A 461373-nucleotide genomic window follows, 5' to 3' on the forward strand; every position below is an offset into this window, starting at 1 on the left:
GATTTTTCTAAAGCAGTACGCGCAACTGTAGAAAGTTTTGTAATTAAAATTTTTAAATTACTCATCATTACTCTCAATATTTTTAAATAATTTAATGCTTAAAATCATAATGTCTGTATATTAACAAAATTCAGCTTTATCAGACAAACTACTCATCATTTCAAGCGTTAATAGGTTCTAGTAGATATTTATATCTATATAAAAATATCTCTACCCTTATCCTTGATTAACTAAACTCTGTTTTGGTAATAATTTACAACCGCATGATAACGAATCATTTACGCGCGCTCCAGATTTTCCCATAACAAGCATATTCGGATCACCCGATACAATCGTAGAAACCGTTTTGTGTAACGGACAAGTTGCCTTGTCTCCTACACACGCAATTGCAATTCCATCAATTAAAAACGTACTATTACCAGAAATGACTTGCCCTCCACCTGTGGTTGGGCATCCAATCGTAATGTAAGGGCTAGCCATGTTCTTCTCCTTATATTTATAGAACGGTAAACTCAATTCGACGGTTTTTCTTTCTTCCTTCTGGAGAAGTATTATCTGCGACTGGTTTAGAGGAACCTAAACCTTCCGCAGATAAATGGTCTGCCGGAATACTCTTACTAATTAAATAGTTTTTTACTGCCAATGCTCGATCTTGGCTAAGTTTTAAGTTTTTAGTCGCATCACCTGAACTATCTGTATGTCCTACGATTTTGACTTTTTTACCGCCTACTTTATTTAAAGCAACAGCCATCTCATCTAGAATTTTTTGACCGGCATCAGTTAACACTGCACTGCCAGATTCAAACTCAATAATTCGATTCTTCAGTGCATCATCAATAATTTTCTGTTCAGCTTGATTGACTGATAACTGTGAATACAGTTGATACGGAGGCTGAACTAACCCTTGAAAAGACTGAATGGTCGGCTGAATATCTGCTGGATTCAGCATTTTTCCACTCAACTCAAATCGAGTACCGTTTACGCTTAACTTACCTTGCGAGACTTTTCTAAGATCAGGTGTAATGACTCGTGTAACAGAATCACTCCATCCATTTGGAGCAGCTACCGGTCTAACTTGTATTTTATCTACAACCTGATCTGCACCATAAACAGACTGCATTTTTAATAAGATAGCCTGTTTACTAGCCTCGTTAGGAACTACACCTTCTACAACAATGGGCTGAGCCAAAGCATAATTAGCAACAGCATAGATAAAACAGCCTTTTATGAGCTGTGAAAGTTTAGTTTGATATCGTTGATTCATTATTATTCACCCAAAAAAGTCTGTCTAAATAGTTTTAAGCCTTGATTTAAACTTAATTGGCGTTGGCACAATGATTGTTCTAGCGTAGCTAAACCAGCATTCTGCTCCAAATAAGTATCAATCCACTGAGCTTCTATTAAGGAAACCCAGTGTTTACTATCCATATTCTGAGTAAAAATATCGCTAAGGGCTAAAATATCAGCACCTTGAAAACCGAAGAATAATACGGGTTGCTCTCGATGTAACAAGCCTATGAGTACCTCAGTATTATGTTCCTTTAAAAAACGGCAAATAATACTGACCCAAAAAGCTGCTATTTCATAACTGTAAGCAGGATTATTAATAGGCAAAATTAAAACTTTATTTAAGCGGCTGGTTCCATTTTGTAAAATTGGCTGTAGCAATAATCCCAGCCCAATCATACTTTGCGCTAATTCATAAATACTTAACTTCATTAACTGAGCAAATGAGTGCATCGTATGATTTTCATAAAAGCCTACACATTCTCGTTCAGTTAAAACCTGAATTTGATTTTGTAAGTGACCTAATTTTCCAAGTAACAAATCTGAATCTTTAATGCCTTTTAAAGCGCGATTGTTTTGAAATAAATCAACAAGCACATGTTTATAGCTATATGGTGCATATAACAAATTATCATACGGCAAATCAATTTCTAATAAATGGCTCAGCACCATTGGAAAAGATCGACCTGAACTATCTTCACTTGCGAGTAGGTTCGCAACCAAAAACATATTTTCTTTCGGATTTGCAATAAAGAAATCCAATGAAGGCAAGGTGCTATAAGCTTCTTTAAAGCTGCCCGATTGCATCGCATATTCCAATGCTTCAGTAATCCACTGATCAAGCAACTGTATTAAAACATTCTGACCTTTTGTTTTTAAAAAGTCGCCTCGTGCAGGACTTTTGCCGTAATACAAAGGAGTGGTTTTTAATGTTTGCATTAGTGCTTCTCCTTTCGCATAGAGGTTATTTTCCATGTCATGGTTTAACTCCCGCAGAAGGCTGAGCGAATGCTGCAACAGGATTTTCTGTTTTTGCTGGAGCCGCTTGAGCTGGTGCCTGCTGAGCAGATACCACTCGAGCTGCTTTATCGGCAGTGACTTTATCAACCAGTTGCATACCAGAATAACCACGGCTTGAACCAATACTGCCTGAATTACTGCTGATTAAACGGAAATTCATTTTCACAACTAATGATGGGTCCGTCTTACTACGCCAAAGCATTTCAAATCCGCCATTTTGTTCTTTACGTTGAGCACTATCAATTAAACGGTTAATACCATATTCACCTGGCTCATCAAAAATCGTGTGCGTTTGACCTTGTAAATCCACAGCAGTAATACGAGCACCCGGAATGCTGCCTTGGTTTGGCCAAATGAAGTTAACCCACTGCTGCACACCATTTTCATAAGTCATACGCTGACCATCAATATCAACGGTATATGAAAGCAATTGTGGATTTGGAATTGGGTAGAACTGGAAGTTAGATTGGTTGGTTGCTGGTGCTGCTGGAGCTTGAGCATTCAACTCACCTGTTGCCATACCGTTCGCTGGGGTAACATATCTTTGGAAATTCATGACGAATTGAGGATTTAAACTAATTCCTAAATCTTTCCATGTCTTAGACGTTAACGTATAACCACGACGGATCACAAATGGATCAAGACTTTCTTTTACAAAGCGTGAAATACTACCGTTCTCACCTAAAATTTGACCAATTTCACTGCTTGTAGCTTGCAAAGAAGCTGATGAGTTAAATGGATATTTCTTAGCAAGATTTGCTGTAAATGGTTGATAAGCTTGCATTACCCACAATTTATTAATTTCATCTTGTGTCGGTGTAATTAAACTCTCGAAAGCCTGCGTAAGTGGACTAACCACCAATTTTTGTAGTAATCGCTGATCAATTTCATTGAAACCAACCGCCATTTTTTCATCTACAATTTTTTGCGTCTGGTTAAATACAGAAGTTTGCTCATTCAGGGTTTGCTTGACTAATGTCATCGCATTAGGCCCAACTTCACCTGCATTCTTAAGCTCGTTAAACTTGCTACGAACTAGAGCTAAATTTGTCATATATTCATCAAGTAATGATTTACCTTGTTGATCATCGCGTTTGCGAACCAACTGATAGAACATTTGATATTCTTGAGAAATAGCACCCTGAGCATTAGTCGCCACTTGATTAGCAGCCTTATCATCATGATTTAAAACTTTACGTTTAAACCACGCAACAAATCCTTTTTGTGGAGCTGCGAGCTCTGCTTGCACAACTGGATTATCCCAGTTTGTTTCGATTGCCACTCTTTCAATTAAGGTACGAATCGGAGAGTTCTGCGGCTCACCTAAAACATCAATATTTTTTACTTGCTGAGCAAATTGGCCAGCTTTAGCATAATGAATACCACTTAGGAATTTTCTCCATTCCGCAATATATTCTTGCTTATAGAGTGCCGTCAGTTGCTTTCTAATTTGTTCAGGGCTGCCTGAGAAAGTTAAATCATCAGATTGACGGCTATTTAACACCCAGTCTTTACTATCTGTTGGCTTATCTGCGGCTTCTTCAATCGCCTTTTCTACATAGTCATTCCATGCTTTTTGAGTAAATACGCCTGGCAATGCATAACTGCCCAATACAACATTTTTATTTGCCTCACCCACAATTTGACTTACAGTCAGCGCAGGGAAACGTACCGCAGCACGCATTTTTATTTCGTTATAAACACGATCACGCGCAGGCATTCCTCTGACAACAGAGAGCAATACTTGACGTGTTTGATCAACAATTTGCGAATCTGCATCTAAAATTGGAAATTGTTTGTCATTTGCTAAAGTCATTGCATATGACAAGATCTGTTCAGCTTCCTGAATCATATCTGCACGTGGCATTTGGCCTTTATTGGCATCAAGCCAAGAACGCCAGAAACGCGTAACCTGATCGCTTAAATGACTTGCATCCATATACTGTGGATTACTCATCATTAAATATGCTTTTAATGCATTGTAAGCATCTTGAGGATTTGTGTCTGAAGGTTCTAAATATTGTTGAGACTGAGCAGTTTGTTTAATCTCAACATTCGTATGATTGGCTTTTAATGTTGCTTCATTATTTTTTACGCGTTGCAAATATTGAGCAATATTTTGCTGTGTCGGTGTTAAGACAATTTGCTTAACGCCTTTTAAATATTCCGCTTTTAGTTTTTCACGAAGTTCGTTGCCCTGATATAAACCAAAACTAAACTTAAGTGGTCTATTTTCATCAAACTCATCTAACTGCTGTAGACGTCTTTGAAGAATAAGTAAAGCTTCTAACTGGGTTGATAATTGCTGGCCTGAAGATTTTTCTAATTGAACAACCTTATTTAAATCTGCTTGAACTTCACCAATCAATTGCTGGTTATTGCGATATGACCAAACCCAGACACCAAGAATAATTGAAACACCTGCTAAAGCGCCAATAAATGCAATGTAACGCTGACGTTTTCTGCCAGCATTTACATGCTGCTTAACAAGATCTTTATCTTTTAAAATAACATCTGAAAATAGACCATTTAAGAAATAACCGTGGTTAGGGGTAATTTTTGAATGATCTTTTAAATCACTTTGAGCAATTTGAGTTAACTGGAATTCCTGTGCAATTTGCTCGGTCATTGGACTTTCAATTACACCTTCCTGCAAAGCACTAGTGAAGTAGAACCCACGGAAAACCGGTTGAAATTGATATGGATTATCTTCAAAAAGTGTCGCAATAAAGCTCTTTAAAGCTGGTTTTAATGTTTTAAATTCTAATGGGAAAGTCATTACACTTGGAGAGATATTCTGCGAATGGCGGCGACTTAAATGAGTCGAACTTACCCCTTTTAAACCATCGTAAAGAATATTGTAATGTTTTTCGAATAAATCTACGGCATTGTGGGAGGAACTCTGTTCATAAGGAAGAGTCGCGCCCCAAGCTTGGTTATATTCCTGAGCTTCATAAAATTCAAAAAACTCAGTAAAACCTGCAATCAAATCCATCTTCGAAAAGACTAAATAGACAGGCACAACCACTTCTAAACGCTCAGTTAAATCTTGAATACGAGCACGTAAATTTTTAGCAAGCTTTAGCGAATTTTCAGGACTTTGACTAATCAGCTCAGCAATACTGACAATTAAAATCAAACCATTGACCGGAGCTTTAGAACGGTTCTTTTTTAGAATATTTAAGAAACCTAACCACTCAGAATGATCTTCGCTATAAACAGAATAACGACCAGCTGTATCGAGTAAAATACCTTCTGTAGAGAAAAACCAGTCACAATTTCGAGTACCGCTTAACCCAGCAGATACCATTTTCTGATGCGTTTCTTCAAAAGGAAACTTTAAACCAGAGTTATAAATAGCTGAACTTTTACCTGCAGCGGGGTTACCAATAACCATATACCAAGGAAGCTCATAGAGTGCAGCATTCCCTTTTTTATCACCCAACTTAGATTTACGAATCAGTTGAATTGATTCTTTCATTTGTTGATTAACAAGCTGAAGCTCTTCTTTATCTTTATTTTTTCCGTACTCAGCTTGATTATCTTTTTCAATCGCTTCAGCTAACTCTTCACCTTGAGCAGCATGTTTTCTTCGTTGAATAAGCCAATAGATACCATAAACAATAAGACCCAAAGCATAGGCAGTCGCTAAAGCCCAGAATATATGACGGGGAATTGAAGTATATGAAGACATCAATGCCACGAACAATGACAAGGCGATAATTGCTTTAGGATTCGTGATGTACTGCCACAAGTAGCCTAAAATTGTATGCATTCTATTCTCGTTCTAAGTCCAAAGTTTAAATTAGTTATTCAACACCATCACATCATCTTCTGAATTTTCGGTGACATGCTGCACAAACGTATGTGCTGACACCGTATTTTCACCAAAGACAAAAGGAATGATATGTTCAGGGAAATGCATACTCAGCATAAAGCCATAAATATCAGCTAAATGTTGGGTATGCCCTAATGAAGATTTCACATAAATATAGTGATGCGGTTCTACAGGTGTTTTAAGAAAGTGTTGCTGCAATTTCTTCGAAACTCTTATATCGGTCTGATCTGACAATATCAGCACATAAGGTTCCTCACCCTCATGCTGAGGTAAATCATTAAATTCAAAGTTAGTAAAAAGCTTCGCTGTATCTTGTTGGCCCACAACCACTTTCAGTGCTTTAGTAGGCTTTAATTCTTGAATTTTTACTAAAGGATCTGCAAGTAAACAGCTTGCTGCAAATTCAGCAGGAATATAATCTTTAATCATCCAAGATTTTTCATCGACTAGATCTTGATCAATTTCTGAATCGGCGACGACTAAAAAGAACATCTCATGCTCTCTTTTATGAATGCCTTTTAATAGGTGTATCAACTCTTGATAAGCTAATTGCTCTCCAAAAAAATGATATTCAATATGAACCTTTTGCGGAGCAATACCAATCTCAGCAAAGAACTCTAAAATTAATTCATTACTTTGATCATCATTCCAGATATGTAGTAAATCCTCCGAAAGAAGGATGTGTATATTTAAACGATTTAAACGGTAAACTTCGACTACAGGCATTTGAGCATCGTCATATTCAGACTCGGGATCAACCCATGCCGGATGCATAAGATATTCACGAGATTGTTGCGACTCATAAAATAAAGTCGAACGTTTTAAATGCTCTGCAAGAAGATATAAGTTTTCTACATTTTGTTCTAATTGCTGTTGTATTAATGACATCATACGAACTTGTCGTGGAGATGCATACTCACTCTCCTCATGATTATCTTCATCCAAGTCTTTAATACGATAAGATAATAGAGGCAATCCATAAGAATTTAACAGTTGATCATCTAACTCCGGGCTTTTGAAGTTTTGTAGCTGCTCAATAATTGTTTCATTCTCACCTAATGCATGTACGGCAAAAGCAGAGTAAATATTAAAATCTAACTGTTCGAGTGGTGCTTCACTTACAGTGATTTGTTTTTGATTAGCATCATCTTTATCTTGATTGATAGCTTGTTCTTTCTTGTCTTTATAAGCTCTATAGGTACTATAAATTAACCATGGCGATAAGATCACCAAGGTAATAATTGCTGGTAATAGCAGGAAATAAAGGAAAAAATCACCCTTATCAGGGTTATATTGAACATCACGCCAGTAGAAAATAATAAATCCACTAACCACTGTAAAAATAGCAATAAATGAGAGTAATATTTTTTTAATCACATTCTCTCTCCAATAAGGCTATAGCAAGTTTCATGACTATGTACGTTTGGTTGTCGTGATATGAGAAAAGAACCCTGCCCTAAACCATTCTGGTTATTCTTAGTTAGACAAATAGGTTGTATTTCTGACTCATCCAATACGAGTCGAAGATCTATAGATAAAGTTGGACTACACCAAGTTTCTACAATTTTTTTTAATTTTAAACTCAACTCTTGATTTGGGAGGAAATTTAAATATTGCTGACGCTTTAGTGGTCCAATCTGAATTTCAATTTTTCCATCAATTTGCTGAATGGTTTCCCCACAAAACGTATTAATGCCAAGTAAGCTCGGCTGACTTCCACCTAAAGTCGTTAATTGATCACTCGCTAACTTAAAAGATTCTTGTATAAACTCTTTAATCGTAATTTCATGCTTAAAAATACAGGACAGCATCGTTTTTAATGCATGAACTGTATTATTCTGGCCCTGCATTAATCCAGAAAACTCTGCAAAATAGTCATCAAGCTCTGTTTGCTGATGTTGGGAGCGCACATAGCCATTCAACGCATGCAGAATATCTAAATAATCGTTTTTATACTCAGTCTCATATCGAATCGGTAAATTATATGTAATGCTGGACTCTACATATTGAGCAGTAAGCTTATGGTTAAATAAACTCAGAAACTCTTTAGTTTCAGCTCTTTGCTGCCGTGGGGCCTGTTTAATCTTATTGGTATATGTATAAGGTAAAGCACCTTGGATACCTGTAAGACCAACAATTAAATTCGTGATATAAATCCGCTCATCCGTTAATTCTAAATTTTCAATTTCAGTAGCAGGGAAATTTAAATTAAAGGATGTCTCAAACTTGAAATGATCACTCCAAGATGAACCAACCGCACGACTTGAATCGTGCCTTAATAGACGTGTTGCTTGAATAAATTCAAAAGACTTTGGCTTGTTAAACAGCTCAGCTGTTATAGAAGAGTCTTGCCACCAACGTTCTGACTGCATTGGTATAACTCCTGCTGAGATGAATAATCCTTAACAACCAAATCAACGAAACTATTAATTTGAACCTTTAAATTAAAAACACGACTTAACAATTGGCTAAAAATGTATAGGCTATGCCCTCTGAATACAGATGAATCAATTTGCAACTCAGCCTTCACGCCCCTTACAAACATTGGGAATGGTTTACCATCTACTAGTTTGTGAGTAAGTGAAAATTCAAGATGTTTAATTGATTCAATAATTAGATAATTTTCTTTTGATAACGGTAAATTATATAAAGCAAGTAACTCTTTAATATGAGATACGGCATCACCTTTCATTAAAGCCAAACTATTTAATGAAAGGTGTGAAATGACACGCCACTGCTCAGTCTGGCTTTGCCCAAATTGATAAGGTTTAGTCGGTCTTTTTAAAACAATGGCACGTCTGGCCAGACTACTATCATTTAAGTTCAATATATTATTAGACTGCCCTAATGCTTCATGTGGCAAGTCACGATTTGAACATAATAATTTTGTACTAATAAAATCTGAACGTGTTGAAGAAGGATTTAAATTTTTAGAAATAATCGAATATCCCATTTCAACGAAATTGGGTTGTAGTTTTTGATAGTTTACTGAATAGAAAAAGCGAGCCTTGTCTGCATGGTAGTGGCTCATCGCAAAAAAAGGCAGCACCGGAACATAGCTTTCTTCGTGACTAGTTTTTTCACGCACCATATTCATTTCAGTAATTGAATAGACTTGATAAAACTCAGGATGATGTGCATCTGTAATTAATGGATATTCTAATTGCTTGTGTACGATTTTTTGAGGTTCAGCATATTTTTCAAATAAATTAATGACTGGTGTGGTAAATAATTTAAAATTAGCAACATTCAACTCAGAATAATTTCGAACTACGGCTTGATCATTTAAATTTAATTTAAAATGGATAAGCAGTTCAAAATCATTCTCTTCTAGAGATAGATTCTTTAAAAAGTCTAAATCTAGCTTAAGATAATTGAATTTTTCAGGAAAACAGAAATACTCCATGAGCAAACGATACGCATGATGAGTATGTTGATCGAGTGGTAATAGACTTTCTTGCTCTGAAAAACCAGTTAACTCAAATGGATTTTTATCCAACGCTACAACTTTCTGCCCTGTTTTTATGGCAAAAGTTGTTTCCTTCTTAAAAATACTGTCTAGTAATTGAAGCGGAAAATTAGAAATTGCATCTAAATAAATAGGAAGCTTTTCATTTATTAAACATAAATGAGCATGGTTAAAAATTTCAAACTTAAAAGTTAAAGTCGCATTTTGACTTAAATGCATATGTGCACTAGGTGTACTTTTGAACTCTAGCGCTTGCAAACTTATCGGGAGTAATTTGATTTCTTGCGTGGTATTAAACTCACACTGAACACCTTTAAAACTGCGAGACTTCAAGACTGTCTGTGCAGGAACAATATGTGCTTCTGTGAGCTGTTTGATTTTATTTATATCTTCGAAACTTACCACCGAACAAGCAGGAAAGTGACGTAAGTATTGAGGAAACATCACCTCAAATAAAGAACGTGTAAATACGTCATAACTATCAGCAAGTTTTTTATCAATGCGAGCAGCAATTAATGAAAACGCCTGTATTAGACGCTCAATATGCGGATCATCAATCTGCTCTTGATTTAACGATAAACGCTGAGCAATTTTCGGATATTTTTGGGCAAATTCTCGAGATTGCTGACCAAATTCCTGTAGTTGTTTTTCGTAAAAAGGTAAAAGCTCTTCTATCACAACACACCCACTACGCTTAGGTTCTCGCCGAAATTACATATTGTTGCGTTGTCGGTTTTAGCAATGCATCAAAAACGACAGGTTCATACAGTGGATGAATATTGAGATAAGCCTGAATGCTTAAACACAATGCCCCCATATTATGACCATCCAACAACATCTCTACCCGTATTTGTCTTAATCTGGGCTCATGAGCTGCAATTGATTGTTCAATTGATTGGCAAATCTTGTCTCGATCTAGCGGGTTTGCCGTAGAAAGCCCCACAAAATCAATAATCCCAAACTGAAGTATAGATTTTTTAACTAGCTGATAATCATCGACCACGTGGTCCAATTTAGCGACCCGACTATTCAGCAAGTCTTCTAAATCTTTCGCTACCGATTCTCTTAATTGCTGAATAGAAAGACCTTTTGCATAATCTTCACTTTCAGGAATTAAGCGATCAAACAAAGTTGAACGAAATCCGTATGGATAAAGCCGATCTAAATTCATTCGAGTTCACAACAAGCATGCTTAAAGACAGCAGAGGCTAACTTTATGTCAGCCTCCACAAAATATTCACTTAAATAATTATGCTGCGTAAGAAGCAGTATTATTAGAAAGTGACCATTTCTTAGTAACAGCACCTTTAGCAGTACCGTTAATATCTTGTTGGTTATATGTCCACTCAACAGCTGCGTATTTCAAACCAAACGCTTCAGTTGGAACACCTTCTTCGTTAACTGTTGGAGTTACACTAGAAACAAGAACATGCTTCAATTTAATTTGTAAGTACTTGATGCGTTTGTCACCATTCGCACGATAAAAATCAATTTGTACTTCATCAAATGTATAACCAGCTGAACATGCTTCCCATAATTTCGGGCTAGTTGCATCTAGGTCTTTAATAAAAAGCATATCTGAATGTTCAACACGTTCAGCAGTATGACCACCAACACTACTTGAAGTAGCAGATTTAGGTTGACGAATATTGTGAGACCAAGAGTTAACTTCTAACCAGCCTTTGTGCTCAGAATCACGAGATTCGCCATCAACTTTATACTTACCGCGAAACTCAACGTATATATCTTTCATTTAGAACTTTCCTATTTTTAATTTAAAGTTATTCTTTCGCTGACCTTTATTAATTTGAGGACTGAGGTAACTCAGTAACAAGTCGTAAAGAAACTGACAACTCATCCAGCTGGAAATGTGGTCGTAAGAAAACCACAGATTTGTAGTGACCTGGTTGAGCAGGATCTTCTACAACTTTTACAGACGCTTCACGTAGAGGGTATTGAGCTTTCGCTTCTTGGGAAGCACCGTCGTCAAGCAATACATACTGTGACAACCACTCATTTAAAAATGCTTCAACATTTCCAGCAGAAGCAAAGCTACCCACTTTATCTCGCATCATTGCTTTTAAATAATGAGCAATACGTGAAACGGCCATGATGTACTGAATTTGACTTGATAAAGCAGAGTTTGCATTTGCTGTATCATTGTCATATTTTTTAGGTTTTTGAGTTGATTGCGCGCCAAAGAAAGCAGCGTAATCTGTATTTTTACAATGTACTAAAGGAATAAAGCCTAAATCGCTTAGTTCTTTTTCGCGGCGGTCAGTAATCGCAATTTCTGTTGGGCACTTGAATACCACTTCGCCATCTTGTGTTTTAAACGTATGAACTGGCAAGCCTTCTACTAGACCACCACCTTCAACACCACGAATTGCAGCACACCAACCATGCATATCAAATGCATTTGTTAAACGCGTACCGAAAGCATAAGCAGCATTCATCCACAAATATTCGTTGTGGTTTGCACCTGAAACATCTTCAGCAAAGTTAAACCCTTCTGTAGCTGTTCCTTCTTTTGGATGATAAGGAAGACGACCAAGCACATGCGGCAATGTTAATGCGACATAACGAGAGTCTTCACTGTCACGGAATGAACGCCATTGAACATATTCAGCCGTTTCGAAGATTTTTGAAACATCCCTAGGACGATCAATGTCTGTAAATGACTCAAGACCCAAAATGCTTGGGCTAGCAGCTGAAACAAATGGTGCGTGAGCTGCTGCTGCTACATGAGAGATTTGCTCAAGCAAATACATATCAGAAGGCGTACGGTCAAACTCAAAATCACCAATGAGTGCTGAATATGGCGCACCACCAAAAGACCCATACTCTTCTTCATAGATTTTTTTGAATAAAGTGCTTTGATCAAAGTCTGTAGCACCTTGAAAATCTTTTACCAACTCTTTTTTAGTCGTATTTAACATACGAATTTTAATGAGCGGATTAGATGGTGTTTCTTGACAGAAGTAGTAAAGACCACGCCAAGTTGACTCAATCTTTTGGAATTGCTCATTGTGCATGATCTGACTTAATTGATTTGAAATCAGTGCATCAATTTCGGCAATACGCTTATCAATTGATAAAGTCATATTTTCAGAAACTGTAATTGTTCCTGCCATTACTTCTTTGGCAAGTTCGCCGATTAAGCTTTTCGCACGCGAATGTTCTTCTTCATTTCGGGCAATACGGCTTTCTTCAACAATCGAGTCTAAAAGATTAACTTGTTCATTTTCAACAAGTGACATTGCTGCGGATTGAGTATTATTCATGATCAGCCTCCGCACTTAATTTACGGATCTGATCAGTACTCTTAAGCACTTCATCAAGCAAGTCTTCTAGACGCTCACTGTTCGAAATCTTATTTCTCAAATCAGTTAAACGCTCACGTGCTTCAACCAGTTTCTTTAATGGGTCAACCTGTTGAACAACATTTTCTGGGCGAAAATCTTCCATTGACTTAAATGTTAAATCAACTGCAATTCGCCCACCCTCTTCAGTCAGCGTATTATCTACCTGAAAAGCTGCTCTTGGAGACAATGACTCCATAACTTCATCAATATTATCTAAGTCGACATTGATGAATTTTTTATCTTTTAATTTTGTACGTTCAAGCTCAGATGCTGCTGAAAAATCGCCCATTACACCAACAACAAATGGTAGTTCCTTCGCTTCTTTTGCATCACCAATTTCAACATCATATGTAAGCTGAACACGTGGAGGTCGAATTCGCTGAAGCTTCTTTTGTACGCTTTCTCTCTTAGCCATAAGATTCTATTCCTGATTATTTAATTAAAGGGTCAAAAGGCGAACTTTTTGATTTATTAACATTGGCTACAGGGGCAGTTTTTTGTTTAACCGCAGTTGCTTTTGCTGGAGTTGCTACTCGTTTAGTTGCTGTTCTGGAAGTAGTAACTCTGTTACGTGTTACAGTTTGTTTTTTATAACTTCTTCGTTCGTTATCAACTGAGCTACCTTCTGAAGCAGCCTTAACATTTGAAGTATCAGGCGCAGGCATTGAAGTATGAATATTTTCAATTAACTGTTTAGCGGGTGGGTACGTTACATCGTTGCTTAAATAACGCATTTCCTGACTTCGCATTTGCTGCAATGAGTTATTTGCAATGCTTACACCAGATAAAAATAAAACATCTGTTATTAATGAACCGCGTATATTTTGACTTTGCAATTGACTAGCCAAATTCAAAGCCTTAACTGGTTGATTGGTTTGATAAAACCGCATGGCTGCTTTAGCTAATAAATCATTTTTTTGAGTCGTATTATCACTATCACAAACTTGCTTAAAAATATTCAATAGCTCAGGATCATTTTGGCCTTCTGCTAACGGATTCTTTTTAATACAACTTTTTTTAAGTTTTACAGGCTCTAGTTCTGCTGCTTGAGCACCTGATAGACCGATAATGTTTCCAGTCAGAAAAAGTATCAAAATACTTCGTTTCAACACAACTTTCATTCCTCTGTTTTCTTATTTATTCAAGGCTTTACTGAAAAGTTAATATTGAGAAAACATTAAAAAATCAGACTATAAACCTTATATTCAAAAAATTTATGCGCAGTTTATCATATAAACAAACATATTTTATATAAAAATCATATCAACTTAAACTAAAAGTAAATAGTTAAGATGGTTATAAAATATAGCTTAATAAAGTTATTCTTATAAAAATATAATATTGTTATTTTTTGTAATTAAAAATAAGTTGTTGATTTTAATCAAATAAATAAAAATAAAAACTGAATGAAAAATTTATTTAAATATCATTTATTTAGTTTTTTTGAAACATTTGCTTAACAATATTTAAGTTTATATTAACTACAAGGTGCTTCTATTTGGTTACGAAGAAACCATCAAAACTTATAGTAAAAAAGTGCGCTACAAAAAACCATGAAACTTGTCAAGACTAATCTGTCTATCTATTATACTTTTTAAATAAATTTAGTTTCCATGATAAAGGTTAAAAAGTACCCCCCCTAAGCATGCTTTTTCAATATATTTTCATCAAAAATCTAGAAGCAAAAAATTAAGTTTGTTTTTGTAAACATAAGGTAAATAATTATAAAATATCTTAGTTCATTTTAGTTTTTCATAAATCAAAATGTTTATTTACTTAGCTGAATAACAAAACCGCTATTTATATCTTCCACGTCTCTTACTAAAATAGTTTCATCAATATTCAACCTAATGATTTACAACAAAATGATGAAACGGAATATAGCTGTTGTTTTATTTTCAAGTCTTGCTTTAAGTGCTTGTGCTAAATCTACTGAGACAAATCATAAACCATCAAAGCCTTCACCAGAACTTCAGCAAAAAATTCAACAATTGGTTGAGAAAACCAAAAAGAATATGATCTTTGTTGAAGGCGGTATCTATCTGATGGGTGATTTTGGACTAGTAACACCAGAATTAAAAAAAATGGTTCCAAATAGCATGGCGGTGAAAAATCCCAAGGGTAATACTGAAAAACCTGATAACCAGCCTTTCTCTCCAGGGGATAATAATAAGACCCTGCATAAAGTCACGCTTAGCAGCTTTAATATGAATGCTTATAAAACAACGTTAGAAGACTTTAATATTTTTACAGCCGCCACTGGACAAAATGAGAGTGCAGATAATAACCGATATGATCAACGAATTGCACATGAAGTAGCGACTGGTATGGCGTGGCAGCAAGCTAAAGACTACTGTCAATGGTTGGGACAGCAAGTCGGAACTCCGATGGATTTACCTACTGAAGCTCAATGGGAATATGTTGCCCGAAATAAAGGGCAATATACTCTATTTGCAACTAATACAGGCCATATTGAAGAAGGAAAAAACTTATGGAGTATGGAACAATATGATCAATATATTGAGAAAAATAGCCCCTCTACTGCCGTAAGTATTCCCGTCCTAGGGCAGACACCACCAAATCCTCTTGGTTTTTACGACCTTGTCACCAATAATTATGAATGGATGAATGATTGGTACGATAAAGATTATTATAAAGATTCACCTATTGATAACCCAACAGGACCTAAAACTGGAACTGAAAAGGTATTACGCAGTACCTCACCAATGGGGGCCGATAACTTGATGATGGCTGATGGATTAAATATAGCTAGAACTAAAGCTTTACCAACTCCAAATGAGGAAAATAAAACCAAGTATCGTTTATATTCTGCCCGTTGCGTCGCTAATGTTCAACAACCTATAAAATAGTTTTAGGCCATATATGAATCATCTGAGTTCTGCTCATAATTCGCTGCAATAAACAGTTCCGCATCAGTACCATCTACCTCAACAGATGGTACTATTTCAGTATTTAATGCAATTAAAGTATCTGCATTGATAATACTTGGTTGTTCAGCCATTTTTTCTCTTAATTTTTCTAATTCTCTAGGATTATTCATTGGCGCTTTTTCATGCAAAGGAATAGTTTTTACGATTTTAGAGCGTAATTTTTCATATTGCTCCACATATTCACTACCACGCCCAACAGTATCTGAATTAAGAGCATATTTTTTAACAAAATCGCTAGCTCTTGACCAGAATCCATCATGAAAATATACCAATAATTGTTTTTCCAAGCTTTGAATACTCTGCTGCGATTTCACCCCTCTCAAAGACATCCTCTGGAGTACATTAAACCACTCATCTTCCGTTACAATAGTTTCAAAGATTGCAAGCACAGCCTCTTTATGTGTGGGTAAAAAAGGGCTAATTCCTGTTTTAGGCATATCCGCAGCATGAGTATATTCACTATGCCTTGTCATCTGATAAATTAACATTCCTTTAGCATTTGGTGTGGCCATTTTTAGCCAATCAGGTTGCCGTTTAATTTTATTTGCTAAATCGACAGATGTTTTTGCAATAGAGTATTTGGCATTAAATGTTTCAAACTCTCCTGCTATATCACTTAAAATTTTTGCTGTTAATGAATCATTACCTAATGCAATTACAGCCAACTGGCTTAAATTAGCAAAAGCGTCTTTTGCAATAAAACCCAACACGGTAAATTGAGCTCGTAAAAGTTGATAATGCACCCATCGTAATACTTCGAGAACCTGGCTAAAATCAATAACGAAATCTAACGCCCCTTTTGCACCTAACCCGACACATAAAGCTGCTTTTGCTCTAAAACGGAATTGGTTGCGTTCTAACCAGTAAAATAATTTAAAATTAACACCCGCCCCTAAGCCAGCACTTACAGCAAAATCGACAGCTAAGCTGGCTAGAGGTTTAAAATCTTTAGCTTCAGGTGAAAGCCACTGAAACTCTCCAGATGGTTTAATTCCCGCTTCTGCACCAGCAAAAGCCTCAATTTGCCCCTCGGAACTTGCACCACTACCAGGAATGATGGTTTCATCTCGATCCATTGGCACAAATCTTGGACGGTTTTCTCCCATATTATTGGCTAGTGAAGGATTTCGATTTCTTCTACCATTAGCAGCCAATTGTTGCTGTCCATTTTTACTATAGCTTATCTCTAGGCCAATTCCAGCAGCCACTTTTGCACCTGCAAAACCATAGAGTTCCATGCCAATGATAAATCGAAATGCACCTAGATCAATGTCATCAAAGTTCAGCATCCAACCTTTATCACATGGAATTACATAGGTGGTTTTTGCCTTCCCTTCAAACAACACTAGCTTTCCTTGAGCATTAACATTCGCCTTAGCATTCACCTCACCACTTTCAGGCTTCCAGCTCGCACTTGTCGATAAGCCAGCGCCACCAACACATCTTAACCATTGTGATTGAATATCAACCGTTAAGTTGTCTGAGAGCTTAATTTGTTCAACAAAACCCGCACTAAAAGCAGAGAAATCCCAAACTTTAGTTCCCGTTTGTTTGGAATATTTCGCAAGATCTAAACTGACTTTTTTAAATTCATTATGAATAGTCTCTTGGTTGATTTTCTTAAAGTCTTGTTTTATATCCTTAAGTTTCTTTAACTCCGTCCCTAAAACCGTTACCTTAAAACTTTCTTTGTTCTTTTTCTTTTGTTGCAACTGCATATATCTGTCAGTACGCAGATAGCGACGTCTGAAATCAAACTCCTGCGTGTTACCATTTGGATTTTTCTTTTGACGCGCTTCAAAAGTAATGACTTCTGTTAGATCAGCCGCTTTTTTAAAGTTTTTATTGAGTTCTTCTTCGATCTTTTTCTCTGCTTCTTTTATTTCTTCTTCTGCTTTTTTAACATTAGAAACACTGCCAGATTTTATTGCTTCTGCTAATTTATTTTTAGCATCAAAAGAGTTTCCAAATAATTTATCTAGTTTTGAACTTTCCTTTTCAAATTCAGCATAATCCTCAGCTGAAAGAACTATCATCTCCTCTCGATGCATATTTAAAATAACAGGTGGTTTTCCATTGCCCTGCAAAGTTACTGTCGTATTCTTATCTTGTTTTGTTATTTTCGCAACAGACTTCAACTGTACAGTGACATAATTCTTTTTACTCATAGTTGCAAAATGCTGTATGTCTTTTTTCTCTGGTTGAGCAGACATATTTACGAATTTAAATTTTACAAATATAACCTCACCTTTTGGCGAATATAAAGGTGGAGTAAAACCATTTTTATCTACAACAGTCATTTTGACATTAGGTAAACTAATTTTCTTTTCCTTACCCTCTTTGTCAAAAGTAAAAGTGTCAAATGGAATATTATCAGCTAGTTTATTCCCCCTAAACCCTTCTATTTTATAGCGATAATATTGTTTGATTTGATATTCTATAGTAGTGATTCCTTGCTTTTCTTCTTTTATATGGAGACCTGAACTACCATTAATATTAATGGCTTTCTCCCACTCCGAATCCTTTCTTTTAATCCAAAGATCATACTCACCAACTGGCAGATGCATTTCTTTAGTAAAACCTTTCATGTCAGTTTTAGCTTCTCGGTTCTGACTCAAGCTTGGACCTTCGTGTACATCTTTATACTTCGCCATATTTTGGGCAATCGTCTGCGCTGGAATAGGTTTATTTTTATAAATGGAGTCTAAATCCAACGGCTGCACAAGAGGCTTAGGATTCTTAGCATTTCCTGTAGCTATTGCTAGTTTATTTATCTGTCCTGGCCGTTTTCCCTTTTCAGTTACAGAATAATCCATTCCATGGCAAGCAATCGTATCATTATCAGGTAATACATTAATAAATAGCTTTAATTTAATCTTATTCATCATTTATTCTTCTTCAAAAGTTACAAAACCATCGTGAACGTGATCTTCTAAACTAATTTGGATTTGCTGAGGGCCCTTGGTTGTGATCTTCTGTGTTTTACCTTGACCATCTGTCACACCACTGGCCATTTCCCCATTCGGTAAAATCATTAAATATTTTTTATTTTTCAATGGATTTCCATCCATATCTTTAGCTATATAAGTTAAATGGTAATCTGGCAACATTGCCAATTCTGGATTTTTCGTTGCCACCTTGGCTCCGCCCATAAACAAATGCTGCCCTGCTTTCACCTCAAGCTTACCGCCCGTAACAGGGAAAATACCTGAACCATTCAGCTTAACTTGAGACCCACTTGCAGTCAGATTAATTTCAGTTGGGCTAGTAATATAAACCGTATCTTCAGTTGAAGTAATTTGCACACCTTTTCGAGCAATCACATCTAAAGCATCACCTTGTGCCTGAATTTCTACTTTACCTTGACCAGCAAAAAGGCGAGCGCCTTCTTGGGCTGCAAATAGACTAATTTTTTGGCTCGCATGACTCACTATATTCTTTTGCGTACTGATATTAATGCTATCTCCAGCACTTTGAGTAAGCTGACCATCTGCACTAACATAGATGTCCTCATTACTACTTACAGCAATACTTTTTGGAGATGCCAATAGCATCACCGCTGATAGGAACTCAACAGCCTTTTTAGGATCTTCTTGTTGGAGAACTTCAATAAATGACTGAATATTTTCAAGCACATCTAGTGGATCAGTTTGCTGATTTTTGGCAACGTCGCTGAGTGCCTTGGCATTATTAAGGCCACCGTCGATTTGTTGTTTGGCCTCATTTGCATCAAGATGTACACCTTGAGCTTGATCCTGCTTGTGGGTACTAATGAGTAAGCCACTGCCTGCTCTTACCGCGCCCCATTGGTCTGTTCTGAGTTCGAAGCCATCACCACGACCTTCGCTTGTCGCGCTGTCTTTTGGATGGCTTAAGTTACCCAAGTTTAGCTGACTGACAGCATGGCTACTTTGTAGCTGGGCACTGATTTGCCCTGTGGTGTCATCAAACCGTAGCTGGTTAAAACCTTTACCATCAACTTCTTCTGAGCGGATACCACTGAGCTTTTTAGTGTCGGGTAGCTGACCTTTCTGATCGAACTGAGTTGGGTGACGTTCAGCCTCATGAATACGTCCCACCACAAATGGACGGTCAATATTGCCGTCAAAGAAGTCGATGACCACGATCTCACCAACGCGAGGCAAGAATCGCGCTCCATAACCTACGCCTGCCCACGGGGTCAGCACATCGACCCAAGCGGAATCGGTGTAATTGTCGTTACTTCCTGCTCCACCATCATGGCTATGGTCATCAGTTCGGGTAAACAAGAAGCGAACTTTAATGCGTCCCCACTGGTCTACATGGATGCTTTCGCCCTCTAATCCCACCACTCTAGCACGCTGTGGATAAGCCGCTGGTCGGTGCTCGAGCGGGTTATACTCAGGAACAGTTTTAATATTTCTACGCGACAAGATGAGCTCATTACCCTGACGCTCAGTCTGGTCATTTGGCCCTAATTGATAGTTTTGCCATTGGCTTTGACTAATAAGCTGGTTGACTTGTTGCTGCAAATCTTTTGGTAAGTTATTTTGCAAATAAAAGCTTTTGCCAACAATCAGAAACTCTTTGTCTGACCCGCTATGCGTATCTATTTCTGGATGTTCATTAAGTTCAAACCAATAACCGACTTGCGCATCACGTACTGTGGTTTGTGCACGGAAGTATTTCGATTGAGACGCATAATAATCAGATAGATTTTGGTTGAGTTTTTCCAGCTGTTGGTGACTCGATGCGGTGGCTTGACCTTCTCCATTTAAGTCTTGCATCCAAGCAGGACTGACATGCCAAGCATGTTCTAGACTTAAACTCGCATTATCCTGATTAGCACTATGACTATGCTTTGACTGAACACTCCCCATACCTTCTTCTTGACTTAAGGCATCAGCCTGCCAGCGTTGCACATGCACGGCTGTAGATTGCAAGTTTCGAGTTGGCACAAGGCTCGTCATACTGTCTTGTTGTTCAACTGCGCTACTACGGTGATAACGGATATTTCTTCGATTTAGAGCTAAATATGATTCATTATTATCAATTAAACGTAATTTTTGCAGTTGAATCTCATCTGACCTATTGGTAACAAACAACTGAGCTTCATCAATTAACCAGTTAATGCCTTCACTACGCCAAAGTCGGGTTAAAAAATCATAATCCGTTTCATTACTTTGCATAACAAAAGGTCGAACATCGTAGTTTTCAGTTAAACTTTTTAAATCTAAAGTTAAGCTAGACGCAAACAATGGGCTTTTGTTCTGCCATTCTGTAAATAGAATTTCAGTGATATCCCGTACACTTTTACTGATAAACACGCGGCTATTTCGGCGTTTATGCCATAGCACGGTCGGATCTTGTAGTTTCAATTTATACAGCGTTAATGAACCATCACTCTGCCCCTGACTGGCTTCGGTAATAATTCCTGTAGTTCTAAATAGCTGCCCCTGATCAGTTACCTGATCGACTGCAACCTGACAACCAATAAATTGTTTTAATGAAATATGCGCATTAGTAGAGAGACAAAATAGATCGACAGCCAGCCCTTCATTTAACTGATGCTGCCCTTCAATACTTTGTAAAAAGACTTGAGTATTCAACGATGGATTAGAAAACTGAATATGAAGCACGCGTTTTTGCGAACTAATACCCAAATCTTCTAGAATTCTATGCATATGAGATAACATCTTTTTATGAAAATTTTGTCAGGATTGGCATTATTTTATAAAATACAGACACATCTGTCTATTTTGTAAAGAAAAACTTAACCATATGAATACACTAGTGGATGAAAATGATATTCGTGATAAATATATAAAAATGAATTAACAACTTACGCTATGAATTCACTTTTAAAAGTTCTTAATTTTTTAGTATTCCAAGAAATACATTTTGAATTTGAGCCTGATAGCCTTTGTCATGCGCATCCAACATTAATTGCTGAGTTAAACGTCCGACTTCATCATAACGTTGTTGCTGGCTAAGACCATTTGCATAGGGCCGTAAAGTCTCTCTATGTAAATCATCGCACTCAAAGCTAACAACATCTTCACCATTTAATGCCATGCCATAGACATGCCCACAACCATATGTCAGTCAATCTATTTACTGGTCGTATGGTTGTAGTTCGATTATTAATTCATCATAAAAATGTTGCCAGACATGAAAAAACCTATCAAATGGATAGGCCTCTTATACTAATAGAATGAATTAAAGAGATAAAAATATTATTAATTTTCTAGATCTAAATACCAAATGGTTTCACCCCAAGTGTTATCTTTAATTTCTGGCATAATTTCGCTCTGATTAAAATGACGCTTTTGCATGCCATTGGCTGGACTATACCATTCGCTGGTTTGTAGACAAAGCTGACCAGCTTCACAACGTAAACGATTAGCTTCTCCTTCTATATTTCCATGTTCATCTAAAACCGTATACTGGCTTCGAGCATAATTTGAAGAATTTATATATAGAAAAAGGAGCCTAGCTCCCTTTTCTAATTACTCTCATAGCATATAGTTTGTTAGGCAAGATTAATCTTTCGGTTTGATACCCAAACGATCAACCTCTTTGGCAATATCCAACATCACTTGAAACTTATCTAGCTGAGCTACAAAAGGAATATATTGGAATAAATCTACTTTTTTCATATTCTCAACAACTTGTGGTCCACCCAATACCGCTGGAGGTTCAAAGGCATAGATTTCATTATCGTTGACTTCACCTAAATTTGTTAAGCAACGATCAAAAAGAAACTTGCCATTTTTATCATAAATATCTATATCTTCATTCTTCGCCTTCATGACAATGGTAGATAAAAATGAAATTAAATGGTCTATATCTTCTACGTTTGGAATATCTTTAATTGATGGGTAAATTCTTAAATTAATAATATCTATTGTCAACTTTGAACTCGTACTTTTACCTATTACATGTAAATCACCAAAAGCACTTCTACCAATGACATAAAATTCATCATATTGGGGGAAATCAGTATCTTTTAAACAAAGCTCTAAAATATCTTCATAATCCAAGGGATTAACAAGCCAAAATCCGCCATTTTCAAAGGATGCGAAACCTAATTTTTCCCAAATATAAAATAAATATTCAGGATAAGTATGTTGATGCTGAGCAATAAATTCAGGCGTTGGCTTTTTACCTATTTTAATATGTGAAAATCGAACATTAAAAAAATCCAGATGATCATTAATTTTCTTTAACACAACTTCTGATAACATTATTTACATCTCTCTAATTTGACATTGAGTTTAGTTGCATCTTTCACACTTGGATCAATCCCTTTAACAGCATTATCAATAGATCCTGCACGACTCACGGTTTCTCCAGTCGCTTTATTGCCCCAGCCGCTACCAATAGATGAATTTACATTCTTTAAGCCGATATCCATAGGCGCATCACTCATAATTCCTGCTGCTATCTGATCTGGATTATGTAAGGCAGCCATGGTCGACATTACATCTTTAGCATCTTTCTCAGATTTAGTCATAGCATCTATTGCTGAAATATTAGGGTCTTTAGAATATTGTTCATAGTATTTATCTTTAAGCTCTTTTTCGTATTTTGTTCTAGCTTGAACCTGATCCAGACCATTCCCTCGCCCATTTTGCTTAAAGAGCTCCCGACCTTTCTCGTAATCTTTTGCCGTCATACTATTTAAAGCATTCTGTTGCATTTCTAACTGGCGATCGGTTTCCCACTTTAAATATTGATCTTCTGACCAATTTTCACGCTTGGCTTGTGGCGGATGTCCTAAATCAATATTTTTACGGGCATTAGCTCGAGCTTTAGGAGTATTTACTGGATCAAAACATCCGACCTTGTGCTCTTTCATCTTGGCAAAAGCAATTTTATTAGATGGCTGTGTATGGCTAGCTCGAGTCGGTTGACTGGGACTCCCACCAATATGGATATCCATCCCATTACCATGTCCACCAGCCACACTCAGTTTTGGTTGTCCCATAATCTCATGACAGGCATTCTCAACCTGACGACATAGATCATCAATATACCGCCCAATCTGAGCCATGATACTTTTAAGTGCAGCCGCATATTTATCTGCCAGAGCATCAAACCCAGTCATTTTAGCAGTATTACGACTACCATACATTTGTAAAAGTGACTGTAGCTTTGCAAGGTATTGATTAAGGACTAGTTTTGCATTTGTACCTATTTCCGTCCAAGGTTTGGTTTTCAGCCACCGCTCAGGGTTATCTCCCCAAAATGGTTTATAACCAAGCTTTCGACAATAGGATTCCAAATGCTCAATTGCCTTAAATAACTCATCTTTTGTTTTAATAATTTTACTAGTAATCAACTTAGCAATAGTTTTAAAAACTGAACCAAAGAATGGAATTACGCCAATTCCAACTAAGGCTAAACTCATCCAATTTTCAGATGTTCTTTCTTTTTCATCTGATAAAATAATAACACTGGCTAATAAATCCCGGATATCACATATCTGATCAGCAACAGGGATCATACTGATGAGGCCACCCACAATGACTTGGGCAACAGTAGGATCTTTATTAAAATCACCGCTGATAAATCCAAAAACATATTGAATATCTTCTATATTTTCGTCAATTATCTGATTAATATTATTTGCAAGATTAATATCTGTTTGTACTTTTACTGCAAATGCAAGTTGTATCGCATGTTGAAACTTATCTAAAAACCCTGCGGATTCAGGTAATGCTTCAATTGAAAAATGACTAGATACATAAGCATATTGGGTTTGATCTTTTTTTTCTAAAGGTGCATGTCTCGCTACACCATATTCAGACTCGCCTAATGCAAGGCTTAGAAACTCAGAAGATTGGATAAATTCTTGTTGAATATATCCTGATTTACCACTTAAACCTTGCCAAAACTGTTCATTTCCTGTTTCAGGTGTTTTATTTTGCTCAACCATTACTTAACACCTTTGGTTTGAATAAAATTAGAAAACCAACTGTCATCAACTGCACCTGATTTCTCATTTTCACTAAATACAGTTTCGTAAAGAACTTGTGCCTTTCCAACAGGAACATCTCGAATAAAAGCTTGCCCTTTTTCATCTAAAAATCCAGTTCTTTTAGAACCATCGGAGAGTGTTACCGTATATTTAGAAGCTTTTGCGGGCGTACCATCAGCATGAAAATATTCTAAAAATAAATCCTGTGGCTTTGATTCAAAAACAGGTAATGATGGTAAGCTCGGCTGAACACTACCTCCCCCCATAAATAAATGCTGCCCAGCCTTCACCTCAAACTTACCGCCAGTGACTGGGAAAATTCCTGAACCATTAATCTTGATTTGAGATCCACCCGCCGTGATAACAATTTCTTTAGAAGCACTAATTTCAATTTTGTCTTCTGTAGAAATAATCTGAACAGCTTTACGGGCAATTAAATCTGCTCCGTCACCTTGGGCTTGTATCTCGACCTTGCCTTTGCCTGCATAGAGTCTCGCGCCTTCTTGAGCTGCAAAAAGGCTGATTTTATTTTGAGCATGCGCAATCAGGTTCTTTTGAGTGGTCAGATTAATGCTGTCTCCAGCAGTTTGACTTAACTGAGCATCTGCGCTTAAGTGAATATCTTCATTACTGGCTAGAGCAATACTGTTAGGTGCAGTTAATATCATCAAGGCTTGCTTAAAAGCAGCAGCTTTGTCTTGATCTTTTTCTTCAATTTGCTCTATGAAGGTTTTTAAGTTCTCAAGCACTTCCAATGGATCAGTTTGTTGATTTTTAGCAACTTCACTGAGTGCCTTGGCATTGTTAAGGCCGCCTTCTATTTGTTGTTTGGCTTCATTTGCATCGAGGTGTACGCCTTGGGCTTGGTCCTGTTTGTGGGTACTAACGAGTAAGCCATTTCCAGCTCGAACTGCCCCCCACTGGTCCGTTCTTAGCTCAAAACCTTCTCCTCGGCCATCACTTTCCGCCTTGTCTTTTGGATGGCTTAAGTTACCTAAATTTAACTGGCTTGCCGCATGGCTACTTTGTAGTTGGGCACTGATTTGCCCTGTCGTGTCATCAAAACGTAGCTGGTTAAAGCCCTTACCATCGACTTCTTCGGAGCGGATGCCGCTCAGTTTTTTTGTGTCGGGGAGCTGGCCTTTCTGGTCAAACTGAGTTGGGTGACGTTCAGCTTCGTGAATACGCCCCACCACAAATGGACGGTCAATGTTGCCGTCAAAGAAGTCGATAACAACAATCTCACCAACACGTGGCAAGAAGCGTGCGCCATAACCTGCACCTGCCCATGGGGTCAGCACATCGACCCAAGCAGAGTCGGTGTCATTGTCGTTACTTCCTGCTCCACCATCATGGCTATGGTCGTCAGCTCGGGTAAACAGGAAGCGGACCTTAATACGTCCCCACTGGTCGACATGAATACTTTCGCCCTCCAACCCCACCACTCTAGCGCGCTGCGGGTAAGCTGCTGGTCGATGTTGTAGCGGGCTATATTCAGGCACAGCTTTAATGTTGCGTCGAACGACATTGAGTTCAGCAAAATGGCGCTGCTCAGGGTTTTGCGTGTCGAGTTGGGCTGCCTTGAGCTTGTCTTTTGGTAATAGGCGCTCGAGTTGCTGTTGTAATTCTTTCGGTAAATTATTCTGGTTATAGTAGTGCTTGCTTAAGATTAAAAATTCTTTATCCGCACTGTCGTGGCGCTCAAGTTCCGGGTGATCATTCAGTTCAAACCAGTAACCCACCTGTGCATCACGAACATTACCCGAAACAGTAAACTGTTTAGAACTCAGGTGGTAGTAAGCATTAATGTGCTGGTTTAACTGTTCAATCTGACTATTGCCTGAAGCGGTGGCTTGGTCTTCACCGTTTAAGTCCTGCATCCAAGCAGGGCTAACGTGCCACGCATCTTCAAGGTTTAGGCTGGCATTGTCATAGTGTTCACTGTGCTTTTGTGTGCCTTGTACGCTACCGCTGCCTTCTTCTTGTTGGAGGGCATCGGCTTGCCAGCGTTGCACATGAACCGATGTCGGCTGTAAACGGCGTTCTGCCTTAACTTGCGTAATGGTATCGAACTGTTCTGTGGCACTGCTGCGCTGGTATCGCAAACTACGTCGTTCAAGCGACTGATAATTTTGATTGTCGTCAATTAAACGCAATACTTGTGGCTGAATAGAAGCACTCGGGTCAGCGACCAAAAGCTGTGACTCATCGACTAGCCAGTTAATGCCTTCACTGCGCCACAAACGGGTTAAAAAGTCATAGTCGCTTTCGTTCGACTGCATCACAAATGGACGCACATCGTAGTCTTTAGTTAAGCCTGCTGTGTCGAGTGTTAAGCTTGAGGCAAATAACGGGCTTTTGCCTTGCCATTCTTTAAACAGAATTTCGCTAATATCGCGCACGCTTTTGTTCATAAACACGCGACTATTACGGCGTTTATGCCAGAGTGCAGTTGAGTCTTTTAAGGTTAAGTTATAAATGGTGAGTGAGCCGTCGCTTTGCCCTTGGCTCGCTTCAGTAATAATGCCTGTCGTTCTAAAAAACTGGCCCATGTCAGTGACCTGATCGACGGCAACCTGACAGCCAATAAACTGTTTTAATGCAATATGAGCGTTCGTCGAAAGACACAGTAACTCAGCAACGCTACCTTGATTGAGCGTATGTTCGCCTTCAATACGTTGCAAGAAGACTTGATTGTTTAATGATGGGTTGGAAAATTGCACATGAAGTACACGATTCTGTGCAACCAAACCTAAACTATCTAAAATTTGAAATATTTTATTGGACATCATTATTATAAAACTGAGTCATAATCAGCGCTATTTTATAAAAAACAGACAGAATTGTCTATTTATATAAAATAGCTTATCGTCCATAACTTACATATTTGTAGTTTATCTAAAAGAAAGACGGGCTACCAAAAAGTCTATAAATGCCCGAGTTTTGGCTGGTAAATTAGAAGTACTAGGATAAAGTAATTGAATATTTTGTAACGGTAACGAGAGATCAGGAAATAACCTAATTAAGCGGTTTTGTTGAATATCTTCATCAACTAACCATGCTGGGCAAATCGCAATACCTAAGGATGAAAGAGCCATTTGATGAATTGCTGTTACCGAATTTGATTCATACTGACTTCGAATAAAAGGTAATGAATATTGCTCGCCTAAACTATTTTGCAAAATATATTGTGAATCTTGCCAATTTAATAAGGTGTGTCCAATCCAAGGAACATCTGCCAAATCGGATATATTTTCTACAGGATGGTTTTGTATAAATTGCGGTGTAGCCACAAGATAAATTGGATATTCCCCAATTTTTCGAGTTTTTAGAGATGAGCTTTTTAAATTTCCTAGCCTTATAACAAGATCTAATTTTTCAGTAACTAAATCATCGAGAGATGAATTAAATGAATACTGTATGCGTAAATGTGGATAAAGCCGACAAAACTCAGGAAGTAAAGGCAGAATAAAACGTTGACCAAATTCATTGGTTGATGAAAAACGTAAAGTGCCTGTAATGCTTGTGCCTAAATGTTGGCTTCGCTCAAAAGCCTCATCAATCTGAAGCTGGATTTGTTTAAAATCTTGATAAAAATGCTGACCTATTTCAGTTAATGCAATATTACGGGTATTTCGAATTAAGAGACTTGTATTTAACTGCTTTTCTAATTGTTTTATATCAATACTGACCATTGATCGGCTCAGTCCCAAAATTTCGGCAGCCTTAGTAAAAGATCCGGAATCGACAACTTGTAAAAAACTAGTAATTTGCTTGAGATTTTTTTGCACAATTCAGCCGATTGTTTGAAATTATTAAACAATGATTTTACTTCGCTTGCATCGACAATAAAAGAGCCGAATCTTACCCTGCCTGCACGGAGGTAGGTATGTCTTATCGATATAAAATAGCAACGGTGTTTTTACTTGGGTTCTTTATTGATTGCATTAACATTTTTATGTCAGCAATTGCATTACCTAATATTGCATCATCATTTTCAGTTAGCCAATCCATAGTCGCATGGGTAACAAATGCCTATATTCTCGGCCTGATTTTAATCATGCCCATGAGTTTATGGTTAGCCACCAAACTTGGGAACCAAAAGTTATTGTGTTATTCGATGCTGTTATTTTCTATAAGCATTTGCTTTATTGGATTTAGTGAATCAATTTATAGCTTAATTTTTTGGCGTTTTATTCAAGGTATCGCTGGAGGTTTATTAATTCCAGTGGGCCAAGCTCTCGTATATGCCTTATTTCCCAATCAAGAACGCCAACGCATTTCTACAATGATTATGGCAATTGCCTTAATAGCTCCAGCTTTTTCACCCGCCCTTGGTGGTGTGATTATTGATTCATTGAGTTGGCGATGGGTATTTTTTTCTAATCTTCCTTTTTCTTTACTTGCTTCATTTTTAGCATGGCTATGGGTTAAAAAAACAGAGAATGTGTCGAGTGAAAAACCAGACATAAAAGGCTTGGTTATTTTTAATATAAGCTTGTTATGTTTGTTACTCTCATTTTCATTCTATGGGGATTATCACAATCTCACGTTGGCTGTAAGCAGTTTTCTAATTTCGGTGGGAATGCTTATTTTTTACATTCAACATTCGAAAAAAATCTCTCATCCCATTCTTAATCTCCAGTTATTAAAAAATAAAAATTTACGTAATGCATTTATTATTTATTACGCTGTTCCTGGTATTTTTACAGGTGTTAATTTACTCAATATTTTTAATTTACAGGTTAACCTTGGCTTTAATGCAAAACAAACTGGCTCATTTATGTTGCTCTATGCAGCAGGTGCACTGGTGGCAATGATCAGCGGTGGCCTGCTCTATCAAAAAATAGGAAAGAAATATTTACTTATTATTGGCATTACCCTTCATAGCCTTGGAATCTTTTTCTTATTTTTTATTTCAAACACTAGTCCCATCAGCTTTTTAGTATTCGCCTATTTAGTGATGGGTATGGGAGGTGGCTTAAGCGCCAATACTGCCCAAATTAGTTCGTTAATTGATTTTACGGGTCAAGATTTACTACAAGGCAGTGTGCTCTGGAACATCAATCGACAAGTTTCATTTAGTGTCGGTACTGTTGTTCTCATTTCAATCTATAACTCGATGTCTGGCTCAAGCGATTTGCTTCGCTATCAACATACTTTTTTAATTGCAGCTTTGCTCTGCTTACTTTCACTCATTCCCATTTTAAAGGAGAAAGCACATGTCTAACCAAATGGATCAGGCCATTCAAAGCGTGATTGACCTACACGTTTTGATCGAAAATGTATTTACAGGCCAAAATGCAGAACAGAGTCTTAACCCGCTTTTAGATAGCTTTGATCAAAACTTTAAGATGGTCACGGTTCAAGGCCATAGCATTGGTTTAGCCGAAGTGAATAGTTTATTTAGCCAAAATGTTGGGAAAAAGCCTTCTTTAAAAATTACCATTCTTAAGAGCACAGCTTTATACGAATTTGAAAATTATTGTTGGGTGCAATATCAGGAACATCAACAAACGAGTGAAACCGAGACAATACGTACTTCCACAGCCTGCATTAAAGTAGAAGGCAAAAAATGTTATTGGGTTTATTTACATGAAACTTTAGTTCCCTCATCTTATTAACTCATCTAGAGCACCTTAAAGATGGCACTTATTTTGCTTAATAATATTACGTTTTATGAAAATCGTAATACTGATCAAAATGGGGAGCTCTCGATATGGGTTATGTTGCAAAGGAATTTACGCGAAAGAACAAGCTGATTCTCAGTATTTGTTCTTTCGTTATTCCAATATGTCTTTGGTGCGCAATCAGTTACTTACCTTTTGTTTGGCATCCTCAAGTACAAATCACGAGTTCGGGAAGTGTTTCTTACTTACAAGTAGGAAGTCGTGTTGATAAAAATGTGTTCTATCTCGAGGCACAAAATGCAGTCAATCGAAATTCTGCACCACCACAAGGTATTTTGGTCAATCCGATTTATTTACCCGCTCCTCATGAAGTCGCTCAAGCTTTGGTGACTGCATTTACTACGCCACCCGAACAACCTGATTCGCCGTGGTTTCATCAAAGTTTATGGCACAGTATTAAACTGGTTTTTTCAGCTTTTTTTATCTCTTCGCTTATTGGGATTCCACTCGGTATTTTGTGTGGTTTTTCTAAGCGCATATCACTGTTAACAGAGCCTTTTGTCGAGTTTTTCCGTTACTTACCCGCTCCTGCCTTTGGCGCACTTGCAGTAGCAATTTTAGGTATTAATGATGCACCTAAAATTGCAATTATTGTGATTGGTACCCTCTTTCAGCAAATTCTCATTATTGCCAATACCACCCGAATGGTAGATCGAAGCTTAATTGAAGCTGGCTATACCCTTGGCACCAATAAGCTCAAAAGTTTATTTCACGTGGTGATTCCTGCTGCCTTACCTGATATTTATCGAGACTTACGTGTGCTATTGGGCTGGGCTTGGACCTATTTAATTGTTTCAGAGTTGATTGGTACAACCTCTGGTATTACTTGGTTTATTACCCAACAGGCACGCTATCAAAACTTTGACAATGTCTATGCGGCTATTTTGATTATTGGGGTGATTGGACTGGTCTGTGATTGGGTATTAATGAAATTAGGTGAGCGGATGTTCACTTGGAAAGTAGGAGCAAAGTAATGAATGATTCAACATTTAACGCGCATGAATACTTTCAAAAAATTTATGAACGTCCTGTTATTTTAGAAGCTAAACAACTGAGCCAAGTCTTTAAGCATGGACAAAGCGAACGCACTGTTTTAAATAAGCTCGATTTAAAAATTCATAAAAGAGAATTTGTTTGTGTGATTGGTCCTTCTGGCTGTGGTAAATCGACCCTGAGCCGTGTCATTGCAGGTTTAGACCCATATCATAGCGGAGAAGTTTTAGTAGACGGCGAATGCATTACGGGACCATGTCCTGAACGCGGCATGGTGTTTCAGGGCTATACTCTTTTCCCTTGGAAAACTGTAAAAGAAAACGTGATGTTTGGCCCGCAAATGCGCGGTGCTAGTCAAATGACAGCCGAAGCTCAAGCCCGTGAATGGATCAATATTATTGGTTTAGAAAAATATGAAAATCAGTATCCACATCAACTTTCTGGTGGCATGAAACAGCGCGTTGCAATTGCGAGAGCCTTGGTCAATCAACCTAAAATTTTACTCATGGATGAACCTTTTGGTGCGCTCGACCCACACACTCGTCAAAAAATGCAAAAACACTTAATGGATTTATGGCAGAACATTGATATCACCATTATTTTTGTGACCCATGACATGGATGAAGCTATTTTACTGGCAGACCGAATTGTGGCACTCAAAGCCAATCCGGGTGAAATTAAGGAAATCATTGAAGTTAATTTACCTCGCCCACGCTCACTCGATTTAATGAGTACACCTGAGTTTAAACAGCTCCGTTCACGGGTTGATTATTTGGTACATGCTGAAGAAGATGAACTTGACCCAGCTTTACAAGACTTACCAAAAATTCCTCGTATGACTCAAGTCAGTACAGAAAAATAAGAAAGACATTAAAAAGCCCAAGTTTAACTTGGGCTTTTTAATTTATTGGGCTTATTTGAGTTGTTCTATCAATGTTGGATAAATCAGCCCATCTACATTTTGTTCAGTTTTATAAATACCGTTTTCAACGTTAAATTTATTTACGTGATAAGTAGAGCCATAAATCGAGTCAAAACCTTCCGATTTAGCAAATACTTTTTTATTGGCATTGATATCTAATAGATGCGTACCGCTGACCATCGACTCATATTGTTTTGGGTCGACCCCTGAACGGTTTGCCATAATTTTAACTGCATCGGCATGAGTTGCAGGGTCATTAATATATTTAACTGTTTTGTCCCACACCTGAATAACTTTTTTCCATTCTTCTTGATGGGCAGTTAAGTGGCTCATATTGACAGTTAAGGTGTCATAAATTAAACCCGGCTTGTCTTTAGAGGTATAGATAATTTTAGAGCCTGCCACTGCTTTTAATGCCTGACCTGCAACGGGTTGCCAAACAGAGATTGCAGAAATATCTGGGCTATTAAACACTTGAGGTAGCTGGTTGGTTGCTGAATTTACTAGCTTCACCTCATTTGCTTTAATGTTATGGTCAGTCAAAGCAGTTGCTAGTAAAAGATGATCAACCAAGCCTTTTTCAACACCAATCGATTTTCCTTTTAAATCTTGAATGGTGTTAATACCCTCTTTGGCAATAATGACATCATTACCCGCAGAATAATCTGTTGCCAAAATCATCATGCCTTGAGTACCGCCCGAAGCGGTTACCAAGTTATCGCCATTGGTGACCAAAACGGCATCAAGCTGATTTGCTGAAAAGGCCGAAAGAGAAGCGGAATAATCAAACCATTTAAATTCTACATTCAACCCTGCTTCTTTTAACCAACCTTTTTCAATAGCCACCTGCCAAGCCACCCAGCCCGGCCAATCACTATAGCCAATGGTAATTGGTTTTGTATTTGTGGCTGCCTGAGCATCTTGTTTAGCCTCGGGCACTTTAGCTGTATTGTCACACCCACCCAATACAACTGCCGATAAAATAGATACGGATAAAAACGCTTTTTTCATCATATAGAAACTTCCCCAACATTTTTACTAACAACACTTTGAGCGGTTTGATTGAGTGACTGTATATAGGCTCTCCAGCCTCCAAAATGGCTAATATCGGTTGCATCTTGAATGGCATAAGCTTCACAAATAAAGCCTTTGACCCATGTTCCATCTTTTAATTTAAGGTTCCCAATACCAAGTGGTGCAGGCACTTCAGCTACAATGGCTCCAAAATTTGCTAAAGGAACATCCCACACTTCAACTTCAATAGAAGTACCTACTGCATCGCATTGCAGCCCCGGTTTTGGTGGTGTGGTATTTTTTAAAGCAAAGAGCTTATAAGTATCTGCTGTCTGGGTTTTCTTAAGCAAAGTGGCATTGCGACTAGTGAGCTGAAAATTCAGTGGCATGCCTGTTAAGTGAGCTCCGACGACAGCAAGCTGTACTGAATGATTCGAGTGGATGCTTGTATTTTTTTGATAATGTTGAGTTGATTTACCCAAACTCAGCAGTGTTTCTGCTTGCCAGAGCTGCGCAAAATTTGCCAGTGCCTGATCGTGCCAAGCTGGTGCAATAAAGGTTACTCCACTTGGTAAACCGTCTTCACGAAGTACATTTGGTAAAGCCAAAGCCGAAAGATCTGCAAAATTTACAAAGTTGGTATAGGCCCCCATGTGCGCGTTTTTAGTTAAAGGATCGGCTTCAACTTCGGCAATGGTATAAATGGTTGGTGCTGTTGGTACCATCAATGTATCAAAAGGCTGTAACGCCAAATTAATTTTTCGAGCCAGAACGGCGCGGTTATATTCCGCTTCAAGTGCATCTGTTGCTTTGAATTTATCTGCCTGCGCAATAATTTGAGCAATAACCGGATGGGCTTTGTCACGTGTTGTCATGCGTTCAACGGCGACTGTTCTTTCCGCTACCCAAGCATCGTTATACAGTGCAGCAGCAAGCTCATTAAACGCGCTGAAATCTATACTCTCAACTTCATAGCCCAGTTTTTTAACGCGCTTAATTGCAACTAAAAAGGCTTTTTCAGATTCAAGATCACCATAAAACTCAAGCTGGGCAGGAATGGCAATTTTTCGTTTAGAAAACTGAGTTGGTACATTGGCTGGATGTGCTCGTGAATATTCGTCCGTTTCATCATAGCCTTGCATTAAGTTGGCAACGGTCCACGCATCATCAATATGCAGCGCAAAAATAGAAATGACATCAATAGTCCGACATGCAGGAATTAAACCTGTGGTAGAAAACCAGCCCTTTGTCGGTTTTAGGCCCACAATATTGTTATGGCCCGCAGGTACACGGCCTGACCCTGCCGTGTCGGTACCCAAACTAAAAGCCACAATGCCGTTGGCAACCACTACTGAAGAACCAGAGCTTGAACCTCCACTAATATATTCGGGGTTAAAACTATTTTTTACTGCACCGTAGGGAGAACGAACCCCAACCAGTCCAGTCGCAAACTGATCGAGGTTGGTTTTGCCCACCACAATCGCCCCTGCTTTTTTCAACTTAGCAACTACAGTGGCATCTTGCTTAGCTAAATATTGAACCTCTTTACAGGCAGCAGTCGTGTGAAAGCCAGCGACATCAATGTTGTCTTTGACTGCAAATGGCACGCCGTATAGAGGTAGATCAGCAATATTCTGATCTTTTAAAACATTAATTTGCGATTGAATCTGCTCAACGGAGGCAATTTCAATCCATGCATGGTCATCATTTTTAATTTCTGCAACATAAGCAATCAGACTTTCAATATGGATTTGTCCAGTTTGATATGCTGTTTTCCAGTCTTGAATTGTCCATAAATTTTTCAACACGCTACTCCTCATTTAGTCATTTTGCTGTATAGGCGGCATCACGGCATCCATCAGTTCTAAATGCCCTTTGATTACCCCTTTAAGCACAATAAATTGCTGGCTAATTTGTCTGAGTTCAGAACTCGCACCCTGCATTAACATGACTTGCAATATCTTTTGTTGGTCGAGCTGGATATGAAGTGAACTAATCACTTGTGCTAAAAACTGTTGTTGTAAATCAACCAATTGATTGCGTAGGGTCATTTGGCTAGCGTCATAAAGCAGCGTCAACGTACCTACCATTACTTCATTGGCCTGCGCTTGCTCTGCAATCAGATGTTTATTAATCATGTCGACAATGGCTTGCGAGCGACTTTCATAGCTCTGCTCGACAATTTTCTGATCGAGTGCGTTGAGTGTCGTTTCAGGCACGGTAATACTGATTCGAGCTAACTTTTGTTTTGCCACAGTCTTATCCTTTTGTTTTAGTCGGATAATTGTTTTGTTTGATATATACGCCTGCACGTACGCTGAGCAATTCGACTAAAAAGGCTTTCAAAGTTTGCTTTGGTTGAGCCACGGGTTTTACATCGTTCATATCGCACCTCTAGCTTGGTATTACCAAATTAAATTTTTGTATTACTGATAAGAGATGCAGAAAATGTGCCAGTTTTTAAGCGCGGTTTTGATAGATTTGGCGGGTATTTATGAGTGATTTTTGGGCAAAAAAAAGCCCCATGCACAGGGATGGGGCTAATATTTAAGTTTTAAAAAACTAATTTTTTAATGTTATTTCGGACTAATCATCGTATGTGCCCATACCGATAAAGACTCTAAAACAGGCTTGAAAGTCTGGCCCAATTCGGTCATTTCATAGACAACTTTAATCGGTGCTTTTTCACCATAAACAGTTCTGGATATTAAGCCGCTTTGCTCTAGCTGTTTAAGTTGGAGGCTTAAAGTCATTTCTGTGATGGTTGGCATTAATTGATTGATTTCATTAAAGCGTTTTGGCCCATCTTTTAGATAATACAAAATAACGCCTTTCCATTTTCCCCCCACCAAATCCATAGCCATACTGATATGACATGGATAAGTTTTTCCATTCATGGTGATTTCACATTTATTTTCAGTATTTGCCATTTTTAACGCCACCTATCAACTTTGATAGTTATTGTACACCCATACTATAAAAATTATAGTGACTATGATTTTTATAGCTACAAGGCATTATTATGGCTTTACTTATTTTGGCCCATCCCTACTACGCTCAATCAATTGCAAATAAAACGATTGTGAATGAACTTATAAAAACCTATCCGGACCTTGAAGTGCGAGATATTTTCCAGCTCTATCCAGACTATCAAATTGATGTAAGTGCTGAACAAGAAGCCTTGTTACGCCACGACACCATCATTCTGCAATATCCAATGTTCTGGTTTAATATGCCGGCGATTTTGAAATTATGGTTTGATGAAGTTTTTACTTATCAGTTTGCTTACGGCTCTCAGGGCGATAAATTAAAAGATAAAAAAGTCATTATTAGTATGACGGTCGGGCAAAAAGAAGCCGACATGGTGAACGACCGAGAAAACTTAGCCGATAGCTTTTTAAAAGCGGTTCAACATTCAATTCAGTATACGCAAATGCAGTTAAGTGCCACTTACTTGCTTTATGACGTTTCGCCTTTATCAGGTAACCCAGAGTCGAAAATTAAATTAGAAGCGGTTGAACATGGTCATAAAGTATTAAAGCATTTGACCGAAGCATAAGGTTTAAAGAGAGCATCAATATCGATGCTCTCTTTAGGGTTTAAGCGACAGGTGCCAAGGTAAATAGCACTTGTCCCGTTTTTACGGTTTGCCCTTTTTCAATGGTAATGGTTTCAACTTTCATGCGTTCAGGCGCAATAATTGGAATTTCAATTTTCATTGCCTCAATCACAGCAAGGGTTGCACCTTCTTCAACAATATCTCCCGATGCACATTCGATTTTCCAGATTGAGCCTGGCATGTGTGATTCGACTGCACAGCCCCCTTCAGGAATAACTACGGTTTCACCTTCATCAACAGCATCTAGGCTTTCAGAGATATATTCTTGCAAACCTGCTTCATGCCAACGGCGGCGTTCAGCCTCAAAATTGGCTTGCTGAGTGTCTTTAAAGGCTTGAATGCTATCTTGATGTGTTTTTAAAAACTCGTTGTATTCTTTTAAGTTGAGTACGCCATCTTCAATGCGAAGTTGTAGACGGCCTGCCTTAAAGTCTTCGCGCATTTGCAGAAGTTCTGTTTCAGAGACTTCATAAAACTTAACTTGGTCAAAAAAACGCAGTAGCCACGGTTTGCCATCTTCGAAGTCGGCATTTTTACGGTAACGGCTCCACATTTGGGTAGTACGGCCAACAAACTGGTAGCCACCAGGCCCTTCCATACCATACACACACATATAGGCACCACCGATACCCACGGCATTTTCAGGTGTCCAAGTTCGCGCAGGGTTATATTTTGTAGTGACTAACCGTTGGCGTGGGTCGAGTGGTGTCGCAACTGGCGCGCCCAAATACACATCGCCTAAACCCATCACTAAATAATTCGCACTGTAGACCACATCTTTAACCGCTTGCTTTGAAGCTAAACCATTAATACGGCGTATAAACTCGACGTTATCAGGGCACCACGGCGCATCTGGACGAACAATTTGCGTATAGCGCTCGGTGGCAAGCTGAGTTTGTGAATCTTCCCAAGCTAAAGGCAAATAGACAGTCCGTGAAGGAACCTGCATATTTTGAATGTCGGGTAATTCGGCTTCTGCTTGTTGAAGTTTCTGTAAAAGCTCAAGTTGATCGAGCTGGATTGAATCAAAATGAATTTGTAGTGAACGAATGCCTGGTGTTAAGTCGATAATGCCCTGAATGTTTTGATCTTTGACCCATTGCATGAGCGCATGAATACGAAAACGTAAATTTAGATCGAGTACTAACTCACCATATTCCACCAACAAATAGCTATTTCCTGCTGGTCGATAGGTCACGCTTGGTAAATCAGCTTCACCTTCTAAAGTTGCCAAAACAGCATCTTTTAAAGTGTCGGGTTCTGCTTGAATGGCTGGATTAAAATCAATGTAAGTTATATCAGTCGCGGTTAAGCTTTGATGATATTTTTGATCGAGTGCTTTTGCTTGTGCATAACTCACAGGTACAAATTTGACTTTGTCGCCTGCTTTTAATTGCCCAATTTTCCAAAGCTCGGAATGAATGACTACCGCGGGACATACAAAACCACCTAAGCTCGGACCATCTGGACCCAAAATAATTGGCATATCGCCCGTAAAATCAATCGCACCAATCGCATAAGCATTGTCATGAATATTGGAAGGATGCAAACCTGCCTCACCGCCGTCTTCACGTGCCCACTCAGGTTTTGGACCAATTAAACGAATGCCTGTACGGCTTGAGTTATAGTGAATTTCGAACTCATTGGCAAAGAACGTATCAATGTCTTGTTTGGTGAAAAAATCTGGCGCGCCATGTGGGCCATACATCACTGCAATTTCCCAGTTTTGGGTAAAGCTAGGAATTTGCGCTTGAGCTAAGGCGGTGGTCGATTGAGCGGAATATTCAGTAATCGGTAGCATATCACCAATTAATAAATTTCGGCCTGCATGTCCACCAAATTGTCCCAAAGTAAAAGTTGCTTGTGACCCTAAGTAGTCAGGAACATCGAAGCCACCTTTAACGCCAATATAGCTGCGGCAACCTGAACGAATGAGGCCACATTTTAGAATCTGGCCTTTTTTCACATTGATGGTTTGCCACATTGGGACAAGTTCGCCATCAAGTTTTGAAGGCATATCACCGCCCGTAATCACTATTTGGCTGTCACAGTGAAACTTTAAAGTTGGTCCTTGCAAGGTGCATTCAAGCCCTGCCGTATTTGGTTCATTGGCTAAAAGTTGGTTTGCCACAGTTAAACTGAGTGGATCGATGGCACCTGATGGAGGCACACCGACATCCCAATAACCTAATCGGCCTCTGACATCTTGAATAGCGGTTTGAATGCCAGACTGCAACACCTCAATTTTTTGAGTTTTCCATTCAAAAGTATTTAAAAATCGGGTAGTTTGAGTACCCAAAGCAAACACATCGCAAGCAATAATGTTTTGCAAATACTCCAAATTGGTTTCAATGCCCGCCACTTGTGTATTTGCAAGACTAGCACTCATTGCCTTTATGGCTTGGTCTCGGGTTGCAGCAGTTACAATGACTTTGGCAATCATCGGGTCATAAAAAGACGATACGGTTGAACCTGTTTCTACCCATGTTTCGACTCGTGCTTGTGGGTCAAATTTAACATGCGTGAGTAAGCCAGCACTTGGTTGGAACTGTTTAATTGGGTCTTCGGCATAAAGACGAACCTGAATAGAATGTCCTGTTGGTTCTAACGGTTCAGTCGGTGCTGACCAGTCACTACTTGCCAATGTAACCATCCATTCGACTAAATCGACACCAAACACTTGCTCGGTCACGCCGTGCTCGACTTGCAAACGAGTGTTGACCTCTAAGAAATAAAATTCTTGGGTTTCGGTGTCCATGACAAATTCAACTGTGCCTGCCGAGCGGTAGTTCACCGACTGCATTAGTTGAATGGCAACTTTTTGAAGGTAGTCACGTTGCTGTTGATTTAAGTGAGGCGCTGGTGTTTCTTCAATGACTTTCTGATTACGGCGTTGCACCGAACAATCACGCTCCCCCAAAGCTAACACTTGCCCTTGTCCATCACCAAAAATTTGAACTTCAATATGGCGCGCATGTTGTACAAATTTCTCTAAGTACAAACCCGCATCTTTAAAATTGACCTGAGCTAAATAAGACACAGTTTGATAGGCATCTTTTAACTCGGTTTCGTTCCAGACCAGACGCATGCCAATACCACCGCCACCCGCGGTACTTTTCAGCATGACCGGATAGCCGATACGGGCTGCCTCAAACAAAGCCTCAGCTTCATCTGCAAGGAGCGAACTACCCGGAAGTAAAGGTACATTGCTTTTAATAGCGAGTTCACGTGCCGTATGCTTTAAACCAAAATCGAGCATTTGGCTTGAAGTTGGCCCAATAAACGCAATGCCTTGGCTCTCACACAAATCACAAAATTCGGCATTTTCAGACAAAAAACCATAGCCAGGGTGAATGGCTTCTGCCCCCGACTGTTTTGCAACCTCAAGGATTTTTTCAATATTTAAATAGCTTTGATGAGCAGGCGCAGGTCCTATCAGGAAAGCTTCATCGGCCAAAGTCACGTGTAAAGAATCACGATCGGCTTCGGAGTAAACTGCAACCGAAGCAATACCGAGTTTTTTTAGGGTGCGAATTACACGACAGGCAATTGCACCACGGTTGGCAATTAGAACTTTTTTAAACATGCTTACACCCCTTCCGCTTCACGGACAACCAGTTGAATTTTGGTTGGGTTATAGGCATTACATGGGTTGTTCAGCTGCGGACAATTGGAAATTAAAACAATTAAATCCATTTCTGCCCGAACTTCTACGTATTTACCCGGACCTGAAATTCCATCATCAAATTTAAGCTGACCGTCTGGAGTAACAGGCACATTCATAAAAAAGTTAATGTTTGGGCCGATGTGACGCACATTTAAACCATGCTTTTTTGCAATCGGATGTTTTGCCAAGGCATACATAAAGTTGTTACGGCAACTATGCATTGGGTAAGTTTCATGTGCATAGCGAACCGTATTACTTTCACATGAACAGGCACCGCCAATGGTGTCATGGCGACCACAGTTATCATCATGAATAACCGCAATTGGACGGCCAAAGTTACTGTAGAGCTTCGTGCCCTTTTCTAAATAAATGTGTTGATTGATGGCCAAGGTATCCATTGCGCTATAACGCTCAGTTGGATTTTCGGCACTCATAAACAAAGTATCGACCGCTTGGTTTCCCTCAAGATCAATAATTCGAAAATACTGGCCCTTTTTAACCTCGCACATCCACGCTTCACCCGCAGGACAAACCTCATTTAAAACTGCTTTTTCAAATGATTGTAAAACTGTCATGATGCTTCTCCTGATTTAAATATTGCTAAGTGCGTAGTAGCGGGCTGTGTTTTGAAACGCACGCTGATTTTGCGAACACGCATCACGACAAATATCGCTGTCTGTTAGTGAATTGGCTTTAAATAAACTGAGTTGAATATCGGCAGGTTGATAGCTTGAGCTGGTGTCTAAACCATGCGGTGCAGCAGATAAAAATAGTAGGCAGTCCATTTCAAAACGCAATTCAATGGTTTGATCGGTGTTATCAGAACTGACATATGACAAAGCACCATTTTCATCTGCCGCAACTTTAGAAAATAAATTAACGGCGGCACTGAGGTCTTGGCTTGCAAGTCCGTATTTGCACATTTCAATGAGTAAACTGTCTAAGCCGTTTTGGTACATATCATTGCGGGCATCTTGAAATGTACGCGTTCCAAATTGCTTTTCAATTTGTTCTGGTCGGCTTGGGCCACAGAGTGCATCGTTCCAACCATGATCATCTCGAACAATTGAAGCCATGACACGACCAAGGTCTGAATAGAGCACATTTGAAGCTTTTAAATAGGCAGTATGCTGCCCTTTTAAACTGTCGGGCATGTTAAAACGTTCAAGCACATCTGCTGCATTTACACAAAACAAAGAAACGTTTGCTTGCGCGCCAAGCGATGTAAATCTAAGAATCGTTCCCTTTTGAATACGGCCCGACCAGTGATGTCCTCCGGGTAAAAGTTCGGTCCAAATCGCCTGATTGTTATGATAATTTGTAGTGTTCATAGCTACTCCTGTCGGATAGTTTTAGACTTCCTCCCGGGCTTTTATCCCTCCGTGTAGTTCGCTAGGAACCGTGAACTCTCGGTCCAGTCATACATGAAGTATCGGAACCCTAGATCACTTTTGATTGTTTATGACTATGCAAAGGACATGCCAGCTTAGTATTACGTTTTTGATTAAAAGTAATACTAAATTTGAGCAATTTGGGTGCGGTTTAAAATAAAAAGTAAAAAATCTGCACTAAAAATTGTGCATTTCATAGCATCAGTACCGCATCGACACCGCAGTAATTATCTCAATAGAGATTTGAGTAACATTTAATGAATGCACAGCAATTTTAATTAGGAATATTTTTCTTATTGATCTAACAAAAAGCCAATCATCTCTACAGTAAAATGATTGGCTCTATTATGAAGACTGGGATTAATCTAATTTGAGCTGCTGTCTGAGCTTTAAGATATCCACCAATCCTTTGTCTCTGGTTTGGTATAAATCGATATCTTTATACTGGGTTAACAACTGATTGGTTTCTGCTTCCAATAACTCGGTTGTCTCGTCTGAATGTTGAAATGCGTGCATATCATTCCACCATTCTGTCATTGGTGGGCCTAAATGATGAATCGCCTCTTTAAAGCCCTTTTGGTTTGCAAGCTGCATATTAATGTAGGGACCAAATAGCGCCCATCTTAAACCCGGCCCACTGGTAATCGCGATGTCAACATCTTCGGCAGAGCACACCCCTTGTTCAACCAGTGAAAAGGCTTCTCGCCACAATGCAGCCTGCAAGCGGTTTGCTACATGCCCTTTGACTTCTTTATTTAAAACGATTGGATTCTTGCCCAACTGTTTATAGAACTCGGAAGCTTGTTTCAAAACTTGTGGAGACGTCAAAGTACCACCAACAATCTCAACCAAAGGTAAAAGATGAGGCGGATTAAAAGGATGCCCTAGTAAAATACGTTCAGGATGTTTGGCTTCTTTTTGAAAATCCGACACTTTTAAGCCTGAAGAGCTTGAAGCAATAATGGTATGTTCAGGGCAATATGAGGTGATTTCTTGATACAGCTTTTGTTTCACATCGAGACGTTCAGGGGCATTTTCCTGAATAAAATCAGCATCTGAAACTGCATCTTTTAAGTGATTAAAAATTTCCAAATTAAGTAATACATCTTGTAGAGAATGGCTATGCTCAGAGTTTCCATCCAAAGCCAATAAATCGTTTAAATTTGCGTATATTCTTTTTTTAAAAATCGCTTCATCTATAGGATAAGGGTCATAAACCTTAACTTTAAATCCTTTATATAAAAATAAGGCTGTCCAACTTGCTCCAATTACACCTGCACCTACCACACCAACCGTTTTAATAACTTCCATATTTTCCTCGTAACAATGTTGTTTTATTCGAAATTTCTTTACCCAATTGAATGCTTAAATAAACATAGCAGATTCAACCAATCAATAAATTTAATTGTTTATATTTTATATAATTTGTCCTATATTCCCTATCTTGAAAATTTATTCCTTTCGCCAGCACAGCTTAATCTTTTACCATTTTCTAACCGTTATTTACTGAATTTTATGTCAAAAAATCTAGCAACATTGATTGGTTTAAGCGCCATTCTCATGTGGGCATCTATGGTCGGTCTGATGAAACAAGTCAGCGCCGCCATTGGACCTGAGCTAGGTGTTACGCTTATTTATTCTTTAAGTGCGCTACTGTTGCTTGCCATTTTCAAAGTTCCAGACTTTAAACAAATTTCCAAAAAATACTTAATATTGGGTACAGTCCTGTTCGTTGCTTACGAGCTGTGTTTTTCATTTGCGATTGCTTACTCTCAAAGCCCTCAACAAGCAATTGAAGTCAGCATTGTTAACTATCTGTGGCCGAGTTTAACGGTTTTGGCTTTTGTTATTTTTAAGGAATTAAAGTTTAATTTTCTTATTATTCTCGGCTTACTTATTTCAATTTCCGGCATTATTTTTATTCAAACTGGAAGCGGTGATTTTAGTCTAAGTAGCATTGTCGATAATTTTCATAGCAACCCTCTGAGCTATATTTTGGCATTTGTAGGTGCCATTATTTGGGCTTTTTACTGTGTACTCACCAAAAAAATGAGTAATGGGCAAAACCCGATCTCTATTTTCTTTGTTTGTGTCGCACTAACGCTATGGCTCAAGCTGCTTCTCTCTGGGCAATTCGCCATTCCCTCAATGGATATTCCAACTGTAATCACCCTTTTAATTGCATCCGCTGCAATTGGCTTTGGTTATGCGGCATGGAACATTGGCATCATTCATGGAAACATTACCATGCTTGTGGTTGCCTCGTATTTCACCCCTATTATTTCGTCTATTTTGGCAATGTTTGTTTTACAAACTCAATTGTCCTTAAGCTTTTGGCAAGGAACAGCCATGGTTACGGCTGGTTCATTTATTTGCTGGATTTCAACCAACTGGTCTGTGATTCAACCTTTCTTTAAAAAATTAAGAAATAAAAAACCGTAACGAGCAGAATTAAAACGGGTCACAATTACTCGTTATTTCATCGTAGCGCTGTAAAAGCTATCAATAGCATCAACCATTTGAGATAAACCCGGTTGCTCTAATGGGTAATGCCCTGCATTTTCCAGTATTACGGTTTTTACAGGTACCTTCTGAATACGGCTAAGAAATGGTGTACTTAAGTCAAGTGGAGTCCAACGGTCTTTTTCCGGTTGAGTTAACAAGACTGGGCACACATCAAACTCTTCAGGCGTCACTTCAGGTTTGTAATGTATATATGAGTCTAAAAATGTGAGTGAAACCGAGTTACCAGCCGAAGTTTTATCTTTCATGAAGGCCTTTAAAGCCTCTTTATTATTCACCAAAGTACTCATTTTACTTGCCCAGCTCATTGGAATCCGCATTGAGGCCAGAGGTGTTTTTGCAGTCAAATGCGCAATTGGTGTCCCTACTCGACTCATAAATAAGTTACTTGCTACAGTGTCTGTGACCTTCTGGCTACTTGTGTCAAGAAAGGTCATTCCTACAATTGCTTTCACTTTTTTATTCTTTGCCGCAACGTGATATGTCAGCATTCCACCCGCGCTTAAGCCATAAAGCACAACCGGACGACTATCTTTTGCTAATTCAATATCAATTAAATCACTACCAGCCTGCACCCAATCGTTATAGCTAATAACCTTGCCTTTGCTAACTTGAGTTACACCATAGCCCGGCATATCGACTGCTATTGTTTCATATCCCCGATCAGCCAATGGTTTACCTAAAATCATCGACATTTGTCGGCCATTCGTACCTACACCATGAAATAAAATCACTTTAATTTTTGCATTTGGATTTCGATAAGTATCCAAATGGATGTTATTACCATTCCAAGCCCACCATTCTTCTTTTGGTAACTGGTCTTTAGGAATATGAAATTCGTGAGGAAGAAATTGTTCAATTTGTTGCCAAGCAGCTTGATTTTGATAACCCATTGCCGAATCTCCTGATTTTATTTCTTTAGCGGCAGATGCACTTGTAACACAGACTACGAGGCCTATTACACTCAGTTTACTTATTAAATACCGCATAACGCCTGCGGGCTTTGTTGGTTGAACAGCATTCATTTTTGTTGTACTCGTTCTTATCCCAAGAATAGATATTAGGCGTTTAAATTTTAATTAACCATGTTAGGTTAAAGTAGATGTTTTAGTATTTAGGTCAATTGATAAATTCAGGGTCTGAGTGCCGAAAACTTAAAACTCCGACGGATTAGAATTCCCCCATTGCCCAAAGCATGCTAATATCCAAATTCTGACAATCACCAATGTCAAAATTATTTTCAGAGGGAACAAGATGTTAAAAACTCAAAAAATCAACATCGTACAAGAATTTGATGCACCCGTAGACAAGGTCTTTGCAGTCTTGAGTGAACATGAAAACCTAAGCAAACTTTTCGCTCCTGCTAAAGTGACTCGCATTAGTAACGGAAAAGACGCTCGTAATGGTGTGGGTTCTGCTCGTAAAATGTCTATGCCATTTACACCTTCTTTTGTAGAAACAAATTTAGTCTACAAAGAAAATGAACTGATCGAATATGCAATCACAAGCGGTATTAGCCCAATTAAAGGTCACCGTGGTGTAATGAAGTTTATTGATTTGGGAAATAACCGTACTCGTTTGGATTACACCATTAGCTTTAAAGGACGAGTGCCTTTTCTTGGCCCGATCATTAAAGCTGCTCTACAAAATGGCGTAAGTCGTGGACTTAAAAAACTTAAGTTTTAATCACTAACTTAAAAGGTAAAAGGCCCGATCTAGGGCTTTTTATTTGTCCACAAAAACAAAAGCCGACTCGTTAAAGTCAGCTTAATACCACAGTGTGAGAAAATTGCTTAAATCGTTATTGTTCGTGGCAATCTTCTATCTATTTTCTTTTTCTAACATTAATTTACACCTTGGTTATGACGGTTTGATTAAAAATAAATCAGAAATACCAAATAAAATGCAAATTAATTCACTCTTAATTAAATAAATGTAAATCAATTAACATTTATTAAAAGTGATGTATATCAACCACATCTTTAGAAATTTTCTAAAGTTTAGTATGCTGAAAATAACTTACTAATTAATAGAAAATAAGCAATACAATGGAACATCAGAGTTTGTTAAAGGAATTAAATTCGCTTATTGAATATTATTCCAAAAGAACAGATTGTCCACCTACCAGAATTCGTATAGGTTACAGAGCCTATGCCAAACTCATGCAGAATCCAAAATTTGCTGATGAAGTGACAAACTCTGCTTTAGATCCAAACAAGCGTAAATATAAAAAGATGAAAATCAAAGTCACGAAAGATGACGATCAACTAGAGCTCGAATAAATAAAAAGCCCAATTACGGGCTTTTACTTTTAGAAAGTGTGTGGATTTCTCTCTAAGACAGCACTATTAAAAAATAATTTAGTAACTTGTCTCGCTCATCTACATTGTTTTTACTTAAAAGCTGAACGATTGCCCCATCAATCACAAACAAGAACATGTGGGCGTCTTTCATTGAAGCCGTAGTTTTGACGGTTAAAAGCAGTTTATAAATTTCGTTGATTAGCCAAGTTCTATATTCAATCACCACGCTATAGGCTTTTGGGTAGAGCTTTTCAATTTCAAAAATTGCTTTAAAGGGCAAATGATAAAAACCATTTAAGTCGGCATGTAAAAGGTAAATCTGCTTGAGTTTATCAAGCACCATTTGCTCTTTGTATGAATTAAGAATGGAAAATACTTTTACTTTGAGCGCATCTTTTTGAAAAGTCAGACACATCTCGATCAGTCGTTCTTTTGAATGAAAGTCGTTATAGAAAGTAGCTTTGGGAATTTTGGCTTCCGCAATAATTCGGTCAACACCGACCTTATGAAAGCCATCTTGATTAAATAAATCTTTTGCTGCGTGAAGCACGCGCAGTGCTCTAAATGAAGATTCTAAATTTTTCATGTATACCGCTTAAAATAATTTTTTGTTGTATCTAAAAGAGATAGAAATGCCGTCACTCTTAAATTGAGTGCTAAACACAGGCATGCAAAAGCAGCACAAAACTGTGCCCTAAGCTATCTCAGGTTTTATTGTTGCTATGATTTTTTAGTCGTAACGATCTAAGGTCGTAGAAAACCTAGAGTCGATTAAACCGTTTAATAGACTGTTTAATTGGTATGGGCGGAGATATTTTGGCAAAGGCCAATAAATGAGAAGAATTAGTACGCATAGCGGACTCCTTTGGCTATAAAGAAGTTTCACCGCATTACTGCTAAATAATGGTGGCGAAACGAAAGAGGGTTAGCAGACTGGAGCCAAAGAATCCAGCACACCCGAAGGTGTCCCCCTCCCGTTCCGCCGCAGAGGGGGCACGCAAGGATTTCCACAAAAAAGTTACTACTTTTTCGTGTACTTTGGCTGATGGTCTGCTAAAACCAACTGGCAATGTGGCCAGCACGCAAAGGATAGTATTCGCTCTTGTTGGCGTCAAGCGTATGAAATGACAATCGTATTAAAGTAGAGCGGTTGGGGAATTTAAATTGATATGGAAATATAAAAAGCCATTACACTGTGGTTAATGTAATGGCTTCTAAGATCTATGGATATTAAAAAGGGAGTTTCCAATAGTTTTTAAATACATTCAGAGATTTTAATGAGTTAACTTTCTAGTTTGTATTAAAAGCTAAAAACAAACCTAATCCTATAAAAATTGACCCACCCATTAGAGACATGACTTTTTGAGTTTTTTCAGATTTTTTAAATCTTTTTAAAATATAGTTTGCTAGAAAAACACATACTATATCCGCAGAAACAAAAGCTAAATTCACAAAAAAACCTAATATTATGAATTGCAGCCATACGGAAAATCCAGAAGTAACATTTATAAATTGAGGTAAAAAAGAAATATAAAATATTGCAGTTTTAGGGTTAAAAACCTCAACTAAAATACTTTGCTTGAAGGATACTTCAGCAGTATGTAGATCAATTTCCAAATTCCCTTGCAGCTTTGATCTTATTAACTTAATTCCAAGCCAAATTAGGTATGCAGCACCTAATAATTTAATTACATCATAGAGCATAGGCGTTGTTTTAAAAATGGCAGTCAATCCAATTGAGGCTGCAACTATATGAAAACATCCACCAATAAAGATTCCTAATGAAGCCATTAGTCCAGCTCTTTTCCCTTTTGAAAGAGTCTGAGCTGCGGTATAAAGCATAGCCGGTCCAGGCATATAGGCGAAAATTAATGTAGTTATAACAAAAGTTATAAGTAATTCAATTGAAACCATTATTCATCCTTAATGAAGTTCATTTAAGAGTAATCTCTAACTCCGAATAGAGAGCTGCCTATACGAATATAATTAGCCCCTATCGGTATAGCCTTTTTATAGTCATTACTCATTCCCATACTTAAATTTTCTATTTCATATAAAGATTTTAATTCCTTCATTTTTATGAAATAAGGTTCTACTTCCTCTGTATTAGGAGGAATACACATAAAACCTTCTAGTTTAATATTTTTACTACTAATGGCTTTTTTAAATAAATCATCCAGATCACTTAAATTAATACCACTTTTCTGTAATTCATTTCCTATATTAATTTGAATAAAAATCCTCACTATTTTTTGCATTTCTACTGCATAGTTTATAATTTTATTAAGAGTATTAACACTATCTACAGATTCTATCACATCGAAAAAATTAACTATTTTCTTAATTTTTTTTGACTGAATACTACCTATGAAATGTAACTCTATATCAGTGTATTTATCTTTCAGCAAAGACCATTTTTCATAAGCCTCCTCCACTCTACTTTCACCGAAAATGCGGTGTCCATGTTCCAATAGAGGTAAAATTTTTTCTAAAGGTTGAAATTTAGAAACTGCAACCAATTGTGTAGAAGAGTTTAACTGCTGAATATCATTAATAATTTCATTAAAATTATCTAATATTATTGAGTTCATTTTACAACTTTCACCTCTTCAGGAAATACTTCAATTTTCATAATTGAGGTAACATCTAACCCAGTAATTTCTTTTACTTTTTCTTTACCTTTATTTTGAACTTTTTCAATTGCACATATGACTTTTTCAATAGTGCTTCCTGCAGTTTTTAATGCCTCAGCAAGAGCAATCACAGCCCCACCAGTACTTAAAGTATCATCAATAATAACTACCCTATCCCCCTTATCTATACCATTTAAATACATTTTTCCTTCAAAATATTCAGATTTAATATCCACTACATTATTATTAAGTTCTGTTAGGCTATAAGGGTACCATCGTGCCATTGCAAGAGGTTTTCCAGTTAATAAAGAGATAGTTGTTGCTAAGGGAGCTCCCTTATCTTCTTCTGTAACAATTTTATCAAAATCGCAATCTAAATGTTCTAAAATTGCATAAGCAACTTCGATTAAAACTTTTGGTCTTAACGCTGGTAGTTGATCAGTAAATTCATTAACCGTTGTAAGTGTTTTTCCTGAGTTTACTACACGTGCATTTCTATAAATTTCTTCTAATAACATTTTTATCTCCTTAATTATTTTTTATCTTGATATTCAGGATATACACCATCCCACCGACTTTTATACTTCCACGCATTATCAAAGAATAATGTAACTATCGTTTTATTATTTATATTATCCATCAAAGATTCACAAACTAATAAATTTGCGCCACAAGTCGGACCTATACCAACTTGATCACTTTCTATAAAGCTTTTCATTCTATTCCAAGCTTCATGACCATTAACTGTCGTAATTGTATCAATAACATCGAGACTAGTATTTGCTGATAATACACCAGCCCCTAACCCCATTAAGTTATGCGGAGAATGCTTAAAATTTAACCCATTTTTCATTGCATATATTGGAGCAGACTTATCAACTTCTATACCGATAGTTTTTATATTAGGAAAGTTCTCTTTTAATCTTTCTGCAATACCAGAAAAAGTTCCTCCTGTTCCAATTGAACAAACGAAATAATCTGGAGTAATTTTTAACTCCTTTAATTGATGAGTTATTTCATCACCACATTTATGCCATGCATTTTTATTTAATAAACTTGAAGCTTGATCAAGAAAATATGCATTTCTATTTAATTCCACGTATTTTCGTGCAGCTTCAACACTCCCATTTAAAAATTTTTCTTTGTCTGTAAATATAATGTGTGCGCCGAAATTATTGATTTGATCAATCCGTTCTTGTGTCATTCCCTCAGGCATACATATAACAACTTTATAGCCCTTTTCTCGTCCAATCCATGCTAATGCAGCCCCGCCATTGCCCGTAGAACAATCGACTAAAGTCATCCCTGGTTTTATGAGTTCTTCCTTTTCCAATGTCTCAATAATATGAAGAAATGTTCTATCTTTATGGCTACCCGTAGGATTACTCAATTCAAATTTCGAAAAGATTTGATTCCCATTCTTAGATAACGAAGTCAACTGTTTAAGCTCAGTGTTTCCAATTTTGTTTAAATTCATTTTTAGCTCTTTTTAACATTTGTTAAATTCTACTGATTGTTTTTTAAGGTTTTATAAACAATTTCCTATAAAAATAGCCAATTGTTTCAAAACTGATCAAATACTAGATAAAAAATACAGACCTGTCTATATATTTTTATAAAATATAAAGATACAAGGCATAAAAATAACTTTATATTTAAAAATATTTATTAAAACAAACACTTAAATCATATAAAGTTTTATTTAGCTAGACTTAAAAGTGTCTAAAACTTTTTCACTAATCCATCAACTTTTTACGGCGATACAACCCACAATTTCCAGAAAATAGTGCTGCCAATAAACAAGTAATGATGGCATAAGTCGCAACATTCATTCCAAATAGCTCAACAGCTAAAATAATGGAGGTCAACGACGCTTTACTCGCTCCTGAAAAAAGACTCACCAAACCTAAGCCTGCAAGCAATGAAATTGGCAAGTTTAAAACAGCCCCTAAAGCATTACCTAATGTCGCACCCACATAAAACAATGGCGTAATTTCACCACCTTTAAAGCCTGAACCTAAAGTGATAGCAGTAAAAATAGTCTTGTTAAAAAAGTCGTAAAACTCAATCGGTACATAAAAAGATGCAATGATTTTATCTGTACCCAAACCATTGTATTGCTGATGCGCAGTGAACAAAGTAAGTAGCATAATCACAATACCGCCCACCATCGTTCTTAATGGCAAATAGCGAATGTATTTGTAAAAGATGTCACTGGCAAAATGAATTGCGGCAATAAAGAAACGTGCAATCAAACCAAAGATTAGCCCTGCCACAATTAGGTTCATGAGCGTGCCGAAATGAATAGGCGGAAACTCACTAATCACATAAAAAATGTGTGGGTGAACGATATCGAATAGTTCAGGAATGGTCGATGCAACAAGAGCAGACACAAAACATGGAAAAATGGCTGAATATCTTAAATTACCTAAAGCAGTAATTTCCAAGCCATAAATTGCACCAGCCAGAGGCAAGCCAAATACCCCTGCAAAGCCAGCTCCAATACTGGCGATTAAACAAATTTTTCGGTTATCTTCCGAGACTTTTAATATATGGCTCAGGTGATCAATTAATGCACCTGAAAGCTGAACGGCTGGTGCTTCACGCCCTGCCGAACCACCAAACAACTGCGTTAAAATTGAGGTGATAAAAATGATGGGGCTCATTCGTTTTGGAATGAACGATTTAGGCTGGTGAATTTCATCAATCAGTAAATGAGTTCCCCGTTCAATGGGTGATCCATATTTTTTAATGAGATAACCAATACCAAACCCAACAAAAGGCAAGAAATAGATCAACCAGTGATGCAGACTTCTGACTTTATTTGAAATATCAAAAGCCACAAAAATTAAAGTCGAAGCCAGCCCCGCGACGACTCCAATCACAATTGATATGGCGAGCCAATAGACACTGTATTTTAGAATTTGATCATATTCAGATGAAGGTAGAATTTTCATTCGCGTTCTTCAATTAGCCTTTAAAATGGATGATAAATTCTCAATTTTTTTATGCAGCCAGCTCATTAAGTGAGAAATGCTTGAACTGGTCTAAAAATTAAAGCTCGCATAAGGCGAGCTTTCAATACAGTGATTAATTTTGATATCACCAAACTGGGCGAAATATCTCATAACCCTTTCTGGCTTTCAAGTTGAAAATGGTTAACGAGTACTGTGAAAATAGCTAACTGAGTTAATAAATAAGCATTCGATTTGACCCGATCAAACAAGAAACACAATCAGGCCAAATCACATGTTCAAATCTTAATTAATACTACCAATAATGGTTTCTGCATGGCAGGTCGCGCCCTTCTCTGCCTCTATCTGAATAACGCCACTGCGATGTGCAAGTACCTGAACTTCCATTTTCATGGCTTCCATAATGGCAACCACTTGCCCTTCTGTCACTTGCTCTCCATTTTCGACTTTCCAAGCGCTAATCACCCCATTAATTGGGGCAAGTAAATGCTCAGCACTTACTTCTGGCTCATTAGTTTGTGCTTGAACTGCCGTTGCTGGACCTTGTGCAAACATGCCCGCTGGTAAACCTAAACGGTGTAACTTGCCATCAATTTCAATGTAGCTAAGTAACATTGGTTGTTGATGGTTTGGAATGCCACGTTTGGTTGGCTTCAACTCTTGTTTAAAATCATTCTCGATCCAACGGGTGTGTACATTAAACTCATCTGTAAAATCAGGTTCATTGAGCACCGCACGGTGAAAGTCTAAAACCGATGCTACACCTTCAATTTTAAATTGTTTTAAAGCACGTTTAGCGCGAGCAATTGCAACTTCACGGGTTGGGCCAGTCACAATTAGTTTTGCCATGAGTGAGTCAAAGTGACTCGAAACTAATGAGCCAGTTCGAACGCCTGTGTCGACTCGCACACCGTTACCAAATGGCGCTTCAAATAAACTCAACACACCAAACGCCGGAATAAACCCGCGAGCTGGGTCTTCGGCATTAATACGAAACTCAATCGCATGGCCTTGGGCTTTAGGTGTTTCTTTAATAGAAAGCACTTGGCCCTGCGCAACACGAATTTGCTCAACTACCAAATCGACTTTTGAGGTTTCTTCGGTAACTGGGTGCTCAACTTGCAAACGGGTGTTTACTTCTAAGAATGAAAGCTTGCCGTCACGACTCAGTAAATATTCAACTGTTCCTGCACCCACATAATTCGCAGCCTGACAAATGTCTTTTGCCGAGGTTAAAATTTGTTGGTAAATCTCGTCGCTAATAAATGGTGCTGGTGCTTCTTCGACTAACTTTTGGTTACGACGTTGCAACGAGCAATCACGTGTGCCAAGTACTACAATGTTGCCGTGTTGGTCGGCAATCACTTGCGCTTCTACATGGCGCGGTTTATCTAGATATTGCTCGACAAAACATTCACCGCGACCAAAGGCAGCTTTTGCCTCTCGTACTGCCGACTCATAAAGCTCTTTAACTTCTTCGAGTTTCCATGCGACTTTTAAGCCACGGCCACCGCCACCAAATGCAGCTTTAATGGCAATCGGTAAACCAAATTGTTTGGCAAACTCTAAAGCTTCATCTGCATTGTTTAGTGGGTCTTGCGTGCCTTGAACTAACGGCGCACCGACCGAAGCGGCAATTTTACGCGCTTCGATTTTATCGCCTAGTTTTTCAATGGCACTTGGTGAAGGCCCTACCCATTTTAAACCTGCATCAATCACGGCTTGAGCAAATTCGGCACGTTCAGATAAAAAGCCATAACCCGGATGAACCATGGTCGCTTTTGACTTTTTTGCAACTTCGATAATGGCAGGAATATTTAAATAGGTTTCGCTTGCAGTCGCACCAGCCAAGCCCCATGCTTCATCTGCAAGTTCGACATGCATGCTGCCAATATCATCATCTGCATATAACGCGACCGATGCAATTCCCATGTCACGGCAAGCATGAATAATACGAACGGCAATTTCACCACGGTTAGCAATCAATAATTTTTCTGTATTCATCATTCATTCTCAAAATCTGTAAATTCGGCAATTTTTTTAAATTTGATATGGCAACCTGCTGGTATCTGCGCCACCAAATCCCAATGGTGTTTAGCAACAGCGCCAATGACTGGATATCCGCCAGTTAAAGGGTGATCATTCATAAACAAAACCGGCTGACCACTCGGTGGAATCTGCAAAGCACCAATGCATGTGCCTTCACTTTCCAACTCGTAGGTAATTTTGCGAGTTAAAGGCTGCTCACCTGAAAGTCTTAACCCAACGCGGTTGCTTTCATTGGTCACAAGCCATTCTTGCTGACACAGCAGTTCAATACTGTCTTGTTCAAACCAGTCTGTACGCGGTCCCATCACAATATCTAGCTCAACCACATCACCAGCTTTTGGCAAATCGAACTTGCCCACTTCATTTACGCTAATGTTGGCTGCCTTCACCTGCCCTTGATAAATCGTATCTCCGAGCTTTAAAGGCTCTGGCCCTAATACTGCCAAGCTGTCAAACGAAGCACTATTGAGTACAGGTTCAACGTCTATGCCACCACGAATAGCCAAATAATTTCGAAGCCCTGCTGTCGGTGGCTGAATTTGAAATTCATCGCCTTCATCCAGATCAATCGGTTGATAGCTTTCAAAGTCTACGGTTTGACCATCAGCAAATTTCACACGAATGTTTGAAATAGCACCTGCAACCGCAATAACGCCAGCATGCTGCATTTTGGCTTTTAAGCCACCATTTAAAACTTCAATGACGGGTGTATCGGTTGGGTTACCCACAATACGGTTAGCACTATGCATGGCAGATAAGTCTATTGCACCAGCCACACCAACACCAATATTGGTCTGGTTTAAGCGCCCTTCGTCTTGAATGAGCATCTGTAAACTTGGCGCAGTAATGGTAAACAGTGGCAGAGATTGTTTCGGCTCAACCTTACGTGTGATTTGCTGCGGTACAACCACAGTAGTTGGACGATGCGTGACATCTTCAAAATGAACAGTCATGCCCGGTAAAAGTAGTGCTGGATTTTTGCGCTCTAAATCCCACATTTTTTCCGATGTTGTACCAATAAGCTGCCAGCCACCCGGACTGTCTTTTGGGTAAATACCAGAATATTTTCCAGCCAAGCCCAAAGAACCTGACGGTATTTTTTTGCGCGGAACCGTTAAACGTGGAATATCGGTAAAAGGCCGATCGGGACTGCTCATATAAGCAAAGCCCGGCGCAAAACCAATAAAAGCCACATTCCACACGCTTTCGTGATGTTTTCTAATCACATCAGCCACAGACAGCCCTTGTAACTCGGCAACCTGAGCAAGGTCTTCGCCATCGTAACGAATCGGCACAATCACCTCTTGGCTGCTACGCTCAAATCCAGAATCAACTTTAAGGCTCTGAATTGAAGCAACCAGCGTTTTAAAGTTGGTTTCAATCTCGTTGAAAAAAACCAAAATTGTTTTTGCAGCAGGGACTAAGTCTTTAATTCCATTCAATTGCGTATTTTGCAATTTATTGTACAACGCCAAAGTTTCTTCTAAGCTCGCAAGCTCAATCAGGAAACAATCGGCGTTTACCGATAAAAAACGCATTTGCTTATCCTTTTAATTCTTCTTTAGTCCAATCAGCCAATCCAAGCACGGTCAGGAATGTCAGTAATAAACATGTAGCCCGGTGCATGACTAATGGCAAAAGGAATTTTCGAGTTCATGACTGCCGCTTGCGGTGTTACGCCACAAGCCCAAAACACTGGAATTTCACCCGCTTCTATGCGAGAGGCATCACCAAAGTCAGGTTTGTTTACGTCCAAAATTCCTAAGCTTTCAGGGTGCCCAATATGTACAGGTGCACCATGTACACTTGGCATACGCGCGGTAATTTTTACAGCTTCACTAATTTGATGAGATGGGATTGGTCGCATGGAAACCACCATGTTTCCTGAAATACGCCCTGCTGGCTGGCACTGAATATTGCTTAAATACATTGGTACATTGGTATCGTCATGAATATGGCGAACTTCAATACCCGCTTCTTGCAAAGCCGTTTCAAATGAAAAACTACAACCAATTAAGAAAGTCACCAAATCAGGATGGGCATTATAAATCTCGCTCGCATCAGTCACTTCATCAACCATTTCACCATCTTTCCAAACGCGATAACGCGGAAAGTCGGTGCGGATGTCTGAATCTGCCGCAAGCTGAGTTGCATAGATGCCTTCTTCGAGCACATCAAGTACTGGACAGCTTTGTGGGTTGCGATGTGCGTAAAGAAGGAAATCGTAAGCCCACTCTTTTGGCACCGAAATCATGTTGACCTGCGTCATGCCCGCAGCCATGCCTGCTGTCGGTTTATCAAAACCAGCACGAATTTTTAAACGCGCATCTAATGCGGCTTCAAGCTGAGCTGGGTCGACTTTAATATCCTTATACATTGTGCTCATCCTTATGCTTTATTTACAAATGGGCGGATTTCAATATTGTTTTTTACAAGCTCGGCTTTAATGGCTGCCGACATCTCCAGTGCACCATCGGTGTCGCCATGTAGGCAAATGGTGTCGGCTTGAATTGGGGTAAATACACCGTCAATTGACTCAACTCCACCATTTTCAAGCATTGAAACCACACGGCTGGCAACAAATGCCGAGTCGTGTAAAACCGCTCCTTCTAGGCGGCGAGAAACCAGTGAACCATTGCTGTTATAGGCACGATCAGCAAATGCTTCAGACACGACTTTTAAACCAGCCGCGCGTGCTTGCTCCACTAAGTTTGATCCAGCCAAAGCCACCAAAACCAATTCAGGGTTATACATTTTAATTGCATCAATCACTGCGGCTGCCTGCGCTTGGTCATGTGCAATGGTGTTGTAGAGCGCGCCATGCGGTTTAACATATTGCACTTTTGAGCCTGCCACTTTTGCCAAACCATCGAGTGCAGAAATTTGGTAAAGCACATCGGCAATCAATTCGTCACGTGACAAATCCATATTACGGCGGCCAAAGCCAACAAGGTCTGGGTAAGACACGTGAGCGCCAACAGTCACACCAAGCTCCACTGCTTTACGAACCGTTTTTAAAATGCCGAGCGGGTCGCCAGCATGAAAGCCACAAGCAATATTGGCACTGGTCACGACAGGTAAAATCTGGTCATCATTGCCCATTTTCCATGAGCCAAAGCTTTCACCCAAATCACTATTTAAATCTACAAACATGGCATTATTCCTTTATTATTGAACAAAGTCTGGCTTAAAGCTTGGTCAAATAATTAAACACTGTCGTAAACGACATATAGCCCATCCACCACGTCAACAGACATGTTAATCCACCCAAAATAAGTAACCATTTTGGATAGTTATAATTACCCATTAAATCTTTACGGCACGCAGCAACATACACAAAAATTGTAAGGCCAATTGGCAACACTAAACCGTTAAAACCACCGACAAAAATGAGTAGACCTGCTGGAGTTGCGCCCAATAACACATAGAGCAATAAAGCCAATGCGATAAAAGTAATGGTCGTATAGTTGTTTTGTTTTGGTGTTAAGTTCTTTTTAAACACGTTAAAGAACGACACTGAAGTATATGCTGCACCAATAGTGCTACTAATGCCGGCAGCCCAGAAAATTAAACCAAATAATTTAAAACCAAATGTGCCCGCTGCATATTGGAATGCTTGAGCTGCCGGATTGGCGTCATGGCTGGCTAAATCAATATTTGCACCACTCACCACTACACCTAAAAATGCTAAAAACAGCACATAGCGCATGATGCCGACAACAATAATACCCTTGGTTGCAGCTTTAGCGACTTCATCAATATTTTCAGGGCCAACAGCGCCTTTATCGAGTAAACGGTGTGCGCCTGCATAGCAGATATAACCACCAACCGTACCGCCGACAATGGTGGTAATAATGGCGAAGTCAATCTGATCTGGAGCAAAGGTCTGATGTACAGCTTGTCCCACAGGAGGCATCACAATCACGGCAACAATAATGATCAGGAGAATTTTAAGCAATCCCAACACGATCATGCTTTTATCCATGGCAAGCGTTGCTTTTCTTGAGGCAAAAATCAAAATGGCTAACGCACCACTTAAAATACCGCCCCACTTTGTATCTAGGCCAAAAAGCGCATTTAGACCTAAAGCCGCACCTGCAATGTTACCAATACTAAAGAAAAAACCACCTAGAATGACCAGAAAAGCCAGTAAGTAACCACTGCCGGGAATTGCTTTATTGGCAATATCCGATGCACGCATTTGAGTGAGTGTGACCACTCGCCAAATATTTTGTTGAACTACATAATCAATCAGAATAGAAACTAAAATGGCAAAGCCAAATGCCGCACCTAACTTCACTGTAAATACAGCAGTTTGGGTTAAAAATCCGGGTCCCATTGCAGAGGTCGCCATCATAAAGATTGAGGCAACAATGGCCCATTGGCGATCTGATAAAAAAGAAGATTTCAGTAAAGACATATTAATGCGTTCCTCATCCATTTGAGCTTAACAACGCTATTTGCAAGTTGAACCAAGAACACCATTTCTTTCCCAAACGATATTCTTTAATCCTTTTAAATGACAAAGATTCCCTGTTCCCCAATCAACACAATCGGTGATCAAATCTTGTATCTAAAATAAAAACATAGCTAATCCCTACGGACAATAAGACTTTTTACATAAAATAAAAAAATCAAATATTTGATTTTAAATGATTTAATGTTTATTAAAAAATCAGGATAAGTTTTACTTATCAAACTTCATAAGCTGCTTTTATGACTTTTCATGCAAGCAGCCTATTTAAAATAAGAAAAAATATTTTATAAAAATAATAACAGCGCTTATTTTTGGATTTTCTCATTGAGGCTTTTCATGGCACTTTCCGAGACTTTAACCGCAACCTCTGTCAATTTTTCTTTCAAGGCAACGTCATTTCCTTGAATGTAGATCGAGGTGAAATGAAAGGTCTTTAACTGAATCGGTGTATTTAATATTTCCAGTCGACCATCTGTAATTTCTTTTAAAGCGGTTAAGGTCGGCACGACAGCAATGCCTAAGCCTTGCTCAGCTAAACGCAACAGAGTTGCTAATGAATAACTGGTAATTGAAAGTGGTTCATCAACGCCCAGTTCTTTCATTCTTGCTTTCAATTCTTTATAGGGATAGGTAATTTTTGGGTAAGTTAAAATGGTATGAGACATGAGAGCTTTAAAAGACATTTGAGCCACACAGCCCTTAAATGACGGTGAAGCCAAAAAGCTTAGCTCAAAGTCACACAAGGCCTGTTCAATACATTCAAAAGCCAAAGTTGGCCCAAGCAAAAAGGCCATGTCCAAATCGCCTGTACGCACACCTTCTTGTAGGTTAGGTGTTAGGTCCACCACAATTTCTACTGAAATTTTTGGAAACTCTTGTTGAACCTTTTCGATATATTCGACTAGCCATGTATAGACAATCGTTTCAGAAACGCCTAAACGAATTGTACCCGTCAGATGCTGATTTTCAGTGAGTTCAGCCACCAGATCTGTTTCTAGTCGCATAAATTTTTCGGCGTACTTAAACAAAGTTAAGCCTTTGTGCGTTGGTTTAAACTGCCGATAGTTTCGATCTAAGACTTTAAAGCCTAATTCATTTTCAAGAGATGTGATTTTTTGAGATACCGCAGGCTGGGTGGTTTGCAATTTAGTTGCAGCCTTATTGAAGCTATTTAAAGTCACAACCCAATAAAAAGCTTCCAGATTCTTTAAATTCACGTTTCATCCTGTCTTAAAAAACTCCTCTACTTTTATAGTATGGAATTTCTTAGCGTGATTAGGCTAGCCATTTATTCATTTTTATTTGAGTTTGGCTTATTTCACTCTCACAAAAATAATATCAAGGTCTTTTTTGGGTACAAACTTGGTTTTGGTCATCTGAAATTGAGTTGGGCTAATCTTTTTGACTTGCCCATCCCAGCAAAAAGAAACCAGTTCATTTTTATCGCGCTCAATGGTTAACTTAAAGTTTTCAATCGGCTTTGCCCAATTTGCACCCGTCGTCAAAATATAACCCAAAGCACTAAACGGCGAATTTTCTGCACTAGCTTTTTTTAAGCCCTGCTTAAATTGATTATCCATACAAAATTGTCGGCTATCTTCCTCGGGATATAAGGCAACAGAACCACCCACCAAAGGTTTATATTCATGGTGAATTTTAGTCAAACTATTGGCTTTAAAGGTTTGCTTCCAACTATAGATCACTTGAGATGACCATGGGATTACATCATCTTTTTTAAAATTGGCTAAAATTTTCTGTATTTGTGGTTTATTACATTGCTTTAGCTTATCTACATAATATTCATAATCATAGTTATTACGCAGCCACGGGTTGAGCATATCTTTTTCACTAAAACCGCATTGCTTAAACTCATCTGTTGCATCAATCAGCGGTGATTTTTCATCTTTTTGAATAAACGTTCTGACATGCATTTCCGGTTTTATATTTTTCCCATCTACCACGATCTTAAAACTTTTTAGAAGTTCTTTTGTATGGGCAAAATCAGACTCAAAAAAATTATCAATGCGCGGTAGTGGAAATAAAATGGTTTCAGTGACCTCTTTATTGCTTAGGTTTTTATAGAGGTAATCGACCTTAATCAATTTTTTACTAATAAATAGATCTTCGCTTTGCATGGCAATCTGCGAATTTTTGAGATATTGAATCCCACCCGTACCGACATAGCCCGTAGAATCATTGGCTACACTATAGGTCGATAGTTGAATCAATACAGCAAAAGTCATTACAAGCTTTTTCATTTTAAAGCGCTCTATGTCATTTTCTAATTATGGAGTGTCAATCTGTGGTAAATCATATTATATATTTCACCCACAAAAAACCGTCTAAAGACGGTTCATTCATACATTTAAAATCTAATTCATTTTAATGATAATTTAGTTTCTGCCTTATCATCCTTTTTTGCACACTAATTTTTCCAATAAAATTGGTTAGCCATAAAATACATTCATCACGATGTTCAAAATGAGGAATCAAACTTAAATCAATTTTTATATCTCTATCTGCCAAAGGCAAACTCAGGCAATATTCAAAATCGATAGAGTTATACTTTAATTTTAAATCTTTTTCTTCGGCCTGCTTTTTGATTTCAGCCATAATTCGATTGAGGTTAACAATCAAGTTGTTTGAAACTTGGTTATTTTCATAAATACGTTCATATACATTTTCAGCAACGTCTATGTATTTAATTAACTCGGCATTTTCATTCATATTATTTATATTCCCCTTTTTTTAAAGATTATGAACAGCTAAATGTTTAATTGCGTTACTTGACACATTGCTTATGTGAAAAACGTATATTTTTCTTTATCAACAAATACACCTAAGATATTGTTATTTATTATGATTCAATAGATTTATGCACATTTGTATACATTTAATATTTTCTAAAATCTAAATTTAGACAATGTTAAAAGTTAGTTAGGATGGGATTAAGACAAAAAAAACCGCCCCAGAAGGCGGTCGCTGAATTTAAAACCAGCAGTATATAGAAGTGTGGTGGACGGTCACTTCTATATTCTTTTTATGAAGGAGTTTTATTGGTTTTACTAAAATCTTCAGATTTAAAATAATTGATAATCATGTCTGCATGCTCTTCTTTTTGAGGAGCTACAGATACAGGAAATGCATCTTTCGACATCTTAAAACCTGGTGGAAGAAATTGCGAAATTGGTGGTAATTTAGGTTTTCCACCTTCCGTAATTCGTTCAATAAAACCAGCTAGCCAAAGAAGATACTCTCCTTCATTTGCAAATTTTGGCATGACACTTAGGTCAATTTGAACTTTGCATTCACTTAAAGGTTTGGTTAAGTTCTCTTCAAAGTCTATATAGTTGAACTTGAGCTTAAACTCAGTTCCCTTGATCGCTTTTCGAATCTGACTAATTAAACAGTTAAGATTCTGAGTAATGTCATCAGTGAATAAGCTATCTTTTTTAATATTTTTATAAACCTTTTCGGCTACAGCTAAATACTTTGGCATTAACCTCTCTCCGTACTATTGTTATAAAGTGCTGATCTAAAAATCTTTTATGACTTTGATTATGCTCAAAGAAATGTAAGTAAAGGTAATCTTATAGGTGCGGTTTGTAAGTAATTAGCATCTTATGTAAAGATAGCCTAAAAAACACCTAAAAAAATTATGGTTTTGATAACTCATCCACAAAATGAATGGTTGAATAGAGATAATTAGAAACATTTACTTTCATATTATTTTATACCAATTGGTAAAATTAATATGTTTTCATCTGTTTATCACGTCGTATCAAACCCAAAACAGATCTACGCACTCTTATTTCTTCTTCAGAAAAAGGCAAGTGTTCTGTGAGTTCGTGAATTGGGAGAGAATTATTTTCTATCAAGAAACAGTCTTGCTCTGTTGTCCAGTTAGAAGTAGTTGATTCAATTTGCTTTAGATAACGTTTCATATTTCCTAGCAGACTTGTTTGCAATCTCAAGATGCCTGTCTTTAAGACGAGCTTATCCCTTAGATTTTATGGTGATCTTAAGGCTGAACGCGATTATAGCAGTCTGTAGATGGGATGTTCAGCTCATAGCCTCTAATAAAAAAGCCCACACACTGTGGGCTTCCTACTCATTATTTTGCGGCATTCACCCCAACAATAAACTGACTACAATTAGAACCTTCAGATGCGTTACCTAATTGCTTTTCAGAGAATTTGAATTTGGATGCAACAGATTCATAATCTTTTTTAAGGCTTTGACCTGTGAGCTCACCTAGCTCTTTTACTTGTTCAGGTTTCAAGATCCCATGCTCAACCGCTTGGTTTACCATTACACATGCTGTGGTCATCGCGTCATAACGTGCAGCAGTTTTAGAGTAACCTAGAGCGCCTATTACTCCACCAACAATTAAGCCAATAATTACCGCTAAAGTTACGTGCATTTTATTCATTTTTTAAATACCTAAAAATCTAACCATAAAGAGGAGCACTTCAAAAGGTTGTGCTCAAGTTCAGTTAGGATAAATGTATTTATCTGATATCAAAAGTTAGAATCTGTCAGATTTTTTGATAGATAAAGATATTTCTAAATCATCAAGGTAAAAAAGCATTTGTTAGGAATACAAATCCGACAGAGAAAAATGCATTATCGTGATAAGAAATTTGATTGCCATAACTTGCATCTAATTGAACAAAGTCCTTATAGACCATGTATCTAAAACCTGTCTGGTAAAAAACATCATTTCGGTCATTCCCATATACTTCGGCAGTGAGCGTTAATGGATGAGTAAGTTGTGTTTCGGTTCCAATTCCCCACGTGGTCTGGTCTTTATGCGTGGTATTTTCATGTAACCAACCGAGGTTGGCATGGATTAAAAATTTATCATCGAAAGTAGAAACACTTAATGGAACGTTAACAGTCCAATCTTTCCTTGAAGAATCTTTAGTATTCATTTGAGTGCCAAAAGAAAAACCAACTCCCCAATTGTTGGTTTCTAAAGGCTTTAATAAGGTTTTACCTTGTAAGGTTGCATAGCTGGCGTGCTCAGTATCATCGTTTACTCTTCCCAGCCCTACAGCAAATTCAAAATTACCGCCAAAATTACAGGCAGGCATTGCCCAATATTCTTTGTTGTCAGGATTATGCTGCATCCATGTTTCGAGTTGACAGGTCTTTGAAGAAACAAGAGCTGCATCGTCAACAACCATAGGTCGTCCACTATGGCTAGCGTTAGATAAAGTCAATAAACAGAAACCTGAAATAAGTGAGCGTTTCTTTAAAGTAAATACCACTGGCATCACTCCCATAAGTTATGGAGCATATGCGAGTACTGCAACGCATCATGATTAAATCATGGGCTAATAATAGAAATGAAAAGATGAAAATAAAAAACCTCTTCTTGCATCCACAAAAAGAGGTCTGTTAGGACTTCAGTGGATACTTAGACTATTACCGATCGACTATCGTCACTCGAACAAGTACTCACATTGAAGCTCCTAAAAATTAGTTGGGCGGATTCTAAAATTACCTTTGTTAAATATCAAGTTAAAATTTCGTGACAGTCTAAACCATAGACTAATCGTTGAATCAAAGCAGAAAGTTATTGTAATTTTTTACTTCTAATGAGCGATTAACTCAATGCTATTGATAAATGGAGTTAGCCTAATTAATTTATAGCCAATAAATCTTTTTTGCTTTTAATATGTAAAGTCCTAAATCCTAGCTCTCCAGATGGAAGAATATCTTTTTTAATACTATCTCCTATCATGTAACACTCTTCAGGGTTTTCCCTCGTAATATTTAAGATTTTTCTATACAAACATTTTGAAGGTTTACCTACGCCAAAATCACCAGAAACAAAAACCATTTTAAAAAAAGGCAGCAGACCTGAATAAAAAATCTTCTGATATTGAATATATGAATCACCATTTGTAATTATGTAAAAATTACTATTTAGGTTTTTAAAATAAACATCTAAAAACTCAGAATTTACAATTAATTTTTTTATTGCAATCGGTCTAAAATAGATCGACATGGGAAACGGCTTTTCACAAAAACATAATCCTTTAATATATTTATAACAATCTCTTTGAAAGATATCCACCCATTTATAAAATTCTTCTAATTCATCTCCATAAAAATATTTATCAATCCAAAACAATTCATTAACACCAATCCCTACAGAAAACATATAATCGAAAAAAGGGCTACTTTTAAAAATATAATCACAATAATCTATGAAATCACTATATAAAATATTACTATTAATAAAATCAAATACTTCAGCGATACTATTTGCATCAACATTAGAGTCAATTAAAGTACCATCCAAGTCAAAATAGTAATTATAGGTCATAAACAATTAGCCATCTTAGTCATTAGCTCATGCTTTTTAACCTTACCCGTTGCTGTTTTGGGAAGTTCTGCTAGGATGAACTTGTGAGGAGTCTTTAGTTTACCTAAATTCTGTGAACAATATAGAAGGAGATCATCACTGATTTGTTCTAGATTCATCGTACTTTCAATAAATGCTATAATTTTTGTTTCTTGTGCTAAATTACTATTAATACCTATTACAGCAACATCATCAATATATTTATATTTCAATAGTATATATTCAATTTCCAAACTAGAAACATTTAACCAATCATTATCATTTTCAATAAATATTAAGTCTTTCTTCCTATCCTTCAATTGTAGTGAACCATCTGAATGGATTACAGCTAAGTCACCTGTTCTAAACCAATTATTCTCTATAGATTCATCTGTCATGGCTTTATTTTTATAATATCTACTAAAAAGGGTATTTCCTCTGATTAATATTTCCCCAATATCTTTTCCATCATGTTTAATCAATTTACCTTCATTATTAATTAATTTAAATTTTGAACCAAAATGTGGAGAAACTATTCCTTGTTTACTATGAAAATCAACATAATCATCCAGTGATTTAAAATCAGTAAACTTAGATGATGTAGATGTAATAGAACCTAACGATTCATTTAAACCATATTGATTGACCAAATTAATTTTTAAATCATAAAATCTATTTAATAATTCAGGAGAAGGAGAAGCTCCTCCTATCATTAGATTTAAATAATTTAAACTATCGGAATTATCATGAAATGCTAATGATTTTAATAATCTTGGTGAGCCTGCTAAATGAGTAACATTAAAAAATCTGATCTTTTCCAAAACATCTTCTATGTCATTAAGCAAATTATTATCATATATAATTTGTGTAGCTGAACTAGCAAACAATGCCCAAATATGTGCCCAACCATTACCATGGAACATAGGCAACGACCAAAAATATACAGTTTTAATATCTAAATTAAAAATTATAATTTGACCTAAAGCCTGTAAATAAGCAGTTCTATGAGTATAAACAACTGCTTTTGGTAAGCCTGTAGTTCCTGAGGTAAAATTAATAGCAAGATCATCATACTCATTAATTACTGGAAATACTTCATCAGTGTATGTGTCGTTTTTTTTCAAACAGCTTTCATAAATAAAAAATTTATTTTCTTTTAATTTATCAAATTTATTTTCAAATGAATGTGGAACAATGAAAAATAATTCATTTTCCACATTAATAATACTTGAAAATTTATCTTCGGATAGATTAAGAAATAAGAATTTAGTCTCTGAAAATTCTAGTTGTTGAATTATTTCACTAATTGAAAGATTAGGATTGATAGTAACAACAACCCCACCCGCCTTAGCAATTGCAAAATGTAACTCAATAACCTCCATGCAATTCATTGATAATATAGCTACTTTTTCTCCTTTCATTAGGCCATTTTTAATGAAAAAATATGATATATTTTTTATTCTGGTATAAGTTTCACTAAAAGTGTAGCTATGCCCCTTATCATAAAAACTTATATTATCCCCATGAAAATTATAACTTTTCTCTAAGAACTCCAAAGGGGTTAATTGATTTATTGAATGTAAATATTGTGACATGAAATTATTCTCCATTAATAAAAATCAATGAGTCCTCTACAATTTCTTGTCTAGCTTTTTCGTCAATATAGTATGACCAATGCTTTTTACTTGGGCCAAAAAATCTGTAAATAATTTGGATTCCTAAATGCTGCATAAAAGAATCTACAACAGTATCTTTTTCTAACTTATTAAATTCTTTAAAATACTCTTCTAAGAATATACTCATATATCTCTTAGCATCTTTTTTATGATATATAGAGCTCATATATATTTCTGAAAAAATATAGGCCAAATCATATTGTGGCGATCCAAGATGAGACTGTTCAAAATCGATAAAAACAATTTTGTTACTATCAATAAGAATATTTCTTGAGTTAAGATCACTATGCAGAATGCAATATGATTCTGATATATATTTATTTTTAATTTTAATAATATTTTCGAATGTTTTTTTGTCTACAAATTTTTCTAAACCATCATATTGTAAAAGCAACTTAAAATCTCTAAATTTAGTATTATATAGCTTTTTAGCTTCATTAAACTTCAGAAAGGATTCTTGATGCAATTTACCTAGAAAATATGCAATTTCACGTATATGGTTTTCAGTAAAAGTTCCTTTTTCAAGGAAATTTATAAAAGTTTGACCATTTAGAAACTCCATAATAAAACTAGTAGAACTCTCATTTTCACGAATAATTAATGGAATTTTTATATTACTATGATTGTGAAATAATTCTGAAACAATTTTTTGAACATCAAGTGCAAGTGTATATCTTTCCTCTTTAGGTATATTGGGAATGTTATAAATTTCACTTTTAGCTTGATCCATATATTGTTTGAAAATATATTTTTTTTCATTGCTTTTAAAGAAAACTAAATTATTAAATAACCCTCCATCTTGCAATCTAATTTCAGTTATATTGCCATTACCAAAAGTTTCTTTAACACTTTGAATATCCAACATATTACAACTCCAAATTCAGTTCATCAAATACAGAATATATTCTTTCATAACTTCTAGATAAGTTTATTTTACTGATATATTTATTTTCATTCTTTATATCATTAATTATAGTTTGTGACGATTTCACACCTACCACATCCAGAATTTGACTCCAAACTATCCAATCATCTTCAACAAATACATCCATAGCAATATTTATAAATTTCCTTAAAATTGCTTTATGTTCATTTTTTAAGTTTTCTAAATTATTTAAAATAATAATTTCAAAAACACCTGCATGAGCGTTTTCATCTTTTTCATGCAAACTCACTAAATGTCTATTAAAGGGTTGTACTGTTTCATCTTTTGAAACTAAATTTAAAAATTCATAAATACTCAATTCACCTACAAAACACCATGCTACAAGTGCTAAATCCTTCTCAATTTCACTCAAATTTTTACTGCAAATTTCTTTATAACGTCTATAAATTAATGCTTTTTTATTTAATTCATCTACTATATTTTCCTGTAAATTTCTCCATTTAATTGTGTTTTCTATAGCTATTTCATGCATATACGAATGAAATGTTTCATCAACAAGGGTCTGACGTATTATTGATCTATCCGTCCCTTTAATATTAAAGATATGATCAAGTTCAATCAGTTTTTGTATGGCGGGTGCAACAATAAGTTCTTCTGTTTCTACAACTCTTTTATTCCAATAAATCCACGCTAAACTATCTATATAGTTTTTTTTCTCTATATCTAACTCTAAATATAATGGATGTTGGTGAAATGGTATCAGTGTTTCTGGAAATTCACGAAAAGACTGATCAAATAGATTTGCTCTATACTCTTCAAATCGTTTATCGCGCACTGCCGCCCTTTTTGACCAGCTCTCAGCCATTACTTGGCTTCTACTATTTGTATTTATTTTAATATTCATAATATTTTTCTTCAAAAATTGATAATATTGAATCTAATTTATTCGAAACAAATTCTAACTCTTCATCATCAATAATTAATGGCGGACAGAAGTAAATTTTATTTTGTAGAACTAAAGTAGAGATACCCTCATTTAGTAATTCTGCCTTTAGAAATTTTATTTCTTCTGAATCATTCAAAAATGGTTCTCTAGAAGCTTTCGTTTTTACTAATTCTATGACCCAAAATAAGCCTAGACCTCTTACATCTCCAACTAATTTATTTTCTTTCCACCTTTTTGCTTGATTGTTTGAAATTTCTATACCAAGAAATTTGGCTCGGCTAATCAAGTTATCTTTTTCCATTATTTCTATTGCAGCCACAGCGCTAGCACAAGCAAGCGGATGCCCATAATATGTTCCGCCACCAGGAAAATATTCAGTTTCAAAAGTCTTAGCTATTTTTTCAGAAATAGCTACTCCTCCTAAAGGGATGTAACCTGAATTTACACCTTTGGCAAAAGTAATTAGATCTGGTACAACTGACCAATTGTTTACAGAGAACCATTCTCCACACCTACCGAATCCCATCATTACTTCATCACAAACTAATAGAATATTGTGTTGATCACATAACTGTCTTAGTTGTTCTAAATAGCCCTGTGGAGGAACAATTCCTCCATTTGAGCCAACTATAGGCTCTATAAAAATTGCAGCAATATTTTCAGGTCCTTCCCCTTCAATAATATTTGATAGGTGGGCAATAGCCCTATATGTCTCTTCTGCTTCAGATGTAGAAAAAAACTTACTTTGATAACTATTTGGTCCTTGAAAATGAATTACCCCCGGTATACCTGGCTCATTTTTCAATCTTCTTTTATCACCTGTAAGACTCATGGCTCCAGCCGTGGACCCATGATAACTATTGTACATTGATAATATTTTGTGCTTTTTAGTATGGATTCTTGAAATTTTTATAGCATTTTCTATTGCTTCTGTACCGCTATTAGTAAATAGAATTTTATTCAGATCGCCAGGTGTATGCTTTGCAATCAGATTAGCAGCTTTTATTCTAGCTTCGGATACAAACACTTGAGAAACAGAACACAATGTTTCAGTTTGTTTTTTTATTGCATCAACCATAGCTGGATGCTGATGCCCCAAATTTAAATTTACTCTTTGACTACTTAAATCAAAATATTTTTTCCCTTTTTCATCAAAAAACCATACCCCTTGCCCACCTACAATTATTGGAGACTCTTCTCCAGTTTGCACAGACCATGATCTAAATAGATTTCGCTGTTGATGATTTTTATCCATTGGTAATTATCCTTTAATTAAATAATTCGTACCAACGACCAAATGATGTCTATGATTACTAATATCATCTACATTTACGGTCTTCATCATCCATCGCGTCCAAGCTGCTTCTGGATCATTTAACTCAATAATCTCTTTACCATGTACAGAATAATTATTAGCAACAGCTATAAAATCACCTGGTAACATTTGAACTCTTTTTTTCATGCTGTGCATAACTGCGATAACTTTATCTATAAGTCCTTGATGAACTGGGCTAACTGCAACCGTTCTATTCTCAAAAAAACGGATATCATAATCACCACTAAAAATAGGATGTTTGTTTGCTTCACCAACATCATATTTTCCATCTAAGACAGTCAAATCATCAAAAGGAGTATAAAAATTTGGGCTTCTAAGTAATGTAATTTCTTCTTCTGAAAATTGATTATATACATCCAAATTTCTCACAAAGGTAGTACACACTGAATTTTCGATTGGCGATCTTATCGAAAGCATATGAACATAATCTGGTCTTACGAAATGATTTGCCAAGTCTTTATGAAAATTGATTGATTGATATGCTTTTTGAGATTGCGTGTTTTGAAGTTTTTTTGATGGATAAATATCCTGAAAAACATCTCCGTTGTTAACATTTACATAGCCAATTGCTGTACTAGATGACAAATGTGAAATTAGAGCTAAACAAGCTTCTGAAATAAACGTTTTCTTTAATTCATATTTCGACAATACTGGTTTTTCATTATCAAAAACTGGGACATTCTCATCGTATGGCATATTTTTAATAAAAAGGAATGGTTTTTCTATAAATGAGCCATTGCTAAATTTTTTAAATACACTAACAAACTCTTCAAAATTATTTAGCTCAAGTATTTTATTTTTTATTCCATTTACCTGAATAGAAAATGCTTCATATTGTTTATAAGGATCTGCTGTTATTTCAGAAAATAAATTTTCTAAAATAAATTTCTGTTCATTGGTTAGAATATAATCTTCTTCCATTTCACATATTGTATTATTTTTCATATTAAGCCTACTTTAGTGTTGTTAGCTCAAAAAAGAATATATAAATTTTCTTAACATTTTGTTGTGAAAAGCTTGTTTGTTTTGCCAAAAAGTTAGTCATTAAAAAAATATTTTACTTTTCACATAATTAAAAATAGTTCATATTATCTTAACAATTATGTTTTATAAGCCTTATCAATTTTTTTCGGAGCATACTGAATCAGGTATAGACAGAAAAATAAAAAATGGTTATGCAAACTTCATTTAATTAAATATTTTTTTATTTATCTGTAAAGATAGTAGATTTATTGAATAAATTATGTTTAATAGACAAGGTCAGTTAACTAAAATTTTAATTTTATTATGCAAACTCTATAGTTAACGAGTAGTTATTATTTAACCATCTTTTACCTTTTTATATCTTATGGAACATTCAATAAAACTTTCTGTTAGAACTTACACACAAATGATTCATGGACATGATCATCCTTATCACCAAATTCTTATACCAATTTTTGGGAAAATTGATCTTCAAATCGATGGTTGCTGGATAAATATTTCATATGGCAAGGCAGCTGTAATACGTAAAAATTTATTTCACCATTTTAAAGCTGATGAAAAATTTCGTTTTATTGTACTTGATCTAAATTGCCTACCAGAAAATATTTGTGACAAAAAAGTTTTTACTTTAGATGAAAGTCTATTGAAGTACATTTCATTTGTTGATGAAAAACTTATGAATGATCACAACATAAATCTAGAAAAATCTATGTCTAACCTATTATATGAGCTTTTAGAAAACTTGAAGTTTAAAGGTGAACTAGATACTAGAATTTACAAGGTAATCAATATCATTTCTGAAAATATTAACCATCAATATAGTTTAGATGAGCTTTGTTCAATTGCTCACTTAAGTAAAAGCCAGCTCAAAGTTCTTTTTAAAAAAAATATAGGATTATCCATAAGAGAGTACTGTAGTAATGAAAGAATGAAAAAAGCTGTGAGCCTTTTAGTTAATACTGACATGCCTCTAACTATCATTGCAGCGCATTGTGGATATCAAAACTTGTCAGCTTTCTCAAAGAGGTTTTCTGAATACCACGGAATCCCTCCTACAAAATATAGAAGCAAATAACTAGCTATTTGACAAAATAAACAAGCTTTCCAGTAAAAACATACATGAAAAACTATTTAGTATTTCTAAAGTTCTTATGGGAATACAATATTATGAAAGTTATTGAGCATAAAACTGATTTATTAGATTCTATAAAAAAATTAAAATCTATCTACCAAGAAAATAAGGTGATATTTATAGATGGAAAAAGAGTAAGTGAACTTTTAAAAATGTTGGGCGCGAGCGAAAATGATATTGAGAAGCTGCGATTTGTTAGTGATAATTTAAAAAAAGATCCTACTTTAAATTTTAGAGAATCCAGAAGTGGCCGTTTTGTATTTGATTTTAAAAGAAACACTATCTATAGAACTGAATTTCAACCTTTTATTTTATCTAAAAAAGAAGATTTCGTGCGGCATGACTCTGGGAAAATACGACATTTTTATGGTATAAGCGAAAGCCTTTCTGATAATTCAGCCTTTCAGGCCCTATTAAAATTAAAACACCTCCTTATACAAAATATTTCATTTTCTCCTAGACCTCACCTTGATTATAAGTCTAAAGATTGGGTGACTACAGTTTTCCATCTTAGAACGATTACTGATAGTCAAACTGTAGGTGAACCAGCTTTAGAAGGTGTTCACTCAGATGGTGTAGATCATACTATGACTGTTTTATTTGGTCATAATAATATGGGGATAAATAGTGCAATCTCATATATTCATTCAATGGAGCAAAAGACGAGTATAAGCACAAAAGAAGCAGATCCATCACATATTTTAGGGCAGTTTCAACATTGGGATTTTTTAGATACTTTACTTATAGTTGACCATGAACGTAAGCACAGTTTAACTGCTGTTGAACGTTTAGATGAAAGACATAATGCAACAAGAGATATGCTTATATTGTTTACCCGAAAACCTACTTTAATGACACATATTTCATATCAATTTGACTCTAAAGAAGCTCATCCAGATTATCCAGTAGAATTTCTAGCCTATCATCAAGGAAAACTCCTTGAATCAATCTAATTTAACTAACAAGTTATTTCCTGTAATCTTTTTAATTATTTGGAGCTTGGGTGCAATTTTCACTAAACTTGGATTGCACTATTCTTCGATTTGGAGTTTTCTATTTTTAAGATCTTCAATTGCCTTAATATTACTATTTTTAATTATAATTTTTCATAGGCAAAAGAAAGACCTTTTTCCAAAAAAAGAACAAATATTTAAAATCATATTTACTGGTCTTTTACTTCAGTTTTTATATTTAGTATTTTATTTTTACTCAATTGAAACAGGCATTTCACTAGGCCTAGTAATTTTAGTTCTTGGTACTCAACCGCTATTAACTGTTTTCTTCAATATTAAATCACTAACTTTATCAAAATTTTTATTAGTAATAATTAGCTTTACAGGATTATTTATCACAGTTACAAGTTATAAATCTTCCAATAATTTCAACTTATTGGGATTTATTTTTTCTTTTATCGCACTTTTATCAATTACAATAGGTACATACTTACAATCGAAAATTCACTCTAACATTTTATCAGCTTTAGCAATACAAACATTTATTACATGGCTGTTCTTTTTTATAATAATTTTATACAGTGGATTGCACGTAACATGGAATATTTCTTTTATAGCATCATTACTTTGGATGGGTGGTGTTGTCTCTGTTATCGCATTTCTTTTACTAAATTACATGCTTTCAAAAAATACAGCAGAAAATGTCAGTATGTTATTTTTACTTCTCCCGATATCAACATTTATATTGGACGCTATTATATTTAAAACCCCCTTCCCACTAACTTCAATGATTGGAGTATTGATAGTAATGGTCTCAGTTTTTATATTTCAAAAAAAGTTCCGTAACAACTAGAATAGACTATTTTAAAATCTCCTATAGTCTATTCTAGTTCTTTATTTAAATATTCTATAATGTTTCAGTCAATTCTATTCTTACTAACTTTATACCCATCCCAACAAAAAATACTCAAGCAACCGCTCTCTTTCATCTGGTTTGTTGGGATCTAAAAGCTGAACCATCGCACCATCAATCACAAACAAAAACATGTGTGCATCTTGTTTTGAAGCATTTTCATTAGTTTTTAAAAGCAGTTTATAGATTTCATTAATGAACCAGTTTCGATATTCAACTACCACCTGATAGGCCTTTGGATGTGTTTTCGCAATTTCAAAAATGGCTTTAAACGGCAAATGGTAAAGCCCTTCTAAGTCGGCATGTAAAAAGTAAATCTTGCGCAGTTTTTCAACTAGGGTTAATTCTTTTCGAACATGGATAATTGAAATCACCTCTTGTTTAAGGCCATCTTTTTGAAAGGTTAGGCTCATTTCAATGAGACGTTCTTTTGAATGAAAGTAGTTATAAAAAGTCGCTTTGGGCACTTTTGCCGACTCGATAATTCGGTCTACTCCGACGTTATGAAAGCCGTATTTATTAAAGAGAAATCTTGAAGTGTGAAGCACGCTTAAAGCACGAAATGGAAGATCTGAATGTGGCATAGTTTTACCGTTATAAAAAATTATTGTTGTATATAAATGAGATATAAAAACCGCTGCCGTTTTTGGGAGAAAAAAGGCATAGCAAAGCCCATAAAGACTGTGCGTGGCACATCTCAAGTTTTATTGTTGATTAAGTTTTTAGACGAAATAATTTAAAGCCTGAAAACCTTACGGCGATCAAACTGCTTTAAAAGTTTAAGTTGTGTCGTTATAGCTTTTGGCAAAGGCTGCCAAGAAATAATGGATGTGCAAAGCCAACTCCTTTTTATTTGGAGTTCTGCCAGACATTAAAATTATGGTGGCAGAACGGAAGTGGGTTCGCAGACTGGTCACACAACCAGCACACCCGAGGGTGTCCCACTCCCGTCCTACCGCAACGGGAGGGAACGAGATGGCCGCACAAAATTATTCCTCAGAGAAATAATCCTGATACGGGTGTGAATCGGTCTGCGACAACCGACTGGCAATGTAGGCCAGCAGGCAAAGAATAGTATTCAACCCTCTTTCAGTCAAGCACACGAAATGACAATCGTATTAAAATAGATCATTAAAAAGTAAGGATAAATAATTAAAATTTATTGTTAAATTGGGGTTTATAAAAAGCTTATCAATCAAAGTTCTATCGGTATTTTAAAAGATCCAACTTGCAAAAAATCATCTACAATAATATTTTAGAGTAATTACTCTAAAATGAGATTTACTAATGAAAACTATAAAAATTGGTTCATATCACTGGATGCAAACTACAAATGGTCAGCTCAATTTCAAAGAGAAAATTAAGTTAATTCAAAAAATTATGCTGCCAAGTATTATGGCCTCTATAAAAATAAATTACTTTCGGTTTAAAACTTCCCATGATTTTGATATCGATCAGATCGTAATACCAGATACTCAAATGGTTAAAGTCGCGCTTGATGAACTAGAGGCTAAAGCAAGTATATCTATCTACAATCATTCATGGCGGACCTATTTCTGGGGAGCTGCCTTAGGCAATATACAAAATCAGCAATATGACCATGAATCACTTTTAATAGCCTCACTTTTTCATGATATTGGCTTAACTGAACCGCATATTCATAGTAAAGGTTGTAATTGTTTTACCTATGAGAGTGCTAAACAATTTGAGCTAAAGGCTAAAGAACATAGCTTTGATGAAAAGAAAAGTGAAGTTATTAGAGATGCTATTTGCTTACATATGAACGGCTATATAGATTATTCTGACCCAGCAGAAATTATTCTATTACAGCAAGGCGCATCCTGTGATGTGATTAGTGATGGTCTATATAGACTTCCCCTATCTTTTAGAAATGAAATTTTAGAAAAATACCCTAGAAAACAATTTAATAAAGAATTTATTGAGCTTATTGCTTTAGAGAGAAAAAGTGTTCCAAATTCACGGACAGGTTTATTATCTGAACTTGGTTTACCGCTCATGATTAAGTCAAATACATTTAAAGAGTAATAATCTTTTTACTTTTGCGTTTCCGATATTGTGAAGGAGTTTCACCAGTCCAATATTTGAATGCTCTAGAAAAAGCTGAAGGCTCAGAAAAACCTAGCAAGTAAACCACTTCATCACTTTTTAACTGTGTGTTTTCTAACAAATCTCGTGCAAGCTTTTGACGGTATTCATTTAATACTTTTTCATAGCTCGTACCAATTTCTTTTAAGTCAGTTCTTAAGGCTTTTGAAGTGATATTGAGTGTTTTAGCAATATCATCTATTTTAAAATTTCCTGATTTTAGTTGATCTTGAAGAGTATTTTCGATTTTAAAAACCAGTTCATGCTTTTCTATCTGAGTTAAAGATTCTTCAATAATAGTCTCATGGATTTTATTTAATGTTTTATTAGCCGCCACAGAAGAGTCATTTAAAATATCGGCATTAAACTTGATACACCCTTCAGGCATATTGAAATATACAGGACATCCCCAGATCTCTCGATATTGCTCTGCATCCGCACCTTCACGATAAGTCAGCCACACTTCTAAAGGCTTAAATTTTTCATTAGAAACATGTTTTAAATATGCTAATAAAATTGAGATCGCGCATTCTAAATAGTGCCGAATAGAATGCTCTAAACCAATCAAGTAAGCATCCTCTCCTTTTACCTCAAGCTTTAAAACATCAAATGCACTGGTAAATAGATGATAATATTTTATTGCTGTATTTAAACCTTGGCCGAAAGTAGAACTACTTAAAAATACATATTCAAATAAATCGCCACGTAGTACAGGCATTCGCCCGCCTACGACTAACCCAATATCTTTATTACCACTGACCTTTTCAGCAACAGCCCAAAATTTCTCTTGAATACGATTGTCATATCTTACGTTTTTATCTGGGATATTCAGTGCATGCTCTAAAAAATTAACACTTGAGAAGATAGCATCTGTATCTAATCCCATGTCTTTCATTGTTAAATAAGTTAGCCAAGGAAAGATGCCCGCATCACTACGAATTTTTGATTCTTTTATAGACATGCTCACAATTACAAACTCAATCGAAAACAAAGCAATAGCTGAGTAAAATACCACCTAACTAAGTTAACAATAAAGTTTTTATTCAGTATGAACCGTAAGTTTACAGCTCTTACACATGTAAATGTAATTTTGAAAAACGCCCTGACCCGATGTAAAAAGCAGAGCGTATTGAAGACAAGTGCTTGATTAAATTTTAAGATTATTTCGGGTCTATGTATTCAATATAGGCTCTACCTTGTATTGGTTTCCCTTTAAATAGCCCATTATATTGGTAACTTCCCGCATAGCCTCCCGCCATACCATACTTAAAGTCACGGTTAGTAATACCATCAATTTTAATGAGAAGATTTCCATGATCATCATCCACTTGCCAACTAAATTTATGTGGTAAGCGCATGCTAGTTCCATCTGGAGTCGTAACTCTTTCAGGTTCATATTCGTGAACAGTAGATTTAAAACCACGAGAGTAAATACCCCCATGGTCATCTAGCGAGCGCACATAGACTCTACTTTGCAACGTTAAACCTAATGGACCGAACGTATCCACAAATAAAACTTGGGTCTTTTCATCAATATTCAAAATTTGATATGTAAAAAAGTTAATTGGAAGATTAATACTAATGCCACGGGCATATTCATAAGTACATAAACCCTTAATTTCTGTTTTTACACCCGCTTGCTCTACATATCCTTGGTACTCACATAACAAAGCCCAATGATCATATGCTCCCCCTACAAGATTAGCGAAGTGCGCAATTTTATCTGTTGCTCGAAGCTTTAAATCAAAATTAAAGTTGTGACCTTCACGGTGAGCATGAAATTCGGGGTATGTTCCTTCAATAGTTACATCATTGCCAAACTTTAAGTAGCTACCATTGGTCACTAATGTGCAATCTTTTTCTACACTATAGCCATTAAAGTGATCAGGAGTTCCAGTAGCTGTACCAATTAAAACGTTAGCCGTATCTATATCACTTGTCTTGATTAAATGTTGATTTCGAAATAGCTTAATTTGAGGTTGACCCACGACCAAAATAATATTTAGGAAATTAAAAGGTTCAGGTAAATTTGGAATCATAATTCCATAGTGAACACAGGTATATTTTCCTTGCGGTGTACTAACTGAAGTATCTGGATTAAAAGATTTACTATTTATTAAACCTGAACGATCAATATTATTTGTAATTCTAGCTGGCAATGAAAAGCGCATATATTCCTTCCTCAATAACAATGATCAGCCATTTTTGATTTCAAAAGGGCTGTACCTGTAAAGCAACTCCTAGAGGAATAGTAATTTCATTTTTTCTTTTTTTTTTGACATTGCTGTACTCAACCACAATCACACTATGTCAATTTTTTAATACACTAAAATTCTAACTTTCTTCAAATCCATAACTGTTTGAACGAAAGTTTGGTATGAAAAATATGAATAAAATTATGTTCATAAAAAACCTCTTAAGACTTCGTTTGAAATTTCAGTTAACAACTGTTTTATAGTCCTTAGCCTGAGTATGCCTTACCATAGCTAAAAGATATAAGCTTGAAGGCATCCGTTGCAATGAATGACTCAGTTAAGTGGTTAGAAACTTTAAATAAAATTACTGGTATTGCTCAAACAGGTTTACATTATTCAAAAGATGTTTATGACAAAGAACGTTATGAACAACTCTTAGGACATATTGAATATTTATTAGAATTAAAAGAAATCAAAACAGAAAATTTTATTAATAATGTTCTTCAAGATGTGGGTTATGCCACTCCAAAACTAGATGTCAGAGCAGTTGTTTTTAAAGAAAATAAATTATTATTAGCAAAAGAAATTGGAGATGGACGATGGTCCGTTCCGGGTGGATGGGCTGACGTAGGTTACTCAGCGTCGGAAAATGCTGAAAAAGAAGTTCTGGAAGAAACAGGTTTACGCGTTAAAGCCATTAAATTATTAGCTTTAACAGATAGAACCAAACACTCCCATCCTCCGATGTTTTTACATGTGTATAAGGCTTTCTTCTGGTGCGAAATTATTGATGGTGAGCTGACACCAAGTATTGAAACACCCGAAGTTGGATTCTTTGGTAGAGATGAGTTGCCGCCTATTTCTACAGCACGGGTAACAGAAGAACAAATACAGCAATTTTTTGATTATTTAGAGTCAGTACCAGAAGTTACTAAGTTTGATTAATTAAAAACTCAACATAAGGCAGATCCCTTATATTTGGAGTTCTGCCAATACAATATAAGTTAAATAAATCTCAATGTATTAACCGCTTACAACATATTGCTCGAGATTTTTTAATGCAAAATTAATGACCTGAGAAAGCTCTTCTTGCGAATATCCATCTCTTGCCTGAACAGATAGCCCATGCAGAACAAGCGCGTAATATTGCCCTAAGGTTTTAGGGTCTGCATCTGCAACCAATTGACCGTCTGATTTTGCTTGAACAAATCGATCGACTAGACTCTGGCCTCGTGCAATACGCTGTGCTTTCATCCAGTCTAAAACAGCTTGGTTTTCTTCGCCTAACACACTCGCTGCGGACACAACCATGCACCCATACGAGTGATTGGCTTGCGTGTAAAGCGCTAGCGCATCTTGAAATAATTGGCTGATGGCATCTTTAATATTTTTTTGCTTTAAAGCATTTAACGCAAAATTACCTTCATTTTTTTCATAGTGATTTACGGCTTCTCTAAACAAAGCCTCTTTCGAGCCAAATGCTTTATAAATTCGAGCTGAGGCAATCCCCAAAACTTCAACTAAATCTGAAATTGATGTGCCTTCATAGCCGTGAAGCCAGAAGAAATCTCTCGCTTTTACGAGGGCTTCTTCTCGATCAAACTCTCTTGGTCTGCCAGCCATAATGACCCTTCATCAAATTCAGTACGTCTTTTCATTATTATTCGAAAAAAATATTTTCACAAATAAATCAATGAGATTTATTCAAAATAGTCCAGTTTTGTTTTGATTTTAAAATAAAAAGTTGTTTTTATCCAAAATTCAGCCTATTGTTTGTCGATCGACAACTAATTAGGTTTTATTATGAAAACCATCAAAGGCCCTAGTATTCATCTTGCTCAATTTAGCGATGATGTTTTCCCTTTTAACCGTCTAGAAGATATTGCTGCTTGGGTAGCAAACCAAGGCTTTGAAGCAGTACAACTTCCTGCTTGGGATAAGCGTTTATTTGATGTCAATTTGGCAGCAGAAAGCCAAGATTATTGCGATGAGATATTAGGTACTTTAAACAATCATGGCTTAAAAATTAGTGAGTTAACAACACACATCTTTGGGCAGTTAATGGCTGTACACCCTGCTTATGACTCAATGTGCGATAACTTTGCACCATCTCATTTGCATGGCAATTCAACGGCTAGAACCGAGTGGGCAAAACAACAAATGCTCGCTTCAATTCAAGCATCTGCCCGTTTAGGTCTTAAAGACATGGGAACATTTTCAGGTTCTTTGGCGTGGCCTTATGTATTTCCATTTCCTCAAAGACCATCAGGACTCATCGAAACGGCGTTTGATGAATTAGCACGTCGTTGGCTTCCTATTTTGAATGCTTGTGATGAACAAGACGTCAACCTTTGCTATGAAATTCACCCCGGTGAAGATTTGCATGACGGCATTACATTTGAAATGTTTTTAGAGCGAACTCATAACCACCCACGTTGCCATATTCTTTTTGATCCAAGCCATTTTGTTTTGCAGCAACTGAACTATGTGGAATATATCGATATCTATAAAGATTTCATTCGCATGTTTCATGTTAAAGATGCCGAATTTAATCCAACAGGCCGCCAAGGGATGTACAGCGGCTATCAAAGCTGGGGAAATCGAGCGGGTCGATTCCGTTCTACGGGTGATGGTCAAGTTGACTTTAAAGCGATTTTTTCCAAGTTAGCGCATTACGACTACGAAGGCTGGGCCACATTAGAGTGGGAATGCTGCCTCAAAAATAAAGACGATGGCGCACGCGAAGGTGCCGAGTTCATTCAGCAAAATATTATTCATGTCACCGATAAAGTGTTTGATGACTTTGCCGCAGCCCCTGTGAATCAGACTCAAATTAATCAGTTATTAGGGATTTAAGGAAGCGTCAGAGAACTCAATATGAAAACTCAATTATTCAATGAAAACTCACATAACGAATTCCAACATCATTACATTCACATCGAAAGTAAAAAATTACACTACGTCACCTTAGGGGAAGGTCCAGTTGTATTACTGATTCCGGGCTGGCCGCAGACATGGTACGCGTGGCACAAAGTCATGGTTGAACTGGCAAAACAGGGTTATCGAGCAATCGCTGTTGATTTACCCGGAACCGGAAATTCAGCTCCACTGGATGGAAGTTACGATACGGGGCTTATTGCTAAAATTTTATCGATGCTCATGACTAAACTTGAATATCCAACTTATTCGGTTGTTGGTCACGACATTGGCATGTGGGTTGCCTATGCGCTTGCATCTGACTTTCCTGAGTCAGTGACTCGTCTTGCGGTAACAGAAGCTGTGATTCCCGGTTTGGCCCCCGCACCTCCTATTTTTGTTGAGCCAAGTGAAAATATCTTTCTTTGGCATTTCATGTTTAACCAAACCCTAGATTTACCCGAAGCCTTAATCACAGGCCGTGAAGATACTTATTTAAATTATATGTTTGATAAATGGTCGTGGCACAAAGATAAAGTGGCGATTGAAACTTATATTGAAGCCTATAAAATTCCGGGGCGTTTAACGGCAGGTTTTAATTACTACCGCTCTATTCCAGAGACCATACGTCAAAATAAAATTAGAGAACGTAAAAGCTTAGAAATGCCAGTTTTAGCCATAGGCGCTGAACATGCCACAGATAATGCGCCTTATGAAACCATGAAAAAGGTTTCACCTCATTTAACCAGTGCGATTGTAAAAGACTGCGGTCATTTCATTATGGAAGAACAGTCAGAAACATTTAGTTCTCTCATTTTAGATTTTTTACAGCAGGAAAAAAGCCATGCCTCTACTTGCTGAAATTGAAAACTGGCTTAAATCTAGACCAGTCACACAAGGTGCAAAGTCGTTACAAGCGTTAAGGGAACAAGTCAATAAAGATATTATTGATCAGCAAGGCATTCATCATGATGCAAGCTATCAGCAAAGTTTTCATGTTGCTGTTTCTGATGATATGGAAATTGAGGTTCGAGTTTATGTTCCCCATTCCCTAGAAAACGCTGAGCAACGGCCCGCTTTAGTTTTTGCGCATGGTGGAGGCTGGTGCCTTGGAAGTTTAGATGCATGGGACCGCTCTTGTCGGTTATTAGCAGAATCTACTCAACTGGTTGTGTTTTCTGTGGACTATCGATTGGCTCCAGAGTTTAAGTTCCCAACACCTTTAAATGATTTTTTTACAGCCTTTCGTTATATCAGCGAAAATGCTTCACTGTTTGGAATTGACCGAAACCGTGTGGCTGTAGGTGGAGATAGTGCCGGCGCAAACATAGCTGCGGCCACATGTCTCATGGCAAAACAACATCCAGAAATTAAGGTGAACCATCAACTTCTTTTCTACCCAGCCTTAGATGCAACAATGAGTAGCAAGTCTTATAGCCAATACGCTGAAGGTTATGGTTTGGACTCATCCACAATGGTTTATTGCTGGGATCAATATGTGCCACATGAAAGTGAAAAACAGAATGAACTTGTAAGCCCGTTACTCGCTCAGTCTTTAGAAGGACTGCCAGATGCGACCATTTTTATTTGTGAATATGATCCCGTTCGCGATGACGGTGAAAGATATGCTCAAAAACTGTGGGATGCAGGTATTCAGGTGAACTTTCATTTGTTAGACGGAATGATTCACGGCGCGATTCACATGCTGGCAATTAGTCCTGAAAAGGTAAAATCGATCTATCGTAAAGTTCAGATATAGAGAGATTCGTTTATATTATTCAAACATATTGCTTAATTGAGCCACTCTTTAAAATTGTTTAATTAAACATTTGGAGTGGCCCAATTAAATTTAAACTATGGATATTGGTTATCCGAGTTATGCTTATGACACCGTGAACTTAACGCTATTATTTTGATAGATTGGCGTAATATCCTTGCCATTCAGTGTCACTTTTTTGTAGATGCCTTGGACTTTCTTAGCTGATAACACCGTATAAGTGCCTGCTGCTAAATTGTCTTTTGTGACGAGCTGCAATGTTCCATTTAAAGTCAGGGTATTTGCCACTTGAACTGCTGGAAGTGCATTCGATTTTAAAGTGATGTTGAATGTCGTTCCTGCAAGCTGAGTTAAGTTACCCGCAATGTTAACTGTTTTAGCTGAGTTGGTTTTTAATAGGCTATTTTCATGCATATAAATATCACCTTGACCAGCACCGTGCTCAGACAATATTTCTAAACCACCCTGTTTTAAATCAATACCACCCGTAAATGCGTTATTTCCTGTCAGTGCTAAAGTTCCCGTGCCTAATTTGGTGAGTTTACCTGCACCCGTAATATCATTACTCCATTGGTCATATTGGCTAAAGCCACCTAAACTGGCATCCATGGTCAGATTTACATCACCATCAAAGCTGCCATAACCTGCGCCCGCTCTAAACAGGTTTAAGCGACCGTATCCTTCTACGTCGTCCATGACAGGATAACCCGAAGCAAGAGCAGTCGATTTTAGAACTACACGGCGCTGATCAGCCGTTAAATAAGGAAGTCGAGTTTCCAGTAAAACCTCTGCGCCTTTAGGTACTGTGGCTATTTTTGTTTTATCGCCAATTTGATTAAATCCATAGGTCATCCAGTGATTCACCTGCTGTTTTAATTTTTCAATATGGGCAAAACGGTCATTCGCGTCATAAGGTGTTTTAGACAAACTATTAAACGACTCAAACGTTGAGCTATTGGTTTCTTTCATAAGCTGTGTTTGAGCTTGTAAATAAGCTTCTTTTCGTTGCTCGACAGTCATGGCATTTAAGTTTGCAACATCTGCGGCAATCGATTGAAGACGTCCACCAATCACGTCCATGGCTGAATGCATGCCCGCAATAATACGTGAATCACCAAGGTCCATACCACGCGCAATCAGTTCCTGATAACGTTGAGGCACTAAATAAGCCATTGCAATTGCATTTCGGCCAGCTTCAGCGGTGTGTCCGCTTGGGAATCCACCGTCAGTTGCAGGTGTACTACTTTTTGCAGACTCTAAACTCGGTACAACAATGACTTCTGAACTCCAACGCCACGGGCGAGCATATTTATAAAAGCGTTTTGCAGACTCCGTCGAAGAGTTATTTCCCATCGCTTGAACAAACTCAACGACTTTTCCAAAGTTGGCGTTTCCATCAGCCGTCGTCAGCCCACTATTATTTCCTTTGTCATCATATTTTACTTGTGCGGCATCGGCTGGCACTGAATTGATTGTGGTGGTCTGCCCAGTGAGTTTTCGCCACGGATCAGTCAATGCTCCCATCCCTGTCGTTACGCTATAACTTTTCCCACGTCTATCATCTAAATAGGCACGAATAGCTTCTTCTTCTGTACGCTTATGCGTGGTCTGAATTGAATAATTAATATTATAGTTCAATACATCCGCATTCTTTTTTGTACCGTCCGTACTGTCACCCGGTAGACCTGTCCAGTTTGATGCGACTACCGCAGGAAAGCCGTCTTTTGCCTCAGCAGATTGGCCTGCATCTACAAATAAACTTGAGGGCGTCCATACATCTAAAAAGCCACTCAGCACACGTACCCCAGCATTTGTTTCAACCGTTGCGTAACGTGCATCGCCACGTTGATTGGTCATCCATGAATCTACAATGGTGGTGATATTTGATGGGATGGGAGCAGTATCCTCAAAACCTACACCCTTTGGCACTGCGGGTATTTCTTGATTTGCTGTCGAATTATCATCAGAAGAATTGCTGTCATTACAACCTGAAAAAAAGACCGAACAAGAGATAAGAGAAAGTAAAAGTGTATTTATTTTAAAGCTTGACATGATGTGACCCGTTTAATAAATATCCGTATCTTTCATCATTAATGTTTAGTTGTTATTACATATCACTAGTTAATTTAAATTTATTCTAAATAATATCTTTGCAGTTTTATAGGTCGTAACTGCTCATAAGCAAACGAATAAGGAAATTCTTTAAAGACAAGGATATCTAGGTTCAGAGGGTGCAATTGTGAAACATTCTTGGTGATACTATACTCATACTCAGGAACACCATGTTTGGTATGGGCTGATTCGGCTATCGATATAGAATTATAAGAGTACAACCACTCTAATTAGAACTATCAAAAACGATTAAAGGTGCTCTCTAACACTATCAACAATATACATATAAGGTGTATTTCACATGAATAACTTACAATATTTTGAGCTAAAAAGTGCCAGATCAATTTTATTATTACTTGCACGCATACTGCTAGTTGCTCTTTTTCTCATCTCAGGCATACCCAAATTGATGGGGTTTGAGGGCACTGTGGGTTACATGCAATCATTACATACTCCTCTTCCTGTTGTTGCAGCCGCTATTGCTGTAGCAATGGAAGTAGGAGGATCTCTTCTTATTGTACTTGGCTTTTTTACCCGTCCAGTTGCTTTAATTTTTGCTTTGTACACACTAGGAACTGCACTCATCGGCCATGCATATTGGAATATGACAGGTGATGCCGTTCATCCTAATATGATTAATTTTTACAAGAATATAAGCATTATTGGGGGATTCATTTTATTAGCGTTCACTGGTCCTGGAACTATCTCTTTGGATAAAAAGTAATATCCTTGAGTTTCAAGTTAATTTAAAAAGCATTGGGCTAAACGCAATAAACAAACATAACGAAGTTAAGAAAAAAGAGAGCTCAAGCTCTCTTTTTTTATTTAAAAAACTCATAAAAAACAAGAAGAACATCAAATGAAATCCAAAACTAATCCGAACTATTCAAATGTGGTACTTGTTTAAGAAAATCATTTAAAGGCATCGGGCATCCCCATAAATAGCCTTGAAACTCAGTACATCCATTGTTTTTAAAAGCGCTAAACTGTTCAGCAGTTTCAATTCCTTCTACTAACACACGAAGGTTCAAATCTAGTCCAATTTTAATAATACCTGTGACTAATTTATTACTACGTTTATCATCCAAAGCTGCTTGTACAAAGCTACGATCAATCTTGATTTGTCTAATGGGCATCTTCTGTAAATAGCTTAAAGATGAATATCCTGTACCAAAATCATCAAGAGAAAGCTGAATTCCATTTTTAGACAAGAAATGCATTTTTTCAATCATGCTGACACAATTCGTTAAAGCAATATTTTCAGTGATTTCTAATATGAGTCGAGATGGATTTATCTCATACTGCTGAATCAGCCCGATCACACTCTGCTCAAAGTTTGGTTGCATGAAGTGATCAGCACTAATATTGATTGAAAGTGTAAGATCTTTGGTCTCGTCTTTTTTACTCCAATCTTTTAAAACTTTACAGGCCTGAGCCAATACCCACTCTCCAATCTCTGGCATTAATCCAAAAGTTTCAGCCGCGGGAATAAAATCTTTTGTGGGAACATAACCTAAAACAGGATGTTGCCATCGTAATAAAGCTTCTGCGCCAATTAGTGTTTCAGAAGCATTGATTTGCGGTTGATAAAAAAGCTCAAATTGTTCTTTAGCTAGTGCTAAGCGCAAGTCTTGCACCATGGTATTTTCTGTTTGTATCTCTAATTGCATGGCATAAATCGAAATACAAATCATGAGGGTAGCAACACATGTCGCTATCCATCCGCCATGATCGCGAATATTTTCCGATAAAGGTATTGCACTATCGAGTGTAAAAGAACTTCCACTAAAAAATATAAAGGAGGCAATCGATAAGATAATTAAAACGATTTGTAAAAAGCTTGGATTTCTACGGTAATTTAAATACCCCAATATCGCCCCAGCAGGTAAAAACAATTGAGCCACCCGAGGACGATCCAATGTGGCTACATCAAAAATTAGGCAAAAAACGACAGGAAAAGCTAAAAGAACAACTTGTGATAGAAGAATACCAGCTGAAATTCGGCGTATATAAATTAAATAAAGACTAAATATGGATACTAATGTAAACAACACATCCATATAAACAATCAGCCACATTTGTGCAAATGCGAAATATATGGTCCAAAACAAGCAAAAAATAATGCAAATAAAAATATTTGCTTTAGCAGCAATTGTAAGTTGTTGGTCCTGTAGGGCACGGTAATTTTTCTTGTGTTTTTTTAAGTAAGACGAAGCAATCATAAATAAATCAACCGTAAAATATTTCTTCATAAACCCCCATCTTGATCATTGATTTTCCTTTTCAATATTCACCAATAAAACTTCATGTTTTATTCCCTTGTTCTTTATATGATTCTTTTTGAGATCGGTGTTGTTTTAATTGTGGTGGTACAGTCCGGTTGTTTAATTGAATGATGTTGCTTTTTCAATCACCCTATAATTTTAAAGTATTATTCCCTAACGATACATGCCTCAGCGACGAAGGTACAGGCTTTAAATAGTGAAAAATTAGAACATTACCATTTTTAGAATATATCGCTTCAATGATTGATATTAATAATAATTATCATTATTATTTAAGAATATCTTAAATGTTTGTTTAATTGTGCTACTCATTACCAATTTGTGGGCTCCTCTGCTATGAACCTGAATGTAGATAAACAAGTATGGTTTAGCCAAATTTACCGTTCTCAGCAAACCACGCTCTTGTCATGGTTTAAACATAAACTTCAGCATCATCATCAATCTGAAGACCTGAGTCAGGAAGTGTTTTATCGTGCTTTAAAAAGTGAATATAGTTTTAAACAAATTAAAGAGCCACAAGCATGGCTAATGGGAATCGCCAAGCATGTCATTATTGACCATTGGCGCCGTCAACATATTGAAAATCTCTATCTCGATGCCCTACAACATCTTCCAGAAGAATACTACCCCTCTGCCGAACATGAAGTTTATATTCAAGAAACCTTGTATCAGGTTCATTTAATATTAGAAAAACTCCCCACCCGAACGGCTCAAGTGTTTTTGATGTCGCAACTAGACGGCATGACTTATCGAGAAATTAGTGAAAAAATCAATATTTCCGAGGCCACGGTAAAAAGAGATATGAAACAAGCTTTTTTAGCATGTATAGACCTCTATAATTAAACCCGTTAAACGCGCTTAAATTTCTACCCTATGTCAGATATTACGAAAATCCCTCACCATGTTTTAGATGCAGCCGCAGATTGGTTGGTACTTTTGCATTCAGGGGAAATGACAGCGTTACAGCAGCAACAGTTTGAGCAATGGAAAGCTGAAAAAAAAGAACATCAAATAGCACTCCAGCAAATGGAAAAGTTTAGCCATGGTTTAACAAACCTTGCAGGTAACTTCCCTTCCGAAGCGTTAGTCCAGTCCAATCAAAAATTTAACCTCGCTGCTAAACGCAATATGCTGTTAAGTCTTTCGGGCTTAGCCATTGTTGGTTTGTCGGTATATTTCATCCCTTGGGAAAAATGGCAGTCCGACTATCACACCAAAGTCGGTGAAATTAAAAAAGTATCGTTAAAAGATGGTTCACAACTCATTATGGCAAGTAATTGCTATATCGATATAAATTTCACGCAAAAGACACGTCAAATAAAATTAATAGATGGCGAAATCTATATTGAAACAGCAAAGGATGCTCAACATCGACCATTTATTGTCGAAACAAAGAATGGTTCGGTAGAAGCCTTAGGTACTCAATTTTCAGTGCGACAAGAAAATAGCGAACAAACAAAAGTTAAGGTTTATAAGCATGCAGTAGCCATTGAGCCAGAGAACTCATCTAAACGGCAGATATTAAAACAAGGCCAGCGTGCTTTTTTTGATGAAAAATATATTTCAAAATCACTTCCACTCGATAATGATCAGCCTTACTGGACCCAACAACTTTTAGTCGTAGATCAATGGCCACTACAAAAAGTGTTGGATGAATTATTTCGCTATAAAAAGGGAACCTATAGCATCGATCCGGAATTGAAAGATATTAAGATTTCTGGCGTATTTTCTCTAAAGAACCCTGAGCAAAGCTTAGAAACTTTGGCCTATAGCCATCAACTTGAACTGACCTATTACAGTCCTTATCTGTTAAATATTAAAAAAAGATAAAAAAACATGACCCTTTTTTTGATCTGGTTCGACTTATAGAGAAATACACTCTCTGTCGAGAAGACCACATGAAGGATTATCAAGCAAAAAGTAAACTGGCCTTGGCTATACGTGCAGTGCTGTGGAGTACGCCATTGGTGGTCACGGCGCTTACCACAACTTCTGCTTACGCTGCGCAAACTTATCGTATTTCAATTAATCAAAGCACACTTGATCAGGCCATTAAGCAACTAGCGATTCAAACGGGTACGACCATTAGCTACGATAATGCCAGCCTTTCAAAAACAAAAAGCAAAGCGCTTAAAGGGAATTATGCTGTTGATGATGCCTTAAACCTTTTATTGCAAAGCCATCCATTTGAAGCTGTTAAAGTCAACAATAGCGGCTATAGCATTCGAGTGAAGTCTTCTCCCGCTCCGATTGAACCCAAAGTCTTTCAGTTGGAAACGATTAAAACCAAAGCAAATAGCAGTAAAGAATTTGATACGGCGGGTGGTGAAGCAGGTACAGCCCATTTAGCTACGATTCATATTAATGCCGATCATGGTGAAAATCTAACAACCGAAGGTTCTGGTTTATATACGGCGAAAGCGACCACCGCCTCTACTGGCTTAGCCTTAAGTCTGAAAGAAACGCCTCAACTGGTCAGTGTAATCACCAATCAACAAATGAAAGATCAGAACCTGACACAATTAACTGATGTTGTGAGTCAGGCGGCAGGCCTCTCAATTAAACAAGGCGGAAATATTGGTAGTGATAATTCCCCTATTTACGCTCGCGGTAAAGAAGTGGATAGTTATTTACTCGATGGCGTGAAGCTCATGAGTTCATATTCAAGTATTTTCCAAAGTCAGGACATGGCTTTATTTGACCGTGTAGAGGTTGTGCGAGGTGCAAATGGCTTAATGACGGGGGCTGGCAGTGCAAGCGCAAGTATTAATCTGGTCCGAAAAAAACCATTACAGGACTTTAAAGCTTCGGTAAGTGCTGACATCGGTTCTTGGGATTCTTACCGTACCGATATTGATGTTTCCACACCTCTTAATGAATCAGGAAGTATTCGTGGTCGTACCCTGTTTGCCTACCAAAAATCAGACTCCTATATCGACCGCTACAACGAAGAACGTAAAGTTGCTTATGCAGTCGTAGAAGCCGATTTAACCGACAAAACCAAAGGCAGTTTAGGTGCTAGCTATCAACAAATTGACATGACTGGCGTTGCTAGAGGTGGTTTACCTAGCTTTTATACCGACGGGACATTAATCGACTGGTCACGTTCAGATTCAGCGGCAGCGAGTTGGACGGGTTCTGACCGTTCTACTACATCTTACTTTGCAGATATTGAACACCAGTTTAATGACCGCTGGAAATTAAAAGGTGTGGTGTCTAGAACAATTACCGATTCAGACGAAATTGTGGGCTATACCTACTCAAGTAAAGGAATTGATAAAGCCACAGGTAGCGGGGCGATGTTGTATGCAACCCGTTGGGATTATCGTCCTACTCAAGATTTATTTAATTTAACTTTAAATGGTTCATTTGATTTGTTTAATCAAACTCATGATGTAGTACTCGGCACAACCTACACAAAAAGTAAAAATAAACGCCCCACCTATTCTGGCTGGAATAACGGAATGACATGGGACGGCACTCTAAAAAACATTTTTGCTTGGGATGGCAGTACACCTAACCGCCCCGAAACAAAAATAGATGGTTGGTACAGTGGAGATGACCGTAGCCAATCTATTTTTGGTGCTGTTCGTCTTAAAGCAACCGACAATCTTGCAGTTATTTTAGGCACTCGAATTGAAGACTGGGAGCGCGTAACGGGCAACCATTCAGATGCTAACAATAAGACCACCTACACAACACAGGAAGAAAGTGGCAAGGTAATTCCATATGTCGGTGTTACCTATGATTTCACTGACAACTGGACTGCGTATGCAAGTTACACCAATATTTTTTCACCACAAGATAAGAAAGCTGTTACAGGCGAATACATAGACCCATTAATAGGTAATAGTACCGAGCTGGGTATTAAGGGTGAGTTTTTTGATAATCAATTAAATGTTGGCGCTGCTATTTATCAAACAAAAGAGGACAATACAGCGATTGCATTATCCGATGTATTTGCCCCAGATGGTTCTCAAGCCTATCGAACAGAATCTGGTACTGAAAGCCGCGGCTTTGAAATTGAAGCGACAGGTAAATTGACTGATTTATGGCAAGTTTCCACAAGCTTTAGCCGTAACTTATCAAAAGATAGCCAAGACAACCGATTAAATACCGGCGTGCCAAATAATACAGCCAAATTGTTTACCACCTACACCCTACCTTATCTTGATGAAGCCCTTACTATTGGGGGCGGTGTGCGTTGGCAAAGCGAAATTTATGAAAAAAATGCAGTCTCTGCAACGGGTCGATTCACTCAAGAGAGTTACGCTTTGGTCGACTTAATGGCACGTTATAAGGTGAACAATAATCTTATGCTCAACTTCAACCTTAATAACTTATTTAATGAGAAATACCATTTAGCCACTACAAATAGCTATTACGGGGCTCCAACTAATTTTCGAGTGGGTGTGAAATATGAGTGGTAAATAAATTACTCTACTTTTAAAGATCTTACTTCAGAAGCAAATAATGTTCTTCTGAAGTAAGGTTAAATCTACTTAATAAGCTGGACTAGAATATTTTCGGCTAAGCTCAGGCTATAATATTAGACATGCTCTATTATTTTATTTCTCATATGAAGAATACGTTTTCTGACAGCAATCAAATTAGACAAGTGTCTAGCTTCCCTGAACTTATAAATACAAAGTTTCAAGGAGAGGCAAATGCGATGTGTTGGCACAGAAATTTGGTTGGTGACTTTAAAGAAATTGTGAATAAACTTCATTTAAAAGAAAATATTACAGAAGTTACTGTTGAAGACCTTTTAGCACTACCGCTTTCAGAACAAGGCAATCTGGCAAGGGAAACTATTTTAGAAGATATTAATCAATTAACTGAATTTGGTGCATCACCTGTACTTAATTTGCTTAAACATTATGAACGCGATGAAGAGCTAGATTTCATTTCAACAGACGTATATTCATTTCATGTTGATCGCTCCCCCATTGAAACAGACACCTTTCTATGTACCTATCACGGCGCTGCTAGCGATATTGTTTCCAATGATCAGGTTGAACAAAAAGTTTTAATCCCAGAAATTAGAGAAAAGCTCAAAGAATTACATGACGGCCCAGATGCTGAATTTGAAGCCTTTTTGGCAGAGTATTTTTTTGATTTGCATTACCAGCCTAAACCTGATGCTCAACCTGTAAATTTAGGCACAGGACATTTGTGGCGTTTAGCAGTAGATCATCCTACACAACAGGTTTTACCGTGTGTTCATCGAGCACCTGTTGAAAAGGATGGTGAGTATCGGTTGCTGTTGATTTGTTAAATGTTTCGGTGGTTAATTCGTTTTTTATGGATTAAATGTGCTGCCACTCCATGACTGGAATGGCTTGAAGTCACTTTATATCAACAATACTGGTTTAAAGATTCATCACCTGTCACCAAAAAGAGCAATACCTAGACCTATCAGCATAACCACTGTTCCAGCCAATTTAATCATGGAAACTGGCCGCTCAGTCGTTCCCATCAACCCAAAATGATCAATCAACAATGACGAGATAATCTGCCCAGCAATTGCCAGCCCCAGCAAAGCAGATAACCCGATTCTAGGAGCAAGGACGACATAACTCAGCAGTGCGCACGAACCTAGTACTCCGCCCATTAGACTCCACCATGGCTGGGCAGGAATAGCGATCAGCGAAGGAGCGATTCCACCTCGCACCAGAGAGTAAATCCCAAGGCATACCGCACCAGCAGTAAACGAGAATAACGCCGCAGCAACAGAATCCCCGCCTATGCCTTTAGCCAGTTGGCCATTCAATGTAGTTTGTAGAGTAATCCCTAGCCCCGCGGCAAAAGCCATTAAGTAATAGATAACATTCATCGTGTTTGCCCCCTTTTATCCAATTTACTCAAGAGGCTGAAATGTCTCAGCAAAAATATCTGGAGCATAACCAGCCGCAGCAAAAAGATGCTGGCGAGATTCATCAATCGCTGCACGAAGTCGCTCACTGTCCACACCCAACACTTTACCGTCACGTTTAACGATTCGTCCGCCAATCATCACTGTATCAATATTGCTACGCTCAGCTGCATGAACTACCGTGCCAAAAGCATTACCAGACGGATAAAGGTTAATGTCATCTGTTCGAATCAATATCAAGTCAGCCTGTTTACCAACTGTCAGGCTACCGATTTTTTCTTGCAGACCTGCGCAAGCGGCACCATCAGCCGTTGCAGCTTTTAGAAGGTTTTGAGCTTGAAGGGTCACTGGCGAATGTGCTGAACCACAACATTTGTTCTGATGCATTCCCATTACACGCTGTAAGTAAAATGCTACGCGCATTTCCATAAACATATCGCCACTGTAAGACGTTTCATTATCAACACTCAAACCGGGTCTAATGCCGTGACGTAAAGCCGATTGCATGGCAAACATACCATCTTCGATGCCATAATGGGCATCTGATCGTGGGCATACGTTTACTCGTACTCCAGCCTCGCGCAAAATTTCCCATCCAGCGTCTGGCAGTGAGGTACAGTGGTTAAAGATATTATCTGGTCCTAGCAGACCTTGCTGATGTAGACCCTCTAGTGCAGCAGCCATTTCACCACCAAAAAATTCAGTAATAATTGGCAGCCCCAATCTGCGTGACTCAGCCCATAGTTCAGGTTCTAGCTGAGCCATGGCAGCCAGTGATACCAAAGTGTTTTCGCTGTTTTTTTCGCTGTTTTTAAAATATTTTTCTTGTAGGCGTTCGAGATTGCTAGGCCAGTTCGTTCTGTCCCAGTCTCCTGAGACTGGTGCACCAGAAGCGTGTACAGCTCGAATACCAGCATCTAGTAAAGCTTCAACAGCCGCATCAGAGTGAGCGGCACTACGACTATTATGCGAGTTATCAATCACTGTTGTGATACCCGCATCTATACATCCTAGCGCTGTAAGCAAATTACCGATGTACATATCTGCTGGGCGATAGTACTTCGCAAAAGAATAATGCGTCGCGTTGCAATAGTCTTCTAAGGTTTCGGCATTCGGATTAATCCGTCGCAGTTGGCCTTCCCATGAATGTCGATGAGTATCGACCATACCCGGCATCGCGATCATATTGGATGCATCAATAATAGCTGCACCTTCAGCTTCTAAATTTTCACCCACGGCGGTAATCTTGCCGCTCTCAATCAGAATATCTCCGCGAACCATGTTCCCAATCACGCTATCCATGCTTAGGATCGTCGCCCCGCGAATCAGTGTTCTATTTGGCGAAGACTCAGTCAGCTGCACTATGTTTCTGTTGTAATCAGTCATCATTATTCCAACTTCTCAAATGTATGCTGAAAATCTATCTGAAGTGATAATGCTGAAAAAGCTGGTTAAACTGTTTTTATTATTCAGTGAAAGCGAATAATCTAAGGGTGTAAGTATAGTATTGGGACAAAGGTATGAGATTGGATCGTATTCAGGCAATGCAGATTTTTGTTCGGGTGGCAGAAGCTGAAAGCTTTATCCATGCAGCAGAGGCACTTTCCCTACCTGCCTCAACAGTCACTAGTACAATTAAAAATCTTGAAAAGTATTTACAAGTGCGTCTGTTAAACAGAACAACAAGACGGGTTAGCCTGACGCCAGAGGGAGCAGAATATCTGACCCAGTGCCGAGAAATACTCGACCTGATTGAACATACCGAATCCAACCTGACCAATGCAATCAAAAAGCCACAGGGTCGATTACGTGTTGATATGCCTGCGGGCATCGCTCATTCGGTGATTATGCCGAACCTGCAAGAGTTTCAACGGCGTTATCCAGATATCTACCTCATGATAGGCGTCAGCGATCGACAAGTAGACCTTATTAAGGAAGGTGTGGACTGCGTAATTCGCATGGGAAATTTGGAGAACTCCACGCTGGTTGCCCGCCCACTTGGTGAATTTCGCTGGGTAACATGCGCTTCGGCAGCATATTTAAAAGAGAAAGGAACTCCACAAACTCCCGATGATTTAGCACATCATCGAGCTATTCATTATTTTTCAGGGAACAATAGACATGCAGGTGAAATGCGCTTTGTACGAAATGGAGAGAAAAAAACTGTACAAATGAATGGTACTGTCGCCGTTAATGAAACTGAGCTTTATATAAAAATGTGCCTTGAAGGATACGGACTTGCTCAACTTGCTGAAAGACTTGTGACGGAACACTTAAAAGAAAAAAGACTTATCGCCGTATTACAAGACTGGTGCCCATCGCCTGTTACCGTCACTTTACTTTATCCGCATCAGCGTTTTCTTTCACCAGCGGTACGCGTATTTTCAGACTGGATGGCCGAGCTAATAAGTGATCGACAATCTGATTCAAGTTAAAGTTATAAATGTCTTAACTTTTGATTTCCAGTGAAGAAAAATATTTTGTTGGTGATTGGCCAAGTGATTTTTTGAACATTGTGATAAAAGCATTTACCGAGTCATAGCCAAGATTCCCTGCAACATTCTGAACAGAATTCCCTTCAGCTAATTGAGCTAAAGCGATCATTAAATGAAGCTGTTGTCTCCATTTTCCAAAACTCAGTCCTGTAGATTTTTCTATTAGTCTTGCTAATGATCTTTCACTTATTGCGAGCTGATTTGACCATTGTTTCAAAGTCATTCGATTACTTGGGTCAGATATAAGTATATCTGCCATATATTTTATTTTCGGATGGTCTGAAATTGGTAAATGTAACTCTTGAATTGACGCTTTTGAGAGTTGCTCTAATAGTACCGTAACAATACGTGCGGTTGGTCCATCAGATTGATATGACGGATCTTGCTCGGCCAAATAAAGAATTAACTCGCGAACCAACGGCGTAATCGCAACAGTACAACATTCATTAGGCATTAAGTTGGCATCTGGTTCAATAAATAAAAAATATGTTTGAGCATTTTCGGTAGCACGACAGCTATGCGGTATACCACTGGGTATCCAGACAGCATGTTGTGGAGGAACTAGCCACAATGCATGAGCCACTTCGCATGTAACAGCCCCACGTAAAGACAAAATTAATTGACCTTTTCGATGATTGTGTTGTTTTGGCTCAATGGGTTTTAATCGTGGGGCTAATTGCAAAGCAATCGCTGTTTGCTCAAAGACATCTGAATCGAAATCTTCACTAGAACTTACCAGTATCTTATTTTTTGGCATATTTTAGATATAACCTGTCCAAACATTGATATTTTGCCAAAACTTTATCTCATAAAATGCCTTTCTTTGCATTTCCTTTTAATTTTATGAGTAGTCTTCTGAAGCAACAACTTAACCTTAAAGCCATATTCCTGATTATAGGTATCCTTCTTATTGCATTAAACCTACGATTGCCGTTTACAGGTATTGCTCCTGTATTACCTTGGATTCAAAAAGAATTTAATTTAAGTACAACAGCAATAGGATTTCTCACTTCTTTACCACTCATTGCCTTTGCCATATTTTCACCATTAAGTGCATCTATAGCTAAAAAATTTGGTATTGAACGCACACTATTTTGTGCACTCGCAACGATAGCATTAGGAATTCTTATCCGCTCAGGACAAAGTGCATGGATGACTTTCTTTGGAACATTACTGATCGGTATTGGAATCGCACTAGGTAACGTTTTATTACCGGGCTTAATCAAACGAAATTTCCATTCACGAGCTGCATCATTAACAGGTGCCTACTCTATTACGATGGGGGCAGGTGGAGCAATTGCATCAGCTACAGTTATTCCCCTTACCACCGCTTGGGGATGGCATATTGCTTTATCCATATTTGTACTGGCACCTGTTCTGGCACTTTTAGTTTGGATTCCTCAATTAAAAAATCATGAAACGATTAATGTATATAAAAATAATCCTCACTCTAGTAGCGCCGTATGGAAATCTTCACTGGCTTGGCAGGTCACTCTCTTTATGGGTTTAAATGCCATGCCTTTTTATATTGCTGTGGGTTGGTTACCAACAATACTAATGAACAAAGGATTATCGGCTGCTGAAGCAGGTTCAATGCACGGTTCTCTTCAATTAGCCACAGCAATTCCCGGATTGATTTTAGCAGCGACATTACGTCGTATGAATGATCAACGCTTAGCTGCGGTTGTAGTCAGTTTATTATCAGCTATAGCATTTGCTGGTTTTGCATTTGCTCCAAAATTTGCATTGCTATGGTCTCTCATACTCGGTTTTGGCTGTGGTGCCAGTATGATGTTAGGTCTAACCTTTATCGTATTGCGTACCAACACAACCGAAGATGCAGCAGTACTTTCCGGTATGTCTCAATGTATTGGATATTTAATGGCAGCATCAGGACCATTACTATTTGGCAAGCTTTTTGATTTCTTTAGCGACTGGACAGTACCTTTACTGATGACTTCAATAATCGCTGTATTAGGTGCTTTTAGTGGAATTCTGGCTGGAAGAAATAAACACATTGAGCATAAGGGAAGTTTAAATTAAAGACTTAATCGAGTTATTTAATTTATTGAATAAAAATAATCTGATCATTTCTATAATAAAAAAGCAAAAATGATCAATTTTTGTCGACTTAAATAACCGCTCCAATTGTGCAGCTCAACAAGGTTCAATCCATCGCACCTTGTGATGGCTGCACAGAAGTTTGATATCAAATCATAGTAACAAACATACTGGTCTTTGTTTATTGCTAGAGTGGGATTGTCATATTCATCATTATTTTTTCTATTATTAATATATAACATTCACACGAACCCAATCTTCATACTTGGTTGCCTGAACATTGGTACTCGATGTAATTGCCCCATGAATAGGAATAGTTTCTTTCATTCCTGTAGCGATTCCTGAACGTATTTTACTTCCTGACCCTCCCCAAATTTGGGTATGGCCAGCATCTTGATAGAGTACATATGCAACAGATGCTGTGCTTGCAGCAGATTTAAGTTCAAAGTTATTGTCTGAAGTTACAGCTAATTGATACGGTGTATTTTGACTACATTGGACAGATACATCCGTTCTTGCACCAGCAACTGGCTGAGAGCGAACAACTGAACCAAAATCTAAATTTCCTTGAGTGGAAACTTCACACGTTTCTACAATGGTTAAACTGACTTTCAATGCTGTAGATGTATTTCCAGCATCTGCACTATTTATTATCAGCATTCCCATAAGAGAAAATAAGGCGTATTTAATGACTTTCATGTCTTCTCCTTATATTTTCGTTCTAATATCTATTCGTCTTTATATTGTTATTTCTCTGTTCTGGTTAAAGAAACAGTTTTCAGGATCTTTTAGTTATAAAACTTAATATTGCGGACTGTCAATCAATACTAAACAAATGATTTCCATATTATTTTTCAGAATTTGTGATGAATTACACGCAATTCAACCAATTTAAAAAGTAGTTGATGTTTTTATTTCTCATAAATACATATTTTGTCATCATTTATCACAATTTATATCTGCCTAATCAGCGCATGCTTCAAAAAGTTGTTAATAATTTATGATCTGATAATCAACTTTTGAGGATGTATTTGTTAATTCTGTCTATTATCGCAATTGCATAAAAAAAACGATCAAAATAATATTACGCGAAATAGATTATAACTTTACATATTATTTATCTTATTGATTCAATATAAAGAAGATTGTGAAGTTGAATTTAAAATGAATCATTCTGGCGATTAAAGCCACCCATTTTTAATTAGAGAAACTATTGATATGAAAAAATATTTATTATTACTTTTACTCAGCTTTTATTCGATTCATTCATTTGCTTCAGACAAACTACATGGCAGTGTTTGGAAAACAATTGATGATGCAACCAATGAACCCAGAGCACTGGTAAAATTTAGCGAAGATAAAAATGGTAACCTCTCTGCTAACATCGAAAAAATACTCGTTCCGAGTGAAGCCAATAAATGTACGATGTGTGAAGGTACTTACAAAAACAAATCTTTAATTGGTTTAACCATTGTCAAAAATTTAAAAAGCGTCGGTCAAAATAAATATGACAAAGGATCTATCCTCGACCCTCAGTCAGATAAGACATATCGTTTTAGTGCAACAATGTCACCAGATGGGAGCAAACTTATCGCTCGTGGATACATTGGTATCTCTGCAATTGGTCGGAACCAAACATGGTATCGAATTAAATAAGCTTCTAGGTCTTTAAAAGACTTTATTTATAAATTGCATGGTTTTTTGACTTAATCCTTTATCTCAAGAGCCATGCAATTTTTTCAAAATTGTCTGAATATTCTTAAGACTTTTTAAAATATTCTCGAGGTGTTACACCAAAAGCCTTTTTGAATGCAGGGCTAAAATGTGAAAAATCAGTAAAACCATAATCTAAAGCTACTTCAGAAATGCTATTTATAACTTTTTATCTATTTCTGGAACTTCTAACGTAACTTTTACTCGATCTAGTACAACAGTTGTCTTGAACCACTCTACATTAGAATTATTGTGAAATAGCTCATCACAAATCTTTTGAAACCGACTCATACTCGGTACTAATAGCACCAACATAAAGTCTGCCTCACCAGTGACATAATAACATTGCTGAATTTCTGGCCCAGAGAAGCTTTTTTTAAGATCATCTAGATCAGTCGCATGAGTTTTATTTACTCGAATCTCGACCAGAATTGTAATCACTTGATTTAATTTATCAGGGTCTAAAACAGCAATATTTCCAATAATATAGCCATTTTCACGTAGCTTTTGGATTCGACGCTGCACTGAAGCGGTAGATAAATGAATATCATCTGCTAATTCACGTAATGGGATATGGCAATCTTTTTGAAGAAGTTCAAGTAAAGCTAAATCAAATTTATCTAATGTCATCACAAACCATACGGTGAGAAATTTTCTCATTTATATTAAGAAATAAGAGCCTAATTATCAATCAACCTGAAATAAAATATCAATTAAAAGACTCTGCTATTAAATATCTATGCATACTCAATCGAATACGGCTCTTGGTATAACTCTCAATGTAATTGGCTCTATCCTATTTGCTTTAATGTTTGCCTATACATCTTTACTACACTCATTACAGGGGAACGAAATGTATGGTTGGCGTATATTGCTGACTTTTCCCTGTTTAACTCTTTTTATTATTTTGAAAGGAAATTGGCAACAAGTGCGTGATATATACACTCGTATATTTCTAGACCGCTTTTTCTTTTTAACTCGTATATTTTCTGCTTTTCTTATTGGATTACAACTTTGGTTATTCATGTGGGCCCCTACCAATGGTTACGGCCTCGATGTATCTCTTGGATATTTTTTAATGCCCATCATTATGGTAATTGTAGGGCGAATCGCATTTAAAGAAAGAATGTCGAGATTGCAAAAAATATCCTGTATTTTTGCCATCCTTGGAATTATTAACATGTTGGTAATATCAAAAACACTGACATGGCCAACTTTACTTATTTGTTTAGGTTATCCGATTTATTTTTGGTTAAGACAAAAAACTAATACTAATCATATTGGAGGGCTTTGGTTCGATATGATCCTGAGTTTACCTATTAGCCTATTCTTTATTTTTAACGGGAATATTGGCTCAATTGAATTGATGAGCAACCCTGAAACAATGTGGTTAATTTCAGGCTTAGGTTTGATCAGTGCACTTGCTTTAGGCTTTCAATCTCTTTCAGCACCGCATCTAAATTTGACGCTTTTTGGGCTTCTTGTATATGTTGAACCAATACTATTATTAGGCGTATCTATATTACTTGGTGAAACCATTAAAACTGATGAATGGCCCACTTACATTGCAATATGGTTAGCGGTTTGTACTCTTATCATTGAAGGGGTAAATAGCATAAAGAAAAATACTTATGCTTAACTTTCGAAATTTATAGCTGTCTTTTAAAAAGATTTACGACCCAGTATCCAATATGCACGATGAATGGCCTAAAGTGGTTACAATTAATCGTGCAGGATATCGCTGAACTACTCAGACATTAGAGGTAGGTATTTACATCCATAGTTGATTAAAAAACAATCCAACACCCTTTCCCTCTGGTCCGCCCCATCTGAACTTAAAAGCTGAATAATTACCCCTTCAATCATATATAAAAATAGCTTTGCATCCTGAAAAGTCGCATCGGTTTTGAGTGCTCTAAACTGGCTATAGATTTCATTGGTGAGCCACGTTCTATATTTAATCGCAACTTGATAGGCGTTTGGATAGATCTGTTTCGTTTCAAAAATTGCTTTAAATAATAGATCATTAAAAAGTAAGGATAATTAATAAGTTATTGTCAAATTAGGTTTTATAAAAGGGGTTTCTCTCTCTATTATTTTCTAACTCTTTAAAACTAATCATCTAGCCGAAGCACTTACAGCGGGTGATGCTCTCAATAAAATTCCAAAAACTCGAGCTTGCTAAAAACTCCTCATACGCCTTATAGAAATGATAGATGACTATTGTATTAATTTTAAACCTTGAAAAATATATCCATGTAATAAATCACATTAAATACAAGAAATATATAAGAATATTATACCTAACACTTTTTTTTGACAACACGAATTGTCAAAAATTAATTGACAAATAGAGTGCTAATATTTTACAAAAGAACCAAATCGTTCTTTTGTAAAATATTCATTATGTTCGATCTACGACATTCATGGTTATTCATGTACATCACCCCTCTATATTGGAGTAATATTCATCATGTCAACCACAATTAACGCTGTACAAAAAGTTAAATCATCCTTTCCTGTTCGAAATATTAAGTTTAATTTTGATCCTTCTACACGTTATTGGTTTGATCAAGATCCCCTTTATAGTCATTTTTTGAATACGTTATCGGCAATAACAGCACAAGGTGAATTATTTTTAATAAGAATGTTGCGTACACTTAGAGAACGTATTACTGACCCAGTATTACAGGCTGATATCAGTGCATTTATAGGTCAAGAAGCCATGCATGCCAAAGAACATACTGCATATCATCGTTATGCTGATCTAAATGGCATTGATATTGAAACTTTTGAGCATCAATTAATTCAGATATATACCCTGCTAGATCGTACTTTACCGTTAATGGATCGTATGGCAATCGGCTGTGCAATTGAACACTGTAATGGAACTTTTGGAGCAGAGTTATTACGTAATAATGCGTGGAATCAAAGGATGGTTGGTCCTCTACGTAATTTATGGCTTTGGCATGCCGTTGAAGAAAACGAACATAAAGCAGTGTTTTTTGATGCCTATCATGCTGCAGGTGGTGGATATATTAGACGCATTGCATGGATGGTACTTGGGTGTAGTGCTTTTGCAGGATTAATGACCTATGGCACAGCCCGTCTTTTACTAGCAGATAAGAAGTTACTATCAAAAAAGCACCTGCAATCTATAAGTCAAATTACGCACCCGAAAACAGGGCTATTTAATATTACCGTTATTAAAGAGTTCCTCGACTATATTCGTCCATCATTTCATCCATTTGACTATGATACAAAACAACTCGAACAACGCTGGCAGAAAGAATTAAAACTTAAAATTTAACAAAAGCAGATACTTGAAGAGTATTCTATGAATGCTCTCCCTGTAAGACAATCTTTTCAAATACTAGATTTCCAAAAGCCTTATTTGGCAAGCTTTGAGTACAAGAGCAATTTCAATTAAAAAAACTAATTAAACAAATAAAGAGGCCTAAGCCTCTTTATTTTTATCGCACTAAAAAACAGTCATCAATCATGGCAAACTCTTGCCCAGGAGTAGCTTTAAACAAATAATGACCACTGTATAGCAAGTAATAAAGTATAAATCCGAGATAAATCAGCACGTCTAATAAGCAAACTTTTGGATTAATCATTAAACCTGCAACTACAGTGACGGTGGCAAGAATCAAAGAGATACAGGGAACTAACACTTTTTAAAATATTCTCGAGGTGTTACACCAAAAGCTTTTTTGAATGCATGGCTAAAATGTGAAAAATCAGTAAAACCATAATCTAAAGCTACTTCAGAAATGCTAGCCACCCGACCACTTTTTAGTGCGTCACGACTTGCTATTAAACGTTCAGACCAAATGACTGACATGACTGTCTTTTGATGTCTTGCAAATGCCCTACTTAATGTGCGTGTTGATACACAATGTGTCTGTGCAATCTTTTCTAAGTTAAGTTCAGGATTTTGTAAATTTCTTAAAATAAAACTCATCGCTTTACTATATAAATCCCGCTCAATATTTACCTTAGCAATATCCTGTACTTCTAAACTTAATACCAATAACTCTAAAGCTGATTTAGCAAAGCGTTCAGCAAAATCTATGTTGGAAAAATCAAATGCTTGATCTACTGATTGACGTAGCATCTCACGCAAAGGAATAATTCCAGGCCGAGTTTCATCCAAAACTTGAGCAGTTAAATGTTCAATATTAGGAACACGATTGATTAATAAATAGCGAGGAATTCGGATTAAGTGATTTTTGTTTCCGGCTAAATTGAACTGAAAGGTTTGTGCAGCATCGTATAGCATGAGGCTATTATTTCGGTATTGTGTTGTTCTGCCACCTTGGGCTAATTGTCCACAACCATTTTCCATAAATCCAAGCCACAAATCATCATTTGGCCCAAACCGTAGATGCTTTTCGGTGCGTTCCCAAAAGTGCATAGTTGATGAAACAGTGCATATATCTATCAAACCAAGATGACGTACACTTAATTCACCATTAAAAGATTTTTCATCTTCAGGCTTGCTTTGAGCTGGAATACAGTGCCGTAACACAACATCATTCCAATATTCGAAACGTTCAGATGCATTTATATCTTGAGTTGAATAATGAATCGGATTTAATGACTGATAATGATTCATGGCAATTTAATCCCTTATACGACTACGCAAGATGTCAAAAAATATGGTCTTGCTTTTATCAAGCAACTTTCATACCACTACTTTTCTAATATCTCTTTGCACAGTTAAAGTCTTTTCCATAAGACTCGTTTGTTTTATTCATCTACTTATACTTTTTTACATGCTGAGCGAGCAATCCTGCAACATCAACAGCTCACTATAAATTAAACGATATTTTTTTTTTGATCAAATTAAAACCTGTCTTTTTTAAACAAGCGATTGTCCATTCTGACCAAGTTTCGTTTTATGCCTTGCGTAATATCAATATAACAACGGTGCTCCCCCAACATAAACAACCGTTAAAACAACGCCTAATTGTTTTGATTAAGGCAATACGAATTTTGCGATTGAAACACTGCAATAAGAAATGTAGGAGAAAGGAAATGGAATCAGCAATCGACAAACATCTAAAATGTCCTCGCACACTTAGCCGCCGAATTCATGATGAATATGAACCCCCATTTGCCATGTGGGTAGCTCGGGCTGATGCAGATCTTCAGCAAGTTGTGATGGCTTATTTAGGTATACAGTTTAAACCTGACCAAAAAGCTACGGCTGTAAAAGCGATGCAGCACATCGTAAAAAGTTTTGGTTTAGAAAACGGACCATTAAATCACGATATAACACATCATACTGATAATCAGAACTATGAAAATTATATTGTGGTTGGTTACTGGCGTGATCCCGCTGCCTACTGTCAATGGGCACGTTTAGCAGAGGTCAATGACTGGTGGAATTCAGATGACCGTTTAAATGATGGTATCGGTTATTTTCGTGAAATTGTTTCACCACGGGCTGAACAATTTGAAACCTTATATGCATTTAAAGAAGATTTGCCTGGTGTGGGTGCGGTCATGGATCGTATCAGCGATGATATTCAAGAACATGGATATTGGGGATCAGCACGAGAACGCTTTCCGGTTTCACAGACAGATCGCATGTTAGCCAACGGCGAATTACAGATACTTTCAGGTGATCCTAAAAAAGGTGGACGTGTAGTCGTACAGGGCCATGACAATATTACGTTAATTCGTTCTGGTCAGGACTGGGTCAATGCAGATGAACAGGAAAGAGCATTATATTTTAATGAAATGCTGCCTTCATTGCAGGATGGCATGGATTTCCTTCGCGATGAAGGCCAATCTGTAGGATGCTATAGCAACCGTTTTGTTCGGAATGTTGATCTTGAGGGTAACTTACTTGATATCGCTTACGATATAGGTTACTGGCGCTCACTAGATAAACTAGAACGCTGGGCAGAATCACATCCTACCCATCTCAGAATTTTTACCACTTTCTTCAAAGTTGTTACTGGCTTACAAAACTTGCGTCTTTATCATGAAGTTTCAGTCAGCGATGCCAAACATCAAATATTTGAATACATCAATTGCCACTCCCAAACAGGCATGATGCGGGACGCACAAACCACCTAAATAACCCTAAAAATTATTTTATTTCACAAGAATACAGGCACAGTCTGACTGTGCTCATGGCTGGTTATTGCCTAAAGGAAATGCAAATGAATTCAAAATATTATAAATATTACATGATGTTAATAGCCCTACTGGCTGCATATGCTGAAACACATGGGGCTGAAGTGATGCCAGGTGACTATGAGCAAGCTCCCGGTGGCCTAACTCTCGGTGCAATATATTATCAACATGCCACGACCGATGCTCTTTATAGCAATGGTTCAACTGCCGCAAAAGATATGAAAGTCGAATCAAACATAGGAATCGCAAGGATGATCCATGTATTCGAACTCAGCGATCGCGTCACCATTGAGCCACAGTTCTTATTACCCTTTGGTCGCGTTGAAGGTAAAGACAATGCCAGCGGACTTGGGAGCACCTCTGGTATAGGAGATCTTGTTTTAACCGCTCCTGTCCGCTATCGCTTAAATGATGCTAAAGATGTTCTTGCAGGAACGCTTTATCTTAATGCTCCGACCGGAGATTACGACAATGATAAACCGTTAAATTTGGGGAGTAATCGCTGGAAATTTGATTTACAGGGTGCATATGTTAAACATTTCACACCAAACTGGGCATTAGATCTGGTGGGTGATGTGGTGTTTTACACAAACAACGACAACTACGGGGCAAATTCTGACACCCTTAAACAGGATATCTCATTTGAAACACAAGTCATGGGACGCTATATGCCAAATGCCACAACCTCTTTGGGATTAGGCATCGGGCATAACTGGGGTGGTGAAACCAAAATCAATAATGTTTCACAGGACAACTCAACCGAAACCACCAACATTCGCTTTGCTATTAGCAAATTTATGACGCCTAAAGACCAGTTCGTAGTGCAACTGGGCCGTGATCTTTCAGTAGATGATGGCCTTAAAGAAGATTTTCGTCTCAACTTACGTTATTTACGCATTTTTTAAAAGTTAGCCCCTATCAGGATAACTGCTCATGTTGTCCTTTTCGAACAATTGTCTGGCGCTTTAAATCAAGTTTTCAAGAAAAGAACAGACTAATTTAAAGAATATCTTCAGTCAGAATAACAAGTGACGGGTAAAAAATTATGGCAATTCAAAGACCAACTATCGACGATTTAAAACAGATTGCAAACAACCTGCACATGCAGTTGACTGACGCAGAAGCCGTGGAATATCTAAGTGTTATGCAGGCTAATTTTGATGCATACGATTTGATTGATGATCTGGCAGATGAAATTCCAGAAGTTCACTACCCACGTACTGAACCTTATCGTCCTGACGTAACCGAAAATCATCTCAATGCATGGTATTACAAAACTGAAGTCAAAGGTGCACCCACTGGAAAACTTGCAGGAAAAACAGTTGCTCTGAAAGATAATGTCTCACTTGCTCAAGTTCCAATGATGAATGGTTCATCTACATTGGAAGGTTTCATACCCGATTATGATGCCACTGTAGTGACTCGTATGCTTGATGAGGGTGCTACGATTTTAGGTAAAGCGACTTGTGAACATTTCTGTTTATCGGGTGGCAGCCACACCTCAGACCCAGCCCCAGTACACAATCCATATCGTCACGGCTATTGTGCAGGTGGTTCATCATCTGGCAGTGCTGCACTTGTTTCAAACGGCGATGTCGATTTAGCAATTGCTTGCGATCAAGGCGGCTCAATCCGTATTCCCGCTGCTTTTTGTGGTGTTTATGGGATGAAACCAACCCATGGATTGGTTCCATATAGCGGGATTATGCCTATTGAAAATACTATTGATCATGCAGGGCCAATAAGCCGTTCGGTTCAAGATAATGCACTACTGCTTGAAGTCATCGCAGGCATCGATGGGCTGGATCCACGTCAATATGCTGTTCACGTTGAAAACTACACAAGTTATTTAGATCGCGGTGTGAAGGATTTAAAAATCGGTGTTGTTAACGAAGGCTTTGCTCTACCCAACATGGATCAAAGAGTGGCAGAAAAAGTCCGCCAAGCCGCAGCGGAGTTTGAAAAACTCGGTGCTATTGTTGAAGAAATTTCTTTGCCTGAACATCAACTCGCAGGTGCATTATGGACACCGATAGGCTGCGAAGGCCTGACTGCACAAATGATGCATGGGAATGGCATGGGCTTCAATTGGGAAGGCTTATACGATGTCAAACTACTCGATAAACATAAAGACTGGCGTCAAAAAGCCGATCAACTTTCTCCAACATTAAAAGTCTGTATGTTTGTGGGTGAATACGGCATTCGAAACTATTCAGGTCGTTACTACGCTAAAGCACAAAATATTGTACGACGTGCCCGTGCAGGTTATGACCAAAAATTGGCTGAATACGATCTTCTATTAATGCCAACTCTACCTATTGTTGCCCAACCTCTGCCTGACTCAGATTGTTCATTAACTGAATATATTACCCGTGCCTTTGAAATGATTGGAAATACAGCACCACAAGATATTACAGGCCATCCAGCGATGAGTGTGCCATGTGGGCTCGTAGATGATCTACCTGTTGGCATGATGCTCATCGGACGTCACTTTAACGAAGGCACCATTTATCAAGCAGCAGCAGCTTTTGAAGCAGCGGTTGACTGGAAAACTTTTTAAGCAAAATCAAAACGTTCATTCAATCAAACCATTTCTTCATGAATATGGTTCGTTGAAACTCATCTCTACCAAGGAGTATTACACGTGAGTACATCTGTTTCTAAAACATCAAACTCCACCCCAGGCGAGAGAGCATGGGCATTACACAAAGTGCTGAGCAATAAAGGATTAATACCAGAAGGATTTATCGAAGGTTTAACCGATCTGCTTGCCAATAAATTTGATCCGGCTAACGGCGCTCATGTGGTTGCTAAAGCGTGGACTGACCCAGCCTATCGTGAGCTGTTATTAAGTAATGGCACAGCTGCATGTGAAATGTTTGGTTATACCGGCCCACAGGGTGAATATATTGTTGCCCTTGAAGATACACCAACAATCAAAAATGTAATTGTTTGCAGCCTTTGTTCTTGTACTAACTGGCCCGTGTTGGGCTTACCACCAGAATGGTACAAGAGTTTTGAATTTCGGGCGCGATTAGTGCGTGAAGGCCGCACGGTACTAAAAGAACTGGGCACAGAATTACCCGAAGATATCAAAATCAAAGTATGGGATACCTCTGCCGAAACACGTTATCTGGTATTACCAATGCGCCCCGAAGGAACTGAGCATATGACTGAAGAAGAACTTCGAAAGCTCATCACCAAGGACGTACTTATTGGTGTTGCATTGCCCAAATTGCCTTAGTTTTTAGTAACGCTTTATCAACTATATAGTGGAGTAATGATAATGGATGGTTTTCATGATTTAGGTGGTATGCAAGGTTTTGGCTCAATTGATCACCAAATAAATAGCAAGAGTTACAAACCTGTATTTAAAAAAGACTGGGAGCACCTCGCCTACACATTAATGTTTTTAGGTGCAGGACATCTCAATAAATTTAATATTGATCAGATTCGTCATGCTGTAGAACGTATTGGTTTACGGCAACATGTTGGGACTGAATATTACGAGCGTTATGTGATTGCAACAGCCACTTTGCTTACAGAGACTGGTGTGATTACGCAAGAAGAACTAGATGACGCTCTAGGTTCGCATTTTCAACTCGCTACCCCAAATCATTCAAATGGTCGCGCTGCAATTTCAGGACGTCCACCATTTGAAGTTGGAGACCGAGTTACTGTTCGTGATGAATATATTTCTGGTCATATTCGTGTACCTGCCTATGTAAGAGGAAAAACAGGTGTTGTCCTTCACCGCACCACAGAAAAGTGGCCATTCCCAGATGCTGCGGGCCATGGTCATTCTGATGCATTACCCCAACCCACTTATCATGTTGAATTTTCAACACAGGAATTATGGGGAGATGCAGGTCTTGAAGGTTCGGTAGTTGTTGATTTATTTGAAAGCTATTTAGATAAAGCTCAGACCTCTTAACCTGATTTTCTATATTAACTATCACGAACTATGGGGTCATGCATGACAGCAATATCATTAAAATCAGAATTTGAACTTAATTCCTCTCGTATTCCTGTGACAGTTTTATCTGGATTTTTAGGTTCAGGCAAAACGACCCTACTGAACTATATTCTGAATCATCAGCAGAATATGAAAGTAGCAGTAATCGTCAATGATATGAGTGAAATTAATATTGATGTTGAAGATGTGCGTCGTCATGTAGATCTCAGTCGTGGTACTGATCAATTAATTGAAATGAGCAACGGATGTATCTGTTGCACCTTAAGAGCCGATTTACTCGAACAAATTAGTACAATCGCGCGCAAGTCACAGTTTGACTATATTTTAATAGAATCAACGGGTATTTCAGAGCCCATGCCTGTTGCCGAAACATTTGCTTTTCTTGATCAAAATGGTTTTAGCTTAAGTGAGCTGGCCCGTTTAGATACGCTGGTCACTGTAGTAAATGGTGAGAACTTTGCTCAAATGATTCAATCCAATGACAAAGTAGAAACAGCTCATCAAGAAGAAGAGTTGTCGACAACACGCCCATTATCGGATCTTTTGATCGAACAAGTGGAATACGCTAATGTTATTTTAGTCAGTCGTGTTGATGTGATTGGACAAGAACAATTCTATCAATTGCGATCACTACTCACTGAACTGAACCCAGCAGCAGAAATTTTTCCCATGTCCTTTGGTGAAATTGATCTCGAAAAAATTCTAAATACTCATAAATTCAATTTGCCTGATTTGGTGAAGTCCCCAGGATGGATGAAACAGATGGATCCGAATGAGAATATTCATTCTGAATCTGAAAATTATGGTATTTCTTCATGGGTATATCATGAGCGTCTTCCCTTTCATCCCCAACGTTTTCAGAGCTTTTTACAGCAAGCATGGAATAATGGTGCTTTATTACGTTGTAAAGGCTACATCTGGTTTGCCAACAGTTATCAGGATATTGCGATGCTCGTGCAAACAGGAAATCAATTTGCATGGGAATATGTAGGCAAATGGTGGAATTTTATTAATCAGGCTGACTGGCCTCAGGATGCTTATCGTCGTAATAGTATTTTTGAAAAATGGGATGAACGTACAGGTGACTGTCGACAGGAAATTGTTTTTATCGGTCAAAATATTGACTGGGAACAACTTCAACAGCAACTCAACGATTGTTTATTAACAATGGACGAAATTAAGGATGGGCCTGATGTTTGGTCAGATTATTGATGTTTAATCTAAATTTTTGGACGTAAACTGGTTATTCCTATCCCGAAAAAACCTCTGATGAGTCCCTTGCTCACATTTAGCCAATCAAAGTAATCACGCCACAAAATTATTTTTCCATTTTCAACTTTAAATGTACCACATACCCAAAAGCCAACATGAAATGGTCCAATATTCAAAATATCTGTACGCTCAGTGAGTACCACATTTCCTTTCGCAACAACTTGATGATTTTTAATTTTTAATTGTCTTGTGCGGCTGAGCGCAAGCTTTATCAAACCAGCCACCCTTTTTCCACCTTTAAATGTCGGTAAAGAAACATTGGTATAAAGGATCTCAGGATGGAGTAATTCACTGATCGTGACATGATCTTGTTCCACCAGTGCATTTAGAAATCGCTCAACGATTTCTTTAGATTGCGCTTCAATATTATTTACATCACTATTTAATGTTGTTTTCATTTCTGGTACTGCTCTAAAAATTTAAATTTTGAGGTCTAAACGCTTTTGCCAAAGGTTTTCCAATCTTTTGGTATCGTGGTCAAAAGGATGAAAATCTGGTCGGTAGTAATCTAAAAAATCTTTAACAGTGTGTAGCGTCAGTAATCCTTGATTACCTACTCCTTTTTTAAAAAATTTAGCGATGCCATTTAAAGAAAGTACTTGATCTGCTTTGAGTAATCTTCGTGTGTTATTTGCAATTAAGAAAAGTAAAATGCTTCCTGCAAATGTCATATAAAAAATACGTGATAAGTATCCTCCACCTGATGCTACATAAGCATCAAAAAATACTGCTTTATGTTCGTTTTCTTCAACTGCATGCCATAGCCATAGCTCAGCAACTGGACCTACTAAGCGATGATTCCACTGATCATTACGCAAGAGTTCGGCACCTAAGGTTGCAGTGATATGTTCAATCGCACAACCAATCGACATGATATGCATAGTTGGTAATATTTTTTGCATTAGGGCATATAAGGCTTTAACTTCATTCTGTAGCTCATTGATATTGATTTGCTGTTCATCTGCATAACGATTAAATGCCAAATGCTCTTTAGCATGCATCGCTTCTTGTCCAATAAAAGCACTTATCTCTGCTTGAAGCGCAGGGTCATCAATTTTGTCCCGAATATTTCTCAAAGCCTCAATCAGCATCAATTCTCCTTGGGGAAAAATAGCTGACATTGCATTCATCAAATGTGTGAAATAAGCGTCATTATCAAACCAATAGCGCGTTGAACTGGTGAAATCAAAACTTAATCGTCTGACTGGAAAAGATGCTTTCAAACGATGTGCTATGGAAGATGGTTTAGATTTAATGGCTTCAAGCGTAGACATAATTATTCCAATTCACAAAAGTACCAATTAGTTCTTTTGTAGATTGCTTTATATTTCTAGTCAATAGTTATTTTTCATCCAATTGAAATTCATATATTTATTTCTATAATTTAATGTTTAAAAAAAACATTCTTGAGCCGAAAAGCGGTTAATGATAGTTTTAGCAAGATTTCAAATTTTAGAAGATTTAGTGTGGAAAAACTCTCTGGCGCTTACGATACTCAAGCAGCAGGCTTACCCAGAGGTCGTACTAGCCTGTTAACCGAAGAAACACGTGAAAAGCAGCGCCGACGTTTGGTTAAAGCAGCCATCAGTGCATTTGCAGAAAAAGGGTTTGCTGCTACAACGATTACAGACATTGTTAAAAGAGCACGAGTATCTAAGCAGGCATTTTATGAAATTTTTGAGAATAAAGAAGATTGTTTTCTAGCAGCAGATGATTTAGGTAGAAAAGCTTTATTTGAGCAAGTTCTCTCTGAAATTAAACTTGAAAATATTAGTGCAGATCAATGGATTAGATCTTCCGTTCACGCCTATTTACAACTATGTAATAGCGAACAGGACTTCACAAAGGCTTGGGCAATCGAGTTCCCAAATGCAGGAAGCCGTTGTCTAGAACAACGTAATTTATTTTTTGCAGAATTAGGAAAAAGACTAAAATCTATACATAACGTTATTAAAATGAATTACCCAGATCAATGGGTAAGTGTCCCTGATTTATTTTATGATGCAGCTATTGGCGGCGCTTATGAAATTATTTACCGCTACATTTGCCAAAACAAATTTACTGAATTATTAGATCTCGAAGATGATCTTGTTAAATTCATTCAATTTTCTATTGGATATAAGCAAGTCGAAACTGGTATTAGTAAATGAGTGACATAAAAGTTATTTAATTTCTACTCTAAGTACTCTTAATGGTCACACAAGACTACTTCGATATAGGCAGTCTTTTTATCCTTTTAAATGCTATGCCTTTTCATAATCTCTATCTATATAATCTGAGTGAGTGATTACAATCTAATTTGTATCACTTCACTTTCGAGCTTTTCCATATTACACATTCAACCCCACCAAAAAACAATCCAACACCCTTTCCCGATCCATTGCCCCATCTGAACTTAAAAGCTGAATAATTACGGCATCAATTAAGCAATAAGCCATCTAGATAAGATGAGCTTATATTTATAATGAAATAGAAGCTAAAAAAATTATTATTTTCTTAACTTCTTAATTTGTTTGTCTATTTAAATTAAATAACTTTATGAATTAAAGAAAGAAACAGCTTCATCTATTAAATCTGCAACTTCAACTGGCTTGGAAGCTAATGAAGCATGGCTAGCATCTAAAGAAATAACTTTTTTTGCATTTAATCTAGAAGACATAAACTCTTGATTTTCTGGACTAATCATTCGATCCTGAGTAGAAATTTGATACCAAGAAGGTTTAGTTTTCCAAGCTGGTGATGAAATAGTATCGCCAAAGGTGCTTGCTAACGGAGCTTTTTGTGTTACTCCCATAACTAGACCTTCCTCTTCTGTTAAATCTTGGCAGAAACTTTCATGAAATTTGTCTGCTTTAAGCCAAAGGTAACCATCACTATCTGGTGATAAATTAGGGGCAGCTACTGGCAGATGCTTTTGCGTAATCTCCCCTGGACTCTCATTTGTATCAGGAGCAAATGCTGCGATATAGACTAGACCAACTACATTTGGAAGGTTACCAGCTTCAGTAATAACAGCACCTCCATAAGAGTGCCCAACTAAAATTACGTCACCATCAATCTGAGCTATCATTTTCTTTGTTCGTTCGACATCATCGGCTAGTGAAGTTAAAGGCAATTCAACTGCTTGTAATGAGGTAAAACCTCTATGGGAAAGCTCAATAATAACTTTACTCCAGTGAGCAGCGCCTCCCCAAAAGCCATGTACTAATATAATTGTTGGTTTATTGCTCATGATTTACTCCTAGCTTTTGCTATGACATTGAAATCAATAAATTAAGTAGAAATATTGATACATGAAGTTTAGATAATCTGATCAAATATCAAACTATAAAATCTTCGTAAAATGATTATTTGTTATAAAACTACTTTTAACAATTACTAAAACAGCATATTTTTTTGCAGAAACATTTTTTTGATGAGATGTAGAGAGATGGAAAATGAACAAGATTTAAGTAAATTAACTGATATATTTTTTGATATTTATAAAAATGCAAGAATATCAGGACAAATTTATCAAGTTGAAAATTATAAAAATAAAAATATTGTTTTTATGGATAATAATTTTTCGTATATTCATATATTTCAAGGAGGTAGCTTTAAAATTAAAAGTAATGAACAAAAAATAAATGAGATTGTACACGACGGGGATGTTATCGTTATTCCTTCGAGATTTAAGCATTCTATCGAAATTATAGAAGATAAAGCTGTAGAACCATCTGTTATTACATGTATTTTTCAATTAAACGGCGTATATGGACAAACAATCGCTGAAGGATTACCCAAATATATATTAGTTCCCTCGGACCAAAATGGTAAAGTTGCTGAGTGGGTACCAATGACAGTAGCTGCAATAAAATTAGAACTTGATCAACCTTCTTTAGGTAGTCAGGTTATGCTTTCAAGTGTTATCGATTTGCTATTGGTATGGTCAATAAGATTCTGGCTAAATAAAGAAACACTAAACCATAAAAGTTGGATTTCAGCTTTGCAGAATCCTGCTATTAGCAAGGCGTTATTCTTAATGCATTCTAACCCTGCTAAAGAATGGACCGTAGAAATTCTTGCCAAAGAAACTAATCAATCTAAATCAAAGTTTTCAAAAAATTTCATAGAATTGGTAGGTACTACTCCAATTAATTACCTCAAACATTGGCGAATGAAGTTAGCCAATCAATATTTAATTGAAACGAATAAAAGTATTTCACAAATTGCTGATTTAGTTGGTTATTCTTCACCAGCTGCTTTTACCAGATCTTTTATTCAAACATTTGGTTATAGCCCAAGAAAATTTAGAGAAATGTCGGAAACTAAAGCTAAATAATAGAAAGGAACTATAGATTTTAGATACAGGCTTATTCATTAAAATAATTAAACGGTTGAATAAGCCTGTAGGATAATTTTAATTTTATGCATCAAAGCCTAACTAATTTATAAAAACAATCGCTATGGATCCTTTTCAATATTAGTTCGCTGTGTTTGGCGCATCCTCTACACCACTGTTTATTGAATGTGAACAGACTAATTTCCCTTGATTACTAGCGGCTCTCCATTCCGTATAAGGTCCATCAATTTCAGCTTTGGTATGATTTTGTAAAGCTAAAACTGAATCACCAATTGCTAATAACTGCTTACGCATCAAACTAAAATCAATCGCATCTCGACCAAACGATGGTGCCCAAAGGGACCATGGACCAGAAATAGTCGCCATAGTTGGAATTAAGTTCTGATGTGATGCGTTTCCAATACCACCAAAATCACATTGTTTTGGGGAACGTTGAATATTTGGCATATCTTGCCCAGTCGAAATCAGTACCGCAGGTAGCTTATGTCTTTGAGCAGCTTCAATTGCGACTTTTTGCATCAAAAGATGATCTTCAGCTACAAACCAAGCCTGAGGCTCTGCTCTACCTGAAAACTCTAATGTTCTCCCCCAACCCAAATCTTTTCTTGGTTTTGCTACTATTTCACGTGTTCCCAAGTGCTCTACTGCAAAAACAAAACTCACTTTACCGTCTTTATATTCTTCATTGAGTTCTTCCATATATCTAAAAGTTCCTTCTTTAGACATATGCAAATGACCAGTATTAAATGCAAATTCATATGTTTTTTGTCGGCATTTTAACGGTAACTTTGCAAAATATTGGGCTAACGCAAGTAACCCACTCACACCATTTTCTTGTACCCACGTATTACCATCCGTGTTCGCGACAAATACAATTTTTTCATGACTTAACCCTGGTAATGTTGCAATCAAATTTCGAGTAGTTGTTGTGTCTCTTTCTGCCTGAACTACAATTTTTGCTTGTGAATTACTTGTGGCTAAAGCTTTTACCTCGGCAAATTCATCTGCACCTAAAAACACTGCAGGAAGTCGATAATGTAACCCATTATGCGGATCGAAATAATCTTTGATTTGATCTCTAGGAACATCAAAACCAAGAATCACACCCGCAGCACCCACCTTTCCAGCTGCGATTAAGTCCTTATTCATTAATTCGCCTGCTAAAAAAGGCTTATCGTATCTCTGTGTTTTAAGATCATTAAGAGATGGGCTTAGATATTTTGCAAACTGAAATAAAAATGCATAAGGGGGTGCAACCTGATTTACATACACAGGATCTTGCACAGTTGGAATTTCACGTACAATAATTTTACCTCGATGTTCTTCCGTGATGGCTTGATTACTTGCAAGAAAGACCAATTGTCCATTATTTCCAGTCAATGTTGTACCTAATGAATAAGGAACAGCACCAGCAATTGCTATATCTTTACCATTAACAGATAACTGACCTGAACGAGATAAACTACGTCCTTTGCCATTTTCAGCCACAATCATCGGTTGCCAACGCTGAATTTCATAACTATCCGATCGTACTTGCATATTTGGTATTTTTTTTGCTTCAAGTTCAATCCAGTCCACCAATTGCTTATGTGCAAGACTACCTGTTGAACGTAATTGAGCTAAATCAGGACCAACTTGAACAAATTTTTCTAAAGTATCCACGTCAGCAAAGAGCTTCTCATCCATAATGGTTGGACATGAATCACCTACTTCCGGTAGATTGCTTGAACCAGTGTCCTTGTCATTTCCACAACCTGAGACTAAAAATCCAAGTAAAACTATACCTATAGTCTGTTTATATATTTGCTTTACTTCCATATTGATTCCCTTCATTACTCAAATTAAGCATATTTTTACGATAAGAAATTAATTTTCGAACACTCTGTTTTTAAAATATCCTTATAAATCAAAAATATATTTTGCTTAATTTCATAGCTACACTAAAAATTAGAACAAAGTAAATTGCTCATTAAACCTTAAATAGAATTTCGATCATTCATATAAAGTTGATATAAATCTTATTATTAACTACTAAGTAAAAAATAACGCTTCTGGGTCATTTAACCTCTAATATAGGACATAAGATTAAAAATTCCCCTCAATTTCTTATTAATCTTCGATAGCCTTTCTTTTCAAACTCTTACGATATTGATTCGGAGTCAAATTTGTTTGTAATTTAAACCAAGAAATAAAGGAATGACTTGTATAAAAACCTAAAGCTTTTGAAATAAATAAAATTGAATGCTGATAGTTTTCTAAAAAATTTTCAGCTAATTCAATTCGAACTTCATCAAGTAACTTGCTGTAAGAGCTCTCTTCAAGCTGAAGCTTCCGACTCAATGTTCTGACATTTATGCCTAACAGCTCTGCAACATTTTCACGAGACAAACGATCATAGTGAAGCAATAAATAGATTTTTGCTTTAGTCTGTTGAATAAAGGTTTGTTCGCCCCGTTGTTGTTCTAATAATTTTGAAGCGAATAATCGCACGCTATCATATAATCCCGCATTTTCAGTCTTCAATGCCATATTTAAAGATTTTGGTGACAATACCAAAGCAGTTTCTTTTTGATTGAAATAGACTGGGCACCCAAAAAACTCATCATAATAATTCTGTAATTCAGGTTTCGCCAGACTATGTGCGAAATGTACTGCTTTAAGAATGCAGTATTCTTCATTTCGAACTAAACGAATTAGACTCAACCACCATGACAAATTATATTCATTAGCACATCTACTAAATACTGGATCAGTTGATCTACATTTCCATTTCCAGTAGATAGCTTCTGACTCAATTTGGAGAGAAATATCTCCAATACATCCGATTAATGGTTGAAACTCTTTTAATGTCTCAATCGCTTTATACAAACTAGAAGATAAAGGGACTAGATGTCCTAAAACTCCATAAGCTGTAGAATCCATCTTTTTAAAAAAACTTAAAGCAATCGTTGGGTCATTACAAATACTATATGTATAAGCAATAATCCTCTCAAAGTAGTAAAGTGGAATACATTGATTTGAATCACTTAGTTGCTCTTCTGTGAGAGTACTCTGTAATAATAGCTCTCGGCGCTCGATTCCAAAAAAATTTGCATGATCTAAAAAATGGTTGACTAAACCAACAAGCACTTTTACTTCACAAGTTCCTTCAAGTTTTTTATGTAATGCAATGGTCATCCTTGCCATCCAAGAGAACTCCTACCTGAGTGCTAAAAAGTTTAAATCAACTTAATAATATAATTCAAATGAATGAGGTTTTAAGTTTGTGTTTTTATTCAATACTGATGTGCCTCTTATTACAATCTTCAATTTAGCTTTTCATTGGTCCTTCATTTCGATGCTTCACCACTCTTTTCAATAGTTCAACTTTGTTAGCCTGTACTCGATAGTTGTGCAATAGCCTATTTACCCCACTCTTTGGTGAAACCTGCTTTAGAAGAGAAAAAGTTAGTAAGTTTATTGGAACAACACGCGGTTACCTTGCCTCCTTTTTATTTGTTTTATACCAGCCGTAGATTGATGTCACCTGCTTTTAGAATTGTTAAAGATACCTTGAGTGAAATATAAAAAAAGTCCTCATTAGAGGACTTTGATTTATAAATTATCGATTTTTTAGACGGGAAAATTAATTAACGAACATAGAGTGGATCTTCTTCAACAAAAAATACTTCACCCGATGAAGGTAGAATCCATTGATAGGTTCCGTCTATTTTCTTCATTTTTTCTTTAAAAATATTATATATCGCTACAAGATCATGTTTTTCATCATATTCCCCCATATAGCCAAGCGCCTTTTCATCATGAAACTCTTTAAACATTTTATGCATTTTGACGGCTCTAAGTTCCATATCTTTTCTCCTTTTTATTATCACTACAATGATTATGATCTCTTTTTATTTTCAATACTAAAAAAAATGTACCAAAATATATCTTATATAATATCAATCAAATATTTATTGGATTTTAATATTTATCAAACCTAAACTTTTCCATATCGTATGGTATGTCTAGCTTCACACTCCACTGGCTTAATTCTTCACTAATTATAACCGCATCAACTTCAAAAGCATCTCGCTCACTAAAACCTTTTGTTTTTAAAAAATTAACAAAACTAGAGGAGTTTATTTTATTAAGATATCCGACTCTTAAAGTATCTATATATACTGCGATTTTATTTGTTTCTTTTTCGAGGCAGATTACAGCATTTTTAAAGACCTTCACGCTACCGACATTTTGGTTACCGACTAAAGTTATCAATTCTTCTTGGTATAAAATCACAATTATTTCATGTTCAAAAAAGTTTTTGTGATCTGTAAATATTTTCCCAGCTATTTTTAGGGTGCTTTCGGGGAGCTCTAGATTAACCGTAGAAAAAACCTTAAATAAAATATAAGCAAAAATAAATAAGATAAAAAGAATTATTATAAAATACATATTAAAATATTCCTCTTAATTTTATAAATTGGCAAAAAGAATAATTATTCTTTCTACCAACCAATATTTTTAAGAAAAAATATAAATTACTATATTATGATTTTTTCTCATTTTTATCATTTTGATTGACTTTTTCTACGTCATTTTGCTCAGGAGTTTTAGGTTCAAACTCTTTACCATCTTGTTGTTGCTGTTGTTGCTCTTTTGATTTGTCTTGATCGCTTTTAACTTGGTCCTGAGACATTAGAGTCTCTCCTATTTAATGGTGTGCAGATGATTATCTAGCACTTAGTTAACATAGTCCCTTTACCTTTATATAGATACAACGCAAGTGTATCTGAATGTGATACTGTTGTTTATTATGACAATAATATATATATTTTAATCACCACACAGAATAAATTCTTTAAACCCCTATATTTTTTATTATTTTAAGCCTTATTAACTTTACGCTCACACCCCCAAGTAAAAATTTAACCCACAAAAACAATATCATAAAGTTTTTATATTTTTGGATACAGATGCGAATATTATATTTTTACAGACTATATAAATAAAATAGATTTTAAATATCGATTAATTCGCATCCTTGACTTAAATTTTACTATTTAAATCAATATATAAGATATTTTTAAAAAATTATATCGATATTAAAGTATATAGAGGAACATATCTCTACATACCACTCCCATAACTACCGCAATGTAACTCAGTGAAAGGTATACTATCAAGCTTCACTACTCTTATTAAGAAGTTTAAAATGTCTGATTTTAAAGACTTTTCAAAAAAAGCAACTCAAAACCAAAATGACTCCGATCCAAAACCAAATGAGGATAAAGTTGAAAAACCTACCCAGCCATCTGAATCAGAAGATTCTTCACCAATTAAAAATAATGAAGAAAAAAATAAATAAAAAGATAAAATTTTAATTAATATGAAAGAAGTCCATTTTTTGGACTTCTTTCATATTAATTTTTTATAAACAAACCTTTCAAGCAGATCCCTTAAAAACTCAACACCTAATTAATTTTTAAATTTACTTAAATCTTTTGAATTAAAATCTTGATCGACATGTTTTTGTATTAATGAAATAAGTTCTTCATTTACTTGTCGAATTAGCTGTGCTTGTAATCGGTTATCTTCAAGCTCATCAATTAACCGAATAATAATATTCCTTAACCATTCACACTCTATTTCTTTCTCTGCATTTTTCTGGGCAAGATAATTTAAAAGTTTATCTTTTTCAATCAATTTATCTCCCATATAGACACCTACAATCCAAACTAAATTATTTTCTTTAGATTACAGGATAAAAGAATAGATTCATGAATAATTATGTATGGATAAATTTCAAAAATTAAATCTATAAAATATTTAAATTTTATTTTAATGAAGAGGATAGCTTCAAAAATCCACCCTCTTTTATAATAAATTATTTATTTTAATTTAGGTAACTAAAAGTTTCGTATTCAGGATTAATTCAACTCTTTTTTGTGCTTCATAGAAGTCAAGTTCTTCACTTATCCAAAATGAATGAAGTTGCCCATCTAAATGAAAATACTCTTTATTATATTGAGAACCATGATCAGAATAATGGTTGTCTACTTTGAAATGAGTTTGATCATTCTTTCTTTTTTGACCATCAAGTATGCCGCCAATACAGATATCCATTTTAATGCCAATTATTAATCGAAATTGACTATAACACACATAGATCGGTTGCTCTAAAAAGAGTTGTTACCCGTAATTTTTCTACCATTTATCAATGTATTATAGTTCTACTGTGTCTGCTTAAATTTACAGGTAATAAAAAATAATTTGTATGTCTAGGATATTTAAATATGCAATATTAGTGTTTAATTTTCCAGATTTCATATTAGTGAAAATAACCCTTCTTTGATTAGATAAATCTCTATATGCTGCAATGAACCACTTACAGAAAATTATTCGAATGGCCGAACAGATCCTACTACAAGAGCTTAACTCGCGAATCGAATATTATTCTTCAAGAACGGACTATCCGCTACGCAGAATTTTAATAGGCTACCGCGCATACGCAAAATTAATGTTATGCTCCTCTTTCTCAGATGAGGTCATAAATTCTGCAATTGATCCAAACAAACGCAAATATAAAAAGTTAAAAATTAAAATTACTAAAGATGATAATCAACTTGATCTTGAATAAATTAATTCGTTCATTAGTTTTTATAGATAACTGATTTAATTATATAAAAAATTAAAATCCTTTTTGAAATATAACCGTTTTTAACTCTCAAAATGATTAGAAAATAGCAAATGGGCATTTTCTTTTGCTCATTTACAATTTCAATGATCGCAGGATGATAATGATCAATACTTGCAATATTGTCGTAAACATCCAGATAGTGATGCCCTGCTGCTACCGATTTGAACCAAGAAAATAATTTGCTCTTAAACTTATTTTTTCACAGGCAGTAGTAAAACAGGGTCTTCAATGTCATAACCAGTTTCTTCTGGAACCCCCAAATATCTAACTACAACCAACCTATTATTGTGTTTAGGCACGCTATAATTTTGGGAAATTTTTATTGCTTTGGTGTAATGAACCGCCACATGGGCCTTACTTTGTAAAGATGGCGATTTTACAACATATTCGGTTTTATATTGTGTGATCTTTCCTGAAGGATCAAACCAAGCTGATATTTGATTTTGATGAGTTTTTAATGTCTGAATTTTTACAGTCTTACTATTACTTACGATCAAAGGAGTTAAATTTCTTTTAATTTTTTTAAGCGCTTTATCAAACGCTGTACTATCTTGATCATAATCAATCTTATGTGTTTTTGGATTGATATAGAGAGATTTAACTTCGATAAGTTTGTCAGGCGATTTACTATTTAATAGATAATAATATAGTTGTGGTAAACGTCCTCGACCATCTTCGTAGTGTCTTAATACATAAAGTTTCTTCTCTTTTTGCTGATAACCCAATACTTCAATTTTTTGTCCACCACCCACTGTCGCATAACTATGTGCGGATAAAGTTAGAATCGTGCTAAAAGTTAAAAATTTTAGAAATTTCATCAGTTCATATCCTTGTGATCTGGTAACTATATTGTATAAATATCAATCAGATTAAAATGATACTTGAGTAAGTGTTACTTGCTGTTTTTATATTCTTTTGTACAGAAGCAGCTTTTTTAAGGAGGGAGTTCTCTAATTATTATTTTTCCCCCTTCACACGACTCATCTAGCTTTTAGACCTAAGTCACCATAAATGAATGGGCTTATGCAGTATTACGTTTATAGGAGAAATAAGAACATCCTGCACACGATGCCATAATAATTGCTATACCAAAGATCTGAAAATGATTTAATCGTTCATCTAAAATCAGCCATCCAGCCAAAGCACTCACCGCTGGTGATGCGCTCACTAATATTCCAAAAACTCGCGGATGCAGTTTTTTCATCGCAATCATATCTAATATAAATGGAATAGCACTCGCCAGCATCGCCATGAGTAAACATGTCAAAAGAATCTTATAACTATCAAAAATATGGATAATGTGAGAAGCCCCTAAAGGTGTTGCAAACAAAGCCGCTAGGAACATTCCAGTTGCAACAGAGCTTCCGCCACCTTGTGCAACTTTAGAGCCATAAATAACATACAGTCCCCAACCCACGGCAGCCACAAGCGCATACGTCATACCAATAAAACTAAAGTTATTGTTTGAATTGCCCATAGGTAAAAAAAGCAAACCAATAAGAGATAATGCTCCCCAAAAATAATCTAATTTATTTTTGGACATTAAAATAGCAACCGTAAGTGGTCCCAACACTTCGATGGAAATCGCGATCCCCACAGACATATAAGAAAATGCTTTATAAATTAAAGTATTCATTAAAGTGAGGATGGCCCCATAAATAATGAGATTTTTCCAATTGGTCTGCTTATTCCAATCTCTCCAAGGTTTATAAACAATCCATAAGAAACATGCTGCTAAAGCAAGTCGAGTTAAGGTCACTCCTTCTGCACTCAGAATTGGAAAAAGGGCTTTTCCTATTGATGCTCCTATTTGCACAGAAACTAAAGATAGAAATGCGGCTGCAAATGCCATGCCTTGCTTGGAGTTTGTCTCAATCATCATATTTACCACTCTGGGAATGATTGAAATTTTAATTCTATATAATCAATATATTTCTTCTATTTCCCTCAATAAAACGATTAAATAACTCTATATTTAAAGCTTAATGAGAGATTTACTCATGTCAGATATTTCTTTAGATAATTTTGATTATGCAATCTTAAGAATACTTCAAAAAGACAATAAAACTTCGCATCGAGAAATTTCTGAAAAAATTGGCCTATCCTCCGCTTCAGTTCAAAGACGTATATCTCGTATGGAAGAGAAGGAAATCATTTTAAAGAATTGCGCTATTTTAAATCCGCTTAAATTTGGAGAAAAAATTACTTCTATTATTGAAGTCCGACTTAGCGAAGACCGCTCCGTAGTTATGGACAGAGCGAAGCTATACTTTGCTTCTGTTGAAGAAATTCAACAGTGCTACTTTGTGAATGGAGGTGTCTCTTTTATCATTATCATGCTGAGCAACAACTTATCTCATTTTGAAAGTTTAGTTAGAAAACATTTTGCTGATAATGAAGATGTAAAAACATATCGAACCTTAATTGTTTTAGATCGTGTAAAAGTAAACTTTGAGTTAAATATTTAAACTCGTCTACTTTTTGGCTTCTTCCCCCAAACATAGGCTGAAACATCTAAAGAAAGCTATTAGAAATCATATTCCAATACCCTTCTCTGTCGTCTACCCCATCTGAGCTTAAGTGCTGAATAATTGCGCCTTCCATCATATATAAAAAGAGTTTTGCATCCTGAAAAGTCGCATCATTTTTTAGTTTTATGAGCTGGCTATAGATTTCATTGATGAGCCACGTTCGATATTTAATTGCGACTTGATAGGCTTTTGAATAGGTCAGTTTCGTTTCAAAAATGGCTTTAAATAGTAAGTAGTAAAGCCCCTCTAAATCGGTGTGTAAGAAATAAAGCTCCTTGAGTTTATCCCTAGCGCTTGTGTGGCTGGTGTACTCAGCAATTGAAACCACTTTTTCTTTTAAACGTTCTTTTTGCACGATCAAACAGATTTCGATAAACCGCTCTTTCGAGTGAAAGTAATTATAAAAAGTCGCTTTTGGAATTCCGCACTCTTTCACAATTTTGTCGACCCCAACAGCATGAAAGCCGTGATGGTGAAATAAATTAATCGACGTATTAATAACTTGTATGGCACGTGTAGGGAGAACTAACTTTGGCATCGTTTTACCGTTATAAATTCTTGTTGTTTCTAATGAGATACTTTTTTGAGAGAAAAAAAGGCACAGCAAAGCCCATAAAGACTGTGCATGGCACATCTCAAGTTTTGTTATTGCTAAGTTTTAAATAAAAAAGACTTAAAGCCTGAAAACCTTAGGGCAATCAAGCTGCTTTAAATTTTAAGCTGTGTCGTTATAGCTTTTGGCATCGAGAGCCAAGAAATAATGGATGTGCAAAGCCAACTCCTTTTTATTGGGAGTTCTGCCAGACATTAAAATTATGGTGGCAGAACGGAAGAGGGTTCGCGGACTGGTTTCGACTCCAGCACACCCGAGGGTGTCCCTCTCCCGTCCTACCGCTACGGGAGGAGACGAGGAGATGCTCACACAAAACTATTCCTCAGAAGAAATAATCCTGATGTGGTCGAAAAAATCGGTCCGCGACGACCGACTGGCAATGTGGCCAGCAGGCAAAGAATAGTGCCCAACCCTTTTACAGTCAAGCACGCAAAATGCCATTTGTTTTAAATTAAATCATTAGAAAGTAAGGCTAAATAATGAGGGAGTTATTGTTAAGTGGTGGTTATAAACTAGAAATAAGATCATCAAGAAATATTGATGGAGAACCATGCCCAATCATATCATTCCACTCATATTGTCCTATCGTAAGTTCTAATATTCGAGAGAAACGTTTCTCTATTAAATAATTTTCCTCTTTAGTAATTTTTAATTGCTCACATTTTAATTTCAAAAAGAAACAGTCACTATTACTACAATAGAAACCTTCTTCAATGAATTCTTCAAGCCCTAAGAAGAAGACTAACCATAAGAAAAGTTTAATTTCTGTATTTTGCCAATCCACATTTCTACGAGAAAAAACAGATTGATGAGTGTGATCTTTATTGCTTATCTTAGCAATATTTATAGCTTTTATAACATACTTATTTTTTACAACATTAGACTCTTGATCAGAATCAAAATACTTTAATAAATAACGTTTTAAACATGATTCAACTTGAGTTTTACTAAAACTAAGTTCTTCAAAAGTACACTGTTTTTCAAACAAATATTGTAAAGTTACGATAGGTAATTCAATAGTGTTTTCTTCAATAGAAGTTTGTTCATATTCCCATAAAAATAATTTCCCTTGAAAAATAGGACATAAAAATTCTATCAGTGAGTTATAGGAATGATCTGGTTTAAAATCTTCTGCCGATATTTTTTTAGTTTTGCTAAACAACTTTCCCTTTACATCTTGTGATTTAAGCAAATCCATATGCCCATAATGTTTTACTACTAATAGAAAATGCTTCCAAAATTCTGGATGATGTTCCAAAAGAACATGAGCCACTTGTAAAAGCTTTGAAAATTTATACCCTATTGGTTTGCCATGTTTTGCGCTTAAAATTGCTTTTATTAAGATAATATATCCATCACCAAATGAACCTGTTTTGATTTCATAAAGTTCAAATTTTTCATCAAAAGAACTATGCCATTTCCAAAACCAACCATAATCGGTATCTCCATTTACCCAACCATATTCAAATAAATCTCTTAATTCATTAAAATCATCTGGAATTTCAGAATAATTAATATGTGAAAGCTGTTCCATTATCTTCATTAACTCCAGAGTAAAGAGAAATTTATTTAAAGAATTATATATAAATTTGATATGTTTCACATTATTTCTTACAATTGCCAATTATTCAAAATAATCTTCTATAAAAAGTTAGAGATAAATCTATGGCTGAAATGATTCCTGAAAGTATTTTAAAAATTCATAAAGCAACATCTGGTGAGAAGAAAATATTCAAAATTTTACGAGAAGCTCTTCATCCTGATGATGAACATTATGTTTGGTATGATACTCCTGTACTAGGTCGATATAGCGACTTTGTAATTTTCAGTCAAGATTTCGGCATAATAGTCTTAGAAGTAAAAGATTGGTCTAAAAATAGATTTAAAAGTTTTAATCCGCGTAAATTTCGCGGTAACTTCTATAATGAAAATGAAGAAGTAGAAGTTATAAACCCATTACAACAAGCAAGAAATTATGTCAATAAAATTCGAGACCTTGTAGGAAAGAATACTTCTCTAATTCAAACTGAAGGTGAATATTCAGGAAACATCCGCTTTCCTATTGGTAAATGTATTGCTTTTACAAATATGAACCGTAAAGAAGCAAATGAGTTAGGATTAATTAATGATTCAATAATACCAAATGATCAAGTATTGTTTTCTGATGACCTTAATTTTGATCTAGATGATAGAGATGAATGTAAAAATTTTATCAAAAAAATAAAAGCTTCTTTAAAATTTGATCGCATTAATTTTCCTTTTGAACCACTAGGTTTTAAAGAGTTACAGCATCTAAGATATACTTTATTTCCTGAAATCCGTATTGGTGATCAAACAGAAATATTAAATATAAATAATATTAAAGCTTTAAGTATTGAACAAGAAAAGGTCGCAAAAAATATCGGTGAAGGACATCGTATTCTAAAAGGTGTAGCAGGAAGTGGGAAAAGCGTTGTGCTCTCGTGTCGTGCTAAGTACCTCCAGCAGACAAATCCTGAGTGGAAAATTCTTGTTATATGTTTTAATCTTAATTTATTAAATCAACTTAAACTTAATATTTTAAATGAAAATTCACCATCAAATATCACTATTACTCATTTTCATGGACTAGTTAAGAAAATTACTCAAGCAAATTTAAAAAAATATCCAGATGAAGATCAAAGTCAATATAATGAGCGAATAGGTCATTTATTATTCGACCATATAAATCAAAATTCTACTGAAAAATATCAAGCGATTTTAATTGATGAAGGTCAAGATCTTTCAGATGATTGGGTGCGTGGAATAACCAATCTAATTGATCCTGAGACAAATAGTATCCTATTTTGCTATGACCCAGCACAGAATGTGTTTGGTAGAAAGCGTCCTAATTGGAAATCTGTGGGACTAACGGTACAAGGTAAAAAGCCAACTGAACTCAAAGAATGCTATAGAAATACAAAAGAAATTCTTAAATTAGCAAGTTTATTTTCTGATGGTTCAAATGAAATATTAACAGATGAAGATGATTTATCTTCTCGTCTAATACCCAATATAGAATATTGCCATTCTGGCTCTGACCCAGTTCTTAAGCAGTTAAACAATAGTGAAGAATTAACTTTATTTTTGACTAAAGCAATTCAAAAGGCAGTTTCATCAGATAAATACACATTTAAAGATATTGGCATCATCATTGCGCCTAGCAGTAACGATTTGCTTCCACTGATCAGAAAAAACTTATTAGAGACTTTCGGCTCTGATGCAGTCACTTTTTTACTAAGACGTGAAGAAAAGCTGAACTTTAATCCTTTATTAAATAGCATTAAAGTTATGTATATTGAAGGCTGTAAAGGTCTAGAATTTCCGATAGCATTTTTTGTTGGTTTAGATAGCATGCCTAGAGAAGATAGAGATCCAGAGGCTGAAAAATGTCTTGCATATGTAGGAATAACTAGAGCACAGCAACATTTAATTATCCCCTTTATAAATGATCGAGGCTATATCTCTCACATTTACAATCATTTTAATTAGTTGTAAATAAAATTAAAGGGAGATCATATTTTTTGATCACCCTTTATATATAAAATCAAAGATAAATTTATTTTGGATAGCTGAATTGACTTATAAAAACCATTTCTACAATATATCTATCTCTTTTAAATTAATCTAAATTTTAAGAGTATTTCTTAAAATCATATAAACATAATAGCTTCCTATATTCTGAATTTCTATCATCTTCTAAACTATCAATATAATTTTTCAAATCATCAAGACTAAGAGTATCATTCAAAATAAAGTGAAATATTGCATCCAACTTATAAGTCTTTCTAATTTGGTCAGTATCTAAAATACTCTGAATTGATGTAGCTGGAAAATTTTCAAATCTATCCTTTTTAGAGTTTTGATGATAAGCATAAATTTTATCACTTTGAGACCTTTTCAGTGTTGCAGAACACTTCAATTCCGGACAGATTTTACTAAATCCATAAGCTGGAAACCATTGATTAATCGGGACAACCATATCATCTAATAGTTCAACTATTTCACAGTTATTTGTATTGATGATTTCAAAATATTCACTTATAAACTGGGCAGGATTATTGATTTTATATAAATACTTAATATTTTCTTTTGAATCAATTGCTAAAACTTTATCAGAATTTTTCAGAGTCTCGATATCATCTGCAACACTAACTTTAATCGTTCCACCCGCAACAATTTCCCTGACAACATCCAGAACTTTTCTAACTTCAAGTGCTGAAACTGGCAATGATAAATCTTCAATAGCTTTATATATACTCATATAATCATCAGTTTTAACCTTATTAATTCTAATCATAGAACCATTAATTAAAATATCATGATCTTGAATATCTAAAGAATCTGATCCTGCCTCATACTCTACAAGTAAAAAGTTTTTTCTAATTTCTTCAGCTTCTGGAGAATTAATTTCCACATACTTATAAATCGTACTAAGGATCTCTTTAATATTTGTATCGCCAACACTATAACCTAAAAAAATAATAGGATTATGTACAAACAAAGAAATTAGCTGTGCTCTAATTAACTCATATCTTTTAAAAAATATATCATAATCTTTACTTGTTAAAATTATTTTTTCTGGATGATTAACACATCCATGAATTTTATAAATAGACCCATAAGGATTACTTAAAAGAATTTCATTCCCGATTAGTGGCTGAAATTGAATTAAGTCTTCAATCATACGGTCATAATTTGTAGTTACAACAGATGAAATATTCTTCGATACTCTTTTGAATGTCTCTATCTCTTCCCTTCTTTCAGACCTGTAATTTAACGGAGTTAATAAATTTTTTACATAGATTTTAAAACGACTTAAGGTTTTACCTTGACGAGCAGCTTGATAGAATAATTGATTAATATCAGAGAATTTACCATCTTTATCATTCTGAGCAATCTCATTAAATTCTTTTTCTAAGGTTTCAGCTAGTTTCATTAAATCATGAGAGCCGTCATGCTGATTGTAAACTGTACTCTTTAAATCATAAAATTTTTCATCACTTCCATACAGTTCAATAGCAATATATTTCAGTAACCCTTCCCATGTAAATGAATTATCTAAATATCTTAAGCTTAGTCCAGTCCCTACAAATAATACTGGATGGTTTTTGTAACCACTAACAAATTCAAAAATATCCATGCTACCGCTTCTAATGTGTTTTTCTAAAGACATTCTCATCTTATATTCTTGAAACTGTTCAAGCAATTTAGAAATTGACTTTATTTTTTATACTTCTCATTAGGTTACTTTGAGTGCCAGTTCCCTAAACAACGATGACCTGAAAATTTCAGAGCTTTGCTTTTATTTATGAACCCAAGGAATGGCTAGTGAGCTAACCTAAGCTGATTTAGCCGAAGTATTCTCCCCTTTCATGACTAATGATAAAGAACCTAACACAGGTGAATTTTTTTACCTTAGCTATAAGTTAATAAACAAAAACGACTAAAAAATCTATGTGGAACAAAAAAAATTGAGTTTTTAATAGCGATTTATAATGAAGATTCATATCTAATTTAGGTTTAAAAAACATGTCTGAAGTCGACGCAATGCTACAAGAAATTAATACTTTTTTAGTTCAAAATGGCTATCCACCTTGCTCTCATATAAATCAATTCACATCTGAGCAATGGTTTGATTTTTCACAAATTGCCTCAAACCAGTATCGCCACTTAGCGCTAGGGGATCTTTTCAAGAAGTTTGGTATAGACACAGCTACCAAAACTCCTATTAGATGGTAACAACACAATCACCAAAAAGGAGCTTCTAGCTCCTTTTTGACTTTAAGAATTTGATAACTGCTAATTACTATTGAATCACACATTACGGCGCAAGTCTGTAACACGTAGATGTAAATAAAGCGACTCTATTATTCAAACCGTCTGTTATCAACACTTCATAATGCGCAAATTTCTTACTACTTCCGACCTTGGTTGCTGTCGCAAATAACGCCCTATCTTTAGGACCGCTCATATAGCGAATATCAGCCTGTAGTCCCGTATATGGCGCATCCCCTGCATTACAAGCCATCGCAAAAGCAATATCGGCTAAAGAAAATATGACGCCGCCATGCACGCCGCCCAATGCATTCATGTGCTCATCTTTCACATTAAGCTGGCAACGTGCTTCATCAAAACTGCGATGCAGCACTTGTACACCCAATAGCTCTGCGAATTGATCAACCGCAGTGGTTTCCATTTTTTGCACAAACGTCTCCCTACTCATGCGAGTATTCCCTAAATGTTATGAATCCATTATTGAAATCGACTGATTAAAAGCTGTTAAACACTATCTTGTTTAATCTGATAGTTTGAAGAACTAAAGTCCTTATAGGTCAGGCGTTCATCCAATTCTGAGCTTAAAGGCTGAACTTCTTGCATTGAGTTTAAGCAGCGCTGTGCAAGTTCAATGTATTCTTGCGTGCCTCTGGTTTTCCACTTTTTTTCTTGTTCTGATAAATCACGTGCAACCTTGGCAGGACTGCCCATTGCCAATACATTTGCCGGAATAACGTCTTTGGTTTTGACCAGACTATTTGCGCCAATAATGGTGTTTTCACCAATTTCGGCATAGTCCAAAATTACGCTGTTCATGCCGACTAAAACATTTTTTCCAATGCGGCAGCCATGTAAAGTTGTGCCATGCCCTATGTGGCCCATTTCCTCAACTAAGGTCACGCTTTGTGGAAAACCATGGATGGTGCAGTTATCTTGTATATTGGCATTTTGCTTAATATGGATACGGCCAAAATCGGCACGCAATGAGGCAAATGGCCCGATATATACACCCGCTTCAATAATCACATCACCAATTAAAACAGCAGTTGGGTGTACAAAAGCCTCTGGGCTTACCACCGGAATAACACCGTCAATACTATAACAAGGCATGATTTAACCTCTCATTTGTCGCCACCAAACCTCCGAAACGGCGCCAATAATGTGCTGTGGCATTTGGCATTGGTCCTTCTGCTGTTGCGGCAACAGACAAGAAGTATTCATCCGCAGGTTCAAATACTTTTTTATAAATATTCATTGATAAAGTTCGTGCACTAATCGCAGGCCAGTCAGTTGGCAACAACTCAAGCGGCAATGCAGGGTCTTTCAACAAAATCCGTCGATAATAATGAATCAGCAAAGTTCGAATTTGAAAGGCCTGAACAGGTTCGAGTTGTTCGTTTTCCTGCATCAGCAACACGCCAATTTCTCTAAAAATATCGAGAAACTGTAAATATCTTTGACGTAATTCATCAATTGGCCAGTTGGTTCTGAGCATACGACCAATGGTATCGACCGAATTATTAAAGAGCTGCAATGTTTCGGCTTTAAACACCACCACTTGCTCACTCATATTCAAGTCAACCAACAAGCGTTGCAGTTCAATACGGTTACAGCCCGGATAAGCCATTAAGTTTGTGGAAATATTGGCAAATCCTAACCATTCCAGTTCTTTTTTTAACAACGCTTTATTTTCAGTATCGAGGCTAGACATCAGAATAAGATCCCAATAATGGTCCCACTCTTTCATCTGGTCGTTATAAATACGTTGCTCGGCTTGCAAATAAGTCGAACGGCTCGAATCGGTAATTCGATAAAAACTGGTTCTGCCAATTTTGTCTGAACATAACCAATCATTTTTAACTAAACGAAAAACAGAGGTTCTTACAGCACGGTCATTAAAACCAAATAGCTCTAATAACTGAATCAGGCTTGCAAGACTAATGTTTCCACCCCTATGAAGTACTGAATCTCCAAAAATTGTCGAAATAAGCGAAGTTCCACTTAAGGTCTCATTCTTTACAACAGAATCAATTATTTGCTGTATTTTTGCACTCATACTCATGTCTTGGCGTTTAGTTTCAGGGTATAGATTCTATACCCTGAATGATCTTGATGTTAAGCAATCTGACGCATATCGATTACCCGCTTTGCCTTACCTTCCGAACGAGGTAAGGTCGCTTCTGTAACAACCTCTACAGTAACGCTAATCCCAATCATGGTTTTAATGCGTTTCATCAACTCCTGAGCAAGTTGATTGGCCTGTATAGTACAGTTATGACACATCTCTGTACGAATATGCAAAGTATCCATATGGCCTTTTTTAGTCACCAAAATTTCATAATTTGGAACTAAATGCGGAACTTGCAAAATTTGCTCTTCAATTTGGGTCGGGAAAACATTCACGCCGCGAATAATGAGCATGTCGTCACTACGGCCCACAATTTTATCCATCTTACGCATTGCCAGATTTTCGCCAGCGAGTAAACGGGTCAAATCACGGGTACGGTAACGAATAATCGGTAAGCCTTCTTTGGTAATGGTCGTAAAGACTAACTCACCAAGTTCGCCATCTTTACAGACTTCACCCGTTTCAGGGTTAATAATTTCTGGGTAGAAATGATCTTCCCAAATCGTTAATCCCTCGCCCTCACCTAAGCACTGCATCGCAACACCCGGACCCATCACCTCAGACAAACCATAAATATCGAGTGCTTTAATATTGAGGCGTTCTTCAATTTCACGGCGAAGTTCGTTGGTCCACGGCTCGGCACCAAAAATACCGACTTTTAAAGATGTATTACGTGCAGTACCAAATTGTTGTTCCAGCTTTTCAATAATACTGACGCAATACGATGGCGTAACCATAATTGCAGTAGGTTTAAAGTCTTGAATGAGCTGAACTTGCTTTTCAGTTTGTCCACCAGACATTGGAATCACGGTTGCACCTAAGCGTTCAGCGCCATAATGTGCACCTAGACCACCAGTAAATAGTCCATAACCATAAGCAACCTGAATCATATCTTTGGCACTTAAACCCGCCATGCGTAAGCAACGCGCAACAATGTCCGACCAAGTATTAATATCTTTTTGAGTATAACCCACCACGGTCGGTTTACCCGTTGTGCCCGATGACGCATGTAAACGCACAATTTGCTCTTGCGGTACGGCAAACATTCCAAACGGATAGTTGTCTCTTAAATCCTGTTTGGTGGTAAATGGAAATTTCGCCAGATCGTCCAAAGTTACGAAGTCATCAGGATGTACACCCGCTTCATCGAACTTTTTCTTATAGACCGGACTATTTTCATATACAAAAGTCAGGGTTTGTTTTAACCGTTTAGTTTGCAGCTCTCTAAGCTCTGCAAGTGTTAATTGTTCAACATTATCCGTTGTAAGGCTGTCCATCGCCTCTCTCCTCATTATGTAATTTTTAAAACCGTCTGAATTAATTTAAATTTTCCAAAATCAGTGCGACGCCTTGTCCAACACCCACACACATAGTGCAAAGTGCATAGCGTCCACCTCGTTTTTTTAGCTCACGTGTTGCAGTAATGACTAAACGTGTACCACTCATACCTAACGGATGTCCTAACGCGATCGCACCACCGTTTGGATTAACGCGTTCATCGTTATCTTTTAGACCAAGTTCACGCATACAAGCCAAAGATTGGACTGCGAATGCTTCATTCAGCTCAATCACATCCATCTGATCTAGCGTCAAACCAGTTTGCTTTAAAAGTTTCTGCACAGCCGGAACAGGACCTATACCCATATATTTGGGTTCAACCCCTGCACTTGCAAGGCCAATCACTCGTGCTAAAGGTTTTAAACCATGTGTATCTGCAAATGTACGGTTGGTAATTAACACACACGCGGCGCCATCATTTACACCAGAGGCATTTCCGGCAGTCACCGAGCCACCTTCTTTTTTAAACGGGGCTTTTAGCTTAGCAAGTGCTTCAAGGGTCGTTTCACGCGGATGTTCATCACGGCTAACAACGGTCACGTTTTTCTTACGATCTACAATCTCGACAGGCAAGATCTCATCGTTAAAGAAACCGTTTTGTTGTGCCGCAGCCGTTTTTTGTTGGCTACGCAATGCAAACGCATCTTGGTCTTCACGACTAATCTGATATTTTCCAGCTACATTTTCGGCAGTTTCCGGCATGCTGTCGGTACCGTATTGTGCTTTGAATTGCTTATTTACAAAGCGCCAGCCAATAGTCGTGTCGTAAATTTCAGGTGTACGGCTAAACGCTTCTGTTGGTTTAGCTTGTACAAATGGCGCACGGCTCATTGACTCTACACCACCTGCCAACACGAACTGTGCTTCACCTGCTTTAATTGAACGTGCCGCAAGTCCTACCGCATCTAAGCCCGATGCACACAAACGGTTGACCGTCATAGCCGGTACTGTATCTGGTAAGCCAGCCAAGAGTGTTGCCATACGTGCAACATTACGGTTGTCTTCACCTGCTTGGTTAGCGCATCCTAAAAATACTTCGTCTACAGTATTCCACGGCAGGTTCGGGTGTTTATCTTTTAAATATTTGATGGGCAATGCAGCTAAATCATCTGCACGTACAGCACTTAGGGCACCTGCATATCGTCCAATTGGGGTACGAATAAAATCGCAAATTAAAACGTCTTCCATGTTGACTCCTGATTATGCAAATTCGGTCATATCACGTGAATATTGAGTAGCAATGTTTTGAGTTTTTGCTACATATTGCTTGAGGTAGATACTCGCGCGATATTTTTCCTCTCCATACAGTGCATATAAGTTATTTAAGGTTTGGAGCACATAAGCACCGCCCATTTGTGTCAACCACTGGTAAGGACCCTTAGGATAATTCACTCCATATTTCATGGCATTATCAATATCTTCCAGACTCGCAACACCATGTAAACTTGCTTCGCAGGCTTCATTAATGAGTAAAGCGATGGTGCGTAAGGTTAACAGTGCCGGATGGTCTTTAATCCACATCACGCTCATGCCAAATTGCGCAAAATAAGCTTCAACTTTAGCCAGATCACTTGCTTCACAAAGCTCGTTATGACTGAGTACTAAAGCCTCTGCCTGCGCAAAATCATGATGCCAATCCATTAAAACCACTTTACGGCTTAAGTAGTGAATATTGGCTGACTCACCTTGGCTTAAACGTAAATCGATATCATCAATTTGAAGCATATTGTCATCGTTCACAGATCCGCTTTTTAAACCTAAACGCGTTAGAAAAGCAGGTAGCTGAGACCAAGCACCTTTTAACTGAATATGTGCATCAATTGGCTTGGTAGCCACAGCTTTAGGCTGAAATGTCTCGTACTGATTTTTTTCGTTATAAGTATAAAAGCCCTGTTTTGACTTACGGCCCCAAGCTCCTGCATCGACCAATTCTTTTTGAATCAAGCTTGGACGGTAGCGTGGCTCGTAAAAAAACTCCTGATAAACGCTTTGCGTCACCGAAAAGTTAACGTCTTGACCAATGAGGTCTGTGAGTTCACACGGCCCCATCGCGAAACCGCCACATTGCTTTAAGGCATAGTCTAGTTGGTCGTAGCTGGTGACTTGTTCTTGCAGAGCTCTAAAACCTTCTGCATAAAACGGACGTGCAATTCTGTTGACAATAAAACCAGGAGTCGACTTGGTAAGTACCGGAATTTTTTTCCAGCCCAACATCAAGTTTTTTAAAGCCAAACATAAGCTGTTTGGTGTTTTTAAGCCTTGCACAATTTCAACCAGTTTCATGACTGGCGCAGGGTTAAAAAAGTGTAAACCCACCACGCGCTCAGGGTGAGCAATGCCAGCCGAAATTGCAGTCACTGAAATTGAAGATGTATTGCTTGCAAAAATGGTTTGCGCACTACAAATCTCAGCGAGTTGTTTAAATAAAGACTGTTTAACTTCTTTTTTTTCAACGACCGCTTCAATAACCAAGTCAGCATCACGCAGTGCTTCAACCTGATTGACTACAGTTAAACGCGCTAAGGCTTCTTCAGCTTGCTGTTGAGTAAGCTTGTTCTTTTCGACCAGCTTTTTAAAAGTTTGCCCCAAGCCCTCAACGGCTTGTTGCGCTTTTTGAGCATCTAGGTCATATAAAATGGTCGAGTGCCCATTGACGATGGCTAACTGGGCAATACCGATGCCCATGGTGCCAGAACCAATGACGGCAATTCGGGCACGAGATAAGTCTAAATCTGTCATGCTTAGCGCCCTTTAAAATTTGGTTCACGTTTATTCATAAAGGCTTGCACACCTTCACGATAATCTTCTGAACGACCAGCAATCCGTTGTAAATCACGCTCTAACAGCACTTGCTCATCAAAGGTGTTGTTGCTTGATTGATGAATGGCTTTTTTAATAAGAGATAGACCAAAAGTAGGCTGTTTCGCTAAACGTTCCGCGAGTTCAGTCACCTTTGCTTTAAGCTCGGCATCTTCAACCACATCCCAAATCATGCCCCATTCTTTTGCGGTTTCTGCTGGGAGCTTGTCACCTAACAAAGTTAAGCCCATCGCACGCGCATGGCCTACGGCACGTGGTAAAAACCATGTACCCGCAGAGTCAGGAACTAAACCTAAGCGACAAAATGCTTGTACAAAGTTTGCCGATTTAGCTGCAATCACCAAATCACACGCCAACGCAATATTTGCCCCTGCGCCTGCTGCCACACCATTTACGGCGCAAATGACAGGCTTTGGCATGTTTACAATCGTTTTAATGAGCGGGTTATAGTAAGTTTCAATGGAATATCCTAAATCTGGAGCTTCAGCGTTTGGGTCTACTACACGATCACCTAAATCTTGCCCTGCACAAAAGCCACGGCCTTCGCCGCTAATCACCACACAGCGAACATCCGGATTTTTAGTCCACTGGTTTAAAACCTCGGCCACTTCACGGTGCATATCAACGTTAAAGCTATTCAGTGCTTTTGGGCGGTTAAATGTCAGGTAGCCAACACCATTTTTTTCTTCAGCAATAATATTTTGATAGTCCATCACTCACCTCTAAACACTGGCTTTCTTTTCTCAAAGAAAGCATTAATCCCTTCGTTTCGATCTTTTGTAGCTGCCAGCCAGACAAAGTTTTGACGTTCAAACTTGAGTCCCTGACTTAAAGTCGTTTCATGAATATTTTTAATTGATTGTTTAATCACGCGAATCGCTAAAGGCGCTTGCTTCGCAATTTTGGCTGCAAGTTGAATAGCATATTCAACGGTTAATTCAGTCGGTACAACCTGACTGCAAATACCATGTTGCTCTGCCTGTTTTGCCGAAATCATCTCACCTGTCATGGCCCAGCGCATTGTGAGTTGTTGCCCAACCAAGCGCGCTAAACGCTGTGTTCCACCTGCACCCGGCAACATACCAAGGCCAATTTCAGGTAAAGCAAAACGGGCATTTTCACCGCAAATCACCATATCCGAATGCAAAACCAACTCAAACCCAGCGCCTAAGGCATAGCCATTCACTGCACTAATGAGCGGCTTACTAAAAGCATCAATTTTTTGCCAAAGCTTCGGACGAATATCGAGTTGCAAAGACACAGCGTCCATAGCAGCCAACTCGCTAAGATCTGCCCCAGCCGCAAAACATTGAGCGTTACCCGTTAAAACCACAGCTTTAACTTGAGCGTTATGTTCAGCTTCTTCGAGTAATTCGCATAAACACTGCAATGTTGCATTGTTTAAAGCATTTCTTTTTTCTGGACGGTTTAGGGCTAATAACAAAACACCGTCAGTTGTTGTGCTGGCTTTGATCAACTCTTGCATGAAAGGCCTCTATTCATCAAAACTCAAGCGAACATTTGGACCTTTTGGTAAGGTCTGGCAGCTGAGCACATAGCCCCTTTCGACTTCATCTTTTTCAAGACTATAGTTAAGGAACATATCCACTTCACCTGAAACAACTTTACAACGACAGGTCGCACACACCCCACCTTTACAGGCATACGGTAAGTCAGCTCCTGCACGTAAAGCCGCATCAAGAATACTTTCATCGTCTTGAGCCACAGAAACGATCAGCTCACGACCATCTAAAATGATGTTTACTTTTTCTTCTTTACGGTTTGCATCAGCTTCAGCACTACGTTTACGGGCTTGCCCTGTATGGAAACGTTCAGTGTGAATTTTCTCTGCTGCAATCCCATAATTTGGTAACGTGCTTTCTACAGTATTCATCATTTCGTCTGGACCACAGGCAAAAACATGGTCAAAACTCGTTTCAAGCACATCAAAATCAAAAAGCTGTTTTAGCTTTTCTGCATCAATACGACCATTCATTAGTTCACTGTCGTTGAACTCACGAGAAAAAATATTGATGAGTTGAAAACGCTCTTTGAACTGATCTTTCAAATCCATAATTTGCTCGGCAAACATGGTTTGTTTCCACGAACGATTGCCATAGAGCAACGTAAATTTAGCTTCAGGCTGTTCAAACAGAACCTGCTTAACAATCGATAAAATTGGGGTAATACCACTGCCCGCAGCAACGCCTAAATAGTTTTGCCCACCAGCCTTTGCTGCTTTTTGAAAAAACACGCCTTGTGGTGGCATCACTTCAAGCACATCGCCCACTTGTAAATGGTCATTTGCCCAATGTGAAAATTGCCCCTGATCAATTTTTTTAACAGCAATACTGATGTCTTCTTTTGCAGCATAGCTACAAATTGAATAACAACGGCGGATTTCACCAGCTTCAGTTAAATGGCGAATGGTTAAGTGTTGACCCGGTTGAAATTGAAATTGTTCTTGTTGTTCTAGTACAACATCAAATGAAATACAAATTGCCTGATCGGTTTGAGGCGTAATACTTTTTACTTTTAAGGGTACAAATTGGCTCATGGCTGATTTCCTTATCTAAAGACTTAAATACATTTGAAGTAATCAAAAGGCTCAAGACAGTCCTGACATTTATAAAGTGCTTTACAGGCGGTAGAACTAAACTCTGTTAACAGTCGGGTATGTCGGCTTTTACAACGTGGGCACTCGACACCATCAATCAAATGAACATGCGTACCACACTGATGTGCCAACCCTTCAGGTGGCGCAATGCCATAAACTTGCAATTTCTTTTTACCCGCCTCAGACATCCAGTCCGTGGTCCATGCTTCTGATAAATCGACCATCACTTTGACTGGGGTCAACGCTTCTGCGGTAAATGCCTCAACAATTTGTGCTTTCAACATATCTGTTGCTGGGCAACCGCTATATGTTGGCGTTAGACGAACTACAATTTCTTGTTGATCGTTAATGTCTACGCCACGAATCATGCCTAAATCCACAACAGATAAAACCGGAATTTCTGGGTCACTTACCGTTTGTAGAACATCCCAACATTGGTCGATGCAATGACGAATCATGTGCATGGCTCACCTCCTTGTCTTACCAGGTCATTCCTGGATAAGTTCTTTGAATACTTTGCATTTCAGCCAACAAATAACCTAAATGCTCGGTATGCAATCCTTGTTTCGCACCGCGGCGATAAGCACCGTTAACAACAACATTTAATTCAAAGCGCTTAAGCTCATCTGCAATGGTTTTGTCCCATTGTTCTTTTTCATTTGAAAAATCTAGAATCACACCTTGTGTGACTAATGATTGCTCGTCTGCATTAAGTTCAAATAACTCAGCGGTAAAACGCCATAAATTATTTAATCCATCTTGCACACGTTGATGCGCTTCATCTGTGCTTAAACTTAAACGTTCCATCCAGCTTGTTGAAAAACGGATGTGATACTTCACTTCTTTTAACGATTTCACAGCAAGCGCACTTAATTCAGGAAGCGAGCTTTGGGTTAAAGCAGTAAATAAATGAAGATGGTAATGATCCATCAACCACTGGCGTACAATCGTTTGTGCAAAATCACCGTTTGGTTGTTCGCATAACAATAAGTTTAGAAACTCACGTTCTGTACGGAAATACGCAAGCTGATCTTCATCACGCTGGTTTTCATCATATTGGCCTGCCAAAGTCAGAAAGTTTCTTGCCTGACCTAACAAGTCCAAACCGATATTTGCTAAAGCGATATCAACTTCAAGCTCAGGTGCATGTCCACACCATTCAGCCAAACGCTGAGATAAAACCAGTTGACTGTCGCCAATATGTAATAAGAATTTAGATAAAACTGAATGATTCATTTTCCAACCCCTTACATATGCTCAATGCCATCTGGAATATGGTAAAAAGTCGGATGACGGTAAACCTTATCTAGAGCAGGATCGAAAAATTCAGCTTTTTCATCTGGCTGTGAAGACTTAATGAGTTCAGAACGAATCACCCAAATGCTAATGCCTTCATTACGGCGTGTATAAACATCACGAGCATGTTGAAGTGCGATTTCATCATCTGGTGCTCTTAAGCTGCCTACATGACGGTGGCTTAAGCCTTGTTTACTACGGACAAATACTTCGTAGAGTGACCAGTTGTTTTTATCTTCCATTTTGATTTCCTCAAATTTTTCCATAAATCTTGTTAAGCCACTTTGTTCGCTTCAAGCTGTTGTTTTTTAGCGTAGACCACGGCTGCATCACGAACCCATTTGCCGTTTTCCCATGCTTTACGGCGCGCTTCGATACGCTCGTGATTACATGGTCCACGTCCAGCAATCACTTCATTAAATTCGTGCCAGTCGATCTCGCCAAACTCATAGTGGCCTGTTTCTTCATTAAACTTTAAATCTGGATCTGGTACTTCCAAGCCAAGCTGCAACACTTGCGGTACGGTGTTATCGACAAACTTTTGACGTAATTCATCATTACCAAAGCGTTTGACTTTCCACGCCAGACTTTGTGCGCTATTTGGAGAATGCTCATCACTTGGGCCAAACATCATGAGTGCAGGCCACCAATAGCGATTTACTGCATCTTGTGCCATCTGTTTTTGTTCTGGTGTACCGTTTGCCAAAGCCATCATCGCTTCAAAACCTTGACGTTGGTGGAAACTTTCTTCTTTACAAATACGTACCATTGCACGTGCATATGGCCCATATGAAGTACGGCAAAGCGCAACTTGATTCACAATGGCTGCCCCATCGACAAGCCAGCCAATTGCAGCGACATCTGCCCAAGTCAAAGTTGGATAGTTAAAGATTGATGAGTATTTCATTTTCCCATCAATTAATTTTTCCATCATGTCATCACGGTCAGCGCCTAAAGTTTCTGCTGCGCTGTACAAATACAAACCATGACCCGCTTCATCTTGCACCTTCGCCAACAAAACCGCTTTACGTTTTAAAGTTGGCGCACGAGTAATCCAGTTCCCTTCAGGCAACATACCTACAATTTCAGAATGGCCATGTTGCCCGATTTGACGAATCAATGTTTTGCGATAGGCATCGGGCATTTCATCCTTAGCCTCGATCGTAATGTCATTGGCAATATTTTGTTCAAATTTCTGGTAATTATTTTCCATTCTTTCATTCCCTGTAGGCATCACCCTTAAATCTATTTTTCGATACACTAAAAACAAAGTCAACCTATTTTTTAGTATCAAATTAAATTCACCCACCAAAACCAAATTAAACAATTGAAATAAATAAATATTAATCAAATGTAAAAAACTTTTTTACTTTTAAAAATCAAAATAAAGTTGACTTTTAGACAAATTAATCTGAAATTATGAATCATATTTTTGCAATTTTTATAATTGATGTATCACATAAAAAGGAGTTTGGTCATGCTTGAACAAGCACACCTAGAAGGAACCACAACTGACACAGATTTTCAGCAGTCTGAGCATCAACTACCTCACCTTGCTTCTTATGTCTATGGAACATGGCATTCGACCAGTGAAGAACTGCGTCCTGTTTTCCATGCCATTACAGGTGAAGCTATTTATGCCGTAAGTAGTCATGGCATTGATATGAAACGTGTTGTTCAATATGCCAAACAAAACGGTTCAGAACTGGCAAACTGGACGTTTCACCAACGTGCAAATGCTTTAAAACAAATTGCTCAATATTTACTTGAGCGCAAGGAAGAGTTCTACAAACTTGCGTATGCAACAGGTGCAACTCGTAAAGATGCATGGATTGATATTGAAGGCGGTATCCAGACCTTATTTGCATATTCAAGTTTGGTTCGTCGTGAACTTAATGATGAAAAAATTATTACTGAAGACAGCTGGATTCAATTATCTAAAAATGGAACTTTTGGTGCCAAACACATTTTAAGTCCTAAAACGGGTGTTGCAGTTCATATCAATGCTTTTAACTTCCCAATCTGGGGAATGCTTGAAAAGATTGCACCAACTCTACTTGCTGGCGTGCCATGTGTTGTTAAACCTGCAACCGATGGTTCTCAATTAACTCAAGCTGTTGTAAAAGCCATTGAAGAAGCACATGTACTACCAAAAGGCTCGTTACAACTAATTTGCGGTCAAACTTATGACCTGTTAGAGCATTTAGGTCCACAAGACTGTGTCACATTTACAGGTTCTGCCTACACTGGCCAAAAACTACGTAACCACCCTCACCTCAATAAATATTCAATTCCATTTAGCATGGAAGCCGACTCGGTAAACAGTGCAATTTTAAGCCCTGAAGCAAATGAAGAAACTGTCGATTTATTTGTGCGTGAAGTTTTCCGTGAGATGACCACAAAAGCAGGCCAAAAATGTACTGCAATTCGTCGTGCTTTCGTTCCTGAGAATTTGTTAACTATAGTGCAAGAAAAGCTAACCGCCAAACTTGCTAAGGTTGTGGTGGGCGACCCTCAAAAAGAAGAAACTACAATGGGCGCTTTAGCGAGCATTAAACAAAAACATGACGTTACAGAAAAAGTTGCTGAACTCAGCAAAGATGCAAAAATTGTTTTTGGTGACAGCACTAGCTTTACATTTAATGCAGATCATCCTGAAAAAGGTGCTTTTTTCGCTCCAACTTTATTGTTATGCGAACAACCTTTGCAAGCGGCACATATTCATACGACAGAAGCTTTCGGTCCAGTATGTACACTCATGCCATATCAAAACATTGAGGAACTTGCCGATCTCGTTTCACGTGGTGAAGGTAGCTTAGTGGCTTCAGTCGTTAAAAATAACGATGAGAATATCGAACAGATTATTCAAAAAATTGCGCCTTGGCATGGACGTGTGCATGTACTCGATGCAGATTCAGCTAAAGAAAGTACAGGACATGGTTCTCCACTTCCGCATTTAGTACACGGCGGACCTGGTCGTGCAGGTGGCGGTGAAGAATTAGGTGGTATTCGTGCCGTTAAACACTATATGCAGCGCACTGCAATTCAGGGTTCTCCAAATAGCTTGACACAAATTACCCACTCGTGGACTGCTGGCTCTAAGGTCAACGAAGACCGTGTACATCCATTTAAAAAGTCGTTTGATGAGTTAGTCATTGGTGAACGTTTATTAACAGCGCGTCGCACCGTAAGTGAAGCAGATATTGTCAATTTTGCTGGTTTAAGCGGTGACTATTTCTATGCGCATACCGACAAAATTGCAGCTGCCGAGTCTTTCTTTGGTGAACGCGTTGCACACGGCTACTTTATTGTTTCTGCCGCAGCAGGTTTGTTTGTAGATGCAGCGCAAGGTCCAGTTATTGCCAATTACGGTATGGACAACTTACGCTTTGTTGAACCAGTTAAAATTGGTGACTCGATTCAGGTTGAATTGACCTGTAAGCAGAAAACACCTAAGCCACAAAGAGATCCATCTCAGCCTGCTCATGGGGTTGTGGTGTGGGATATTAAAGTCAAAAACCAGCGTGGTGAACTTGTCGCAACTTACGACATTTTAACTTTAGTTGCTCGTGATTTATAAATAGAACTCAAACTGATGGATAGCCAATATCCATCAGTTTTTTTATTTTACATAGGCATTAAACTTACACTACAAGAAATGTCGTCACCCTTTTAATGTACCGAAAATAGCGACTTTAGAGTTATGTTGGATGAAAACGTTTAGCCAGTTTCTTTTGCAGAATAATAACGAGAATTGGGAATCCTGCTGCGGAAATTGCACATATCATCAGTAACTTTTTTACATTTGGTGGTGCCATACCATGATCAGGTAATAGAAAAGCAGACAGAAAGAATGCGATGGTTGTAACCAGATACATGATTGATGTCTGTAATGAAGAGAATCCAGCTCGTTGCCTATCATCAGGAAACTGAATCGAAACCACCGAAGATGACACCAAACGACTGTAAGATGCGCCTAGAAATAAAGTAATAAATAACGTTGCATACTGATAGCCTAGAATTGGTATCAGCAAACTCAATATAAAGACGATGGTAGAACCTGTAGCCAGTATCAGAGCAGAAAAACGGGAGGTTAACGCCCCTGTGATTTTTGTAGACAGATAACCTATAACGCCCCCGCTGAAGAAGAGCCAAGGCAGTAGATCTTGCGAAGCGCCCAACTGTTGTATCATTAATGGCGCCAGAATAGGAATAACCAGCATAGGACTAAACTGTACAAGCGCATTACTGGAAGCGAACAGTAAAGTGTCCATATCAAGAGGCAGCTTAGAGGACGTATCTAAAGAAACTGGGTCTTGGGGGATGATGAATACAATCAATGGCAGTGCCAACACGCACAAGGCACTTATTAGCCACAAAGCCACATACCAGCCATAATGGGTGCACAAAAATAATATCGTGGGCATTCCTACAATGCTTACTATCGAAAATGACGCAATCACCGTCGCCAACATTTTTCCGCGCAAGTAAGGCGGTATGTTGTTTATCAATATACTTATACCCACACCCATTGTCGTACCGCCAACTAACCCTGCGCAGAATCGTAGCGCGAGCAGAAGATTAAAACTGGATGTGAATGTAGTTAAAAGTGTCAGTAGACCTAATAGCGCCATATTAGCGATTAAAAATTTTTTCTTATTGAAATGACCAATCCAGTAAAAGGCAATAACTCCCGAAAGAACGGCACCAAGTGTGTACATACCCGACACATAACCTGAGAACGATACAGGCACTGCGAAATCTGTTGCCATAAAAACAAAAACAGGATTGAACACCATATATTCCAGTGCATTCGAGAACTGAACGAAAGCAATTACAATGGCTATCCGTATGAGGGCTTTATGATTAAACGTCTGTGTGGCTAGGGACATCGCAGTAACCTATAGATAAAAGATGTCCGAGTTTAACTGCTATCAATGGTGTTTATTATATGGTAGAAATGGCACTTATTATTATCAAATATGGGATAATCGATGCGTCCGACTCTGGATTTTAATACCCTGAAAGTGTTCATTGCGGTGGTTGAAAGAGAAAGTTTTGTTGGGGCATCGAAAATCCTTGAAATGCCGACATCAAATGTTAGTCGCTGTATTTCTCAGTTAGAAGAAAAACTGGATCTTCAGCTCATTGAGCGTAGCACCCGACATATGAAACTCACTCAGGCGGGGCAGCTACTCTATACTAGAGCAAAGCCATTACTGGAGGCGCTTGAGCAAACTGAGACAGAGTTAACGTTGCGGCAAATGCAACTCAAGGGTCCATTACGTATCTGTATTCCCAATGAAATAGGTCCTGCATTGCTGGGTTCTGTTATTGCCAATTTCGCCTTTCAGTACCCAGACCTAGAGATCAGCTGTATCACAAATTTGTCAGGTTTTGAATCTCTGCGAGATGATCTGGATTTAGCTATCATTATTACCCGCGGTCAGATGGATAACAGTGACTACATCGCCCGTCATTTGGTGACTATCCCTTGCACCATTGTTGCAGCCCCCTCCGTCATTCAGCGTTATGGCACCCCTACTCATATCCAGCAATTTGAAGAATTGCCCTGTATTACAACGGTAAGTGCACTCAAAGGTGCTCCCTGGCAATTTGTGAATAAAAAGGGGGAATTCGAGACCATCAAGGTTAAAGGGCATTATCGAGTAAACAGCGGAGAAATGGCAGGACAAGCTGCGATATCAGGTGTCGGTTTTGCAATTCTATCCAAACAAGCCTGCCAGCCATACATTAGCGATGGACGGTTAATCGAGGTTGAGTTTGAACAATCGGCAGCTCCATTGCAATTGTTCGCACTTTATTCAAATCGCCGTTACTTACCCGCTAAAACAAGAGCGCTTATTGATTTCATACAGCAGAAATTGAGTGATAGTTTGAGCTGATAAGGCCACTTTCTTTTTGCTATTTATTTCCTCGCTCATTTTAGGAATCTTTTTTGTCAATTAGTCTCAATTTGTTAAGATAGCAACCGTGAAAAATTAAGTTAAGTTCTCACACACTGTTAACTCAATATTGACACTAAAAAAGGTACACTACAAAGGTATACTTTTTTCTTAGATTAAGTCAGATTTACACAGAAGTTGTTAGAATTGGTTCGATAACCAGACTTTCAAAGTTAACTTATTTATTATTGATTTTTTAAGGGTTTAATACGCATGAATAGCGCTGAAATCATGGCTGACTTATCTTCTCATACACCTATGATGCAGCAATATCTCAAAGTCAAAACGGACTATCAACATGCGTTGCTGTTTTACCGTATGGGTGACTTTTATGAGCTCTTCTTTGAAGATGCTCATTTAGCAGCCAAACTTTTAGGCATCACCTTAACCCATCGTGGCAAAGCCAGTGGGCGACCTATTCCAATGGCGGGTGTTCCCTATCACGCGGCAGAAGGTTATCTTGCACGTCTTGTCAAAGCTGGGCGCACTGTAGCCATTTGCGAACAAGTTGGAGAAGTGACAGGTAAAGGTCCGGTTGATCGTAAAGTTGTTCGTATTCTTACTCCGGGTACGTTAACTGATGATGCATTACTCAGCAGTTATCAATCATCCAATCTAGTTTCATTATGCATCCATCAAAACCAGATTGGTTTTGCTTTACTCGACTTAAGTGCAGGCATTTTTAAAGTTCAACAACAAGATTACAAGCCAGAACAATTGCCTATCGAACTTGCGCGTTTAATGCCAAGTGAAATCTTGATTGATGAAGACTTGGTCGACACGAATATTATCGAACAAATTAAAAAGCACTTAGATTGTCCCGTTACCAAACGTCCGAATGTAGACTTCAATCAAAATAATGCACAAAAAACCTTATGTGACCAGTTTACGGTATCAACGCTTTCAGGTTTTGGTTTAGACCCATTGCCTTTAGCCAAAGCTGCTGCCGCTGCACTCATTCACTATGCAAAAGAAACACAAAAAACTGCATTACCACATATTCGTTCAATTCAACTTGAACAAAGCACAGACTTTATTGCGCTTGACCCAATCACACGTCGTAACTTAGAAATTATTGAACCATTATTTGAACACGGCACGTCATTATTCCAACTGGTAAATGACTGCCAAACTGCAATGGGTGGCCGTTTATTAAGCCGTACACTCATGCAACCTGTTCGTGATACGGCCTTACTCGATGGTCGTTTAGATGCCATTGAGCAATTAATTCAGGGATATCATGAAAGCCCAGTTCGTTTAGTGCTTAAAGAAATTGGTGATATTGAGCGTGTGCTTAGCCGCGTTGCACTAGGCAGTGCGCGACCACGTGATTTAGTACAACTTCGTCATGCATGTGCACAAATTCCAGCTTTAAGAACGGCATTAACTCCTGTCATTCAAGCGAAAAAATCCAAACTATTAGTTCAACTTGATCAAGAACTTGGTGATTTTAAAGCGCTTCATCAACATTTGATGGCAGCCATTGTTGAAAACCCACCTATATTACTTCGTGATGGCAATGTAATTGCAGAAGGCTACGATGCTGACCTCGATGAATTACGCCAAATTCGCGATCACGCAGGTCAATTCCTCATTGATTTAGAAATTAAAGAGCGTGAACGTACTGGCATTAATACTCTTAAAATCGGTTATAACCGTGTAAGTGGTTACTACATCGAACTCACTCGTGCGCAAGCAGAGCAAGCTCCAGCTGATTATATCCGTCGCCAGACTTTAAAAAATGCTGAACGCTACATTACCCCTGAGTTAAAAAGTTTTGAAGATAAAGTCCTGTCGAGCGAGTCGCGTGCATTAGCACGTGAAAAAGCATTATTTGAAGCTTTACTTGAAAACCTTCGCGAAAATATTGCTCACCTCCAAATGATGAGTTCAGCAATTGCTCAAATTGATGTGGTTGCTAACTTTGCTCATCAAGCACGCTTAAACAATTGGGCGCGTCCTGAATTTACCCCAGAAACGGGCATTAAAATTCAGGCAGGCCGTCACCCTGTAGTTGAAGCATTAAATAAAGCACCATTTACACCAAATGATACTTTTCTTGATAGCCAACATCGCATGGCAATTATTACTGGCCCAAACATGGGCGGTAAATCAACATTCATGCGTCAAACGGCATTAATTAGTTTATTGGCTTATTGTGGTAGTTATATTCCAGCCAAAGCAGCCAAACTCGGTCCAATCGATCGTATTTTCACTCGTATTGGTTCAGCCGACGATTTATCTACAGGCAAATCGACCTTTATGGTTGAAATGACAGAAACCTCTCAAATTCTGCATCATGCGACTAATCAATCTCTTGTTTTGATGGATGAAGTTGGCCGCGGAACCAGTACCTATGATGGCTTGTCTTTAGCATGGGCATGTGTGGTTGATTTAACCAAACGCGTCAAATGTTTATGTCTATTTGCCACGCATTATTTCGAGTTGACTGAACTTGGTGGTGAAGCAGGAATTGATAACTACCATGTCACGGCGCAAGAGCTGAATGGCAACCTGATTTTATTACATAAAGTTCAGCAAGGTCCTGCAAGTCAAAGTCATGGTTTACAGGTCGCAAAATTAGCAGGTATTCCTGCCAATGTGATTAAAGAAGCTCAAAAACGTTTACGTATTTTAGAGAAACAGCAGCAGCAACATCTACAAACGAGCTTTCAAAATGATTTGTTTGCGCCACCAGATGCGAACGCTGGTTCACAAATCATAGAGAAAGTTGTTGAGATAGAGGTTTCATCCCCTGCTCTAGATTTACTTAAGCAAATTGAAGTCGATAACTTATCGCCTCGTCAGGCGCTTGAGCAGCTCTACGAGTTAAAAGCTGCGCTAAAATCCTAATAAATCACGTCTGAATAAGCAGGCTTAGGTCTGCTTATTCATATCGGAGCATAATATTTATATGATTTTAAGATCTTTGCAAATTTCAGAAATTGATCTTATTTGGCAGCAGATTAGCCGCCGTGAATTAATCACTCAAATGTATATTCAACATCAACAACACTTAGAGTTAGTTGATTGTTTTTTTGATGTCCAACATTGGGACTCATATCATTTAGAAAATGACCCACCCAAATTAAAACAACTCTATGAGCAAGGTGCTCTATTTATAGGTGCATTTGATGCAGCAGAAAAACTTGTTGGTGTGAGTGTGGTATCAAATCAAATTATAGCTGACTACCCTCACGTTAAATTACTACACTATTTCTATGTCGATGCAGACCAACAAGGTAGAGGCATTGGTGCCAAACTTATGCAAGCCGCAAAAGAGTCCGCCAACCAACTCAGTGCAAAACAACTGTATATTTCGGCGACCCCAAGTCGGCGCACTGTAGATTTCTATATCAAGCATGGCGCACAACCGTTAAATGTCCCAGATCAACAACTTTGGCAATTAGAACCTGAAGATATTCATTTGCTCTGTACCCTTTAGTTCTACAGATTTAAGTGATTTTCAACAAAAAAAGCAGAAAATCAAAATTTGTAAAAGAAAAATGAGAAATTAAGGCATTTAATAAAATAGATGCCTTGACTTAAATGACATCTGGATATTTAAAGGAAATATTTTTTAAGTAATTGTTTTATAAAATATATTATTATTTTAATTTTATAAACTAACACATCTTAAGGATGGAAGATCCGTTTGATTATCAACGTATTAACTTATCTTCATATGCATGAATAAAGAATATCAATAAAAGCAATTGTTTGTTTACCCCTTTTTTGCCTAAAATAAGCTATTCGAAATGAAACCATATTTTTTAGGTAGCTGTCGCCATGACCTTTGTTGTCACTGAAAATTGTATTAAATGTAAATACCAAGATTGCGTAGAAGTTTGTCCTGTAGACTGTTTTTACGAAGGTCCGAATTTCCTAGTGATCAATCCGGATGAATGTATTGACTGTGCATTATGTGAACCAGAGTGCCCGGCAAATGCAATTTTCTCTGAAGATGAGTTACCAGAAGGTCAAGAAGTATTTATTGAGCTCAATGCTGACCTTTCTCAAAAATGGCCTAACATTACTCAAATTGGTGATCAACCGGCTGACCGTGAAGAATGGAACGGCAAACCTGATAAATTACAATATCTTGAAAAGTAATTTTAAAAAAGATCAGCAACCGCTGATCTTTTTTTATACCCTATTCAAACATTTCATTGCAAATTCCTCGTAATTTGTGCACTGTTTTGCATTAAAATAGCCGCAATATTTATAAGTGCTTAATTTTTCTTATGCGGAAGTTTTTGCAGAGTATGGTGCCCTTATGCATAATCCCAGCGGTTATGGTAGGTTGTGTCAGCTCTCCCCAACACACAACAACAGGCAAAACCTCTCCAAGTGGTAAACGAATCTTTATTCCACAAGAGCGCGTTATTATCGAGCGCCCAATTCCTCCTAAAGTTGAGCCTACATCTTATCGAGGTTGGTTAAGTTCTGGTGAAAATTACGAACGTGTTCGTGAATACGAAAAATTCTTAACCCGAAATAATGTCGCGGGTATTGTGCCAAGTTTTGAGTTATTACGTTCAGCGCGCGATTGGCAAAAATGTGGGCGTTCAGAATATGCTGTGCCTAATCGCGAACTTTGGGGAAATTCTTTATCAACCCTACGCGTATTTAAATATTTAGTTGCATCAAAAGTTTTAACCGACTTTGAGGTAACCTCAGTTTACCGAGATTTACCTTTAAATGAATGTGCTGGTGGCGCAAGCTCTTCTAAGCATTTATTTAACTCTGCAATTGATTTCCGTATTGGTCCTGAGTTTCCACAAGCTCAAGATTACGCATTTATTGAAAATACCAAATTTAAACTCTGCCAATTCTGGGCTCAGCATGGCCAAAGCTTAAATATGGGTATTGGTTTATATAGCTCCGGACAAATTCATATCGATACTCAAGGCTATCGTACTTGGGGACCTGATTTAACTCGAAGCAGTTCGATGTGTAATTTTTAAATTAAAAAACTCCTTTCAATCGAAAGGAGTTTTCACTTAAACCCATTACAAACGTTTGGCTAAAGAGATGAGTTTTGAGCGGTTTTTAAAGCCATGCTTTTTATAAAAATCTTCGGAAATAGATGCTCTTAACGTGTGCAGAACAATGGTTTCTATATTATTTTCTCTACACTTTCCTTCTATATACTTTAAAAGCTTAGAGCCAACTCCTTTTCCCTGATATTGGGGGTGAATAAAAAAATCATCTAGATAATAACGAAGTCCTTGTATAGTGGGATGAATATGCCCCATTCCCACACCAATTAATTGGTTTCCCCATTTTGCACAAAAGCCAAAAGAAGATGAATATTGAAAATATCTCTCAAAATATTTTCTAATTGGTTCTAAATCATCAAACTGCTCATTCCATGGCTCATTACTAAAAGCTGAACAATAAACCTCAATACCCTCTTCAAAATCTACACGTGTAAAAGCACACAACGTAATTCTCATTTATACATCCCTAACTACACATTGATAAAAATAAGCAAGAAATGAACCTTTTTATACTCCTTGTTTAATTTGGGTCGGTAACTCAGAAAAATTAATTTGCTCATTCAATAATCAACCAAAATTTCTTCAAACGAAGATTTTTGCACTCTAGGCATAAACGTTTAAAATACCCCTATCAACATATAGGTAAATTTGATTATGCAGCAGATGTGGACAGACATTGACGAATATATCGATTCACATTTAATTCCCGAAGACCCGCGACTCGAATATGCATTAAAAAATACCGATGAACACGGCTTCTCAAATCATCTTGCAGTGGCTCCTAACCAAGGAATGTTCTTGCAGATGCTTATTCAAATGAATAAATGCAAACGAGTTTTAGAAATTGGAACCTTTGCTGCATACAGTACAATTTGGTTAGGCCGTGCCTTACCTGAAGATGGTTATTTACTCACAATAGAAGGCCGTGACACTCACGCAGAAATGGCACAAAAAAATATCGACCATGCAAATCTTCCTGTAAAAGTTGAACTTAAAACTGGCCGTGCAGCAGATATTCTTTCTGAGATTGATCCTCAATCTATCGAGCCTTTTGATTTTATTTTCATTGATGCAGATAAACAGGGATATCCGGAATATTTAGAATTGAGCCTAAAATTTTCTAAATCAGGTACGATTATTGTGCTTGATAATGTGATTCGCGCAGGTGATATTTTAAATCCAGATAATAAAAAACCAAGTATTGAAGGCATTCGTGAAATGTTTAAAGCCCTCGAAAACCATCCACAAATCTTGTCTTGTACAGCATTACAAACAGTTGGCTCAAAAGGCCATGATGGCTTCGCAATTGCAATTGTGAAATAATGGTTAAAAAATCGTCTTTTTTATTTTATTATTTATAATCAATAAATTACTTTTATTACACTTGCTTTTCCATATAGTTATCCACAAGATTTGCGGATAACTATATGCAAATCTTATTATTTAGCTACTAGCAATGGTACAGTCGCATTTCGGAATACTGTTGTTGCAATACTTCCCAAGAAGAACTGATGAATTTTGCTATGACTAAATGCGCCTAGCACAATAATTTGAATACCATGTTCTTGTTGGTACTCTAAAATATTTTGTGCAACATCGCCATAGCGATATACGGTCACTACATCTATACCCGCTTGTTTAAGATAATGCTCAGGTTCATTGAGTACTTCTGGGTGATCACCGACATAAACCAAATGACATTGCAGTGTTCGCAATAAATCACTTTGAGCAATGCGGCGCATCATTTTTTGACAAGTTGGTGAATATTCATAGGCGAAAATAAATCGTGTCGGTATTTTAAAGTTTTCACCAATGGTCAAAACAGTACAGTTGGCTCCACGAATAAAGTTTTCAACATTACTACCAATTGGTTTCTGTTTTTCGGCAGCTCTTTCCCCGACTCGACCTAAAATTACGATGTCATTTTCATGCAAAAGATTAAAACTTTGCTCTAAAAAATCACCTTTTTCTTGAATTTTTGAACATGTAATATCGTATTTTTCTTTAATAAGATCAGAAATATGACGGAGTAAATTATTGCTATAGTCTAAAGCGAGTTCACTTTGTTTTTGTTCCAGCTCAGCTAACTCTTTTAGCAGCATTGCATTGCTTTCAAAGCCAATTACGCCACTAATTTCACCAAGATGATAACTTGCAGGGTAATAGTCTAGAATTTGTAATAATACAAGTTCTCGTCCGGTTGCTTTAGCAACCCATGCTGCTGCATCGGCAATAGCATTAATACACGGTGATGAGTCAATACACGCAATAACACGGTTCATGTCAGCCTCTCTTCTTCAGGTCTTTTGCCTTGGAGATTATTCTTAAAACTTAGCTTTAACTTAACATAGATAAAAATTCGTATGTTAAGGTTTATGTATAAAAATCAACTTTTTTGTTTAAAGATCAAACATCTTATTACATTCTTAAGACTGAATTATTCCCTTAAACGAAGAAATTTTGCGGGGTTGCCACCTACAATATGGTACGGTTCCACATCTTTGGTCACCATACTATTCATGCCGACCACAGCATGCTTACCTATTTTAATACCATCTTTAATACCCACATGAGCACCTAACCAAACGTCCTGCTCAATTTCAATTCCTTTGGAGGTGACAGGTTGCTGGTAAAGTGGACGGTCTAACTGCATACCATGATCAAATGCATATAAGTGGCAATATGCAGCAATACGTACCTGATCATGCAACTTTATGCCAGCTCGCCCCCCATCTAAAATACAATGATGATTTATCGCGACCTCATTACCAATTTCAATGGGTCCATGCAAACTGCAATCTGCTGCAATAAAACAATTATCACCAATAATAATTTTTCGTCCTGGTTCAGCAAAAATGTGAGCTAAGGGCGAGATAAAACAGTTTTTACCAATCTCAACTGTTTCCATCTCCATCAAATAAGCCTGATATTCTTGTTGCCACTCTTCGGCCCAAACACGATTTTTAGGTTTTAAAGTCCAATATAGCCATGGCATATAATTTAAACGGTGCTTATGTTGTTCCCGATATTTGAGTAAGGAATCAGTCATCAGTTAATTCCTCTTCAATTTTTAACTCTTCACGACCACGCGTTACATCTCTGAGTTTTAAGGCAAGTGGTTCAATTTGATGTATTTGTAGTCTTGCTTCGATATCCACGCCCGTTGCAGTATAGGTTTCCTGATATTCAATTTGTTGTTGAGTAAGCTCATATTGAAATATGGCCCACTCATTAAAGTGGCAGGAAAAATAAATCGTTTTCTTTGCAATAAGTTCAATACGCTCAGCCAATAGCAAACATTGCCCAGCACAACCACCATATGCTCTGACAAGACCGCCTGTACCTAGCTTTATTCCACCATACCAGCGGTTAACCATTACAATAATATTCGTCAGGTCATTCCCTTCAATGGTTGCCAAGATTGGACGCCCTGCTGTTCCTGAAGGTTCACCATCATCATTAAAGCGAACATTATGGCCAATTTTCCATGCCCAGCATTGATGAGTTGTCGAGATATCTTTGTTTTGTTCTAAAAATTCTTTAACTTGCTGTTCATTTTCTACTGGTGCAGCGATAGCTTGGAATCTACTTTTTTTAATTTCTTCTTCAAACGTAACGGGTGATGCAATCGTAAAAGCCATAAATTAAATAAAGCATAATAAAAATCAAATTATAACGTGAATTTAATAGAATCAAACCCATAAAAAAGCCCCGAATCTCGGGGCTTTTTTTATTATCTTTCTCGTAACGCTTCTTTGGCTTTATTGAATGGTTTAAGTAAGTAATCCAGTACCGTCTTTTCACCCGTACGAATATCTACAGTTGCCACCATACCCGGTGTAATTCCGAAAGCTTTACCTTCTTTATTATAAAGCTTGTCTGAATCGGTTCGAATATAAACACGATAATAGAATTGGTCTTGTTTAACTTCATCACGAATCGTATCTGGTGAAATAACTGTAACCTTTCCTTTTAAACCACCATAAATTGAGTAGTCATAGGCAGTAATCTTAACGAGTGCTTCTTGTCCCGGTCGAATAAATGCAATGTCACGCGGTAAAATACGCGCTTCAATGAGCAACTGTTCATCAATCGGTACAATGGTCATCAATTTACCGTTTTGCGGAATAACACCGCCATGGGTGGTAACTGCAATTTCTTTCACAACACCCCGTACCGGCGCTTTAAACACTGCACGATCCAAACTGTCACTACGACCCAGTACGACTTGTTGCTGCGTTTCAATATCAGTATTGGCTTTCGATAACTCTTCACGAGCCTTAACATAATACTGGTTCTGCGCATCATTCATTTTGTTTCTAAGGTCATTAGCTTCGCGACGTAAACGTAAAACTTCAACCTCACTGGCCGCACCTTTAGCAACTAACGGTTCGGTCATTGCCAGTTCTTGTTGTACCAATTGTAAAGCTTGCTTTAAACCCGAGAGTGTTTGCTCAAGATCAGCCCGACGTGAGCGATATAATGCAGTTTCTTCATGTACAAGTTTTGGTTGTTTTAGCACCATTTCTGGAAAAGCCAATGGTGTGCCGTTTACCTCTGCACGTAAGCGTGCTGAAGTTGCTTGAGCAGAGATCAGTAAAGATCTTGATTCACCGACATTCGATGCAAAACGGGTTGGATCTAATTGCGCAAGAATTTCGCCCTTTTGAACAATATCGCCTTCTTGTACATTTAGCTTGGTTAAAATACCACCTTCTAAGGACTGGATGACCTGCTCTTTAGACGATGGAACCACTTTACCCGTGCCGGTAGACACTTCTTCAAGTTTAAATACCCATGCCCAGATAAAGAAAATAACTAAACCAATCCCCACAATCCAGATCACTAAGCTGGCACGTGGTAATGGTGGCTCAGTATAAGAGACATTCATTGAACGGGTGAGTTCTTGTTCTTGTTGTGGCTCGCTCATGAATTACCCCCTTGCACTTGTTTTTGTTGGGCTGTTGATTGATTAAGGACCTGATCTCTTGGACCATCCATCACGATTTTGCCGTCGTTAACGACAATGATACGGTCCACCAGTTCTAAAACAGCGCGGCGGTGAGTCGCAACCACCAAGGTTCGATGCGCCAGCCATCCTTTTAAATGATCAATCAGTTGCTTCTCTGCCACATCATCAATCGCTGCTGTTGGTTCATCGAGTAATAAGATGTTAGGTTGACGAATCAATAGACGAGCCAATAACAACGCTTGTTTCTGACCACCAGAGAAACCAACGCCACCTTCTAAAATCAGGTGATCGAGTCCTTCTTTTTTCTCTTGGACAAAAGGTAATGCACCTGTCACCACTAAAGCTCGAAGAATCTCTTCATCGGTTGCAAGCGGTGCACCCAAAGTGAGGTTTTCACGAATCGTACCGTAGAAAAGATACGCATTCTGGTTGAGTAAACCCATATCACGTCGTACATCAGATGGGTCAATTAAAGAAAGATCTAAGCCATCTAAATGCACTGAACCTTGAGTTGGAACTTGCATCCCTGATAAAAGCTGAAGCAATGTCGATTTACCTGCCCCATTACGCCCCAGAATTGCAATTTTTTCACCAGCGCGAATTTTTAAATGACGGATTGCCAAACTCGGTCTCGGGTCGTCTTCTCCATATTGGAACAAGGCATTTTTTAATTCGTAGTCGCCATTTAAAGCAGCTTTATGTACCAGATGTGAACGGTCAGCCTGATCAATCGGACGTTGCATAAGCTCATCTAAGCTTTGTTTTGCAACCTTCGCCTGCTGTAAACGTCCTAAAACACCCGTAATTTGTGCAATCGGACCTAGCATTCGTGAAGATAAAATTGAACAGGCCACTAATGCACCCGTGGTCATTTCACCATCCATTACCGCAAAACATCCCACTAAAACAACAATCGCATAGGTCAGACCCTGAAGCATTTGAGTCCATGCCATTAAGGTCCCGACAATTTTACGCTGTCTCATACCGATATCGGCTGAAACTTCATTCATGTGGTTCCACTGGTTCTGGAAACGCGATTCAGCACGTAATAGCTTGATATCTTCAATGCCCTGCACCGCTTCAACCAGAATGGCATTACGAATTGAAGATTCTCTCATGCCTTCCTGTGCGAGTTGCGCTAGCTTTTTCTGTGCCAGAATACCCGGCAAAAGCATAAGTGGCACAACCAGCAACATCACCCAAAACAGTTTCCCGCCAATAATGGCAAAGATGGTCAAGAACAGGAAAAAGAATGGAAAATCGGCAATCGCACTAATGGTGGTAGAGGTTACCAGTTCACGAACACCTTCGAGCTCACGAATCTGCGAAATAAAACTACCGGTAGACTTTGAACGATCTTTATTCTTGATTCTTAAGGCATGACCAAATACGCGGTCAGAAACCCGTAAGTCGGCACGTTTACCGATAATATCGGATAAATACACCCGTGATATACGTAAGGTAAATTCGAAAAGTGCTGCGATGAGTACACCACCAGCCAGCACCCATAAGGTTGGAACAGACTGTGAAGGCACAACACGGTCATAGACCTGCATTGAGAAAATAATAGTTGCCAGTGCCAAAATATTGGCAATGAGTGAGGCAAACATAATATCAACGTAGCGCTTCCAGTCTCTTAGAACAATTGACCAGAACCAACTTGCTTCATAGGGTTTGATATATTCATCAATACGCGCATCGGGAATGGAGCTTTCAGGACGCAGGATATAGACATTCTTAATGGTATTTTTTAAGACATCTAGGCTTAAATTTTGAGAAAGTCCATGGTCTCCACTAAACTGGATACTGACATTTCCTTGGGTATCGGCTTTATCAATAATACCAACCTGTCCGTCATAAAACTCGACCATAACAGGTAGCCGCCACGGATTCAGCAGCTCTAAAGAAAACGGTACTTTACGTAAATTTAGTCCAACCTGACGTGTAATGAGCTGTAAAACATCATCAAGGTTTTGATTCTGGTTCCAGTCAAGTTGTAAACGGATTCTTTCTTCTGAAGGCTCAATTCGATAATGTTTAGCAATCGTTAAGACCGCCTGTAACCAGGGCTGGTAGTTTATTTTTGTCATCATGGTTGTACTTCGAACCCCTGAATTGAAATATTATTTAAGTCATAAGCTTGGCGGGAACGTCCTGTTGCCGAGATGTATTGCACAATACTGTTATAGATGTCATAACGTGCGGTTTCGAGTTCTGAATTGGCACTATGAATGGCCTGCTCTGCATTTAATAAATCGACCAATGAACGTGTACCAAGTTTGTACTGCTCTTGATAAAGTTCACGTGTACGAACAGTCGTTGCCTGACGATTGGTCAGTACCTGCATTTGGCGTTGTTTATTTTCAATTTGTTCACGGCTGGTTCTGATCTGATCCAGAACATCCATATAAACTGAATTGACTTTAGACTTTGCAGCTTCTTCTGCATAACTTGCCATTTTGACCTGAGAAGAAACGGCTCCACCTTGATAAAACTGACTGCTAGCTTCAAGCATGACCGAGCTATATAAGCCGTCATCTTTATCATTGTTGGGGTTTCTGCCATTAATGGCCTGACTTAAGGAACCTTTGACGGACAAGGTTGGATAACGTGTTAAACGAGTCTGTTCCTTTTGTGCTTTAGCAACTTCAACACTGGCTTGCGCCGCAATCATTTTTGGAATGGTATTGAATTCAGGTTCGCCATATAAATCGGACACTTTCACCAGATCATCTGAAATAATCCAACCTGTTCGCGAGACATCTGCACCCAGTAATGTTCTTAAATGTTGTTGGTACTGGCGTAATAAAGATTGCTGTGCAATCAAACCAGACTGAGCAGCTTGTAAATAAGACTGAGCTTGAATCGGGTCAGCCTGACTGCTAATACCCGCATTTGCACGTAAATTGGCAATTTCCTGAATTCGCTGGATGCCTGCAATTTGCTGCTCGGCAATTTTATTTAATTGAAGGTAACGCTGAATATTGATAATCGACTGCGCCACGTCAAGTGCAATATCATCAATGCTGACCAACACATTGGCCTGTTCAACCTGAACCTTGGCCTGCTCAACATCTACACCTGATTTTACTTTACCAAAATCATAGAGCATTTGAGTCGCATTTAGGGACAATAACTGTCGACCACGCTCACCACTACTCAAATCACCTGTGGTAATACCACCTGAAAGCTGGGGATAATAACCTGCCTTGGCATAATCAATACCCGCATTTTGGCCAGCTAAAGTGGAGATGGCTTGAGAAATATCTGGGTTCCGCTGGATTGCGACTTTCACCGCTTCCTGCAAAGTCATTTTCCTTGATGGCAAATTTGAATAAGATGCAGCTGATCTATCATTGAGTTGAACAGTCGGAAACTCCTGCACTCTAGAATGATCTAACTTAAAATTACTCAACTCTTGCATCTTGGCAACTTTAAATTCATCACTACTTTTAGGGGCAAAAAGTTGTGATAAGTTGTCTTTTAGGGTGTGATATTGCTCACTGGGTTTAGCAGCATATATCACTACAGGTACATGCAACGAAGTTAAAAGCATCAACCCTTTCAGGAAAGCCGGCTTTTTACATGTCCTTTCTACTTTTCTTTGGTTATATCCAATCATGCTTGTCTTGTTGATCTTGTTTGTTATCGTTTAAAAGCTTTTACATTCTACATAGTTTTTTGCACAAAGAAGCATAATTACTTGAATAATTTACACATTACTTTTTCATCAAATGAATATATTAAGTCATTGTTTTTAATAAATAAATATAAAAAAAGTAAAAAGAGGCATTGACCTCTTTTTAGACAAATAGATTAACTGTTTTATTTAAACTGTAAAATCGTCACCTAAGTAGACTTTACGGACTTGCTCGTTATCCAGAATTTCTTGTGGTGTACCTTCTGCAATCACAGCCCCTTCACTGACAATATATGCACGTTCACAAATTGCCAGAGTTTCACGTACGTTATGGTCAGTAATGAGTACACCGATACCACGATCTTTCAAAGTCTGGATGATATCTTTAATATCTCCAACCGAGATTGGGTCAACGCCGGCAAATGGCTCATCAAGTAACATAAATTTAGGATCAGCAGCCAATGCACGTGCAATTTCAGCACGGCGGCGTTCACCACCAGATACACTCATTCCCAATGAATCTTTAATATGACTGATTTTAAAGTCATTTAATAATTCAGTAAGACGTTGCTGGCGCTGTTGCTTATTTAAATCTTTGCGTGTTTCTAAAATGGACATAATATTTTCAGCAATGGTCAGCTTTCTAAAAATAGAAGCCTCTTGCGGAAGATATCCAATTCCCTTACGTGCCCGTTCATGCATTGCCAAATCGGACATATCAAGATCATCAAGGTGAATTTCACCTTTATCCATACGTACTAGCCCTACAACCATATAGAAGCTTGTTGTTTTTCCTGCACCGTTAGGGCCAAGCAAACCAACAATCTGTCCACTTTGCATACTAAAAGATACGTCTTTGACGACCCAACGCTTACTATAGTTTTTTCCTAAGTGCTTAATACACAAAGTTTGGGGTTGTTGAAGAGCTTGTTGCATTAGTCACGCGCTCCTGGAAAGCTTTTTGAACTTGATGGTGGAATAATAATTTGAACACGATTTGATGATGAGCCTTGAGCTTCAACATCACCTTTGTTCATGCTATATTTCAATGAGTTACCACGAATACTAGAACCATCTTGATATAAATATGCGCCACCAGCCAATGTAATAATGCCCGTATCTGCATTATAAACAATGGTCTGTCCTTCACCACGTGCCACGCCCTTATCAGCACTTATTTGTTGCTGAAATTTAGACGGTCTACCCTTGGCAGTAATCGTTTGGATTTCACGTTTAGAGTTTAGCGTAGCAACAATCGAATCGGCTTGAAGCTTCATCGTGCCTTGCTCAATTACGACATTGCCGGTATAAGTCGTCAAACCAGTTTTTTCGTTATAAGTTGCACGGTCTGCCACGAGTGAAATTTGTTGACCACGGTCAGACGGCAACGCAAAAGTCGAAGCTGATGATAAAGCAACTAATGTAATTACCGCAGCTTGTTTTAGGAAAGCTGAAGAACGTTTTAAATTAAGACTTTGGTGCATACTTTCCTCGAACATTAAAAAATTCGTACTGACCATTATTCAAATTAGCTTTTAATCCTTTGCTGACAAAGTCGGCCTGTGGAGAATGAACAATCACTTGATGATCAGTTTCAATTTCTCTGGTCTTTGGATATCCAGTTAATTCATCGGTCTGGAATTCAATTTTTCCCTGTGGAGCCAGTTTAGTTGCGACCACATCACCCGATAATATAACTTTACGGTTATCATCATAGCCATTTGCCTGTTTCGCAAAGAACGTTGCATCAACTTTGCCATCTTTATACATAGACGCATTAAGCTGATCCAACTTAGATGTTTTTTGTTGCATATCCTGTTCAAGCTGACGAACTTCAGCACGAATATACAAATTGCCTTGATCATCAGTTTGAGTCAAATGGACGCCCTGCGCCGAATATGTCATATTCTTCGCAGAACCAATGTCTAGTTTTTTTGCTTTGCCACTATAGTAGTAATAACCACCACTTATAGCAGCAATCACTACAGCAACAATAGATAAAACTCTGGTATCCATGAGCAGGAATAGCCTACCTTTTTAAGTAATCTTATTATTAATGCGGTACTGCAAGATATTTTTCAAGAAGTTCTTGGTAAATGCCTTTTGCGATCAGCAACATATCACAGACTTCTCGTACAGCACCACGTCCACCCATCGACTGTGTCACTAAATGCGCACGGCGACGCACTTCTTCATGACCATTTGGCACAGTGACGCTCATTCCTGCGATTGCAAAAGCAGATAAATCAGGCCAGTCATCGCCCATATATAAGCAATCAGAAGGCAAAATATTAAACTGTGCACAAGCTTCACGTAGCGCAGAACCTTTGTCCTCACGCCCTTGAAAAACGAGATCTACGCCTAAATCAGACATACGTTTTTCAACGATATTACTTTTTCGGCCTGTAATAATGATAATTTTCATGCCCGCTTGCTGCGCAAGTTTCATACCTAAACCATCACGAATATCAAACGATTTAATCTCATCGCCACTATTCGTTAAAGTTACAAAACCATCACTCAAAATACCATCAACATCCAGAACCAATGCCTGTAAATAACGTGCTTGTTCTAACAATGCATAAGATGCCATTGATTAATTTACCCCTGCCTGAATAAGGTCATGCATACTAATTACACCAATCACTTTATTTTGGTCATCCACCACAACAAATTGACTAATTTTTTTCAAGTTAAGCTGTTGTAGAGCTTCTACCGCACGTGCTTCTTGAGAAATAGTTGACGGTTTTTTTGTCATTACTTCAGAAACAGGTAAATTCACATCAAAACCTTGCTGTTTATCAATTAAACGACGTAAGTCACCGTCGGTGAAAATACCAAGCAAATGTTCCTCATCATCAACAATCGTGGTCAAGCCTAAACGCTTATTAGAAATTTCGTAAAGCACTTGATTCATTGGTGTGTCTGGTGAAACTTTTGGCAATTCATCGCCAGTGTGCATCAGGTGTTTTACATGTAAAAGTAAACGCTTACCCAATGCTCCAGCAGGATGCGAACGCGCAAAATCATCTGCGGTAAAACCACGAGCTTCAAGTAAAGCAACAGCCAGTGCATCACCCAATACTAAAGTCGCTGTCGTGCTCGATGTCGGAGCTAACCCTAATGGGCACGCTTCGTCAGACTCACCTAAAGTTAAAGCGATGTCGGCATTTTGAGGCATTGGCCCTTTATCAGTACGGCTAATGGTAATAAGAGGTACACCAAGATGTTTGATGAGTGGCATCAACATCATGATTTCATCACTTTTTCCAGAATTGGAAATTGCAATTAAAACGTCACCACGAACCAGCATACCCAAATCACCATGCCCAGCTTCGCCTGGATGCATAAAGAAAGATGGTGTACCGGTTGAGGCAAAAGTCGCAGCCATTTTACGGCCAATATGCCCTGACTTACCCATGCCAGTAATCACAACACGGCCTTTACACTGTAACAATATTTCACAAGCCTGATTAAAACTGTCATTAATTTGTGTTGCTAACACGTCTAAGGCTTGCTGCTCAATACGCAATGTTGCTAATGCGCTGCTTTGAAAATCTGTAGGATTGGGCATACGAGTTTGACTCAAAATAATTGATCTGATCTCTTGTGAAGATCGGTGATTTTAATCAAAAGATTTGGGGGCATTCTAACATAACTCAATCATTTACACGTTTTTAAATGTATAAGATTTCACAAGCTTATAAAATTCTTGTATAAAACTTTGTGAAAAATGATGCATCAGTTATGATGTAACACTGTTTTTGTTGAGTGTTTGAAAACCCTTATGCAACCGTTTGTTTTATATAACTCTGAGCAACGAAAAAAAGTTGAATTTGTACCTCGCAAAGAAGGTCACATCGATATGTACGTCTGCGGTATGACCGTTTACGATTACTGTCATATCGGGCATGCTCGAGTTATGGTTGCATTTGACTACATTATACGTTTCTTACGTAGTCAAGGCTGGAATGTTCGCTATATTCGCAACATTACCGACATTGACGACAAAATTATTAAACGTGCGAATGAAAATGGTGAAAGCATTCAGCAGCTCACTACTCGTTTCATTGATGCAATGAATGAAGACGCAGCTAACTTAGGCTGTGCTGCACCTGATGAAGCACCTAAAGCGACTGAATATATTGATCAGATGCAAAATATGATTGGCAATCTGGTGAATAAAGGCTCTGCTTACCCTGCTTCAAACGGCGATGTTTATTTTGAAGTCACCAAATTTGAAAAATATGGTCGCCTCTCTGGCCGTAAGCTTGATGATATGCAAGCTGGCGCGAGTGAGCGCGTTGACGTAGAAGTTGAAAAGAAACATCCGTTTGACTTTGTACTTTGGAAACATGCCAAAGAAAATGAACCATCTTGGGCATCTCCTTGGGGCAATGGCCGTCCGGGCTGGCACATTGAATGTTCTGCGATGTCGACTTGCTGCTTAGGTAATCACTTTGATATTCATGGTGGTGGTTCAGATTTAATGTTCCCTCATCATGAAAATGAAATTGCGCAAAGTGAAGCATCAACTGGTGAACAATATGTGAACTACTGGATGCATGTTGGCTTCATTAATGTTGATGGTGAAAAGATGTCTAAGTCTTTAGGCAACTTCTTTACTATTCGCGATGTGATGGAGAAATTCCACCCTGAAGTGATTCGCTACTTTATTGTGTCTTCACATTACCGTAGTCCTGTGAACTTCTCTGATGTGGCATTGAAAGAAGCAAAAACTTCTTTAACTCGCTTCTATCATTCATTTAAAGCTTATCAACAAGTGTACGGTCAAACGACAACTGAAACGCTTGATCAAAACTTTATTGAACGCTTTAACAATGCAATGTGTGATGACTTCAATACTGCTGAAGCAATGGCGGTATTGTTTGAACTAAACAAAGAGTTAAACCGTGCTGTAAAAGAAGAGCAAGCTGACCAAGCGACTGTGCTTTATTCAACGTTACGTCACCTCACCAACATTTTAGGTTTGGTACAACACGATGTAGATGCTTTCTTAAAATCAGATATTGGACAGGAAGCGCTTGCTTTGTCTGATGCTGAAATTGAAGATTTCATTCAACAACGTGTTGATGCGAAAAAAGCAAAAGATTTTGCTAAAGCAGACGGTATTCGTCAGTCTTTACTCGACCAAGGTGTTGTATTAGAAGACACTCGCCAAGGGACAGTTTGGCGTCGTGCTGATTAAATGTTCAATTAAATCACAAGAGTGTTGACACTTTAGTGAAACACTCTATAATGTGCTCACATTGCGGGAATAGCTCAGTTGGTAGAGCATAACCTTGCCAAGGTTGGGGTCGCGAGTTCGAGTCTCGTTTCCCGCTCCAAAATTTAAAAACCACTTAATTCGAAAGAATTAGGTGGTTTTTTTATTGTCTATTAGTTCGCTAAAAAAGTTAGATTGCTCCCACCCCTTCTTATAATTATCTTTAATCAAATTTGACGGGCTGCATTCTTTCAACAAAGGAAAAGACGGAAAGCATCTTTACGATCCAAATGAAGTTATTCCTATCCTTGAAAACTTGAATATTCAAAGGCAGTCGAGAAGAAAAAATTAATATGGGCTTCTGCCCCTTTATTACTTCTTATAAAAATATATTCCAACAAAAACCCAAGTACAATTAAATAAAATCACATTTTTAAAAACAATGTTTTCAACAAAGTTATTCAATGTAAAAACCGCCTATAAATTAATTTATTTACAATTTTATAATGAATTTATTTTTATATTTATATTAAATATTTAGCAATCTAATTCTAAATATTTACCACTTGGTAAAATATTTAGTTACACGCTTTAATATTTTATAAAAAAACTATATGTTAGTTTTTAGACTCATAATTAATTCCATTGTGAGATAAAAATGTCATCTAAATACAAGAAATTTAAACTAAAAACCCTTTCAACCACTTTATTTATTGCATTTGCTTCGACTAGTGTATTTGCAGCAGATAGCAATACAAATCAACAAAAACCTGTAATGAATGTCGCTGAGACATTAGCATTTGATGCAAAACACTATGCAGCATCTTATGGAGTCACATTAGACGAAGCTATGCGCAGATTACTCATTATGCATGGCACTGATAATCAAGTAGCAGGTTTAAGCGATAAATATAAAAATGTTATTTCTGGCCTATATTTTGATAATGGACCTGACTTTGGATTAAAAGTTAAAGTTGTTGGAAATAATAATTCTCAACAAGCTTTTAAATTAGAAAGAAAACCAGATACATCAGTTAAACTTTTAAAAAACAAAAATGCTCAAGAACGTATTCAAGTTAGAAAGCTGGCAAATTTAACTGAAACTGAAGTGGAATCTGCATATAGAGCTATTGAGCGCGGTGTAAGTGCCCCTATTACCCTTATACAAGGAGCTTCAAATACTAAGCAACAACGAGTAAATCATCTTAATAAATCATTTGCTGCTGTTAAAAAGGCGTACCCTACAGTTGAAATGATTTTAGATAATGAGCAGACAGGAAATGCATTAGTCTATGTGAAATCTCTAAAACAAGTTGATAAACAAGCTCTCGAAAGACTACTCAACGTCAAAGTAGACTTATCTGAAATTCCTACCGGTATTCTACCGACAAAATCACGTGGTGGATCTTGGTTAGTAACGAATTCAGGTGGAAACTACTGTATGACTGGTTTTACTGCAAAGAGGATCTCAACTGGTGAACTCGGTGTTATAACTGCAGGCCACTGTATAGATCCAAATGTTCCTTTAAATTATAAAGATAAAGATGGAACTCAATATGCTATTTCACCAGTAGCAGGTATGTATCGTGACGATACAACTATGGACCTAGCATTTATGAAGGCAGGTACAACTAACGCTCAACAAGCTGTACCAGAGTTTTATGCTGATGCCACATCACCAGCTCGAGCTTTAACAGGTAAGCGAAATCGAACAAGTACTGCAGTAAAAAGTGGAACAGTTAAAGGATCTTATGTTTGTCACCTTGGACAAACTTCACCAACAAATCCAGCATTGATGCAAAGCTGTGGTGAAGTAATATCAATTACTGGTGCGAATCATCATCCAGGTGGGAATACTTTTGTAGTCGTTTCAAATACTCAAAGTGGAGCTGGAACTAATCATACAACTGGCTTAGGCACTTTACGTTGTGTTGGTGGTGATAGTGGCGGACCTTGGTTCGCTTTAAATGTTGCTTTTGGTATTCAGTCTGCCTGTTCTTGGAAAGATACAGGTAAAACAATAACAAATACAGTCATTTATACTAGTGTAGATTATTTGGCTGATTTAGGAGCTCAACTTGTATATCAATAAGATATTGTTATTGATTGCTTGTGCTGGACTACTTGCTGCATGTCAGCAGCAAGTATCCGATAAGCAAGAAAAAAACGATCAGCTAGCCTCAGTAAAGCTTCCTATTTATCAATCTAATGGCGTTTTCGCCTCTGCACGATTAAGGGGGCCGTTACAGCTAAAACAAGAATGTCTATATGTAAATGATATTCTAATAATTTTCCCTGAAGGATATGCAGAATGGGACCCTAAGAATCAAATTTTAACTTTTAATGATAAAAAAGTTGCCTTAGGTGAAGAATTAGATTTAGTTGGTGGTTTTGGCCAGTTTGAAAGAGATAGTAAGCGAGTTAAAAACTTAAGCGCTTCATGTGATCATAAAAGTATTTGGCTTGCTGGATAATTTAGCATCTTATTAAAAGTGCATTTCAAAAATTGGAATGCACTTTTTCTTTTATGTTGTAATTGTTAAACAAGTTACTCATCAAATCGCTTAATAACTCAGCTTTAATTGTAAAAACTTATTCGACACCACTTCGGCACCATTAAAATATAACCAATTGTTATTTAATATTTATTATAACCTTGCCAAAGTTGAAGTTACAATTTCAAGCCCGTTTCTCGCTCCAAAATTTAAAAACTACCTAGCTTTAAAAATTAGGTGGCCTTTTTATTGTCTGCCAGTTAGCTATTGATCACTAACACCCTCATATATTTTTAGCTAAATCTTTTGCTAAACATTGTTCATGCCAAGTGGTTTGGAAATTTTCGACAGCTTTTGACTTGATGAGAGGGTCTTCAAATAATTTTGAGGAATATGCAGATTTGATAAGCTCTTGATAAATTTGTTTGGCTTGTTCCTCTTCAAGATGATTCGCTATGTCATGTAGCTCTTTAGCTGGCACCTCATGTTGTCTAGCATCCATCACACCACTTGCTGCTTTTTTTACAGTTTCGCAGTAATGAAGCTGCATTGCTTCTGACGCTGCATAACATGGAATAGAAATTGCGCTGATAAAGAGGAATATAAATCTCATAGTCTCACCTTAATTTGACGCGCAAGGTTAACAACTAATTTCCCAAAATTTAAGTTAAGAAAGGTTAATTTTTCTTTTCTCCGCTTTTACAGTTGCAAAAGAATGAGACGGCGCGATTAATTTCATTTCACTTTTTGCACTTGAGTATCAGAAGCATTAAGCACTTTTCCATCTACTGTGACTGGCGCCATGAATGGAATTTGCTGACCTGTATTTTTATCAATTAATAGAGAATGAGGCTCACCACTTTCAAATAGGTTCTGCTCTCCCCATTGTCGCAAAGCCACAACCACTGGAAACAAACTCTCCCCTTTAGCGGTCAACACATATTCTTGATAAGCCGTACCATCCGAAGCGTCTTGCATTTCAAGAACGTCTGCATCAACTAACTTTTTTAGTCGATCAGAAAGAATATTTCGCGCAACTCCCAGACTCCGCTGGAAGTCTCCAAAACGGCGCATTCCATCAAAAGCATCACGCACAATAAGAAGTGACCACCGATCTCCTATGAGATTGACACCGCGCGCAACAGGACAAGGTTCATCTTTCAAAGATGTAGTGTTCGCCATTGAGTTTCCTTAAAAATAATCAGGAATAAAATATCTAGTTGCATTTTAAAACTAGCCAATCTAACATTCAACTAGTTTCATTTTAAAACTAGATTGAATGGATTTAGGGTTATGAAAGCTTCTCTTGCATCTTCAACTTCACCCACAGAAAACAATAGACCACTTTCGAGCATGCCTCGTGGCGTCATATTGCTGTTTGCTATTGCAAGTGGTGCAAGCGTTGCAAATGTCTATTATGCACAGCCTTTGCTCGACATATTGGCTAGGGACTTTAGCATTAGTCATGCCGCCATCGGTGGTGTAGTTACAGCCACGCAAATTGGTTGTGCGCTGGCCCTCGTGCTTCTGGTGCCGTTGGGCGATCTTGTAAATCGGCGTCGATTAATGGCTATACAGTTACTGGCTCTGGTATCTGCATTGCTAGTTGTTGCATTTGCTCATTCTGCTGTTGTTCTTTTGGCAGGAATGTTTGCAGTGGGTTTACTCGGTACAGCCATGACACAAGGGCTTATTGCTTATGCTGCGAGTGCTGCTCTCCCACATGAGCAAGGACATGTGGTCGGCACTGCACAAAGTGGTGTGTTTATTGGTTTACTGCTTGCCCGAGTGTTTTCAGGAGGAATCAGTGATGTAGCGGGTTGGCGTGGCGTTTACTTTTGCGCAGCCATCATCATGCTCATGATTGCCTTACCACTCTGGAGACGACTTCCTCATTTAAAAGTTCAGCCCGTTTCAATGCGCTACCTGCAGCTTCTGGCTTCTATGTTAAAACTGCTACACCAAGAAAAAATACTTCAAGTGCGCGGTGTCTTAGCTTTACTCATGTTCGCGGCATTCAATATTTTTTGGAGCGCACTAGTATTACCGTTGAGTGAGCCACCTTATCGTTTTTCACATACGATTATTGGGTCTTTTGGTCTTGTCGGAGTCGTTGGTGCCCTCGCCGCTGCACGTGCTGGACAGTGGGCCGACCGCGGATATGCTCAGCGTACAAGCTTGGCAGCACTCGTTATATTACTAATCGCATGGGGACCACTTTCACTCATGGCATACTCGCTCTGGGCACTGGTGATTGGCATAGTATTGCTAGACTTGGGCGGACAAGCTTTACATGTAACCAACCAGAGTATGATTTTTCGTACTCGCCCAGAAGCTCATAGCCGGCTTGTTGGGCTTTACATGCTATTTTATGCAATTGGTAGTGGACTGGGTGCGATCAGTACAACCGCTACTTACGCATATGCTGGATGGCTTGGTGTGTGTGCACTCGGTGCAGGTGTTAGCCTTCTGGCATTATTATTTTGGTGGATGACACGTCATATATTGCCTCCAAACACAGACGAAAAAGATAACAATATATAAATTAGTAAAATATAATAAGATGAAATCTTCTCTAACAACCTAAATGTTGATATGCAACGTTAGTCCATTACTATCAAAAATACATGGAAGTCCCTAAAGGAATAAAATTGGGTATTAATAATAAATTGATTTGCACAGTTGTGTTGGTACTCCTTACAGGATGTCAGCGACAAGAAGCGAACGAAAATACAAGCGCTGTAAAACTCCCTGTTTATCAGTTTAATGGCGTTTCTGCATCAGCACGCTTAAAAGGAATATTGCAACTAAAACAAGAGTGTCTTTATGTGAACGATATACTCATTATCTTTCCAGAACACACAGCTCAGTGGGATTCTGAAAAAGAATCTTTGAGTTATAAAGGCAAGCACATCTCCCTAGGCAGTGAATTAGATATTGTTGGAGGGGGTGGTGATTTTGAGCAAGACAACTTACGCATTAAACATTTGAGTCCTATGTGTGATCATCAGAATATTTGGTTTGCTGGATAATCTACAGTGAAGGGTTCGAATTCAATATAGAAAATTAAAAAGCCCCCATATGGGAGCTTTTCCAAAGTAGTTTAAGACCTGTTATTTACAGATTAAATCTTAACTTGGGTGAATTTCTGCCGTTAATCTTTGCAAATCATGCCCCGAAGGCGCTTGGTAAACACGTAAACCAAATTCGGGAAGAATCGCAATTAAATGATCAAAAATGTCTGACTGAATTGCTTCATAGGAAACCCATGCAGTTGTATTGCTAAATGCATAAATTTCTAACGGCAACCCTTGGCTAGTCGGCTGTAATTGACGAACCATAATCGTTTGATTTTGAGCAATCCCCTTATGTTGGCGCAAGTAAAATTCAACATAGGCTCTAAATGTACCGATATTAGTTAAACGGCGTTTGTTATAACGAGATTGATTGCTTAAATGTTTATTGAATTCTTCGATTTCAGAATTCTTTGCATCAAGATATTGATCTAATAATAAAAATTCTTTGAGCTTTTGTTGCTCTTCATCAGTCATAAAATGAACACTACTTTGATCGAGAAAGAGTGAACGTTTCATACGACGACAACCTGAATTACTCATACCGCGCCAGTTTTTAAACGTATCGGTAACGAGCTTATTGGTTGGAATGGTGGTGTAGGTTTTATCAAAATTTTGAACAGTCACTGTATGTAGTGAAATATCGATCACATCACCATCTGCATTCAGTGAAGGCATCTCAATCCAGTCTCCAATTCGCACCATGTCATAAGATGCAATTTGTACACTGGCAACCAAAGACAAAATCGTGTTTTGGAAAACGAGCATTAATACTGCTGCCATCGCACCAAAGCCCGCAAGTAAAGTAAACACATCCTTTTTAAGGAATGTGCCCAAAATCATGAGGCCACAAACGACAAATAAAATGAGTTTAACAAGTTGTAGGTAACCTTTAATTGGTTTGTTTCTAGATTTTGGATTACGCTGATAAATGAGGTTAAAGATATTTAACACTTCGCTAACTGTAAGCGCGAGCGTAAGAAAAATAAATGCTTGCGCCCCCATTTCGACAAAAGAAATAAACTTCGGCGTTAGATGAGGAACTGTTGCAATACCGTTCATAATTACAACAGCGGGAACAATATTTGCAAATTTCTTTATAACACTATGCTGAGCAAAAATAGATTGATTGGGTGATTTGAACTTTGTGACTAAGTGACGAACGCCCCGAACAATAATGCGTTTAGCAATAAAATTTGCTATTGCTGCAAATAAAATCAAAATCGTGAGTGAAACAAACATCTCAAGCCAAGGATAGTGGCTTAATTCGACTCGGATATCACGAAAAAAATTTAAAAAATCCAAACTCATACCCCTTAAAACTTTATTTTCTAGAATTTTAAGGGTTAAAGCATTTGATAATAAGACTTGTTTACATATGTAGTCATAAATACAACAACTAAGTTATATACCCTGTCCAAATTTAATTACGAATCTCATGATTTTTGAGCCTTAATGATAAGATCTTGCCTACTTAAGTTTTAGATCGTTTATATAACGTAGATCGAACGAACCGGTTCATTTAGAATAATGCGTTAAACGAATAATTTTGGTTCTAGTGAGTGAAATTTTCTGACTTTTTGACTTTTATTGGAGTGGTCTGGTTCACCTTATTCTTTATCTATATTGCTTGGACCTTTTTTCTTAAAAGTCTGGTTCATAAATTTTTAATTTATAAACGAGGAATCATTACCTCTGTCGAAGTTGTGTATTTTCAAGACTCTCTCGTCAAGGTTCAATATCGCCCGTTATGTTATATAAAATTAAAATTTCAAACTGAGCAAGGTCAAATCATGACTGAAAATCTGAAGGTGCTTATTGCTAAACAAAATCACGATCAATATAAAGTCGGTAGCATAATAAAAATTAAATATGATCCACAAAATTTAAAGAATATTTCAATATTAGGAGAAGTCATGGTTTAAGTTATTAGAGGTTATTTAAAAAGTAAGATAAGCCCTGAGGTGCTCGCCCATTTAGCCGACTACTCGTTGTCACTCTAACCAGATTACTCCAAGTAATATTGCAACAATGCTTTATAAATTTCTTAATTAAATACACATCTTCATGACATGAAATAGGCTCAAAGCCTCCTACCAAAAGATAAACCTCTGCGCTAAAACTTAAATTTGCCCCATGAATATGCGCGTGATCCATCTGATCTTTATAATGTGCCAAGTATTTCTGCCGTTTGGCTATCGATAGATGGCTCAAGTCATCTAAGGTCACCGTACCGCAAATTGCATCTGTGGGTTGATGCTGTATTTGATAGCGCAGCCAATCAGGACTGACCACCGTGTCTGCATCCGTACACGCAATCCATGTTACGCCACGCCCAATTAAATGACGAATACCTAAATCTCGTGCTTTTCCTACACATGCATAACCACACTCAATCCAATTGATTTGATGGCTTTGTACAATGAGTCGCGACTGATCTGCACAGTTATCAAGTACAACAATGACCTCTACGTCATAACCGCTAATATTATCTATGGCAACCTGAATCGATTGCAGGCAGGCCGATAGATATTGCTCTTCGTTATGTGCTGGAATGACGATACCTATTTTCATCTTAGTTTTTCCTGCTGTGCTAAAGAGGAAGTGTTCGCCGTCCAAACATCTATCATAAAATCTGGGTCGTTCAAGCTTAGATAATGATGAAATGGAAAATGTTGCTGAAAAGCTTGATGGACTTGTTCGGCGTTTAATTCAAAATCTTGAATTTCATGACGCCAATGGCAACATAGAATTTCACCGTCGTCATTTAAGCTATGCTTTAACTTTTCAATAAACTGATGCAATTCGTTTGCCGACAAGTAATAGGCCATCTCACTAATTAAAATCAGATCAAATTTTTGAATTGAGTAGTCTTCAGGTATTTTTCTATTTTCAACAACAACATGCTCAAATTCTTGTAGGCGCTCAGACGCTAATTGAACAGCGCTCTCAGAGACATCTATACACCACAATTGCTCGGCTCTTTGGGCTAAATGAATACTTAAATGCCCATTTGAACAACCCACTTCCAACACTTTTGGGTAGCGAGGTCTTGTGAGCAGCGCGAGACAAATTTGCCTTTTACGGGCTTCATACCAGTGTGAGTCATAGCCCCATGGATCACTGTTATAACGATATAAATCTTCAAAGTACATGCGAGAATGAATCACTCAAATACACCTCATAAGGCATTAAAAGACGTTTAATTGCACTTGAAGAGAGAACCGCAGCATTACCCGTGGTTTCATCTGCTTCAAGTTGGGTTTTAAACTGCAAAATTGCTTGATGTTTTTTAGTTAATTGTTCTTCGGTTAGGTGGAACGCTTTTGCGCGCTGCCAATCAATTCGTGGGTCTAAAGGCTCTGCCCAATGCCAAGCCCATATTAATACGTGTAAACATAGTAATTGCTTAGCATTTGCATAAGCTTGCACTGTTTTACCTACTGCTTCATGGTCTGGGTGACCATCAAGTGCATAACTACAAATGAGAATGTCATCGGCTTGAATGAGCTTGTCTAAATTCTGCCAAAGTTGATTGGTTTGGAAATGGATCTGACCATCTAACAAATTAAGCTCTGCCCGTTCGGTTGACTTTACTGCCCCTAAACAATCTAAAGCAGCTAAACTTTCTTGTGGACGAAGAATATTGAGCTGATCTGGAGGATACTTTGTCGAGTTAGGATGACTTTGTGTGCCGTTAGTCACAGCTAAAATTAAAACCTTACAATTCAGTGCATTAAGTTGCTGCATTAGACCGCCACAACCGAGCACTTCATCATCAGGATGTGGAGCGACAATCACCACCCTTTTAGAGCGAAATAACTCAAGATCTAAAGACGCTAAAGGATGTTCTTTAAATGCCTTTAACCATTGCTCTTTGGACGTACCTTCACCAAAAATAACGCGGTCTTCTACTAAAGGATGTTTTAAAGTTCCCATAAGCTTTGCTCCGATAAACAGAGTTCTGCAATTTGTTCATAGTCAAAAGCGGCATGACTTTGTCTGATAAACACAGGCAAGTCAGCCATGAGCTGAGCGAAAGTCGCATCTTCACAAAAAGGCCGAGCACCTAAGGCTTTCCCTACTCGTTCAATCACACTCAGACAGCATTGTTCTGTTTGGGCACGTAATATCCGTATTTCCCGCTCATGACTTAGCAATGGTTGATGGTCAATCAGTTCAGCAACGTATTGAAAATATTGCTTGGTGATCGCTAATTGCTGAGCTAACTCTCCTAAGTACAATTTCTTAAAAGGGTTAGGATTTGCCTGACAACTTTCCTGCAAAAAGCTGGCTAAACGCACAGCGGCACCGTACCAACAAGCAGCGACTCCAGCCGCACCATGCCAAAACCCTGGACGTTCTAAATAACTGTTTGGCTGACCTATCGGCTTAACAGGCGTATTTTCAAAAGTGACTCTGGCTGTCTGCGTGGCGTGCATCCCGACTGCATGCCAGTGACTTAAATCGGTAGTAATTGAAGGATGTTCTAAGTTAACAATACAAAGCAGTGCTTGCCCTTGGTGGTCTTTATAACTCATTAAGGCTTTTTGGATAAACTCCGCACCAGAGCACCAAGGTTTTATGCCATTACAAAGATTATCTTTTATTTGCAATGGAGCTGGTCCACCGTCTGCTGCCCAAACCGCCCAAATCTGGTCATCTATTTCTTCTTGATAGCCCAATTCATTTAAAATACTTAAGGCATCACAATGAGACTCAAATAGTTTAGCCAAACTTAAATCTGACCCAGCAATCTGAGCAAAAAGTTGCCAACGTTGATAGGTTTGGCCCGAAGCTGGATAAGGCAAATTTTTGGCTAAATTTACCAATTGAGAGAGTAAATCTATACGAAGCTTACTTTTATCTTCAGCTAAGGCAGATTCAAATTCACTCAAGATGCTCAATATCGTCATATTTATAGATATTTTAATATTCATTGCAAATAATTATTTATAAGACTTGATTTAACCATATCTAAATACTTCTGTTTAAATAAACACATTAATTGTAATAAAAAGATAATTATTATTAGATTTATATCTAATTATTTCATTGTTACTCAAATATATTCATTAAGTGAGTTTATAAACTGATCCTGTAAGGTTTATTAAAAATTCAACATTTAGCTTATTATTTAAAGTAATTTAGTTTCTACCGTTTTTCTATTTTCAAAGAAGAGGTCTAAAATGAATACTTTAAATATTACTGACATTCAAAAACACGCAGATGTTATTGCTTCTTGCGGTACTAAAGTAGGAACTGTCGACCATCTCGATGGTGAAAATCAATTAAAGCTGACTCGAGACGAAAGTGGTCAACATCATCTCATTCCTACTGCGTGGATTGGGGAAGTGAAAGAAAACCAAGTCATACTCAATAAAAATTCAGAAGAAGTTAAAGATCAATGGCAAGCGATCTAGGCTTTTAAGCACGGCGAGTTACTTACCGTAAGCTTTATAATAAAAAGTTTTAGCTTATAAAAAATGAATAGGCTTAAAGAATTTAAAGCCTAGATTATAAAAATGAAGGCTCCTTTTAATAAAGGAGCCTTTTTTATTGACCGAACCTCTCACTTAGACCTTTTTTATCTCTATAAGCCTTTTGTAAGATGTTTTTGTCCCTTAAGCACATGGTGATCGATTTTACTTAATGCTAAAAATTGTGCATTCGCATTAAATGAATAATTATGAATAGGGTGACGTATATGATCACAGGGAATCATCAGCTTAAAGCTCGAAAAGTATATTTTGATTTCGCGGAGTCATCTGTCTGCTGGATGCCGAATGATCCGTTATGCTCACATGTAGCAAATGGTATCAATATGCTTTTGCCAGCTGGCGAGTTTTGGTTCTGCCGAGTGTTTAATAAAACCCTTCCCTACATTACCGATGAAACATTAAAACAAGAAGTAGTAGGCTTTGTCCGCCAAGAAGCAGCGCATGCACGTGCCCATGAAAAAGCTCAAGACTTTTTACGAGAAAATGGCTACGACATTCAAGACCCACTCAACCGTGCGCATTTTGTTTTTAATATTTTATTGGGCGATAAACCCTTTGGTCTGCCGCTTGTAAAAGGCAAAAAACTTGAAGAATATTGGTTACTTTTCCGAGTAGGTGTTATTGCTGCAATTGAGCACTTTACGGGAACTATTGGTCAGTGGACACTTGGTAGCAAGTCTTGGGATAGCGCTGACCCTGCAATGGCAGATTTATTCCGTTGGCACCTTGCCGAAGAAGTTGAACACCGCTGTGTAGCTTACGATTTATTTCAGCACCTTTTAACAAACAAGTTGGGTTTTTATGTGTCGCGCCAAGTCATTATGGCCGCTATTTTCCCACTGTTTATTTACTTCCTTGCCGATTTTGCACGTAGTCTAGGTAAGCAAGATTTAGAGCACGAAGACATTCAAAAATTGATGCGTCGTGGCTTCTTTAATTTCATTCGTGAATTTGAAAAAACGGCTACTCGCTCAGACAACCTACCGACCATTAAATATTTATGGAAAGCGACTTTAAGATGGGTTTCTCCAAAATTTAACCCAATTCATGAAGGTGACACTGAACAGGCTTTGGCTTATATGGCTCGTTCACCTGCGGTTCAATATTTTGAACAAATGGCTCATTCTGCAAAACCTGCGACATTAAGCTAAGAACCTATTTTCTTTCAAAGAAAAAGCCTCCTTGTTCGGAGGCTTTTTGCTATTTAAGTTCTAGCAATTAGACAAAGTTTAAAAAGAAATAATCCAACAGCCGTACGCTTTCATCTACCCCATTTTCACCTAAAAGCTGAACCATTGCCCCATCAATCATAAATAAAAACATGTAAGCATCTTGGATTGAAGACGTCGTTTTTAAGGTTAAAAGCAACTTATGGATTTCACCAACAAACCAGTTTCTATAATCAACCACGACTTTATAGGCAACCGGATAGAGCTTTTCAATTTCAAAAATTGCCTTAAATGGCAAATGGTAAAAGCCATTTAAGTCGGCATGTAGAAAATAAATTTCCTTGAGTTTATCGAGCACCATTTGTTCACGGTAAGAATTAGAAATTGAAAATACCTTGTCTTTTAGCGCGTCTTTTTGAAAAGTGAGACACATCTCGATGAGTCGTGCTTTTGAATGAAAGTCGTTGTAAAAAGTAGCTTTGGCAACTTTGGCTTCCGCAATAATTTGGTCGACACCGACCTTATGAAACCCATATTGATTAAATAAGTCTTTTGCGGTGTGAAGCACTCTGAGTGCTCTAAATGAAGATTCTAAATTTGGCATAGAAATACCGTTTAAATAATTTTTTGTTGTATCTAAAAGAGATAGAAATGCCGTCACTCTTAAAATGAGTGCTAAAAACAGGCATGCAAAAGCAGCACAAAAATGTGCCTAAGCTATCTTTGGTTTTATTGTTGCTATGATTTTTTAGTCGTAACGAGCTAAGGTTGTAGAAAACCTAAAGTCGGGTAAACCGTTTTAAAGACCATTTAGGCGGTATTGCTAGAGAGATTTTGGCAAAAGCCAATAAAGAAGAAATAATACGCATGAGCGGACTCCTTGTGTGTAAAGGAGTTCTACCAGATCACTGTCAAATGATTATGGTGGTAGAACGAGAGAAGGTTGACAGACTGACACACAAGAATCAGCACGCACAAGGCGTCCCTCCCTCGCCCTACCGCTACGAAGGGGGACGAACGAGTTCGCCACCAAAAAGAGAACTTTTTGATGTCTTGTGTGTTATATCGATCTGTCAAAATCGACTGGCAATGTGGCCAGCACGCAAAGCATAATCGGAGGGGTTTTAGGTGTCAATGTGATATTGGATAGAAATAAAGCTAAAAAAACTTTAAAAATAATTTTAGTAAAATAGTTTATTAATCTAATACAGAAGCTTTTTTTCTGGAAATTAACTTATTATGAATAAAATAAATATCTATAATAATTTTAGTTTTTAAAATTAATTGCATTACTTTGGATATAAAAAAGAGATAAAGATGACTACAGCCGAAAAATCAAAACGTGAAATTTTTTTAGAGTGTAATTGGTCTTATGACCTTGAAAAATTTGAAAATTACTATAATTCTTCAATTAGCTTAAGTCTTGATCAGGCTTCATATGATTTTCAAAAAGCTGGTAAAAATGAACATTCAAAAGTTTTGAAACTCTTATCAAACATAAGCTCAATGTATTTAAATCCAGAAAGTATTCAGGATCCATTTAAACCAAGCATTGTTGACTATGAAAATAATAGATCTTCATTCCACGTTAATATGCTTTCTATAGCGGATCTAGACTTTATGGAGTCAATTTTAGATGATATTAATGAGCCAGTTTTAAAAGCAAGAATTGCGGATTTGTTATGGATTTTTCATCCATCTAGAAATCATGATCATGCTAGAAAAGCTATAGATTCCTATATAAAAATCGGAATAAATAAACACTGGTTCAGTGGGATTAATAATGCTTGGGAAAGAGCTATCATCTTATCTCGACAAATAGGTGATAACAAAAGACTAAACTTAATAAAAAGCGAATTATTCAAAGGCTTTGAACAAGAAAAATCAAATTTAGAGTATCCATATCTAAGTATATGTATCGCAAAATTATTAGATGAAACAAATCTTGATAAAGATTATAGAGAAAAAATAGCTGTTCAACTTTTTACACAAGCATTAGAACAAAAAAGCAAAGAAGATTATGATTTTGCAAGACAGTGCTATGATTTTTCTTCCAAAAAATACAAACAGTGTAATGATCCCAAATGGGTTGATGCTTTACATCAGAAAGCAATTTGTTTTGAATTAGAAGCTGAAATTCAAACTGTGAAATTAAGAGCAAAATGGCTATATGAGGAAGCAATAATTACTTATAGAGCTATACCCAGAAAAAATCGAGCCGAATTGTCTCTTGAAGATAAGCCAGCAGAGCTTCAAAAAAAGATGTTACAGGCTGGAAAAGAAGCTTTAGATGAATTGACAAATATTGAGCCTGATCGAGATGAAGAAGATATTCCTGAAGAAGAAATAATCAAATTTGTAGGTGGGAAAGAGAGACTTGAAATAGCTTTAGTTCATTTTATTAAAATATATAAAGGTCCTAATTTTAAAGAAATTGAAAAATTAGCAAAATCTTTGTTAGATCAAAGTTTCTTTTTAGGATTAAGTTCAACTTATTTAGCTGAAGATGGTCGAACTATTGAAAAAGTACCAGTTTTGGATAGAACGGCAAAACTTGATGATCTAAAAAATTATGAAGCGATCCGAGCTAAAATGATACCTATCTTTGCTGATGAAGTATCAATAATAGTACGAAATAGAATTATGCCAGCTTTATTTCAAATCACTAAAGACTTTCGTATAAATAAAGCCTTATTAAGAGAGCTTTGTGAGGCTTCTCCTATTGTACCTGAAGGTCGCGCAAGATTAATTGCTGATGGCTTATGGTATGGATTTGATTATGATTTTAGTACCGCGATTCATTTATTAAGTCCACAAATTGAAAATATGGTGAGAGTTGAACTACAAAAGGTAGGAGAAGTAACCTGCACATTGGATAAAGGTATTCAAAATGAAATTGGTTTAAGTTCACTTATGAACCGTCGTGAAAATATACTTGAAATTTTTGGTGAAAATTTAGCTTTTGAAATTGAGTGTATTTTTACTGAATCAATAGGATTTAATTTAAGAAATAAAATTGCACATGGATTACTTAGTGATTTGGAAGCATCACACTTAGATGCTTGTATATATGCGTGGTGGCTATCATTAAGAATAATACTGAATAGTTTGTTCTATAGACAAATCAAGTCAGACTAAAAACACTAAAAAGCCCTCTTTTGAGGGCTTTTTTATTTAGATTTTTTAGAACTCAAGTTTTCTATTGGTTATTCTAATTTACTTAGCTCAAATGCAGCTACTAAAAAATATCTATATATACTTTCTCTTTCGTCGAGTTTATCTGTACTTAGAAGTTGTATTAAGGTCTCATCCATTATATATAACAACAAGAGTGCATCTGTATGGTGACACTTTCCGTGATCGTGCTGATCAGTTCAAGAATCTTATTAATTAATCATTTTCTATAAATAATGATAAATTTATAAGCTTCAGGATATTCTGATTTTATTTCACAGACCACTTTAGAGATTAAACAATAATCAATCTTTAAGCTTGTATGTATAGGAAGAGACTAGTTAAAGTAGTCATTTTCTGGTTCAACTGGTAAAGTTTATGCCTTGATACACCGATAAAATGAATAATTAAATCCATCTTATCGGCTTGCTAGAAGAGGTTTTTAAAACCTTATTTTATTTTTTAATATAGTTTGGAAACTCTTTTAAAACCGTACTACATAAGTGGCCTTTCATATCTCCTCTCTTGCGTGCTTCAAATTGGTCCATACCTAATCTCATAACTTCTTTACCGTATTTATCACCTAGCTCATGTTTAGTACATTTTTCAGATTCATGAACTAATTCTTGTGAAGTATAGTGATAATTACAATCAAGTTGAGCACGGCTTAAAAAACCATGTAGTTGTACTGTTCTCTCGCAAGTTGTTCGCTGTATATAAGTTTTGGGCTCTTGTTCAGCATAAACTGATGTTCCTACCAATAAAGTAAAAACTGTTACTAAAATATTACGCATTATTTCCCCGACAAAGTTATTAAAAGTATTAGTGATAATGTTGCGGGCGTATTAAATAATAATTACTTATAAGTGTCTATTAATAATAAGAAAATTAGATAAATCCTCTTATCTTTTGAATACTTAATCACCTTAAAAAAATTGTGTGATTAAGTTTTATCAAATAAATGATATTAAATTTTTTTCTAATCTTATTTAATATAATCCAATCGATTCGAGAAAAGAGTTTTAGTGATATTTCATTCCTTTCTTATCGACTAAAACCCTTACTCATTACACCACTTTAAAACCCTAATTTCTTAAAGACAAAATAACCCACATGGCTTTCAAAGCTACCGTCATTTTGAATTTTGAAATACTTCTTAACAAGGTCAGATGAACCTTCCTGCAAATAGCGTAAAGTTTTAATTTGATCTTCAGGGGTTTTCATACGCTTTACCCAACTATCAAAGTCCAATGAAAGCGTTTGTTTATCTAAGCCCACTAAATCAAAGCCCGCATCTTCGATAAAATAGACCCATTCTTTCACACTATAGTTTCGTACATGACTTGGGTCTCGAATAGTTTCGATCGTCTGTAAAAACGTATCTAATATCGGCGAGCTAGAACTAATAATGTCTACAAAAATAACAATGCCATCGGGCTTAAGAACGCGGTTGACCTCTTTCATTGCGCTAGGAACATGCTGCCAGTGATGAGCTGAATATCGGCTAATCACGACATCAAACTGTTGATCACTAAAAGGCATGTCTTCAGCAATGCCCTGCTGCACAAAGATGTTTTTTAATTTGCGTTGGCTGGCAGCCTTAGACACAGTGTCTAACATCTCATGAGATAAATCGTAAGCAAAAACAAGGTCTGCATGCGGAGCAACATTATAAGAGACATGGCCACCACCACAGCCTAAATCAAGAACTACAGCCTTTTCAATTTTCTGAATTTCATTAATAAATTTATTAAATTCAATTCCTTCAGAATGAGCTTGGCTATTCAAATAGTCGAGAGACTTATTTTGATATTGTTTTTGATTTATATCATGCTGGGTGATCATAACCTTGCTTCCTTCTATGCAATGAAATCACCATAAAGGAAAAGTTAGATAAAAAATAATGATTAGTTTTTCTTCAATTGATAAATAAAAGTTATTATTTAATTTGTTTTAATACACAGTAATCATAAAATTTTAAAATCCTTAAATCCAACAGACAGCTATACTATGTTTATCTAAAAATTTTATAAAAGCAGAAAATGCCAAAAGCTATTTTATTTGATTTAGATCAAACTCTACTTGACAGAAATACCTCATTAATAAAATTTGTCGAATGGCAAGTAAACTTTTTTCAACTAGTGCCACAACAGAATAAGCAAGATTTTATCGCCAGATTTATTGAATTAGATAACAATGGAAATGTTTGGAAAGACTTGGTTTATTTCCAATTACTTGAAGATTTTAATATCAAATCTTTTAACGTCGAGACATTACTTGAATCCTACGTTAATGACTTTAATAAGTTTTCCTCTTCATTTGAAAGAGTTCCTGAAACAATTCAAAATCTTTACAACAAAGGATATAAATTAGGCTTAGTTTCTAATGGCAAATCCCCGTTTCAAGAAAATAATTTTTATGCACTGGGTATCAAAGAGTTTTTTTCTACAATTATAGTTTCAGAGGCCATAGGCATACGGAAACCAGATATACGAATATTTGAGTATGCGTGTAAAGAGCTTGGCTACATTCCTAATGAATGCATTTTTGTAGGAGATAACCCTAAAGCCGATATTGAAGGTGCTCACAAAGCTGGAATGAAAACTATCTTTTTCCACCCAGATCCTTCTATCTACTCTCCTTTAGCAGATAAAAAAATTAATCATTATGATCAGCTAGAAACAGCAATTAATAAATTAGAGAGTTTCATTCTTTAGAGAAGGATATTTGTTCTCTTATGAAATCCGCAAAGAGCACTGTTTAGTCACCCTTACTGAAACAGTGCTCTTTGCTCCATCACAACCTCTATCCAGAAAGGTTCAATGCATAGAAATAGTGTATGTACCTTTAGCTCAAAATGTTTCCTGTATTTTTTGCTTTTTTTAAATGATGGCAGCATAAAAATGAAGTATATTTAGTTTTATCAGAAGATTCTTCTTTGGTTTATATTTTGAACAGAACAGAATACACACTAGATCGCATAGATCGGAAAATTTTATCTGCTTTACGTGGGAATGGTCGTTTAACCGTTGCTCAATTAGCTGAAGAAGTCGGTCTTTCATCTTCTCCATGCTGGACACGACTAAAACGTCTGGAAACTTTAAAAATTATTGAAGGCTATACGGTAAACGTGAACCCAAAAGCGATCGGCATTCATGAGGTATTTTTTATAGAAATTACTTTAGAGCGCCATGATGATGAAATGTTAGAGAATTTCAGCGAAGCATTAGCCGATATACCTGAAGTTGTAGAAGCCCATCTGGTTACAGGTGACTATGATTATTTGGTCAAAGTAGCAGTAAAAGATGCGGATCATTACGAACGTTTTTTACGGAAAAAACTCTATTCAATTAAAGGTATTCGACACACACGCTCAACGTTTGCCCTACGCCCTCTTAAATCTGCCAATACAGCTGATTTAATGTTAATTGAATAAAAGATGTCGCGCCTATAGCACATCGACTTAAAATATTGATTCTAAGCTTTTTATTAAGTTAAGCGATTTAGACCATAACAGATTTAGACTCTGTTATATTTTTTTTAAAAAATTCTGTATCTATGATTACAGCCTCCTCATCTCCATAATAAAATTAATCTGAATTGGAGGCATCGCCATGAACATTTTGAAGAAAAAAAATAAGGCCAGTTTTGTATTCTTTATTATTACTCTCTACTCTTTTATTGGGTTTGGCTTAGGTTTCATTATTTGGGAATACTTTTTAAAGGCCTAGTTTGCTAAAGAAGAGTTAACCAATCTCAGAAATAATTTCTGAAGTAATTTCTTTGCTACGATGATATGCGGCTTTCATAGCTAAACGTATATCATCAGATACATTTCCTAAATCGAACATGCGTAAAGCAGATTCGGTAATTCCGTTCGCCAAAGTAACTTTTCCACATAAATCCGCAGGTGGAACATTGGTTTTACGGATCATTTCAACTGCACCAGCAGCGGCTTGAAGTGCTAAATCTAAGGCAAACTGTTTGTCGAGTCCTAATGAAACGCCCGTCTTAATCATGCTATCTAAAATATAAAAAAAGTAAGCCGGCCCAGAACCAGATAATGCAATAATTGCATCAGTTTGTGTTTCCGAAGCTGCCCAGAAAGTCTGCCCTGTTGCAGAGTACAGCATTTCGATGACATCTTTATCGAGCTGGTCCATTTGCTCAGAAGCAATGAGTACGTGAGTACCCGTGTGTGTAAGCACAGGTGGATTTGAAATTACACGAACAATTTTTTTTGAGCCAGTAATCGTTGATAATTTTGCAATATCAACCCCTGCCATCATAGAAATAATAACTTTACGTGCTAAATACTTTTTAAATGGTTCAAGCGTTTCTTTTAAGTTTTTAGGTTCCAATAATAAAATAACAATATCCGCTTTTTTTAAACCATTTTCCTTTTCCTTTTGCTTTAACATATTTTCATCATTATTTTTTTTCTCTTCAATAAGATGGATCTTTTCTTTTTTGAACCCTTTTAAAACTAAGCCTCCTATTAATGCTAACGCCAAATTACTACTACCAACAAAACAAATATGAGGTTGTACTTCATTTAACATTTAAAATATTTTCCTTTCTTAGGGGTATTATAGTAATTAATATTATCTATAATTTAATTATAAGTATTGAGTTAATGAAAGGCTATCTTAATAAAGAACCCACTCAAATAAACTATATTAAAGTGGGTTTCGTTTTATTTGCGCAATAAATAAAACAACTTTAGCTTAAGCCTAATGTATAACTATTTATAGCAAATTCTACACAGAAATTGTTAAAGTCTGTAATTATCATTATAAAATTGTACACTATTTTAATAGCTTATAAGGAGTATGAAATTGTTAGGTTTTTTAAACAAAAAAATGATGAATGAAAAACTCTACTCTTCCATGAAACAATTGCTAATGCTTTTATCAATCAAGAATATTCACAACTCATATTTATTAATTAAAAAAGCAGCTAATTAGTTTCTTTTTTCTTCTTTAAAATTCTCTCAGCTTTGCTCATGGCTTGGGTTAAATCAACATCTTCACAAACCCAGAAAGTAAAAATTTGTCCAAACAAGTGGAAGTGCTGTTTAATATATTTAGAACTATTGTCTGAATAATGCTCTTCAACCTTAAAGAAATCATTATTGTTTTCTATTTTTTGACCGTCAAAAATACCGCCGATACAAATATCCATTTTAATACCATACACCTAATTAGTTATGTTATAACATAAAATTTTAAAAACCTTTTATAAGAGTATTTTTATACTTCTTTTTTTAAATATAAGTTGAATCAAAACTTATAAAAAACCCACAAAATATAAAGTGGGCTTTTTTAACTCTAATAAAACGCTTTAGACTCAAATATATTTTATTTAGATAATATATTTAAATCAATTAAATGCTCTATTTATTTATGAGTTTTGAAGAATCACAATATTTGAAGCTTGTGGGCCTTTTTTACCCTGCACTACAGTAAACTCAACACGTTGACCTTCCAGGAGAACTTTAAAACCAGGTGTTTGAATATCGGTAAAATGAGCAAAAATATCTTTACCTTCATCAGTCACAATAAAACCAAAGCCTTTAGTTTCATTGAACCATTTTACTGTACCAGTAGTAGTAGACATATGTTATATCCTAAATCTTAAAATATTATAACTTATTATTGGGGAAACCAATTTAACTAAAAAATAGACGTCGAAACTTAAATATCTGAAAAAACCGAAGGATTATAAATAAAACTGCGCAAATAGAAATTTATGATGACAAGAATATTTTGTTAGTTATGCTCGATAATACACGCTTCAGAAGCATTTGCAATCGATATTCAAAATAATTAAAGCAAGAAAAATTCTATACCTCTTCCCACTCATCTTTCATATTGATTTAATTAAGATTTCTTTCAATTAAAAGTCAAATTTTGTTTCATTTTAATCGTAAGAAGTAGCTTTGTTATTTCCCCATAAGACCATCAATAAAATTTCTTTTCACCCGCAGGGCGCGTCTTAAAACGTCGATGGAACCACATGTATTGTGTAGGTGCGATGCGAATTTGATTCTCAATAATTTTATTTACTCTTTCAGCATCACTGACTTCACATCCACTTGGAAAATTCTCTAATTTGGGTTCAACGAGAACATGATATTGAGGATTTCTAATATTGCCACTTCTGTAAAAGTATAAAGGCACTGCTGCTGCTTTTGAGATATCCATAAGCCTGCGGTGGGCTGTGACAGTAGCTGCCTGCACCCCGAAAAATGATGCCATTACACCTTGCTTTAAGCCAAAATCCTGATCTGGGCTATACCATATGGCATGACCATGTTTAAGGTTTTGGATAAGTCCACGCATGTTGTCTCGAGCAATCTGGTTTTTATACACTCTTGCACGGCTACGATGAATCAGAAAATCTAAAAAGGGATTGTTTTGAGGTCGGTAAACCACGTCCATATTAAAAAATAAGGTACACGCGGCTCCGCCTGCATCTAAAAGGGTGCTATGAGTGCCTAGTAAAAGTACGCCATTTTCCTGATTGTTGGTTAAATTCTCTAGCCCATCTATATGAACACGATTTTTAAACCAGTTTGGACTATACCAAGCATTTAAAGCCTCAAATACACCCGTTAAAGTATCAACAAAAACCTGTTTGGCTTTCACTTCAATTTGCATAGGTGTTTTTTCAGGAAAGCATGCTTCTAAATTACGTAGTGTTGTTTTTCTTCTTGAACCTAAAGATTTCCATGCTATTTTTGAAAGAAAATCGGCGAGACGCCATTGTATAGCCCAAGGTAACATTGCGAATAACATTAAAATAAAAGCTAAAACCCATAGACCCCAATATTTAAACGATAAAAAGGAAAATCGAAATTCGCCAGATTTAAACTGCCGTTCTTTTTTCGTCATACTGTATATTTCTTGAGGTATAGACTTAGCATACTAACACGCCTACTTGTCGGGGTTGTATGTTTATGTTGCAATAACGGCTATGCTTTTAAATACATTATCTATTTATATAAATGCATATTTTATTTCGAAACTTTCAAATTTTAATATTTAATTTATTTATTTTAAATATACATAACCTTCTGTATACATAAATTATTTTCTCATTTAAAGTAATCGCATAATTTTGTCTCAATTGATAAATAGGATATATCAGCGTGAGCGGTCTTTTAGTTTTTATAACAATTGCATTTCTTACCCTATTAAGCCCCGGCCCCGGTGTTTTATTTACTGTCACAAATTCAATCAATTATGGTGTTAAAACCGCTTTATTCGGTATTAGCGGCTTAATTATTGGTATGTTTGTAATTGCTGTAATTTCCGCCAGTGGTGTAGGTCTTATTATTACGAGTAACCCTACTATTTTTACGGTTTTAAAATTTATTGGTGCATTTTATTTAATGTATCTCGGATATAAAAACTTTAGCAAAAAAATTCCATCGCAAGATTTAATCACAGATCAGCAAAGCGATAAAAATGTCAGTAAATCTAAACTATTTTATCAGGGCCTACTCGCATCTTTGCTTAACCCTAAAACAATCGTATTTTTTATTGCTCTTTTCCCTCAATTTATCGATATAAAGAAAGAAATTTTAAATCAGTTTTTAATTTTATCTTTAACCTTTTGTTTGATTGGTTTTTTAATTCATCTAGTCTATGCAAATTTCTCTTCAATTTTTAAAGAAAAGATGTTGGCTGGAAATAATTTTTCTATACTCAATAAAATCAGTGGGGCTATTTTCTTTCTTCTTGCCATCTTACTCATCGCACAATAAATCATTGCTTTAAGAATTATGCTTTAAAAGCCTTAACTCATGTTTAGACTTTTAAAGCATTTCGATGATTGAGCATATTTTTATCTAATTACAATTGTTACAACGATACCCTGTTTAAGATCCAACCATAAAAGAAGTCTTCATAATTTGGGTTCTGCTCTGTAATTTGGATATAGTGCAGCCCTTGCATAATATTTAAAACACGTACTAATACCGTTTCTCCTTCTTTATGACGCCTGTTCAAATAACTCCTAAGAGCTTGGAAAGTGAGAGGCCCATACTGGCCATCTAAAGCAAGATTTGGCCAGCCTTCTTTTCCCTGCTTATTCAGCAAATTTAAAGCACGCTGCAACAAGGGTTTTGCAAAATTGACACCACAATTTACGCCTGTATCAAATAACTCTTCTGCAATAGCTGGGCTAATCTCATTGATCTGGTCAAATTGGGGTTCAAACCAATATTGTTTCTTATAAATAGATTTGGCCACAGCTAATGTTAAATCCTGCATATTACCTTGATAGCCTTGTGACCGAGCGACTGCTTCTGTAATGCCAAATTTAGTGGCATGTCCATGATCTGATGGATGGTTAACATACCCACCTTCTCTGTTTATGATTGCTTCTAAGTACTGGTCGATATTCATTTTATTTTTACCCATATGATTACAACTGTTTTTAGCTATTTTGCAGATCATCTTTTGCTTTTTTTAAGTCTTTCATGACTTCCACAATCGTTTTACCTTCTTGTTTATTGATGAAGTTAAATATCCATCTCACAATAGCCCAACCAGGCAAACCGCAAATGAAGAAGAATCCACAAAGTGTGATCATTCCCCAAATATCCAAGACCCATTCTTGTAAATTCCATTTCATGATAATAAATGAGCCACCTGTTAAGCTTGAAACCACTGTACAGATCAACCCAACAATCCATTCTTGCGGTGAGCGAGGGAAACGCATCATTAACACGACTGCGACAACTAAGCTGACTGCTAAAGCCACCATAATTGCAATGCTATAAAAATTTAAAAATGTGGCTAATCCATTCGTTGGAACTGTTTTCATCATCTTGTCCTGCTTTAAAGGGTAGAACTTGAAAATCCATCACCATGACCAGCTTGTTGTTTTTCAGGTTTTATCAATACCCTTAGTTTTCTTTATTACAGTCAATAAAAAACACTAACGCTTTAAAGCGGCGCTAAATTGCAAGACGAACTTACCTTGACCCGCTTAATTTCAGGGCCCAAGAAAGAATGTTTGTGTGCTAAAGCTGGTTAGTGTGCACTGTTTAAGGCTTGTTCAATCAACTCAATCACGGTGATTGCACCTATCGCTTTTTGCATCGAGACTTGATCGTCGAATTCGAATGCTTCATCTTCAAGCTCACTTGCAATTTGCTTCGCCTCTTCAAGTGCCCTTTTTATTTTTTGTACCTTAAATTTGTTTACGTCTTTTGCAATTGTTGGGACATACCCTCCACGTTTTGCATTTTTAAGTTGTTTAGCTCTGTTCTGCATTGCTGTAGTCATTCACTATCTCCAACTCAACTTACTCGTTAATAAGGCATCTTTATCGTTTGTTATTCTTGAAGTTTTGACGCATTCTTTGAGCAATATAGCTAAGCTATGGCTACAAATGTATGTTCGAAACGTTTCAACTGGTACAACAAACATATAGAACCAAACAATATGCGTTTAAAGCATTAATTTAAAAATAAATATTTCCCTTTCTGAAATTGTAAAAAAGTATTAAAGCTCTTAAGTTTAAGCCTTTTTCGGACTTTAATTTTTTGACCAAAAAGTTCAAATAAGGCTTTGCCGTATATCGGAAACTTTTGTTACGACTCACAATCTTTGTTAAATTCTTCATGTTCTTGATACCCTTTATCGACGAACATTAAGCCTGATCCACGGAATCGGGCTTTTTTTTATTCCAATTTTTGTTTTGATAGCCTATCTGCACATCATAATTGAGCTATCTCTCTTTTATTTTGCCTCCTATAAAAACAAAACAAATTTAGCTTTCATCTCAACACGTTGATAAACCTATAAATAGTGGTTCAAATACGATTTAAACTTTATCTATTCATCTTAAGATATAACTGATATTATAACTATAGTTATTAATAGTCAATAACTATAGTTGTTTTACTTGATATAACTTAAGTTATATATTTGTTATAAGTTTGCTGGTGTGACCGTTATGGCTCTTAAAGACCGTTTAAAAGATTCTAGGCTTAAAGCGAAAAAAACTCAGGCTGAAGTAGCAGAAGCAGTCAAGATGTCTCAGCCTGCCTATCAAGCTTTAGAGTCAGGGAAAAATTTGAAATCAGCGTTTCTTCCATTAATTGCCCAATTTTTAGGTGTAGATGGTTATTGGCTAACCACTGGAAATACTGAAGATTCTTTTAGAGAAAGTGATGTATTTAGCCCTACTGTTGTGAGTGCTGAATCCACCGATCAATATGTCTGGATTGAAGTTGTAGAAGCTAGCTTTTCTTGTGGTACGGGTGAATCTATAGAGTTTCACTTCGATGCAATTAATGGAAAAATTCCTTTTCCAGCATCATTTTTTAAAGAAAAGCGGGTTGCTCAAGAGTGCATGCGTATTATTAAAGCTAAAGGCGATAGCATGACCGATTACATTAAAGATGGAGATTTAGTCGGCATTGATATCTCTCAAACTGAAGTCATTGATGGCGAGATTTATGCGGTTTACTTTGCTGGGGAAGGAATGATTAAGCAAATTTTTAAAGAAGCAGATGGCTCTTTAATTTTGCACAGTTTAAATGAAAAGTTTAGAGACCGACGTGTAACTGAAGAAAATGGAAAGAACTTTAAAGTCATGGGCCGTCAATTCTGGCGAGCAGGTTAATTGAGTTATAAATATAATTAGAAGAATAATTCTATCGATTTTATATATTTCTCTTTTTTATAACTTTAGTTATTTATAAATCGTATAGATATAAAAAAACCTATCTCCATTAAAGGGATAGGTTTTTTAGCTTTAGCACTAAACATTTTATTAGCAATACGTACTTAAACGATAAAGCTGGTTAAATGCAGCATAAAAGCTTTTACCATCTTGGTTCAACTCGATTTCTTCACCAGTTTGAAGTTGAATTTTCTTACCAACTTCGACCCAACGATAACCATCTTGAGAGTTTTGCTTACGCACGTGAGGAACCACTCTCACATTAATTTCATTGCCATTTACGGCTGTGGCAATTTGCCACTCATTTACTATATTCACAATCATTCACTCATCACTGAGCTCATGTGATTTAACGGTATTTAATTAGAACGCTAGATTTAAGGTATGGACAGTCAGTCTAGAATTTAATATTTAGCTTGATATAGGGTTATTTATAAGCTAATGCTTTTCATAATTTCTGCATTATGAAAAGTGGTACATCACAGAGCATAATATTTTGGTTGCGGGGGTCGGATTTGAACCAACGACCTTCGGGTTATGAGCCCGACGAGCTACCAGACTGCTCCACCCCGCAATTGGAAGTAAGCTTTATACGCTTATATATTTTATAAAGCAAACTTTATTTTTTAATCTGTTGTAATTCATCAGTTTTATCTTTTTTATTTAATTTTATATTTTGAATTAACTAGTGATGAACAAACTAAATTTAAATTTAATCTTTTGAATTGTTGTATTTATTTTAAACAGAACCCTAAATTCACAGACAGCAATTGCCTTGGTTGGATGGCTTTTATACTATCTAAGTTGGTCCTTTAATGTTTAGTTCGTATGTCTGAACCTCAGTTTTCCCTTAGTGAATATCTCGGCACAGTTCAGGAAGTCATACGTTTGGCTTTTGATGAGCCAGTTTGGGTAAAAGCAGAAATTCGAAATTTAAATATTAAAGGCGGTCATTACTATTTAGAGCTTGCAGAAAAAGATGCAGAGACTGATAAAGTCATTGCAAGTTGTAAGGCCACAATCTGGAAATTTTCAGCAAGTAAAATTGTTTTAAAGTTTGAGCGTGAAACTGGTATTGAGATTTCAAGTGACTTAAATGTTCTCATAAAAATTCGCGCACGTTTCGATCCTCAATATGGATTTTCAGTCAATATTGAAGAGATTGACTCAAGTTTTACCTTAGGTGAAATTGCTAAACGTTATCAGCAAATTATTGAACGGCTCACTCAAGAAGGTTTAATTCATAAAAACAAACTACTCCCCACTCCTTTTGATATTCAAAATGTTTTAGTGATTGCGCCTCAAAATGCTGCGGGCTTAGGTGACTTTAAAAAAGATGCCGATGCGCTAGAGAGAAATAGTGTTTGCCATTTTGTGTATCACACCGCTACTTTTCAAGGGAACACTGCTGCAACTAGCTTGATTGAGTCTTTAGGTTCAGGTTTAAGACAATGGGCTAGCACATTTACATTTCCGCCAGACTTGATTGTGATTATTCGTGGCGGTGGATCGGTGAATGATTTAGCCTATTTGAATGATTATGAACTTGCCGCTCTGCTCTGCAAACGCACTGTACCCATTTGGGTCGGCATTGGTCATGAAAAAGACCGTACCATTCTTGATGAAATTGCCCATCGTTCATTTGACACACCAAGTAAAGTGATTGCTGGTATTCGTAACCATATTGTTGAACGCGTACAAGAAGCAGTAGATAGTCTACAAACCATTAAGCTGCTTTCTCAGCATCAAATCACCACCTATCAAAGCAAGAATGACCAACTGCTTCACCACATTAAATCTTCAGCACAAAGTCAACTTAACTCGGGACATCACCTGCTAGACCAGATGAAAGAACGCATTCAATTTAGTTCACAGCAACAAGTTAAATTTTCATTAGCCCAAATCGAATCGTTAATGAAAGAAGTCCTTTTGCAAAACCCGAAACAGGTTCAAGCCAAAGGCTATGCGATTGTTAGATCAGAAGGAAAAGCAATTCGCTCTATACATCAAATTTCAAACCCTGCCATTGCCATTGAAATGCAAGATGGTGTGATTGAAGCCAACATTACACAGGTAATTCCAAATGAAGAATAAAGAGTTAACGTTTAAGGATGGCCATGACATTTTGAAGAAAAATGCCGAATTACTTGAATCTCAAGAAAGCCCAGATATTGATAATTTAATGAAAATTGTTGAAGAATCGATTACTGCCTATAAAGCTTGTAAATCACGCATAGAAGCAGTTCAACAAGCTTTAGATGAAACATTTAAAGAATAAAAAAAGCCCATTTCTACTTCTCATTGAAGAAATGGGCTTAGTGAAAACCACTTAGTCCTGAAATGCAAAAGTGTGGATTAGGTCACACTTTTACAAAAAGCATGGTCCCACAACAATTCCTGATATTCAATATTTTAATTGTATTCAATGGTTAATTTTGCTCGTATTTTCATCAGATTCTAGCTAAAAACTTTCTTACTAAAATCGTGATGAAATACAAATGTGTTCTAGGTGTTATTTTCCAAAGTGAATGTAAAAATTATTCCTCGTTGAATGGCCCAATCAATTGATAAATTTTCCCGTCTTTAGGATTTTCATAGAGTAAATCCATATTGGGTAAAATAATGTCATCATCAATTTCAATATGTTCAACGCTTTTATGAAGTTCAAGGGCGTGGTCGTTCATGGGTCTAACTTTCGCCAAAGCAATCGTTTCTTGGTTAAACTGGTCCTTAATAATTACTTTTACTCTTTTCATAAGAATCTCCTGAAAATTAAATTTTTTAATATAAATAATGGGTTAAGTTTAAAATGAGCTAATCGCTGAATAGCCGATTGGCATAGCAAAAAAAGTTAAAATAAATGCAGCCGTACGTTGTAAATTACGTTGGTTTAACCAAGTTACTTTGTTTGAAATTAATACGGTTCCAAAAGCAATCCATAAAAATGCAATGGGTGTAATTAATGATAAAAAAATAGCAATATGCACAAAATAAACGTGAAGCACTTCCCATGCTGCATGTGGAAAAATAGCAGAAGCAAAGAGTAAAGCTTTAGGATTTAAAAGTGTTGCGACAAATAAAGCCTTAGGCGTAATGAGTGGGTTGTCTAATTTGATGTCATTTGTTGATGTTACCCAAAGTTTAAATGCAAGGTAGAGAATGAAAGTTGCACTTATTAACTTTAATAAGGCAGGAAGCCAAGGGATTAAATGTGAAACTGACTCAAGCAAAACACCCCATGAAGTAATTGCAATGAGATAACCCATCACTTCAGCAGGAATAAGTTTAAGAGACTGCTTCACCCCTGCCTGTATTCCAGCCGAGGCTAACAACGTATTTGTGGGTCCTGGAGTCAACAAAATGGTGACCACAAGTCCAATAAACAGAAATGACACCATAGGCAACGAACTCTTTAATTATGCTAGGCGAAATATGTCAAAAATGAGCATCTATTGTCGACAAAATGGTTGTAACAAGAAATATTAAAATTAAATTAATTAATGTTAAAACAAATAATTAACTCAAACCGACTGTAAATTCACTTACGATTTAAATAATTTTAAATGTGCAAAATCTATCACATAAATAGAGAATAATGAGCTATTATTACAAGCCTCTACCACATTAACTTGAGAATTTTTTACTCAAAAAATCTGCTGTTTTTTAATATTTTGAACTTTATATAACTGAGTAAATAGCAGCTTTTTGCCTCACTTGAAATTTTAAAATTGAACAATATATAAACAATTAGAAATCGTGATTTTACTGAATATGATGTCTCACTCCCCATCAATTCATTGATTGTCGCTTTCATCAAATAAATCAAATGATGGAGGATGCATGATGAATGCTTATGTTCGCCCTCATCCAGATGGTTTTAAATCTTACTTAGGTAAAAATCCAAAAACTGGCCTCTATGCTGTGCGGCTGGGTTGGACGGTTTATGAAACGAATGGCAATGGTTCTGTGCTGTACATTGTCAAGAATGAAGATAAGATTCCATTGGATGTAGACAAGTTTAAAACTGATCGTCCCAAAATCTATGCTGCGCTTTTAAGTGAGGTGCAGTTTCAACGTAAAAAACAGTTAGCTATTGATCTGCAACAATCCAATATTCCGTCTTATGACCGCCAAGCCTACAAAAAGCGTCGTGGGTTTGTAGGGTCTTCATAAACTCTTTCATTCAACCCGTTGTTAGATTCAAATATAGAAAAAGCACCCTCGGGTGCTTTTTCTTTTAACGACCAGTTGTAATTAATACGAACATACTCAGTATTAATGTGCTTAATGATCGTTTGCAATGGATGTGGACTTCATGCTCAGCTCCGTGAGCGTATTGATTAACGTTTTCCATTTCGTGTCCTTCAAAGTTCACATTCCTAATTTGCCTAATATTCACACAATAAGAAATTAGCCAAAAGTATTATATGCAATTAAATTTAACACAATCCTTAAATTTTATTGATACTTCTTATCATCAAGAAATAAGCGCTTTTAAGCTAAAAACTGGATGTAACATTCTACTACGAGGTTAATTATGTAGTGGGTATTTGTACCCCTTTCATCTCAAATGCCCATTGTTTGAAAAATGATCTATAAAATAGAAAAACATAACAATATTCCATTTTTTAATAAAAACTTTTGGAATAGGAGAATTCGTATGCAAATCAATCAAGAAGCAAATAATTCATTATTTTGCCAAGCCTCTAGCTCAATTCAAGCCTGCGTAGAATGTATGATTGCTTGTAAAACCTGTGCAGCTGCCTGTTTACAAGAAGAACATATGATGCGTGAATGTATTAAACACTGTCTGACTTGTGTAGAAATCTGTCAGTTATGTACTTCTTTAGAGTTAAGGCATTCTGAGTTAGCTGAACAAGCGATGCCATTATGTGCCCATGCATGTCAACTTTGTGCAGCAGAATGCAGCAAACACGAGCATGAACACTGCCAAATTTGTGCTAAAGCATGCCTAGCTTGTGCTCAAGCGTGTCAAGCCTATCGTGCATAGTCGCGTAACGCATAAGGAAGTTTGTATAGCTGATTTATAGTCAGGCTATATATGGTAAGAAAATTTCAAAAAAACTTAATGACTTAAGATATTAAAAACTAATAATTTATCTTTTTTATTTAAGAGAGGTTAATAATAACTTTCCTTTAGGCATAAAAAAAAACCCGCATCTTGGGGAAGAATGCAGGCTCTTAGATCTCCCACAACGACCATGAGTCCATTATTAAACTTGAACTTTAAACCGTTAAGTAAATGTACCTATAAATAAATTAAATTGCAATACAGAATAGTCTGTATGTTTAAAAAATTTTATTATTTCTACATCTTTTTATTTGCTTAAGACCATATGGTAAAAAATGGCGTCATAAAAAAATTTATTTATTGGATGACCAGACTATAAATGGCTTTTTTATAGGCATTAAAAAAGCCCGTTTCACGGGCTTTTCTGCAACGGTGAGCAATCTAAGATTTGTGTCTATCCATCTCTTACATGCTCTTTGCTAGCTATATGTAAGGTCTTATCGTATCTTTTGCCCTGTCCCAAGTTTCCCTGTGGATCGAGGAGATATTACGATTACCTTAAGTACAGTTATAGCACATTATTTATTCATGGCTAGTCTTGTTCACGTTTTTTTACAAATGAATAAAATACAATCCAACCTTAATATTTAAGGGTTTTCTACCCCATTTGGATATTGGCGAGCACTATCGCAAATTGGATACCACTTCACTTTTGAAGACACAAAAGCATGAGAAATGACAGATGTCGATATTTCTTCATTAATGAGCCCCACCCTTAAACGCACCACTTCGGGTTTATCTAAACGTTCACTCCAGATAGGAGAGCCACAAGTTTTACAGAACACTCTCTTTTTATTGGAAGACGCAAAATAGGCCTGTAGCAGGTTTTCTCCCTGCACAATATTCAAATCACTTTTCTGTACTTGCGTAATGGCAGCAAAAGCAGCGCCTTGTGCCTTTTGGCATTGCGTACAATGACAAACCATGATGGGTGCTAATTCGGAATTAATGCGCAGTTGAATCCCATTACAAAGACAAGAAGCTGTATAAGCCATGATTTTCCCTTTTTTATTTTAATGAAACTTAGCTTACACCCACACCTTTTTCAATATGATCTAAGATCGCACAAGAAGCTTGCTGGTTGCCGCAGCAATCATCGGCTGAAGCCTGCAAAATATTGACCATTTCTTGGAGATGGGCAATTTTCTGTTTTAATTCGGCAATGTGTTTTACGGTTAAGGCTTTCACCTCTGCACTCTGCCGATCGGTATTTTTCCAAAGCGAAATCAGCTCTTTCATTTGTTCGGATGAAAAACCTAACTCTCTGGCATGTTTTAAAAAGTTTAAAGTTTTAAGGTCTGTTTCTGAATAAATGCGATAGCCAGAAGCAGAACGCTGAGCGGCTTCAAGTAAACCGATTTCTTCATAGTAGCGAATCATTTTCGCCGAAATGCCCGAATGTTTGGATGCCTGACCGATATTCATCTCACACCTCAAATATTAAATTTGGTTTAAGACCTGCTGTTATGATCTTAAACCAAAAGATGAGTTTCAGCACGCTCACTGTACTGGCGCATGAAAACGTTTTAAGCGTAATGCATTTCCTAAAACAAAAACTGAAGAAAGTGCCATCGCTCCTGCTGCAAACATAGGTGAAAGTAGCACGCCAAATGCTGGATATAATGCGCCTGCCGCAATTGGAATAAGTGCAACGTTATATACAAATGCCCAGAACAAGTTTTGGCGTATGTTTCGCATGGTCGCTTTACTTAACGCAATTGCGTTCGGCACACCTTTTAAACTACCTGACATAAGCACAACATCAGCAGCTTCAATAGCAACATCTGTTCCTGTACCAATGGCTAAGCCGACATCTGCTTGCGCCAAGGCTGGTGCATCGTTAATGCCATCACCTACAAAAGCCAAACGACCATACTGCTTTTGCAGCTGGCGAACGGTGTCCACTTTACCTTCAGGTAAGACCTCCGCCACAACTTCATCAATATTAAGTTTTTTCGCAATCGCTTGCGCTGTATGACGGTTGTCCCCTGTAATCATGGCAACCTTGAGACCTAATTGATGTAAGGCCTCAATGGCAGCATAGGTTGTTTCTTTAATTGGGTCTGCAACGGCAATAATCGCAGCAAGTTGTTGATCAATGGCAACATAAAGCGGCGTTTTACCCTCTTCACCCAACTGTGCAGCAATTGCTTGGAATGCGCCAGTGTCTAAACCAAGTTGGTGCATATAACGGTCTGCGCCAATTTGTACTTTTTGGCCTGAAACTTCAGCTTCAATACCTGAACCTGTAATCGAGTTGAATGCTGTTACTGGTAATAAAGTTATTCCCTCATTCTCTGCTGCTTGAACAATCGCAAGAGCAATTGGATGTTCAGACTTGGCTTCGACTGAGGCAACTAAAGTCAGCACTTGTTTACGTTCAAAGCCAGATTGCACATTAAAGTCAGTCAGTGTCGGTTTACCTTCGGTGAGTGTTCCCGTTTTATCGACTGCAACAACTTGCGCTTCTTGCAAAAGCTGCAAAGCTTCGCCTTTACGGAACAGAATCCCTAACTCAGCACCACGTCCAGTACCGACCATAATAGAAGTTGGTGTTGCAAGCCCCATCGCACAAGGACAAGCAATAATCAGTACTGCAACGGCATTAACCAAACCAAAAGTCAGCGCAGGCTCTGGCCCAAAAATAAACCAGACCAAGAAAGTAATTGCAGCAATGAGCATCACCGCTGGCACAAACCACATCGTGACTTTATCGACCAAACCCTGAATCGGAAGTTTAGAGCCTTGGGCTTGCTCAACCATGCGAATAATTTGTGAAAGCACAGACGAGCTACCCACTGCGGTTGCCCGAATGTTTAGAGTACCGTTCTGGTTGACCGTACCACCGACCACTTGATGCCCTACTATTTTTTCAACAGGAACGGGTTCACCCGTAATCATAGATTCATCAATGTAGCTGTGCCCTTCAACTACTTCACCATCGACAGGCACACGCTCACCCGGACGAATTTCTACAATAGTTCCACTGACCACTTCGGCAACGGCAACTTCAACCATTTGACCGTCACGCTGAATACGGGCTGTTTTAGGCTGCATTCCCACTAAATGCTGAATAGCTTGTGAAGTACGTCCTTTAGCTTTTGCTTCGAAATATCGTCCGAGCAAAATTAAGCTGACAATCACGGCAGCCGCTTCAAAGTAAACATTGACCGTGCCTTGGGGTAATACATGCGGCATAAAGGTTGCTACAACAGAAAAACTATAGGCGGCCAAGGTTCCAACAGCCACCAGCGAGTTCATATCTGGTGCTAAACGCCATAGGGCTGGAATACCTTTTTGGTAAAAACGGCGACCGGGAAAAACCAAGACCAGTGTTGTCAAAACAAACTGTAAAAGCCAGCTATTGTATTGACCAATCGTGTGCATGACCCACATGTGAAAAGCTGGAATTAGATGTGAACCCATTTCCAAAATAAACACAGGTAAGGCCAAAACAATCGAGATGATCAAATCTTTTTTAAGCTGATCTAACTCTGAAGCTTTTTTATCGAGCTGCTCATCTTGATTTTTTTCAGAGGCTTTTGCGTCGTAACCTGCTTTTTTAACAGCGCGAATCAGATCTTCAACATTGACTGAATTATCTGCCTGAACCCAAGCCTGCTCTGTGGCTAAGTTAACTGTCGCTTCTTGAACGCCGTTTACTTTTTTAAGGGCTTTTTCAACTCGTGCAACACAAGATGCACAGGTCATACCCTCAATAGACAGCTCCACTGGTGCAGCTTTGGGAACATCATAACCCGCTCGTTCAACTGCTTTAACCAGTGCTTCACGCTGAATCGGTTGATTTGAATAAACAACAGCTTTTTCTGTTGCCAAATTAACGTTAGCAATTTCTACATTTTCAACTTTCTTAAGTGCTTTTTCGACACGACCTACACACGAGGCACAAGTCATACCTTCGATTGGTAGTGTTTCACTATATGCTGGCAATTTTGTGTTTTTTGAGTCCATCAAACACCTCTGCAAATCTGCAAAATTTAATATTCTTTATTGAGCATACAGATTCCCATCATGGGAAGGTCAAGCATATTTTTTTAAAAAATTGGTCTTGACCTTACAATCATGACAAGGTTTAGACTCAGTGTTATCCAAACAAACATCTCATTCTTGATGGAGTATGAACATGAAACTACTTATTGAAAATATGACTTGTGGCGGTTGCGCGCGTGGTGTAACAGCAACGATTCAAGATGTCGACCCAAATGCAAAAGTAGACGTAGATTTAGCGACAAAAATCGTAACTGTAGAAACCAGTGAAAGCGTCGATAAAATTACCGAAGCGCTGGACGAAGATGGTTTTCCAGCTCAAGTGCAGTAAGAATTTACATCAACGCATAGCTTCAGCTTTTGAGGCTATGCCTGCTTTATTTAAAAGTCGATACCGTTTGAATCATCGATCGGGTTTTGATCGAGTGTAAAAACAGTGCGTTGATAAGGTATCCCTTCTAAATCGTAGACCTGATAAATACAATCAAATAAGAGTTGTAAGTCCTCACTTCTGTCCATTGCGCGTGCAGTAATAAAAATCGGACTGACTGCCCCATTGTCGAGAATTGGAATGTAATTTAAGTGCGGAAAACGAATGGTATCGGCACTGGCAGGAATAATACATAAGCCTTCTCCCGCTGCAACCAAGCCCAAAGCCAACTGAATTTCCCTTATCTCATGCATATTTTTTGGCACCAAACTATGCTCGGCAAAAATATTTAAAAGCTGAGTCGAAAAATTAGGTTTCGGCGAAGTGGGATACATAAACATCTTTTCATCAATGAGATCGGCCAGATATACCCCTTCCGTACGTTGAGCGATGGGATGACTCGTATGAGCAGCAACCACCAAGCGTTCTTTACGCAGCAGAATTCGTCTCACCGCAGGATCACTAATTCTTAGACGTCCAAATCCAACATCAATACGGCCTTCTTTTAATGCCTGTAGTTGCTCAGTTGTGCTTAACTCCATCAGTTGAATATTCAAATGAGGTTGCTGTTGCCGAAATAAATAGATAATTCGAGGCAGTAAACCATAGAGTAAAGACCCAACAAAACCAATCGTCACGCTTCTTTCGATCAGACCAATCCGCTTGGTCATACTTTTTATTTCTTCAGCATTCGACAAAAGTTTAAGAGCATGTTGATAAAAGAAATGTCCGGCTGGCGTTGTTTGTAAAGGCCGGCTCCCTCGCTCAAACAGTTGAATTCCAAGCTCACTTTCCAGATTTTGGATCTGCCGGCTCAAAGGTGGTTGAGCAATAAATAGTTTTTCCGCTGCTTTTGTAAAGCTCTGCTCTTCAACAACAGCCACAAAATACCGTAAATGTCTTAGTTCCATAAGGCTTCCATACCTTTAAGATATAAAAAAATGCAAATTCAGTCTTAGACACAGTTTAACCATTCTTTTAAGGTATATACAAGCAACAAACCGATGAAGTGATGAATTGCTTTGTGAAAAGCCTTCTTGCCAATATTTAAGTGATTCATCTTCATCAATTCACGGTTAAACACCCAGCGCGCTCATGCGCTTCATTGACAATATTAGGATATCAAGACCTTTTAGATCTTAGCTAAGGCCTTGGTGACTTCCACACTTTTGGAAAGTCGGAGAACGGACATGCCACGTATTCCTGTAATCAATACTAGCCATCTTGACCGTATTGATGAATTACTTGTCGATAATATCGATACAGGTGAATTTAAACTTCATCGCTCAGTGTTTACTGACGAAGCCCTATTTGACCTTGAAATGAAATACATCTTCGAAGGTAATTGGGTTTACTTAGCACACGAAAGCCAAATTCCAAATAATAATGACTACTACACCACTCACATTGGTCGTCAGCCCGTCATTATTGCACGTAACCGTAACGGCGAATTGAATGCCATGATCAATGCGTGTTCACACCGCGGAGCACAACTTTGCCGTCACAAGCGTGGTAACAAAGCAACATATACCTGCCCTTTCCATGGTTGGACGTTTAACAACTCAGGCAAACTTCTAAAAGTTAAAGATCCAAGTGAAGCTGGTTACTCGGACTGCTTTAACCAAGACGGCTCACACGACCTTAAAAAAGTAGCTCGCTTCGAGAACTATAAAGGCTTCTTGTTTGGCAGCTTAAATCCAGATGTTCCTTCACTTGAAGAATTCTTGGGTGAAACCACCAAAATCATCGACATGATTGTTGATCAGTCTGAACATGGTTTAGAAGTTTTACGTGGTTCATCTACCTATACCTATGAAGGCAACTGGAAACTCACCGCTGAAAATGGTGCGGATGGTTACCATGTTTCTGCTGTTCACTGGAACTACGCAGCAACGACTCAACACCGTAAAGAAACACAAGCTGCCGATAACATCCGTGCGATGAGTGCAGGTTCTTGGGGTAAACAAGGCGGTGGCTCGTATGGCTTTGAAAATGGCCACATGTTGCTTTGGACACAATGGGCAAACCCAGAAGACCGTCCAAACTTCCCGAAAGCAGACGAATACACCGAAAAATACGGTGAAGCAATGTCGAAATGGATGATTGAGCGCTCACGTAATTTGTGCCTCTATCCAAATGTGTATTTGATGGATCAATTCGGTTCGCAAATTCGTGTACTTCGCCCACTTTCTGTCAATAGAACCGAAGTTACCATTTACTGTATCGCGCCTAAAGGCGAAGCACCTGAAGCTCGTGCACGTCGTATCCGTCAATATGAAGATTTCTTTAATGCATCAGGCATGGCAACACCAGACGATTTAGAAGAATTCCGTGCTTGTCAGGCAGGCTACGCAGGTATTGCACTTGAGTGGAATGACATGTGCCGCGGTTCAAAACACTGGATTTATGGACCAGACGATGCAGCGAACGAAATCGGTTTAAAACCAATGTTAAGTGGGATTAAAACTGAAGATGAAGGTCTTTATCTTGCCCAACATCAATATTGGTTACACACCATGAAACACGCGATTGCATCAGAGAAAGAAATTGCTGATCAGGGAGAAACAGCATGAGCACTCAAGACAAAGCAACTTTAGAAAATATTGCTCAATTTCTCTATCGTGAAGCTCGCTTTTTAGATGATGAACAATGGGAAGATTGGATTGAATGCTATGCACCCGAAGCTTCTTTCTGGATGCCAGCTTGGGACGACGACGATAGATTAACTGAAGATCCGCAATCTGAAATTTCACTTATTTATTATCCAGACCGTCAAGGTTTAGAAGATCGTGTGTTCCGTATTAAAACCGAGCGCTCATCTGCAACCATGCCAGACACACGCACAAGCCACAATATTGCCAACGTTGAAGTCGTAGAGCGCGACGGCGACAAAGTTACTGTTCGCTTTAACTGGAATACATTGAGTTTCCGTTACAAGACAAATTACAGCTATTTCGGTATGTCACGTTATGTGATCGATTTTTCAGGTGATCAACCAAAAATCTTGAGCAAATATGTCGTTTTGAAAAATGACTACATTAATCAAGTGATTGATATTTACCACCTTTAAGACATACCCCCTCAGTTAAACGGACTGTTGGCTGAGGGTAAAAGTTTCAAATATTTTGTAGGATACATGCCATGTCAAACCACAATGTTGCACTTCAATTTGAAGATGGTGTTACACGTTTCATTAACGTAGCTCAAGGCGAAACCTTATCTGACGCAGCCTATCGCCAAAAAATTAATATTCCTTTGGATTGCCGTGATGGTGCATGTGGAACTTGCCGCGCATTTTGCGAGTCAGGTCATTATGACATGCCAGAAGAAACCTATATTGAAGATGCATTAACACCAGAAGAAGCCGAGCAAGGCTATATTCTTGCTTGCCAATGCCGCCCAACTTCAGACGCAGTATTCCAGATTCAAGCATCCTCAGATGTCTGTAAAACAGAAATTCATAGCTTCCAAGGCACATTAGCCCGCGTTGAAAACTTATCAGACTCAACCATCACGTTTGATATTCAACTTGATGAAGGTCAACCGGATATTCATTTCCTTGCAGGTCAGTATGTGAATGTTGCAATTCCAGAAACTGGCGAAACACGTTCATATTCATTTAGCTCAAAACCAGGTAACCGTTTAACTGGTTTTGTGGTCCGTAACGTACCGAATGGCAAAATGAGTGAATTCTTGAGCAAAAATGCCCAAGCTGGCGACAAAATGACATTTACCGGTCCATTCGGTAGCTTCTATTTACGTAATGTAGCGCGTCCAGTGCTGATGCTCGCAGGCGGTACTGGGATTGCCCCATTTATGTCGATGTTACAAGTGCTTGAAGAAAAAGGTTCAGAACAGCCTGTTCGTTTAGTCTTTGGTGTCACCAATGATTTTGATTTGGTGGCTCTAGAAAAACTCAATGAATTGCAGGCGAAATTCCCATGGTTTGAATATCGAACTGTAGTTGCAAGCCCTGAGAGTAACCATGAACGCAAAGGCTATGTCACTGGTCATATTGAAAGTGAATGGTTGAACGCTGGCGATGTCGATGTTTATCTATGTGGACCAGTGCCAATGGTAGAAGCTGTTCGTGGCTGGTTAGAAGCTGAAAATATCAAACCTGCTAATTTCTTGTTTGAAAAATTCTCTGCAAACTAACTTAAGGTGGAGAAGTTATCTATGTCAAACCGTCAAAGATTTACTGATAAAGTTGTGATTGTTACGGGTAGTGCCCAAGGCATTGGTCGTGGCGTGGCCCTGCAAGTCGCAACTGAAGGCGGACAAGTCGTCATGGCTGACCGCTCTGAATATGTTGAAGAAGTTCTCAAAGAAATTCAGAATGCAGGTGGCGATGCTGTCACAATTAATGCCGACCTTGAAACCTATGCAGGCGCGCAAGCGGTTGTTGCAAAAGCCATTGAACACTATGGTCGGGTAGATATCCTGATTAATAATGTAGGTGGCGCGATCTGGATGAAACCTTTTGAAGAGTTTTCCGAAGAAGAGATCATTAAGGAAGTGAATCGCTCATTGTTTCCAACGTTATGGTGCTGCCGAGCTGCGTTGCCCGCCATGATTAAGCAACAATCGGGTGTTATTGTAAATGTATCCTCAATTGCAACCCGTGGCATTAATCGTATTCCCTACTCGGCATCTAAAGGTGGTGTAAATGCTTTAACAACATCTCTTGCTTTTGAACATGCTAAAGACGGGATCCGAGTCAATGCCGTTGCGACGGGTGGAACAGAAGCACCGCCTCGCAAAGTACCGCGTAACGCCAACCCATTAGGTCAAAATGAAAAAGACTGGATACAGCAAGTGGTTGATCAAACAATAGATCGAACATTTATGGGCCGTTATGGCACAATTCAAGAACAAGTGAATGCAATTTTATTTCTTGCATCAGACGAAGCATCGTATATGACTGGATCGGTTATTTCGGTCGGAGGCGGAGATCAGGGTTAACCCTGATCTTTTTATATGATTGGGTAAATAACATGATTTGCATGGAGGCAATCACACATGGCAACCCTGTTAAAGACATTAAAAAATGACTGGTCCATATCAGCAACAGTTGCTGGCTTTCTTGCGGTTTTAATTTCTTACTCAGGCCCACTGATTATTTTCTTTCAAGCTGCTCAGCGTGCCCATGTGTCCACCGATATGATGGTTTCATGGATTTGGGGAATTTCAATTGGTGCTGCTGTTTCAGGTATTTATCTTTCGATTAAATATAAAACTCCTGTCATTACCGCATGGTCTGCACCAGGTACTGCCCTGTTAGTGACGCTATTTCCACATATCTCATTGAATGAAGCAGTAGCCGCCTATATTACTTCTGCCGTTGTTATTTTTTTAATTGGCGTTACAGGTTACTTCGACAAATTACTCAAGTGGATTCCGCAAGACGTCGCTGCGGGCATGATGGCAGGTATTCTTTTTCAATTTGGTATTGGCCTATTTACCGCATCTGATAGCATGCCTTTTATTGTCTTTAGCATGCTCATTGTCTTTTTAATTGCCAAGCGTTTAATGCCGCGCTATACCATGATTTGGGTATTAGCTGCCGGAGTTTTATTAAGCCTCATTTTAGGCAAAATGAATCCTGTTGATGTGAGTTTTAGTTTAGCTATCCCTCAGTGGATTAGCCCAGAGTGGACATGGAACTCAACTCTTAACCTTGCCGTTCCTCTCATTTTAGTCAGTCTAACCGGCCAATTTTTACCGGGTATGGCGATTATGAAACTCAGCGGTTACGACACGCCAGCCAAACCGATTATTAGCGTTACCAGTATTGCCTCTTTAGTTGTTGCTTGCGTAGGTGGTATTACCATTGTGCTTGCCTCAATTACCGCGGCCTTATGTATGGGCAAAGACGCTCATGAACTTAAAGAAAAACGCTATATCGCGGGTATCGCTAATGGAATTTTTTATATTTTAGGAGGCTTATTTGCTGGCAGTATTGTCATGCTATTTAGCTTACTTCCTAAAGAGTTGGTTGCAGCACTGGCAGGTTTAGCCTTGCTTGGAGCAATTGCCACCAATATTTCTGTCGCCATGAGAAATGATAGTCAACGTGATGCTGCACTTATTACCTTTTTAGCAACAGCATCAGGCATGCATTTTCTTGGATTAAGTTCAGTTTTTTGGGGTATTTGTATTGGTGTAATCGCCCATTTCATTCTCACACCACGATCAACTCCAGCCACAAATTAAGTTTTTTATCTAAACACTCCAACCAAAATAAAGCCTTAATCGCCAAGTCAGGATGCAAATAATTTGCTAACCCTGATTTGGCGATTTTTATTTAATATAAATTAAATTTCATTTTTAATGATGAATCTCTAAAATAATTAAATAATAGACTTTAATCTCCCATCTTAATATTTTCACTCCAATTAATAATATAAATTTAGCTCTATTTTTATCAGTGATTCTTAGCAAGAAAATCAAGAATAAAACACCAATAAAAACATTGAAATTCTCACCATATAATATTTACCACTATTTTAAAGACATAACACAGTCAGCTCGACAAATAAAAATAAACACATATTTTTCAAATAATTAAACCAATAAAAACACAATACCTTAAAGACATAAAGATATATCAATTAGGTTTTTGACTCTAACTCAATAACAAAATAGTTTATTAAAAAATAACGCGATACTTCACAAATTGGAGGTGAAGAAAATGGATACGAGCAAGGTTAATATTAATGAGCTAATTGATAAGGCCAGTTTTACTTCTTTTCATTGGAAAGTTTTAATCTGGTGCTTACTTATTATTATTTTTGATGGATATGATTTAGTCATTTATGGAGTAGCACTCCCTTTATTAATGCAACAATGGTCATTAACTGCGGTAGAAGCAGGTTTGCTGGCAAGTGCGGCTCTATTTGGCATGATGTTTGGTGCCATGATTTTCGGCACACTTTCGGACAAGCTCGGGCGTAAAAAAACCATCCTGATTTGTGTGACTTTATTTAGCGGATTTACCTTCATCGGTGCTTTTGCCAAAGGACCAACTGAGTTTGCAATTTTGCGCTTTATTGCTGGCCTTGGTATTGGTGGCGTTATGCCAAACGTGGTCGCACTCATGACCGAATATGCGCCTAAAAAAATTCGTAGTACATTGGTCGCAATCATGTTTAGTGGTTACGCAATTGGTGGCATGACATCTGCCCTACTCGGTGCATGGCTGGTTAAGGATATGGGCTGGCAAATCATGTTTTTACTTGCAGGTATTCCACTGCTATTACTCCCACTGATCTGGAAATTTCTGCCTGAGTCTCTCACCTTTTTAGTGAAATCTAATCAGAGTGAACAGGCTAAAAGTATTGTCAGCAAAATTGCACCTCAAACTCAGGTAAACGCCAATACAGAACTGGTATTAAACGAAAGCACAACAACTGAAGCACCTGTCCGTGCGCTTTTCCAACAAGGCCGTACCTTCAGCACATTTATGTTCTGGATTGCTTTCTTTATGTGCTTACTCATGGTGTATGCCTTAGGAAGCTGGTTACCTAAACTTATGCTGCAAGCGGGCTATTCGCTAGGTGCAAGCATGTTGTTCCTGTTTGCACTCAATATTGGCGGCATGGTCGGTGCAATTGGTGGCGGTGCTTTGGCAGATAGATTCCATTTAAAACCTGTTATTACCATTATGTTTATTGTGGGATCAGCAGCTTTAATTCTGCTTGGGATTAATAGTCCACAATTTATTTTATATAGCCTGATTGCTATTGCTGGTGCTGCCACAATTGGTTCGCAAATCTTACTCTACACCTTCGTTGCACAGTTCTATCCGACAGCACTTCGCTCAACTGGCATGGGCTGGGCATCTGGAATTGGCCGTATCGGAGCGATTATCGGCCCAGTTTTAACTGGAGCCCTACTCACACTTGAGCTTCCTCACCAAATGAATTTCTTAGCGATTGCAATTCCGGGTGTGATTGCTGCACTTGCAATATTTATGGTCAATCTTAAAGCCTCTGTTGCTGCACAAACGCCATCAACATTTAACACTCAAAACACGCTTACCCAGCAGTAAACATACATGCGCCTAGGACTGGCGCATTTATCACGGAAATGGATTATGGAATTATTACATCGCTTTAAGCCACATGCTTTAACCTTTTCAACCTTAGTATTGATGTGTGGCAATTCATTCGCTGCAAATCCAAATCAGCAAGCTGAAGATGAATGGAAATTCACTTTAAAGAATGCCTACATCAACCGTAATTTTGATAATGATGCGCTCAAAGATACCGGCAGTTGGTCTCAGGCAGCATCGTTATTTTATAAATCGAAAATGCATGACACTCCGCTGCAAATTGCAGACAAACCTATTACGATTGGTGCAGATGCTTCCGTTCAATACGCCGTGCGCCTAAGTTCGGACAAACATGTCGCAGACACAGTTTTACCTTTTAACAAGGAAACTCAGTCACAAGCATCAGACTTTTTAAAATACGGGGCGACATTAAAATTAGGTTATGACAAAACGCTTTTGAGTATGGGTGAGCTTTGGCTAGACCTGCCTGTAACCGCTGTCGATGCCAGCCGACAATTGCTCGCTTCTTATTGGGGAACCAATTTAAAGTCGCAACTTTCGGATCAGCTGTATGCCGAAATTGGTCGAGTTGAAAAAGTATCGCCACGAAATGAAGAGGACTTTAAAAAGTTTTCTTTTACGGCAAATGGAGTTACTAAAGAATCTGATGGTTTAAATTACATAGATCTACGCTACCAATTTACGCCGTCACTCAAGGGTGAGTACTACTTTGGTAATTTAGAAGACCTCTATAACAAACACTATGTTGGGCTTGAGCATAATTGGAAACAATCTAATTTCGCTCTTACTTCTAAGTTTAAATACTTCAATGCAAAAGATGATGGCAACACTTTTGATATCGATGCACAAAACATTGGAGTACTAGAAACGCTCAAAGTAAAAAACCATACCTTTGGTTTGGGATACCAACAAATTACGGGTGAGTCAGCTTACCCCCTACCAGATGGTTTCTTACCAGAAACGTATTTCATTAACTGGAATGCCACCGGTTTCTTTAAAGAAGACGAGAAGTCTTACCATGTCATGTATGGCTACGACTTTAAAGATTATATGCCGGGTTTAAATGCGATGGTGAAATATGTGTATGGCCATGATTTTAAAGCAGCCAATGGTGAGAAAAACCATGAAACCGAGTCGAACGTGATTTTAAACTATGCGTTTCAACAGCCGTACTTAAAGGGCGTTGCCCTGCAATACATTCGCATTGATTACAACGTAAAACATGGCAATGATTTTGGTGAAGACCGCCTGTTTGTCAATTACACTAAAAAGTTTTAATAACTTTTGATTTAATTTAAGCGGGCTAATTTTAGTCCGCTTTATTATTTTTGAGCCATAAAAAAACGCCCTTACGAGCGTTTTTAATTAATCTTGTAACTTAAGCAACGTGCTTTTGTACAACAATCGAACCTACTGAATAGCCTGCACCGAATGATGAAATCACGCCATACTCGCCATCATTCACTTCATGCCCTGTACGGTGCAAAGCAATAATCACACCTGCTGAAGAGGTATTGGCAAATTCATCTAAAATAATTGGTGCGCGGCTTAAATCTGCCTCTTTACCAGCAACATATTTCAAGATTAGTTCATTCATGTTGGCATTAGCTTGGTGTAACCAGAAACGTTTAATATCGTTTGCAGTTAACTGCATTTTTTCTAACTGTGCATTAATGATTTTTGCTACCAATGGACAAACATCTTTAAATACTTTGCGGCCATCTTGACGGAATAATTTGTCGTCAACCACTGCATCTTCGCTACGGTTTAAGAAACCGAAGTTATTACGAATGTTGTTTGAAAATTGAGTAAATAGATGAATATCTAAGATTTCAAAACCAGTTTTAGTCGTAGTCTCTTCAATAATAGAAGCAGTTGCAACATCCCCAAAAATGAAGTGACAATCACGGTTACGGTAGTCAAGGTGACCAGAGGTAATCTCAACATTCACCAATAAAACACGGCGAGCACCTGAACGAATTGCATCTGCCGCTTGTTTCAAACCAAAAGTAGCAGCAGAACACGCAACATTCATGTCATACGCATAACCTTGAATACCAAGTGCAGATTGAATTTCAATCGCAACTGCCGGATAAGCACGCTGCATGTTTGAACATGCCAAAATTACGACATCAATATCTTCAGCAGTCACGCCTGCATTTTCCATTGCCTGTTTCGCAGCGATAACGCCCCACTCAGCTTGAAGTGATAACTCATCATTTGAACGTTCAGACAAACGAGGACGCAAACGTGATGGATCAAGAATTCCTGATTTCTCAATAACGTAACGACTTTTAACACCAGAAGCTTTTTCAATAAATTCAGCACTTGAACCACGTAATTCTTCAAGCTCGCCAGATGCAATTTGCTCTGCATTGTCTTGATTATATTGTTCCACATAAGCATTTAAACTGACGGCCAGTTCTTCATTAGAAATGGTTTCTGTTGGATGAAATAGCCCAGTACCTGTAATACGAATGCCCATGTAAAACTCCTAAAAAAATGAAAAGGGTCTGTTAATCTTTCATTTATAAATTGCGTTGTTCGCTAAAAACAACATAAACAGACCCATATCTATTTTAACTGATTCCCAAACGATCCCATAACTTTTGCAGTCGAGTTGGTGAAATAGGCATCTTGGTTTTCATCGGTTGAGAAAATAAAGAAATGCGAAACTCTTCCAACATCAAATACAATTCTTTGATTTTAGGATCATTTTTTAATTTAAACACCTTGTCCATCCATGGATCGACATCGTCAATTGCTGCATGATCTCGCTGTAGATTATTGGGCAATCGGTCTAAACGCAATAGCAGCGCTTTCAAATAACGCGGGTATTCCTGCCAAAGATCGACAGGCTGGCAATAAACAAAATTGCCAAGTGACATTAAATCTAACTGATCTTCAATATCATCAATACTTCGCCCAAATATCTCTGGATCAAGCACCAAAAGCTGACGGCGAATTTGCTGCCATTGAATATAAATCTCGCTCAATTGCTCAAGAGCCTGCTGACCATAACTCAAAAATTGCTTTTTGACCTGTTCGAGCAGTTTATTAAATTCATCTGCATTAATTGGCAGAGTCGTAATTGCCATTTGCAAGGTTGCATAAACCAACATCTGCTCAAGTTTAGCTTTATCACCCAAAGGTGAGTAAGCTAAAGCAAGCGGTTTTGAAATCTGCTTTTTCAACTGACGAACCAAGTCACCAAGTTGCATGTGTACCAGACGGATAATACCTTCACGATGCTGTTTAATGGCTTCAGCCTGATCATTAAAAGTCTGGATGACAATACCAGAATCATCTTTAGCATCAGTTTCAGCAAAAGCTTTGGTCGGCACTAAAGCCTGATATTGTTTCACAACAACACCTGTGACCTTGTGTGAAGCCTCAAAAGTAAAGTTGTCAGGGAAGTTTTTAAACTCACCTTTTTGCTGTTTTACTGGACGATGAGTTTCCACACGACAACGTGCTTTTAGCTCTGGCAGATCACGACCTTTCGCAATCAATTTACCTTTTTCATCAATAACTTTAATGAACGGCACCAAATATGGATCAATTCGCTCAAACGAGAAATCTTTGTCTGTAATTTGCTCGCCACGTAAGGCAAAAGCTAAATAACTAAAAATATGTTCACGTAGATGCACTGCATCAATACCCTGCATGAGCTTACGAGCTGTATCAGGAATAGGCACCACATTACGACGCTTGTCCTTAGGTAACGCTTTGAGTAAAGCCTCAATTAAGTCTTGGCGCCAACCCGGAATTCCCCATGACCAAATATTTTCATCAACCTGAGGTAGTGCCTGAACAGGAATCTGAACAGTTGCACCATCTTCGTCATGGCTTGGGTCAAAATGATATGTCGTCGCTAAACGTAGCTGCCCATTATGCAGATGATCTGGAAATTGCTGCGTAGTTGGTCGATCATTGAGCCAAAGCGCATCATCCTCAACAAATAAATAACGTGGATTATTTGCTTCTACCGTCGCTCGCCAGTCTTCAAAACTACGACGGCTTGCAATTTCTTCGGGAATTTTAGAGGCATAAAACTGATAAATTGTTTCTTCATCAACCACTAAATCACGACGACGCAATTTATCTTCAACTCGCTCTACTTCTTCAAGCTTAAGTAAGTTGTGTTTTAAAAATGGTGGAACCGTACCCAAATTACCTGTAGTTAATCCATCGCGTAAGAAAATTTCATGTGCAGCAGGTTGATCTACTTTCTCAAAATTAATCAAACGTTTTGGTTCAATAATTAAACCAAACAAGGAAATTTGCGCGTAGGCATTTACGATCCCCGTTTTCTTAGACCAATGCGGTTCAAAATAGTGATATTTCAACAAGTCACGTGCAGCGAGCAAAATCCACTCAGGATCAATTTTGGCTAAAGTACGTAAATATACCTGCGACGTTTCGACCATCTCAAAAGCCATCACCCAAGAGGTATTGGTTTTGTGCAAAGTACTTGCTGGAAAAACTTTTGCCTTTTGCTGACGCACCGCCATAAAGGTGTTGCGTTCATCTGTTTTATTGGCAATGAAAGAAAGTAACCCAGTCAGCAACGCACGATGCAAATTTTCATAATTTGCATTTTTTTCATTAAAGCTGAGTTTTAAACCTTCTGCTAATTCAACTAATTGCTGATACGTTTGTTTCCACTCACGTAAACGCAACCAACTTAAAAAATTCTCATTAGCAAACTGACGTCGTTTATTTTCAGACATACTTGCTTCACCTTTAGGATTTAAAGTATCCCAAAGTTTCAAATAAAACAGAAAATCTGAATCTGCTTCTTTGAACAATGCATGCTTTTGGTCAGCCTGCATTTGTTTGTCTGCTGGGCGTTCACGAGGATCTTGAACCGCTAAAGCACTCACCACAATCAAGATTTCTTTGAGTACACCAAAATGTGCACCACCAATAATCATACGCGCTAAACGTGGGTCAATCGGCATACGTGCCATCATTTGCCCGACTTTGGTCAGCTCATTTTTCTTCTCATTCATTGCCCCTAACTCAATCAAGAGCTTTCGACCATCATTCACAAGTCGGAAATCTGGCGGTTCAATAAAATCGAAGTTTTCTAACTCACCTAAGCCCAAACTTTGCATTTGCAAAATAACGGAAGCTAAGTTAGTTCGTTTAATTTCCGGCTCAGTAAATTCTGGACGGCTTAAAAAATCTTCTTCGCTGTATAAACGAATACAAACACCAGCAGCAATACGACCGCAACGCCCTTTACGCTGATTGGCAGCGGCTTGGGAAATAGCTTCAATCGGTAAGCGTTGAACCCGTGATCGATAGTTATAACGAGAAATACGGGCAAAACCGCTATCAATCACATAACGAATATTTGGAACAGTAAGCGCTGTTTCGGCTACGTTGGTCGCAATAATAATACGACGACCTTTACCGCCTGGACTGAAAATCTTTTGTTGTTCAGAAACAGCTAAACGCGCATATAGAGGTAAAATTTCGGTATGTCTTGGCCCGTACTTTTGCAAGGTTTCCTGTAATTCACGAATTTCTTGCTCTGTGCTTGAGAAAATCAGAATATCGGCATGTTCAGGATGACCTTTTGCTTCGGCATCGGCAAAACATTCTTCAACCGCTTGTACCACTGCACGTGGTAGATTTTCTTCAAAATCATCAAACTCATCGTCGTCACTTCCGCCAATATTCATCTCTGAAATTGGACGATAAAGCACTTCGACAGGATAACTACGCCCTTCAACTTCAAAAATTGGTGCGTCATTAAAGTAATTACTAAAACGATTTACATCTAAAGTTGCAGAAGTCACGATAACTTTAAGGTCTGGGCGTTTTGGCAGTAACTGCTTTAAATAGCCCATAATAAAGTCGATATTGAGTGAGCGTTCATGCGCCTCATCAATAATGATCGTGTCATATTTAGACAAGAAACGATCATTGCCTAACTCGGCAAGTAAAATACCGTCGGTCATTAACCGAACAATCGAATCTTGCGAACCTTGTTCATTAAATCGGATTTTAAAACCAATCGACTCGCCAAGCTTTTCGCCGACTTCTTCTGCAATACGCTGCGACACACTACGGGCAGCTAAACGGCGTGGCTGTGTATGACCAATCATACCTGTTAAGCCACGACCTGCTAACATTGCAATTTGGGGAAGCTGAGTGGTTTTACCGGAACCTGTTTCACCTGCCACAATAATGACCTGATGCTTTTGAATTGCATCAATTAGGCGGTCAGCATATTGAGAAACCGGTAGTTCCTGATTTAGTTTAATTTCAGGTAAACGTGCAAAGCGCTGTCTTACTTTGGCATTAGATTGTTCAAATAATTTTTCAATCTCTGCTGTATTGGCTTTTTTATCTTTACGTAAACGATTTAAACGGTGACGATCTCTTGCCATCACCCACTGATCTATATTTAAACCATTCTGCACAAACAAACTTTCCTGAAAATACAACAATCCGCTATTTTACGCTTTAATGTGCATAAGGTAAAACAATTGGTTTTTGATATATTTTTAATTTTTTTACATTTTACCCTTGAATTCTCACTAACGAGACTTCATGTTGTTAGGCAAGTTTCTTTTACTATAACTGTCATTTGATTTACATGTTTTTGCAGTCAAATCGAGTACAGTGTTTGGGGACTTAAAAATCGCAAATTTATCACTTATTCAATTTTCCGATTTTAGTCATGTAAAAATACTATTTCCCCAATAAAGAATTTTTATTTATTCTACATCTCGTAAACAAGTTTAAATATAAACCTCAATCATGGAGACAATGATGAGCTTGATTAATACTGAAGTTAAACCATTCCAAGCAACTGCTTACCACAACGGCCAATTTGTTGAAGTTAACGAAACTAACCTTAAAGGTAAGTGGTCTGTTGTATTCTTCTATCCAGCTGACTTCACTTTCGTTTGTCCAACTGAACTTGGTGACTTAGCAGACAACTACGCTGAATTCCAAAAACTTGGTGTTGAAATTTATGCTGTATCTACTGATACACACTTCACGCACAAAGCTTGGCACGACACTTCTGAAGAAATCAAAAAAATTCAATATCCATTAGTTGGTGACCCAACTTGGACTCTTTCTAAAAACTTCGACGTTCTTATCGAATCTGAAGGCTTAGCTGACCGCGGTACTTTCGTTATCGATCCAGAAGGTAAAATCCAAATCGTTGAACTTAACGCTGGCGGTATTGGCCGTGATGCGTCTGAACTTCTTCGTAAAGTAAAAGCTGCTCAATACGTACACTCTCACCCAGGTGAAGTTTGCCCAGCTAAATGGAAAGAAGGCGAAGCAACTCTTGCTCCATCTATCGACCTAGTTGGTAAAATCTAATTTTTTAGATTAGACCAATACGTCTGAGACCACCCTTTTTAGGGTGGTTTTTTATTGGTTATTTTTATAAATCTAAGCCCTACTCCACACCAAAATTTTATAGCTAATTTTTTACAATTCTTATACTTATAAATTTATAGCAACATTCATTTATGAATTGTCAGTCTGCTTAACTTAGAGTACTGTCAAATGATGAAACAAAAGAGTTTTTATATATGTACTAAAAGATCAAACAAAAGTAGGAGTAGTTATATGGAAAAATCTGTTGTTGTAACCTCTTGGAAATATGATGTTTCTTCACGCTATTTAAAAATTTTCTATAGCAATGGCTCAGGTGAGCTCTACCATCCAGTTCCAGAGTTTATCTACAATAATTTGTTACGTACCAATGATAAAACTGCATTTGTTCACAAATATCTTGAGTTTGATCTGCATTTTAACAGACTCCGTATTTCTGCTTAATCATAAAAAATCAGCCCGCTGGGGCTGATCTGTTTTATATCTTTCGACTATTTAAGCCGCGTGATTTTTCTCTATATATTTCTTTAGCATTTTTTCCTTCACATCAACATGCATATTGATTTTACTGAGGTCGCCCTTATAGTGCTCGACAACGCGATCATCCATAATTTTTGACCACCAAGATGGAATAAATGCAGGCAGAATCATTGCACCATAACCTGCTGGTAATTGCGGCGCATCTTCAAAGTGACGTAAGGTCTGAAAGCTGCGAGTTGGATTGGCATGATGATCTGAATGGCGTTGTAATTGATACAAGAACAAATTGGTCACCACATTATTATTGTTCCAGCTGTGCTCTGGCAAAGTACGTTCATATTGGCCATTTTCTTTCTTTGCACGCTTTAAACCATAATGTTCAATATAATTCACCGATTCAAACAAAGTTACTGCATAAGCGGCTTGAGTAACTTGAAATGGGATAGAACGCGCACCAAATTTCGCAAACATGGCTGCATGGTACACAGCAGACATCGCCCAACCATGAATCAGCTCATTTTCCTTACAGAAGAAAGGCAATTTCTTACGTTCTAAACGATTCTTTTCAATTTCGATTGCCGATTTAAAGCTACCAATTACGGTACGCGGCAAAAACTTCCAGAAGGTTTCACCAAATTGTGAAGATGCTGGGTCTTCAGGTGTCGCAACGCGACGGTGGTGTCCATAAGGATGTTCAATTCGGAAATGGTTATAACCCGATGGCGCTAGAGCTAAATGCGATAAATAATGTTCAAGCTGTCCATTCTTGTGGCTAAGTTCATGGGCAGTATTAATGGCAATCCCATTGACCATTCCCACCAAAGTTCCCAGTAAAACCTGATCAGCAAGAGATGTATTTTTACGACTGGCTAAATATGCCCCATAGATATTAGTCGCATATTGCAAAGGAATAAAAAGTTTAACAATGCGAGCATAATACGGATCCGCTTCTAAATCCGCGATTGCGTCTAATGGCGGATTTTCTGTGTCTTCACCAATCAATTTATCCAATGCTGGAATAACACCATGAAGAAATAATGGCCCAAATGAAGCAAAGAACTTTTTAGTTTTTTTAGGACCAAATTGATAGCCCGCTAGGCCTCCCATGGCAATGGTCGGTACAGCCAAACCCAATAGCCATAAATGACGTTTTTTGTCCTTAAATGTTGTTGTCGCTTGCTCGACATCCAGTTGAGTATGCATATTCATTAGAAACTCCAATCAAACACAAAATGCTTTGCTTGAATTGATTGTGTTCCTTCATAGCTTCTCTATATTATCATTTTAAGACTTGCTATTATCATTTTAAGACTTTACTGAGCTTTTCTTGTGCAGAAGCAACAGATCCCTGTTATTCCATCACGTTATTATTTACGGCTGATTGAAATTTTAATCGGCACGCATCAATACGATAATGAGTTGTTGGTGGCATTGCAGCAAGAACTGGCAAAAACAGAATTATTATCGATTCAACAAATTGAACAATTCATTGAGATTGGTTTGAGTCTGCCCAATACCCAAGACCTAGCCTTTGAACTCGGTAAAAATATAAAACTCAGCTCACATAGTCTAGTGGGCTATGCGCTAATGACCAGTCCTAATTTGGAACATGCACTGAGGCTGATTGCCCAATATTTTAGACTGATTATGCCGAGTTTTAAGCTCAGTATTCAGTTTCCGACCAATCAGCAAAAGGTTGAACTATTATTCGAACCAATTTTGCAGATGAATAAGCAGTGTTTGGCCTTTCATATTGAAGCGATTGCCGTGGCGTTTTACTACAGCCTGTTAGAGTTGGCAGGTCAACAATTACAACGCTACCAAGTGTATTTGAGTGTTCCAGAGCCGAGCTATCAAGAACGTTACGTATCCTTAGTGAAAGCCAATTTCCACTTTAACTATACGTGGCTTTCAGGTATACGCGTGGTAATTGATCAGCAACAATTGGCTCTGCCCTTGCCTTTAGCTGATGCGCATAGTTTAAAAATAGTTGAGCAACGCTGTCAGGAACAAATCCAAAAGATCTATCATCAAGGTGAAATTGTGGAATGGGTCAGCATGATGTTACGGCAAGCCAATCAAGTACCAACCCTAATGGAATGTGCCAAAGTCTTAAACATTTCTACCAAAACCCTACAACGCTATTTGCAGCAACAAGGTGTTGAGTTTCAAGCTTTAAAGCAACAGATCAGCACTGAGCGTGCCATTGATTTATTAGAGAATTCTGCCTTTACCATTACCCATATTGCCTATGAGCTGGGGTATTCCAATCCTGCCAATTTCACCCGCGCATTTAATAAAGTACAGGGCTGTAGTCCGCAAGCTTATCGGCAAGAATATCTAAAGAAAGTGAACCTACTTCAGAACCACCATACATAAACCAGCGCCTACCGGCAAAATACTGCTCATAAAGTTTTGATCATGTTTAATCAGTTCCAGAAATGATTTTACTTCAGCCGCATGTGAAATGACGTTATCAATAATGAGTACGCCACCTTTTGGCTTGATCAGACGTTTTAAATCTGGCCAATAATTCTCGTAAGCATTGCGCTCAGCATCTAACAAAATAAAATCAAACGTTTCCTGCGTTTCTTTTAAATAATCAGCTGCATCGCCTACCCAAAATTGAACGATTTCACTAAGCTCTAATTCAGCAACATGGCGTTTCGCCTCAGCACTTCGCTTTGCATCAATTTCAACTGTAGTCACCTGCCCACCAGTTGCCTGAGCGGCTTCAGCTAGCCATAAAGTTGAGTAACCCGTTGACGTACCGATTTCTAAAATAGCCTTGGCTTGCTGCATACGAATAAATTGCGACAATAGTTTTGCAGACTCAGCCTCAATATTGCGATAACGCAGCAAGCGATCTGCCTGCTGGGCATCATGCCGTTTAAAGGTGTCATATAAATCTGCAACTCTTTGTAAGAAAAAAGTATTTGGCATCTATTCACCCTTTAAACTCGTTATTTTATATGACAGCCATTTAAGTTAAGTGCTTTGAATTAACTTAAACCGCGGTACGATACTTCCATCAGCCACTGGAACCGTTTCAGTAAACATATCTAGTGGACGTACCCAAGTTGAATAGTCACCATAAAGACACTGATAAACGACTAGTTCCTCTTCAGTCTCACTGTGTTTTGCCACAGAAAAAACTTGATAGAGATTACCTTTATAATGCTGATAAATGCCGCGTTGCAATGACATGAAAGTACCTTTTAATGTTATGACATAAAATCTTTACAGCCATATAACATATATAAATTTTTAAATACTTTCACTTTAAAAGATAAAAAAGAGTAATAAAGGACACTTAAAGACAAATTACCGCTTTAAATTATTGATATTGTTTATGAGTACCACACAACATTCAAAAAACCGATCAAATATATAAAAACATACTGTTTTACCTATTTTATGTTTTGACGTACTATGCATCTATTGAAAGAATTTGGATGCATTGGAGTAAAAACAGATGTTAGATCAAAACATTAAAACTCAATTAAAAGCTTACTTAGAACGTTTAGAAAGTCCAATCGAATTAGTTGCTGCTTTGGATGAATCAGATAAAGCTGCTCAAATTAAAGAGCTGGTTACCGAAATTGCTGAACTTTCTGACAAGGTCACTGCCCGTTTTGATGGCAACAATACACGTCGTCCAAGCTTTGGTGTGGCTAAAGCAGGTGAACAACCTCGTGTGTTCTTTGCTGGCTTACCGATGGGCCATGAGTTTACATCTTTGATCTTGGCACTGTTACAAGTGTCTGGCTATGCTCCTAAAGTGTCTGATGAAGTGCTCAACCAGATTAAAGGTTTAAACCTTAAAGCTGATTTTGATGTGTTTGTATCACTAAGCTGTCATAACTGTCCGGACGTGGTACAGGCGCTTAACCTGATTGCAATTTATAACCCGAACACAACTGCAACCATGATTGATGGTTCATTCTTCCAAGATGAAGTAGAACAACGCAAAATCATGGCGGTTCCAATGGTGTTCCAAGACAATGAACACATTGGTCAAGGTCGTATGACCCTTGAAGAGATCGTGGCGAAACTCGACACCAACTCTGCTGAAAAAGATGCAGCAGCGCTTAATGCCAAAGATGCGTTTGATGTGTTAGTGATTGGTGGTGGACCTGCGGGTGCAACTGCTGCAATCTATGCGGCACGTAAAGGCATTAACACAGGTATTGTGGCTGAACGCTTCGGTGGTCAGGTCATGGATACCATGGACATTGAAAACTTCACGTCTGTACAAAAAACTCAAGGTCCTAAGTTTGCTGCCGAAATGGAAGCACATGTTCGTGAATATGATGTTGATATCATGAATTTGCAACGTGTGAGCAAAATCGTTGGTGCAGATCAAACTGCAAATGGTCTGGTTGAAGTTGAACTCGAAAATGGTGCAAAGCTTGAATCGAAAACAGTGATCCTTTCAACAGGTGCACGTTGGAGAGAAATGAATGTACCGGGTGAGCAAGAATACCGTACTCGTGGTGTCGCGTACTGCCCACACTGTGATGGCCCTTTGTTCAAAGGCAAACGTGTTGCCGTGATTGGTGGTGGTAACTCAGGCGTTGAAGCTGCAATTGACCTTGCAGGGATTGTTGAGCATGTGACTTTGGTTGAGTTCGATACAAAACTACGTGCTGACCAAGTCTTGCAAAACAAATTGCATAGCTTGCCAAACACCACTGTAATTATGAATGCCTTAAGCACAGAAGTGTTAGGCGATGGATCACAAGTGACAGGTCTTAAATATAAAGACCGTGCCACTGATGAAGAGCATGTGATTGAGCTTGCAGGGATCTTTGTACAGATTGGTTTATTGCCAAACACTGACTTCTTGAAAGACAGTGAGCTTGAGTTAACCAACCGTGGCGAGATCATTGTAAATGATCGCAACGAAACCAATGTGAAAGGTGTGTTTGCTGCGGGTGACTGTACTACGGTTCCGTACAAACAAATCATTATTGCAACAGGTGAAGGCGCTAAAGCATCACTCTCTGCATTTGATTACATCATCCGTTCTGGACAGTAAAACCCAGTCAAACCAGTACGATTTAACCCAAGCCTAGCATTACAAAATGCTAGGCTTTTTTAATATTGGAGTTACAACTCTTTAACAATTTTCGATCTTTATTAATCAGTTAGTTTATGTTTATATTTTAGACATCCATAATTTTGGATGCCATAAATTAAAAGGAAAAACACAATGAATAAATTACTTGTTGCTTTAGGTCTTGCTGCGACCGTTGCTCTTGTTGGATGTAATAAAGATAAAGCTCCAGAAACAGGCGCGACAACGGGTGAACACTTAGAAAATGCTGCTCAACAAGCAACTGCTGATATCAAATCTGCTGGTGACAAAGCTGCAAGCGATATTGCTACTGCAACTGATAATGCAACTGCAAAAATCGACGCTGCAACTGATCATGCTGCTGATGCTACCGCTGAAGCTGCTGCAAAAACTGAAGCGACTGCTCGTAAAGCAACTGCTGATACAGCTCAAGCTGTTGAAAATACCGCTGCTGAAGTAAAAAAAGATGCTCAACACTAATCTCTAGAATTAAAAAAGCCCCTGTTAATACAGGGGCTTTTTTAATGTCTGAAAACCAATTATGAAATTAGACCTTCATCACGCATCGCAATTTGTACAGATTGACGCTCTGCTACTTTATTACGTAGTGCAATAATATGTTTATATGGTGTTAAGTCATGCTCAATTGAGTTTGACCAATTTGTTAAAACAAATAGATAAGCATCTGCTGGGCCGAAATTATCATTTACTAAATAATCATAATCAGACTCAGCCAAATAGTTATCGATATATTTTAAAAGGCGATCAATTTCTGCATAAGCTTTAGTTTTTTCATCAGTCGTTAACGGTGCTCCAAAGAAAACTGCATAAGCATCATGTAATTCAGAGTTCAAATACCCCAACCACTCTAATACTTTCGCACGGCCCATCCCAGATGGTGGAATTAAATCCTGCTTAGGATCATGCTGAGCAAGAAACGGTAAAATCGCCACGTTTTCAGTTAACATTAAACCCGGGTTAATTTCTAAAGCTGGTACATATCCTTTTGGATTAATCTCGTAATAATCTGCGCCTTTTTCTGTTTTATGAGTTTTTAAATTTACCCGTTCTAAGTCAAAATCAACATTAATTTCATTTAAAATAATATGTGCAGCTAAAGAACATGCGCCTGGCGAATAATATAATTTCATATCTGATCCTTGTTATCTCATATTAACGTTTTAAATTGCTTCTAGAAAACCTGCAAGGTTTGCACAATTCTTTAATTGTAAAAAAGCGTAAACTTATAAAATACTTACACCATCTAATATTCTTGAAAAAGTCATTCCTTGCAAGTTGTCTTGCGTGACGATTGTTTAAAATATGATAAAACACATTTGCGTCACGCAATTTTTCCGTTAATTACGCTTAAAAAGCTGGCTAAGCCAGTTCATTAATTCAGATAAGAAATCAAAGATCCCATTTTTCTTATCATCATCCGGATGGCTTGAGTCTTTTCCATTTAAATCTAGATCTACAATTACAGGGTCATGGTCCGAAGAGCGATAAGCATCTTCACCATAGAACAATGCCTTTTGCTCATCCGTTTTATATTCTTCGTTGTAATCTAGAACCGTTGGCTCATCTGCATTGATATGCCATGCAAAGGTTCTAACCACTTTTGGATATAAAGCTGCATCAGCAATTGCATGGTCTAAGTTACCTGCTCCACCATTACCATTGGCATCACTCGCAACACCATACACATAGCTATATGCCTGAGTACCCTGACCGACCTTAGCGTCATTAAGTAAAACTTTATAATTCGCTTTTTCAAATGACAAAATAGGTTCTTCTTTTGCGTAACTGTTCATATCCCCGACAAGTAAAGCATTTTGCTTAGGCACTTGAGTTGGATTTTTCGCTAACCACTGCACAATTTGATCAACTGCTTTCACCCGAGTTGGATTCCAGCAACCTTGACCATCTTTCTGATCGGCGTCAGTAGAGCTAGCATCCACCCCACTACAGCTTTTTGATTTAAGATGATTTGGAATAACGGTAAACGTTTTATTACCACGAACCGCTTGGAAACTTTGCGCCAGTGTTGTTCGGTTCTTATCACCCAAATCAAGCACAACAGGCTTATTTAAAGGCTTAACACGCTTACTGTTATAAATAATAGCCACAGCAATCGCATCACCACCTAAACGGTCTAGATTTTCAGGAACGACATATTTCCAATCGCTACCTAAAGCTTTGGTCAAATGGGCAATAGCACTGTCTGGGCCATAACCATTGTTAGCAATTTCCATCAAACCGTATACATCGGCGTCAATCGCTTTGAGTGCGCTCACAATTTTACGATGCTGTTTATCAAACTCAGCTTGCGTTGTCGCACCACGCTCTGTTGGAAAACCTGTTGCGCCATTGTCATAGTTCAAAACATTAAATGAAGCTACACGAATGTGATTGGCATTTTTGGTAAGGACACTTTGACGCAGGTTTGGTTGAGTAAGAACCTCAGGCTGATTACGCCCAAGCACAGGTTGCACACGCCAACCATTAAAACGATATTCTAAAATACCTTCAGCATTTTTAAGTTGATAACCCGAACGTAGCGTATTGGCAGCACTAAAATTGCTTGGTAACCATGGCGTACGGTTTTGATTGTTATAACCATCATCAAAAATAATTTTCGATAATAAGTTTTTCTGAGCTAGAGCCTTAGCTTCTGGAGATAATGCTGGATATAAATTGGTTGGAATATATAAGCGGCCTAAACTTAGCGAGAGTTCACCATAGCGACCATAATTGTAATTCTCGCTCACAGTTAAAGTCTGAGGTAATTTGACCAACATACCTTGATAACGCTGCGGTGAATTAATTGAGCCACCCGTTAAACTAGCAAATGGAAGTTCGAGGCTAATCGGCTGAACCTGATTTGCCATATTGCTATTACAGGTTTGAATATCTTGTTGTAATTGATCGATCTGTAGCTGATTTTGATAAGACGTTAATCGGCCACGCAAAATAACTTCATCGCCAACTTGCCCACCTTTTACTGCACTACTATTTGGAATATAAACAAAAATAGCATTACTGACATTTGCACGTGCTTTCGTATCTGGTGTCTGAACATAAAAACCAGAGAATCCATTGGCATAACGATAGTCAGCTGTAATCACACCACGCACAGTATAAGTCTGGTCTTGAGTTGCTGCCGCCAAGTCAGCAATGGCTGTATCTGAGCTTGAACAACTTACTGTTTCAACAGGAGGCTGAGTTGTAGAGCCCGATAAATTTGAAAAGTCATTTCGGTTTGTCCAAGCCGACCATGAATGGTCCAAGTCAAATGCTGCGGTTGCATCAACACTTAAAGCTGGGTTTTCTGTTTCAATACGCTTAAAACTATTTCCTAAGCTTGAAACTGCCGTTCCCCATCCCGCTGCTGGGCGTTCACCAATACGGCCAAAACGGTCTACAGGTGTACCTTTGTAAACAAGTACGACTGCATCATCACCATTAAAAGATAGTGCAGCGACCTGATTAACTTTACTTCCAAGCTCAGTTTGCAACTCTGAACGGCCCACTAAAAACTTCTGCTTACTCGCGAGTGTACCTTGTAAACGAAAAGCCACTGTCTTTGCTGTTCCACCATTATTAAATTGTTGAATCTCATAATCAGCTAAATTAACTGTAGCGCCATCTGGATTATAAATTTCCAAGCCTTTTTTATTGCTACTGCCGTCAACATATTGACTAAACATGAGCTGCGCTTGAGCAACTGAGCTATATGAAAATGCACCTAATGCACTTAAAAAGACCGAAAGTGTTCTTAATTGAAAAGTTTTCATGAGTAAAAGTGTTCATATGAGTTTTAATTAGTCTCTTAGAGTAAATATTGATCATGACATCTACATGAAGAAAAACACCGAAACATTTGACTTGATCCCATGAAGACTTAAAATACCGCATTTGAATTTCAATATTGCCAAGGTTATGTCGATCGATCAGTTAGAAACGCAAATTGCAGACTTAGACAATTTGCCTGAACACCGTGAAATTGTGACGTTTATGCGTCGTTCAGCACCACTTAATACGTCTCAACGCACGGCATTAGAACAACATCGCGATTTAATTTTGGAATATCCTGTTGGCGACTTACGTCAACACTTCGAACACCCAGAGCGTCCATTAACTGTTGAAATCGGTTTTGGTATGGGTCGTTCGTTAGTACTTATGGCAAAAGCAAATCCTGAACGTAACTATGTGGGTATTGAAGTGCATGTACCTGGTATTGCTCAATGCTTGTATGAAGCAGGTATAGCAGAAGTTAAAAACTTACGTGTACTTGATGCAGATGCAATTCAGGTTTTACGTGAAATGCCAGACAACAGCATTAATTGCGTACAACTTTACTTCCCAGACCCTTGGCAAAAGAAACGTCATTTCAAACGTCGTTTTGTTGCCCATGAGCGTATGCCATTGGTTGAACAAAAGCTTGAGCTTGGTGGTACGTTCCACGCTGCAACAGATTGGGAACCGTATGCTGAATGGATGTTAGATGTATTAGACAACCGTCCAGACCTTGAGAACTTGGCAGGTAAAGGCAACAACTACCCACGTCCAGACTGGCGCCCAATCACTAAGTTCGAACGTCGTGGTATTGAGTCAGGTCATAAGATTAATGACTTTATCTTTAAAAAGATTAAGTAAAATTTGACTACCAGATAGCGGAAAAATGAGGGCATTAAATATTATTATTTAATGCCCTTTTAAATTAGCGTAAATCATATATCTCAATATATTTTTAAATTACATATATATTAATAATTTAAATTAATTATTAACATATTCATTTTCTAGTATTTTTTGACTTAACTTCTAAAGGAGCCACGTTCCAGACATCTAATAAACGCCAAATTGCATTATCAATCTCTTGCCATTCTTCCCAATTATTTAAATTTGTTTCCCATTTAACCCATACCCCCCCATATTTATTAGGTTCATAACTATTTCCACGAATTTGAACAAACCGATTATCAACAGTGTTTTCCAAAGTAAAAACTTCTAAAAGTACCCCAGTAACATTCTTATTTTCTGAATATCCATAACAAAGAAAAGCGTTATCAGATATATTTCTTTTATAACAATCCAAACCATTTTTTTTAAATTTTGATTTAAGATTTACATATTTAGAATTAAAATTATTTAGCATTATTTTATGAGTATCAAATTTTTGCTCTCGCATATCTATAGTTAGGCCTTCAATCTTAACTCGCACTTGATCTTTATGATCCGGTACATACCCATCTGTAGCCTGAAAACTTGAGTTTCTCAAAACTAGATTAAATTGCAATTGCCGATTTGAATCAGGCATTGGTAAACTATCTATCTCTTTTTGAGTGATTGAAGAAAATTTTTCAGGTATATAACTTATTGGAAACTGACCTAAATAATGCTCTCTTTCTGGGCGATAAAACTCTGAATCAAATTGATCAGGAATATGTATTCTACGCTCTCCTAATTTTGCTTTAACAATTAAATGATTATTTTGTTTCCATATAACAATATCCCCCTCTTGAGGTATATTAGCTTTTTCTTTATTCATACATCCCCCTAAAAATAAAAAGCTCGCAATTAATGCGACTCTCTTCAAACATGACATTTACCAACCTCTAGACTTATTAACAACCATAAATCATATTAAAAAACATGATACAATCAAGACAATATTACTTAAAAATTAAAATAATTTTATTCGCTCCAATTAAAACAAAAAAAATAATTTCAACTTTTTAAATAAATACATGCCTTTCATTTCAACAAAGTTAATTGCAATTAAATCCCCGTAAATATAAAAATTTTAACCACCACCAAACCCAATCAACAAAACACACATCGAAATTAAAAAAATATCTTTATTTTATTGTTTTAAAATCCAATAAAAAAATAAAATTTCAAAAAAATTCTAAACCTATCTTGCACATAATATTTTTTTTGGCCTTATTTTCTCTACTTCATCAAACAAACTAAATGTCTGATTCATATAATTTACAACACCTGATATTTGCTCAATATAATGCATAAGCTCAGGTGTTTTTTCTGCTTGAATTAACTTAACAGTTCGTGATGGGTCAAAACCGTCAAACTGGCAGTAAAATAAAGGGTCACCACGTTTTAATATTAAATCCTTTGATGTGTCGTGCCATTCAAAAGCCCACATTAATGGTCTAGGCCAAATATGAATTGGGAAACGCCCACCAAAAATAGTTCCAGGTAAGGGATTTTTACGGTAATGTCCAAACGCATCGAGTTGAGTTAAATACACAACCTCATCAGCTATAAAACAATAGGGTAATTTAAGTTGGAGAATTGGCACTTGGGGTCTACGCCATTCATTTTCATTTACCAACGTTAGCAACTCACGTAATTTATTGGCTCGAACAGGTGACTGGTCGCCTAATACATTAACTAATGTCGGTTTTCCATTTGCATCTCGCGCAAACCTTAAATGAAAATCAAAAGGACAATTCACTACGAAGTAGCGACTTTCAAGTTGTAATACCGCAGGACAACGACTCGCTGACTTGGCATGCTTGGTTTCAGATTTTGAACGCATTCGATAAGGTGGTTCATAAAGTAATGCAGATTTATCATCTACCAGAAACCAACCTACTTGAATTACGCCATCCCCAATGATCTTCTCTTGATCAATAACCGTAAAATTAAGATACATTCAGAATTTATATTTTAATTTTCAATACATTATTTTAATACCAACTATACAAAACTGTCTGTACATTTTCCATCTTAACAGAATAGATAATATGAAAAAATTAAGCATCTATAGCCATTATATTTCTCTGATCTTTTTTATTATTAAATCTTAAATAACTAAAGAATTTGTATTACATTCAATTTACTTAATCTCACGAAAAGTCAGAAAACAACATGTTAAAAATTTTAGGGCGCGATAACTCAATCAATGTTCGTAAAGTCTTATGGCTCTGTGAAGAATTAAATCTTGAATATGAAAGAGAAGATTGGGGAAGAGGCGTTCGTTCTGCCCAATCTCCTGAATTTTTAGAATTAAACCCAAATGGGCAAATTCCTGTTGTTTTAGATGGCGATTTAGTACTTTGGCAGTCCAACAGTATTATCCGTTATCTAGCAAATGCCTACGATAAAGAGCACCTGCTTTACCCTACTCAAGCGAAAGAAAGATTTTTTGTAGACCAGTGGCTTGATTGGCAAGCGATCGAATTGAATAACAGTTGGACTTATACCATTATGTCTCTGCTGAGAAATTCACCAGATCATCAAGACCCAAACTTATTACAACAAGGTATTGATAACTGGAATCGTCATATGCAGATTCTCGATCAACAACTTGCAAAAACTCAAGGCTATGTTGCAGGTTCACAATTTAGCTTAGCTGATATTCCAATTGGTCTGTCTGTACAACGCTGGAAGGCCACTCCTTTTGACCATCCAACGCTTAAGCACGTCGACCAATATTTTGAACTTCTAAATCAACGTGCGGGCTTTTTAAAATGGGGAAATAACGGCGAACCTTAATTTTTAAATAAGCTTTAAGCCGAGTGATGGCGTTTTAAGATGCCATCACTTAAAAGTTGATACACCTGTTTTAAATCATCTCGATTTGCTTGAGCTAATAAGTCTTGATGCATGGCCAAGATATTTTGGTCTCCTCGCATTGCAGGTCCTGTCTGCATTTGTTTTGGTTCATTTTCAGTGGCTTTTTTTGCTGTTTCCACAATTAATGGATAAAGCAAGCTAAAGTCCACCTGCTCTTTATCTACAACCTGCTTTGCCATATCAAAACAGTAATTACTAAAATTACAAGCGAATACAGCCGCTAAGTGTAAAGTTAAACGTTGTTTTGAGGTATATTGATATACTCGATTACTTAGGCTATTTGCTAAATCAGAAAGTAGTTTCTGGTCGACATCTGCTAACGCTTCAACAAACAACGGCGTTGCAGTCCAGTTAACATCTCTTTCAAGGCTAAATGTTTGTAATGGGTAAAACACCCCTGCTTTCTCATGCACATGACTGATGACTTCAATATTAGTGCTACCCGAGGTGTGAACCATAAGAGTTTCAGGAAATAATTCATGAACCTGTTTTACAAGCTCTGCAATTGCACTATCTGAAACCGCTAGAATGATGAGCTCGGTCGATTGAAATTGCTGTAAAGACTGACATGCTTTTGCTTGAATTTTCTCTGCAAATTTTTGGGTTTTATCAAAATCACGTGCATAGACTTGTACGATGTTATGACCTTGAGCCAATAAAGCCTGTGCCAAATGAAAGGCAACTCGTCCACTTCCTATCAAACTGATTTTCATATTAACCCAACAATATTTATCTCTATAAAAAAGCTTCTCAAAATGAGAAGCTTTTTTCAAATCAAAATGAATAAAATCAATAATTTTTCATAAATTATTTCATTATTGAGCTACTGAAAACTCGATGCGACGGTTTTTGAAACGTCCTTCATCAGTTGTATTTTCAGCAACTGGTTGATCAGAACCATGACCTTGTGCAACTAATTTAGAAGCATCTACACCTTTAGATGTTAAATAATCTACTACGGCTTGAGCACGGCGTTGAGACAAAGCTTTATTTGAAGCTGCATTACCAGTTGAGTCTGTATGGCCGCCAACATTTAATTTCACTCCAGACACTTTATTTAAAAGTGTTACAGCTTGATCAAGAATAGCTTTGTTATCCGCAGGGATTTCACTTGAACCACTCGCAAAATTAATAATTTGCAAGTTAAGGGCTTTCACCAAAGCATTTACATCGACATTGTTCGGGTCAATTGCTGTTAGAGCAGTTTGTGAAGCACTCAAGCTATTGCTCACAGATTGTTCAGCTGTTACTGGTGCTGCGGCTACAACCTCAGTATGTGGCACCAATGCTTTTACTTTTGCAGTTAAAGCTTCTAATGCTGCCGCATCCCCCGCTTTCAAAGTAATTTTATCACCCACCCACTCTAAAGATGCATTTGGCACGCCTTTTAATGCACCAAGCACACCAGCAAGTGCATCTTTGTCTGTAAATGAAGCCGCATAAGTTTGGCTTGTATCCACATTACAATCTTGAGTTGTCGAAAAAACCTTTTTAACGTTTGTTTGTAGAGTTGCTAAGAAGCCTTGGTCGCCAATCCCAGCCTGACACTGACTCACTGCTCCTTTATCATCTGTGCTTAAAGTTAAACTAGCTGGTGCAGCAGCGGCTTCAACACCACTTGCAGCCGACGGTTCTGGTGCTGGTACAGCTTCTTTATGTTGGCAAGAACGCCATAACCACGCAATGATAAGACCCAGAATAATTAGAGCAATAATGGGCAAGAACCCACGAGACTTACCCGTTTTTTCGCTGGCTGCAGCTAATGGTGGAGCTGTTGAAGTTGAGTGTGGAACCGAAGATAAGCCTGCACCAACACCTAAAGGCGCTAATAGACCCACTGCCCATGCAGGTAAATATGAACGAATAGTATCTGCATGCTGGCGCAAGTAATTCACAATACTTTGCTGGTCATTTCCAGCAACATCTGAAATTGCAGTAAGACTCGGTTTAATTGCACTGTTGAGTGTGCTTTCAATTTCATTATTTGGTGCTGTACCGCTTAAATGAGTAAGCACGGTATTCTTGATTTGATCATTATGAGAAAAAAGATCGGATAATGATGGAGCCAGACTATTTTTCAATTGTCCGATAAGATCAGGTTTAGCAGCTAATAATGAAAGTAAAATTGGATAAAACTTAGATAAAGCATTCGATTTTTCGCCTAGGTATCCATCCTGTTCATCTAATAATATTGAAGATACTTTTTCTTTAAGCAATTCTATAGGGTTTATCGACATTGGTTATTCTCCCGAATTTATACGTCGTAACCAGCAACTTTTGATTATTCAAATAGTTCTTCTTTGCTGATAGTTTTTTATTCTAATCTGCCTAGAATCTTTTATTGTTTTTTATATAATTTATATACAATTTTCCATCTAGTATTTACAAAACAGGTAGATCTTATTGATCTACCTGTTTATATTTTAAATTTACTTTAACTAAGTACTTTATCAGTTAGCAAAAGTTTGCAGCACTTTACCCGTTAGGTTTTGACCCAGTAATGGGGTATTTTTCCCTTGCGATAAAATTGTGTCTTTACTTACTGTCCAGTTAAAAGCAGGATCTACCAATACCCATCCTGCTTCATTTTCCCAACGCGCGGTCATATTCGCAACCTGCGCTGGCACGCTGGTTACTTTAGCAACCCATTCCAGAGGTTCAAATAAACCTTCATTAATGAGTTGAATCCCTAAAGAGACATAGGTATCAAAAGCTGTAATGCCCGGCTGAGTTTCAGCAAATGGCGCCATTTTTGCCGAACTGCTTAAAGGCTCATGGTGCGTACAAATTGCATCAATTACGCTTTCTTTTAATCCTTGACGTAAAAGTTCTTTATCTTGTTCAGAACGCAAAGGTGGGCGAACGTGTGCAAGTGAATTGAAACCGTCTGTTAAGTGTTCAGTTAAATGTAACTGGTGCATTGCAACATCGGCAGTCACAGGCAAGCCTTTTGCTTTTGCAGCACGAATTAGCTCAACCGATGCACCACAAGACAACAAACCAAAGTGAGCTTTTACGCCAGTTGCTTCAATCATAAGCAAATATTTTGCAATCGCTACAGTTTCAGCAAGTGCCGGAATCATCGGCAGACCTTGGCGAGAAGCAATAAAGCCTTCGTGTGTACATCCATCTTTAGCAATCTGTGGTTCTTCAGCATAGAACACAACCGTTAAGCCAAGACCCGCTGCATATTCCAAAGTACGAATAACCACATCATCATTTTCAAAAGCGGCGTTGGCATTTGAAACAGCAGTACAACCACCCTTTTTAAGACCGGCCATATTTGCAGGTTGTTTACCATTTAGACCTTGGGTTTGAGCACCGATAATATGCATGTGAATGCCGCCATCAAGCCATGCCTTTTCAATCAAGCCATGAATAAGCGCGCCGTTGTCTTGTACAATCGGTTTTGAATCTGGCGGAGTAATCACATGCAAAATACCATTAGCACGTGCCGCCTTCCCTTCAGATTTAAGTGTCCCATGTTGCTGTTGACCAGGCTCACGTAAACGCGCGCACAAATCAACCATGGTTGGCATTAACCATTTGCCTTGACCATCAATGGTTTGTTCAACTTGCTCTACTGGAGCAACCAGCTTGCCATTTTGAATATATACAGTTTGTACGTTGTCTGTTTTCTGGATTGGGTCTAACACACGTACATTTTCAATTTTTACAATACTCATGTGATCCATTCCTTACAACGTAATCGCTTCAATTAAGCCTTGTTCTTGGAGTTGGCCTTGCATTGACAACGCCAACACAGCCATACGAACTGCAATACCGTTGGTTACTTGTTTCAGAATAACCGACTGGTCTCCATCCGCCACACTTGAATCAATTTCTACACCACGATTCATTGGCCCCGGATGCATAACGATACAATCAGGTTTCGCTAAACCAAGACGTTCTTTGTTTAGGCCATACATTCTGTAAAATTCAGACTGTGAAGATAATGCTGGAGAGTCAATACGCTCATTTTGAATACGTAGAGCAATAATCACATCACAATCTGCGATCCCTGCATCCATGTTGTTAAACAAACGGACATGTTCGCCATATTCGGAAAAGCCCACTGGTAATAATGTATTCGGTGCAATCACACGAATATCCTTACATCCTAGTGTTTGTAATGCTGCAACATCTGACCGTGCTACACGAGAATGTTTAATGTCACCAATAATGGCAACGCTCAACTCTTCAAACGGTTTCTTTGTTTCACGGCGAATGGTAAGCATATCGAGCATCGCTTGCGTTGGATGGGCATGACGTCCATCTCCAGCATTAATAATTGCGACCTTTGGACACACATCTTTAGCAATGAAATGTGCAGCACCCGAAGATGAATGGCGGACAACAAAAATATCGGCAGCCATTGCTTCAAGGTTCCAAAGCGTATCTCGTAGCGTTTCACCTTTTGATGTACTTGAACGTGCAATATCAATATTCAATACATTTGCAGACAAGCGTTTTGCTGCTGCTTCAAAAGTAGTGCGAGTACGGGTGGAATTTTCAAAGAAAAGATTCATAACCGTCAATCCCTCTAAGAGCGGACGGTTAATTAAATTATTATTATCATCTAAAAAGCTTTGTGCGGTATCTAAAATCTTAGTGAGGTTTTCTTTTGAAAGTCCCTCAATCGTTAAAAAATGTTTTAAATTTCCGTCTTGATTGAGCTGAACCTGGCTCGGTTGATGCAACGCTGCAATATGCATAATGGATTCCTATGGGTCGAATCGCGAAAACGTGCATAGTGTAGCTGAATTCCGCTCTTTTCGCAGAAGAACTTTACAGAATAAGGCCCTAAATTGACCAGAAAATTTAGGACCGTGATCTGGACTATCTCAATGCACCTATATAATGGTGTGGAACTTGTGCCCGATAAATGTCTTCGGCGGTGATTTCTGAATCTTCATCGACTTTAACATCAGCAAGTTTTTCTTTTTGAGAAGACTCCGGTATTGCGTCAACCAACGATCTTAATCGCTCAACGCATCGTTTCAATTCGTCATCCTCTGTTTCTAACGCTACCGTAATTACATATTTTGCATAATCTTTATTTTGAATCACGTACATTGCATCTATTACCCGCCCAGTCACCCTACGCATACGTACATATATTTGTGTAGCCACAGAGAAAGCATCTGCATTAGTGATAAAACCATTCCCGATCATGTCTTTCATTTATAACGTCCCCATCCATTAAAATTATAAAAATGGTTAAAAACCGACTATGTCTGTTAAATAAATAACCATCGATAGTATTGGTCTAGCAAAATACATACCAATTTCAAGGTATTACTCATTAAAAATCAGTTTATTGGTTGCTAAATGATAGGTTGCAATAATTTAAAAACCTTTAGACATCAAAATACGTTAAACTTTGCATCGTTAATATTTATATGTTTTGGTCAATCGAGTTTATGAATACCTCTTTACGTTTAAACCACTATTGGATTACTTGTGCTGATGGTTTAGAACCCCTCTTACAAGAAGAAATAGAACAACTTGGCACCAAAGTGACAGAACGTAAAGCAGGACGTTTAATCATTGAAGGGACGCTTGAACAAGCTTACCGCATCTGTATGTGGTCTCGTCTCGCTTCTCGTGTTTTACTTCCTATTCATACTTATGAACTTGAATTTACGCATGATGCACGTGATGTAGCAGAAGAGCTCTATGAAGGCGCGATGAGCTTTGATTGGTCACTTATTTTTGCACCACAAAGTACTTTCGCAATCCGCTTACATGCAGAACGTGAAATCATGGTCAATTCGCAATTTGCTACACTGCGTGTAAAAGATGGCGTTGTTGATTCCTTTATGGAAGCTGTAGGTCGTCGCCCTAGCATTGACACAAAACAACCAGAAATTACGATCTATGCTTTGGCAGGTAAAACTGAACATACCTACTGTCTAGATTTATCAGGTGACTCGCTCCATAAACGTGGTTACCGCCGTTTTATGACGGATGCACCAATTAAAGAAAACCTTGCTGCGGCAATTTTACAAAAAGCTCAGCTCAAACAGCGTAATCCAGAGATTGTGCTTGACCCAATGTGTGGTTCAGGCACATTTATCATTGAAGCATTGATGATTTTAACTGACCGTGCACCAGGACTTGTTCGCCGTTTTGGATTTAATGGCTGGCATGGTCATGACCGCGAACTTTGGCTTTCACTTAAAGCAGAAGCAGCAGAGCGTCACGAAAAGGCACTTGAATTACCTCTACCTAAATTTTATGCCTACGATGCAGACTGGGAAGCAATTAAAGCAACCCGTGAAAATATTATTGCGGCAGGCTTTGAAAATTTATTAGGTCAGATTCAGATTGAAGAGCGTACTTTAGCTGACTGGCCAGATTTTGCTGCTGAAGGTAAAACTGCATTTATTGTGACTAACCCACCTTATGGTGAACGTTTAGGTGAAAAAGCTTCTAACCGTTCTCTATATCTAGGTTTATCAGCGCTTTTACAAAAACATTTCCCAAATCAATATGCGGCAATTATTGCAGCTCAAATTGAACAATCCGATGTTTTAGCATTTGAAGCACCTGAAACTTTACGTTTAATGAATGGTAAGTTGCCAATTTATATTCGTTTCGGTGTAATCAAACCAGAAAAAGTAAGTCAACCATTTTTAGCAAATTGGCAAGCCCAACCTATTGAAATGGAAGAAGCACAAGACTTCGCTAACCGTTTGCAAAAAAATATGACAGCCTTGAAAAAATGGGCAACTAAAGAAAATATTTATTGCTTACGTTTATATGATGCCGACTTACCTGACTTTAATGTCGCTGTTGACTTATATGGTGACCGTTTACACGTTCAGGAATACGCTCCACCAAAAACAATCGATCCAGAAAAAGCTAAAAAACGTTTCAATTTAGCGCTTGCTGCAATTCGTGCTGTTACTGGTTTAAACCGCGATGCCATCTTTATTAAGACACGTGCACGCCAAACTGGTACAACTCAATATACGAAACAAAGTACAGCTTCAAAACGTTTTATCGTGCAAGAAGGTAAAGCTAAAATTTTGGTTAACCTGACTGATTACCTAGATACAGGTTTATTCCTTGACCACCGTCAAATGCGTTTACGTATTGCTCAAGAAGCACGTGGTAAACACTTCTTGAACTTATATAGTTATACGTCTACTGCAAGCTTACATGCTGCACTTGGCGGTGCTGCAAGTACGACAAGTGTAGATTTATCTAACACTTACTTAAACTGGTCAAAAGAAAACTTCGTTTTAAATGGTTTAACTGTAGATCATGCAGATGAACAACACATGTTCTTTGCCAGTGACTGTTTTGAGTGGTTAAAAGAAGGTCATGAACAATACGACCTTATTTTTATTGATCCACCAACATTCTCAAACTCTAAAAAGTTCTATGGGACATTCGATGTACAACGTGACCATATCTCACTAATTAAACGTGCAATGAACCGTTTGCACAGTGAAGGTACGCTCTACTTCTCGAATAACTATCGTGGTTTTGAGATGGACGAAGAAATTGAAGCTATTTTTCAGGTTGAAGAAATCACTTCTGAAACAATTGGCCTTGATTTTAAACGTAATCAAAAAATCCACCGTGCGTGGAAAATTCAGCACCCTGCTCTAGATCAATATTAATGAAATTAGAGGTTATTATTACTTCACGGTAATAATAACCTCGCCATGAACATTTTTTGACTCAAAATCATATTTAGTAAATCGGTCTGCTCTTTCCGGTAGCGCAATCATTTCTAACCTCTTCTTTTCTTTACTATCAACAACATGATTTTGTTTTTGTTCTTGATAAGGCGAAAGTACACTAGTTCTAAGCGCATCCCATCGAACTTGCTGTAAATAGTTATCTCCTAATGCCTGACGTACTTGTTGTTGTTCTATCGCAGGTTTTTTGGCATCGTCCTGAGCTTTCGCAATAATGACGGGTAAAGACGTGGTTATCGCTCCTGTTTGGGTTGCAAGTGCACTTTCTGACATTGGTTGAGCTGCCCATGTATTTGATAATAATACAGATATACCGCTCAAAATTCCCAGCATATACCCTTGTTTATTGTTCATTTCATTCATCCTAAAATTGTTATTGTTCGTTATATCGAACAAAATTAACAATTTTTTACGCATGTCGCAATGTTATAAACAAACTTCCCGACAATTAACATTGATCATTTTAAAACCTGAATTTTTTCACGAGCATTTTGTGAATATTCCAGTAGTTTTATAGATTGTTATCTCAGACTTGAACCACATCCTTAAATCACTTACTGTGATTTTATAATTTATCTGTAAATTGATTTTATTTATAAATAAACACCATTCGAGGTGAAATAATGCTTCAGCACTGCTGCCAAATATTAGAAACTCGTCAACTCAAAATTGCCTTTATTGAAAGTGCCAGTTCGGGTTATTTAACTAGCCAATTTTCCATTCATAAAAATAGCGGTGCAGACATTTTACTTGGTGGTTTAGTGAGTTATGACCCTAGCATTAAAGTTAGTATTTTAAATATCGACCCAAAGTTAATAGAAACCTACACAGCAGAGTCACCACAAGTTACTGAGGAAATGTGCAAACTGGGTCAACAGTTATTTCAACAAGCGGACCTTATTGTAAGTTGTACTGGTCTATTAAAATCTGGAGGAAGTGAAACCGCACAAAAACCTGTAGGTACTTTTTTCATTTGCATTTCTTATCAAGAGCGTATTTATGATTACCACTATTTTTTATCTGGCCACCCTGAACAAAAATTAAAAACATTAACTCAGAAAGTTTCAGATGCCTTAGTTGCTTTACTCACATCAACAACATAAACAGCTTCACCATAAAAAAAGAGAATATGTTTCCATATTCTCTTTTCGGTTTTAGCAGAAAAAGCTTAGCTGAGTTTCATTTTATCGAAGACTAAGTGCCCATTTTCACCTTTAACTAAAATGGTATCACCTGCGACAAAATCACCCGACAAGATTTTTTGAGCTAATGTGTTTTCAATCTGTTGTTGAATCGCACGTTTTAATGGGCGCGCGCCATATACAGGGTCGAAACCAGCATCAATCAATAAATCAAAAGCAGTGTCATCTACAGTTAAACTCATATCACGATCAACCAGACGTGAACGTAATCGATCCAACTGAATATCGGCAATGCCTCGAATCTGTGCTTTTTTGAGTGAATGGAAAATCACAAGCTCATCAATCCGGTTAATAAATTCCGGACGGAAATGCTGACTTACCGCATTCATTACAATGGTACGCACTTCATCGTCTGTTGCACCCTCACCTAGCTCACGTACATCTTGTGAACCCAAGTTCGATGTCATCACAATAACCGTGTTTTTAAAGTCGACTACTCGGCCTTGTGAGTCTGTTAAGCGTCCGTCATCCAACACTTGTAGCAAGATATTGAATACATCCGGATGCGCTTTTTCAACCTCATCAAACAACACCACACTATATGGTTTACGGCGAACAGCTTCAGTTAAAACACCGCCTTCTTCATAACCCACATAACCCGGAGGTGCTCCTACCAAACGGCTAACCGAATGTTTCTCCATGAATTCACTCATGTCGATACGAATCATGGCGTCATCACTGTCAAACAAGAAGTTCGCCAGTGCTTTTGTTAACTCGGTTTTACCAACACCTGTTGGACCCAAGAATAAGAATGAACCACTTGGACGATTCGGGTCAGACAAGCCTGCACGTGAACGACGAACTGCATTCGAAACGGCTACAACGGCTTCATCTTGCCCTACAACGCGGTCATGTAAAAAGCCTTCCATATTGAGTAGCTTTTCACGCTCGCCTTGCAGCATTTTAGCAACTGGAATTCCTGTTGCAGCACTAACAACCTCAGCAATTTCATTTTCAGTTACTTTAGTACGAATAAGTTTTGGCTCTTCGTTCTCTTCTGCAACTTCATCTTGCTCAAGTTGTTTTTGAAGCTCTGGAATTACACCATACTGTAAACGTGCTGCTTCAGCCAAATCACCCTCACGCTGAGCCTTTTCAAAAGCAATACGCGCTTTATCAAGTTCAACTTGAGCTTGTTTAGTTCCTTCTACAAGAGTCTTCTCAGATTTCCAGATTTCTTCAAGATCGTTGTATTCTTTCTCGACTTCAGCAATCTGTTTTTCAAGATGAGCGACTTCGGCTTTACTACCTACATCTTCATCTTTTTTTACAGCTTCCAATTGCATTTTCAACTGGATTAAACGGCGGTCGAGCTTATCAAGCGCTTCTGGTTTAGAGTCAATTTCCATCTTAATACGAGAAGCTGCTTCATCAATCAAGTCAATTGCTTTGTCTGGTAATTGACGATCTGTAATATAGCGATGAGACATTTTTGCCGCTGCAATAATCGCCGAGTCTAAAATTTGCACACCATGGTGAGTGGCATATTTCTCTTTTAGACCACGTAAAATCGCAATGGTATCTTCAACACTTGGCTCATCAACCAATACTTTTTGGAAGCGACGTTCTAAAGCTGCATCTTTTTCAATATATTGGCGATACTCATCTAAGGTTGTTGCACCCACACAGCGCAACTCACCGCGCGCCAATGCAGGTTTTAACATGTTCCCTGCATCCATTGCGCCATCACCCTTACCTGCGCCTACAAGCGTATGTAGCTCGTCAATAAACAGGATGATTTCACCTTCGTGTTTTGCCAGATCTTTTAAAACAGCTTTTAAACGTTCTTCAAACTCGCCACGATATTTAGCACCAGCCAGTAATGAACCTAAATCTAATGATAAAACTCGTTTGCTTTTTAAGCCTTCTGGTACTTCACCATTTACAATACGCTGCGCCAAACCTTCAACAATAGCGGTTTTACCAACACCCGGCTCACCAATGAGTACAGGGTTATTTTTTGTACGACGTGATAAGACCTGAATAGTACGGCGGATTTCATCATCACGCCCAATAACCGGATCAAGTTTTCCCGCTAAAGCACGTTCAGTTAAATCAATCGTATATTTATTAAGTGAGTCACGTTGATCTTCGTGATTATTACTCATGACTTTGTCACTACCTCGAATATGTTCAATAACTTTACGTAAGCTGTCGGGAGTTACACCTACGGCACTTAAAATATTTTTAGTTTCGCCTGTCTCTGCCAACCCTAATAGAACCCAGTCAGTTGACAAAAATTCATCGCCTGCTTTTTGCGCATATCTATCTGCCAGATTAAGCGCTTTAACGGCTTCAGGGTTTAAATTGACATCTCCAGTCGGATTCGCAATGGTCGGAGCATCTTTTATAGCTTGCTCAAGCTTTTGTTTAAGTTCAGGTAACCGTGCACCTGCTTGTTGCAACAAACTAATATTTGATGGCTCTTCTAATAGGGTAGACAAAATATGAATACCTGCGATCGCGGTATGGTCTTTACCCATCGCTAAAGATTGAGCATCTGAAAGGGCTTGCTGCAAGCGGTTTGTAAATTTTTCAAAACGCATTCTTGTTATTCCTCACAACAAATTTGTACTTGTGTAATAAATGGGAACACTTTTTCGGATTTCAAATAAATTTTTATATATTTTTCATAATGTTATTAAAATAACAATGAGTAAAACTCCATTATAATATGGGTTTGTGAGCGATCTATTTCAAGTACATTTTGTATAATTTTTAAGAGAAAGCAAAAATGTCATGTTTTATCTGAATTCTTATAACAAATGGCAATTTGAAAGCTGTGATATTTTTAATAGTTATAACTGTTAAATATTAAAATAATTGAAGGCAGCCTTTATTTAAAAAGACTGCCTTTTAAAACAACTAATCAATTAGTCCATTGATGAAATGGACATTTTGCTTGTTCTGTTTTTTCTTTAGGTAGGTCTGGCGTCGACACAGGACGACGCTGGTGTTGCTCCTGAATAGTAGGGAACACAGATGTAAAGAAGTTTGACCAACCACCGGTACGTACTCTTAACAAATTATATTGCTCAGGTGATGTCACAGCTTGAGCAAATGTTTCTGGGTCAGCTACTGTTATTGTTAAAATATTAGATGAACTTCCTTGACTGAATTGCTTCAGGATAGCTACAAGTTCTTTAACGCCAAAGTCTTCACCAATATTAAAATCTGTAGGTGCTCCATCAGCCATTAAGTCTGTGCCAATACCATTAAAACCTTGTAAAGCACGGCTAAACTCAACTTTTTGATGATCAATTGCCAAATCTGCTGGACTTGGTGATGGACTTAGATCAGAAGCTACTGTCGTACCTAAACGGCGACCATCAGCACTCGCACCATTCCATGCCCCCATCTCCACATGATTTTCAAAAGTTCCCACACCCGGTTGAATCTGTATACCAAACGGATGCTCTTTTGAACCATAGCGTTCAGCCAAATTTTTAAGGCTTTGTGCGAATTGTGGCCATGGATGAGTAAATGTCTTGACTGATATCTCAGCAATCATTTTAACAATCTCATCGCCTAGTTCATCAACTTCAGAGTTTCCTCGTCCATAACGTGGTTGTGCCAAAGCAATTTCACGTAAGCGCTTATAACGATCAGCTTGCGCGGCAATACGGGCATGACCAGCTAAATTGCTAATAAATGGCTCAGTCATTTTATATCCCCAGTCACAGCAGAGACACTCTAATAGTTCAGGCAATGTAGTAACTGCGGTTAATGGGTCAAAAACCATCGCCTTAATGGCATACAACGAGTTAATTGTATTACTGAGCGAGATATAACACGGTCCATAAATATTATATTTAGCACCGCCACTATAAAAATCTTGCCCTTTAGCCAAGCAGTCGTCCATCAAGACATTTAGAATTGGAGATGGACAAATATCTGTATTGGCACCGTAGCCTAGAATTTGCCCATTGAATGCCTTGCGATTGAGCAATTCAAAATGTTGCTTGTATAACTCTAATAATTCTTCAAAACTATCAATCTGATCGGCAGGTTTCGTATTTAATGAAACAGTTTGCCCAAACAGATAACTTTGTCCCGCACTTGAAATTGTTTTACCCTGATTTAGTGCACACTCCAAAGGCTGTAATGTCGAGAATCCACCTAAAGAAAACCAGTTTTCGCCAGGGAACTGAGGTTCATAACAACCATCGCAAGCATAATTTTGAGCTGAACGAATATCGACTTTAGAATTCCAATTTGGCAAATTAGTGAGTGCATCCCCCCCTACACCATTTCCACTTTGATGAAGACTAGGAATGAGTTTTTCATCATTTAATAAAATTGGATGAGCACCGCCAGATAAAATTGCATGTGCAGCCACTTCTAAAATTTCTTCAGGAATATCCTTGCGAGTGCGTAGAGACAAACACGGTGCATTTAACGGTAACCGGCCTGATGCACGAATAAATAATTTTGTGACCTCATTGTAAGCTGGTTTGGTTTTAGAAAAGTCTTCTTCACCATCAGCGACTGTACCACCAACTGTAATCTGTTGAATCCATTGTCCCAAAGATGCACCTTGAGGATAAGGTCCCGAACTACCACCCATTGCGAGATTACCAAAAGGTTGATGGTCTTCCATAAACATACGGTTTTGTTGTACTTTTTCATCTAGCTTAATATAGAAGGCATCAATAATTTCTTGCGCCTGTTCAGGCCTAGCCGAATGGTTGTCCAAGAAAGGTTGTAACAGCTGATCCATACGTCCAAATGCTGTTGGCTCACCATTTAAATGCAAACAACTATGCAATGTGAAAATAAATTGAACTGCTTCAATAAATGTGTCCGGTTTATCTTTCGACAACTTTTCCATTCGTCGACCAATTGCAATTAAATTATCTCTTTCGAACTCTTGTCCTTTTTGCATCTGGCCTGCGACTTTAAATGCGAGCTTTGAGTAATTTAAGAAATATTCAGAAATACCAGTTAGTGCTAATCTTGAAGCTTCATAGAAGTCTTTCTTCTCCGGAGTCTGCGCATTGCTTGCATGTTTAGCAATTTCTTGTTGTAGACCAGCTAAACCTAAATCTAGTGCCTTTTTATAATTTGGAATAACATGCCCAACACCCGATGCTTCACTTAAATTACGCAAAAAGCCCTGAAGACGTTCTTCTTCAGATAAATACTTCATGACATAACGACCTTCACCCAAGGTCAGATTTGGCATAGCTCCTACAATAATTTCATCAGGCATAATGCGATAAGTATCCGATCCATAAATGACCTTACCTTCACATTCGCGCCCAGTTGAATACGGAATCATTTCACCATTTTTTAATAAAATTTTCCGTCCGCGGAAACCATAATTTTCTGATGAGAATAACTGTAAGCTTAATCGAATAGCCCAACCTTTGCGCAACATAATAGATAAACCCATGATATTTTCAGGCTTATCACTGATGTCAAACTCATCAATATAATAATCCACCCCTTGCTCAATTTCTTCTTGTTTCCGGTTGAAATACCAGTTGTCTTGCCATAAAGAAAATGTATTCTCAAGTAAACTTAAAATACGATTAGAAGGTGGTTTAAAAAATTCACTATGGGGATTTAGCCCAGTTGCCATGTTAAAAAGATAATTACTATGATTGTAGTACATCAAACCATTATCGGAACTATTCATATAATGGCGATCAAATCGATTCCAATCCATACCTGGGAAAAAATTCCAGTTATCTTTATCTAATCGACTAAAATCATTTAAATATTCTGGTGCATCATCTAATGCTAAATCTTTTAAACTTGGAATATAAAATATTCCTCCCAAGTCTGAATGAAGGCTATTGAATAGACGGTCATTCATAAAGCCTTCTATTGCCCCAATCTGACTTGCCATAACCTCTTCTAAAATTGCAGCAGTTTTTGCAAAACCAGCAAAATAAATCCCTGCTTCATCTGCTTTAGTTACCGATTTTGGCACTCTAAAACTTGAATTTGACTCAGCACGGCCAAACGGTAAGCCTAAACGCAGAACTGGTGTAGTATTTCCATTTTCATCTTGTACACGAGAAGCTTTAATGTGCGAACGGCTATCACGGTCTGGAATAATCGTGTCGTCAGTTTTACGTCCAATCAAATCTTCAATTTGATCTTCTGACATCATATTGATTTGATCCCAATTAATTAAAAACCTTTGAGATAAAACGTATGAGCCACCAAAATGATCAATGTCTTCTGCACCAATTAAAGTATGTTTTGCCAGTGAAATTGGATCAGATGGATTATTTAAATTTTCAGAAAAACGACACCCTAAAACCTTACCATTGCGACCAGTTTTAGATTGTGAAGCAGTAACCTGACTAAATATTTCTTTAATGTCTGAAGCTAAAAAATGCTCAATATATTTCTGTAATACTGTACACGCATCAGCATCATCACTTTTTACATGCAACCAAATGTCGCCATCCGAATTTTTAAAACTCCCATTAGAATCAGAGAAAACTTCTGAGACATTTGGATTTTTTTCTTCTGGATAATGTAATTGCATTCCCTTTGGTCGTGACAACTTATCTTTTTTACAAATTGCATCCCAATTATCAAAAGATATACCAATTGCCAAAGTTGTATTTTTACTAGAAAGTGCTGGATTCTTATTGACCTCTTGACGCACAGCGATCATTAACTGACGAATTTTTTCACGTGTAATTTCGGTATTAAGCCAAACCGTAGTAAAAATTGCATGGGGGGCTGGATAAACCAATCCTCGTTGCATGTATTTCCATATTTCAGTAAAACGATCTTCATAAGATATATTTAACATTATATTAAAGTCCTTTAAAATATTTATATAATAATTAAAATTTTGATTATAAATTTAACCAAAAAATCATTATTGACAATAAAAACCAGAATAACAAGAGATTTAAAATCAAAGAAAAACACTAAGAATTAATAAACAATCAAAATAAAAAGTTAAGTTTAGAAAATTTAAAATATAAGACAAATAAAATCACAAAAACAAAGATAAGCAAACAATCAATTATTAAAATAAAGTAATAAATAAAATTAGAATTCAATTGTTAAAAAAATTAAAATAACTCTTAATTAAAACTTACTGATATAATCTCGAATATTCTCTTATAAAATTATTGTTGCTATGTTAATAAAAAAACTCATTTCTACTTTGCTTTTTACATCAATACCTTTTTACTGCTTTGCCGAGCTTCCCCAAGACTCTCGAAGAGCTGGCGGAATCGCAGTTATTCCCTTAACTAGTGATATTACTCAGGTCAACTTCCAGCAAAAACCAGTTTTAATCAGTCAAGAAGGTCATCAGCGTTATGCTGTGTTCGGGATCCCTTTATCTACACCTCTTGGTACTATACAGCTTGAAACCAATAAAGCCCCAATTCAAATAGAAATTAAATCCTATCCTTACGCTGAGCAACGGATTAAAGTTACTAACCAAGACTATGTAAATCCAAATCAAAGTCAGTTAGACCGTTACGCTCAAGAAGCTAAAGAACAAAATGATGTGTATAGCTCATTTACACAGAGCACATGGCAAGCCTTGCCAAAATTTATACGCCCCACTTCGGGGAAATTCAGTAACTCTTTTGGACGAAAACGCTTCTTTAATGGCGAAGAGCGCGCCCCCCACTCAGGTTTAGATATCCCTGCACCAGTGGGACAAAAAGTAGTTGCACCAGCAGATGGCGTTGTAATTCAAACTGGATCTTATTTTTTTAATGGTCAAACCGTATTGATTGATCACGGGCAAGGCTTAATCAGTATGTTTTGCCATTTAAGTGCAATTAAAGTAGAGAAAGGCCAACATATTCGCCAAGGAGAAACTTTAGGTTTAGTGGGTAAAACTGGACGTGTTACAGGTCCGCACTTGCATTGGGGCATGAGTCTCAATAATGCACGAGTAGATCCGCAATTGTTCTTAGGTACTGCCCGCTAATTTAAAGCTTTTCGAAAATATTTTGGCGCATCGACATACCCTTCTCGTAAGTAAAATTGATGCGCCAATGTCCGTTGTTCGCCTGAATGCAGTTCCATTCGATCACAACCACGTTGTCTTGCCAATTGCTCAGCCTGCTGCAAAAGTAAATGTCCAACACCTTTACTTCGTATATTTTCATCAACACATAGATAGCATACTTTGGCAAATTCACCTTTTAAGGCGATTTGTGGAATAAAATAAAGGGATAAAAAGCCACATACTTTATCTTCCTCTTCAGCAATCAAAATTTGTGATTTAGGATCGCTATGTAGTATTTCAAATTTTTCTTGGATAAGAGCGAGTGGTTGTGGGTACCCCATCTGTTTAAGTAAATTACAAATTGCCTGAGTATCTTCCCATTTAGCAGCACGAATATTCACTTTCATTTCTCCTCTTATTTTTTAGTTATTTTTGACAATAAAAAAGCCAACTCTAGTGTCAGCTTCTTTTTTCTACCTATCAAAAAAACACCTTATTCAGCTTCAATAATTTCGAAGTCATGGGTGATTTCAACACCACCATCAGAAAGCATTTTACTCGCTGAACAATATTTTTCGGCAGATAATTCAACCGCTTTTGCAACCTGTTTTTCTTTCACAGCTTTACCTGTTACCACGAAGTGTAAGTGGATTTTAGTAAAAACAGCCGGAATTGCGTCAGCGCGCTCAGCTTTTAAATTACATACAACATTCGTCACATCTTGACGAGATTTCTTTAAAATGGTCACAATATCAAACGAAGCACACCCACCAAGTCCCATTAATAGCAACTCCATAGGACGTGGACCACGGTTTTCACCACCATACTCAGGTGAGCCGTCCATGATGACACTATGCCCACTATCTGATTTCGCTTCAAAAGCAACATTCTCTAGCCAATGTACACTTGTTTGCATTGCAACTACCTAAAAAAAATTATAAATTTAAGCAGGGTCTGTTGACATTTCATCTATGGATTGCTTTAGAGCTAAAAATTAATCCAAATAAGACGCAAAGCCCAGACAATGGCTAACCTTTGTCCAGTTTTGTTATATAGTTTGTGAAATTTCAGCCATAATCTGAGCTGCAATTTAAGCAGTGCAGGCATAGCGCAAGACCATGTTATTTTGTACGTTCCGTTGTTAAGATCTATTTATTTAGAATGGCTAAATTTCATAGCTCTTGGTTGGTAACGTCTAAAAGAATTGTCTTATGTCGCAACCATCTGTGAAATGTCAACAGACCCTTGTTTTGTACACTAACATAAAATGAGTTGATAAGGAATTTCATCTCTTCTGTGTAATAGCTCATCTCGGGCTTGTGTGAATTGTTTACCCTATTCGGAACATATTAAGCATGACTTCAAATTTTTCACAACTCAGCACAGATGCTTTATCCCCGGGGCAACTACCTGAATCCGTTAAAGCATTGTTAAAACGTGCTCACATCAACAGATATCCAAAACGAACCACAATTGTTGATGCCGGAACAGAGTCGAAATCTTTATATTTAATTTTAAAAGGCTCAGTTTCAATTATTTTACGTGAAGATGATGAACGTGAAATTGTTGTTGCATATTTGAATCCGGGCGACTTCTTTGGGGAAATGGGGCTTTTCGAACCGAACCCTCAACGTACAGCTGAAGTTCGTACTCGTGATGTCTGTGAAATTGCAGAAATTTCTTATGACAACTTCCACGAACTTAGCAAACAATATCCAGACTTAAGTTATGCTGTTTTTGCACAGCTCGTTCGCCGTCTAAAAAATACGACCCGTAAAATGACAGATCTTGCATTTATCGATGTGTCTGGCCGTATCGCACGTTGTTTAATCGACCTATCTTCACAGCCAGAAGCAATGATTTTGCCGAATGGTCGTCAAATTCGTATTACTCGTCAAGAAATTGGCCGTATTGTAGGTTGTTCACGTGAGATGGTTGGCCGTGTACTCAAAACCTTAGAAGATCAAGGCATGATCCAAACAGATGGTAAAGCTATTCTTATTTTTGATGTTTCATTAGAAGATGCACCTGTTTCTGATGACGACTATGATGATGACGAATAATATTTATTAAATTTTTAATCAAAAGCAAACTTCGGTTTGCTTTTTTTATATGCAACAATGAGTTAATACACAAAACTTACAAACTATTCTAATTTTATGATTTAAGTTGAATACATATTCTCCGTTAGGCTAACTCAAAATTTCCAAGGATTACGCTGTATGCAATTTAACCCACTTAGTCGCACAGGCCTCAAGCTTCCAGAAATTTGTTTAGGCACCATGACATTTGGTGAGCAAAACTCCCAGCAAGAAGCATTTCAACAACTCAATTATGCTTTGGCACACGGTTTATATTTTTGGGATACGGCAGAGATGTATTCGGTTCCACCAAAACCTGAAACTTACGGTGCAACAGAAACGATCATTGGCAATTGGTTTGCCCAAAATGGTCAACGTGACAAAGTCTTTCTCGCTTCTAAAATTGCCGGACCTGGCTTTGGTGGAACACACATCCGAGAAGGCCATACGCGCTTCAACAGCGATCATATTGCGAAAGCCCTAGATGGTTCACTCAAACGTCTCCAAACCGACTATATCGACCTCTATCAACTCCATTGGCCCGAACGTCATACCAACTTTTTTGGTACGCTAGCTTATGGCAACCAACAAGCTCAAAATGATTACGACACGACACCTCTAGAAGAAACATTACTCGCCCTACAAGAAGAGATTAACCGCGGGCGCATTCGCTATATTGGTTTATCGAATGAAACGCCGTGGGGCACTATTAAATTTTTACATTTGGCTGAAAAGCTAGGTGTTAGCAAATTTGTAAGCGTTCAAAACCCATATAGTCTACTCAACCGTACTTATGAACTAGGTATGTCTGAAATTGCTAAATATGAAGATGTTGGCTTACTTGCATACTCTCCTCTTGCGTTTGGCTATCTTTCTGGCAAGTTTAGAAATGGCGCACGTCCAGCTAATGCCCGTGTCACATTATTTCCTCGTTTTAGCCGCTACAGTAACCCTCAAAGCGAATGGGCAACTGAACAATATGCACAGCTAGCAGAGAAACATGGACTCAGCTTAACCCAAATGGCATTAGCATTTATCAAACAACAATTCTTTGTGACCAGCACAATTATTGGTGCCACTAATCTAGACCAACTTAAAGAAAATATTCAGGCATTTGAAATTGAATTATCTGCTGAAGTTTTACAAGGTATTGAAGCCATTCACACTCAACAGCCCAACCCTGCGCCTTAAATAAAAAACGGATGCTTAAGCATCCGTTTTCTTTATCTATAAAAAATTTATATCTTATTTACGGGTATTATAAACTGCCATTGCTGCAGGCAAGTTTTTACGCATTTCGCCAATACGCTGAGAGTTAGATGGGTGAGTAGACAAGAAAGATGAACCACCACCACCTTCAAGCTTGTTCATTTTTTCCCAAAGTGTAATCGCAGCATTTGGATTATAACCTGCACGCGCCATTAGCATTAAACCGCCTTGGTCAGCACGACTTTCCAAGCTACGAGAATATGGTAAGCCTACACCCACTTGCGAACCCAGTTGAGCCGCAGCAGTACCAAGTTGGCCGACATTATTACCAGCATAGCTTAGACCAATACCAAGAGCTAAATCAGTTAGAGCCTGAGCGCCAATTTTACTTTTTGCATGCTCCTCTAAGGCGTGAGTCATTTCATGCCCCATAACTGCTGCAATTTCAGCATCAGTCAGGTTCAATTTATTGACAATACCGGTATAGAACACAACTTTACCGCCTGGTGCTACATAGGCATTAATCGTGTCAGACTTTAACACTGCCAACTGCCAGCTAAATGGCTGACCTGTCTGGTTCATCTGGTTCGCATACGGTTTCAAACGGTTGAATACAGAATTAATGCGGTTATATGTACTAGAACTAGTATCTAGCGCACCCTTACCACGTGCTTCCTGCACCATTTTATTAAAACCTTGAGCAGATTGAGCATTTAAAGTCGCTGTATCTGCGCCTGCCATGTCAGCTACTGTTGTACAACCAGAAATTGTTACAACACTCGCAGCACATAAACTTAAAAAAAGTCTTTTATTCATCAATTGGATCACCTAAATCGTTAGAAAAGCTGTTTATTCTTTTGCACTTATTATAAGAAATCCCGCGTATGCTTTGAATGTCTCATTTCTTCATGATCATAGTATTTATGTAACGATCAAGTAGATAAAGTCATCAAATAAATCCAGAAAATCAAACATATTACATTTAAGCCAAGATAGATATGACTTAAGGTCTTAACTTTCTCTTCAAGATTAGGACTTTCTCTTTTCCAGAGTAAATAACTATTTTGTATGAATACCACAGGAATTAACACGCATGCGAACAATACTGACAAGCTCATAAAAGCAGTCATGAAGAAATCTTCATGATATGTTTGTCCATAAATGACCAACATCGCTAATGTTGGAGAGCCACCAATAGCAAATAAAAAAGAATAAAAAATTGTTTTTGAAATAGTTGGTTGCAGCTTCATCCTGAGCCCATCATTCCTTATCGATATATAACGTTTTAATCTGAATCGAATCAAACAAAAACTGCACTTTAGTCGGGTATAAAAAAGCCCCCTTTCAGGAGGCTTTTTTAATCTTTGCTAATTAAGCAGAGAATGGATGACGTAAAACAATTGTTTCTGCGCGGTCTGGACCAGTTGAAACGATATCAATCGGACATTCGATTAACTGTTCAATGCGCTTCACATAAGCCAAAGCATTTGCTGGTAATTGGTCGATACTAGTTAAACCCACAGTCGACTCGCTCCAACCTGGCATAGTTTCGTAGATTGGTTTCAAGCATTCAAAAGAAACCGCATCAGAAGAACCTACACAGCCTGAATCTGTATTTTCATAGCCCACACAGATTTTCACTTCTTCTAAACCATCTAAAACGTCAAGTTTAGTTAAGCAAATACCAGAAAGTGAGTTTACATCTACAGAACGGCGAAGGATTTCAGCATCAAACCATCCGCAACGACGTTGACGACCAGTAGAAGCACCAAACTCATGACCTACTGTACCCAAGTGTTTACCCACTGGATCACCAGCATCAGCTGCTGCATCGTAAACCAATTCAGTTGGGAATGGGCCAGCACCTACACGAGTTGTATAAGCTTTAGTAATACCTAATACATAATCAAGATGTAAAGGTCCCATACCTGAACCAGAGCTTACGCCACCAGCAGTTGTATTTGAACTTGTAACATATGGATAAGTACCGTGGTCAATATCTAGAAGAGAGCCTTGAGCTCCTTCAAACATTACAGCCTTACCTTCTTTGCGATAGTCATGCAACACTTTAGTCACATCAACCACTAATGGAGCAAGAACTTCACGCCATTGGTTGCAAAGAGCCAATACATCTTCAAATTTAACAGCTTCTACACCGTAGAACTGAGTTAACTGGAAGTTATGTAACTCAAGCATTTCAGACAGTTTTTCTTCTAATGCTGCACCACCACGAACAAGGTCAGCAACACGCACTGCACGGCGAGCCACTTTATCTTCGTATGCAGGACCAATACCACGACCTGTAGTACCGATTTTAGCATTACCACGTTTCTTTTCACGTGCCTGATCAAGTGCAATGTGGTTAGGCAAAATGAGTGGACAGTTTGGAGAAATACGTAGGCGTTCTTTAACAGGAACTCCTTCTGCTTCCAAAATTCCCATTTCTTCAATTAATGCGGCTGGTGAAAGTACCACACCATTACCAATTAAGCACAATACGTTTTCACGTAAAATACCTGATGGAATGAGGTGCAATACAGTTTTTTTACCACCTACGACAAGAGTATGACCTGCGTTATGTCCGCCTTGATAACGTACTACCGCAGCCGCCTGATCTGTGAGCAGGTCGACGATTTTACCTTTACCTTCGTCGCCCCATTGGGTACCAAGTACCACAACATTTTTGCCCATAATAGCCTCATTACATCATGCTGTTAAAATTGGAAACCACCAGTAAAAACTTACCGTTGGCGATTAAATCTTTTCAATATTCCATTGACCATTTTGCGACACGAGTTGATGGGTCGCGTATGGAATAGAACTTAAATCATCATTACCTAACAATTGAACGACACGTAAACCTTGAGCACGTGCATTAGAAATTGCTTTGAGTAAATCCTGTTCTGTACCTTTTGGAGCAACAACAGTTTCTATTTCGGCGAACTGATTTGCACCTAAGGCATATAAATCACAACTAAAGCCAGTAGCAGGACGTGCACGACCAAAGTGTTCACCAATACCATCGTAACGGCCACCCTGCGCTAACGGCGCAGCACGGTTCGGCGCATATACTGCGTACATTAAACCAGTGTGATAGTGATAACTACGTAGCTCTACAACATCGATACCGATATTGAGATTTGGCCAGCGCCCTTTAATTTGCTCAAGCGTCGTCTTAAGCGCATCTAAAGCTGACTTAAACTCTGCATCTTGCAAGATATTGGCACTTAAATTCGACTGCAATGCTTCTAGATCACTAGAATAACGGCCAAGCGCATAGAAATCAGAACCCATATTCAGGCTTTGAGTAAATTCTGCTAACTCTGGCAATGCTTTTCTTTGATAAAGATCAGACAGTTCATGTTCTTCATTTTTTGACAGTCCAGCATACTTGACTAGACTACGGAACAACCCTACATGGCCCAAATCTAAATGTGCGCCTTGCAAAGTATAGATATTCTCAATCAGCCCCAGCATAACATCGACCATTTCGACATCAGCTTCGATACTGTCATGGCCATATAACTCTGCACCTAATTGTAAAGGTGCACGAGTGGCATTGAAATTTTGTGGTTTAGTATGTAATACAGTCCCTGAATAACAGTAACGTGCAACGCCTTCAACTGGTCTTACATGTGCATCAATACGTGCAACTTGTGGCGTCATATCAGCACGAACACCGAGTAAACGGCCTGAGAGCTGATCAATAACCTTAAAAGTTACTAAATCTAAGTCTTGATTTGATTCTGATAATGAAGACAACGATTCGATGTATTCGATAAATGGTGTATATACCAATTGATAACCTCGCACCGCGAGGAAATCTAAAGCTTCACGGCGAAGTTTTTCAATGACTTGTGCCTGTTCCGGCAATACATCGGCTACCCCGTCAGGCAGCAACCATGTCTCTGAAATGGTCATATTTCAAGCCTAAAATCTGATCAACGTGGAACGACCCCACATAAAAAAATCGGGAACACACCCGATTTCTCTTAGTGTAGCATGATACTTTCTGCCATGCACCTGACAATTTGCATAAATCTTTCTGAATAAACTCTAAAGTCAAAAAGAAGTTTTTATGAATTAGCAAGTGGATTCAATATCTTACTATCACTCACTTAAATTATAATCAAAAGTTTTTCGACCAAAGAAAGGGCCAATAACTGAACTATCACCTTGTTTCCAATTCACCAAATTTAACTTTTGAATAGCTTGAGCTGCTTGAGTATTAAAAGCAAAGCAACCTTTTTCAAGATTTGCAATTTTTAATTTCTGCTTCAAAGCATTTGAGGAGTGCACATTATTAAGCGGGTTATCTTCTATAGAATAAGGATGAGACTTTTCATAAGCCAAACTTTTGTCAGCATCCCATAAGTTGCTTGACTTAAACTCTATAAAAGCAGATTGATCATTATTATTACCTAGTACACTTTGAGTATCACCAGTTTCTAAGTTTTCTAAAACAGTTAAGTTATAGCCGTACCACTGCGAATTTAGAAGCCTAAAATACTTTTTATCTTGACCTAAGTTATTATACCTTTCGATGATTGACTGCTTTTTCTCACTAAACGAGGGATTTGCATTAAGACTAGATATATATGAAATATAAGATTGGTTCCATTTAGTCTCTTTTAAACGATAACAATAACTATTTTTTGGAAACCTAACATTCTTATAGTTTTGATAAAATTCAATTAAATTTTTATCAAGCTGATTATGAAGGCCCGTTTCTAGATTTTTATTTTCTTTATAGCCCGGTAATACACGGTCAAAGATATTTTCACCATCTAACTTCACAATTTCAAAATTTAAGTTTTGTTTCACATCAGAGGTTAGTTCATAAGTCCAACTGCTAGGCGTCAACCTTTTTACAATATTTGTTTGTAATGTACCTTTATTTAAAATTTTTTGTTCAGTAAGAAGTTCATTCTCTAGCGGTAGGTTATGTGACTTTGGAAAAAATATTTCATTATTTTTAATTGGATATTGAGTGATTTCAAAAAAATCACTATAAACCTCTGAAGAAAAATTAGAAGGTTGATAATAAACTTGGTAAATTGCATCGTCTTTTTCTAAATTACTTTCAGCTTGATCATTAGTATTTTGATCTGAGCCTCCACCACCACAAGCGGTTAAAATAATAGTAGATGTAATAATTAAAAAACCACTTATTTTTTTTGAGTTAAATTTCATATGAACTCTATAATTAAAATTTTAATGTTTGCGAATCATACAAATAGAGATAGTTTTTCACAATATAAATATTTAGAATTTTAAAATAAATTTTCTTTTAAATTATTTCCACAACTATTCAGATCATAAATTAGTAATTATAAAAAAGGATGTTAATTTAACATCCTTAAATGATTTAAATTCACTTTTAAAAAGAATCACACAAATCCAATAATCGATTTGCATAACCCCATTCATTATCATACCAAGCAAATACTTTAGCCTGATGCCCCACCACCATGGTCTGGGTTAAATCAACAATCAGCGAATAAGGAGAATGGTTGAAATCACTTGAAACTAATGGTTCATCAGTAACAGCCATAATTTCTGCATAATCTGTTTGAGAAGCTTTAATCAACACTTCATTAATATGATGCATAGTAATTGGCGATTGAGCGATAAAAGTTAAGTCAATTGCAGCCACATTAATAGTCGGCACCCGAATTGAATAACCATCTATACGGTCTTCCATTTTTGGCATAACGCGCTTTAATGCACCTAATGCACTAGACGTAGTTGGTATAATATTTTGTCCAGAAGCTCTGGCACGACGCAAATCACGATGCGCGTGATCAAGTACAGACTGGTCTGCTGTAACAGCATGAATTTCTGTCATTAGCGCTGTTTCAATACCAAAAGCATCGTCAATGATTTTAACTAAGGGTACTAATGCCTGCGTAGTACATGACACACTTGATATGATCTGATCAGTCGCTTTCACATCTGCATGGTTAACACCATAGACAATTGCTGCATCTACATGGTCAAAAGGTGCTGCACCAATAATTACCCTTTTTGCTCCAGCTTGTAGGTGGCGTGTTGCATCAGCATGGGAACGGAACAGTCCAGTACACTCAAGTACGACATCAATATCTAAACTAGACCATGGCAAAAGCTCAGGTTGTTCCTGTTTTAAAACTTCAACTTTTAGCGTTCTTTGATTTGATTGAATGTTCAAAAAAACTTTTTCATTTTCAATAAATATTTCTACATTTCCATTAAAACGGCCATGTGTGGAATCATATTTAAATAAGTGCACTAATGTTTGTACATCTGCTATATCGTTAATCGCCACGATTTCAAATTGAAATTGTTTTGAGCTCTCGAACCAAGCACGTAAAACATTACGTCCAATCCGCCCAAACCCATTAATGGCGATACGTTGCATGACCTATCCTTATCTACAAAACTAAAGGCTAAAGAAGGCATATAGTAAAGCACGTCACGCCCAATTGAATATAGATTTTTAGCCAAATCACAGTTTTGTAAGATATTCCTTTTAAAATCGTTGGTTCGGTGGGGTTTTTCCGCTACAATTTAGCGTTTTTAAAAAATAAGCCCCGTATCAAATGCTCAGGTTTGACATAAAACAAACAGGCATTGATACATTTAGCCAAATTCGAAAATATGGAGTGACTTGGTTGTGAGTACTCGTTTAATGACATCTGCTGAAATTCGTGAAGCATTTTTGCGCTACTTTGAGACGCAAGGGCATACACGTGTCGCGTCGAGTTCTCTTGTTCCTGCCAACGACCCAACTTTATTATTTACAAATGCTGGGATGAACCAGTTTAAAGACTGCTTCTTAGGTCTTGAAAAACGTGACTATGTACGTGCAACCACATCACAAAAATGTGTTCGTGCTGGCGGTAAACATAATGACTTAGATAACGTTGGTTATACTGCACGTCACCATACATTTTTTGAAATGTTAGGCAATTTCTCATTTGGTGATTATTTCAAACGTGATGCTCTTAAATTTGCTTGGGAATTTTTGACTAGCGATAAATGGTTAGCTCTCCCTAAAGACCGTTTATATGCGACCGTTTATCACACCGATGATGAAGCTTATGACATCTGGAATAAAGAAATTGGTTTAGCGCCTGAACGCATTATCCGTATTGGTGATAATAAAGGCGAAAAATACGCATCTGATAACTTCTGGGCAATGGGTGACACAGGTCCATGTGGTCCTTGTTCTGAAATTTTCTTTGACCATGGCGATCATATTTGGGGTGGCTTACCAGGCTCTCCAGAAGAAGATGGCGACCGTTTCATCGAAATCTGGAACAACGTTTTCATGCAGTTTAACCGCACGAATGACGGTGTACTTCACCCTCTCCCAGCCCCATCTGTTGATACAGGTATGGGCTTGGAACGTATCTCAGCTGTATTGCAACATGTTAATTCAAACTACGACATTGACTTGTTCCAACACTTATTAAAAGCTGCTGCAAACATTATTGGTATCGAAGACGAAGGTCAGCCTTCTTTACGTGTAGTTGCAGACCATGCGCGTTCATGCTGTTTCTTAATTGCTGATGGTGTAAACCCAAGCAACGAAGGTCGCGGTTATGTATTACGTCGTATTATCCGTCGCGCTGTGCGTCACGGTAATAAGCTTGGTGCAACTGGTACATTCTTCTACAAAATGTTGCAACCTTTAATCGAAGTTATGGGTGATGCTTATCCAGAACTTGTAGCGCGCAAAGATGTGATTGAAGCAACTTTAATTCGTGAAGAAGAACAGTTTGCTAAAACACTTGAGCAAGGCTTAAAACTACTTGAAGGCGAGCTTGCTCAATTAAAAGATAAGACGATTCCTGGTGCGACTGTATTTAAACTTTACGACACTTACGGCTTCCCAACAGACTTAACAGCTGATATTGCACGTGAACGTGACTTTATTATTGACGAAGCTGGCTTTGAAGTAGAAATGGCTGCACAGCGTCAACGTGCTCGTGATGCTGGTAAATTCGCAGTTGATTACAACAGCATTGTACAAGTTGAAGGCGAAACCCAATTTGACGGTTACATCAACACAACTGGTCAAGGCCAAATTGTAGCGATCTACAAAGATGGCGTACAAGTTGATGAAGTTTCTGAAGGTGATGAAGCACTTATCGTTTTAAACCAAACTCCTTTCTATGCAGAAAGTGGTGGTCAGATTGGCGATACAGGTATCTTCAAAAATGAAACTGGTATTTTTGAAGTTCAAGATACGAAAAAATCAGGCGGTGCCTTTGTTCATCAAGGTATTGTGACCGTTGGTAATCTTAAAGCCGATCAAAACGTTGAGGCGATTGTTAAAGCAGACATTCGTGAGGCAACAGCTCGTAACCACTCGGCAACTCACCTATTACATGCTGCCCTTCGTCAAATCTTAGGTTCACACGTACAACAAAAAGGTTCTTTAGTTGCAAGTGATATCTTACGTTTTGACTTTGCTAATGACCAACCAGTAACGTTTGAACAGTTACAACAGGTTGAGCGTTTGGTAAATGCAGAAATTATTGCAAATACCGCAGTAACCACTGAACTACTTGACATCGAAGCGGCAAAAGCCAAAGGCGCAATGATGTTGTTCGGTGAAAAATATGGTAGCGAAGTTCGTGTTCTTGCTATGGGTTCAGTAATTGATGAGAAAAACTTCTCAATCGAACTTTGTGGTGGTATTCACGTTAAGCGTACAGGCGATATTGGTTTATTTAAGATCACTTCTGAAGGTGGTGTGGCTGCTGGTGTACGCCGTATTGAAGCAGTTACAGGTACTAAAGCGTTAGATGTGGTACAAAAAACCGATTCAGATATCCAGCACATTAATAGCTTATTAAAAGCACAGAAAGACCAAACTGTTGAGCGTGTACAAGCCAATGTTGAATTGGTTTCTGCATTACAAAAGCAGATTGAACAGCTCAATCAGAAATTGGCAAACTTCCAAGCGTCAGAATTGATTGATCAGGTACAAACGATTGCTGGTCGTCAAACGCTTATTACCACTGTTCAAGGTGTAGATGCGAAATCACTTCGCAACTTGCACGACAGTGTTAAATCAAAATTAGAGAACGCAGTCATTGTGTTAGCTGGCGTAGAGGGTGACAAAGTTAGCCTGCTTGCTTCAGTTGCATCACAATACACTGCAAATCTAAAAGCAGGTGACATCATCAAGCATCTAGCAACCGAGTTAGGTGGTAAAGGTGGTGGTAAACCTGACTTAGCACAAGGTGGCGCGCCACTTAACGAGAAGTTTGGACAAGTTATTGCTGCATTACCTGCATGGCTTGAACAAAAATAAGACTTCACTTTTTGTGTAACTGACCCTGAAAAGCCTCTCAGGGTCATGGCTTATATGGAAAAACTATGGCATTAATCGTTCAAAAATATGGCGGTACTTCTATGGGTACCCCCGAGCGCATTTTAAATGTTGCTCGTCGTGTTAAGCGTTGGCATGATCACGGTCACAAGGTTGTTGTGGTCGTATCTGCAATGAGTGGTGAAACAAACCGCTTACTTGCTCTCGCTAAAGCCATTACCGAAACACCTGACCCACGCGAGTTAGACCAAATGGTTTCAACCGGTGAACAGGTGACGATTTCCATGTTAGCTATGGCACTTAATTCGATTGGTGTGGAAGCTAAATCCTATACCGGACGTCAAGTCGGTATTAAAACTGACAGTGCATTTACCAAGGCGCGTATTGAGTCTATTGATACAGATGTCATGACCAATGACCTAGATGCAGGCCGTGTTATTGTTGTTGCGGGTTTCCAAGGCTTTGATGCTAATGGAAATATCACAACTCTAGGCCGCGGTGGTTCAGATACTTCAGGTGTTGCTCTTGCTGCTGCTCTAAAAGCAGATGAATGCCAAATTTACACTGATGTAGATGGCGTTTACACCACTGACCCTCGTGTTGCTCCTAAAGCCAAAAAAATCGACCGTATTTCTTTTGAAGAAATGCTAGAAATGGCTTCATTAGGTTCAAAAGTTTTACAAATTCGCTCAGTAGAATTTGCCGGAAAATATCAAGTTCCTTTGCGTGTATTATCAAGTTTTGATAATGATAACGACGGCGTGTTTGACGATGAATTTAAAGAAAATGTAGGTACACTCATTACGACTGAGGCGGAAGATAATATGGAACAGCCAATTATTGCAGGTATTGCTTTTAACCGTGACGAAGCAAAATTAACGATTTTAGGTGTACCTGATGAACCAGGTATTGCTTCTAAAATTTTATCACCAGTAAGTGATGCCAATATCGAAGTCGATATGATAGTGCAAAATGTTGAAGAAGATGGCACAACAGATTTCACTTTCACTGTAAACCGTGTTGATTTAGCTAAAGCTGAAAAAATCTTAAACGAAACTGCCAAAAATATTGGCGCACGTGAAGTTTCAACACGCGATGACATCGTTAAAGTGTCTATCGTAGGTGTAGGTATGCGTTCACATGCAGGCGTAGCGAGCAAGATGTTCACTGCCCTTGCTGATGAAGGCATTAATATCCTTATGATTTCAACATCTGAAATTAAAGTTTCTGTCATTATTGATGAGAAATACTTAGAACTTGCTGTTCGTTGTCTACACACCGCTTTTGGTTTAGATCGTGAACATGGTGAAAGCAGCGCCCGCGCTTAATTTTACCAAACGGTCAATTATTCATTAAAAAATGTTTACTTGTCCGACAATAATTAAAGAAAACACAGAGCCGCTATAGTTTTTTTTATAGCGGCTCTGTTATATTAAACGGAAAGTTTTTTGGCAGTGATTATCAAAATATGACTTTGTTCTCATATTTCTGTTAGAATCTGACTGAAAACTGAGGTTGAGCTTTTATTTGGGTACCAATATTGCAGTTTTAAGCGTTTAGCAAGGAGATAAACATGCTGATTCTGACCCGCCGTGTCGGGGAAACATTAATGATTGGGGATCAAGTCAGTGTTACTGTGCTTGGCGTCAAAGGAAATCAGGTTCGTATTGGTGTGAATGCACCAAAAGAGGTTTCTGTTCATCGCGAAGAAATTTATCAACGTATTCAACATGAACGTGCAATGCATGAACACCTTCAACATCTTGATCAAGATTATCAAGTTTCTTTTGAAGATGATAATTTTGCACAGAAAAACTTCAATCGTTAACATGAAGTTATTCTCTCCCTAATTAAAGCGACTTTATAGTCGCTTTAAATTTTTTAGGAAGTTGTATTTATAGGCCTAGAGCACGTTTAACAGGTGCGTAACTACGGCGGTGCTGATCAATTACACCATGTGCTGCAATCGCTTCAAAATGCGCTTTAGTTGGATATCCTTTATGTTTGGCAAAACCAAATAATGGATATTGTTGATCTAATTCCTGCATTTGTCGATCGCGCGTAACTTTTGCCAGAATACTCGCTGCACTGATCTCCGCATGACTCGCATCTCCCCCAACAATCGCTTCACAAGGAATAATGATTCCTTTGGGAATTTGATTACCATCTACAATCACTTTTTGTGGCTGAGTTTTCAAACCATCAACTGCACGCTGCATGGCCAAAAAAGTCGCTTGTAAAATATTTAATTCATCAATTTCACCGTGCGTTGCTTCTGCAATTGACCAAGCTAAGGCTTTTTCTTGTATTTCAATAAACAACTTTTCACGTTTCTTTTCAGTTAATTTTTTAGAATCATTTAATCCCACAATTGGATTATTCGGATCTAAAATAACAGCCGCTGCCACCACAGAACCCACCAAAGGTCCTCGTCCCGCCTCATCTACACCAGCAATAAACATCAACTCTCTACCTTTAAACAAAAGAGGCTGATCAATAGTAATCAGCCTTCTTTAATACAAAAATCATTAATTACTTTTGTAAAGCTTCTGCCACACACTCATTTACAGTTTTTGAAACCACTTGGTTTACAATTGTAGCACGTGCATTTACATCAAATGCAGCCGAAGCCAATTCTACTGCGGTCACACTATTTGGTGCTTTTTCGCTCACACAACCACAAACATTAGTTTGAATGCTGTCACGTTGCTCAGCAGTCATAAACTTTGTTGCTGTTTTCCAAGCCGAAACATTATTAATCTCTGTAATACATTTTGCATTTACAGCAACTTTTAATGCAGCAACACCCAACTGTTGAGTTGTAGTTTGTGCAGAAGTAGCGCCTGTACCCGTACCTGTAGTCGTTGCACACGCTGTTAAAGCTAAAACAACTGGCGCTAGAGCGAGCATCAATTTTTTCATCATTTTTTCCTTTGATTGAACGTTGGCAGCGCGTATTGTGCCTAAACTCAACTTTATAAGAAACAAATAATTTGATGCATTTATGCAATCTATTTCCCCAGCAAAACTCAGCTCATCAAATGCATTTTTTCTTAAACGTTCTGTTTTTAGCACGCTCTGTTACATTTAAAACATTTCTCAAAATCAGCGCTTTCCCATAAAATTAAAAATCAAAACGACAAAAAAATAGGGTCTTTTATGCCTGCTGTTTCATCTCAGTATTACACCCGTACCGCACAAGTCCTGCATTGGGTGATGGCAATCATTTTCATCGCAGCATGGGCTATCGGCTTCTATAGTGGAAATTTTTTAAGTTACGATACTAGTAGTATTAAAGGCGATGTGATTACACTGCACAAAAACATTGCGACAACCATTATCTTTTTGGTGATTATCCGGATTTTATGGCGCTATACACATCCAGCACCAAAATTACCAGATACGATGTCGCCGACCATGAAAACACTGGCACATGTTGGTCATCTATTTCTTTATGTGATTTTGGTGGCTTTACCTATAACAGGCTGTTTATTTAGTTGGAGTGCAGATCACCCTGCCCCTGTTTTATATTTATTTGATATTCCACGTTTAGTTCAAAAAAATGATGAACTTCTAGCCATCGTTAAACCATTACATATTTATATTTCTTGGTTTGCAGGCTTTCTTATTGTTGGACATGTACTTGCTGCTTTAAAACATCACTTTGTTGATAAAGACAATATTTTAAATAGTATGACCAAACAACCAAAGTAATTGTATGTATAAAAAAACCGCCTGAGATAGGCGGTTTTTTTATTTAGATTTTTTTGATTTCTGCAATCCACTTTTGTTTCTCTTCATCTGAAATGAAAGAGGCTTCAAAAGAGTTAATTGCGAGTTTTTTCAACTCATCATTTGTTAGGTCTAAAGCTTGCTGAATTGCAAAGAAGTTATCATTCATATATCCACCGAAATATGATGGATCATCTGAGTTAACCGTCACGTGTACGTCTTTTTGTAGCAAACGACGGATATTATGATCTTTCATATCCTTTACAACGCACAGCTTCAAATTACTTAAAGGACAAACGGTTAGAGGCATTTTTTCGTTAATTAAACGCGCCATCAATTGTTCGTCTTCTTCAGAGCGCACACCATGGTCAATACGGTTCACTTTGAGCAAGTCTAAAGCTTCCCATACATATTCAGGTGGGCCTTCTTCACCAGCGTGAGCAACGATTAAGAAGCCCTCTTCACGTGCCTTAGCAAAAACACGTTCAAATTTAGCTGGTGGGTGTCCCACTTCACTTGAATCAAGCCCTACAGCAATAATGTCTTGCTTAAATGGTAAAGCCTGCTCTAAGGTCTCAAAAGCTGCTTCTTCGCTTAAATGGCGTAAGAAACACATAATCAGTTGAGAGCTGATACCAAACTTAGCTTTGGCGTCAGCACAAGCACGTTTTAAACCGTTAATCACTGTTGAGAAAGCAACGCCACGATCAGTGTGAGTTTGCGGGTCGAAGAACATTTCTGTATGAACCACACGATCTTCTGCACATTTCTCAAAATAAGCCCATGCTAAATCATAAAAGTCTTGTTCATGTACAAGAACATTCGCACCAGCATAGTAAATATCTAAAAATGATTGAAGATTATGAAAGTTATAAGCTTGCTTTACTTCTTCAACAGATTTGTAAGGAATCTGAATCTGATTGCGCTGGGCAATTGCAAACATTAATTCAGGTTCAAATGTCCCTTCAATATGTACATGCAATTCGGCTTTTGGTAAGGCGCGAATCAGCTCGACTTGATTCATATTAACTCCACGTCTAAAGAAAAAAGGGTGTGGTAAAAATCACACCCTTCTATAATTTTCTTCTTATTAAAAACTATGACTAAGACAGCTCAAGAAGAAAATTATAAAAAATCATATTAACCGCCAAACGCGATAAATTTAAATACCCAAAGTGCAGCAATAATCCATACCATGTACGGTACAGTTTTTGCCTTACCTGTGAATAATTTAACTAATGCATAGCTGATAAAGCCCATTGCAATACCATCAGCAATTGAATAGGTAAATGGCATAAATACAATAGTTAAAAATGCTGGAACAGCTTCTGTAATATCATCCCAGTCAATGTGAGTGATCCCTTGAATCATCAACACACCAATGAACAATAAAGCTGGCGCTGTTGCAAAACCTGGTACAGATTGAGCAAGAGGTGCTAAAAATAAACAGCAAATAAATAAGACCGCAACCACAACAGCAGTTAAACCAGTACGTCCACCTGCTGCCACACCTGAAGCTGACTCAATATATGGCGTAGTTGAAGATGTACCTAATGCGGCACCAGCAACAATTGCAGTAGAGTCAGCAAATAATGCTTTTTTCAAACGAGGTAATTTACCATCTTGCAAAAGACCAGCACGGTGTGAAACGCCAACCAAAGTACCCGTACTATCAAACAAGTCGACAATAAAGAATACGAAGATTACGCCAACCATACTTGCAGTAAATAGACCTTTAAAGTCCATTTGCATAAATGTTGGTGCAATTGAAGGAATTTGACCAACTACACCCTTAAATTCATTTAGACCTAAGGCAGTCGCAATTGCTGTAACAACCAAAATACTAATAATGATTGCGCCACGGATTTTTAATTGGTGTAGAACCACAATCATTAAAAATCCAAATAACGCTAATAATACTGTAGGTTGTTTGATATCACCCAAGCCAACTAATGTCGCTTGATTATCAACAATGATGCCAGCATTTTTTAAAGCAATAAGTGCGAGGAATAAGCCAATACCACCACCAATCGCAAACTTCAGCGACATTGGAATGGCATTTACAATCGCTTCACGAATTTTAAAGAAGCTAATTGCAAGGAAGACAAGACCTGAAACAAAAACAGCTGCTAAAGCTGTTTGCCATGGCACGCCCATACCCATACAAACTGAATAGGTAAAATAAGCATTTAGACCCATACCAGGGGCCAGTGCGATTGGATAATTAGCAATGATCCCCATCACTAAACAGCCGATTGCTGCTGCCAAACAGGTCGCAACAAATACGGCGCCATGATCCATGCCGGTTTCAGATAAAATGAGTGGATTGACAATAATGATGTAACACATCGTTAGAAATGTAGTTACACCAGCAAGAACTTCAGTCCGGAAAGTGGTTTTATTGTCGCTTAACTTAAATAAACGCTCTAACCAGCCTGCCGAAGAATTGGGCGCCGCCATAAGTAGCCTCTATGCAAAATCTGAACTGTGGAATATTTACTTCTATGTAGGTCGCTGAACAATATTGTTTTTCTGTTCAGGCCTATCAACAAGAATCTCAAATTTAAGAAGCAACAAATATGCCACTCATTTGGTTTCTAGTTCATACATAGGAAATAACCACAGCCCCTCTTGAAACACAAAAAAGCTGCATAACCCCTATGCAGCTTTTTTACTATACGTTCAATAAGTTTAACAGATTCAACCGAAACATGATCAAAATTTATGAAAAGATATGACCAATGACGATGCAAAAAATCAGAAATTTAAAGCGCAATATTATTAGAAAATAATTTTTTTCTCGCTTATATAGCCTTGCAAATTATAAGAAGCCAAATTGCTGTGATGAGCATGATTAGGATTGCGTTCGATGCTTTGTAAATTTTGTTCTGCTTCTTGAATGATTCGCATCAATTCCTGATGTCTTTTATTTTGGGTATCTAAATAAGCCCAATACCCTAATACAAAGACGATACTCACACACAACACGATTAATACTTTATTGATCATTATTATTATCTCTATGTTTTTAATGTTAATGATCTTAACAAAAAAAAATAGCTTTGTGAATGTTTTCACATTTATTTACAATAACACACATTCATCCAAATAATTGATAAAAAAGGTGATTTTAAATTTATCACTACAATGATCAATAAATACAGAACATTTCCATTGAAAAGTAACTTTATTTTAAAACAGTTTGTGTTTAATTATTTTTAATATTAGCTTTTTATTCATTTCCATTATTAAGTTCATTTAAATATGCAGTGTAGACAAATGTGTATATCGCATGAAAAATCTCTAAATTTTCTATGCACTGAATAAGATAAAAAGATCGATTTTTCTTTCAATTGTTATATTTAAAATTATTTAGGTAGCTAGCCATTTCCCTTTTTCATCTTTAGCTTTAAAAGTAAAATTCCAATTTTAACTAAAAGAACCCTTTTTCTTATTTAAGAAATAGCTTTCCATTTTATCGTTCTATAAATCGTACCAAGCTTTCCATTTTTAGAGCTTTATTACAATAATCGCTACGATAAACTGCACTCAGAGAAAAAATTAAATTAGGAGAGTAGATCATGTTTGATATGCGTTTATCTCATGAACGTGGCGCAGCACATCACGGCTGGTTACAATCAAAACATAGCTTTTCATTTGCTAATTATTGGGACCCGAAACAAGTCGGTTTTTCAGATCTACTTGTAATTAATGATGATAATGTTGCTCCGTCTAAAGGCTTTGGTACTCACCCTCACAATAATATGGAAATTATTTCCTATGTACTTGAAGGTGCATTAGAGCATAAAGACTCGATGGGTACAGGTTCTGTAATTGTGCCTGGTGACATTCAATTAATGAGTGCAGGTCGTGGAGTGGCTCATAGTGAATTTAACCACTCCGCTCAAGAAGGCGTACATTTTTTACAAATTTGGGTCGTTCCAAGTGAAGTAAATACAGATCCAGGTTATCAACAAATTCATATTAATGAAGAAGACAAACGCGGTAAATTGCATTTGATTATTTCACCAAAAGGCGGTGAAAAAACTTTATCCATCAAACAAGACATTAATATTTACTCAGGTCTTTTTGATGGTGAAGAAACTGCCGAATTTGCGATTCCTGACGGTCGATATGTGTACCTACATGTTGCCAAAGGTCGCGTTGATGTAAATGGTAAAACCTTTAACACTGGCGATGCTGCACGTATCCGTGATGGTGGAAACTTATCGTTTACCAATGGTGATCATGCTGAAATTCTGATTTTTGATATGCGTCCGGAAGAAGTTCCAACCATGCCATAATGAAGCTAAGCCCATACATAAAACTTTATGTGAGGGCTTTTTTAGCGTTTATACAAATTGAAAAAGTCTAACTGTGATCAATGCTCTTCTGAGCGCGACATCTCTGCATTGATATAACTCATGATCATAGTGGTTAACCCCTGCACCATTTCATCAAAACTAATGTAAGGATTTGGCAAAATAAGATGCCGCGCCACATTAAAAATCCCACTATTAATGCAGATGTACGTAATCACAGCTACGTTGTTAATTTTTAAATATTTAGGATTATGCATCATATATTTCATGATGACTTCCACTAAAGCCTGCTCAATTTTTGGAATGTATTTATCGTACTGTAACTCGCCTGCATAACGTAAAACAGTTAAATAACGGTCATTATTTTTCTTTAATAAATCACTAAAAGTATAAAAAATCATTTCAATGACTGGTTCTAACTCCAACTGTAAAATAGTTGGCGTAAGTTCCGTAATCATGTCCAAAATTTCTCGAACAAAATAGTGATTCATCGCATCATAAATTTCTTCTTTATTTTTAAAATATTCATATAAAGATCCGACACTCACCCCTGCAATTTCTGCAATATGGCGTGTGGTGGTGCCACTTGGTCCATGAAGCGCCACTGCAATAAAACCCGCTTCAATAATAGTATCGACAGTAACTTTGGCTCGAGTTTGACGAGGTTTACGCGTGGTCATACGATCTAATCAATAATCCGAACATAAAGTCAGATTAGCATGTAATCAGACTCGGTAGAAATAAAAAAACAAAATCCGAATAGTTGTCAAACTTGATCAAAAAAAGCCTTCAAAATAGATGCGATTAAAGATATCGAAACATTCTTATATTTACTCTAACGACATTAATAAGAATAAATTATTTATTATTTTTCAACAATATGAATAAATTTTTATTAAAGTTTTTCTTATGCAAGAAATTGATAAATTACTTTTATATATTTAAAAATTTACCCGAATTGAATCCGAACATAAAGTCAGATTAATATGAAAAAATTAAAGAAGAGTCACTTAGAAATTCTGTGTGTCTCAACTCTTCTTTCCGTTATTCAGCCAAATAATCAAACAAATAACGGAGCAACAACACCGTAGTCAATCCAGAGAACACTCTGCTTTGAAAATGGAATTTACAGTGCCTTGTTGAACATTAAGTTTATTGATTTTCATCAAAATGCACTACTACTGATTTGTCTCAAGGTGTCGCTATGATCTCGACCACAGTAAAAAAATCATTTAACAAACTTAAATTTCAACGTGAAATTGAGTTGCCGGATTTTGCTAGTAAAAGCACTATTCCAATCCGTCATTTAAATATTGGTTTTGATGGTAAGGAAATTGATGTCAGATTCTATATGGACAATCAATTTGCCACCTTGTTTTTTGCCACACTTTCAGTTTTTTTAACTTATGGTGAAGATCTTGTGATCGAAACCGCTCGCCATCACCGTGAGTTTATTAAAGACCCTATCTTAAAACAGCGAGTGACTTCGCTCATTGGCCAAGAAGCAATTCACTCAAAATTGCACAATGAATATAACGATGCACTTCAAGATGCTGAATATCCTGTTGCACTCTATCGTTTCCTTGGCTCGAACTTCTTTAAATATGTGTTTTTAAAGTTTCCGCAGCCACTCAAATTATCAATGATGGCGGGTATTGAGCATTTTACTGCTGTACTTGCTGAATACATGATGAAGCATGAAAAAAACTTCTATTATTCAGATGATGCGAAAAGTCGTGCTTTGTGGATGTGGCATATGCTTGAAGAGTCTGAGCATAAAGATATTGCCTATGATGTCTACCAAATCTTAAATGGCAGCTACCCATTACGAGCTTCTGGTTTCGTCCTTGCTCTAATTACCATCTTAGGGCTTATTCCTGCGACGACCTTATTTGTTCCTGTTTTAAGAAAACCACAAGAGATGTTCACCTTAAAATTCTGGAAAGATGCCCGTCGTGGTGTAGGTTTAATCTTTGGCCCGAAAGATGGCGTTTTCGGAAGTACAATTGGTCAAATTCTTGACTATTTACGTCCAGATTTTCACCCAAATGACCATGATACGACTGAATATCTTGAGTACTACAAAAAGAAATTGCTGAACGAAGGCGGTGCAATTGCTCCTTACTTTGTTAAAGAATTTACCCCACCAGTACGCATGTCTTAATCGTCCTACATTTCCAGCTATCAAACAGATAGCTGGCATCTCTTCAAGTTATTTATGGATGAATCATGATTTTATTTGGCAAAAAGAAAGTTAAACCAAGCCAAAAAGCTTATGCCGTGGTGACAGGTGCAGGCAGTGGGATTGGTCGAAGTTTTGCAATTGAACTGGCAAAACGTGGTGGCAGTGTGGTTTGTGCAGACATTAATCTCGAAGCTGCTGAAGAAACCGTAAAAATTCTTGAACAACAAAGCGCGAAAGCTTTTGCTATGCGTTGCGATGTCGGTAACTCTGAACAGGTTGCAGATCTAGCAGAAACTGCTGAGATCTTACTTGGGCACCCTGTCACCCTTGTCATTAATAATGCAGGTGTAGGTTTAGGCGGAAAATTCGATGAAATGACGCTCGAAGACTGGAATTGGGTCATGAATATCAACCTTTGGGGTGTTATTCACGGTTGTCATGCTTTCGTCCCAAAATTTAAAAAGTTAGGTTATGGTGCGATTATTAACGTTGCTTCCGCTGCATCGTATACGGCTGCACCAGAAATGACCGCCTATAACGTGACTAAAGCTGGTGTACGTGCACTGTCAGAAACTCTTTCTGCCGAGCTGCATAAGTTCAATATTAAAGTCAATGTACTCTGCCCCACTTTGGTTCCAACCAATATCATCAAAAATGGTCGGATTCCAGGGCGATATTCAAAGCTTGCAGACCATGCACTCATGAATTATGCCCTCACCACAAGTGATAGTGTAGCCAAATTAACACTGAACCGCCTTGATCAGAATGAGCTTTACACCATTCCTCAAATCGATGCGAAGTTATTCTGGCTCATGAAACGTGCATCACCAAGCTTGTATAACAAGTTCCTTGGCACGTCTTACAAATTATTTAAATAAGAAATTTATAGGTAGTACGCATATGACTGCTCAAATGAAAACAAATGCATCGGCAAAAAAAGCTGTCAATTCACCCAACCACATTTTCGACACCTTTATTGTAGGTGCCGGCATTTCAGGTATAGCTACTGCCATTCGCCTAGATCAAGTTGGCTATACCAATTATAAAATTATTGAAAAAGCTGGCCGTGTTGGTGGAACATGGCGTGAAAACACCTATCCAGGCTGTGGCTGTGATGTGCCATCTGCACTTTATTCTTACTCGTTTGCACCAAGTGCAAAGTGGAGCCATTTATTTGCTCGACAACCAGAAATTTTAAGTTATCTGGAAGATGTGAGTAATGAGTTTAATGTCTCATCTAAAATCGAATTTAACAACGAATTGCTGAACGCCGCATGGGATGAGTCACGCCATGTGTGGGTACTTGATACCACTACTGGTCAGTATTTATCTAAAACTGTTATTTTCGCTACAGGTCCAATTACTGAAGCACAAATTCCACGTCTTGAAGGTTTAGATACGTTTAAAGGTGAGATGTTCCATTCAGCTAAATGGAACCATGATTATGATTTGACAGGTAAACGCATTGCCGTGATTGGTACTGGCGCATCAGCAATCCAGTTTGTGCCCCAAATTCAACCAAAAGCGAAAGAACTTTTTGTGTTCCAACGTACAGCACCTTGGGTACTACCAAAACCAGACACAGACTTGGGCGAATTTAGTAAATCAGTGATTGCTAAATATCCATCCATTCAGGCAAGCTGGCGTAAAAGTGTAGCACTAACCCTCAATGCAATTAACTTTGGTTTACGTAACCCGCTTGCACTTAAACCGGTAAATGTACTGGGTAAGCAATTACTTAAATTGCAGATTAATGACCCTGTGCTACGTAAAAATGTAACGCCAAACTTTGATATTGGTTGTAAGCGTATTTTGTTTGCTAACAATTACTACCCTGCGCTACAAGCACCAAATACCAGCCTTATTCCTCATGGTTTAGTGAAAGTTGAAGGCAATACTGTTGTTGCTGCCAATGGTGAACGCCATGAAGTTGACGTAATTATTTGGGGCACTGGTTTTGAGGTATCTCATCCGCCAATTGGTAAACGTGTTCATAATGAAAAAGGTCAATGTTTACAAGATTTATGGAAAGATAGTTCACCTGAGGCTTATTTAGGTACCAACATTGAAAATGTGCCGAATGCATTTTTAATTTTAGGACCGAATGTCTTGGTTTATGACTCTTTTATTGGCTTAGCTGAGGCTCAGCTAGACTATATTGTAGATGGCTTATTGAAAATTAAGAACAAGGGTATTAGCAAGTTCAACGTTAAGCCCGAAGTTATTAAAAAGCATAATGATCTGGTGCAAAAACACTTAAAAACAACTGTATTTAATAGTGGTGGTTGTAAGAGTTACTACCTTGATGCCAACGGCCGTAACTTCGCTGCATGGCCATGGTCATTGAAAAAGCTGAAACAACGTTTGAAAAACGTCGATTTGAAAGATTATGAAGTGACATATCAAACGACAAAGACTCATTAATTTGTAATTTTGATCAAATCCGTTGTAAGAAATAGGCAGTGTATTTTAGGTTTTCATGAAATACACTGCCTTCTTCGTTGAATATCTTCAAGAAATAAAAAAACAGGATAAAGATGAAAGAAGGTCAATCAAGTCGTACCGCCGAAGCCGCCGCTGCATTACGTGCAAATCATTTTCAAAATACTATACACCCTGTATTTTCAGACCCTTATGCTTTTGAACTGACCAGTAAAGGCTGGAAAAAACTTCTATCTAGCCAACTTCTTGTTAAATTAATGAATTCTGCGGTTTTAAACCGTACTTTAGGTTTACTTACCGGGCAAGTGGTCGGACGTTCCCGTTATGCCGAAGATTTACTTGATCAGGCAGTTCAACAAAATACTCAACAATATGTATTAGTGGGTGCCGGCCTAGACTCTTTTGTACTACGTGAGTCTCACCATTACCCTACTTTGAAAATTTTTGAAGTGGACCATCCTGATACTCAAGCGGCCAAACAAGCCAAGCTAAAAAAGCTAGGAAATATTCCTGCTACAGTTGAGTTTGTCGCAATTAATTTTGAAAAAGAGTCTATTTCGGAAGCTCTGACCAGAAGTGTCTATGATTCATCTGCTCCTGCATTTTTTTCGTGGTTAGGCACAACTCACTACTTAAACCCGCAAACAACCTTGCAAACTTTAAAAAGTATTGCTGAATTTGCTGCAAACAGTAGTGAAGTGGTACTCGACTATTCGACCGATTTTCAGGAATTAACTGGTATCGAACGCATTGGTAGCATGGGTGTTGCCCAGTTTACCCATTTGCTCAAAGAACCATTATTAGGTCAATTCAAACCTACTGATTTACATCATGCCGTGGAGCAGATGGGGTTTGAGGTCGTTGAAGATTTGTCAGGTGAAGCCATTACTGAACGTTATTTTAATGGGCGTATCGATGAAATTCGCCATACCTCGGCGACACGCTTATTGCATTTGCGCTTGAATAAATAAACTCAGCTTGATGATTTACCACTTAACCTTACTGCATGCGGTGTCTTACCATGCCATCTTTTATAAGCATGAATAAAACTGGCAGGTTCGGCATATCCCAACCATTCGGCAATTTGCTCAATAGAGGCTTTCGGTAAAGTCAGATATTGTTCTGCTAAAACCTGTCTGACTTCTTCACGTATTTGAATAAAGGTCATACCTTCTTGAGCCAAATGACGGCGTAAGGTACGTGCATTTAAGTGCAAACGATCGGCAACCATGTCCATAGATGGCATTTCCCCTCGAACCCTCATTAACTGCTGCTGCACTAAATTAATAAATTTCTTTTGTGTTTGGCGCCTATCTAGAATTTGCCTACATTGTTCTTCAGCCGTATGCAAAATCAGGTCATTGGCCATTTGTAGTTTTTGATCTACTTTGTGTGGATCGAGTAAAACAAAGTTCTTAGCCGCCCCAAACTCCGGCAGAATTCCAAACAAATCGATATAGGGTTGTACCTCAGCTTTAGGCTGGAAAGTGAAAGCCATATATTGACAAAAATTATCTTGTACCAAGTCCCGTTGCACCGTAATGAGCGCCGCGGCGTCCCGTTCAAGAATAAACTGGCGAACTGAAGGTGGTACGCCCTCATCTTCAATCTCAATCCGAATACCTTCATCTGTATCTGAAACTAGAAATCGGGTAAAAGCAAAAGTAAGTGAAAAATAGGTTAAAGCTAAATCAAGTGCTTCACGAATGCTGGCACTGCTCATGAGGGCCATGCCTAAAGGCCCAAATGTTGTAAAGTGATAGCGTGTACCTACATCTAAGCCTAATGTCGGCCTGTCTCCAAGCTGCTCAACCAAGTTATGAATAACCTGCAATTCTTGCTGACCTGTCACCACCATATTAGGGTCAAGCAATTGCTGTTGACTGATTCCAGTCTCTTCTAAAATGGTCTGATAAGAAATGGCTGATTCCACCGCAAAATCAGCCATTAATCGAACACTATGTACACTGCGTTCAAAAGCCCATGCATACTTCACTGTATTGCTCAGAATGTCCTCGAATCACAATATTTTGTCCTCATCCATCCTCTAAATCAAGCAAATAAACGACTATTCTGCATACAGGAAATTGCGATTCTTTCGCCCACTGTTTTTAAGGATTTTAGAGCAGCCTATGTTTAATTCGTCAGCTAATTCAAATAAAAATGTACGCATCGCCATTATAGGAACTGGTTTTGGTGGTTTGGGTCTTGCGATTCGTCTCAAACAAGCCGGTTTTGAACAATTTACACTATATGAAAAAGCTGCCGATGTTGGCGGTGTCTGGCGCGACAATACTTATCCGGGTGCTGCTTGCGATGTACCTTCACATCTTTATTCTTTTTCTTTTGAGCAAGAACTGGGTTGGAAAAATCGCTACGGGACATCTCAAGAGATTTATCAATATTTACGCCATTGCGCCGATAAATATGACATTCGCCCACATGTTCAATTTAATACCGAAATTGCCAGTGCCGAATTTGATGCCCTACAAGGTGTATGGCACATTCAAAGTACAACCGGTGAGCATTTTGAAGCTGAATTTTTAGTAGGTGCTGTGGGCCAGCTCAATCGCCCAGCCTTTCCGAAACTCAGAGGCATTGAAAACTTTAAAGGTAAGGCTTTTCACTCCGCGCGTTGGGATCATGACTACGATTTAAATGGAAAACGTGTTGCTGTAATTGGTACAGGTGCAAGTGCCATTCAGTTTGTTCCCGAAATTGCTAAAGAGGTTGCTCATCTTGATGTCTATCAACGTTCGGCACCTTACGTCATTCCAAAGCCAGATCGGGTTTATCAACCTTTAGAGAAAAAAGCATTCCGCAAATTACCGATTTTGCAAAGTCTAGATCGTGCTTTGCAATATGGAAATCACGAAATCCGTCTGCTGGCTTTTACAACTTCGCTGAATGAAATGCCTCTAGTGGAATATTTATTCCAGCGCCATATTCGTAAGGTAGTTAAAGATTCCAAATTACGTCACCGTTTAATGCCGGACTACCCAATTGGCTGTAAGCGTATTTTGATTTCTAACCACTGGTATGAAACGCTCACTCAACCCCATGTAGATGTTATTCATACGGGCATTCAAGAAATCACTGAAAATGGCATTTTAGATACGGACGGAAATCTGCGCGAAGTTGATACCATTATTTATGGTACTGGTTTTGCTGCAACTGAATTTATGGCGCCAATGCAAATTACCGGATTGGACGGACGTACCTTAAAAGACACATGGAAAGATGGTGCAGAAGCATACCTTGGCTTAACTGTTAGCGGTTTCCCTAATTTCTTTATGCTTTATGGTCCAAATACCAATCTTGGGCACAACTCAATTGTGTACATGATTGAAAGTCAGGTGAATTACATTTTAGATGCCATTCAAACACTGATAAAAAATAAGTTGTTATTCACTAATGTTCGTGCAGAAGTTCAACACGAGTTCAACCAAAATATTCAAGAAAAAATGAAGAAAACCGTATGGGCACAAGGTTGTACCAGTTGGTATCAAACTGCTGATGGTAAGAATACCAATAACTGGCCAGGTTTTACCCTTGAATATCGACAACGCACTCGTCGCTTTGATGTGGAAAACTACACTCAGGTTTCGGCTATTTCTTAAACAAGCTTCACCATAGGAAATGAGAAAAATAAACGGAGAATGTTATGAAGTCTTTTAAAAATAAAGTCGCAGCTGTGACAGGTGCTGGCTCTGGTATTGGACAAGCAATTGCAATTGCACTCGCGAAACAAGGCTGCCATCTAGCACTTTCCGATATCAGTGAAGCGGGCTTAGCCAAAACAGTCGAGCTGTTATCAGCCTACCCAGTTAAAGTGACCACTCAAAAGGTTGATGTGGCTAAGCGTACTGAAATTGCAGATTGGGCAAAAGCTGTTGTAAATGAGCATGGCCAAGTTAATTTGATCTTTAATAATGCTGGTGTCGCAATAGGTAGCACGGCTGAAGGTGTGAGCTATGAAGATCTTGAATGGCTCATTGGTATTAATTTTTGGGGTGTGGTTTATGGCACTAAAGAATTCTTACCATTTTTAAAGCAAAGTGGTGATGGGCATATTATTAATATTTCCAGCATGTTTGGCTTAACAGCTCAACCGACCCAAAGTGCCTATAACGCCAGTAAATTTGCTGTTCGTGGCTTTACTGAATCGCTACGCCAAGAACTTGATATGCAAAATGCTGGGGTTAGCGCGACGTGTGTTCATCCGGGTGGTATTCGTACCAATATTGCCAAAGCTGCCCGTATGAATAATAGCGTCCAGTCTTTAGGAATGGACCCTGTTAAAAGCCAAGATGCTTTCGATAAATTACTTCGCACCCCTGCTGACGAAGCTGCTCAACAAATTTTAGAGGCTGTTCGTAAAAACCGTCGCCGTTTACTGATTGGAGCCGATGCAAAAGTCGTTGATGTAATTCAGCGTATTCTTCCACAGGGCTACCAAAAGATTTTTGCAACTGCAACCGCGTTGCAAACTCGCCTACTCAACAAATCAGCAAAATAAAAATAGTGGTCAGCCTACTCTTAATTTTAAGAGATGCTGGTCGATAAATAACAAGCTCTAGTATGAGTTCTTATTATGAAGCAGCTTCTTGCATGGACCATTCGTACCACGTTACGTCCAGCTTTATCCCCAAAAACACCACTTAAGCTACAACGTTTTTGTAGTGATGCAGCCAGTGCTATTGTGCTTGGGCCACGTGGTTATAAAACAAAAAAGCAAACAATTGCTCAAGTGCCAACAGTTCATATTCAGCCCAAAACGACTAAGTCAGGGCTGGGTATCTTGTATTTACATGGCGGTGGCTATGTGGTTGGTAGTTCAAAAAGTCATACCAAGCTTGCCGCTCAAATCGGACATGCAGCTCAAGCTCAAGTCTGGTTACCTGAATATCGCCTCGCTCCAGAGCACTCAAACCCTGCTGCTCTTGAAGATGTAGTTGCAGTCTATCAAGCTTTACTTGCCCAAGGACAAGACCCGAAAAAACTCGTGTTTGTCGGAGATTCTGCGGGTGGCGGACTCAGTTTAAGCACCACAATTGCTATTCGAGATGCAAAGTTACCGCTACCAGCAGCATTGGTTTTACTTTCGCCGTGGGTTGATTTAAGCCTCTCTGGAAGCACTATGAAAACCCACGCAGCTCAAGATGCGATGCTGTCTGAAGACTGGTTAGCGTGGTGTGCAAAAAACTATTGCGTGCAAAAATCAGTAACCGATCCAATCTGTTCCCCACTCTATGCAGACTTAACTGGACTACCGCCTATTTTGATTCATGTTGGTACAAAAGAAGTTCTATTAGATGATGCAAAACGTCTTGCTGAACAAGCTGGAAAATACGGCATTCCGACGAACTTTAGGATTTATGACCAAGTCGGACATGTTTTTCAGTTCCACACGGGTATACTAAAAGAATCTAATGACTCGATTGAGCGCATTGGGCAATTCATTGATAAGCATACACAGTCAATATAAAAAATAATCGCCAGAGAGGAGCCTCGGCATGACAACAAACAATTATGACTATGATTATCTCATTATTGGTTCAGGCTTTGGTGGTAGTGTTTCTGCTTGCCGTCTAACCGAAAAAGGTTACTCAGTTGCTGTAATGGAAATGGGGCGTCGCTGGAAAGCCGAAGATTTTGCGAAAAATAACTGGAATTCCCGCCGTTGGATTTGGCGTCCGGGCATGAAGCTTTTCGGCTATTTCAATATGCGTTTTTTTCGCCATGTCACCATTATTTGCGGGAATGCAGTAGGTGGAGGTTCAATTACCTATGCCAATACCCTACTCGTTCCACCTGAACATATTTGGGACGAAGGCACATGGGCAGATGCTGCGGACTGGAAAAATGAAATGCCACAGCACTATGCTGAAGCAGAACGTATGCTCGGGGTGACGGATAATAAAATTTTTGGTCCTGCCGACCACATGCTTAAACAAATGGGTGAAGCAATCGGTGTAGGTCACACATTTAAACCGACACGTGTTGCGACTTTCTTCCCACCCGAAGGTGAACAAGGCGGCAAAACCTACCCTGACCCATATTTTAACGGTGAAGGTCCAGACCGTGCGACGTGTACAGCATGTGGCGGGTGCATGACAGGTTGTAAACACAACGCAAAAAATACTTTAGATAAAAACTATTTGTACTTTGCCGAAAAAAATGGCGCCAAGGTTTATGAAGAAACCAAAGTTGTTGATGTTAAACCACTCAATGGCAAAGCAGATGGCAGTGATGGCTATGAAGTAACCACTGAATGTTCAACCTCATGGTTTAATAAACAGCGTCGTACATGGCGAGTACGCAACGTAATTTTCTCGGCATCATCTTTGGGCACCCAAGAGATGTTGTTCCGCTTAAAGCAGTCCGGTTCTCTGCCAAATATTTCCGATGACTTGGGTAATCGAGTTCGTACCAATGCCGAATCTATTTTAGGGGTTCGTTTCTTTGGTAAAGATGTCGACATGAGCAAAGGTGTTGCCATTGGTTCAAGTATTTACATCGACCATGACACTCATATTGAGGCAACTCGCTACCAAAATGGTTCCGATGCAATGGGTCTCATGTGTACTTACATGGCAAAAGGAAAACCGGGTTGGACACGTATCTTCTTTTGGTTATGGGCGTTAATCTGCCATCCATTTATTTTTCTACGCATGAGTAATCCGGTTGGTTTTGCACGTCAAACCTTGATTTTCTTGGTGATGCAAACTGCCGATGCCTCAATTAACATGCGCTTGAAGCGTAACTGGTTTTGGCCTTTTGGCAAGGTTTTATCTAGCGAAGGTCAAAAGCTACCGGTTTATATTCCACAGGCCAATACATTTACCGAAAAAGTCGCCAAAATGTTTAATGGCCACCCAATGACGACCATTACCGAAATTTTATTTAACGTGCCTTTTACCGCACACTGTATGGGCGGCTGTGCAATTTCCTCAAGCCCAGAACGTGGCGTGGTGGATGGACAGAATCACGTTTTTAACTATAAAAACTTATATGTTGTAGATGGTTCAATGTTAGGTGCCAATTTAGGTGTTAACCCAAGTCTCACCATTACAGCTTTAGCAGAACGTGCAATGTCTTATATTCCGGCTAAACATACTTTAGATGAGCAACAAGATCATAGAGCAGATGCAGAAACCGTAGAGATCATCAAAGCTTCTGCTTAACATAGAAATTTGTTTTATAAAAAAAGCCTATTTTTTAAATAGGCTTTTTTTATTTCGCTTTTTAAATTACGAAGCTACTGCTTTAGCGCGAGCTGCATGTAATTTTTTATAGCTATCGATAAGACGTAAATGTCGATCAAGTCCTTCTAGTTTCATGCTAGTCGGCGTTAAACCGTAGAAACGAACGCTACCCTCTACAGAACCTAATACTGCCTCCATTCGTGTGTCACCAAACATACGGCGGAAATTAGTAAGGTAATCTTCAAGCTCTAGTTCATCATCCAACATCACTTCAAGCACCACGTTCATGCACTGATAGAACAAACCACGCTCAACAGTGTTGGTGTTATATTGCAAGTAAGTTTCGACTAACTCTTTTGCCTCTTCAAATTGCTGCAAAGCAACGTAAATCAACAATTTCAACTCTAAAATCGTAAGCTGTCCCCAAACTGTATTGTCATCAAATTCAATGCCAATGAGTGTGGTGATTTCGGTGTAATCGTCTAACTCACATTCTTCTAAGCGTTCAACCAACGCCTCAAGTTGTTCATTATCCAAACTATGCAGATTTAAAATATCTTCACGGAATGAAAGTGCTTTATTGGTATTGTCCCAAATCAAATCTTCAACGAGATAAATTTCTGAATAATCCGGTACTAAAATACGGCAAGCGGTCGCACCTAGGTGCTCATATACTGCCATATAAACTTCTTTGCCCATCTCTTCAAGAATACCGAACAATGTTGCAGCTTCGTCTGCATTCGACTCTTCGCCTTCTCCAGAAAAATCCCATTCAACAAAGTCATAGTCAGATTTAGAACTAAAGAAACGCCAAGAGACCAAACCGCTTGAGTCAATAAAGTGCTCAACAAAGTTATTCGGTTCAGTCACCGCATTACTTTGGAAAGTCGGTTGTGGTAAATCATTTAAGCCTTCAAAACTACGACCTTGAAGCAGCTCAGTCAAACTACGCTCTAAAGCAACTTCAAAACTTGGATGTGCGCCAAACGATGCAAAAACACCACCCGTACGCGGGTTCATTAAAGTCACACACATTACAGGGAACTGACCACCTAACGATGCATCTTTAACTAATACAGGAAAGCCTTGCTCTTCTAAACCTTTAATACCAGCAACGATACCTGGATATTTTGCTAATACTTCTTCAGGTACATCTGGAAGTGCAATTTCACCTTCCAAAATTTCACGTTTTACAGCACGTTCAAAAATTTCTGACAAGCATTGAACTTGGGCTTCCGCCAAAGTATTACCTGCACTCATACCATTACTTAGGTACAAGTTTTCAATTAAATTTGATGGGAAATATACAACTTCATCGTCAGACTGACGTACAAAAGGCAGCGAACAAATGCCACGCTCTACGTTACCTGAATTGGTGTCATATAAATGCGTACCAAGTAATTCATCATCTGGGTTATAAATCTCAAGACAGTATTCATCTAAGATTTCTTTAGGCAATTCACCATTTGGACCCGGTTTAAACCATTTTTCATCTGGATAATGCACAAATTCAGCATTGGCAATCTCTTCACCCCAGAACTGGTCGTTATAGAAGAAGTTACAGTTAAGGCGCTCAATAAACTCGCCTAATGCAGATGCCAAAGCACTTTCTTTAGTTGCACCTTTACCATTGGTAAAACACATCGGAGACTGTGCATCGCGGATATGTAAAGACCACACATTCGGAACAATATTACGCCAAGATGCGATTTCAATCTTCATACCCAAATTTGCCAAAATAGCTGACATATTGGCAATGGTTTCTTCTAATGGCAGGTCTTTACCCTGAATATAGGTATGACTTTCTGAAGTTAAGCTTGGCAATAACAGTGCTTGCGCATCTGCATCAATGCTTTCAACTTCTTCAATAATAAACTCAGGACCAGTTTGAATGACTTTTTTAACAGTACAACGGTCGATTGAACGTAAAATCCCTTGGCGATCTTTCTCTGAAATATCGGCTGGTAATTCAATCTGAATTTTAAACGTTTGCTTGTAGCGGTTTTCAGGATCAACAATATTATTTTGTGATAAACGAATATTATCGGTTGGGATATCTCGAGCTGCACAATACACTTTTACAAAGTACGCTGCACACAATGCGGAAGATGCTAAAAAATAGTCAAATGGGCCCGGTGCCGAACCGTCACCCTTGTAGCGAATTGGTTGATCGGCAATTACCGTAAAGTCATCGAACTTAGCTTCCTGTCGAAGATTGTCGAGATAATTAACCTTGATTTCCATGCTGGCACCTAAATATTTTTATGTGTCAGCACAGACACATAAAATTCTAAATATTGAAATATAAGCCGAATCACAGCGAAGAAATTGACTTAAAAAAATGAGAGATTAAAGCCATGTGTTTAATGAACGACTCAATTGGCTTTAATAAGATTGGCGGTATTATAGAGTGATTTCGCGAAGTTGATAACTAAAGTTAAAACATTGATGCTCACAATGCTTTAACTTGTCTTTAATTTACTTAAATATTGAGCATTAAAATTTAAAGGTGTAATCAACATTCAACCGTGTTTCATTTGCCGAGTGAAATGTCATATTGCTTGGCATATCGTTACGATAGTGAGAAAAACGAGCTCGCATGCCTAGGCCTTTTAACTTTCCTTCAGTAATTTTATAGCCTAAATCAAACTCCATCGACTCTTCTTTAAAACGCTGATCACCATATTGCAGCAAATCAATATCTTCCCCTTTTGCATAGCGGGTCATAAAGCGCAGTCCATTTAATGAAACATCCCCTAATCGTGCATTTTTAAAGTCATATTCATAACGAATCGAATAGACTTTTTCATCTTTATTTGAGTAGTCAGAACTCATAAAATCAAGCACGACTGGACTTTCTGTTCCCGACAAAAATGGCAGACCTGTCGAGCCAAACGACTGCATATAGCCCAAAGAAACCGTATGGTTTTGATAGTTCAAACCAAATAAACCACTTATATGGCGGTTATCGACCTCTCCTATTTTTTTGCTTCCAGTTTCTTCACTATTAAAAAAACGCACGTCACTTAAAAAATTAAGCTGGTCATTTAAAGGCTGTTTTCCGTTAAAACCCAAAAATTGTTGCTGATAAATGTCTTTGAGTTCAGCATGGTAAGCGCGTAAACGGTAGTCCTTTAACTGATAACTTCCTCCCAGCGTGTAAAAAGAATCAGTGGTTGCCGCCTTATCAAAACGACGGTTGATATTGTCCGTTCCAACGTCTGTAAAGCGAATTGAGTCGCGTTGACGCACTTCGTCGACATAAAATCCTTCTAATTGAAGATTTGGAATTTCATTTGAAACAAAGCGAATACCACGATAAGTCTGTGGAAATAAACGCGCTGGCGATGAAAATATGGTCGGTAATTGTGGAACTAAATCCCCCACAAAAAGCTCATTTTTCCTAAATTTAGCCTTCCCTGTAATTCCAACTTTTCCATAATAATCGTCACGCGAGTTATCAGTATTGACGGGTAATAAGCCACTACGTGCATAGTCATCAGCGCGACTTCCCATCAGGTTAAAACCCGCCATTGCCAGTACATCAACACCGAATCCAACTGTTCCTTCGGTATAACCAGACTGCCCTTTAAAAATTAGACCCTGCGCCCAATCTCTGGCTGCGGTATAGGGATATGGGTCTTTTTTATAGTCTCGGTCAAAGTAAAAATTACGCAGTGTCAGCTCAGCTTTACTGTCTGCAATAAACTCGGCATGCACAACTTGAGTAAATAATGGGCACAAGCATACCCCCACCCACAATGGTGTCTTTTTCATTTTTTATCTCAACTATTTAATTTTTAATGGTTTAAGGCGCTATTTTAAGCGAGTAATTTTGCTCTTTTTTACTTCGGTAAAAAGCGCTGCCCAGACTTAAAATCAGGAAAATAGCCAAAATAAAGACCACACCGTAATAGGCATAAAGCGTTGCGGGCGCAATACCTTTATCCAGAAAAATACCTGCAATCGTTGGCGATAAAATTGCCCCAATACGACCAAAACCAATGGCATAACCCACACCGCGACTACGGATTTCGGCGTCATAAATTGTTGGAGAAATAGAATATAGACCTGCCACACAGCCATTAATAAGTGTGCCGAGTAATAACCCCACCATGAGTGCGACACTCACTTGAGACGAGACTGCGACAAATAGAAAAACACAAGCAGATGTTAGCCCTAAAAATAGGCTTAAGGCATAGAAAATTTTTATGCGTGATGCGAGTAAACCAATAATGGCTGCACCGAAAATACCACCAATACTAATTAAAATACCTGTACTTACCCCTTGCTCTGGTGACATTCCCATTGAAATAAGAATTTTTGGTGTCCAGCTCATGACAAAGTAAAAGCCAAACATCACTAAAAAGAATGCAAACCACAGACAAAGTGTTTGAAATCCCAGTTGCCCCGCAAATAATTTGCTAAGTTCACTGCCATTTTGCGTACTCATTTTTTCATAACGCGGCATAACTGGTAATTCGTTTAGCCCCATACGATTTACAGTTGCATTAATTCGTTCTAATGCCTGTTTTGGTCGTTTCGCGAGTAAGTAATCTAAAGATTCAGGCAATAACCATACGCTGATCAGCAACATTGCAATGGTGGTGATTCCACCTGCTAAAAAGATTGAGCGCCAACCTAAATGCTCAATCAATGCGAGTGATAGTACCCCGCCCAGTGTCGCGCCAATTCCATAACCGGTAGACATTAAACTCACTGCAAGACTGCGCCAGCGAGCATTGGCATATTCACTTGCTAACACATTACTACTCGCAAGAATCCCACCCACCCCAATTCCGGTAATAAACCGCAGTGCTGCTAACATGCCATGACTTTGTACAAAAGCACAGCCCAACATGCTGAGACCAGCAATGACAAGACAGACTAAGATGAGTAAACGGCGACCAATTTTATCGGCTAACGGTGCGAGAAAAATGGAACCAGCAGCCATTCCAAAAAGGCCCGAACTGAGCAACAAGCCAATTTGTGCACCTGAAAGTGACCATTCTGCCGAAACAGATGGAGCGGTAAATGCCATCACCATCACGTCAAAGCCATCAATAATATTGAGACAAATACAGATCAAAATGACGAACCATTGGTAGCGGCTCATATTGTTTTGATTGATCTCATTCAGCACATCTCTTTCCATTTGTGTATCTCCCTTGGATAAGACATACACACGACATTGCTGATATGAGCGATTGGGTGGTTATGCACATCCGTATCCATAATGACCTAGAGGAATATTTGTTTTTGAGCATCCTGCTCTTTTTCTATACTGAATATTTGGATCCAAAAAATCAACAATATTTTAAAAATTTAATTTAACAACCAACAATGCATTGAAAAATATATCTATAATTTATTAATAAATATTTAAAATAAAGATATGGATCCATAAATTATTTACCCATTTTCAAATCGGTTATTCGAAAAACGATCCAACTTCAGCTTAGGATTGGAATATTTTGGATCCAAATTAAAACCACAAAATATTTCGCTTCTAAAATTCAAAAGAAATACAAAACCCTTTAATAGCAATTAAAAATATACAAAACAACCAAATCAAAAGATCAATATTTTTTAAAAAATATACTGCTTATCAATTGACCAATATTTTTATTTATTATAAATTGGATCCAATAAGTGATAAGGAGTCGTCACAATGTTTATTAAAAATGCATGGTATGTAGCCTGCCGCCCAGAAGAAATCCAAGACAAACCGCTAGGTCGCACTATCTGTGGTGAAAAAATTGTTTTTTACCGCGGTAAAGAAAATCAAGTTACAGCCGTTGAAGATTTCTGCCCCCATCGTGGCGCCCCACTTTCACTAGGTTATGTCGAAAATGGCAACCTCGTATGTGGTTATCATGGTTTAGTGATGGGCTGTGACGGAAAAACTGTTTCAATGCCAGCTCAACGTGTAAATGGTTTCCCTTGCAATAAAGCATATGCAGTTGTTGAAAAATTCGGTTTTATTTGGATATGGCCGGGTGAGAAAGCTTTAGCAGATGAAGCAAAACTGCCAACTTTAGAATGGGCAGATCACCCCGAATGGAGCTATGGCGGAGGTCTGTTTCACATTCAGTGTGACTATCGCCTCATGGTCGATAACCTCATGGATTTAACCCATGAGACCTATGTTCACTCAAGCAGTATTGGTCAAAAAGAGATCGATGAATCATTGCCAGTGACAAAAGTAGATGGCGACCATGTCATTACCGAACGTTATATGGAAAATGTGATCGCACCTCCATTTTGGCAAATGGCCCTTCGTGGTAACCACTTAGCAGATGATGTACCAGTTGACCGTTGGCAACGTTGCCACTTCTTTGCGCCAAGTAATGTGCATATTGAAGTGGGTGTAGCGCATGCCGGACATGGTGGTTATCACGCACCAAGTGACAAAAAAGTTTCCTCAATTGTGGTTGATTTTATTACACCAGAAACTGAAACCTCACATTGGTATTTCTGGGGAATGGCACGTAACTTCCAGCCAGATAATGCTGAACTCACCGATCAAATTCGTGAAGGCCAAGGCAAAATCTTTACTGAAGATTTAGAAATGCTGGAGCAACAACAGCAAAATATTTTAAACAATCCACATCGCAAATTACTGATGCTCAACATCGACGCAGGCGGTGTACAGTCTCGTAAGGTGATTGACCGACTACTTGCTGAAGAAAATAAAATGCCTCCTGAAACATCCGCACAAAAGTTTCCAAACATTCGGATTATTTAAAGGAGCATGAACATGGACGTTATTATTCAAAAAATTCACCAGCTCACCCCGACCATTCGTGCCTTTGAACTGATTGCAGCAAATGGTACAGAGCTACCGAATTTTGAAGCAGGTGCCCATATTGATGTGCATCTTAAAAATGGTCTAACCCGTCAATATTCACTTTCAAATTGTTGCAGTGAAAAGCATCGTTATGTAATTGGTGTTTTACATGATGCTAACTCACGCGGTGGTTCACGTTGTATCCACACCGAATATCGTGAAGGCGATCATTTAAAAATTGGTGAACCACGTAATTTATTTGAAATTCATTCTCAAACAAAGCAGGCGGTTTTATTTGCTGGTGGTATTGGCATTACCCCCATTTTATCGATGGCATATCGACTTAAGTCAGTCAATATTCCTTTCGAATTGCACTACTTTATCCGTAGTCATGAAATGATTGCCTTCTATGGCAATTTAACCGAGCACTTTGGTGACCAAGTCCATTTTCACATTCAAGATCAGCCAGACACCGAATGTAATATGGCAGAGGTTTTAGGTGAGAGTTCACCAGATAGACACTTATATGTATGTGGGCCTACAGGGTTTATGCAGTTTGTAATGAGCTCAGCCGAACAAGCTGGCTGGCACAGCGAACAGTTACATCAAGAGCATTTTGTCGCTCAAAAAGTAGATACATCTAATGATGAAGCTTTTACTATTGAAGTTAAAGGTACGGGCCGTCGAATTGAAGTATTACCAGAGCAAACCGCAACTGAAGCATTAATTGCAAATGGTTTTGATATTCCTGTTTCGTGTGAACAAGGTATTTGCGGTACCTGTATTACCCGCGTTGTAGAAGGCACACCAGATCATCGGGATCTATTTATGACCGATGAGGAACATGCACTAAATGACCAGTTTACGCCCTGCTGTTCTCGTGCAAAAACCAAAAATCTTGTGATTGAGCTTTAATAGTTAAGTTCCTTTATTCAAAAATAGAGGAACTTATTTCACCTTAAGCACTAAGAACATTTCTTAGCGTTTCACCTAAAATCACCACACTGCTGTGCTCACGCATTAAAGTTTCAGCGCGCCCTGCCTGTCGATGTACCAATGCATCGAAAATTGAACAATGCTGTAAATGTGCATAGTGCAAACGGCGATATTCCGACAAAGCTTGCTTCTCATCATAGGTAATGGCTTGGGCAGAAGCCATCGGCAATTGATTGTTTTTTGCTAAAGCTTGTATGAGCGCTACATTTTGCGCGCCCTCAATAATCGTGTCATGAAAAATGACATTAAAATGATGGTAACGTTCCAGTTCGGTATCGCCAAACTCGTCTTTTTCATTAAAGAGTTTTTCAGTTTCTTGAATGCAATGTTGGAGGGTCTTTTTCTGCTCTTCGCTTAAACCTTGTTCTGCCAAAGTTTTCGCAGCCAATCCTTCAAGCACACCCCGCACTTCAAGCGCATCATGAACCAGTTGTTCTGAAATTTCACGGACGGTGTAGCCACGGGTTGGGTTCTTAATGAGAAGACCTTCTTGTTCGAGCAGCCGAAATGCAATACGAACAGGCTGTCTCGAAACACCAAGTAACTCGGCAGTGGGAATCTCAGCAATTCTGGCACCACCTTCAAGTTCCCCTGAAATAATCATTTTTCTTAATTTAAGTAAAACTTGTTGCCCTGAAGACATTTGCTGCCACACATTGTCAAAAACGTCACTTCGATGCTAACAAGTTCATTTGCAAAATGAAATAAATTTTCTGTGTGAATCAGTGCGTAGGAATTTAGCTCAACCTAAACTAAACAAGCTCATTTATTTAAAGGCTTTTAAGATTATTCACCATGATATCGAGATTATTACGAATTAAATAAGCCAGATTGATATCAATGCCTTCAAGCATCTTTTCTTCAACTTTTAATACAACCTCATTGCATTTATTGAGTTTTTCAACACCACTTTCGGTGAGTGTAATTAAAATACGGCGGCCATGCGTAGGGTCAGGTTTCTTTTCAATCCAGCCATTGACCAGCAAATCTTGCAGAATTTTATTGGCAGATTGCGGCTTTATGAAAGAACGTTCAGCAAGCTTGGCATTAGATACGTTACTTTTTGAAGCTAAAACAGAAAGTGCTGTAAATTGTGGCAAGGTAATTTCAAGCTCTTTTAAATGCTCTGTTAAATGTTTACTAATAATTCTGTCAACACGAGCAATCATGTAACTTAACTTAGGCTCATCTTCTACTTTTTTTTGAACTAAATTTGAACGTACCATAACCTTTCAATCATCATAAGAAAATCTGTAGTGAAAGTATGAGGCGCTAACCCCATACTTTCGTTAAAACTTAGCGAGCACCTGAGCTTTGTACTAAATGTACAGGCTGTTTAGGTTTTTTGACAAGAAGTAATGCAGAGATCGCTGCAATTAAAATCACTGGAATGCTTGAACCAATCACAATGGTCGAGCTTTGTCCAAGTGAAAGTAAAAAACCTGCCATTAAAGGTCCGGCAAAAGAACCAATACGGCCAATTGCAACCGCCGCACCAACTCCAGTTCCACGCATTTCGGTTGGATAATACATTGCGGCTAAACCGTACAATGCAGATTGTCCCCCTACAATAAATAAACCACAGCCGACTGCTGCAAGCGCCAGTAATGCAACGGTTGGAGAAATTGCCAAGCAACAAAGTGAGAATAAAATACCTAGATAAATCAGCTTAATCACAAAACTCATGCGTACTTTATCAAGCAATACACCCATTAAGATTGAACCTAAAATTCCGCCAACGTTGTAGCCCATCTGTACATAGTTTGCTTGTAGCTTCGATAAGCCTTGCGCACCCATCAGTAACGGCAACCAGTTTAATAAGAAGTACAGCACCACTAAGGTACAGAAGAAACTCACCCAAAGCTGAATGGTCGACATGCGGCGTTCTTTAGCAAATAAAACTTCAAAGAATGGGGTCGTTTTTTGCGCTTGAACTTTACGTTGCAGGTAATCATTTGACTCAGGTAAAAAGCGCATGATGAGTGGAATTAACAAAATAGGCGCAATACCACCAATATAGAAAATATGACGCCACTCTGCATCACCCGCCAACGACATGGCAACCACAGAAGTCAGTAATCCACCAAAAGGAATGCCGCTATACATGATACTTACCGCTTTGCCCTTGTGCTGGTCAGGCACAGCTTCAGAGGCAAGTGTAATCATCATCGGGAGTGCCCCGCCCATTCCCAAACCGGTACAAAAACGGATGAGTAACAGCAAACTGAAGTTGGCAGCATATGCGGTCAGCAAAGACATAATTCCAAAAAGCAGAATACTAAAAATCAGAATTTTCTTGCGCCCTACAATATCTGCAAATCTACCGCCTAATATTGCACCCGGTAGTGTTCCTAAAATTGCAGCACTAAATGCCCATGCCATCTGGCCATTATCCAACATAAACTCAGCCCGCATTCGTGGAGCGGCTACCCCCATTGATTGAAGATCAAAACCTTCAAAAATTGCGATTGCAAAACAAAGTAGTAACGTAATCTTTGCTCTTGCAGACTGTCCTAATATCTTTTCCATTGTGTTGTCCTTTATTGACTAGTCGTTCCATTTAGCCCTTTGTGTATTGTTGTTTAAACACACCAAAAATATCAGTTAAACTTACTAAAAAATCAACATATTTTTATATAAAATTATTTATTAAATTAATTTTTATTTAAAATACATGCAATTATAAAATAATTATTAAATTTTATAAAAAAGACTTGAATGTAAGTTTAACTGATATTAAATTAAATCTCAGAACATCACAAAATCATTCAAGGAGTATGAAGATGACTTATGAAAATCGCTGGGAAACCGTAGATGTTAAAGTTGAAGATGGAATTGCTTGGGTCACACTAAATCGCCCAGAAAAGAAAAATGCCATGAGTCCTACACTCAATCGTGAAATGATTGATGTGCTTGAAGCCATAGAACTTGATCAAAATGCACGTGTGCTTGTATTAACTGGTGCAGGTGATTCTTGGACAGCCGGCATGGACTTGAAAGAATATTTCCGCGAAGTCGACACTCAGCCTGAAATTTATCAAGAACGTATTCGTCGTGACTCATGTCGTTGGCAGTGGCAACTTCTTCGTATGTATTCAAAACCAACCATTGCAATGGTTAACGGCTGGTGTTTCGGAGGCGGTTTCTCACCATTAGTAGCTTGTGATCTTGCGATTGCAGCAGATGAAGCAACTTTCGGTTTATCTGAAATTAACTGGGGTATCCCACCGGGTAACCTTGTAAGTAAAGCAATGGCCGATACTGTGGGTCACCGCGCAGCTTTGTACTACATCATGACGGGTAAAACCTTTAGTGGTAAAGAAGCTGAAACCATGGGCCTTGTGAATAAAAGCGTACCGCTTGAACAGCTAAAAGCAGAAGTGACTGAGCTTGCAAATTGCCTACTTGAGAAAAATCCTGTGGTTCTTCGTACAGCTAAAAATGGCTTTAAACGTTGCCGTGAACTGACATGGGACCAAAACGAAGACTACTTATATGCCAAACTTGATCAATGTATCCACCGTGATACTGAAAATGGTCGCCAAGAAGGTTTGAAACAATTTTTAGATGAAAAATCAATTAAACCGGGTTTACAGAGCTATAAACGTACTGGTTAACTTTTGATTCTTTAATGGCAATGTAAGGACACAACCCATGCAAAATGTACAGTTACTTATTCACGGTCAATCTGTTGATGCATCAAATCAGGCAACTTTTGAGCGTATTAGTCCCATTGATGGATCAGTGGCAACTAAAGCCGCTGCTGCAACTTTGGACGACGTTGATCGTGCAATAGACTCGGCACAACAAGCTTTTAAAATATGGTCGAAACTCTCGCCTACCGAACGTCGCTTACGTTTATTAAAAGCAGCCGATTTAATGGACCAAAAGACCGAGCAATTCATTGAAACTGGAATGCAAGAAACAGGTTCAACTGCGACATGGTATGGGTTTAACGTTCACCTTGCTGCCAATATGTTACGTGAGGCAGCAGCAATGACCACACAAATTGACGGAAGCCTCATTCCGTCAGATGTGCCGGGCAACCTTGCGATGGGTGTACGCGTTCCTTGCGGTGTGATTGTAGGAATTGCACCTTGGAATGCCCCTGTCATTTTGGCAACACGTGCGCTTGCCATGCCATTGGCTTGTGGTAACACGGTAGTGTTAAAAGCCTCGGAAGCTTGTCCAGCAACGCATCGTCTGATTGGTGAAGTGTTACATGAAGCAGGTCTAGGTGAAGGTGTGGTGAATGTGATTACGCATGCCGCCGAAGATGCACCACAAATCGTGGAGCGCTTAGTGTCTCATCCGGCCGTGAAACGTATTAATTTTACGGGTTCAACCAAAGTCGGAAAAATTATTGCCGAGACTGCTGCAAAATATTTAAAACCAGTTTTGCTTGAATTAGGTGGTAAAGCACCAGTTGTGGTTTTAAATGAAGCTGACATTAATGAGGCCGTAAATGCAGTCGCTTTTGGAGCATTCTTTAATCAGGGGCAAATTTGTATGTCGACCGAACGTGTTTTGGTTCAAGACAAAATTGCCGACCAGTTTATTGAAAAGCTCATTGAGAAAACACGCTCTATTCAGGCGGGCAACCCAACCTCGAAAGAAAATGCACTCGGCGTTTTAGAAAGTCGCCGTTCCGCAAACCGTATTCAGCATTTGTTGGAAGATGCTCAAAACAAAGGTGCTGACTTACCTTTAGGTATTCATATTGAAGACACCACCATGCAACCGACGTTGGTGCTCAACATTAAACCTGACATGCTGCTTTACCGCGAAGAATCGTTTGGGCCTGTCTGCACAGTTCAACGTTTTGCAACCGTTGAAGAAGGTGTAGCACTGGCAAATGACAGCGAGTTCGGTCTTTCTTCGGCAGTGTTTAGCCAGAATATTTCGCAGGCATTGGAAGTGGCTAAACAGATTGATTCGGGTATTTGTCATATTAACGGCGCAACCGTGCATGACGAAGCTCAAATGCCATTTGGTGGTACAAAATCGAGTGGTTACGGACGATTTGGTAGTAAAGCCTCTATTGGTGAATTTACCGATTTACGCTGGATCACCATTCAGACCCAATCACGCCATTACCCGATTTAGTCGGGTTAATGCGAACAACGACATATTAAATAAAAATTGCATGATGCAAAAAATAAAGCGCAGTGATGCGCTTTCCATGGAGTGAAAGAAATGCAAATGAATGCCACTCAATCACAAGACCGCGAACGGTTCGTAAAATTAGGGCAACATGATATTCATTATCACCATAAAGATGACACGCTCTATATCAGCCCAAAAGAGCAATTAAAACCGTATCCACAAAAACTGACAGATCGGTTAATTCATTTTGCACAAACCAAACCAGACCATATTTTTGCAGCAAAACGCAATGCTCAAGGTGAATGGGTCAAACTGAGTTATGCAGAAGTTTTACAACGCGCATGGCATATTGCTCAGGCATTACACGAACGTAATTTAAGCCAAGAAAGACCTTTAGTCATTTTAAGTGGTAATGATCTTGAACATTTAACACTCTCTATGGGTGCTATGCTGGCGGGTGTGCCTTTTTCAGCAATTTCCCCAGCCTACTCTCTTATTTCTCAAGACTTTGGCAAACTCAAACATGTGTTTGAAGTACTCACACCTGGCTTGGTCTATGCCAGCGACGGTCAAGCATTTGCCAAAGCCATTCAGACATGTATTACATCCAACATTGAAGTGGTGACCAACAAAGGCCTCATGGGCAATCAGCTCTGCACGTCTTTTCAGTCGCTATTAGATACGCCTGTTTCAAATGTCCAAGAGTTTTACCAAACTCTTGATGAAAACCAGATTGCTAAATTTCTATTTACATCAGGTTCAACCAAACTACCTAAAGCTGTGCCGACCACACACTTAATGTTGTGTGTTAATCAGCAAATGCTATTGCAGACTTTCCCTGAGTTTGAAGAGACTCCTCCTGTCCTTCTTGACTGGCTGTCTTGGCACCACACATTTGGAGGCAGTCACAATGTCGGCATCGCGCTCTATAACGGCGGTACGATTTACATTGATGATGGCAAACCAGTTGCAGGAAAATTTGACGAAACCATTCGTAACCTCAAAGAAATTTCTCCAACAGTTTATTTAAATGTGCCAAAAGGTTGGGAAGAACTGACCGAAGCTTTAGAAAAAGATGAAGAATTAAGAGACCGCTTTTTTGCCAAAGTTAAAATTTTATTCTTTGCAGGTGCAGCACTTTCAGAAGCTGGTTGGAACAGGCTCGATAAAATTGCTCAGCAACATTGTGGAGAAAAAATTCGCATTATGAGCGGATTGGGCATGACTGAAACTGCTCCCTCTTGTGCTTTTACAACTGGCCCACACGTGATGGCTGGCTTTATTGGTTACCCTGCTCCGGGATGTGAAATCAAGTTGGTTCCATGTGGTGACAAACTTGAGTTTTGTGTTCGTGGCAAACATGTCATGAAAGGCTATTGGCGCTTAAAGGCGGACCAGCAAAGCACAGTTTTTGATGATGAAGGCTTTTTCCACACTGGCGATGCTGTTCGTTTGGTCGATGTAAATGATCCAACCAAAGGCCTCATGTACGACGGACGCATTGCCGAAGACTTTAAACTCAATACAGGCACATTTGTCAATGTCGGCACGATTCGCAACAAAGTGCTCATTCAAGGTAATTTACTGGTTCAAGATGTTTGTATTACAGGTTCAAACCTCAATGCCGTGGGTTTTCTGATTTTTCCAAAATTAGAAGCTTGTGCTCAATACGCAGGCCTTAAGCTTGGCGAACATTCTCCAGCAGAGATATTACAGCACCCTAAAGTCCAGCAATGGTTCCGCCAATTTTTAACGACTTTTAATAAAGATGCGACTGGCAGTTCAAATACAGTTTCAATGCTTTATTTAATGACCGAACCACCTCAACTCGATGCAGGCGAAGTGACCGATAAAGGCAATCTCAATCAAGGCAATATTACGAAACGTCGTGCCGCTTTAATTGATGAACTTTATCAAAAGCAGGCCGAAAACCCACTCATTATTCGAGTGCCCACCTTAAAGCAATAAGCTATTGAAGTAAAAAAGAAAGCTCAAACTTCGGTTTGGGCAATAGCCACACTTTTGCCTAAAAAAAGGTTCAACATGCCACACGATACAGAATTTGAACTATTTCGAGACAGTTACCGCAGGTTCTTAAAAGAACAGGTTGCCCCATATTACGAACAGTGGGAACACGATGGCCTGATCCCACGTGATCTATGGCTTCGTCTTGGGGAAAATGGCTTTTTGTGCGTCGATGTGCCCGAAGAATATGGCGGCTATGGCGCTCCTGTTCATTACTCTCTCATGCTGGTTCAAGAAGCCGCTCAAGCTGGCTTTGCATCTTTAGCTGTTGCAATTGGTGGGCAAAATGAGTTGGTCTCTCCTTACTTGCAAAATATTGGAACTGAAGATCAAAAACGCTATTGGCTACCCAAAATGGTGACAGGTGAAGTGGTCACCGCAATTGCCATGACAGAGGCGAATGCTGGTTCAGACTTACAGGCCATACGCACTCAAGCCGTTTTAGAAAATGATCACTATCGTGTAAATGGTTCAAAAACGTTTATCTCAAATGGTTTGCACGCCGACCTGATCGTTCTTGTAGCTAAAACCAATCCTCAAGCCAAAGCAAAAGGCATTTCAATTTTTTTAGTTGATGCTGCTTTAGACGGCGTTAAAAAAGGCCGCTCTTTACAAAAAATCGGACTACACGCTCAAGATACAGCCGAACTTTTTTTTGATGATGTGTATGTTCCTGCAACCCAGCGTTTGGGTGAAGAAGGACAAGGCTTTGCCTATTTAATGCAAGAGTTACCTCGCGAACGTTTAAGTATTTCCATGATGGCTTTGGGGTCAATTTTAGGAGCTATCGAAATCACCAAAGATTATGTGCTGGAACGTAAAGCTTTCGGACAACCCTTAAGCCAAATGCAAAACACGCGCTTTGTGCTGGCAAATGCACAAATCAAAGCGAAAGCCGCCCAAGCTTTTGTAGACCAATGTGCCGCGCTGTATCAACAACACCAATTAAGCGTCACTCAAGTTGCAGCACTGAAATGCTTTATCACCGATGTCCAATGCGAAGTGATTGATCAGTTACTTCAACTTTTTGGCGGCTACGGCTACATGCAGGAATACCCGATTTCACGCTTTTTTGTGGATGCGCGGGTACAAAAAATTTATGGGGGAACCAATGAAATTATGAAAGAAATCGTTGCCCGAGAACTGCTCGGAAAATAATTCGATTTAAAAACCAAATAAGGCAGACACAACAACCATGCCTTGTTGAAAACAAGAAATGATATTTCAGGAAGAAATGCTATGTCGAAATTATGGATGTACTCTACCCTTATGCTCTCAGGATCAGTCTGGGCGGGCAGTTTTATTGATAACAGTTCAGTAGAACTCACCACGCGAAATTTCTATTTTGACCGCGACTACCAAGAGCAATCTGCTTACCCTGCCGCCAAGGACTGGACACAAGGGTTTATTCTCAAAGCCAATTCAGGCTATACCGAAGGGACTGTCGGTTTTGGGTTGGATGTACTTGCAACGGCAGGCTTTAAACTAGATGCCGATGCCGAGCACGGAGGTACAGGAAACTTACCTAGAGACACGCGTACCAATGAGCCTGCCGACTCTTACGGAGAAATTGGTGTCACAGCTAAAGCTAAAATGAGCCAGACTGAGCTACGCATTGGTACGTTAATGCCAATGAACCCTGTTTTAGTAGCTTCGCCTGCTCGCTTGTTACCTCAAACTTATCGAGGAATTTCACTGACCAGCAAAGATATTAAAGACTTTGACTTACAGGCAGCCTATCTCGATAAAGTGAATCATCGTGATTCAACCAACTATGAAAAAATTAAAATTTCAGGGGTGAATGGACGGTTTAAAAGTGCCGAAACTGACGGACTCTATTATTTAGGTGGGAACTATCAGCTTGATCCAGCAATCAAGCTCACTGCGTTCTATATGGATGTTGATGATCTTTATAACCAGACCATGGTCGGTGCCTTACATCAACATAAAATTAATGACAGCACAAATCTTAGCTCGCAATTACGCTATTACCGTAGCCGTGATGACGGACAAGCGAAGGCTGGTTTAGTCGATAATGACCTTTATCATGCGCATTTCGAACTTAAACATCAAAACCATAAGTTTATTTTTGGAACCTTCCAACATCACGGCGACACTGCATTTCCGTATTTGACTGGAGGTGAAACAGGCCTACTCATTGATACATGGCCAGGCGAGTTTTTAAACCCAAAAGAAAAAGCCTATAGCTTCCGCTATGAATATGACTTTAAAGATTATGTGCCGGGTTTACGTTTTATGACCCGTTACACCACAGGTCACAATATTTATGCACCCAACTTAGGCGGAACTAATCTAAAAGAGCGAGAAACAGACTTTGATTTAGGTTACACCGTTCAAAGTGGGTGGTTAAAAAATTTAGGGCTACGTGCGCGCTATGCAATGTATGACAACAACATGCTCTCCACTGCCAACATCAAGCCTGTAAACGAAACCCGCATCAACATTGATTACACATGGAAATTTAAATAATTCAAAACAAGAGGTTCAGTTACACATAGAACCTCTTTTTATTTCGGGAAATTCATCATGAAGAAAGTTGTAACGCTACTCTGTGGAATGAGTCTGATTGCCCTGACTCATGCCGAAACTCAATATAGCCCACCGCCCATTCAGCTAGAGCCTTTAGCAAAATTTAGTGTGGATTTAAATGCGCCTGTTTGGGAATTAGGCACTACTAGTGACGCAGGTAAACGCCGAATTATTCCTATTACAGGTGGAACATTTGAAGGGAAATCGCTTAAAGGCCGCATTTTAAATAATGGCGCAGATTGGCAGATTGTCGACAGCAAAGGACTAGCCATTATTGATACGCGATATTTGTTAGAAACCGATGACGGTGCACTCATTTATCTTCAAACCAAAGGTTACCGACATGGTTCGGCAGAAACACTAAAACAGCTTGCGCAAGGCAAAGATGTCGACCCGAAAAATTACTATTTCAAAATTACCATGCAGTTTGAAACCAGCTCACCTAAATATGCATGGCTTAACCAGACCGTTGCAGTAGGTAGTGCAATGCGCTTGGGCAAAGCGGTTATTTATGATGCCTATACCCTGAAATAATAATTTTTATAACACTTACAAAAGGATGGACCATTCATTATGGATCAAAAAACTTTAGAACACTTACCGCCCATTCATCACCATTTGGGTGGACACAATATCCATTGGAATGATCAAAACACTGAACTCACCATCCACTACACAGCGCTAGAAAGCTTTACCAATCCACGCGGCACGGTTGAAGGCGGCATGATCTGCGCCATGCTTGACGACGTGATGGGACTTTTTGCATATCTCGCCAATGACCGTAAACCAGCCACCACCATCAACTTAACGATGGATTTTTTAAGACCCTGTGCTGTGGGCGAAGTCATTACAAATTGCCGATTCATTAAACAAGGCAAAACCGTACTTAATCTCGAAAGTGAAGCTTGGCAAAACAACAAAATGATTGCACGAAGTACAGCTAATTTTCTGGTTTTAGATTAATTGCGACCATTCATTCAATAAGGATATGAATAAATGAATTACACCAACAATAAACGAATTTTGACCCACTCCGCTTTAGTACTTGCCATGCTCGGTTCTTTGGCAGGCTGTGGAAGTGACAGTGACAGTGATGACACAACAACTCCCTCAGCAACGAAACCGCCTCAGTTGTCTCCTGCTGTGGGCGTAAAAATGACAGGAAGCTGTTCAAATTTACTGGGATTTCAATACAATAATACAGTCATTAGCTCAGCCACTCTTCAAGAGGCAGGTACATTGACGGTAGCCAATAAACCAATTGGTGCTCATTGTTTGATCAAAGGTTATATGGACCAACGTGTAAGCCCTGTCGATGGACAAACCTATCAAATTGGTTTTGAAATGCGCTTACCTGTTGATTGGAACGGCCGTTTTCTCTATCAAGGCAATGGTGGAACCGATGGTAATTTAATTCCTGCAACGGGTCAGGTCGGCAGCGGTGGTCCACTTACCAATGCCCTACATGATGGTTTCGCTGTTATTTCTTCCGATGCAGGACATAATGCCTCACAAAATCCAATGTTTGGTTTAGACCCACAAGCCAGAATCAACTACGGTTATGGTGCGATTACCAAACTCACGCCTATGGCAAAAAATCTAATTAAAACAGCATATGGTAAATTGCCAGACCGCTCCTATGCAGGCGGCACTTCAAATGGCGGACGCCACGCCATGATTGCGGCAACCCGTTTAGGCGACCAATATGATGGAGTTTTAGCAAGTACACCCGGTTTTCATTTGCCTCGTGCAGCCGCAGCACAACTCTATACAGCACAGCAGCTTCGTCGTGTCGCAACAGATGAAAATGACTTAAGTACTGCTCTTACCCTTTCAGAGCGCAAAGTATTAGCAAAAGCGATTTTAGATCGATGCGATGCTTTAGACGGTGTTGCAGATGGACTGGTTCAAGATGTTGAGGCTTGCCGTACTGCATTTGATATTCACAAAGATGTACCTGTTTGCTCAAGCACAAGAGATGGTACTTGTTTAAGTACCGAACAAATTGATGTATTAGCCAACATTTACCGTGGCCCTGTAAATTCGGCTGGACAAGCCCTCTATGCAACCCAGCCTTTCGACCCCGGTTTAGTCGGCAGTAACTGGGCAAGCTGGAAATTCGAATCTTCGGTTGGAACAGCACGTGACCCTGTTGCAGTCGGTATTCTTTTTCAGGTTCCGCCAGATCCATCTGTAGTTCAAAACTCTAGACTGTTTGCCTTTAACTATAATTTTGATACTGATTATCCAAAACTCTCGGCAACCAATAATGTATACACCGAAAGTTCGATGTCTTTCATGATGCCACCCGATGAACTTAATCTGGAGAAACTCCGTAATCACGGTGGAAAAATGATTGTGGTACAAGGTACAGCAGACGGTGTTTTCTCTGTGGATGACACCCAAAACTGGTACGATCAACTACTACAACACTATAAAAATGATGCAAAAGGTACAGCACCTGAATTTGCACGTTTCTTTAGAGTTCCGGGCATGAACCATACCCGTGATGGCATTGCGACCGACCAATTTGACGCATTGACTGCTTTAGTCAACTGGGTGGAATATGGGCAAGCGCCTGACAAAATCATTGCGACTGCACGCGGCGCAGGTAATCCAAGTGGTCAAGTGAATACTGAACTTCCGCAAGACTGGGCACCAGACCGTACCCGTCCACTTTGCCCTTACCCACTGATTGCTCGTTACAATGGTCAGGGTGATAGCGAAAAAGCTGAAAACTTTAGCTGTAAATAACTGTTACTTAAAATTAAAAAGAGAGCTCAGGTAGGCTCTCTTTTTTTATTTTGCTAAGTATCACTATTGAATCATTATCAAATGATATTTCATCCAATGCCTGCATCGCTGCTAAGATAACACCGAAAACCAAAAACTCATTTCGATATGCAAAATCAGACTGCTTCAACCAAACCCTCAACTCAACTTGGAAAAGCATTGCTTTGTCTTATGACATCGGCATTATTATTTTCCATTATGGGGGTATGCATTCGTTTTGCTTCAGAAACGGTAGACAATGCGACCGTCGTGTTTTTTAGAAATGCAGTGGGTTTATTTATTTTTATTCCTATGCTTTTAAAGCAAGGGCTGGACTTTGTTAAAACCGATAAACTCTGGATGCATACATGGCGAAGTGTCGTGGGACTTGCTGCAATGTATGGTTTTTTCTATGCCATTGCTAACTTAAAACTATCGAATGCGATGGTTTTTAGCTACTCATCCCCAATCTTTATTCCACTCATTGCATGGCTTTTCTTAAAAGAAAAAATCACAAAATCGATGATTTTTGCTGCTGTGATTGGACTCGTTGGAGTTTTATTTGTTGCTAAACCCGATCAAGGCCTACTCAATGCATTGTCCTTTATTGGTTTAGGCGCATGTTTTTTATCAGCGATGGCTTTTGTAACTGTAAGAGCTTTAACCAGTACAGAACCGCCTGAGCGTATTGTTTTTTACTTCTGTATTTTTGGTAGCTTAATTTCATCAATTCCAATGTTCTGGCATTGGCGTATTTTCACTTGGCATGAACTCGCATTGCTAATTGCCGCAGGACTTTTAGCAAACATTAGTCAGCTTTTTATGTCTTATGCCTATAGCTTAGCCCCAGCAGGACAAATTGGCCCAATGAATTACATTGCCATTATTTTTGCAGGAATTTGGGGATTTGTTTTTTGGCATGAATTACCGGATCTGTTTAGTATGATCGGCATATTTATTATTTTATTTGCCATATTGCTCTGTAATCCATTTTTGCAGGAAAAATTACTCTCTCGATTTAAATAACAAACAAATCTTATTCTAATTTTGATACTGTAATCGATACTCATTCGGTGAAATGCCTGTCCAGTGACGATAGGCTTTTCTAAAATTAGAAGTATCTGAAAAGCCAATTCTCTCAGCAATTTCATCTATAGATAAGGTCGTTTCTCGCAAATATTCATCCGCAAGACGGCGCCGAGTTTCATCTAATAATTCTTGATAAGTTAAATTAAAACCTGCCAAGCGCCGATGTAAGGTACGCTTTGACATATGCAATCGTTCAGCCATTTCTTGAGCCGATGGGAAAAGTCCTGTTCCATCTAACAAAATCAAACGAATCGTTTTCACCAACTCAGGCTCTTCAAGTTCAGCTGTACCTAACATCCGCTCACAAAAAGACTTACACATATCCGCGGTAATCGGGTTGGCATTTGGACAAGGTACATCAAGCCACTTTAAATCAAAGTGCCATTGCATGACGCCAGCATCAAACTGAACAGGACAATGAAAAACTTTTTCATATTCTTCTGCATAGTCAGGTGCTGGATAAGGCAATAAAAGCTTCTTTGCTTGAAATGGTCCTTCCAGCACACGTTCAATTAAGGTTTGCATGGAGCTAAACCAAAATTCGCACACCAAAGGCAAAAGCTTACCTAGTGCAATAATATCTTGCCCTTCAAAAACAGCAGCATCATCTCGAATATAAAAAGACTTCTTTAAAATAGGCCCTGCAAGCTTAATGTGTCGAATGCCGAGCTCTACCGCTTGCCTAAAATTACGCGAAGAATAGAGTGCATAACCATATACCCCAAAATCTGACAAGCGCTGCTTTTGCCCAGCACGTAATCCAATTAACGGATCATGAGATAAACGTTGAATATTTTGAAATAACTGGATTTTTTGAAGTTGAGAAATATATAAAGAGGGTTGATTCATCGCATCTGGTGAAATATTTGTACCAGATAGAACATCTGACATTGAATGGCCTTGCAAGCCCATTTCATCAAATAAACTGGTCAACCCCAGCAAATATGTATTCGAACCAAAAGCTGTATTATCATAATTTCCTTCGATAACAAGATTTGTATTTTTATAAATATTATTAGGCATTTAACTCACACCATCCCTAGAGTGACGTGCATAATGGCACTAAACTACCTCTTGTTGTCTCAATTTAACATCGACCATACGACGCTTCAAGCATAAAGTATGATAAGCAAAATATGGGAAGGAATAAAAATGGAAAGCTCCACTTTAAAAGAATATAGCGGCTCTGCCACCGAACATATGGAACTTATTTTTTCCAAACAACGTGCTAATTTTGAGGCAGATCCATATCCAAGTCTTGAGGTACGTCGAACAAAACTGCATCAACTCAAAAAACAAATTATTCGTTATCAAGATGCTTTAGCTACTGCGATTAATGCTGACTTTAGTTCAAGATCACTGGATGAATCTAAACTATTAGATTTACTTGGCTCTGTGTTAGAGGCTGATCATGCAATTCATCACTTACGCCGCTGGATGCGCCCAAGTAAACGCCGTACGGAACTTTTATTTTTATCAAATCGTTTAAGTGTGCAATACCAACCTAAAGGCGTGGTTGGTGTAATTGTTCCTTGGAACTTTCCAGTTTATTTAGCACTTGGGCCACTCATTGCCGCTTTAGCTGCGGGCAACCGAGTCATGATTAAATTGTCTGAAATTACACCGAATACCAATGCAATGCTACGACGTATGCTCGCCGAAGTCTTTAATGAAGATGAAGTCGCAGTCTTTGGTGAAGAAATTACAGACCCAGCAAGATTTACCTCTTTACCGTTTAACCATATTGTATTTACTGGCTCTCCAGCTATTGGCAAAGTCGTAATGAGAGCAGCGGCTGAAAATCTAACTCCTGTTACACTTGAGTTAGGCGGTAAATCACCAGCAATTGTAAGCCGTAACTACCCAATTGCCGATGCCGCAAAACGTATTACGCATGGTAAAGCAACAAACAGTGGTCAAATCTGTGTAGCACCTGACTATGCGTTGGTACCCAAAGAAAGTATTGATGAATTTGTGGATGCTGCAAAATCAAGCTTTATAAAAATGTTTGGTCAAAACATCACAAACAATGAGAATTACACGTCCATTGTAAATGACCGTCATTTAAAACGTATTCAAGATATTTTGACCGATGCACAAGAAAAAGGTGCGCGGATTATTCCTTGCGACACTTATAGCTTTGACCAACAAGGCCGCAGAATGCCTGTACAAATTGTACTTAACTGCACTCCCGACATGCGCATTATGAAAGAAGAGCTCTTTGGCCCTATTTTACCTGTGGTTGCATATGATTCTTTAGATGATGCGATTACCTATGTGAAATCGGATGAACGACCTTTAGCGCTTTATTGCTTTACACATAGCTCTGTAGAACGTGACCGTATTTTACGTGAAACTCATTCGGGTGGTGTAACCATCAATGATTGGGGCTGGCATGTAGTTAACCATGATGCTCCTTTCGGAGGTATCGGAAACTCAGGCATGGGGTCATATCATGGTGAAGAAGGTTTCCGTGAACTTTCACATGCAAAAACAGTATTTACACGCCATCGGTTTTTCCCTACTCAACTTTTCCATCCTCCTTATGGAACATTTTTGCAAAAATTAGCGATCCGCTTTTTCTTGAAAAAAGGCGATCCAAATATTAAATAAAGAGTAGATAAAAAAGCCTCGTCATAAGGCTTTTTTATCGGCTTTTAATTAATCAACCGGACGTAATAGAAAAATTATGGAATTTACAGATCTTTATATAGGTATCTTCAAATAATTTTTCCATTTTAGGGTTCCCATCATGATAGTCATCCCAAAATTCTCCACTAAATTCTTTAGGTTCAATAGTCGTAGTTATAGTATCTTCCTGTTTATAAAATGAAATTTCCCAACCTTCAGGTATACTAGGATTAATTATTTCAAATGTAGAAATTTCTACAATAACAGGAGTACCATCCGAATCACGGCGAACGGATACCTTTGTTTCATTTCGATATTCATTAAATTGCATCCCAAAACAGATATATCTTTTCCCAATAGTAAAATCGTACAAATTACTATCATTACACTTAAGTATCATGGGATTACTATTCCTTTTACTTTGTAATCTTTAGTTTTAAAATCAATTTAATTCATTTTAATATTTATGACTATATTTAAAATCCTGAAAAACATTTCAGACCTTACAAAAATTTTCTGAGTAAGTTTGCTACTAAATGCTGTAACTATAAACAAATTATCTTAATCAAAAATTATTATTTTAAAAATAAAAAAGCTAGGCACCCACCTAGCTTTAATATAAAAACAACTACAATCGACTTAAATATAATCAACCTTTTGAGCTTTTAAAATATCAAGCTGCAACATCTTTTTCTTTTTATATCTATAGGCAATAAACAAACCAATAAACCAGATTGGTGAGCACTCAAGTGCAATTAAAGTGTCATGATCTAAAGCTAAAATTACAATAGTGAAAACTAAAAACAGCATCGTAAACCATGCCATAAATAATCCACCCGGCATTTTATATTGGGATTGAATATGTAATTCAGGGAATTTTTTACGATAGGAAATATAAGAAAGCACAATCAACATGAATGTAAAAATACATAAAATTGAAGTGAGCGCTGAAATAATTGTAAACGCAGTCATGACGTTTGGAACAATAAATAAAATAGATGTTCCCACTGTCACACAAGCCATCGAAAATACTAGACCTCTAATTGGAACCTTACTTTTAGATAATTTACTAAAGCTTTTAGGTGCATCATTGTCTAAAGCTAGGCCATATAACATACGACTAGTCGCAAAAATTCCGCTATTGGCAGAAGATAGAGCCGAAGTTGCTACAACAAAATTGATTAAACCTGCCGCAATTGGTAAGCCAACTAACGTAAACATTTCCACAAATGGGCTTTTTTCTGGTGAAATTTTTGCCCACGAGGTGACCGCAATAATACAAACCAATGCGCCCACATAGAACAATAAAATACGTAAAGGAATAGAGTTAATCGCTTTTGGAAGTGATTTATGCGGGTCTTTGGTTTCAGCAGCAGTTGTACCCACAAGCTCAATACCTACAAACGCAAATATGGCAATTTGGAAGCCTGCTAAGAAACCTGTTACACCATATGGAAACATAGATTGTGTTTCAAACAAATGGCTAACCGATGCCTTAACACCATTCGGAGAAGTAAATCCGGTACTAATTAAGTAAATACCCGCAAGAATGAACAGAATAATTGCTGTAATTTTGATGAGGGAAAACCAAAATTCGAGTTCACCAAATAGCCGAACGGCCACAAAATTGAGTATGGTTAAAATTGCTAATGAAGTAAATGCAGGAATCCAGACGGGTAAATCGGGATACCAAAACTGCATGTATCCTCCGATCACAATCACATCGGCAATAGCAGTAATAATCCAGTTACACCAATAGGACCAACCCAGGAAGAATCCCGCCCACGGACCTAAATAAGCCGTTGCAAAATCGGCGAATGTTTTAAAATTAGTATTCGCCAGCAGCAGCTCGCCCATTGCTCGCATTACGAAGAAAAAGAAGAAACCAATAATTAAATAGGTTAAAACAATTGAAGTTCCTGAAATACTTAATGTTTTACCGGAACCCATAAATAATCCAGTCCCGATTGCACCGCCAATCGCAATCATCTGAATATGACGATTGGTTAATGAGCGTTGCAATTTCTCTTCTTCTTGCTCAGTCATATGTTGACTACCAAGAAGATCTCCTTCCAGGAATTGCTTTCCGTTATTCTTACTCATGTAATATTTACTCCAATTTATAGCAATCGTTGTAAATGTTTTAATAATAAATAAATTATATGATTATCAATTTAGTCCATTAAATCATTTTAAAAATATTATTAAATCATTTAAAACCTTATAAATTCCTTTTTAAAAGCTATTACCTATAACAATAAAAATTAATCATAAATCCTTTCCTTCATTATTATATTAGCCTGACCTCTATCAATATAATTTCAGTAGACAATTAAAATATATGAATTAATTAAATATTTTAATTGTCAGTCATTTATAGAATAGCGGCAGGCTAATGAATTCCAGCTCAGCGAGCAAGATTGTGTTTATCCATGTACCAATCTTGCGTTAGCGATAATATAGTATTCCTTCTTAAATTTGGTGAAATGTATAGTATTTCTGCTTAATTAACAGCCATTCGCAAATGATCAGTCTCTTTGAGTTTGTTTACCGCTTTTGGATTGGAAAAGTGTTTAGCTTGAACACTTAGCACACGAACTAAACAACCATTTTCGGCATTCAATTGTTCTGCCTGTTCTTTAGTTAATTGCAGCTTTTCTCGATAAGGTTTGCTGTATACAAGAATGGCTCGATAATTTTTATAGTCATCATTGGCTACAATGTAAGGTTCATCCTCTACCGCAATATTTTCAGGTTGTTCAATTTGGACCTCTACAGATTGACTTTCTTTAATCGCTCGTAAATTTTCGATATCGGCCTGCAATGTCGCCCCACCATCAAAAATATCGACATATCCTTTATAGCGCAGCCCTTCTTCTAGCAAGAGATTGTAGGCGGGTCGAGTATTTGGATGAACAATACCAATTGCTGCTTTAGCATCGTCAGGCAACATATCAACATAGAGTGGATGTCTTGGCATCAGCTCTGCAATAAATGCTTTTTGCCCGACTCCACTTAAATAATCGGCTTTGGTAAATTCAATATCAAAAAACTTATGGCCTACCGCATTCCAAAATGGTGACTGCCCATTTGCATCGGAATAGCCACGCATTTCTGCCACAATGGTTTCTTCAAAATATTGGCGAAATGCCGACAGAAACAAGAAGCGAACCTTAGATAAAAATTTGCCATTTTTATTTAAGCGATAGTCCGGATCTAAGAACAAAGTGCAAAGCTCACTACAGTTGGTGTGGTCATTACTCAAATATAGTGTTGGTAAAGCTTTATAAACACTTAGCGGTTCCGAGGCATGAACTTGTGTCCCTACATGAAAATTGTACCAAGGCTCTTTTAAACCAAGTGCGACTTCAATGCCACAGACCCCTACTACTTTGTCTAGTTCAGTATCTTCTAGAACAAATAGATAAACCTGATCTGCCTTTGGTAATTCACCTGCGACTGTTTTACACGCCCGTTCAATACGAGCAGCAAGTTTTTCCATATTTGGCTGTAAAGATGTCAAACCAAAACCCGCTTTTTGCGCCAACAGATAAAGATCATTAACATCTTTAGGTTCGATGTAGCGAATAATCATCATGCCGCTTGTTCATCCTTTTGAATTGCTACAAAGCGAGCAAGTGCACGGTCAAAGCGCTTTAAGCCCTCATCAATATCAGCCAAAGGAATAATCAGAGATGGCGTGAAACGTACAACATTTGGACCAGCAATAAGACTAAGCAATCCTTCTTCACCCGCAAGGTTGTTAATATCTTTTGCTTTGCCAGCGAACTCTGATTTTAAGACACAGCCAATCAGTAAACCTTGACCACGAATTGTTTCAAAGATTTCATATTTTTCATTTAATTGATTTAAAGCTTTTTTATAATAATCATGACGCTCTTTAACCCCGTTAAGCACTTCAGGTGTATTAATAAACTCAAATACTGCACCTGCAACTGCACTTGCTAATGGGTTACCACCGTAAGTCGTACCGTGCGTACCGACTGAAAAATGTGGAGCAAATTTATCAGTTGTTAACATTGCACCGACTGGGAAACCACCACCTAGTGCTTTTGCAGTTGTAAGAACATCTGGAATAACACCAGTGTTCATGTAGGCATAAAGTGAACCTGTACGGCCTACACCAGTTTGTACTTCATCAAAAATAAGTAAGGCACCAAACTCATCGCACAATGCGCGTAAGCCTTTTAAAAATTCGATGTCAGCCGGAATAACACCGCCTTCACCTTGTATCGGTTCAACAATAACTGCACATGTTTGCTCATTGAGCACCGCTTTTACAGCTTCTAAATCGTTAAAGGCAACATGATTAATGCCATTTGGAAGTGGTGCAAAGTCTTGTGAATATTTAGGTTGACCGCCTGCTGAAACGGTAAATAAAGTACGACCATGAAAAGCATTTTTAAATGCCACAATGCCACTTTTACCAGCAACACCACTGTCTAAACCCACTTTACGAGCTAGTTTTAATGCCGCTTCGTTAGCTTCTGCACCTGAGTTACAGAAGAATACCTTGTCTGCAAATGTATTTTCGGTGAGTTGTTTTGCAAGGCGTAGAACAGGTTCATTTGTATAACCATTGCCTACATGCCAAAGTTTTGTTGCTTGTTCTGTTAAAGCATTTACTGCCACTGGATGCGCATGACCTAATGCGTTTACTGCAATCCCACCTGCAAAATCAATATATTCTTTATTTTCTTGATCCCAAATACGTGAACCTTCACCACGTACAGGAATGAAATTTGCCGGTGCAAAAACTGGAACCATCCACTCGTTAAAGTCACTACGAGAAACTGCAAAATTATTCATCTTATCTAGTCCATTAAATTGAATTATTAGGCTTAACTGATTCCCCTATTATTCAAAATCAAATTGATTCACAAAATTTGTAATTCAGTAAAAAATGAATTATTTTTTACCAATCTGATAATTGACAATTACAATATGGATAACATTGATCAAATTATTTTAGGTTTGCTTAAAGATAACGCACGGATGTCTGTTACCGAGTTAGCCGAAAAAGTTCACGTTTCAAGAGCAACGGTAAAAAAGAGAATCGAGTATTTAGAGTCTTCAGGCATCATTACCGGATATACCGTACGGTTTAAACCCAATGCCGAACGCAACGTCATCCGTGCATGGATGAGCATTATGGTCGAAGGGACCAAAGCGCAGTCTGTGATTAAAGAACTACGCCTAGAAAGTGCAGTCGAATGTTTGCATAAAACTAACGGTAAATGGGACATCTTGGTCGAGCTACGATCTGACACTTTAGAAAACTTCGATAAAGTTTTAGAAAGAATTAGAAATATTTCAGGTATTTATAACAGTGAAACCAGCATTCTGCTTGCGAGTCATAAGACCTGATAACTCACTTTAATTTCAAATAATAAGGACGAAAAATTGATGGGCTAAGCATAAGGTTTGGCTCATCAAACAGCTCTCGATTAGAAAAATTCTTCTATTGTCTTTCGTCAAATCAACAAAACTATTACGACGTTCAACCTATTCTAAAAATCTTCAATAAATTTTTAACTTTTTTTAAACAATCAAATCAAAAACTTAAAATCTAATTTGATTCAAATTCAAACCTTTTTCGCTCTCTCCCCCCGTCAAAGCATTTGACAGAAAATTTAAAACATAATACATATAGTATTATATGTTATATGTTAAAACCTAAGGACAAGGTATAAAAAATGGCTAACACTCAACTAAAACACTTTATTAACGGCGAATATGTTGCTAGCAAAGGAAATGATTATTTCGACTTGGTAAGTCCGGTGACTGGCGAAGTTTATGGTCAATCGCCTAATGCAACCGAGGCAGAAGTTGATGCTGCTTACGCTGCTGCAAAAGAAGCTTTTAAAATTTGGGGACGCAGTACACCTTCGACCCGTCAAAAAGCATTGCTTAATTTAGCAGATGCGATTGAAGCAAATGCTGAACGTTTAATTGAGGCTCAAAGCCGTAATACGGGTCAGTTAAAGCACTTAATTGCATCTGAAGAAGTGGGTGCATCGGCAGATCAGGTTCGTTTCTTTGCAGGTGCTGCCCGCCTACTAAATGGCACAGCTTCAGGTGAATATTTAGAAGGTTTAACCTCTTCTATTCGCCGCGAACCAGTCGGTGTAGTGGGTCAAGTTACACCTTGGAACTATCCACTCATGATGGCTGTTTGGAAAATTGCTCCTGCTTTGGCAGCTGGTAATACTGTGGTACTTAAACCAAGTGATACAACACCAGAAAGTACACTTTTACTCGCAGAAATTGCTGCACCATTTTTTCCTAAAGGCGCATTTAACGTGGTGCTAGGCCAAGCTCAGGTGGGTTCAAAAGTTGTATCGCATAAAACACCTGCGCTCGTTTCTATTACAGGTTCGGTTCGTGCAGGCTTACAAGTTGCAGCTTCTGCGGCAGCAAATTTAGCGAAAGCCCACCTTGAGCTTGGTGGGAAAGCACCTGTCGTCGTTTTTGAAGATGCCGACATTGATAAAGCTGTTGAAATGATTGCTTTAACGGGTTACTTCAATGCAGGACAAGACTGTACTGCTGCAACACGCGTGATTGTTGCTGAAGCAGTTCATGATGAATTTTTAGGTAAATTAATTGAAGCGGCAAAAAATACACGTTTTGGTGAACCAGATGATCAAGATGCTCTTTATGGTCCACTCAACAATGCTAATCAATTAAAGAATGTTAAAACCTTTATTGACAACTTACCTGCTCACGCCAAAGTTGAAACGGGTGGAAAGCAAGCCGATCGCCCAGGATTCTATTTTGAACCAACTGTGATTAGTGGTTTAAAACAACACGATGAAGCAATTCAAAATGAAATTTTTGGGCCAGTGATTACTGTTCAAAAATTTACAGATGAAAATGATGCCATTGAAAAAGCCAACGATATTGAATATGGCTTGGCTTCAAGTGTCTGGACTAAAGATCATGCTCGCGCCACTCGTCTTTCTCGTGAACTTGATTTCGGTACAGTTTGGATTAACACCCATATTCCTTTAACCGCAGAAATGCCACACGGCGGGTTCAAAAAATCAGGTTATGGTAAAGATTTATCTGGCTACGGTTTCGAAGAATATACCCGAGTTAAACATGTGATGAGTTCAAACGAATAATAACAATGAGTTTTGAAAGGAGATCAAAATGAATAAACAAGAAATGAAAGACTTTGTGAGTAAGGCACACCACGAGTTATTTAATTTACATGACACCACTGCTCTAGACCGTTATTTTTCGGAGGACTTTATTGAACACTCTCCGCTGGTTGCCAACGGTATTTCAGGATTGCGTCAACTGGTAGAAGACTGCCCCGACATGCAACATGAAGCTGTGCGTGTATTGGCAGATGGCGACTTGGTTGCGATTCATGGGCGCTTTCAAGGATTAGATGAAAACCCGTTAGTTGGCTTTGATATCTACCGCGTTAAAGATGGAAAAATTGTGGAACATTGGGATGGTCTGGTAGCCGAAGCAGCTCCGAATGTGAGTGGCAGAACACAATTAGATGGTCCAACCGAAATCGTAACTCACCATGACCCAGAGGAAAATCGTGAGATTGTGACCTCTTTCTTTAAGAAGTCATTAATTGATGGCGATTACGAAGCATTTAAAGAATACACCCACGGCGATCAGTTCATTCAACATAGCCCAGATATTGGTGATGGCGTTAAGGCAGTGATTGATTTTTTGAACAATATCCGTAATGAAGGGCAAGGTTTGGTATACTCCAAAACTCATCGCTCCATTGCTGATGGTCAATTTGTATTGACACATTCCGAAGGAAATATTGCTGGAAATCGACATGCCTATTTTGAATTGTGGCGTGTAGATAATGGCAAAATTGTTGAACTTTGGGATGCAATACCAGCTGTGCCTGAAGATGAACAGGCAGTCCATCAATATGGCGTGTTTTAATCATTTATCCGTTTCATTAAGCTAAGTCACTGACTTAGCTTTTAGAGAATTCGCCATGTCAGCATATACGATAATTTTTGCACCTATCGCTCAGGCAACTCGCTCGGAACAAGTTGTTGAACGCTTGGAAAATGCAATTATCTCTGGATTGCTCAAAAGCAATGAACAACTTCCTAACGAGGCGGATTTAGCTCGCTTAATGGGAGTGTCACCGATTACCGTTCGTGAAGCGTTAAATACTTTACGGGTAAAAGGTCTGATTGATACACGACGCGGACGAAACGGTGGAAGTTTTGTTTGTGAGTTACCTTCCGATTTACTCTTAAACAAACATCCTTTGCGTCAGGCTTCAAATGAATATCTTGCTGATCTAGGTGAATTTCATAGTGCAATTTTAAGCCATGGTGCCTATTTGGCTGCACAAAGAACCACTGAATATGAACTGAGCAAAATCAAAGAATTGATTGAGCAATTTGAACAAGCCGTTGAAGCAGACACTCGTGCCCAGCTTGATTTACGCTGCTTGCTCACTCTCACCTCTTTTGCCCAATCAGCTCGACTGGCAAATCAAGAGTTAACTATACAAGCCGAATGGGCTCCGCTCATCGCAGTGCTTTACCAAGATGATCATTTTCATCAATTGGTCGTCGCGCAATACCACCAACTTTTATCATCTTTTGTTCAAGGCAATGAAGATGATGCTGTTATTCAAGCACGAAAAATTATTTCGATGCTAACAGACCAAATGCTTCGATATAAGTTATCTATCGAATAAAAACAATAAAACAGAGCGCTTATCAAATATCGAGTGAGAAATACGGAATTTTAGGAGTTATAGGAATGACCCAACATTTAGATATAGAAGAGCTTCAAAATTTGTTAAAGACGGTGGTTGAAGAAACGACAGCCATTACAGAAAAACTGGCGGCTAAAGCGAGCAAAATTCTGTCAAAACATGAACCTGAAAAAACAAAAGACGTTAAGCTTTCAGGTTCAGAACGTTCAGCTTTGCAAAAAGAAATTAAAAAGGCATTACAGGAAAGCCATTACAGTCAAGGTATCGGCTTTGCAAGTTATAGCCCTGCGACGCAAGAAGAACAAGATTATTGGACACTCGAATGGTGGTATAAAAAAGAAGATCAGTTACAACAAGCCAAACTTGAAAACTATCAAAATGCTCAGCGATTTTTAGATTTTCGCTCTTTTGAGTGGTTCCATAAACCTGCTCAAAATAAAAGTCCATGCATCCATGGACCTTATGTCGATTATATTTGTAATGGTGCATACACCATCACCCTTGCCCATCCAGTCATGATTCGTGATCAATTTATCGGTGTGATTGCCACCGACATTTTAGTTTCTGCACTCGAAAAACTTCTCATGCCGAAGCTGAAAAACATCAAACAAAAAGCAATCGTGATCAACGATTCTTCTCGAGTCATTACATCAAATGACGTCACCATCAGGACAGGCACATTATTTAGAGGACAAAGCCCCGAGCAAGTTCTCTCACGACCGTGTCAATCTTTTCAATTGGTCGTTATCTAGAGCAAAGTCAAAAATACTAAATATTTGACCTTGCTTTAGAGCATCACCAAAGCGAAACAGCACCTGAAGCCTCTGGCTTTTGTTCAAACTTTCTTCAAACAGACTTGCTCATTCAGGTCTTGGGGAAGTTTTGGCTCAAAAATAGCATCGCTTTTCCGGATGAAAAGCAAAACAACGAAATTTGAGGTTGAAATGACATGGAAAATAAAACGTCTTCCTTAAAAAAACTGTCTCTTTGGCAAGTCACGATTATTGGTATTGCCTACATGACGCCAATGACAGTGTTTGATACTTTCGGCATTGTCTCTGGAATTACCAATGGTCACGTGCCACTTGCATATTTACTCGCACTTGGTGCCATGTTACTCACCGCTTGGAGCTATGCAAGATTCAGTAAAACTTCAGAAAAATCAGGCTCGGCATATAGCTATACTGCTGAAAGCCTAGGTCCTAAAAGTGGATTTTTTGTCGGTTGGTGCTCCCTACTCGACTATCTGTTATTACCACTCATTAATGTTTTGCTTGCCGCAATTTATCTCACTGCCCTCATTCCAAGTCTGCCTTACTGGTTTTGGGTGCTTGTATCGGCGAGTCTTGTCACCTTAGTGAATTGTTTCCGCATCCGGTTACTTGCCAATTTAAGTCTATTGTTTGTTTTTGCCCCCATCATACTCATGGTTATCTTTGTCTATTTAGTGATTCAGGGTATTGGCTCAACTCAAGGTTATGAGCATGTGCTTACCTTGGCTCCCCTCTGGCATGAGCACCAATCTTTACTACCGCTCGTGGCGGGCGCCTCAGTTTTGTGCTTTTCATTTTTAGGTTTTGATGCGGTTACTACGCTTTCAAATGAAACCAAACAACCCACCAAAAATATTCCACGAGCAGTCATGTTAACAACACTTGCTGGCGGGCTTATTTTCTTTACTGCCGCTTGGTTTATTCAGCTTTATTTTCCAAACAATCTTCGCTTCCAGCATCCTACTGAAGCGCTTCCTGAAATTGTGCTTTATGTGGGCGGTGCTTTTTTCCAGTCCATATTCTTATGCGGGCAAATTATGAACACCGTTGCCTCTGGCCTAGCCTCACATGCCAGTGCTTCACGTTTACTGTATATAATGGGCACTGACAATATTTTTCCTAAAAAGTATTTTGGGACAATTCATATCTCCTTAGGTACACCATTTTTCTCGGTTTTATTTGTTGGTCTTATTTCGATGTCGGCGGTTTTTCTAGATTTAGCACAAGTCGTAAGCCTTATCAGCTTTGGTGCTCTAGTCGCTTTTACAGCCGTAAACTTCTCAGTTTTTATGAAATTTTATATTAAAGATAAACAGCGATCAGGGTTTAAAAATAAATTTCTAAACCTATTTTTGCCGCTTATATCAGTCATCAGCATTATTTGCCTCTGGCTTAACCTTGACTCATCTTCACTGACTTTCGGATGTTTCTGGTTATCTTTAGGCATTCTTTTATTTATCTATAAAACGATTAAAAAACAAAGTATTGCTATTAGTAATGCTTATTAATTTTACAGGAACTTCATCATGAATATTATTTCTAAACCCCAGTTTTTAAAAGACGTGGAATATAAACCAAGTAAATCTCTACAAGTGGGCAAAGAATGGAGCTGGTTAAATCCGAAACATGCAAAATTTGACACAACAACGGTAGAAGGCACATCGGTAGATAATCCAGCGAACTACTATGAAAGCTCACTTTCTGACTGGCATACATTTGACAGTTTAAAAGCTGATATTGAGTGTGATGTGGTTGTTATTGGCGGTGGTTTATTAGGTTCATCGACAGCCTTACATTTAGCTGAACAAGGCGTAGATACCGTTTTATTAGAAAAAAATCGTATTGGTAGTGCAGCTTCTGGTAGAAATGGCGGACAACTTACCCCCGGTTTGGCACGCTGGGAAGCTCAAGAAATGGCCGATCGCTTAGGTTATGAAGATGCAAAAAAACTATGGCATTTTACCTCTACAGAAGCAATGCAACTCATTGATGACATCTCGGAAAAATACCAACTTAACTTTGACCGAAAATATGGTCACATTACTGCCGCCGTTCATGAAGGACATTTAGTTGGCTTAACACAAGGTGCCGACGCACGAAAATATTTAGGTGAAGACCATACCCGCATTGTGGGTAAACATGAACTCATGGACTATATTAAGTCTGATTACTATACAGGTGGCTTAATTGATGAGTTAGGTGGACAAATCCATCCTTTAGCTTTGAACCGTGGCTTAATTTATGGCTTTTGCCAAAACGGCGGTTCTGTGTATGAACAAACAGAAGTCATTTCAATAGAAGAAAAACCAGATGGTATTTATGTTCAAACTGCAAATGCTGTCGTGAAAGCTAAAAAGTCTGTGGTTTTAGCAGTACACCATGCTTCGTTTAAACTTTTATCAGAACAAAACAATACCACTATTCCGTTTTATACCTATGTTGCAACGACTGCCCCGCTAGAACTTGATACAAAAGAGCTTCTGCCATTTGGGCATCCAGTTTATGACACTCAGTTCCAGATTGATTACTATCGTCCCGTATTTAACAACCGCTTACTGTTTGGTGGTCAAGGCACTGGAACGTGTTGGGGCCCAGAGAAAACTTTAAATTATCTAGAGCATCGAATTCATACGGTGTTCCCTCAAATTAAAAATCTAGAGATGGATTTTGTCTGGAGTGGAACGACTGATTTAACGGTAAATGGTGCAGTGGATAGCCGTAAGTTTGGCAATAAATTCCCAATTTATGCGGTTCATGGTTGGAGCGGTCACGGTGTTGCACAAACGGTACGCATTGGCAAAGCTATTGCGCATGACTTTGTTGGGCAATCTAACGACTTCGAAATGTTATCTAAAATTGATCATCAAAATATTATGTTTGGTCGTACCCTTGCACCCGTTGTTATTCCGCTCGCAAAAAGTATGTATGGAATCGGTGCAATGTTAAACCCCGGCAAAATGGTTTCTTTCTAATCTTAAAAAGATCTCTTTTTCTAAAAAAGGATTCGTGCAGTTTTGTGTGAATCCTTTTTATTTAACTGAGTAAAATCCTTTTCAAATTAGGTTATCCCTAGCCAATCTATTACAATAGCACCAGCTTTTTTATTCAGCGCATATATTTTGAGCAACTCATCTTCCCAATTAAAACGCGGACTTAAAAATCGTCACATCCAGTTAATTGCTATGGGTGGTGCTGTCGGAACAGGTTTATTTTTAGGTTCTGCACAAGTCATCCAGTCCGCTGGTCCTTCAATCATTTTAGGTTATGCCATTGTCGGTTTGGTTGCATTTTTAATTATGCGCCAAATGGGTGAAATGATCGTAGAAGAACCTGTAGTTGGCTCTTTTAGTTACTTTGCACAAAAATATTGGGGAAGATTCCCCGGGTTTTTATCGGGCTGGAACTATTGGGTGGTCTATATTCTGGTTGCAATGACAGAACTAACAGCGGTCGCTAAATATGTACATTACTGGTGGCCCCATATTCCCGCTTGGATATCAGCTTTATTTTTCTTTGTTCTGGTCACATGTTTGAACTTGGGCAATGTTAAATTTTATGGTGAATCTGAGTTCTGGTTAGCTATTATTAAAGTCGCTGCTGTCATTTCGATGATTGTATTTGGCTTATATTTATTGGTTACTGCGGGTAGTGACTCATTAGCTAGCTTTTCAAACCTATGGCAGCATGGTGGATTTTTCCCACATGGGTTTTCGGGCCTATTTTATATGCTCGCCTTTTTAATGTTCGCCTTTGGCGGTATTGAACTGATTGGGATGACTGCCGCCGAAGCTGAAAATCCAGAAAAAAGCATTCCTCAAGCCATTAACCAAGTCATCTTTCGAATCTTGATTTTTTATGTGGCTTCACTTGCCATCATTATGTCACTTATTCCGTGGAATCAGCTTGACCTTGGTGGTTTAGATAAAAGTCCATTTGTGATGATTTTTAGCCAGCTTGGCATTGGTTGGGCTGCACATTTACTCAACTTTATTATTTTGACTGCTGCGCTTTCGGTTTACAACAGCGGCATGTATGCCAACAGCCGTATGTTATATGGGCTTGCAGTACAGGGCCATGCTCCAAAAGTTTTTGCACAAGTGAGCAAACAAGGTGTTCCTAAAGCTGCTGTTATCTTCTCTTCTATTCTGATTTTTGGTTGTGTATTACTTAACTATTTCGTACCAGAAGAAGCTTTAAGCTATCTCATGTACATGGCAGTAGCTGCACTGGTTTTAAACTGGGCAATTATTAGCTTTACCCATTTGAAGTTTAAACGTGCGATGAAACTTGAAGGTAAAGCTGTCAAATTTCCTGCGCTATTTTCGCCTTTGAGTAACTATATTGTTTTAATTTTCATTGGCATGATTTTATATATTATGTGGACTCAAGGATTTGAAAAATCGGTGATTTTACTTCCGATCTGGATCACTTTCATGTTTGGGCTATATAAATTTTTAAGTTGGAAAAAAGCACTCTAATATTCAAAGAAGGCTTATTCAAACAGGATAAGCCTTTTATCATTTAACAGCTCGTCACCCTAAGTAACTTCAGAAAATCTATTCAAAAAACCATTCACATTCTATTCATCATTGCTGAATAACTCTCTACTAGACACATTGATATGTAACCCTTAGTCATTCTAAACATTGGTATTTAATGGGATAATTATTAAAGTACAAGTGTTTACATGATCTATAAATATTTGCGCTCATGTTCAGCTAAAATCAAAGCAGACCAGTTTATTGTTGCAATCACTCAATAGGCAAAAGACACTTCATCGAAAGACAGGTTCTTTACCCACTTTACTGATTTAGCGCCGTCAACTGTGTCACTCAATGATGAAAGACAGGAAATTTTATGGAAAAAACTCTGCAATGTCCTAAGTGTGGTTCTACAGAAGTTGAAGCACGTGACCATGACAAATTACTTAGAACAACTGGCGGTGTTTTACTGACAGCTGCTGGCACAACGGCAGGTACTGTAGGTGGTGCGGCAACTGGCGCTTCTGTTGGAGCAGCCATTGGTACGATTGCTGGTCCTTTAGGTGTGATTGTTGGCGGAACTGTAGGAACTTTTGTCGGTGCAATTAGTGCAGGAATCACTGGCGGTGTGGTTGGTAATATTTTTGGTAAAAAAGCGGGTGTGATGATCGATAAGAACATTTTTCAGGATTACCGCTGCCTAAAATGCAAATATCGCTTTAAGCAAAAGAAGTAAAACGAATTAAGTAGGAGAACTAGTTGCTCTAGCTCTCCTACCTAACTAAAAATTTATAAACCATCTGGAATAATAATTTTTTATATAGCGCTCCATATCACTAATATATGAAGCAGCCTATTTTCAATAAATTAACACTTTATCTAAGAATTTAATTTACTTAGCTACAACACCATCTTGTTGATACTTTGGTGAACGTGGACCATATAGTAACCCCATACCCGGATTATAAGTCGTCGGGGTAAAAAGTTGAGTATTTACCATACTCGCTAATGGATAAGCCCGATCAGTAAAGCTGCCAGCAATCTGTTCAACTAAAGCACCGACGACCATTCCGATTAAACCCGCGTTGCCATCATTACTTGCTTGAACAAGTTTTTTCTCACCTGTCCAAATCACATCTCCAGTTTTTAAATCAACAAGCTTTGCATCAGCACTTACTGTCGCGACACTTTGAATGACTTGATATTTAGAGCCATATTCTTTAATTCGAATATATAAAGCAGCATCTGCGCCAAAAATCTCTTGTAATTTCTGAGGTGAGATAGACTGAGCATCGCTGCCATTAGTAACACCATTCTCTTTAAACATATTGTCTACAACAGAGATTGGAAAAACGTAATAGCCAGCTTCTGCAACAGGCGCCACCACAGTAGGCCAATAACTATAAGTCGCTTTTACATCAGGCGAATCATTGACTGGCGGCAATACCAAAATCGATTTTGGCATATGCGCTTTATAAGCCGTAATATCTTTATTAGGCGGTGGAGTAACAGCACATCCCGTAAATGCAAGGCTAGAAATAACCAAACCAGCAATTAAAAATTTCTTAATCATGATTTTGTATTCCCACCATTCGCATTCATTTTTTGCAATAAACGATCCATTAAAACTGTAGACTCTGGATATACTTGACGTTCAAGCTGGAAATACTCGATTGCTTTTTGAGAATTATTTTCTTGTAAATATAATAATCCCAAATGAGCATATAAACCTGGTGGAACGGCTAAGCCCTTACCTTTAGTTTTTTCAATTTCAGCTTCTAATTTTGTGATTTGCGAACTAGGTGTAGCTTTCTCCGGTGCGTTATACATCAAATAAGTTTGATGAGTATAAGTTCCCCAATTATATAAAGGTTGAGGACCTGCGGCACAACCAACCAATCCCATAGCAAGAAAACTGCTTAAAAGAATTTTTTTCATCTAACACATATCCAAAATTATTGAACTGACCAACGGTTATTTTGAATATCTGTCACAAGATTATTAACTGCTTCACGAACAGCTAAATCGAGTACTTTGCCATTTAAAGTAGAATCATAAGAAGCTGTAGAGCCAAAACCTAATACTTCACGAGCACCTAATGCATATTCACCCGCACCTTGTACTGAATGCACAACTTCTGATGTTTTTACATCAACAACATTTAAATTAACTTTTGCATAAGCAACTTGCTCTTTACCGCGCCCTAAAATACCAAATAACTGCTGATCGCCTACTTCTTTACGACCAAACTCAGATACATCACCAGTAATGACATAACGAGCGCCTTTAATAGATTGGCTTGTATTGCTATAACCAACTTCTTGTTTAATCTCAGATAAGTTGTCGCGATTTAAAACTGTAAAATAACCAGTTTGCTGTAAATGTGTCTCAAGAATAGTTTTCGCTTGCCCACCTAGACGATCTACATTGTCAGAGAAAACACCTCTCATATAACTAGAGCGATTATCAAATTTACCAATAGAAACTGGAGCTTTTACTCCGGTATATTTTATTTGAGATGTAGCTACAGCTACTTGTGGGCTTTGGATCGTTCTTGAAGTTTCAGTAGTTGAACACGCAATTAAACTGAAAGAACTCAAAGTAGTAATGATTAATATTTTTTTCATGTTTACTCTATAATGGTTACAAAATATAAAGAATACATATTATATACAAAAAGACTGTCAAACAATCCAGCAATTTAACCATTGAGTAAAAAATGCTATTTTTATTTTAGAAATATTTAATTAATAAAAAACTCCTATTTTTATAGGAGCTTTTTGAATTTGGTTACAGTGCTATATGTGTGCAAGTAATCTTTAAAATATTATAAATATAATGATAAATCGAGCATCGATTATTGCTGGCCTTAGCTAAGCTTTTTAGTATCTTTCCTTACCTATATCCTCATCTAACTTACCCCAAAGTAATTAAAAAATAATCTAAAAGCCTTTCTCTTTCATCTGGCTTGTTTGGATCTAAAAGCTGAACCATCGCCCCATCAATCACAAACAAAAACATGTGCGCATCTTGTTTTGCAGCATTTGCATCGATTGCTAAAAGCAAATTATAGATTTCATTAATGAACCAGTTTCGATAATCAACGACTACCTGATATGCCTTGGGATGTGTTTTTGAAATTTCAAAAATAGCTTTAAATGGCAAATGATAAAGCCCTTCTAAGTCGGCATGTAAAAAGTAAATCTTGCGGAGTTTTTCAAGCAGAGTTAAGTCTTTTTGAACATAAATGATTGAAAGCACTTCTTGTTTAAGACCATCTTTTTGGAAAGTCAGGCTCATTTCAATTAGCCTTTCTTTTGAGTGAAAGTAATTATAAAAAGTGGCTTTGGGAACTTTTGCTGACTCAATAATTCGGTCAACCCCGACATTATGAAAGCCATAGTTGTTAAACAGATATCGGGAAGTGTGAAGCACACTTAAAGCACGAAATGGGAGATCTGAATGTGGCATAGTTTTACCGTTATAAAATAAATTCTTGTTGTATATAAATGAGATAAAAATGCCTTCACTCTTTTTTAAGCAAATAAAAGGCATAGCAAAGCCCATAAAGACTGTGCTTGGCACATCTCAAGTTTTATTGTTGACTAAGTTTTTTGGTCGTGACGATTTAAAGTCCGAAAAGCCTAGTGACTTTCAAACTGCTTTAAAAGTTTAAGTTGTATCGTTATAGCTTTTGGCAAAGGCTGCCAAGAAATAATGAATGTGCAAAGCCAACTCCTTTTTATTGGGAGTTCTGCCAAAACATTAAAATTATGGTGGCAGAACGGAAGAAGGTTGACAGACTGGTCAAACGAGGCCAGCACACCCAAAGGTGTCCCCCTCCCGTTCCGCCGCAGAGGGGGCACGAGGGTGCACACACCAAAAGTATAAAACCTTTAGTGCTCGTTTGAATCAGCCTGTCAAAGCCGGCTGGCAATGTGGCCAGCAGGCAAAGGATAGTGCTCTACCCTATTGCAGTCAAGCATACAAAACGACATTTGCTTTAAAATAGATCATTAAAAAGTAAGGGTAAATAATTAAAATTTATTGTTAAATTGGGGTTTATAAAGTCACAGAAGTTAAGAACAGTTTAGTGATTTATAGGTTTTTCGATTTGGGTTTGTGCCCGTATTTAGTATAAGGGGTACTATGTTAATTGAAGAAAATTTATAATATTAATAATAATCTCTAAGGCTAAAAAATTTAATGCTAACGAACACTCATCAAGACTATATAAACAAGGTAAGTAAAATACTTGAAAATTTGGAAGAAAAAGGAGAAATAATGATTCTTTCACAATCTTCAGAAATAATATCAAAACTCATAATCCACTCAATTGCAGAAGAAACAATAGAAAAGAGATTAGAAAGTGATTTTATTATTGAATGTGACATTCCTTATTTACTAGAAACTATATCATCTCAGTTAAGCTCAATATTTAAAGAAGATAAAGAAAACTCAGATCGAATTGTGAATCAGTTTTATCATAATTTATTAAGTAGATTAACTATGCAGCAAGTTGCAGAGCTTTTACACCATGAAGGAGCTTTTGAAATAGCCTTGCGATCATACTATTCCATAGAATTGGGGAATGAAGATTATTTAGATTTGAACTATCTTGATTGGCGAAAACAATATTATTCTCAACTAAAATAATAAGAGGGTTTATATAAAATAAAAGGTGTTTTCTCCCATTCCGCCGCAGAGGGACACGAGTGGCATTGTTGTTGACTTTTCATTCTATTTCTTTCAATTTATAAAAAATATATAATATTCTCAATAGCTTTCTAACTATCTATTACATTCAATCAAGATCATTTAGTTTCAATAAAGAGAATAAGATGCAAGAACAAGCTTTACCCTCATCTCCTCAAAATTTGAATGAGGATCAAAATATTACGTCTCCACCAATTTCTCAGTCAGGAGTTTATCATTTTAAGTTTCATGGTAAAGCCTCAGAATATTTTGGAATCTGGATCGTTAATATTCTTTTAACTATTATTACTTTAAGCTTATATGCACCTTGGGCTAAAGTTCGTCGCTTACGCTATTTCTATGGCAATACAGAATTTTTTGAACGCCGCTTTGATTTTACAGGCATTCCAACCAAGATTTTGATTGGACGTTTAATTGCATTAGGAATTTACGTCGTATTTGCAATTTCATCACAGTATTCAATGATTGCGACTGTGGTTGGACTAGTTGCATTATATACAGCAGTACCTTGGCTAATTCGGGCTACTTTGCGTTTTACGGCAAGAAATAGTAAGTTCGGCAACGCACGTTTTTATTTTGGTGGAACGATAAAAGAATCTTATAAAGTCTTTCTTTTGAGTATATTGGTATATATTTTCACATTAGGAATCTTTACACCTGTAGCTATTTGGCTATATAAAAAATATTATCTTAACAACTTATATGCTGGACAATTAAATTTTAAATTAAACGCGAACTGGTCTGCATATATGGCTGCAGTTTATATACCAGTTTTTATTGCAATTGGTATAATTGCTATTTTTTCAATCATTTACTTTAGTATTGCAGGAACAATTTCTGGGTTCTCACCGAACGCTGTAGTCTTCGGAATGTTTATGGTATATGCATTTATTGGATTATTTATTTATCCATTAATTGCTGCACGTCTTTTTATTACGACATGGAACAATACTACAGTTGGAAACAGTCAATTTAAAACAGACTGTAATCAATGGCGCTTCGCATGGATTGTAGCATCGAACTGGATTGTAAAAATCTTAACCGTAGGTTTAATGTCTGCTTGGGCTGCGGTTCGTATTCACAAATATCAGATTGAATCGATGAGTTTAATTTTATTAGATGATCCAGATCAAATGATGAATCTCGCTCAGCAAGAACAAAGTGCTTTAGCTGAAGAAATCAGTGATATTTTTGATATTGACATCTCTCTATAATAATTTGAGTTTAATAATTTATGTCCCAAGCGGTAGATATCACTTTCTATGATGGCATAGTGTCTAAACCACACCGTGGTCAGATTTCAGCTCAATCTAAATCTGAAGTTCTCATTCGGTATGGTGAGCAATTAGAACAACAGCGTCATTATCAATATACTGATATGAAATTGATTGGTGCGCTGGGACAGTTACACCCAGTGATTGAATTATCTGATGATGCACGGATTGAATTTCATAGTGCATTACCTGAATGGTTTAATTACACAACTAAAAAGGTTCAACATTCGATCTGGAAATTTGAACGTTCTCCGGGTCTTATTCTTTTTAGTGTAATTTTTGTGATTACTTTCGCGATCAGTCTAGTGAAATGGGGTGTTCCAGCCACATCCCATTATCTTGCTTTTCAATTACCTGAGAATACTTTAAAGAAACTAGGCGATGAAGCCGAGAATTATGTATTAAATAATTGGACTGCACCCAGCCAATTAGCACAAACTCAAAAAGACCAAATTACTAAACAATATTTGAATATTATTGCTGAAAACAGACCAGCCAAATTAGTCTTCCGTAAAGGCGATCAATTAGGAGCAAATGCTGTAGCATTACCTAATAATACGATTATCATCACAGATGAACTGATCAAAATGGCACATACTAATCAGGAAATCTTAGGCGTATTAGCCCATGAACAAGGCCATTTAGTTTATCGCCATAGTTTGCAACAAGGGTTAACTAGTTTAGGCCTAAGTATATTATACATTGCAATGACAGGAGATAGTTCAGACTTATTTACGTCATTACCGGCTGCTATGATTGGTGCAAATTACTCACGTAAATTTGAGTCCGAAGCCGATCTATATGCTTTACAGCTCATGGATAGGAAACATATCGAAGTCTCGCACTTCGCAAATTTCTTACAACGTTTAAGCGATACAACAGAAGAAGGTATCGATAAAAAAAATCAGTCCAACCCACCAACTTCTCAAGAAGAATCTTCAACTAATAAACTATCTACAGCTGTTCTTGATACTTTATCTTCTCATCCTGCAACTGAAGAGCGTATTCGAATGGTTCATGATTTTGAGAAAAAACAACATGCTAAAGATTAAATAGTAGAAAATGAGGATTCATTCCCAAGACACTATTAAATATAAAGTTAAGCTGAAATCTAAATCTGCTTAACTCAATCCAAATTTCCATATGAGTTGCTAAGGACTAAAACTTTTTTAAAAGCGCACAAAATAATTTATAGGCTCACAGAGTCTATCTAGAAAATTTATGGTCTTTAGGAAGTGGAGCATCACATGGTTGATCCGTCTTTACATTGACCATTTTCACAGGCCCATCATTGTAAATGGTTACCTTACAGCCTTTTACAACATATTCCTGTTGAATGCCACCATACATTTCATCCTCAGAAACAGCAGATGCAACATCACATGCCTCGTCAGCACGGCATGCAGCCTCTTCTTCACCAACCTCTACAGCTTCTGCCCCAGCAGCTTCCATTGCATCTACAGCACTCTCCTGTACTTCAGCATCTACAGCCTGTATCTTTGCTGCATATGTATTTGAAAGATTCATCATAAGAAAAATTGCAAGAAATAACTTACTACTGTGATTTATTAAATTCATGAATTATCCATATCTATTAATTTAAATTCAGCGTATACCGAGATCGATTTTACTTTGCAAGTTAGGGATGCAAAGGGGTTGGTATTATAAAGAGCTATTCTACCCATAATTATACATATAGCAGCAATACTTGACCCGAAAGAATTCTTCAAACAATTACAAGATATTGACCATTATGAGAGTGCGATTAACTACAAAATATAAAATTAAACTGAAATTTAATTCTGCCCAACTCAATCCAAATTTTTATATGGGTTACTAAGTACTAAAAAATATTCACATAAAAAAGCCCCTGCTTTTAACAGAGGCTTTTCGAATTTGGCGGGTGAGATCCTAATTCAAACTAAGCATTGATGACATGGCTTTGTGCAATTCATTGTCCGCCGACTCAATGTTGTTGCTTTGCCAAGCAATATAGCCGTCTGGTCTGATCATTATGCAAGCATTTTCATCATTACCCCAAGAGCGAGAAAGTTCTCCATAAGAGTCTTCAACCTCTCTTTTTGGACCTACCTGTATAACTTTAATATCTAAGTTGAGCTGGCTATTAATGTTATCTACTGCAAACTTCCATTTGTCACCTTGTAACCAACAGAAAAGCGTAAACTTTCCATTTCCGATTAAGTCTAAGGTTGATATTTTTTTATGATTTTTGACTAGCCATGTATGAGGGAGTTTATGACCAGGAGTAAATGAGGGATAATAATGAAGATCTTCATCTCTACTAGAATCTATTTTATTTTCAATATTATATTCTGCTCCAATAATTGCAGATGAATGATAACGTACGTTAGTTTCTACGCCTAAGGCAGCAAATTCATAAGCTTTATATTCAATTGCAGATCTTAAATCACGGCGTTTAACAGCACCTTTTTCATTACCTTCGCTTAAGGCATTTATGCTTCCTTGCATCGTCTCTGTACTGTACTTTCCATCTAACTCTAAAGCAGAAAATATTGTAGAGAACTCTCTAACACTTTGATTTGCTCGTTTAACAATTCGCTCACCAACAGGTGCTCTTTCATCATTAAAACTGTCTAATAAACCACTACCTGCTTTGCCATTTAATACAAATGCTAATTTCCAACATAAGTTATAAGCGTCTTGTATAGATGAGTTTGAACTAAGTCCATTCGAAGGTGGATGACGATGGACAGCATCACCAATGCAGAAAACTCGACCTTTCGAATATTGCTCTGCATACATTTCATTTACTGTCCATAACGACTTACTACTTATGTTTATTTCAATGTCATTATCACCAATAAGCTGTTTACAAATTGCAATTGCCTCATCATCGTTGAGAGATGGTTCCTCTTTTTCAATGTCATACCCCCAAACAATCTGCCATTCATTCCAAGGTCTGACCATACGCAACAACCCTAACCCGATCCCTCCAATGTTTGCTCCAGGTTGTATAATCCACCAGAGGTATCCAGGTCGATGCGAAACGAATTTTGTTAAATCGGCTTTAAAAATAATGCTGATACTGCCACTTTTCCCCATTTTACCAGCCATAGGTAAATCTAAATCTTTTACAACTTTGCTACTCGCCCCATCAGCTCCGATTAAATACTTACATCGAATTAGGTATGTTTCTTTAGTCAGTCTATCTAGAACAGTGACTGTTACACCTTTCTCATCTTGTACATGAGATAAATATTCCGTATCAAATCTTGGATGGCTTCCTCGTGATGCCGCATTTGAAAGCAAAATAGGTTCAAATAGGTGTTGAGGAAGATCACACTGTTCACAAGGGCTCGCTTTAGCATATTCTGACATTCTTTCTGGATGATTCATTCCATAAGGAAAGCGTCCAATTTCATCACCCGTTAAAGATGTACAATAAACAACATCTCCCATAACTTCCTTAGGTGCTGCTTTTGCTATTACTTCATCAGATATTCCTAAATCTCGAACAATTTCCATAGTTCTTTGACTTATATAATGAGCACGAGGGCTGTTTGCCAGCCATCTATATTTAGTTATTATGATATTTCTAATTCCATAACTACTTAACATAAGTGCAGCAGAAGAACCAGCTGGACCACTCCCAACAATTAAAACATCAGTTTCTAACATTTTTATCCTATTAATTACATATTTTTGGCAGGTAAATGGCTATTGCGTAAACTTAAAGAAAACAACCATTTTAGATATAATATTGCTTCAAAAAACTCTTTTAGATCATGTAGGTAAAAACTTCACAACATTAAGTATTAAATAAGTCTATAAAAGTTATAAAGCAGATTTTTATATCAACATAATTCAGTCTTTTAATAAATATGACAAAGTTTAAAGAAACCAATGATCTAGAGCCTAAAATAAATATAACATTTAGATTTTATTGATAGCATTGGCAATTCCCTACAGAATATATGTTTTTGGTAGACTTAGTCCCCCAGTTCAATTTCTAATTTTTTAAGCGGATTTTTTATTTATTAAAATCATATGAGCTATACTTTTAAAATAAAATTATGAAGTAATCATTATTTCAATTGTACTTTTTACAAACGAATATTATTAACACCATCAATAGGAATTATGGGTTATGGAAAAGCAAGACATGATCTCGATTGTAGATAGATATTTTTCTAATACTATTTCTAATCTAACAAATTTTCCAATACATAAGCTAAAAATAATGACCCTATTGAAAATGAAAATTCTTTCTTTTTTATACATGACTTTGGTACTTATGAATTAGAAGCTAAATTTAATTATTGTGATGGTTTTCCACAGAAAATAGCTTTACTGATACATGGAGGCAACTCTGATTTGAGTTCTTTAAGCCCTTTAGAAAATCTACTTAGAAGTAAAAATATTGGAACGCTTTCATTCAATTTAAGTGGCTTAAATAATACGAGTGAAACACAGTCATCTTTATCTCAGAACATAAATGAAAGTACTGTTTTTTACAGTCTTTTAAAAAAGGTGGATATTGTTATTGGATATAGTTTAGGCGGTTATATTGCAATCAATTTAGCGAAAAAATTTCAAATTGATCAATTGATTCTATTATGCCCAGCGATATACTCAGATCAAGCAGTCAAAAAAATGTATGGAAATGAATTTAAGAATGAAATTTCCAAACCTTATAACTTTTATTCATCATCGATTTGGCTTTTTTTAATGGAATATAAAAAAGAACTCACAATAGTTTATGGAGAATTGGACGGTATAAAAACAGATAATGGAAAATCAAAAGGGTTTTATGAAATTAATGGTATTACGAAGTACTCCCCCATTTCCTATGAAATAGTCCAAACCTTAAAAAAATTTCCATGCGAAAAGCTAACTTTAATTTCATAATAGAGAAAGATAAAGATCATTACCTTTTAAAAAATATCAGAAATTATAATATTTAAAAAATTGATTAGGTTGGACTGCAAAAATCCTCTTCTTGTTAAAAGCTAATGGATTGAATTTTGAAATCTTACTTATCTTGGGCTAAGTTGTTATCTTTGCAAAAATAAAGCCTCTTAAACTTTCTAGTTTAAAAGGCTTTTAAAATTCATTAAAATAATAAATAGCTTTAATTTGTTGGAGCTAATTCAAAATCTGAAACAATACTACAAAGAGTAGAATATTTGCGATAACTATGGCCCAACCACCATATATTTTTCCATGCACGTACCATTTTGCATAAACGACGTCAATTTCAGCTTGTGGTTTCGTTATTTTCCAACTACCACCATTATAAGTATCTGGATATTTATAAGATCCATCCTCTTGTTTAAAAACAGGTTGTACTTCAACATGAAAATAGCGTATTGAACACATACAACTAAACGATCTACAAAAACTGTAGTTCGAGGATATCGTTCTAAAATGGCATCTTTTGTATCTTTCAGGAGCTTTGTTTGCCCACCGTCATTATAGTTATCCCATTTAGAAGCAGGCATGATATACAACATATCTAAGTCAGAAATACTTTTAATTGCAGTCCAACGTCTATAAGACCCTACTTGCAAACAATTATCTGTTCGAGATTCCGTGTTACGGAATTTTTGGTTTAAAGCTTTCGTAATCTCTTGATATCGACTCGTAATCTGTTCTTCGTTATTAACTTTAATATTGCTTAAGAAATCTTGAAACATTTATGAAACTGACATAATTTATCCTTTTAATTCAAGATAATTATTAAATTGAATAGTTTCACTTTAGCATAATCAAATATGTTTGAAATACGTACTGCTTAAATGTGCGACAATCTAAGATGTATACATAAAGTTCTGATCCCATTTAATCAAAAAATGATGTTCTGTAGGTGGTGAATAGAATCTTTTCTTATCCTATACCGTAGACACCAGTTACATAGCACTTGTATTAAATATTCCCATAAAAAACTCATCAAGCTTGGATGATCATTTGAGCTATTTTTTACCTTTTCCCCTACTTTATTTTGTTGGTAATAAAAAAGTACTAGAGGAAAACTCCTCTAGTACTTTCAATTCGTTAAATCAAGTATTGTGTTAATTAAACAATAATTTGTTGATTGTTCAATAGATCATTCAAATTGGTATTAACGCTATTTAATGTCAGCAGTAAGGTACTATTATAACTCGCTCCACTTCCATCTCTGTCTATGTAAAGCTGCGTATTAGAACCACTTACCAATGTTTTGATATATGGATCTAAGCTACTAGTATTGTAATTACCAGTGAAATTAATGAGCAAATCACCAAAGTCAATTTTATCCGCATTCATGTTGGTCGAAACATTGCCAACCGTGAAATCTGACCAACTATCTGTACCATTACCCCCAGTAGCTTCTGATGCAACCAATAGCTGATATATCAACGTATCCGATCCAGTTCCACCTGTAAATTGATCATTACCGCCTTGACCATCTAAGATATCATTACCAGCCCCACCATTCAGAATATTTACCTCACTATTGCCAATAAGTGTATTATTGAGTGTATTTCCTATTGCATTTATTGCTGTGGTACCTGTTAGTGTAAGGTTCTCTAGATTATTACCTAGTGTGTATGTCACCGAGCTACGAACAGTATCAATACCCTCATTAGTATTCTCTGTAATCGTATCAGTTGTACTATCAACGGAATAAATATCATTACCTAGACCGCCCAGTAATTTATCATTTCCGGCACCACCATCTAGATAGTCATCACCTGCTCCACCCGTTAAGGTATTAACTGCACTGTTCCCTATAAGCGTATTATTAAGTGCATTTCCTGTAGCATTTATTGCTGTTGTCCCTGTTAGTGTAAGGTTCTCTAAATTATTACCTAGAGTGTATGTCACCGAGCTACGAACCGTATCAATACCTTCATTAGTATTCTCTGTAATCGTATCAGTTGTATTATCAACAACATAAACATCATTACCTAGACCGCCCAGCAATTTATCATTTCCAGCACCGCCATCTAGATAGTCATCACCTGCCCCACCTGTTAAGGTATTGATTGCACTATTTCCCAACAAAGTGTTGTTGAGTGCATTACCAGTGCCGTTAATGGCCGTTGTACCTGTTAAGGTGAGATTTTCGACATTATTGCCTAAGCTATAGGTGATGCTGCTTTGGACAGTGTCTATTCCTTCATTAGCATTTTCATTGACAATATCCGTAGAGTTATCAATGACAAAGATATCATCTCCTTTCCCACCATACATGGTATCGTTACCCGTACCACCATTGAGGGTGTCATTTCCAGATTGGCCATACAGTATGTCATTACCCGCTAGTCCAGTAATCGTATCATTCCCTGATGCACCATAGAGTGTATCTATACTACTTGTTCCATTTACAGTTAAATTCTGAACCACAAATGTGAGTTTAAATACATCTGACACCGTCTGATTTGCAGTATCTTTAGCTGTAATTTTAATATTTAAGGCCCCAGCATAATCTGGAGAGGTTCCACTTAAGACCTTTGTACTCGCATTGAATGTTAACCATGGTGGTAGCGGGCTTCCATCTTCTAAGGTTGCAGTATAGGTTAGAGTATCGCCATCAGGATCTTTAAATGTAGTCGAAGGAACGGTATAACTGAATGCTTTCGCATCTGTAACACTTTGATCAGCAATTGGATTCAATACAGTTGGTGCTTGATTCGGTGGATTCACTTTTAACGTAAAGGAAGTCCCTGTTCCATAGCCATACATGTCTGTGCCCCAATAGAAGAAGGACAAATTACCTGTCACAGTCGATGGTGGGGTTCCTGATAAGGTTTGCGTGGCAGCATCGAAGCTTAACCATGATGGTATTGGCTCATATTGTCCATTGCTATCTTTTGTTGTGAGTGTGATCTTATAACTTAAGTAGTCCCAAGCATCCTGATCAATAATCACATTACTTGCAAATTTATAGCTAAAAACCGTTCCTTGATTACTGGTAATCACAGGGATTGCAGCATTAACAGTTGGAGCATGGTTATTCGCAGCACGATTGACCAAAGTATCTATATCGCTACTGGTCCAGACAGTCCCTGAATCAAATTCAATTTGATCCATTTTATAGGTATTACTCACTGTATCCGCAACATAATAGTTAGATAACCAAATATGATCACTCGTTCCTTTAAAACTAAGATAAACACTATTGCCATACTTTTGAGCAAAGACATCGCTACTATTATAGCCCTGAATTTGTAATGTATTGGTTGCGCTTAGATCATCATAGAAACTGTAGGTATCTATTCCACCACCTTTGGTATAGATATAGGTGTCATCTCCACCTAAACCATCAATATAATTGTCTTGTGCATTACTGGTAATAATATTATCTAATCCGTTACCAAACGCAGTTTTAACACTACCCTTTAAAACAAGGTTTTCAATATTATCTTCTAATAATCGGTAGTTATTTGTGAGTACTGGATTACCATTTTCATCCTGACCAATGAATCGTGCATCTTGCCAAAGTTCAATGGTATCTGTACCAGCATCAAAATCTTCCGCGACCTGATCACCATCAATGATACGGGTATTTCCATCTTCGTCAGTAATAATGGTATCAGTCACATCAACGACATAATAATCATCACCTGCACCACCAGCCATATAGTCACTACCTGTACGACCATCTAGGTAGTTATTTCCGATGTTTCCTATCAAACTATTATTAGCTGTGTTACCCAATAAATAACTATCACTAAAGCCAAATAATTCAATCGCTTCAAATTGGCTATTTGCTAAATCAATATTTCCTACATCATATTGGTAGACAATTGTGTCATAACCACCAGTTTCACTCTCTAACTGGAGTGTATCTAGTTCATCTACAATATAAGTATCATTACCTGAGCCACCTTGTAATATATCAGCACCTTCACCTCCATTCATGTAAGCGCTATCATTGTTAGCAATTAAGGTATCATCACCTTTACCACCATAAAACTGTCCACTTCCCATTAGGACATCATGACCGTCGCCACCATAAGAAGCACCAGCCAATATGGTTATTGAATCATTACCATCACCACCATATGCATCTCCTGCTTGGATTATGATTAAATCATCCCCATTTTCACCATAAGCGATTCCATTATTTATTGCTATTGCATCATTCCCTTCACCACCATATACATCGCCTGATTTTAGTGTGATTGAATCATTACCATTTCCACCATAGACAGTACTTGTTACCTCCATAATTTCAATAGTATCATTTCCATCTTTCGCATAAATATAGTGGTTATTATAATATCCAGATATATTACTGCTATGTATCAAATCTGATATAGAGTCATTTGAATCTGTATAATTATATTCAGTATAAGTCCCATTGATTAAATCTTTTAATTTTGTATTTGTTGCTGAGGTTTCAAAAGAAAATTCTCCTGTAATCATATTATAATAACGAACCCCAGGAATATAAATATCCAAGTTTCCAATCTTTTCAAAATCACTTTTGTTATATAATCCAATTATTGAAAAATAATTTTGACCGTCTTTGGTGAAGTTTAATATTCCTGAATTAATATCATAATTTGCTTGTAATAGCGTTCGTGACATACTACCTGAATTATTAGAAAAGTATCCCCAAAGTACACTAGAATTTAAAGAGATTAATCCTAAGCCATCTGCATCGGTAATTTTATAATTTCCATGAACATTAGAGTCTTCGCTAATATTATAGATATCATATCCATTGCCACCATCTAGATAACTTCTGTCTCCTCCACTCAACCTATCATCACCATCACCACCAAATAATGATCCGTCACTCATGTAGTTTACGATAACATCATTATCATTACCTCCATATAATGATCCCTCACCGTAATTATAAATATTATCATTACCACCATCACCAAATATTATATTTTTACCAGAGCCCCCTGAAATATTATCATCACCATCACCGCCATATGTAACACTACCTTTATTTCCTGTAATGATATTATCATTACCACCCTTGGCATATATGGTATTTAATATATCTTTTGAATGTATTTCATCATTATTTTCTGTCCCAAAAATTTCTATCTTTGAAATATTATCTATAATTTTTTTATAATTCCAGATAGTTCCATCAGAAAACTCAAGCTCAGCTATAGAATAATTTTCTGAGAAACCATATCTAGTAGACATAGTATCCTTAAAATTTGTAATGATAATTTTATCATTTATTCCATATGTAATTTCTAAATCATTACCCACTAAAATTAATAAAACTTCTTCTTTCAAAACATCCTGAAATTTAATTCTATTATATTTACCATCTTGTCTAGCAAAGTCTTCAAATACACCATCTGATAATTTTATTCCCCAATTTAATTCTGTTCCTTTTGCATTAATCTCATCAGAATTATCTAAATAATTATAAAAATCATATATTTTATCTACACCATCTCCTCTATTAAAGATATAGGTATCGTTACCCCGACCACCAAAGAGACTATCATTTCCTTTTCCACCAATAATAATATCATTCCCTTTTTCAGAATACATTAATGAAACAATTCCATTTTCATTAAGAATAGTATAATTTCCTTTTAAATCACTATCTGTGTTATCAACTATATCTGCATAGATCAGATCATCTTTATTTCCACCGATAATTTTATCATCGCCTTGAAGTGCAATAAATTTATTATTGAGATAAACTTCCCCTGCTAATACATCATTACCAGTAGTTCCAAAAATTTCTGATTTTAACTTTTCTCCAATTTGATCTTTTGACCAAACTTCATTGTTGGAAAATACCAGTTCAAATTGTTCTGAGTAATTAAAATAGTCCTTGATAAGAATATTAGAGTTTTCACCATAGGTAATTGTTAAATCGCCATCTGAAATAACATGCAGAGAGATCTGATTTGACAAACTATGGTTTAAATAAATTTTATTTAAACCATCTGAATCGACAATAACATCATCACCATCATTATCTTTAAAAATATACTGGTCATTGCCTAATCCACCATAGAGCACATCATTACCCAAGCCCCCAATTAGTATATCATCTCCCGTCTCCCCATTAATTTCATCATTACCAAAGCTACCTTGAAGAGTATCATTACCATCACCAGCAGATATTGTATTATTCCCGGAGTTTCCTATGATTTTATTGTCTAGGTCATTCCCAACAATGTGAAAATCTCCAGTACCTAAAATTACAACATTATTCTGATTTGACTCTAAAAAATAATCATGATTAACAGAAATATATCCACCAAAGTTTGCTATAAAATCATTTTTTAAATATGTAATTCCATTAATAATAATGCTTTCAAATTGATTGATATCCAATTGAATAGAACTATCAGAATTTAATAATAAAATAGTGTCTTCGGCTAATACCAGATTTAAGTTATCCAATCCATTGTTTAATATTATAATTTTATTATTATGATCTACATCAATGATCTGGTCATGCCCAAAGTTTCCATTAAAGATATAGGTATCCTTCCCGGCTCCGCCTTGCAGGAGGTTATTTGCAGCATTTGAAATCAGAGTATCATCACCTATTCCTCCGATTGCATTTTCAATCACCGTACCATAACCAATGAAGGTCTGACCTGCATCTAAAATACTCTGTGATTTTTGTCCAATGTAACTCCATCCGCCCGCATTCAGGTCAATATAAACATTCTCTGTCAGAGTAGATGCATTAAAAGTATCTATCCCATTCCCATCCCAAATATACTTATCGGCAAAGGTATAGGTATCATTCCCCACATGAACATTTTGATTAACACCATGCAAATATTGTAGGCTTGCCAAATCATAAAGTTTGAGATTCGTATCATTAACACCATTGCTGGTATAGGACATGAGGGTATTATTTTGATTATTCTCTAATTCTGGTAAAACTGGTGCTTCAAATGGATGTTTTAACCCTAGAGCATGGCTTATTTCATGGAGTAAGACTTCAAATCCGTTTGAACCTTCACCTAAATCACTTGATACTTCAAAAATCAACGAATTGAGATGTATTTCTCCTGTCTGGGCACTTGCATAACCAGCAGCCGCACTCGCATCTGCACTAGACAAATCATCTAAATAGAATTTTAAATCTCCACTGCCCATCTCTGATTGCACAAACTGAATATTTAAAATTTCAGCAAACTTATTTAAAGCTTTTCCAACTGCTATGACTTGTTCTGGCGTATAGTACTGATGATTTGATAAGTTGTTTGCTGGAAATGCATACGTTATTGTCGTTTTACCTTGTAGGGTAATATCTCCACGAGTCACAAGTGCATCAATAAAATAGGCAACACCATCCAGTGGATCAGGAGGTAATTCATTCTCTCTAGGAGGCGGGGCCATTTCCATAATTTTTGCCGTATCCCACACGACACCATCTTCAAATCGAACCTCTGATATTTCAATTTGATCGAATATTCCTTTGCTATCTAAGTAGCTATGATTATTTGTATTTCTAACTTTGTAATAATCTTTCACTATCACTTGATCATCTTGATTATATTGATCATATTTAATGATCAGGTCATATCCATCGCGGATAACACCTCGAATCTGATCTGAATTAAAAGTGAAATAAATAAAATTTTGATAATTAAGCGAAGCTATGTCTGAGACTTCTTCAACAATCGTATCGGTCCCATCTCCTATTGAAAAGACATATAAGTCGGAACCTTGCCCGCCTTGTAAATTATCATTACCAGTACCACCAAAAATAATGTCATCTCCACTGTCACCATGGATTTTGTCATTAGCGTCTTCACCATATAGGATATCGTTACCTTCCCCACCAAACAGAAATATATCATTACCATCTCCGCCGTAAATGATATCATTTCCATCTTCGCCTTTGATCAGATCATCATTGGCTCCACCATACAGTATGTCATTATCCTTGCCGCCATAAAGCTGATCATTGCCTGCCCCTCCGAATAGAAAATCATCTCCTTTACCGCCAAACACATCATCTTTTTCTTTACCATCGATATCAATTAGCTGGTCTTCATTATCCCCATATAGGTAATCATTACCCTCACCACCGTCGATGTAATCCTTATCCATTCCCCCAAAAATAATGTCATCCCCACCATTACTCCAGATCTGATCTTCACCTTTTCCACCAAAAATGAGGTCATTGCCATATCGAGTACTATCCGCAGAAGTTGGAGGTGCTGTGGTACCGAACAAATTAGGGAGATCGCCTGTAATATTATCATTCCCTTCACCACCGTAAATGACGTCGGCTTCGTACCCACCAATTAATTTATCATCATCATCTCCCCCGCTAATATAATCTCGACCTGCTCCTCCATAGACCACATCCTTTCCAGTCCCGCCATATAAGTAGTCATCTCCTCCTCGTCCATACAGATGATCACTGTTTTCATCGCCATATAAATTATCGACAGAGCCAGAACCTAATATAAAATCATCACCAAGACCACCATATACCGTATCTGCTCCCAACGCTCCTCCATCATCAGTTTCTAACAACGAATAAATACTGGTCAAATTTAATGTATTACTCGCAATGTCTGAGAATATGTTTATTCCTGGTAATAAAAATGGAGTTATCACTCCATTTTCAGTAAAAAAATACGTATACGATTGAGTCTCTTCACTCCATTGTTTAGTAAAATTAAAATTGATATCCCAATGCGAAGATGCGTCATTCGTGATAAGGTTTGTTAAATCAGCTAAAGTTGCATTCGGATTGACTTGATTATTATATTTTTCCAATAGATATGTAGCAAAAGAAGACGCTACTATTGTGTCTTTACCTGAACTAATCAGTAAGTCTTCACCATCGCCACCATAGATCGTATCTTTCCCCACGCCACCTAAAATAATATCCTGATTATCACCACCTTTTAAGGTGTCATCACCGTCTAGTCCGTTAATAAAGTTATTACCATTGGCACCATCAATAATATCATTTCCAGTCGTTCCACTTAGATAATCATTACCACTAGCACCATTAATACTAGTTTGATTGTATGCAATATTATTTCCATTATTTAATGTAGATAAATTATCAAAAGAAGGTAAATTTTTAGGGGTAATTTCGCTGAAGACTAGACCAAAATCACCATTTTTCCCCCAACCTTCTATATAAATTGTATTTTTTTCATCACCAATTTTATGAATACTTATTATTTCTTTATCTGTACCTTCACCTAATTTTCTTATAATATAAAGATTATTGGAACTATACCAAGCTCGTATATTTTCATCGTAAGTACCAACAGCTAATGTAGCTAGGTTAATCTGAATTCTTCCATCTTGATCAATAATATACTGTGTACCAAGCCCTAATCCTTCATTTTCAGTGATGATATAATTATCAACACTTTCCTTTCCTTCTAATATATTGGTTCCTACCCCACCTTCAATAAAATCTGAGTTAACACTTCCATAAATTAAATCATTTCCTTTACCACCTGACAAATTATTTCTAATTGTACTTTCCGTTGTGTCTTCTCCAGAATAACCGTAAATAATATCATTACCATCACCACCTGTAATAATATCTTGGCCATTTGCAGAATATATAATGTCATTACCCTCAGCTCCTTTTATATTTGAAGGTCCAATACTTCCTTCTAATATATCGTTTCCTGCACCACCACTAAGCTCGTCAACTCGCTCTAAATTACTTACTTTATTAGGGTCCGCAAAAATAATATCATTACCCTCGCCACCTTCTGCAATTAACCAGTTAGGTCCTCCAACTAAAATATCGTTTCCTGTACCACCATCTAATAAATCAGCACCTGAACCGCCATTCAGATAATCATTACCTGAACCGCCATAAAGTTCATCTTTATCTGCTCCTCCTAATAAAAGATCATTTCCATCATCGCCATAAAGATAGTTTTCCCCATCCATTCCGACTAGTTTGTCATTATCATTTCCGCCATGAAGTTCATCACTTCCATGGCCGCCTTCAAGATAGTCATCCCCTTCACCACCATAAATTTCATCATCACCACCACCACCATAAATATGATCATTCCCATCCCCACCTTGGATATCAATATTATTATCTTCAGAGCCAAAAATGTAATCATGCTTACTAGGTTTCGATACACCTAAAATAGATGGATTTTTTAATTCTATTCCTGTCGCAATATCTATAAAGTTAAACTCTGGATGATCATATAATCCTGCATTTTTATTATATTCATAAAAATACTGTAAAGCTTTGGCTCTATCCTCTATCCATTGATGCGTAATATCTCCATCTCCAATTATAGGATCATATAAATCAAATTTTTCCTTAACAGCTGGACTAGTTTCTATTGATACCATTGAAAGTGCATTAAGTGCAGCACGGATATTTGCATCATTTTCTGCAAGATCAATTAAATTATCTAAGGTTAATTGATTTAATGTTTGAGTTTCTAAACTTAAAACTGAACTTTTGAAAAACTCTTTCGCATTTGCAAAGAAATTATCATCATTGGTTGTTCCGATTATTGAATTACCTAGCACTACTCCCATTAACATATCAAGAAATTTATTTACGCCTACACTATTAATTAAATTAAAAGCAGCTAATAAACCTTGACTATCACTTCCTGTTGCTAAAGTAGAAAGATAATCGATAAACGTTTTTTCCCCTGTCATATAGCCATGAAATGTATTGCCTAAAATATCTATATCTGTCTTTTGTTGTTTTAAATCTTCAAAAATAAATTCTGATATTGCTGCTTTAAAACCGGCTTCATAACTCACATACGCATACAAAACATCTCGCCAATCACTGAGGGAATCTACTGCTAAAGCGTTATCCCCTTTACTCATTAAGCGATAACTCTGATCACTTGTTAATTGAGTAAAGAGTAAAGTTCCAGACCATGCTGAGTTTGCTTCTTCTGATGCAGCAGTATCATTCGAGTCACGATTAAATAGAATCTTTCCAACTGCTGTTGCATCATCGTTAGCAATTTTTTTAATATCAGGGATTATGGCGTAATCTGCTACACCATTATCTCCTTCACCAAAAAGGTTTTTTAATAAATTTTTAGCTACTTCATTTGATGCTTCTTGCATTTTTGATTCAGAAACTGTTTCGCCATAACGCAACATCGCTTGTGTACTACTATATACCCTTATCAGTTCAGACATCGAACCACGTCCAGCATTGGCTTCCGTTGCACCACGTAACCATAATACTGTTGGATTAGTTGCTTCATAACCATAATCTGTTTGCAATAAAATAGCTAAAGTTTGATAAATTTGCCAATAACCGATTTGTCCATTTGCTGCCTGTATCCGCATAGCAGAAATTTGATCCATGTGTACTTGGTTAATTTTAGTTAACATAATGTATTTCCTTTACTTCCCCATTTAAAATTTTTAATGCAGTTAGACAAACATCTAAATATTGCTCATCTTTAATATTTCTATGGTAAGAGTCATAAATTCTTATGAGCACACCATTCCATTTAAATTTTCCTACATAAGGTTTTGGTTGACAGGATGTATTATTATAAATTTTTCGCCCCCAATAATCTGTCGTACGATTATAATATTGAGGTGAATACATAAATACATTAAATGCATAATCCCTATCAAAATCATTTTTCCAGTCTTTTGCCAATAATTTATTAACATCTGTAGGCCATCTGATTTTAAATCCACTATCTCCTTGATACTCTCTTGGTATTAACCAAAACCGACCACTACGCTTTATTAAAAAATATTTACGAGAGTCAAATTTTGGTAGTCGTGCGAAGTCTTCTTGTGTATAAGAGTCAAACTCTTCAGCTAGCCTAATCCTTTCCCGTTCCATATTTGAATGAATAAGAGCATCTTGATCTTTCTCTGTTAAAGGAACACATTTATATACAAGCCATGCTATAAAAATAATTAAAAGCAAAGCCCATACAAAACCTTTTGATGGTCTATATTTTTTTATTTTCATCATTATTTATCCATTTTTAATAATTTTTTTGGTCTTACTTTTTCTATCTCACAAAATAGAGAAAAAGTCTGATTCACATAATTCACTACACCTGAAATCTGTTCCATATATTGTATCAATTCAGGTGTCTTCTCAGCCTGAATCAGCTTCATTGTGCGTGAGGGATCATAACCATCAAATTGACAGTAAAATAAAGGTTCACCTCGTTTTAAAATTAAATCTTTAGAAGTGTCATACCATTCAAATGCCCACATTAGTGGTCGAGGCCAAATGTGAATCGGAAAACGACCTCCAAAGATAGTGCCAGGTAAAGGGTGTTTACGATAATATCCAAAGGCCTCTAATTGAGTGATATACACCACTTCATCTGCAATAAAACAATACGGCAGTTTCAGTTGTAAAATGGGGACTTGAGGTGTACGCCATTCATTTTCATTCACCAGTGTAATCAGTTCTCGCAATTTATTGGTCCGCACAGGTGACTGCTCCCCCAATACATTCACGATACTCGGTTTGCCCTGTGCATCTCGTGAAAAGCGTAAATGAAAGTCAAATGGACAATTCACCACAAAGTAGCGACTCTCTAATTGCAATACTGCTGGACAGCGACTGGCGGATTTTGCATGTTTGGTTTGTGATTGCGAACGCATTCGATAAGGTGGCTCATATAGAATGGAGGCTTTCTCTTCTGTTAAAAACCAACCCACCTGAATTGGACCCGTCGCTGTGCTAGGGTCACGATCTTCTACCGTAAACTGAATGTGCATTGTTGTTATTCGAAAGTATTAAACCCCAATATTATAACCGTAATTCTGATTGCTTTTTTGCCCTAAATTATATATTCATGCTTAAAATTACAGCTATCATGTAATACTATGCCCATGATTTAATTATCTTTATTCCAACCTTAGTCATGTTAAATATTCATAAAATGAAAAATTTGTGGATCAGATCTCAAAATCAATTCTAATGTTCTCGTAATGCTTCTTTAGCTTTATTAAATGGCTTTAATAAATAGTCGAGAATAGTTTTTTCACCGGTACGAATATCGACCGCGATTATCATGCCGGGGGTGATTGCAAATTTCTACCCAGCCTTATTCTCTAATTGATCACGGTCAGTTTGAATATATATGCCGTAATAGAACTGATCCTGCTTGACTTCATCCCGTATCGTATCCGGGGAAATAATGATCACCTTACCTTCAAGGCCACTATAGATCGAGTAATCATAAGCAGTAAACTTGACCAAAGCCGATTGATTTGGATAAATAAATGCACCTAGATTTTGATGTGGGGTATTTTGAGGGGTAAAAGCATAGATAAAAAAAGCCCCTGCTATTAACAGGGGCTTTTCGAATTTGGCGGAAGCGGTGAGATTCGAACTCACGGAGGACTCACACCCTCGTCGGTTTTCAAGACCGGTGCATTAAACCGCTCTGCCACGCTTCCATGTGCGTAAGAATACAAAGCTTATTCATTTTATTCAAGAAAAATATCATCGCTTTGTGTTCAAGTGCGTATTGTTTCATCAAATATTACAATCGAGCAGCTAATTCTGCTCCTTCTTTGATCGCACGCTTCGCATCTAGCTCCGCTGCGAGCTTTGCACCACCAATAATGTAGTAGTTCGCTATAGTCGACTCACCTTCTTTTGGCATCAAGTCTTTTACCGACTCTTGACCTGCACACACCACAATCGTATCGACACGTAAAAGCTGGTCTTGACCATTGTGCTCGATCCAAAGCCCTTCATCAGTGACCGCTTTATATTGCACACCACGGAGCATACGCACGCCATGCTTTTTAAGCTGTGCACGATGTACCCAACCTGAAGTTTTACCAAGACCAATACCGAGTGGTGTAGTTTTACGTTGCAGTAAGTAAATCTGGCGAACAGGAAGTTCAACTACTGGTGGTTGCATACCACCTTCAGAAATATAGTTAGGATCTGGGTCTACACCCCATTCACGTTGCCATTCGGCTAAAGGTTGAGGCTGTGGTTGATGTGGAGGTTTAAGTAAGAATTCCGATACATCAAAACCAATACCCCCCGCACCAATCACTGCAACTTTTTGCCCAACTTCTGCCCCTTTTAAAACCTGAGCATAAGAAAGGACTTGTGGTTCATTGCTACCTTCAATTTTTAATGCACGAGGGATTACACCAGTTGCAACAATGACTTCATCAAAACCTTCACGTTCAAGTTGCTCACGGTTCACGCGAGTATTTAAACGTACCTCCACCCCAGTTTTTTCGAGTTGGACTTTAAAGTAGCGAATCGTTTCGTGAAACTCTTCTTTACCCGGCACCACCTTGGCAAAGTTAAACTGACCACCTACATCTGAAGTCGCTTCAAACAAAGTGACCGCATGACCACGGCTTGCTGCAACGGTTGCTGCGGACATACCCGCAACCCCCCCACCGACAACAGCAATGCGTTTAGGCTGCTTGGTTTTTAAATAAACCAGTTCTGTTTCATGGCCTGCACGTGGGTTCACTAAACATGACACACGCTTATTTTTAAAAGCATGGTCTAAACACGCTTGGTTACAGGCAATACAGGTATTAATTTCATCAACACGATTAGTCGCAGTTTTATTTACCCAAAAAGCATCGGCCAATAATGGACGTGCCATTTGAACCATATCTGCTTTGCCAGTTGCCAAAATTTCTTCGGCAGTTTCAGGCATGTTAATACGGTTTGAAGCAATAATTGGAATGGAAATATGTTGTTTTACATGAGCCGTGTAATCGACAAAAGCCGCACGAGGTACAGACGTTACAATGGTTGGTACACGTGCTTCATGCCAGCCGATGCCCGTATTTAATAAAGTTACACCTGCCTTTTCTAGAGCTTTGGCAACAATCACGACTTCTTGCATGGTGTTACCGTCATGAACTAAATCGAGTAAAGACAAGCGGAAACAAATAATAAATTTCTCGCCAACTTTGGCACGAATCGCTTTAACAATCTCGACCGGAAAACGCATACGGTTTTCAATGTCACCGCCCCAGCGATCAGTACGCTGGTTCACGTGACTACTTAAAAACTGGTTAATTAAATAACCTTCCGAGCCCATAATTTCAACACCGTCATAGCCTGCTTTTTTGGCAATGTCAGCGCACTGTGCATAATCGTCAATTGTGCTGAGAATATTTTTTTCAGAAAGCTGGCGTGGTTTAAACGGCGAAATTGGAGATTTAATAGCTGTTGAAGACACAACAAACGGTTGGTAACCATATCTGCCCGCATGCAAGATTTGCATTAAGATTTTAGAGCCATGTTTATGAACAGCATGAGTTACCAGACGGTGCTGAGGAACATCAAATAGACTGTTCATGGTTCCGCCAGCAGGTGCTAACCACCCTTGACGGTTCGGTGAAATACCACCTGTCACAATCAGGCCAACCCCACCTTTGGCACGCTCTTCAAAATAAGCAGCCAGTTTAGGGTAATTATAGAAACGGTCTTCTAAGCCCGTATGCATGGATCCCATCACCACACGGTTTTTAATAGTGGTAAAGCCTAAATGTAATGGTTTTAATAGATTGGCGTAACTTGTCATGCTGCGTCCCAATAGTTTTTTGCAACTTGTTGCATAGTACTTTAATACTTTTTTTCCGCTTTTGGATGACCCAGTAAAGAAATTTATTGGAGCTTATGGTCAATCCATAAAAACCAATCGTATTACTTTTATTTAATAACACTAATGAAATCTGGTTCTTTCTCCAATTTATATAATAAAAACTGCATAATCACGCCAAGAATGATGACACATCATATTCATCCTATTTTCTTTTTAAGTCATTAAAAGTCTTTTCTTATTTGGACAACAATACTTCGTTCATCTCTTATCATTCTATAAATACGCTTAGTTTTTTTATCAAATTAAAACTTCAAATCAGAACAAGTGAATTAATGCTTTTTTTGCCAAAAAAAGCACCATGAATAGTGCTACAATAGCCGCCATTCAGAATTCTCGAGACCACCTATACGGGGTCTTTTTTATAAATGTTAGGATTAGCAATGACTGATAATGCAACTATCTTGCAGCATGTACCAGTAGGCAAAAAAGTTGGGATTGCCTTCTCCGGAGGCTTAGACACTTCAGCTGCCCTATTGTGGATGAAACAAAAAGGCGCAGAGCCTTATGCATACACTGCAAACTTAGGCCAGCCTGATGAAGATGACTACGATGCAATTCCAAAGAAAGCAGAACAATACGGCGCTGTAAAAGCTCGCTTAATTGACTGCCGCTTACAACTTGCGCTCGAAGGTATTGCTGCAATTCAGTGTGGTGCATTCCATATCAGTACAGGCGGCGTTCCTTATTTCAATACGACTCCATTGGGTCGTGCAGTAACAGGTACAATGTTAGTTACTGCAATGAAAGAAGATGACGTTAACATCTGGGGTGATGGTTCAACTTATAAAGGTAACGATATTGAACGTTTCTATCGTTATGGTTTGTTGACCAACCCGAATCTTAAAATTTACAAGCCTTGGTTAGATCAAAACTTCATCGATGAACTCGGTGGCCGTGCTGAAATGTCACAGTTCCTGATCGACAACGGTTTTGACTATAAAATGTCAAAAGAAAAAGCGTATTCAACTGACTCAAATATGTTGGGTGCAACTCACGAAGCAAAAGATCTTGAATACTTAAATGCTGGTATCAAAATCGTTGACCCAATTATGGGCGTTGCTTTCTGGAAAGATGAAGTTGAAATCAAACCAGAAGAAGTGACTGTACGCTTTGAAGAAGGTGTGCCTGTTGCATTGAACGGTCAAACTTTTGACAATCCGGTTGAGCTTATTCTTGAAGCAAACCGTATTGGTGGTCGTCATGGTCTAGGTATGTCTGACCAAATCGAAAACCGTATTATCGAAGCGAAATCTCGTGGTATCTATGAAGCACCGGGTATGGCCCTTCTTCATATTGCTTATGAGCGTTTGGTTACTGGTATTCATAACGAAGATACCATCGAACAATACCGCATTAACGGTTTACGTTTAGGTCGTTTACTGTACCAAGGTCGTTGGTTCGACTCTCAAGCGCTTATGTTGCGTGAAACTGCACAGCGTTGGGTTGCTAAAGCTGTTACCGGTGAAGTTACGCTTGAACTTCGTCGTGGTAATGACTACACCATCATGAACACTGAATCTCCGAACTTAACGTACGAAGCTGAACGCTTAACAATGGAAAAAGGCGATTCAATGTTCTCACCTATGGACCGTATTGGTCAGTTGACTATGCGTAACCTCGACATTACCGATACACGTGCAAAACTTGGGATCTATACAGATGCTGGTTTACTTTCAATCGGTCAAGGTTCTGCTATTCCTCAATTAGACAGTAAGAAAAAATAATTTTCTTATAGCGTCAAAAAAGGCCACCTATTAAGGTGGCCTTTTTATTTTTTAAAATTCATTCAGGCAATTTCGGCGACTTGTAAAGGCTGATAATAAATCTGGTTACGTCCAAGCTGCTTAGCCCGATATAAAGCTTGATCGGCAGCATGAATTAAATTTTCTTGAGTTACTCTTAAGCCTTCCGTATAAACAGTAAAACCTAAACTAATGGTCACATGCTGAGAAACTAATGATGCCGCATGTGGAATCGCTTGACATTCTATAGCTTTATAAATATTGGCAGCCACCGCATAGGCCCCTTGAGCCGGTGTTTTTGGCAAAAGAACCACAAACTCCTCTCCACCATAACGGGCAACAAAATCAACATGACGAATTGAATTTTTAATTGCAGAGGCAATAGACGAGATGACCTTGTCTCCCATCTGGTGTCCATAACAATCGTTATAGTTTTTAAAAAAATCGATATCGATAAATAAAACAGCCAATGGACGTTGTTCTTGCTTTGCCCGATAGTAAAAAAAGTCGAACATCTCGTCGAAAGTACGTCGATTAGAAATTTTAGTGAGCGCATCTTGCTGACTTAAATGAAGCAACTCAGATGCCTCAATACGTAAAATCTGTTCGTTAAGCTCAGCAAGCTGATTATTCAAAAAAAGGCTTCTTTCTCTAGACGTAAGCATCGTACTAATTGAAAAACCCAAAATACAGCTACCAAATAGTGCTCTTCCCAAAGCAATATAGTCACAATCCGCTTGAAATAAAATTAATAGAGAAAAAACACAAATGGCTGCGATCAAACCGACATAAAGCATATGCAAAGGCTTTATACCGCTCAAGATAAAGCCGAGCATATATAAAAAAGAAAGTAGCAACATCGACTGATTTTTAAGAGCGATATTTCCTACACTAAGAAGCAACATTGCATTGACAATAATGGTAAAAAATACAATCCCGCACGCAGCAATATAAAAATATTCAGAGAGTTTTTTAAACTTTGCAAATACCCAAAATAACAGTAGTGCACCTGCAATATTAATTGCACTTAATATGCAGTAAATAAAATCCCAAGTTATGTAAGGTACACCTATCACTAAATAGTCTGTAGGTAGCACCAGCAAAATAAAAATGAGATAGGTTAGAACACCACTTGCTAAAAATTTTGAGATATTTTGTTTTGTTCGCTCAAGATTTAAGCACCAGAATTTTTTTTCTAATTGATGGGGCAACGGTGTATTGGCATAACGATGGGTATGTAAAGTTACCAGATATTCTATTTCTTCTTTTGCTTTGAGTAATTCATGTACATTTCCCCTATTTACCACTACCCGTTTCCTGCCTCTTACACATTAACAAAATATAACATTATTTTTTAACGCCTCTTGCGCTTTATTTTGCCATTTGTCCGTAATTCTCGTTACCATTTTCACACTTTATCGATTATCATTTGTTTTATTTCGAAGTTTGAACTGCCTTGAACTCTATTACCCTGCTCCAGCCAGATGATTGGCATGCACATTTACGTGATGGTTTAGCATTAAAACGTACCGTACCTGATTTGGCTAAACAGTTTGCTCGTGCGATCTGTATGCCAAACCTTGTTCCGCCAGTAAAAACTGTGGAAGAAGCATTAGCTTATCGTGAACGTATTCTTGCTCATGTTCCAGAGGGTCTCAATTTTGACCCACGTATGGTGCTTTATTTTACTGACTTCACCTCACCAGACGAAGTTCGTAAAATTAAAGAATCTGGACATGTAAATGCAATTAAACTTTACCCAGCTGGCGCGACCACCAACTCTGATAATGGTGTAAGTGACATTCGTAAGGTTTATGCAGTTATTGAGCAATTAGAAGAGCATCAAGTTCCTTTATTACTTCATGGTGAAGTAACTCATAACCACGTCGATATTTTTGACCGTGAAAAACGTTTCCTTGATGAAGTACTCAACCCGCTTTTAAAACAGTTTCCAAAACTTAAAGTGGTGCTTGAGCACATCACCACAAGCGATGCGGCTCATTTTGTTTTAGAACATGACCGTAATGTTGCTGCAACAATCACGCCTCAGCATTTATTATTTAACCGTAACGACATGCTGGTCGGTGGTATTAAACCGCATTTCTATTGTTTACCAATTTTAAAGCGCCAAACACACCAAACAACTTTGCTTGAAGTTGCAACGAGTGGTAATCCTAAATTTTTCTTAGGTACAGACAGTGCGCCGCACTCGCAAGATGCAAAAGAAAATGCGTGTGGCTGTGCGGGCTGTTATAGTGCACCAAATGCAATTGAGCTTTATGCCCAAGCATTTGACCAAGTGGGTAAATTAGAACGCCTAGAAGGCTTTGCAAGCCATTTTGGCGCAGACTTCTACGGTCTACCACGTAATACTTCTACTATTACCTTGGTAAAAGAAGATAATCTTGTACCAGAATCTTTTGATTATTTAGATGATCAAAAAATTATCCCGCTGCATGCCGGGAAAACGCTGCAATGGAGAAAAGTGTGACACAAGAAACCTCTGTCCCGGTCATTGGCCAACGTTTTCGTGGCTTCTTACCTGTTGTTGTTGACGTTGAAACGGCAGGTTTTAATGCCCAGACAGATGCATTGCTAGAAATTGCGTGCATTCCAATTGTGTATGATGCTCAGGGGCAATTTGTCCCTGGTCCAGCATTTCATGCGCATATTAACCCGTTCGAAGGGGCTAACCTCGACCGCCGTTCGCTAGACTTTATTGGTATTGATCCATTCAATCCAATGCGTATGGCAATGGCTGAAGATGAACGAACTGCATTACGCCGTATTTTTAAATCAGTCAATGACGTTCGTAAACAACAACATTGTACCCATGCAGTGTTGGTTGGTCATAACGCCCATTTTGATCTTGGTTTTGTTCAAGCAGCGATTGCACGTACAAGCACAAAAAACCAGAATCCATTTCATAGTTTTTCAGTGATGGATACGGTTACTTTAAGTGCTGTTATGTTTGGACAAACTGTCCTTGCCAAAGCCTGTATTCAAGCTGGAATTGAGTTCGATGGTAAAGAAGCACACTCTGCTTTATACGATACTCAGAAAACTGCTGAACTGTTTTGCTATATTTTGAACAAACTGTCTCCTTACCTACTTGACAGTTTGGTGGCGGCTTCTTAAGATACCGCCATCCTCAACGTCCCTATCGTCTAGAGGCCTAGGACATCGCCCTTTCACGGCGGTAACCGGGGTTCGAATCCCCGTAGGGACGCCATTATTCTATTCTTATAAAATTTCTTTTTATTTTCTTAACATTCTATTTGTTTTTCACCTTCCTTATTTCCAAATAAAATACATTTGTATTTAAATATCACTGATCCAGTATTTTCTTTACATAGTTTTACAATATAATAATTCTTATTTTCATACTGATATTTATTATCAAACAGGTTTTAAATGGATCTTAAGCTTCGCCTCCTCTCCCTGAGCATTGCTCAATTCTGCTGTTTATCAACTGCTTTTGCAGAAACAGATAGTTCTTCAACGACTCTTGCTACCATTAAAATTAAAGCCCAACAGGCATCTGACCAAACTTATAAAGTCGATAGCTCAAGTAGCGCAACACGTAGTGAAATTGCATTAAAGGACACACCGCAATCGGTCAGTGTTGTAACCCAAAAAGTAATTGAAGATATCGGTGCAACGCGTCTTATTGAAGCTCTTGATTTAGCAGGTGGTGTTGGACGAGCGAATAACTTTGGCGGTCAAGGCTTAACTGGTTTTAACCTTCGTGGCTTCACCAGTGGCGAATTTTATCGTAACGGATTCCCAATTAACCGTGGTTATCCAAATGCACCAGATAGCAACACAATTGAACGTATAGACGTTTTACGTGGCCCCTCTTCTAGCTTATATGGTCGTGGTGATCCTGGTGGTACGTTTAACTTAATTTCTAAAACACCGAAGTCTGAGCAACAAACCACTTTAGGTGCTCAGCTTAACAGTGAAGGTTTATACCGCACCACTGTAGACACCACAGGCACCATTCCAAATGCAGAAAATATCGGTTATCGCCTAAATGTGATTGCTGAAGGTGGTGATAGTTATCGAGACAATGTCGAATCTAAACGATATGGGATTGCTCCTGTCATTCAATGGCAAGCTTCTGACGCCACTAAAGTCACTTTTGAGGCCGATATTTTACGGAATCAACATCCGCTTGACCGTGGGCATACTCGTTATCCTACACAAAAGTCTTTTAACAGTTCATCAGAAACATATTTGTGGGAAACAGGTAAATATAACAACCGAATCTACAATGATAACAATATGACTCAATTACGAGTCGAACATGACCTTGGAAATGAATGGAAGCTCAATGCGGGTGTGCAATACTTAAATGGCAAATTATATGGCTATGCGGTAGAAGCAAATGGCATTCAAAATGACGGCGAAACTTTAGGCCGAAATTACAACTACCGCGAATTAAAATGGCAAGACACTGATGCACAAATTAACCTAACAGGTAATTTCCAGCTTTTAGGATTAGCACATACTTTAGTGACTGGGCTTGAATATGAAAACTATGATTACAAGTCATATATTATTCGCTCAAGTGGAGATGTCGGTAGCTACCCTATTAATATTTATAATCCTGTTTTAGGACAACCACTACCTGAACTTAATCGTGTGACTACCCATGATCGTGAAAATTTAAAAACCACGGCCGTTTTTGTACAAGATCAAATCGATTTAAATGAGCGTTTAAGCGCGCTATTAGGCTTGCGCTTTGAGCACTATGAGCATGACTATAAAAACCTATTACCAAGCACCGTAAACTGGAATACTAGTCATGATGCCTTTATTCCCCGTTTAGGGTTAGTCTTTAAAGCCCGTGATGATCTTTCAATCTATAGTAATGCAGCAAAATCTTTTAAACCAAACACTGGCGCTAGCCGCAATGGAGAAGGTTTTGACCCTGAAGAAGGCATCGCTTACGAGTTAGGTTTTAAATGGCAAGCGCTAGACAATATGTTGTCGGTTGACTCTGCTATTTTTTATGCTGAAAAAGAAAATGTATTAACTATCGATCCTATTGATTCAGCCTATAAGGTTTCTGCTGGTGAAGTTCGTAGTCGTGGGATTGAGCTAAATATTGCAGGGCAAATTACGCCTGCTTGGAAAATTATTGGTGGATACGCCTATACAGATGCTGAAGTGACTAAAGACAATACTTTGCAAAAAGGAACTTCTTTAGCCAATATTCCAAAGAACAGTTTTAATCTTTTAAATATTTATGAATTTCAGGGTGGAGCTTTACAAGGTTTAGGTCTAGGGGTTAATCAAAAATATATTGATAAGCGTGCAGGTCAAACAGCCAATAGCACCTACACCATGAAAGGTTATGCGGTTACCGACTTAGTTTCTTACTATCAAGCAACACCAAAACTTCGTCTGAACGTAGATCTGAAAAATATTTTTGATAAAGTTTATGATGAAAGTTCGTTTAGTTCATATGCTTATCCGGGCGAACCACGTACCGTTCAGTTTGGCATGAGCTATACGTTCTAACTTGAAAATATAAAAAATCCTTTCACGGCGATAACCCAAGTTCTAATCCCATAAGGATGTCAAACTCTAAAAAACCACTGCATTTTTAATGCAGTGGTTTTTTATTGATCTTCTCTCATAAAAATATAATCTTTTGATTTATAAATACTTTATTATACTTAAGTTATCTTCTGTCCTATACTAAGAGTAGATCAAAACTATAATTTGAACATGACATGCAAATTCGATTATTTCATCTACAAAATTCACGCTCTCAACGCATTATTTGGTTTTTAGAAGAATTAGGACTCAATTATGAGCTCATTATTAAATACCATTCAGATGTAGACGAAAATAAAAACTCACCCCACCAATTATCAAAATTTCCTACTATCGAAATCATTGAACAAGGAGAAATTTCAATCTTAGCTGAAACCTCAGCTATCTTAGATTACTTATCTCATTTACATCCCCAATTGGGACAGAACAATTTATTAAGCCAACAACTCCTAAATTTTTATTATTGGAAAAATTATTGTGAGGCAACATTCATTCCCGATTTAGTACTCAAACAAATCTTTCACCAAATTGCACAACGTACACCTTTTCCAATCCGTTTCGTTCCTAAACTTTTAAAATATGGATTTGATCAAGGTTATCTAAATCAATCATTACAACGACAAATGAGCATGATTGATAAACATTTAGAGCATCACTTATGGTTTGCTGGAGATCAGTTTACTATTGCTGATATTTTGATGTGGTTTCCATTACTGGCTTGCTCACAAAATTACAGTCAGTTTAAACATATACAGCGTTATCTTGCCCAAATAGAAAACAGACCTGCCTTTAAGAATGCTTTAATTAAAGGTCAATGGTCTGCTTCTATATTTAACGCTTACTGGACTATTGCATGGTAATTAATTTATGCAGATTTACGTGAATTCACGCGACCTTTTACCACAGCTTTAATATTGCCTTTGGCATAATTAAAAAAGACGACTAGTGGTGAAAGTTTTGGATTTGGCTTTTTGCCTTTACCAATTGTCTTAAATTGAGCGGCATACCAAATAATTTCCATAATTGCCATTTTGTCGACAAAAGGTAGACCTGTTTTAATTGGTTTTACTGCGTAGCGTACGTCCTGCCCTGCAATTAAACGGTCTGTTAAATCAGTCTCAACTGCAAGCGGACGTGCAATACCAATAAAATCACAAGCCCCACTTGCGAGTGCTGCATTCATTCCTTCTACAGTACGGAATCCACCTGTCACCATGAGTTTACATTTAACATGTTGGCGGATCTTTTCAGCAAAATCTAAGAAATAAGCTTCACGCGCAATTGTACTTGTCTTGCGCTTGTCAGCTTTAGCCCCTGCCATTGCAGGTGCTTCATAGGTGCCGCCTGAAATCTCAATCAAATCAATGCCAGCTTCATCTATCGCTTTAAATACTGAAATCACATCTTCTTCAGTAATTCCACCACGTTGGAAATCGGCAGAGTTCAGTTTGACTGAAATGATAAAATTCTCGGAAGTTGCTTCGCGAACAGCCTTATAAACTTCTAATAAAAAGCGTGTACGGTTTTCAACTGAACCACCCCACTGGTCTGTGCGCTTATTCGTTAAAGGCGATAAGAACTGACTAATCAAATACCCATGCGCACCGTGTAATTGTACCCCTTCAAAACCTGCTTTTTCACAAATACGAGCAGCGGTTGCAAATCGATTAATGATATCTAGAATTTCATCATGAGTGAGTTCACGTGGCGTTCCAAACATAGTCGCTAAAGCTGGGCTAAATGGTACTGCTGACGGCGCGACAGTCTCTTTATTTAATCCTTTTGGACACTGACGTCCCGGGTGGGACAATTGGATTAACTGCACCATTCCATATTTCTTACCTAATGCTGCCCACTCTTTTAAACGCTCTAAATCCCGTTCGGTTTCAATAACAACAACACCAGGTTCATTTTTTGCGCCCACATTAACCATGACGTTGCCTGTGATTGCACAGCCAAGCCCACCTTTTGCCCACGCCCCATATAAGCCTAAATGTAAGTCATTTGGTTGACCTTCATGATTTGCAAGCGCCTCACTCATTGCACCTTTAATAATTCGGTTTTTGAATGTGGTATTGCGAATTGTGATGGGTTGAGCAATCTGGTTCATGGTTAACCTCTTTTTTAGTTTTTAGAGCAATTACTCTAATTTAGACGAGTTATAGGGCATGTCAAGTCATAATCGATAACTGACAATAGCATATGTCAATTTTAAAGAATATAAAAATATGCAACTTTTTGCATAAAATTAAAAAATAAACTATTCCATTTAAAAACAATTGTTTAATAATTTATTTTAAAAGTTTGCTTTAATTAATTGTCTTGTATATTCAGTTTTAGGCTTAGAAAACAACAGTTCGGTTTTCTGATATTCAACAACTTCTGCATGGCGCAATACCATAACTTTATGGCATAACGATTTGACTATATTTAGATCATGGCTAATAAAGATATAGCTCAAATGTTCAGTTTTCTGTAATTGTCGTAAAAGCTTAATGATGGCTTTTTGTGTAGTTCGGTCTAATGCAGAAGTCGGTTCATCCAAAATTAAAAGTTTAGGTTGAACCACTAAAGCTCTTGCCAAAGCAACCCGTTGACGTTGGCCACCTGAAAGTTCATGTGGATAACGGTGCTGAAAATCTTCAGGCAGTTCAACCTTATCAAGCACAAATTTAACTTGTTCTTGAATTTGAGTGTTCAATACTTCTTTTACTTTTAAACCTTCAGCAATAATCTGCCCAACCGTCATTCGAGGGTTCAAACTACCAAACGGATCTTGGAATACAAGTTGAAAATCAGATCTCGCCAAACGTAAAGCTTTAGGAGCCAACTGATTCAAATCTTGTCCTAAAAAATTAATCCGCCCTTCACTTTTAATGAGCCGCACTAAAGCCAGAGCCAAGGATGACTTTCCAGCGCCACTTTCCCCAACGACCCCAAGTGATTCACCTTGAGCAAGATCAAAACTTAAACCTTCTATTGCAGTCACATATCCCTGAACGCGATTGAAAATACCTTTTCTAATTGGGAATTGCACGCTAAGCTGCTGAACTGACAAAACATTCTTTTCTATTTCAAGAGATTCTGCATTTCCAAAATCATGTTCTAATAATTGCTGTGTATAAGCGGTTTTAGGATTTGTAAAAATCAGGCCAAGCTCACCTTGCTCTACAACACGCCCACTTTGCAAGACAACCAGTTCATCGGCATATTGACGTACCAAATTTAGGTCATGGCTAATTAAAATGAGTGCCATTCCATATTTTGATTGTAAAGATTTTAAGAGTTCTAAAATCTGAATCTGTAAAATTACATCAAGTGCTGTAGTCGGCTCATCAGCAATCAAAATTTTGGGTTGCAGTGCCAATGTCATGGCAATCATGACACGTTGCCTTTGACCTCCAGAAAGCTCATGTGGATAGCGTTTTAAAATCTGTGCTGGCTCACTAATTCCGACATCTGTGAGTAACTCAATGACTTGTTGTAGAACATCCTTTTTACTCAAACCTAATAAAACAAGGTTTTCACCTACAATCTTTTCAACCTGATGTAGTGGATTTAAAGCCGTGGCAGGTTCTTGAAAAATCATTGCAATTTGTCGACCACGCACATTGGATTGAGCTCTTTCATCTAGCTCAAGAATATTTTGGGAACCAATCCAAACGCGACCTGTTATTTCTAATTTTTCTTGTAGCAACCCCATGATTGCTAAACAGCTAATCGATTTACCTGAACCACTCTCGCCCACAATAGCCAGTGTTTCCCCTTCATTAAGCTGCACATTAAGGTCTTCTAACAAAATCTTTTGATCTAGCGTTTGAATCGAAAGATGTTCAACCTTCAATAATGCAGGAGTAACATTTGTATTATTTTCTTGGGTCAAAAGCATCACGAGCAGCCTCCCCAATATAAATTAAAAGTGACAGAACAATAGCCAGACTAAAAAAACCTGAAATCGCTAGCCATGGTGCATCTAAATTATTTTTACCTTGGAGCAATAACTCCCCTAACGATGCTGCATCGGGTGGTAAGCCATAGCCTAAAAAATCAAGAGCAGTTAAGGCACTAATATTAGTTGTTAAAATGAATGGTAATTGGGACAAGCTCGAACTGATTGCATTCGGCAAAATATGCTTAAAAATAATAACGCGATCAGTCACTCCTAACACTTGAGCGGCACGAACATAATCAAGCTGGCGAGCTTTTAAAAATTCTGCCCTGACAATCCCCACTAAAACTGTCCAGCCAAAAAATAACATAATGAAAAATAGCCAATATACATTGGGTACAAACATGCTGACCAAAATCATGACCATAAAAAGCATGGGCAAGCCATTCCAGACTTCAACCAAACGTTGTCCCAATAAATCTACCCAACCGCCATAGTAACCTTGAATGGCGCCCACAGTAATGCCAAACAAAGCGGAACAAAAGGTTAAGGCCAAACCAAAAAGTAAAGATACTCTTAAACCATAAAGAATACGGGCAAGAACATCCCTTCCCTGATCATCAGTTCCTAACCAGTTCTGCTTAGAGGGTGGTGATGGCACAGGAACTGCTAAATCTAAATTGGGAGTTTGATATGAAAATTGAATGAGCGGCCAGACTGCCCATCCTTGAGCATGAATAAGTTCTTGCACAGCCGGATCTTTATAATCTGCTTCTGTTTCAAACACGCCACCAAACGTCGTTTCTGGATATGTCTTAAACACAGGCAAATAGTAAGAATCGTCATACTTCACCAGTAAGGGTTTATCGTTAGCAATCAACTCCGCAGCTAATGACAAAATCAAAATTAGACTAAATAAAATAAAGCTGGTCCAACCTAATTTATGTTGTCTAAAACGTTGTAATCGTGTCCGCACAATCAAAGACATTCTTTGCCTCCTTGCGCATCAAAATGAACCCGAGGATCAATCCATTGGTACAACACATCACAAATGAGACGTAAGATTAGACTAAATAAAGTAAAGAAAAATAAGACGCCAAAAATAACAGGATAGTCCCGCTGGACAATGGCTTCAAAGCCCAACAACCCCACACCATCTAAATGAAAAATAATTTCTACAAAGAGATTACCCACAAAGAAAATACCCGCTAACACTTCTGGCAGCCCTGCGAGCACAACTAAAATAGCATTACGAAATACATGCTTATATAAGACTTGCTGGCTATTCAATCCTTTTGCATAAGCAGCTAAAACATAGGGTTTATTGAGTTCTTCTAAAAACGAATATTTGGTTAAATACGTTAAACTGGCAAAACCGCCTAATACCATCGTAATAAGTGGCAAAGTCATATGCCATAAATAGTCGGTAACTTTGCCCCAAAGACTGAGTTGATGAAAATTATCTGACACAAGATTTTGTAATGGAAACCATTGAAAATAAGAGCCACCTGCAAAAAAAACTACAAGCAAAATAGCGAATACAAAACTTGGTACGGCATATCCCACCACAAGTACTAACGAAGTGGAGCGATCAAACCATGAACCTTGCTGTCTTGCCTTCTTAATACCAAGCGGAATAGAAATTAAATAAATCAGAAAAGTACTTACCAGCCCAAGCGAAATAGAAACAGGCATTTTGTCCCACAACAATTGCACGACTGGTTTATCTTTAAAAAAACTCTGTCCAAAATCTAAAGTTAAATAGCCTTTTAACATGAGGAAAAAGCGTTCCTGAGCAGAACGATCAAAGCCATACTGCGCCTTAATTTGTTCAACCATTTCAGGGCTTAAACCTTGAGCACCTTGATAATAAGTCTCTGCACTTAATGCACGTCCAATTCCCAAATCACCCTCAGCTTGATGTATTGCTTGCTCAACTGGCCCACCTGGCGCAATTTGCACAACCACAAAGTTAATCAATAAAATGAAAAACAAAGTGGGAATCATTAAAAGAAGTCGCTTGAGAATATATGAACCCATATAACAGGATTTCCTTTATGGCAGGTGCTTTTTATTGTTGATGTAAATATTTAGCAACTTTTTTGGCTTTGTTTGCATCACTCCACCAATAATCTATTCCAGACGAAAGTGCTGGTTTAGTTTTAGGTTGTTGATACATATTCCAATAAGCATACCAGTTTTCACCTTTACCATAGGTCGGAATTTGATAATAACCAGCCCTCAGTAATCGATCGAGAATACGAGTATAAATAATCTGTTGTTCACGATTTTTGCTTGCCACTAATTTTAAAATGACCTGATCTATTACGGGGTTGCGAATACCCGCATAATTATAATTTCCATCCTGAGCTGCCGCGATGCTCCCCCAAAACTGAGTTTGTTCATTGCCTGGATTAAGAGATTGCGGCAAATTCATGGTGGTCATATCAAAGTCATAACGGCGGGTGCGCTCTAAATATTGCGGAGCATCGACTTGACGTAAACTAACCTGAACACCGAGTTTTTTAAGGTTACGGATAAAGGGCATTAATGTTCGTTGTTTGCCATCTTGTTGAATTAAAAACTCAAGCTGAACTTTTTCCCCTTCAGGCGTCAACAACTGCCCCTCTTTAACTTTATAACCAGCCTGTATAAGCAGCTGCCGCGCAGTTAATAAATTTTGACGGTTAAATCCACTCGCATCCGACACTGGGTATTTCCAATCTACTAAGACACCCTTTTGCATTATTGGAGATAACTTAGGCAGCAATGGTTTCAATATTGCTAATTCAGTTTTCGAAGGCTGACCCGTTGCAGCCAATTCACTATTTGCAAAATAACTTTGAAGGCGTTGATATTGACCATAAAACAAAGCTTTATTCTGCCATTCAAAGTCATAGGCATAGGTTAAGGCTTGTCTAAAACGAATATCATTTAAGGGTTTTCGTCGTGTGTTAAAAACATAACTTTCAGTTGCAATTGGGTTGTGGTGACGGAACTTATATTGAGTAACTAACCCTGCTTTTACTGCCGGAAAACGATAATCTGTTACCCATTTTTTGGGGTTAGTTTCTTCATGCAAGGTGTATTGCCCAGATTTAAACCCTTCAAAAGCAATATCCCAATTTCGATAATAGACATATTTTAAACGATCAAAATTATAGCGCCCCTTATTAATAGGCAAATCTTTTGCCCAATAATTCGGATTTCTTTTATAACTAATGCTTCTACCTGCATCAACTCGTTCAACCACATAAGGTCCCGAGCCAATAATAGGTTGTAGAGTAATTCGGCTAAAGTCTCTTTTTTGCCAATCTGTTTTTGAATAAATCGGTAAGGTTGCCAAAATAAAAGGCATTTTAGGATTATGTGTAGACTTAAAACTAAACTTTACTTGATGGGCATTTATTACTTCTGTTTTTGCCAAATCAGCAAGGTACATCTGCAAACCTAAATTGGACTTAGTCTGATATGCATCAAAGCTAAATTTAACATCTGCCGCAGTGACTGGCTGTCCATTACTAAAACGCGCCTTAGGGTTTAAATAGAAAGTAACAGACTGCGTTTTTTCTGGATCATAAGTAACTTTCTCTGCCAAAAGAGGATATAAAACCCCGACCTCATCTAGCGATTGGGTCATTAAAGTATCAAAAAGATAATTAACGCCTTCTGTAGCATTCCCCTTACCATTCATACTATTGAGGTTATCAAAAGTTCCTTGAGCCGCCTGACTTAACAAGCCACCTTTAGGTGCATTAGGATTTGCATATGGCATAGCCATCATTCCCAAATATTTAGGCTTGGAATGAATCGCTATATATGAAGTGGTTTGCTGTGCAGAAAAAACAGCATGAGAAACGACACTGAGCCCGACTAGCAGGCTCAGTTGAAAATATGATTTATGCATAAGTTACTAATTATTTTATAAATTAGGCACTTTAATGACGTCGCCAATGCGAAGCTGAGTAGACGGCGTCAAATCATTCAGTTCAGCCAATAAATTGGTTTCTAAACCATATTTGCTGGCAAGGCCAATTAACGTATCACCACGCTTCACTTTGTATTCCACAACAGTTTTTGGAATCACAATATTTTGACCGCGCTGTAAATTAGCACTCGCTTTTAATGCATTCATTTCAGCAAGTTCACGCACTGAAATACCCGCACGGCTCGCAATACTATTTAAAGACTCACCAGATTTCACAGTATATCTTTCAGTGTTTTTACCAGCCGCAACTGTTTTAGTTGAAGACTTGGTATCAGCTTTAGCTGTCTCTACTGTAGGCACATCACCTGTTAGCTTTAAACGTTGCCCTACACGAACACTACTGTTACGTGAAAGACCATTCAATGCTGCAAGATAATCCAACTGTAAGTGGTAACGGTTAGCAATATTACCTAAGCTATCACCAGATTTAACTGTGTAGTTCTCAGGTGTTTCTTCTTTAGTATTTTTAGAAGGCTTGCTTGGTGCTTCTTCAACTGTACCTGTGAGTTTTAAACGTTGACCAGCACGAAGTCCTGCTGTACGCGACAAACCATTTAAGTCAGCTAAATAGCTTGTTTGCAAGTTATATTTACCAGCAATAGCATTTAAGCTATCACCCGACTGTACAACATATTGTTCAGGCACACTTAGACCAGCTGGTACTTTTAAAGTTTGACCAAGCTGTACATGACTACTCGCTTTTAAGTTATTTAACTCGGCTAATTCAGCTAGGCTAATTTTTGATTTAGTTGCAATACTCGATAAAGTATCACCACGCTGTACTTTATAGCCTTCTGTTTTATAAGAAACACTTAGCGTCGCTTTCTCAGATTTACTAGAAGTCTTAGTTTCAGCAACTTCATCTACCGAAATATCTTGTGTAGGCACATTAATTTTTTGGCCTACCATCAAGTTACTGCCCGCAGTTAAACCTGGAGTTAATTCAGCAAGTTCCTGATTAGAGAGCGCATAACGATCTGCAATCAATTTAAGGTATTCACCGCGCTTCACAGTATAGCTTTTAGTTGCAATGCGTCGTGCATTTGCTTGAACTACTTTTGGTTCTGCTTTAGCAGTTGAGCGGCTATTCTTCGGCTCTTTTAACTGTAGTTTTTGCCCAACAAACAAACCACCGGTCACTGATAAATCGTTATATTCAGCTAATTGCTTTACTGACAAATTAAACTGGTTAGCAACACCGCTTAAGCTATCATTGGCCTGAACCACATACACATCTGGTTTAGCCGTACTTTTCGAAGTACTTTGAGTTTCTTGTGGTCTAGCATCATAAAGATAAAGACTAGTTCCTACAAACAAAGTCTTTTCTGGATCAATCTGGTTCCACTTAGCCACATCACGCCAGTTCACACCATTCTTCATGGCAATAACTGCTAAAGTATCACCTGGCTGAATTGTATAAGTACTACGCTTACCTTTAGGCTGTACAACTACAACATCAGTATCAGTTTTGATATAAGGCTTATCTTTATTACGTTGTCCATCTTCAGAGTTAGCTACAGTCGCATCTTCAGCTAAAGTTTTTGGATAAGCAAAACCTCTACTTACCTCTTTACCTTGTTGCTCTGCAACTGACTGGCTCGTCTGAATTGCGGTTAACCTAATTTTGCCATCATAAGGATCGACAATTTCAGTTCCTTGCGGCGCAATTGCTTTTAATTCAGCAACGACTTGATCTTTCTCGGCTTGAGTTGCTTGCGGTTGTAAAGCTTGATCTACAGTTTCTTTTGCGCCTTCAGCACGAACTGCAGCTAAAATCTTTTCACGTTCAGAAGCCGAAATTGGTGGCTCCATCTTAACAGGCTGCTTAATGTTAGCTGCATTCGTCACAGCTACAGGAATACGCGGCGCACTTGGTACATCTGCCGATGCGGCAAATGCAGCTAACGCATCTGAACCACGTGGTGTAGATTTTGAAGTCGTTGAACTATTCTTCACGGGTGAAGAAGGTTTAACCGGCTGAACTTGCGTTGTAGGAGTTGTTCTTGTTGTTACTGAAGTAGAAGGACTAACAGTTGTCGGTGTAGACGGAGACGTTACATTTGCCCACCAACCTGAGCCACCACCCGATTTTGTTCCTCTTAATTTATTATCAATTGAAGGACTTAAATCTGCTGGAATCAAAATACGCATTGGACTCGCAGGGTCTACTGCTTCACCACGATATCCCGGGTTCAATGCATAAAGTTCTGCACGGCTTAATCCTGCTGTAGAAGCAATTTCATTTAATGTTAAAGGCGCAGATAAAGTCACTTCACGGAAATGGGGTCTATTTGCAATTGGCGGTAGTTCTACACCATAAGCCTTTGGATTTTTAATAATCTGAGCAACAGCTAAGAAACGCGGAACATAGTTCATCGTTTCTTGAGGTAATTTTAATGACCAATAGTCAGTTGGTAAACCCGCAGCTTGGTTGCGGTTAATCGCCTGCTGAATACGTCCAGGGCCAGCATTATAGGCTGCTAATGCAAGTTCCCAAGAACCAAATTGGTTATAGAGACTTCCTAAAAACTCATAAGCTGCGCGAGTCGATTCAACCACATCTCGACGCCCATCATACATACCTGTCTGCTTTAAGCCATAAATACGACCAGTACTTGGAATGAACTGCCATAGCCCTGCTGCTGCTGCACTACTTGTTGCAGCTGGGTCATAAGAGCTTTCAATTACCGGTAATAATGCGAGTTCTGTCGGTAATCCACGGCGTTCTGCTTCTTTCACAGTATGGTACAAATAACGGCTGGCACGAGCACTTAAACGATCAAGGTAAGGCTGACGAGAAATAAACCAACTACGCTGAGCTTCAATACGGGAATCCCAGTGATTCAAGTCCATTTTGAAACCAACGGACATACGCTTCCAGACATCACCATGCTTCAAAATAAGCAGACGATCACCTTCTACAGCACGCATATCGGTTGCTGAAAGTAGGTCTTCCAAAGAGTCAAGACTACTTGCATCTAAATAACCTGCACCACTCACCTGTTTCGATTTAGAGGTTTTTGCAGATTGCGGAGTCGATGAACAGCCTGTTGTAATACCCAACGCAGCTAAAGCAGAGCTAAGTACGGTAATTTTGAACAATGATGCCGCAGATGGCTGCCACACAAATGTGGTTGGTTTATACATAAAAACTTCCAAACAACTCGCGTAATATTTTTTGGGGTCTGGCCACAAACCCTGGGTCTTCGATGCCATTGTATTAAAGCGTGCAAGATAGACAAGGCAATAATTTGATGTCATTTGCATGGAAATGTTACAAGAAATTAAAAAAACCTTGCTTTGTTACGATGGAACCGAACTTTTTGCGTATACAATACACCATATTCAGTTCTTTTTCTTTTAGTTTAGGTTTCGATTTATGTCTCAAACAATCACACTGTATGTTGATGGTGCATGTCGTGGCAATCCGGGTTTAGGTGGTTGGGGCGCATATGTCATTACCGAGCAGGGTGAACATAAATTATTTGGCGGTGAACTGGATACAACCAATAACCGCATGGAGCTCACTGCTGCGATTGAAGGCGTTTCATTTTGCCCAACCGATGCTCATTTAATTATCTGGACAGATTCAAATTATGTGAAGCAAGGGATTACTGAATGGATTCATGGCTGGAAAAAGAAAAACTGGAAGGATGTAAAAAATCCTGACCTTTGGCAAAAATTAGATGCCGTCTGTGCTGGTCGAAATATTGAATGGCATTGGATTAAAGGCCATGCTGGACATGCTGGCAACGAAATGGCCGATGAGCTTGCAAATATCGGAGCTGATCAAACTGCCCTGCAAAAAAAAACAGTTCAAGCGACTGCCCTGCAAGATATAAAAAAGCCTGAAGAGGATTGGTTGCTTGATGACCCTTTTGGGTTTGATATGGCAGAAGTAACCGAAGAAGATAATATTGATCTTGAACAGCCCGAAGAAGTTGAGATGATTATTTTGGAAGAAGAAGTTATTGAAGTTGAAGCTGCTGAGCAAGAAAGTAAGCAGCCAATCAATAACATTCACCCTCAAGTTGTTGTGACCGAAGCCAAATTACAATTACAAGGGCCTCGACAACTGATTCTTGATACAGAAACCACTGGTTTCTATTTCCAAGATGGTGATCGCATTATTGAAGTCGGCGCCATTGAAATGATTAACCGGAAACTCACTGGTAGCTCGATTCATATTTATATTAACCCGCAAAAACCAGTGGGCGACTCAGAAAATATCCATGGTATCAGTGATAATTTCTTAAAAGATAAACCGCTCTATGCAGAGATTGCTGATACGCTCTTTGATTATCTAAAAGGCGCAGAGATTATTGCCCACAACGCGACCTTCGATATGAACTTCCTTGATATGGAGTTTAGACGCGCAGGCCTTCCTGCGCTTTCCGAAGTATGCGAGGTAACAGATACTTTAGCTTTAGCAAAAAGCAAACATCCAGGACAAAAAAACTCGCTTGATGCCCTTGTAAGACGTTATGAAATTCCAGCACGTGATCGTACTTTCCACGGTGCATTACTCGATGCTGAAATTCTTTCAGATGTTTACCTAGCAATGACAGGTGGGCAGGTTTCTTTTGATATAGATGCCTTATCTCAAAGTGAAAATAGCCTGAACACAGCAAATAAAACTAGAGTTCAAATTGAACTACCAGTTATTCTTCCTTCCGAAGAAGAGCTAAATACACATGAGACTTGGGTCAAAGAATTTGAGAAAAAGCATGGAGAACCTTGCCTTTTTGCAAAATAAATTTTTGATTCTTTAGCGTTTTTAGCTTTTCCCCTTTGTAAGTTAAGTTATATTAGTCACATAGATTTTTAGCTCAAATTACTGAGCACTACGAATATAACAATTGATTTTTTTGCAAAGGGGAACGTTTATGTCTGAGCATACTTCGATTCATTTCGATCCAACAGCTTTACTCATCATTAAACATGAAATTGATCGTTCAATAAAACTGGTTGAAGGCGCAGTAAGTACTTTAATTGAGGAACAAACACTCCCTTTCGGTATTGATGATGCATTAGAACAATTTAAGCAATGCACTCAAGTCCTCCGTTTAATTGATATCCCCTATCTTGCAAAAATCACTCAATATTCAACTGAGCTGATGCAAAAAATTATTGCGAAACCAACGCAAATTAACACGAATGATGTGATTGCACTGAGTGAAGGCACGACCATGGTAAAACGGTATATTGAGTTTATCTGTTTGCGTGAATTACAAGTACCTCAGTTTCTTCTTAATACCTTAAACAATTTAGAATTAGCTTTAAATAAACCACTGACATCTTCTGGACAAGCGATTGCTCCTTTACTTGCAAATACTGCACTTGAACTCCCATTACCAGAAGTATTCATTAATGAAAAAACTCAGTTTATCCATCAACTCTATAAGCTATCTCTACATCAATTTTTAAACAAGACAGAAGCTAATCATAATGTTCAAGCTTTTAAACTTATTGGTACCTATTTGGTCAGCATGACAAACCATCAGCCAAGCCAACAATATTGGCAACTCGTAAATTATGCTTTCGGCCATATTGATAACCTGCTTTTAAATGATTCACGCCTACGTGTACTTATTAATATTGAAAGTTATATTGGTCAGTTCTTAGCAAGTCCTGAAACTTTTAAGCCTGATTTGGCTGCACTTGCAGATATTTTAAGTATTGTTATCGCTCAAGAAGATGAGGTTGCTCACCATATTCGCAACCAACTCCATATCGGTGAAGAAATACCTACAGACACTCAATTGCTCGTTTTAAGCCGTCATCTTTATGGGCCTGACTTTGACACTATGCACACAGTCAGCCAATTAATATTGAGCGAAATGAACAAAGTGCGTAATGATATCGAATATAACTATCAAAATATGTCGACTGAAAAAGCACAGCAATTACAAACGAGTCTTTTGCAATTAGCCTATACATTTAAACTGCTTAATCTTGATGAAGCTGCATCTGAACTATCTCAACAAGCAAATAGTTTAAGTCAGCTCAACATACTAAGTAATGAAAACTATGCTCAACAGCTTATGGACAGCATTTTGTCTGCCATGAACTCAATTGGTATTTTGGTACGCCAATATACGTCTAGTCGTTTACAGCTTAATGTGAACAATACAAATATTTCTTTAGATCGCCTTGATGAGGCACATCAAGCCTTACTCACCGAGACAAAAAATTTAATTGATTTCATTTGTCAGAGTCTTACCTTGTATGCAAATGATCAGACACAAAATATTGAAGCAATTGCAGGTTCATTAAAAGAGCTAGCAGGTGCGGCCGAATTTCTAGGAAGCACAATTCAACAAGAGGCTTTACTCCAAACTGCTCAATTTGTTCAACAACAACTTGAACAAAACCAGCCGTTTAATACAGACCAAATTCACTGTATTTTTAATGTATTAGCAGGCCTTGACATGTTGGTTGACAATTTAAAAAATAAACAACCTGTTCTACAATCCATGTTTAATGTAGCATTGTCGAGTAGTCAACAACTTCAAAAAAAGGCAGCTTAATGTCTGAATTATCACTTGCTTATATTTTCCATCATCAACAATTACTGGTTGATCAAAACCTTCAACTACCCAAAGTCGAAAAGTTAGCAAGTGATTTACTTTTCACTCATGATGAGCAGGTCATTGCACGTGACTTGCTTGCTGAGGAAGCTATACCAGAAGGGTTACAACTGGTTCCAATTCGCCAACTCATTACAAGTTGGTCGAAAGAACAGTTTTTGCAAGCGAGCCGTGCTGTACAGTTACTTGAATGGCGACGCAATCATAAGTTTTGTAGTCACTGCGGACACCCGACAGAAGTTCATCCAACTGAATATGCAATGGTGTGCCCATCTTGTCGCTATCATCAATATCCTCGCGTAAACCCGTGCATAATTACCGTTATTACTCGAGGTGATGATGAAATCTTACTGGCGAAGTCAGTCCACAATAAAACCAATATGTATGGTTTGATTGCAGGTTTTGTTGAAGTTGGTGAAACTCTTGAAGAAGCGGTACAACGTGAAGCTTTTGAAGAAGTAGGCCTAAGACTCAAAAATGTTCAATATATGTCAAGTCAGCCTTGGCCTTTCCCGAGTAACCTTATGGTTGCGTTTCGAGCAGAATATGAGTCTGGTGAAATTAAGCTGCAAGAAGAAGAAATTGCAGATGCACAATTCTTCAAAATTGATCAATTACCTGAAATTCCATTTAAAGGTAGTATTGCTCATTCAATGATTATGCAGATTACCCAAGCTGGGTAATCTGTTGTGTTTTAAACGATATTCTCGTTTAAAACACTTCTTCAAGAAAATGTAAAATAGTTCTTTTAGTCCTAAAATAATGACTAATGAAACTAGAGAGGCTGGCCAAAATTGTAATATGTCCAGTTTTAGGGATCACGGCGATATGGCTGTGATTACCCTTCTCTCTAAGCGCTTGATCCATATCTAAAGTATTGTGTTTTTTTACAATCTGATCGTTTTCAGCCATTAAAAGGTAATGTTTAATATTATTTTGATTAACGAAATAATATGGCATGACTTCTTTATAAGAGGTGCTTTGATCAAAAGCATCTTCGGCCAGTGGATCACCTTTATAGTCAAAATGATATGGGCCAGCTAAACCGATTATTGCCTTAATTTTCCCTAAACACTCAATTTTAGTTGAATCAGGGTGATAAACAGCAGACATCACATTAAATGCCCCTGCCGAATGCCCCATAAGTACAATATTTTCTGTAGAAATTTCCAGTTTTCCCTGATTTTGATGTAAATAATTCAATGCCTGAGTTAAGTCATCAACAAAACTTGGGAAAATATTTTTAGGTGCTAACTGGTAGTTAATAACAGCAACGTCATAACCTTCTTTGGCAAATGTCTCACCAATAAAAAGATAATCTCGTTTATTACCATGCTGCCAAGCCCCGCCATGCACAAAAACAATAAGAGGCTGATGAGTTAGCTTTTTAACAGACCGGTAAACATCCAAACGGTGGCGAGGCTTTAGGCCATAACGAACATTTGGAACCTGTTCAAAACCATCTTTTGGTGTAAAACGGTTTAAAGCAAAACTCCCCAAATCATACAGGCGGAACTCTTTATAAAGAGTTCGCGCCTGTTCAATTTTGCTTTGTAGTTGTTCAATCAGATTCATATATTACTGTGCAGTCGAAGCAGGATCTGTTTGGTCAGGATCAATTGCAACAGGTGTTTGAACTGTTGGTTGAGCAATGACGTTATTAATAATCGGTGTAGTTGTTGCACTACCCGTACTTGCGGCTGGCGCAGGCGCTAAATCAACGTTATCAATTAAAGTGACAATTTTGGTAACGTTACCGACGTTTTGTAAGACACTATTTAAATCATTAATTTCAGCTGTATTTAAACGTCCCATTACATAAAGTACGCCGTCTTCGGTATGTACCAGAACCTTACTATCAGAAACTACAGGTGCCTTCATTAAAAGAGCACGCGTATTTGCTGTTACACCTGCATCTTGCATGATGGTGTTGTAGCTGACTTTGTTACCCACCGTAATATAGTTATGTACAGCTTTCACATCACTCATGGCTTTAAGATTGTCTTCTGCCAATTGTTTCAAGTACGGGTCTGGCACTTGGCCAGTTAATAAAACTGTACTATGGAAGCTTTCGATATTAATACGTGACTGCTTGAAACGTTGATCAAGTTTATAAATGTTGATATTGGCTGTACGTTTAATTGAAGAGTCAATGAATACTTGGCCCAGACTGCGTACACCGCTATCTGTGCCCACTGGAGCTGTGCCTGTTCCACCAGAAATAAAACTTGCGCAACCTGATAAACTTGCGACACAAAGCATTGTTACAGCAATACGTTTTAACACTCCACCAGACTCCTATCAATTTCTTGGCTTGATCATAAAGCATCAGACTTAAATTTGCTCAAAAGAGTAATGAACTCTTAATCCAAAGTAAATGCATTTTCGATCCATTGCAGATCATAATGGAATTTTGAAAAGTCATGCTGTACTGTTTTTGCAATTTTCTGTGGAAAATCAAAACAAATCACATCAAAACGACAATAAAAATCCTGATAAGATGGATAGCGCTGTAAAAAACGCATCGCAGTTTTGATAATTTTCTTCTGTTTTGTCCACGTTACCATTTCACAAGCTTGCCCATAATTTCCTATAGTGCGCGCTTTTACTTCAACAAAAACTAACTCTTGCCCTCTTTTGACGATTAAATCAACTTCGCCACGGCGTGAATGGTAATTACTTGTGACCCACACATAGTTTTGTGCTTGTAAAAGGTTTAACGCAGTTTGCTCTGCCCATTTCCCCAACTGCTGTGCTAATAACATTTTTATTCCCCCAAATTAAAAAGTAGCTCTACATGTTTTTATGCGTCAGTTATTTTCTTAAATTCATCTGCCATCTCAGATCTGAATTGAACAAATGAGAATCAGATCATTTTCGAAAAGCTCAAGCTGGCAGACATTGTTCACGCCCAAATCATAATTTCGGGTAAACTACCCCATTAAAATTGTTTATCTGTACGGAGTAAAACCAAATGAGTGCTCAGTTATTTGTTGTAGCCACCCCAATCGGGCACTTAGATGATATGACTTTCCGTGCAATTGATATTTTAAAATCAGTTTCTATTGTAGCTGCCGAAGATACTCGCCAATCAGCACAATTATTTAAACACTATAATATATCGACTCAACTTACTGCATGTCATGACCACAATGAAAGCAATAAAATTGAGCAGTTAGTTCAAAAACTACTTGCTGGCGATAGCGTTGCTTTAATTAGTGATGCAGGTACACCGCTCATTAGTGACCCAGGGTTTAAATTAGTTCGTGCTGCTCAAGAGCATGGAATTAGAGTCGTTCCTGTGCCGGGTGCGTGCGCTGCCATTGCTGCTTTAAGTGCTGTAGGTTTACCGAGTGATCGTTTTAGCTTTGAAGGTTTCCTTCCATCTCGAGCTTCACAACGTATTTCTCAATTAGAAAAACTAAAAAACGAAACACAGACCTTAATTTTTTATGAAGCACCTCATCGTATCTTAGAGTCTATTAAAGATATGGCTCAAGTATTTGGTGAAGACCGTCCTGTAGGGTTTGCACGTGAAATTACTAAAACCTTTGAAACCATCAAAAAAATGACCTTAAAAGATTTAGTCAGCTTCATTGAAAATGACCATAACCAAGAAAAAGGTGAAATTGTAGTTGTTGTAGGTGGTGCAGCTGCAAAAACAGATCTAGAGCAAGAAAAACTAGACGAGCTTTTAAAGCGCTTACTCCAAGACTTATCTGTTAAAGCAGCGTCTCAACTTGCAGCCGATTTAACAGGAATTAAGAAGAAAATCGCTTATCAACGTGCGTTAGAGTTAACACAATCGTAATTTTTTAATTAAGTATGGTGATGACAAATAGTCTGTGTCATCACCATACTTAATTTTGCATAATAATATTACAGACAAAATTACTTCAAAATCAGAACAAACTTTCTGGCTTTCAAAAATACCAAAACTCTATCTCAATATATGTTTCGCTGACTGCACAATTGTCTCTGTCAGAGCATCTAACTGTTTAGACTGTCTTTTCCAATGGTGCCAATATAATGGAATGTCGAGCTCAGCTTCGGGTATAACATCCACCAAAGTTCCATTGGTTAACAAAGATTGCACCTGTAGTTCTGGAACCATGCCATATCCTAAACCCAATTGAATCGCTTTCACAAAGGCATCTGTAGCTGGAATAAAACTGTAAGGATAGCTCTGCAAAGGCAACCCATAATATTTCAGTAATACCTCTGAATGCATGAGATCTTTATGGTTAAAAATGACAGCCGGTGCATTTCTTAAAGTTTCTCGGGTTACGCCATGTTTAAACCAATCAGCAGCAAATTCCGCCGAAGCCAACATTTTATAACGCATTTTTCCGAGTGGTTGAGCTAAACAACCTGACATGACCTGCTCTTCTGCCGAGATACAGGCATTGACCTGTCCTGTTTCTAATAAAGTATGTGTGTGAGATTGATCATCAATTTTTAGTTCTAATACTATTTTCTCTTTAAAAAGCGTTTGTTGAATGCTAGGTAAAAGCCAAGTGGCTAATGAATCTGCATTTGAAGCCAGAGCAACTTTATAGAACTCTGATTCAGATGATTTACCCATCAAACCTTGTAATAAGTTTTGCTCCATTAATCTTGTATGACGTAAATGTTGCAATAACGTTTGTCCAGCTTGTGTCAGTACACATGGACGACCACGTATAATTAAAATTTGGCCTAAATACTTTTCTAAAGCTTGCACACGTAAGGATACTGCCGAGGGCGTAATATATAAATGCTCTCCTGCCGCATCAAAACTTCCCGCTTCTGCTACTGCAAGAAAGGCTTCACATTGTTTGCTATCCAACATATCAAACCTAAATTCTTTTTAGCCAACCCTAAATATTCTTAATTTTACTTATTTTCTAGTAAAAAGTCAGATAATTCCCCCAACTGATTTTTTCACCTTACTGTTATGTTCTCTCTTAGTATATTCTTTAAAGGTTTCGGTATTGGTAGCGGGCTTATTGTAGCAATTGGCGCTCAAAATGCTTTTGTTTTAAAACAAGGCCTTAAACAGCAATATGTGTTTTGGCTATGTTTAATCTGTGCGCTGTCCGACTCGATTCTAATCGCTTTTGGTGTATTAGGTTTTGCCGAAATTATGACAGCATCACCGATCTTAATTACAGTTGCTAAATATTTAGGAGCAACGTTTTTATTCGTCTACGGCGCGAAAGCATTCTATGCGGCATTTAAGACCACCCAGAGTATGGAACTTGATAGCAGCCAGAAACAGACTTTAACCCAAGCCCTAGTGACCTGTCTTGCCTTTACTTGGCTCAACCCACATGTCTATTTGGATACCATTGTTCTGATTGGTTCAGTTGCAACCCAGCTAGAAGACAAAATTAGTTTTGCTTTGGGCAGCATTCTTGCCTCTTGGATTTTCTTTTTCAGTTTGGGCTATGGTGCAAGATTACTAAAACCATTATTTACCAATCCAAAAGCTTGGAAAATTTTAGATTTCATTATCGGTATTGTCATGTGGAGTATCGCAATATCGCTTCTCATCTAATGCATTCCAACAGTAAAAAGTACCATGTTTAAATGGTACTTTTTATGTGCTCAAAATTATGCTTGAGAACCCAACACCAGCTTTGATTGTTTTCTTTCTTGCTGTGATTGCTTTATAACAACATAACCAGAAGATACACCTAAGTAAGCAATGACAAAGGCAACAAATAAATCGGGAAATACACTGCCTGTTCCAAATACCCCAACCGCCGCTAAGATTACAGCAACATTGGCAATAGAATCGTTTCTGCTGCACAACCAAACAGAACGCATATTGGCATCTCCATCACGGAACGCATAAAGCATCAGAGCGACTGAAACATTCGCAATTAAAGCCATCACGCCAATTGCGCCCATGACCATAGGTTCAGGTGGAACACCATGAAAATATGACCACACCACTTTTCCAATGACAAAAACGCCAAAAGCTGTCATCGTTATTCCTTTCATTAATGCCGCTGTTGCACGCCAATATAAGCTCATCGAAAGAACGACTAACGATAACGCATAGTTTGCTGCATCTCCGGCAAAATCTAATGCATCTGCCCATAGTGAAACTGATTGGGCTTTGTAACCACCCAAAATTTCCACTACGAACATTAATGCATTAATAACAAGTGCAATCCATAACGCTTTTCTAAATCGTGGACTCACCTTCTTTGAAGGAGAACATGTTGAAGCACAACCACATCCAGCCATTTTATTTCCTCTAAAACTCTTTTATAGTCATTAAAAACCCTTGAGTAGCTCCAGAGTCAAGCCTTATGAGTCTTTCTATTGGTCAATTATCAAAAAAAGCGGATGTTCCCATTGATACGATCCGTTATTACGAAAAAGTAGGTGTACTTGATCGTATCCAACGTTCAGAAAATAATTATCGTGTTTACACCGAGCAAACACTTAACGACCTACTGTTTATTAAACATTGCCGAGAATTAGATATTTCACTCAGTGATATTAAAACGTTAAAAGAAATGAAAACTCAGCCTAAACAGGCATGTACGAAAATTGATAATTTAGTAGATAAATACTTAAATGAAGTATCTGAAAAAATTGAACGATTATTGCTTTTAAAAGAATCTTTAATTGATTTAAAACAGCACTGCTCTACCAATCGAACAGTGGATGAGTGTGGGATTTTAAAAGAACTGCAAAGCTCTCCTTAAACCTGTTTTGGTAAATTCATACAAATAAAAAAGCACCACTCATGTGATGCTTTTTTAAGATTAATGGTCGCTATGTTCATCAGGAGGAACTTCGGTAATTCTCCCACCCCGAGCTAAAAATGCAGCGATTTCATCTTCCAGCGCTTGGCGCTGTTTCTGTTTAGCAGTGACAGTCAGCGTTTCTGCCTCAGCAAGATCAGTATCACTCATACTGCCTGCTTCTTCATCAGCTGCACCGCTTTCTGCTGCTTTCGCTTCATCTTCATCTACAGCAGAATCTTCTGCATCTTCATAATCATTGATATCTGACATTTCACACTCCCCAGAATGATTTTATTGCATCATTGCTATGGTCCCAAGACCTCAGAAATTTAGCAACCTCTTTGCATTTAGCAAAGAGCCAATTTGGTCAATTCCGTATCTTTTATGACCAAATTGGTAATGATATATAAATGATTGTTCAAAAAATATCTACTGGCATTTAATTCGCTTAGTAGAGTATAGGCCCAGTAAATATTTTAATGCCTATAGCGGGTACTTTGTAAAGCCCCTAAACCATTTGCTTGTTGCATAAATTTATCTTTTAAAACCGGAATCTGCTCAACTTGCTTAAGGCCCATATTACGAGCCCAAACTATTGGGAATAATTCACTACTTTCGAGCCAACCAATTGCCGACATGCTATGCATCATTGCATCATTCTGACCTTTACGGCGATGCTCATAGCGCATTAAAGTTTGTTCATGTGCCCATACACCACGGCTGAAATCGTGAAGCAACACGTCACACAGTACTGCTGCATCAAGACAGCCAATATTTACCCCTTGTCCAGCAAGCGGATGAATCACATGTGCAGCATCACCAATCAAAGCTAAGCCTGCTTTTACATATTGTTTTGCAGCGCGAGCTTTGAGTGGAAATTGTGCTCTGGAACGAACGTCTAATACTTCACCCAACATGTGTTGGCTTTCTTGAGTTAAAAGCTGCATAAACGCAGTATCGTTTAAAGCTGAATATTCATCGGCATAATCATCTGGTAGTGTCCAGACAATTGATTGCCAGTATCCGTTTTCAGTTTCTTCAAGACTTGCCATAGGTAAATATGCCAAAGGTCCTGTAGGTAAGAAAATTTGACGGGCAACATAATGATGGGGTTTTGCAGTTTTAATGGCACAGCTAATGGCTGCTTGTTTGTAATCCAGTACATCGAGGTCAATAAAAGCCTGTTCACGTACAAATGAATTAGCGCCATCTGCACCAATCAGCAGTTTAGTTTTAAGCGTAGTACCATCTGCCAATTGAATATGCCAACATTCAACACCCTGCTCAATACGAGTAACACGAACTTGGGTACGGTAATCTGTTAATTGCTCCAACATTTTTTGTTGAATGGCAACATTTAATACACTCGGTTCAACCATAGAACCTAACGCTTGTTCCGGCATCGGTCTTTGTATGGACTCATGGCCAAAATTAATTTCACCATAACCATTAAGATTCCAGACCTGCATGCCCGTATAAGGCATTTGACGCGCAAGATCATCCCAAACATTTACCGTTTTAAGCAAATGAATGGTCGCTTGGCTAAGCGCTAAAACACGTGGATTCATCACACTTAATGTTTTCTCAACATCAAGTACAGGAGCCGCATCAAGCACTGTGGGTTGTACGCCACCTTGCGCAAGTAATAAAGCAGTTAAACCACCAACCAATCCACCACCAACAATGACGACATCCAACACTTCACTCATGCTTTTAACCCCATTGCATAGTTAGCCACCAATGGTTTTACACCTGGAATGACGTCAAATGCAATTAATCCCGTATTACGAATTAATTTTAATAATGGATTTTGGTTACTAAAACCACGGACTACAGTGTCACAGAACTTAATCACCCGCTGCTGATCTGATAAACGAGCTTGTTCATAGGCAAGTAAATTATCAGGGTTACCCAAATCATCAGAAGTGCTTAGCTGGTTTACTAAATAACGCACCAAAACATCTGCATCACGTAGGCATAAATTAAAACCCTGTCCTGCAACAGGATGAATTGTATGCGCTGCATTACCCATTAAAATAACGCGACCTACAGCTTGTTTATGTGCAAGCACTTGTGAAAGTGGATAGCTGAAACGTTTACCCGTTTTTTCAAATTTACCCGCTCGGTCACCGTAAGTTTGTTGCAAGGCACTTAAGAAGTGTTGGTCATTTTCATCGCCCAGCCATTCATTTTCGGTGCCTTTTTTTACAGGCCATACAACCGAACGGCGATATTCACCCGGTAAAGGCAATAAGGCTAAAGGACCTAATGCACTAAAACGCTCAAAACCAACATGCTCATGCGGTTTCGATGTCTGAACCGTAGTGACAATTGCAACCTGATCATAATCATGAACATCCACACCGACGCCAATTGCCTGACGACAAAAAGAATCACGTCCATCAGCCGCAATTAATAATTTTGACTCAAGCTTTAAGATTTCATCACCACGCTGAGCCTCAATATGTACTTGTTCAGCATCTTGAGTTAAAGCTGTAACCTGTACGCCATCAATTAGCTCAATCAAAGGTTGCTGACGCACTTGAGTTAACAGCACACGACCAAGCCAAGCATTTTCAATCACCTGCCCAAAGCTTTCGACTTTTTCTTGTTCTGCGATTAAACGTGCTTTACCAAAACTGCCTTGCTCAGTAATGTGGACTTGTAAAATTGGAGTAGCATGTTGCTGTAATGCATCCCACAACCCTAGCTTTTGATAAATTTGCACACTACGACGTGATAAAGCCGTATTACGTGCATCAAAACTCGAATGGTAAGGGGCAACATTTTGATCATCATAGTTTGGGTATTTCACAGCTTCTAATAGCTTTACCGCAATATTAGCCTTCGCGAGCATGAGTGAAAGGCTCAAACCCACCATTCCCCCACCTACAATAATCACTTGTTGTTGCATCGAGTTTTGCTCCTTTGGCGAATACGTTTAATTATGCTTTAGCTTGCGCCATTAAATGTTCAATATCTGCAATATCTTTAACCACATTAGCAGTTAAAACTCGTGGTCCTTTCGAAGTTGCGACCACATCATCTTCAATACGAATACCAATACCACGCCATTTTTCATCTACAGTTTCATCATCTGGTGCGATGTATAAACCAGGTTCAACTGTAATGACCATACCCTCTTCATATTGACGCCAGTCTTCACCTTTTTTGTAAGATCCAACATCATGTACGTCCATACCTAACCAATGACCTGTGCCATGCATATAAAACTGACGGTATGCTTCGGTTTTGATGAGTTCGTTAACATCACCTTTGAGCAAACCTAAATTAACTAAGCCTTCAGTTAAAATTTTGACTGCAACTTCATGAGGTTCACGGTAAGAATTGCCAATACGAACTGCGTCAATGGCTGCATATTGAGAAGCCAATACAACTTCATATAAGGCTTTTTGTTCAGCACTAAATTTGCCATTTACTGGGAAAGTACGGGTAATATCCGATGCATAGAACTCATATTCACAAGCTGCATCAATCAAGACTAAATCACCATCTTTTAATGGCTTATTATTTTCAACATAGTGCAAAATACAAGCATTAGCACCACCACCAACAATACTGTTATAAGAAGGCACACAACCGTTTTGTCCAAATATATAATTCAGCTCAGCTTCAAGAGCATATTCCATCATGCCCGGACGTACCATTTGCATCGCACGCGTATGCGCTTCAGCACTAATATTTGCAGCAATTTGCATTAGCTCAAGTTCTTGTGGTGACTTAACTAAACGCATTTCATCGACAATACGGTCGAGCTGTGCCAGTTGAGCGGGAGCGCTCTCATGTCGGTGCTCGGCATCTGCTTGTTTAATCCACTGGCTAACTCGCGCATCAAACGCAGCATTGTGCCCAATCCGATAATAAAGACGCTCTTTATTTAATAACTTTTCAATAATCTCTTCATCAAGCAAATCAATTGCATATGCTTCATCTGCGTCATAATCTTCAATTGCACCATCAATGCCTGCACGGTAACCATTCCAGATTTCCATCTCGCGATTACGTTCACGGCAAAAAAGACTATAGCTATAGTCATCGTCCTCGAAGGTTTCAATGACAGCAACTGCCTCAGGCTCAGCGAAGCCAGTCAAATAGAAAAAATTACTATCGGCACGGAATTTATAATCCGCATCACGATTACGGTACATTTCCTCACGCGTTGCAATAATTGCAATACTGTTTGGACCCATTTTTTCTGCCAGACGGTCTCTACGATGTCGAAAATCAGCTTGAGGCAATTTCATAATGATCTACTTGATTTAGAATTTTAAAGTCAAAAAATAAAATACAACCAATAACACATCGCCTCAATTAGCTTGGGCGATGTGGAGTAAACATTTCTACAATAGTTTGTTCTGTGTCTACAGCAGCAGATTTAATTTTTGCATGAAAGTTTTTCAATAAAGAACTGTCAGCTACAGTGATTTTTTTTCTACCAATAGACAAGCTTACAGGGATTAAGCGTACAAATTCATACAATTCTTCGTAACTGCTTTCACCTTCCTCATCATTATCAGAGTCTTCAAATTCGACCGCTGCAATATCTTGAAGGTTCTCAATCAACTCACGTTCATCATCACGAATATGACCCGATGCCAACCCAAAACCTAATACAACACCCGCACACCAATCTGATAATGCTTGTACACGCTCTTGAAGCGTGTGTTCATCATCAGGAAGCATTGGTAAATAATCTAATTCATCATCAGATATAGCGTGAACGACATCGTCTGCTTCATCAGTTAAAAGTGCTAAAGCATCTTCACTTAACTCTGGCACATTAAGGGTTGTTAAAATTTGTGACCATTCTTCACGCGTTGGCGCTTCTGTCACACAAACAATACCTGTTAACAGACCATGTAACTCACTAGGGCTTGAAATTTCTTCAATTCCTTCAAAATGAGCGTTCCAATCTGTCCAGCCTGAAATATCGTCTTGCATTCGTTTATCCAATCTCTATACTTTGTATATATTACCTTTGATTGCAATTCTGTGCGACCTCGTTATGTTAGAACAATTACAGCGGCTACAAGCGCATATTAGCGTATTAAAAACACGCTTACATCATTTAGAGAGTGAACATGCGGCACTCTCAGAAGCTAATGAACTGGCTGAAACAGAGCATCACGCACAAGTTGTGCAAAAAAATAGTATTATCACTAAAAAACAAGAGGAAATTGAGTCGGTAACTGAGCAGTTATCTCAGTTAAAAGGTCAATTTCAACAATTGAATCAGGATGCTAACACACTTGCTGAACGTTATAGCCGATTAGAAAAAAGTACGACTGATTTAAAAAATCGTTTTCAAGAAATTCTTGCCGAACGAAATGAATTACGTGTTGCCAAAGAAAAGTTACAAGCCCACCAGCGTCAAACCCAACAAGAGCTTCATGATTTACAACAAGATCGTGATCGATTGTTACAAAAAAATGAGCTTGCCAAATCAAAAGTTGAAGCCATTATTCAACGTTTAGGAATTTTAGGTACTGCCCAAGATCAGCATGCTCAAGAAATTCAGCAGCTTGCCCATCCTAATGCTGAAACTGGTGAGGAGACCCAATCATGAGTGAACAAGTCATGGTAGAGCTTAGGCTGATTGAGCAGACCTTTAGACTCGCGACTACTTTAGATAAAAAAGATGAACTTGAACGTGCAGCAGAACTTCTCAATGAAAAGTTTAATGAGATGCGTCGTAGTGCTCCACGTGTTGAGCACAATAAACTGGTCATTATGGTTGCTCTACAATTGACTCAAGAAGTACTGAGCCTTAATAAGTCTTTGCAAGAATACACTCACTGTGAACGTTTACTGCAAACGATATTGGATGATGTTGAACAAATTGTTTAATAAACTATCCATGTAAAAAACGCCTTGCTCTATGAATAATAGATGCAAGGCGTTTTTTATTTAGACTATTAGGACAATTGAAAATTATTTTATGCTTGTTAGTGTACAAAGCTTCATCAAACGCAAACTAAGTTTACAGTTCCAGAGGTTTAGGTGATTGCCAACATGGTCAGATCGGTTATACTTAAACTGTCTCTGGGATGTTCGCCAGCGGGTCTATTCCCCTGCCGATACTTAAACTTATGGATGTGTTCTGTATATTTAGAGTGTATGCCTACCTTCGTGTAGGAAACCCAGCAAGTATACGTCGCCTCCACCTTGAACTCATCGGGTTCAGGGTAACGACACATGCAGCGGCATCTTCGGAGCATTTAGTTTTAACTTTAAGAAAAATTCAAAATATTTATTTTAATTTAACCTTCCATACAGACCTGTCAGTCTAAAATTTTCTTTTTAAACATTAAATTACAGCTTAGCTAATTAATATACCCCCTGTGTAATATTATTTTTTATTTCTATTAAGACACTCTTCATACCAGCCTGTTTGAAAATCTTCTATTGCTTTTCTTTTAAAGAAACTGGTTTTGAATACTTTGGTCGAGTAAGCCGAATTAATTAAATCCTGATAAAGTTGTTTCGCTTTTGGGTCTTCGAGACCATTCGCTATCTGTTGCAAGTCTTGAGATGGAACTTTTTGTTGACGGGCCTCCATGACAGTATAAGCGACTTTTTTTACCACATTACAAATCTCAGGATCACTTACGTTTTCGTCGGCATGACATCCTAAAGCTAAAAAACCAAGAAAAAATAATTTAAACTTCATGATCCTGCCTTATTTTTATAGTTTGAAATTTATAACAAAATTTAATTATTAAAAAGAAATAGAAGATTTCTTACTATTTCTTTTTAAAAAAATTACGCTGGATTAATCACGTAAAAATAAATAATAAGCCCACCTAAAACGGTTGAAGCAATTGTTAAGTATGTACCGACCGTATTAAAACTCTGTAAGAATTTCAAGATTTCCATATCTAAAACCCCCTAAATTAGCAACTATAAAGACAAAATGAAATTTAACACAACTTAATAATGCCAATCAATTCACACTTATCGGATTTTTTGAGATTTTAAACATTAATTAATTATTGGTTACACCTAATGGCAAAGGCATCTTTGTAGTAATCAGTTGCACTCTTCAGATCTGACAATAATTTTTCTTCGGTATAAGGTTTGGGTGAAATTTTTATTAATGCAGGCATATATTGGGTCTTATAAACCTCTGGATAATCATGACACAAGATTTTGACTTTAACCTCTTGTGGTGTATTCGGATTATCCAATTGATCTAAAAACTCTCCAATTTTACGGTCAGACTCTTCAAATTGAGCTTTATAGTCAACTTCAGCCGCTTCAGGTTCTGTTTGTTTTGTGCACCCACCAAGCATCAATACGGCGCTTATTGTAATGGTTAAATTTTTTAACTTCATAGGCTTAACAATTTCACATTTATCTTTTTAAATATTCTTATCTCATTAAATGTAAATAAATACTGGTAATACGTAAAGAAATAGAATTTTTTATCGCTAAAGAAGATACTCACATCACTTTATGACAATTAACTAACCAAATAAATTTAAAGTTATTTTCTAATTACTCTTCTATTTTCATAAAGCTATAAAAAAATAGGTATAATTTTGCTCGACTGATCTCAAATCTTTGTTAGATTTACACATGAATGAACTTAGTTTTATTAGAAAAAATTTAAGATATAAAAGACGCTCTTTAACCCAATTGGAGCAAAAACAAGCTCAGCTTAATGTTCTCCATCATCTAAATACCCTTGCTATTTTTCATTCATCAAAAAAAATTGGTTTATATTTACATGCCTTTGGAGAAATCCATACCGACCTTCTCATAAAGTTATGTTTTCAAAAAAATAAACAAGTTTATTTACCTATGATTTGCTCTATGAATCAACGTTTAGTTTGGGTAAAGATATCTAGAAACCAATATTTAAATCGACGTTTTTCTCATCATCCATTGGGTATGAAAGAACCTATGGCAACAAGAGGAAAACATGTATCAAAACTTGATTTAGTGTTAATGCCACTTTTAGCTTGTGATCAATACGGTACGCGTATTGGTATGGGAGGTGGTTATTATGACCGTACATTGGCAAGTGCAAAACATAAGCCTTATCGTTTGGGTGTGGCCCATCAATTTCAATTTATTGAGCATACTTTAAAACGTCAAAGTTGGGATCAACCCTTAGATGCTTTACTCACCCCTCAACATATTTATTATTTTAAAAGATAAACTTCACATAAAAACAATTTAAATTCAATAACTTAAAATCAATATTTACTTTTCATGCCTCTAAAATCATAAAAGTAACCACCCTAAGGATGGTTACTTTTAAGAGACAGACCGCTTTACCAACTTATATTAACACGCCTATTTAATGTTCAATATCGAATAAGTTTTGCATTATTGTTAACAATACATTGCTTATAAATGGCATAAAAAACTGCTTACTTTCCATCCAAACGGTTTTTTTGTTATATGAATATTTCATAATTATTAAGCTAAATTACTTATCCTTGCTACAAAATTTTATTCTTCTTAAGAATTAATTCATTGATTCATAATATTTTTAAAAAAAGTTGACTAAATTAGTCATTTTTTCCACATTTTCTATTGAAAGGCCCTTGTAATTTTCAAAATACACATCACTATAAAAACATGGCAACCTCGTTGTCACTCATTAGGAGTGCCCATGTCTGAACTTATTATGAATGAAAAAACTGACTTAGAGCCTCAGGTTCCAAGTGTATTACCACTTTTAGCGTTACGTGATGTAGTGGTCTATCCACACATGCAAATTGCGTTATTCGTGGGTCGTGAAAAATCGATCAATGCAGTTGATGTGGCTCGTAACAGTGACAATTTAGTATTTGTAGTTGCGCAAAAAGATTCGCTTACAGAAGATATTGATCACGATAACCTTTATCAGTACGGAACTGTCGCTAAGATTGTGCAGGTCGTAAATCATGAGAATGATGAAAACTGCATCAAAGTACTGATTGAAGGGTTACAGCGCTCTAAGCTTGAAAAAATTATCGATGAAGATAGCCATTTGACTGCTGAACATAGCTTAAGTCCAATGACAATTAACGTAGATAAAGCTACTCAAGAAACTCGTTTACAAGAGTTACGTACTTTATTTGCTCAATATGCTGAAGCAAAATTACGTAATGCACGTGAACTGGTTGCAGCTGCTAATAAAATTGAAGACTTGCTACAGCTTATGTTCTTCGTGGCAACACGTGTGCCTCTAAATATTGAAATTAAACAGAAGTTTTTAGAGCACGATGAGTTTGAAGCACATTTGCAAGAGCTTATGAGCTACTTGGTGAATCAATCTGCAGAACAGCAAATTGAACAAACTTTGCATGACAGCGTAAAACGCCAAATGGAAAAAAATCAACGTGAATACTTTCTAAATGAAAAAATGAAAGTCATTCAACGTGAACTTTCTGACATGAATGGCGGCGCTGAAGATGACGTTGCTGAAATAGAAAAACGTCTTGCTGAAGCTGATTTACCTGAACACGTACGTAAAAAAGCTGAAGCTGAGTTCCGTAAGCTTAAAGCAATGCAACCAGCATCTAGTGAAGCGGCTGTTGTACGTAACTATCTAGAAGTAATTTTAGATACGCCGTGGAATAAAGCGAGCAAAGTGAGTATTAACCTTGCGAAAGCTCAAGAGATTCTTGATACAGATCACTACGGCTTAGATGACGTTAAAGATCGTATTGTTGAATACTTGGCTGTTCAGTCTCGTGTTAAAAAACTTAAAGGTCCGATTCTATGTTTAGTAGGCCCTCCTGGTGTAGGTAAAACTTCACTTGGTGAGTCAGTCGCGAAAGCAACAGGTCGTGAATTTGTTCGTATGGCGCTTGGCGGCGTACGTGACGAAGCAGAGATTCGTGGTCACCGTCGTACTTATATTGGTGCGATGCCAGGTAAAATCGTGCAGTCTTTAACAAAAGTTGGCGTGAAGAACCCATTGTTCTTACTCGACGAAATTGACAAGATGGCGCAAGACTACCGTGGTGATCCTGCTTCTGCATTGCTTGAAGTATTAGATCCATCACAAAACAGCAAGTTTAATGATCACTATTTAGATCTTGATCTTGACCTATCTGAAGTGATGTTCATCTGTACTGCAAACAGTATGAATATTCCTGAAGCTTTGCTTGACCGTATGGAAGTTATTCGTCTACCGGGTTATACCGAAGATGAAAAAGTGAACATTGCTGAACGCTACCTTGTTCCAAAAGCAATTAAGAACAACGGTCTACGTGTAAAAGAGTTAACAATTCATGAAGAAGCGATTCGTGATATTGTTCAACGCTACACACGTGAAGCTGGTGTTCGTAGTTTAGAACGTGAAGTGTCTAAAATTGCGCGTAAAGTGGTAAAAGAAGCCGTAAGTAAAAAGTCTAAAAACTTACAGCTTGATATTACCTCTGCCAATCTTCCAGAATACTTAGGTCCACACAAGTTTGACTTTGGTATTGCAGAAGATGAAGCGCAAGTAGGACGCGTAAATGGTCTAGCTTGGACATCTGTAGGTGGTGAGTTGCTTACCATTGAAGTTGCAGCTGTCAAAGGTAAAGGTAAATTCATTACCACTGGTTCACTCGGTGATGTCATGAAAGAGTCTATTACCACAGCAATGACTTTAGTACGTACACGTGCCGATGAGCTAGGTATTGAGGCTTCTCGTTTTGAAGAAACTGATGTACACGTTCACTTACCAGAAGGTGCGACACCCAAAGATGGTCCATCTGCTGGTTTAGCGTTAACCACTGCCCTTGTATCAGCATTTACAGGTATTGCGATTCGTCCAGATATTGCAATGACTGGTGAAACAAGTTTAGGTGGTCGTGCAATGCGTATTGGTGGCTTAAAAGAAAAACTTCTTGCAGCACACCGTGGTGGAATCAAACTTGTATTTATTCCACAAGACAATGTTCGTGATTTGGCAGAAATTCCAGCCAATGTTAAAGAAGGTTTAGAAATCAAAGCTGTAAAAAGTATTGATGATATCTTACCTTTAGCATTAGTCTCAATGCCAAAGCCTTTACCTAAAACACCGATTGTAAAACCGGTGGAAGGTTCAAAAGCAGCACGTCACTAATTAAAATGTGAAAAAAAAGAGAGCTTCGGCTCTCTTTTTTTTGTTACACAATTTGATTGAAAAATATCCAACCATCCTCATAATAGGTATTAAGAGTATTTAATTAAATTAAGTATTCTTCGTTATCTATTCTTTTATAGATAGCCTTGTTTTTATTCTCTATGATCATCTGAACTCCAGACAGATGATCATTTGATCGCAGTCCAACACCGTTTTTTGGACTGCGTTTTTTATGCCTATTTTACTACCACGAACTTATCTTTTCCTCAGGTATAATGCGCAAGCTGTTTTTGAATGAATAGATAACATGAAAATTCGTATTCTGACCATTGGTCAAAAAATGCCTGCTTGGGTTCTCACTGGTTTTGAAGATTATTTCAAACGTATCCAACCTTTTGTGCAAACCCAAGTCATTGAACTTCCTATGGCCAAACGTGGTAAGAATGATTCAGAAGCAGATATTTTAAAGTATTGCCAAATTGAAGGCGAAAGTATTCTAAATGCGTTAAAGCCCAATGAAACTTTAATTGCCCTAGAAGTCGGTGGTCGAGAACTCAGTACAGAAAAATTAGCTGACACCATGAAACAGTGGATGCTTGAAGGTAATGATGTAGTACTCGCGATTGGTGGCCCAGATGGTTTATCGGATCAGGTACGTAAAGCTGCTGCATGGCATTGGTCACTTTCAAAACTAACAATGCCACATCCTTTGGTACGGGTTTTATTAATTGAGCAACTATATCGAGCGATGACTATTAATCATAATCATCCCTATCACCGTGCATAAAAACAACAACCGTTTCATTTTAGGAACAATCCGTTGAAATCAGGATACTTTTAACATGTCCTGATTTTGGCATAATGACTATCTATTATTCTGTTTTTCAACTCAGGTGTAATGCAATGGAACTACAAACCCTTCCTGGACTGTTTATTTCACATGGCTCACCCATGCTTGCACTTGACCCGGAACAAGTAGGACCTGCTTTACATCGTTTAGGTGCAAATCTTCCTACACCAAAGGCAATCATTGTGATGTCTGCGCATTGGGAGAGTAAAGCACTTGAGGTTTGTATTGCGACGCGTCCTGAAACATGGCATGACTTCCGCGGCTTTCCTAAAGAATTATATGAAATTCGCTACAGCGCACCTGGGCAGCCAGCGCTCGCCGAAGAAATCTTAAAACTACTGGCAGATGCTCATTTTGTTGCCCATGCGAATAGTACACGTCCTCGTGACCATGGTGTATGGATGCCTCTATTGCATATGTACCCTGACGCTGATATTCCTGTAGTCGAAATTTCTTTGCCAACCAATTTAAGCGCACAAGAAATTTATCGTATAGGGCAAACTCTCGCACCTTTACGTGACAAACAAATTCTACTCATTGGTTCAGGCAGCATTACCCATAATCTTGCAGAGTTATCTTGGCAAGGAGACAGCTCTAAAGTGCCTGAATGGGCTTCAACTTTTAGAAATGCTGTTGTTAATAAACTTACCCATCAAGATTATGATGGTGTATTGGAATGGCAATCCTTGCCTTATGTAAAACGTAATCATCCTACCCTTGAACATTTTGCGCCTTTGTTTTTTGCTATGGGCACAGGCAATCGCTTTACGATTGTTCACAGCAGCTTCACAATGGGCTCACTAGGCATGGATATCTATCGTTTTGATTAATTATTAGCAAATACCCCGTTTTTCGGGGTATACCATTATTTTTGTTGAAAATTAGAATAACTTACAAACTTATACATTTTAAAAACCGAAACAATCAAATGTTTACATTTTCTTTTTTTAAGAATGTTTTAAGCTTATTGCTGTTGTTTTTTTACTTGAAGTTTTTAAATGAAAATTAAATATTTAATTCTTGCGTTATTACCTTTTTCTTTGATGGCGTGTCAAACAGTTACAAATACTCCAGCTCCGATTGTATCTGAGCAACAACAAAACCTTGCAGCCACTTTAGGTGAATATGCTTGGACTTATCAAAATGTAAAAGCTTCTAAACCACTTATTCTTAACTTTAATGCAGATGGCAAATTAGCAATCAATACAGGTTGTAATGGCCAAGGTGGTACTTGGAAAGTTGAAGGTAACCAACTTGTTACTTCTAACCTTGTTTCAACGATGATGGCTTGCCAAGATGATCTAATGAAACAAGAACAACTTTCTACTAGCATCTTTAATGAAGCAAAATTACCAATCGAAATTAGCAACAATAATGGTCAGGTGATTTTAAGCGTGACAGATAAAACTGATCAAAAGCACATTTTCCAAGGTCAAAAAGCAGTTAATACTCAAGCTTTAACAGATTATTCTTGGTCTTATCAACCTGAAAATACAAAAAAACCAATCGTTCTTAACTTTGCCAATGATCGTTTATCTATCGCAACAGGTTGTAACCGCCAAGGAACAACTTGGAAAGTTGAAAATAATACGATTGTAACGGCTGACGTAATGTCAACTATGATGGCTTGTGAACCTGCTTTAATGAAACAGGAACAATTTTCTAGCAGCCTCTTCCAAAAGCGTGCAATTCCATTTGAGCTTAATACAACAAATGTTGATCAACCAACATTAACGGTAACTGATGCGCAAGGTCAAAAATATACCTTTACTGGTAAAATGACACCTGAAGCAAAATATCAATCTGAAGGGAAAACTATTTTCCTAGAAGTTGCTCCACAAACTAAATCATGTACTGGTGTAGCACCACAAACATGTATGCAAGTTCGTGAAATTAAATATGATGACAAAGGTGTTAAAACTTACGCTGATAAAAACTGGTCATTATATTATGGTCAAATTGAAGGTTTTGAACATAATCCAGACCAACGCGTAATTTTACGTGTAAAACGTTTTGAAGTGAAAAATCCAGCAGCAGACCAATCTAGCCTAGCAGATGTGTTAGATATGGTTGTAGAGCAAGAGTTAGTTAAAAAACCTAAAAAATAAGTTTTTAGACTAAAAAAATCCGATGCTTATGCATCGGATTTTTTTATTTCTATTCTTAGAAAATACCTTGAGCAAGCATTGCATCAGCTACTTTTACAAAGCCTGCAATATTGGCGCCATCAACATAGTTAACAGTACCGTCTTCTTTTGTACCGTATCTTACACAATTGGCATGAATGTCTTTCATAATTGCATGTAGACGCTCATCAACCTCAGCATGTGTCCAGCTTAAACGAATTGCGTTTTGAGACATTTCTAAACCAGACGTTGCGACACCACCTGCATTAGATGCTTTTCCTGGTGCATACAAAATTTTGGCTTTGATAAAGTGTTCAACTGCCTCAAGTGTAGATGGCATATTAGCGCCTTCAGCCACGCAAATTACACCGTTAGAAATAAGCGTTTTAGCATCATCACCTGTTAATTCATTTTGCGTCGCACATGGCAAAGCAATGTCTACAGGAATATGCCAAGGGGTTTTCCCTTCAAAATACTCAAAACCATGTTTAGAAGCAAACTCGGAAATACGGCCACGCTTAACGTTTTTAAGATTCATCACTTCATCAAGTAATTCATCTGTAAAACCATTTTTCACATAAACAGTTCCGTTAGAGTCAGATAAAGTAACAACTTTTGCCCCTAAGAACATGGCCTTCTCTGCCGCATATTGCGCAACATTACCCGAACCAGAAACAGAGACTGTTTTACCAACGAAAGACTGGCCACGCGCTTTTAGCATTTCTTCTGCAAAATAAACCGTACCATAGCCAGTTGCTTCTGGGCGCATTAAGCTACCACCAAATGAAATTCCCTTACCAGTAAAGACACATGCTGTGTCGTTACTCAGCTTTTTCATCATGCCTGCCATATAACCGACTTCACGCGCGCCCACGCCAATATCTCCCGCAGGAATATCAGTATTCGGACCCAAATGACGGTATAGCTCAATCATTAATGCCTGACAGAATCTCATAATTTCAGCATCAGATTTACCTTTAGGATCGAAATCTGAACCACCTTTTCCCCCACCCATTGGTAAGGTTGTAAGTGAGTTTTTAAAAGTCTGCTCAAAACCTAAAAATTTTAAAATTGATAGATTGACCGATGGATGGAAACGCATTCCACCTTTGAATGGACCAATTGCTGAATTATATTGAACACGGAAAGCTCTGTTAACTTGAGTCTGACCTTGATCATTCATCCATGAAACACGAAATTGAATCACACGCTCTGGTTCAACAAGGCGTTCTAACAATCCCTGCTCTGCATACTCTGGATTTTTTTCAATAAATGGCCACAAGCTCGTCATGACTTCTTCGACAGCTTGCAAAAATTCAGGTTGATGCGGATCACGCGCTTGCACGTAATTCAGGAATTCATTCAGATTGTTGTATTTCAATGCACGGTCCTCAGCATAGTCATGAATTAAATTGGTGCAATACATTATTAAATGCATCATTTAGCAGCAAAATATTAAATCTCTTTCCATCAATTTTAACAATAGTTATTTTAAATTATTTTATTCATCTTAATTATCAAAAACTTATTTTTAGAAAAACTACTCAAAGATAAGAAATAGTAATTTAACTCTTCACTTTTATTGATCTATTATTGTGCAATATTAGCTACATTTTAGGTCAATTAAAAACCCGATAAATTCGTTAAAATCCATTGACCTTACTTAGGTTTTTCTTCATTATCGCATCGTTTTAACCAAGCTATTTGCCCACTATGAATTCATCTATTTCTCTCATACGCGAGATTGATGCGTTATTACCACAAACACAATGTGGTCTATGTGGACATCGTGATGGATGTCTACCCTACGCAAAGTCGATTGCTGAAGGTGAAGAAGCAAATAAATGTGTTCCAGGTGGACAACCTGTTGCTGATGCACTGGCAAATCTACTCAATCGCTCTCCATTAACCGCTGAAAGTAGCGTATGGCCTGTACAAACAGATGGTCGCCCACAGCGAATGAAAGCGATTATTCGTGAAGATGAATGTATTGGCTGCACCAAATGTATTAGTGCTTGTCCTGTAGATGCTATCATTGGCAGTGGTAAGCTCATGCATACCATCTTGACCGACTTATGTACGGGTTGTGAGTTATGCATTCCACCTTGTCCAGTAGATTGCATTGATCTGGTCGAAGACACACAAGCCTTACCCAATGAACAACAGCGTGCCGCAGAACAAAATGATTTAAGGCAACGCTACTACTCACATATTCAACGTGAAGAAAAGCGTCGCAGTCACCGTAAAGGTCCTGTGGTACGCGCTGAAATTGACACTCAATTGTTTGCTCAGTTCTCTCAGGTACTTGATGAACTACCGTCAATTGAGCTCACCGAGAAACCTAAAGAAGCCGTGTTAACTGATGCAAAAATTACAATTGAGTTAGCCAAAATCCGCACCCAAATTAAGAAACTGGAAAAACAGCTAGGTGTACGTGAAGATGCTAAAAAGCGTCTTCAACTCGAAGAATTACAACAGCAACTCATGCAACTACAGGAGGTCTGAATGGCTGTCAAAAATATGACGAAAAAGCAGATTCAAATTTTCTTTGAACGCCTTCGCGAACAACGGCCCTCTCCTCAAACTGAGTTAAAATATTCATCTTCTTTTGAGTTACTCATTGCTGTTATGTTGTCAGCTCAAGCCACCGACGTAAGTGTGAATAAGGCAACTGATAAACTTTACCCTGTGGCGAACACCGCTGAGAAAATCTATAACTTGGGCGTAGATGGCTTAAAGGAATATATTAAAACAATTGGTCTTTACAACGCTAAAGCCGAAAATGTCATTAAGACCTGTAAGATTTTAATGGAACAATTTAACGGCGAAGTTCCAAGCAACAGAAAAGATTTGGAAGCTTTACCAGGTGTCGGACGTAAAACCGCAAATGTTGTTTTAAATACAGCTTTTGGACAACCGACTATGGCTGTCGATACCCATATTTTCCGAGTGGGAAATCGAACTGGCTTAGCCGTAGGTAAAAATGTACTTGAAGTTGAGTACCGTTTAATTAAGGTCATTCCTAAAGAGTTCATTTTAGATTCACATCACTGGCTCATATTACACGGCCGTTATTGTTGTATCGCCCGTAAACCTAAATGTACCGAATGTGTGGTTGCAGATGTTTGCAACTGGCCCGACCGTTTCGAATTTGGTGCTACAAAAACAATTCCAACAAAAAACCTCAGTTAATCCTGAGGTTTTTTAAACTGCTGTAATTTGGGATGTAGTTGACGTTCTCGACCATTTTGTTTATTTTCCAAAGCCTGTTGTTTCTGCACATGACGCAGCATTTTTTGACTTTGATACAATAGAAATAATAGTAAAGCTAAACTTAAAATTACCACTACAATCAAAATAATTTTCAGCAAAGAAATATCCTCAATCCACTCAAACGTTTCGATTTGCATGCCATAACAAAATCTTTAACATCTATTATGTCAGATTTTGTTGGCTTGCATACCATGCATGAATATCTCGCTTCTCAATTGCAGTTGCCATTAGTTCGGGAAATTGATCAGGTGTACAGGCAAACGTTGGAATCCCCATGTCAGCAAAGATCTGTGCATGCTGAGTATCGTACCAAGGCGCACCATCATCAGACAATGCCAATAGCGTAATTACTTGCACCCCACTATCCAACATTTCAGCAACTTGTTTTAGCATTTGCTTAGCATCTCCGCCTTCACACAAATCACTGATGAGGATAAAAATTGTATCTTCTGGACGGGTAATTTTACTACGACAATATTTAATCGCTTTGGCAATATCAGTTCCTCCACCCAATTGCGTCCCAAAGAGCACATCGACAGGGTCTTCAAGTAACGGCGTTAAATCAGCTAACTCGGTATCAAATACAACCATTTGCGTAGTGACCGCACGAATACTTGCCATGACTGCCGCAAAAACACTGGAATAAATCACCGAGGGAGCCATCGAACCACTTTGATCGACACATAGCACAATGTCTTTTAAAGCCGTTTGTTGGCGTGGATGTCCATGTAATTCATGTGGAATAATGGTTTTAAATTCTTCTTGCCAATGCTTCAAATTGGCTTGAATGGTGCGTTTCCAGTTAATATCTTGCATACGTTTAGGACGGCGTGTATGCGCTGAACGATTAATACTGCCTCGAATCGCTTGTTGCAATGGTTGTTTTAGACGGTTTTCAAGCTGCTCTACTAACTGACGTACCACAATACGCGCAGTTTCTTTGGTTTTTTCAGGCATTAAATGATTGAGTGAAATCAAGGTGGAAACCAAATGAATATCGACTTCCACACTCGCCAACAATTCAGGTTCTAACAACATTTGTTGTAAATTCAAACGCTCTAAAGCATCTTTTTGGATGACTTTCACCACAGAAGATGGGAAATACTGTCGAATATCGCCTAACCATTGTGCTACGCGAGGACTAGAATGTCCTAAGCCACCACGGCGATTAGGCTGTTCCTCCTGATAAAGTTCATTCAAGCATTCTTGCATCTTGCTATCTTGTACCGACCAATTGGGTAAATGTGTAGTCGAATTGGGGACTTGCCCTAAAATCAAACGCCAACGTCGTTCCTGTTCGGCAAGGGCTGGTTGTTCTAAAGTGATCAGCTCTTCATTCATATCCATCACTTAACCCTCAACAGTAACAGGTTGTAAATACGCGTAAATTTCATCTAATACCATTTGAGCACGTGCAATATCTAAAGCACCGACCTCTTGTTTAACTGTGGTCGATTTTTGCGTCACTTTCTGAATTAATTGCTGTGCTTCAGCAGGGCTAAAACTTGAAGCAGTTCTAGCCAAAATTGGTAATAATTCAATAAATTGCTGCTCTTGTAATTGATTAACCCATTGACTCACAGCATCCCAAAGACTTTGCTCATGAATCAATAATAAGGCTTGATGCGTGAGAAAACCTTCAAACCAAGCTGCACTGTAGTCTGCCGTCTGCCCGATTGATAAAGCTCGAGACAGGAACCCTTGTGTCTGCTCAACATCAATCAACTGTTGTTCTCGCGCTAAACGTACACAACAACCATGCAAATAACCTTGCATCTGTTCAAGGTACAATAGTTGTTGCAAGGTATCTTGCCAGAGTTGTTGCAATTCATCTTTTTGTAATTGTTCTAAAAGTTCATATAAAGCTTGTAGTTGTTGGGCAAACTGCTGTGCCATTTCAGCATTCAGTTGTACACAATAATTTGGCAAACTCAACATCAATCGAATCGCTAAATGTTCTACCAACTGATGCAAATGTTGCATTGAAAACTGACGCACACTGCCATAACGAATTGCCGTAATTAGCGGCTTTAAGGTAGCTAAAATAATACTTGGATCTTGATGCTGAGTAGTGAGCTCATTTAACTTATCTAAAGCAAGATTTAAACTTTGATCCAATCCCGAAAGCAAAATATTTTCAATCAGTTGAGCGATTTGTGCCACATCTTCACATTGCTTGATCTGATTTTCTAGATAACTTTGTGTAGCAAGCTGAATACTATTGCCCCACAATGACATTTCATTTAGATACAAGCTACTTTCAGGCTGCCAAGACAACTGCCAAATTTCTTTAAAACTACCTTGCTTTGCGCCTGTATCTGTTAACTCTGCCCAAGCAAGACCGAGTAATTTCACACAATGTAAAAATTGGCTTTTTGCCAAGTCGAATACTTCACGTAAATCAAGAGTAATGTCACGATGTGGTGCTTCGAGTTTTAAACGAAAATGCTTCACTTGCTGCAAAAAGTCTTTTTGAATTGGCAACTCAATCAATTCATCAGGTACTTGCCCTAATTGTTCATCTTCAAGCAATTTAGCTAAAACAGGTTGTGGAAGATCTAAGCCGTGATTCAATACCGAACGGATAACCTCAAATAAATCTTCAAGATCGGGAATACGACGACCCCGTAATTGCAATAATGCCTGAATTAGTTGTACTGCATCTATAATCTGAGCACTAGAAGCATCGTGACCAGCCTGCCGTAAAGCATGAGCAAATTGACTTAACCAATCAATTGTAATTTTCTCACCATCGACATCTGTATCTAGTGCATGCTGATAATGTTTCCATAAATGTGTATACCAACCAACAGCATTCACACCAGCACCATAACCACTGTCTCTACTCAAACGCCCGTGTGTCCATGCAATCCATGCAGCATCAACCTTCACTTTAGGCAAGCCTTTGAGCAAAGCAGTATCCGCTTTATTTTGGGCTTTTAGATCCGCCAATATAGGTGCATGCCATGCCCCACAAATCACCACAATATTTTGATAGCCTTGCTTTTCTGCTTGCTTGATCACTTTGCGCATATAGGCTTCGCGATATTGCTCAAGTAATTGATCTTCGCTGGTGTAGTTTTCAGGTTGTTGACTTAGCAGATGATCACGTAAAGTTGCCATCGCATCGCTAATAGCAGTAAACATTTGTCCAGCATGTGGTTGCTGTTCGACTAGATGTTCCCAAAAACGCTCACTATCTTGATAACCTGCCTGTTCAGCCAATAATTGAATTGGATCTCGGCGAATAGAAAGATAATGCTGTTCCAGATTGTGTTCTGGCTCAATATCATCTTGCTGATTCAGCTCAACCTCTTGCTCATTTGCTAATGCTTGCTCATCTTCTAAAACTTGCTCTTGCTGTAACCGTTGCTCTGCCCATTGTTTTTCCAGCGCAAAACGATGTTGCAAAGGTAAATCCATAAACTCTACCGCGACTTGCTTACGCAGCGCATATTGCAGAGCTTGCCACTCAGGTGAAAACTCAGCAAAAGGATAGAATACCGCCTGTGAGCGCACTTCTTTTTGTACAGGAGTATTCAACAACAATGCCACAGGTGGCTTAAAATCAGCATGTTGCAATTGGGCTATGATTGTATTGGCATCAGGAGGTCCTTCAATCAAAATACAATCAGGTTGAATCGAAGCCAAAGCATTACACACACTACGCGCGGAACCAGGTCCATGATGACGAATACCGAGAATATGCAGCATTTTTTATCCTTTATTCCGATCAAATCTTCTCCTTTCCAAGGAGAAGATTAAGATGAGGTCTTCATTATTTGGTTTTATTCTAAGTCACGACAAGCACGATAAAGGTCTTGCCAACCCTCACGTTGTTTAATCACGGTTTCAAGATATTCTTTCCAAGGCACAACATCTTGGACAGGATCTTTTAATACAGCACCTTGTAGACCTGCTGCTAATTCATGGTCAGTCAAATTGCCTGAACCAAAATGTCCGGCCATTACCCAACCATGACTCATCACAGAAATAGCTTCAGCTGTTGATAATGTACCCGTAGTGGTTTTTAGCTTTTGCTTTCCATCCAAAGTTTGCCCATGACGTAATTCTCTAAAAATTGTAACTAGTTTTTGAATTTGAGCGTCTAAAGGCTGAATCTCAGGAAGTTGTAAACTTTTACCTAATGACTGAACACGCTTTTGTACGATCTCGACTTCTTCTGCGATTGTGGCAGGCGGCGGTAAAATTACGGTATTAAAACGACGTTTTAATGCAGAAGAAAGTTCGTTTACTCCCTTATCACGGTTATTCGCGGTAGCAATTACACTAAAACCTTGTACCGCTTGATACTCAATACCCAACTCAGGCACAGGCAAATTTTTCTCAGAAAGCAAAGTGATTAAAGTATCTTGGACATCTGCAGGAATGCGAGTGAGTTCCTCCACACGGGCGATCTTACCCTCTTGCATCGCACGCAACATCGGGCTTTTGACTAAAGCATCTTCACTTGGGCCTTTAGATAAAAGCTGGGCATAGTTCCAGCTGTAACGTAAAGTATCTTCGCTAGTTCCGGCCGTACCTTGAATCAATAAAGCGCTATTCCCCGAAATAGCAGTTGCCAAATGTTCTGACACCCAAGATTTTGCTGTACCCGGCACTCCTAATAATAATAATGCCCGGTCAGTTGCCAAAGTTGCGACTGCAATTTCCATTAAACGGCGATTACCAATATATTTAGGTGAAATCACAGTGCCATCAGCCAAAGTGGTCCCCAATAAATAGTCCACGACAGCTTTCGGTGAAAGTTGCCATTGTGGTGGTTTCACTAAATTGTCATGTGCCTTTAATGCATCCAACTCATGAGAAAACTGTTGTTCTGCACGTGCACGTAAAACTTGTTGAGACATGTGGATTATCCTGATTTATGATTTATTGATAATTAAGCAATAATTTTTTGTTTGTACTGATTAAACTGAATAAGTTGTTTCCATTCAGAAATAGAAAAAAGAGGTTGTAAGCAACTGAAATCAATTGGATAAGCTTCCAAAATCAGACATTGTGCCTGCTCTTTTAGTAATGCAAATTTATTTTGATCCTGCTGCAAGTCCAAAGTCTCATATGTATGTTGTATTAATACGGCTGCCATCTCTGAGATATTTTGATCTTGATGCAAGACTTGGGCTCTTTGAAATACAAACCAAAAATGTTCTAAATCCTGTTTTTGATAATGCGACTCGAGTTGTTTTAGTAATAACTCTGTTGCTAGCTCTTGATCAAGCAGACTAAATATCCACTCACGTTCAAGCCTATTCCCAGTTGATATTGTCACAGCTTCACACCATTTGGTTTGATGTTGATAAAACCATAAAGCTAAATCACGGCGCTGCTCTTGATAACAACGAATAACAAAAGCATTCCAGATATGCTCTTTTTGTTGTGAATGTAATAAAAATAAATGATCCCAAGTACCAAATAATTCTAACCAATATGCGAGTGGCAATTGGATTAAAATTCTTTTGAGGTAAAGTACTCCCTGCGAACTTTCACAAAATGCCTGATAAGCTTGTTCGACTTGAGAACTTTGATAAGCCGCTTTTAAACTTTTACGACTTTCAAGCAAATTTGCTTCTCGATCAAAAAAACCATAATCATTCAATGCGTCATCTTGATCTAAGTTAATATTAAATTTAACTTTTTTAGCTTGAGCATCGTAGCTCAAACATGCACGCAGTAACGCCATAATCTCGTTATAAAGTGCATTATCTTGATAATATAAATAGAAACCTAATGCAGCATGATTGCGTACTGTCGCTGCATTCTGTGGTTCCAGTGTTTTCACATGCTGGTATAAAGCCTCAAATTGGGTTACTGGCATGTTATATGTCACTAGACTTTCAGCATGACTTTGCAAATGATTTTTTTGAATGGATTGCGACCAAAACTCTGCAATATGTTCATGAATAAAGTTCGGCAATTGATCGCATAATTGGCTTATCAATAATGACCATTCGCTATTTTTTGATTTCAATAACTGGCGGATCAATGGTACTGCATCGTGTTGTTTCACATATTTCCATACCTTTTTCGTATCATCCACACGTGTTGTAACATCTCCTTGAAATACAAACTCAGGTAGAATAGCTGCCAATAACACTGGGTTTCGACACAGTGGTAGAAGTTTCAACACCAAATAACGAGGAATCACTTGCTGCTGCTGTTGAGCAAGTTTAAAAATTTGATTAACCCAATTCTGATATAAAAATGGCGACTCTTGCGCAACAACCCATTTCAAAATTTGCACGAGTTGATTATCTAGTTGCTTTTCATTTTCTATCTGATCAATCTTGGCGATATTCTTTTGGAATGTTTCTGGCACACCTTGCGCTTGATAACCTGCTTGTTGCATCAGCACCCAATATTGGTTCAAGACTAATAAATCTTGAGCTGAATCAATTTGTTTAGGTACATAGATTTGCAATTCATCAGGGACTTTTACAGTCTGTTTAAATTGTTGCCCCAGAGTCAGTTTGAGTAACAACTGCTGATTGAACTCACGGTATGATGTGGTTAAAGACATTCAAAATGCCCTCCTTGCCAAATACTTATAAGTTTAAGTTTCAACCCATCCCACTCTACGCCAGCACTGAATGACTCAGCCCCCACTAAAAACCACAACTCAACAAATTGCTTAATTTCAATTTCACACATCTTTTGATCCTGATCGACCAAATAAATTGTTTTACCAAGCTTTACTAGACGTAATTGCTCTAGCCAGAAAAAGCGTACTAATTGCAAAGGATATTGTTTTAAGCCATTTGCATATTGAGTAAATGCTTTGTCAAAATTTTTAAAGCCTTTCGGCTCAACAAGCGTTAGGCTCAGATCATTAAATGATATTAAATTATCTTCCAGACGTAAGCGTTGTTGACTTATCACAGGATAAAGTTTGACATTTATAGGCAATTCTTTTTGATAAGGTAAGGTCAATCCAAAGTTTGAATGAGGTGGTATTTCAAAATCTAATATTAAGTAATCTCGCAGATTCTGACTATCCCATAACCATTGACGACGATAACGTCCCCGACTGTTGACCAACTCGTGTGTCACTTGTCCTAGTGCGTAAAGATCAAGTTTATGAACTGATATGTTATCCCACATATCAGCTGGTAAATTAATACCAAATAACTGTTTCACCTCTTCATAAAGCTCAGGTTTAAGATGCTGACGGTTCTGCCATAAATGAATAGCCGTTTGTAATTTAGCCAACCAGAATGAACTCTCCATTTGCCAGTTGGTTTGATACAATGCACTAGAAAATTCATCTAAATAAATCACCAAACCTGCAACCTGAGCATCTACTAACCGGCTTTGAATATCTCTGAATTTCTCGTGTTGTTGTTGGCGTAAACGCCCTAATCCTATAGCCACTACATCATTTAGCCATGTTTGTAATGCATCAATCCCAGCATCCATTTTTTTCTCGCGCGCCAATTGGCGTTTGAGTCGAGCTTCTTCATCAACCGGTTTATCAATCTTGTTTTCTTTTTTCTCAAGAGTTTTAGTTTTTTTATCACGCCATTTTTGTACACGATCAGGTATGTTTTGTTCGTCTGATTGCACAACAAATTTATCTTGATATTCTGTATAGACAAATAATAATGCTAAAGCATGTTTACAAGGTCGTTTAAAACTTGGACAACTACATTCACACTTCAGTTCAGGTAAAAAAATTGCACTTTGATAAATTGAACTACCTTGAATTTCTCCCCAAATCCATTGGTCAACTGAACCTGAAATATTATTCCACGCTTCAAATTTTGCTAGTTTCTTAGCTGATTTTGCTGAACTTGCATCTGGAATAATCTGTTCCACCTGATCAGGCTGAATTGTCAGCAACATATTTAACCCTTTAAAATAATTTTTTAATATCAATGTTTTGGTTTATACAATTAAACATACTATAAATGTTTTAAATCTACTTTTACATACTACTTTCACATGGTGCGACACATTATGTCGCCAATTATTATTGATATAAAAAAACTGCCCAATGAAACCACCAGGCAGTTTTAATAAAAAATAAATTATTTATCTAAAATATTAAACAAGTCTGTTTGTACATCTTCAATTGTACGTAAACCATTAAGCTTGTCATAAGTCGGCGCATTCTCACCAGATGCAGCACGGCTTTGATAGAAGCCAACCAATTGCTCGGTTTCTGTATGATAAGATGCTAAACGTTTACGGATCGTTTCTTCTTGGTCATCTGGACGTTGAACAAGATCTTCACCAGTTTCATCATCTTTACCTTCCACTTTAGGTGGGTTGTAAACTGTATGATAAACACGGCCAGAAGCTGGATGCTGACGACGACCAGAAAGACGTTGTACGATTTCTTCATCAGGAACATCAATTTCAATTACGTGATCAATGCTAATCCCTTCTTTTTCCAAAGCTTCAGCTTGTGGAATAGTACGTGGGAAACCATCGAAAATGCAGCCATTTGCACAGTCAGGTTGAGCAATACGTTCTTTTACTAAACCGATAATAAGTTCATCTGAAACCAAACCACCAGATTCCATTACACTTTTAGCTTTTAGACCTAATTCAGTACCTTCACGAATTGCAGCACGGAGCATATCACCGGTTGAAATTTGTGGGACATTGTAGCGCTTACAGATCAACTGAGCCTGAGTCCCTTTGCCTGCCCCAGGTGGTCCGAGTAAGATAATGCGCATAAAAAACATCCTCATTTAAAACAATGAATGTGAAGCCTGGCAGAAAAAGTCTCATTAATCTTCAATAGATCCTGCCCGACGTCGAATTATAAGAAAGCCACAAACAAATGTATTGTACCAGCAATAAATCCGGTTACCCCACCTAGTACAATAAGAATCCACTCATCCTCCTGAAATGCAGGACGCAATAAATTCTGAAACTCTTTTGGTGTCAGTTCGCGAATACGCTCTTTAAACATTTGAAAAATCTTCTGTGCCCGGCTTGCGTTCAGCGCTGGGTCACATACGGGTCCCATCGTAATTTCAATTGAACGATCAATCAAGTCCGTCTTTAACCTTGCGTACTCTCTTGGCCCTAAAGAAAGCTGTAAAGATGTACGAACTAACGGTGTTTCCATAATTTCGTTAATATGACGCTTCACAATGCGGCGGGTTTTATCTTTACGCGGCCCGTACATCATTTCGGTCATAATTGATTTTAACGTAATCAAATCTTCTGTTACTACGCTTGAAAACACATCAGAGACTTCCTCTTGACGCTTCATGAAAGCACCTTGGAAATTATAGGTCCCAATTCGAAGAACCGGTACAATCCAAGGAAACTTACGATCTTTTGTTAACCTAAAAATCTGTGGGTAACGAATATAATGTGGTTCAAGAGGGTTAAACACCATCCAGATTGCAATCCAGTTCGTTAAAAAGCCCCAAATTGAAGCCCAAAACGGGACTGTCCAGTGCCAAGGTACGACAAACCAAACAATCATTTGGAAAATACCAAAGAACATTCCAATTAAAGCACTAATATGCCAAATAAAGTTGATTTCTTTTTGTCCAACTTTTAAAAACATACGTACCATCAAACGGCGATCACCTTCCATCTGGCTCACCACCATTTCACGCATATTAACCAGTGACTCGACGTTCATGGTCAGCTCAGTCACTAATTCTCTTAACACGCCTGGTAATTGTTTATGCGCCTGAGCATAAATACGGCGTTTAATTGAATAAGGTAAGTTTTCCCAAAGTACAGCATTACGATCGATCATGACTTCATCAATAAGATGTTCAAGCTCAAACCCAACTTGTTCACCAATAATGCGTGCCATGTCTTCAGGATCCATTGCTTCTAAAAATTCACGCAATGAACCTAATTTAGATAAAGTATTATCAGTAATAATACCTGAGATACGTCCAGCCTTACGTGGCACAATACCTTGCCAACCTACTGGTAATGGACCTAAGTGGAAACCCCAAAATTTAATTGGGTAAAACACCATTTTTAAAGCCATCCACACGTGTGCCCATGTAACAAAGGCAGTGACTGGAATAATACTCAAAACGGCCCAAAAATCAGGTCTGTGTAAAAAGGTCTGCCACAATCCGCTGACGTACTCTAACATGTAAGACTCTCGTATTTATTTGTGCTCTGCTTATGGCGAGTTAACAATAAACTGCTTTTTTATAAACCAAAACTTAGAGAATAAGAAAATTGAATTTGTGGTTTAGTATCCGCGGCAACATTTCCATTTTGGTCAGTTAATTTTTCCGCCGCACCAATACCCACACTAAAAGTACTAATTCTTTCTGAATTCAACAATACATAAGCCAAATCGACACCAGCGCCTAAACGGGATTTATAATCACCATCGACCTCTTTACTATCGAGATGCCCAGCATAAAAACCGATATAGTAACCATTTTTATCTGTGCCGGTAAGATAATAAGGATAGCGAAACCCGACTTGGCCACCAGCAGTTTTGTCACCATTCAAAAATGCACCAACTTTTGCATAGGCAATACCATAAGGGTTTACCCATTCGCCGTTTAGATGTAATAATTTTTGTGTAAAACCTGCACCCACATTCCACGTAGATGCCGTATGTCCTGCTAATTTTGCTTCTGGAAGAAACGAATAGTCTTGAGCATGAGCCCAACTACTTACCGTCAAAACTGCAAGTAAGGGATAAATTTTTCTCATTATTTTCTCCATTTTCCCTAATCGTATGGTGAGAACAACCCTATTCTATTGAATGAGAGACTTTAACAGAATTATTTTGCTTCTTATATACAAGTATCTACAATTTTGTTGTCTGCAAAGTCAAAAAGTATCTTATGGAAATGCAATGAAACTTTGAAAATTATGCAATATTTTAAGCTCTCTTGCGTTAGAATAAGCAGCTATTTTTCTACCCTATGTCATTAAGTCGATCCTTATGAAGCAGCACTTTCCTTTAAAAGATATCCAGCAAGAAAAGCGCATTTATCGAGGACGAATCTTTTTTGCCGTAGGTCTGGTTATCATTTGCTTATTAGTATTAATTAGCCGATACGCTTATCTACAAATTTTTCACTACGACGAATTCTCTACTGCATCTGACAAAAACCGAATTCGCTTGCAGCCACTTCCACCTGCTCGTGGTTATATCTATGACCGAAATGGTGTATTGCTGGCAGACAACTACCCTGTTTTTACAGCAACTTTAAGTAAAACAGATGTGGAAGATGCCGACCATGTTGTTGAGCAGCTACAGCCTATTTTAGATCTAACACAAGAAGATATTGACCGTTTCAAAAGTCGTATAAAAACTGCTCGAAAAACTGAACGTGTCGCGATTAAACTTAATCTAACCGAAGCCAATATTGCCAAGTTCAGTGAAGCTAAATATAAGTTTCCCGGCGTAAGAATCGAAACGCAAATGACCCGTTATTACCCACATGGTGAGTTATTTGCTCATGTGATTGGTTATGTAGGGCGTATTAACGATAAAGAATTAAAAAGTATTGATAAAGATTTATATGCGGGAACCAACCTGATTGGAAAGATTGGCGTTGAAAAAAGCTATGAAGATTTGCTACACGGAACACCGGGTTATGAATCTGTTGAAGCAGATGCCCATAGTAATATATTGCGCCATTTAGGCCGTAAAGACCCCACTCGCGGGAATGACCTCTATTTATCTTTAGATTATGGTTTACAGGCGGTTGCATCTCAACAGCTCGCAGGCCGTCGTGGTGCCATTGTCGCCATCGACCCTCGTACTGGCGAAATTCTGGCTTTAGTATCTAGTCCAAGTTTCAACCCTAATTTATTTGTGACTGGTATTAACCATAAAGATTATAGTTCTTTACGTGATAGTTTAGATCAACCCCTTTATAACCGTGCTGTACAAGGTGCATATCCACCTGGCTCTACTATTAAACCAATGGAAGCCATGGGCGGTTTACACTACGGGATTGTAAACTGGTCAACAGCAATTTCTGACCCAGGTTACTTCCATTTACCTGGTGATTCTCATAAATTCCGCGACTGGAAAAAATCTGGTCATGGCATCGTGAACATGCATAAAGCCATTATTATGTCATGTGATACCTATTTTTATATTCTTGCCCATCAAATGGGTATTGATCAAATGAACCAATGGATGCGTCAATTTGGATTCGGTCAAAAAACAGGTGTCGACTTACCAAGTGAAAGTGAAGGTCTTTATCCAAATCCTGAATGGAAAATGCGTACTCGCAAAGCCAAATGGATGAAAGGTGAAACTATTTCTGTGAGTATTGGCCAAGGTGCTTTTACAGCCACCCCTTTACAACTTGCTATGGCAACTGCAATTACAGCCAATCATGGTTCTCATGTCACCCCTCACGTTTTACGGGCAACTCATGGTGCAAAACCATTTACTGTACGTAATGCGCCTGATGGCAAAATTAACTTCAACGGAACGGATGAAGACTGGGTTCAAATGCGCGATGCCATGATTGATGTAATTCAATCAGGTACTGGTCGAGGTATTCGTACTCCTTTGTACCAAATTGCAGGAAAGACAGGAACTGCGCAGGTTAAAAGTATTGCACAGGGTAAACGTTACAATGAATCAGCCCTGAGCGAACGCCAACTTGACCATGGCTTATTCGTTGGATTTGCACCTGCTGACAAACCAGAAATTGCGATTGCCGTGATTTGGGAAAATGGTCGTCATGGTGGTTCCGCTGCCCAACTTGCAAGACCTATTTTTGATTATTGGTTACTAACTCGTAAGAAAAATCCAATCCGACCAGCAAACCATCAAGTAAATGGTGGACTGATGACAGCTGGGATTAAGCCAGGTGAACTCTCTAGCGGTGGTGAAAGCTCTAGTCCAGCACCAGCTACTTCAACTGCACCTGCACCTGCACCTGCAGCATCAACACCACAAGCTACACCAGCTCGTCCTGCAACCGAGGTCGACGAATAATGAAAAATCAATTACGTATTATTGGCGGCAAATGGAAAAGACGAGTACTTCCTTTTGCTAGCATTGATGGTTTACGCCCAACTCCAGACAGAGTACGTGAAACTTTGTTTAACTGGCTCATGTGGGATATTCAAAATGCGCATGTCCTTGATGTGTGCACAGGCTCTGGTGCATTAGGTTTTGAAGCATTGTCACGTGGTGCTGCTTCAGTTTATATGATTGAACCAGACAAGACTCAGGCACGATTTTTAAAAGATAATGTTGAGCTTTTAATAGCTCAAAACTGTCATTTAATCAATGCAACTGCTCAACAAGCTTTACCCCGTTTAAAAGAACAGTTCGATGTGGTGTTTTTAGATCCGCCTTATAGTCTAGATTTATGGCAAGAACTCTCGAACTTAGCAGAACCGCATATTAAAAAGAATGGGTATATTTACGTTGAAGCTGACCGAGATTTATCTCAGCTTCACCTTCCTTCAACATGGCAACAAGTTAAAACAACGAAAGCTGGTACAGTACACGCAGGGCTTTATCAGAAAATTTAATCATGTAGCATTTTTATGATGAATTAATTTACCTGATCTATTTATTTGAATTAGATTATTCTCATTTTGTATTTCAAAATAAATAGATCGTAAAAAATCGTATGAGTTGACCTCGATCATAAGGAAAACTCGAAATATATTCATAACCAATTTTCAGTCTTGGATTAACACTATAATTAACTCCATATCCAACTGAAATGTATAAGTCTTGAATATTAAGATGATTCGTTAAACCATTGATGTTTTTGTTCTGAAGTTGCCCCGTATCATAGGCTGTATAATTATAAATCACCCAACGCTCATTTGAATAAAATTCATTTTTGAGCACATTATAGTTATTAACTTCATCATCATGCTCAATGGCTAACCGCCTTTGTTCCAAGTTTAAATCTGATTGATCTAACAACTGGTCTGAATCTAGTAAAGTAGAATCACTTTCTGGTTGAAAAAAATCATAGGCCTGAACATATCCACTATAAAAGATAATGATTGCTGTAAAAACAGTATAAATATTTTTATGCACACACATTTTATTTTGCAAATCAAAAAAGGTAGCTTAAAGCTACCTTTTTTTGCAAGGTTTTAATTAACTTAAACCAATCACTGCAACAACTGCCGCACAGGTGCCAACAATTTTTTTGCCATAAGGCACATATCGTGTAAGTGCAGCACCTAATGCCAATCCACCACAATAAATTAAAGCCATAGCCGCAACCATACCTGTCACTAATGCAACGACATGTCCTGCATGTGCTAATTCAACCCCATGCGCTATGCCATGAAAGCTTGCAAGTAATGCCGCAGCAATTGGTAAAACACGATTTGATTTTGTCCACAGTGCAATTGCTGTAACAATCAAAGAAGCAACAATCCCATATTCAGCAACATTTGCAGGTACTAAACCTTGAGCACCGATTAAAAAGCCAATAATTAGGGTAACACTCAAAGTCATTAAACCCGCAATTTTCCATTGTTTAGCTGCTGACCAGAGTAAAACACCGAAAGCTAAGGCCATCACTAAATGATCTAAACCAGTAAATGGATGAATAAAACCTGCCATAAAACCTGAATGTTGATGGTCATGTCCAGGATGTGCCATTACAAGTGTAGGTAGCAATGCAAGGAGCCCTATGCCCCATTTTTTTATGAAGTCCATAATCTCTCCTTAAGCTTTAAACAGCCCTTGTTTCTCGATAAATTGAATAATTTCTTCAAGGCCATCTTGTGTTTTCATATTTGAAAATAAGAACGGCTTTTCTCCGCGCATCCGTTTCGCGTCTTGATCCATCACATCAAGATTTGCACCAACCATTGGCGCAAGGTCAGTTTTATTAATAATGAGTAAATCTGATTTGGTAATGCCCGGCCCACCCTTACGTGGAATTTTTTCGCCACCGGCTACATCAATTACATATAACGTTAAATCAGAAAGTTCAGGGCTAAATGTTGCCGCTAAATTATCACCACCGCTTTCAATGATAATGAGTTCTAAGCCTTCGAATTTTTCACACAAATCATCAATTGCAGCTAAGTTAATTGAAGCATCTTCACGAATTGCTGTATGTGGGCAACCACCTGTTTCTACACCCACAATACGATCTGGCGACATCGCTTCGTTACGAGTTAAAAAATTTGAGTCTTCTTTGGTATAAATATCATTCGTTACCACAGCCATGTTGTATTTATTACGCAAGGCTAAACATAAATTAAGTGTAAGCGCAGTTTTGCCTGAACCTACTGGTCCGCCAATTCCAACTCGTAATGGACTACGTTCTGTCATGATTTTTATCCTTCTTTCCTAAACTTAAGATCTGAATAACCGTGAATATTGTGTTTCGTGCTTCATGCTCAGCATGGCATAACGAGGTAAAGCGCTGCTCAATTGCTCATCATTAAGTTTTAAGGCTTTCTCTATCGCCTGTGGTACCAAACCATGTAAATGCCATAAAATTCTTTGTCCAGCCATTTGCCCTAACGGTACGGTTTTTACCGCAGCCAGAACCTGATTTTCTAAAACAGTAAAGGTATAAGCTGTGAGCACATCAACATCTTTAAGTTCAAGCCGACCACAGAGCTGTGCATAGACAGGCACAAAACCAAACTGCTTTTTAACATCAACAGTTTTTTTTAAAACATCTCTAATCCATGCATTTAAAGAAAATGCCAGCTGCTGAGATTCTGCTAAAAGCTCTTTGCTTTCTCGGCTTGCTCTATATAAATTTGCCCAAACCAGAAACTGATCTTGGTCATCATGATGTTGCATGAGACGTTTCAGTACTGGCAGCTCAAATCGTACTAACAGCATTTCAAGCACTTCTTCGAAATAAGCAATTGCTGAGGTTTCATCGTGTATTAAGCCAATATCAATGGCTGTTTCTACACCTTGTGAATAACAATATGCTCCGACTGGCAATGCCGTAGAAGACAATGTCAGTAATTGAAGTAATTGCGCCGCGTTATGAATGGACATGGTGCAAAGCTTTGATTGGGCTTAAGCGATGATCATGGCTATGCTGCGCATAAGCACCACTTTCAGGTTCAAACGGATGATCAGTTTCTGTCACTTTCAGGCCTAAGCCCTCGACCATTTCTGCAAGCACATGATCAGGCTCAAAATATAAAGCAGTAGGTGTCAGCATTAATGGCACATGTCGGTTACCCAGATGATAGGCCGCTTTAAGCAAATCAAAATCAGTTTCCGCAGTGACTTGCATTAATCTTTCAGGTTTAGCATCAACACGCAGTACATCGCCCTGTGGAGTTGCAATATATGAACCACTACGCAAAATGCCAGTACGTGGTAAATCAGCGCCAATATCTACACCACTCGCTAAAGTCGCCCGAAAGCGGGATTTTTGGCGGGTATCAAAAGTCAGTTCAACCGTTTCAAATGTCTGATCAGGAGAAATATGTTCAAGGCGTTGTGTATAGATTTTCATTTAGCTCTTCTCTCCTTATTTATTTCATTCATGTGTATAAATTAATGAGGCAAATCACCTCTGTAAAACTCATTAAAACAAGAAATAACGCTGAGCCATTGGCAATACTTCAGCAGGTTCACATGTTAATAATTCACCATCTGCACGCACTTCGTAAGTTTCAGGGTGTACATGCATAACAGGACAATATGTGTTGTGTTTCATGTCGGTTTTGCTAATTGCACGTGTGTTTTTACATGGGCTAATTAACTTCTTAAGGTTTAATTTTTCAGCAACTTTTTCATCAATCGCCGTTTGAGATAAAAATGTAATGCAAGTGTTATGTACGCCACGTGGATAGGCACCAAACATTGGACGGTAATGCACTGGTTGAGGTGTCGGAATTGAAGCATTAATATCACCCATCGGTGCTGCTGCAATCATGCCACCTTTAATAATCATAGATGGCTTCACCCCAAAAAATGCAGGTTTCCACAACACCAAATCAGCAAGTTTTCCGACTTCAACCGAACCAACTTCATGACTTAAACCATGTGTAATTGCTGGGTTAATCGTATATTTGGCAATGTAACGTTTAACGCGATTATTATCATGAAACTCGTTATCACCCTCTAAAGGACCGCGTTGAATTTTCATTTTGTGGGCAGTTTGCCAAGTACGTAAAATAACTTCCCCCACACGACCCATTGCCTGAGAATCTGATGACATCATGGCAATTGCGCCTAAGTCTTGCAGAATATCTTCGGCTGCAATCGTTTCACGACGAATACGACTTTCTGCAAAAGCGATATCTTCTGCAATTGCTGGATCTAGATGGTGGCATACCATCAGCATATCTAAATGCTCATCAATGGTATTGATGGTATATGGTCGTGTTGGATTAGTAGAAGACGGCAAAACATTACTTTGCCCAATTGCTTTTAAAATATCAGGCGCATGTCCACCGCCCGCACCTTCTGTATGGTAGGTATGAATCGTACGATTTTTAAATGCGGCTAGAGTCTCTTCTAAAAAACCACTTTCATTTAAAGTATCTGTATGAATCGCGACCTGCACATCAAACTCATCCGCCACGCTCAGGCAGTTATCAATGGCTGCTGGTGTTGAACCCCAATCTTCATGCAGCTTTAAGCCAATCACCCCAGCTTTAATTTGCTCTCGAATTGGGTCTGGTAAACTTAAATTACCTTTGCCTAATAGGCCAATATTCATCGGCAAATCATCAATGGCCTGTAACATGGTAGCAATGTGCCAAGGTCCCGGAGTCACTGTTGTTGCAGAGGTTCCTGCTGCCGGTCCTGTACCACCTCCGACCATTGTTGTTGTACCAGACATAAGCGCAGTTTCAACTTGTTGAGGACAAATCCAGTGAATGTGGGTATCAATACCACCTGCTGTTAAAATTTGTCCCTCACCCGCAATCACTTCTGTTGCAGCCCCTAAAGGAATCGTAATGTCTGGTTGAATATCGGGGTTTCCAGATTTTCCTATTTTCCAAATGCGACCATTCTTTAAACCTACATCAGCTTTAACAATTCCCCACCAATCCACAATTAAAGCATTGGTAATGACAGTATCAGCGACTTCATTGGCCAAAAGCTGTGACTGCCCCATCCCATCACGGATGACTTTTCCGCCACCAAATTTAACTTCTTCACCGTATGTCGTTAAATCTTGCTCAACTTCAATAAAGAGCTCTGTATCAGCCAAGCGAATACGATCACCCACTGTTGGACCAAACATCTCAGCATATGCACGACGTGACATTTTCATAACTTAATACTCATCTCTTTCATTATCATTGTTATGTCTAATCCAACTTGCCCATGACGCGGCCTGCGAAACCATATACTTCTCGCTTACCCGCTAAAGCAACCAGCTCAACTTCCCGAGTTTGTCCCGGTTCAAAGCGAATTGCTGTACCAGCTGCAATATTCAATCGAAAGCCTTTAGCTAGCTCACGATCAAACTGAAGTGCATCATTTGCTTCATAAAAATGAAAATGTGAACCCACCTGAATAGGCCGATCGCCAATGTTGGCAACTACAACTTTTAAAGTTTGCCGTCCAACATTCAGCTCTATATCAGCATCTGGAGTAATGATTTCGCCGGGGATCATAAGCGTTCCTTTTATACGATTGGCTGATGGACAGTGACTAATTTCGAGCCATCTGGAAAAGTTGCCTCGACCTGAACCTCAGCAATCATTTCTGGCACACCATCCATCACATCTTCGCGCTTTAATAAAGTTGTACCGTAATGCATTAAATCACTGACCGTCATACCGTCCCGTGCACCTTCAAGTAATGCGGCAGAAATAAAAGCAATAGCTTCAGGATAATTCAGTTTCAAGCCACGCGCTTTACGTCGCTCAGCAACCAGTCCTGCTGTAAAAATCAGTAATTTATCTTTTTCTGTTGGATTGAGTTCCATATCTCTTTCCTAAATTTCATTTATATTCTTTAAGCAAAATACGTGCTCAAAAGCAGCATACTTGTTTTAAATGTTTTTTAAATACGCAATTTAACGTAACTTAGGTTTTCCAAATTCTTGGAAATTCTTCTTCTAAATCAAACCAATATCGACGCAGTTTAGCCCGTATAGCTGCAAAAGCATCACGACAATGACGGACATCATTTCCCAAAAAACGGGCCGAAACCACATCATCCAATAATGTTAATGTGACAGGTGCTTGCATACGCATCATCAATTCTCGAATGAGTTCTAGCTGTTGTTCTAAGTAAAATGATGAACGATATTTCTCTGGAGCGGCTGCCCAAAAGCTTCCCATCACGGCTTGATTGTCCATACCTAAACATGAACTAAGCCAACGATCTTCTCCTTCAAAATATAATGTATCTGCAACCAACAATTTATGTTCGCGCCACAATTTAAACTGGTTGTAATAACTCCCTTGAACAAAGCGCTCAGCACGTGCCTGTCGCCCAAGTACCAACATATCCCATCCAATAAAACTTGCAGCACTATCAAGATGAATATGGGTTTCTGAATGCGCTAAAGCCCCATCAAACAACATCGTTTCTTGTGGAACCCACTCTAAAATGGACTGATCTTTCACATATAAATGAATATGCTGAAAAGCTTGCTTGCCATTGGTTTTGTACCATTTCCCCGCTCCAGGAGTAGTCACTACCGCATGGGCTTGATCTTTGGTTTCAATTTCAAAAGTAAGATGATCTCCTCCTGCAATTCCTGCTGGTGGATGTACAATAATCGCATGACACACACCTGTTCTTTCAGGCCAGAGCATTTTTTGCACCCTAACAGGGCCATGATGCTTTCGATGACTCATTATGGTGCGTGAATTTTCAAAACAAAAACCGAGCTCGAGTTGTGCATACCAAAATGGTGCTGAAGAGTTTTTTGGAAACGGTTGTGCCTGATTCATTCTGGTTCATATGTTCAAAATAAGTGCTTAAACTTATAAGCAAAATACGCACCAAATATAAAAATAAGCCGACTGATAAAATTAGATACAATTTTTCGATTTTAATGAGTTAAAAAATCATCAATGTCTAACATAAAACCACAGTAACTTATGGAATTGTTTATACAATAGCGCCCACCGTTGCTTCCATACTTGTTCTCCATGAAACTTTTTTTCGTGTTAACCGCACTTGTCTTTTTAACTGGGTGTATTTTTGGCCAATCTAGTGAGGTCAAACGTGCAGAAAAGATCCTGCACAATTTCGAATGTAAAAATGTTGAGACAAGCCAGCTTGCAACAAGCTCGATTAATTCTTACTACCAGCAATCTTTAGCAGTAAGCAAAGAAAAAGCAACTTCATACGTAGAGAGCTACAAAAATGGTGAAGAATTATTCGACATGCCGCTGGATGAGGTTTTAAAGCAACAATACCAACTCTATAAATCAGCATGCGACTCTCTAGGTGGAGTTTCTGCGCAACCGTAATTTATAAGGTATTCATTAAATCGTTTTAATGGATACCTCTTTTTATTTTCTTTTTAATAATTATTCAAAATTTACTCACTTTACCTTTTGTTAAAATTAAATTACATACTTAAACTTTTATTAAGCTCTCATATTTCATAGCCTATTTATTGCTTTTTTATTTATTTTCCGAGGTTTAGATCATCATGAAAAAAACATTATTATCAGTTGCACTTGTAAGTGCCCTTCTTGTTGCTTGTAGCAAAAATGAAAATAAAGCTGACACAACAACACAAGCCTCTGCTCCTGCACAAACCACTGAAGCTAATAACAATGCAGTAGATACCGCTCATACGGCTGAAAACTCACTAGATTGGGATGGTACATATAAAGGCACTCTTCCATGTGCAGACTGTGAAGGCATTAAAACTGAGTTAGAGTTAAAAGATGATAAAACTTATGAATTGACTGAAACTTATCTTGGCAAAGGTGATAAAAATCCATTTAAAACACATGGTACGTTTACTTTTGACAAAGATAATACTTCTGTAATTACCTTAGATGACAAAGGACAAAATCGTAAATTCTTCATTGGTGAAAATACGGCAACTGCTTTAGATATGGAAGGTAAGAAAGTTGAAGGTTCTTTAGCTGAACACTATGTATTGAAAAAATAATTATTTATTAATGATAAAAAACCCGCTCATTTGAGCGGGTTTTCTTTTGAAATCAATTCTTAGTGAGCTGCGAATTGGTTCATTGTGTTTTTAGCATCGTCATGTGCTTTAAGTGCGTTGTCACCAGAGAAGATTTCTTTGTGATCATCACCGATGTCAGAACCAGCCATTGCTTGGTGTTTCACACAAGCGATACCACCACGGATTTCTTTACGTTGTACGCCAGCAACATAAGCCAACATACCTTCAGAACCGAAGTAACCTTGTGCAAGCTCATGTGTAGAAAGAGCAGCAGTGTGGTAAGTCGGAAGTGTGATCAAGTGATGGAACACACCCGCTTCACGAGAAGCATCTGCTTGGAATGTACGGATCTTAGCGTCTGCATCAGCAGCTAATTCAGTAGCATCATACTCAGCGCTCATTAATTTAGCACGGTCGTAAGCAGAAACGTCTTTACCTTCAGCAACCCAACGATCGTAAGCTTGTTGACGGAAGTTTAAAGTCCAGTTGAATGATGGGCTGTTGTTATAAACAAGCTTCGCATTTGGAACAACTTCTTTAACACGGTTAACCATGTGAGCAATTTCTTCTACGTTTGGAGTCGCAGTTTCGATCCAAAGAAGGTCAGCACCATTTTGAAGGCTAGATACACAGTCAAGTACAACACGGTCAATTTGTGTGTCAGCACGGAACTGATATAAACCAGAAGGTAAACGCTTAGGACGGTGTAATTTACCATCACGTTTAATTAAGATTTCGTCTTCTTGAGCATCAGCAATGTCAATTTCAACAGTGTCTAAGAAACCGATGTATTGAGAAGCAATGTCACCTGGCTCTTTAACCACTGGGATTTTTTGAGTCAAGTCAGCGCCTTCAGAGTCAGTACGCGCAACGATGATACCGTCATCAAGACCCATTTCTAAGAATGCATAACGTAATGCATGGATTTTAGAGATGAAATCTTCATGTGGAACAGTTACTTTACCAGCTTGGTGACCACATTGTTTAGCATCAGATACTTGGTTTTCGATTTGAAGCGCACAAGCACCAGCTTCGATCATTTTACGAGCAAGCAAGTAAGTCGCTTCTTCGTTACCAAAACCAGCATCGATGTCAGCAATAATTGGCACAATGTGAGTTTGGAAACCGTCGATTTGAGCAGTGATTTCAGCAGCTTTAGCAGTATCACCAGCTTCGTTTGCTTTTTTAAGCGCACGGAATAAATCGTTTAATTCTTTTGCATCAGCTTGACGTAAGAAAGTGTAAATTTCTTCGATTAATGCAGGTACTGAAGTTTTTTCGTGCATAGATTGGTCAGGAAGTGGACCAAATTCAGAACGAAGGGCAGCAACCATCCAACCAGAAAGGTAGATATAGCGACGTTCAGTAGTACCGAAGTATTTTTTGTTCGCAATCATTTTTTGTTGTGCGATAAAACCGTGCCAGCAACCTAATGATTGAGTGTATTTGCTAGAGTCAGCATCATAAGCAGCCATATCACGACGCATAATCGCAGCTGTATATTTAGCAATGTCTAAACCAGTTTTAAATTGGTTTTGCATTTGCATACGTGCAGCATCTTCTGGGCTAATATCGCGCCAAGTGCTACCGAATTTTGCTTTTAGTTCGCGGATTGCATCAATCGCTGTTTGATATGTAGTCATGATATTGTCCTGTATTCATTTTAGGATTTCATCGATTGAAGCCTAGAGTCATGTACTTAAATTTCTTATGACACCAGCTGCTTCTTCATGAACACAGCTTAGACTTAGCCAATCAATTAATCCAATATCCTTTATTAATCTTCAGTATTTATTTAAAAAATATACCGATAAATCGATATTATAGATAAAACCAAAAACATTAACACTTTGTTTATAAAAATAAAATTATTCTAAAGGAGTATAGAGTTTTATTCTAAAAACTTAGTAAGTCTTATTTTTATACAATTTTTGAAGTTTTTCCACCCATTTTTAACCTTAAAAGTCAATTGTAAATTAGGCTATTTTCGCCAATGCAAAAAGTCAATTTCCATGCTAGAACTTAATAAGTTATATATAAATATATTCTATTTGTCACCTTCATACTTAAAAATGTAGCAAAGACAATAAAATCGAGCCTTTGAAGCACTTTTTACCCCTACTTAATTCCTACAAAAAATGTCGTTTTTCTCATCATTTTTTCACACAATAGTTATTAGATATGGCATAATTTGAAACAATTTCAGGGTTTTATTTTCGGTATTTTTTTTATGAATCTGGAGCGAGTAGATCTTAATCTATTAATATATCTTGATGTACTTCTTCGTGAAAAAAATGTTACGCGCGCGGCCGAACAGCTTGGGGTAACTCAGCCTGCAATGAGTAATATTTTACGTCGCTTACGTAATTTATTTAATGACCCTCTTCTTATCCGTTCTTCTGAAGGGATGACTCCAACAGAACGTGCTCTTGAATTACAACCTCGTATTCGTGATGCACTTGCTGATCTCTCCATGATTTTGGAACCCCGTACCGAATTCCGCCCTTATACAAGTAATCGTGTTTTCCGCATTATGACATCGGACTATGCCGAGGCAACTTTAGTTCCTCGTCTTGTTAAAGCGCTCCGCTCTGAAGCTCCAAACGTTGTTCTTGATTTTCTTACACCAAGTGATGTGTCCTATAGAGACATGGAACAAGGTAAAGTTGATCTCGCAATTAATAGATTTAATGAAATACCGCAAAGTTTCCATCAGGTTTTAGTTTGGCGTGATAGTTTCAGTTGTATTCTTAACGACAAACACCCTGCTGTAACTCATTTAAATTTAAAAAGCTATTTAGATGCTCAACATATCTGGGTTTCTAAAACAGGTATGGGTGTCGGTTTTGGCGTAAACCCTGATAAACAAGGTGGTTTAGGCTGGATTGATCAGGCATTAGAACGTATTGGTCAACGTCGTAAAATTTCTGTATTTACTCGTCACTACCAAATGCCAGCTTTACTTGCTCAAAACGTAGATCTTATTGCCACATTACCAACACGGATGGCACGTCTACAAACACAGAACCCTAAACTGGTTATAAAGGATCCTCCTTTTTATATTCCAGAGTTCGAACTTAAAATGGCTTGGTGCCCGTTGTTACATCATCACCCTGCTCATCGCTGGTTGCGCCAACTTATCTTATTTGTTGCTCGTCAAATGATTGAAGAGGAAAACCGTGAATTTCTAACCAATAATTCACAATTTTCTCACTATTAAATAAATTTTAATTTAATTGTCGATTTCAGGCGCTGAGCAATCAATCTGATTACCTCAGCGCTTTTTTATGTTAAAACATAGTCATAATAATGATGAATCTCAGGTGATTTGTGAGTCTCTTTCAAAATATCATTATCATCGTACTGCTTATCATCGGAGCAGGCTTTTTATCTTTAACTGAAATTGCACTCGCTGGTGCCAGAAAAGTTAAGCTAAAAATTCTAGCTGAAGCTGGTGAAGAACGTGCTCAACAAGTACTAGATTTACAAGAACAATCTGCTGACTTTTTTGCAGCCTCTCAAATTGGCCTGAATGCAGTTGCGATTTTAGGCGGTATTTTGGGTGAAGCTGCTTTTCGTCCTTATTTCGTAACTTTAGTTGACCGTTTCTACGCAGGCCCTTGGACACAAACGATTGGTTTTGCCCTATCCTTTACTTTAGTGACATCACTCTTTATTTTATTTGCCGATCTTATGCCAAAACGTTTGGCTATGATTGCACCCGAAAAAATTGCAATTAGTGTTATTAATCCAATTCAGGTTTTTATTAAGGTTTGTAAACCTTTAGCTTGGGGAATTAACGCAATTGCCAACCTGCTATTCCGTTTATTTAAAGTGAATACAACTCGAGAAGATAACATTACCTTTGATGATATTTCAGCAGTAATGGATGCAGGTGCTCAAGCAGGCGTACTGCAAAAACAAGAACATCACTTTATCGAGAATGTTTTTGAATTAGAAGAACGCAACGTACCTTCCAGCATGACAACACGTGAAAATGTTGTTTATTTCACCTTAAATGAACATGAAGATAGTATTCGTCAAAAATTAGCAGAGTATCCTTATTCAAAATTTTTGGTATGTAATGAAAATATTGATCAGGTCATTGGTTACGTCGACGCCAAAGACTTTCTTGTTCGTATTTTAAATAATCAATCTCCAACGCAATTGAATGAAACAACCATTCGTACTGTCCTGATGATTCCGGACACCTTAACCCTATCAGAATTACTTGATCGCTTCCGCTCTACCAAAGAAAAGTTTGCGGTTGTTATAAATGAATATGCGCTTGTCGTGGGGGTTATTACCTTAAGCGATATTATGATTACGGTTATGGGCGACTGGGTAACCCCAATTGAAGAAGATCAACAAATCATCAAACGTGATAATAACTCATGGTTAATTGATGGCAGCACACCAATTGATGACCTAAGACATGCACTTGAAATTGATGAAATGCCTGATGAAGAAAATTATGAAACATTAGCAGGCTTCATGATGTACCGCCTACGCAAAATTCCACGTCCAGCAGATTTTGTAGAATTCGGTGGCTACAAGTTTGAAGTAGTCGATGTCGATAATTTTAAAATTGACCAACTCCTTGTAACTCGAATTTTAGAACAAAGCGAAGTACATTCATCAATTGATGAAAACTGATTTATATTAATTTAAATACCTCACAATTTTATGTGGGGTATTTTTTTAATCTAAATAAATTTTTCAAATATATGTAATAATTATTTTAGATCTATAAATTCAATTTGCTCTTTTAATCTAAAAATAATATTATTTAAATTATCACTTACATTAAATCTTAAATACTGAAAAATAATAGAATAATCTATATATCGCAATTAACATGAAGCGATTAGATCCCCATTTACATTGCCATCAAACTTATGTAACTTAGCTCAAAGCAAGCCTTTAAATGGTTCTTCTTCTCATTTCAACCATCAAACTACATATAATTTTAAAAAATATCATATAATTTTTATTTTTATAAAACCTTTATAATCCATTATAATGAATTACATTTATTATATGCTTACTATAATCTTAATATATATATTCAGTATTTCGTCCAAATATACCTATCCAACTGAATATATATTAACCAAATAAACTAAATATATTATTTGTCTTTTTAATAAAAATTAATAAGAATAACCAAGGTCAGAGTTTTGAATAAACTTGTTCAGTAAAACTATAGGCAAAGGATTGATTGTATGCTGACATTACTTGGTGTTGGCATGATTTTGTGCTTCATGTACTTAATCATGTCCAAACGTTTAAGCCCTATTATTGCTTTAATTCTCATCCCATTTATTTTTTCTCTTATTGCTTGGGGCCTAGGTCACTACTTTGAAAGTTTGAGTCACATTGAACTTAAAGGTCTCAGTGAGATGATGCTAGAAGGCATCAAAAAATTAGCGCCAACTGGCGTAATGCTTTTATTTGCAATTTTATATTTTGCCTTAATGATCGATGCAGGTCTTTTCGATCCACCGGTTAAATGGATTTTGAAAAAGGTTAAAGGTGATCCTTTAAAAATCACAATGGGAACCGTGTTCTTAACTACAATGGTTTCTTTAGATGGTGATGGCTCAACAACGTATATGATTTGTGTAGCTGCAATGTTGCCACTTTATCAACGCTTAGGAATGAATACACTCATCATGACTGCACTTATGCTGTTATGTAGCGGTGTAATGAACCTAACACCATGGGGTGGCCCTACAGCTCGTGCTGCAAGCGCCCTGCAAATTGACCCAAGCCATATTTTCGTACCAATGATCATTCCTATGGTCATTAGTATTGGTTGGTTATTTTTCTTGGCGTACTTATATGGTCGTTACGAGCAAAAACGTTTAGGCGTTATTGAGCTTGAAACTCACCATGGCGACAATATTACTGTATCGAAAGATCCTGAAGCGACCCGCCCACATTTACGTAAAGTAAATATGGTGCTTACCATCCTTCTTATGATTGCTTTGATCAAAGGCATTTTGCCTATGTCTGTGTTGTTCATGATAGCATTCTGTATCGCAATGCTCATTAACTACCCAGATGTTGATATGCAGAAAAAACGCATTGCAATGCATGCAGACAGTGTCTTAGCTGTTGTGGGCTTAATTTTTGCAGCAGGTATTTTCACAGGTATTTTATCTGGTACAGGTATGGTTGAGGCGATGTCTAAAGAGTTTGTCGCAATGATTCCTCCAAGCATGGGTCCATACCTTGCACCAATCACTGCTTTAGTGAGTATGCCTTTGACATTCTTTATGTCAAATGATGCTTTCTTCTATGGCGTTTTACCTATTCTTGCTGAAGCCGCTTCACATTATGGTATTAGTGCAGAAGCGATTGCTCGCGCTTCGATTGTAGGTCAACCTGTACACTTGCTATCACCTCTTGTTCCATCAACCTATTTGTTATGTGGTCTTGCTAAAGTCGATTTTGCCGACCATCAAAAGTTCACTTTAAAATGGGCATTTATAACTTGTCTGGTATTGATGGGAACTGCTTTAGTGATTGGTGTTTTCCCACTCTTTAGCACGCTTTAATTATTCTTTCACAATAAAAAAAGCCCCAAACGGGGCTTTTTTTATTTCTCTACATATTTAATTAAGTGATCTAACACAATGTGAAAATGCAATGTAATGTCTTCTTCTAAAATTTTATAGGCATTATCGAATTGCACCATTGGCCAACCCTCTTTCCAAAATGGAAAAATATTGTGTAGGCCTTCGGTCACGATCGCGTCTTCACGACTAATCGCTTGAGCAACTTGAGCTAAAACCTGCGCGGTTTCTGCACCATCAATAGCTAAATAATCAAGACCATGTGCTTTAAAAATACGGATACGATCTTTTTTATAACGAATCTTTTTCGCCTGACCTGAATTCAAGCCTAATGCCAGCGTAGCAGCTTCTACAAACTTTTCTTCAAAGTTTGCATTCAATGCAACTAAAGCCTGTTTATGTGCTTCTTGACGCCCAGCTTTCCCCCCATTACGGATAATCTCATTTGCTTCCGTATCTAGCTTATCTTTTTTCATAGACTGTAAAATGTCTAAAATTTCGATATCGCTTAAAGATTCAGGAGATTGCTCAAACATAGGAGTCCTTATACATACAACTAAAGGCATATTCTCTCATAAAAGCACTACTAAAGCAGAGTAAAATTTTAAATAGCCTATTATCTTGACTATTTTTATAGTCCTAACTTCATAGACTACACTCATAAAATCAAATAACTCTTTGGTTATAATTTTAATTATTTGCTAAATTAATTTTACCCTGATAATATTATTTTACCCAGATAAAAATATGCGGCTAAAATGAATACTAAAATTACCTATACTGCTTTCACTGGAAGTACGCTTATTGCGAGTGACTCCCTAGTTGAACTTGCAAAAAAACTTAAAGATCTTCCGAAACCAACGGAAAATATTCTGATTTTTAACGATCAAACAGGTCAACAAATTGATCTTGATCTTTCTGGTTCAGAACAAGAATTTCAACAACGTTATGCTGAACCGGAAGAAATTAAAAAAGTTGGACGACCTAAACTCGGAGTAATTTCTCGTGAAATCACCTTACAGAAAAAACATTGGGATTGGTTAGATCAACAAAGTGCGAGTGCATCAGCAGTAATTCGTAAGTTAATTGATAAAGAGTTAAATAACCCAAATTCTGAAGGTAATATTATGCTCGCTAAACAAGCCATCGACCGTTTTATGTCTGCCATGTTGGGTAATATGCCAAATTACGAAGAAGCAACACGCGCCTTATATCAAGGCGATCGAGATATATTTTTAAAGATGATTCAGAGCTATCCTAAAGATTTAAGAGAATATTTAACTTTAAAAACTCAAAGTATTTTCTAAATCCAATAAAAAACCCGCTTACGCGGGTTTTTTCAAAATCAATTCAGCCTATTAAAGACGGACTAATGCAATAATTTGTTCAACCAACTCATCTACATTTTCAGTAGTAATGCTAGTATCAGTACCTTCAGCTACAGTAGTCAAAACAGTTACGCCAGTTTGACGGAGCAAAGCAACTTGTTCTTCCGTTAAATCAATTTTAGCAATAGCAACTACGCCTTGCTGAATTAACGAACTTTCGATGACTTGAGCTTGCTCGAGTGCTTTTGCAGAAACTTGAACTGCTGCTGGCTTTTGGCCCAAACGTGCAGCACGGTCTTCAGCAGTAACAGGATTACTATGCGCAGTCCACTCTACCGCAGACTCAACCATACCCGCACCAACCGTTACATTGCTTAAACGATCAATGAAAATAAATGAACCTGTGTATCGTGAATCTTGATATTGATCAAATACGACTGGTGCATCAAACTCAACAACAACGTCCGCAATCGCATTTAATTCAAGCTCTTCAACCTGAGTATGCTCAAGCGTATTCACATTCACACGATAGTGAATGTTAGTCACTTTGGCAGGAACAGTCTGTGTACCAATTTTAACGTTGTACAACTTACCCTTCACGAGCGGATGTTCATTCATCCATACCACTGAAGCACGAACACTGCGTGAAATTAATGGCTGTTCGCCAGCACGTACTAATACATTGCCTCGGCTAATATCAATTTCATCATTCAGGGTCAATGTAACAGCTTGACCCGCAACAGCTTGATCTAGATTTCCATCAAAAGTAACGATTTCTTTAACTGTTGAACGCTTACCTGATGGTAATGCAACAATCTCATCGCCAACGTTGATTTCACCCAAAGCAACAGTACCAGCAAAACCACGGAAATCGAGGTTTGGACGGTTCACATATTGAACAGGGAAACGGAATTCGTGTTTGTTTGATTCGCGACTAATTTCCACAGATTCAAGAATGCTCATCAAGGTTTGACCCTTGTACCAAGCTGTATGCTCAGAAGCATTTACTACGTTATCGCCATTTAAAGCAGAAATTGGAACAAACTGGATATTGGCTGGGCGACGATCACCTAATTGGTTTACGAAAGCATCATATTCAACCTGAATTTCGTTAAAACGCTCTTCAGAGAACTCAACTAAATCCATTTTATTAATAGCAACAACAATATTCTTAATACCAAGTAAACTTGCAATAAAAGTATGACGACGTGTTTGTGTTTGCACGCCATAACGCGCATCAATCAAGATAATTGCAAGATCAGCTGTTGATGCACCTGTTGCCATGTTACGGGTATATTGTTCATGCCCCGGTGTATCAGCAATAATAAACTTACGCTTTTCCGTTGAAAAGTAGCGGTAAGCCACATCAATGGTAATACCTTGCTCACGCTCAGCTTGTAAACCATCTACAAGTAATGCTAAGTCTGGTGCATCGCCCGTGGTTCCTACTTTTTTACTGTCACGTGTTACAGCTTGCAATTGATCTTCATAAATCAATTTTGAGTCGTAGAGTAAACGTCCAATTAAAGTACTTTTACCATCATCCACGTTACCGCAAGTCAAAAAGCGCAGAAGGTCTTTTTGTTCATGTTGCTTCAAATAGGCCAAGATATCTTGACTGATTAATTCTGATTGATGAGACATTACTCAAACTCCACAAATTTAGAAATTGTCTTAGAAATAGCCTTCTTGCTTTTTCTTTTCCATTGAGCCCGCTTCATCATGGTCAATCATACGACCTTGACGCTCAGAACTAGTGGCTAAAAGCATCTCTTGGATAATTTCAGGCAACGTATCCGCTTCAGACTCAACTGCACCAGTTAATGGATAACAGCCAAGCGTACGGAAACGTACAGACTTCATCTGTGGAACTTCACCTTCTTTTAAACGCATACGTTCATCATCAACCATGATTAACGTACCGCTACGCTCTACTACCGGACGAACAGCAGAGAAATAAAGAGGAACAATTTGAATATTTTCTAAATAGATATATTGCCAGATATCCAACTCAGTCCAGTTAGATAAAGGGAATACACGAATACTTTCACCTTTGTTCACTTTACCATTGTAAAGATTCCAAAGTTCAGGACGCTGGTTTTTCGGATCCCAACGATGCTTACTATCACGGAATGAATAAACACGCTCTTTCGCACGTGATTTTTCTTCATCACGGCGTGCTCCACCAAAAGCAGCATCAAATTGATATTTATCCAAAGCCTGTTTCAAAGCTTGGGTTTTCATAATATCTGTGTATTTTGAGCTACCGTGATCAAATGGATTGATTCCAGCTTCGCGACCTTCTTTGTTCTGATGAACGATTAAATCAAAGCCATGCGTTTTTGCCATGTTATCGCGAAATGAAATCATCTCTTTAAATTTCCACCCAGTATCTACATGTAATAATGGGAATGGAAGTTTAGCTGGGTAAAACGCTTTTAACGCAAGATGAAGCATTACCGCAGAGTCTTTACCAATTGAGTAAAGCATTACCGGATTTTCAAATTCAGCAGCAACTTCACGGATAATATGAATGCTTTCAGCTTCAAGTTGCTTGAGATGTGTGAGTCTTGATTCAGTCATGAACACGTCCTTCTCTATCCATTTTGCCCATAAAATCTAGAAGTGGTATTAAACCACCACGTAGAAGACCATGTGGAGGAACGAGTGCCATAACAACTCCAATTTTTCGTGATAAATAATCCAACCACAAGCCTTTATATGGCTTATAGCATTAGTTATGCATTATAGTGATTTAAAACCGATTCCTTTTGCTTGTTTTTTCATATTGATATTCGATTTCATCATATACATATAATATGCTGATTCACTTGCACAACTTTGCAATCGTAGCTTGTGCAGCCAACTTAAGCAAATCATGTTCTACTCTTTAGATTTCTCTAAAAACCATAAAAAAAGAGAAGCTTTGATAGCTTCTCTTTTCTAAAACATGATCTACTCTTAGAAACCGAACATTTTACGTTCTAATGGAATTTCAATACCAATAGATGCGCCCGCGTCATTACCTTCTAGATCAGAATCGCTAACCCAGCCATTAATTTTTAATGGAAGATCAGGTTTGAGGTAATGCGTCCAAGTTAAGTCAAGTGCTTTAATTTCATCGTCTTTAGGAAATGCTTTATTGATTGCCAAGTTAGATTGATTCACTTTAACCACCATAGCACGACCACTTAAACGGTTCATTACATCAAAGCGGATATCACCACCCACTGAGTACATTTGTCCATCACCACCCATCGCGTGGCCTAATGGGTAACCATGTTGGTAATAACCATCTTTATAAGTTGAATGCGCATAAGAGATACCTCTTACATCACCATTCGTACGCGTATCCGCCCATTCTGCATAAAGTTGATAAGGCAAGTTATTGTAGCTAGATGAATAGTCGACACCTGCTAAGTACATTTTCTTAGAAGGTAAACCGCCCGCTTCATCTTCACCTACATATTGTCCATATATACTAACTGGAACTTGGAATAGCGGTTGTAATAATAAACGGCCGTCGAAGCCAGCAATTTGGTTTGATGGATCTGCTTCACCAGTTCCGCCATTATCTTTATTGCCGACAAATGCATCCCACAAAGAACTAAAACTTTCAGGACGTCCATCACCACCCCATTGAATAGCACGCGATGCGCCTAACTCAATATATGGCAATGGTTGTGCAGTTACACGCAAGCCAATTAACTTAGCGTCAGGAACTGCTTTATAGTCATCTAATTGACCAGCAAAAGCTTGATATTGCCAAGGTCCAATCCAAGATAACCATTTTGTATCAAAAGCATTTTGCACAGCACGTTGTGCCGTTACACCATAAACTGGGCGGCTAGCATCACCACGAATTAAGCTACCATCATGCCCAGGACCCCACCATGTTGGAATTTGACCCGCAACTACCCACTGATTCCAAAGTTTACCAGCGACATATGAGCCTTCAACATTCACATCTTGCCCATTATCAATTTGTGGGTCTTTTTCTGCATTTACTCGGATTTTTGCATCCCAGTTTTCACCACCTGCATTAAACTCTAAAGAACCTTGATATTGAGCTTTTTGATTATCACCGAATGCTTGTGGAATATTTTTGCTATCAGTTTCAGCAAAAGCGCCCACTTTAACCGTATTGTTATCTGCTTTTAATGCATCAAGAACTGAATTAATAACTTTTTGTTGAGCTGGATGCGTCACTTGTGCTTGAGAGAGTGCTCTCTGGATTTCATCACCACTTAATGGCCAAGTTGAGGTGCTAATCTTGATAACACCTTGTTGATTCAACCAATTTAAGTCTGTACGTAAGTCCTCATTATTTAGCACTAAACCTTGTGCAAAAATAGCGGATGAAGCAGTTGCCAATATTGCAATCGAAAGTGTTTTTCTTAGAAACATGCCAGCCAATTCTCAAAGTTATTTATGAGCAACACCTTAAATTTTTTATCACAACTTTGCAATTGTTAAACTGTGCAATTACATTTTTTAACGCTATCTTAAGATTAGTGTAGATAGGTAAGTTTTTGAGATATATAAGTAATAAAAAAGGCAGTATAAATACTGCCTTTTTTTGCCTTTAGAAGATTAACCTTCTTTACGGCGCATGTGTGGGAATAAAATTACATCACGAATACTCGGTGCATCGGCAAACAACATTACCAAACGGTCAATACCGATACCTTCACCAGCTGTAGGAGGTAAACCATACTCAAGTGCTTCAACGAACTCTGCATCGTAATGCATTGCTTCATCATCACCAGCATCTTTCTCTGCAACTTGGGCTTGGAAACGCTCAGCCTGATCAATTGGATCGTTTAACTCGCTGAAACCATTTGCCAATTCACGACCACCGATGAAAAACTCAAAACGATCAGTGACATGTGGATTGTCATCATTACGACGAGCCAGCGGAGATGTTTCAGCTGGGTATTCAGTAATAAATGTTGGCTGACGAAGTTTAGTTTCAACTGTTTCTTCAAATACGATAGTTTGAAGCTTACCTAAACCAAAACCAGGCTTAACTTGTTCTTTTAATTCTTCACGAATGAATTGAGCAAGAAACTCACGGTCGCCAACATTTTCTGGCGTAAACTGTGGGTTATTCTCTAAAATCGCATCAAACATAGAGATTTTCTTGTATGGCCCTTTGAAGCTAAACACTTCACCTTGGTAAGGCACATCAGTTGTACCTAAAATATCCAAGGCCAATTTTTCAATCATATTTTCAGTTAATGCCATCAAGTCTTTATAGTCAGCATAAGCTTGATAAAACTCGATCATCGTAAATTCAGGATTATGACGTGTTGAAACACCTTCATTACGGAAGTTACGGTTAATTTCAAACACACGTTCAAAACCACCAACAACCAAACGCTTTAAGTAAAGCTCAGGTGCAATACGCAAGAATAATGGCATATCCAAAGCATTGTGATGTGTTTCAAACGGACGTGCAGATGCACCACCCGGAATCACATGCATCATTGGCGTTTCAACTTCCATGAAACGTTCATTGTTTAAAAATGCTCGAATTCCAGCAACGACTTTGGCACGGATTTCAAAAGTTTTACGTGTTTCTTCATTCACAATTAAGTCAAGATAACGTTTGCGATACTTAACTTCTGTGTCATTTAAACCGTGAAATTTATCTGGTAACGGGCGAAGCGATTTTGTAAGAAGTTCAAAACCTTCAAGGTGAACATATAAGTCACCTTTTCCTGAGCGTCCGATATAACCTTCAGCAGCAATAATGTCACCAAGATCTAAACCTTTAATGGTCTCAAGAATATCTTTTGGTAAACCTTTACGGTCAACATATAACTGAATACGACCTGTCATATCTTGAATAACCATGAAAGATCCACGGTTTAACATGACACGACCAGCAATTTTTACATAAACATGCTCAGCGCTTTCAATTTGTTCTTTCGACTGATCTTTAAATTGTTCTTGTAGATCAGCAGCGTAGTGTTCACGCTTAAACGTATTCGGCCAAGGACTCTTTCCAGTTTCCTTCGCAATATCTTGGATTTGCTTTAATTTGGCATGACGCTGTGCAATTAAATCGTTTTCGGAAATAGTTGGTTCAGAAGTCGATTGATCGTTTTGTTGCGTCATCTCTGCCTCGATTAAGTAAAAATTAAGTGCTATATCTTAACAGATTGTGGGAGTTTTTCGAATGATTTCAATCAAACAAAAATGAAAAAAGACAATTTTATAAAACCGAACACTACTTTTTAAAGGCAAAATGACTTAGACCAATCGCTAAGATCATTTTTTAAAGCATTTAGTAAAATATAAAAAAATCCAAATAACCTCGATATTCAAAAGGCCCTATTTACCTTTTATTTTATCAATGAGATTGTGTCGTAAATAATGAAAATTCTATTTTTACATGGCTTGGATTCTTCGCGTGAATCGACAAAGTTCCATGCCATTTTACATCCTGAAAAATTTTGTATTGACGTCGATTATCGTAACTTAAGTTATGCATCTGTTGAGTACTTTTACCATCAGGTTATTCAGACGATCAAACCAGACTTATTGGTAGGCCATAGCATTGGAGGCTATTGGGCGCTAAAAACTGCTGCTCAACATAAATTAGCTGTTATTGTGGCGAATCCAAGTCTTACACCTAACTTTCGGGCTGACTATCCTCAACTTTCTGAAGATGAACTCACTCTCTCTAACCCTAAAATGGCTTATTTAGAGTTAGGAGATGAGCAACTTGATATGTATCACGTTCAAGAAAAACTTGCCCCTTATATGAATATTGAAACTTTTGAAGGTGGACATCATCGTTTGGCCTATCCTTCGCGACTTAATGATCTCATTATGAAAATTTATAAAAAATATTTGGCTTAGATTTATATAGTTTGATTTTTGAAAAAACGGTTTTATACGTAAATAAACGAAGCTCTATTTTGCTTCTGCCATTTTTTTAACCACCTCAAAACCTTGAACAAAGCCACTTTTCAACATGCCCATATATTCAGGTAAAGTGGCCAATTCAACTTTTAGAGTGGTTATATTATCTTTTTGGGTTAGAAAATATTTTTCTAAGGAACCACTCCACCCTTTAACCTCTTCACTTTCTAAATCTTCCTTACCCTCCTTGATCATTCCTAAATGTTTAAAAATTAATATTTCCGGTTTTTGCATTTGTTCAATCGTAGAAACCATGCCATTTCCTTCACCGTCAAGAAAATAAGTTTTACCACCTACTTGCCAGTCGGTACGCATGGAGGAATCTGGCGCAAAGAATTTCGTCCATGCGTTATATGTCTCGCTATTCCAAAGTATGTCCCATACTTTTTCTATAGGCGCCTCAATTTCCACTTCATATACTAAATTTTCCATATTTCACTTCCCTGATTTATACCGTCTTAATGACAGCAAATTTTAATTTTGGGTTTTAATAATGACATTCTGTCACATCATAGTTTGTTGTTATTTAGCTTTCGTATGAGATGAATCTTTTAAATTATAAGGTGCTCTTTATTTCAAGATATTTTCATCAATAAAATTAATTTTAAGAATGCATTAGTTATTATTAGTTTATGGCGAAGTTTTGCCTAAATAACCACTTATTTGTCCTAACCTGCCATTCATCTTTGCTTACGAATGATTAAACTCCGTTATTTACTTTACTTTGAATGTAGAACTGCGTAAAAATTTGATATCCGATCAAAGGCACATTGGTTATTATTGACCGGATCGTAGTTACATTATTAATAGATGGAATAGTTTTACTGAAAGGCAGCTTTGAGCAAACTTATCAGTGCGGAGAGTCTCATGAAAAAATATCAATGTATCGTTTGTGGATGGATTTATGACGAAGCGGAAGGTTGGCCACAAGACGGCATTGCAGCTGGAACAAAATGGGAAGATATTCCAGATGACTGGACTTGCCCTGATTGCGGCGTTTCAAAAGCTGACTTCGAAATGATCGAAATCTAAGAACGTAAAGTAAAAGGCCATGATCGACATGGTCTTTTTTACGAATATTACTAATCACCGTATTAAATAAATAATTCTAACTCTGGAGAAAAAAATGCATCCTATCGTCATTATCGGATCAGGCATGGCGGGTTATACCTTAGCACGTGAGTTCCGTAAGCTTAGCCCAGAGCAAGAACTTGTGATGATTTGTGCGGATGATGCAGTGAACTATGCAAAGCCAACATTATCAAATGCATTTGCAGGTAAAAAAGCACCTGAACAAATTCCTTTAGGCGATGCGACAAAAATGGGTACTCAACTCAATATGCGTATTGAGCCTTTTACCTTTGTGAAAGAAATTTTAGCTGAACGCCATGAGCTTGTTCTTGAAAAAGATGGTGTAACTTCTCAGCAACCCTATTCAAAATTGATTTTAGCCGTGGGTGCTAACCCAATTCGCCTTGCAATTGCAGGTGATGGTAGCGATGACATTCATGTTGTGAACTCACTCATTGATTACCGCGCTTTCCGTGAAAATCTAGCTCAGCGTAAAGACAAACGTGTTGTTATTTTGGGTGCAGGTTTAATTGGTTGCGAATTTGCCAACGACTTACTTCATAGTGAATATGACATCACTGTCATTGATTTAGCACCGCAACCATTAGGTCGTTTACTTCCATCACATATTGCTTCTGCTTTCCAGCAAAACCTTGAGGAAGCTGGAGTGAAATTTGCACTCGGAACAACCGTTGAAAAAGTTAGCAAAATTAATAATGGCGAAGATTATGCGATAACACTCGCAAACGGACAAACACTGGTTGCAGACCTTGTTCTTTCTGCGATTGGCCTACAGCCAAATATTTCAGTTGCTCAAAGTGCAGATATTCAAACGAGCCGTGGAATTATTACCAATAGTTTACTGGAAACAAATCAAGCAGACATTTATGCAATTGGGGATTGCGCAGAGGTAAATGGTACTTTACTTCCATATGTAATGCCGATTATGCAACAGGCTCGTGCTCTCGCAAAAACACTCAGTGGGCAACAAACTGCTGTGCACTACCCTGCTATGCCAGTTGCAGTAAAAACGCCAGCTGCTCCACTTACAGTTTTACCAGCTCCGGTTGATGTAGAAGTGAACTGGGAAACAGAAGAGTTCGACGATGGTATGCTTGCCAAAGCAATTGACAATGAAGGAACATTGCGTGGTTTTGTATTGTTAGGTGCAACCGCAGGTAAACAACGCTTAACTTTGACAAAGCTTGTCCCAGATCTTATTCCAGCCCAAGCATAAGGTTTGTATCAGGAATACTCACTTAGAGAGTATTCCTTTAAGGAATGAATAACATGAATAGCGCCTTACAGTTTAACATTTCACCTTACACATCTTTCATGCAAGAAACCAAAGTCAACTTAGGCAATGGAATTGAATTACATGTAGAAGTAGGTGGAAAACCAGAACATCCAACCATTTTGCTGATTATGGGCCTTGGTGCTCAAATGCTTTTTTGGCCAGATTTCTTCTGTAAATCGCTGATTGATCAAGGATTTCGTGTTATTCGTTTTGATAACCGTGATATTGGCCTTTCTTCAAAAGTACGTCACGAGGGTAACCGATTAAATACCGTCAAATTGATGGGCCGCTTTGCACTGGGGCTAACTAATCAGGGTGCACCTTATACTCTGCATGATATGGCAGACGATGTATCTATGCTCATTGATCGTTTAGGCGTGAACAAAGCGCATGTGATTGGTGCATCAATGGGTGGGATGATTGCTCAAATTCTTGCAGCAAAATATCCAGAAAAGGTTGAGAAATTAGGGCTCATGTTTACAAGCAATAACCAGCCTTTTTTACCACCACCTTTTCCGAAACAACTTTTGAGTTTAATTGGCAAGCCCGAGTCACGTGACGAAGAAGGGATTGTTAATCATAGTTTAAAACTATTTCAATTGATTGGTTCACCTGGTTATATCAACCAGATTGAAGCAATACAAACTGCGCGTAAGCTTTATCAACGTAGCTACTATCCTGCTGGTGTACTTCAGCAGTTTTTAGCAATATTATGTACAGGCTCCTTACTACAACTGGACCGTGAAATTAAGCAACCAGCTTTAGTCTTACATGGCTCTCGCGATCGCTTACTCCCCCCTAGCCACGGTAAGGCTGTAGCAAAAGCAATTTCCGGTGCTAAGTTTGAATTAATTGATGGAATGGGGCATGATATCCCTGCACATTTTATTCCACAGCTTAGCGGTTTATTTGCGCATCATTTTAAATCATCAGACTAGGACACTATGGCTGCATTACCCTCACTAAGACAGCTATCATATTTAGTTACGTTGTCGGAAACTTTGCATTTTACTGAAGCAGCACGCCGCTCTTTTGTCACTCAATCGACGTTATCAGGCGGCATCATGGAGCTTGAACGGTTATTAGGTGGCGTTCTGGTAGAACGTGATCGTCAGAATGTGCGTTTAACACCTTTAGGTGAACAAGTCGTTGCTCGTGCCCGTGTACTACTAGCAGATGCTCAAGATTTAATGCGTTTGAGCCGTGAAATGAGTGAGCCGTTAACGGGTGATTTGCATTTGGGTGTTATTCCAACCATTGCACCTTTTATCCTGACACGCTTACTTAATGAAGTGCATCAGCAGCTACCTAAAATTCAGCTACATTTGCATGAAGCACAAAGTGAAAAAATTGTAGAGCGTCTAGAACACGGTAATCTAGACATGATCGTTCTTGCTTTACCGTTCGACACCAGAGGTCTAAAAATCGCTGAAATTTCGAAAGAAAATTTGTACCTTGTATGTAGTAAACAAGATACGAATGCTCTTCAAGCAAACTCTCTAGATGATCTTGATTTATCAAGACTAATCTTGCTTGAGGAAGGCCACTGTTTACGTGACCACGTTTTGAGTGCGTGCCCTATCGGTGAGCGTAAAAACGACAACCGTTTAAAAGCAAGCTCTTTACCAACGTTAGTGGAAATGGTTTCTTCTGATTTAGGCTTTACGCTTTTACCAGAAATTGCAATTGAAAATAGTATGATCAAGTTTAATGATCAGATTACTGCAAAACCAATTGAAGATGCACCGAGCCGCACTTTAGCGCTAGTAACTCGTAAAAGTACACCATTACAAAGTGAGTTCGATGTATTACTGCAAATTATGCAGAAAATTACAACCAACTTACACGCATAAAACATGTATAAAAAAAGGAGTCTTCGGACTCCTTTTTATTTTACTGTGGTGTTAAAGATGCCCACTTAAACACCCAAGCAGATGGCATATTCAAACTATTATCAGCAATAATTTTCTCTCTAATAATTTGTGCTATAGCATAGTCATTTGCAGGGTCTACCATAACTCGTATTCCTTTAGTGGTTGCACTGGTTACAACCTTGTACCCTTTCGCTTCTAACCGTGACTGAACTGTACTTGCCTTATTTTGATTAGCTGCCAATGCAACTTGTACCATCCATTTCTTTTCACCATTTTCCAAAATTTCTTTAGCGATCGCTGCATCAAGTTGCTTTTTATTGTCAAAATTTTTCTTTTCTTCTACTTTCTTTGTGTGAACATCTTCAATTTTCTTTGGGGCTAATAACTCATCTTGTTTTGGTTTTCTTTTTTGGATGACTATTGTTTTATTTTTTTCCCCACTTTTTTTCGCTTTATCATTAGAAGGATTTACAAAATAAGGATACATCGCTTGATCATCAAATCTTTGAAATACGATGATATCCCCATAACACTTCTGATCTGCATAGGCGGTCACTGGTATTATCCCCAAAAGTATTTTAATAAGTAAACTTCTAATAAAGCATTGCATCTTATTCATTTACCAAAGTTAAGTATATTTAATGCGCCGTATTAAAGTAGATTTTTTGTGATTTGTATATTTTTAAAATTCAATGTTTTATGTAAAAAATCACATATTTTAAAAACATATTGCAGTGCTTCAAATTATTGTTGTTTATCCAGCAACCATTTAGAAAAACTAACTAAATTACTTTGAATTTCAGTTAATTAAAAAAAGCCGACAAAATGTCGGCTTTTATTTAATCTTGAGAGTTCATTATTTAATGATTTCCAATAATGCCCTTTGAGCATTATGCAATTTTTCACCCTCTGCTGGCTCAGCACGAATCCAAGTACCGTCACCTTGTAACAGCCATGCCTGTTGATTATCTTGTAAGTAGTTCACCAAACCTTGTTGATAAATACGTTTTTTCAACGCAGGGTCTTCAACAGGGAAACACGCTTCAACACGATTAAATAAATTACGGTCCATCCAGTCTGCACTTGAACAGTAAATACGTGCATCACCATTATTACTAAAGTAATAAACGCGAGTATGCTCAAGGAAACGTCCTACAATTGAACGCACTCGAATATTCTCTGATAAGTTAGGCAAACCCGGACGTAAACAACAAATCGAACGGATAATCAGGTCAATCTGAACACCCGCCTGAGAAGCTTCGTACAATTTATTGATTAACTGAACTTCGGTTAACGCATTTACTTTAACAATGATTTGGGCTTTACGGCCTGCTTTAGCATTGGCAATTTCTTCATCAATAAAGTTAATAAGCTGAGCATGTAAGGTAAATGGTGCATGTAATAGCTTTTTCAATTTCGCCATTTTGCCCATACCAGTCAATTCTTGGAATATACGGTGTACGTCTTCACACAGATCTTTATCTGTGGTCATGAGTCCATAATCTGTATAAATTCGAGCATTCATCGCATGGTAGTTACCTGTTCCTAAATGAACGTAACGCACCAGTTTATTATTTTCACGGCGTACCACCATGATCATTTTGGCGTGGGTTTTATAACCAACTATGCCATAAACAACGACTGCTCCAGCCTCTTGTAAAACGTTCGCTACTTCAATGTTGGATTCTTCATCAAAGCGAGCACGTAACTCAATGACTGCAATAACCTCTTTTCCATTACGAGCCGCTTCAGCTAAAATTTGCACAATTTCAGAATCAGCACCACTACGATATAGCGTCTGTTTGATTGCTAATACTTGCGGATCACGTGCAGATTCGCGTAGCAATTGAATAACTGGCGCAAAAGATTCAAACGGATGATGCAGTAAAATATCCTGTTTTTGCATTGCCGAGAAAATACTCTCGGTCTTTTTAAACACTTTAGGCACAACTGGCGTATGCGAGTCATAACGCAAATGAGGACGTTTAAAATTTGAAACCAGACGAGCTAAATTTACCGGACCATCAACTTTATATAATTGCTCATCGGTTAAATCGAACTCTTCAAGTAAGTACTCATAAATATGCTGTGGGCAATTATGGGTTACTTCCAAGCGAACGGCACGACCAAAACGGCGTGAACTTAATTCACCTTTTAATGCTTTAGCTAAGTCTTCAACATCTTCATTTAATGCCAAGTCTGCATTACGTGTAACGCGGAATTGGTAACATCCTGTTGCTGTCATTCCTGGGAATAAATCAGATACATGCTCATGAATAATTGCCGATAACATCACATGATGTTCTTTACCACCCGTTAATTCATCTGGTAGTCGTACAACGCGAGGCAATGAACGTGGTGCAGGTACAACAGCCAAATCAATTTGACGACCAAAAGCATCTTTACCTTCAAGAGTGATAATGAAGTTCAGGCTTTTATTCACAAGGCGAGGAAATGGATGTGCTGGATCTAAGCTAATTGGTGTTAATACAGGTGCAACTTGTTCCTGAAAATATTTTTTTACCCAAGCAGACTGGGCTGGAGTTAATTCACCACGACGTAAGAAGCAAATATCTTCTTCACGTAGCTTAGGTAAGATTTGCTCATTTAAAATACGATATTGACGCTCAATCGCAGCATGAGCAGTTTCAGAGATTTTTTGTAAGACCTGTCTTGGCGTAAGACCATCTGGGCTACGACTCTCATTACCTAGAGAAAATTGCTCCATCACTCCGGCAACACGAATTTCAAAGAACTCATCGAGATTACGTGAAAAAATGAGTAAGAAATTCATTCGCTCAAGTAAGGGATGTAAAGGGTCTACCGCTTGTTCCAATACACGCAAATGGAAGTCAAGAATAGACAATTCACGATTGATATAACGGTCATTATAACTATATTCTATTGGGGTCGTTGTTGGTGTAATCGCTGTATTCATGTCTAACTCAATTCTCTATCCAGCCAAAATCTCTATAAACCAGTATGCTGCAAAAATATGACAATTTGGTAAAAACTAAAAAATTAACACATCTTTAAAACAGCATTATTCAGGAATCTGGGTGCTATTCATATAACGTAAAATAACGCGTTTTCTATATTGTAGTTTATGATCGTTGCGGTGATCTTGATAATATTTCGGATCAGGCAATAATGCGGCTAAGAAAGCAGCTTGTTCACGCGTTAGGCTTTTAGCACTTTTACCATAATAATGCTGAGCGGCTGCTTCAATACCATACAGATTTTTGCCGAATTCAACCGAGTTCATATACACCTCAAGAATTCGGCGCTTTGACCACATGCGCTCCATCATCCAAGTCGCGACTGTTTCTTGACCTTTACGAATAAACGAACGCTTATTGTATAAAAACAGATTTTTTGCCAATTGCTGAGAGACTGTAGAACCGCCAGCAACAACTTCACCCTCTTCATTATTTCGCTCAAGGGCAAAACGAATACCCTGCCAGTCAAAACCATGATGATGGATAAATTTTGCATCTTCACCCGCTAAAATCGCATGTTTGAAATTGTCGCTAATATCATCATAATCAAGCCACTTATGGATGATTGGCTCTGATGTATCAGACCAATAATCTATTCGCATGAACATGGTGGTGTCCACTTCATGTGTCCGCCACCAGACCAAACTCGAAAAAATCCAAAGTTGAATAAGGAGAATCGCCCCAATAAAAATTAACAACATGCGAACAATAAAAGCTTTCATGTTCGTCCTGATCTCCTGTATTCAACTTTTTTCATGTTAAGCTGTAAAGCATGTTCATATATAACAAAAGCATAGCATGACTCAATATCAGCCTCCGCACATTAATCGTAAACTCAATGTACAAAATTGGTGGCTGACTGCCCTACTCATCACAATCAATGTAGGTTTGTTTGTCTGGCAAATTGTATCTGGTGTCGATATTAGTGACCCAGCCATGAAAGATGCCATTCATTGGGGAGCTGATTTTACACCACTTACTTTTTCTGGACAGCCCGAACGTTTATTTACCAGCATGTTCTTTCATTTTGGTTTAGTTCATCTCATGCTTAACATGTGGGCCTTGTATATTTTCGGTAATGTTGCTGAGTCACTATTTGGTCGCTTCTATTTTATCGGGATGTACTTACTCGCTGGCTTATTTGGTAGCCTTTTAAGTAGTTATATGACGATTCAAAATGGACATGAATTGCTGCAACATTTTGACCAGAGCTTGCTTCCGCATGTCAGTGCAGGCGCTTCGGGTGCTGTGATGGGATTAGGTGCTGCGTTAACAGTGCTTTCTTTATTTCCACCGCTACCTCATCAAGCCTACATACTCGATAAAAAAGCATTATTAATGATTATGGCAATCAACCTTATTTTTGGTTTTGTCGCAACGGGAATTAATAATGCCGCACATATTGGCGGCATGATTATTGGGGCATTTCTTGCGCTGATGTGGTACTTAAGTTATGTCAGAAAATTTAAAAATACGCTCAAACTTCTAGGCTTATTAGGAGCAGTTGTAATTACAAGTGGTTTTTATATGTACTGTGTACAACTCAACTCACCTTTACTTCCTTTATGGCATGAAATCATCATCCAGAATCCTGACATTATTCCTTAAGCTACAGCTGGTTTAGTTCTCTTAAGCTTTGTAAAGGTGGTAAGTTGCAAAGATAGCCTAGTCGATAACGGCCTATCAGGGCACAAACCAGCATCATGCCAATTGGTAAAATCATCCATATTTCAACATGCCACTGTATTGCCATATTCATTTTATAGCTTGCAATAGCACTAATCACTTCTGCAAAACAGCAGGCAACTATGCCTGCTAATAATCCTAAAAATCCAACTTCAAGACTGAGCATCTGTTTCATTTTATTTTTAGACAATCCAAATGAGCGTAACAAAGCAACTTCACGGCGTCGCTCATCCATTAATAAGTTTAAGCATGCAATCAGTACTAAAACCCCAGAGAAACCCACCAAAGCCGCCAGCACGGTCACAATTTTCACTAAAACATTCATTAAACGCTTTACTTCATCTAAAATTCGATCGACGTCAATAAATACCGTATTCGAAAATTGCTGAATGATATTGATCATTTTGGGTTGGTCTTGCTTAGGCACATAAAAACTGCCTAAATAACTTCCAGCATTTTCATCTAAAGTTTTCGGTGAAAAAATAAAGAAAAAGTTAGGGCTAAAGCTTTCCCATTCTACACTTCGAAAATTAACAACTTTGGCCTGTAAATTGCCTTCCGGCAAGCTAAAGGTAAGCTTATCTCCAATTTGAATACCAAGGCTTTCAGCCGTTTTGTTTTCAACAGAAACTTGCCCTACACCACTAAACTGAGCTTGACCCTTTGTAATGGCATTGTCATTCGGTAATTGATTAGACTGAGTTAAATTTAACTCACGACGTAAAGAGCTATTTTGTTTTATAGCCTCTTCTGAAAAAGGTACATCATTCTTCGCTAGCAATCGGCCACGGATATTTGGATATAACGGCGTGCTTTGCCAACCATTTTGTTTCAACTGTTGTTCAAAAGCTTTTAAATCAAATGGAGGCAAACCATAAACAAACTGATTAGGTGTTCCTTCTGGGAGTTGTTGCTGCCAACGTTCTAATAAATCAGCTCTTAATACACTTAACACTGTAATAAGGCTTAATCCTAAAGCTAGAGCAGTAATCTGTAATGCACTTTGGGAAGGAGAACGAATATAAAAAGACAAACGATTTTTCATCTTTTTTAGGCTACGAAGCAATAACCAGACAGCGGTGTAAAGCAAAATACAAAGAACGATAATCGCAGCCAAAACCATAATGCTGAGCATCAAGTTTTCACTCAACACCAAACTAAAAACGATCAGGCTACTAATGCCGGCAAAAAACATAAAAAATAATGATTTTCGAGATTTTGCTTGTTCACGAATAACACGAATTGGGGGCGTATTTAAAAGCTCCCAAATGCTTGGCAAAATAAATCCAAGCAAAACAATCACGCTCGTAAAAATGGCGATTGGCAAAGGCCCAAGTAAAAGTGGTATTACCGAAAAATTTAATTCCAATTGAGGAATCAATTGCAACATGAGTTGAAGCAGGCCATAGCCCAATATCAGCCCCAATAAGCTTCCTATAACAATCGAAATCGCACTAACAACACAAAGTAATCCAATATATGCCAATAAAATTTGGAATTTACTTCCCCCTAAACACCGGATGAGCGCAATGTGATCTTGGTTTTGTTGGACATATCGTTGGCTCGTTAAAGCGATGGCAATACCACACAATAAAATCGTTAAAATATTAGCCAATTGCAAAAAGGTATCAAGGTTTTCAAGTGGACGTAATAATCTGCTATTCGACTCACTTGCATCGCGTAACCGTAAACCCGCTGTTTCATCTAGATCTTTAATGGTTTGATGTTGTTGTTTAAACTGCTTAGCAAAAGTCTGTACCTGTTCTGGTTTACCCGCCATTAATAAACGATAGTCAATTCTACTGCCTGTCTGAATTGCATGAGTTTTAGCAATATCAGATTGATGGATAATAACCGTGGGAGAAAAGCCTGAGAAACCTAACTCTTGATTTGAATCACGTACAATCACACCACTAAAACGAAATGTACCATCCGCAATAGAAACAGCATCACCCAGTTTTACTTTTAATAAATCTGCCGCCCTTTGGCTTAACCACACCTCACCAGACCTAATTCCTTGCGTAGTTGGTTCAATTTCAAGCTGGCCTCTTAGTGGAAATAAAGGCTCTATCGCTTTCACGTTGACCATGACAAACTGATCTTGTGTATGGGCCATAGAACTAAACATAGTGACATTGGTTTGCTTGAAACCAAGCTGCTCTGCTCTTTTTTTCCATGACTGTTCTATCGGTTCGTTATTCGACAGAACTAAATCAGCACCCAACATTTGCGAGGCTTGTAAACTGACAGCATTTTTAACTTGGTCATTGCTAAACTTCAGAGCGGTTGTGGCACTAATCGCAAGTGAAAGAGCAATAATGAGTAGATATAGACCACCCGTGCGGAAACTTTGAAGTAAAAGTGGTTTGAGAAGATTACGCATCATTTAACCACCCTGTACTGTCTTTAATCGGCCATCATCTAACTCAACATGGCGCTGACAAAGGCTTGCTAAGTTACGGTCGTGTGTAACCAAAATAAGGGTTGTACCTAACTCTCGATTTAAATCAAAAAGTAGATTTTCAATTTCTTGAGCTGTTTGACCATCTAGGTTTCCAGTAGGTTCATCTGCAAAAATAATTTGTGGCTCTGCAATAAGTGCGCGCGCAATCGCTACACGTTGCTGTTCCCCTCCAGACAAGACTTTAGGAGTTTGCTCTACCTGACGACCAAGCCCCACTCGATGCAACCAATCTAACGCTTTTTTCTCTGCGGTTTTATAATCGAAATCTTTACGTAACCGTAAAGGTAACATCACATTTTCAAGTGCGCTCAACTGAGGCAAAAGCTGAAAAGACTGAAATACGAAACCAATATGCTGCATTCTAATTTGAGCGCGTTGTTCTTCTGTTAACTCATGTACTGCCTGACCACATAACCACACTTCTCCTTCAGATGGTTGATCTAAAGTCGCTAAAATTCCCAGTAAGGTCGATTTACCTGAGCCGGAACGTCCTGTAATTGCTACCTGTTCCCCTTCAAAAATCTCTAAATCGATATCTTTTAAAATCGTAAACTGATTTTGGTTGATCTGAATAGTTTGTGTAACTTGATGGGCAGCAATGATGGGTTGTGGCATGATGTGAAAAGTCCTATGTATTCAGAATCAGAGTCGAAGTACAAATGTATAAATCTTTTTTGATTGGTTCTAAAAGCATCATGCTCATCTCATTAAGTATGCTGCCCATGCTTGTATCGGCGAAAACTATTTTAATTTTAGGAGATAGTATTAGTGCCGGTTACGGAATTGATCCCAAACAAGGTTGGGTACAACTACTGCAAAAACGTTTAGACCAACAGTATCCCAAACAACACAAAGTGGTCAATGCAAGTGTTAGTGGAGAAACAACAAGCGGAGCTTTGGCACGATTACCTAAATTATTGCAGACCTATAAGCCAAATGTAGTCGTGATTGAATTAGGCGGAAATGATGGCTTGCGTGGGCAACCACCTCAAATGATTCAAAAAAATCTGGATCAGCTCATTCAATTAAGCCAAAAACAAAAAGCCAAAGTTATTCTTTTTGGTATGAAAATTCCGCCAAATTATGGGGCTGCATATAGCAAAGCTTTTGAAAATAATTATAAAGTTGTAAGCCAGAAATATCAGGTGAAATTACTTCCGTTCTTTCTAGATGGCATTGCTGGTCAAAAACAGCTGATGCAAAATGATTTGATTCATCCAAATGCACAAGCACAATCAAAACTACTTAATTTAGCTTTTCCATATATAAAAGGTGCCCTATAGGCACCTTTTAGTTTTAAATATTTTTATTATGATCAGAAATCAAAAAAAGTAACTTCACCAGTTTCTAGTGAATACTCTGCACCAACAACAATCAACTCACCTTTTGCGATCAAGCTTTCAAGGACACTTGAACCATGACGTAATTGATTTACCGAAGCAAAAACGTTTGAACGTACTGCATGACATGATAATTTTTTCAAATCATTTTTTAAGTCAGTTTGCATTAAAATTTCAACTGATGGACGAACACGGTTCACAATCGACATTAAGTTAGATGATGGTGGTTGATCAGGGTTCATTAACGTATCAATTGTCGCTTGAATCGCGCCACAATGGCTGTGTCCTAATACAACTACAACCGGACAGTCATAGCGTTCTGCTGCGAACTCAACACTACCGACTTGTGACGGTGCCACAACATTACCAGCAACACGAATTACGAATAAGTCACCAAGACCTTGGTCAAATACCATTTCTGCTGGAACACGAGAATCTGAGCAACCTAATACAATCGCAAACGGATTTTGATCCTTTGCCATTTCAGCGCGTTCATGATGAGATAAGGTTTTTGCAAGGGAAGTATTTCCATTTACAAATCGTTGATTACCAGCTTTCAGACGATCTAAAACTTCTTGCGCAGTAGGCATTTTATATTTCCATTGTTTTTTCAAGGTTGGAAATCATTTTAATGTGTCAAAATTTGAATGTCACTGACAAAAAATTAAATCCTTTCCCATGAAAAATTTTAAAAATACTTCCTCTATTTAAATGGAGAATTTACTGCACATTCACTGCTGTTTAGTGAAAAAATAGACATACTTTAGCAAATGGATTGACTATAATTTTCCTCCTTTTAATCATTTAGCAAATGACTCATTGGCAAAGTTTTTCAATAATTTTCAAACTCGCTTATGCATCAAGGATGAAATCTTATGACAACGCTGTCCGCATCAAAAAAAACTGTTCTAAAAAAAACCGTTGCAGCATTTACCTTAGCGTGCAGCCTTACAACAATAATGAGTATTTCTCAGACACAAGCTGCCGATACGATTGATATAAGCTTTCAAAATATTTTGCAGCAAGAACGAAGCTGGGCAGGTTTACAAAGTAAAAGTTTAAAAGTTGGTGATATAACTTGGTCATATAGTGAAGGTGGGTCTACCACTAAACCTACGTTGTTACTCATCCATGGATTAGGAGGTAGCCGTGATAACTGGAACCGTGTCGCCCGTTATCTCACAGCAAATTACCATGTCGTTATTCCTGACTTACCTGGCAGTGGTGAAACCTTAGTTACACAAGACTTTGATTATTCAGTGCCTAATCTTGCCGAAAAATTACGTCGTTTTGTTGAAGCTGCAAATTTAAAAGGCCCTATTCATATTGCTGGCCACTCACTTGGCGGTTCAATTGCTCTACTTTATGCTGGACAATATCCATTTGAAACCAAAAGTCTATTCTTAGTTGATAGTGGCGGTATTTTCCGTTCAGCAAATACAATTTACCTAAAAGATCCTGCTTACCTAAAACAACTTTTAGTATCTAAAAAGGGGGACTTTAACTATTTGTTAAAGCAAACCATGTTTAATCCTCCGTTTATTCCAAAAGAATTTTTAGAAGCTCAAGAAAAGCTCATGATTAATCAGGCACCTCAAACGCAGAAACTGGTTGATCAACTTATTGCCCTCAATAAAGTCTATACGCCAGACTCATTTGCAGTTCTCACAAAAACAATAGATGCACCGACACTGATTTTATGGGGTAAGCAAGATAAGATTATTAATGTCGAAGTCGCAAGTGAATTAAAACGACTATTAAAGAATGCCCAACCTCCAGTTATTTTAGAAAATGTTGGCCATATGCCAATTTTGGAAGCTGAGCAGCTGGTTATTCAACAATATGTACCGTTTTTACTGAAAGTAGAAACAAATCAGTCGCCAAAAGCGACTACACCTTAAATATAACTTCGGACTTGTGAGACCTTATGTCTACCCAACCGCTTATAGAAAAACTCATTGAAGCTCATCTTGATTTTTTAGATGAGGAATTTGCTCAGCCCCATGTTATCCAACAAGAATTTGAGCAATTTTATCATTGGTTGGGTAGTCGGCAACTACAACACCTCTGGACTTTCGAACAAATTCAGCAGCTGATTCAAAAGCAAATTTTAGACACCCCTGCTTCTGATTCCCTGCTTGAACAAATTGCAGAACATATCCGTTTTGCACTGATTCATCCTTCTAATGACAGTACAACAATTGAAGATGTTATTCCTGTTTTAACAATTGATGGAATTGCGCAATACGTTGCAAGTAAAGATCAGCATCGTAAAAAGCTAATTAAAACGATTGTGAATAATCCTGCATTTTCAGCACTTCTAACACAGCTGATTCAACAAACGATGCATGACTATTTAGATGAGTCGATGTCAAAACGGGTGCCGGGTGTAGGTCGTTTTATGAAGATGGGTAAATCGGTTCTAGAAACCGTAACCGATTCAAATCTAGACGACACGATTCATCATTATTTGCAAAAGAATATTTTAAAACTCACTCAAATGAGTGAGCGTGTTTTAAATCAACATTTTGACAATGATAAGCTCTACCATTTTCAAGCAAATATTTGGCATAAAGTTAAAACTATGCCGCTTTCTGTTTTGAAAAATTATGTAGAAGTTCAGGATTTATCAAAAACTGTGGGTTTAGGACATCAGATTTGGGATCACATTCGCCAGACTTCTTATTTGAAACAACAAGTACATGATGGTATTTACACGTGGTATGTTCGAAATCAGGAACATAATTTTGACTTGCTACTTCGTGACCTCAATATTGATGAAAGCTTAATTCAACATGAACTGACTCAGTTACTTGTGCCGGTATTACAGCAATTAGTTACAACTGGTCATTTAAGACGACGTGCTCGTGTTTACCTAGAGAAATTTTATTATTCTGAAAAAACCTTAGAAATTTTAAATAACAAAGGCGCTTAAAGCGCCTTTGTTATTACTAGGATTAAAATGAATATTTTAGAGAGGCGTAATAAGCTCGACCTGGCTCATTGTAAGTTTGGCTAATCGAATTACTGTCTCTTAAAATTTGTTTATCAAACAAGTTACTTACACCAACACGCGTACTAATATTTTCTGAAATTTTATAACCAACATTAATTCCAGCCGTACTATAGCTTTTTACAGTGCTTGGCTTAATCGCAGAATTTGTTCCACCTGAACCAATGCCAGATTCGATTCTATTTTCGGCAAACTGACGCGATTTTTGACGACCATATTGAGTAAATACAAAATTCACATCTAATTGATCTGTAATGTCGTAATCAAAAATTGAGTTAATTGTATAGTTAGGAACTAAAGATAATGGGTTACCCGTTTGCTTATCTTTCGAGTCCATCATATAGGTAAAGTTGTTGGTCCAACGAATATCGCCAAAGTCTAACCCTAAGCTTCCTTCAAAACCTTGAATTAATGCTTTAGGCGTATTTTCCCAACGTAAGATATTCCACTTCGTGTTGGTCACAGCTCCTGTATTTGCATTGGTACTTGAGCCATCGACAGTGCCAACAACATTAGTTCCTGCCACAATCTTATCTTTATAGTCATTACGGAACCACGTTAAGCTCGCATTCACAATATCTTTTTGGAACTGAATGCCTAACTCTTTGTTTACCGAAGTTTCTGGTTTTAAATCACCGTTACCTTGTAATAAACAACGCGATTCAATATTGGCTGGACAACCATTGCCGTTTGTACTGAGTAAGTACCCTTCGGCATTTTGATACATGTTTGGTGCTTTATAAGCTTTTGCTATCCCACCTTTTAACGTGAAATAATCATTGAGCCTTTGAGTAACGTTTAAGCTTGGGCTCCAGTTAGAACCAGATTTGCTATGGTCGTCGAAACGTAAACCTAACACAGCATCGGTGCTGTCTGTGAGTTTCAAGTTATCTTCGATATATGCAGAAGCAATACGTGATTCCATTTTACTGCGATTGCCTTTAGCTAATTGATCGCCATAACCTGAACCGCTGCTGTCTGTACCCTGATTTGTCGAAATATTATCTTTAAATCTGTCTTCAACCCACTCAGTACCGAGTGTTAATACGTGTGGTACATAATATTCAAAAGGAATATTGGCTTCACCATTCAACCGAAGAGTTTCTAATCTTGAAGTGGCTTTATCATCAAGGTTATTAATTTTTCCTTCTACACTTCCAGCAAGGCCTTCAGGCAAACGTTTATTATGAGTTTTATCGTATTGAGCAACTAACTTACTTTTACCCCAAGACCAATCACCTTCATGTGTTAAAGCATAGCTATCACGGTACATCGTATTGGTTTCTTTACCAATAAGTTCAGAAAGAATCGCATCTGCTTCAGCATTTGCATTTAACTGAGAGTCGCCAGAGTAAATATTCCCTTGCTTGCTAGATGAGACATCGAGCAAGACAGTTTGTTGATCTGTTGCCTGCCAAGCTAAACGGCCTGAAATATCTTTATTTTTAACGCCTTCACGCCCAGCTGCCGTACTTCCAATTGATTTATTAATATCGACATCGTCAGCTTCTGTCTTATTGTAATTACCATATAAACGATAAGACAAAACGTCTTTAATCAGTGGCCCACTTACGTTAAAGCCAACTCGATTTGATGAACCTTCTTTAGAGTCTTCAGGTTGTGAAGTATAGAGTTCTACCGAACCATGGGTTTCATTCGTCACTTTTTTAGTGATGATGTTGACTACACCACCTGCTGCACCCGAACCATATCGAGCTGCGGCTGGCCCGCGTAAAACTTCAATCGATTCGATTGCTTCTGCTGGAACCCAGTTTGAATCACCGCGTGTATCACGTTCCCCTTTCCAGCCATAGCGAACTGAATTACGAGAGTTAATCGGTTTTCCATCAACTAAAATGAGCGTATTTTCAGGACCCATTCCACGAATGTCGATTTGTCTATTATTACCACGCTGCCCTGTTGCACTGTTTCCAGTTAAATTTACACCAGGCATACGGCGTACATAATCTGAAATATCATTACGAACTGGAAGTTTTTCTAAATCTTCTTGGGTGATCACTGATACACCGAGCGATTGCTTTACTTGCTCTTCAGCTGTTACAAAAATTGTTTCCAATTTCACAGGTTCAGCAGGCTTTTCTAATGCTGGTTCAGCTTGTTCTTGCTCATTTTTTGCAGCATAAGCCATAGACATCATACTTGCCAGTACTGAAACAGAAAGCACTGACTGGATAATACGCTTCGACATAAGTATTCCCAATATATTGATTTATTAAACATCTCTCATTTTAAGTTCCGCATTGTAACAAATCTAAATAAAATTACAAATGATATTGATAATAATTATCATTATTTATATTGAATAATAAAAAAACCTCATTCCGAGGCTTTTTTATTTCACTTTTCAAATAATTTAATTATTTGAAATAAGCACCTTCAGCTTGTGTATGGTCAGTTTGGTCAACCACACGTTGAAGCTCTGGAATATGCTCTCTTAACGTCGTTTCTACACCTTGTTTCAAGGTAACGTCAATTGCAGAACATCCTTGGCAACCACCACCAAATTTTAATACAGCAGTTAAACCATGTTCTGGATTATCTTGTACTTCTACCAAGCTACAATTCCCGCCATGGCCTGCAAGACCCGGGTTAATTTCTGCTTGAAGAATGTAAGTAATACGCTCTTCAATTGATGCATCTGGACCAACACGTGGAACTTTAGAGTTTGGCGCGCGGAAAGTTAACTGCCCACCAAAACGGTCCTTATTGTAATCAATTACGGCATCTAAAAGATAAGGAATAGATGGCGCGTCAATATATGCAGGGAAATCTGGATAGTCCTGTTTATAATCCGTTGGGATTACTTCTTCTGGTGCACTATATGCCATACAGCATTCTGCACGTGGCGTACCCGGATGTTCAACAAAAACTCGAACGCCAATTCCCGGAGTATTTTGCTTCGTCAATAAATCGTGCAAATACTCTTGTGCAGATGGTGTAATCAAAAGGTTTGGAATTTCTTCTGCAACAGCAGTGTTGGTGTTCTCAGTCGACATAACAATATTCCTCAAGCTGATGCCTTTATATTAACCGAAGATGAGGTAGATTTAAAAAAAATCAACTAAATTTGTCGGATTTATACACAACAGGGTTTCAACTGAAGTTTTTAATGGCATTATTGGGTTCAATATTGATCATTTTTTAAATATTTCTTATGTTGCATCTGCCGTTTAACCATACCATTACCCTTATTATTATTACAGTCATTGTCTCTTTACTTGCTTTTAGCAATCAAAACGTGATGAATCGTTTAATTTTTTGGCCACCTGCAATGCAACGTGGACAATTTGATCGTTTCATTACTCATGGCTTTATCCATGCAGATGGTACACATCTACTTTTCAACATGATTACCCTGTTCTTCTTTGGCAGCATTATTGAAAGTTTTTATCGCCAATATTTTTATGACATGGGATTTGTGTTGTTCTATTTAGGCGGTTTAATCTTTGCAATTTTACCGAGCTATTTACAACATAGAAATGATACAAACTGGGCAAGCCTCGGCGCCTCTGGTGCCGTTTCAGCTGTTTTATTTGCTTATATTCTATTTCAACCATGGAAGCTGATTTTTGTATTCTTCATTCCAGTACCAGCCATTATTTTTGCTGTCTTATATGTAGCGTACAGCATTTGGGCTGGTAAACGTGGTAATAGCCATATCAACCATAGTGCTCATTTATGGGGTGCAGCTTACGGGGTCCTTGTAACCATTTTGATCGAACCTAAAGTGATTCCACATTTCTTAGATCAACTGACTCGTATTCCGTTCTAAGTCAGGCACTCAAAAAAGCCCGTAATGGGCTTTTCTTTTTTTCTCATTTATTTATCACCATAAATTCTCAGTCTTTTTTCTGATTTTCTTTGATCTTTTCCTTGTTTTGATTGCAAAAACCATCTGATTAAACTCATGCCAAATCTTTTAATAATTCAGATGATACAATGAAGTACAAAGCAATTTTATCTAGCCTTTCCATTGCTTTATTTAGCTTATCTTTGGCTGGATGTAATGACAACGATAAACAAGAAAATGTAGTCAGTGCTCCTAAGCAGCCCAATATCTTATTTATTATGGCGGATGACTTAGGCTATTCAGATTTAGGGGCTTTCGGTGGTGAAATTCGTACACCCAATATTGATAGCCTAGCTCAAGAAGGTCGCCTTTTAACTGACTATCACACCGCCCCGACCTGTTCCCCAACACGTTCTCAACTGATTTCAGGTACTGATCACCATTTAGCTGGTATTGGTGCAATGGCTGAACTCACGCCAGAAAATTTAAAGGGCCAGCCCGGCTATGAGGGCTATTTGAATGAGCGTTCATTATCCATCGCACAAGTGCTGAAAGATAATGGCTATCGTACTTATATCAGCGGTAAATGGCATTTAGGACTAACCCCTGAAACAAATGCCCATGCAAAAGGTTTTGACCATTCATTTACCTTGTTACAAGGCCTAGATCATCACTTTAAGCAAGCTCCAAGTGCATTTAAGCGGAATTCGACCTATACGGAAGATGGGCAAATTATTCCTGTTTCAGCATTACCTGATGACTTTTTCTCGACAAATTATTTTACCGATAAATTACTGAGCTATTTAGACTCCGGCAAAAATAGCGGCAAACCGTTCTTTGCTTATGCTGCCTATACAGCGCCTCACTGGCCAATTCAGGCACCTGCGGAATACCGTGAAAAATATCACGGAGTTTACGATGTTGGTTACGATGCAATTCGTAATGCGCGTATCGCACGCCAAAAACAGCTTGGCATTATTCCGGCAAACTTTGAAGCAGCCGAACCGATTGCAACTCAAAATGCTCCACAAAAATATGGAAAATGGAATGAATTAACTGCTGAACAAAAAGCACTAGAAGCCCGTAAAATGGAAATCTATGCAGGTATGGTAGAAAATCTCGATGCCAATGTGGGCCGAATTATTCAATACCTCAAACAAAATAATCTTTATGACAATACCTTAATTTTCTTTGTTTCCGACAATGGTGCAGAAGGTTTTGTACGTGGAGGATACGGCAGTGAATCTGGCTTTGATAACTCTGTAGCAAATGTAGGAACACCGACTTCGTATCACTATATTGGACCACGTTGGGCTGAGGTTAGTGCTGCACCTTTCCATTTGTGGAAGGATACGGCTGGTGAAGGTGCAACTACTGCCCCTGCAATCGTGAAATTACCAAATCAGAAAAAAGCAGAAGAAACGAATCATAGCTTTGCATCAGTACTCGATGTTTTCCCAACTTTACTAGAATATGCTCATATTCCAGTACCTCAAGGCCAATACAATGGTCGTACCATTAACACGCCATCAGGGATTTCATGGAAACCTTTACTTGAAAATAAAACAACTACGATTCGCCCCGAAAATTTTAGTTTTGCTGATGAGTTACATGGCAGTAAATATGCAAAACAAGGCGAGTGGAAAATTGCACTTCAAGGGCGCCCTGAATTAGGTACAGGAACTTGGGAGCTATACAACATTAAAGCGGATCGAGGGGAAAGACAGAACGTTGCTCAGCTTTACCCTGCTAAAGTGCAAGAACTCTTATCGGTCTATCAAAAATATACTGAAAAAAATGGTGTGCAGGAATATAACGCCAAATGAGATTGAAACCATTTTTAGTTACGACCATCAGTCTGTCTTTTATGGCAGGCTGTAGTCAATCTTCACAAGTTTCTGAACCCGCACCATCGTCTCAGCAGCAAACCTCGTTAGCTGACTTGGGTTCTATTGAGAAGTGTAAAAACTATACAGGACTACCTCAAGGTTGGCTAAAACAACCTACAGCTGGAATGGTTTTAATTCCTGATGGACATTTTAATTTTGGTTCTGAAAAAGCATATCCCGATGAACTTAATTTTGGAAAAAAGCAACGGGAAGTCAAAGGATTCTGGATTGATCAGACAGAAGTCAGCGTTGCTCAATTTGCTAGTTTCGTAAAAGCAACGGGTTATATCACCGATGCCGAAAAACAAAAGCAGGCTGCTGTTTTTTCACCAGACCCTCATCATCCGGAGCAATGGTGGCAACTAAAATCGGGCTATACATGGAAAACTCCAAACGGCAATAATGGCGCCGTAGCCAATCCGAATGAACCTGTGCGATATGTGAGTAAAAACGATGCTGAACATTATGCAGTCTGGTTAGGACATGATTTACCAACAGAACTAGAATGGGAATATGCAGCTAAAGCGAATTCGCAAACTGATACACCATTACATCAAGCCCCTACAGATGAACACCAACATCCACAAGCAAATTACTGGCAAGGTGAATTCCCTTTTCAAAACCTGAATCAAGATCACTTTAAAGATGTTGCGCCCGTTGGATGCTTTGCACCAAATCATTTCAAACTATTTGATATGATTGGAAATGTATGGGAATGGACATCATCTCCATATCAAGGTGCTCATGACCAGCATATGGGAAATTATTCTGATTTAAGACAACAACAAATCACCAGTACACAATATGTAATTAAAGGCGGATCTTTTCTTTGTGCACAAAATTATTGTTCACGTTATCGTAGCAGTAGCCGCTATCCACAAGACTTTGATTTAGCAGCAACCCATGTGGGCTTCCGAACGATTTTACGGTCTGATTAGTTTCTTCAAGTCAGAATTATTAAATATATTCTTAACCAAAAGTAGATCGAAAAATAATCAAAATATTTCTATAGTAAAATGGAGAATGATAAAAAAGTGAGAACAAGATGAAAACATTACTTCTCTGTGCAGCAGCAATTTTCACAATGTCATTATCAGCCTGTGCAGTTCATACACCTGAAGGTAGTATTGTGATTGATCCAGATTCACCTTATCACAACCATCCAGGAGACTTTTGCCCACCAGGACAAGCGAAAAAAGGACGTTGTTAAAAATAGTTTCTTTTAAAATAATTTTGAAGTTAGTTTAAACAAATAAGGTTTAATCGAGTGATAAAGTGAGTACAAAAATGGAGGGTTCCAACCCAAAATAGATGGGGTGAAACTAGAAAATTATGGTGTAAAAAAATCACCATATCCCCAAGATTTTTAAAAGACAATCTTATGCTGTCTTCTATCTAGTTTCACCCCAATTCTTTCTTATTCCGTCTGACTTTTCTTATCTTTTAATAAAAAAGTCTAGTTTTTAATCATTTCTGTATCTGTATTATTGATACATTTTGAACATTTTACCTTCAGGCTAAAACTGATGTATTTGCTTAATACAAAATAATCATTTATGTAACGTAAGTCTATAAAAATGTTCTAAAATTGTGAAAAAAATTAAGACCAAAATGAGATGAATTTATCATAATAATTTTCTCTTCCATGTTTCATCACATAAATAATCAATATTATTTTGTCAGTTATTGCCACTCGTTTCCTTTCATTGGCATAGATAATGTATACATCTGTATATTAACCCAGTCGTATAACGAGATATTTTATGTCCAGCACAAGTCAAGTCGAAGGTCTACAATTTCCAGTACACGCCTCAACAAAAAAACAAAGCACATCTCTTACTGGCCAAGAAATTTTGTCAGAGGCTTTATCTGTTGTAGATAATAAAACCGCACAACAAGTGTTGAATGAAAAAAACTGGCGAAAAAATTACCCAATATATTTTAAAGCACTTGTTAAACAAGGAATTTCTAATAGTAACCACCCCATTACTATTGCGAAGCAAGGTTTGCATAAAGCTCACCATATTTTTGACTATTATCGTGATAGTAAACACTACCTTTTAAAAGATGCAGTTAATATTGCTTCATCTACGCCACTTCATACAGTAAAACTTAAAGGTGAAAGTGATGCAGCACCTGAATGGTATGTTCCTTACAAAGGGCAAAAACTAAGCGGGCAAAGCTTACTGGACCAGATTCAACGTTGGGAAGAGGCTGGTATTATTGAACCAAGCCATGCAAAAGCTCTACGTGAAGCTATTGCTCACCCAGAATGGTTTGATTTATCAGACCGTACCATGGTGCTGTTTGGTGCAGCTTCAGAAGCAGGACCTCTACCTTGGTTAGCCAAATGGAAAGCGAATATTGTTGCTGTCGACTTACCAAACCCACGTGTCTGGGGCAAAATTTTAAATACGATTCAACAAGGAAACGCAACTCTCATTGCACCAAGTGTTGAACCAGTTGATTCATCAGCAAAAGTTTCTGAGTTAAAGGATAAATTGGGTGCAAATTTATTGACTCAATTACCAGAAATTGCACAGTGGTTAGTTCAGTTTCCACAAAAGTTAGATTTGGCCGCAATAGCTTATTTAGATGGCGAAAAGCATGTTCGTGTTTCCATGGCAATGGACAGCATCATGCAATTTGTGAGCGAGCATAAGTCTGATACGAGCCTTATGTTTATGTGTACGCCAACCGATGTTTATGCAGTTCCTAAAGAAGTCGCCAAAGCTGCTCAACAAAAGTTTAAATCACGCACAAAAATACAAAAAATGGCAGTGAAAGGTGTTTCCGCTCTTTCGCTTAATCGTTTTTTTCAAGCGCCATATCAAGACTTAATTGCTTGTGAAAATGGAAAAACTTATGGCATTGCCGACTGTCTAGTTGTTGAACAAGGGCCAAATTATGCTTTGGCAAAACGCATTCAACAATGGCGTGCTATTTTGGCCCGCCATCAAGGACAACACGTCAGCATTAATATTGCACCATCAACAACGACTCACTCTGTGACTAAAAATCCATTATTGAAAGCAGCTTTTAATGGTGCAGAGCTTTTTGATGTAGAAGCATTTAGCCCTGAAACTACCAATGCAATTATGGCTGCAATCTGGATTCATGACTTAAGAAATGAGTCTTCTGTAGCGAATCCTGAAACTGAGCTGGACCATCCGCTTGAACTTATGATGGAAGGTGCCAACCACGGTGGATTGTGGCGTGTTGCTTATTTAGCAAGAACTGCCCTGCCTTTTGCTGCAATCTATGGCTTTGCAACCGAAAAACTACCTTTTGGAAAATCATCTAAAAAATAATTATATTAAAGCCCAATTCTAGAATTGGGCTTTTTTCTGTGTTTATCTATTTATTTTTAAAGTGTGATAGATATTTTTGCATTTCATCAGGCGGCACCATACCACCTCCTGTCGCCCATATCACATGGGTTGCCTGTTTTAATTGCTCAACTGATAATTGATGTAACGCTAAATAATCAAGGTTAGTCTGGACATAATATGGCCCCATCATTCCAGCCACCGCAGAAGGCTCAAGCTGAATATTTTCGGTTTGATTTAAAAGCGCAATGAGCTCATACAAACGCTCATCATCAATGGTGTAGTAGCCATCAATTAACTGCTGCATAGCACGCCCAACAAAACCTGAAGCACGGCCTACTGCGAGCCCATCTGCAGTAGTTACATTATCGAGGCCAATATCATTCACTGAAATCTGATCATGCAAACCTGTGTGGACACCCAGTAACATACATGGTGAATGGGTGGGTTCTGCAAAGATACAATGTACATGCTCACCAAAAGCCAGTTTTAGTCCAAAACTTACCCCACCAGGGCCACCACCGACGCCACACGGCAAATAAACAAATAATGGGTGTTCAGCATCGACTGAAATTTGTTTTTGCTCAAATTGCTGTTTTAAGCGTATTCCTGCAACTGCATAACCTAAAAACAATGTTTTTGAGTTTTCATCATCAATAAAAAAGCAGTGCGGATCTTGTTCTGCTGCTTTTCTTCCCTCTTCAACAGCTACTCCATAGTCACTGGCATATTCCACAACATTAACGCCCAATGAACGCAGTTTGTCTTTTTTCCATTGTCTTGCATCAGCCGACATATGGACTGTGACTCTAAAACCCAGTTTGGCGCTCATGATGCCAATCGAAAGCCCTAAATTTCCTGTTGAGCCTACTGCAATTTGATACTTAGAAAAAAACGTTCGAAATGAATCTTGATCTAACTTACTGTAATCGTCTTCTAATTTGAGAAGTCCAGCCTCAATTGCCAACTTTTTGGCGTGAGCCAAGACTTCATAAATACCACCACGCGCTTTAATTGAACCTGAAATAGGTAAATGGCTATCTTTTTTCAGCCAGAATGCTCCACTCAGTTGCACTTGTTCTGTTGAAGATAGTGCTTGTTGCATATGGCCAATTTCAACGATCTCTGATTCAATTTTTCCATGTTGCGCTTGAGTTTCAGGAAACACTTTTGCCAAATAAGGTGCGAAACGCTCTAATCGGGCTTCTGCTTCACTTACGTCTTCGGCTGTTAATCCAACTTTTTCTAAAGCTTCTTTTAAAGGATAGCAATGAGGTGTAAACCAAAATGTTTCTTGATAGGCTTGCAGTGTCTCAATAAGTGGAAATTGTTGTTTTAGCTGATCTATTTGAACCGCATCCATAATCTATCCCGATATAAAAGTTTTAAGCCTAGCCTCTGAAGTTACTTGAGGCTTTATAAGGACTCGTTAATTTATAATTGAATGTACATGAAAATAGACTGAACGTTAAAAAGAAACAAATAAAAAAGCCACTGTGAACAGTGGCTTTAATTTTTTAAATACTTTTATACAAACTGTAAGAATAACCAGTACAAACCGCCAGACAAACAGATTGTTGCAGGAAGTGTAAATACCCATGCAGATAAAATCGTTTTAACTGTATTGAAGTTTAAACCCGATCTATTCGCTACCATGGTACCTGCAACAGCACTGTTTAAAACGTGTGTTGTTGAAACAGGCATACCTAAACCGTCGGCAGCTGCAATTGTACTCATTGCGACAAGCTCAGCAGACATCCCTTGACCATAAGTCATGTGATGTTTACCAATACGTTCACCTACAGTCACAACAATACGTTTCCAGCCGACCATGGTGCCTAAGCCAAGTGCCAAAGCAACTGCTACTTTCACCCAAGTTGGAATGTATTGTAAGAATGAATCTAAGCTACTACGGTATTCTTTCACGAGTTTTTCTTGTGACTGATCCATTTTTGGTAAAGCATCTGCTTTATCCAAACGCTTAAACGTCGTTGTACTTAAATACATGTCATTACGAATTTCACTGATTGCAGCTTCTGGAATGTCTTTTAAGTTGCTATAGCTAGAAACTCGCTCACCCAAATGATCAGTCATGCTTGCCAATGCAGGCACTACTTCCGGAGTTTGCTGTTTAGTCTGAATATATTTAGTCAAAATAACACGTGCTTTTTCATCGGTTAATTCTGGCTGATTTTGATTCAAAAGTACGGCAGTTTGAGAAGAAAGCTGATGGAATGATTGAACTTGTTGTGTATCTAGGTTTTTATTTAATGAATAAGCCAATGGCACCAGACCAACCAAAATCAGCATGATTAAACCCATACCTTTTTGACCGTCATTAGAACCATGTGCAAAACTTACACCTGTACAGGTAAAGATTAAAATTGCACGAATGATTGCTGGTGGTGGTTTATTACCTTCTGGTGGTTGGAATAATTCTAATTGGCGTTTAAAAATAGTTTTAACCAACAAGAATACAATCGCTGCAAAAGCAAAACCAATTAAAGGTGAAAATAATAAGGCCTTACCGACTTTAATCACCTGATCCATATCAACACCACTGGTCGTTACGCCAGTCGATGCACTCAACAGATGGTTCATAATGCCCACACCCAAGATTGAACCAATCAAAGTATGAGAGCTAGAAGCAGGAATACCCAAGAACCAAGTACCTAAGTTCCAGAGAATCGCAGCAATAAGAAGCGCAAAAACCATTGCGAAACCTGCACCGCTACCCATGTTCATAATCAATTCAACAGGCAACAATGCAATAATGCCGTAAGCGACTGCGCCGCTTGCAACCATTACCCCAAGAAAATTACAAAAACCTGCCCACATGACTGCAACCGGTGCAGGTAAAGCATTGGTGTAAATCACTGTCGCTACTGCATTTGCAGTATCATGGAAGCCATTTACAAACTCAAAGCCTAAAGCAATCAAGAGTGCAGTAGATAAGAGAATAACCGAATAAAGACTCAAAGGCGGTACATGCGCTAAATCAGCACTCACCTGAAATCCAATATAAATAAGTGTTGCAACAATAATTGTCAGAAACACCGGCATAAAGAACTTAGGTGTCGGGACATGTACATTCGTCGATTTGACTTGCAGGTTTGCCGCAAGTTTTGAATCCGAAACAGGGGGTAGATTAGAATTCATGCAGACGGTAAGAGGATAGAAAAATCCTCTGTATTCTTAAATTAAATTATGACAATTATATGACAAAGCGGCGCCTGATGAAGTCAATTTTTCATATTTTGACCTCATTTGATGCACCTTTCCTCTATAAAATTTATTTTCTTATTAAAATACAATAATTTAAATCAATTTATATCTTCCTTATTTATGACTATTTTTAAAGCAAAAATATCTAAAAAATTACCTGTATGACGCTTTTTTAAACAGCCTAATTGTCATAAAACAGAATATTGGAGATGAAATATTTCAATATCATGATCATTTTATGAATATTTGATGAAAAAACACCCTCTTTTTGTTCGAAAACACTTTTTTTTACGACTAATTTACGGTGAATGGTGGGTCGTCATAGATCATCAATTGTGCTGCTATTCTGTTACAATAGCGCCGCATTTTTAAATTCATATAAAAGATCGGGGTTTTCTATGTCTACGCTTGCCACCCTAAAAGCGCTTCTTGCTAAACGCATTCTGATTATTGATGGTGCAATGGGAACGATGATCCAGCGCCATAAATTGGAAGAAGCCGACTACCGTGGTGAGCGTTTTGCCGATTGGGCACATGACTTAAAAGGTAATAATGACCTTTTAGTTTTGACACAGCCAGAAATCATTCAAGGCATTCATGAAGCTTACCTTGATGCTGGTGCAGACATTATTGAAACCAACAGCTTTAACGGCACACGTGTTTCTATGTCTGATTACCACATGGAAGACCTTGTTCCCGAGATTAACCGTGAAGCAGCCCGTTTAGCCAAAGCAGCCTGTGAAAAATATTCGACTCCAGATAAACCTCGTTTTGTAGCGGGTGTACTCGGCCCAACATCGCGTACTTGTTCAATTTCACCAAATGTAAATGATCCTGCCTTTCGTAACATTACCTTTGATGCGCTAAAAGAAAACTATATTGAGGCCACTCATGCGCTGATTGAAGGTGGTGCAGATATCATTCTGATTGAAACCGTTTTTGATACATTAAACTGTAAAGCTGCAATTTTTGCGGTGAAAGAAGTCTTTAAACAAATTGGTCATGAATTACCACTCATGATTTCAGGGACCATTACCGATGCCTCAGGCCGTACCTTAACAGGTCAAACTGCCGAAGCGTTCTGGAACTCTGTACGTCATGGTGATTTACTTTCAATTGGTTTTAACTGTGCCCTTGGTGCAGATGCCATGCGCCCTCACGTTAAAACTGTGTCTGATGTTGCTGATACTTTCATTTCTGCCCATCCAAATGCTGGCTTACCAAACGCTTTTGGTGAATATGATGAAACACCAGAACAAACTGCTGCCTTCTTAAAAGAGTTTGCAGAAAGTGGTTTGATCAATATTACCGGTGGTTGCTGTGGTACAACACCAGACCATATTCGTGCTATTGCCAATGCTGTAAAAGACATTGCACCTCGTCAAATTCCAGAAACTAAGCCAGCTTGTCGTTTGAGTGGTTTAGAACCATTTAATATTTATGATGACTCATTGTTCGTAAACGTGGGTGAACGTACCAACGTTACCGGTTCAAAAAAATTCTTACGTCTTATTCGTGAAGAAAACTTTGCCGAAGCTTTAGAAGTTGCACAGCAACAAGTGGAAGCTGGTGCCCAGATTATCGACATTAACATGGATGAAGGGATGCTCGATTCGCAAAATGCGATGGTGCATTTCCTAAACCTTGTGGCATCTGAGCCAGATATTTCACGTGTGCCTATCATGATTGACTCATCAAAATGGGAAATCATTGAAGCAGGCTTAAAATGCGTACAGGGTAAGCCAGTTGTTAACTCGATTTCGTTAAAAGAAGGTTATGACGAGTTTGTCGAAAAAGCTCGCCTGTGTCGCCAATATGGTGCTGCAATTATTGTGATGGCCTTTGATGAAACAGGTCAGGCCGACACTGCTGCACGTAAGCGTGAAATCTGTAAACGTTCTTATGATGTTTTGGTTAATGATGTGGGCTTCCCTGCTGAAGATATTATTTTTGACCCGAACGTGTTTGCAGTGGCAACAGGTATTGAAGAACACAATAACTATGGCGTCGATTTTATTGAAGCCACAGGTTGGATTAAACAGAACTTACCTCACGCCATGATTTCTGGTGGTGTATCGAACGTATCGTTCTCATTCCGTGGAAATGAGCCTGTTCGTGAAGCCATTCACTCTGTGTTCTTGTACCATGCCATTAAACAAGGCATGACCATGGGGATTGTAAATGCTGGTCAGATGGCAATTTATGATGATATTCCTAAAGAACTCAAAGATGCAGTTGAAGATGTTGTTTTAAACCAGAACCAAGGTGAGTCTGGTCAAAACGCCACAGAGAAACTGCTTGAAGTCGCTGAAAAATACCGTGGTCATAGTGGTGCTCAGCGTGAAGCCGAAAACCTTGAATGGCGTAACGAACCTGTAGAAAAACGTCTTGAATATGCTTTGGTTAAAGGTATTACCACATACATTGATGAAGATACAGAAGAAGCTCGCCTAAAAGCCAAACGTCCTTTAGATGTGATTGAAGGCGCTTTGATGGACGGTATGAACGTGGTTGGTGACTTGTTCGGTTCAGGTAAAATGTTCTTACCACAGGTTGTGAAATCTGCGCGTGTCATGAAGCAAGCTGTGGCTTGGCTCAACCCGTACATTGAAGCTGAAAAAACAGGTAGTCAATCTAAAGGTAAAGTCCTGATGGCAACTGTTAAGGGCGACGTACACGATATTGGTAAAAATATTGTGGGTGTTGTACTCGGCTGTAATGGTTACGACATTGTTGATCTTGGTGTGATGGTACCTTGCGAGAAAATCTTGCAAACCGCAATTGATGAAAAATGTGACATCATCGGATTGTCAGGTCTGATTACTCCATCTTTAGATGAAATGGTGTTTGTTGCGAAAGAAATGCAACGTAAAGGCTTTGACATTCCTTTATTGATCGGTGGTGCTACGACATCGAAAGCGCATACAGCAGTAAAAATTGATCCTCAGTACCATAACGATGCAGTGATTTATGTTGCTGACGCCTCACGTGCTGTAGGTGTTGCAACTACCCTGCTTTCAAAAGAAATGCGTGGAAAATTCATTGAAGAGCACCGTGCTGAATATGCCAAAATTCGTGAGCGTTTAGCCAACAAACAACCAAAAGCAGCAAAACTGACTTATGCAGAGTCTGTTCAAAATGGCTTTAAAATTGATGAAAGCTACGTTCCAGCAAAACCAAATCTTTTGGGAACACAAGTCTTAACCAATTACCCGCTTGAAACATTGGTTGAATATTTTGACTGGACACCATTCTTCATTTCTTGGAGCTTGGCTGGTAAGTTCCCGAAAATTTTACAAGATGAAGTGGTTGGCGAAGCTGCAACAGATTTGTACAACCAAGCTCAAGCGATGTTGAAAGATATTATCGACAACAACCTTTTTGATGCACGTGCTGTATTTGGTATGTTCCCTGCTCAGCGCACTGACGCCGACACCGTCAGCGTATTTGATGAAGCTGGTCAAAATGTTACGCACACCTTTGAACATTTACGTCAGCAATCAGACAAAGTCACAGGTAAACCAAACTTGTCTTTAGCAGATTACATTCGTACTGACCGTGAGCAACAGGACTACTTAGGTGGATTCACTGTATCGATTTTTGGTGCAGAAGAATTGGCAAATGAGTACAAAGCTAAAGGTGATGACTACTCTGCAATTTTAGTTCAGTCATTGGCTGACCGTTTTGCTGAAGCTTTTGCCGAACACTTACATGAACGCATTCGTAAAGAGTTCTGGGGTTATAAAGCAGATGAAATACTGACTAATGAAGAGCTGATTAAAGAGAAATATGTCGGTATTCGCCCTGCACCGGGTTACCCAGCGTGTCCAGAGCACTCTGAAAAAGCGGTGTTGTTTGACTGGTTAGGGTCTACAGACAAAATCGGTACTAAACTGACTGAACACTTTGCAATGATTCCACCATCTTCGGTAAGTGGTTTCTATTATTCTCATCCACAAAGTGAATACTTTAACGTGGGTAAAATCTCTCAAGACCAACTTGAAGATTATGCAAAACGTAAAGGCTGGACACTTGATGAGGCGAAGCGTTGGTTAGGGCCGAATTTAGATGATTCGATTGTTTAAGCTTAAGTAATTATAAAAATCCCCTCTATTGAGGGGATGTATAAAACTCATTTTTTAAGTTTGTAATATCTGAAAACAACTTATCAAAATTAGATAAATCTAACTCTTTTAAATACTTTCCTGTTGCTAATTCTGCAAATTTTGCTTTCGAAAGTGCTACATTATTCTGTGTTTTCAAGCAGAAGACCTCATCATCAGCAACTAGAGTTTTTTGATTCATTTTCATATAAATTAGAGCTTGATTTTTATGAAAACCCTTTGGATTAAATTCACTTTTTAAATATATTCTTCTATCTTCATTATCTTTCACTTTCAAAATATCATCAAATTTAAATAGGTGTTCTATACAGTATTCACTCGTTTCATATCCGTCAGGACAAGGTAAAAACAAAGGTTTCAACCCTTTCAACTCATTCTCTGATTTTTCAAAGTATTTAATAATAGTTTGATTATCTTTATCAAAAACAAAAATAGTTAAATGATTATTTAAACTAGAGTTCATTTGCTGAATTTTCTTATAAGCATCTAACAACTGAGTATCACCACCAGTAAAATTAGAGTCCTCTCTAAATCTAATTTCAAGATCAGTAAACATTCCTCTACTTTTAAATAGTTTTAGATACTCTTTTAAGAAAAGATAATCTGTAACACCCTCACAATAAATTTCAACTAGTTGGCCATCACCAAAAGATAAATTTCTTTTATTAAAAATATATGATGGATCTAGTTTCGATAAAGCCAAGGCATATTTTCTGTAGACAGGATCATCATAACCACGAATATTACCAATAAACTCTATCTTACCTCTAAGTTGAGATAAAATATCTTTATTAAACTTTTCAAAATAATCAGAAGCATAGTTTTTATTTGTTTGCAGAGCTTTTAAAATAGGACGAAGATTTCTAATAAACTTTCTACTAACATTTATCTTTTCATTTACAACTAAACCAGTGACAAATTGCCTATTAGATTTGTTAGCTAAATAGACTTTATCTTCATTAATTATAAAATCATTATTTTCAATGATATTCTTTAGATCAGTACCTACTTGGCAAAACCTATTACCACTAGAGTGATCGAAAAAAGCTATATTCTGAGGAAACATATTTCTATTAGTGGAAAAATAGATATCATCACAATATCGGGTATAAAAACATAAATTATCTTTTGCTAATTTTGATAACTGCCCATCCATCTTCATTACAATTAAATTAGAGATAATTGGTGAGGTTGGTGCTCCTTGCGGCAATTTACCATCATGACAACACAATTGTGCTAAGTAAGTAGAAATCTCATCATTACATCCGAGATATTTAAACACTCCTCTTACACGCCCAAAATGTATACTTGAAAAAAAATCTTTCAGATCTACTCTTAATATCCACTTCTTATTTTTATGCTTTTCTGCATGTTGTTTAATATCTTTTCCCTTAATATAAGCAAAAGCACATCCTCTAGGCTCATAACTTTTCTGTATCTCACATAAAATCTTTCGTTGAATCTCTTTTAATGCACTATTAGGGACAAACAACTCACGCTTCCCACCATTCTTTTTCGGAATTTCAATTTTCTTATACTTATTAGCTCTTACATTATGAGATATAAAATCTAATTGTTTGACAGTTATACCTAAGCTAGATGCCAACTCAAATTTATTATTAAATGTATTATAAATCAAAAAATTAAACCTCAATTTTATGAAGCATCACGCTTTCAACTTACCACCAACGAAACATTGTAATCACTAACGAAGTGTTATTATCCGCCGACTGAAAAGTGCTTGAAGCCAATCTAAGTATTACCATAGCGAAAACACTATAGCTAAAACAAAGCGTGATGCTTCAACATAAATACTAGTCACAAAAAATAATAAAATCAATAATTCATTAAACCATATAATCTTATGTCTGATAAATCACTATATTAAATTAAAAATCCCTATAAGTTTTTTCACAATTTTTACTATGATTGCATCACGACTCTCTTATTTTTTAAATATTCTTTTAAGAGTCTTGGCGTAATATCTGCCAGAGAATAACAATGTACGAAACATCATCATGAACACAACTCAACTCTTTCTCGGCGTAATCTTTAGCTCAATTGGACTCGGCTATTTTCTCTATGGAAAAAAGCAAAAAATGACTGTGCCTTTTACTGTTGGTTTAGCTCTAATGATTTTTCCTTATTTTATTGAAAGTAATGTCTTGCTTAGTGGCATTGGTACTCTACTATCCGTTATTCCCTATTTTTTACGTTTTTAAAGTCAATTCTTATATGGTTTGAAATTCCTCAACTCTTAAGTAATGCATCATCTCTCGAATAAATACAAAGTAGGTAAAAAATTTAAAGCTGATTTGGGACTACTTGGCTTGTGTAGTAGCTCAAACGATCAATAAAATCATTGAATCCATGCTCAAGCTCAATGCGACTGATTTGCTTTTGAGCACTAAAAAATAACTCACTGAGTTGTGTCATGGCTGTATCAGCAGTAACAGCTACACCACTTATATTTAGATTTCTTAGTGGCTGAGACTCTATAATTTCTTCAATAAAATAAATCATCTTTTCAATAGCAAGCTCATCAATCACACTATGGCTAATGCTTTTTGAATTAATAAAACTCAAGCCCTGTTCAAATCGAATATGTTGGTTGTCTAAGTCAAATGACAGGCCATTAAGACCGAGTGAAAATTTTAAAGCCGAGTCAGAATGACTCATAAAAATAGCTTACTGTTGAATTTTGATAATAAAGTTAATTTGTTTATAACCTTAAATAGTGTCAGTTTGTTCAATACCTAAAATGAACTGAGTTAATAATCATTAACACCGTATAATAAAAAACTCTTTAAAAAGATGAAAAATCAATCTTATATTCATCAATATCCTACCATTACAAAATAGAGTATAAACATGAAAAAATTAGTAATTTTAAGTTTTACGATCTATGGCTTTGCACAAATTGCGAATGCAGCCACATTAAATGTAAAACCATACGGCACAACTCAAGACGGTCAAAAAGTTGATCTATACACCATGAGCAATAGCAAAGGAGTCTCTGTATCTTTTATTAGTTTTGGTGGCGTAATTACACAAATTTTGACTCCCGATGCACAAGGTAAACAAAATAATATCGTTTTGGGCTTCGATGATCTTAAGGGCTATGAAGTCACTGATACTAAGGAAGGCATTCATTTTGGCGGATTAATTGGT

Annotated in this window: 411 protein-coding genes, 4 tRNA genes, 1 other RNA gene, 12 pseudogenes and 1 riboswitch (2 of these 429 cut by a window edge); of the genes and pseudogenes, 173 read left to right on the forward strand and 255 right to left on the reverse strand. The window is 37.9% G+C overall.

Annotated features, from left to right (window positions below):
* The 13 genes from tssH to HL290_RS07555 all read right to left on the reverse strand — a co-directional run.
* Nucleotides 1–68, reverse strand: the start of a protein-coding gene (gene tssH, locus HL290_RS07495; RefSeq protein WP_198496066.1) for a type VI secretion system ATPase TssH. The gene continues 2614 nt to the left of window position 1, outside the view; only the first 68 of its 2682 coding nucleotides appear in the window; the start codon lies at nucleotides 66–68; its stop codon lies beyond the left edge, outside the window.
* Between the two features lie 148 nt (nucleotides 69–216).
* Entirely contained in the window at nucleotides 217–480 is a 264-nt protein-coding gene (locus HL290_RS07500; protein ID WP_003651066.1) for a PAAR domain-containing protein, read from the reverse strand.
* 16 nt (nucleotides 481–496) lie between these two features.
* The gene (locus HL290_RS07505; RefSeq protein ID WP_198496067.1) at nucleotides 497–1264 is read right to left on the reverse strand and encodes an OmpA family protein; all 768 of its coding nucleotides are present in this window, start codon (nucleotides 1262–1264) and stop codon (nucleotides 497–499) included.
* 2 nt (nucleotides 1265–1266) lie between these two features.
* Complete coding sequence (gene tagF / locus HL290_RS07510) at nucleotides 1267–2226, reverse strand: type VI secretion system-associated protein TagF (protein ID WP_045436097.1); 960 nt, start codon at nucleotides 2224–2226, stop codon at nucleotides 1267–1269.
* A gap of 37 nt (nucleotides 2227–2263) precedes the next feature.
* Nucleotides 2264–6082 (reverse strand): type VI secretion system membrane subunit TssM, encoded by a 3819-nt coding sequence (gene tssM, locus HL290_RS07515; RefSeq protein WP_198496068.1) that lies wholly within the window; start codon nucleotides 6080–6082, stop codon nucleotides 2264–2266.
* 30 nt (nucleotides 6083–6112) lie between these two features.
* A complete protein-coding gene (locus HL290_RS07520) occupies nucleotides 6113–7522 on the reverse strand; it encodes a hypothetical protein (RefSeq protein WP_198496069.1) in 1410 nt (469 codons plus the stop codon).
* The gene (gene tssG, locus HL290_RS07525; RefSeq protein WP_198496070.1) at nucleotides 7519–8517 is read right to left on the reverse strand and encodes a type VI secretion system baseplate subunit TssG; all 999 of its coding nucleotides are present in this window, start codon (nucleotides 8515–8517) and stop codon (nucleotides 7519–7521) included. Before tssG ends, HL290_RS07520 begins: the two co-directional genes overlap by 4 nt.
* On the reverse strand, nucleotides 8481–10292 hold the full coding sequence (gene tssF, locus HL290_RS07530) for a type VI secretion system baseplate subunit TssF (RefSeq protein ID WP_198496071.1): 1812 nt from the start codon (nucleotides 10290–10292) through the stop codon (nucleotides 8481–8483). The genes tssG and tssF overlap by 37 nt, the downstream gene beginning before the upstream one ends.
* 16 nt (nucleotides 10293–10308) lie before the next feature.
* Complete coding sequence (tssE, locus tag HL290_RS07535; RefSeq protein ID WP_174741559.1) at nucleotides 10309–10785, reverse strand: type VI secretion system baseplate subunit TssE; 477 nt, start codon at nucleotides 10783–10785, stop codon at nucleotides 10309–10311.
* A gap of 78 nt (nucleotides 10786–10863) precedes the next feature.
* A complete protein-coding gene (locus tag HL290_RS07540) occupies nucleotides 10864–11367 on the reverse strand; it encodes an Hcp family type VI secretion system effector (protein ID WP_003651052.1) in 504 nt (167 codons plus the stop codon).
* Between the two features lie 49 nt (nucleotides 11368–11416).
* The gene (gene tssC, locus HL290_RS07545) at nucleotides 11417–12898 is read right to left on the reverse strand and encodes a type VI secretion system contractile sheath large subunit (RefSeq protein ID WP_017389328.1); all 1482 of its coding nucleotides are present in this window, start codon (nucleotides 12896–12898) and stop codon (nucleotides 11417–11419) included.
* Nucleotides 12891–13394 (reverse strand): type VI secretion system contractile sheath small subunit, encoded by a 504-nt coding sequence (gene tssB / locus HL290_RS07550; protein ID WP_003651049.1) that lies wholly within the window; start codon nucleotides 13392–13394, stop codon nucleotides 12891–12893. The genes tssC and tssB overlap by 8 nt, the downstream gene beginning before the upstream one ends.
* A gap of 16 nt (nucleotides 13395–13410) precedes the next feature.
* A complete protein-coding gene (locus HL290_RS07555; RefSeq protein WP_198496072.1) occupies nucleotides 13411–14100 on the reverse strand; it encodes a hypothetical protein in 690 nt (229 codons plus the stop codon).
* Nucleotides 14101–14844: 744 nt separating this feature from the next.
* Here HL290_RS07555 and HL290_RS07560 point away from each other — a divergent pair.
* Nucleotides 14845–15849, forward strand: a complete 1005-nt coding sequence (locus HL290_RS07560; RefSeq protein ID WP_198496073.1) for a formylglycine-generating enzyme family protein — start codon at nucleotides 14845–14847, stop codon at nucleotides 15847–15849.
* A 2-nt stretch (nucleotides 15850–15851) separates the two neighbouring features.
* Here HL290_RS07560 and HL290_RS07565 read toward each other — a convergent pair whose 3' ends face one another.
* The 8 genes and pseudogenes from HL290_RS07565 to HL290_RS07600 all read right to left on the reverse strand — a co-directional run bounded on the left by HL290_RS07565 (nucleotide 15852) and on the right by HL290_RS07600 (nucleotide 28683).
* Complete coding sequence (locus HL290_RS07565; RefSeq protein WP_198496074.1) at nucleotides 15852–18818, reverse strand: ATPase; 2967 nt, start codon at nucleotides 18816–18818, stop codon at nucleotides 15852–15854.
* A complete protein-coding gene (locus tag HL290_RS07570) occupies nucleotides 18819–21605 on the reverse strand; it encodes a DUF2345 domain-containing protein (protein ID WP_198496075.1) in 2787 nt (928 codons plus the stop codon).
* A gap of 202 nt (nucleotides 21606–21807) precedes the next feature.
* Nucleotides 21808–22080: pseudogene (locus tag HL290_RS07575) on the reverse strand (hypothetical protein); the annotation flags it as partial.
* A gap of 68 nt (nucleotides 22081–22148) precedes the next feature.
* A pseudogene (locus HL290_RS07580) lies at nucleotides 22149–22373 on the reverse strand (hypothetical protein); the annotation flags it as partial.
* Nucleotides 22374–22451: 78 nt separating this feature from the next.
* A complete protein-coding gene (locus HL290_RS07585; RefSeq protein ID WP_198496076.1) occupies nucleotides 22452–23156 on the reverse strand; it encodes a GAD-like domain-containing protein in 705 nt (234 codons plus the stop codon).
* Complete coding sequence (locus HL290_RS07590) at nucleotides 23156–24850, reverse strand: polymorphic toxin type 15 domain-containing protein (protein ID WP_198496077.1); 1695 nt, start codon at nucleotides 24848–24850, stop codon at nucleotides 23156–23158. Before HL290_RS07590 ends, HL290_RS07585 begins: the two co-directional genes overlap by 1 nt.
* A complete protein-coding gene (locus HL290_RS07595; RefSeq protein ID WP_413784443.1) occupies nucleotides 24850–27684 on the reverse strand; it encodes a DUF2345 domain-containing protein in 2835 nt (944 codons plus the stop codon). The genes HL290_RS07590 and HL290_RS07595 overlap by 1 nt, the downstream gene beginning before the upstream one ends.
* A gap of 102 nt (nucleotides 27685–27786) precedes the next feature.
* On the reverse strand, nucleotides 27787–28683 hold the full coding sequence (locus tag HL290_RS07600; protein ID WP_198496078.1) for a LysR family transcriptional regulator: 897 nt from the start codon (nucleotides 28681–28683) through the stop codon (nucleotides 27787–27789).
* A gap of 98 nt (nucleotides 28684–28781) precedes the next feature.
* Here HL290_RS07600 and HL290_RS07605 point away from each other — a divergent pair, with 98 nt between their 5' ends.
* The 4 genes from HL290_RS07605 (at nucleotide 28782) to HL290_RS07620 (ending at nucleotide 32437) form a co-directional block, all read left to right on the forward strand.
* Complete coding sequence (locus tag HL290_RS07605) at nucleotides 28782–30122, forward strand: MFS transporter (RefSeq protein ID WP_198496079.1); 1341 nt, start codon at nucleotides 28782–28784, stop codon at nucleotides 30120–30122.
* A complete protein-coding gene (locus tag HL290_RS07610) occupies nucleotides 30115–30516 on the forward strand; it encodes a hypothetical protein (RefSeq protein ID WP_198496080.1) in 402 nt (133 codons plus the stop codon). The genes HL290_RS07605 and HL290_RS07610 overlap by 8 nt, the downstream gene beginning before the upstream one ends.
* 95 nt (nucleotides 30517–30611) lie before the next feature.
* Complete coding sequence (locus HL290_RS07615; RefSeq protein ID WP_056479072.1) at nucleotides 30612–31556, forward strand: ABC transporter permease; 945 nt, start codon at nucleotides 30612–30614, stop codon at nucleotides 31554–31556.
* Nucleotides 31556–32437, forward strand: a complete 882-nt coding sequence (locus HL290_RS07620; RefSeq protein ID WP_198496081.1) for an ABC transporter ATP-binding protein — start codon at nucleotides 31556–31558, stop codon at nucleotides 32435–32437. Before HL290_RS07615 ends, HL290_RS07620 begins: the two co-directional genes overlap by 1 nt.
* Nucleotides 32438–32488: 51 nt before the next feature.
* Here the strand turns inward: HL290_RS07620 and HL290_RS07625 are convergent, their stop codons facing one another.
* The 5 genes from HL290_RS07625 to HL290_RS07645 form a co-directional block, all read right to left on the reverse strand.
* Nucleotides 32489–33511, reverse strand: a complete 1023-nt coding sequence (locus tag HL290_RS07625) for an ABC transporter substrate-binding protein (protein WP_198496082.1) — start codon at nucleotides 33509–33511, stop codon at nucleotides 32489–32491.
* Complete coding sequence (atzF, locus tag HL290_RS07630) at nucleotides 33508–35319, reverse strand: allophanate hydrolase (protein ID WP_198496083.1); 1812 nt, start codon at nucleotides 35317–35319, stop codon at nucleotides 33508–33510. The genes HL290_RS07625 and atzF overlap by 4 nt, the downstream gene beginning before the upstream one ends.
* 12 nt (nucleotides 35320–35331) lie before the next feature.
* The gene (locus tag HL290_RS07635; protein ID WP_132071238.1) at nucleotides 35332–35766 is read right to left on the reverse strand and encodes a CopG family ribbon-helix-helix protein; all 435 of its coding nucleotides are present in this window, start codon (nucleotides 35764–35766) and stop codon (nucleotides 35332–35334) included.
* 4 nt (nucleotides 35767–35770) lie between these two features.
* Nucleotides 35771–35896: a hypothetical protein gene (locus HL290_RS07640; RefSeq protein ID WP_017390353.1), complete on the reverse strand. Its 126-nt coding sequence runs from the start codon at nucleotides 35894–35896 to the stop codon at nucleotides 35771–35773.
* Nucleotides 35897–36087: 191 nt separating this feature from the next.
* A complete protein-coding gene (locus HL290_RS07645) occupies nucleotides 36088–36441 on the reverse strand; it encodes a winged helix-turn-helix transcriptional regulator (protein ID WP_151745320.1) in 354 nt (117 codons plus the stop codon).
* Nucleotides 36442–36533: 92 nt separating this feature from the next.
* On the opposite strand from HL290_RS07645, the gene HL290_RS07650 reads away from it, so the two are divergent.
* Nucleotides 36534–37070, forward strand: a complete 537-nt coding sequence (locus HL290_RS07650) for an NAD(P)H-dependent oxidoreductase (RefSeq protein ID WP_198496084.1) — start codon at nucleotides 36534–36536, stop codon at nucleotides 37068–37070.
* 40 nt (nucleotides 37071–37110) lie between these two features.
* On the opposite strand, the gene uca is transcribed toward HL290_RS07650, so the two are convergent.
* The 4 genes from uca to HL290_RS07670 form a co-directional block, all read right to left on the reverse strand.
* Nucleotides 37111–40716: an urea carboxylase gene (uca, locus tag HL290_RS07655; RefSeq protein WP_198496085.1), complete on the reverse strand. Its 3606-nt coding sequence runs from the start codon at nucleotides 40714–40716 to the stop codon at nucleotides 37111–37113.
* A gap of 2 nt (nucleotides 40717–40718) precedes the next feature.
* Nucleotides 40719–41372, reverse strand: coding sequence for an urea amidolyase associated protein UAAP2 (locus HL290_RS07660; protein ID WP_003651023.1), 654 nt, complete (start codon nucleotides 41370–41372; stop codon nucleotides 40719–40721).
* 15 nt (nucleotides 41373–41387) lie between these two features.
* Complete coding sequence (locus tag HL290_RS07665) at nucleotides 41388–42128, reverse strand: urea amidolyase associated protein UAAP1 (RefSeq protein ID WP_198496086.1); 741 nt, start codon at nucleotides 42126–42128, stop codon at nucleotides 41388–41390.
* Between the two features lie 28 nt (nucleotides 42129–42156).
* A riboswitch (guanidine-I (ykkC/yxkD leader) is annotated at nucleotides 42157–42252 on the reverse strand.
* Nucleotides 42253–42548: 296 nt separating this feature from the next.
* Entirely contained in the window at nucleotides 42549–43499 is a 951-nt protein-coding gene (locus HL290_RS07670; protein ID WP_198496087.1) for a 3-hydroxyacyl-CoA dehydrogenase NAD-binding domain-containing protein, read from the reverse strand.
* Between the two features lie 204 nt (nucleotides 43500–43703).
* On the opposite strand from HL290_RS07670, the gene yddG reads away from it, so the two are divergent.
* On the forward strand, nucleotides 43704–44630 hold the full coding sequence (gene yddG / locus HL290_RS07675; protein ID WP_003651019.1) for an aromatic amino acid DMT transporter YddG: 927 nt from the start codon (nucleotides 43704–43706) through the stop codon (nucleotides 44628–44630).
* A gap of 32 nt (nucleotides 44631–44662) precedes the next feature.
* Here the strand turns inward: yddG and HL290_RS07680 are convergent, their stop codons facing one another.
* Nucleotides 44663–45736, reverse strand: coding sequence for an alpha/beta hydrolase (locus tag HL290_RS07680; protein ID WP_198496088.1), 1074 nt, complete (start codon nucleotides 45734–45736; stop codon nucleotides 44663–44665).
* Between the two features lie 229 nt (nucleotides 45737–45965).
* Here HL290_RS07680 and HL290_RS07685 point away from each other — a divergent pair, with 229 nt between their 5' ends.
* Both HL290_RS07685 and HL290_RS07690 read left to right on the forward strand, forming a co-directional pair.
* Nucleotides 45966–46397 (forward strand): SRPBCC family protein, encoded by a 432-nt coding sequence (locus HL290_RS07685; RefSeq protein WP_004642298.1) that lies wholly within the window; start codon nucleotides 45966–45968, stop codon nucleotides 46395–46397.
* 362 nt (nucleotides 46398–46759) lie between these two features.
* Nucleotides 46760–46993 carry a hypothetical protein gene (locus HL290_RS07690; RefSeq protein WP_003651015.1) on the forward strand — a complete coding sequence of 78 codons (234 nt, stop codon included), beginning with the start codon at nucleotides 46760–46762 and terminating at the stop codon, nucleotides 46991–46993.
* A gap of 52 nt (nucleotides 46994–47045) precedes the next feature.
* Here the strand turns inward: HL290_RS07690 and HL290_RS07695 are convergent, their stop codons facing one another.
* The 24 genes from HL290_RS07695 to HL290_RS07810 all read right to left on the reverse strand — a co-directional run bounded on the left by HL290_RS07695 (nucleotide 47046) and on the right by HL290_RS07810 (nucleotide 71292).
* The gene (locus HL290_RS07695; RefSeq protein ID WP_045435669.1) at nucleotides 47046–47600 is read right to left on the reverse strand and encodes a TetR/AcrR family transcriptional regulator; all 555 of its coding nucleotides are present in this window, start codon (nucleotides 47598–47600) and stop codon (nucleotides 47046–47048) included.
* 704 nt (nucleotides 47601–48304) lie between these two features.
* Nucleotides 48305–48928 (reverse strand): LysE family translocator, encoded by a 624-nt coding sequence (locus HL290_RS07700; RefSeq protein WP_198496089.1) that lies wholly within the window; start codon nucleotides 48926–48928, stop codon nucleotides 48305–48307.
* Nucleotides 48929–48951: 23 nt separating this feature from the next.
* Nucleotides 48952–49605 carry a YggS family pyridoxal phosphate-dependent enzyme gene (locus tag HL290_RS07705; RefSeq protein ID WP_198496090.1) on the reverse strand — a complete coding sequence of 218 codons (654 nt, stop codon included), beginning with the start codon at nucleotides 49603–49605 and terminating at the stop codon, nucleotides 48952–48954.
* Complete coding sequence (locus HL290_RS07710; protein WP_046813614.1) at nucleotides 49602–50165, reverse strand: phosphoribosyltransferase family protein; 564 nt, start codon at nucleotides 50163–50165, stop codon at nucleotides 49602–49604. The genes HL290_RS07705 and HL290_RS07710 overlap by 4 nt, the downstream gene beginning before the upstream one ends.
* Nucleotides 50166–50179: 14 nt before the next feature.
* Nucleotides 50180–51124 (reverse strand): cysteine synthase family protein, encoded by a 945-nt coding sequence (locus HL290_RS07715; protein ID WP_198496091.1) that lies wholly within the window; start codon nucleotides 51122–51124, stop codon nucleotides 50180–50182.
* A gap of 259 nt (nucleotides 51125–51383) precedes the next feature.
* Nucleotides 51384–52604, reverse strand: coding sequence for a chloride channel protein (locus HL290_RS07720; protein ID WP_198496092.1), 1221 nt, complete (start codon nucleotides 52602–52604; stop codon nucleotides 51384–51386).
* A gap of 303 nt (nucleotides 52605–52907) precedes the next feature.
* On the reverse strand, nucleotides 52908–54626 hold the full coding sequence (locus HL290_RS07725; protein ID WP_198496405.1) for an acetyl/propionyl/methylcrotonyl-CoA carboxylase subunit alpha: 1719 nt from the start codon (nucleotides 54624–54626) through the stop codon (nucleotides 52908–52910).
* Complete coding sequence (locus HL290_RS07730) at nucleotides 54626–56209, reverse strand: urea amidolyase family protein (RefSeq protein WP_198496093.1); 1584 nt, start codon at nucleotides 56207–56209, stop codon at nucleotides 54626–54628. The genes HL290_RS07725 and HL290_RS07730 overlap by 1 nt, the downstream gene beginning before the upstream one ends.
* 32 nt (nucleotides 56210–56241) lie before the next feature.
* Nucleotides 56242–57057: a putative hydro-lyase gene (locus HL290_RS07735; protein ID WP_198496094.1), complete on the reverse strand. Its 816-nt coding sequence runs from the start codon at nucleotides 57055–57057 to the stop codon at nucleotides 56242–56244.
* A gap of 2 nt (nucleotides 57058–57059) precedes the next feature.
* Nucleotides 57060–57824 (reverse strand): LamB/YcsF family protein, encoded by a 765-nt coding sequence (locus tag HL290_RS07740; RefSeq protein ID WP_198496095.1) that lies wholly within the window; start codon nucleotides 57822–57824, stop codon nucleotides 57060–57062.
* Nucleotides 57825–57858: 34 nt separating this feature from the next.
* Nucleotides 57859–59112 carry an NRAMP family divalent metal transporter gene (locus HL290_RS07745; protein ID WP_003650999.1) on the reverse strand — a complete coding sequence of 418 codons (1254 nt, stop codon included), beginning with the start codon at nucleotides 59110–59112 and terminating at the stop codon, nucleotides 57859–57861.
* A gap of 341 nt (nucleotides 59113–59453) precedes the next feature.
* Entirely contained in the window at nucleotides 59454–60365 is a 912-nt protein-coding gene (gene mumR, locus HL290_RS07750) for a LysR family transcriptional regulator MumR (protein WP_198496096.1), read from the reverse strand.
* A gap of 96 nt (nucleotides 60366–60461) precedes the next feature.
* Nucleotides 60462–61406 carry a DUF4424 family protein gene (locus tag HL290_RS07755; RefSeq protein ID WP_198496097.1) on the reverse strand — a complete coding sequence of 315 codons (945 nt, stop codon included), beginning with the start codon at nucleotides 61404–61406 and terminating at the stop codon, nucleotides 60462–60464.
* A 124-nt stretch (nucleotides 61407–61530) separates the two neighbouring features.
* A complete protein-coding gene (locus HL290_RS07760; RefSeq protein WP_045435682.1) occupies nucleotides 61531–61875 on the reverse strand; it encodes a hypothetical protein in 345 nt (114 codons plus the stop codon).
* 313 nt (nucleotides 61876–62188) lie between these two features.
* The gene (locus HL290_RS07765) at nucleotides 62189–62647 is read right to left on the reverse strand and encodes a hypothetical protein (RefSeq protein ID WP_003650983.1); all 459 of its coding nucleotides are present in this window, start codon (nucleotides 62645–62647) and stop codon (nucleotides 62189–62191) included.
* A 250-nt stretch (nucleotides 62648–62897) separates the two neighbouring features.
* Nucleotides 62898–63092, reverse strand: coding sequence for a hypothetical protein (locus tag HL290_RS07770; protein WP_198496098.1), 195 nt, complete (start codon nucleotides 63090–63092; stop codon nucleotides 62898–62900).
* Nucleotides 63093–63262: 170 nt separating this feature from the next.
* A complete protein-coding gene (locus HL290_RS07775; RefSeq protein WP_005041709.1) occupies nucleotides 63263–63580 on the reverse strand; it encodes a hypothetical protein in 318 nt (105 codons plus the stop codon).
* 142 nt (nucleotides 63581–63722) lie between these two features.
* A complete protein-coding gene (locus tag HL290_RS07780; protein ID WP_198496099.1) occupies nucleotides 63723–64427 on the reverse strand; it encodes a hypothetical protein in 705 nt (234 codons plus the stop codon).
* A 368-nt stretch (nucleotides 64428–64795) separates the two neighbouring features.
* On the reverse strand, nucleotides 64796–65485 hold the full coding sequence (locus HL290_RS07785) for an HAD family hydrolase (RefSeq protein ID WP_003650979.1): 690 nt from the start codon (nucleotides 65483–65485) through the stop codon (nucleotides 64796–64798).
* Nucleotides 65482–67098 (reverse strand): AMP-binding protein, encoded by a 1617-nt coding sequence (locus HL290_RS07790; RefSeq protein WP_198496100.1) that lies wholly within the window; start codon nucleotides 67096–67098, stop codon nucleotides 65482–65484. The genes HL290_RS07785 and HL290_RS07790 overlap by 4 nt, the downstream gene beginning before the upstream one ends.
* A 4-nt stretch (nucleotides 67099–67102) precedes the next feature.
* The gene (locus tag HL290_RS07795) at nucleotides 67103–68044 is read right to left on the reverse strand and encodes a phosphotransferase (protein ID WP_198496101.1); all 942 of its coding nucleotides are present in this window, start codon (nucleotides 68042–68044) and stop codon (nucleotides 67103–67105) included.
* Between the two features lies 1 nt (nucleotide 68045).
* Nucleotides 68046–68969, reverse strand: coding sequence for a diiron oxygenase (locus HL290_RS07800; protein WP_198496102.1), 924 nt, complete (start codon nucleotides 68967–68969; stop codon nucleotides 68046–68048).
* Nucleotides 68959–70266, reverse strand: coding sequence for an aminotransferase class III-fold pyridoxal phosphate-dependent enzyme (locus HL290_RS07805; RefSeq protein WP_198496103.1), 1308 nt, complete (start codon nucleotides 70264–70266; stop codon nucleotides 68959–68961). The genes HL290_RS07800 and HL290_RS07805 overlap by 11 nt, the downstream gene beginning before the upstream one ends.
* 6 nt (nucleotides 70267–70272) lie before the next feature.
* The gene (locus tag HL290_RS07810; RefSeq protein ID WP_133746369.1) at nucleotides 70273–71292 is read right to left on the reverse strand and encodes a hypothetical protein; all 1020 of its coding nucleotides are present in this window, start codon (nucleotides 71290–71292) and stop codon (nucleotides 70273–70275) included.
* A gap of 403 nt (nucleotides 71293–71695) precedes the next feature.
* Here HL290_RS07810 and HL290_RS07815 point away from each other — a divergent pair, with 403 nt between their 5' ends.
* The 3 genes from HL290_RS07815 to HL290_RS07825 all read left to right on the forward strand — a co-directional run bounded on the left by HL290_RS07815 (nucleotide 71696) and on the right by HL290_RS07825 (nucleotide 74269).
* Complete coding sequence (locus HL290_RS07815) at nucleotides 71696–72406, forward strand: AraC family transcriptional regulator (RefSeq protein WP_003650972.1); 711 nt, start codon at nucleotides 71696–71698, stop codon at nucleotides 72404–72406.
* A gap of 92 nt (nucleotides 72407–72498) precedes the next feature.
* Nucleotides 72499–73416 carry a 2OG-Fe dioxygenase family protein gene (locus HL290_RS07820; protein ID WP_198496104.1) on the forward strand — a complete coding sequence of 306 codons (918 nt, stop codon included), beginning with the start codon at nucleotides 72499–72501 and terminating at the stop codon, nucleotides 73414–73416.
* Nucleotides 73403–74269: a DMT family transporter gene (locus tag HL290_RS07825; RefSeq protein ID WP_198496105.1), complete on the forward strand. Its 867-nt coding sequence runs from the start codon at nucleotides 73403–73405 to the stop codon at nucleotides 74267–74269. The genes HL290_RS07820 and HL290_RS07825 overlap by 14 nt, the downstream gene beginning before the upstream one ends.
* An 89-nt stretch (nucleotides 74270–74358) precedes the next feature.
* Here the strand turns inward: HL290_RS07825 and HL290_RS07830 are convergent, their stop codons facing one another.
* Entirely contained in the window at nucleotides 74359–74913 is a 555-nt protein-coding gene (locus tag HL290_RS07830; protein ID WP_198496106.1) for a TetR/AcrR family transcriptional regulator, read from the reverse strand.
* Nucleotides 74914–75616: 703 nt separating this feature from the next.
* On the opposite strand from HL290_RS07830, the gene HL290_RS07835 reads away from it, so the two are divergent.
* On the forward strand, nucleotides 75617–76375 hold the full coding sequence (locus tag HL290_RS07835) for an HD domain-containing protein (protein WP_198496107.1): 759 nt from the start codon (nucleotides 75617–75619) through the stop codon (nucleotides 76373–76375).
* Here the strand turns inward: HL290_RS07835 and HL290_RS07840 are convergent.
* Nucleotides 76365–77396: an AraC family transcriptional regulator gene (locus tag HL290_RS07840; RefSeq protein WP_198496108.1), complete on the reverse strand. Its 1032-nt coding sequence runs from the start codon at nucleotides 77394–77396 to the stop codon at nucleotides 76365–76367. The two genes, HL290_RS07835 and HL290_RS07840, sit on opposite strands and share 11 nt — an antisense overlap.
* 199 nt (nucleotides 77397–77595) lie before the next feature.
* Entirely contained in the window at nucleotides 77596–78606 is a 1011-nt protein-coding gene (locus tag HL290_RS07845; RefSeq protein WP_198496109.1) for a DUF6670 family protein, read from the reverse strand.
* Between the two features lie 348 nt (nucleotides 78607–78954).
* Between HL290_RS07845 and HL290_RS07850 the strand changes: the two genes are divergently transcribed.
* A complete protein-coding gene (locus HL290_RS07850; RefSeq protein WP_004642261.1) occupies nucleotides 78955–79575 on the forward strand; it encodes an NUDIX hydrolase in 621 nt (206 codons plus the stop codon).
* A gap of 78 nt (nucleotides 79576–79653) precedes the next feature.
* On the opposite strand, the gene HL290_RS07855 is transcribed toward HL290_RS07850, so the two are convergent.
* Nucleotides 79654–80253, reverse strand: a complete 600-nt coding sequence (locus HL290_RS07855) for a TetR/AcrR family transcriptional regulator (protein ID WP_198496110.1) — start codon at nucleotides 80251–80253, stop codon at nucleotides 79654–79656.
* 180 nt (nucleotides 80254–80433) lie between these two features.
* Here HL290_RS07855 and HL290_RS07860 point away from each other — a divergent pair, with 180 nt between their 5' ends.
* Genes HL290_RS07860 through HL290_RS07870 form a run of 3 tightly spaced genes read left to right on the forward strand, consistent with a single transcriptional unit; the run spans nucleotide 80434 to nucleotide 83305 of the window.
* Complete coding sequence (locus tag HL290_RS07860) at nucleotides 80434–81486, forward strand: sugar phosphate isomerase/epimerase family protein (protein WP_198496111.1); 1053 nt, start codon at nucleotides 80434–80436, stop codon at nucleotides 81484–81486.
* Between the two features lie 21 nt (nucleotides 81487–81507).
* Nucleotides 81508–82407: an alpha/beta fold hydrolase gene (locus HL290_RS07865; RefSeq protein WP_198496112.1), complete on the forward strand. Its 900-nt coding sequence runs from the start codon at nucleotides 81508–81510 to the stop codon at nucleotides 82405–82407.
* Entirely contained in the window at nucleotides 82391–83305 is a 915-nt protein-coding gene (locus tag HL290_RS07870; protein ID WP_198496113.1) for an alpha/beta hydrolase, read from the forward strand. The genes HL290_RS07865 and HL290_RS07870 overlap by 17 nt, the downstream gene beginning before the upstream one ends.
* 123 nt (nucleotides 83306–83428) lie before the next feature.
* Here HL290_RS07870 and HL290_RS07875 read toward each other — a convergent pair whose 3' ends face one another.
* Nucleotides 83429–85375 (reverse strand): acid phosphatase, encoded by a 1947-nt coding sequence (locus HL290_RS07875; protein WP_198496114.1) that lies wholly within the window; start codon nucleotides 85373–85375, stop codon nucleotides 83429–83431.
* Nucleotides 85376–85736: 361 nt separating this feature from the next.
* Between HL290_RS07875 and HL290_RS07880 the strand changes: the two genes are divergently transcribed.
* Nucleotides 85737–86159 carry a DoxX family protein gene (locus HL290_RS07880; protein ID WP_198496115.1) on the forward strand — a complete coding sequence of 141 codons (423 nt, stop codon included), beginning with the start codon at nucleotides 85737–85739 and terminating at the stop codon, nucleotides 86157–86159.
* Nucleotides 86160–86307: 148 nt separating this feature from the next.
* Here HL290_RS07880 and HL290_RS07885 read toward each other — a convergent pair whose 3' ends face one another.
* Nucleotides 86308–87687, reverse strand: coding sequence for a putative bifunctional diguanylate cyclase/phosphodiesterase (locus HL290_RS07885; protein ID WP_198496116.1), 1380 nt, complete (start codon nucleotides 87685–87687; stop codon nucleotides 86308–86310).
* Nucleotides 87688–88056: 369 nt separating this feature from the next.
* Here HL290_RS07885 and HL290_RS07890 point away from each other — a divergent pair, with 369 nt between their 5' ends.
* The 4 genes from HL290_RS07890 to HL290_RS07910 all read left to right on the forward strand — a co-directional run bounded on the left by HL290_RS07890 (nucleotide 88057) and on the right by HL290_RS07910 (nucleotide 92998).
* The gene (locus tag HL290_RS07890; protein WP_004642252.1) at nucleotides 88057–88563 is read left to right on the forward strand and encodes a sigma-70 family RNA polymerase sigma factor; all 507 of its coding nucleotides are present in this window, start codon (nucleotides 88057–88059) and stop codon (nucleotides 88561–88563) included.
* Between the two features lie 30 nt (nucleotides 88564–88593).
* Nucleotides 88594–89550, forward strand: coding sequence for a FecR domain-containing protein (locus HL290_RS07895; protein ID WP_198496117.1), 957 nt, complete (start codon nucleotides 88594–88596; stop codon nucleotides 89548–89550).
* A 68-nt stretch (nucleotides 89551–89618) separates the two neighbouring features.
* On the forward strand, nucleotides 89619–92150 hold the full coding sequence (locus tag HL290_RS18635) for a TonB-dependent siderophore receptor (protein ID WP_227602207.1): 2532 nt from the start codon (nucleotides 89619–89621) through the stop codon (nucleotides 92148–92150).
* 149 nt (nucleotides 92151–92299) lie between these two features.
* Nucleotides 92300–92998 (forward strand): DUF1826 domain-containing protein, encoded by a 699-nt coding sequence (locus tag HL290_RS07910; RefSeq protein WP_198496119.1) that lies wholly within the window; start codon nucleotides 92300–92302, stop codon nucleotides 92996–92998.
* A gap of 105 nt (nucleotides 92999–93103) precedes the next feature.
* Here the strand turns inward: HL290_RS07910 and HL290_RS07915 are convergent, their stop codons facing one another.
* Together HL290_RS07915 and HL290_RS07920 are read right to left on the reverse strand one after the other, a co-directional pair.
* Entirely contained in the window at nucleotides 93104–93556 is a 453-nt protein-coding gene (locus HL290_RS07915) for a DMT family transporter (protein ID WP_198496120.1), read from the reverse strand.
* A 24-nt stretch (nucleotides 93557–93580) separates the two neighbouring features.
* On the reverse strand, nucleotides 93581–94981 hold the full coding sequence (locus tag HL290_RS07920; protein WP_198496406.1) for an amidohydrolase family protein: 1401 nt from the start codon (nucleotides 94979–94981) through the stop codon (nucleotides 93581–93583).
* Between the two features lie 134 nt (nucleotides 94982–95115).
* Between HL290_RS07920 and HL290_RS07925 the strand changes: the two genes are divergently transcribed.
* Entirely contained in the window at nucleotides 95116–96030 is a 915-nt protein-coding gene (locus tag HL290_RS07925) for a LysR family transcriptional regulator (protein ID WP_198496121.1), read from the forward strand.
* A 13-nt stretch (nucleotides 96031–96043) separates the two neighbouring features.
* On the opposite strand, the gene HL290_RS07930 is transcribed toward HL290_RS07925, so the two are convergent.
* Entirely contained in the window at nucleotides 96044–96847 is an 804-nt protein-coding gene (locus HL290_RS07930) for an AraC family transcriptional regulator (RefSeq protein ID WP_198496122.1), read from the reverse strand.
* Between the two features lie 86 nt (nucleotides 96848–96933).
* Between HL290_RS07930 and HL290_RS07935 the strand changes: the two genes are divergently transcribed.
* Complete coding sequence (locus HL290_RS07935) at nucleotides 96934–98133, forward strand: MFS transporter (protein WP_198496123.1); 1200 nt, start codon at nucleotides 96934–96936, stop codon at nucleotides 98131–98133.
* A gap of 246 nt (nucleotides 98134–98379) precedes the next feature.
* Here HL290_RS07935 and HL290_RS07940 read toward each other — a convergent pair whose 3' ends face one another.
* Nucleotides 98380–98850, reverse strand: a complete 471-nt coding sequence (locus HL290_RS07940) for a spore coat U domain-containing protein (protein WP_056478946.1) — start codon at nucleotides 98848–98850, stop codon at nucleotides 98380–98382.
* Between the two features lie 519 nt (nucleotides 98851–99369).
* Here HL290_RS07940 and HL290_RS07945 point away from each other — a divergent pair.
* Nucleotides 99370–99807, forward strand: coding sequence for a DUF2147 domain-containing protein (locus HL290_RS07945; protein ID WP_198496124.1), 438 nt, complete (start codon nucleotides 99370–99372; stop codon nucleotides 99805–99807).
* 103 nt (nucleotides 99808–99910) lie between these two features.
* Here HL290_RS07945 and HL290_RS07950 read toward each other — a convergent pair whose 3' ends face one another.
* Nucleotides 99911–100027, reverse strand: coding sequence for a helix-turn-helix domain-containing protein (locus HL290_RS07950; RefSeq protein ID WP_320158883.1), 117 nt, complete (start codon nucleotides 100025–100027; stop codon nucleotides 99911–99913).
* Nucleotides 100024–100494 (reverse strand): Lrp/AsnC family transcriptional regulator, encoded by a 471-nt coding sequence (locus HL290_RS07955; RefSeq protein ID WP_198496125.1) that lies wholly within the window; start codon nucleotides 100492–100494, stop codon nucleotides 100024–100026. Before HL290_RS07955 ends, HL290_RS07950 begins: the two co-directional genes overlap by 4 nt.
* Nucleotides 100495–100603: 109 nt before the next feature.
* Here HL290_RS07955 and rarD point away from each other — a divergent pair, with 109 nt between their 5' ends.
* Nucleotides 100604–101503 carry an EamA family transporter RarD gene (rarD, locus tag HL290_RS07960; protein WP_198496126.1) on the forward strand — a complete coding sequence of 300 codons (900 nt, stop codon included), beginning with the start codon at nucleotides 100604–100606 and terminating at the stop codon, nucleotides 101501–101503.
* A gap of 107 nt (nucleotides 101504–101610) precedes the next feature.
* Here rarD and HL290_RS07965 read toward each other — a convergent pair.
* Nucleotides 101611–101886, reverse strand: a pseudogene (locus tag HL290_RS07965) (TetR family transcriptional regulator); the annotation flags it as partial.
* A gap of 451 nt (nucleotides 101887–102337) precedes the next feature.
* On the opposite strand from HL290_RS07965, the gene HL290_RS07970 reads away from it, so the two are divergent.
* On the forward strand, nucleotides 102338–103174 hold the full coding sequence (locus HL290_RS07970; RefSeq protein ID WP_198496127.1) for a metal-dependent hydrolase: 837 nt from the start codon (nucleotides 102338–102340) through the stop codon (nucleotides 103172–103174).
* 163 nt (nucleotides 103175–103337) lie between these two features.
* Here HL290_RS07970 and HL290_RS07975 read toward each other — a convergent pair.
* Nucleotides 103338–103529: pseudogene (locus tag HL290_RS07975) on the reverse strand (ethanolamine permease); the annotation flags it as partial.
* A 5-nt stretch (nucleotides 103530–103534) separates the two neighbouring features.
* Nucleotides 103535–104485 (reverse strand): helix-turn-helix domain-containing protein, encoded by a 951-nt coding sequence (locus HL290_RS07980; RefSeq protein WP_198496128.1) that lies wholly within the window; start codon nucleotides 104483–104485, stop codon nucleotides 103535–103537.
* 422 nt (nucleotides 104486–104907) lie between these two features.
* Between HL290_RS07980 and HL290_RS07985 the strand changes: the two genes are divergently transcribed.
* The 6 genes from HL290_RS07985 to HL290_RS08010 all read left to right on the forward strand — a co-directional run bounded on the left by HL290_RS07985 (nucleotide 104908) and on the right by HL290_RS08010 (nucleotide 111205).
* A complete protein-coding gene (locus tag HL290_RS07985) occupies nucleotides 104908–105957 on the forward strand; it encodes a phenylacetaldoxime dehydratase family protein (RefSeq protein ID WP_198496129.1) in 1050 nt (349 codons plus the stop codon).
* A 113-nt stretch (nucleotides 105958–106070) separates the two neighbouring features.
* Nucleotides 106071–106922 (forward strand): transporter, encoded by an 852-nt coding sequence (locus HL290_RS07990; RefSeq protein ID WP_228134948.1) that lies wholly within the window; start codon nucleotides 106071–106073, stop codon nucleotides 106920–106922.
* A 140-nt stretch (nucleotides 106923–107062) separates the two neighbouring features.
* Nucleotides 107063–108577 carry an amidase gene (locus HL290_RS07995; protein WP_198496130.1) on the forward strand — a complete coding sequence of 505 codons (1515 nt, stop codon included), beginning with the start codon at nucleotides 107063–107065 and terminating at the stop codon, nucleotides 108575–108577.
* Between the two features lie 84 nt (nucleotides 108578–108661).
* The gene (gene nthA, locus HL290_RS08000) at nucleotides 108662–109261 is read left to right on the forward strand and encodes a nitrile hydratase subunit alpha (protein ID WP_017390305.1); all 600 of its coding nucleotides are present in this window, start codon (nucleotides 108662–108664) and stop codon (nucleotides 109259–109261) included.
* A 42-nt stretch (nucleotides 109262–109303) separates the two neighbouring features.
* Nucleotides 109304–109951, forward strand: coding sequence for a nitrile hydratase subunit beta (nthB, locus tag HL290_RS08005; RefSeq protein WP_198496131.1), 648 nt, complete (start codon nucleotides 109304–109306; stop codon nucleotides 109949–109951).
* Nucleotides 109952–109993: 42 nt separating this feature from the next.
* The gene (locus tag HL290_RS08010) at nucleotides 109994–111205 is read left to right on the forward strand and encodes a GTP-binding protein (protein WP_198496132.1); all 1212 of its coding nucleotides are present in this window, start codon (nucleotides 109994–109996) and stop codon (nucleotides 111203–111205) included.
* 8 nt (nucleotides 111206–111213) lie between these two features.
* Here the strand turns inward: HL290_RS08010 and HL290_RS08015 are convergent, their stop codons facing one another.
* Nucleotides 111214–111663 carry a limonene-1,2-epoxide hydrolase family protein gene (locus HL290_RS08015; RefSeq protein WP_198496133.1) on the reverse strand — a complete coding sequence of 150 codons (450 nt, stop codon included), beginning with the start codon at nucleotides 111661–111663 and terminating at the stop codon, nucleotides 111214–111216.
* 21 nt (nucleotides 111664–111684) lie between these two features.
* Entirely contained in the window at nucleotides 111685–112539 is an 855-nt protein-coding gene (locus tag HL290_RS08020) for a metal-dependent hydrolase (RefSeq protein ID WP_198496134.1), read from the reverse strand.
* A 192-nt stretch (nucleotides 112540–112731) separates the two neighbouring features.
* Between HL290_RS08020 and HL290_RS08025 the strand changes: the two genes are divergently transcribed.
* A complete protein-coding gene (locus HL290_RS08025) occupies nucleotides 112732–113415 on the forward strand; it encodes a TetR/AcrR family transcriptional regulator (protein WP_198496135.1) in 684 nt (227 codons plus the stop codon).
* 180 nt (nucleotides 113416–113595) lie between these two features.
* Here HL290_RS08025 and HL290_RS18640 read toward each other — a convergent pair.
* Nucleotides 113596–113691 (reverse strand): annotated as a pseudogene (locus HL290_RS18640) (TetR family transcriptional regulator); the annotation flags it as partial.
* Nucleotides 113692–113801: 110 nt separating this feature from the next.
* Nucleotides 113802–114497, reverse strand: a complete 696-nt coding sequence (locus HL290_RS08030) for an alpha/beta hydrolase (RefSeq protein WP_003650918.1) — start codon at nucleotides 114495–114497, stop codon at nucleotides 113802–113804.
* Between the two features lie 198 nt (nucleotides 114498–114695).
* Here HL290_RS08030 and HL290_RS08035 point away from each other — a divergent pair, with 198 nt between their 5' ends.
* Entirely contained in the window at nucleotides 114696–115586 is an 891-nt protein-coding gene (locus tag HL290_RS08035) for an AraC family transcriptional regulator (protein WP_198496136.1), read from the forward strand.
* 141 nt (nucleotides 115587–115727) lie between these two features.
* On the opposite strand, the gene HL290_RS08040 is transcribed toward HL290_RS08035, so the two are convergent.
* Both HL290_RS08040 and HL290_RS08045 read right to left on the reverse strand, forming a co-directional pair.
* Nucleotides 115728–117425, reverse strand: a complete 1698-nt coding sequence (locus HL290_RS08040; protein ID WP_198496137.1) for a hypothetical protein — start codon at nucleotides 117423–117425, stop codon at nucleotides 115728–115730.
* Nucleotides 117426–117716: 291 nt separating this feature from the next.
* Nucleotides 117717–118784 carry an AraC family transcriptional regulator gene (locus HL290_RS08045; protein WP_198496138.1) on the reverse strand — a complete coding sequence of 356 codons (1068 nt, stop codon included), beginning with the start codon at nucleotides 118782–118784 and terminating at the stop codon, nucleotides 117717–117719.
* A gap of 213 nt (nucleotides 118785–118997) precedes the next feature.
* Between HL290_RS08045 and HL290_RS08050 the strand changes: the two are divergent.
* Nucleotides 118998–119174 (forward strand): annotated as a pseudogene (locus HL290_RS08050) (LysR substrate-binding domain-containing protein); the annotation flags it as partial.
* Between the two features lie 62 nt (nucleotides 119175–119236).
* Here HL290_RS08050 and HL290_RS08055 read toward each other — a convergent pair.
* The 3 genes from HL290_RS08055 to HL290_RS08065 all read right to left on the reverse strand — a co-directional run bounded on the left by HL290_RS08055 (nucleotide 119237) and on the right by HL290_RS08065 (nucleotide 120285).
* On the reverse strand, nucleotides 119237–119425 hold the full coding sequence (locus HL290_RS08055) for a hypothetical protein (RefSeq protein ID WP_080758575.1): 189 nt from the start codon (nucleotides 119423–119425) through the stop codon (nucleotides 119237–119239).
* Between the two features lie 145 nt (nucleotides 119426–119570).
* Complete coding sequence (locus HL290_RS08060; protein WP_198496139.1) at nucleotides 119571–120041, reverse strand: hypothetical protein; 471 nt, start codon at nucleotides 120039–120041, stop codon at nucleotides 119571–119573.
* A gap of 94 nt (nucleotides 120042–120135) precedes the next feature.
* Nucleotides 120136–120285 carry a hypothetical protein gene (locus tag HL290_RS08065; RefSeq protein ID WP_005041751.1) on the reverse strand — a complete coding sequence of 50 codons (150 nt, stop codon included), beginning with the start codon at nucleotides 120283–120285 and terminating at the stop codon, nucleotides 120136–120138.
* 516 nt (nucleotides 120286–120801) lie between these two features.
* Here HL290_RS08065 and HL290_RS08070 point away from each other — a divergent pair.
* Nucleotides 120802–120954: a hypothetical protein gene (locus HL290_RS08070; protein WP_198496140.1), complete on the forward strand. Its 153-nt coding sequence runs from the start codon at nucleotides 120802–120804 to the stop codon at nucleotides 120952–120954.
* 110 nt (nucleotides 120955–121064) lie between these two features.
* On the opposite strand, the gene HL290_RS08075 is transcribed toward HL290_RS08070, so the two are convergent.
* Nucleotides 121065–121304: a hypothetical protein gene (locus HL290_RS08075; protein WP_045125227.1), complete on the reverse strand. Its 240-nt coding sequence runs from the start codon at nucleotides 121302–121304 to the stop codon at nucleotides 121065–121067.
* Nucleotides 121305–121487: 183 nt separating this feature from the next.
* The gene (locus tag HL290_RS08080; RefSeq protein WP_005047932.1) at nucleotides 121488–121712 is read right to left on the reverse strand and encodes a hypothetical protein; all 225 of its coding nucleotides are present in this window, start codon (nucleotides 121710–121712) and stop codon (nucleotides 121488–121490) included.
* Between the two features lie 280 nt (nucleotides 121713–121992).
* Here HL290_RS08080 and HL290_RS08085 point away from each other — a divergent pair, with 280 nt between their 5' ends.
* The gene (locus HL290_RS08085; protein ID WP_198496141.1) at nucleotides 121993–122226 is read left to right on the forward strand and encodes a hypothetical protein; all 234 of its coding nucleotides are present in this window, start codon (nucleotides 121993–121995) and stop codon (nucleotides 122224–122226) included.
* 115 nt (nucleotides 122227–122341) lie between these two features.
* Here the strand turns inward: HL290_RS08085 and HL290_RS18645 are convergent.
* The 3 genes and pseudogenes from HL290_RS18645 to HL290_RS08095 form a co-directional block, all read right to left on the reverse strand.
* A pseudogene (locus tag HL290_RS18645) lies at nucleotides 122342–122440 on the reverse strand (aminotransferase); the annotation flags it as partial.
* Between the two features lie 37 nt (nucleotides 122441–122477).
* Nucleotides 122478–123104 carry a hypothetical protein gene (locus HL290_RS08090; RefSeq protein WP_198496142.1) on the reverse strand — a complete coding sequence of 209 codons (627 nt, stop codon included), beginning with the start codon at nucleotides 123102–123104 and terminating at the stop codon, nucleotides 122478–122480.
* Nucleotides 123105–123307: 203 nt separating this feature from the next.
* Nucleotides 123308–124168, reverse strand: coding sequence for an EamA family transporter (locus tag HL290_RS08095; protein WP_198496143.1), 861 nt, complete (start codon nucleotides 124166–124168; stop codon nucleotides 123308–123310).
* A 118-nt stretch (nucleotides 124169–124286) separates the two neighbouring features.
* Here HL290_RS08095 and HL290_RS08100 point away from each other — a divergent pair, with 118 nt between their 5' ends.
* Nucleotides 124287–124754 (forward strand): Lrp/AsnC family transcriptional regulator, encoded by a 468-nt coding sequence (locus tag HL290_RS08100; protein ID WP_016138670.1) that lies wholly within the window; start codon nucleotides 124287–124289, stop codon nucleotides 124752–124754.
* A 46-nt stretch (nucleotides 124755–124800) separates the two neighbouring features.
* On the opposite strand, the gene HL290_RS08105 is transcribed toward HL290_RS08100, so the two are convergent.
* On the reverse strand, nucleotides 124801–125355 hold the full coding sequence (locus HL290_RS08105; RefSeq protein WP_198496144.1) for a TetR/AcrR family transcriptional regulator: 555 nt from the start codon (nucleotides 125353–125355) through the stop codon (nucleotides 124801–124803).
* A gap of 580 nt (nucleotides 125356–125935) precedes the next feature.
* Nucleotides 125936–126964 carry a hypothetical protein gene (locus tag HL290_RS08110; protein ID WP_198496145.1) on the reverse strand — a complete coding sequence of 343 codons (1029 nt, stop codon included), beginning with the start codon at nucleotides 126962–126964 and terminating at the stop codon, nucleotides 125936–125938.
* A gap of 131 nt (nucleotides 126965–127095) precedes the next feature.
* Here HL290_RS08110 and HL290_RS08115 point away from each other — a divergent pair, with 131 nt between their 5' ends.
* Nucleotides 127096–128940 carry a nuclease-related domain-containing DEAD/DEAH box helicase gene (locus HL290_RS08115; protein ID WP_198496146.1) on the forward strand — a complete coding sequence of 615 codons (1845 nt, stop codon included), beginning with the start codon at nucleotides 127096–127098 and terminating at the stop codon, nucleotides 128938–128940.
* A gap of 142 nt (nucleotides 128941–129082) precedes the next feature.
* Here HL290_RS08115 and HL290_RS08120 read toward each other — a convergent pair whose 3' ends face one another.
* Nucleotides 129083–130591 carry an SIR2 family protein gene (locus tag HL290_RS08120; RefSeq protein ID WP_198496407.1) on the reverse strand — a complete coding sequence of 503 codons (1509 nt, stop codon included), beginning with the start codon at nucleotides 130589–130591 and terminating at the stop codon, nucleotides 129083–129085.
* Between the two features lie 389 nt (nucleotides 130592–130980).
* On the opposite strand from HL290_RS08120, the gene HL290_RS08125 reads away from it, so the two are divergent.
* Entirely contained in the window at nucleotides 130981–131190 is a 210-nt protein-coding gene (locus HL290_RS08125; RefSeq protein ID WP_198496147.1) for a hypothetical protein, read from the forward strand.
* An 82-nt stretch (nucleotides 131191–131272) separates the two neighbouring features.
* On the opposite strand, the gene HL290_RS08130 is transcribed toward HL290_RS08125, so the two are convergent.
* The 13 genes from HL290_RS08130 to paaA form a co-directional block, all read right to left on the reverse strand.
* Nucleotides 131273–131656, reverse strand: a complete 384-nt coding sequence (locus HL290_RS08130) for a PaaI family thioesterase (protein WP_198496408.1) — start codon at nucleotides 131654–131656, stop codon at nucleotides 131273–131275.
* 74 nt (nucleotides 131657–131730) lie between these two features.
* Nucleotides 131731–132336, reverse strand: coding sequence for a DapH/DapD/GlmU-related protein (locus tag HL290_RS08135; RefSeq protein WP_198496148.1), 606 nt, complete (start codon nucleotides 132334–132336; stop codon nucleotides 131731–131733).
* A complete protein-coding gene (paaX, locus tag HL290_RS08140; protein WP_000062822.1) occupies nucleotides 132323–133288 on the reverse strand; it encodes a phenylacetic acid degradation operon negative regulatory protein PaaX in 966 nt (321 codons plus the stop codon). The genes HL290_RS08135 and paaX overlap by 14 nt, the downstream gene beginning before the upstream one ends.
* A gap of 53 nt (nucleotides 133289–133341) precedes the next feature.
* Entirely contained in the window at nucleotides 133342–134631 is a 1290-nt protein-coding gene (paaK, locus tag HL290_RS08145; RefSeq protein WP_017390397.1) for a phenylacetate--CoA ligase PaaK, read from the reverse strand.
* Nucleotides 134632–134671: 40 nt separating this feature from the next.
* Nucleotides 134672–135880 (reverse strand): 3-oxoadipyl-CoA thiolase, encoded by a 1209-nt coding sequence (gene pcaF, locus HL290_RS08150; protein WP_016138678.1) that lies wholly within the window; start codon nucleotides 135878–135880, stop codon nucleotides 134672–134674.
* A gap of 12 nt (nucleotides 135881–135892) precedes the next feature.
* Nucleotides 135893–137431 (reverse strand): 3-hydroxyacyl-CoA dehydrogenase, encoded by a 1539-nt coding sequence (locus HL290_RS08155; RefSeq protein WP_198496149.1) that lies wholly within the window; start codon nucleotides 137429–137431, stop codon nucleotides 135893–135895.
* Nucleotides 137432–137433: 2 nt separating this feature from the next.
* Nucleotides 137434–138225, reverse strand: coding sequence for a 2-(1,2-epoxy-1,2-dihydrophenyl)acetyl-CoA isomerase PaaG (paaG, locus tag HL290_RS08160; protein ID WP_016138680.1), 792 nt, complete (start codon nucleotides 138223–138225; stop codon nucleotides 137434–137436).
* Complete coding sequence (locus HL290_RS08165; RefSeq protein WP_198496150.1) at nucleotides 138225–138998, reverse strand: enoyl-CoA hydratase-related protein; 774 nt, start codon at nucleotides 138996–138998, stop codon at nucleotides 138225–138227. The genes paaG and HL290_RS08165 overlap by 1 nt, the downstream gene beginning before the upstream one ends.
* Before the next feature lie 9 nt (nucleotides 138999–139007).
* Complete coding sequence (paaE, locus tag HL290_RS08170; protein WP_198496151.1) at nucleotides 139008–140069, reverse strand: 1,2-phenylacetyl-CoA epoxidase subunit PaaE; 1062 nt, start codon at nucleotides 140067–140069, stop codon at nucleotides 139008–139010.
* Nucleotides 140070–140092: 23 nt separating this feature from the next.
* Nucleotides 140093–140593, reverse strand: coding sequence for a 1,2-phenylacetyl-CoA epoxidase subunit PaaD (gene paaD, locus HL290_RS08175; protein WP_005041603.1), 501 nt, complete (start codon nucleotides 140591–140593; stop codon nucleotides 140093–140095).
* Between the two features lie 16 nt (nucleotides 140594–140609).
* The gene (gene paaC, locus HL290_RS08180) at nucleotides 140610–141365 is read right to left on the reverse strand and encodes a 1,2-phenylacetyl-CoA epoxidase subunit PaaC (protein WP_198496152.1); all 756 of its coding nucleotides are present in this window, start codon (nucleotides 141363–141365) and stop codon (nucleotides 140610–140612) included.
* An 11-nt stretch (nucleotides 141366–141376) separates the two neighbouring features.
* Entirely contained in the window at nucleotides 141377–141667 is a 291-nt protein-coding gene (gene paaB, locus HL290_RS08185; RefSeq protein ID WP_004642197.1) for a 1,2-phenylacetyl-CoA epoxidase subunit PaaB, read from the reverse strand.
* 32 nt (nucleotides 141668–141699) lie between these two features.
* The gene (gene paaA / locus HL290_RS08190) at nucleotides 141700–142638 is read right to left on the reverse strand and encodes a 1,2-phenylacetyl-CoA epoxidase subunit PaaA (protein ID WP_005041608.1); all 939 of its coding nucleotides are present in this window, start codon (nucleotides 142636–142638) and stop codon (nucleotides 141700–141702) included.
* A gap of 264 nt (nucleotides 142639–142902) precedes the next feature.
* Here paaA and paaZ point away from each other — a divergent pair, with 264 nt between their 5' ends.
* Nucleotides 142903–145005, forward strand: a complete 2103-nt coding sequence (paaZ, locus tag HL290_RS08195; protein WP_198496153.1) for a phenylacetic acid degradation bifunctional protein PaaZ — start codon at nucleotides 142903–142905, stop codon at nucleotides 145003–145005.
* A gap of 121 nt (nucleotides 145006–145126) precedes the next feature.
* On the opposite strand, the gene HL290_RS08200 is transcribed toward paaZ, so the two are convergent.
* Complete coding sequence (locus tag HL290_RS08200) at nucleotides 145127–146317, reverse strand: MFS transporter (RefSeq protein WP_198496154.1); 1191 nt, start codon at nucleotides 146315–146317, stop codon at nucleotides 145127–145129.
* A gap of 102 nt (nucleotides 146318–146419) precedes the next feature.
* Between HL290_RS08200 and HL290_RS08205 the strand changes: the two genes are divergently transcribed.
* The 5 genes from HL290_RS08205 to HL290_RS08225 all read left to right on the forward strand — a co-directional run bounded on the left by HL290_RS08205 (nucleotide 146420) and on the right by HL290_RS08225 (nucleotide 152358).
* The gene (locus HL290_RS08205) at nucleotides 146420–147331 is read left to right on the forward strand and encodes a LysR family transcriptional regulator (protein ID WP_198496155.1); all 912 of its coding nucleotides are present in this window, start codon (nucleotides 146420–146422) and stop codon (nucleotides 147329–147331) included.
* A 273-nt stretch (nucleotides 147332–147604) separates the two neighbouring features.
* Nucleotides 147605–150244, forward strand: a complete 2640-nt coding sequence (gene mutS / locus HL290_RS08210) for a DNA mismatch repair protein MutS (RefSeq protein WP_198496156.1) — start codon at nucleotides 147605–147607, stop codon at nucleotides 150242–150244.
* A 61-nt stretch (nucleotides 150245–150305) separates the two neighbouring features.
* Complete coding sequence (locus HL290_RS08215) at nucleotides 150306–150836, forward strand: GNAT family N-acetyltransferase (protein ID WP_198496157.1); 531 nt, start codon at nucleotides 150306–150308, stop codon at nucleotides 150834–150836.
* Nucleotides 150837–151180: 344 nt separating this feature from the next.
* Nucleotides 151181–151504, forward strand: coding sequence for a ferredoxin FdxA (gene fdxA / locus HL290_RS08220; protein ID WP_003650851.1), 324 nt, complete (start codon nucleotides 151181–151183; stop codon nucleotides 151502–151504).
* Between the two features lie 131 nt (nucleotides 151505–151635).
* Nucleotides 151636–152358, forward strand: coding sequence for a D-Ala-D-Ala carboxypeptidase family metallohydrolase (locus HL290_RS08225; protein ID WP_198078827.1), 723 nt, complete (start codon nucleotides 151636–151638; stop codon nucleotides 152356–152358).
* Nucleotides 152359–152403: 45 nt separating this feature from the next.
* On the opposite strand, the gene HL290_RS08230 is transcribed toward HL290_RS08225, so the two are convergent.
* Nucleotides 152404–152850, reverse strand: coding sequence for a GNAT family N-acetyltransferase (locus tag HL290_RS08230; RefSeq protein ID WP_198496158.1), 447 nt, complete (start codon nucleotides 152848–152850; stop codon nucleotides 152404–152406).
* A 198-nt stretch (nucleotides 152851–153048) separates the two neighbouring features.
* Between HL290_RS08230 and HL290_RS08235 the strand changes: the two genes are divergently transcribed.
* Complete coding sequence (locus HL290_RS08235; RefSeq protein WP_198496159.1) at nucleotides 153049–153717, forward strand: O-methyltransferase; 669 nt, start codon at nucleotides 153049–153051, stop codon at nucleotides 153715–153717.
* 116 nt (nucleotides 153718–153833) lie between these two features.
* Here the strand turns inward: HL290_RS08235 and HL290_RS08240 are convergent, their stop codons facing one another.
* The 11 genes from HL290_RS08240 to HL290_RS08290 form a co-directional block, all read right to left on the reverse strand.
* The gene (locus HL290_RS08240; protein ID WP_005041766.1) at nucleotides 153834–154676 is read right to left on the reverse strand and encodes a universal stress protein; all 843 of its coding nucleotides are present in this window, start codon (nucleotides 154674–154676) and stop codon (nucleotides 153834–153836) included.
* Between the two features lie 155 nt (nucleotides 154677–154831).
* On the reverse strand, nucleotides 154832–155443 hold the full coding sequence (locus HL290_RS08245; protein ID WP_198496160.1) for an acyltransferase: 612 nt from the start codon (nucleotides 155441–155443) through the stop codon (nucleotides 154832–154834).
* Nucleotides 155436–156035, reverse strand: coding sequence for an IMPACT family protein (locus tag HL290_RS08250; protein ID WP_198496161.1), 600 nt, complete (start codon nucleotides 156033–156035; stop codon nucleotides 155436–155438). The genes HL290_RS08245 and HL290_RS08250 overlap by 8 nt, the downstream gene beginning before the upstream one ends.
* A 92-nt stretch (nucleotides 156036–156127) precedes the next feature.
* A complete protein-coding gene (locus tag HL290_RS08255; RefSeq protein WP_198496162.1) occupies nucleotides 156128–157324 on the reverse strand; it encodes an HlyD family type I secretion periplasmic adaptor subunit in 1197 nt (398 codons plus the stop codon).
* Complete coding sequence (locus HL290_RS08260; RefSeq protein ID WP_198496163.1) at nucleotides 157321–159459, reverse strand: type I secretion system permease/ATPase; 2139 nt, start codon at nucleotides 159457–159459, stop codon at nucleotides 157321–157323. Before HL290_RS08260 ends, HL290_RS08255 begins: the two co-directional genes overlap by 4 nt.
* Nucleotides 159456–160922: a TolC family protein gene (locus tag HL290_RS18870; RefSeq protein WP_198496164.1), complete on the reverse strand. Its 1467-nt coding sequence runs from the start codon at nucleotides 160920–160922 to the stop codon at nucleotides 159456–159458. Before HL290_RS18870 ends, HL290_RS08260 begins: the two co-directional genes overlap by 4 nt.
* Before the next feature lie 273 nt (nucleotides 160923–161195).
* Complete coding sequence (gene lptB, locus HL290_RS08270; RefSeq protein WP_003650837.1) at nucleotides 161196–161942, reverse strand: LPS export ABC transporter ATP-binding protein; 747 nt, start codon at nucleotides 161940–161942, stop codon at nucleotides 161196–161198.
* Nucleotides 161942–162490, reverse strand: a complete 549-nt coding sequence (gene lptA / locus HL290_RS08275) for a lipopolysaccharide transport periplasmic protein LptA (RefSeq protein WP_198496165.1) — start codon at nucleotides 162488–162490, stop codon at nucleotides 161942–161944. The genes lptB and lptA overlap by 1 nt, the downstream gene beginning before the upstream one ends.
* Nucleotides 162474–163022, reverse strand: a complete 549-nt coding sequence (gene lptC, locus HL290_RS08280) for an LPS export ABC transporter periplasmic protein LptC (RefSeq protein ID WP_133746428.1) — start codon at nucleotides 163020–163022, stop codon at nucleotides 162474–162476. Before lptC ends, lptA begins: the two co-directional genes overlap by 17 nt.
* A 37-nt stretch (nucleotides 163023–163059) precedes the next feature.
* Nucleotides 163060–163599 carry a KdsC family phosphatase gene (locus tag HL290_RS08285; protein WP_198496166.1) on the reverse strand — a complete coding sequence of 180 codons (540 nt, stop codon included), beginning with the start codon at nucleotides 163597–163599 and terminating at the stop codon, nucleotides 163060–163062.
* Between the two features lie 3 nt (nucleotides 163600–163602).
* Complete coding sequence (locus HL290_RS08290; RefSeq protein WP_151768336.1) at nucleotides 163603–164580, reverse strand: KpsF/GutQ family sugar-phosphate isomerase; 978 nt, start codon at nucleotides 164578–164580, stop codon at nucleotides 163603–163605.
* A 213-nt stretch (nucleotides 164581–164793) separates the two neighbouring features.
* On the opposite strand from HL290_RS08290, the gene cysS reads away from it, so the two are divergent.
* The 4 genes from cysS (at nucleotide 164794) to HL290_RS08310 (ending at nucleotide 168707) form a co-directional block, all read left to right on the forward strand.
* Nucleotides 164794–166215 carry a cysteine--tRNA ligase gene (cysS, locus tag HL290_RS08295; RefSeq protein WP_198496167.1) on the forward strand — a complete coding sequence of 474 codons (1422 nt, stop codon included), beginning with the start codon at nucleotides 164794–164796 and terminating at the stop codon, nucleotides 166213–166215.
* 63 nt (nucleotides 166216–166278) lie between these two features.
* Nucleotides 166279–166354: transfer RNA gene (locus HL290_RS08300), tRNA-Gly, on the forward strand.
* A 537-nt stretch (nucleotides 166355–166891) separates the two neighbouring features.
* Complete coding sequence (locus tag HL290_RS08305) at nucleotides 166892–168325, forward strand: hypothetical protein (protein WP_198496168.1); 1434 nt, start codon at nucleotides 166892–166894, stop codon at nucleotides 168323–168325.
* The gene (locus tag HL290_RS08310) at nucleotides 168312–168707 is read left to right on the forward strand and encodes a hypothetical protein (RefSeq protein ID WP_413784444.1); all 396 of its coding nucleotides are present in this window, start codon (nucleotides 168312–168314) and stop codon (nucleotides 168705–168707) included. The genes HL290_RS08305 and HL290_RS08310 overlap by 14 nt, the downstream gene beginning before the upstream one ends.
* Nucleotides 168708–169011: 304 nt before the next feature.
* Here the strand turns inward: HL290_RS08310 and HL290_RS08315 are convergent, their stop codons facing one another.
* Both HL290_RS08315 and HL290_RS08320 read right to left on the reverse strand, forming a co-directional pair.
* A complete protein-coding gene (locus tag HL290_RS08315; protein ID WP_003650820.1) occupies nucleotides 169012–169341 on the reverse strand; it encodes a hypothetical protein in 330 nt (109 codons plus the stop codon).
* A 122-nt stretch (nucleotides 169342–169463) separates the two neighbouring features.
* The gene (locus tag HL290_RS08320) at nucleotides 169464–169910 is read right to left on the reverse strand and encodes a winged helix-turn-helix transcriptional regulator (RefSeq protein ID WP_198496169.1); all 447 of its coding nucleotides are present in this window, start codon (nucleotides 169908–169910) and stop codon (nucleotides 169464–169466) included.
* 111 nt (nucleotides 169911–170021) lie between these two features.
* Between HL290_RS08320 and HL290_RS08325 the strand changes: the two genes are divergently transcribed.
* Nucleotides 170022–171272 (forward strand): MFS transporter, encoded by a 1251-nt coding sequence (locus HL290_RS08325; RefSeq protein ID WP_198496170.1) that lies wholly within the window; start codon nucleotides 170022–170024, stop codon nucleotides 171270–171272.
* An 83-nt stretch (nucleotides 171273–171355) separates the two neighbouring features.
* Complete coding sequence (locus HL290_RS08330) at nucleotides 171356–171760, forward strand: hypothetical protein (protein ID WP_198496171.1); 405 nt, start codon at nucleotides 171356–171358, stop codon at nucleotides 171758–171760.
* Nucleotides 171761–171859: 99 nt separating this feature from the next.
* Here the strand turns inward: HL290_RS08330 and HL290_RS08335 are convergent, their stop codons facing one another.
* Nucleotides 171860–173107: a mechanosensitive ion channel family protein gene (locus HL290_RS08335; RefSeq protein ID WP_198496172.1), complete on the reverse strand. Its 1248-nt coding sequence runs from the start codon at nucleotides 173105–173107 to the stop codon at nucleotides 171860–171862.
* A 257-nt stretch (nucleotides 173108–173364) separates the two neighbouring features.
* On the opposite strand from HL290_RS08335, the gene HL290_RS08340 reads away from it, so the two are divergent.
* Nucleotides 173365–173727, forward strand: a complete 363-nt coding sequence (locus HL290_RS08340) for a DUF3592 domain-containing protein (protein WP_198496173.1) — start codon at nucleotides 173365–173367, stop codon at nucleotides 173725–173727.
* Between the two features lie 4 nt (nucleotides 173728–173731).
* On the opposite strand, the gene HL290_RS08345 is transcribed toward HL290_RS08340, so the two are convergent.
* From HL290_RS08345 to HL290_RS08360, 4 genes are read right to left on the reverse strand one after another with little or no spacing between them, the layout of a single operon-like run.
* Nucleotides 173732–174376 (reverse strand): glycosyltransferase, encoded by a 645-nt coding sequence (locus HL290_RS08345; RefSeq protein ID WP_198496174.1) that lies wholly within the window; start codon nucleotides 174374–174376, stop codon nucleotides 173732–173734.
* On the reverse strand, nucleotides 174373–174972 hold the full coding sequence (locus tag HL290_RS08350) for a class I SAM-dependent methyltransferase (protein ID WP_198496175.1): 600 nt from the start codon (nucleotides 174970–174972) through the stop codon (nucleotides 174373–174375). The genes HL290_RS08345 and HL290_RS08350 overlap by 4 nt, the downstream gene beginning before the upstream one ends.
* On the reverse strand, nucleotides 174947–175741 hold the full coding sequence (locus tag HL290_RS08355; RefSeq protein ID WP_198496176.1) for a PIG-L deacetylase family protein: 795 nt from the start codon (nucleotides 175739–175741) through the stop codon (nucleotides 174947–174949). Before HL290_RS08355 ends, HL290_RS08350 begins: the two co-directional genes overlap by 26 nt.
* Nucleotides 175729–176742, reverse strand: a complete 1014-nt coding sequence (locus HL290_RS08360) for an acyl-CoA dehydrogenase (RefSeq protein ID WP_198496177.1) — start codon at nucleotides 176740–176742, stop codon at nucleotides 175729–175731. Before HL290_RS08360 ends, HL290_RS08355 begins: the two co-directional genes overlap by 13 nt.
* 249 nt (nucleotides 176743–176991) lie before the next feature.
* Between HL290_RS08360 and HL290_RS08365 the strand changes: the two genes are divergently transcribed.
* Together HL290_RS08365 and HL290_RS08375 are read left to right on the forward strand one after the other, a co-directional pair.
* Entirely contained in the window at nucleotides 176992–177225 is a 234-nt protein-coding gene (locus HL290_RS08365) for a DUF2171 domain-containing protein (RefSeq protein WP_005041820.1), read from the forward strand.
* Between the two features lie 284 nt (nucleotides 177226–177509).
* On the forward strand, nucleotides 177510–178454 hold the full coding sequence (locus HL290_RS08375; protein ID WP_198496178.1) for a metal-dependent hydrolase: 945 nt from the start codon (nucleotides 177510–177512) through the stop codon (nucleotides 178452–178454).
* A 67-nt stretch (nucleotides 178455–178521) separates the two neighbouring features.
* On the opposite strand, the gene HL290_RS08380 is transcribed toward HL290_RS08375, so the two are convergent.
* Entirely contained in the window at nucleotides 178522–179076 is a 555-nt protein-coding gene (locus HL290_RS08380) for a TetR/AcrR family transcriptional regulator (protein ID WP_198496179.1), read from the reverse strand.
* Between the two features lie 713 nt (nucleotides 179077–179789).
* On the opposite strand from HL290_RS08380, the gene HL290_RS08385 reads away from it, so the two are divergent.
* Nucleotides 179790–181610 (forward strand): DUF4209 domain-containing protein, encoded by a 1821-nt coding sequence (locus tag HL290_RS08385; protein ID WP_198496180.1) that lies wholly within the window; start codon nucleotides 179790–179792, stop codon nucleotides 181608–181610.
* Nucleotides 181611–182101: 491 nt separating this feature from the next.
* Here the strand turns inward: HL290_RS08385 and HL290_RS08390 are convergent, their stop codons facing one another.
* Nucleotides 182102–182440 (reverse strand): hypothetical protein, encoded by a 339-nt coding sequence (locus HL290_RS08390; protein WP_004642071.1) that lies wholly within the window; start codon nucleotides 182438–182440, stop codon nucleotides 182102–182104.
* 283 nt (nucleotides 182441–182723) lie between these two features.
* Nucleotides 182724–183491: a class I SAM-dependent methyltransferase gene (locus HL290_RS08395; protein ID WP_198496181.1), complete on the reverse strand. Its 768-nt coding sequence runs from the start codon at nucleotides 183489–183491 to the stop codon at nucleotides 182724–182726.
* Between the two features lie 197 nt (nucleotides 183492–183688).
* On the opposite strand from HL290_RS08395, the gene HL290_RS08400 reads away from it, so the two are divergent.
* From HL290_RS08400 to HL290_RS08410, 3 genes are all read left to right on the forward strand, one after another.
* A complete protein-coding gene (locus HL290_RS08400) occupies nucleotides 183689–184363 on the forward strand; it encodes an HAD family hydrolase (protein ID WP_198496182.1) in 675 nt (224 codons plus the stop codon).
* A 233-nt stretch (nucleotides 184364–184596) separates the two neighbouring features.
* On the forward strand, nucleotides 184597–185082 hold the full coding sequence (locus HL290_RS08405) for an Lrp/AsnC family transcriptional regulator (RefSeq protein ID WP_031945309.1): 486 nt from the start codon (nucleotides 184597–184599) through the stop codon (nucleotides 185080–185082).
* A 178-nt stretch (nucleotides 185083–185260) separates the two neighbouring features.
* Nucleotides 185261–185377 carry a hypothetical protein gene (locus tag HL290_RS08410; RefSeq protein ID WP_004793556.1) on the forward strand — a complete coding sequence of 39 codons (117 nt, stop codon included), beginning with the start codon at nucleotides 185261–185263 and terminating at the stop codon, nucleotides 185375–185377.
* A gap of 15 nt (nucleotides 185378–185392) precedes the next feature.
* On the opposite strand, the gene HL290_RS08415 is transcribed toward HL290_RS08410, so the two are convergent.
* The 4 genes from HL290_RS08415 to HL290_RS08430 form a co-directional block, all read right to left on the reverse strand.
* Complete coding sequence (locus HL290_RS08415; RefSeq protein WP_198078847.1) at nucleotides 185393–186208, reverse strand: pyrroline-5-carboxylate reductase family protein; 816 nt, start codon at nucleotides 186206–186208, stop codon at nucleotides 185393–185395.
* A 397-nt stretch (nucleotides 186209–186605) separates the two neighbouring features.
* The gene (locus HL290_RS08420) at nucleotides 186606–186830 is read right to left on the reverse strand and encodes a hypothetical protein (RefSeq protein ID WP_198496183.1); all 225 of its coding nucleotides are present in this window, start codon (nucleotides 186828–186830) and stop codon (nucleotides 186606–186608) included.
* A gap of 219 nt (nucleotides 186831–187049) precedes the next feature.
* The gene (locus HL290_RS08425) at nucleotides 187050–187265 is read right to left on the reverse strand and encodes a cold-shock protein (protein WP_045435935.1); all 216 of its coding nucleotides are present in this window, start codon (nucleotides 187263–187265) and stop codon (nucleotides 187050–187052) included.
* A gap of 344 nt (nucleotides 187266–187609) precedes the next feature.
* A complete protein-coding gene (locus HL290_RS08430) occupies nucleotides 187610–188542 on the reverse strand; it encodes a hypothetical protein (RefSeq protein ID WP_005041842.1) in 933 nt (310 codons plus the stop codon).
* Between the two features lie 257 nt (nucleotides 188543–188799).
* Between HL290_RS08430 and HL290_RS08435 the strand changes: the two genes are divergently transcribed.
* Nucleotides 188800–189417, forward strand: a complete 618-nt coding sequence (locus HL290_RS08435) for a LysE family translocator (protein ID WP_004642061.1) — start codon at nucleotides 188800–188802, stop codon at nucleotides 189415–189417.
* Nucleotides 189418–189514: 97 nt separating this feature from the next.
* Here the strand turns inward: HL290_RS08435 and HL290_RS08440 are convergent, their stop codons facing one another.
* The 3 genes from HL290_RS08440 to HL290_RS08450 form a co-directional block, all read right to left on the reverse strand.
* Nucleotides 189515–190060 (reverse strand): glycoside hydrolase family 108 protein, encoded by a 546-nt coding sequence (locus HL290_RS08440; RefSeq protein ID WP_198496184.1) that lies wholly within the window; start codon nucleotides 190058–190060, stop codon nucleotides 189515–189517.
* A gap of 31 nt (nucleotides 190061–190091) precedes the next feature.
* On the reverse strand, nucleotides 190092–190481 hold the full coding sequence (locus HL290_RS08445) for a hypothetical protein (RefSeq protein WP_056478805.1): 390 nt from the start codon (nucleotides 190479–190481) through the stop codon (nucleotides 190092–190094).
* Nucleotides 190482–190690: 209 nt separating this feature from the next.
* The gene (locus tag HL290_RS08450) at nucleotides 190691–190945 is read right to left on the reverse strand and encodes a hypothetical protein (RefSeq protein WP_005048040.1); all 255 of its coding nucleotides are present in this window, start codon (nucleotides 190943–190945) and stop codon (nucleotides 190691–190693) included.
* A gap of 673 nt (nucleotides 190946–191618) precedes the next feature.
* Between HL290_RS08450 and HL290_RS08455 the strand changes: the two genes are divergently transcribed.
* Nucleotides 191619–192290, forward strand: a complete 672-nt coding sequence (locus HL290_RS08455; RefSeq protein WP_003652611.1) for an XRE family transcriptional regulator — start codon at nucleotides 191619–191621, stop codon at nucleotides 192288–192290.
* Between the two features lie 150 nt (nucleotides 192291–192440).
* On the opposite strand, the gene HL290_RS08460 is transcribed toward HL290_RS08455, so the two are convergent.
* Nucleotides 192441–192674: a hypothetical protein gene (locus HL290_RS08460; RefSeq protein WP_017389051.1), complete on the reverse strand. Its 234-nt coding sequence runs from the start codon at nucleotides 192672–192674 to the stop codon at nucleotides 192441–192443.
* 173 nt (nucleotides 192675–192847) lie between these two features.
* A tRNA-Met gene (locus tag HL290_RS08465) sits at nucleotides 192848–192924 on the reverse strand.
* Between the two features lie 254 nt (nucleotides 192925–193178).
* Here HL290_RS08465 and xseA point away from each other — a divergent pair.
* Nucleotides 193179–194444 carry an exodeoxyribonuclease VII large subunit gene (gene xseA / locus HL290_RS08470; protein ID WP_198078853.1) on the forward strand — a complete coding sequence of 422 codons (1266 nt, stop codon included), beginning with the start codon at nucleotides 193179–193181 and terminating at the stop codon, nucleotides 194442–194444.
* Complete coding sequence (gene xseB / locus HL290_RS08475) at nucleotides 194434–194628, forward strand: exodeoxyribonuclease VII small subunit (protein ID WP_003652614.1); 195 nt, start codon at nucleotides 194434–194436, stop codon at nucleotides 194626–194628. Before xseA ends, xseB begins: the two co-directional genes overlap by 11 nt.
* Before the next feature lie 259 nt (nucleotides 194629–194887).
* Here the strand turns inward: xseB and HL290_RS08480 are convergent, their stop codons facing one another.
* Together HL290_RS08480 and HL290_RS08485 are read right to left on the reverse strand one after the other, a co-directional pair.
* Nucleotides 194888–195106: a hypothetical protein gene (locus HL290_RS08480; RefSeq protein WP_004642055.1), complete on the reverse strand. Its 219-nt coding sequence runs from the start codon at nucleotides 195104–195106 to the stop codon at nucleotides 194888–194890.
* Between the two features lie 48 nt (nucleotides 195107–195154).
* Complete coding sequence (locus HL290_RS08485; protein ID WP_004642054.1) at nucleotides 195155–195748, reverse strand: LysE family translocator; 594 nt, start codon at nucleotides 195746–195748, stop codon at nucleotides 195155–195157.
* A 442-nt stretch (nucleotides 195749–196190) separates the two neighbouring features.
* Between HL290_RS08485 and HL290_RS08490 the strand changes: the two genes are divergently transcribed.
* Complete coding sequence (locus tag HL290_RS08490) at nucleotides 196191–196523, forward strand: hypothetical protein (protein ID WP_198496185.1); 333 nt, start codon at nucleotides 196191–196193, stop codon at nucleotides 196521–196523.
* Between the two features lie 487 nt (nucleotides 196524–197010).
* Nucleotides 197011–197361, forward strand: a complete 351-nt coding sequence (locus tag HL290_RS08495; protein WP_132071104.1) for a four-helix bundle copper-binding protein — start codon at nucleotides 197011–197013, stop codon at nucleotides 197359–197361.
* A gap of 668 nt (nucleotides 197362–198029) precedes the next feature.
* Here HL290_RS08495 and HL290_RS08500 read toward each other — a convergent pair.
* The 3 genes from HL290_RS08500 to HL290_RS08510 all read right to left on the reverse strand — a co-directional run bounded on the left by HL290_RS08500 (nucleotide 198030) and on the right by HL290_RS08510 (nucleotide 201414).
* Entirely contained in the window at nucleotides 198030–198437 is a 408-nt protein-coding gene (locus tag HL290_RS08500) for a GFA family protein (protein WP_198496186.1), read from the reverse strand.
* A gap of 28 nt (nucleotides 198438–198465) precedes the next feature.
* Entirely contained in the window at nucleotides 198466–198867 is a 402-nt protein-coding gene (cueR, locus tag HL290_RS08505) for a Cu(I)-responsive transcriptional regulator (protein ID WP_004642046.1), read from the reverse strand.
* 75 nt (nucleotides 198868–198942) lie between these two features.
* Nucleotides 198943–201414 (reverse strand): heavy metal translocating P-type ATPase, encoded by a 2472-nt coding sequence (locus HL290_RS08510; RefSeq protein ID WP_198496187.1) that lies wholly within the window; start codon nucleotides 201412–201414, stop codon nucleotides 198943–198945.
* Nucleotides 201415–201580: 166 nt separating this feature from the next.
* On the opposite strand from HL290_RS08510, the gene HL290_RS08515 reads away from it, so the two are divergent.
* A complete protein-coding gene (locus HL290_RS08515; RefSeq protein ID WP_080026604.1) occupies nucleotides 201581–201781 on the forward strand; it encodes a heavy-metal-associated domain-containing protein in 201 nt (66 codons plus the stop codon).
* Nucleotides 201782–201831: 50 nt separating this feature from the next.
* Here HL290_RS08515 and HL290_RS08520 read toward each other — a convergent pair whose 3' ends face one another.
* On the reverse strand, nucleotides 201832–202791 hold the full coding sequence (locus tag HL290_RS08520) for a LysR family transcriptional regulator (protein ID WP_003652630.1): 960 nt from the start codon (nucleotides 202789–202791) through the stop codon (nucleotides 201832–201834).
* Between the two features lie 44 nt (nucleotides 202792–202835).
* Complete coding sequence (locus tag HL290_RS08525; protein ID WP_080026603.1) at nucleotides 202836–202964, reverse strand: hypothetical protein; 129 nt, start codon at nucleotides 202962–202964, stop codon at nucleotides 202836–202838.
* Nucleotides 202965–203070: 106 nt separating this feature from the next.
* Between HL290_RS08525 and benA the strand changes: the two genes are divergently transcribed.
* The 7 genes and pseudogenes from benA to HL290_RS08560 all read left to right on the forward strand — a co-directional run bounded on the left by benA (nucleotide 203071) and on the right by HL290_RS08560 (nucleotide 211235).
* Nucleotides 203071–204453, forward strand: a complete 1383-nt coding sequence (gene benA / locus HL290_RS08530; RefSeq protein WP_080026602.1) for a benzoate 1,2-dioxygenase large subunit — start codon at nucleotides 203071–203073, stop codon at nucleotides 204451–204453.
* Nucleotides 204450–204969: pseudogene (benB, locus tag HL290_RS08535) on the forward strand (benzoate 1,2-dioxygenase small subunit). Before benA ends, benB begins: the two are co-directional and overlap by 4 nt.
* 52 nt (nucleotides 204970–205021) lie before the next feature.
* Nucleotides 205022–206038, forward strand: coding sequence for a benzoate 1,2-dioxygenase electron transfer component BenC (gene benC / locus HL290_RS08540; protein ID WP_198496188.1), 1017 nt, complete (start codon nucleotides 205022–205024; stop codon nucleotides 206036–206038).
* Between the two features lie 21 nt (nucleotides 206039–206059).
* Complete coding sequence (locus tag HL290_RS08545) at nucleotides 206060–206845, forward strand: 1,6-dihydroxycyclohexa-2,4-diene-1-carboxylate dehydrogenase (RefSeq protein WP_198496189.1); 786 nt, start codon at nucleotides 206060–206062, stop codon at nucleotides 206843–206845.
* 57 nt (nucleotides 206846–206902) lie between these two features.
* Nucleotides 206903–208096 (forward strand): benzoate/H(+) symporter BenE, encoded by a 1194-nt coding sequence (gene benE / locus HL290_RS08550; RefSeq protein WP_198496190.1) that lies wholly within the window; start codon nucleotides 206903–206905, stop codon nucleotides 208094–208096.
* Between the two features lie 478 nt (nucleotides 208097–208574).
* Nucleotides 208575–209933 (forward strand): aromatic acid/H+ symport family MFS transporter, encoded by a 1359-nt coding sequence (locus tag HL290_RS08555; protein ID WP_198496191.1) that lies wholly within the window; start codon nucleotides 208575–208577, stop codon nucleotides 209931–209933.
* Between the two features lie 45 nt (nucleotides 209934–209978).
* Nucleotides 209979–211235, forward strand: coding sequence for an OprD family outer membrane porin (locus HL290_RS08560; RefSeq protein ID WP_198496192.1), 1257 nt, complete (start codon nucleotides 209979–209981; stop codon nucleotides 211233–211235).
* Between the two features lie 100 nt (nucleotides 211236–211335).
* On the opposite strand, the gene HL290_RS08565 is transcribed toward HL290_RS08560, so the two are convergent.
* Together HL290_RS08565 and hrpA are read right to left on the reverse strand one after the other, a co-directional pair.
* A complete protein-coding gene (locus tag HL290_RS08565) occupies nucleotides 211336–212442 on the reverse strand; it encodes a beta-ketoacyl-ACP synthase III (RefSeq protein ID WP_198496193.1) in 1107 nt (368 codons plus the stop codon).
* Nucleotides 212443–212536: 94 nt separating this feature from the next.
* On the reverse strand, nucleotides 212537–216394 hold the full coding sequence (gene hrpA / locus HL290_RS08570) for an ATP-dependent RNA helicase HrpA (RefSeq protein WP_198496194.1): 3858 nt from the start codon (nucleotides 216392–216394) through the stop codon (nucleotides 212537–212539).
* 352 nt (nucleotides 216395–216746) lie between these two features.
* Between hrpA and ahpC the strand changes: the two genes are divergently transcribed.
* Entirely contained in the window at nucleotides 216747–217310 is a 564-nt protein-coding gene (ahpC, locus tag HL290_RS08575) for an alkyl hydroperoxide reductase subunit C (protein WP_016138759.1), read from the forward strand.
* Between the two features lie 252 nt (nucleotides 217311–217562).
* Nucleotides 217563–217772, forward strand: coding sequence for a KTSC domain-containing protein (locus tag HL290_RS08580; protein ID WP_004793625.1), 210 nt, complete (start codon nucleotides 217563–217565; stop codon nucleotides 217770–217772).
* A 51-nt stretch (nucleotides 217773–217823) separates the two neighbouring features.
* On the opposite strand, the gene HL290_RS08585 is transcribed toward HL290_RS08580, so the two are convergent.
* Complete coding sequence (locus tag HL290_RS08585; RefSeq protein WP_198496195.1) at nucleotides 217824–219017, reverse strand: alkane 1-monooxygenase; 1194 nt, start codon at nucleotides 219015–219017, stop codon at nucleotides 217824–217826.
* Nucleotides 219018–219137: 120 nt separating this feature from the next.
* Here HL290_RS08585 and HL290_RS08590 point away from each other — a divergent pair, with 120 nt between their 5' ends.
* Nucleotides 219138–220187 carry a helix-turn-helix domain-containing protein gene (locus HL290_RS08590; protein ID WP_198496196.1) on the forward strand — a complete coding sequence of 350 codons (1050 nt, stop codon included), beginning with the start codon at nucleotides 219138–219140 and terminating at the stop codon, nucleotides 220185–220187.
* Here HL290_RS08590 and HL290_RS08595 read toward each other — a convergent pair.
* Together HL290_RS08595 and HL290_RS08600 are read right to left on the reverse strand one after the other, a co-directional pair.
* A complete protein-coding gene (locus tag HL290_RS08595) occupies nucleotides 220164–220751 on the reverse strand; it encodes an O-methyltransferase (RefSeq protein WP_198496197.1) in 588 nt (195 codons plus the stop codon). The two genes, HL290_RS08590 and HL290_RS08595, sit on opposite strands and share 24 nt — an antisense overlap.
* A 45-nt stretch (nucleotides 220752–220796) precedes the next feature.
* Nucleotides 220797–221015 carry a DUF1653 domain-containing protein gene (locus HL290_RS08600; protein WP_198496198.1) on the reverse strand — a complete coding sequence of 73 codons (219 nt, stop codon included), beginning with the start codon at nucleotides 221013–221015 and terminating at the stop codon, nucleotides 220797–220799.
* 268 nt (nucleotides 221016–221283) lie between these two features.
* On the opposite strand from HL290_RS08600, the gene ahpF reads away from it, so the two are divergent.
* Both ahpF and HL290_RS08610 read left to right on the forward strand, forming a co-directional pair.
* Nucleotides 221284–222849 carry an alkyl hydroperoxide reductase subunit F gene (gene ahpF, locus HL290_RS08605; protein WP_198496199.1) on the forward strand — a complete coding sequence of 522 codons (1566 nt, stop codon included), beginning with the start codon at nucleotides 221284–221286 and terminating at the stop codon, nucleotides 222847–222849.
* Nucleotides 222850–223023: 174 nt separating this feature from the next.
* Nucleotides 223024–223368, forward strand: coding sequence for a hypothetical protein (locus HL290_RS08610; protein WP_005041903.1), 345 nt, complete (start codon nucleotides 223024–223026; stop codon nucleotides 223366–223368).
* Nucleotides 223369–223427: 59 nt separating this feature from the next.
* Here HL290_RS08610 and HL290_RS08615 read toward each other — a convergent pair whose 3' ends face one another.
* Together HL290_RS08615 and HL290_RS08620 are read right to left on the reverse strand one after the other, a co-directional pair.
* Nucleotides 223428–224039, reverse strand: coding sequence for a glutathione binding-like protein (locus HL290_RS08615; RefSeq protein WP_003652661.1), 612 nt, complete (start codon nucleotides 224037–224039; stop codon nucleotides 223428–223430).
* 207 nt (nucleotides 224040–224246) lie between these two features.
* A complete protein-coding gene (locus HL290_RS08620; RefSeq protein WP_198496200.1) occupies nucleotides 224247–226685 on the reverse strand; it encodes an ExeM/NucH family extracellular endonuclease in 2439 nt (812 codons plus the stop codon).
* A 145-nt stretch (nucleotides 226686–226830) separates the two neighbouring features.
* On the opposite strand from HL290_RS08620, the gene trmB reads away from it, so the two are divergent.
* On the forward strand, nucleotides 226831–227547 hold the full coding sequence (trmB, locus tag HL290_RS08625) for a tRNA (guanosine(46)-N7)-methyltransferase TrmB (RefSeq protein WP_198496201.1): 717 nt from the start codon (nucleotides 226831–226833) through the stop codon (nucleotides 227545–227547).
* A 139-nt stretch (nucleotides 227548–227686) separates the two neighbouring features.
* Here trmB and HL290_RS08630 read toward each other — a convergent pair whose 3' ends face one another.
* Together HL290_RS08630 and HL290_RS08635 are read right to left on the reverse strand one after the other, a co-directional pair.
* Nucleotides 227687–228442 (reverse strand): hypothetical protein, encoded by a 756-nt coding sequence (locus HL290_RS08630; RefSeq protein ID WP_198496202.1) that lies wholly within the window; start codon nucleotides 228440–228442, stop codon nucleotides 227687–227689.
* A gap of 366 nt (nucleotides 228443–228808) precedes the next feature.
* Nucleotides 228809–229570 (reverse strand): hypothetical protein, encoded by a 762-nt coding sequence (locus HL290_RS08635; RefSeq protein ID WP_198496203.1) that lies wholly within the window; start codon nucleotides 229568–229570, stop codon nucleotides 228809–228811.
* Nucleotides 229571–229785: 215 nt separating this feature from the next.
* Between HL290_RS08635 and HL290_RS08640 the strand changes: the two genes are divergently transcribed.
* A complete protein-coding gene (locus HL290_RS08640; protein ID WP_198496204.1) occupies nucleotides 229786–230412 on the forward strand; it encodes a glutathione S-transferase family protein in 627 nt (208 codons plus the stop codon).
* Between the two features lie 14 nt (nucleotides 230413–230426).
* Here HL290_RS08640 and HL290_RS08645 read toward each other — a convergent pair whose 3' ends face one another.
* From HL290_RS08645 to HL290_RS08665, 5 genes are all read right to left on the reverse strand, one after another.
* On the reverse strand, nucleotides 230427–231206 hold the full coding sequence (locus tag HL290_RS08645; RefSeq protein WP_198496205.1) for a Rossmann-like and DUF2520 domain-containing protein: 780 nt from the start codon (nucleotides 231204–231206) through the stop codon (nucleotides 230427–230429).
* 102 nt (nucleotides 231207–231308) lie between these two features.
* Complete coding sequence (locus HL290_RS08650; RefSeq protein WP_198496206.1) at nucleotides 231309–232730, reverse strand: OmpA family protein; 1422 nt, start codon at nucleotides 232728–232730, stop codon at nucleotides 231309–231311.
* A gap of 213 nt (nucleotides 232731–232943) precedes the next feature.
* Nucleotides 232944–234179: a dihydroorotase gene (locus tag HL290_RS08655; RefSeq protein ID WP_198496207.1), complete on the reverse strand. Its 1236-nt coding sequence runs from the start codon at nucleotides 234177–234179 to the stop codon at nucleotides 232944–232946.
* A gap of 12 nt (nucleotides 234180–234191) precedes the next feature.
* Complete coding sequence (locus HL290_RS08660) at nucleotides 234192–235208, reverse strand: aspartate carbamoyltransferase catalytic subunit (protein ID WP_003652674.1); 1017 nt, start codon at nucleotides 235206–235208, stop codon at nucleotides 234192–234194.
* A 124-nt stretch (nucleotides 235209–235332) separates the two neighbouring features.
* Nucleotides 235333–235677, reverse strand: coding sequence for a hypothetical protein (locus HL290_RS08665; protein WP_045434235.1), 345 nt, complete (start codon nucleotides 235675–235677; stop codon nucleotides 235333–235335).
* Nucleotides 235678–235916: 239 nt separating this feature from the next.
* Here HL290_RS08665 and rlmKL point away from each other — a divergent pair, with 239 nt between their 5' ends.
* On the forward strand, nucleotides 235917–238127 hold the full coding sequence (gene rlmKL, locus HL290_RS08670) for a bifunctional 23S rRNA (guanine(2069)-N(7))-methyltransferase RlmK/23S rRNA (guanine(2445)-N(2))-methyltransferase RlmL (protein WP_198496208.1): 2211 nt from the start codon (nucleotides 235917–235919) through the stop codon (nucleotides 238125–238127).
* A gap of 18 nt (nucleotides 238128–238145) precedes the next feature.
* Here the strand turns inward: rlmKL and HL290_RS08675 are convergent, their stop codons facing one another.
* Nucleotides 238146–238562, reverse strand: coding sequence for a hypothetical protein (locus HL290_RS08675; protein ID WP_151744468.1), 417 nt, complete (start codon nucleotides 238560–238562; stop codon nucleotides 238146–238148).
* Nucleotides 238563–238831: 269 nt separating this feature from the next.
* Between HL290_RS08675 and HL290_RS08680 the strand changes: the two genes are divergently transcribed.
* A complete protein-coding gene (locus HL290_RS08680; RefSeq protein ID WP_198496209.1) occupies nucleotides 238832–239311 on the forward strand; it encodes a CinA family protein in 480 nt (159 codons plus the stop codon).
* A 65-nt stretch (nucleotides 239312–239376) separates the two neighbouring features.
* Here the strand turns inward: HL290_RS08680 and clpB are convergent, their stop codons facing one another.
* Complete coding sequence (gene clpB / locus HL290_RS08685; RefSeq protein ID WP_017389110.1) at nucleotides 239377–241956, reverse strand: ATP-dependent chaperone ClpB; 2580 nt, start codon at nucleotides 241954–241956, stop codon at nucleotides 239377–239379.
* 323 nt (nucleotides 241957–242279) lie between these two features.
* Complete coding sequence (locus HL290_RS08690) at nucleotides 242280–246188, reverse strand: Dyp-type peroxidase (RefSeq protein WP_198496210.1); 3909 nt, start codon at nucleotides 246186–246188, stop codon at nucleotides 242280–242282.
* Between the two features lie 336 nt (nucleotides 246189–246524).
* Here HL290_RS08690 and HL290_RS08695 point away from each other — a divergent pair, with 336 nt between their 5' ends.
* Complete coding sequence (locus HL290_RS08695; protein WP_198496211.1) at nucleotides 246525–247334, forward strand: peptidoglycan DD-metalloendopeptidase family protein; 810 nt, start codon at nucleotides 246525–246527, stop codon at nucleotides 247332–247334.
* On the opposite strand, the gene HL290_RS08700 is transcribed toward HL290_RS08695, so the two are convergent.
* The 3 genes and pseudogenes from HL290_RS08700 to HL290_RS18650 form a co-directional block, all read right to left on the reverse strand.
* A complete protein-coding gene (locus HL290_RS08700; RefSeq protein WP_026056175.1) occupies nucleotides 247331–247756 on the reverse strand; it encodes a GNAT family N-acetyltransferase in 426 nt (141 codons plus the stop codon). The two genes, HL290_RS08695 and HL290_RS08700, sit on opposite strands and share 4 nt — an antisense overlap.
* A gap of 92 nt (nucleotides 247757–247848) precedes the next feature.
* Entirely contained in the window at nucleotides 247849–248271 is a 423-nt protein-coding gene (locus HL290_RS08705) for an OsmC family protein (RefSeq protein WP_004642007.1), read from the reverse strand.
* A gap of 135 nt (nucleotides 248272–248406) precedes the next feature.
* Nucleotides 248407–248469, reverse strand: a pseudogene (locus HL290_RS18650) (hypothetical protein); the annotation flags it as partial.
* A 241-nt stretch (nucleotides 248470–248710) separates the two neighbouring features.
* On the opposite strand from HL290_RS18650, the gene crp reads away from it, so the two are divergent.
* Nucleotides 248711–249418, forward strand: a complete 708-nt coding sequence (gene crp / locus HL290_RS08710; RefSeq protein ID WP_005041938.1) for a cAMP-activated global transcriptional regulator CRP — start codon at nucleotides 248711–248713, stop codon at nucleotides 249416–249418.
* A 159-nt stretch (nucleotides 249419–249577) separates the two neighbouring features.
* Nucleotides 249578–250627 carry an NADP(H)-dependent aldo-keto reductase gene (locus tag HL290_RS08715; RefSeq protein WP_198496212.1) on the forward strand — a complete coding sequence of 350 codons (1050 nt, stop codon included), beginning with the start codon at nucleotides 249578–249580 and terminating at the stop codon, nucleotides 250625–250627.
* 54 nt (nucleotides 250628–250681) lie between these two features.
* On the opposite strand, the gene HL290_RS08720 is transcribed toward HL290_RS08715, so the two are convergent.
* From HL290_RS08720 to HL290_RS08745, 6 genes are all read right to left on the reverse strand, one after another.
* Nucleotides 250682–251461, reverse strand: a complete 780-nt coding sequence (locus tag HL290_RS08720; RefSeq protein ID WP_080026580.1) for a M48 family metallopeptidase — start codon at nucleotides 251459–251461, stop codon at nucleotides 250682–250684.
* A gap of 116 nt (nucleotides 251462–251577) precedes the next feature.
* Nucleotides 251578–251895 (reverse strand): hypothetical protein, encoded by a 318-nt coding sequence (locus HL290_RS08725; protein WP_005041944.1) that lies wholly within the window; start codon nucleotides 251893–251895, stop codon nucleotides 251578–251580.
* Between the two features lie 121 nt (nucleotides 251896–252016).
* On the reverse strand, nucleotides 252017–253336 hold the full coding sequence (locus tag HL290_RS08730; RefSeq protein ID WP_003652692.1) for an adenylosuccinate synthase: 1320 nt from the start codon (nucleotides 253334–253336) through the stop codon (nucleotides 252017–252019).
* A gap of 63 nt (nucleotides 253337–253399) precedes the next feature.
* Entirely contained in the window at nucleotides 253400–254566 is a 1167-nt protein-coding gene (locus HL290_RS08735; RefSeq protein ID WP_198496213.1) for an ATP phosphoribosyltransferase regulatory subunit, read from the reverse strand.
* Between the two features lie 189 nt (nucleotides 254567–254755).
* Nucleotides 254756–255838 (reverse strand): hypothetical protein, encoded by a 1083-nt coding sequence (locus HL290_RS08740; protein WP_198496214.1) that lies wholly within the window; start codon nucleotides 255836–255838, stop codon nucleotides 254756–254758.
* Nucleotides 255839–256025: 187 nt separating this feature from the next.
* Nucleotides 256026–257045 carry a type I glyceraldehyde-3-phosphate dehydrogenase gene (locus HL290_RS08745; protein WP_198496215.1) on the reverse strand — a complete coding sequence of 340 codons (1020 nt, stop codon included), beginning with the start codon at nucleotides 257043–257045 and terminating at the stop codon, nucleotides 256026–256028.
* A gap of 270 nt (nucleotides 257046–257315) precedes the next feature.
* Between HL290_RS08745 and alaS the strand changes: the two genes are divergently transcribed.
* The 3 genes from alaS (at nucleotide 257316) to csrA (ending at nucleotide 261798) form a co-directional block, all read left to right on the forward strand.
* Nucleotides 257316–259952 carry an alanine--tRNA ligase gene (alaS, locus tag HL290_RS08750; protein ID WP_198496410.1) on the forward strand — a complete coding sequence of 879 codons (2637 nt, stop codon included), beginning with the start codon at nucleotides 257316–257318 and terminating at the stop codon, nucleotides 259950–259952.
* Between the two features lie 65 nt (nucleotides 259953–260017).
* Nucleotides 260018–261298 (forward strand): aspartate kinase, encoded by a 1281-nt coding sequence (locus tag HL290_RS08755; protein WP_003652700.1) that lies wholly within the window; start codon nucleotides 260018–260020, stop codon nucleotides 261296–261298.
* Nucleotides 261299–261543: 245 nt separating this feature from the next.
* Nucleotides 261544–261798 carry a carbon storage regulator CsrA gene (gene csrA / locus HL290_RS08760; RefSeq protein ID WP_003652701.1) on the forward strand — a complete coding sequence of 85 codons (255 nt, stop codon included), beginning with the start codon at nucleotides 261544–261546 and terminating at the stop codon, nucleotides 261796–261798.
* 67 nt (nucleotides 261799–261865) lie between these two features.
* On the opposite strand, the gene rnhB is transcribed toward csrA, so the two are convergent.
* Both rnhB and HL290_RS08770 read right to left on the reverse strand, forming a co-directional pair.
* Nucleotides 261866–262432 (reverse strand): ribonuclease HII, encoded by a 567-nt coding sequence (gene rnhB / locus HL290_RS08765; protein ID WP_004641996.1) that lies wholly within the window; start codon nucleotides 262430–262432, stop codon nucleotides 261866–261868.
* Nucleotides 262433–262502: 70 nt separating this feature from the next.
* Nucleotides 262503–262892 (reverse strand): hypothetical protein, encoded by a 390-nt coding sequence (locus HL290_RS08770; RefSeq protein WP_198496411.1) that lies wholly within the window; start codon nucleotides 262890–262892, stop codon nucleotides 262503–262505.
* 237 nt (nucleotides 262893–263129) lie between these two features.
* On the opposite strand from HL290_RS08770, the gene HL290_RS08775 reads away from it, so the two are divergent.
* Complete coding sequence (locus HL290_RS08775) at nucleotides 263130–263684, forward strand: cytochrome b (protein ID WP_198496216.1); 555 nt, start codon at nucleotides 263130–263132, stop codon at nucleotides 263682–263684.
* A 43-nt stretch (nucleotides 263685–263727) separates the two neighbouring features.
* On the opposite strand, the gene HL290_RS08780 is transcribed toward HL290_RS08775, so the two are convergent.
* The 3 genes from HL290_RS08780 to HL290_RS08790 form a co-directional block, all read right to left on the reverse strand.
* Nucleotides 263728–264726, reverse strand: coding sequence for an adenosine deaminase (locus HL290_RS08780; RefSeq protein ID WP_005041965.1), 999 nt, complete (start codon nucleotides 264724–264726; stop codon nucleotides 263728–263730).
* A 116-nt stretch (nucleotides 264727–264842) separates the two neighbouring features.
* Nucleotides 264843–266162 (reverse strand): NCS2 family permease, encoded by a 1320-nt coding sequence (locus HL290_RS08785; RefSeq protein ID WP_003652707.1) that lies wholly within the window; start codon nucleotides 266160–266162, stop codon nucleotides 264843–264845.
* A 321-nt stretch (nucleotides 266163–266483) separates the two neighbouring features.
* On the reverse strand, nucleotides 266484–266711 hold the full coding sequence (locus HL290_RS08790; RefSeq protein WP_004641992.1) for a hypothetical protein: 228 nt from the start codon (nucleotides 266709–266711) through the stop codon (nucleotides 266484–266486).
* 572 nt (nucleotides 266712–267283) lie between these two features.
* On the opposite strand from HL290_RS08790, the gene HL290_RS08795 reads away from it, so the two are divergent.
* On the forward strand, nucleotides 267284–268006 hold the full coding sequence (locus tag HL290_RS08795; protein ID WP_198496217.1) for a pirin family protein: 723 nt from the start codon (nucleotides 267284–267286) through the stop codon (nucleotides 268004–268006).
* Nucleotides 268007–268083: 77 nt separating this feature from the next.
* Here the strand turns inward: HL290_RS08795 and HL290_RS08800 are convergent, their stop codons facing one another.
* Entirely contained in the window at nucleotides 268084–268704 is a 621-nt protein-coding gene (locus HL290_RS08800; RefSeq protein WP_003652710.1) for a TetR/AcrR family transcriptional regulator, read from the reverse strand.
* Nucleotides 268705–269228: 524 nt separating this feature from the next.
* Here HL290_RS08800 and HL290_RS08805 point away from each other — a divergent pair.
* The 4 genes from HL290_RS08805 to HL290_RS08820 all read left to right on the forward strand — a co-directional run bounded on the left by HL290_RS08805 (nucleotide 269229) and on the right by HL290_RS08820 (nucleotide 273622).
* Nucleotides 269229–270188 carry a metal-dependent hydrolase gene (locus HL290_RS08805; protein WP_017391594.1) on the forward strand — a complete coding sequence of 320 codons (960 nt, stop codon included), beginning with the start codon at nucleotides 269229–269231 and terminating at the stop codon, nucleotides 270186–270188.
* A 65-nt stretch (nucleotides 270189–270253) separates the two neighbouring features.
* Entirely contained in the window at nucleotides 270254–271087 is an 834-nt protein-coding gene (locus HL290_RS08810; RefSeq protein ID WP_198496218.1) for an SDR family NAD(P)-dependent oxidoreductase, read from the forward strand.
* Between the two features lie 22 nt (nucleotides 271088–271109).
* Complete coding sequence (locus tag HL290_RS08815; protein ID WP_198496219.1) at nucleotides 271110–272633, forward strand: flavin-containing monooxygenase; 1524 nt, start codon at nucleotides 271110–271112, stop codon at nucleotides 272631–272633.
* Between the two features lie 113 nt (nucleotides 272634–272746).
* A complete protein-coding gene (locus HL290_RS08820) occupies nucleotides 272747–273622 on the forward strand; it encodes a class I SAM-dependent methyltransferase (protein ID WP_198496220.1) in 876 nt (291 codons plus the stop codon).
* A 2-nt stretch (nucleotides 273623–273624) separates the two neighbouring features.
* Here the strand turns inward: HL290_RS08820 and HL290_RS08825 are convergent, their stop codons facing one another.
* Nucleotides 273625–274647, reverse strand: coding sequence for an AraC family transcriptional regulator (locus tag HL290_RS08825; protein WP_198496221.1), 1023 nt, complete (start codon nucleotides 274645–274647; stop codon nucleotides 273625–273627).
* Between the two features lie 136 nt (nucleotides 274648–274783).
* Between HL290_RS08825 and HL290_RS08830 the strand changes: the two genes are divergently transcribed.
* The 4 genes from HL290_RS08830 to HL290_RS08845 all read left to right on the forward strand — a co-directional run bounded on the left by HL290_RS08830 (nucleotide 274784) and on the right by HL290_RS08845 (nucleotide 279838).
* Nucleotides 274784–276271 (forward strand): flavin-containing monooxygenase, encoded by a 1488-nt coding sequence (locus HL290_RS08830; protein ID WP_198496222.1) that lies wholly within the window; start codon nucleotides 274784–274786, stop codon nucleotides 276269–276271.
* 44 nt (nucleotides 276272–276315) lie between these two features.
* Nucleotides 276316–277170, forward strand: a complete 855-nt coding sequence (locus tag HL290_RS08835; RefSeq protein ID WP_198496223.1) for an SDR family NAD(P)-dependent oxidoreductase — start codon at nucleotides 276316–276318, stop codon at nucleotides 277168–277170.
* Between the two features lie 75 nt (nucleotides 277171–277245).
* Entirely contained in the window at nucleotides 277246–278139 is an 894-nt protein-coding gene (locus HL290_RS08840) for an alpha/beta hydrolase (RefSeq protein ID WP_198496224.1), read from the forward strand.
* Nucleotides 278140–278167: 28 nt separating this feature from the next.
* On the forward strand, nucleotides 278168–279838 hold the full coding sequence (locus tag HL290_RS08845; RefSeq protein ID WP_198496225.1) for a GMC oxidoreductase: 1671 nt from the start codon (nucleotides 278168–278170) through the stop codon (nucleotides 279836–279838).
* Between the two features lie 66 nt (nucleotides 279839–279904).
* Here HL290_RS08845 and HL290_RS08850 read toward each other — a convergent pair whose 3' ends face one another.
* The 3 genes from HL290_RS08850 to HL290_RS08860 all read right to left on the reverse strand — a co-directional run bounded on the left by HL290_RS08850 (nucleotide 279905) and on the right by HL290_RS08860 (nucleotide 285014).
* Nucleotides 279905–282103, reverse strand: coding sequence for an OsmC domain/YcaO domain-containing protein (locus HL290_RS08850; protein ID WP_198496226.1), 2199 nt, complete (start codon nucleotides 282101–282103; stop codon nucleotides 279905–279907).
* Between the two features lie 252 nt (nucleotides 282104–282355).
* The gene (locus tag HL290_RS08855; protein WP_198496227.1) at nucleotides 282356–283636 is read right to left on the reverse strand and encodes an OprD family outer membrane porin; all 1281 of its coding nucleotides are present in this window, start codon (nucleotides 283634–283636) and stop codon (nucleotides 282356–282358) included.
* A gap of 31 nt (nucleotides 283637–283667) precedes the next feature.
* Nucleotides 283668–285014 carry an MFS transporter gene (locus HL290_RS08860; protein ID WP_198496228.1) on the reverse strand — a complete coding sequence of 449 codons (1347 nt, stop codon included), beginning with the start codon at nucleotides 285012–285014 and terminating at the stop codon, nucleotides 283668–283670.
* Nucleotides 285015–285530: 516 nt separating this feature from the next.
* Here HL290_RS08860 and HL290_RS08865 point away from each other — a divergent pair.
* A complete protein-coding gene (locus tag HL290_RS08865) occupies nucleotides 285531–286607 on the forward strand; it encodes an aromatic ring-hydroxylating oxygenase subunit alpha (protein WP_198496229.1) in 1077 nt (358 codons plus the stop codon).
* Between the two features lie 12 nt (nucleotides 286608–286619).
* Complete coding sequence (locus HL290_RS08870) at nucleotides 286620–287564, forward strand: PDR/VanB family oxidoreductase (RefSeq protein WP_198496230.1); 945 nt, start codon at nucleotides 286620–286622, stop codon at nucleotides 287562–287564.
* Nucleotides 287565–287607: 43 nt separating this feature from the next.
* Here the strand turns inward: HL290_RS08870 and HL290_RS08875 are convergent, their stop codons facing one another.
* The 3 genes from HL290_RS08875 to mhpT all read right to left on the reverse strand — a co-directional run bounded on the left by HL290_RS08875 (nucleotide 287608) and on the right by mhpT (nucleotide 290174).
* The gene (locus HL290_RS08875) at nucleotides 287608–288300 is read right to left on the reverse strand and encodes a GntR family transcriptional regulator (RefSeq protein WP_198496231.1); all 693 of its coding nucleotides are present in this window, start codon (nucleotides 288298–288300) and stop codon (nucleotides 287608–287610) included.
* 115 nt (nucleotides 288301–288415) lie between these two features.
* On the reverse strand, nucleotides 288416–288871 hold the full coding sequence (locus HL290_RS08880) for a MarR family winged helix-turn-helix transcriptional regulator (protein ID WP_017391609.1): 456 nt from the start codon (nucleotides 288869–288871) through the stop codon (nucleotides 288416–288418).
* 70 nt (nucleotides 288872–288941) lie between these two features.
* Complete coding sequence (mhpT, locus tag HL290_RS08885; RefSeq protein WP_198496232.1) at nucleotides 288942–290174, reverse strand: 3-(3-hydroxy-phenyl)propionate transporter MhpT; 1233 nt, start codon at nucleotides 290172–290174, stop codon at nucleotides 288942–288944.
* A gap of 248 nt (nucleotides 290175–290422) precedes the next feature.
* Between mhpT and HL290_RS08890 the strand changes: the two genes are divergently transcribed.
* The 9 genes from HL290_RS08890 to HL290_RS08930 all read left to right on the forward strand — a co-directional run bounded on the left by HL290_RS08890 (nucleotide 290423) and on the right by HL290_RS08930 (nucleotide 301124).
* Nucleotides 290423–291262 (forward strand): p-hydroxycinnamoyl CoA hydratase/lyase, encoded by an 840-nt coding sequence (locus tag HL290_RS08890; protein ID WP_171056761.1) that lies wholly within the window; start codon nucleotides 290423–290425, stop codon nucleotides 291260–291262.
* Nucleotides 291263–291299: 37 nt separating this feature from the next.
* Entirely contained in the window at nucleotides 291300–292751 is a 1452-nt protein-coding gene (locus tag HL290_RS08895) for an aldehyde dehydrogenase (RefSeq protein WP_198496233.1), read from the forward strand.
* An 81-nt stretch (nucleotides 292752–292832) separates the two neighbouring features.
* Entirely contained in the window at nucleotides 292833–294719 is a 1887-nt protein-coding gene (locus HL290_RS08900; RefSeq protein WP_198496234.1) for a feruloyl-CoA synthase, read from the forward strand.
* 75 nt (nucleotides 294720–294794) lie between these two features.
* On the forward strand, nucleotides 294795–295934 hold the full coding sequence (locus tag HL290_RS08905; protein WP_198496235.1) for an acyl-CoA dehydrogenase family protein: 1140 nt from the start codon (nucleotides 294795–294797) through the stop codon (nucleotides 295932–295934).
* Between the two features lie 81 nt (nucleotides 295935–296015).
* Entirely contained in the window at nucleotides 296016–297266 is a 1251-nt protein-coding gene (locus HL290_RS08910) for an OprD family porin (RefSeq protein WP_198496236.1), read from the forward strand.
* A 57-nt stretch (nucleotides 297267–297323) separates the two neighbouring features.
* Entirely contained in the window at nucleotides 297324–297860 is a 537-nt protein-coding gene (locus tag HL290_RS08915) for a DUF3237 domain-containing protein (RefSeq protein WP_045434398.1), read from the forward strand.
* 39 nt (nucleotides 297861–297899) lie between these two features.
* The gene (locus HL290_RS08920) at nucleotides 297900–298289 is read left to right on the forward strand and encodes a PaaI family thioesterase (RefSeq protein WP_198496237.1); all 390 of its coding nucleotides are present in this window, start codon (nucleotides 297900–297902) and stop codon (nucleotides 298287–298289) included.
* Between the two features lie 33 nt (nucleotides 298290–298322).
* Nucleotides 298323–300080, forward strand: coding sequence for a tannase/feruloyl esterase family alpha/beta hydrolase (locus HL290_RS08925; RefSeq protein WP_198496238.1), 1758 nt, complete (start codon nucleotides 298323–298325; stop codon nucleotides 300078–300080).
* Nucleotides 300081–300227: 147 nt separating this feature from the next.
* Nucleotides 300228–301124 carry a DMT family transporter gene (locus HL290_RS08930; protein WP_198496239.1) on the forward strand — a complete coding sequence of 299 codons (897 nt, stop codon included), beginning with the start codon at nucleotides 300228–300230 and terminating at the stop codon, nucleotides 301122–301124.
* 15 nt (nucleotides 301125–301139) lie between these two features.
* On the opposite strand, the gene HL290_RS08935 is transcribed toward HL290_RS08930, so the two are convergent.
* Entirely contained in the window at nucleotides 301140–302210 is a 1071-nt protein-coding gene (locus HL290_RS08935) for an AraC family transcriptional regulator (RefSeq protein ID WP_198496240.1), read from the reverse strand.
* Between the two features lie 129 nt (nucleotides 302211–302339).
* Between HL290_RS08935 and HL290_RS08940 the strand changes: the two genes are divergently transcribed.
* A complete protein-coding gene (locus HL290_RS08940) occupies nucleotides 302340–303800 on the forward strand; it encodes a coniferyl aldehyde dehydrogenase (protein ID WP_198496241.1) in 1461 nt (486 codons plus the stop codon).
* A 52-nt stretch (nucleotides 303801–303852) separates the two neighbouring features.
* Here the strand turns inward: HL290_RS08940 and HL290_RS08945 are convergent, their stop codons facing one another.
* The 4 genes from HL290_RS08945 to HL290_RS08960 all read right to left on the reverse strand — a co-directional run bounded on the left by HL290_RS08945 (nucleotide 303853) and on the right by HL290_RS08960 (nucleotide 308648).
* Nucleotides 303853–304218, reverse strand: coding sequence for a hypothetical protein (locus tag HL290_RS08945; protein ID WP_198496242.1), 366 nt, complete (start codon nucleotides 304216–304218; stop codon nucleotides 303853–303855).
* 239 nt (nucleotides 304219–304457) lie between these two features.
* Nucleotides 304458–305921 (reverse strand): amino acid permease, encoded by a 1464-nt coding sequence (locus tag HL290_RS08950; RefSeq protein ID WP_056478627.1) that lies wholly within the window; start codon nucleotides 305919–305921, stop codon nucleotides 304458–304460.
* 400 nt (nucleotides 305922–306321) lie between these two features.
* The gene (gene astA, locus HL290_RS08955) at nucleotides 306322–307416 is read right to left on the reverse strand and encodes an arginine N-succinyltransferase (RefSeq protein WP_198496243.1); all 1095 of its coding nucleotides are present in this window, start codon (nucleotides 307414–307416) and stop codon (nucleotides 306322–306324) included.
* The gene (locus tag HL290_RS08960) at nucleotides 307413–308648 is read right to left on the reverse strand and encodes an aspartate aminotransferase family protein (RefSeq protein WP_198496244.1); all 1236 of its coding nucleotides are present in this window, start codon (nucleotides 308646–308648) and stop codon (nucleotides 307413–307415) included. Before HL290_RS08960 ends, astA begins: the two co-directional genes overlap by 4 nt.
* A 135-nt stretch (nucleotides 308649–308783) precedes the next feature.
* On the opposite strand from HL290_RS08960, the gene HL290_RS08965 reads away from it, so the two are divergent.
* The 9 genes from HL290_RS08965 (at nucleotide 308784) to HL290_RS09005 (ending at nucleotide 318551) form a co-directional block, all read left to right on the forward strand.
* The gene (locus HL290_RS08965; protein ID WP_002120489.1) at nucleotides 308784–309206 is read left to right on the forward strand and encodes an Lrp/AsnC family transcriptional regulator; all 423 of its coding nucleotides are present in this window, start codon (nucleotides 308784–308786) and stop codon (nucleotides 309204–309206) included.
* Between the two features lie 329 nt (nucleotides 309207–309535).
* Nucleotides 309536–310966 (forward strand): gamma-aminobutyraldehyde dehydrogenase, encoded by a 1431-nt coding sequence (locus tag HL290_RS08970; RefSeq protein WP_017391631.1) that lies wholly within the window; start codon nucleotides 309536–309538, stop codon nucleotides 310964–310966.
* Between the two features lie 28 nt (nucleotides 310967–310994).
* Nucleotides 310995–311765 carry a nuclear transport factor 2 family protein gene (locus HL290_RS08975; protein ID WP_198496245.1) on the forward strand — a complete coding sequence of 257 codons (771 nt, stop codon included), beginning with the start codon at nucleotides 310995–310997 and terminating at the stop codon, nucleotides 311763–311765.
* A 55-nt stretch (nucleotides 311766–311820) separates the two neighbouring features.
* Nucleotides 311821–312540 (forward strand): FadR/GntR family transcriptional regulator, encoded by a 720-nt coding sequence (locus HL290_RS08980; protein WP_151745179.1) that lies wholly within the window; start codon nucleotides 311821–311823, stop codon nucleotides 312538–312540.
* A gap of 65 nt (nucleotides 312541–312605) precedes the next feature.
* Nucleotides 312606–313313, forward strand: coding sequence for a cache domain-containing protein (locus tag HL290_RS08985; protein ID WP_017391632.1), 708 nt, complete (start codon nucleotides 312606–312608; stop codon nucleotides 313311–313313).
* A gap of 197 nt (nucleotides 313314–313510) precedes the next feature.
* Nucleotides 313511–314842, forward strand: a complete 1332-nt coding sequence (locus HL290_RS08990; RefSeq protein WP_198496246.1) for an APC family permease — start codon at nucleotides 313511–313513, stop codon at nucleotides 314840–314842.
* 18 nt (nucleotides 314843–314860) lie between these two features.
* A complete protein-coding gene (locus HL290_RS08995) occupies nucleotides 314861–316306 on the forward strand; it encodes an NAD(P)/FAD-dependent oxidoreductase (RefSeq protein WP_198496247.1) in 1446 nt (481 codons plus the stop codon).
* A 147-nt stretch (nucleotides 316307–316453) separates the two neighbouring features.
* Nucleotides 316454–317812: an amino acid permease gene (locus HL290_RS09000; RefSeq protein WP_080758502.1), complete on the forward strand. Its 1359-nt coding sequence runs from the start codon at nucleotides 316454–316456 to the stop codon at nucleotides 317810–317812.
* Nucleotides 317813–318191: 379 nt separating this feature from the next.
* On the forward strand, nucleotides 318192–318551 hold the full coding sequence (locus tag HL290_RS09005) for a hypothetical protein (RefSeq protein WP_004641933.1): 360 nt from the start codon (nucleotides 318192–318194) through the stop codon (nucleotides 318549–318551).
* A 156-nt stretch (nucleotides 318552–318707) separates the two neighbouring features.
* Here HL290_RS09005 and HL290_RS09010 read toward each other — a convergent pair whose 3' ends face one another.
* The 4 genes from HL290_RS09010 to HL290_RS09025 form a co-directional block, all read right to left on the reverse strand.
* The gene (locus tag HL290_RS09010; RefSeq protein WP_151745173.1) at nucleotides 318708–319388 is read right to left on the reverse strand and encodes a DUF799 domain-containing protein; all 681 of its coding nucleotides are present in this window, start codon (nucleotides 319386–319388) and stop codon (nucleotides 318708–318710) included.
* Nucleotides 319385–319753 (reverse strand): DUF4810 domain-containing protein, encoded by a 369-nt coding sequence (locus tag HL290_RS09015; protein ID WP_005048275.1) that lies wholly within the window; start codon nucleotides 319751–319753, stop codon nucleotides 319385–319387. The genes HL290_RS09010 and HL290_RS09015 overlap by 4 nt, the downstream gene beginning before the upstream one ends.
* A 17-nt stretch (nucleotides 319754–319770) precedes the next feature.
* Nucleotides 319771–320442, reverse strand: a complete 672-nt coding sequence (locus HL290_RS09020) for a CsgG/HfaB family protein (protein ID WP_005048277.1) — start codon at nucleotides 320440–320442, stop codon at nucleotides 319771–319773.
* 289 nt (nucleotides 320443–320731) lie between these two features.
* Complete coding sequence (locus tag HL290_RS09025) at nucleotides 320732–321286, reverse strand: TetR/AcrR family transcriptional regulator (RefSeq protein WP_198496248.1); 555 nt, start codon at nucleotides 321284–321286, stop codon at nucleotides 320732–320734.
* Nucleotides 321287–322099: 813 nt separating this feature from the next.
* Here HL290_RS09025 and HL290_RS09030 point away from each other — a divergent pair.
* The 3 genes from HL290_RS09030 (at nucleotide 322100) to HL290_RS09040 (ending at nucleotide 324857) form a co-directional block, all read left to right on the forward strand.
* On the forward strand, nucleotides 322100–322471 hold the full coding sequence (locus tag HL290_RS09030) for a hypothetical protein (RefSeq protein WP_198496249.1): 372 nt from the start codon (nucleotides 322100–322102) through the stop codon (nucleotides 322469–322471).
* Nucleotides 322472–322656: 185 nt separating this feature from the next.
* Nucleotides 322657–323745, forward strand: a complete 1089-nt coding sequence (locus HL290_RS09035) for a YjgN family protein (RefSeq protein WP_198496250.1) — start codon at nucleotides 322657–322659, stop codon at nucleotides 323743–323745.
* Nucleotides 323746–323765: 20 nt separating this feature from the next.
* A complete protein-coding gene (locus HL290_RS09040) occupies nucleotides 323766–324857 on the forward strand; it encodes a M48 family metallopeptidase (protein WP_198496251.1) in 1092 nt (363 codons plus the stop codon).
* 154 nt (nucleotides 324858–325011) lie between these two features.
* Here the strand turns inward: HL290_RS09040 and HL290_RS09045 are convergent, their stop codons facing one another.
* Both HL290_RS09045 and HL290_RS09050 read right to left on the reverse strand, forming a co-directional pair.
* Nucleotides 325012–325335, reverse strand: a complete 324-nt coding sequence (locus tag HL290_RS09045) for a hypothetical protein (protein WP_080593038.1) — start codon at nucleotides 325333–325335, stop codon at nucleotides 325012–325014.
* A 381-nt stretch (nucleotides 325336–325716) separates the two neighbouring features.
* Complete coding sequence (locus tag HL290_RS09050) at nucleotides 325717–327465, reverse strand: FAD-dependent oxidoreductase (protein ID WP_198496252.1); 1749 nt, start codon at nucleotides 327463–327465, stop codon at nucleotides 325717–325719.
* A 696-nt stretch (nucleotides 327466–328161) separates the two neighbouring features.
* On the opposite strand from HL290_RS09050, the gene HL290_RS09055 reads away from it, so the two are divergent.
* Nucleotides 328162–328695 (forward strand): YqiA/YcfP family alpha/beta fold hydrolase, encoded by a 534-nt coding sequence (locus HL290_RS09055; RefSeq protein WP_227602214.1) that lies wholly within the window; start codon nucleotides 328162–328164, stop codon nucleotides 328693–328695.
* A 307-nt stretch (nucleotides 328696–329002) separates the two neighbouring features.
* Here HL290_RS09055 and HL290_RS09060 read toward each other — a convergent pair.
* From HL290_RS09060 to HL290_RS09090, 7 genes and pseudogenes are all read right to left on the reverse strand, one after another.
* A pseudogene (locus tag HL290_RS09060) lies at nucleotides 329003–329483 on the reverse strand (SMODS domain-containing nucleotidyltransferase); the annotation flags it as partial.
* Nucleotides 329484–329862: 379 nt separating this feature from the next.
* The gene (locus tag HL290_RS09065) at nucleotides 329863–340110 is read right to left on the reverse strand and encodes a putative Ig domain-containing protein (RefSeq protein WP_198496253.1); all 10248 of its coding nucleotides are present in this window, start codon (nucleotides 340108–340110) and stop codon (nucleotides 329863–329865) included.
* On the reverse strand, nucleotides 340100–340714 hold the full coding sequence (locus HL290_RS09070; protein WP_227602216.1) for a hypothetical protein: 615 nt from the start codon (nucleotides 340712–340714) through the stop codon (nucleotides 340100–340102). The genes HL290_RS09065 and HL290_RS09070 overlap by 11 nt, the downstream gene beginning before the upstream one ends.
* Entirely contained in the window at nucleotides 340714–341478 is a 765-nt protein-coding gene (locus HL290_RS09075; protein WP_198496254.1) for a hypothetical protein, read from the reverse strand. Before HL290_RS09075 ends, HL290_RS09070 begins: the two co-directional genes overlap by 1 nt.
* 199 nt (nucleotides 341479–341677) lie before the next feature.
* Nucleotides 341678–341989 (reverse strand): annotated as a pseudogene (locus tag HL290_RS09080) (secretion protein HlyD); the annotation flags it as partial.
* Between the two features lie 83 nt (nucleotides 341990–342072).
* Nucleotides 342073–342162 (reverse strand) — tRNA-Ser (locus HL290_RS09085).
* A gap of 86 nt (nucleotides 342163–342248) precedes the next feature.
* Nucleotides 342249–344279, reverse strand: coding sequence for an NADPH-dependent 2,4-dienoyl-CoA reductase (locus tag HL290_RS09090; protein WP_198496255.1), 2031 nt, complete (start codon nucleotides 344277–344279; stop codon nucleotides 342249–342251).
* Between the two features lie 446 nt (nucleotides 344280–344725).
* Here HL290_RS09090 and argG point away from each other — a divergent pair, with 446 nt between their 5' ends.
* The gene (gene argG / locus HL290_RS09095) at nucleotides 344726–346084 is read left to right on the forward strand and encodes an argininosuccinate synthase (RefSeq protein ID WP_080547616.1); all 1359 of its coding nucleotides are present in this window, start codon (nucleotides 344726–344728) and stop codon (nucleotides 346082–346084) included.
* A 62-nt stretch (nucleotides 346085–346146) separates the two neighbouring features.
* On the opposite strand, the gene HL290_RS09100 is transcribed toward argG, so the two are convergent.
* A complete protein-coding gene (locus HL290_RS09100; RefSeq protein WP_198496256.1) occupies nucleotides 346147–347409 on the reverse strand; it encodes a GGDEF domain-containing protein in 1263 nt (420 codons plus the stop codon).
* Nucleotides 347410–347558: 149 nt separating this feature from the next.
* Here HL290_RS09100 and pyrC point away from each other — a divergent pair, with 149 nt between their 5' ends.
* The 5 genes from pyrC to HL290_RS09125 all read left to right on the forward strand — a co-directional run bounded on the left by pyrC (nucleotide 347559) and on the right by HL290_RS09125 (nucleotide 352530).
* On the forward strand, nucleotides 347559–348593 hold the full coding sequence (gene pyrC / locus HL290_RS09105; protein WP_004641891.1) for a dihydroorotase: 1035 nt from the start codon (nucleotides 347559–347561) through the stop codon (nucleotides 348591–348593).
* Entirely contained in the window at nucleotides 348578–349240 is a 663-nt protein-coding gene (rnt, locus tag HL290_RS09110; protein WP_004641888.1) for a ribonuclease T, read from the forward strand. The genes pyrC and rnt overlap by 16 nt, the downstream gene beginning before the upstream one ends.
* A gap of 18 nt (nucleotides 349241–349258) precedes the next feature.
* Nucleotides 349259–349334 (forward strand) — tRNA-Glu (locus HL290_RS09115).
* Between the two features lie 182 nt (nucleotides 349335–349516).
* Nucleotides 349517–351631, forward strand: a complete 2115-nt coding sequence (locus tag HL290_RS09120) for a TonB-dependent siderophore receptor (protein ID WP_198496257.1) — start codon at nucleotides 349517–349519, stop codon at nucleotides 351629–351631.
* 215 nt (nucleotides 351632–351846) lie between these two features.
* A complete protein-coding gene (locus HL290_RS09125) occupies nucleotides 351847–352530 on the forward strand; it encodes a glutathione binding-like protein (protein WP_198496258.1) in 684 nt (227 codons plus the stop codon).
* Between the two features lie 5 nt (nucleotides 352531–352535).
* On the opposite strand, the gene HL290_RS09130 is transcribed toward HL290_RS09125, so the two are convergent.
* The 6 genes from HL290_RS09130 to HL290_RS09155 form a co-directional block, all read right to left on the reverse strand.
* Nucleotides 352536–353780 (reverse strand): NADH:flavin oxidoreductase/NADH oxidase family protein, encoded by a 1245-nt coding sequence (locus HL290_RS09130; protein WP_017391649.1) that lies wholly within the window; start codon nucleotides 353778–353780, stop codon nucleotides 352536–352538.
* Nucleotides 353781–353966: 186 nt separating this feature from the next.
* Nucleotides 353967–355562: an ABC transporter ATP-binding protein gene (locus tag HL290_RS09135; protein ID WP_198496259.1), complete on the reverse strand. Its 1596-nt coding sequence runs from the start codon at nucleotides 355560–355562 to the stop codon at nucleotides 353967–353969.
* Entirely contained in the window at nucleotides 355537–356547 is a 1011-nt protein-coding gene (locus HL290_RS09140; RefSeq protein ID WP_198496260.1) for an ABC transporter permease, read from the reverse strand. Before HL290_RS09140 ends, HL290_RS09135 begins: the two co-directional genes overlap by 26 nt.
* A complete protein-coding gene (locus HL290_RS09145) occupies nucleotides 356538–357599 on the reverse strand; it encodes a microcin C ABC transporter permease YejB (protein ID WP_198496261.1) in 1062 nt (353 codons plus the stop codon). Before HL290_RS09145 ends, HL290_RS09140 begins: the two co-directional genes overlap by 10 nt.
* A gap of 31 nt (nucleotides 357600–357630) precedes the next feature.
* On the reverse strand, nucleotides 357631–359466 hold the full coding sequence (locus tag HL290_RS09150) for an extracellular solute-binding protein (RefSeq protein WP_198496262.1): 1836 nt from the start codon (nucleotides 359464–359466) through the stop codon (nucleotides 357631–357633).
* Nucleotides 359467–359481: 15 nt separating this feature from the next.
* The gene (locus HL290_RS09155) at nucleotides 359482–362694 is read right to left on the reverse strand and encodes a lytic transglycosylase (protein WP_198496263.1); all 3213 of its coding nucleotides are present in this window, start codon (nucleotides 362692–362694) and stop codon (nucleotides 359482–359484) included.
* Between the two features lie 232 nt (nucleotides 362695–362926).
* Here HL290_RS09155 and dnaQ point away from each other — a divergent pair, with 232 nt between their 5' ends.
* The 3 genes from dnaQ (at nucleotide 362927) to nudC (ending at nucleotide 366820) form a co-directional block, all read left to right on the forward strand.
* Complete coding sequence (dnaQ, locus tag HL290_RS09160; RefSeq protein ID WP_198496264.1) at nucleotides 362927–364303, forward strand: DNA polymerase III subunit epsilon; 1377 nt, start codon at nucleotides 362927–362929, stop codon at nucleotides 364301–364303.
* A 130-nt stretch (nucleotides 364304–364433) separates the two neighbouring features.
* Nucleotides 364434–366077 carry a chemotaxis protein gene (locus tag HL290_RS09165; protein WP_198496265.1) on the forward strand — a complete coding sequence of 548 codons (1644 nt, stop codon included), beginning with the start codon at nucleotides 364434–364436 and terminating at the stop codon, nucleotides 366075–366077.
* Nucleotides 366077–366820, forward strand: coding sequence for an NAD(+) diphosphatase (gene nudC / locus HL290_RS09170; RefSeq protein WP_004641863.1), 744 nt, complete (start codon nucleotides 366077–366079; stop codon nucleotides 366818–366820). Before HL290_RS09165 ends, nudC begins: the two co-directional genes overlap by 1 nt.
* 28 nt (nucleotides 366821–366848) lie before the next feature.
* Here the strand turns inward: nudC and HL290_RS09175 are convergent, their stop codons facing one another.
* The 3 genes from HL290_RS09175 to HL290_RS09185 all read right to left on the reverse strand — a co-directional run bounded on the left by HL290_RS09175 (nucleotide 366849) and on the right by HL290_RS09185 (nucleotide 368902).
* Entirely contained in the window at nucleotides 366849–367712 is an 864-nt protein-coding gene (locus HL290_RS09175) for an alpha/beta hydrolase (RefSeq protein ID WP_004641862.1), read from the reverse strand.
* A 3-nt stretch (nucleotides 367713–367715) separates the two neighbouring features.
* A complete protein-coding gene (locus HL290_RS09180) occupies nucleotides 367716–368423 on the reverse strand; it encodes a BON domain-containing protein (protein ID WP_003652832.1) in 708 nt (235 codons plus the stop codon).
* A 77-nt stretch (nucleotides 368424–368500) separates the two neighbouring features.
* A complete protein-coding gene (locus HL290_RS09185; RefSeq protein WP_003652834.1) occupies nucleotides 368501–368902 on the reverse strand; it encodes a YraN family protein in 402 nt (133 codons plus the stop codon).
* 209 nt (nucleotides 368903–369111) lie between these two features.
* Between HL290_RS09185 and rsmI the strand changes: the two genes are divergently transcribed.
* Nucleotides 369112–369948: a 16S rRNA (cytidine(1402)-2'-O)-methyltransferase gene (gene rsmI / locus HL290_RS09190; protein ID WP_003652836.1), complete on the forward strand. Its 837-nt coding sequence runs from the start codon at nucleotides 369112–369114 to the stop codon at nucleotides 369946–369948.
* A 129-nt stretch (nucleotides 369949–370077) separates the two neighbouring features.
* Here the strand turns inward: rsmI and HL290_RS09195 are convergent, their stop codons facing one another.
* Entirely contained in the window at nucleotides 370078–370968 is an 891-nt protein-coding gene (locus HL290_RS09195; RefSeq protein ID WP_198496266.1) for a LysR family transcriptional regulator ArgP, read from the reverse strand.
* 105 nt (nucleotides 370969–371073) lie between these two features.
* Here HL290_RS09195 and HL290_RS09200 point away from each other — a divergent pair, with 105 nt between their 5' ends.
* A complete protein-coding gene (locus tag HL290_RS09200; RefSeq protein ID WP_198496267.1) occupies nucleotides 371074–371676 on the forward strand; it encodes a LysE/ArgO family amino acid transporter in 603 nt (200 codons plus the stop codon).
* 56 nt (nucleotides 371677–371732) lie between these two features.
* Here HL290_RS09200 and HL290_RS09205 read toward each other — a convergent pair whose 3' ends face one another.
* Nucleotides 371733–372374: a cation transporter gene (locus HL290_RS09205; protein WP_198496268.1), complete on the reverse strand. Its 642-nt coding sequence runs from the start codon at nucleotides 372372–372374 to the stop codon at nucleotides 371733–371735.
* Between the two features lie 65 nt (nucleotides 372375–372439).
* Between HL290_RS09205 and HL290_RS09210 the strand changes: the two genes are divergently transcribed.
* Entirely contained in the window at nucleotides 372440–372841 is a 402-nt protein-coding gene (locus HL290_RS09210; RefSeq protein ID WP_013198591.1) for a MerR family transcriptional regulator, read from the forward strand.
* Between the two features lie 60 nt (nucleotides 372842–372901).
* Here the strand turns inward: HL290_RS09210 and HL290_RS09215 are convergent, their stop codons facing one another.
* The 5 genes from HL290_RS09215 to HL290_RS09235 all read right to left on the reverse strand — a co-directional run bounded on the left by HL290_RS09215 (nucleotide 372902) and on the right by HL290_RS09235 (nucleotide 377845).
* Nucleotides 372902–373153, reverse strand: coding sequence for a hypothetical protein (locus tag HL290_RS09215; protein WP_003652849.1), 252 nt, complete (start codon nucleotides 373151–373153; stop codon nucleotides 372902–372904).
* Between the two features lie 206 nt (nucleotides 373154–373359).
* Entirely contained in the window at nucleotides 373360–374592 is a 1233-nt protein-coding gene (locus HL290_RS09220) for an FAD-dependent monooxygenase (protein WP_198496269.1), read from the reverse strand.
* Nucleotides 374589–375797, reverse strand: a complete 1209-nt coding sequence (gene ubiH / locus HL290_RS09225; RefSeq protein WP_198496270.1) for a 2-octaprenyl-6-methoxyphenyl hydroxylase — start codon at nucleotides 375795–375797, stop codon at nucleotides 374589–374591. The genes HL290_RS09220 and ubiH overlap by 4 nt, the downstream gene beginning before the upstream one ends.
* A 31-nt stretch (nucleotides 375798–375828) precedes the next feature.
* Nucleotides 375829–377148 carry a Xaa-Pro aminopeptidase gene (pepP, locus tag HL290_RS09230; protein WP_198496271.1) on the reverse strand — a complete coding sequence of 440 codons (1320 nt, stop codon included), beginning with the start codon at nucleotides 377146–377148 and terminating at the stop codon, nucleotides 375829–375831.
* A gap of 67 nt (nucleotides 377149–377215) precedes the next feature.
* Nucleotides 377216–377845: a UPF0149 family protein gene (locus tag HL290_RS09235; RefSeq protein ID WP_042898255.1), complete on the reverse strand. Its 630-nt coding sequence runs from the start codon at nucleotides 377843–377845 to the stop codon at nucleotides 377216–377218.
* Between the two features lie 64 nt (nucleotides 377846–377909).
* Between HL290_RS09235 and HL290_RS09240 the strand changes: the two genes are divergently transcribed.
* The 3 genes from HL290_RS09240 (at nucleotide 377910) to ssrS (ending at nucleotide 379124) form a co-directional block, all read left to right on the forward strand.
* Nucleotides 377910–378470 (forward strand): hypothetical protein, encoded by a 561-nt coding sequence (locus tag HL290_RS09240; protein WP_042898254.1) that lies wholly within the window; start codon nucleotides 377910–377912, stop codon nucleotides 378468–378470.
* On the forward strand, nucleotides 378467–378751 hold the full coding sequence (locus tag HL290_RS09245; protein WP_003652859.1) for a cell division protein ZapA: 285 nt from the start codon (nucleotides 378467–378469) through the stop codon (nucleotides 378749–378751). Before HL290_RS09240 ends, HL290_RS09245 begins: the two co-directional genes overlap by 4 nt.
* A gap of 189 nt (nucleotides 378752–378940) precedes the next feature.
* Nucleotides 378941–379124: non-coding RNA, 6S RNA (ssrS, locus tag HL290_RS09250), on the forward strand.
* Between the two features lie 129 nt (nucleotides 379125–379253).
* On the opposite strand, the gene HL290_RS09255 is transcribed toward ssrS, so the two are convergent.
* From HL290_RS09255 to HL290_RS09265, 3 genes are all read right to left on the reverse strand, one after another.
* Entirely contained in the window at nucleotides 379254–379574 is a 321-nt protein-coding gene (locus tag HL290_RS09255; protein ID WP_198496272.1) for a hypothetical protein, read from the reverse strand.
* Between the two features lie 92 nt (nucleotides 379575–379666).
* Nucleotides 379667–379780 carry a hypothetical protein gene (locus tag HL290_RS09260; protein ID WP_128814522.1) on the reverse strand — a complete coding sequence of 38 codons (114 nt, stop codon included), beginning with the start codon at nucleotides 379778–379780 and terminating at the stop codon, nucleotides 379667–379669.
* A gap of 113 nt (nucleotides 379781–379893) precedes the next feature.
* The gene (locus HL290_RS09265; protein ID WP_045434515.1) at nucleotides 379894–380238 is read right to left on the reverse strand and encodes a hypothetical protein; all 345 of its coding nucleotides are present in this window, start codon (nucleotides 380236–380238) and stop codon (nucleotides 379894–379896) included.
* Between the two features lie 244 nt (nucleotides 380239–380482).
* Between HL290_RS09265 and HL290_RS09270 the strand changes: the two genes are divergently transcribed.
* The 5 genes from HL290_RS09270 to HL290_RS09290 all read left to right on the forward strand — a co-directional run bounded on the left by HL290_RS09270 (nucleotide 380483) and on the right by HL290_RS09290 (nucleotide 386915).
* Nucleotides 380483–381067 carry a 5-formyltetrahydrofolate cyclo-ligase gene (locus HL290_RS09270; RefSeq protein WP_198496273.1) on the forward strand — a complete coding sequence of 195 codons (585 nt, stop codon included), beginning with the start codon at nucleotides 380483–380485 and terminating at the stop codon, nucleotides 381065–381067.
* A gap of 460 nt (nucleotides 381068–381527) precedes the next feature.
* Nucleotides 381528–383957: an endopeptidase La gene (gene lon / locus HL290_RS09275; protein ID WP_198496274.1), complete on the forward strand. Its 2430-nt coding sequence runs from the start codon at nucleotides 381528–381530 to the stop codon at nucleotides 383955–383957.
* A 307-nt stretch (nucleotides 383958–384264) separates the two neighbouring features.
* Nucleotides 384265–384744: a 23S rRNA (pseudouridine(1915)-N(3))-methyltransferase RlmH gene (gene rlmH, locus HL290_RS09280; RefSeq protein ID WP_003652981.1), complete on the forward strand. Its 480-nt coding sequence runs from the start codon at nucleotides 384265–384267 to the stop codon at nucleotides 384742–384744.
* A gap of 116 nt (nucleotides 384745–384860) precedes the next feature.
* Nucleotides 384861–385637, forward strand: a complete 777-nt coding sequence (locus tag HL290_RS09285; protein ID WP_198496275.1) for a DODA-type extradiol aromatic ring-opening family dioxygenase — start codon at nucleotides 384861–384863, stop codon at nucleotides 385635–385637.
* Nucleotides 385638–385805: 168 nt separating this feature from the next.
* On the forward strand, nucleotides 385806–386915 hold the full coding sequence (locus HL290_RS09290) for an META and DUF4377 domain-containing protein (RefSeq protein WP_198496276.1): 1110 nt from the start codon (nucleotides 385806–385808) through the stop codon (nucleotides 386913–386915).
* Between the two features lie 55 nt (nucleotides 386916–386970).
* On the opposite strand, the gene gdhA is transcribed toward HL290_RS09290, so the two are convergent.
* A complete protein-coding gene (gene gdhA / locus HL290_RS09295; RefSeq protein WP_198496277.1) occupies nucleotides 386971–388374 on the reverse strand; it encodes an NADP-specific glutamate dehydrogenase in 1404 nt (467 codons plus the stop codon).
* A gap of 272 nt (nucleotides 388375–388646) precedes the next feature.
* Here gdhA and HL290_RS09300 point away from each other — a divergent pair, with 272 nt between their 5' ends.
* Both HL290_RS09300 and nth read left to right on the forward strand, forming a co-directional pair.
* Entirely contained in the window at nucleotides 388647–389438 is a 792-nt protein-coding gene (locus HL290_RS09300; RefSeq protein ID WP_198496278.1) for an RnfABCDGE type electron transport complex subunit B, read from the forward strand.
* On the forward strand, nucleotides 389439–390125 hold the full coding sequence (gene nth, locus HL290_RS09305; protein ID WP_198496279.1) for an endonuclease III: 687 nt from the start codon (nucleotides 389439–389441) through the stop codon (nucleotides 390123–390125).
* On the opposite strand, the gene HL290_RS09310 is transcribed toward nth, so the two are convergent.
* The 9 genes from HL290_RS09310 to HL290_RS09350 all read right to left on the reverse strand — a co-directional run bounded on the left by HL290_RS09310 (nucleotide 390122) and on the right by HL290_RS09350 (nucleotide 400886).
* Nucleotides 390122–390304 (reverse strand): hypothetical protein, encoded by a 183-nt coding sequence (locus HL290_RS09310; protein ID WP_198078904.1) that lies wholly within the window; start codon nucleotides 390302–390304, stop codon nucleotides 390122–390124. The two genes, nth and HL290_RS09310, sit on opposite strands and share 4 nt — an antisense overlap.
* 64 nt (nucleotides 390305–390368) lie before the next feature.
* Nucleotides 390369–391553, reverse strand: a complete 1185-nt coding sequence (locus HL290_RS09315; protein ID WP_198078891.1) for a VWA domain-containing protein — start codon at nucleotides 391551–391553, stop codon at nucleotides 390369–390371.
* A gap of 3 nt (nucleotides 391554–391556) precedes the next feature.
* Nucleotides 391557–393920, reverse strand: a complete 2364-nt coding sequence (locus tag HL290_RS09320; RefSeq protein WP_198496280.1) for a DUF5682 family protein — start codon at nucleotides 393918–393920, stop codon at nucleotides 391557–391559.
* A 74-nt stretch (nucleotides 393921–393994) separates the two neighbouring features.
* The gene (locus HL290_RS09325; RefSeq protein ID WP_198078893.1) at nucleotides 393995–395077 is read right to left on the reverse strand and encodes an ATP-binding protein; all 1083 of its coding nucleotides are present in this window, start codon (nucleotides 395075–395077) and stop codon (nucleotides 393995–393997) included.
* 32 nt (nucleotides 395078–395109) lie between these two features.
* Nucleotides 395110–396747: a hypothetical protein gene (locus HL290_RS09330; protein ID WP_198496281.1), complete on the reverse strand. Its 1638-nt coding sequence runs from the start codon at nucleotides 396745–396747 to the stop codon at nucleotides 395110–395112.
* Complete coding sequence (locus HL290_RS09335) at nucleotides 396738–398069, reverse strand: SWIM zinc finger family protein (RefSeq protein ID WP_198496282.1); 1332 nt, start codon at nucleotides 398067–398069, stop codon at nucleotides 396738–396740. Before HL290_RS09335 ends, HL290_RS09330 begins: the two co-directional genes overlap by 10 nt.
* A gap of 185 nt (nucleotides 398070–398254) precedes the next feature.
* The gene (gene adk, locus HL290_RS09340) at nucleotides 398255–398908 is read right to left on the reverse strand and encodes an adenylate kinase (RefSeq protein ID WP_003652994.1); all 654 of its coding nucleotides are present in this window, start codon (nucleotides 398906–398908) and stop codon (nucleotides 398255–398257) included.
* A gap of 86 nt (nucleotides 398909–398994) precedes the next feature.
* Nucleotides 398995–400308, reverse strand: coding sequence for a hypothetical protein (locus HL290_RS09345; protein ID WP_133746558.1), 1314 nt, complete (start codon nucleotides 400306–400308; stop codon nucleotides 398995–398997).
* Nucleotides 400309–400367: 59 nt separating this feature from the next.
* Nucleotides 400368–400886: a hypothetical protein gene (locus HL290_RS09350; protein ID WP_005042185.1), complete on the reverse strand. Its 519-nt coding sequence runs from the start codon at nucleotides 400884–400886 to the stop codon at nucleotides 400368–400370.
* 235 nt (nucleotides 400887–401121) lie between these two features.
* Between HL290_RS09350 and mrdA the strand changes: the two genes are divergently transcribed.
* Both mrdA and rsmD read left to right on the forward strand, forming a co-directional pair.
* On the forward strand, nucleotides 401122–403143 hold the full coding sequence (gene mrdA, locus HL290_RS09355) for a penicillin-binding protein 2 (protein WP_198496283.1): 2022 nt from the start codon (nucleotides 401122–401124) through the stop codon (nucleotides 403141–403143).
* Nucleotides 403143–403688 (forward strand): 16S rRNA (guanine(966)-N(2))-methyltransferase RsmD, encoded by a 546-nt coding sequence (gene rsmD / locus HL290_RS09360; RefSeq protein WP_198496284.1) that lies wholly within the window; start codon nucleotides 403143–403145, stop codon nucleotides 403686–403688. The genes mrdA and rsmD overlap by 1 nt, the downstream gene beginning before the upstream one ends.
* 73 nt (nucleotides 403689–403761) lie before the next feature.
* Here rsmD and HL290_RS09365 read toward each other — a convergent pair whose 3' ends face one another.
* The 9 genes from HL290_RS09365 to HL290_RS09405 form a co-directional block, all read right to left on the reverse strand.
* Entirely contained in the window at nucleotides 403762–404217 is a 456-nt protein-coding gene (locus HL290_RS09365; RefSeq protein WP_198496285.1) for a hypothetical protein, read from the reverse strand.
* 57 nt (nucleotides 404218–404274) lie between these two features.
* Nucleotides 404275–404844, reverse strand: a complete 570-nt coding sequence (locus HL290_RS09370; protein ID WP_198496286.1) for a HupE/UreJ family protein — start codon at nucleotides 404842–404844, stop codon at nucleotides 404275–404277.
* Nucleotides 404845–404853: 9 nt separating this feature from the next.
* On the reverse strand, nucleotides 404854–405468 hold the full coding sequence (gene ureG / locus HL290_RS09375) for an urease accessory protein UreG (protein WP_002117800.1): 615 nt from the start codon (nucleotides 405466–405468) through the stop codon (nucleotides 404854–404856).
* 24 nt (nucleotides 405469–405492) lie between these two features.
* Nucleotides 405493–406158, reverse strand: a complete 666-nt coding sequence (locus HL290_RS09380) for an urease accessory protein UreF (RefSeq protein ID WP_198496287.1) — start codon at nucleotides 406156–406158, stop codon at nucleotides 405493–405495.
* Nucleotides 406145–406627 (reverse strand): urease accessory protein UreE, encoded by a 483-nt coding sequence (ureE, locus tag HL290_RS09385; RefSeq protein WP_198496288.1) that lies wholly within the window; start codon nucleotides 406625–406627, stop codon nucleotides 406145–406147. The genes HL290_RS09380 and ureE overlap by 14 nt, the downstream gene beginning before the upstream one ends.
* A 72-nt stretch (nucleotides 406628–406699) precedes the next feature.
* The gene (gene ureC / locus HL290_RS09390; protein WP_198496289.1) at nucleotides 406700–408400 is read right to left on the reverse strand and encodes an urease subunit alpha; all 1701 of its coding nucleotides are present in this window, start codon (nucleotides 408398–408400) and stop codon (nucleotides 406700–406702) included.
* A 37-nt stretch (nucleotides 408401–408437) separates the two neighbouring features.
* The gene (locus HL290_RS09395) at nucleotides 408438–408746 is read right to left on the reverse strand and encodes an urease subunit beta (RefSeq protein ID WP_004641817.1); all 309 of its coding nucleotides are present in this window, start codon (nucleotides 408744–408746) and stop codon (nucleotides 408438–408440) included.
* Nucleotides 408747–408757: 11 nt separating this feature from the next.
* Nucleotides 408758–409060 carry an urease subunit gamma gene (ureA, locus tag HL290_RS09400; RefSeq protein WP_002117495.1) on the reverse strand — a complete coding sequence of 101 codons (303 nt, stop codon included), beginning with the start codon at nucleotides 409058–409060 and terminating at the stop codon, nucleotides 408758–408760.
* Nucleotides 409061–409160: 100 nt separating this feature from the next.
* A complete protein-coding gene (locus HL290_RS09405; protein ID WP_198496290.1) occupies nucleotides 409161–410036 on the reverse strand; it encodes an urease accessory protein UreD in 876 nt (291 codons plus the stop codon).
* Nucleotides 410037–410237: 201 nt separating this feature from the next.
* Between HL290_RS09405 and HL290_RS09410 the strand changes: the two genes are divergently transcribed.
* Both HL290_RS09410 and HL290_RS09415 read left to right on the forward strand, forming a co-directional pair.
* Entirely contained in the window at nucleotides 410238–410561 is a 324-nt protein-coding gene (locus HL290_RS09410) for a hypothetical protein (protein ID WP_198496291.1), read from the forward strand.
* Between the two features lie 185 nt (nucleotides 410562–410746).
* Nucleotides 410747–411217, forward strand: a complete 471-nt coding sequence (locus HL290_RS09415; protein ID WP_198496292.1) for a copper resistance protein NlpE — start codon at nucleotides 410747–410749, stop codon at nucleotides 411215–411217.
* 59 nt (nucleotides 411218–411276) lie between these two features.
* On the opposite strand, the gene HL290_RS09420 is transcribed toward HL290_RS09415, so the two are convergent.
* Nucleotides 411277–412881 carry an isocitrate lyase gene (locus tag HL290_RS09420; protein WP_003653024.1) on the reverse strand — a complete coding sequence of 535 codons (1605 nt, stop codon included), beginning with the start codon at nucleotides 412879–412881 and terminating at the stop codon, nucleotides 411277–411279.
* Between the two features lie 587 nt (nucleotides 412882–413468).
* On the opposite strand from HL290_RS09420, the gene HL290_RS09425 reads away from it, so the two are divergent.
* The 3 genes from HL290_RS09425 (at nucleotide 413469) to HL290_RS09435 (ending at nucleotide 417801) form a co-directional block, all read left to right on the forward strand.
* Nucleotides 413469–414458, forward strand: a complete 990-nt coding sequence (locus HL290_RS09425; protein WP_003653025.1) for a LysR family transcriptional regulator — start codon at nucleotides 413469–413471, stop codon at nucleotides 414456–414458.
* Nucleotides 414459–414568: 110 nt separating this feature from the next.
* Complete coding sequence (locus HL290_RS09430) at nucleotides 414569–415894, forward strand: hemolysin family protein (protein WP_003653027.1); 1326 nt, start codon at nucleotides 414569–414571, stop codon at nucleotides 415892–415894.
* A gap of 569 nt (nucleotides 415895–416463) precedes the next feature.
* Nucleotides 416464–417801: a CitMHS family transporter gene (locus tag HL290_RS09435; protein WP_005042217.1), complete on the forward strand. Its 1338-nt coding sequence runs from the start codon at nucleotides 416464–416466 to the stop codon at nucleotides 417799–417801.
* Nucleotides 417802–417842: 41 nt separating this feature from the next.
* On the opposite strand, the gene HL290_RS09440 is transcribed toward HL290_RS09435, so the two are convergent.
* Nucleotides 417843–418355, reverse strand: coding sequence for a hypothetical protein (locus HL290_RS09440; RefSeq protein WP_198496293.1), 513 nt, complete (start codon nucleotides 418353–418355; stop codon nucleotides 417843–417845).
* 222 nt (nucleotides 418356–418577) lie between these two features.
* Here HL290_RS09440 and HL290_RS09445 point away from each other — a divergent pair, with 222 nt between their 5' ends.
* Nucleotides 418578–419126: a DUF2239 family protein gene (locus tag HL290_RS09445; protein ID WP_005042221.1), complete on the forward strand. Its 549-nt coding sequence runs from the start codon at nucleotides 418578–418580 to the stop codon at nucleotides 419124–419126.
* Between the two features lie 51 nt (nucleotides 419127–419177).
* Here HL290_RS09445 and cysN read toward each other — a convergent pair whose 3' ends face one another.
* The 5 genes from cysN to lysS all read right to left on the reverse strand — a co-directional run bounded on the left by cysN (nucleotide 419178) and on the right by lysS (nucleotide 425270).
* Nucleotides 419178–420791 (reverse strand): sulfate adenylyltransferase subunit CysN, encoded by a 1614-nt coding sequence (cysN, locus tag HL290_RS09450; RefSeq protein ID WP_198496294.1) that lies wholly within the window; start codon nucleotides 420789–420791, stop codon nucleotides 419178–419180.
* Nucleotides 420792–420821: 30 nt separating this feature from the next.
* Entirely contained in the window at nucleotides 420822–421730 is a 909-nt protein-coding gene (cysD, locus tag HL290_RS09455; RefSeq protein ID WP_004641806.1) for a sulfate adenylyltransferase subunit CysD, read from the reverse strand.
* The gene (locus HL290_RS09460) at nucleotides 421723–421854 is read right to left on the reverse strand and encodes a hypothetical protein (RefSeq protein WP_080026499.1); all 132 of its coding nucleotides are present in this window, start codon (nucleotides 421852–421854) and stop codon (nucleotides 421723–421725) included. The genes cysD and HL290_RS09460 overlap by 8 nt, the downstream gene beginning before the upstream one ends.
* Before the next feature lie 254 nt (nucleotides 421855–422108).
* On the reverse strand, nucleotides 422109–423554 hold the full coding sequence (locus HL290_RS09465; protein ID WP_198496295.1) for a capsule assembly Wzi family protein: 1446 nt from the start codon (nucleotides 423552–423554) through the stop codon (nucleotides 422109–422111).
* Nucleotides 423555–423740: 186 nt separating this feature from the next.
* The gene (lysS, locus tag HL290_RS09470; RefSeq protein ID WP_005048373.1) at nucleotides 423741–425270 is read right to left on the reverse strand and encodes a lysine--tRNA ligase; all 1530 of its coding nucleotides are present in this window, start codon (nucleotides 425268–425270) and stop codon (nucleotides 423741–423743) included.
* A gap of 258 nt (nucleotides 425271–425528) precedes the next feature.
* On the opposite strand from lysS, the gene HL290_RS09475 reads away from it, so the two are divergent.
* Nucleotides 425529–426017: a YqiA/YcfP family alpha/beta fold hydrolase gene (locus HL290_RS09475; RefSeq protein WP_045434567.1), complete on the forward strand. Its 489-nt coding sequence runs from the start codon at nucleotides 425529–425531 to the stop codon at nucleotides 426015–426017.
* A gap of 54 nt (nucleotides 426018–426071) precedes the next feature.
* Here HL290_RS09475 and HL290_RS09480 read toward each other — a convergent pair whose 3' ends face one another.
* Nucleotides 426072–426512 carry an SRPBCC family protein gene (locus tag HL290_RS09480; protein WP_198496296.1) on the reverse strand — a complete coding sequence of 147 codons (441 nt, stop codon included), beginning with the start codon at nucleotides 426510–426512 and terminating at the stop codon, nucleotides 426072–426074.
* 435 nt (nucleotides 426513–426947) lie between these two features.
* On the opposite strand from HL290_RS09480, the gene rubA reads away from it, so the two are divergent.
* The 4 genes from rubA to oxyR all read left to right on the forward strand — a co-directional run bounded on the left by rubA (nucleotide 426948) and on the right by oxyR (nucleotide 430301).
* Nucleotides 426948–427112 carry a rubredoxin RubA gene (rubA, locus tag HL290_RS09485; RefSeq protein WP_000760495.1) on the forward strand — a complete coding sequence of 55 codons (165 nt, stop codon included), beginning with the start codon at nucleotides 426948–426950 and terminating at the stop codon, nucleotides 427110–427112.
* A gap of 94 nt (nucleotides 427113–427206) precedes the next feature.
* On the forward strand, nucleotides 427207–428388 hold the full coding sequence (gene rubB, locus HL290_RS09490; RefSeq protein WP_198496297.1) for a rubredoxin reductase RubB: 1182 nt from the start codon (nucleotides 427207–427209) through the stop codon (nucleotides 428386–428388).
* 53 nt (nucleotides 428389–428441) lie between these two features.
* Nucleotides 428442–429386 (forward strand): esterase EstB, encoded by a 945-nt coding sequence (gene estB / locus HL290_RS09495; RefSeq protein ID WP_198496298.1) that lies wholly within the window; start codon nucleotides 428442–428444, stop codon nucleotides 429384–429386.
* A 6-nt stretch (nucleotides 429387–429392) separates the two neighbouring features.
* Entirely contained in the window at nucleotides 429393–430301 is a 909-nt protein-coding gene (gene oxyR / locus HL290_RS09500; protein ID WP_198496299.1) for a LysR family transcriptional regulator OxyR, read from the forward strand.
* Between the two features lie 40 nt (nucleotides 430302–430341).
* Here the strand turns inward: oxyR and HL290_RS09505 are convergent, their stop codons facing one another.
* Nucleotides 430342–430932, reverse strand: coding sequence for an SPOR domain-containing protein (locus HL290_RS09505; RefSeq protein ID WP_198496413.1), 591 nt, complete (start codon nucleotides 430930–430932; stop codon nucleotides 430342–430344).
* A gap of 57 nt (nucleotides 430933–430989) precedes the next feature.
* Between HL290_RS09505 and HL290_RS09510 the strand changes: the two genes are divergently transcribed.
* Nucleotides 430990–431118 carry a hypothetical protein gene (locus tag HL290_RS09510; RefSeq protein ID WP_198496300.1) on the forward strand — a complete coding sequence of 43 codons (129 nt, stop codon included), beginning with the start codon at nucleotides 430990–430992 and terminating at the stop codon, nucleotides 431116–431118.
* 60 nt (nucleotides 431119–431178) lie between these two features.
* On the opposite strand, the gene ppk1 is transcribed toward HL290_RS09510, so the two are convergent.
* Both ppk1 and mtgA read right to left on the reverse strand, forming a co-directional pair.
* Nucleotides 431179–433260, reverse strand: coding sequence for a polyphosphate kinase 1 (gene ppk1 / locus HL290_RS09515; protein WP_004641788.1), 2082 nt, complete (start codon nucleotides 433258–433260; stop codon nucleotides 431179–431181).
* A 105-nt stretch (nucleotides 433261–433365) separates the two neighbouring features.
* Nucleotides 433366–434043: a monofunctional biosynthetic peptidoglycan transglycosylase gene (mtgA, locus tag HL290_RS09520; protein ID WP_198496301.1), complete on the reverse strand. Its 678-nt coding sequence runs from the start codon at nucleotides 434041–434043 to the stop codon at nucleotides 433366–433368.
* Between the two features lie 76 nt (nucleotides 434044–434119).
* Here mtgA and HL290_RS09525 point away from each other — a divergent pair, with 76 nt between their 5' ends.
* Nucleotides 434120–434929: a rhomboid family intramembrane serine protease gene (locus HL290_RS09525; RefSeq protein WP_198496302.1), complete on the forward strand. Its 810-nt coding sequence runs from the start codon at nucleotides 434120–434122 to the stop codon at nucleotides 434927–434929.
* A 1-nt stretch (nucleotide 434930) separates the two neighbouring features.
* Here the strand turns inward: HL290_RS09525 and HL290_RS09530 are convergent, their stop codons facing one another.
* Nucleotides 434931–437390 (reverse strand): ABC transporter permease, encoded by a 2460-nt coding sequence (locus tag HL290_RS09530; protein ID WP_198496414.1) that lies wholly within the window; start codon nucleotides 437388–437390, stop codon nucleotides 434931–434933.
* Nucleotides 437391–437393: 3 nt separating this feature from the next.
* The gene (locus HL290_RS09535) at nucleotides 437394–438086 is read right to left on the reverse strand and encodes an ABC transporter ATP-binding protein (RefSeq protein ID WP_045434585.1); all 693 of its coding nucleotides are present in this window, start codon (nucleotides 438084–438086) and stop codon (nucleotides 437394–437396) included.
* A 44-nt stretch (nucleotides 438087–438130) separates the two neighbouring features.
* On the opposite strand from HL290_RS09535, the gene HL290_RS09540 reads away from it, so the two are divergent.
* Entirely contained in the window at nucleotides 438131–438754 is a 624-nt protein-coding gene (locus tag HL290_RS09540) for an arylesterase (RefSeq protein ID WP_198496303.1), read from the forward strand.
* 32 nt (nucleotides 438755–438786) lie between these two features.
* Here the strand turns inward: HL290_RS09540 and HL290_RS09545 are convergent, their stop codons facing one another.
* On the reverse strand, nucleotides 438787–439401 hold the full coding sequence (locus HL290_RS09545; protein WP_003653067.1) for a carbonic anhydrase: 615 nt from the start codon (nucleotides 439399–439401) through the stop codon (nucleotides 438787–438789).
* Nucleotides 439402–439686: 285 nt separating this feature from the next.
* On the opposite strand from HL290_RS09545, the gene HL290_RS09550 reads away from it, so the two are divergent.
* Both HL290_RS09550 and HL290_RS09555 read left to right on the forward strand, forming a co-directional pair.
* The gene (locus HL290_RS09550; RefSeq protein WP_045434589.1) at nucleotides 439687–440712 is read left to right on the forward strand and encodes an alpha/beta fold hydrolase; all 1026 of its coding nucleotides are present in this window, start codon (nucleotides 439687–439689) and stop codon (nucleotides 440710–440712) included.
* A 26-nt stretch (nucleotides 440713–440738) separates the two neighbouring features.
* Complete coding sequence (locus HL290_RS09555) at nucleotides 440739–441746, forward strand: hypothetical protein (RefSeq protein WP_198496304.1); 1008 nt, start codon at nucleotides 440739–440741, stop codon at nucleotides 441744–441746.
* Between the two features lie 22 nt (nucleotides 441747–441768).
* Here the strand turns inward: HL290_RS09555 and HL290_RS09560 are convergent, their stop codons facing one another.
* Both HL290_RS09560 and nfuA read right to left on the reverse strand, forming a co-directional pair.
* Nucleotides 441769–444033, reverse strand: a complete 2265-nt coding sequence (locus tag HL290_RS09560) for a TonB-dependent siderophore receptor (RefSeq protein WP_198496305.1) — start codon at nucleotides 444031–444033, stop codon at nucleotides 441769–441771.
* A gap of 169 nt (nucleotides 444034–444202) precedes the next feature.
* Entirely contained in the window at nucleotides 444203–444841 is a 639-nt protein-coding gene (gene nfuA, locus HL290_RS09565; RefSeq protein WP_003653074.1) for a Fe-S biogenesis protein NfuA, read from the reverse strand.
* A 158-nt stretch (nucleotides 444842–444999) separates the two neighbouring features.
* Here nfuA and HL290_RS09570 point away from each other — a divergent pair, with 158 nt between their 5' ends.
* The 5 genes from HL290_RS09570 (at nucleotide 445000) to HL290_RS09590 (ending at nucleotide 450835) form a co-directional block, all read left to right on the forward strand.
* Nucleotides 445000–445617, forward strand: a complete 618-nt coding sequence (locus HL290_RS09570; RefSeq protein ID WP_003653076.1) for a rhomboid family intramembrane serine protease — start codon at nucleotides 445000–445002, stop codon at nucleotides 445615–445617.
* A gap of 167 nt (nucleotides 445618–445784) precedes the next feature.
* Nucleotides 445785–447461, forward strand: a complete 1677-nt coding sequence (locus HL290_RS09575) for an arylsulfatase (protein WP_198496306.1) — start codon at nucleotides 445785–445787, stop codon at nucleotides 447459–447461.
* A complete protein-coding gene (locus HL290_RS09580) occupies nucleotides 447458–448462 on the forward strand; it encodes an SUMF1/EgtB/PvdO family nonheme iron enzyme (protein WP_198496307.1) in 1005 nt (334 codons plus the stop codon). Before HL290_RS09575 ends, HL290_RS09580 begins: the two co-directional genes overlap by 4 nt.
* 107 nt (nucleotides 448463–448569) lie before the next feature.
* Nucleotides 448570–448734, forward strand: coding sequence for a hypothetical protein (locus HL290_RS09585; RefSeq protein WP_004793999.1), 165 nt, complete (start codon nucleotides 448570–448572; stop codon nucleotides 448732–448734).
* Between the two features lie 553 nt (nucleotides 448735–449287).
* Nucleotides 449288–450835: a hypothetical protein gene (locus HL290_RS09590; RefSeq protein ID WP_017391704.1), complete on the forward strand. Its 1548-nt coding sequence runs from the start codon at nucleotides 449288–449290 to the stop codon at nucleotides 450833–450835.
* A 46-nt stretch (nucleotides 450836–450881) separates the two neighbouring features.
* Here the strand turns inward: HL290_RS09590 and HL290_RS09595 are convergent, their stop codons facing one another.
* A complete protein-coding gene (locus HL290_RS09595) occupies nucleotides 450882–452216 on the reverse strand; it encodes a D-serine ammonia-lyase (RefSeq protein WP_198496308.1) in 1335 nt (444 codons plus the stop codon).
* Between the two features lie 164 nt (nucleotides 452217–452380).
* The gene (locus HL290_RS09600) at nucleotides 452381–454012 is read right to left on the reverse strand and encodes an inorganic phosphate transporter (RefSeq protein WP_017391706.1); all 1632 of its coding nucleotides are present in this window, start codon (nucleotides 454010–454012) and stop codon (nucleotides 452381–452383) included.
* Between the two features lie 464 nt (nucleotides 454013–454476).
* On the opposite strand from HL290_RS09600, the gene metH reads away from it, so the two are divergent.
* Nucleotides 454477–458163 carry a methionine synthase gene (gene metH / locus HL290_RS09605; protein ID WP_198496309.1) on the forward strand — a complete coding sequence of 1229 codons (3687 nt, stop codon included), beginning with the start codon at nucleotides 454477–454479 and terminating at the stop codon, nucleotides 458161–458163.
* A gap of 25 nt (nucleotides 458164–458188) precedes the next feature.
* Here the strand turns inward: metH and HL290_RS09610 are convergent, their stop codons facing one another.
* A complete protein-coding gene (locus HL290_RS09610) occupies nucleotides 458189–459841 on the reverse strand; it encodes a reverse transcriptase domain-containing protein (RefSeq protein WP_198496310.1) in 1653 nt (550 codons plus the stop codon).
* 379 nt (nucleotides 459842–460220) lie between these two features.
* On the opposite strand from HL290_RS09610, the gene HL290_RS09615 reads away from it, so the two are divergent.
* The gene (locus HL290_RS09615; protein WP_065725413.1) at nucleotides 460221–460424 is read left to right on the forward strand and encodes an amino acid transport protein; all 204 of its coding nucleotides are present in this window, start codon (nucleotides 460221–460223) and stop codon (nucleotides 460422–460424) included.
* Between the two features lie 9 nt (nucleotides 460425–460433).
* Here HL290_RS09615 and HL290_RS09620 read toward each other — a convergent pair.
* A pseudogene (locus tag HL290_RS09620) lies at nucleotides 460434–460881 on the reverse strand (hypothetical protein).
* A gap of 192 nt (nucleotides 460882–461073) precedes the next feature.
* Here HL290_RS09620 and HL290_RS09625 point away from each other — a divergent pair.
* On the forward strand, nucleotides 461074–461373 hold the start of the coding sequence (locus HL290_RS09625) for an aldose epimerase family protein (protein WP_198496311.1). 846 nt of this gene lie beyond the right edge of the window; 300 of the gene's 1146 nt are visible here — the first part of the coding sequence; the start codon lies at nucleotides 461074–461076; its stop codon lies off the right edge, out of view.

Origin of the sequence: Acinetobacter sp. AC1-2, assembly GCF_016124155.1 — a bacterium.
GTDB classification, from domain to species: Bacteria; Pseudomonadota; Gammaproteobacteria; order Pseudomonadales; family Moraxellaceae; genus Acinetobacter; species Acinetobacter calcoaceticus.

What these genes read in the sequence shown, in the direction of transcription:
- HL290_RS07500 (WP_003651066.1), bottom strand. Translation starts at nt 480, where the DNA reads ATGGCTAGCCCTTACATTACGATTGGATGCCCAACCACAGGTGGAGGG.
- HL290_RS07505 (WP_198496067.1), bottom strand. Translation starts at nt 1,264, where the DNA reads ATGAATCAACGATATCAAACTAAACTTTCACAGCTCATAAAAGGCTGT.
- tagF (WP_045436097.1), bottom strand. Translation starts at nt 2,226, where the DNA reads ATGCAAACATTAAAAACCACTCCTTTGTATTACGGCAAAAGTCCTGCA.
- tssM (WP_198496068.1), bottom strand. Translation starts at nt 6,082, where the DNA reads ATGCATACAATTTTAGGCTACTTGTGGCAGTACATCACGAATCCTAAA.
- tssG (WP_198496070.1), bottom strand. Translation starts at nt 8,517, where the DNA reads ATGCAGTCAGAACGTTGGTGGCAAGACTCTTCTATAACAGCTGAGCTG.
- tssE (WP_174741559.1), bottom strand. Translation starts at nt 10,785, where the DNA reads ATGAATTTAGATCGGCTTTATCCATACGGATTTCGTTCAACTTTGTTT.
- HL290_RS07540 (WP_003651052.1), bottom strand. Translation starts at nt 11,367, where the DNA reads ATGAAAGATATATACGTTGAGTTTCGCGGTAAGTATAAAGTTGATGGC.
- tssC (WP_017389328.1), bottom strand. Translation starts at nt 12,898, where the DNA reads ATGAATAATACTCAATCCGCAGCAATGTCACTTGTTGAAAATGAACAA.
- tssB (WP_003651049.1), bottom strand. Translation starts at nt 13,394, where the DNA reads ATGGCTAAGAGAGAAAGCGTACAAAAGAAGCTTCAGCGAATTCGACCT.
- HL290_RS07555 (WP_198496072.1), bottom strand. Translation starts at nt 14,100, where the DNA reads ATGAAAGTTGTGTTGAAACGAAGTATTTTGATACTTTTTCTGACTGGA.
- HL290_RS07560 (WP_198496073.1), top strand. Translation starts at nt 14,845, where the DNA reads ATGATGAAACGGAATATAGCTGTTGTTTTATTTTCAAGTCTTGCTTTA.
- HL290_RS07565 (WP_198496074.1), bottom strand. Translation starts at nt 18,818, where the DNA reads ATGATGAATAAGATTAAATTAAAGCTATTTATTAATGTATTACCTGAT.
- HL290_RS07570 (WP_198496075.1), bottom strand. Translation starts at nt 21,605, where the DNA reads ATGTTATCTCATATGCATAGAATTCTAGAAGATTTGGGTATTAGTTCG.
- HL290_RS07585 (WP_198496076.1), bottom strand. Translation starts at nt 23,156, where the DNA reads ATGTTATCAGAAGTTGTGTTAAAGAAAATTAATGATCATCTGGATTTT.
- HL290_RS07590 (WP_198496077.1), bottom strand. Translation starts at nt 24,850, where the DNA reads ATGGTTGAGCAAAATAAAACACCTGAAACAGGAAATGAACAGTTTTGG.
- HL290_RS07595 (WP_413784443.1), bottom strand. Translation starts at nt 27,684, where the DNA reads ATGATGTCCAATAAAATATTTCAAATTTTAGATAGTTTAGGTTTGGTT.
- HL290_RS07605 (WP_198496079.1), top strand. Translation starts at nt 28,782, where the DNA reads ATGTCTTATCGATATAAAATAGCAACGGTGTTTTTACTTGGGTTCTTT.
- HL290_RS07610 (WP_198496080.1), top strand. Translation starts at nt 30,115, where the DNA reads ATGTCTAACCAAATGGATCAGGCCATTCAAAGCGTGATTGACCTACAC.
- HL290_RS07615 (WP_056479072.1), top strand. Translation starts at nt 30,612, where the DNA reads ATGGGTTATGTTGCAAAGGAATTTACGCGAAAGAACAAGCTGATTCTC.
- HL290_RS07620 (WP_198496081.1), top strand. Translation starts at nt 31,556, where the DNA reads ATGAATGATTCAACATTTAACGCGCATGAATACTTTCAAAAAATTTAT.
- HL290_RS07625 (WP_198496082.1), bottom strand. Translation starts at nt 33,511, where the DNA reads ATGATGAAAAAAGCGTTTTTATCCGTATCTATTTTATCGGCAGTTGTA.
- HL290_RS07640 (WP_017390353.1), bottom strand. Translation starts at nt 35,896, where the DNA reads ATGAACGATGTAAAACCCGTGGCTCAACCAAAGCAAACTTTGAAAGCC.
- HL290_RS07645 (WP_151745320.1), bottom strand. Translation starts at nt 36,441, where the DNA reads ATGGCAAATACTGAAAATAAATGTGAAATCACCATGAATGGAAAAACT.
- HL290_RS07650 (WP_198496084.1), top strand. Translation starts at nt 36,534, where the DNA reads ATGGCTTTACTTATTTTGGCCCATCCCTACTACGCTCAATCAATTGCA.
- uca (WP_198496085.1), bottom strand. Translation starts at nt 40,716, where the DNA reads ATGTTTAAAAAAGTTCTAATTGCCAACCGTGGTGCAATTGCCTGTCGT.
- HL290_RS07660 (WP_003651023.1), bottom strand. Translation starts at nt 41,372, where the DNA reads ATGACAGTTTTACAATCATTTGAAAAAGCAGTTTTAAATGAGGTTTGT.
- HL290_RS07665 (WP_198496086.1), bottom strand. Translation starts at nt 42,128, where the DNA reads ATGAACACTACAAATTATCATAACAATCAGGCGATTTGGACCGAACTT.
- HL290_RS07670 (WP_198496087.1), bottom strand. Translation starts at nt 43,499, where the DNA reads ATGGAAGTTATTAAAACGGTTGGTGTGGTAGGTGCAGGTGTAATTGGA.
- yddG (WP_003651019.1), top strand. Translation starts at nt 43,704, where the DNA reads ATGTCAAAAAATCTAGCAACATTGATTGGTTTAAGCGCCATTCTCATG.
- HL290_RS07680 (WP_198496088.1), bottom strand. Translation starts at nt 45,736, where the DNA reads ATGAATGCTGTTCAACCAACAAAGCCCGCAGGCGTTATGCGGTATTTA.
- HL290_RS07685 (WP_004642298.1), top strand. Translation starts at nt 45,966, where the DNA reads ATGTTAAAAACTCAAAAAATCAACATCGTACAAGAATTTGATGCACCC.
- HL290_RS07690 (WP_003651015.1), top strand. Translation starts at nt 46,760, where the DNA reads ATGGAACATCAGAGTTTGTTAAAGGAATTAAATTCGCTTATTGAATAT.
- HL290_RS07695 (WP_045435669.1), bottom strand. Translation starts at nt 47,600, where the DNA reads ATGAAAAATTTAGAATCTTCATTTAGAGCACTGCGCGTGCTTCACGCA.
- HL290_RS07700 (WP_198496089.1), bottom strand. Translation starts at nt 48,928, where the DNA reads ATGGTTTCAATTGAATTACTTATAACTTTTGTTATAACTACATTAATT.
- HL290_RS07705 (WP_198496090.1), bottom strand. Translation starts at nt 49,605, where the DNA reads ATGAACTCAATAATATTAGATAATTTTAATGAAATTATTAATGATATT.
- HL290_RS07710 (WP_046813614.1), bottom strand. Translation starts at nt 50,165, where the DNA reads ATGTTATTAGAAGAAATTTATAGAAATGCACGTGTAGTAAACTCAGGA.
- HL290_RS07715 (WP_198496091.1), bottom strand. Translation starts at nt 51,124, where the DNA reads ATGAATTTAAACAAAATTGGAAACACTGAGCTTAAACAGTTGACTTCG.
- HL290_RS07720 (WP_198496092.1), bottom strand. Translation starts at nt 52,604, where the DNA reads ATGAAAATTCTACCTTCATCTGAATATGATCAAATTCTAAAATACAGT.
- HL290_RS07725 (WP_198496405.1), bottom strand. Translation starts at nt 54,626, where the DNA reads ATGAATACAGAAAAATTATTGATTGCTAACCGTGGTGAAATTGCCGTT.
- HL290_RS07730 (WP_198496093.1), bottom strand. Translation starts at nt 56,209, where the DNA reads ATGCGTTTTTTATCGGTAAACGCCGATTGTTTCCTGATTGAGCTTGCG.
- HL290_RS07735 (WP_198496094.1), bottom strand. Translation starts at nt 57,057, where the DNA reads ATGAGCACAATGTATAAGGATATTAAAGTCGACCCAGCTCAGCTTGAA.
- HL290_RS07740 (WP_198496095.1), bottom strand. Translation starts at nt 57,824, where the DNA reads ATGTTTGTAGATTTAAATAGTGATTTGGGTGAAAGCTTTGGCTCATGG.
- HL290_RS07745 (WP_003650999.1), bottom strand. Translation starts at nt 59,112, where the DNA reads ATGGATGAGGAACGCATTAATATGTCTTTACTGAAATCTTCTTTTTTA.
- HL290_RS07755 (WP_198496097.1), bottom strand. Translation starts at nt 61,406, where the DNA reads ATGAAAAAGCTTGTAATGACTTTTGCTGTATTGATTCAACTATCGACC.
- HL290_RS07760 (WP_045435682.1), bottom strand. Translation starts at nt 61,875, where the DNA reads ATGAATGAAAATGCCGAGTTAATTAAATACATAGACGTTGCTGAAAAT.
- HL290_RS07765 (WP_003650983.1), bottom strand. Translation starts at nt 62,647, where the DNA reads ATGCCAAAGTATTTAGCTGTAGCCGAAAAGGTTTATAAAAATATTAAA.
- HL290_RS07770 (WP_198496098.1), bottom strand. Translation starts at nt 63,092, where the DNA reads ATGAAACGTTATCTAAAGCAAATTGAATCAACTACTTCTAACTGGACA.
- HL290_RS07775 (WP_005041709.1), bottom strand. Translation starts at nt 63,580, where the DNA reads ATGAATAAAATGCACGTAACTTTAGCGGTAATTATTGGCTTAATTGTT.
- HL290_RS07780 (WP_198496099.1), bottom strand. Translation starts at nt 64,427, where the DNA reads ATGCCAGTGGTATTTACTTTAAAGAAACGCTCACTTATTTCAGGTTTC.
- HL290_RS07785 (WP_003650979.1), bottom strand. Translation starts at nt 65,485, where the DNA reads ATGACCTATAATTACTATTTTGACTTGGATGGTACTTTAATTGACTCT.
- HL290_RS07790 (WP_198496100.1), bottom strand. Translation starts at nt 67,098, where the DNA reads ATGTCACAATATTTACATTCAATAAATCAATTAACCCCTTTGGAGTTC.
- HL290_RS07795 (WP_198496101.1), bottom strand. Translation starts at nt 68,044, where the DNA reads ATGTTGGATATTCAAAGTGTTAAAGAAACTTTTGGTAATGGCAATATA.
- HL290_RS07800 (WP_198496102.1), bottom strand. Translation starts at nt 68,969, where the DNA reads ATGAATATTAAAATAAATACAAATAGTAGAAGCCAAGTAATGGCTGAG.
- HL290_RS07805 (WP_198496103.1), bottom strand. Translation starts at nt 70,266, where the DNA reads ATGGATAAAAATCATCAACAGCGAAATCTATTTAGATCATGGTCTGTG.
- HL290_RS07810 (WP_133746369.1), bottom strand. Translation starts at nt 71,292, where the DNA reads ATGAAAAATAATACAATATGTGAAATGGAAGAAGATTATATTCTAACC.
- HL290_RS07815 (WP_003650972.1), top strand. Translation starts at nt 71,696, where the DNA reads ATGGAACATTCAATAAAACTTTCTGTTAGAACTTACACACAAATGATT.
- HL290_RS07820 (WP_198496104.1), top strand. Translation starts at nt 72,499, where the DNA reads ATGAAAGTTATTGAGCATAAAACTGATTTATTAGATTCTATAAAAAAA.
- HL290_RS07830 (WP_198496106.1), bottom strand. Translation starts at nt 74,913, where the DNA reads ATGCCACATTCAGATCTTCCATTTCGTGCTTTAAGCGTGCTTCACACT.
- HL290_RS07835 (WP_198496107.1), top strand. Translation starts at nt 75,617, where the DNA reads ATGAAAACTATAAAAATTGGTTCATATCACTGGATGCAAACTACAAAT.
- HL290_RS07840 (WP_198496108.1), bottom strand. Translation starts at nt 77,396, where the DNA reads ATGTCTATAAAAGAATCAAAAATTCGTAGTGATGCGGGCATCTTTCCT.
- HL290_RS07845 (WP_198496109.1), bottom strand. Translation starts at nt 78,606, where the DNA reads ATGCGCTTTTCATTGCCAGCTAGAATTACAAATAATATTGATCGTTCA.
- HL290_RS07850 (WP_004642261.1), top strand. Translation starts at nt 78,955, where the DNA reads ATGAATGACTCAGTTAAGTGGTTAGAAACTTTAAATAAAATTACTGGT.
- HL290_RS07855 (WP_198496110.1), bottom strand. Translation starts at nt 80,253, where the DNA reads ATGGCTGGCAGACCAAGAGAGTTTGATCGAGAAGAAGCCCTCGTAAAA.
- HL290_RS07860 (WP_198496111.1), top strand. Translation starts at nt 80,434, where the DNA reads ATGAAAACCATCAAAGGCCCTAGTATTCATCTTGCTCAATTTAGCGAT.
- HL290_RS07865 (WP_198496112.1), top strand. Translation starts at nt 81,508, where the DNA reads ATGAAAACTCAATTATTCAATGAAAACTCACATAACGAATTCCAACAT.
- HL290_RS07870 (WP_198496113.1), top strand. Translation starts at nt 82,391, where the DNA reads ATGCCTCTACTTGCTGAAATTGAAAACTGGCTTAAATCTAGACCAGTC.
- HL290_RS07875 (WP_198496114.1), bottom strand. Translation starts at nt 85,375, where the DNA reads ATGTCAAGCTTTAAAATAAATACACTTTTACTTTCTCTTATCTCTTGT.
- HL290_RS07880 (WP_198496115.1), top strand. Translation starts at nt 85,737, where the DNA reads ATGAATAACTTACAATATTTTGAGCTAAAAAGTGCCAGATCAATTTTA.
- HL290_RS07885 (WP_198496116.1), bottom strand. Translation starts at nt 87,687, where the DNA reads ATGAAGAAATATTTTACGGTTGATTTATTTATGATTGCTTCGTCTTAC.
- HL290_RS07890 (WP_004642252.1), top strand. Translation starts at nt 88,057, where the DNA reads ATGAACCTGAATGTAGATAAACAAGTATGGTTTAGCCAAATTTACCGT.
- HL290_RS07895 (WP_198496117.1), top strand. Translation starts at nt 88,594, where the DNA reads ATGTCAGATATTACGAAAATCCCTCACCATGTTTTAGATGCAGCCGCA.
- HL290_RS18635 (WP_227602207.1), top strand. Translation starts at nt 89,619, where the DNA reads ATGAAGGATTATCAAGCAAAAAGTAAACTGGCCTTGGCTATACGTGCA.
- HL290_RS07910 (WP_198496119.1), top strand. Translation starts at nt 92,300, where the DNA reads ATGAAGAATACGTTTTCTGACAGCAATCAAATTAGACAAGTGTCTAGC.
- HL290_RS07915 (WP_198496120.1), bottom strand. Translation starts at nt 93,556, where the DNA reads ATGAATGTTATCTATTACTTAATGGCTTTTGCCGCGGGGCTAGGGATT.
- HL290_RS07920 (WP_198496406.1), bottom strand. Translation starts at nt 94,981, where the DNA reads ATGACTGATTACAACAGAAACATAGTGCAGCTGACTGAGTCTTCGCCA.
- HL290_RS07925 (WP_198496121.1), top strand. Translation starts at nt 95,116, where the DNA reads ATGAGATTGGATCGTATTCAGGCAATGCAGATTTTTGTTCGGGTGGCA.
- HL290_RS07930 (WP_198496122.1), bottom strand. Translation starts at nt 96,847, where the DNA reads ATGCCAAAAAATAAGATACTGGTAAGTTCTAGTGAAGATTTCGATTCA.
- HL290_RS07935 (WP_198496123.1), top strand. Translation starts at nt 96,934, where the DNA reads ATGAGTAGTCTTCTGAAGCAACAACTTAACCTTAAAGCCATATTCCTG.
- HL290_RS07940 (WP_056478946.1), bottom strand. Translation starts at nt 98,850, where the DNA reads ATGAAAGTCATTAAATACGCCTTATTTTCTCTTATGGGAATGCTGATA.
- HL290_RS07945 (WP_198496124.1), top strand. Translation starts at nt 99,370, where the DNA reads ATGAAAAAATATTTATTATTACTTTTACTCAGCTTTTATTCGATTCAT.
- HL290_RS07955 (WP_198496125.1), bottom strand. Translation starts at nt 100,494, where the DNA reads ATGACATTAGATAAATTTGATTTAGCTTTACTTGAACTTCTTCAAAAA.
- rarD (WP_198496126.1), top strand. Translation starts at nt 100,604, where the DNA reads ATGCATACTCAATCGAATACGGCTCTTGGTATAACTCTCAATGTAATT.
- HL290_RS07970 (WP_198496127.1), top strand. Translation starts at nt 102,338, where the DNA reads ATGTCAACCACAATTAACGCTGTACAAAAAGTTAAATCATCCTTTCCT.
- HL290_RS07980 (WP_198496128.1), bottom strand. Translation starts at nt 104,485, where the DNA reads ATGAATCATTATCAGTCATTAAATCCGATTCATTATTCAACTCAAGAT.
- HL290_RS07985 (WP_198496129.1), top strand. Translation starts at nt 104,908, where the DNA reads ATGGAATCAGCAATCGACAAACATCTAAAATGTCCTCGCACACTTAGC.
- HL290_RS07990 (WP_228134948.1), top strand. Translation starts at nt 106,071, where the DNA reads ATGATGTTAATAGCCCTACTGGCTGCATATGCTGAAACACATGGGGCT.
- HL290_RS07995 (WP_198496130.1), top strand. Translation starts at nt 107,063, where the DNA reads ATGGCAATTCAAAGACCAACTATCGACGATTTAAAACAGATTGCAAAC.
- nthB (WP_198496131.1), top strand. Translation starts at nt 109,304, where the DNA reads ATGGATGGTTTTCATGATTTAGGTGGTATGCAAGGTTTTGGCTCAATT.
- HL290_RS08010 (WP_198496132.1), top strand. Translation starts at nt 109,994, where the DNA reads ATGACAGCAATATCATTAAAATCAGAATTTGAACTTAATTCCTCTCGT.
- HL290_RS08015 (WP_198496133.1), bottom strand. Translation starts at nt 111,663, where the DNA reads ATGAAAACAACATTAAATAGTGATGTAAATAATATTGAAGCGCAATCT.
- HL290_RS08020 (WP_198496134.1), bottom strand. Translation starts at nt 112,539, where the DNA reads ATGTCTACGCTTGAAGCCATTAAATCTAAACCATCTTCCATAGCACAT.
- HL290_RS08030 (WP_003650918.1), bottom strand. Translation starts at nt 114,497, where the DNA reads ATGAGCAATAAACCAACAATTATATTAGTACATGGCTTTTGGGGAGGC.
- HL290_RS08035 (WP_198496136.1), top strand. Translation starts at nt 114,696, where the DNA reads ATGGAAAATGAACAAGATTTAAGTAAATTAACTGATATATTTTTTGAT.
- HL290_RS08040 (WP_198496137.1), bottom strand. Translation starts at nt 117,425, where the DNA reads ATGGAAGTAAAGCAAATATATAAACAGACTATAGGTATAGTTTTACTT.
- HL290_RS08045 (WP_198496138.1), bottom strand. Translation starts at nt 118,784, where the DNA reads ATGACCATTGCATTACATAAAAAACTTGAAGGAACTTGTGAAGTAAAA.
- HL290_RS08055 (WP_080758575.1), bottom strand. Translation starts at nt 119,425, where the DNA reads ATGTTTAAAGAGTTTCATGATGAAAAGGCGCTTGGCTATATGGGGGAA.
- HL290_RS08060 (WP_198496139.1), bottom strand. Translation starts at nt 120,041, where the DNA reads ATGTATTTTATAATAATTCTTTTTATCTTATTTATTTTTGCTTATATT.
- HL290_RS08065 (WP_005041751.1), bottom strand. Translation starts at nt 120,285, where the DNA reads ATGTCTCAGGACCAAGTTAAAAGCGATCAAGACAAATCAAAAGAGCAA.
- HL290_RS08070 (WP_198496140.1), top strand. Translation starts at nt 120,802, where the DNA reads ATGTCTGATTTTAAAGACTTTTCAAAAAAAGCAACTCAAAACCAAAAT.
- HL290_RS08075 (WP_045125227.1), bottom strand. Translation starts at nt 121,304, where the DNA reads ATGGGAGATAAATTGATTGAAAAAGATAAACTTTTAAATTATCTTGCC.
- HL290_RS08080 (WP_005047932.1), bottom strand. Translation starts at nt 121,712, where the DNA reads ATGGATATCTGTATTGGCGGCATACTTGATGGTCAAAAAAGAAAGAAT.
- HL290_RS08085 (WP_198496141.1), top strand. Translation starts at nt 121,993, where the DNA reads ATGGCCGAACAGATCCTACTACAAGAGCTTAACTCGCGAATCGAATAT.
- HL290_RS08090 (WP_198496142.1), bottom strand. Translation starts at nt 123,104, where the DNA reads ATGAAATTTCTAAAATTTTTAACTTTTAGCACGATTCTAACTTTATCC.
- HL290_RS08095 (WP_198496143.1), bottom strand. Translation starts at nt 124,168, where the DNA reads ATGATGATTGAGACAAACTCCAAGCAAGGCATGGCATTTGCAGCCGCA.
- HL290_RS08100 (WP_016138670.1), top strand. Translation starts at nt 124,287, where the DNA reads ATGTCAGATATTTCTTTAGATAATTTTGATTATGCAATCTTAAGAATA.
- HL290_RS08105 (WP_198496144.1), bottom strand. Translation starts at nt 125,355, where the DNA reads ATGCCAAAGTTAGTTCTCCCTACACGTGCCATACAAGTTATTAATACG.
- HL290_RS08110 (WP_198496145.1), bottom strand. Translation starts at nt 126,964, where the DNA reads ATGGAACAGCTTTCACATATTAATTATTCTGAAATTCCAGATGATTTT.
- HL290_RS08115 (WP_198496146.1), top strand. Translation starts at nt 127,096, where the DNA reads ATGGCTGAAATGATTCCTGAAAGTATTTTAAAAATTCATAAAGCAACA.
- HL290_RS08120 (WP_198496407.1), bottom strand. Translation starts at nt 130,591, where the DNA reads ATGGATATTTTTGAATTTGTTAGTGGTTACAAAAACCATCCAGTATTA.
- HL290_RS08125 (WP_198496147.1), top strand. Translation starts at nt 130,981, where the DNA reads ATGTCTGAAGTCGACGCAATGCTACAAGAAATTAATACTTTTTTAGTT.
- HL290_RS08135 (WP_198496148.1), bottom strand. Translation starts at nt 132,336, where the DNA reads ATGCCTTGTTATAGTATTGACGGTGTTATTCCGGTGGTAAGCCCAGAG.
- paaX (WP_000062822.1), bottom strand. Translation starts at nt 133,288, where the DNA reads ATGAGTATGAGTGCAAAAATACAGCAAATAATTGATTCTGTTGTAAAG.
- paaK (WP_017390397.1), bottom strand. Translation starts at nt 134,631, where the DNA reads ATGGACAGCCTTACAACGGATAATGTTGAACAATTAACACTTGCAGAG.
- pcaF (WP_016138678.1), bottom strand. Translation starts at nt 135,880, where the DNA reads ATGGAAGACGTTTTAATTTGCGATTTTATTCGTACCCCAATTGGACGA.
- HL290_RS08155 (WP_198496149.1), bottom strand. Translation starts at nt 137,431, where the DNA reads ATGACAGATTTAGACTTATCTCGTGCCCGAATTGCCGTCATTGGTTCT.
- paaG (WP_016138680.1), bottom strand. Translation starts at nt 138,225, where the DNA reads ATGGACTATCAAAATATTATTGCTGAAGAAAAAAATGGTGTTGGCTAC.
- HL290_RS08165 (WP_198496150.1), bottom strand. Translation starts at nt 138,998, where the DNA reads ATGCAAGAGTTGATCAAAGCCAGCACAACAACTGACGGTGTTTTGTTA.
- paaE (WP_198496151.1), bottom strand. Translation starts at nt 140,069, where the DNA reads ATGAGCCAATTTGTACCCTTAAAAGTAAAAAGTATTACGCCTCAAACC.
- paaD (WP_005041603.1), bottom strand. Translation starts at nt 140,593, where the DNA reads ATGCACATGATTCGTCATTGCATCGACCAATGTTGGGATGTTCTACAA.
- paaC (WP_198496152.1), bottom strand. Translation starts at nt 141,365, where the DNA reads ATGAATCATTCAGTTTTATCTAAATTCTTATTACATATTGGCGACAGT.
- paaB (WP_004642197.1), bottom strand. Translation starts at nt 141,667, where the DNA reads ATGGAAGATAAAAACAACTGGTCACTCTACGAAGTATTTGTCCGTAGT.
- paaA (WP_005041608.1), bottom strand. Translation starts at nt 142,638, where the DNA reads ATGGAAAATAATTACCAGAAATTTGAACAAAATATTGCCAATGACATT.
- paaZ (WP_198496153.1), top strand. Translation starts at nt 142,903, where the DNA reads ATGCTTGAACAAGCACACCTAGAAGGAACCACAACTGACACAGATTTT.
- HL290_RS08200 (WP_198496154.1), bottom strand. Translation starts at nt 146,317, where the DNA reads ATGTCCCTAGCCACACAGACGTTTAATCATAAAGCCCTCATACGGATA.
- HL290_RS08205 (WP_198496155.1), top strand. Translation starts at nt 146,420, where the DNA reads ATGCGTCCGACTCTGGATTTTAATACCCTGAAAGTGTTCATTGCGGTG.
- mutS (WP_198496156.1), top strand. Translation starts at nt 147,605, where the DNA reads ATGAATAGCGCTGAAATCATGGCTGACTTATCTTCTCATACACCTATG.
- HL290_RS08215 (WP_198496157.1), top strand. Translation starts at nt 150,306, where the DNA reads ATGATTTTAAGATCTTTGCAAATTTCAGAAATTGATCTTATTTGGCAG.
- fdxA (WP_003650851.1), top strand. Translation starts at nt 151,181, where the DNA reads ATGACCTTTGTTGTCACTGAAAATTGTATTAAATGTAAATACCAAGAT.
- HL290_RS08225 (WP_198078827.1), top strand. Translation starts at nt 151,636, where the DNA reads ATGCGGAAGTTTTTGCAGAGTATGGTGCCCTTATGCATAATCCCAGCG.
- HL290_RS08230 (WP_198496158.1), bottom strand. Translation starts at nt 152,850, where the DNA reads ATGAGAATTACGTTGTGTGCTTTTACACGTGTAGATTTTGAAGAGGGT.
- HL290_RS08235 (WP_198496159.1), top strand. Translation starts at nt 153,049, where the DNA reads ATGCAGCAGATGTGGACAGACATTGACGAATATATCGATTCACATTTA.
- HL290_RS08240 (WP_005041766.1), bottom strand. Translation starts at nt 154,676, where the DNA reads ATGAACCGTGTTATTGCGTGTATTGACTCATCACCGTGTATTAATGCT.
- HL290_RS08245 (WP_198496160.1), bottom strand. Translation starts at nt 155,443, where the DNA reads ATGACTGATTCCTTACTCAAATATCGGGAACAACATAAGCACCGTTTA.
- HL290_RS08250 (WP_198496161.1), bottom strand. Translation starts at nt 156,035, where the DNA reads ATGGCTTTTACGATTGCATCACCCGTTACGTTTGAAGAAGAAATTAAA.
- HL290_RS08255 (WP_198496162.1), bottom strand. Translation starts at nt 157,324, where the DNA reads ATGAGCGAGCCACAACAAGAACAAGAACTCACCCGTTCAATGAATGTC.
- HL290_RS08260 (WP_198496163.1), bottom strand. Translation starts at nt 159,459, where the DNA reads ATGATGACAAAAATAAACTACCAGCCCTGGTTACAGGCGGTCTTAACG.
- HL290_RS18870 (WP_198496164.1), bottom strand. Translation starts at nt 160,922, where the DNA reads ATGCTTTTAACTTCGTTGCATGTACCTGTAGTGATATATGCTGCTAAA.
- lptB (WP_003650837.1), bottom strand. Translation starts at nt 161,942, where the DNA reads ATGCAACAAGCTCTTCAACAACCCCAAACTTTGTGTATTAAGCACTTA.
- lptA (WP_198496165.1), bottom strand. Translation starts at nt 162,490, where the DNA reads ATGCACCAAAGTCTTAATTTAAAACGTTCTTCAGCTTTCCTAAAACAA.
- lptC (WP_133746428.1), bottom strand. Translation starts at nt 163,022, where the DNA reads ATGGATACCAGAGTTTTATCTATTGTTGCTGTAGTGATTGCTGCTATA.
- HL290_RS08285 (WP_198496166.1), bottom strand. Translation starts at nt 163,599, where the DNA reads ATGGCATCTTATGCATTGTTAGAACAAGCACGTTATTTACAGGCATTG.
- HL290_RS08290 (WP_151768336.1), bottom strand. Translation starts at nt 164,580, where the DNA reads ATGCCCAATCCTACAGATTTTCAAAGCAGCGCATTAGCAACATTGCGT.
- cysS (WP_198496167.1), top strand. Translation starts at nt 164,794, where the DNA reads ATGCAACCGTTTGTTTTATATAACTCTGAGCAACGAAAAAAAGTTGAA.
- HL290_RS08305 (WP_198496168.1), top strand. Translation starts at nt 166,892, where the DNA reads ATGTCATCTAAATACAAGAAATTTAAACTAAAAACCCTTTCAACCACT.
- HL290_RS08315 (WP_003650820.1), bottom strand. Translation starts at nt 169,341, where the DNA reads ATGAGATTTATATTCCTCTTTATCAGCGCAATTTCTATTCCATGTTAT.
- HL290_RS08320 (WP_198496169.1), bottom strand. Translation starts at nt 169,910, where the DNA reads ATGGCGAACACTACATCTTTGAAAGATGAACCTTGTCCTGTTGCGCGC.
- HL290_RS08325 (WP_198496170.1), top strand. Translation starts at nt 170,022, where the DNA reads ATGAAAGCTTCTCTTGCATCTTCAACTTCACCCACAGAAAACAATAGA.
- HL290_RS08330 (WP_198496171.1), top strand. Translation starts at nt 171,356, where the DNA reads ATGGAAGTCCCTAAAGGAATAAAATTGGGTATTAATAATAAATTGATT.
- HL290_RS08345 (WP_198496174.1), bottom strand. Translation starts at nt 174,376, where the DNA reads ATGAAAATAGGTATCGTCATTCCAGCACATAACGAAGAGCAATATCTA.
- HL290_RS08355 (WP_198496176.1), bottom strand. Translation starts at nt 175,741, where the DNA reads ATGGGAACTTTAAAACATCCTTTAGTAGAAGACCGCGTTATTTTTGGT.
- HL290_RS08360 (WP_198496177.1), bottom strand. Translation starts at nt 176,742, where the DNA reads ATGAATATTAAAATATCTATAAATATGACGATATTGAGCATCTTGAGT.
- HL290_RS08365 (WP_005041820.1), top strand. Translation starts at nt 176,992, where the DNA reads ATGAATACTTTAAATATTACTGACATTCAAAAACACGCAGATGTTATT.
- HL290_RS08375 (WP_198496178.1), top strand. Translation starts at nt 177,510, where the DNA reads ATGATCACAGGGAATCATCAGCTTAAAGCTCGAAAAGTATATTTTGAT.
- HL290_RS08380 (WP_198496179.1), bottom strand. Translation starts at nt 179,076, where the DNA reads ATGCCAAATTTAGAATCTTCATTTAGAGCACTCAGAGTGCTTCACACC.
- HL290_RS08385 (WP_198496180.1), top strand. Translation starts at nt 179,790, where the DNA reads ATGACTACAGCCGAAAAATCAAAACGTGAAATTTTTTTAGAGTGTAAT.
- HL290_RS08390 (WP_004642071.1), bottom strand. Translation starts at nt 182,440, where the DNA reads ATGCGTAATATTTTAGTAACAGTTTTTACTTTATTGGTAGGAACATCA.
- HL290_RS08395 (WP_198496181.1), bottom strand. Translation starts at nt 183,491, where the DNA reads ATGATCACCCAGCATGATATAAATCAAAAACAATATCAAAATAAGTCT.
- HL290_RS08400 (WP_198496182.1), top strand. Translation starts at nt 183,689, where the DNA reads ATGCCAAAAGCTATTTTATTTGATTTAGATCAAACTCTACTTGACAGA.
- HL290_RS08410 (WP_004793556.1), top strand. Translation starts at nt 185,261, where the DNA reads ATGAACATTTTGAAGAAAAAAAATAAGGCCAGTTTTGTATTCTTTATT.
- HL290_RS08415 (WP_198078847.1), bottom strand. Translation starts at nt 186,208, where the DNA reads ATGTTAAATGAAGTACAACCTCATATTTGTTTTGTTGGTAGTAGTAAT.
- HL290_RS08420 (WP_198496183.1), bottom strand. Translation starts at nt 186,830, where the DNA reads ATGGATATTTGTATCGGCGGTATTTTTGACGGTCAAAAAATAGAAAAC.
- HL290_RS08425 (WP_045435935.1), bottom strand. Translation starts at nt 187,265, where the DNA reads ATGTCTACTACTACTGGTACAGTAAAATGGTTCAATGAAACTAAAGGC.
- HL290_RS08430 (WP_005041842.1), bottom strand. Translation starts at nt 188,542, where the DNA reads ATGACGAAAAAAGAACGGCAGTTTAAATCTGGCGAATTTCGATTTTCC.
- HL290_RS08440 (WP_198496184.1), bottom strand. Translation starts at nt 190,060, where the DNA reads ATGAATATCGACCAGTACTTAGAAGCAATCATAAACAGAGAAGGTGGG.
- HL290_RS08445 (WP_056478805.1), bottom strand. Translation starts at nt 190,481, where the DNA reads ATGAAAACAGTTCCAACGAATGGATTAGCCACATTTTTAAATTTTTAT.
- HL290_RS08450 (WP_005048040.1), bottom strand. Translation starts at nt 190,945, where the DNA reads ATGACTACAGCAATGCAGAACAGAGCTAAACAACTTAAAAATGCAAAA.
- HL290_RS08455 (WP_003652611.1), top strand. Translation starts at nt 191,619, where the DNA reads ATGGCTCTTAAAGACCGTTTAAAAGATTCTAGGCTTAAAGCGAAAAAA.
- HL290_RS08460 (WP_017389051.1), bottom strand. Translation starts at nt 192,674, where the DNA reads ATGATTGTGAATATAGTAAATGAGTGGCAAATTGCCACAGCCGTAAAT.
- xseA (WP_198078853.1), top strand. Translation starts at nt 193,179, where the DNA reads ATGTCTGAACCTCAGTTTTCCCTTAGTGAATATCTCGGCACAGTTCAG.
- xseB (WP_003652614.1), top strand. Translation starts at nt 194,434, where the DNA reads ATGAAGAATAAAGAGTTAACGTTTAAGGATGGCCATGACATTTTGAAG.
- HL290_RS08480 (WP_004642055.1), bottom strand. Translation starts at nt 195,106, where the DNA reads ATGAAAAGAGTAAAAGTAATTATTAAGGACCAGTTTAACCAAGAAACG.
- HL290_RS08485 (WP_004642054.1), bottom strand. Translation starts at nt 195,748, where the DNA reads ATGGTGTCATTTCTGTTTATTGGACTTGTGGTCACCATTTTGTTGACT.
- HL290_RS08490 (WP_198496185.1), top strand. Translation starts at nt 196,191, where the DNA reads ATGATGAATGCTTATGTTCGCCCTCATCCAGATGGTTTTAAATCTTAC.
- HL290_RS08495 (WP_132071104.1), top strand. Translation starts at nt 197,011, where the DNA reads ATGCAAATCAATCAAGAAGCAAATAATTCATTATTTTGCCAAGCCTCT.
- HL290_RS08500 (WP_198496186.1), bottom strand. Translation starts at nt 198,437, where the DNA reads ATGGCTTATACAGCTTCTTGTCTTTGTAATGGGATTCAACTGCGCATT.
- cueR (WP_004642046.1), bottom strand. Translation starts at nt 198,867, where the DNA reads ATGAATATCGGTCAGGCATCCAAACATTCGGGCATTTCGGCGAAAATG.
- HL290_RS08510 (WP_198496187.1), bottom strand. Translation starts at nt 201,414, where the DNA reads ATGGACTCAAAAAACACAAAATTGCCAGCATATAGTGAAACACTACCA.
- HL290_RS08515 (WP_080026604.1), top strand. Translation starts at nt 201,581, where the DNA reads ATGAACATGAAACTACTTATTGAAAATATGACTTGTGGCGGTTGCGCG.
- HL290_RS08520 (WP_003652630.1), bottom strand. Translation starts at nt 202,791, where the DNA reads ATGGAACTAAGACATTTACGGTATTTTGTGGCTGTTGTTGAAGAGCAG.
- benA (WP_080026602.1), top strand. Translation starts at nt 203,071, where the DNA reads ATGCCACGTATTCCTGTAATCAATACTAGCCATCTTGACCGTATTGAT.
- benC (WP_198496188.1), top strand. Translation starts at nt 205,022, where the DNA reads ATGTCAAACCACAATGTTGCACTTCAATTTGAAGATGGTGTTACACGT.
- HL290_RS08545 (WP_198496189.1), top strand. Translation starts at nt 206,060, where the DNA reads ATGTCAAACCGTCAAAGATTTACTGATAAAGTTGTGATTGTTACGGGT.
- benE (WP_198496190.1), top strand. Translation starts at nt 206,903, where the DNA reads ATGGCAACCCTGTTAAAGACATTAAAAAATGACTGGTCCATATCAGCA.
- HL290_RS08555 (WP_198496191.1), top strand. Translation starts at nt 208,575, where the DNA reads ATGGATACGAGCAAGGTTAATATTAATGAGCTAATTGATAAGGCCAGT.
- HL290_RS08560 (WP_198496192.1), top strand. Translation starts at nt 209,979, where the DNA reads ATGGAATTATTACATCGCTTTAAGCCACATGCTTTAACCTTTTCAACC.
- HL290_RS08565 (WP_198496193.1), bottom strand. Translation starts at nt 212,442, where the DNA reads ATGGGCATTCGTATTACAGGTACTGGGCTATTTCATCCAACAGAAACC.
- ahpC (WP_016138759.1), top strand. Translation starts at nt 216,747, where the DNA reads ATGAGCTTGATTAATACTGAAGTTAAACCATTCCAAGCAACTGCTTAC.
- HL290_RS08580 (WP_004793625.1), top strand. Translation starts at nt 217,563, where the DNA reads ATGGAAAAATCTGTTGTTGTAACCTCTTGGAAATATGATGTTTCTTCA.
- HL290_RS08585 (WP_198496195.1), bottom strand. Translation starts at nt 219,017, where the DNA reads ATGAATATGCATACTCAACTGGATGTCGAGCAAGCGACAACAACATTT.
- HL290_RS08595 (WP_198496197.1), bottom strand. Translation starts at nt 220,751, where the DNA reads ATGCCAAATACTTTTTTCTTACAAAGAGTTGCAGATTTATATGACACC.
- HL290_RS08600 (WP_198496198.1), bottom strand. Translation starts at nt 221,015, where the DNA reads ATGTCATTGCAACGCGGCATTTATCAGCATTATAAAGGTAATCTCTAT.
- ahpF (WP_198496199.1), top strand. Translation starts at nt 221,284, where the DNA reads ATGTTAGATCAAAACATTAAAACTCAATTAAAAGCTTACTTAGAACGT.
- HL290_RS08610 (WP_005041903.1), top strand. Translation starts at nt 223,024, where the DNA reads ATGAATAAATTACTTGTTGCTTTAGGTCTTGCTGCGACCGTTGCTCTT.
- HL290_RS08615 (WP_003652661.1), bottom strand. Translation starts at nt 224,039, where the DNA reads ATGAAATTATATTATTCGCCAGGCGCATGTTCTTTAGCTGCACATATT.
- HL290_RS08620 (WP_198496200.1), bottom strand. Translation starts at nt 226,685, where the DNA reads ATGAAAACTTTTCAATTAAGAACACTTTCGGTCTTTTTAAGTGCATTA.
- trmB (WP_198496201.1), top strand. Translation starts at nt 226,831, where the DNA reads ATGTCGATCGATCAGTTAGAAACGCAAATTGCAGACTTAGACAATTTG.
- HL290_RS08630 (WP_198496202.1), bottom strand. Translation starts at nt 228,442, where the DNA reads ATGAATAAAGAAAAAGCTAATATACCTCAAGAGGGGGATATTGTTATA.
- HL290_RS08635 (WP_198496203.1), bottom strand. Translation starts at nt 229,570, where the DNA reads ATGTATCTTAATTTTACGGTTATTGATCAAGAGAAGATCATTGGGGAT.
- HL290_RS08640 (WP_198496204.1), top strand. Translation starts at nt 229,786, where the DNA reads ATGTTAAAAATTTTAGGGCGCGATAACTCAATCAATGTTCGTAAAGTC.
- HL290_RS08645 (WP_198496205.1), bottom strand. Translation starts at nt 231,206, where the DNA reads ATGAAAATCAGTTTGATAGGAAGTGGACGAGTTGCCTTTCATTTGGCA.
- HL290_RS08650 (WP_198496206.1), bottom strand. Translation starts at nt 232,730, where the DNA reads ATGTCGATAAACCCTATAGAATTGCTTAAAGAAAAAGTATCTTCAATA.
- HL290_RS08655 (WP_198496207.1), bottom strand. Translation starts at nt 234,179, where the DNA reads ATGAGTATTGTAAAAATTGAAAATGTACGTGTGTTAGACCCAATCCAG.
- HL290_RS08660 (WP_003652674.1), bottom strand. Translation starts at nt 235,208, where the DNA reads ATGCATATTGCAGCGTTGCATCAACCGAGCCAGGTTCAGCTCAATCAA.
- HL290_RS08665 (WP_045434235.1), bottom strand. Translation starts at nt 235,677, where the DNA reads ATGAAAGACATGATCGGGAATGGTTTTATCACTAATGCAGATGCTTTC.
- rlmKL (WP_198496208.1), top strand. Translation starts at nt 235,917, where the DNA reads ATGAATACCTCTTTACGTTTAAACCACTATTGGATTACTTGTGCTGAT.
- HL290_RS08675 (WP_151744468.1), bottom strand. Translation starts at nt 238,562, where the DNA reads ATGAACAATAAACAAGGGTATATGCTGGGAATTTTGAGCGGTATATCT.
- HL290_RS08680 (WP_198496209.1), top strand. Translation starts at nt 238,832, where the DNA reads ATGCTTCAGCACTGCTGCCAAATATTAGAAACTCGTCAACTCAAAATT.
- clpB (WP_017389110.1), bottom strand. Translation starts at nt 241,956, where the DNA reads ATGCGTTTTGAAAAATTTACAAACCGCTTGCAGCAAGCCCTTTCAGAT.
- HL290_RS08690 (WP_198496210.1), bottom strand. Translation starts at nt 246,188, where the DNA reads ATGTTAAATATATCTTATGAAGATCGTTTTACTGAAATATGGAAATAC.
- HL290_RS08695 (WP_198496211.1), top strand. Translation starts at nt 246,525, where the DNA reads ATGTTAATAAAAAAACTCATTTCTACTTTGCTTTTTACATCAATACCT.
- HL290_RS08705 (WP_004642007.1), bottom strand. Translation starts at nt 248,271, where the DNA reads ATGCAAACAAGTGTACATTGGCTAGAGAATGTTGCTTTTGAAGCGAAA.
- crp (WP_005041938.1), top strand. Translation starts at nt 248,711, where the DNA reads ATGACTTCAAATTTTTCACAACTCAGCACAGATGCTTTATCCCCGGGG.
- HL290_RS08715 (WP_198496212.1), top strand. Translation starts at nt 249,578, where the DNA reads ATGCAATTTAACCCACTTAGTCGCACAGGCCTCAAGCTTCCAGAAATT.
- HL290_RS08720 (WP_080026580.1), bottom strand. Translation starts at nt 251,461, where the DNA reads ATGAATAAAAGACTTTTTTTAAGTTTATGTGCTGCGAGTGTTGTAACA.
- HL290_RS08725 (WP_005041944.1), bottom strand. Translation starts at nt 251,895, where the DNA reads ATGAAGCTGCAACCAACTATTTCAAAAACAATTTTTTATTCTTTTTTA.
- HL290_RS08730 (WP_003652692.1), bottom strand. Translation starts at nt 253,336, where the DNA reads ATGGGCAAAAATGTTGTGGTACTTGGTACCCAATGGGGCGACGAAGGT.
- HL290_RS08735 (WP_198496213.1), bottom strand. Translation starts at nt 254,566, where the DNA reads ATGACCATTTCAGAGACATGGTTGCTGCCTGACGGGGTAGCCGATGTA.
- HL290_RS08740 (WP_198496214.1), bottom strand. Translation starts at nt 255,838, where the DNA reads ATGAAATTTAACTCAAAAAAAATAAGTGGTTTTTTAATTATTACATCT.
- HL290_RS08745 (WP_198496215.1), bottom strand. Translation starts at nt 257,045, where the DNA reads ATGCAACGTATCGCCATTAATGGGTTTGGGCGGATTGGACGTAATGTT.
- alaS (WP_198496410.1), top strand. Translation starts at nt 257,316, where the DNA reads ATGACATCTGCTGAAATTCGTGAAGCATTTTTGCGCTACTTTGAGACG.
- HL290_RS08755 (WP_003652700.1), top strand. Translation starts at nt 260,018, where the DNA reads ATGGCATTAATCGTTCAAAAATATGGCGGTACTTCTATGGGTACCCCC.
- csrA (WP_003652701.1), top strand. Translation starts at nt 261,544, where the DNA reads ATGCTGATTCTGACCCGCCGTGTCGGGGAAACATTAATGATTGGGGAT.
- rnhB (WP_004641996.1), bottom strand. Translation starts at nt 262,432, where the DNA reads ATGTTTATTGCTGGTGTAGATGAGGCGGGACGAGGACCTTTGGTGGGT.
- HL290_RS08770 (WP_198496411.1), bottom strand. Translation starts at nt 262,892, where the DNA reads ATGAAAAAATTGATGCTCGCTCTAGCGCCAGTTGTTTTAGCTTTAACA.
- HL290_RS08775 (WP_198496216.1), top strand. Translation starts at nt 263,130, where the DNA reads ATGCCTGCTGTTTCATCTCAGTATTACACCCGTACCGCACAAGTCCTG.
- HL290_RS08780 (WP_005041965.1), bottom strand. Translation starts at nt 264,726, where the DNA reads ATGAATCAAGTCGAGCTGATTCGCGCCTTACCAAAAGCCGAATTGCAT.
- HL290_RS08785 (WP_003652707.1), bottom strand. Translation starts at nt 266,162, where the DNA reads ATGGCGGCGCCCAATTCTTCGGCAGGCTGGTTAGAGCGTTTATTTAAG.
- HL290_RS08790 (WP_004641992.1), bottom strand. Translation starts at nt 266,711, where the DNA reads ATGATCAATAAAGTATTAATCGTGTTGTGTGTGAGTATCGTCTTTGTA.
- HL290_RS08795 (WP_198496217.1), top strand. Translation starts at nt 267,284, where the DNA reads ATGTTTGATATGCGTTTATCTCATGAACGTGGCGCAGCACATCACGGC.
- HL290_RS08800 (WP_003652710.1), bottom strand. Translation starts at nt 268,704, where the DNA reads ATGACCACGCGTAAACCTCGTCAAACTCGAGCCAAAGTTACTGTCGAT.
- HL290_RS08805 (WP_017391594.1), top strand. Translation starts at nt 269,229, where the DNA reads ATGATCTCGACCACAGTAAAAAAATCATTTAACAAACTTAAATTTCAA.
- HL290_RS08810 (WP_198496218.1), top strand. Translation starts at nt 270,254, where the DNA reads ATGATTTTATTTGGCAAAAAGAAAGTTAAACCAAGCCAAAAAGCTTAT.
- HL290_RS08815 (WP_198496219.1), top strand. Translation starts at nt 271,110, where the DNA reads ATGACTGCTCAAATGAAAACAAATGCATCGGCAAAAAAAGCTGTCAAT.
- HL290_RS08820 (WP_198496220.1), top strand. Translation starts at nt 272,747, where the DNA reads ATGAAAGAAGGTCAATCAAGTCGTACCGCCGAAGCCGCCGCTGCATTA.
- HL290_RS08830 (WP_198496222.1), top strand. Translation starts at nt 274,784, where the DNA reads ATGTTTAATTCGTCAGCTAATTCAAATAAAAATGTACGCATCGCCATT.
- HL290_RS08835 (WP_198496223.1), top strand. Translation starts at nt 276,316, where the DNA reads ATGAAGTCTTTTAAAAATAAAGTCGCAGCTGTGACAGGTGCTGGCTCT.
- HL290_RS08840 (WP_198496224.1), top strand. Translation starts at nt 277,246, where the DNA reads ATGAAGCAGCTTCTTGCATGGACCATTCGTACCACGTTACGTCCAGCT.
- HL290_RS08845 (WP_198496225.1), top strand. Translation starts at nt 278,168, where the DNA reads ATGACAACAAACAATTATGACTATGATTATCTCATTATTGGTTCAGGC.
- HL290_RS08850 (WP_198496226.1), bottom strand. Translation starts at nt 282,103, where the DNA reads ATGGAAATCAAGGTTAATTATCTCGACAATCTTCGACAGGAAGCTAAG.
- HL290_RS08855 (WP_198496227.1), bottom strand. Translation starts at nt 283,636, where the DNA reads ATGAAAAAGACACCATTGTGGGTGGGGGTATGCTTGTGCCCATTATTT.
- HL290_RS08860 (WP_198496228.1), bottom strand. Translation starts at nt 285,014, where the DNA reads ATGGAAAGAGATGTGCTGAATGAGATCAATCAAAACAATATGAGCCGC.
- HL290_RS08865 (WP_198496229.1), top strand. Translation starts at nt 285,531, where the DNA reads ATGTTTATTAAAAATGCATGGTATGTAGCCTGCCGCCCAGAAGAAATC.
- HL290_RS08870 (WP_198496230.1), top strand. Translation starts at nt 286,620, where the DNA reads ATGGACGTTATTATTCAAAAAATTCACCAGCTCACCCCGACCATTCGT.
- HL290_RS08880 (WP_017391609.1), bottom strand. Translation starts at nt 288,871, where the DNA reads ATGGTACGTTCAAATTTAGTTCAAAAAAAAGTAGAAGATGAGCCTAAG.
- mhpT (WP_198496232.1), bottom strand. Translation starts at nt 290,174, where the DNA reads ATGGAAAAGATATTAGGACAGTCTGCAAGAGCAAAGATTACGTTACTA.
- HL290_RS08890 (WP_171056761.1), top strand. Translation starts at nt 290,423, where the DNA reads ATGAAGATGACTTATGAAAATCGCTGGGAAACCGTAGATGTTAAAGTT.
- HL290_RS08895 (WP_198496233.1), top strand. Translation starts at nt 291,300, where the DNA reads ATGCAAAATGTACAGTTACTTATTCACGGTCAATCTGTTGATGCATCA.
- HL290_RS08905 (WP_198496235.1), top strand. Translation starts at nt 294,795, where the DNA reads ATGCCACACGATACAGAATTTGAACTATTTCGAGACAGTTACCGCAGG.
- HL290_RS08910 (WP_198496236.1), top strand. Translation starts at nt 296,016, where the DNA reads ATGTCGAAATTATGGATGTACTCTACCCTTATGCTCTCAGGATCAGTC.
- HL290_RS08915 (WP_045434398.1), top strand. Translation starts at nt 297,324, where the DNA reads ATGAAGAAAGTTGTAACGCTACTCTGTGGAATGAGTCTGATTGCCCTG.
- HL290_RS08920 (WP_198496237.1), top strand. Translation starts at nt 297,900, where the DNA reads ATGGATCAAAAAACTTTAGAACACTTACCGCCCATTCATCACCATTTG.
- HL290_RS08925 (WP_198496238.1), top strand. Translation starts at nt 298,323, where the DNA reads ATGAATTACACCAACAATAAACGAATTTTGACCCACTCCGCTTTAGTA.
- HL290_RS08930 (WP_198496239.1), top strand. Translation starts at nt 300,228, where the DNA reads ATGCAAAATCAGACTGCTTCAACCAAACCCTCAACTCAACTTGGAAAA.
- HL290_RS08935 (WP_198496240.1), bottom strand. Translation starts at nt 302,210, where the DNA reads ATGCCTAATAATATTTATAAAAATACAAATCTTGTTATCGAAGGAAAT.
- HL290_RS08940 (WP_198496241.1), top strand. Translation starts at nt 302,340, where the DNA reads ATGGAAAGCTCCACTTTAAAAGAATATAGCGGCTCTGCCACCGAACAT.
- HL290_RS08945 (WP_198496242.1), bottom strand. Translation starts at nt 304,218, where the DNA reads ATGATACTTAAGTGTAATGATAGTAATTTGTACGATTTTACTATTGGG.
- HL290_RS08950 (WP_056478627.1), bottom strand. Translation starts at nt 305,921, where the DNA reads ATGAGTAAGAATAACGGAAAGCAATTCCTGGAAGGAGATCTTCTTGGT.
- astA (WP_198496243.1), bottom strand. Translation starts at nt 307,416, where the DNA reads ATGATGATTATTCGCTACATCGAACCTAAAGATGTTAATGATCTTTAT.
- HL290_RS08960 (WP_198496244.1), bottom strand. Translation starts at nt 308,648, where the DNA reads ATGAATAATTTTGCAGTTTCTCGTAGTGACTTTAACGAGTGGATGGTT.
- HL290_RS08965 (WP_002120489.1), top strand. Translation starts at nt 308,784, where the DNA reads ATGGATAACATTGATCAAATTATTTTAGGTTTGCTTAAAGATAACGCA.
- HL290_RS08970 (WP_017391631.1), top strand. Translation starts at nt 309,536, where the DNA reads ATGGCTAACACTCAACTAAAACACTTTATTAACGGCGAATATGTTGCT.
- HL290_RS08975 (WP_198496245.1), top strand. Translation starts at nt 310,995, where the DNA reads ATGAATAAACAAGAAATGAAAGACTTTGTGAGTAAGGCACACCACGAG.
- HL290_RS08980 (WP_151745179.1), top strand. Translation starts at nt 311,821, where the DNA reads ATGTCAGCATATACGATAATTTTTGCACCTATCGCTCAGGCAACTCGC.
- HL290_RS08985 (WP_017391632.1), top strand. Translation starts at nt 312,606, where the DNA reads ATGACCCAACATTTAGATATAGAAGAGCTTCAAAATTTGTTAAAGACG.
- HL290_RS08990 (WP_198496246.1), top strand. Translation starts at nt 313,511, where the DNA reads ATGGAAAATAAAACGTCTTCCTTAAAAAAACTGTCTCTTTGGCAAGTC.
- HL290_RS08995 (WP_198496247.1), top strand. Translation starts at nt 314,861, where the DNA reads ATGAATATTATTTCTAAACCCCAGTTTTTAAAAGACGTGGAATATAAA.
- HL290_RS09005 (WP_004641933.1), top strand. Translation starts at nt 318,192, where the DNA reads ATGGAAAAAACTCTGCAATGTCCTAAGTGTGGTTCTACAGAAGTTGAA.
- HL290_RS09010 (WP_151745173.1), bottom strand. Translation starts at nt 319,388, where the DNA reads ATGATTAAGAAATTTTTAATTGCTGGTTTGGTTATTTCTAGCCTTGCA.
- HL290_RS09015 (WP_005048275.1), bottom strand. Translation starts at nt 319,753, where the DNA reads ATGAAAAAAATTCTTTTAAGCAGTTTTCTTGCTATGGGATTGGTTGGT.
- HL290_RS09020 (WP_005048277.1), bottom strand. Translation starts at nt 320,442, where the DNA reads ATGAAAAAAATATTAATCATTACTACTTTGAGTTCTTTCAGTTTAATT.
- HL290_RS09025 (WP_198496248.1), bottom strand. Translation starts at nt 321,286, where the DNA reads ATGCCACATTCAGATCTCCCATTTCGTGCTTTAAGTGTGCTTCACACT.
- HL290_RS09030 (WP_198496249.1), top strand. Translation starts at nt 322,100, where the DNA reads ATGATTCTTTCACAATCTTCAGAAATAATATCAAAACTCATAATCCAC.
- HL290_RS09035 (WP_198496250.1), top strand. Translation starts at nt 322,657, where the DNA reads ATGCAAGAACAAGCTTTACCCTCATCTCCTCAAAATTTGAATGAGGAT.
- HL290_RS09040 (WP_198496251.1), top strand. Translation starts at nt 323,766, where the DNA reads ATGTCCCAAGCGGTAGATATCACTTTCTATGATGGCATAGTGTCTAAA.
- HL290_RS09045 (WP_080593038.1), bottom strand. Translation starts at nt 325,335, where the DNA reads ATGATGAATCTTTCAAATACATATGCAGCAAAGATACAGGCTGTAGAT.
- HL290_RS09050 (WP_198496252.1), bottom strand. Translation starts at nt 327,465, where the DNA reads ATGTTAGAAACTGATGTTTTAATTGTTGGGAGTGGTCCAGCTGGTTCT.
- HL290_RS09065 (WP_198496253.1), bottom strand. Translation starts at nt 340,110, where the DNA reads ATGTTAACTAAAATTAACCAAGTACACATGGATCAAATTTCTGCTATG.
- HL290_RS09070 (WP_227602216.1), bottom strand. Translation starts at nt 340,714, where the DNA reads ATGATGAAAATAAAAAAATATAGACCATCAAAAGGTTTTGTATGGGCT.
- HL290_RS09075 (WP_198496254.1), bottom strand. Translation starts at nt 341,478, where the DNA reads ATGCACATTCAGTTTACGGTAGAAGATCGTGACCCTAGCACAGCGACG.
- HL290_RS09090 (WP_198496255.1), bottom strand. Translation starts at nt 344,279, where the DNA reads ATGACAAGTTACGCCAATCTATTAAAACCATTACATTTAGGCTTTACC.
- argG (WP_080547616.1), top strand. Translation starts at nt 344,726, where the DNA reads ATGTTAGGATTAGCAATGACTGATAATGCAACTATCTTGCAGCATGTA.
- rnt (WP_004641888.1), top strand. Translation starts at nt 348,578, where the DNA reads ATGGAGAAAAGTGTGACACAAGAAACCTCTGTCCCGGTCATTGGCCAA.
- HL290_RS09120 (WP_198496257.1), top strand. Translation starts at nt 349,517, where the DNA reads ATGGATCTTAAGCTTCGCCTCCTCTCCCTGAGCATTGCTCAATTCTGC.
- HL290_RS09125 (WP_198496258.1), top strand. Translation starts at nt 351,847, where the DNA reads ATGCAAATTCGATTATTTCATCTACAAAATTCACGCTCTCAACGCATT.
- HL290_RS09130 (WP_017391649.1), bottom strand. Translation starts at nt 353,780, where the DNA reads ATGAACCAGATTGCTCAACCCATCACAATTCGCAATACCACATTCAAA.
- HL290_RS09140 (WP_198496260.1), bottom strand. Translation starts at nt 356,547, where the DNA reads ATGTCTTTGATTGTGCGGACACGATTACAACGTTTTAGACAACATAAA.
- HL290_RS09145 (WP_198496261.1), bottom strand. Translation starts at nt 357,599, where the DNA reads ATGGGTTCATATATTCTCAAGCGACTTCTTTTAATGATTCCCACTTTG.
- HL290_RS09150 (WP_198496262.1), bottom strand. Translation starts at nt 359,466, where the DNA reads ATGCATAAATCATATTTTCAACTGAGCCTGCTAGTCGGGCTCAGTGTC.
- HL290_RS09155 (WP_198496263.1), bottom strand. Translation starts at nt 362,694, where the DNA reads ATGTATAAACCAACCACATTTGTGTGGCAGCCATCTGCGGCATCATTG.
- dnaQ (WP_198496264.1), top strand. Translation starts at nt 362,927, where the DNA reads ATGTCTCAAACAATCACACTGTATGTTGATGGTGCATGTCGTGGCAAT.
- HL290_RS09165 (WP_198496265.1), top strand. Translation starts at nt 364,434, where the DNA reads ATGTCTGAGCATACTTCGATTCATTTCGATCCAACAGCTTTACTCATC.
- nudC (WP_004641863.1), top strand. Translation starts at nt 366,077, where the DNA reads ATGTCTGAATTATCACTTGCTTATATTTTCCATCATCAACAATTACTG.
- HL290_RS09175 (WP_004641862.1), bottom strand. Translation starts at nt 367,712, where the DNA reads ATGAATCTGATTGAACAACTACAAAGCAAAATTGAACAGGCGCGAACT.
- HL290_RS09185 (WP_003652834.1), bottom strand. Translation starts at nt 368,902, where the DNA reads ATGTTATTAGCACAGCAGTTGGGGAAATGGGCAGAGCAAACTGCGTTA.
- rsmI (WP_003652836.1), top strand. Translation starts at nt 369,112, where the DNA reads ATGAGTGCTCAGTTATTTGTTGTAGCCACCCCAATCGGGCACTTAGAT.
- HL290_RS09195 (WP_198496266.1), bottom strand. Translation starts at nt 370,968, where the DNA reads ATGTTGGATAGCAAACAATGTGAAGCCTTTCTTGCAGTAGCAGAAGCG.
- HL290_RS09200 (WP_198496267.1), top strand. Translation starts at nt 371,074, where the DNA reads ATGTTCTCTCTTAGTATATTCTTTAAAGGTTTCGGTATTGGTAGCGGG.
- HL290_RS09205 (WP_198496268.1), bottom strand. Translation starts at nt 372,374, where the DNA reads ATGGCTGGATGTGGTTGTGCTTCAACATGTTCTCCTTCAAAGAAGGTG.
- HL290_RS09210 (WP_013198591.1), top strand. Translation starts at nt 372,440, where the DNA reads ATGAGTCTTTCTATTGGTCAATTATCAAAAAAAGCGGATGTTCCCATT.
- HL290_RS09215 (WP_003652849.1), bottom strand. Translation starts at nt 373,153, where the DNA reads ATGTCAGATATCAATGATTATGAAGATGCAGAAGATTCTGCTGTAGAT.
- HL290_RS09220 (WP_198496269.1), bottom strand. Translation starts at nt 374,592, where the DNA reads ATGAGTGAAGTGTTGGATGTCGTCATTGTTGGTGGTGGATTGGTTGGT.
- ubiH (WP_198496270.1), bottom strand. Translation starts at nt 375,797, where the DNA reads ATGCAACAACAAGTGATTATTGTAGGTGGGGGAATGGTGGGTTTGAGC.
- pepP (WP_198496271.1), bottom strand. Translation starts at nt 377,148, where the DNA reads ATGAAATTGCCTCAAGCTGATTTTCGACATCGTAGAGACCGTCTGGCA.
- HL290_RS09235 (WP_042898255.1), bottom strand. Translation starts at nt 377,845, where the DNA reads ATGCAAGACGATATTTCAGGCTGGACAGATTGGAACGCTCATTTTGAA.
- HL290_RS09240 (WP_042898254.1), top strand. Translation starts at nt 377,910, where the DNA reads ATGTTAGAACAATTACAGCGGCTACAAGCGCATATTAGCGTATTAAAA.
- HL290_RS09245 (WP_003652859.1), top strand. Translation starts at nt 378,467, where the DNA reads ATGAGTGAACAAGTCATGGTAGAGCTTAGGCTGATTGAGCAGACCTTT.
- HL290_RS09255 (WP_198496272.1), bottom strand. Translation starts at nt 379,574, where the DNA reads ATGAAGTTTAAATTATTTTTTCTTGGTTTTTTAGCTTTAGGATGTCAT.
- HL290_RS09260 (WP_128814522.1), bottom strand. Translation starts at nt 379,780, where the DNA reads ATGGAAATCTTGAAATTCTTACAGAGTTTTAATACGGTCGGTACATAC.
- HL290_RS09265 (WP_045434515.1), bottom strand. Translation starts at nt 380,238, where the DNA reads ATGAAGTTAAAAAATTTAACCATTACAATAAGCGCCGTATTGATGCTT.
- HL290_RS09270 (WP_198496273.1), top strand. Translation starts at nt 380,483, where the DNA reads ATGAATGAACTTAGTTTTATTAGAAAAAATTTAAGATATAAAAGACGC.
- lon (WP_198496274.1), top strand. Translation starts at nt 381,528, where the DNA reads ATGTCTGAACTTATTATGAATGAAAAAACTGACTTAGAGCCTCAGGTT.
- rlmH (WP_003652981.1), top strand. Translation starts at nt 384,265, where the DNA reads ATGAAAATTCGTATTCTGACCATTGGTCAAAAAATGCCTGCTTGGGTT.
- HL290_RS09285 (WP_198496275.1), top strand. Translation starts at nt 384,861, where the DNA reads ATGGAACTACAAACCCTTCCTGGACTGTTTATTTCACATGGCTCACCC.
- HL290_RS09290 (WP_198496276.1), top strand. Translation starts at nt 385,806, where the DNA reads ATGAAAATTAAATATTTAATTCTTGCGTTATTACCTTTTTCTTTGATG.
- gdhA (WP_198496277.1), bottom strand. Translation starts at nt 388,374, where the DNA reads ATGATGCATTTAATAATGTATTGCACCAATTTAATTCATGACTATGCT.
- HL290_RS09300 (WP_198496278.1), top strand. Translation starts at nt 388,647, where the DNA reads ATGAATTCATCTATTTCTCTCATACGCGAGATTGATGCGTTATTACCA.
- nth (WP_198496279.1), top strand. Translation starts at nt 389,439, where the DNA reads ATGGCTGTCAAAAATATGACGAAAAAGCAGATTCAAATTTTCTTTGAA.
- HL290_RS09315 (WP_198078891.1), bottom strand. Translation starts at nt 391,553, where the DNA reads ATGGATATGAATGAAGAGCTGATCACTTTAGAACAACCAGCCCTTGCC.
- HL290_RS09320 (WP_198496280.1), bottom strand. Translation starts at nt 393,920, where the DNA reads ATGCTGCATATTCTCGGTATTCGTCATCATGGACCTGGTTCCGCGCGT.
- HL290_RS09325 (WP_198078893.1), bottom strand. Translation starts at nt 395,077, where the DNA reads ATGTCTCAACAAGTTTTACGTGCACGTGCAGAACAACAGTTTTCTCAT.
- HL290_RS09330 (WP_198496281.1), bottom strand. Translation starts at nt 396,747, where the DNA reads ATGTCTTTAACCACATCATACCGTGAGTTCAATCAGCAGTTGTTACTC.
- HL290_RS09335 (WP_198496282.1), bottom strand. Translation starts at nt 398,069, where the DNA reads ATGTTGCTGACAATTCAGCCTGATCAGGTGGAACAGATTATTCCAGAT.
- adk (WP_003652994.1), bottom strand. Translation starts at nt 398,908, where the DNA reads ATGCGCATTATCTTACTCGGACCACCTGGGGCAGGCAAAGGGACTCAG.
- HL290_RS09345 (WP_133746558.1), bottom strand. Translation starts at nt 400,308, where the DNA reads ATGTTAGAGTACGTCAGCGGATTGTGGCAGACCTTTTTACACAGACCT.
- HL290_RS09350 (WP_005042185.1), bottom strand. Translation starts at nt 400,886, where the DNA reads ATGAGAAAAATTTATCCCTTACTTGCAGTTTTGACGGTAAGTAGTTGG.
- mrdA (WP_198496283.1), top strand. Translation starts at nt 401,122, where the DNA reads ATGAAGCAGCACTTTCCTTTAAAAGATATCCAGCAAGAAAAGCGCATT.
- rsmD (WP_198496284.1), top strand. Translation starts at nt 403,143, where the DNA reads ATGAAAAATCAATTACGTATTATTGGCGGCAAATGGAAAAGACGAGTA.
- HL290_RS09365 (WP_198496285.1), bottom strand. Translation starts at nt 404,217, where the DNA reads ATGTGTGTGCATAAAAATATTTATACTGTTTTTACAGCAATCATTATC.
- HL290_RS09370 (WP_198496286.1), bottom strand. Translation starts at nt 404,844, where the DNA reads ATGGACTTCATAAAAAAATGGGGCATAGGGCTCCTTGCATTGCTACCT.
- ureG (WP_002117800.1), bottom strand. Translation starts at nt 405,468, where the DNA reads ATGACAGAACGTAGTCCATTACGAGTTGGAATTGGCGGACCAGTAGGT.
- HL290_RS09380 (WP_198496287.1), bottom strand. Translation starts at nt 406,158, where the DNA reads ATGTCCATTCATAACGCGGCGCAATTACTTCAATTACTGACATTGTCT.
- ureE (WP_198496288.1), bottom strand. Translation starts at nt 406,627, where the DNA reads ATGAAAATCTATACACAACGCCTTGAACATATTTCTCCTGATCAGACA.
- ureC (WP_198496289.1), bottom strand. Translation starts at nt 408,400, where the DNA reads ATGAAAATGTCACGTCGTGCATATGCTGAGATGTTTGGTCCAACAGTG.
- HL290_RS09395 (WP_004641817.1), bottom strand. Translation starts at nt 408,746, where the DNA reads ATGATCCCCGGCGAAATCATTACTCCAGATGCTGATATAGAGCTGAAT.
- ureA (WP_002117495.1), bottom strand. Translation starts at nt 409,060, where the DNA reads ATGGAACTCAATCCAACAGAAAAAGATAAATTACTGATTTTTACAGCA.
- HL290_RS09405 (WP_198496290.1), bottom strand. Translation starts at nt 410,036, where the DNA reads ATGAATCAGGCACAACCGTTTCCAAAAAACTCTTCAGCACCATTTTGG.
- HL290_RS09410 (WP_198496291.1), top strand. Translation starts at nt 410,238, where the DNA reads ATGAAACTTTTTTTCGTGTTAACCGCACTTGTCTTTTTAACTGGGTGT.
- HL290_RS09415 (WP_198496292.1), top strand. Translation starts at nt 410,747, where the DNA reads ATGAAAAAAACATTATTATCAGTTGCACTTGTAAGTGCCCTTCTTGTT.
- HL290_RS09420 (WP_003653024.1), bottom strand. Translation starts at nt 412,881, where the DNA reads ATGACTACATATCAAACAGCGATTGATGCAATCCGCGAACTAAAAGCA.
- HL290_RS09425 (WP_003653025.1), top strand. Translation starts at nt 413,469, where the DNA reads ATGAATCTGGAGCGAGTAGATCTTAATCTATTAATATATCTTGATGTA.
- HL290_RS09435 (WP_005042217.1), top strand. Translation starts at nt 416,464, where the DNA reads ATGCTGACATTACTTGGTGTTGGCATGATTTTGTGCTTCATGTACTTA.
- HL290_RS09440 (WP_198496293.1), bottom strand. Translation starts at nt 418,355, where the DNA reads ATGTTTGAGCAATCTCCTGAATCTTTAAGCGATATCGAAATTTTAGAC.
- HL290_RS09445 (WP_005042221.1), top strand. Translation starts at nt 418,578, where the DNA reads ATGAATACTAAAATTACCTATACTGCTTTCACTGGAAGTACGCTTATT.
- cysN (WP_198496294.1), bottom strand. Translation starts at nt 420,791, where the DNA reads ATGTCTCATCAATCAGAATTAATCAGTCAAGATATCTTGGCCTATTTG.
- cysD (WP_004641806.1), bottom strand. Translation starts at nt 421,730, where the DNA reads ATGACTGAATCAAGACTCACACATCTCAAGCAACTTGAAGCTGAAAGC.
- HL290_RS09465 (WP_198496295.1), bottom strand. Translation starts at nt 423,554, where the DNA reads ATGTTTCTAAGAAAAACACTTTCGATTGCAATATTGGCAACTGCTTCA.
- lysS (WP_005048373.1), bottom strand. Translation starts at nt 425,270, where the DNA reads ATGACGCAACAAAACGATCAATCGACTTCTGAACCAACTATTTCCGAA.
- HL290_RS09475 (WP_045434567.1), top strand. Translation starts at nt 425,529, where the DNA reads ATGAAAATTCTATTTTTACATGGCTTGGATTCTTCGCGTGAATCGACA.
- HL290_RS09480 (WP_198496296.1), bottom strand. Translation starts at nt 426,512, where the DNA reads ATGGAAAATTTAGTATATGAAGTGGAAATTGAGGCGCCTATAGAAAAA.
- rubA (WP_000760495.1), top strand. Translation starts at nt 426,948, where the DNA reads ATGAAAAAATATCAATGTATCGTTTGTGGATGGATTTATGACGAAGCG.
- rubB (WP_198496297.1), top strand. Translation starts at nt 427,207, where the DNA reads ATGCATCCTATCGTCATTATCGGATCAGGCATGGCGGGTTATACCTTA.
- estB (WP_198496298.1), top strand. Translation starts at nt 428,442, where the DNA reads ATGAATAGCGCCTTACAGTTTAACATTTCACCTTACACATCTTTCATG.
- oxyR (WP_198496299.1), top strand. Translation starts at nt 429,393, where the DNA reads ATGGCTGCATTACCCTCACTAAGACAGCTATCATATTTAGTTACGTTG.
- HL290_RS09505 (WP_198496413.1), bottom strand. Translation starts at nt 430,932, where the DNA reads ATGCAATGCTTTATTAGAAGTTTACTTATTAAAATACTTTTGGGGATA.
- ppk1 (WP_004641788.1), bottom strand. Translation starts at nt 433,260, where the DNA reads ATGAATACAGCGATTACACCAACAACGACCCCAATAGAATATAGTTAT.
- mtgA (WP_198496301.1), bottom strand. Translation starts at nt 434,043, where the DNA reads ATGAAAGCTTTTATTGTTCGCATGTTGTTAATTTTTATTGGGGCGATT.
- HL290_RS09525 (WP_198496302.1), top strand. Translation starts at nt 434,120, where the DNA reads ATGACTCAATATCAGCCTCCGCACATTAATCGTAAACTCAATGTACAA.
- HL290_RS09530 (WP_198496414.1), bottom strand. Translation starts at nt 437,390, where the DNA reads ATGCGTAATCTTCTCAAACCACTTTTACTTCAAAGTTTCCGCACGGGT.
- HL290_RS09535 (WP_045434585.1), bottom strand. Translation starts at nt 438,086, where the DNA reads ATGCCACAACCCATCATTGCTGCCCATCAAGTTACACAAACTATTCAG.
- HL290_RS09540 (WP_198496303.1), top strand. Translation starts at nt 438,131, where the DNA reads ATGTATAAATCTTTTTTGATTGGTTCTAAAAGCATCATGCTCATCTCA.
- HL290_RS09545 (WP_003653067.1), bottom strand. Translation starts at nt 439,401, where the DNA reads ATGCCTACTGCGCAAGAAGTTTTAGATCGTCTGAAAGCTGGTAATCAA.
- HL290_RS09550 (WP_045434589.1), top strand. Translation starts at nt 439,687, where the DNA reads ATGACAACGCTGTCCGCATCAAAAAAAACTGTTCTAAAAAAAACCGTT.
- HL290_RS09555 (WP_198496304.1), top strand. Translation starts at nt 440,739, where the DNA reads ATGTCTACCCAACCGCTTATAGAAAAACTCATTGAAGCTCATCTTGAT.
- HL290_RS09560 (WP_198496305.1), bottom strand. Translation starts at nt 444,033, where the DNA reads ATGTCGAAGCGTATTATCCAGTCAGTGCTTTCTGTTTCAGTACTGGCA.
- nfuA (WP_003653074.1), bottom strand. Translation starts at nt 444,841, where the DNA reads ATGTCGACTGAGAACACCAACACTGCTGTTGCAGAAGAAATTCCAAAC.
- HL290_RS09570 (WP_003653076.1), top strand. Translation starts at nt 445,000, where the DNA reads ATGTTGCATCTGCCGTTTAACCATACCATTACCCTTATTATTATTACA.
- HL290_RS09575 (WP_198496306.1), top strand. Translation starts at nt 445,785, where the DNA reads ATGAAGTACAAAGCAATTTTATCTAGCCTTTCCATTGCTTTATTTAGC.
- HL290_RS09580 (WP_198496307.1), top strand. Translation starts at nt 447,458, where the DNA reads ATGAGATTGAAACCATTTTTAGTTACGACCATCAGTCTGTCTTTTATG.
- HL290_RS09585 (WP_004793999.1), top strand. Translation starts at nt 448,570, where the DNA reads ATGAAAACATTACTTCTCTGTGCAGCAGCAATTTTCACAATGTCATTA.
- HL290_RS09590 (WP_017391704.1), top strand. Translation starts at nt 449,288, where the DNA reads ATGTCCAGCACAAGTCAAGTCGAAGGTCTACAATTTCCAGTACACGCC.
- HL290_RS09595 (WP_198496308.1), bottom strand. Translation starts at nt 452,216, where the DNA reads ATGGATGCGGTTCAAATAGATCAGCTAAAACAACAATTTCCACTTATT.
- HL290_RS09600 (WP_017391706.1), bottom strand. Translation starts at nt 454,012, where the DNA reads ATGAATTCTAATCTACCCCCTGTTTCGGATTCAAAACTTGCGGCAAAC.
- metH (WP_198496309.1), top strand. Translation starts at nt 454,477, where the DNA reads ATGTCTACGCTTGCCACCCTAAAAGCGCTTCTTGCTAAACGCATTCTG.
- HL290_RS09615 (WP_065725413.1), top strand. Translation starts at nt 460,221, where the DNA reads ATGAACACAACTCAACTCTTTCTCGGCGTAATCTTTAGCTCAATTGGA.